This is a genomic window from Roseateles amylovorans (genome assembly GCF_025398155.2).
In the GTDB taxonomy this organism is placed as follows: domain Bacteria; phylum Pseudomonadota; class Gammaproteobacteria; order Burkholderiales; family Burkholderiaceae_C; genus Roseateles; species Roseateles amylovorans.
The window spans coordinates 169033-630405 of sequence record NZ_CP104562.2 but is presented as its reverse complement, the minus strand read 5'-3'; the positions used below and the strand labels follow the sequence as shown (position 1 = coordinate 630405).

General features: G+C 67.8%; 384 protein-coding genes, 1 tRNA gene, 3 pseudogenes and 2 riboswitches (2 of these 390 cut by a window edge). Of the genes and pseudogenes, 173 read left to right on the top strand and 215 right to left on the bottom strand.

The window, feature by feature from the left end:
• Both N4261_RS02670 and N4261_RS02665 read right to left on the bottom strand, forming a co-directional pair.
• On the bottom strand, positions 1-745 hold the 5' portion of the coding sequence (locus N4261_RS02670) for a hypothetical protein (protein ID WP_261758694.1). 269 nt of this gene lie to the left of the window's left edge; the window shows 745 of its 1014 coding nt (coding positions 1-745); the start codon lies at positions 743-745; its stop codon lies off the left edge, out of view.
• Positions 746-920: 175 nt separating this feature from the next.
• A complete protein-coding gene (locus tag N4261_RS02665) occupies positions 921-1505 on the bottom strand; it encodes an Lrp/AsnC family transcriptional regulator (protein WP_261758693.1) in 585 nt (194 codons plus the stop codon).
• Between the two features lie 213 nt (positions 1506-1718).
• On the opposite strand from N4261_RS02665, the gene N4261_RS02660 reads away from it, so the two are divergent.
• Entirely contained in the window at positions 1719-5276 is a 3558-nt protein-coding gene (locus N4261_RS02660) for an indolepyruvate ferredoxin oxidoreductase family protein (RefSeq protein ID WP_261758692.1), read from the top strand.
• Positions 5277-5363: 87 nt separating this feature from the next.
• Here N4261_RS02660 and N4261_RS02655 read toward each other — a convergent pair whose 3' ends face one another.
• The gene (locus tag N4261_RS02655; RefSeq protein ID WP_261758691.1) at positions 5364-8579 is read right to left on the bottom strand and encodes a hypothetical protein; all 3216 of its coding nucleotides are present in this window, start codon (positions 8577-8579) and stop codon (positions 5364-5366) included.
• 314 nt (positions 8580-8893) lie between these two features.
• Between N4261_RS02655 and N4261_RS02650 the strand changes: the two genes are divergently transcribed.
• Together N4261_RS02650 and N4261_RS02645 are read left to right on the top strand one after the other, a co-directional pair.
• Positions 8894-9784, top strand: coding sequence for a DUF2167 domain-containing protein (locus N4261_RS02650; protein ID WP_435532047.1), 891 nt, complete (start codon positions 8894-8896; stop codon positions 9782-9784).
• Positions 9785-9887: 103 nt separating this feature from the next.
• Positions 9888-10628, top strand: coding sequence for a site-2 protease family protein (locus N4261_RS02645; RefSeq protein WP_261758689.1), 741 nt, complete (start codon positions 9888-9890; stop codon positions 10626-10628).
• A 45-nt stretch (positions 10629-10673) separates the two neighbouring features.
• On the opposite strand, the gene N4261_RS02640 is transcribed toward N4261_RS02645, so the two are convergent.
• Positions 10674-12212 (bottom strand): CYTH domain-containing protein, encoded by a 1539-nt coding sequence (locus N4261_RS02640; RefSeq protein ID WP_261758688.1) that lies wholly within the window; start codon positions 12210-12212, stop codon positions 10674-10676.
• Between the two features lie 204 nt (positions 12213-12416).
• On the opposite strand from N4261_RS02640, the gene N4261_RS02635 reads away from it, so the two are divergent.
• Positions 12417-13055, top strand: coding sequence for a hypothetical protein (locus N4261_RS02635; protein ID WP_261758687.1), 639 nt, complete (start codon positions 12417-12419; stop codon positions 13053-13055).
• Between the two features lie 55 nt (positions 13056-13110).
• Here N4261_RS02635 and N4261_RS02630 read toward each other — a convergent pair whose 3' ends face one another.
• The 6 genes from N4261_RS02630 to N4261_RS02605 form a co-directional block, all read right to left on the bottom strand.
• On the bottom strand, positions 13111-15177 hold the full coding sequence (locus N4261_RS02630) for an alkaline phosphatase D family protein (protein ID WP_261758686.1): 2067 nt from the start codon (positions 15175-15177) through the stop codon (positions 13111-13113).
• Entirely contained in the window at positions 15174-19397 is a 4224-nt protein-coding gene (locus tag N4261_RS02625; RefSeq protein WP_261758685.1) for a GMC family oxidoreductase N-terminal domain-containing protein, read from the bottom strand. The genes N4261_RS02630 and N4261_RS02625 overlap by 4 nt, the downstream gene beginning before the upstream one ends.
• Positions 19357-21153 carry an ATP-binding response regulator gene (locus N4261_RS02620; protein ID WP_261758684.1) on the bottom strand — a complete coding sequence of 599 codons (1797 nt, stop codon included), beginning with the start codon at positions 21151-21153 and terminating at the stop codon, positions 19357-19359. The genes N4261_RS02625 and N4261_RS02620 overlap by 41 nt, the downstream gene beginning before the upstream one ends.
• Positions 21154-21341: 188 nt before the next feature.
• Positions 21342-23990: a two-component system response regulator gene (locus tag N4261_RS02615; RefSeq protein WP_261758683.1), complete on the bottom strand. Its 2649-nt coding sequence runs from the start codon at positions 23988-23990 to the stop codon at positions 21342-21344.
• Positions 23983-25869, bottom strand: a complete 1887-nt coding sequence (locus N4261_RS02610) for a PAS domain-containing protein (protein ID WP_261758682.1) — start codon at positions 25867-25869, stop codon at positions 23983-23985. The genes N4261_RS02615 and N4261_RS02610 overlap by 8 nt, the downstream gene beginning before the upstream one ends.
• A gap of 677 nt (positions 25870-26546) precedes the next feature.
• Positions 26547-27125, bottom strand: a complete 579-nt coding sequence (locus N4261_RS02605; RefSeq protein ID WP_261758681.1) for an HD domain-containing protein — start codon at positions 27123-27125, stop codon at positions 26547-26549.
• Positions 27126-27405: 280 nt separating this feature from the next.
• On the opposite strand from N4261_RS02605, the gene N4261_RS02600 reads away from it, so the two are divergent.
• The 6 genes from N4261_RS02600 (at position 27406) to N4261_RS02575 (ending at position 32563) form a co-directional block, all read left to right on the top strand.
• Entirely contained in the window at positions 27406-27972 is a 567-nt protein-coding gene (locus N4261_RS02600) for a cytochrome b (RefSeq protein ID WP_261758680.1), read from the top strand.
• 134 nt (positions 27973-28106) lie between these two features.
• Positions 28107-28697 (top strand): YceI family protein, encoded by a 591-nt coding sequence (locus N4261_RS02595; RefSeq protein ID WP_261760590.1) that lies wholly within the window; start codon positions 28107-28109, stop codon positions 28695-28697.
• 62 nt (positions 28698-28759) lie between these two features.
• Positions 28760-29329: a YceI family protein gene (locus N4261_RS02590; RefSeq protein ID WP_261758679.1), complete on the top strand. Its 570-nt coding sequence runs from the start codon at positions 28760-28762 to the stop codon at positions 29327-29329.
• Between the two features lie 335 nt (positions 29330-29664).
• Entirely contained in the window at positions 29665-31128 is a 1464-nt protein-coding gene (locus N4261_RS02585) for a sensor histidine kinase (RefSeq protein WP_261758678.1), read from the top strand.
• Positions 31125-31592 carry a hypothetical protein gene (locus N4261_RS02580; RefSeq protein WP_261758677.1) on the top strand — a complete coding sequence of 156 codons (468 nt, stop codon included), beginning with the start codon at positions 31125-31127 and terminating at the stop codon, positions 31590-31592. The genes N4261_RS02585 and N4261_RS02580 overlap by 4 nt, the downstream gene beginning before the upstream one ends.
• A 143-nt stretch (positions 31593-31735) precedes the next feature.
• A complete protein-coding gene (locus N4261_RS02575; RefSeq protein ID WP_261758676.1) occupies positions 31736-32563 on the top strand; it encodes a LytR/AlgR family response regulator transcription factor in 828 nt (275 codons plus the stop codon).
• Positions 32564-32683: 120 nt separating this feature from the next.
• Here the strand turns inward: N4261_RS02575 and N4261_RS02570 are convergent, their stop codons facing one another.
• From N4261_RS02570 to N4261_RS02560, 3 genes are all read right to left on the bottom strand, one after another.
• Complete coding sequence (locus tag N4261_RS02570; RefSeq protein ID WP_261758675.1) at positions 32684-35320, bottom strand: hypothetical protein; 2637 nt, start codon at positions 35318-35320, stop codon at positions 32684-32686.
• Positions 35317-36018 (bottom strand): lysoplasmalogenase, encoded by a 702-nt coding sequence (locus N4261_RS02565; RefSeq protein ID WP_261758674.1) that lies wholly within the window; start codon positions 36016-36018, stop codon positions 35317-35319. The genes N4261_RS02570 and N4261_RS02565 overlap by 4 nt, the downstream gene beginning before the upstream one ends.
• Positions 36019-36316: 298 nt before the next feature.
• Entirely contained in the window at positions 36317-38380 is a 2064-nt protein-coding gene (locus N4261_RS02560) for an ATP-dependent helicase (protein WP_261758673.1), read from the bottom strand.
• 77 nt (positions 38381-38457) lie between these two features.
• On the opposite strand from N4261_RS02560, the gene N4261_RS02555 reads away from it, so the two are divergent.
• Complete coding sequence (locus tag N4261_RS02555) at positions 38458-38817, top strand: DUF1304 domain-containing protein (protein ID WP_261758672.1); 360 nt, start codon at positions 38458-38460, stop codon at positions 38815-38817.
• A gap of 19 nt (positions 38818-38836) precedes the next feature.
• Here N4261_RS02555 and N4261_RS02550 read toward each other — a convergent pair whose 3' ends face one another.
• The 7 genes from N4261_RS02550 to N4261_RS02520 form a co-directional block, all read right to left on the bottom strand.
• Positions 38837-39646 (bottom strand): substrate-binding periplasmic protein, encoded by an 810-nt coding sequence (locus N4261_RS02550; RefSeq protein ID WP_261758671.1) that lies wholly within the window; start codon positions 39644-39646, stop codon positions 38837-38839.
• A 75-nt stretch (positions 39647-39721) separates the two neighbouring features.
• On the bottom strand, positions 39722-43930 hold the full coding sequence (locus N4261_RS02545; protein WP_261758670.1) for a calcium-binding protein: 4209 nt from the start codon (positions 43928-43930) through the stop codon (positions 39722-39724).
• A 479-nt stretch (positions 43931-44409) separates the two neighbouring features.
• On the bottom strand, positions 44410-44871 hold the full coding sequence (locus tag N4261_RS02540; protein WP_261758669.1) for a hypothetical protein: 462 nt from the start codon (positions 44869-44871) through the stop codon (positions 44410-44412).
• A 117-nt stretch (positions 44872-44988) separates the two neighbouring features.
• Positions 44989-45441, bottom strand: coding sequence for a hypothetical protein (locus N4261_RS02535; RefSeq protein WP_261758668.1), 453 nt, complete (start codon positions 45439-45441; stop codon positions 44989-44991).
• Between the two features lie 77 nt (positions 45442-45518).
• Entirely contained in the window at positions 45519-45896 is a 378-nt protein-coding gene (locus N4261_RS02530) for a hypothetical protein (protein ID WP_261758667.1), read from the bottom strand.
• Positions 45893-46420: a hypothetical protein gene (locus N4261_RS02525; protein ID WP_261758666.1), complete on the bottom strand. Its 528-nt coding sequence runs from the start codon at positions 46418-46420 to the stop codon at positions 45893-45895. The genes N4261_RS02530 and N4261_RS02525 overlap by 4 nt, the downstream gene beginning before the upstream one ends.
• 279 nt (positions 46421-46699) lie before the next feature.
• On the bottom strand, positions 46700-47695 hold the full coding sequence (locus N4261_RS02520; protein ID WP_261758665.1) for a hypothetical protein: 996 nt from the start codon (positions 47693-47695) through the stop codon (positions 46700-46702).
• 143 nt (positions 47696-47838) lie between these two features.
• Here N4261_RS02520 and N4261_RS02515 point away from each other — a divergent pair, with 143 nt between their 5' ends.
• Complete coding sequence (locus N4261_RS02515) at positions 47839-50277, top strand: alpha/beta hydrolase family protein (RefSeq protein ID WP_261758664.1); 2439 nt, start codon at positions 47839-47841, stop codon at positions 50275-50277.
• Positions 50278-50325: 48 nt separating this feature from the next.
• On the opposite strand, the gene ypfJ is transcribed toward N4261_RS02515, so the two are convergent.
• The 3 genes from ypfJ to N4261_RS02500 all read right to left on the bottom strand — a co-directional run bounded on the left by ypfJ (position 50326) and on the right by N4261_RS02500 (position 54625).
• The gene (gene ypfJ / locus N4261_RS02510; protein ID WP_261758663.1) at positions 50326-51219 is read right to left on the bottom strand and encodes a KPN_02809 family neutral zinc metallopeptidase; all 894 of its coding nucleotides are present in this window, start codon (positions 51217-51219) and stop codon (positions 50326-50328) included.
• A gap of 178 nt (positions 51220-51397) precedes the next feature.
• Entirely contained in the window at positions 51398-53587 is a 2190-nt protein-coding gene (locus N4261_RS02505; protein WP_261758662.1) for a sensor histidine kinase, read from the bottom strand.
• Positions 53588-53617: 30 nt separating this feature from the next.
• A complete protein-coding gene (locus tag N4261_RS02500) occupies positions 53618-54625 on the bottom strand; it encodes a substrate-binding periplasmic protein (RefSeq protein WP_354005396.1) in 1008 nt (335 codons plus the stop codon).
• A gap of 308 nt (positions 54626-54933) precedes the next feature.
• On the opposite strand from N4261_RS02500, the gene N4261_RS02495 reads away from it, so the two are divergent.
• Positions 54934-55578, top strand: a complete 645-nt coding sequence (locus N4261_RS02495) for a response regulator (protein ID WP_261758661.1) — start codon at positions 54934-54936, stop codon at positions 55576-55578.
• Position 55579: 1 nt separating this feature from the next.
• Positions 55580-56344 (top strand): hybrid sensor histidine kinase/response regulator, encoded by a 765-nt coding sequence (locus tag N4261_RS02490; RefSeq protein ID WP_261758660.1) that lies wholly within the window; start codon positions 55580-55582, stop codon positions 56342-56344.
• 76 nt (positions 56345-56420) lie between these two features.
• Here N4261_RS02490 and N4261_RS02485 read toward each other — a convergent pair whose 3' ends face one another.
• Together N4261_RS02485 and hemE are read right to left on the bottom strand one after the other, a co-directional pair.
• Positions 56421-58658 carry a primosomal protein N' gene (locus tag N4261_RS02485; RefSeq protein WP_261758659.1) on the bottom strand — a complete coding sequence of 746 codons (2238 nt, stop codon included), beginning with the start codon at positions 58656-58658 and terminating at the stop codon, positions 56421-56423.
• Positions 58659-59029: 371 nt separating this feature from the next.
• Complete coding sequence (hemE, locus tag N4261_RS02480; RefSeq protein WP_261758658.1) at positions 59030-60130, bottom strand: uroporphyrinogen decarboxylase; 1101 nt, start codon at positions 60128-60130, stop codon at positions 59030-59032.
• 289 nt (positions 60131-60419) lie between these two features.
• Between hemE and N4261_RS02475 the strand changes: the two genes are divergently transcribed.
• The 3 genes from N4261_RS02475 to N4261_RS02465 are packed head-to-tail and all read left to right on the top strand — an operon-like array spanning position 60420 to position 62668.
• Complete coding sequence (locus tag N4261_RS02475; RefSeq protein WP_261758657.1) at positions 60420-61130, top strand: LemA family protein; 711 nt, start codon at positions 60420-60422, stop codon at positions 61128-61130.
• A 15-nt stretch (positions 61131-61145) separates the two neighbouring features.
• Entirely contained in the window at positions 61146-62117 is a 972-nt protein-coding gene (locus N4261_RS02470; protein WP_261758656.1) for a TPM domain-containing protein, read from the top strand.
• A complete protein-coding gene (locus tag N4261_RS02465; RefSeq protein WP_261758655.1) occupies positions 62117-62668 on the top strand; it encodes a TPM domain-containing protein in 552 nt (183 codons plus the stop codon). The genes N4261_RS02470 and N4261_RS02465 overlap by 1 nt, the downstream gene beginning before the upstream one ends.
• A 24-nt stretch (positions 62669-62692) precedes the next feature.
• On the opposite strand, the gene ppk2 is transcribed toward N4261_RS02465, so the two are convergent.
• From ppk2 to N4261_RS02355, 22 genes are all read right to left on the bottom strand, one after another.
• A complete protein-coding gene (gene ppk2 / locus N4261_RS02460) occupies positions 62693-63673 on the bottom strand; it encodes a polyphosphate kinase 2 (protein WP_261758654.1) in 981 nt (326 codons plus the stop codon).
• A gap of 148 nt (positions 63674-63821) precedes the next feature.
• A complete protein-coding gene (locus tag N4261_RS02455; protein WP_261758653.1) occupies positions 63822-64667 on the bottom strand; it encodes a D-hexose-6-phosphate mutarotase in 846 nt (281 codons plus the stop codon).
• A 63-nt stretch (positions 64668-64730) separates the two neighbouring features.
• Entirely contained in the window at positions 64731-65393 is a 663-nt protein-coding gene (locus N4261_RS02450; RefSeq protein WP_261758652.1) for a DUF799 domain-containing protein, read from the bottom strand.
• A gap of 25 nt (positions 65394-65418) precedes the next feature.
• Positions 65419-65808: a DUF4810 domain-containing protein gene (locus tag N4261_RS02445; protein WP_261758651.1), complete on the bottom strand. Its 390-nt coding sequence runs from the start codon at positions 65806-65808 to the stop codon at positions 65419-65421.
• Between the two features lie 17 nt (positions 65809-65825).
• Positions 65826-66509, bottom strand: a complete 684-nt coding sequence (locus N4261_RS02440; RefSeq protein WP_261758650.1) for a CsgG/HfaB family protein — start codon at positions 66507-66509, stop codon at positions 65826-65828.
• 237 nt (positions 66510-66746) lie between these two features.
• Entirely contained in the window at positions 66747-67166 is a 420-nt protein-coding gene (locus tag N4261_RS02435) for a F0F1 ATP synthase subunit epsilon (protein WP_261758649.1), read from the bottom strand.
• A gap of 222 nt (positions 67167-67388) precedes the next feature.
• Positions 67389-68801: a F0F1 ATP synthase subunit beta gene (gene atpD, locus N4261_RS02430; RefSeq protein WP_261758648.1), complete on the bottom strand. Its 1413-nt coding sequence runs from the start codon at positions 68799-68801 to the stop codon at positions 67389-67391.
• A 41-nt stretch (positions 68802-68842) separates the two neighbouring features.
• Positions 68843-69718 (bottom strand): F0F1 ATP synthase subunit gamma, encoded by an 876-nt coding sequence (gene atpG / locus N4261_RS02425; protein WP_261758647.1) that lies wholly within the window; start codon positions 69716-69718, stop codon positions 68843-68845.
• 148 nt (positions 69719-69866) lie between these two features.
• Positions 69867-71420, bottom strand: coding sequence for a F0F1 ATP synthase subunit alpha (gene atpA, locus N4261_RS02420; protein WP_261758646.1), 1554 nt, complete (start codon positions 71418-71420; stop codon positions 69867-69869).
• Between the two features lie 91 nt (positions 71421-71511).
• Positions 71512-72045, bottom strand: a complete 534-nt coding sequence (locus N4261_RS02415; RefSeq protein WP_261758645.1) for a F0F1 ATP synthase subunit delta — start codon at positions 72043-72045, stop codon at positions 71512-71514.
• 2 nt (positions 72046-72047) lie between these two features.
• A complete protein-coding gene (locus tag N4261_RS02410; protein ID WP_261758644.1) occupies positions 72048-72518 on the bottom strand; it encodes a F0F1 ATP synthase subunit B in 471 nt (156 codons plus the stop codon).
• A gap of 37 nt (positions 72519-72555) precedes the next feature.
• On the bottom strand, positions 72556-72825 hold the full coding sequence (gene atpE, locus N4261_RS02405; RefSeq protein WP_261758643.1) for a F0F1 ATP synthase subunit C: 270 nt from the start codon (positions 72823-72825) through the stop codon (positions 72556-72558).
• A 79-nt stretch (positions 72826-72904) separates the two neighbouring features.
• Positions 72905-73774: a F0F1 ATP synthase subunit A gene (gene atpB, locus N4261_RS02400; RefSeq protein ID WP_261758642.1), complete on the bottom strand. Its 870-nt coding sequence runs from the start codon at positions 73772-73774 to the stop codon at positions 72905-72907.
• A 15-nt stretch (positions 73775-73789) separates the two neighbouring features.
• Complete coding sequence (locus N4261_RS02395) at positions 73790-74416, bottom strand: ATP synthase subunit I (protein ID WP_261758641.1); 627 nt, start codon at positions 74414-74416, stop codon at positions 73790-73792.
• 304 nt (positions 74417-74720) lie between these two features.
• Entirely contained in the window at positions 74721-75698 is a 978-nt protein-coding gene (locus tag N4261_RS02390) for an SMP-30/gluconolactonase/LRE family protein (protein ID WP_261758640.1), read from the bottom strand.
• A 78-nt stretch (positions 75699-75776) separates the two neighbouring features.
• A complete protein-coding gene (locus N4261_RS02385; protein ID WP_261758639.1) occupies positions 75777-76268 on the bottom strand; it encodes a GNAT family N-acetyltransferase in 492 nt (163 codons plus the stop codon).
• A gap of 176 nt (positions 76269-76444) precedes the next feature.
• Positions 76445-77143 carry a glutathione S-transferase C-terminal domain-containing protein gene (locus tag N4261_RS02380; RefSeq protein ID WP_261758638.1) on the bottom strand — a complete coding sequence of 233 codons (699 nt, stop codon included), beginning with the start codon at positions 77141-77143 and terminating at the stop codon, positions 76445-76447.
• Positions 77140-77940, bottom strand: a complete 801-nt coding sequence (locus N4261_RS02375; protein ID WP_261758637.1) for an alanyl-tRNA editing protein — start codon at positions 77938-77940, stop codon at positions 77140-77142. The genes N4261_RS02380 and N4261_RS02375 overlap by 4 nt, the downstream gene beginning before the upstream one ends.
• Positions 77941-77986: 46 nt before the next feature.
• Positions 77987-78586, bottom strand: coding sequence for a VOC family protein (locus N4261_RS02370; protein WP_261758636.1), 600 nt, complete (start codon positions 78584-78586; stop codon positions 77987-77989).
• A gap of 4 nt (positions 78587-78590) precedes the next feature.
• Positions 78591-79448, bottom strand: coding sequence for a PhzF family phenazine biosynthesis protein (locus N4261_RS02365; protein WP_261758635.1), 858 nt, complete (start codon positions 79446-79448; stop codon positions 78591-78593).
• Between the two features lie 9 nt (positions 79449-79457).
• Positions 79458-79970, bottom strand: a complete 513-nt coding sequence (locus tag N4261_RS02360) for a GNAT family N-acetyltransferase (RefSeq protein WP_261758634.1) — start codon at positions 79968-79970, stop codon at positions 79458-79460.
• On the bottom strand, positions 79967-81178 hold the full coding sequence (locus N4261_RS02355; RefSeq protein ID WP_261758633.1) for an aminotransferase-like domain-containing protein: 1212 nt from the start codon (positions 81176-81178) through the stop codon (positions 79967-79969). The genes N4261_RS02360 and N4261_RS02355 overlap by 4 nt, the downstream gene beginning before the upstream one ends.
• 214 nt (positions 81179-81392) lie before the next feature.
• Between N4261_RS02355 and N4261_RS02350 the strand changes: the two genes are divergently transcribed.
• Together N4261_RS02350 and N4261_RS02345 are read left to right on the top strand one after the other, a co-directional pair.
• A complete protein-coding gene (locus tag N4261_RS02350) occupies positions 81393-82841 on the top strand; it encodes an aminotransferase-like domain-containing protein (protein ID WP_261758632.1) in 1449 nt (482 codons plus the stop codon).
• 57 nt (positions 82842-82898) lie between these two features.
• Entirely contained in the window at positions 82899-83693 is a 795-nt protein-coding gene (locus tag N4261_RS02345; protein WP_261758631.1) for a fumarylacetoacetate hydrolase family protein, read from the top strand.
• 316 nt (positions 83694-84009) lie between these two features.
• On the opposite strand, the gene N4261_RS02340 is transcribed toward N4261_RS02345, so the two are convergent.
• Positions 84010-85887 (bottom strand): ATP-binding cassette domain-containing protein, encoded by a 1878-nt coding sequence (locus N4261_RS02340; RefSeq protein WP_261758630.1) that lies wholly within the window; start codon positions 85885-85887, stop codon positions 84010-84012.
• Between the two features lie 239 nt (positions 85888-86126).
• Here N4261_RS02340 and N4261_RS02335 point away from each other — a divergent pair, with 239 nt between their 5' ends.
• Positions 86127-86618: a hypothetical protein gene (locus tag N4261_RS02335; protein ID WP_261758629.1), complete on the top strand. Its 492-nt coding sequence runs from the start codon at positions 86127-86129 to the stop codon at positions 86616-86618.
• A gap of 176 nt (positions 86619-86794) precedes the next feature.
• On the opposite strand, the gene fghA is transcribed toward N4261_RS02335, so the two are convergent.
• The 7 genes from fghA to N4261_RS02300 form a co-directional block, all read right to left on the bottom strand.
• Positions 86795-87676, bottom strand: a complete 882-nt coding sequence (fghA, locus tag N4261_RS02330; protein WP_290428845.1) for an S-formylglutathione hydrolase — start codon at positions 87674-87676, stop codon at positions 86795-86797.
• A gap of 32 nt (positions 87677-87708) precedes the next feature.
• Positions 87709-88704, bottom strand: a complete 996-nt coding sequence (gene gshB, locus N4261_RS02325; RefSeq protein ID WP_261758628.1) for a glutathione synthase — start codon at positions 88702-88704, stop codon at positions 87709-87711.
• Between the two features lie 80 nt (positions 88705-88784).
• Entirely contained in the window at positions 88785-89957 is a 1173-nt protein-coding gene (locus N4261_RS02320) for a benzoate/H(+) symporter BenE family transporter (protein ID WP_261758627.1), read from the bottom strand.
• Between the two features lie 134 nt (positions 89958-90091).
• Positions 90092-91342: a type II toxin-antitoxin system HipA family toxin gene (locus tag N4261_RS02315; RefSeq protein ID WP_261758626.1), complete on the bottom strand. Its 1251-nt coding sequence runs from the start codon at positions 91340-91342 to the stop codon at positions 90092-90094.
• Positions 91339-91725 carry a helix-turn-helix domain-containing protein gene (locus N4261_RS02310; protein ID WP_261758625.1) on the bottom strand — a complete coding sequence of 129 codons (387 nt, stop codon included), beginning with the start codon at positions 91723-91725 and terminating at the stop codon, positions 91339-91341. Before N4261_RS02310 ends, N4261_RS02315 begins: the two co-directional genes overlap by 4 nt.
• Positions 91726-91871: 146 nt before the next feature.
• Positions 91872-93755, bottom strand: coding sequence for a potassium transporter Kup (locus N4261_RS02305; protein WP_261758624.1), 1884 nt, complete (start codon positions 93753-93755; stop codon positions 91872-91874).
• A gap of 249 nt (positions 93756-94004) precedes the next feature.
• A complete protein-coding gene (locus N4261_RS02300; RefSeq protein ID WP_261758623.1) occupies positions 94005-96983 on the bottom strand; it encodes a TonB-dependent receptor plug domain-containing protein in 2979 nt (992 codons plus the stop codon).
• A gap of 191 nt (positions 96984-97174) precedes the next feature.
• Between N4261_RS02300 and N4261_RS02295 the strand changes: the two genes are divergently transcribed.
• The gene (locus N4261_RS02295; RefSeq protein WP_261758622.1) at positions 97175-98110 is read left to right on the top strand and encodes a LysR family transcriptional regulator; all 936 of its coding nucleotides are present in this window, start codon (positions 97175-97177) and stop codon (positions 98108-98110) included.
• A gap of 829 nt (positions 98111-98939) precedes the next feature.
• Positions 98940-99557 (top strand): hypothetical protein, encoded by a 618-nt coding sequence (locus N4261_RS02290; protein WP_261758621.1) that lies wholly within the window; start codon positions 98940-98942, stop codon positions 99555-99557.
• Between the two features lie 116 nt (positions 99558-99673).
• Here N4261_RS02290 and gshA read toward each other — a convergent pair whose 3' ends face one another.
• Positions 99674-100969, bottom strand: coding sequence for a glutamate--cysteine ligase (gene gshA / locus N4261_RS02285; RefSeq protein WP_261758620.1), 1296 nt, complete (start codon positions 100967-100969; stop codon positions 99674-99676).
• A gap of 635 nt (positions 100970-101604) precedes the next feature.
• The gene (locus N4261_RS02280; protein WP_261758619.1) at positions 101605-105339 is read right to left on the bottom strand and encodes a hydantoinase B/oxoprolinase family protein; all 3735 of its coding nucleotides are present in this window, start codon (positions 105337-105339) and stop codon (positions 101605-101607) included.
• Between the two features lie 252 nt (positions 105340-105591).
• On the opposite strand from N4261_RS02280, the gene N4261_RS02275 reads away from it, so the two are divergent.
• Both N4261_RS02275 and N4261_RS02270 read left to right on the top strand, forming a co-directional pair.
• Positions 105592-105981 (top strand): hypothetical protein, encoded by a 390-nt coding sequence (locus tag N4261_RS02275; RefSeq protein ID WP_261758618.1) that lies wholly within the window; start codon positions 105592-105594, stop codon positions 105979-105981.
• Positions 105982-106049: 68 nt separating this feature from the next.
• Positions 106050-106907 (top strand): zinc metalloprotease, encoded by an 858-nt coding sequence (locus tag N4261_RS02270; RefSeq protein ID WP_261758617.1) that lies wholly within the window; start codon positions 106050-106052, stop codon positions 106905-106907.
• Between the two features lie 151 nt (positions 106908-107058).
• On the opposite strand, the gene N4261_RS02265 is transcribed toward N4261_RS02270, so the two are convergent.
• The 3 genes from N4261_RS02265 to N4261_RS02255 all read right to left on the bottom strand — a co-directional run bounded on the left by N4261_RS02265 (position 107059) and on the right by N4261_RS02255 (position 109769).
• Entirely contained in the window at positions 107059-108603 is a 1545-nt protein-coding gene (locus N4261_RS02265; RefSeq protein ID WP_261758616.1) for an ammonium transporter, read from the bottom strand.
• Positions 108604-108684: 81 nt separating this feature from the next.
• Entirely contained in the window at positions 108685-109023 is a 339-nt protein-coding gene (glnK, locus tag N4261_RS02260; protein ID WP_261758615.1) for a P-II family nitrogen regulator, read from the bottom strand.
• Positions 109024-109055: 32 nt separating this feature from the next.
• Positions 109056-109769 carry a TorF family putative porin gene (locus N4261_RS02255; RefSeq protein ID WP_261758614.1) on the bottom strand — a complete coding sequence of 238 codons (714 nt, stop codon included), beginning with the start codon at positions 109767-109769 and terminating at the stop codon, positions 109056-109058.
• Positions 109770-110090: 321 nt separating this feature from the next.
• On the opposite strand from N4261_RS02255, the gene N4261_RS02250 reads away from it, so the two are divergent.
• From N4261_RS02250 to N4261_RS26010, 3 genes are all read left to right on the top strand, one after another.
• On the top strand, positions 110091-110483 hold the full coding sequence (locus N4261_RS02250; protein ID WP_261758613.1) for a GFA family protein: 393 nt from the start codon (positions 110091-110093) through the stop codon (positions 110481-110483).
• A 236-nt stretch (positions 110484-110719) separates the two neighbouring features.
• Complete coding sequence (locus N4261_RS02245; RefSeq protein ID WP_261758612.1) at positions 110720-111616, top strand: transporter; 897 nt, start codon at positions 110720-110722, stop codon at positions 111614-111616.
• An 81-nt stretch (positions 111617-111697) separates the two neighbouring features.
• Complete coding sequence (locus N4261_RS26010; protein ID WP_290428844.1) at positions 111698-113227, top strand: methyl-accepting chemotaxis protein; 1530 nt, start codon at positions 111698-111700, stop codon at positions 113225-113227.
• Between the two features lie 35 nt (positions 113228-113262).
• Here N4261_RS26010 and N4261_RS02230 read toward each other — a convergent pair whose 3' ends face one another.
• The 7 genes from N4261_RS02230 to N4261_RS02200 form a co-directional block, all read right to left on the bottom strand.
• On the bottom strand, positions 113263-114516 hold the full coding sequence (locus N4261_RS02230; RefSeq protein ID WP_261758611.1) for a TIGR02270 family protein: 1254 nt from the start codon (positions 114514-114516) through the stop codon (positions 113263-113265).
• On the bottom strand, positions 114513-115499 hold the full coding sequence (locus N4261_RS02225; RefSeq protein ID WP_261758610.1) for a hypothetical protein: 987 nt from the start codon (positions 115497-115499) through the stop codon (positions 114513-114515). Before N4261_RS02225 ends, N4261_RS02230 begins: the two co-directional genes overlap by 4 nt.
• A 135-nt stretch (positions 115500-115634) precedes the next feature.
• A complete protein-coding gene (locus N4261_RS02220; protein ID WP_261758609.1) occupies positions 115635-116717 on the bottom strand; it encodes a DUF2169 family type VI secretion system accessory protein in 1083 nt (360 codons plus the stop codon).
• A gap of 13 nt (positions 116718-116730) precedes the next feature.
• Positions 116731-117234 carry a hypothetical protein gene (locus tag N4261_RS02215; protein WP_261758608.1) on the bottom strand — a complete coding sequence of 168 codons (504 nt, stop codon included), beginning with the start codon at positions 117232-117234 and terminating at the stop codon, positions 116731-116733.
• Entirely contained in the window at positions 117228-117665 is a 438-nt protein-coding gene (locus tag N4261_RS02210; protein WP_261758607.1) for a hypothetical protein, read from the bottom strand. The genes N4261_RS02215 and N4261_RS02210 overlap by 7 nt, the downstream gene beginning before the upstream one ends.
• Positions 117666-117677: 12 nt before the next feature.
• Complete coding sequence (locus tag N4261_RS02205; protein WP_261760587.1) at positions 117678-118544, bottom strand: DUF4150 domain-containing protein; 867 nt, start codon at positions 118542-118544, stop codon at positions 117678-117680.
• A 49-nt stretch (positions 118545-118593) separates the two neighbouring features.
• Entirely contained in the window at positions 118594-119172 is a 579-nt protein-coding gene (locus N4261_RS02200) for a DUF6484 domain-containing protein (RefSeq protein WP_261758606.1), read from the bottom strand.
• 322 nt (positions 119173-119494) lie between these two features.
• On the opposite strand from N4261_RS02200, the gene N4261_RS02195 reads away from it, so the two are divergent.
• The 3 genes from N4261_RS02195 (at position 119495) to N4261_RS02185 (ending at position 122575) form a co-directional block, all read left to right on the top strand.
• Entirely contained in the window at positions 119495-121009 is a 1515-nt protein-coding gene (locus N4261_RS02195; protein WP_261758605.1) for a YifB family Mg chelatase-like AAA ATPase, read from the top strand.
• Positions 121010-121341: 332 nt separating this feature from the next.
• Complete coding sequence (locus N4261_RS02190; RefSeq protein ID WP_261758604.1) at positions 121342-121899, top strand: hypothetical protein; 558 nt, start codon at positions 121342-121344, stop codon at positions 121897-121899.
• Positions 121886-122575: a hypothetical protein gene (locus N4261_RS02185; protein WP_261758603.1), complete on the top strand. Its 690-nt coding sequence runs from the start codon at positions 121886-121888 to the stop codon at positions 122573-122575. The genes N4261_RS02190 and N4261_RS02185 overlap by 14 nt, the downstream gene beginning before the upstream one ends.
• A 293-nt stretch (positions 122576-122868) precedes the next feature.
• Here the strand turns inward: N4261_RS02185 and N4261_RS02180 are convergent, their stop codons facing one another.
• Positions 122869-123531 carry a glycine zipper 2TM domain-containing protein gene (locus tag N4261_RS02180; RefSeq protein WP_261758602.1) on the bottom strand — a complete coding sequence of 221 codons (663 nt, stop codon included), beginning with the start codon at positions 123529-123531 and terminating at the stop codon, positions 122869-122871.
• Between the two features lie 386 nt (positions 123532-123917).
• Positions 123918-126728: a methionine synthase gene (metH, locus tag N4261_RS02175; protein ID WP_261758601.1), complete on the bottom strand. Its 2811-nt coding sequence runs from the start codon at positions 126726-126728 to the stop codon at positions 123918-123920.
• Between the two features lie 78 nt (positions 126729-126806).
• Positions 126807-126914: riboswitch (S-adenosyl-L-homocysteine riboswitch) on the bottom strand.
• 198 nt (positions 126915-127112) lie between these two features.
• Here metH and N4261_RS02170 point away from each other — a divergent pair.
• A complete protein-coding gene (locus N4261_RS02170) occupies positions 127113-128333 on the top strand; it encodes an HD-GYP domain-containing protein (protein ID WP_261758600.1) in 1221 nt (406 codons plus the stop codon).
• A gap of 94 nt (positions 128334-128427) precedes the next feature.
• Here N4261_RS02170 and N4261_RS02165 read toward each other — a convergent pair whose 3' ends face one another.
• The 3 genes from N4261_RS02165 to N4261_RS02155 all read right to left on the bottom strand — a co-directional run bounded on the left by N4261_RS02165 (position 128428) and on the right by N4261_RS02155 (position 131647).
• Positions 128428-129489, bottom strand: a complete 1062-nt coding sequence (locus N4261_RS02165) for a homocysteine S-methyltransferase family protein (RefSeq protein WP_261758599.1) — start codon at positions 129487-129489, stop codon at positions 128428-128430.
• A 303-nt stretch (positions 129490-129792) separates the two neighbouring features.
• Positions 129793-130476, bottom strand: coding sequence for a DUF4197 domain-containing protein (locus N4261_RS02160; protein WP_435531997.1), 684 nt, complete (start codon positions 130474-130476; stop codon positions 129793-129795).
• Positions 130463-131647 carry a fumarylacetoacetate hydrolase family protein gene (locus tag N4261_RS02155; protein ID WP_261758598.1) on the bottom strand — a complete coding sequence of 395 codons (1185 nt, stop codon included), beginning with the start codon at positions 131645-131647 and terminating at the stop codon, positions 130463-130465. The genes N4261_RS02160 and N4261_RS02155 overlap by 14 nt, the downstream gene beginning before the upstream one ends.
• Positions 131648-131820: 173 nt before the next feature.
• Between N4261_RS02155 and N4261_RS02150 the strand changes: the two genes are divergently transcribed.
• The 20 genes from N4261_RS02150 to N4261_RS02055 all read left to right on the top strand — a co-directional run bounded on the left by N4261_RS02150 (position 131821) and on the right by N4261_RS02055 (position 156878).
• Positions 131821-133062 carry a DUF3108 domain-containing protein gene (locus N4261_RS02150; RefSeq protein ID WP_261758597.1) on the top strand — a complete coding sequence of 414 codons (1242 nt, stop codon included), beginning with the start codon at positions 131821-131823 and terminating at the stop codon, positions 133060-133062.
• A gap of 241 nt (positions 133063-133303) precedes the next feature.
• Entirely contained in the window at positions 133304-133591 is a 288-nt protein-coding gene (locus N4261_RS02145; RefSeq protein ID WP_261758596.1) for a BTH_I0359 family protein, read from the top strand.
• 446 nt (positions 133592-134037) lie between these two features.
• The gene (locus N4261_RS02140; RefSeq protein WP_435531996.1) at positions 134038-136413 is read left to right on the top strand and encodes an ATP-binding protein; all 2376 of its coding nucleotides are present in this window, start codon (positions 134038-134040) and stop codon (positions 136411-136413) included.
• Between the two features lie 221 nt (positions 136414-136634).
• Entirely contained in the window at positions 136635-137687 is a 1053-nt protein-coding gene (locus N4261_RS02135; protein WP_261758595.1) for a TraB/GumN family protein, read from the top strand.
• Positions 137688-137777: 90 nt separating this feature from the next.
• Entirely contained in the window at positions 137778-138440 is a 663-nt protein-coding gene (locus tag N4261_RS02130; protein WP_261760584.1) for a MarC family protein, read from the top strand.
• Between the two features lie 320 nt (positions 138441-138760).
• Positions 138761-139909: a PhaM family polyhydroxyalkanoate granule multifunctional regulatory protein gene (locus N4261_RS02125; RefSeq protein ID WP_261758594.1), complete on the top strand. Its 1149-nt coding sequence runs from the start codon at positions 138761-138763 to the stop codon at positions 139907-139909.
• A gap of 63 nt (positions 139910-139972) precedes the next feature.
• On the top strand, positions 139973-141112 hold the full coding sequence (locus N4261_RS02120) for an FIST signal transduction protein (protein ID WP_261758593.1): 1140 nt from the start codon (positions 139973-139975) through the stop codon (positions 141110-141112).
• A gap of 272 nt (positions 141113-141384) precedes the next feature.
• On the top strand, positions 141385-142878 hold the full coding sequence (locus N4261_RS02115) for an FAD-linked oxidase C-terminal domain-containing protein (protein ID WP_261758592.1): 1494 nt from the start codon (positions 141385-141387) through the stop codon (positions 142876-142878).
• The gene (gene glcE, locus N4261_RS02110) at positions 142878-144032 is read left to right on the top strand and encodes a glycolate oxidase subunit GlcE (RefSeq protein ID WP_261758591.1); all 1155 of its coding nucleotides are present in this window, start codon (positions 142878-142880) and stop codon (positions 144030-144032) included. Before N4261_RS02115 ends, glcE begins: the two co-directional genes overlap by 1 nt.
• Positions 144033-144079: 47 nt before the next feature.
• Positions 144080-145381, top strand: coding sequence for an AAA family ATPase (locus tag N4261_RS02105; protein ID WP_261758590.1), 1302 nt, complete (start codon positions 144080-144082; stop codon positions 145379-145381).
• Positions 145382-145383: 2 nt separating this feature from the next.
• Positions 145384-146034, top strand: a complete 651-nt coding sequence (locus tag N4261_RS02100; RefSeq protein WP_261758589.1) for an HNH endonuclease — start codon at positions 145384-145386, stop codon at positions 146032-146034.
• Between the two features lie 2 nt (positions 146035-146036).
• Positions 146037-147281 carry a glycolate oxidase subunit GlcF gene (gene glcF, locus N4261_RS02095; RefSeq protein ID WP_261758588.1) on the top strand — a complete coding sequence of 415 codons (1245 nt, stop codon included), beginning with the start codon at positions 146037-146039 and terminating at the stop codon, positions 147279-147281.
• A gap of 713 nt (positions 147282-147994) precedes the next feature.
• Complete coding sequence (locus N4261_RS02090) at positions 147995-149716, top strand: alkaline phosphatase family protein (RefSeq protein ID WP_261758587.1); 1722 nt, start codon at positions 147995-147997, stop codon at positions 149714-149716.
• Positions 149717-150181: 465 nt separating this feature from the next.
• Entirely contained in the window at positions 150182-152161 is a 1980-nt protein-coding gene (locus tag N4261_RS02085) for an ABC transporter ATP-binding protein (RefSeq protein WP_261758586.1), read from the top strand.
• 87 nt (positions 152162-152248) lie between these two features.
• Entirely contained in the window at positions 152249-152710 is a 462-nt protein-coding gene (locus N4261_RS02080; RefSeq protein ID WP_261758585.1) for a hypothetical protein, read from the top strand.
• A gap of 175 nt (positions 152711-152885) precedes the next feature.
• The gene (locus tag N4261_RS02075; protein WP_261758584.1) at positions 152886-153551 is read left to right on the top strand and encodes a hypothetical protein; all 666 of its coding nucleotides are present in this window, start codon (positions 152886-152888) and stop codon (positions 153549-153551) included.
• Positions 153552-153564: 13 nt separating this feature from the next.
• Positions 153565-153858, top strand: coding sequence for an HPr-rel-A system PqqD family peptide chaperone (locus tag N4261_RS02070; RefSeq protein WP_261758583.1), 294 nt, complete (start codon positions 153565-153567; stop codon positions 153856-153858).
• Positions 153855-154769, top strand: a complete 915-nt coding sequence (locus N4261_RS02065; protein WP_261758582.1) for an HprK-related kinase A — start codon at positions 153855-153857, stop codon at positions 154767-154769. Before N4261_RS02070 ends, N4261_RS02065 begins: the two co-directional genes overlap by 4 nt.
• A complete protein-coding gene (locus N4261_RS02060) occupies positions 154766-155989 on the top strand; it encodes a nucleotidyltransferase domain-containing protein (protein ID WP_261758581.1) in 1224 nt (407 codons plus the stop codon). The genes N4261_RS02065 and N4261_RS02060 overlap by 4 nt, the downstream gene beginning before the upstream one ends.
• A 271-nt stretch (positions 155990-156260) precedes the next feature.
• Positions 156261-156878 (top strand): CDP-alcohol phosphatidyltransferase family protein, encoded by a 618-nt coding sequence (locus tag N4261_RS02055; protein ID WP_261758580.1) that lies wholly within the window; start codon positions 156261-156263, stop codon positions 156876-156878.
• Between the two features lie 127 nt (positions 156879-157005).
• Here the strand turns inward: N4261_RS02055 and N4261_RS02050 are convergent, their stop codons facing one another.
• From N4261_RS02050 to N4261_RS02040, 3 genes are all read right to left on the bottom strand, one after another.
• On the bottom strand, positions 157006-158547 hold the full coding sequence (locus N4261_RS02050; RefSeq protein ID WP_261758579.1) for a S41 family peptidase: 1542 nt from the start codon (positions 158545-158547) through the stop codon (positions 157006-157008).
• An 83-nt stretch (positions 158548-158630) separates the two neighbouring features.
• On the bottom strand, positions 158631-160280 hold the full coding sequence (locus N4261_RS02045) for a S41 family peptidase (protein WP_261758578.1): 1650 nt from the start codon (positions 160278-160280) through the stop codon (positions 158631-158633).
• Between the two features lie 112 nt (positions 160281-160392).
• A complete protein-coding gene (locus tag N4261_RS02040; protein ID WP_261758577.1) occupies positions 160393-160755 on the bottom strand; it encodes a DUF2917 domain-containing protein in 363 nt (120 codons plus the stop codon).
• 152 nt (positions 160756-160907) lie between these two features.
• On the opposite strand from N4261_RS02040, the gene N4261_RS02035 reads away from it, so the two are divergent.
• Positions 160908-162353, top strand: coding sequence for an aminotransferase-like domain-containing protein (locus N4261_RS02035; RefSeq protein WP_261758576.1), 1446 nt, complete (start codon positions 160908-160910; stop codon positions 162351-162353).
• A 201-nt stretch (positions 162354-162554) separates the two neighbouring features.
• On the opposite strand, the gene N4261_RS02030 is transcribed toward N4261_RS02035, so the two are convergent.
• From N4261_RS02030 to N4261_RS01995, 8 genes are all read right to left on the bottom strand, one after another.
• On the bottom strand, positions 162555-163610 hold the full coding sequence (locus N4261_RS02030; RefSeq protein ID WP_261758575.1) for an alpha/beta hydrolase family protein: 1056 nt from the start codon (positions 163608-163610) through the stop codon (positions 162555-162557).
• Between the two features lie 37 nt (positions 163611-163647).
• A complete protein-coding gene (locus N4261_RS02025; protein ID WP_261758574.1) occupies positions 163648-164634 on the bottom strand; it encodes a DMT family transporter in 987 nt (328 codons plus the stop codon).
• Between the two features lie 20 nt (positions 164635-164654).
• A complete protein-coding gene (locus tag N4261_RS02020) occupies positions 164655-165482 on the bottom strand; it encodes an AraC family transcriptional regulator (protein ID WP_261758573.1) in 828 nt (275 codons plus the stop codon).
• 52 nt (positions 165483-165534) lie between these two features.
• On the bottom strand, positions 165535-167190 hold the full coding sequence (locus N4261_RS02015) for an O-linked N-acetylglucosamine transferase, SPINDLY family protein (RefSeq protein ID WP_261758572.1): 1656 nt from the start codon (positions 167188-167190) through the stop codon (positions 165535-165537).
• A 164-nt stretch (positions 167191-167354) separates the two neighbouring features.
• Positions 167355-169250, bottom strand: coding sequence for an AAA family ATPase (locus N4261_RS02010; protein ID WP_261758571.1), 1896 nt, complete (start codon positions 169248-169250; stop codon positions 167355-167357).
• A complete protein-coding gene (locus N4261_RS02005; RefSeq protein WP_261758570.1) occupies positions 169243-169485 on the bottom strand; it encodes a hypothetical protein in 243 nt (80 codons plus the stop codon). The genes N4261_RS02010 and N4261_RS02005 overlap by 8 nt, the downstream gene beginning before the upstream one ends.
• 299 nt (positions 169486-169784) lie before the next feature.
• On the bottom strand, positions 169785-170822 hold the full coding sequence (locus N4261_RS02000) for an AraC family transcriptional regulator (protein ID WP_261758569.1): 1038 nt from the start codon (positions 170820-170822) through the stop codon (positions 169785-169787).
• Positions 170819-171724, bottom strand: coding sequence for a GGDEF domain-containing protein (locus tag N4261_RS01995; protein WP_261758568.1), 906 nt, complete (start codon positions 171722-171724; stop codon positions 170819-170821). The genes N4261_RS02000 and N4261_RS01995 overlap by 4 nt, the downstream gene beginning before the upstream one ends.
• A 191-nt stretch (positions 171725-171915) precedes the next feature.
• Between N4261_RS01995 and N4261_RS01990 the strand changes: the two genes are divergently transcribed.
• Positions 171916-174528, top strand: coding sequence for a TonB-dependent receptor (locus N4261_RS01990; RefSeq protein WP_261758567.1), 2613 nt, complete (start codon positions 171916-171918; stop codon positions 174526-174528).
• 121 nt (positions 174529-174649) lie between these two features.
• The gene (locus N4261_RS01985) at positions 174650-176302 is read left to right on the top strand and encodes a phytase (RefSeq protein WP_261758566.1); all 1653 of its coding nucleotides are present in this window, start codon (positions 174650-174652) and stop codon (positions 176300-176302) included.
• A gap of 61 nt (positions 176303-176363) precedes the next feature.
• On the opposite strand, the gene N4261_RS01980 is transcribed toward N4261_RS01985, so the two are convergent.
• A complete protein-coding gene (locus tag N4261_RS01980) occupies positions 176364-176909 on the bottom strand; it encodes a diguanylate cyclase domain-containing protein (protein ID WP_261758565.1) in 546 nt (181 codons plus the stop codon).
• Positions 176910-177300: 391 nt separating this feature from the next.
• On the opposite strand from N4261_RS01980, the gene N4261_RS01975 reads away from it, so the two are divergent.
• The 7 genes from N4261_RS01975 (at position 177301) to N4261_RS01945 (ending at position 185612) form a co-directional block, all read left to right on the top strand.
• Entirely contained in the window at positions 177301-177855 is a 555-nt protein-coding gene (locus tag N4261_RS01975) for an ECF-type sigma factor (RefSeq protein ID WP_261758564.1), read from the top strand.
• A gap of 60 nt (positions 177856-177915) precedes the next feature.
• Positions 177916-180636, top strand: a complete 2721-nt coding sequence (locus N4261_RS01970; RefSeq protein WP_261758563.1) for a serine/threonine protein kinase — start codon at positions 177916-177918, stop codon at positions 180634-180636.
• A gap of 39 nt (positions 180637-180675) precedes the next feature.
• Positions 180676-181056 carry a hypothetical protein gene (locus N4261_RS01965; protein ID WP_261758562.1) on the top strand — a complete coding sequence of 127 codons (381 nt, stop codon included), beginning with the start codon at positions 180676-180678 and terminating at the stop codon, positions 181054-181056.
• A 78-nt stretch (positions 181057-181134) separates the two neighbouring features.
• Entirely contained in the window at positions 181135-181275 is a 141-nt protein-coding gene (locus tag N4261_RS01960) for a hypothetical protein (RefSeq protein WP_261758561.1), read from the top strand.
• A gap of 117 nt (positions 181276-181392) precedes the next feature.
• Complete coding sequence (locus tag N4261_RS01955; RefSeq protein WP_261758560.1) at positions 181393-181530, top strand: hypothetical protein; 138 nt, start codon at positions 181393-181395, stop codon at positions 181528-181530.
• 445 nt (positions 181531-181975) lie between these two features.
• A complete protein-coding gene (locus N4261_RS01950; protein WP_261758559.1) occupies positions 181976-184363 on the top strand; it encodes a peptidase domain-containing ABC transporter in 2388 nt (795 codons plus the stop codon).
• 1 nt (position 184364) lies between these two features.
• The gene (locus N4261_RS01945; RefSeq protein WP_261758558.1) at positions 184365-185612 is read left to right on the top strand and encodes an HlyD family secretion protein; all 1248 of its coding nucleotides are present in this window, start codon (positions 184365-184367) and stop codon (positions 185610-185612) included.
• Here N4261_RS01945 and N4261_RS01940 read toward each other — a convergent pair.
• Positions 185609-186223: a hypothetical protein gene (locus N4261_RS01940; RefSeq protein WP_261758557.1), complete on the bottom strand. Its 615-nt coding sequence runs from the start codon at positions 186221-186223 to the stop codon at positions 185609-185611. The genes N4261_RS01945 and N4261_RS01940 overlap by 4 nt on opposite strands.
• Before the next feature lie 228 nt (positions 186224-186451).
• On the opposite strand from N4261_RS01940, the gene N4261_RS01935 reads away from it, so the two are divergent.
• Both N4261_RS01935 and N4261_RS01930 read left to right on the top strand, forming a co-directional pair.
• Positions 186452-186997 carry a hypothetical protein gene (locus N4261_RS01935; RefSeq protein ID WP_261758556.1) on the top strand — a complete coding sequence of 182 codons (546 nt, stop codon included), beginning with the start codon at positions 186452-186454 and terminating at the stop codon, positions 186995-186997.
• Positions 186998-187130: 133 nt separating this feature from the next.
• Positions 187131-189107 carry an RDD family protein gene (locus N4261_RS01930; protein WP_261758555.1) on the top strand — a complete coding sequence of 659 codons (1977 nt, stop codon included), beginning with the start codon at positions 187131-187133 and terminating at the stop codon, positions 189105-189107.
• 179 nt (positions 189108-189286) lie between these two features.
• Here the strand turns inward: N4261_RS01930 and N4261_RS01925 are convergent, their stop codons facing one another.
• From N4261_RS01925 to glpD, 8 genes are all read right to left on the bottom strand, one after another.
• Entirely contained in the window at positions 189287-189772 is a 486-nt protein-coding gene (locus N4261_RS01925; protein WP_261758554.1) for a tellurite resistance TerB family protein, read from the bottom strand.
• 164 nt (positions 189773-189936) lie between these two features.
• Positions 189937-191649 carry an ABC transporter substrate-binding protein gene (locus tag N4261_RS01920; protein WP_435532046.1) on the bottom strand — a complete coding sequence of 571 codons (1713 nt, stop codon included), beginning with the start codon at positions 191647-191649 and terminating at the stop codon, positions 189937-189939.
• 123 nt (positions 191650-191772) lie between these two features.
• Complete coding sequence (locus N4261_RS01915) at positions 191773-192081, bottom strand: DUF2160 domain-containing protein (protein WP_261758552.1); 309 nt, start codon at positions 192079-192081, stop codon at positions 191773-191775.
• A 301-nt stretch (positions 192082-192382) separates the two neighbouring features.
• Positions 192383-193195 carry a carbohydrate ABC transporter permease gene (locus N4261_RS01910; RefSeq protein WP_261758551.1) on the bottom strand — a complete coding sequence of 271 codons (813 nt, stop codon included), beginning with the start codon at positions 193193-193195 and terminating at the stop codon, positions 192383-192385.
• Positions 193188-194072 carry a carbohydrate ABC transporter permease gene (locus N4261_RS01905; RefSeq protein ID WP_261758550.1) on the bottom strand — a complete coding sequence of 295 codons (885 nt, stop codon included), beginning with the start codon at positions 194070-194072 and terminating at the stop codon, positions 193188-193190. The genes N4261_RS01910 and N4261_RS01905 overlap by 8 nt, the downstream gene beginning before the upstream one ends.
• A complete protein-coding gene (locus N4261_RS01900; protein WP_261758549.1) occupies positions 194069-195265 on the bottom strand; it encodes an ABC transporter ATP-binding protein in 1197 nt (398 codons plus the stop codon). Before N4261_RS01900 ends, N4261_RS01905 begins: the two co-directional genes overlap by 4 nt.
• Positions 195265-196335 carry an ABC transporter ATP-binding protein gene (locus N4261_RS01895; RefSeq protein ID WP_261758548.1) on the bottom strand — a complete coding sequence of 357 codons (1071 nt, stop codon included), beginning with the start codon at positions 196333-196335 and terminating at the stop codon, positions 195265-195267. Before N4261_RS01895 ends, N4261_RS01900 begins: the two co-directional genes overlap by 1 nt.
• The gene (gene glpD, locus N4261_RS01890) at positions 196326-198032 is read right to left on the bottom strand and encodes a glycerol-3-phosphate dehydrogenase (protein WP_261758547.1); all 1707 of its coding nucleotides are present in this window, start codon (positions 198030-198032) and stop codon (positions 196326-196328) included. Before glpD ends, N4261_RS01895 begins: the two co-directional genes overlap by 10 nt.
• Before the next feature lie 424 nt (positions 198033-198456).
• On the opposite strand from glpD, the gene N4261_RS01885 reads away from it, so the two are divergent.
• Both N4261_RS01885 and glpK read left to right on the top strand, forming a co-directional pair.
• Complete coding sequence (locus N4261_RS01885) at positions 198457-199221, top strand: DeoR/GlpR family DNA-binding transcription regulator (RefSeq protein WP_261758546.1); 765 nt, start codon at positions 198457-198459, stop codon at positions 199219-199221.
• 94 nt (positions 199222-199315) lie between these two features.
• Complete coding sequence (glpK, locus tag N4261_RS01880; protein ID WP_261758545.1) at positions 199316-200809, top strand: glycerol kinase GlpK; 1494 nt, start codon at positions 199316-199318, stop codon at positions 200807-200809.
• 75 nt (positions 200810-200884) lie between these two features.
• Here the strand turns inward: glpK and N4261_RS01875 are convergent, their stop codons facing one another.
• From N4261_RS01875 to N4261_RS01850, 6 genes are all read right to left on the bottom strand, one after another.
• Positions 200885-201742 (bottom strand): nucleotidyl transferase AbiEii/AbiGii toxin family protein, encoded by an 858-nt coding sequence (locus tag N4261_RS01875; protein ID WP_261758544.1) that lies wholly within the window; start codon positions 201740-201742, stop codon positions 200885-200887.
• On the bottom strand, positions 201739-202593 hold the full coding sequence (locus N4261_RS01870) for a type IV toxin-antitoxin system AbiEi family antitoxin domain-containing protein (RefSeq protein WP_261758543.1): 855 nt from the start codon (positions 202591-202593) through the stop codon (positions 201739-201741). Before N4261_RS01870 ends, N4261_RS01875 begins: the two co-directional genes overlap by 4 nt.
• 231 nt (positions 202594-202824) lie before the next feature.
• Positions 202825-203403 carry a TMEM165/GDT1 family protein gene (locus N4261_RS01865; RefSeq protein ID WP_261758542.1) on the bottom strand — a complete coding sequence of 193 codons (579 nt, stop codon included), beginning with the start codon at positions 203401-203403 and terminating at the stop codon, positions 202825-202827.
• Between the two features lie 2 nt (positions 203404-203405).
• Positions 203406-203655, bottom strand: a riboswitch (yybP-ykoY riboswitch).
• Positions 203635-205047 carry a M16 family metallopeptidase gene (locus N4261_RS01860; RefSeq protein ID WP_261758541.1) on the bottom strand — a complete coding sequence of 471 codons (1413 nt, stop codon included), beginning with the start codon at positions 205045-205047 and terminating at the stop codon, positions 203635-203637. (Overlaps the previous riboswitch by 21 nt.)
• Positions 205044-206576 carry a M16 family metallopeptidase gene (locus tag N4261_RS01855; protein ID WP_261758540.1) on the bottom strand — a complete coding sequence of 511 codons (1533 nt, stop codon included), beginning with the start codon at positions 206574-206576 and terminating at the stop codon, positions 205044-205046. The genes N4261_RS01860 and N4261_RS01855 overlap by 4 nt, the downstream gene beginning before the upstream one ends.
• A 227-nt stretch (positions 206577-206803) precedes the next feature.
• Positions 206804-208108, bottom strand: coding sequence for an NAD(P)/FAD-dependent oxidoreductase (locus N4261_RS01850; protein ID WP_261758539.1), 1305 nt, complete (start codon positions 208106-208108; stop codon positions 206804-206806).
• 62 nt (positions 208109-208170) lie between these two features.
• Between N4261_RS01850 and N4261_RS01845 the strand changes: the two genes are divergently transcribed.
• Positions 208171-208863, top strand: coding sequence for a helix-turn-helix transcriptional regulator (locus N4261_RS01845; RefSeq protein WP_261760872.1), 693 nt, complete (start codon positions 208171-208173; stop codon positions 208861-208863).
• Between the two features lie 165 nt (positions 208864-209028).
• Here the strand turns inward: N4261_RS01845 and N4261_RS01840 are convergent, their stop codons facing one another.
• The gene (locus N4261_RS01840; protein WP_261758538.1) at positions 209029-210114 is read right to left on the bottom strand and encodes an acyltransferase family protein; all 1086 of its coding nucleotides are present in this window, start codon (positions 210112-210114) and stop codon (positions 209029-209031) included.
• Positions 210115-210511: 397 nt separating this feature from the next.
• Complete coding sequence (locus N4261_RS01835) at positions 210512-211084, bottom strand: SRPBCC family protein (RefSeq protein ID WP_261758537.1); 573 nt, start codon at positions 211082-211084, stop codon at positions 210512-210514.
• A 62-nt stretch (positions 211085-211146) separates the two neighbouring features.
• Here N4261_RS01835 and N4261_RS01830 point away from each other — a divergent pair, with 62 nt between their 5' ends.
• Positions 211147-212151: an XdhC family protein gene (locus tag N4261_RS01830; RefSeq protein WP_261758536.1), complete on the top strand. Its 1005-nt coding sequence runs from the start codon at positions 211147-211149 to the stop codon at positions 212149-212151.
• Between the two features lie 12 nt (positions 212152-212163).
• Here the strand turns inward: N4261_RS01830 and N4261_RS01825 are convergent.
• Positions 212164-212658: pseudogene (locus N4261_RS01825) on the bottom strand (DUF6515 family protein); the annotation flags it as partial.
• A gap of 27 nt (positions 212659-212685) precedes the next feature.
• Positions 212686-212802: pseudogene (locus N4261_RS26200) on the bottom strand (RcnB family protein); the annotation flags it as partial.
• Between the two features lie 236 nt (positions 212803-213038).
• Here N4261_RS26200 and N4261_RS01820 point away from each other — a divergent pair.
• Entirely contained in the window at positions 213039-213686 is a 648-nt protein-coding gene (locus N4261_RS01820; RefSeq protein ID WP_261758534.1) for a glutathione S-transferase family protein, read from the top strand.
• Positions 213687-213737: 51 nt separating this feature from the next.
• Here N4261_RS01820 and N4261_RS01815 read toward each other — a convergent pair whose 3' ends face one another.
• The 8 genes from N4261_RS01815 to N4261_RS01780 form a co-directional block, all read right to left on the bottom strand.
• Positions 213738-216221 (bottom strand): penicillin acylase family protein, encoded by a 2484-nt coding sequence (locus N4261_RS01815; RefSeq protein WP_261758533.1) that lies wholly within the window; start codon positions 216219-216221, stop codon positions 213738-213740.
• The gene (locus N4261_RS01810; protein ID WP_261758532.1) at positions 216218-216829 is read right to left on the bottom strand and encodes a response regulator; all 612 of its coding nucleotides are present in this window, start codon (positions 216827-216829) and stop codon (positions 216218-216220) included. Before N4261_RS01810 ends, N4261_RS01815 begins: the two co-directional genes overlap by 4 nt.
• A gap of 194 nt (positions 216830-217023) precedes the next feature.
• Positions 217024-218529, bottom strand: coding sequence for an ABC transporter substrate-binding protein (locus tag N4261_RS01805; protein WP_261758531.1), 1506 nt, complete (start codon positions 218527-218529; stop codon positions 217024-217026).
• A gap of 8 nt (positions 218530-218537) precedes the next feature.
• Positions 218538-219413 (bottom strand): ABC transporter ATP-binding protein, encoded by an 876-nt coding sequence (locus N4261_RS01800; protein WP_435531995.1) that lies wholly within the window; start codon positions 219411-219413, stop codon positions 218538-218540.
• Positions 219410-220522, bottom strand: a complete 1113-nt coding sequence (locus N4261_RS01795) for an ABC transporter ATP-binding protein (RefSeq protein ID WP_261758530.1) — start codon at positions 220520-220522, stop codon at positions 219410-219412. Before N4261_RS01795 ends, N4261_RS01800 begins: the two co-directional genes overlap by 4 nt.
• Entirely contained in the window at positions 220519-221328 is an 810-nt protein-coding gene (locus N4261_RS01790) for an ABC transporter permease (RefSeq protein ID WP_261758529.1), read from the bottom strand. The genes N4261_RS01795 and N4261_RS01790 overlap by 4 nt, the downstream gene beginning before the upstream one ends.
• Before the next feature lie 82 nt (positions 221329-221410).
• On the bottom strand, positions 221411-222388 hold the full coding sequence (locus tag N4261_RS01785; RefSeq protein WP_261758528.1) for an ABC transporter permease: 978 nt from the start codon (positions 222386-222388) through the stop codon (positions 221411-221413).
• A gap of 191 nt (positions 222389-222579) precedes the next feature.
• The gene (locus N4261_RS01780) at positions 222580-223926 is read right to left on the bottom strand and encodes an MATE family efflux transporter (RefSeq protein WP_261758527.1); all 1347 of its coding nucleotides are present in this window, start codon (positions 223924-223926) and stop codon (positions 222580-222582) included.
• Between the two features lie 362 nt (positions 223927-224288).
• Between N4261_RS01780 and N4261_RS01775 the strand changes: the two genes are divergently transcribed.
• Entirely contained in the window at positions 224289-224675 is a 387-nt protein-coding gene (locus N4261_RS01775) for a VOC family protein (RefSeq protein WP_261758526.1), read from the top strand.
• Positions 224676-224735: 60 nt separating this feature from the next.
• Here N4261_RS01775 and N4261_RS01770 read toward each other — a convergent pair whose 3' ends face one another.
• Both N4261_RS01770 and N4261_RS01765 read right to left on the bottom strand, forming a co-directional pair.
• Entirely contained in the window at positions 224736-225014 is a 279-nt protein-coding gene (locus N4261_RS01770) for a hypothetical protein (RefSeq protein ID WP_261758525.1), read from the bottom strand.
• A gap of 163 nt (positions 225015-225177) precedes the next feature.
• A complete protein-coding gene (locus N4261_RS01765; protein WP_261758524.1) occupies positions 225178-226410 on the bottom strand; it encodes a phospholipase A in 1233 nt (410 codons plus the stop codon).
• A 376-nt stretch (positions 226411-226786) separates the two neighbouring features.
• Between N4261_RS01765 and N4261_RS01760 the strand changes: the two genes are divergently transcribed.
• The 13 genes from N4261_RS01760 to N4261_RS01700 all read left to right on the top strand — a co-directional run bounded on the left by N4261_RS01760 (position 226787) and on the right by N4261_RS01700 (position 243639).
• Positions 226787-227632 carry a phosphodiester glycosidase family protein gene (locus N4261_RS01760; protein ID WP_261758523.1) on the top strand — a complete coding sequence of 282 codons (846 nt, stop codon included), beginning with the start codon at positions 226787-226789 and terminating at the stop codon, positions 227630-227632.
• Complete coding sequence (locus tag N4261_RS01755; RefSeq protein ID WP_261758522.1) at positions 227629-229161, top strand: hypothetical protein; 1533 nt, start codon at positions 227629-227631, stop codon at positions 229159-229161. Before N4261_RS01760 ends, N4261_RS01755 begins: the two co-directional genes overlap by 4 nt.
• A gap of 134 nt (positions 229162-229295) precedes the next feature.
• Positions 229296-230189 (top strand): N-acetylmuramic acid 6-phosphate etherase, encoded by an 894-nt coding sequence (locus N4261_RS01750; protein WP_261758521.1) that lies wholly within the window; start codon positions 229296-229298, stop codon positions 230187-230189.
• Between the two features lie 77 nt (positions 230190-230266).
• Positions 230267-231646, top strand: coding sequence for an MFS transporter (locus N4261_RS01745; RefSeq protein ID WP_261758520.1), 1380 nt, complete (start codon positions 230267-230269; stop codon positions 231644-231646).
• Entirely contained in the window at positions 231643-232821 is a 1179-nt protein-coding gene (locus N4261_RS01740; RefSeq protein ID WP_261758519.1) for an acyltransferase family protein, read from the top strand. Before N4261_RS01745 ends, N4261_RS01740 begins: the two co-directional genes overlap by 4 nt.
• A gap of 97 nt (positions 232822-232918) precedes the next feature.
• Positions 232919-234460, top strand: coding sequence for a glycoside hydrolase family 10-like protein (locus tag N4261_RS01735; RefSeq protein ID WP_261758518.1), 1542 nt, complete (start codon positions 232919-232921; stop codon positions 234458-234460).
• 644 nt (positions 234461-235104) lie between these two features.
• Positions 235105-237549, top strand: a complete 2445-nt coding sequence (locus N4261_RS01730; RefSeq protein ID WP_261758517.1) for a TonB-dependent receptor — start codon at positions 235105-235107, stop codon at positions 237547-237549.
• A gap of 189 nt (positions 237550-237738) precedes the next feature.
• The gene (locus N4261_RS01725; protein WP_261758516.1) at positions 237739-238812 is read left to right on the top strand and encodes an N-acetylglucosamine kinase; all 1074 of its coding nucleotides are present in this window, start codon (positions 237739-237741) and stop codon (positions 238810-238812) included.
• On the top strand, positions 238809-239651 hold the full coding sequence (locus N4261_RS01720) for an N-acetylmuramoyl-L-alanine amidase (protein WP_261758515.1): 843 nt from the start codon (positions 238809-238811) through the stop codon (positions 239649-239651). The genes N4261_RS01725 and N4261_RS01720 overlap by 4 nt, the downstream gene beginning before the upstream one ends.
• A gap of 106 nt (positions 239652-239757) precedes the next feature.
• A complete protein-coding gene (locus N4261_RS01715) occupies positions 239758-240768 on the top strand; it encodes an ABC transporter permease subunit (protein ID WP_261758514.1) in 1011 nt (336 codons plus the stop codon).
• Between the two features lie 8 nt (positions 240769-240776).
• Complete coding sequence (locus tag N4261_RS01710; RefSeq protein WP_261758513.1) at positions 240777-241718, top strand: ABC transporter permease; 942 nt, start codon at positions 240777-240779, stop codon at positions 241716-241718.
• Complete coding sequence (locus tag N4261_RS01705) at positions 241718-242662, top strand: ABC transporter ATP-binding protein (RefSeq protein WP_261758512.1); 945 nt, start codon at positions 241718-241720, stop codon at positions 242660-242662. The genes N4261_RS01710 and N4261_RS01705 overlap by 1 nt, the downstream gene beginning before the upstream one ends.
• Complete coding sequence (locus tag N4261_RS01700; RefSeq protein WP_261758511.1) at positions 242659-243639, top strand: dipeptide ABC transporter ATP-binding protein; 981 nt, start codon at positions 242659-242661, stop codon at positions 243637-243639. The genes N4261_RS01705 and N4261_RS01700 overlap by 4 nt, the downstream gene beginning before the upstream one ends.
• An 11-nt stretch (positions 243640-243650) precedes the next feature.
• On the opposite strand, the gene N4261_RS01695 is transcribed toward N4261_RS01700, so the two are convergent.
• Both N4261_RS01695 and N4261_RS01690 read right to left on the bottom strand, forming a co-directional pair.
• A complete protein-coding gene (locus N4261_RS01695) occupies positions 243651-243974 on the bottom strand; it encodes a type II toxin-antitoxin system YafQ family toxin (protein WP_261758510.1) in 324 nt (107 codons plus the stop codon).
• Positions 243934-244218: a type II toxin-antitoxin system RelB/DinJ family antitoxin gene (locus tag N4261_RS01690; RefSeq protein WP_261758509.1), complete on the bottom strand. Its 285-nt coding sequence runs from the start codon at positions 244216-244218 to the stop codon at positions 243934-243936. The genes N4261_RS01695 and N4261_RS01690 overlap by 41 nt, the downstream gene beginning before the upstream one ends.
• Positions 244219-244597: 379 nt before the next feature.
• On the opposite strand from N4261_RS01690, the gene N4261_RS01685 reads away from it, so the two are divergent.
• From N4261_RS01685 to N4261_RS01660, 6 genes are all read left to right on the top strand, one after another.
• The gene (locus N4261_RS01685) at positions 244598-246199 is read left to right on the top strand and encodes an ABC transporter substrate-binding protein (RefSeq protein ID WP_261758508.1); all 1602 of its coding nucleotides are present in this window, start codon (positions 244598-244600) and stop codon (positions 246197-246199) included.
• A gap of 2 nt (positions 246200-246201) precedes the next feature.
• Positions 246202-247101, top strand: coding sequence for a LysR family transcriptional regulator (locus N4261_RS01680; protein ID WP_261758507.1), 900 nt, complete (start codon positions 246202-246204; stop codon positions 247099-247101).
• 127 nt (positions 247102-247228) lie between these two features.
• The gene (locus tag N4261_RS01675) at positions 247229-247849 is read left to right on the top strand and encodes a M15 family metallopeptidase (RefSeq protein WP_261758506.1); all 621 of its coding nucleotides are present in this window, start codon (positions 247229-247231) and stop codon (positions 247847-247849) included.
• 22 nt (positions 247850-247871) lie between these two features.
• Positions 247872-248945, top strand: a complete 1074-nt coding sequence (locus tag N4261_RS01670; RefSeq protein WP_261758505.1) for a S66 peptidase family protein — start codon at positions 247872-247874, stop codon at positions 248943-248945.
• A 109-nt stretch (positions 248946-249054) separates the two neighbouring features.
• Positions 249055-249648 carry a hypothetical protein gene (locus N4261_RS01665; RefSeq protein ID WP_261758504.1) on the top strand — a complete coding sequence of 198 codons (594 nt, stop codon included), beginning with the start codon at positions 249055-249057 and terminating at the stop codon, positions 249646-249648.
• A gap of 133 nt (positions 249649-249781) precedes the next feature.
• Complete coding sequence (locus N4261_RS01660) at positions 249782-250471, top strand: hypothetical protein (RefSeq protein WP_261758503.1); 690 nt, start codon at positions 249782-249784, stop codon at positions 250469-250471.
• A gap of 115 nt (positions 250472-250586) precedes the next feature.
• Here the strand turns inward: N4261_RS01660 and dacB are convergent, their stop codons facing one another.
• Complete coding sequence (gene dacB / locus N4261_RS01655) at positions 250587-252053, bottom strand: D-alanyl-D-alanine carboxypeptidase/D-alanyl-D-alanine endopeptidase (protein ID WP_261758502.1); 1467 nt, start codon at positions 252051-252053, stop codon at positions 250587-250589.
• Between the two features lie 282 nt (positions 252054-252335).
• On the opposite strand from dacB, the gene N4261_RS01650 reads away from it, so the two are divergent.
• Positions 252336-255149, top strand: coding sequence for a TonB-dependent receptor (locus tag N4261_RS01650; RefSeq protein ID WP_261758501.1), 2814 nt, complete (start codon positions 252336-252338; stop codon positions 255147-255149).
• Between the two features lie 136 nt (positions 255150-255285).
• On the opposite strand, the gene N4261_RS01645 is transcribed toward N4261_RS01650, so the two are convergent.
• Positions 255286-256200 carry a S66 peptidase family protein gene (locus N4261_RS01645; protein WP_261758500.1) on the bottom strand — a complete coding sequence of 305 codons (915 nt, stop codon included), beginning with the start codon at positions 256198-256200 and terminating at the stop codon, positions 255286-255288.
• 173 nt (positions 256201-256373) lie between these two features.
• A complete protein-coding gene (locus N4261_RS01640) occupies positions 256374-257630 on the bottom strand; it encodes a D-amino acid dehydrogenase (RefSeq protein ID WP_354005395.1) in 1257 nt (418 codons plus the stop codon).
• A 776-nt stretch (positions 257631-258406) separates the two neighbouring features.
• Between N4261_RS01640 and N4261_RS01635 the strand changes: the two genes are divergently transcribed.
• Complete coding sequence (locus N4261_RS01635; RefSeq protein WP_435531994.1) at positions 258407-259996, top strand: BaiN/RdsA family NAD(P)/FAD-dependent oxidoreductase; 1590 nt, start codon at positions 258407-258409, stop codon at positions 259994-259996.
• A gap of 132 nt (positions 259997-260128) precedes the next feature.
• Here the strand turns inward: N4261_RS01635 and N4261_RS01630 are convergent, their stop codons facing one another.
• Complete coding sequence (locus N4261_RS01630) at positions 260129-261322, bottom strand: amino acid aminotransferase (protein ID WP_261758499.1); 1194 nt, start codon at positions 261320-261322, stop codon at positions 260129-260131.
• Between the two features lie 258 nt (positions 261323-261580).
• On the opposite strand from N4261_RS01630, the gene N4261_RS01625 reads away from it, so the two are divergent.
• The gene (locus tag N4261_RS01625) at positions 261581-261991 is read left to right on the top strand and encodes a PaaI family thioesterase (protein WP_261758498.1); all 411 of its coding nucleotides are present in this window, start codon (positions 261581-261583) and stop codon (positions 261989-261991) included.
• Positions 261992-262134: 143 nt separating this feature from the next.
• On the opposite strand, the gene N4261_RS01620 is transcribed toward N4261_RS01625, so the two are convergent.
• On the bottom strand, positions 262135-263409 hold the full coding sequence (locus N4261_RS01620; protein ID WP_435532096.1) for a glutamate carboxypeptidase: 1275 nt from the start codon (positions 263407-263409) through the stop codon (positions 262135-262137).
• 382 nt (positions 263410-263791) lie between these two features.
• Here N4261_RS01620 and N4261_RS01615 point away from each other — a divergent pair, with 382 nt between their 5' ends.
• Complete coding sequence (locus tag N4261_RS01615; protein ID WP_261758496.1) at positions 263792-264115, top strand: putative quinol monooxygenase; 324 nt, start codon at positions 263792-263794, stop codon at positions 264113-264115.
• A 65-nt stretch (positions 264116-264180) separates the two neighbouring features.
• On the opposite strand, the gene N4261_RS01610 is transcribed toward N4261_RS01615, so the two are convergent.
• The 3 genes from N4261_RS01610 to N4261_RS01600 form a co-directional block, all read right to left on the bottom strand.
• Positions 264181-265329 (bottom strand): DUF2332 domain-containing protein, encoded by a 1149-nt coding sequence (locus N4261_RS01610; RefSeq protein ID WP_261758495.1) that lies wholly within the window; start codon positions 265327-265329, stop codon positions 264181-264183.
• Between the two features lie 117 nt (positions 265330-265446).
• Positions 265447-265935 carry a glutathione peroxidase gene (locus N4261_RS01605; protein WP_261758494.1) on the bottom strand — a complete coding sequence of 163 codons (489 nt, stop codon included), beginning with the start codon at positions 265933-265935 and terminating at the stop codon, positions 265447-265449.
• A gap of 142 nt (positions 265936-266077) precedes the next feature.
• Positions 266078-266938 (bottom strand): DMT family transporter, encoded by an 861-nt coding sequence (locus tag N4261_RS01600; protein ID WP_261758493.1) that lies wholly within the window; start codon positions 266936-266938, stop codon positions 266078-266080.
• A gap of 682 nt (positions 266939-267620) precedes the next feature.
• Here N4261_RS01600 and N4261_RS01595 point away from each other — a divergent pair.
• Positions 267621-268559, top strand: coding sequence for a hypothetical protein (locus tag N4261_RS01595; protein WP_261758492.1), 939 nt, complete (start codon positions 267621-267623; stop codon positions 268557-268559).
• Positions 268560-268701: 142 nt separating this feature from the next.
• Here N4261_RS01595 and lplT read toward each other — a convergent pair whose 3' ends face one another.
• Positions 268702-269979 carry a lysophospholipid transporter LplT gene (lplT, locus tag N4261_RS01590; protein WP_261758491.1) on the bottom strand — a complete coding sequence of 426 codons (1278 nt, stop codon included), beginning with the start codon at positions 269977-269979 and terminating at the stop codon, positions 268702-268704.
• Between the two features lie 249 nt (positions 269980-270228).
• Here lplT and alr point away from each other — a divergent pair, with 249 nt between their 5' ends.
• From alr to N4261_RS01575, 3 genes are all read left to right on the top strand, one after another.
• Positions 270229-271332 (top strand): alanine racemase, encoded by a 1104-nt coding sequence (gene alr, locus N4261_RS01585; protein ID WP_261758490.1) that lies wholly within the window; start codon positions 270229-270231, stop codon positions 271330-271332.
• A 68-nt stretch (positions 271333-271400) separates the two neighbouring features.
• Complete coding sequence (gene arfB, locus N4261_RS01580) at positions 271401-271808, top strand: alternative ribosome rescue aminoacyl-tRNA hydrolase ArfB (protein WP_261758489.1); 408 nt, start codon at positions 271401-271403, stop codon at positions 271806-271808.
• A 323-nt stretch (positions 271809-272131) separates the two neighbouring features.
• Positions 272132-272905: a hypothetical protein gene (locus N4261_RS01575; protein WP_261758488.1), complete on the top strand. Its 774-nt coding sequence runs from the start codon at positions 272132-272134 to the stop codon at positions 272903-272905.
• Positions 272906-273002: 97 nt separating this feature from the next.
• Here the strand turns inward: N4261_RS01575 and N4261_RS01570 are convergent, their stop codons facing one another.
• Together N4261_RS01570 and N4261_RS01565 are read right to left on the bottom strand one after the other, a co-directional pair.
• Positions 273003-273884 carry a DMT family transporter gene (locus tag N4261_RS01570; RefSeq protein WP_261758487.1) on the bottom strand — a complete coding sequence of 294 codons (882 nt, stop codon included), beginning with the start codon at positions 273882-273884 and terminating at the stop codon, positions 273003-273005.
• Between the two features lie 221 nt (positions 273885-274105).
• Complete coding sequence (locus N4261_RS01565) at positions 274106-274735, bottom strand: LysE family transporter (RefSeq protein WP_261758486.1); 630 nt, start codon at positions 274733-274735, stop codon at positions 274106-274108.
• A gap of 253 nt (positions 274736-274988) precedes the next feature.
• On the opposite strand from N4261_RS01565, the gene N4261_RS01560 reads away from it, so the two are divergent.
• The 8 genes from N4261_RS01560 (at position 274989) to N4261_RS01525 (ending at position 281496) form a co-directional block, all read left to right on the top strand.
• On the top strand, positions 274989-275873 hold the full coding sequence (locus tag N4261_RS01560) for a hypothetical protein (protein WP_261758485.1): 885 nt from the start codon (positions 274989-274991) through the stop codon (positions 275871-275873).
• A gap of 23 nt (positions 275874-275896) precedes the next feature.
• Positions 275897-277258, top strand: coding sequence for a DNA repair protein RadA (radA, locus tag N4261_RS01555; protein ID WP_261758484.1), 1362 nt, complete (start codon positions 275897-275899; stop codon positions 277256-277258).
• 274 nt (positions 277259-277532) lie between these two features.
• Positions 277533-278060, top strand: coding sequence for a hypothetical protein (locus N4261_RS01550; RefSeq protein WP_261758483.1), 528 nt, complete (start codon positions 277533-277535; stop codon positions 278058-278060).
• A 67-nt stretch (positions 278061-278127) separates the two neighbouring features.
• On the top strand, positions 278128-279051 hold the full coding sequence (locus tag N4261_RS01545) for a branched-chain amino acid transaminase (protein WP_261758482.1): 924 nt from the start codon (positions 278128-278130) through the stop codon (positions 279049-279051).
• A 97-nt stretch (positions 279052-279148) separates the two neighbouring features.
• Positions 279149-279358: a zinc-finger domain-containing protein gene (locus N4261_RS01540; protein ID WP_261758481.1), complete on the top strand. Its 210-nt coding sequence runs from the start codon at positions 279149-279151 to the stop codon at positions 279356-279358.
• Between the two features lie 81 nt (positions 279359-279439).
• A complete protein-coding gene (locus N4261_RS01535; protein WP_261758480.1) occupies positions 279440-279901 on the top strand; it encodes a YybH family protein in 462 nt (153 codons plus the stop codon).
• An 11-nt stretch (positions 279902-279912) separates the two neighbouring features.
• On the top strand, positions 279913-280926 hold the full coding sequence (locus tag N4261_RS01530) for a YheT family hydrolase (protein ID WP_261760868.1): 1014 nt from the start codon (positions 279913-279915) through the stop codon (positions 280924-280926).
• Positions 280927-280956: 30 nt separating this feature from the next.
• Positions 280957-281496, top strand: coding sequence for a DUF2946 family protein (locus tag N4261_RS01525; RefSeq protein ID WP_261758479.1), 540 nt, complete (start codon positions 280957-280959; stop codon positions 281494-281496).
• A gap of 45 nt (positions 281497-281541) precedes the next feature.
• Here the strand turns inward: N4261_RS01525 and N4261_RS01520 are convergent, their stop codons facing one another.
• The gene (locus N4261_RS01520; protein ID WP_261758478.1) at positions 281542-282180 is read right to left on the bottom strand and encodes a c-type cytochrome; all 639 of its coding nucleotides are present in this window, start codon (positions 282178-282180) and stop codon (positions 281542-281544) included.
• A gap of 273 nt (positions 282181-282453) precedes the next feature.
• Here N4261_RS01520 and N4261_RS01515 point away from each other — a divergent pair.
• The 3 genes from N4261_RS01515 (at position 282454) to N4261_RS01505 (ending at position 288196) form a co-directional block, all read left to right on the top strand.
• Positions 282454-282528, top strand: a tRNA-Arg gene (locus N4261_RS01515).
• A 482-nt stretch (positions 282529-283010) separates the two neighbouring features.
• A complete protein-coding gene (locus N4261_RS01510; RefSeq protein ID WP_261758477.1) occupies positions 283011-283907 on the top strand; it encodes a class II glutamine amidotransferase in 897 nt (298 codons plus the stop codon).
• A 122-nt stretch (positions 283908-284029) separates the two neighbouring features.
• Complete coding sequence (locus N4261_RS01505) at positions 284030-288196, top strand: hypothetical protein (RefSeq protein ID WP_261758476.1); 4167 nt, start codon at positions 284030-284032, stop codon at positions 288194-288196.
• Positions 288197-288226: 30 nt separating this feature from the next.
• Here the strand turns inward: N4261_RS01505 and N4261_RS01500 are convergent, their stop codons facing one another.
• From N4261_RS01500 to N4261_RS01485, 4 genes are all read right to left on the bottom strand, one after another.
• Positions 288227-288910, bottom strand: a complete 684-nt coding sequence (locus N4261_RS01500; RefSeq protein ID WP_261758475.1) for an ABC transporter ATP-binding protein — start codon at positions 288908-288910, stop codon at positions 288227-288229.
• Positions 288907-289575: a molybdate ABC transporter permease subunit gene (gene modB, locus N4261_RS01495; protein ID WP_261758474.1), complete on the bottom strand. Its 669-nt coding sequence runs from the start codon at positions 289573-289575 to the stop codon at positions 288907-288909. The genes N4261_RS01500 and modB overlap by 4 nt, the downstream gene beginning before the upstream one ends.
• Before the next feature lie 40 nt (positions 289576-289615).
• Positions 289616-290386, bottom strand: coding sequence for a molybdate ABC transporter substrate-binding protein (modA, locus tag N4261_RS01490; protein ID WP_261758473.1), 771 nt, complete (start codon positions 290384-290386; stop codon positions 289616-289618).
• A gap of 196 nt (positions 290387-290582) precedes the next feature.
• Complete coding sequence (locus N4261_RS01485) at positions 290583-291008, bottom strand: GNAT family N-acetyltransferase (RefSeq protein ID WP_261758472.1); 426 nt, start codon at positions 291006-291008, stop codon at positions 290583-290585.
• Between the two features lie 100 nt (positions 291009-291108).
• Here N4261_RS01485 and N4261_RS01480 point away from each other — a divergent pair, with 100 nt between their 5' ends.
• From N4261_RS01480 to N4261_RS01470, 3 genes are all read left to right on the top strand, one after another.
• Positions 291109-291474 carry a GFA family protein gene (locus tag N4261_RS01480; protein WP_261758471.1) on the top strand — a complete coding sequence of 122 codons (366 nt, stop codon included), beginning with the start codon at positions 291109-291111 and terminating at the stop codon, positions 291472-291474.
• Between the two features lie 180 nt (positions 291475-291654).
• On the top strand, positions 291655-293049 hold the full coding sequence (locus N4261_RS01475; RefSeq protein ID WP_261758470.1) for a TolB family protein: 1395 nt from the start codon (positions 291655-291657) through the stop codon (positions 293047-293049).
• 193 nt (positions 293050-293242) lie between these two features.
• On the top strand, positions 293243-293575 hold the full coding sequence (locus tag N4261_RS01470) for a tautomerase family protein (protein WP_261758469.1): 333 nt from the start codon (positions 293243-293245) through the stop codon (positions 293573-293575).
• Positions 293576-293727: 152 nt separating this feature from the next.
• Here the strand turns inward: N4261_RS01470 and N4261_RS01465 are convergent, their stop codons facing one another.
• The 3 genes from N4261_RS01465 to N4261_RS01455 form a co-directional block, all read right to left on the bottom strand.
• Positions 293728-294207 carry a DUF4275 family protein gene (locus N4261_RS01465; RefSeq protein ID WP_261758468.1) on the bottom strand — a complete coding sequence of 160 codons (480 nt, stop codon included), beginning with the start codon at positions 294205-294207 and terminating at the stop codon, positions 293728-293730.
• Between the two features lie 65 nt (positions 294208-294272).
• Positions 294273-294611: a winged helix-turn-helix domain-containing protein gene (locus N4261_RS01460; protein WP_261758467.1), complete on the bottom strand. Its 339-nt coding sequence runs from the start codon at positions 294609-294611 to the stop codon at positions 294273-294275.
• 143 nt (positions 294612-294754) lie between these two features.
• Positions 294755-296758: a diguanylate cyclase domain-containing protein gene (locus tag N4261_RS01455; protein WP_261758466.1), complete on the bottom strand. Its 2004-nt coding sequence runs from the start codon at positions 296756-296758 to the stop codon at positions 294755-294757.
• A 470-nt stretch (positions 296759-297228) separates the two neighbouring features.
• Here N4261_RS01455 and N4261_RS01450 point away from each other — a divergent pair, with 470 nt between their 5' ends.
• The 4 genes from N4261_RS01450 to N4261_RS01435 all read left to right on the top strand — a co-directional run bounded on the left by N4261_RS01450 (position 297229) and on the right by N4261_RS01435 (position 301455).
• Entirely contained in the window at positions 297229-298614 is a 1386-nt protein-coding gene (locus N4261_RS01450; RefSeq protein WP_261760867.1) for a circularly permuted type 2 ATP-grasp protein, read from the top strand.
• Between the two features lie 177 nt (positions 298615-298791).
• On the top strand, positions 298792-299760 hold the full coding sequence (locus N4261_RS01445; RefSeq protein WP_261758465.1) for an alpha-E domain-containing protein: 969 nt from the start codon (positions 298792-298794) through the stop codon (positions 299758-299760).
• Positions 299761-299814: 54 nt separating this feature from the next.
• Positions 299815-300651 carry a transglutaminase family protein gene (locus N4261_RS01440; RefSeq protein WP_261758464.1) on the top strand — a complete coding sequence of 279 codons (837 nt, stop codon included), beginning with the start codon at positions 299815-299817 and terminating at the stop codon, positions 300649-300651.
• Between the two features lie 69 nt (positions 300652-300720).
• Positions 300721-301455 (top strand): proteasome-type protease, encoded by a 735-nt coding sequence (locus N4261_RS01435; RefSeq protein WP_261758463.1) that lies wholly within the window; start codon positions 300721-300723, stop codon positions 301453-301455.
• Positions 301456-301503: 48 nt separating this feature from the next.
• Here the strand turns inward: N4261_RS01435 and N4261_RS01430 are convergent, their stop codons facing one another.
• The 7 genes from N4261_RS01430 to N4261_RS01400 form a co-directional block, all read right to left on the bottom strand.
• Positions 301504-302286, bottom strand: coding sequence for an amino acid ABC transporter ATP-binding protein (locus N4261_RS01430; RefSeq protein WP_261758462.1), 783 nt, complete (start codon positions 302284-302286; stop codon positions 301504-301506).
• On the bottom strand, positions 302270-302923 hold the full coding sequence (locus N4261_RS01425) for an amino acid ABC transporter permease (protein ID WP_261758461.1): 654 nt from the start codon (positions 302921-302923) through the stop codon (positions 302270-302272). Before N4261_RS01425 ends, N4261_RS01430 begins: the two co-directional genes overlap by 17 nt.
• Positions 302916-303635, bottom strand: a complete 720-nt coding sequence (locus tag N4261_RS01420; protein WP_261758460.1) for an amino acid ABC transporter permease — start codon at positions 303633-303635, stop codon at positions 302916-302918. The genes N4261_RS01425 and N4261_RS01420 overlap by 8 nt, the downstream gene beginning before the upstream one ends.
• Positions 303632-304435 (bottom strand): transporter substrate-binding domain-containing protein, encoded by an 804-nt coding sequence (locus N4261_RS01415; RefSeq protein ID WP_261758459.1) that lies wholly within the window; start codon positions 304433-304435, stop codon positions 303632-303634. The genes N4261_RS01420 and N4261_RS01415 overlap by 4 nt, the downstream gene beginning before the upstream one ends.
• On the bottom strand, positions 304432-305199 hold the full coding sequence (locus N4261_RS01410) for a GntR family transcriptional regulator (RefSeq protein WP_261758458.1): 768 nt from the start codon (positions 305197-305199) through the stop codon (positions 304432-304434). The genes N4261_RS01415 and N4261_RS01410 overlap by 4 nt, the downstream gene beginning before the upstream one ends.
• 261 nt (positions 305200-305460) lie before the next feature.
• Positions 305461-306321 (bottom strand): carboxylating nicotinate-nucleotide diphosphorylase, encoded by an 861-nt coding sequence (gene nadC, locus N4261_RS01405; protein WP_261758457.1) that lies wholly within the window; start codon positions 306319-306321, stop codon positions 305461-305463.
• Positions 306322-306392: 71 nt separating this feature from the next.
• On the bottom strand, positions 306393-307091 hold the full coding sequence (locus N4261_RS01400; RefSeq protein ID WP_261758456.1) for a fumarylacetoacetate hydrolase family protein: 699 nt from the start codon (positions 307089-307091) through the stop codon (positions 306393-306395).
• Positions 307092-307335: 244 nt separating this feature from the next.
• Here N4261_RS01400 and N4261_RS01395 point away from each other — a divergent pair, with 244 nt between their 5' ends.
• The 3 genes from N4261_RS01395 (at position 307336) to N4261_RS01385 (ending at position 311156) form a co-directional block, all read left to right on the top strand.
• The gene (locus tag N4261_RS01395; RefSeq protein WP_261758455.1) at positions 307336-308658 is read left to right on the top strand and encodes a septal ring lytic transglycosylase RlpA family protein; all 1323 of its coding nucleotides are present in this window, start codon (positions 307336-307338) and stop codon (positions 308656-308658) included.
• A 162-nt stretch (positions 308659-308820) separates the two neighbouring features.
• The gene (locus N4261_RS01390) at positions 308821-309969 is read left to right on the top strand and encodes a GGDEF domain-containing protein (protein WP_261758454.1); all 1149 of its coding nucleotides are present in this window, start codon (positions 308821-308823) and stop codon (positions 309967-309969) included.
• Positions 309966-311156: a GGDEF domain-containing protein gene (locus N4261_RS01385; RefSeq protein ID WP_261758453.1), complete on the top strand. Its 1191-nt coding sequence runs from the start codon at positions 309966-309968 to the stop codon at positions 311154-311156. The genes N4261_RS01390 and N4261_RS01385 overlap by 4 nt, the downstream gene beginning before the upstream one ends.
• A gap of 71 nt (positions 311157-311227) precedes the next feature.
• Here N4261_RS01385 and N4261_RS01380 read toward each other — a convergent pair whose 3' ends face one another.
• Together N4261_RS01380 and N4261_RS01375 are read right to left on the bottom strand one after the other, a co-directional pair.
• Entirely contained in the window at positions 311228-312922 is a 1695-nt protein-coding gene (locus N4261_RS01380) for a diguanylate cyclase (protein WP_261758452.1), read from the bottom strand.
• Positions 312923-313024: 102 nt separating this feature from the next.
• Complete coding sequence (locus N4261_RS01375; RefSeq protein ID WP_261758451.1) at positions 313025-314557, bottom strand: CoA-acylating methylmalonate-semialdehyde dehydrogenase; 1533 nt, start codon at positions 314555-314557, stop codon at positions 313025-313027.
• Between the two features lie 111 nt (positions 314558-314668).
• Here N4261_RS01375 and N4261_RS01370 point away from each other — a divergent pair, with 111 nt between their 5' ends.
• Positions 314669-315769: a LysR family transcriptional regulator gene (locus N4261_RS01370; RefSeq protein WP_261758450.1), complete on the top strand. Its 1101-nt coding sequence runs from the start codon at positions 314669-314671 to the stop codon at positions 315767-315769.
• A gap of 91 nt (positions 315770-315860) precedes the next feature.
• Here the strand turns inward: N4261_RS01370 and N4261_RS01365 are convergent, their stop codons facing one another.
• A complete protein-coding gene (locus tag N4261_RS01365; protein WP_261758449.1) occupies positions 315861-316373 on the bottom strand; it encodes a GNAT family N-acetyltransferase in 513 nt (170 codons plus the stop codon).
• A 416-nt stretch (positions 316374-316789) separates the two neighbouring features.
• Between N4261_RS01365 and N4261_RS01360 the strand changes: the two genes are divergently transcribed.
• From N4261_RS01360 to N4261_RS01350, 3 genes are all read left to right on the top strand, one after another.
• A complete protein-coding gene (locus tag N4261_RS01360) occupies positions 316790-317683 on the top strand; it encodes a YecA/YgfB family protein (protein WP_261758448.1) in 894 nt (297 codons plus the stop codon).
• Between the two features lie 127 nt (positions 317684-317810).
• On the top strand, positions 317811-318365 hold the full coding sequence (gene abiEi, locus N4261_RS01355) for a type IV toxin-antitoxin system AbiEi family antitoxin (protein WP_435531993.1): 555 nt from the start codon (positions 317811-317813) through the stop codon (positions 318363-318365).
• A complete protein-coding gene (locus N4261_RS01350) occupies positions 318362-319318 on the top strand; it encodes a nucleotidyl transferase AbiEii/AbiGii toxin family protein (RefSeq protein ID WP_261758446.1) in 957 nt (318 codons plus the stop codon). The genes abiEi and N4261_RS01350 overlap by 4 nt, the downstream gene beginning before the upstream one ends.
• Before the next feature lie 51 nt (positions 319319-319369).
• Here N4261_RS01350 and N4261_RS01345 read toward each other — a convergent pair whose 3' ends face one another.
• From N4261_RS01345 to N4261_RS01330, 4 genes are all read right to left on the bottom strand, one after another.
• Positions 319370-321901: a S9 family peptidase gene (locus N4261_RS01345; RefSeq protein WP_261758445.1), complete on the bottom strand. Its 2532-nt coding sequence runs from the start codon at positions 321899-321901 to the stop codon at positions 319370-319372.
• Positions 321902-321995: 94 nt separating this feature from the next.
• Positions 321996-323321 (bottom strand): Hsp70 family protein, encoded by a 1326-nt coding sequence (locus N4261_RS01340; RefSeq protein WP_261758444.1) that lies wholly within the window; start codon positions 323319-323321, stop codon positions 321996-321998.
• A gap of 260 nt (positions 323322-323581) precedes the next feature.
• On the bottom strand, positions 323582-324907 hold the full coding sequence (locus N4261_RS01335; protein WP_261758443.1) for a D-amino acid dehydrogenase: 1326 nt from the start codon (positions 324905-324907) through the stop codon (positions 323582-323584).
• Positions 324908-324917: 10 nt separating this feature from the next.
• Positions 324918-325538 (bottom strand): LysE/ArgO family amino acid transporter, encoded by a 621-nt coding sequence (locus N4261_RS01330; RefSeq protein ID WP_261758442.1) that lies wholly within the window; start codon positions 325536-325538, stop codon positions 324918-324920.
• A 298-nt stretch (positions 325539-325836) separates the two neighbouring features.
• Here N4261_RS01330 and N4261_RS01325 point away from each other — a divergent pair, with 298 nt between their 5' ends.
• The gene (locus N4261_RS01325) at positions 325837-326775 is read left to right on the top strand and encodes a LysR family transcriptional regulator ArgP (protein ID WP_261758441.1); all 939 of its coding nucleotides are present in this window, start codon (positions 325837-325839) and stop codon (positions 326773-326775) included.
• 84 nt (positions 326776-326859) lie between these two features.
• Here the strand turns inward: N4261_RS01325 and N4261_RS01320 are convergent, their stop codons facing one another.
• Complete coding sequence (locus N4261_RS01320; RefSeq protein WP_261758440.1) at positions 326860-327084, bottom strand: hypothetical protein; 225 nt, start codon at positions 327082-327084, stop codon at positions 326860-326862.
• Positions 327085-327360: 276 nt separating this feature from the next.
• On the opposite strand from N4261_RS01320, the gene N4261_RS01315 reads away from it, so the two are divergent.
• Positions 327361-327582 carry a hypothetical protein gene (locus tag N4261_RS01315; protein WP_261758439.1) on the top strand — a complete coding sequence of 74 codons (222 nt, stop codon included), beginning with the start codon at positions 327361-327363 and terminating at the stop codon, positions 327580-327582.
• Positions 327583-327793: 211 nt separating this feature from the next.
• Here the strand turns inward: N4261_RS01315 and N4261_RS01310 are convergent, their stop codons facing one another.
• The gene (locus tag N4261_RS01310) at positions 327794-328216 is read right to left on the bottom strand and encodes a universal stress protein (protein ID WP_261758438.1); all 423 of its coding nucleotides are present in this window, start codon (positions 328214-328216) and stop codon (positions 327794-327796) included.
• 385 nt (positions 328217-328601) lie between these two features.
• Here N4261_RS01310 and N4261_RS01305 point away from each other — a divergent pair, with 385 nt between their 5' ends.
• Positions 328602-329447, top strand: coding sequence for a metallophosphoesterase (locus tag N4261_RS01305; protein WP_261758437.1), 846 nt, complete (start codon positions 328602-328604; stop codon positions 329445-329447).
• Positions 329448-329589: 142 nt separating this feature from the next.
• Here the strand turns inward: N4261_RS01305 and N4261_RS01300 are convergent, their stop codons facing one another.
• Entirely contained in the window at positions 329590-330438 is an 849-nt protein-coding gene (locus N4261_RS01300) for a UPF0149 family protein (RefSeq protein ID WP_261758436.1), read from the bottom strand.
• Between the two features lie 117 nt (positions 330439-330555).
• Positions 330556-331557, bottom strand: coding sequence for a LysR family transcriptional regulator (locus N4261_RS01295; protein WP_261758435.1), 1002 nt, complete (start codon positions 331555-331557; stop codon positions 330556-330558).
• Positions 331558-331829: 272 nt separating this feature from the next.
• Here N4261_RS01295 and N4261_RS01290 point away from each other — a divergent pair, with 272 nt between their 5' ends.
• Entirely contained in the window at positions 331830-332072 is a 243-nt protein-coding gene (locus N4261_RS01290) for a hypothetical protein (protein ID WP_261758434.1), read from the top strand.
• Positions 332073-332337: 265 nt separating this feature from the next.
• Here N4261_RS01290 and N4261_RS01285 read toward each other — a convergent pair whose 3' ends face one another.
• Complete coding sequence (locus N4261_RS01285) at positions 332338-334209, bottom strand: phosphoenolpyruvate carboxykinase (GTP) (protein ID WP_261758433.1); 1872 nt, start codon at positions 334207-334209, stop codon at positions 332338-332340.
• Positions 334210-334773: 564 nt separating this feature from the next.
• Between N4261_RS01285 and N4261_RS01280 the strand changes: the two genes are divergently transcribed.
• From N4261_RS01280 to N4261_RS01270, 3 genes are all read left to right on the top strand, one after another.
• Entirely contained in the window at positions 334774-335238 is a 465-nt protein-coding gene (locus N4261_RS01280) for a hypothetical protein (protein ID WP_261758432.1), read from the top strand.
• Positions 335239-335255: 17 nt separating this feature from the next.
• Positions 335256-335948: a penicillin-insensitive murein endopeptidase gene (locus N4261_RS01275; RefSeq protein WP_261758431.1), complete on the top strand. Its 693-nt coding sequence runs from the start codon at positions 335256-335258 to the stop codon at positions 335946-335948.
• Positions 335949-336023: 75 nt separating this feature from the next.
• On the top strand, positions 336024-336281 hold the full coding sequence (locus tag N4261_RS01270) for a hypothetical protein (protein ID WP_261758430.1): 258 nt from the start codon (positions 336024-336026) through the stop codon (positions 336279-336281).
• Between the two features lie 217 nt (positions 336282-336498).
• Here the strand turns inward: N4261_RS01270 and N4261_RS01265 are convergent, their stop codons facing one another.
• The 16 genes from N4261_RS01265 to N4261_RS01190 all read right to left on the bottom strand — a co-directional run bounded on the left by N4261_RS01265 (position 336499) and on the right by N4261_RS01190 (position 350477).
• Positions 336499-337524 (bottom strand): leucine-rich repeat domain-containing protein, encoded by a 1026-nt coding sequence (locus tag N4261_RS01265; protein ID WP_261758429.1) that lies wholly within the window; start codon positions 337522-337524, stop codon positions 336499-336501.
• A gap of 238 nt (positions 337525-337762) precedes the next feature.
• A complete protein-coding gene (locus N4261_RS01260; protein WP_261758428.1) occupies positions 337763-338941 on the bottom strand; it encodes a PAS domain-containing protein in 1179 nt (392 codons plus the stop codon).
• A gap of 229 nt (positions 338942-339170) precedes the next feature.
• Entirely contained in the window at positions 339171-340304 is a 1134-nt protein-coding gene (gene pufC / locus N4261_RS01255; protein ID WP_261758427.1) for a photosynthetic reaction center cytochrome PufC, read from the bottom strand.
• A gap of 2 nt (positions 340305-340306) precedes the next feature.
• The gene (locus N4261_RS01250) at positions 340307-340465 is read right to left on the bottom strand and encodes a hypothetical protein (RefSeq protein ID WP_261758426.1); all 159 of its coding nucleotides are present in this window, start codon (positions 340463-340465) and stop codon (positions 340307-340309) included.
• Entirely contained in the window at positions 340462-341442 is a 981-nt protein-coding gene (gene pufM / locus N4261_RS01245; RefSeq protein WP_261758425.1) for a photosynthetic reaction center subunit M, read from the bottom strand. The genes N4261_RS01250 and pufM overlap by 4 nt, the downstream gene beginning before the upstream one ends.
• Positions 341443-341588: 146 nt before the next feature.
• Positions 341589-342413 (bottom strand): photosynthetic reaction center subunit L, encoded by an 825-nt coding sequence (gene pufL / locus N4261_RS01240; protein WP_261758424.1) that lies wholly within the window; start codon positions 342411-342413, stop codon positions 341589-341591.
• A 105-nt stretch (positions 342414-342518) separates the two neighbouring features.
• Positions 342519-342710, bottom strand: a complete 192-nt coding sequence (gene pufA, locus N4261_RS01235; RefSeq protein ID WP_261758423.1) for a light-harvesting antenna LH1, alpha subunit — start codon at positions 342708-342710, stop codon at positions 342519-342521.
• A gap of 11 nt (positions 342711-342721) precedes the next feature.
• Positions 342722-342946, bottom strand: a complete 225-nt coding sequence (locus tag N4261_RS01230; RefSeq protein WP_261758422.1) for a hypothetical protein — start codon at positions 342944-342946, stop codon at positions 342722-342724.
• A gap of 36 nt (positions 342947-342982) precedes the next feature.
• Complete coding sequence (gene pufB / locus N4261_RS01225; protein WP_354005418.1) at positions 342983-343132, bottom strand: light-harvesting antenna LH1, beta subunit; 150 nt, start codon at positions 343130-343132, stop codon at positions 342983-342985.
• Between the two features lie 5 nt (positions 343133-343137).
• Positions 343138-343281 (bottom strand): hypothetical protein, encoded by a 144-nt coding sequence (locus N4261_RS01220; protein WP_261758420.1) that lies wholly within the window; start codon positions 343279-343281, stop codon positions 343138-343140.
• Positions 343278-344762, bottom strand: coding sequence for a chlorophyllide a reductase subunit Z (gene bchZ, locus N4261_RS01215; protein ID WP_261758417.1), 1485 nt, complete (start codon positions 344760-344762; stop codon positions 343278-343280). The genes N4261_RS01220 and bchZ overlap by 4 nt, the downstream gene beginning before the upstream one ends.
• Positions 344759-346246, bottom strand: coding sequence for a chlorophyllide a reductase subunit Y (gene bchY, locus N4261_RS01210; RefSeq protein WP_261758416.1), 1488 nt, complete (start codon positions 346244-346246; stop codon positions 344759-344761). Before bchY ends, bchZ begins: the two co-directional genes overlap by 4 nt.
• Before the next feature lie 16 nt (positions 346247-346262).
• On the bottom strand, positions 346263-347282 hold the full coding sequence (locus N4261_RS01205) for a chlorophyllide a reductase iron protein subunit X (protein ID WP_261758415.1): 1020 nt from the start codon (positions 347280-347282) through the stop codon (positions 346263-346265).
• An 88-nt stretch (positions 347283-347370) separates the two neighbouring features.
• A complete protein-coding gene (bchC, locus tag N4261_RS01200; protein WP_261758413.1) occupies positions 347371-348324 on the bottom strand; it encodes a chlorophyll synthesis pathway protein BchC in 954 nt (317 codons plus the stop codon).
• 81 nt (positions 348325-348405) lie between these two features.
• The gene (locus N4261_RS01195; RefSeq protein ID WP_261758412.1) at positions 348406-349587 is read right to left on the bottom strand and encodes an acetylserotonin O-methyltransferase; all 1182 of its coding nucleotides are present in this window, start codon (positions 349585-349587) and stop codon (positions 348406-348408) included.
• Positions 349588-349598: 11 nt separating this feature from the next.
• Entirely contained in the window at positions 349599-350477 is an 879-nt protein-coding gene (locus N4261_RS01190) for a polyprenyl synthetase family protein (RefSeq protein WP_261758411.1), read from the bottom strand.
• A gap of 90 nt (positions 350478-350567) precedes the next feature.
• Between N4261_RS01190 and crtD the strand changes: the two genes are divergently transcribed.
• Genes crtD through N4261_RS01175 form a run of 3 tightly spaced genes read left to right on the top strand, consistent with a single transcriptional unit; the run spans position 350568 to position 354090 of the window.
• Entirely contained in the window at positions 350568-352163 is a 1596-nt protein-coding gene (gene crtD, locus N4261_RS01185; protein ID WP_261758410.1) for a 1-hydroxycarotenoid 3,4-desaturase CrtD, read from the top strand.
• Between the two features lie 23 nt (positions 352164-352186).
• Positions 352187-353101: a carotenoid 1,2-hydratase gene (locus tag N4261_RS01180; RefSeq protein ID WP_261758408.1), complete on the top strand. Its 915-nt coding sequence runs from the start codon at positions 352187-352189 to the stop codon at positions 353099-353101.
• Positions 353101-354090, top strand: coding sequence for an NAD(P)H-binding protein (locus tag N4261_RS01175; RefSeq protein ID WP_261758407.1), 990 nt, complete (start codon positions 353101-353103; stop codon positions 354088-354090). The genes N4261_RS01180 and N4261_RS01175 overlap by 1 nt, the downstream gene beginning before the upstream one ends.
• Before the next feature lie 108 nt (positions 354091-354198).
• Here the strand turns inward: N4261_RS01175 and hemA are convergent, their stop codons facing one another.
• The 3 genes from hemA to N4261_RS01160 are packed head-to-tail and all read right to left on the bottom strand — an operon-like array spanning position 354199 to position 358068.
• Positions 354199-355485 carry a glutamyl-tRNA reductase gene (gene hemA / locus N4261_RS01170; RefSeq protein ID WP_261758406.1) on the bottom strand — a complete coding sequence of 429 codons (1287 nt, stop codon included), beginning with the start codon at positions 355483-355485 and terminating at the stop codon, positions 354199-354201.
• Complete coding sequence (locus tag N4261_RS01165; RefSeq protein ID WP_261758405.1) at positions 355482-356510, bottom strand: phytoene/squalene synthase family protein; 1029 nt, start codon at positions 356508-356510, stop codon at positions 355482-355484. The genes hemA and N4261_RS01165 overlap by 4 nt, the downstream gene beginning before the upstream one ends.
• On the bottom strand, positions 356494-358068 hold the full coding sequence (locus N4261_RS01160; protein ID WP_261758404.1) for a phytoene desaturase: 1575 nt from the start codon (positions 358066-358068) through the stop codon (positions 356494-356496). The genes N4261_RS01165 and N4261_RS01160 overlap by 17 nt, the downstream gene beginning before the upstream one ends.
• 40 nt (positions 358069-358108) lie before the next feature.
• Between N4261_RS01160 and bchO the strand changes: the two genes are divergently transcribed.
• Complete coding sequence (gene bchO / locus N4261_RS01155; protein ID WP_261758403.1) at positions 358109-359005, top strand: alpha/beta fold hydrolase BchO; 897 nt, start codon at positions 358109-358111, stop codon at positions 359003-359005.
• Here bchO and N4261_RS01150 read toward each other — a convergent pair.
• The 10 genes from N4261_RS01150 to N4261_RS01105 form a co-directional block, all read right to left on the bottom strand.
• Positions 358963-360897: a VWA domain-containing protein gene (locus N4261_RS01150; protein ID WP_261758401.1), complete on the bottom strand. Its 1935-nt coding sequence runs from the start codon at positions 360895-360897 to the stop codon at positions 358963-358965. The two genes, bchO and N4261_RS01150, sit on opposite strands and share 43 nt — an antisense overlap.
• Complete coding sequence (bchI, locus tag N4261_RS01145; protein ID WP_261758400.1) at positions 360888-361916, bottom strand: magnesium chelatase ATPase subunit I; 1029 nt, start codon at positions 361914-361916, stop codon at positions 360888-360890. Before bchI ends, N4261_RS01150 begins: the two co-directional genes overlap by 10 nt.
• A 1-nt stretch (position 361917) precedes the next feature.
• A complete protein-coding gene (locus tag N4261_RS01140; protein WP_261758399.1) occupies positions 361918-363225 on the bottom strand; it encodes a DUF3422 family protein in 1308 nt (435 codons plus the stop codon).
• A 52-nt stretch (positions 363226-363277) separates the two neighbouring features.
• On the bottom strand, positions 363278-363580 hold the full coding sequence (locus tag N4261_RS01135) for a high-potential iron-sulfur protein (protein ID WP_261758398.1): 303 nt from the start codon (positions 363578-363580) through the stop codon (positions 363278-363280).
• A gap of 12 nt (positions 363581-363592) precedes the next feature.
• Positions 363593-363880, bottom strand: coding sequence for a hypothetical protein (locus tag N4261_RS01130; RefSeq protein ID WP_261758396.1), 288 nt, complete (start codon positions 363878-363880; stop codon positions 363593-363595).
• Positions 363877-365070 carry a geranylgeranyl diphosphate reductase gene (locus tag N4261_RS01125; RefSeq protein WP_261758394.1) on the bottom strand — a complete coding sequence of 398 codons (1194 nt, stop codon included), beginning with the start codon at positions 365068-365070 and terminating at the stop codon, positions 363877-363879. Before N4261_RS01125 ends, N4261_RS01130 begins: the two co-directional genes overlap by 4 nt.
• Positions 365067-366401 (bottom strand): BCD family MFS transporter, encoded by a 1335-nt coding sequence (locus N4261_RS01120; protein WP_261758393.1) that lies wholly within the window; start codon positions 366399-366401, stop codon positions 365067-365069. Before N4261_RS01120 ends, N4261_RS01125 begins: the two co-directional genes overlap by 4 nt.
• Complete coding sequence (gene chlG, locus N4261_RS01115) at positions 366398-367276, bottom strand: chlorophyll synthase ChlG (RefSeq protein ID WP_261758392.1); 879 nt, start codon at positions 367274-367276, stop codon at positions 366398-366400. The genes N4261_RS01120 and chlG overlap by 4 nt, the downstream gene beginning before the upstream one ends.
• A 57-nt stretch (positions 367277-367333) precedes the next feature.
• Entirely contained in the window at positions 367334-368848 is a 1515-nt protein-coding gene (gene ppsR, locus N4261_RS01110; RefSeq protein WP_261758390.1) for a transcriptional regulator PpsR, read from the bottom strand.
• 124 nt (positions 368849-368972) lie between these two features.
• A complete protein-coding gene (locus N4261_RS01105; protein ID WP_261758389.1) occupies positions 368973-369929 on the bottom strand; it encodes a cobalamin B12-binding domain-containing protein in 957 nt (318 codons plus the stop codon).
• A 309-nt stretch (positions 369930-370238) separates the two neighbouring features.
• Here N4261_RS01105 and bchF point away from each other — a divergent pair, with 309 nt between their 5' ends.
• From bchF to puhE, 12 genes are all read left to right on the top strand, one after another.
• Complete coding sequence (bchF, locus tag N4261_RS01100; protein WP_261758388.1) at positions 370239-370841, top strand: 2-vinyl bacteriochlorophyllide hydratase; 603 nt, start codon at positions 370239-370241, stop codon at positions 370839-370841.
• On the top strand, positions 370838-372130 hold the full coding sequence (locus tag N4261_RS01095) for a ferredoxin:protochlorophyllide reductase (ATP-dependent) subunit N (protein WP_261758387.1): 1293 nt from the start codon (positions 370838-370840) through the stop codon (positions 372128-372130). Before bchF ends, N4261_RS01095 begins: the two co-directional genes overlap by 4 nt.
• A gap of 12 nt (positions 372131-372142) precedes the next feature.
• The gene (gene bchB / locus N4261_RS01090) at positions 372143-373819 is read left to right on the top strand and encodes a ferredoxin:protochlorophyllide reductase (ATP-dependent) subunit B (RefSeq protein WP_261758386.1); all 1677 of its coding nucleotides are present in this window, start codon (positions 372143-372145) and stop codon (positions 373817-373819) included.
• A 16-nt stretch (positions 373820-373835) separates the two neighbouring features.
• Positions 373836-377594, top strand: coding sequence for a magnesium chelatase subunit H (locus N4261_RS01085; protein ID WP_261758385.1), 3759 nt, complete (start codon positions 373836-373838; stop codon positions 377592-377594).
• Positions 377591-378499, top strand: a complete 909-nt coding sequence (gene bchL, locus N4261_RS01080) for a ferredoxin:protochlorophyllide reductase (ATP-dependent) iron-sulfur ATP-binding protein (RefSeq protein ID WP_261758383.1) — start codon at positions 377591-377593, stop codon at positions 378497-378499. Before N4261_RS01085 ends, bchL begins: the two co-directional genes overlap by 4 nt.
• On the top strand, positions 378499-379200 hold the full coding sequence (bchM, locus tag N4261_RS01075; protein ID WP_261758382.1) for a magnesium protoporphyrin IX methyltransferase: 702 nt from the start codon (positions 378499-378501) through the stop codon (positions 379198-379200). Before bchL ends, bchM begins: the two co-directional genes overlap by 1 nt.
• Positions 379197-380663 carry a BCD family MFS transporter gene (locus N4261_RS01070; RefSeq protein WP_261758381.1) on the top strand — a complete coding sequence of 489 codons (1467 nt, stop codon included), beginning with the start codon at positions 379197-379199 and terminating at the stop codon, positions 380661-380663. The genes bchM and N4261_RS01070 overlap by 4 nt, the downstream gene beginning before the upstream one ends.
• A gap of 9 nt (positions 380664-380672) precedes the next feature.
• Complete coding sequence (gene puhA, locus N4261_RS01065) at positions 380673-381428, top strand: photosynthetic reaction center subunit H (protein WP_261758380.1); 756 nt, start codon at positions 380673-380675, stop codon at positions 381426-381428.
• Positions 381425-382120: a photosynthetic complex putative assembly protein PuhB gene (puhB, locus tag N4261_RS01060; protein ID WP_261758379.1), complete on the top strand. Its 696-nt coding sequence runs from the start codon at positions 381425-381427 to the stop codon at positions 382118-382120. Before puhA ends, puhB begins: the two co-directional genes overlap by 4 nt.
• Positions 382121-382123: 3 nt before the next feature.
• Complete coding sequence (gene puhC / locus N4261_RS01055) at positions 382124-382597, top strand: photosynthetic complex assembly protein PuhC (protein WP_261758378.1); 474 nt, start codon at positions 382124-382126, stop codon at positions 382595-382597.
• Entirely contained in the window at positions 382581-383657 is a 1077-nt protein-coding gene (gene acsF, locus N4261_RS01050; protein ID WP_261758377.1) for a magnesium-protoporphyrin IX monomethyl ester (oxidative) cyclase, read from the top strand. Before puhC ends, acsF begins: the two co-directional genes overlap by 17 nt.
• Positions 383658-383734: 77 nt before the next feature.
• Positions 383735-384511: a putative photosynthetic complex assembly protein PuhE gene (puhE, locus tag N4261_RS01045; protein ID WP_261758376.1), complete on the top strand. Its 777-nt coding sequence runs from the start codon at positions 383735-383737 to the stop codon at positions 384509-384511.
• 72 nt (positions 384512-384583) lie between these two features.
• On the opposite strand, the gene N4261_RS01040 is transcribed toward puhE, so the two are convergent.
• Positions 384584-385429 carry an AraC family transcriptional regulator gene (locus N4261_RS01040; RefSeq protein ID WP_261758375.1) on the bottom strand — a complete coding sequence of 282 codons (846 nt, stop codon included), beginning with the start codon at positions 385427-385429 and terminating at the stop codon, positions 384584-384586.
• A gap of 71 nt (positions 385430-385500) precedes the next feature.
• Here N4261_RS01040 and N4261_RS01035 point away from each other — a divergent pair, with 71 nt between their 5' ends.
• The 3 genes from N4261_RS01035 (at position 385501) to N4261_RS01025 (ending at position 387722) form a co-directional block, all read left to right on the top strand.
• Positions 385501-385863 (top strand): cupin domain-containing protein, encoded by a 363-nt coding sequence (locus N4261_RS01035; RefSeq protein WP_261758373.1) that lies wholly within the window; start codon positions 385501-385503, stop codon positions 385861-385863.
• A 229-nt stretch (positions 385864-386092) separates the two neighbouring features.
• The gene (locus N4261_RS01030; protein WP_261760866.1) at positions 386093-386362 is read left to right on the top strand and encodes a helix-turn-helix domain-containing protein; all 270 of its coding nucleotides are present in this window, start codon (positions 386093-386095) and stop codon (positions 386360-386362) included.
• Positions 386363-386366: 4 nt separating this feature from the next.
• Positions 386367-387722 carry a type II toxin-antitoxin system HipA family toxin gene (locus N4261_RS01025; protein WP_435531991.1) on the top strand — a complete coding sequence of 452 codons (1356 nt, stop codon included), beginning with the start codon at positions 386367-386369 and terminating at the stop codon, positions 387720-387722.
• A 137-nt stretch (positions 387723-387859) separates the two neighbouring features.
• On the opposite strand, the gene N4261_RS01020 is transcribed toward N4261_RS01025, so the two are convergent.
• On the bottom strand, positions 387860-389692 hold the full coding sequence (locus N4261_RS01020; protein WP_261758370.1) for an oleate hydratase: 1833 nt from the start codon (positions 389690-389692) through the stop codon (positions 387860-387862).
• A 302-nt stretch (positions 389693-389994) separates the two neighbouring features.
• Here N4261_RS01020 and N4261_RS01015 point away from each other — a divergent pair, with 302 nt between their 5' ends.
• From N4261_RS01015 to N4261_RS01000, 4 genes are all read left to right on the top strand, one after another.
• Entirely contained in the window at positions 389995-391326 is a 1332-nt protein-coding gene (locus tag N4261_RS01015; RefSeq protein ID WP_261758369.1) for a putative DNA modification/repair radical SAM protein, read from the top strand.
• A complete protein-coding gene (locus tag N4261_RS01010; protein WP_261758368.1) occupies positions 391326-392195 on the top strand; it encodes a TIGR03915 family putative DNA repair protein in 870 nt (289 codons plus the stop codon). The genes N4261_RS01015 and N4261_RS01010 overlap by 1 nt, the downstream gene beginning before the upstream one ends.
• A 132-nt stretch (positions 392196-392327) precedes the next feature.
• The gene (locus tag N4261_RS01005) at positions 392328-393797 is read left to right on the top strand and encodes a serine hydrolase (protein WP_261758366.1); all 1470 of its coding nucleotides are present in this window, start codon (positions 392328-392330) and stop codon (positions 393795-393797) included.
• An 87-nt stretch (positions 393798-393884) separates the two neighbouring features.
• Entirely contained in the window at positions 393885-394454 is a 570-nt protein-coding gene (locus tag N4261_RS01000) for an MOSC domain-containing protein (RefSeq protein WP_261758364.1), read from the top strand.
• Positions 394455-394504: 50 nt separating this feature from the next.
• Here N4261_RS01000 and N4261_RS00995 read toward each other — a convergent pair whose 3' ends face one another.
• Positions 394505-395581 (bottom strand): alkene reductase, encoded by a 1077-nt coding sequence (locus N4261_RS00995; protein ID WP_261758362.1) that lies wholly within the window; start codon positions 395579-395581, stop codon positions 394505-394507.
• Positions 395582-396007: 426 nt separating this feature from the next.
• Between N4261_RS00995 and N4261_RS00990 the strand changes: the two genes are divergently transcribed.
• Both N4261_RS00990 and N4261_RS00985 read left to right on the top strand, forming a co-directional pair.
• Complete coding sequence (locus N4261_RS00990; RefSeq protein WP_261758360.1) at positions 396008-397240, top strand: right-handed parallel beta-helix repeat-containing protein; 1233 nt, start codon at positions 396008-396010, stop codon at positions 397238-397240.
• A gap of 243 nt (positions 397241-397483) precedes the next feature.
• Entirely contained in the window at positions 397484-398338 is an 855-nt protein-coding gene (locus N4261_RS00985; protein ID WP_261758359.1) for a 23S rRNA (adenine(2030)-N(6))-methyltransferase RlmJ, read from the top strand.
• A gap of 108 nt (positions 398339-398446) precedes the next feature.
• On the opposite strand, the gene N4261_RS00980 is transcribed toward N4261_RS00985, so the two are convergent.
• A complete protein-coding gene (locus N4261_RS00980; protein WP_261758358.1) occupies positions 398447-399088 on the bottom strand; it encodes an NAD(P)-dependent oxidoreductase in 642 nt (213 codons plus the stop codon).
• 164 nt (positions 399089-399252) lie between these two features.
• Between N4261_RS00980 and N4261_RS00975 the strand changes: the two genes are divergently transcribed.
• Positions 399253-400164, top strand: coding sequence for a LysR family transcriptional regulator (locus tag N4261_RS00975; protein WP_354005393.1), 912 nt, complete (start codon positions 399253-399255; stop codon positions 400162-400164).
• Positions 400165-400230: 66 nt separating this feature from the next.
• Here the strand turns inward: N4261_RS00975 and N4261_RS00970 are convergent, their stop codons facing one another.
• Positions 400231-400842 carry a PH domain-containing protein gene (locus tag N4261_RS00970; protein ID WP_261758357.1) on the bottom strand — a complete coding sequence of 204 codons (612 nt, stop codon included), beginning with the start codon at positions 400840-400842 and terminating at the stop codon, positions 400231-400233.
• 352 nt (positions 400843-401194) lie between these two features.
• Between N4261_RS00970 and N4261_RS00965 the strand changes: the two genes are divergently transcribed.
• On the top strand, positions 401195-401869 hold the full coding sequence (locus tag N4261_RS00965) for a CAAX prenyl protease-related protein (protein WP_261758356.1): 675 nt from the start codon (positions 401195-401197) through the stop codon (positions 401867-401869).
• Positions 401870-401924: 55 nt separating this feature from the next.
• Here N4261_RS00965 and N4261_RS00960 read toward each other — a convergent pair whose 3' ends face one another.
• Entirely contained in the window at positions 401925-402710 is a 786-nt protein-coding gene (locus N4261_RS00960) for a helix-turn-helix domain-containing protein (protein ID WP_261758355.1), read from the bottom strand.
• Between the two features lie 137 nt (positions 402711-402847).
• On the opposite strand from N4261_RS00960, the gene N4261_RS00955 reads away from it, so the two are divergent.
• The 5 genes from N4261_RS00955 to N4261_RS00935 all read left to right on the top strand — a co-directional run bounded on the left by N4261_RS00955 (position 402848) and on the right by N4261_RS00935 (position 408325).
• The gene (locus tag N4261_RS00955; RefSeq protein WP_261758354.1) at positions 402848-404089 is read left to right on the top strand and encodes an amidohydrolase family protein; all 1242 of its coding nucleotides are present in this window, start codon (positions 402848-402850) and stop codon (positions 404087-404089) included.
• A gap of 173 nt (positions 404090-404262) precedes the next feature.
• Positions 404263-404715, top strand: coding sequence for a YiaA/YiaB family inner membrane protein (locus N4261_RS00950; RefSeq protein ID WP_261758353.1), 453 nt, complete (start codon positions 404263-404265; stop codon positions 404713-404715).
• A gap of 139 nt (positions 404716-404854) precedes the next feature.
• On the top strand, positions 404855-405379 hold the full coding sequence (locus tag N4261_RS00945) for a hypothetical protein (protein ID WP_261758351.1): 525 nt from the start codon (positions 404855-404857) through the stop codon (positions 405377-405379).
• Positions 405380-405468: 89 nt separating this feature from the next.
• On the top strand, positions 405469-406239 hold the full coding sequence (locus N4261_RS00940) for a DUF2145 domain-containing protein (RefSeq protein WP_261760864.1): 771 nt from the start codon (positions 405469-405471) through the stop codon (positions 406237-406239).
• 88 nt (positions 406240-406327) lie between these two features.
• Entirely contained in the window at positions 406328-408325 is a 1998-nt protein-coding gene (locus N4261_RS00935; protein ID WP_261758350.1) for an MFS transporter, read from the top strand.
• Between the two features lie 87 nt (positions 408326-408412).
• Here the strand turns inward: N4261_RS00935 and N4261_RS00930 are convergent, their stop codons facing one another.
• Both N4261_RS00930 and tgt read right to left on the bottom strand, forming a co-directional pair.
• Positions 408413-408919 carry a hypothetical protein gene (locus tag N4261_RS00930; RefSeq protein ID WP_261758349.1) on the bottom strand — a complete coding sequence of 169 codons (507 nt, stop codon included), beginning with the start codon at positions 408917-408919 and terminating at the stop codon, positions 408413-408415.
• Positions 408920-408971: 52 nt separating this feature from the next.
• Positions 408972-410099 carry a tRNA guanosine(34) transglycosylase Tgt gene (tgt, locus tag N4261_RS00925; protein ID WP_261758348.1) on the bottom strand — a complete coding sequence of 376 codons (1128 nt, stop codon included), beginning with the start codon at positions 410097-410099 and terminating at the stop codon, positions 408972-408974.
• Positions 410100-410350: 251 nt separating this feature from the next.
• Between tgt and N4261_RS00920 the strand changes: the two genes are divergently transcribed.
• Positions 410351-410947: an IMPACT family protein gene (locus N4261_RS00920; protein ID WP_261758347.1), complete on the top strand. Its 597-nt coding sequence runs from the start codon at positions 410351-410353 to the stop codon at positions 410945-410947.
• 189 nt (positions 410948-411136) lie between these two features.
• Positions 411137-412324: a phospholipase D-like domain-containing protein gene (locus N4261_RS00915; protein ID WP_261758346.1), complete on the top strand. Its 1188-nt coding sequence runs from the start codon at positions 411137-411139 to the stop codon at positions 412322-412324.
• A gap of 23 nt (positions 412325-412347) precedes the next feature.
• Here N4261_RS00915 and N4261_RS00910 read toward each other — a convergent pair whose 3' ends face one another.
• The 18 genes and pseudogenes from N4261_RS00910 to N4261_RS00825 all read right to left on the bottom strand — a co-directional run bounded on the left by N4261_RS00910 (position 412348) and on the right by N4261_RS00825 (position 437925).
• Complete coding sequence (locus N4261_RS00910) at positions 412348-413958, bottom strand: type VI secretion system contractile sheath domain-containing protein (protein WP_261758344.1); 1611 nt, start codon at positions 413956-413958, stop codon at positions 412348-412350.
• Between the two features lie 39 nt (positions 413959-413997).
• On the bottom strand, positions 413998-418005 hold the full coding sequence (locus tag N4261_RS00905; protein WP_261758343.1) for an ImcF-related family protein: 4008 nt from the start codon (positions 418003-418005) through the stop codon (positions 413998-414000).
• Complete coding sequence (tssL, locus tag N4261_RS00900; RefSeq protein ID WP_261758342.1) at positions 417989-419407, bottom strand: type VI secretion system protein TssL, long form; 1419 nt, start codon at positions 419405-419407, stop codon at positions 417989-417991. Before tssL ends, N4261_RS00905 begins: the two co-directional genes overlap by 17 nt.
• Positions 419408-419569: 162 nt before the next feature.
• Positions 419570-420907: a type VI secretion system baseplate subunit TssK gene (gene tssK / locus N4261_RS00895; RefSeq protein WP_261758341.1), complete on the bottom strand. Its 1338-nt coding sequence runs from the start codon at positions 420905-420907 to the stop codon at positions 419570-419572.
• Positions 420908-420920: 13 nt separating this feature from the next.
• On the bottom strand, positions 420921-421307 hold the full coding sequence (locus N4261_RS00890; protein WP_261758340.1) for a DUF4280 domain-containing protein: 387 nt from the start codon (positions 421305-421307) through the stop codon (positions 420921-420923).
• On the bottom strand, positions 421307-422557 hold the full coding sequence (locus tag N4261_RS00885) for a hypothetical protein (protein WP_261758339.1): 1251 nt from the start codon (positions 422555-422557) through the stop codon (positions 421307-421309). Before N4261_RS00885 ends, N4261_RS00890 begins: the two co-directional genes overlap by 1 nt.
• A complete protein-coding gene (locus N4261_RS00880; RefSeq protein ID WP_261758338.1) occupies positions 422554-425109 on the bottom strand; it encodes a DUF4123 domain-containing protein in 2556 nt (851 codons plus the stop codon). Before N4261_RS00880 ends, N4261_RS00885 begins: the two co-directional genes overlap by 4 nt.
• Entirely contained in the window at positions 425106-427322 is a 2217-nt protein-coding gene (locus N4261_RS00875) for a type VI secretion system Vgr family protein (RefSeq protein WP_261758337.1), read from the bottom strand. Before N4261_RS00875 ends, N4261_RS00880 begins: the two co-directional genes overlap by 4 nt.
• Entirely contained in the window at positions 427319-428887 is a 1569-nt protein-coding gene (gene tssG, locus N4261_RS00870; RefSeq protein WP_261758336.1) for a type VI secretion system baseplate subunit TssG, read from the bottom strand. The genes N4261_RS00875 and tssG overlap by 4 nt, the downstream gene beginning before the upstream one ends.
• Positions 428888-428898: 11 nt before the next feature.
• Positions 428899-431142 (bottom strand): type VI secretion system baseplate subunit TssF, encoded by a 2244-nt coding sequence (gene tssF, locus N4261_RS00865; protein ID WP_261758335.1) that lies wholly within the window; start codon positions 431140-431142, stop codon positions 428899-428901.
• Positions 431143-431153: 11 nt separating this feature from the next.
• Complete coding sequence (locus N4261_RS00860; protein WP_261758334.1) at positions 431154-431978, bottom strand: type VI secretion system baseplate subunit TssE; 825 nt, start codon at positions 431976-431978, stop codon at positions 431154-431156.
• Entirely contained in the window at positions 431975-432790 is an 816-nt protein-coding gene (locus N4261_RS00855; RefSeq protein WP_261758332.1) for a type VI secretion system tube protein Hcp, read from the bottom strand. The genes N4261_RS00860 and N4261_RS00855 overlap by 4 nt, the downstream gene beginning before the upstream one ends.
• Complete coding sequence (locus tag N4261_RS00850) at positions 432787-433359, bottom strand: type VI secretion system tube protein Hcp (protein WP_261758330.1); 573 nt, start codon at positions 433357-433359, stop codon at positions 432787-432789. Before N4261_RS00850 ends, N4261_RS00855 begins: the two co-directional genes overlap by 4 nt.
• Positions 433360-433364: 5 nt before the next feature.
• On the bottom strand, positions 433365-433895 hold the full coding sequence (locus N4261_RS00845) for an Hcp family type VI secretion system effector (protein ID WP_261758328.1): 531 nt from the start codon (positions 433893-433895) through the stop codon (positions 433365-433367).
• A gap of 30 nt (positions 433896-433925) precedes the next feature.
• On the bottom strand, positions 433926-434462 hold the full coding sequence (locus N4261_RS00840) for an Hcp family type VI secretion system effector (RefSeq protein ID WP_261758327.1): 537 nt from the start codon (positions 434460-434462) through the stop codon (positions 433926-433928).
• A gap of 203 nt (positions 434463-434665) precedes the next feature.
• The gene (gene tssC, locus N4261_RS00835; RefSeq protein ID WP_435532095.1) at positions 434666-436198 is read right to left on the bottom strand and encodes a type VI secretion system contractile sheath large subunit; all 1533 of its coding nucleotides are present in this window, start codon (positions 436196-436198) and stop codon (positions 434666-434668) included.
• A pseudogene (gene tssB, locus N4261_RS26195) lies at positions 436187-436651 on the bottom strand (type VI secretion system contractile sheath small subunit); the annotation flags it as partial. The gene tssC and the pseudogene tssB, both read right to left, overlap by 12 nt.
• Before the next feature lie 152 nt (positions 436652-436803).
• Entirely contained in the window at positions 436804-437925 is a 1122-nt protein-coding gene (locus tag N4261_RS00825) for a type VI secretion system protein TssA (RefSeq protein ID WP_261758326.1), read from the bottom strand.
• 507 nt (positions 437926-438432) lie between these two features.
• Here N4261_RS00825 and argG point away from each other — a divergent pair.
• A complete protein-coding gene (gene argG, locus N4261_RS00820) occupies positions 438433-439773 on the top strand; it encodes an argininosuccinate synthase (RefSeq protein WP_261758325.1) in 1341 nt (446 codons plus the stop codon).
• Between the two features lie 293 nt (positions 439774-440066).
• Here the strand turns inward: argG and N4261_RS00815 are convergent, their stop codons facing one another.
• The 3 genes from N4261_RS00815 to N4261_RS00805 all read right to left on the bottom strand — a co-directional run bounded on the left by N4261_RS00815 (position 440067) and on the right by N4261_RS00805 (position 443296).
• Positions 440067-440753 (bottom strand): PEP-CTERM sorting domain-containing protein, encoded by a 687-nt coding sequence (locus N4261_RS00815; protein ID WP_261758324.1) that lies wholly within the window; start codon positions 440751-440753, stop codon positions 440067-440069.
• A gap of 389 nt (positions 440754-441142) precedes the next feature.
• Positions 441143-442183 (bottom strand): tRNA preQ1(34) S-adenosylmethionine ribosyltransferase-isomerase QueA, encoded by a 1041-nt coding sequence (gene queA, locus N4261_RS00810; RefSeq protein ID WP_261758323.1) that lies wholly within the window; start codon positions 442181-442183, stop codon positions 441143-441145.
• 288 nt (positions 442184-442471) lie between these two features.
• Positions 442472-443296: a substrate-binding periplasmic protein gene (locus N4261_RS00805; protein ID WP_261758322.1), complete on the bottom strand. Its 825-nt coding sequence runs from the start codon at positions 443294-443296 to the stop codon at positions 442472-442474.
• 349 nt (positions 443297-443645) lie between these two features.
• On the opposite strand from N4261_RS00805, the gene recG reads away from it, so the two are divergent.
• Both recG and N4261_RS00795 read left to right on the top strand, forming a co-directional pair.
• Positions 443646-445772 (top strand): ATP-dependent DNA helicase RecG, encoded by a 2127-nt coding sequence (gene recG / locus N4261_RS00800; protein ID WP_435531989.1) that lies wholly within the window; start codon positions 443646-443648, stop codon positions 445770-445772.
• Positions 445773-446166: 394 nt separating this feature from the next.
• The gene (locus tag N4261_RS00795; RefSeq protein ID WP_261758321.1) at positions 446167-448041 is read left to right on the top strand and encodes a carbohydrate-binding module family 20 domain-containing protein; all 1875 of its coding nucleotides are present in this window, start codon (positions 446167-446169) and stop codon (positions 448039-448041) included.
• A 276-nt stretch (positions 448042-448317) separates the two neighbouring features.
• On the opposite strand, the gene N4261_RS00790 is transcribed toward N4261_RS00795, so the two are convergent.
• The 3 genes from N4261_RS00790 to panB all read right to left on the bottom strand — a co-directional run bounded on the left by N4261_RS00790 (position 448318) and on the right by panB (position 450911).
• Positions 448318-449025 (bottom strand): peptidylprolyl isomerase, encoded by a 708-nt coding sequence (locus N4261_RS00790; RefSeq protein ID WP_261758320.1) that lies wholly within the window; start codon positions 449023-449025, stop codon positions 448318-448320.
• Positions 449026-449214: 189 nt separating this feature from the next.
• Entirely contained in the window at positions 449215-450048 is an 834-nt protein-coding gene (gene panC, locus N4261_RS00785) for a pantoate--beta-alanine ligase (protein WP_261758318.1), read from the bottom strand.
• Between the two features lie 56 nt (positions 450049-450104).
• Positions 450105-450911, bottom strand: coding sequence for a 3-methyl-2-oxobutanoate hydroxymethyltransferase (gene panB, locus N4261_RS00780; protein WP_261758317.1), 807 nt, complete (start codon positions 450909-450911; stop codon positions 450105-450107).
• A gap of 90 nt (positions 450912-451001) precedes the next feature.
• Between panB and N4261_RS00775 the strand changes: the two genes are divergently transcribed.
• The 4 genes from N4261_RS00775 to N4261_RS00760 all read left to right on the top strand — a co-directional run bounded on the left by N4261_RS00775 (position 451002) and on the right by N4261_RS00760 (position 456133).
• Positions 451002-451922, top strand: coding sequence for a hydrogen peroxide-inducible genes activator (locus N4261_RS00775; protein ID WP_261758316.1), 921 nt, complete (start codon positions 451002-451004; stop codon positions 451920-451922).
• 216 nt (positions 451923-452138) lie between these two features.
• The gene (locus N4261_RS00770; protein ID WP_261758315.1) at positions 452139-453260 is read left to right on the top strand and encodes a trypsin-like serine protease; all 1122 of its coding nucleotides are present in this window, start codon (positions 452139-452141) and stop codon (positions 453258-453260) included.
• Between the two features lie 383 nt (positions 453261-453643).
• Positions 453644-455140: a catalase gene (locus N4261_RS00765; RefSeq protein ID WP_435531988.1), complete on the top strand. Its 1497-nt coding sequence runs from the start codon at positions 453644-453646 to the stop codon at positions 455138-455140.
• A 471-nt stretch (positions 455141-455611) separates the two neighbouring features.
• A complete protein-coding gene (locus tag N4261_RS00760) occupies positions 455612-456133 on the top strand; it encodes a Dps family protein (protein WP_261758314.1) in 522 nt (173 codons plus the stop codon).
• Between the two features lie 121 nt (positions 456134-456254).
• Here the strand turns inward: N4261_RS00760 and N4261_RS00755 are convergent, their stop codons facing one another.
• A complete protein-coding gene (locus N4261_RS00755) occupies positions 456255-457196 on the bottom strand; it encodes a phosphate acetyltransferase (protein WP_261758312.1) in 942 nt (313 codons plus the stop codon).
• A gap of 363 nt (positions 457197-457559) precedes the next feature.
• Between N4261_RS00755 and N4261_RS00750 the strand changes: the two genes are divergently transcribed.
• From N4261_RS00750 to N4261_RS00735, 4 genes are all read left to right on the top strand, one after another.
• Positions 457560-458816: an acetate/propionate family kinase gene (locus tag N4261_RS00750; protein WP_261758310.1), complete on the top strand. Its 1257-nt coding sequence runs from the start codon at positions 457560-457562 to the stop codon at positions 458814-458816.
• A gap of 72 nt (positions 458817-458888) precedes the next feature.
• Positions 458889-459494 (top strand): type 1 glutamine amidotransferase family protein, encoded by a 606-nt coding sequence (locus N4261_RS00745; protein WP_261758309.1) that lies wholly within the window; start codon positions 458889-458891, stop codon positions 459492-459494.
• Between the two features lie 175 nt (positions 459495-459669).
• A complete protein-coding gene (locus tag N4261_RS00740; RefSeq protein WP_261758308.1) occupies positions 459670-461313 on the top strand; it encodes a peptide chain release factor 3 in 1644 nt (547 codons plus the stop codon).
• Between the two features lie 52 nt (positions 461314-461365).
• Positions 461366-461373, top strand: partial view of a HipA domain-containing protein gene (locus N4261_RS00735; RefSeq protein ID WP_261758307.1) — the 5' portion only. It continues 883 nt past the right edge of the window; 8 of the gene's 891 nt are visible here — the first part of the coding sequence; it begins with the start codon at positions 461366-461368; the stop codon falls past the right edge of the window.

Sequence of the window (461373 nt, the reverse complement as noted above, 5' to 3'; positions counted from 1 at the left end):
TGCGTGCCTCGCCGGGCGTCGTCGTGTAGACCAGCGTCCGAAAGCGCTGCTCCGGCGTCGGAACCGGCAGGCAAGGCGAGAGGTGGGCCGGAAGGGCTTGCTGAGTCGGGGCAGACGCCACCACGGTCGTGCCTGCCGACTTCGCCACATTGCTGGCTGTCGCTCCAGCTGTCTCCAGTCGCTGGATGACGCCGGGCGCACCCGCCACTTGCGGACTGGCCAACGATCGGACCACCGCCGGACGTCCTGGCACCAACAGATCTTGGACTCGGGTCGGCGACCCGGGTCTCACGACGGCGGCGTTCTCCGCCGCGTCGCTCCCCTGCGGCGGCAAGAGGAGCGGCCATACACCCCGGGGGGCAGATGGGCCGGCTCGATCGTGTGTTCCCTCAGCCGGGAGACGGAGCGAAGGTGAACACAGCACGGCGTTCACCATCTGGTTCCCTGACAGGTCGACCTCCAGCAACTCGGGCCACCAGGTCAACGGCGGCGCCGTCTTGAGCCCTAACCCCGCCAACGAGAGACGAGGAGCCCGTTGGGCCAGCGCCTCATGAATCCGGGCATTGGCGAGCTCTCGCTGCTCGGTCGGTTCCGCGTCCACCATCCATCTCATCAAGGCCAGTTCCTCGTCCGACGTGAATGTCGCACTGGGGATGCCCTGTGCGTTCGCCGGCAAGGCGTCGCCGCACTCAGCCCAGTCAAACTCGGTCATGGCTCCAGGATGGATGGAAGAGAGGGTGAACATGGCGTCGGCCTTTCAGAGCGAGGGAGAGGCCATCAGTCCACCGCCCGCCACCTCACGGTTCCGGGCTTCTTGCCATGGACGGTGACACAGCGCCTGCGCGACGTCGCCCGGCATCAGGTCGGCGAGTCGCGAGGGGCAGGTCCGCACCGGCACGCGGCAGCCAGGCCGCGCTGCCTCAGCCTTTCGGCTTGAGGTGGCCCAGCGGCAACGCGCCGCCCGCCTTCACCTCACCCAGGGAGAAGCTGGTGTGGATGTCCTTCACATTCGGGAGATTGAGCAGCGTGTCGATCGAGAAACGGCTGAAGGCATCCAGGTCGGTCGCCATCACCTCCAGCTCGAAGGTGCCCGCACCGCTGATGTAGTGGCAGGCAATGACTTCCGGCAGCAGACGGATCGCCTCCTCCAGCTGCTTGGTGGCGGCGCCGTTGTTGCGGTCCGCATCCACCCGCACAAAGGCCAGTACGCCCAGACCGATGCGGCGACGGTCGATCTCCGCCCGGTAACCGGTGATGAAGCCCTGCTCCTCCAACCACCGGACCCGCCGCCAAGTGGGCGCTGCCGACAGGCCGATGCGCGCCGCCAGCTCCGCATTGGACAGCCGCGCCTCCCGCTGCAACTCGGCCAGGATCGCCACATGGAAGCGATCGAGTTCGCCGCTGGCGGGCGCGTCCACCGCTTCCACGACATCGGTCCGAGCCGTCGCGGCACCGGCGGCGGAAGCGCTCAGGGTTTTCCCTTGGCGCATGTTTTTGGAAGCCATATCCATCCCTTTTGCGATTCCGAGCAAGATTCTTGCTCAAACCTCCGCACTGCGGGCACAAAGAGCAAGCACTCGCCGAGTGAGTTTTCCTACACTGGCGGGCACGCTTGCTCATGCTCGACGCCATACTTGGCGCATCGGCAGCACACGGCAAACGGTCCCGGCCACAAGCGGGGATCGCAGGTCCGCCACCCATCAGGAGCCTCCCCCGTCATGAATGCCCCCTTGCCCGAACACATCCTGCGTGCGCTTGAGCGCGTCACCCTGGACGACAAATACGCACTGGACGAAGGTCGCGCCTTCATGAGCGGTGTCCAGGCGCTGGTGCGGCTGCCGATGCTGCAGCGCACCCGTGACGCCATCGCCGGGCTCAACACCGCCGGCTTCATCTCGGGTTATCGCGGCTCGCCACTGGGAGGCTATGACCAGACCCTGATGGCCGCCAAGAAGCACCTGGCCAAGCAGCACATCGTCTTCCAGCCGGGTGTGAACGAGGAACTCGGCGCCACCGCGGTCTGGGGCACCCAGCAGCTCGCGCTGTTCCCGGAAAAGGCGAAGTTCGACGGCGTCTTCGGCATGTGGTACGGGAAGGGTCCCGGCGTGGACCGCTGCATCGACGTCTTCAAGCACGCCAACATGGCCGGCACCTCGCGCCATGGCGGCGTGATTGCGATCGCGGGGGATGACCACATCGCCAAGAGCTCCACCGCGGCCCATCAGAGCGACCACGTGTTCAAGGCGGTCGGCTTCCCGGTGTTCTTCCCGTCCAGCGTGCAGGACATCCTGGACATGGGCCTGCATGCGTTCGCGATGAGCCGGTTCTCCGGCCTGTGGTCGGGCCTGAAGACGATCCAGGAGATCGTCGAATCGTCCAGCAGCGTCAGCGTGGATCCGGACCGGGTCGAGATCATCCTGCCGACCGACTTCGAGATGCCGCCCGGCGGCCTGCATATCCGCTGGCCCGATCCGCCGCTGGACCAGGAAGCGCGGATGATGGATTTCAAGTGGTATGCCGCGCTGGCCTATGTCCGGGCCAACAAGCTCAACCACAACGTCATCGCCACGCCGCATGACCGCATCGGCCTGATCGCCTCGGGCAAGGCCTGGAACGACACCCGGCAGGCGCTGCATGACCTGGGCCTGGATGACGACGCCTGCCGCCGGCTGGGCATCCGGTTGCACAAGGTCAATGTGGTCTGGCCGCTGGAGGCGACCATCACCCGCGACTTCGCGCAGGGCCTGCAGGAGATCCTCGTCATCGAGGAAAAGCGCCAGATGATCGAATACCAGCTCAAGGAGGAGCTGTACAACTGGCGTCCGGATGTGCGCCCGAATGTGCTGGGCAAGTTCGACGAATCCGAGGACGACCAGAGCGGCGGCGAATGGAGCCGTCCGAATCCGAGCACCAACTGGCTGCTGCGCCCGCAGGCCGACCTGACGCCGGCCATCATCGCCCGCGCCATCGCCAAGCGTCTGTTGAAGCTGGGCGTGGATGCCGACACCGCCGCACGCCTGCAGGCCCGGGTGGCGCTGATCGATGCCAAGGAACAGTCGCTCAAGAACGAAGAGAAGACCGCCGGCGGTGCCGACCGCACCCCGTGGTTCTGCTCCGGCTGCCCACACAACACCAGCACCCGCGTGCCGGAAGGCTCGCGCGCGGTCGGCGGCATCGGCTGCCACTACATGGTCACCTGGATGCCGGGCCGAAGCACCGCCACCTTCACCCAGATGGGCGGCGAAGGCGTGCCCTGGGTCGGCCAGGCGCCGTTCACCGATGAAAAGCACATCTTCAGCAACCTCGGCGACGGCACCTACTTCCACAGCGGCATCCTGGCCATCCGCCAGTCCATCGCCGCCGGCGTGAACATCACCTACAAGATCCTCTACAACGATGCGGTCGCCATGACCGGCGGCCAGCAGGTCGGCGAGCGGCCCGAGGGCCACAGCGTCACCCAGATCATGAACAGCGTGATCTCCGAGGGCGTGAGCAAGCTGGTGATCGTCACCGACGAGCCCGAGAAGTACGACGGCAAGCCGCTGGCCGCCGGCGTCACCGTGCACCATCGCGACGAGCTGGATGCGATCCAGCGCCAGTTCCGCGAGATCACCGGCACCTCGGTCATCATCTACGACCAGACCTGCGCCACCGAGAAGCGCCGCCGCCGCAAGCGCGGCAAGCTGGTCGACCCGGCCAAGCGCACCGTCATCAATGAACTGGTCTGCGAAGGCTGCGGCGATTGCTCGGTGCAATCGAACTGCCTGTCGGTCGAACCGCTGGAGACCGAATTCGGTCGCAAGCGCCAGATCAACCAGAACACCTGCAACAAGGACTTCTCCTGCGTGAAGGGCTTCTGCCCGAGCTTCGTCACCGTCGAGGGCGGCGAGCTGAAGAAGCCGAAGAAGGACAAGCGGCTCAGCCCGTTCGATGCGTCGCTGCCGCCCATTCCGCAACCCAGCGTGCCCAACCCGATCCAGGCCTGGGGCATCGTGGTGGCCGGCGTGGGCGGCACCGGCGTGATCACCATCGGTCAGTTGCTCGGCATGGCGGCCCATCTGGAGGGCAAGGGCGTGATCACGCAGGACGCCGCCGGCCTGGCCCAGAAGGGCGGCGCCACCTGGAGTCACATCCAGATCGCCAACACGGCTGACGCGATCTACTGCACCAAGGTCGGCACAGCCGAGGCGGACCTGGTCATTGCCTGCGACTCCATCGTCGCGGCCAACAAGACCACCCTGGCCGTCATGCGCGAAGGCCGCAGCTTTGTGGCGCTCAACACCCACGGCTCCCCGACCGCCACCCTGGTCAATGATGCCAACTGGTCCTTCCCCGGCGCCGCCTGCGAGGCGGCGGTGGCCAAGGCCGTGGGCACGGCGCACCTGGGCATGTTCGATGCGGAAGAGATCGCGGTGAAGCTGCTGGGCGACTCGCTCTACACCAATCCGCTGATGCTGGGCTTCGCCTGGCAGAAGGGCCGCGTGCCGCTGAGCCATGCTGCGCTGATGCGCGCCATCGAGCTCAACGGCGTGCAGATCGACAACAACAAGGCCGCTTTCGAATGGGGCCGTCGCTGCGCCCAGGATCTGGCCGCGGTGCGGGCCCTGTTCGCTGCCCAGCAGGTCATCAACATCGTCAAGCGCCAGGGCGTGGATGAACTGATCGCCAAGCGCATGGAGTTCCTGACCCAATACCAGAACGCGGCCTACGCCGACGACTACCGAGTCTTCGTCGAGAAGGTGCGCGCGGCGGAAGCGCCGATCGGCGGCACCCGGCTCACCGAGGCCGTGGCCCGCTATCTGTTCAAGCTGATGGCCTACAAGGACGAATACGAGGTCGCCCGCCTGCACACCGACACCGGCTTCCTGGACAAGATCAAGTCGCAGTTCGAAGGCGACTTCAAGGTGGTGCATCACCTCGCCCCGCCGATGCTGGCCAAGAAGAACGACCAGGGCGAGCTGCAAAAGCGGGCCTTCGGTGGCTGGGTACGGCCGGCGATGGGCCTGCTGGCCAAGATGAAGGGCCTGCGCGGCACCGCCTTCGATCCGTTCGGTCACACCGAGGAACGCAAGATGGAGCGCCAGCTGATCGCCGACTATCGCGCCACGGTGGACGCCCTCCTGGCCAAGGGCCTGACCACCGAGCGCCTGCCGCAAGCGGTGGCGCTGGCGCGCATTCCCGAAGACATCCGCGGCTACGGTCACGTCAAGGAGCGCCACGTCAAGGCCGCGCGTGCGAAGTGGGACGAGTTGCTGGCGGCGTGGAAGGCAGCCTGAGGCGATCGGCTCCAGGCGCTCGCGCGGCAAAACCCCGGGCCATGGTGCCCGGGGCGCGGTGACCTCAATCTGCCTTCGGGCCGATGTTCAGACCGGCATGACGGTTGCGCCAGCTGTGACGGTGGTGCCAGCTGTGCCAGTAGCCTCCGGTGCGCCTGATGCGCCTGATGTGCTCATCGAATCCATCAAGCCCGTCGAGTCGGAATTGCTCGAATCGACCCTCGCGGCTTTCGACGCCTGAGCCGTGGTCGGTCCTGCAGCGTCCAGGCCTGGCCGCAGGGGATTCGGCGGCCCGCGCAGGATCCCCGCGAGGGTGGGATGCAACGCCTGCACAACGCCCGGTTCCGCAACGGCCCGAACCTTGTGCCTGTTAGCCGGCCTGACGCGCGCCTTCGGGTCCGGGGGGGCGCCGAGAATGAAGCGATCCACCGCCTCGGCGCTCATGCCGCGCCGCTTCATTCGATTGCTGTAGTGCTTGTCGGTCTCGCGGTAGAACTGTGGCTCCTCCCCCATGAGGCCTGCCTCCAGGGGATGATCGGGCAGTGTGGCCAGCACCCTGGCGCGATCCTCCGGGATGTCGCAGACCTCCCTCAACATGTCGCCCGTCAGCCGTACCTGCGGCAAGTACAGGTTCCACGATGCGGCGATATTGCGCGCCAGTTGCAAAGGCGTCCGTCCCTTGGAGGGTGGTTCCATCCAGCCCTGTGGCATCCCGACCCGGCGAGCCATCCGCTGCCAGGAGTCCCCCTCCGTGCCGGCATCGTGCGGCGTCGCGTCCATCCGCGAGGCGTTCAGCGGAACCCTCCTCCGAAGCCAAAACAGACTCCGGAGCGCCTGTTGCAGCCCGGACGTCGCGGACGCGGCGTACGCCAGGCGCCAGCCGTAGTGGCTGGCCAACTCACCCTCGCGCGGGGGGTGCGCCTCCACAAAGTCGCAGACCCCGTCATGGACGTTCAGCATCAAGATCAGTCGCCGGGCCTGCGCAGGAGTCACCTGCGTCAGGCGTTCAAAATCGGCAACGCTCACCCTCCAGCCGTGCCTTCTGGCGTCCAGGAACAGCCTCACCCCGTGGCCGAGCCCGATCCGGGTGTCGGAGCGCCACCCGATCCCGGCGAGGTCCTGCTCCGTGGCAAGCGGCAGCCGCTCGATGGCCAACGTCGCCAGTTGGCGATTCGTTCGACGGATATTCATTCCAACACCCACATTGGAGAGCAGGCGATGCAAATGCTCAGGCAGGCTGGCGCAACGATTGAGCCGGAGCACATAGTCGGGTGTGGGCTCATTCATCTTCTGCGGCCGGTTGGCCATCAGATCCAGCAATTCAGGGAAATCGTAGATCGACAGCACGTCCTTCACCAGGTCGGGCGCCCGGGCGAGCCACCCGCCGCGAAGGACACGGTCGGTGTCCTCCGCAGTGAGACGCCAGCCTTTCGTCCAGGCCCGGGTCATCACCTGGAGCAGATGGCCGCGCAGGCTCTGACCTTCAAAGCGTGACGGGCTCACCACCAAGTTTCTGCGTTCCTCAACCGGCACCCGTTGCAACACGGGCCACGGGACGCCGCCGCCATCGTGGGGGCGGAGCGCGATCGGACCGTCATCGTCCAATCCCCCTTCAGCCACAGCCGGGTGCCGCGTTGGGAGGTTGGAGGAGGCCGTGGTCGATGCCGATGCGGGCGGTGATGCGAATGCCGTCGGTGATGGCGAGTTCGGTGGTGATGGGGACGTCCGTGGTGATGGGGACGTCGGTGGTGATGAGGACGTCCGCGGCAATGGGGACATCGGTGGCGAAGAGGACGTCCGTGGCGATGGGGACGTCGGCGGTGATGAGGACGTCCGTGGCAATGGGGACATCGGTGGCGAAGAGGACGTCCGTGGCGATGGGGACGTCGGCGGTGATGAGGACGTCCGTGGCGATGAGGACGTCGGCGGTGATGAGGACGTCGGCGGTGATGAGGACGTCGGTGGCGATGGCGATGGCGATGGCGATGGCGATGGCGATTTGAATGCCACTGTCGATGTCGATGGGAGGTCGGACGATCGCCGCGCCCGCTTGGCCATCCAGGTGGGCGCGATGATCGCCACATCGCCTTCGCTGTGGCGCCGAACACGGGCGGCTGCCGACAACGATGCTTCCGCGTCAGACCTTGTCTGGGTGAGAGGTCGCACCACCCGGACATCCCGACGGTCCAGGAAGGCGATGGGGGAGACCGCGGCCTCCGGCACCATGGGCTCTTCCTTGACCAGCGCCGGGAGCGGCACCTCGGCCATCTTGCTGTCGAACTCCCGCAGAAAATCCTCGCCGTAGTCCACCCGCACCTCGCGCGTCGGGTTGCCGGCGTCGTACAGGCGATCCAGCGCGACCAAGGCAATCACCGTTTCGTGACAAGGCCTGCCGCGGCCATCGAGCATCTGCAGATCGAAGGGGATGTACAGCGCATTGATGCGGTCGTTGTCGTAACGTGCCGGTGCGCCCGGCATCAATGCGGTGTTGGCAAACACCACGCCATTCGCCGCCCCCAGCCCGCACAAGCCCACCAACCGTCCGCCACGACGCGCGAAATCCAACAGGAACGAGCCGGCGTCCGGATAGGCCGTCATGTAGGCGGCTTCCTCTTCCTCCGTCTCGAGGTACGCGCCCAGGTAGAGCCCCAGGATGCGGCCGTTGCTCAGCGTATGGCGGCGTTCCGGAACATCCTCCGGCAATGCGAACAGGCCGTGCTGACCCACCAGTGCCTGTTCATGCGGCACCAGGTCGCAGGACCTCAGCTGTCGCACCTCATAACGCGGCGGCTCCAATCGGGCCACCACCAGCCGCTGCATCTCCTGCAGCACGTCGCGTTCGAGTGCCTTGCTCAGCCGAGCCATCGCCGCCCGCGGCACCCCGCCGGCGTTGGCCAGGAACTCCGCCGTGCGCGCCAGCAGCTTGGCGCTGTCAACGGTCACCCAGGACGACACCTCGCCCCGGGCGTCGGCAAAGCGCGGATGCACCCGGCGCGGGTCCGCGGGATCTCGAAATGGAAAGGCGCGCTCCATCGCCACCTCGGGCCGCATTGGATGGTGCAAGGTGAACACCGGGGCCACGGACAGGCCGAAGGCCCATCGTTCCCGCTCGCCGGTCAGGTCGCAGCGCTCCCACAGTTCCGCAAAGAAATCGGTTCTCGCCTGGTCGCGGGGCATTTCCACCAGGCGTGGATGGCTGAGCACCGGCAGGCGGCCGGACAGGTCGATCGGATCGGGCTTGCAATCATCGTCCGTGCCCATCGACCGATCGGCCACGCCAGCCCCGCCCATGTTCAACCACATACCGCTTCCCGTTCTTGCCTCAGTTGCCAACGCGCCATGGCGCCTTCCACCCGCTGCTTGCGAGGTCCGGCGTCAGTGCTGCAAGCGTTCGTCAGGTTTCAGTGGCGTTGGCTGATCCACCGCCTTCCGGTCCGCCATGGCGCCCCCACGACGCTCACCGCTTGTCAGCGGCATGCGTGACTTTTTTTGTGCGATTCGTCTCATCCAGCTCCCCTCTCATGGGGGAGTTCGGTTTTTCCTGATCTCGCCATCGATAGACTCGCGCGCTTCGACCCCGTTCCCCGGGTCGATTTCGGGAGGAACGAATGATCAAGATGACGACCCGCTGGACGCGGGCACTGGCCAGCGCCTTGGCGTTCGGCGCCCTGTTCATGGCCGCCGGTGCCGGCGCGCAGACCGAGGCGGCGGAGAAGCAGGCCTTCGCCGCCGCCAAGGCGGCCGCGAAGTCCGGTCCGCAGGATGTGAAGCTGGCCAACCAGGCGACGCTGCATCTGCCCGCCGGCAAGGTGTTCATTCCCCAACCCGAGGCCGGCCATCTGCTGCGCGCCATGGGCAATCCCGGCAAGCACGAGCAACTGCAGGGCCTGATCTTCCCGGAGGGCGACGGCAGTTGGTTCGCCACCGTCCGCTACGAGGCGTCCGGCTACATCAAGGACGACGACGCCAAGAACTGGGATGCCGCGGACATGCTCAAGAGCTACCGCGAAGGCACCGAGGCGGCCAACGAAGAACGCAAGAAGATGGGCGTGGCGCCGATGGAGATCGTCGGCTGGGCCGAACAGCCGCATTACGCCGCCGACAGCCATCGGCTGATCTGGGCCATGAGCTCGCGCGACAAGGGCGCCGCAGCCAATGAGCCGCAAGGCGTCAACTACAACACCTATGCACTGGGCCGCGAGGGCTACATGAGCCTGAACCTGGTGACCGGTTTGAATGAACTGCCCAAGTACAAAGGCGAAGCCCAGATGCTGCTGGGCGCGATGGAGTTCGACAACGGCAAGCGCTATGTGGACTTCAACCAGAGCACCGACAAGGTCGCGGAGTACGGCCTGGCGGCGCTGGTGCTGGGTGTGGGCGCGAAGAAGCTGGGCTTTTTCGCGGTGATCTTTGCCTTCCTCGCGAAGTTCGCGAAGGTCGGGATCCTGGCGGCGCTGGGCCTCGGCGGTGCGATGCTGAAGCTGTTCGGTCGCAAGAAGGACGCCTGACTCACCTGCTGCGCGGCCAGCGGCCGGCGGGGCACAGGCCGAGCGCCTGACTCCCGCCCGCGCTCGGCCAACGCGCTGGGCGCTTTCGCGCCACTGTCGCTCCATGATCAAACTTCTGCTTCTTCTGCTGTCCGGCGCCAAGTTCGGCAAGCTGCTGCTCAGCGGCGGCACGATGCTGCTGTCGGTGCTGGCCTATGCCTGGATCTACGGCTGGCGCTATGCGGTCGGCTTCGTCGGTCTGATCTTCGTGCATGAGATGGGCCACTTCATCGCCGCGCGCTACAAGGGCTTGCAGGTCGGGCTGCCGACCTTCATTCCGTTCGTCGGCGCCTGGGTCGAGCTCAAGGACATGCCGCATGACGCGCAGACGGAGGCCTTTGTCGGCCTGGCCGGTCCGCTGGTGGGCACCGTGGGCGCCACGCTGTGCTATTTCATGGCCCGCAGCTACGACGCCAACTGGCTGCTGGCGGTCTCCTATGCCGGCTTCTTCATCAACCTGTTCAATCTGATTCCGCTGTCGCCGTTCGACGGTGGACGGATCACCGCCGTGCTGTCCCCGCGGATCTGGCTGCTGGGCGTGCCGGTGCTGATCGCGCTGTTCCTCTACCGGCCCAGCCCGATGCTGCTGTTGATCGCGCTGCTGGCCTTTCCTCAGGTGGTGAAGGCCTGGCGCTATCGCAGCGACAGCGAGGAAGCGCTCAGCTACTACGCAGTGCCGACCGCGGTGAAATGGGAATACGCCAGTTACTACATCGCGCTGGCCGCCTTCCTGGCGGTGATGACGCACGACGTGCATGAGATGCTCGCCAGCAGCGCCCGCGTCACCGGAGCAGGAGCGGTCTGAACGTGCACGGCCAGGGGCGCACGGCGGGCCGGTCGCTGCGGCGGATCAGTCCAGGCGACGGATCTTGCGCAGCGCCTTTCTCGCGACGCTGAGCGCCTGGTCCTGACGCGGCCGCAGGAAACCCAGCGCGAAGCCGGCCTGCGCTGCCGCTGCGGCGTCGCCATGCGCCAGCGCCACGGCCAGGTCGTCACGCGTGGTGGCCAATCCGATTTCCAGGTCGTTGAGCGCGCCCAGCGCCTGCTGCGCCGCGTTCACCCGGGCCAGCCGCTGGTCTCGCTGTTCCTTCTCCTTCTTCGACAGCCTCGCGCCATCGCCCCCACCCGGCACGGCAAGCGCCAGTTCCAGGCCGAGCCGCAGGCGACGCAACCGGCGCCGCAGCTGGTGGCGGCCCGCCGCATCCAGACGCTCGAACCGCTTGATCTGCCGTGCCGCTGCGGCGGCCCACGCCGCCAGTGGCGGATGAACCCTCGAGGCCACGGGCGGCGACGCCTCCGACGCAGGCAGCGCCAACCATCCGATCAGCGCCAGCATCCAGTCCTGCACCTCGGGCCCGCGCAGCGCTGCGGCCACGTCCACACGGGCGGCCGGCAATGCCTCGACCGACGGCGCCGCCCGCTCCGCCAGCCAGGCCGCCGCGATCTCCGCGCGCCAGGGCGCCATGGCTTGCGCATCGGCATCGCGAGCGGCGGTCAACGCGCGCGACAGTGCCGCCGCGCCCGCCGCCAGCGCCTGCAGCGGGACCTCGTCCGCCGCCGCCAACAGCTGAGTGCCGACCCGCAGGCGTCGAAGGCCGACGCGCAGCTGATGCAGATGTTCCGGTCGATGCACGCCCGCCAGGATCTGCGAGGCATTGCCGATCACCGGCTCCAGGCAGGCGCGCAACAGGGTTTTCAACGCCTGGTCGCCTGTCTGATCCGCCGTCCAGCGGATGGCTTTCGATTCGGACACCGGGGCGCAGGTCTCACGTCGCGCCAGCAGGTCGCCGCGCAGGGCCTTGGTGCGCAATTCCAACGTCAGGCCGAAACGCCCGACCGCCCATTGGCGGGCCACCTCCAGCACCGCGCGCGGCTCGCCCTGCTTGAGCTCGATCTCCAGCTCCGCCACCGGTGTGCTGCGGGCGTCATCGCCCTCGCCCGCCAGCAGCGCGCCGCTGTCCAACGCCAGTTCCACCTCGCCATGCGGCGTGCGCATGGCGCGGCTGACGCGGGTGATGTCGGTGCGGAACAGGCAGGTCAACGCCTCCGCCGGCAGGTCGGCCAGCAGCCGCAACAGCGCTTGACCGGCGGGATGGTCCGCATGGCGGGCCACCAGCAGGGTCGGCTCGGCGGCGCCCAGCGGCACGTTGTGTTCCAGACGGGTCATGCCATCGGGCGCGGCGCCCTTCAGGGTCTGCACCCAGACCTCACCCTCCCGACGCAGGCGCAGCGCGAAACCGGCTCGCGCCAGGTCGCGCGCGGGCGTGTCGAAATACGCTGCCTGCAGACGTTCGGTGCGTGCCCGTTGACGCGCCTCCCCCTGAACCCATCGATGCAAAGCGGCCCATTGAGCGGCGGGAATCTGGAAGCGGAGTTCGATTTCATTCATGGCGCGGGCAGTGTCTCATGGTCACTGGATCCGAAGCCCACGCGACCGGCCCGGCAGTGCCCAACGGCCCAGCGGGGCCATTCGAGACATTTGTCACTCTGCGCTACCCCTCCTTGGGTGGAAGGGCTTTCCCCAGCAGGCGCGTGTGCGAGCCATTGGCGAGAATTCAAGCTGTTCACAAATTGATAAGAAACTGACATTCCCATGGGTGCGCGCTATTGGTTGCTGTTGTTGCTGGCCTCGCTGACGAGTTCGATCTGCCAGGCGCAGACCTATCGCTGCAATGTCAACGGCTCGACGTATTTCTCCGACCGGCCTTGCGGCTCGGCCGCACCGCAGCCGCCGCAGCCTGGAAAGCTGGGCACTTTCGGGCCGGCCGGCGGCGGCAACTCGAACAGCGGCGCGTCCAACTACGGCTCGTCGAGCTATGGCTCATCGAGCTATTCCGGCAGCGTGCGCAAGCCACCGGAATATGCGCAGTACCTGACATCGGCCTGTGCCCAGTTGGAGGAAGCGATTCGCACGGCGCCGGCCCGCGGTGTGCGTGGGGACACGCTTCAGGGGCTGAATGAAGAATTCCGCACCCGTTGCAACGAGGATGTGCAGGAGGCGCAGCGAAAGTTCTATCAGAAGCGCCGCGAACAGTCGCAGCAGCGCGATGACCAGCGCCAGCAACTGGCGGCCGCCCAGGCGGAACAGCGCCGACAAGACGAACACTGCGCCAACATGCGCGCCGTGATTGCCGACAAGCGCGCCGCCATGGCCTCGCTGGATGCACGGCAAAAGGAGCTTCTGCAGCAGATGCAGGAGAACTACAACCTGCGCTGCATGAATCGGCATTAAGCACTGTGCGCTGGCAGAGCGGCGAGTGGCGTCCGTCCCGCTGACGACGACAGGCTCACAACGGGCGGGCCGTCAACGGCAGCCGCGCATCCGGCGTGGGCGTTGAGCCCCCGGCATACAACGGCCGGTGGGCCCGGTCGAACCAGAGCAGCAGCTCGCCCCCGCTGACCTTGAGCACGGCGAAGCCGTCGCCCGGATGATCCTGCCAGCCGCTCACGCGGCAGCGCAGGCGCTGCCCCTGCGGTCCATCGAACTCGAACACCTCCGGCGCCGCCAGTTCCTCCGCCGCCGTCACCGCAAAGGGCCAGGGCGCATACAGCGCGGAACTGTGGACCGAATGGATCCGGACCGTTGCGTCAGCGTCAGCGTCAGCGTCAGCGTCAGCCTCAGCATCAGCGTCCGTATCCGTGGCCGTGTTCGATGGCTGAGCCTGCGGCTGCACCTCCTGCACCTCATGCACCTTCTGCACGTCCCGCACGTCCCGCACGATCAGCCGGTCCTGAACCTGCTGTGCGTGCTTCCCGCCCAGATGTGCCAACTGTCCAACCGAGGCTGGCGCCACCAAAGCCGCCGAAACCTCTGGCACTGACCGCCCTACGGGCGAGAGCTCGACGGTGACGCAACCGGACCGATGCTCGTCTCCAGACAGGAACACCAACCCCGACGCCCGCTGACGCCAGACTTCGCCCAGCAGTTCATGCAGGCTATGGGGATAACCGTCCCACGCATCCGACCGCAAGCAACTGGATGGATGCTCGGCCGTGGTGCGGCGACGCGGCAAAGGCAAGGAGCCGCACAACATGAAGCGCGGCCGCCCGGCGGTGCGGGTCAACCACGCCGCAAAGGCATCGCGCTGAGCGGTGGACCACAGCCGCGCCCGCGACCAGTTGGCCACGCGGCGCGGTTCGCGCTCGCAGCGCGCATCGGCCACGAAGAAGGCCGCGCCGCGCCAGTCGAACTCATGCCACAGGCAGTTCGGACCGCCAATCCGTGCTCCGGCCTCCCAGCGATAGTCCCACGCCGCCTGGCGAGCGACGTCAAACCAAGGCCCGACACCGCCAGGCGATGCGGGCTCCCAGTTGTCGACGATTTCATGGTCGTCGACGCTGTGAACGATGCGCGCCACCGAAGGCGGCAGATGCCGCACCGGCCCCCCCTTGAACTCGCGGTAGCCCCGGGCATAGCGCTCCACCCCACTGCGCGAGTCCGCCAGCCCGCCGCTGGCATCCGCATAGATCTGGTCCCCCGCCAACAGCAGCATCGACACCTCACCGCCTAGCGCCGTCGTGCGCGCGAAGTGGTGCAGCCGCGTGAGCGCGGCCATCGCCGGTCCCGCCTGCGCAGGGTCGGCCTCGCAGCCCGGACTGACATCGAGCAGTCCCGGCGGATATTGGCAGGCGGCCAGCGCAAAGCAGACCTCGTGCCACTCGGCCGCATCCTGGGCAGATGGCTCGTTGCCGTTGCCGTTGCCGTGGTCGTTGCCGTGGTCGTCGACGCTCGAGCCCATCGCATCGTGGCGCGCCCCGGCCCACCACGGCCCCCCCGGCGTCGGCACGAAGCCCTGCCACCACCGATGCGCCGGCAGCGCCAGCAACTCGTCGATGGCGGCATCGAACTGCCGCAGCAGTTCGTCCCCGATCAGCTCATGCAGGCTGCCGCCATGCTCGCCCTCCATCGCCAACGCGCGCGGCTCCAGATAGACCGCCAGCACGAGCAACCCGCAGGCAGATGGCATCCTGGCGCCCATCGACGCCAGCACCGCCTCGGTCCCCTCCTCGGAGGTGCGCGCGTTCTGCTGTCCTGGCCCTGAAGCCGGCAACGAAGCGGCCACAGCAGCCATCCCCCCGGCAACCAGCGGCGGGAACTGGTTGAGCGGCAGGGCAAAGCGCCAAGGCTCACCGGGCGCACCCAGCGTCGGCGGCACGAACGGCTCGAATCGCAGATCCCCAGGCAAGCGGTCATAGTGCCAGCCACCGCGCCAGGCCATCGGCACCTGCAGGATCCAGCGCGGCCAGCCACGTTCGGGCTTGAGCGCGCTGAGCAGAGGCAGTCGGTCCCCTTCCGGATCGCCGCGTTCAATGCGGTGCCAGGGGGCTTCGGCATTCAGCAACAGGGCGCTCATGTGAAGGCGCCTTCCGTTGTCGAGGCCCCGTGCGACGGCGCCCCACCCGCCGCCACAGACGCCCGATCCGCTGCGGGATCGGACGAGCCGCGCCCCTCCCCGCCCGGCGCCGACGGCCCGCCCTCGGCCAGGAAGGCCAGCACCGCAGGGAAGACACGCGTCTGGATGTCGCGCCCGATCAGGCAATCCTGATGACCGTGGCCGGCAATGACCCGGTAGTGATAGCGACCCGGTGCGGCCTGCTCGTAATAGTCCCGCAGCAGCTCGGCGCTTTCGGCGCTGCACAGGCCGTTGTCCTCGCCGTGCAGGGACAAGACCGGGAAGGCCCGCAGCATCGCCAGGCTCTTGGCCAGACTGTCCAGATAGACGCTCGCGCCCTGCCAGTCGGTGATCTCATGGCAGCGCGCGAAATGCACTGCCTGCGCCACGGTGTCCATGTTCAGCGGTCCGAAATGGTCGTCGATGAAATCCAGCACCGGCTGGCCCACGTTGGTGACGGCGAAATCGCGGCCGTAGAGCAAGTCCATGCGGTGGCGCGCCGCCGTCCAGGGCGTGCGGCGGATGCGGGGCGGCGGCGGATTCTCGACATCGAATTCCGCGTCCGGATAGGGCAGGCTGGAGAGCAGCCGGTCCATCACCTGATCCATCAAGGTGGGCGGCCCCTCCGGTCGGAAGGCAAAGTCGCTCAAGGGCAGATAGGGCCTCAGATACTGCATCAGCACGCCGCGCAGGCTGTTGGTGGGCGACATCACCATCAGCGGCGTGACCTGCGAGATCACCAGCTTGGACACCCGGGACATCAGGCGCTGACGCAGCGGGAAGAAGTGCTCCCAGGGCTGCTGGCGCGGTTCCAGCATCGCCATGTGCAACATCACCGAGCCCATGCAGTGGGCGAAGACATGCAACTGCTCGCGACCGGTCTCCCGCAGCACCCGGTCCACCGCCAGCGGAATGTCGTTGAAGGCGGATTCCTCGAAGGTCCAGGGCAGCTTCGCGGTGGGCAGGCCGGCGCTGGTGCGCATGTCCACGATCCAGACGTCGTAGCCGGCATCCCAGAGGATCTTGGCCGGTCCCGGGCGCACCGAGTGGTGGGCGAAGGTGGTGCCGCTGGCGCTGTAGCCGTGGATCATCAGCACCGGCTCGCCGCCGGGTCGTGCATACCGTGTCAGTCGCACCAGCACGGGACGGTCGTCGTCGTCGCGCGCGCGGCGCTCCAGGTCCTGGCGCTGCGCGCCGGCCTCGCCCCAACGGCCGGCGGCCATCTCGATGACGGTGGGCGTGGGCAGGTCCGGCACCGCTCCCGGCAGCCGGTCGATGCGCCGGGGGGGCGCCTCGTCCGGCTTGCGGAAGGTCCAGGCATGCAGGCCGATGGTCATGCGGGCGATGTAGGCCATGAGCGCCCCGATGTCGCGTACCGCCGTCGGACTGTCCTGCGCCTGGCGGATGCGCAGCAGCGGCATGCGCTCGCGGGCCAGATGGTGGAGGTCCAGCTCCAGCCGGATCTCGCGCTGGCCGGGCGGTGGTTGCAGGCCCGCCACCGGGTCCAGGATCAGGCGGCTGAGCTGCGTCCAGGGATTGCCGCGTCGGGTGTAGCTGATGCGCTTGCGGCCCTGGATGAGCACCTCGCGCAGGCCGTTGGCCCAGTCGGGCAAAGGCTCGCCGTTGGCGAGACCGGCGTCGGCATCGATACGCAGCCGGTACCGCATCAACCGCACTTCCCCGGCATGCCCGGACAGGTGCCAGGCGTTGACGATGCGGGCCCACACGCCGGAAGACGGCTCGTCCGGCGCCTTCGCCGCTGTGCGCTGCGAAAGCCAGTCCAGTGCACCCTGGACCGAATCCCGATAGCCCCGATTCATCACCCAGGCCGCCAGGCCGCGCGCATGTCGCCGCAGCGGACCGGAGGCCTCGCGCTGGAAGATCGCCAGCTCCGCGTCCTTCAACGGCACGGTGAACAAGGCGTTGCCATCTCCCCGCTCCTGATGCCACCACAGCCGGCCATCGCCCTGGCGCGGTCCCACGATCTCGAAACGGCCGCTGGGAGTCTCTCGCGCCTCGTAGACCCGAAGAAAGCTGCCCGGTGCCGCGACCAGCCGGCGCTCCGGCCCCGGCCGCAGCAGCTCGGTCAGCACCTTGGGCTGATAGACGAATCCGAGCTCGAGGTACTTCAGCGGCGAGCCCGGCGCCCCTGGCCATCGGACAAAGCCACCCAGCCGCTCGCGCACTTCAATGACGGTCGGCGTCTCCGCCTTCGGCGCCTCGATCCGTCGAAAGCGTGGGCGCACCCGTTCCTGCCGCACGGGTCCCGGGCCGTGGTTGAGGTCCCACTTCGCTGTCAGATGGGCGAGCGCACGCAGGGCCAGCGCGGTGATGGTGAGCGCGGGATTGATGGCCAGCGAGGTCGGCACGATCGCGCCGTCCAGCACCACCAGGTCCTCATGCACCCGATCGCCCGCGCCGACAAACACCTGACCGTCCGGATTGACCACGCCGTCGCAGCCGCGATCGGCCATGGCGCAGCCGCCCAGCGGATGCACGCTGATCATCGGACCGCGCGCCCCCGTCATCAGGAAGGCCATCTCGGGCGGCAGGAGCTGCCACATCGGATTGCGCAGCAGCCGGGCGCCGCGCTGCTGGAGCCGACGCTCGATCCAGGCATGGCGGCGGGCGATGTCGGGCTCGTGCCGCAGTCCGGGCCAGGCGACGCCCAGGCAGCCCGGCTCCTCGCTGTCGTCATTCAGCACCAGGGCGCCGGTGCCGCTGTCGCGACCGATGAGCGCCATCGGCAGATAGCGCTCGGTCTGGTGCGGACGGACGGCAAAGGGATCGTCGAACTCGGCGCGCTCCTCATGCCGGCCGGTATTGGGACGCCCCAGCGCATCCAGCGTGCCGGCCAGCGCAAAGCTCTCCTCGAACAGCGGTCGCAGCGCGCCGGGAACCGCCAGGTCCTCCACCACGAAGTCCGCACCACCGCGCATCACCGCGGTGATGGTCGGCCCGACCTGGCGCTCCGCGGCGGGCTGCTGCTCGTCGGCCACGGCATGCAGCGGCTCCGGCAGCGCTTGGCCCACCGCCAGCACGTCACCGTTGGCGGAAAACCGCTGGCCCAGCATGTGCGACACCGGCAGACCGGCCCGCTTGGACCGCAGGAGGATCTCCGTGGAGCCCAGACTGCCCGCAGCCAGGATCACTCGGCGCGCCTTCACGACGAAGGCCTTGCCCTGCCGCCGGCGCAGCAACTCATCGGTGTGCTGCACATGGACCGCCCAACCGCCGCCTGCTGCGCGCTCCAGGCGTTCGACGCTGGCACCGCAGATCAATTCCGCGCCGGCCCGCCAGGCCTGCAGCAGCAGGCCGGTGTCCAGCGATTGCTTGGCCTCGTGGTTGCAGCCGGTCGCGCAGTCGCCGCAAGCCAGACAGGCCTGATGGGACCACTGCGCCGCGCCACGCGGGCGCGTGTCCATCGCGACCTGGAGGCGCGCCGCGCGGGTCTCGCTGCCACCGAGCTCGCGCAGCAGCGCCAGGCGACGGGGTCGGTGGCCGCGCAGCCGCTCGATGGTGTTGTCGCCACTGTCATCGCGCACACCCAGCAGCCGCTCGGCGCGATCGAACCAAGGCGACAGGTCCTCGCTGAGAAAGGTCTCCGGCCAGCCGGGCTCGGTGAACACTGTGGGCGTCGGCCGCTCCATCACACCCGCGTTGATCAGCGACCCGCCGCCCAGCCCATTGGCCAGGGCGACGCACACGTCCGGCCCCAGCCGCAGATCAAACAGCCCTTCGCGACGACCCGTCGGCGACTCCGCATCGCGCGAAGCGAACCGGACATGGCCCGGCAGGTCGGCAAAGCGGCTGGGGAAGGCGCCGGGCAGGTACTCACGCCCGCGCTCCAGCACCACGACGCGCAGGGGACGGCCCTGCGCATCACAACGTCCCGCGAAGGCATGCGCCGCGGCGGCGCCGCCGTAGCCGCTCCCGACGATCAGCAGGTCGACCGGATCGGCGGAATCGACAGGATCGCCGGATGCCTCAGGCGCGGCCGACTCCGCGGATTCGCCGGTGGTTGCACGGCGGTCGCCCTGCAGCCGCTCGGCCATCCAGTCCTCCAACGGACGGGACAGCCAGCGCGTGCCGAACGGTCGCGCGTCCTCACGCGCGCCGGATGAGGACGACGACGGACGCTCAGGCGGGGCTGGCCGCGCCTCCTCGAACGGTGGTGCCATCGGAAACCTCCCTGCGTTGCTCGGCCAGGGCGGCTTGCATCGCGTTGATCAATTGTTCTTCGGTGACCGGTTTGTGCAGCAGGGTCAACCCGGCCTCATGGGCTTCGCGCAGGCGTTCGGGCGCGGTGTCGCCGCTCACCAGCAAGGCCGGCAGTCCGGGGAAGGCGCTGCGGATGGACCGGACGGCGGAGATCCCGTCCTCGCCGCTGCGCAGCCGGAAATCGGTCAGGAGCAGGTCCGGCTGCTGGCCCATGCTTTTGAGCAGGCCCTCGCGGGTGCTGCCGGCCAGCAGCACCTGGCAGCCGTGCGCGCTGAGCAGCGCCTGCATGGCCACCCGCACCGGCTCTTCGTCGTCGATCACCAGGACGCGGATCGGTGGCAGCGACGGGCCATGGCGGGGCGCCTGGTCCGGGCGGATCTCGCTGGGGTCGGCGGCGGTGACGTTCAGCATGAAGCTCGAGCCGTGGCCGGGCGCGGAACGCAGCGCCAGATGCAGGTCCAACAGGTCCACCAAGCGGTTCACGATCGACAGGCCCAGGCCGAGGCCCTTGGCCCGGTCACGTTCCGGATTGCCGACCTGGTAGAACTCATCGAACACCCGCGATTGCTCATGTTCGGGGATGCCCACGCCGGTGTCGCGCACCGACAGCCGCCAGATGCCGTCGTCCTGGCCGCGGCTGACCTCGATCGACACCTCGCCGCGCTGGGTGTATTTGATCGCGTTGTCGATCAGGTTGCGCACCACCCGCTCCAGCAGCACCGGATCGCTTTCGACGCACGCATCCGGTGGGCAGTCCAGCCGCAACAACAGCTGCTTGCGATGGGCGGCGGGCTGGAATTCACGCTGCAGTCGACCCAGCCAGGGCTGCAAGGCAAACACCTGGTTGTTGACCGGCACCACCTGGGCATCCAGCTTGGAGATGTCCAGCAGCGCATCCATCTGCGAGGACAGCGACTGCAGCGCCAGGTTCATCTGGGTGACGATCACACTGCCTTCGCCATCCAGCGGCCGCTTGGCCAGCGCCGCACCGAACAGCGAGAGCGTGTGCATCGGCTGACGCAGGTCATGGCTGGCGGAGGCCAGGAAGCGGGTCTTGGCCGCCATGGCGGATTCCGCCTGGGCCAAGGCCTGGCGCAACTGCTGGTTGTTCTTGACCTGCTGCTGACGGATGAGCACCGATTCGGCGAACACCCGGTAGGTGTCGCGCGCCAGGCTCATCAGGATCAGGCCGAAAAAGACGATCAGGCCGGACAGCACCCAGTCCAGCCAGCGGTAGTCCACCGCATCGTGGCCGAGGCCCCAGGCCAGGGCATTGGCGATCGTGACCGGCCAGAGGAAGGCCTGGAACACCACGCGGTGTCCGGCAGTGGTGGCCACCGCCCCGGCGCACAGTCCCAACAGCACGATGGTCTGCACCATGCGCTGGAAATCGCTGAGCCAGGGGGCCACGCCCAGGGAAGCGCTGAAGACCATTCCGTTGAGCAGGCTCAGGCCCACCGCCCAGTTCAGCCGTTGCTGCAGCGGACGCTCATGCATCTCCGGCAGTTGGCCCAGCAGCCACCAGCGCAGCGCCAGCACGCCGTACACCGCTGCCAGCCACCCCAGCGCAATCGCGCCATGGACGACGCTCATGCTCATCAACGCCAAGGCGAGCGCCGCCAGGCCCACCGGGTAGGGCACCCGTCGTCCCTGCTTGGCGATCAACCGCAGCAATTCAAGGTCGACGCTCGTTTGCTCCGCGAGTCGCTCAACCATGGCCGGGACGGGCAGCGCCTGGTCGCTGCCGCAACGGTGAGTTCATACTTTCGGTAAATCTCGTATTGGGCGGGCAATATAGCGCTTGGAGAGTGACGGCCCAAGCACAAACACGCCAACACCAGCACCATGGCGCGCCAACAACACGGCAGCCGCCCCGCCTGCGCACGCCATGCGCGACTGAGCGATCAGCGCACCAGCATGGACGCCAACGCCTCCGCCGCCACTGGCTTGTGAAACAACCAGCCTTGCGCATCCATGTCCCCCAGCGACAGCAGCCAGTCGCGCTGTTCGGCCGTCTCCACGCCTTCCGCGGTGATGCCCAGGTTCAGGCCCCCGGCCAAGGCGACGATGCTGCGCACCACCGCCTGGGCCGATCCGCCCTGCGACAGCGCTTGCATGAAGCTGCGATCGATCTTGAGCCGGTCCATGGGCAACGCTGTCAGTTGGGCCAGCGAAGAGAAGCCAGTGCCGAAGTCATCCAGGGCCAGACGCACCCCGAGCTCGCGCAGCCGCTGCAGCGCCGGGCCGGTGGACGCCGCCTGAGCGATCAGGGATTCGGTCAGTTCCAGCTCCAGCCATGGCGCGGGCAGGCCGTGCCGGCGCAGCGTGTCGGCGACCAGGGCCGGCACATCGTCCTGCTCGAACTGCCGCACCGACACATTGACCGCCACCCGCAAGTCCGGCAGGCCGGCACTGCGCCAGGCGGCCGCCTGCGCCACCGCCTGGTCCAGCACCCAGGCGCCGATCGGGGCGATCAGTCCCATGTCCTCGGCCACCGGGATGAAGCACGCCGGCGAGACATCCCCCAACGCCGGATGACGCCAGCGCAGCAGCACCTCGGCGCCGACGATGCGGCCGTCGCGCAGGTCCACCACCGGCTGCCAGACCAGCGACAGCTCGTGATGCGCCAAGGCGGTGCGCAAGCCCTGCTCCATCTGCAGCCGATGGCTGGCGACATCGGCCATCGACGATTCAAAGGCCACCGCCCGACAGCGACCGCGGGCCTTGGCCTGGTACATGGCGGCATCGGCCGCGCGCAGCAACATCTGCGGGCTGTCGACATGGCCCGGACACAAGGCCACGCCGATGCTGGCGGTCACCACCACGGTGCGTGCACTGTCGGGCAGCGCATGCAGTTCCAGCCGCACCGGATGCGCCACGGCGGCCAGCAGCTTGCGGGCGATGGCCAGCGCCATGTCCACCTGCACCACCTGCGGCAGCAGGATGACGAATTCATCGCCCCCCAGACGCACCGCCACATCGTCACGCCGCAGCTGACTGCCGAGCCGACTGGCAATCTGGCGCAGCAGATCGTCGCCGGCGTCATGCCCCAGGGTGTCGTTGATGGTCTTGAAGCCGTCCAGGTCCATGAACAGCAGGGCCAGGGGCCGGCCGGTCCAGCCTTGCAGCACCTGCTGCAACATCAGGCGGTTGCCCAGGCCGGTCAGCGCGTCATGAAGCGCCTGATGCCGCAGCTCATGCTGGGCCTGCCGGATCTCGCTGATGTCCGCAAAGCTCAGCACATGGTGGCTGGCCTGGCCCTCGTCATCCATCACCGCTGCAAAGTGCTGCAAGGCCGGGAAGCTGCTGCCGTCACGGCGGCGGCAGGTCACCTCGCCCTGCCACGGATGCTGCGCCGGATCGAGCGACGCATCGCCCTGGCGGCGACAGAACAGGAACTCTTCCGGTCGGTGACCCAGCACATCCGGCTCGGTCCAGCCGGTGAGGTGCGCAAAGGCGCTGTTGCAGCCCAGCACGCGCTGATCGGCGTCCAGGAACAGGATGGCCTCGTCGGTGGCGTTGAACGCCACGGCCGCCTGGCGCAGCCGGTTCTCGCGCTCCACCCGCTCGCTGACATCGCGCACCATGCCCATCACCACGCCTTCGCGTTCGAAGTGGCGGGCGTGGATTTCCAGACATCGGGTGACGGGCTCATCCAGCCCACGCCAGCCGCAGGTCAGGTCCATCGGCGTGCCGACCTGCAGCAGCGCATCCAGGGCGTCGCGACCGCGCGCATCCAGGCCCTCCCGCAGGTCCGCCAGCGCGTTGGACCGCGTCAGGGTGGACAGCTCCGGCACGGATTCATGTCCCGTCCAGCGCAGCGTCCGAGACCGGGGTGGTGTCGACCTGCCGGCACCGCCGCGAATCTTCAGGACGTCCAAACCCGCCGGTTGCGTCGGTGCCTCCGAGGGATCGGCGACTGACGCCAGCGTCTGAGGCAACGCCCGATCCTCTTGATCTGCTTGATCTGCTTGATCCGCTTGATCCGCTTGAGCCGCTCGATTCGAAGGCGTCGATTGCGCCATCGGATTCGATGGCTCTACCGGATCCGATGGATCCGACCATGCCGACTGCTCCGGCAGCTCCAGCACCGCCAACCGTGCCGACTCCAAGGCCAGACGCAGGCGGCGCTCGGCCGCCTCGGTCTTGCGCTCCTCCGCACGACGCACCATGGCCATGCGGACCGTCGCATTGAGTTCGCGCAGTTCGAACGGCTTGAGCAGGTAGCCGTACGGCGCCGCCTGGGCGGCCCGCTGCAGAGTTTCAGGCTCGCCATACGCACTCAGGAAGATGACCGGCACCGACAGCAGCTCGCGCAACTGCCGGGCGGCGCTGATGCCGTCGCTGCCGCGATCAAGGTGGATGTCCATCAGCACCAGGTCCGGCACGGTGCGGGTGGCCAGGCGCAACGCTTCCGGCTCGCTGGCGGCAATGCCGACCACCTCGTAGCCCAACTGCTCCAGCCCGGAGCGCAAGTCCAGCGCCACGATGCGTTCGTCCTCGACGATCTGGATGCGCACCGGGCGCGCCCGGTCGACCGCGGCATCAAGCATGAGCTTCTCCCACCGCGTCGCGGCACCAGGTCAGGCGCGCCCGAGTGCCCGCCTGCGATTCCATGCCCAACCGGGCGCCGCATTGGTCAGCCAGCAGCGGCAGCAGTTGCAGGCCCAGGCTGCGGCCTTGTCCCGGCGCCATGCCGGGCGGCAAGCCGACGCCGTCGTCGACCACTTCCAGCCAGGGCGGATCGGCCTCGGCGAGGCGATCGTGGTCGCCCACGCCGCCGGTCGCCGCGGGCGGACTGCCGACTTCGCCCAGCGCGGTGCCGCCCAGCCGCACCCGGATCTGGCCGGTGCGACCGTCGGGAAAGGCATGCTTGATGGCATTGGTGACCAGCTCGGTGACCACCAGCCCGCAGGGGATTGCCCGCTGCAGCTCCATCCGCCAGGGCAGGTCCTGCGGCGTTTCCACCAGCAGATCGATCTGCGGGCTCTGGCCCAGATAGGTGTCGCGCAACAGCTGGATCAGCCGCCGCAGGTAGGTGCCCATCTCCAGCGCGCTGAAATCGGACCGCTCATACAGCAGTTGATGCAGCAGGGACATCGAATGCACCCGGCTCTGGCTGTCCCGCAGCGCATCACGCACGCGGTCGTCGGCATGGCGGGCCTGCAGGCTGAGCAGGCTCGAGATGACCTGCAGGTTGTTCTTGACCCGATGATGGACTTCATTGAGCAGCGCCGTCTTCTCCTGCAACGCCCGTTCGATCTGGCTCTGGGCCGCGCGGCGCTCGGTCACGTCGTTGACAGTGGCCAGCACCTGCTGGCCGTCGGAGTCCGGCATCGGATTCAGCCCGATCTCCACTGCAATCTCGGTCCCGTCGCGCCGCAGCGCATACAGCTCCTGGCGCTTGGCCATGTAGCGCAGGGCCGGCTGGCGCATGAAGGATCCGACATGGCCGTGATGGGCCTCTCGCTGGCGCGTCGGCACCAGGTCATGCACCGCCTTGCCGGCCAGTTCATCGCGGGTGTAGCCGAACATGCGGGCCAGGCTTTCGTTGGCCAACTGGATGCGGCCGTCGGTGTCGATCAGGCCCATGCCGATGGTCGCGCCCTCAAAGGCGCGGCGGAAGCGGTCTTCGCTGCGCGCCAGGGCCCGCTCGCTTTCGCGGCGCGCGCTGATGTCGATGCCCGAGGGGATCAGGTGCGTCACCCGGCCCTGGTCGTCACGCAGCGGCGCCATCATGAAATCGATGTCCATGCGGGTGTCGCCGGCCATGCGCACCACCACGTCGCGCCGCACGGTTTCACCGCGGGCCACCCGGGCTGCGGCGTCTTTCAGCCAGTCCACCAGCAGGGGATCGTGGGTCCACCACGGCGTCAGCCAGAACTCGCGCCCGCGGATCTGTTCCAACGTGAAGCCGCCCGCGTCCAAGGGCGCGCGGTTGGCTTCCTGCACCCGACCGTCCGGCGACAGCACGCCGACGAAGACGAACAGGTTGTCGAGCACGCGGCGCAGGCGCTGGTCGCTTTCCTGTCGGGCGCGTCGGAGTCGCTCGTCGGCGCGCTCCTGCGATCGATTGGCGGCGCGCACCAGCACGCCGGCCACCTGGCCCTGGTCGTCCTTCACCGGCAGGTAGCTGGCGTCCCATTCAGAGGCGACACCCGGCAGGCTGGGGACCTCGGCATCGATCTGGAAATGATGCGGACGGCCGGTCTCCAGCACGCCGCGCAGCAGCGGAATCAGGTCGTGCGCCGCCTGCGGCAGGACGTCCACGACGGAGCGCCCGAGGTGGGCCGCCACCTCCAGCCCATTGGCCCGCGCCAAGGTCGCATTGATGGCGCAATAGCGCAGGTCACTGTCCAGCAGGGCCAAGCCGATCGGCAAGTCCTGGGCGAACAGCATGTCGAGTGCAGCCGATCGAAGATCGCCAGACATCGGGCCTCCCTTGGCCGCCATCCGTCGCGGCGCGGGCATCGGCCCGGCCTCAGGCCGTGCTGGCTTCGCGGGTCTTGGACGCGCGAGGTCGGCCGATCGGTGCCAGGCGGGGTCCGGATCGCCCCGCCAGCCCATCGGCCTGTCAGCCTGTCAGCCTGTCAGCCCGACGTGGCGCTCTGTCGGCGCGGGGTCGAGAGGCGCATCACTCGCGCGGATGGTTGTTGGACGTTATACAAGCCGGCCGGGCGGCTGTCATCCTCACCCCCCTGCGCAGGGGACGTGGCACGGCGGCACGCCGGGCGCAAAAAAAGCGCTGATCGCAGCGCTTGAGCCTGGGCGGATAAAACTATGCCGACCCCCTCGGCCCCAACGGGCTCCGGCAGGTCGGCATAGCACTCCTCCCCTCGATCACCACGCTGAGGTCCAGGCAGCGAGCGATCGGGATCCAGTATGCGTAACCGGATTTTTCGCAGCCATCCCCCTCAAGAGGGAGATGGGGTTGGCACGATCCGTGCCCTCTGCGGTCCCGGCCATCGCCACGGCCTGAGCCTGGCCACACCCTGTCATCCCACACGAGCGCCAGGCGGCTGCTTTCAGCATGCGACGCCCTGCCGCGCCGCGCTCAGGCGGCGATCAGGCGGCGCCCGAGCCGCACTCGGGCCGTGATCCATCCGTGCTCAGGCGATGCTCAGCCGCCGTGGCGCCTGCTGCTCCTTCAGCAACTCCTCCAGCAACACCAGGTAGTAGCCCAGCGGCGGCGTGCGCTTGCCGGGCCGTTTGGCCAGGTCGTCCCAGCGCCGCAGCTGCAAGGCGGCCGGCGCATGGCGCTGCGCCATGAACAGCAGCCGCTCTTCCGCATTCATCGGCCCGCCCTGCAAGGCCAGGCTGTGTCGCGAGGCGTCGGTCAGCGACGGCTCATAGGACGGGTCGGTGCTCACCAGGTAGCGCTTGGCGCCGACATGCAGCCGGATCGGCTCCAGCACATCGTCGCCGAAACCGCCCGCGCGCAGCATCGGCAGCGCCAGGAGCTCGTGCTGATCGTCCAGCAGCGGCTCGCCGGCGGCGCCGTCCATCAGTTGGCCGATGTCGTGCAGCAAGGCGGCGGCGACGAGGCTATGCTCCGCGTGGGCCCACTCGGCAAGTTGGGCGCATTGGAGGGCATGTTCCAGCGCCGTCACCGGCTCCCGGCATTCCGCGCTGTAATGCAGCTGGCCGCGACGGCTGAACAACGCCTCGATCTTGGCGATGAGATCCATGATGAACACTCCCTGTGACAACGGGATAGAACCGGAACGGCGGTCGGAGGGACCACGACAACGCCGACCTGTGAACGCCCCGAGGGGCGCTTCAGGGGTCGGGTCTTGCAGTCTCGTGGGGTGCCGTGACGAATCTGTGAAGCAAGCACCTGCGGGGCATTCAAAACCACTGAACAATGGCCTCAGTTCCGATGAACCGACAAGCGCGAATGGCCGTTGACACTCCCTCCCACACCAACGGCCCCGCGCCTTGGTTCCCGACAGAAGAAAGTTCACCGCCATGACCACCGTCGTCTCGCCGATCACCCGCCAGCCCGTCAAGCGGCGCTATGACACCTTCGCCATGCTGCTGCACTGGGTGCTGGCGGTGGGCATCATCGCCACCTTCGGCGTGGGTCTGTACATGTCGGACCTGCCCTTCTCGATGACCCGGCTCAAGCTCTACAACTGGCACAAGTGGGCCGGCGTGACCATCCTGGTGCTGTCGGCACTGCGGCTGCTGTGGCGCCTGGCGAGCAAGCCGCCGGCCGACCTGCCGATGCCGGCCTGGCAGGCCCGCGCCGCGCACCTGGTGCACGGCCTGCTTTATCTGACCTTCTTTGCGGTGCCGCTGAGCGGCTGGGCCTACAGCTCCGCCGCAGGCTTCCCGATCGTCTGGTTCGGCGTGCTGCCGTTGCCGGACCTGGTCTCGCCCGACAAGGCGCTGGCCCACACGCTCAAGGAAATCCACGAGCTGTTCGCCTACGGCCTGGCCGCCCTGGTCCTCGCCCATCTGGGCGCGGTGGTCAAGCATGTCGTCATCGACCGGGACGGCCTGCTGCAGCGGATGCTGCCCGGCCGCGGTTGAACCCATTCGTCCGAACCTCCCCCTCGGCAACGCCGTCCCCTTCACGACTCCAGAAGAAAAGAGGTCTTTTCATGACTGCACGCCTGGCCACGTCCCTGTCCGTCACTGCGCTGTCGGTGATCAGCGCCGCCCTGATGCTGGCGGCCACACCCAGCTTCGCCCAGACCAAGCCGGCCGCCAAGACGGCCGCCAGCGCCCCGGCCGCGGCCGCCGCCCCTGCGGCTGCTGCCAAGCTGGTGCCCGCCCAGAGCGACATCACCTTCACCTTCAAGCAGATGGGCGTGCCGGTGGACGGCCACTTCAAGCGCTTCGATGCCCAATTGGCGTTCGACCCGAAGAAGGCGGAAACCGGCAAGGTCGGCCTGAGCGTGGACCTGTCCAGCGCCACCCTGGGGGATGCCGCCACCGATGCCGAGCTGGTCAAGCCGGCCTGGTTCGACACCAAGAAGGCGCCGCAGGCGACCTTCCAGAGCGGCGCCATCAAGACGCTGGGCGGCGGCAAGTTCGAGATCGCCGGCAAGCTGACGATCAAGGGCCAGGTGCGCGATGTCGTCGTGCCGGTCACGCTGACCCAGGCCGGCGGCACCACCACCGCCGTCGGCAGCTTTGCCATCAAGCGTCTGGACTACAACATCGGCGAAGGCGAATGGAAGGATGTCAGCGTCGTCGCCAATGATGTGCAAGTGAAGTTCAAGCTGGCGTTCACCGGCGTCTCGCCGCTGTGACCGCTGTTGTGTTCCTCCCCACCCCCAACCACCCCATCCCCAACCGAAACGGATCCCACACCATGAAGAAAGCCCTGCTCCTGGCCTCCCTGCTCGCCGTCGCCGGCCTGGCCCAAGCCCAGAGCGCGACCTACGCGATCGACCCGACCCACACCTACGCGACCTTCGAGATCATGCATTTCGGCACCTCGACCAACCGCGCCCGCTTCGAGAAGAAGGAAGGCACGGTCCAGTTCGACCGCGCAGGCAAGTCCGGCAAGGTGGAGATCACCTTCGACATGAACGGCATCAGCAGCGGTTCCGCCGCCTTCGACAAGCACCTGCAAGGCAAGGACTTCTTCGACGTGGCGAGCTTCGGCACCGCCAAGTTCGTCGGCGACAAGTTCAGCTTCTCCGGCGACAAGGTCACCACCGTGGCCGGCGAACTGACGCTCAAGGGCAAGACCGCTCCGGTCACCCTGAAGGCCACCAACTTCAACTGCTATCAGAACCCGATGCTCAAGCGTGAAGTCTGCGGCGGCGACTTCGAGACCGTGATCGACCGCACCCAGTGGGGCGTGGACTACGGTCTGGCTTACGGTTTCTCGAAGGACGTGAAGATCGTCATCCAGGTCGAAGCCGTCAAGCAGTAAGACGAACCGGCGCCATCGGCGTCATTGGCGTCAGCGGCGCCCCTGACGTCCTCGTTGTCCCAGGCGTTTCCCACGCCTGCACAAGGCCTGCGCAAGCAGGCCTTTTTCGTTGGCGCCGGCACCGTGACATCGCTCACGAACCGAAGCCGCACCCGATCCAATCTGGTGCATCGGTGTCGTTTCTCCTCTGTCAAGCCCGGTCGCCGCCCGTCCGCGTGCGGCTCGGCCTGTCGCTGATCCTGGCAGTTCATGCCGCCGGGATGACGGCGCGTCGCCACCCCAAGGAGCCGCGCGAGCGACTTGCGTACAGTGCGAAGCAACAGACAGGTCCTCCCATGAACGCCCCGATGCCCGCTCAACCCACCCCCGCCCAACGCTGGCAGGCCTACGCCCGGTCCGCGGAGCACGGCTTCCACGTCTACGCGAGCTGGCTGGTCTCCATCACCTGGAAGCGGTTCGCCATTCTGTCGGTGCTGTTGGTGATCGGCGCCAACATCCTGCAGGAGCTGCCGCCGTTCTCGTTCACCTGGCGGGTGGCCGAGGAACGCGAGGTGTCGACCCCGCCCAAATCCCGCCCCGCCAAGTCGACCCGCAAGGAAAAGCCTGCGCCCGCAGAGAAGGCTGCCGAGCCGGCCGCACCGGCGACCGAAGCCTCCGGCGCCGGCCATGACGATGACGGCCTGCGTTACGAGATCCAGATCGACGGCCGGGGCGTGCGCATCGTGCCGCGGCATCCGCAGGCGGCGTCGGAGGCGGCCTCGGATGTGGACCCGAACCTGCCCTCGGTCGACATCCGCATTCCCAGCGAGCGGCAGCGCGAAGCGGTGCGCGAGGCGGTCGAGGACGCCAAACGCGCGCTGGAGGAAGCCGCCGAAGAGGCCCGCAATGCCCAGGCCGATGCGGAGGAAGCCCGTCGCGAGCTGGAACAGGCCAAGGCCGATGTGGAAGACGGCGTACGCAAGATCCGCTACCGCACGGTGCGCCTGGGCGAATTCCTGGACAAGCTGGCGCTGCTGGTGATCCTGGCGTCGGTGCTGATCAAGGCCACCTACAAAGGCCGCATCCAGGCCGAGGTGAAAGCCGCCAAGGCCACCGAAACCGCCGAAGCCGAATCCCTGCGCCGCCAGGTGGTGGAAGCCCGCATGGCCGCGATGCAGGCCCAGGTGGAGCCGCACTTCCTGTTCAATACCCTGGCGTCGATCGATCACCTGATCGAGACCGATCCGCCGCGCGCCTCCCAGATGCAGCGCAACCTGATCGCCCTGCTGCGGGCCTCGATGCCGACGATGCGCGAAGCCAATGCCAACGGCGGCGTGCGGGACCTGGGCCGCGAGATGGCGGTGATCCGCCCCTATCTGGACATCCTCCAGATGCGCATGGAAGAGCGGCTGCAAACCCAGATCGAGGTGCCGGACGGCCTGCTGTCGGCCGAGTTCCCGCCGATGATGATCCAGGGCCTGGTCGAGAACGCGATCAAGCACGGCCTGGAGCCCAAGGCCGAGGGCGGCAGCCTGCGCCTGAAGGCCGAGGTGGTGCACGGCAAGCTGACGGTGACCGTGGCCGACACCGGCCTGGGCTTCGGCCGTGCCGCCACCGCCGGCACCGGCGTCGGACTGGCCAACATCCGGGAGCGGCTGTCGCTGCTGTATGGCAAGACCGCCAGCGTCACCGTCTCGGAAAACCAACCCAGCGGCACGGTGGTCACCATCACCGTGCCTTACCGGACCGCGTCGTCCGCGACCGCGAATGCGGACACGACGTCCACCTCCTCCGCCCATGACCAAGGAGCCCACGCATGAAAACGCTGTTCAAGACCCTGTTGATCCTCGGCCTGGTGATGGTGCTGGCCTCGCTGGCCCTGGGCATCGCCGCGATCGGGCTGCTCGGCGACCTGCCGGGCGTGCACCTGAACATCAACGGCGAGGAGGTGCTCTGGCACAGCCTGGACCTGGGCGAAGCGCTCGGCGCCGGCCTGGGGCTGGTGATCGCCATCGGCGCGCTGTGCCTGGTGCTGCCGCTGGTGCTGCTGCTCGGCGTGGGCCTGCCGCTGCTGCTCATGCTGGCGGTCCTGGCGCTGGGCGCGGCGGCGGTGCTGGGCCTGGGAGCGGTGCTGGGATCGCCGTTGCTGGTCGTCGGCGTGATCATCTGGCTGCTGGTGCGGGACCGCCGTCCGCGTCGCGCGGCCATCCCGCCCCAGGCCGCACCGATGGCGCCCTCGGCGCCCTCGGCAAACGGCCCTGCCGAGCCGTCCATGTCCACCTGATCGACGTCATCGGGTCGACGACCACGCGGTCGACGCCCAGGTGAATGATGACCGCCGCAGGGCGGCGAGCCACGGCGCGCGGCCGCCCCACCCTCTCGACACTCCCGATTCGGGCCCGCTTCGGCTGACCTAACATCCGCGCCATGAACGACACCCACGCCCCTGCCCCCCGCGCCGTCCTGGCCGACGACGAACGGCTGATGCGCGAGCAACTGCGCAGCCGCATCTCCGAGGTCTGGCCCGAGCTGGAGATCGTCGGCGAGGCCAAGAACGGCCTCGAGGCGGTCGAAATGACCCGGGAACTCCGTCCCGACCTGGTGTTCCTGGACATCCGGATGCCGGGCCTGACCGGGGTCGAAGCCGCCAAGCAGATCGCGCAACTGCCCGACGACGAGGACTGGGCGCTACCGGAGATCGTCTTCATCACCGCCTACGACCAGTACGCGGTCGAGGCCTTCGAGCAAGGCGTCTGCGACTACGTGCTCAAGCCCGCCGAACGCGAGCGGCTGGCGGTGACGGTGCAGCGCATCAAGACGCGGCTGGCCCAGCGCAGCGGCGAGGCGGAGCCCGATGGTCCGAGCCAAGGCACCCTGCAGCAGTTGCTGCACAGCCTGTCGGCCAAGGTGAATCCGTCCTCGGCGCCGAAGTACCTGCAGTGGATCCAGGCCTCGGTGGGCCAGGCCATCCAGATGATCCCGGTCGAAGACGTGCTGTTCTTCATCAGCGATGAAAAATACACCCGGGTGCAGACGCCGCAGGTGGAAGCCCTGATCCGCAAGCCGATCAAGGAACTGGTGGATGAGCTGGATCCGGCGGTGTTCTGGCAGATCCATCGCTCCACGCTGGTCAATGTGAAGGCGATCAACGGCATCACCCGCGATTTCCGCGGCCGCCAGTTGGTCGGCGTGCGCGGGCTGGATGAGAAACTGGAAGTCAGCCGCAGCTACACCCATCTCTTCAAGGGGATGTGACGCTCGTCAGCCCGGTGCCGATCGGCACCGGTGCAGCCGCCCCGAAAGCAGAAACGCCCGCCTGGTGACCCCGGCGGGCGTTCTCGCATGTGGGATGGGCGATCGCCCTGACGCCCGTGGTCAGGCCTCGCCCGACCGTGATCGGCGGGCCGGCGCCAGCGGCATGCGTTCGCTCTCGCCATCGGCATCGGCGAACTGGGTTTCCAGCGGCGTGTCGTCCACCTCCTCGCCGCGCGGGACTCGCCGCGACGGTGTGCGCAGACCCAGCGCCAGCGCCAGCATCGCGTAGAACAGGAAGGCGATGCGAGGCGCATCGATCAGGCTGTCGAACAGGCCGACGATCAGGAAACCGATCAGCCCCCCGGCGGTGGCCGGCGCCAGCGGATGCCGCCGCGCCGCGCCCAGCGAGCAACGCCACAGGGCGCTGGCCAGCAAGCCCAGCCAGAGCGCGAGGCCCAGCACGCCCTGCTCGAACAGCACATGCAGCGGCAGGCTCTTCATGTGGAAGGGCATGTGGATCCGATCGCTGGAGGTGAACCAGCGCGCCATGCCACCCGCGAAATCGGGGTTGTAGAGCAGCGGCCCATGCAGGCTGTCCGCGATCTGCACGCCCCGCAACTCCACCAGCGATCCGCGCCAGTTCAGGGCGACGGCGGCGGTGAGCTGGCGCGGCATCCAGCGCGAGCCGCCGAAGTCCGCCGGCGCCGTGCCCATCGGCAGTTGCACCGTCTGCCAGGCTCCGCCCAGCGGCTGCACATCGGCTTCCCGATCGATGCAGCGCAACGGATAGAGCAGATGCTTCTCGCAGATCTCGACCCGGATGCGGGTGCGTTGCTGGGTGCGCAGCACCACGGTCGCACCGACCTGGCCGCTCACGGCCTGGAGGCGCTGGCTCAGCCGGAACATTTCGCCATGGCCCAACTGATGCAGACCGCTGCTCAGCGTCACCGTCGGCACCTCCGACATGCCCAGCATGCCGGGTGCGGCCGTCGCCTGCGACGGGTCATCGGTACCAGGATTCCAGCGGTAGTCGCCGACCCGGTCCTCGAACGGTCCGCCGGCTGCGAAGCTGGCCGGGAAGCGGCCGGTGCCCTTGCCGAGCAGCCATTCATCGGTCGATTTCAGCAGACCCAGGCCGATGCCCCAGTGGGTCATCCGGCCTTCAAAGTCCTGCTGACCGGTCGACATCCGTTGGCCGATGTAGCCCCCGCCGCCGAGCGAGGCCACCACGCCGCAAACCAGCAGACAGGCGGTCCACAGCAGGCCGCGGACCCGCCAGTCGGCCTGGCGCAGCGCCGCCGCCGGCCGCACCGACCATTGCGTGGCCAGCCAGCCGAGGGCGAGCGACGCCAGCACGGCCGCAATCAGCAGCGAATCCCGCCCTTCGCCCCAGTGGAACGCCACCAGCCAGATGGCGGCCAGCGAGGCGATCCAGGTCGACACCACCAGGAAGGCCTGCACCGGCTGGACCACGCCATGGCGCCAGCGCCAGCACAGCACCAATCCCAGCAGGATCAGAGCGCCATCCAGCGCATAGGCGATCTTGGGCACCAGATCGATCAGCGCCCAGCCCGCCAGCGCCAGCACCAGGGCCGGAAGCGGACTCAGCGCCAGCACGGTGCGCAGTTGGGATACCGGCCAGGTCGCGCGGCGCGCGGGCAGCGCCACCCAGAGGGCCGCACTGCCGGCCAGGGCCAGCAAGGCGCGGTAGCCGCCGGCCCCGAACAGCACCCAGGCCGCCACGGCCACGCTGCTCAGCAGGATGAGGGTCCAGCCCACCGGCAAGGCCGCATCGCCGGGCAAGTAGGCGGATGGCGCTGCGTCATGCTCCGGCGTGCCCTGACGCTGCTGCACGGCCCACAGGACCGCGCACACCGCCAGGCCGATCGGCACCGCCAGGTACACGCCGCGGGAGAAGGTGGTCAGGCAGGCGTAGAAAGCGACCAGCATCACCGCGATGGCCGCCACGAAGCGGGCCGGTTGGCGCTCCCTCAGCAGCCAGAGCAGGGCCATCGGCGCGCTGATGGCCAGGCAGCCATCGAGCGCCGCGCCGCCGATGTGCATCTCCCAGAAGCCGCCGGTGGTCCGGTAGTCGGTCGAGAAATCCAGCAGGCCGGTGTAGATCCAGCGTTCCCAGATGGCGCTCAGCGAAGCCGTCAGCAGCACCAGCACCCAGGCGCCGCGCGCCAGCCGCAGCACGGCGGAGGGTCGCAGGTTGGAGGCCTGCAGCCACAGCGGCAGCAACAGCAGCACCAGCAGCAGCGGCTTGCCCAGGCGCAGGCTGTTCATCGATTCCTGATAGCCCTGCCACCAGCCGGGATGCAGGCCGCCGGCCTGATCCACGCCGCGCATCACCGAGATCGCGGCGGACAGTGCAAACACCGACATCAGCACCAGCACCGCCGACCGCCAACGCAGCGCCCGGAACCGCCAGGCCACCGGCCGGGTGGTCGGCTCGGTGATGGCCAGCGCGGCGTAGCCGCCGGCAGCCACCGCCAGGACCAGCAGGTCCAGTTCCTCCACGGCGAACCAGCCGGTCCAGGGCGCGAGGCCGATCACCGGCACCAGCGCGGGCACCAGCATCGGCAGGCTCTGCCAGCCGAAGAACGAGGCGAAGGCCACGCCGGTCCACACCGCCAGCATCCAGGCGGGATGAATCGGGTAGTGCTGCGCCAGCATCACCCCGGCGGTGCCGCACAGCACCGAAGCCACCAGCGCCATCCAGGCCGCCGGACGAAGCGGAATCATGAAGTTCATGCCGCCATCCGCATCGACGCCGGGGCGCGCAAGCTGCTGGCGATGCACCACTGGGCCGGCCAGTAGCTGGCCAGCACCCAGAAGCTGGCCATCTCCATCGGACCGGCAAACTTGTGAATGGCCAGCATCGCATCCGACAACACGAACAAGGTGCCCCCCCAAGCGGCCCAACGGGCGCGGGGTTCATCAGCCTGCCCCACACGACGGCGCCACCAGGCCCAGGCCTGGGCGGCCATGCCGGACAGCGCCAGCACATACACCACCACCGGCGCGCGCAGCTCGGCGGGCACATGCGCCCACAGACTGCCCAGCACGGTGGCGGCGATCACGCCGAACATCAGGAAGGGCCAGCGCACCGCCCCCGCCCTGACCTGGGTGCAGAAGCCCACGACATAGCAGACATGCGCCACCAGGAAACTCACCAGCCCCGGCAGAAAGCCTTGCTCCGGCCACAACAGGGCGATGTCGCCCACCAGCGAGCACAGCAGACCGGCGCGCAGCCAGCGCGCCAGGCGCGGTTGATCACTGCCGCGTCTGAGCGCGTAGAACAGGATCAGCAGCGTGGTCAGCGGCTTGAAGACGAAGCCCAGCCCTTGCGGCAACTGCGGCGGCTGGGACAAGGCAAGGATGGCGACGGTGGCGCTGATCAGGGTCAGCAAAGGCAACGCGACCTGGGGCTTGGCGACGGAAGCGGTCATGCGGCGCATTCTGCCGTTTGCGGATGACACCGAACGGCCATCCCCCCGCGAATGTGGCAGACCTTACAGGGTGCGGGGACAAGCGGCACGGCTGCGTGCGGCAAACGCCCGCCACACGCCGGCTAGCGCCCAGCGCGTCAGGGTCCTCCCTGGGTGCCGCGTGGGATGCATCGGGGAATCAGGAAATCGTCGATGGCGTTGGTGATTCGAGCCGGCGGGCAGGCACTTCGTTGAAGCCAATGCCCCCGCACAAGCGATGGGTCATGGCGCAGCAGACCGGAGGCCCACCCTCGCCGCCTCAGCCCAGCTTCTTCGCCGCCGCCTGTGCGGCGGCGCTCGCCTCGGCCTTGGCGGCGAGCTGCTCGCGCATGCGCTTGAGCTTCTCCCGCGGGTCTTCCTTGATGCCGCTCTCATGCAGCTTCATCTCGGCGATGAAGCGGCTGGGAATGCCGACCACGGTTTCGCGGTTCTTCTTGCGACGCCGCAGCGTGGACACCGCCAGCGTGCGTCGCGCCCGGGTGATGCCCACATACATCAGCCGGCGCTCTTCCTCGACCCGGGCGGGCGTCATGTCCTCGTCCTCGGACTTGAAGGGCAGCAGCCCCTCGTTGACGCCGGCCAGCACCACATGCGGCCATTCCAGACCCTTGGACGCATGCAGCGTGGTGAGCACGACCTGGTCCTGCTCCTCCTTGCGCTCGGCCAGCGAGAGGATCACGCTGATGGTCTGCGCCACCTCGAGCAACGATTGCCGCGGGCTTTCGGTGGTGATGCCGCCTTCGGTGGAGATTTCGCCGCCGCAGCGCTTGGCGACCCAGTCGACGAAATCGAGCACATTGCCCCAGCGCGCGACCGCGACCTTCTCGTTCTCCTCGCTGTCCATGAGGTGCTGCTCATAGCCGATGTCCTTGAGCCACTCCATCATCAGCGCCTTGCCTTCCTCGGCGCCGACCGCATGACGCGCCCGGTATTCCAGATCGACGATGTAGCGCCCGAACTCATGCAGTCCGTGCAGCGCCTTGCTGGAGAGGGTCGCCTTCAGCGATTCAGCGAACAGCGACTCGAACATCGACAGCTTCCACTTGGTGGAGAAGTCGCTCAGATGGCCCAGCGTCTGGTGACCGATGCCGCGCTTGGGCGTGGTGACCGCGCGCAGGAACGCCGGATCGTCGTCCTGGTTGACCAGCAGGCGCAGCCAGGCGCAGAGGTCCTTGATCTCGGACTTGTCGAAGAAGCTCTGACCGCCGGACACCTTGTAGGGGATCTCGGCCCGTCGCAGGGCCTGCTCGAAGATCCGGGCCTGGTGATTGGCGCGGTACAGGATGGCGAAGTCGGAGAACTTGGTCGTCGGATGATTGGCCAGGATGGACTGGATCCGGGCTACGGCGCGCTCGGCCTCGTGCTCTTCGCCGTCGGCCTCGATCAGGGTGATGGGATCGCCCTCGCCGAATTCGCTCCACAGCGTCTTGGGAAACAGCTTCGGATTGGAGCCGATGACGTTGTTCGCCGCCCGCAGGATCGCGCTGGTGGAGCGGTAGTTCTGCTCCAGCGGAATGATCTTGAGCTGCGGGAAATCCACCGGCAGCTTCTTCAGGTTCTCGATGGTCGCGCCGCGCCAGCCGTAGATGGACTGGTCGTCATCGCCCACTGCGGTGAACATGGCGCGCTCGCCGACCAGGCACTTCAGCAGCTCATACTGGACCGCGTTCGTATCCTGGTATTCATCGACCAGCACATAGCGCAGGGTTTCCTGCCACTTGCCACGCGCTTCATCGAAGGTCTGCAGCAGCTTGAGCGGCATGCCGATCAGATCGTCGAAGTCCACCGCCTGGTAGGCGGTCAGCCGCTCCTGGTAGCGCTGCATGACCACGGCGGCAGCGCGCTCGTTGTCGTCCTTTGCATAGGCCAGGGCCTGCTGTGCGCTGAGGTTCTGGTTTTTCCACAGCGAGATGGTCCACTGCCAGGACTTGGCGGTGGCCGCGTCGGTGGTGCCGCCGGCATCCCGCAGGACCGACAGCACATCGTCGGAATCCAGGATGGAGAACTGTTCCTTGAGGCCCAGGTGCCGACCGTCCTCGCGCAGGATGCGCACCCCCAGCGAGTGGAAGGTCGAGATCACCAGTTCCTGCCCGGCCTTGTTGCCGACCAGATGCTTGGCCCGCTCCCGCATTTCCTGCGAGGCCTTGTTGGTGAAGGTGATGGCGGCAATGTTCTTCGGCCGATAGCCGACCGACAGCAGCTTGGCGATCTTCTGGGTGATCACCCGGGTCTTGCCCGAGCCGGCGCCCGCGATCACCAGGCAGGGTCCTTCCAGGTGGTGCACGGCCGCCAGTTGGGCGGGGTTGAGCATGGCTTCGGACATGGGCGAACCTGGTGGAACCTGCGGGACAGGGAACTTCGAATGGGCCGGGGATGATAGCGGGACGTACAGTCCGCGCCATGAACACAGCTGCCAACATCGTCATTGCCCTCGTGGCCCTCATCCATGTCTACATCCTGGTGCTGGAGATGTTTCTCTGGACCAAGCCGACCGGGCGCAAGGCCTTCGGACTGACGCCGGAGTTCGCGCAGGCGAGCAAGGTGCTGGCCGCCAACCAGGGCCTGTACAACGGTTTCCTGGCCGCTGGCCTGCTCTGGGGGCTGACGCTGGGCGCGGCGGGTGGGCCGGTGAAGCTGTTCTTCCTGGTCTGTGTGCTGGTGGCCGGCGTCTACGGCGCGGCGACTGCCAGCCGCAAGATTCTCTTCGTCCAGGCCCTGCCGGCGTTGGTCGGTGTGATCCTGCTGACGATGGCGGGCTGAGTCTGGCGTCGGTCCGTTCTCAGTCCGGCAGGGTGACGCCGCGTCGCCTGGCCAGTTGCTGCAGTTCGCCGCTGGCACGCAGGCGCTGCATGCCGGCGTCCACGAGGCGGTGCCAGGCGGCGCCCTGCGGCTCCAGGCTGAAGGCAAAGTGCCCTCGCAGTCGCGCAAAGGGCGGTGCACACAGTTGGACCTGATCGGTCAGGCCCAATTCCTGGATCACTGGTTCTGAATTGCGCTGATTGGCCGCCACCAGGTCCAGCCGGCCCCGCTGCAGCATCCGCAAGGCGGTGGACAGGTCGCGCACGGACGTCACGCTGAGCGCGCTGCGGGCCTGATCGAATCGCTCCCCATACACCCAGCCCTGCACCGCACCGACGCGCCAGCGCCGCAGGCTGGCGAATTCGTCGCGCCAGAGGTCCTGCTGGCCGCTGCGCACATAGAACACCAACGCATCCTCATAGAACGGCAGCTGAGAGAAGCGCATCCGCTTTTCCCGCTCCGGCGTTCGATAAGGACCGACGAGGATGTCCGCCGGACCGTGTTCGATCATGGACTGCGCACGCAACCAGGGCAGCAGCTCATACCGTGGCGCAAAGCCGGCGGGCAGGAGGATCGCGTCCAGCAGGTCGACCGCCAGTCCTTGCACGGGCGGGCCGCCTGGGCTGGCGGAGGCCGGCTCGAACAAGCGGGAGAAGGTGGTGCCGACCACCGACACCGGCCGCGCCGCCCCACCGGCAGCAACGCTGGCGGCTGCAGCGCGGGCCATGCCGCAGCCCGCCAGGGTGGCGGAGGCGGCGAGTTGAAGCAGTTGGCGGCGGCGATGCTCCATGACGCTGACGATGATAGGCGGATCGCCCGGGTCGGCAAGCGATCCATCCCCCATGGCCGGCCCTCAATCGGAGGGTCAAGCCATCAGCACGGGCGCCGCGGTGGCGGTGTTCATCCAGGCAGAAGGATCGAGGCCCTGCGATGACACACGCATCAGCAAGGCGGCGAGTGTCTCGTCCTCCGACTCCTCTGAAAGTGCAAGCGCCGCCGAACTCACCGTGCCCTCGACACCCGTCAATGCCTGCGACACCGCGGACTGAGACCACACCGCGCCATCGGCGAACACGATCCGATCCACCAAGGTCTCGCCCGCAGCGAAGAACCGGCGAACGGTGATGGCGTCGGCGCCGCCCCAGGACAACTGGAGGTCCAGGCCTTGGCGTGACAACATCGTGTCGGCAGCATTCAGGCCCCGGCCCAGCAGAAGCGTGTCGACGTCGTTTCCGCGCATTTCCAGCGAATCGCTGTAGGAGATGACATCCGCACCGTCCCCCGGGCGGAACAGGAAGAGGTCGTTGCCAACGCCGCCATAGAGTTGGTCATTGCCGGTACCGCCCATCAGGATGTCGTCGCCCGCCCCGCCGTCAAGCACGTCGTTGCCGTCATCGCCGCTGAGCACATCCGCCAACGCGCCGCCACGAAGGGTGTCGGCACCGCCGCGGCCGTGGATGCGGTTGGTGTAGCCGGTCACGCCCGTCATCGTCTCCGACGCGTCGTTGCCGATGTAGTTCAGCTGGGACGCGATGTCCTGCATGCGCCAGGTCACTCCCTCTGCGAACTGGATGGGCATGCGGTAGGTTGGGCTCGCGAAGTAGTACTGGATGGTGACCGAATCGCCGCTTGCCCAGGACAGGGTCAGATGCTCGCCCTGGCGGCTGGTCCGAGTCTCTGCTGCGGACAGCCCCTCGCCAAGGACCAATTGGTCGTAGTCCTCATCGAGCAAGGAGGCGGCGGTCCGGCCGCCGTCGTCGTTGTAGATGCGATCCTGTCCATCGCCCAAGTGGAAGCGATAGGTGTCGCGGCCGGTGCCGCCTTCGAGGTAATCGTTGCCAGTTCCACCGTGCAGCGTGTCGTCTCCGGCGCCGCCATAGAGCGAGTCGTTGCCATCGCCGCCCGACAGAACGTCTGCCAGATCGCCGCCCCTGATCGTGTCGTTGCCGCCGCGGCCATCGATGCGGTTGCTGTAGCCGGTCACGCCCGTCATCGTCTCCGACGCGTCGTTGCCGATGTAGTTCAGCTGGGACGCGATGTCCTGCATGCGCCAGGTCACTCCCTCTGCGAACTGGATGGGCATGCGGTAGGTTGGGCTCGCGAAGTAGTACTGGATGGTGACCGAATCGCCGCTTGCCCAGGACAGGGTCAGATGCTCGCCCTGGCGGCTGGTCCGAGTCTCTGCTGCGGACAGCCCTTCGCCGAGGACCAATTGGTCGTAGTCCTCATCGAGCAAGGAGGCAGCGGGCCGGCCGCCGTCGTAGTTGTAGATGCGATCCTGTCCATCGCCCAAGTGGAAGCGATAGATGTCGCGGCCGGTGCCGCCCTCGAGGTAATCGTTGCCAGTTCCACCGTGCAGCGTGTCGTCTCCGGCGCCGCCATAGAGCGAGTCGTTGCCATCGCCGCCCGACAGAACGTCTGCCAGATCGCCGCCCCTGATCGTGTCGTTGCCGCCGCGGCCATCGATGCGGTTGGTGTAGCCGGCCACGCCCGTCATCGTCTCCGACGCGTCGGTGCCGATGTAGTTCAGCTGGGACGCGATGTCCTGCATGCGCCAGGTCACTCCCTCTGCGAACTGGATGGGCATGCGGTAGGTTGGGCTCGCGAAGTAGTACTGGATGGTGACCGAATCGCCGCTTGCCCAAGACAGGGTCAGATGATCACCCTGGCGGCTGATCCGGGTGGTTGCCGCAGACAGCCCTTCGCCGAGCACCAATTGGTCGTAGTCCTCATCGAGCAAGGAGGCGGCGGTCCGTCCGCCGTCGTAGTTGTAGATGCGATCCTGTCCATCGCCCAAGTGGAAGCGATAGGTGTCGCGGCCGGTACCGCCCTCGAGGTAGTCGTTGCCAGTTCCACCGTGCAGCGTGTCGTCTCCGGCGCCGCCTTCGAGATGGTCGTCGCCTGAGCCGCCATGCAGGATGTCATCACCATGATTCCCGAATAGGCGATCGTTGCCTGCCCCGCCGTACAACTCATCGTTGCCCGCGCCTGCCGACAGCACCTCACTCTGCTCGCCACCCAAGATGGCGACGTGGGCGATGCCTTCCTCGAGATACGTCCAGCGGCTCGCGTCGCGCTGGACGTTGAGGATGGTTGCTTCGCTGGTGTTGAAGGTGCTGTTGAGCAGCTGTCCGAACCGGTCCCCGCGGGCGGTCGCCTCGGCTTGCAGGGCATCGACCAGGACCTTCCCACCGGCGCCGAGTTCACGCAGTGCCTGGCCCAGTTGCCAGAGATCCCGCATGGCGGCATAGGGCGAGTCGGCCCAGAGCGCGGCATGGCGATCGGCCAGGAGATCGAGCAAGGCTCGTTGGTCGACCGCGAAGGTCTGCTGGGTGGTGTCCCACAGAATGAGGTCGGGGCGATTGAGCAGCCGGGCATAGTCCGTCTGCAGCAGCAGCTCGCGCTCCAACGAGAACGCCAGCAACTCGAAGGCTTGCCGCAGAAAGCCAGAGGCATCCGGCCTTGGGTCCTGGCTATTGGACGACGCCTGCTTGAACGACTCACCCAGCCAGCGCTCCAACGCCAGCAGCCGACGTGAATCGCCCAGACCGTTGCTGGCGCTCCATCGAGAAGCGGGGTCGGCATCCTGGACGCCTGCCCAATGAAAGATCAGGTTTTCCATCAAGGATGGCCGCGCCGTCGCATCGGCGGCGACCCATTCCTCGACCAGTCGCTGCAACTGGCCGCTGTCATCGCGGGCCATGGCCTGCCGCAGGCTGGGCACGCCGCCCATGCCGGCGATTTCCGGCAGCGCGAGGATCGCTTCAGACAATTCAAGCGGCTGCTGGTTCACCGTCAGCGCCAGATCGGCCGCGAACCAGACATCGTTCATCGCGACCTTGGCCCCGTCGGCGGCGACGAAGAAGCCCAGCTGTCGGTGCGCATTGCCGCTGGCGTCGACGCGGTTGCTGTGGGTGTAGTTCACCAGCAGCGACGCTACGCCGGCCTCAGCGAGCGTCAGCAACTCGCCGTCGTCGGTGATGCCGTTGCTGTTGGCATCGCGCCAAAGCAGCAGCCGGGCGTGGGCGGCTTCTTCGAGATCGATCACGCCGTCGCGGTTCAGGTCGAGTTCGGCCAGGGCGATGAAGCCGTTGCCGGCGGTGGCGCCGTTGGACAGGCGGGTGTGATTGCCGAACAGCTCCCGGCCCGAGTCGATGCGGCCGTTGCCATCGAGGTCGCGCACCAGGAAGGCGTCGCTGCGCGAGATCCAACCGGTGCGCTCGGCAAAGCCGTTGGCGTCGTGGTCGAAGTGGATGCGTGCGGTGTCGCGGACGGACAGGGTGTCGATGCCATCGCGGTCCAGGTCCAGCACCAGGGGGGACACGGTCTTCTTCGCGGTGTCGAACATGCCACGGATGCGGTCGAGCAGGGACATGCCGGCCTCTGCGCCGGCGACGCCGCCGATCATTCCGCCAGCGAGCATCGCGGCGAGGGTCAGCGGTGCGCCGACAGTGACGCCTGCCGCGGCCAAGGCGCCGAGCGCCAAGCCCGCAAGCGCGCCGCCGATCATTGAGCCGACGCCGGAGGCGGCAGCGTCCATCGCCCAGTCTTCCATCGTACGGATGGCGGCTTTGCGATCGCCACGGGCGTCCTGAGCAGCGGCTTCGCCAGCGGCCAGCCCCAGTCCGATCAAGGTGCCGGCGACGCCGAGCCGCTTGAGCAGCGTGCTTCCTGCAGCCGAAATGGTGGTGGAGGTTATTGGGTCGTAAGCGGCTGCCGCGTCGTAGATCATCGACGTGGTGAGCGGCTTAAGTTCGCCACGCCAATTGCCGTCGACGGTTTGCAGACCTTTCGTCAATCGGTTCAGAGCGTGGGGCTCCTGCGCGAGATATTCGTCGAGGTGGTTGGCCCGGTGAAGATAGTCGTCAACATTGGTTACCGAGAGACCGCTGGCAGCCACTTGCGAGACCGCATTCACATTGATGCGGTCAATGACGACGTCCAAGCCTTTGGTTTTGGCCATCTCTACAAGTCCGGCGCGGGAGAGACCGTCAATGGTCGAAACTCCCTTGTTTGCAAGCAGCGGCTCGACTTCGGACTGGACAAATATGCTTAGCGGATCAAACTTCTCCATCGCCACAACTCTAAAAGAGCCTTCTGCATGCGACGCATAGTTCCCCGATGTAATGTCCCAAACTGAATCAGCACCCTTTATACGCGGCCCATGGAGGGCTGGACCCTCAGTTCCATAAACAACCCTATTATAATACGTTGCACGAAGGTCTTTTTCGGGCTGGGTTCTCAATGCCGGATATTCGTCGCCAAATAATTCTAAATTTATCGCCCTATCCAGAGCATTCTGAAACTTGCGACTTAGGACGAACTCCCCAACCTCGCTGTCGCTGATGTTTTTGACATTAGGCAATCGGTTAAGAGCTTCAACTATATCTCTTGTGCGCCCTCCATCAATCCCTCCCGAATAGAGCAAATTGATCGTCTCGCTATTTGCACCTTTCACTTTCCCGGAAACCTGAGTAACGAGATATTTAAGCTCGTCCACCGTGTATTTCTGCCCATCCAAAAGCTCTAGAGCCTCGTCGCAACTCAGAAACATCACAGACCTCCCATCTGGGAGTCCGAACTCGGACGAGGAATGAAGCTGTAATACTTATAATGCGGATTCTCGTCTTCAGGCCCGAGTCCGTACTGTCCGTGCACTTTGAGCGCAGCGATGATTAGCTGCTGAACACGCTCCTGCTCATTTTCGGGTGGAGGGTTTTCCTCCGAAAAATACACCTCGGACGTTTCATCAAATATCACTCTAATTCGATACACACGCGAATCAACAAATGCCGCAAATGCATCTCCAAGCGCATTCACGTACGGCAACGGCGTAAGAAATACGAGGTATGCATCAGACGCCTCATTTACAACCCAATTGTTCGGCACGGCTCCAGATGCTCGAACGTATTTCGAGATCGCGTTTCTCACTGCCTTGTGGCATTTTGAATCAGCAAGTACATCGGCTTCGACACGAGCAATGTCCGAGGCCGAAAATTTCTTTAGGATGAACATCTTATTCTCCATAAAATAATATGCTGCGTATTAATTTTCTTGCCTACACTTTACCGTGCAGAATTAAATATCAGATTCCCGCGAGCCTAGAAAAATCCAGCGGGAAAGCGATCATCTTTAAGGGCCCGCATTGATATCACCCGGGCGTTCAATAAACTTTAAGTCATGGTAATTGAGCGTTCCTTCAGGAACTTCGAAGCCGTAGCGGCCATGAACTTTTAGTGCTTTAAGGGCGAGGTCTTCTATTTCCGCGCGCTCCTCGACGGATGGCGCCTCCCCGCCCGCAAAGAACACCTCGTCCAATGGAAACAGCCTAACAACGAGCATGAATGAGCGCCCCTGAGTGAACAGCATGTACCAATAGTCGGAATGTGGCTCGCCAGGATAATGTCTCACCTCGACCAGATAATCACCAGTCGCGCCGTCGACGACCCAGCTATTAACACTCCTAATCCTTCTAGAAAATTTTAATAAACTCACAACGCGATCACTAAATCCGACGGCGACTTCTGCATCTCGAATGACGCGCTCAGCGTCATCATCACAGAAGCCATTCAATTGAAATGCCATGATGAAAATGAGTGAAGCGGGTTAGGAAAAGGCCGTTATCGTTCACCATGACAGCCTGAATATGAGCCGGCGCGCCGTCATTTCCCACTGCCGTGCAACCATTGATCACTGACCGCCACCAAGCCCTCCATCTGTTTGGCCGTCGGCTCTGCATGTCGATCACCCAATAATTCAAGCTTCAACGCTGCCTGAACCGCATAAAGAAACTCCGGACTGTTCAATAACCGCCCGACATGACTTTGACCAATCGTTGTCACCTTTCCGGATAACTGCAATGCCAACGCCATCTCTGCGGCAGAATCGTCGTACGCGCTGACGTCATAGACGATTTTGGGAAGACCTGGTTGGTCGGTCTCAACTGCCGGAGAAGTCATATCCACCAACTTCATTAACTGACCCAAGTCCCACTCATTCTCCAGAATGAGCTTTTTGGCAACGCCCAAGGAGATCTTCATCGGTTCACTCCAAATCTGCCGTCGCCCACAGGTCTTTTGATGAACTGGCAATCAAACCCGCGTTCGGCGGGCATTCCGAACTTGCCGTGCGCCATGAATGCCGTCCGTAGATGGCCCCTGACACGATTCAGCGCCGCGCTCGACATCGAAGACTCCGCCAGATAAACGTCGGGCCGATAGAGATCCAAAGTCCGAAATCGATACATGCGCCCTTCAAAATAAAAGGCGTACGTCAACGAAGACGACTTGGTTCGGAGTGGTGCCGGAAAAAATACCAGATACGATTTCTCCCCATCTCGAACGGCCCAACGCTTCGGCGTGGCGTGGTGGTTCTTGTAGAACTGCATCAGGTCAGTTTTCAAGTCCGCGATGCAAGAGCTGTCGGCCGCTGCATCTTTGAGCACACTCGCCAGAGCCTCATCCGAGAGTTCGTCCAGTCGAAACGGCGCACCTTGCGCGGGCGGCGATTTCCCGCCGGCATCGCTTCGCCATCGCTGGACCAGTCGCTTCCAAATTTCGATCAATCAAACCCCCTTTGCTGATTAGGAGATAAATCCTATCGAGCACAAAGTGGGTAAAGCAATTTGCCTAAATTGATTGAATATCCAAAAATAGACCTAGATACAAACTATCCATCCGGCAAGAATCTGCGATTCAGCATGCAAAAGCTGGCCACCCCTCGGGGGTGCCGATTGCAAACTGATGCGAAAGCGCCCCCGCGATTTCTGCGTTAGAGCGATCGTCGAATGCCCTTGCTTGGAGCTAGGCAAAAACAATCGGCCCCCATCCCAGGGGCCATCAATTCAGCGCCAGCGCATCAGCGCCCACACCACCAGGGCAATCACCGCCATCACGATGACGATGCCCAGCCGTTGAGCGATCGATGCTTCACCCGATGCGACCGGCTTTTCCTCGGCCACCAGCGGGGTGGACGTTTGTCCGGTGGACACGCTCGCGGAGTTCCGCGTCGCAGGTGCCGGCGCGATCGAGGCCGCCTCCAGCCACTGTTCCACTGCCGCGGCCAGAGGCGCGCGGTCGGTGAAGGTGCGGCCGTCCACCATCGCCCTGTCCAGCAGTTGGTCCAGGGTTTCACGTTGCGCCGCTGTGAGCGACATCCAGGATTGCAGCGACGCCACCGGCGTCGCGCTGCTGTCCGCCTCATCGGTGGTCAGCCCGTCCAGGCCCGCGTCGCTGCGCGGTAGTCGGCCGTTCACCAGCAGCCCCAACAGCCGTCCCAACGCATGCGCCTCGCTGGCCGCATCCGGTCGGGCACCGGCACGTTGACGGGCATCCGCGAGCGGCAACGCCGCCCGGACCTGCGCGGTCGGCGCCTCGCTGACACGCGGCGCCAGGCCCTGACCCAGCCAATGCAGCTGTTGCGTCGGACTTAGCCACAGCGTGCCGGGATCCAGCTCGTGCAGGATCAGCCCCTGCGACTGCGCCGCATCCAGCACCCCCACCAGATCCAGCAGCAATTGCATCCGTCGCCTCAGCGGCAAGGCCATCGCCACCCGCATCAGCGGCGCGCCCTCCATCGCCGGGACGATCAGATAGGGCAGGCCGGACGGCGTGAGCCCGCTGTCCAGCGGCGCGCCATAAGTCGGCTCATGGAAACGGGACAGCGCGTCGGAATCCTCGGCGAAGCGCATCAGCACCGCCTGGGCATCCGATTCGTGACGATAGACCAACGCCATCCCACGCTGCCCGGCAGCCAAGGCATGCTCAACACGGAACCACTGCCCGGACGCGCATTCGAACAGCGCCTCGGTGATGCGCCAGACCCCCAGCCGTTCGCCCACGGATGGCAGGGCGGCGGGCGCGGATCGGAATGCTGACTCCGCAGGCGTCGACGCCGCCCACCCGGTTGAGGGGGGCGAGGACGGAAGGGACGCGAGCGGTTCAGTCATGGGCGCCGATCCTAGCGCAGCGATACTTGGTGCCCATGCAACCGACCTTGGCCGTCCCGTCCCGACTCCGTCAGTCGCTCGCCTGGATGGCGATGCTCGCCGCGCTCGCCGCCGGCTTGAGCACCGCCCAGGCCCAATCACCGGCGCTCTACAAGCAGCCCTCGCCGCCCATTCGCGAGCTGCTGGATGCGCCGGCCCAGCCGAGGCTGCTGCCCTCGCCCGATCGCCAGACGCTGGCCCTGGTGGAACAGCGCCGCTACACCCCACTGGACGAGCTGGCTCGCCCGGTGATGCGCCTGGCCGGTGCCCGCTTCGATCCGCGCAGCGCGACGCCGCAGTCGATCGTGGGCATCCAGCATCTGCGGCTCCGGTCCCTGCTGGAACCCGACGCCACCGAGCGGAGCGTGGAGCTGCCCGCCGGCGGTCTCTGGCACAGCTTCTCCTGGGCGCCGGACGGCCAGCGCTTTCTGCTGGCCCGCCGCACCGACACCGCCGATGAGCTGTGGGTCGGCGCCACCAGCAACGGCCAGCTCTGGCGCATCTACAACCTGCGCCTGAACAACACCATCGATCCGGACGACATGGCCTGGCTGAGCCCTCGCGAGGTCGTGGTGCTGACCGTGCCCGATTCGCGCGGCCCGGTCCCCAACCGGCCTCACAGCGGACCGGCGATCCAGGAAACCCACGGTCGCGCCTCGCCCGAACGCACCTACGCCGACCTGCTGCGCACGCCCCGCGACGAAGACCTGTTCGAGTACTACGCCCGCTCGCAGATGACGCTGGTCGACATCGCGAGCGGCCAGAGCCGCGATCTGGGCACCCCGGGACTCTTCACCAGCATCTCCGCCGTGGGCAACGGCCAGGCGCTGCTGACCGAGCGGCTGATCCGGCCCTTCAGCTACAACCTGACCTTTGACGACTTCCCCACCGTGGTGGAGATCCGCCAGCGCGACGGCAAGGTGATCCGTGAGCTGGCGAAGATGCCGCTCAAGCAAGGCGTGGCGATCGATGGCGCCCTGCCCGGACCGCGCGTGTTCTATGCCTCGCCCACCAAGGACGCCGCGGTCTACTGGGTCGAGGCGCTGGACGGCGGCAATCCCAACAACCGCGCCGCATTTCGCGACCGGGTGATGCGGCTGGATCCGCCCTACACCGGCGATCCCTTCGAAGTGCAGCGCATGCCATACCGCTTCACCCGGCTGCGTTTCCTGGATGACGGCCTGCATGCGCTGCTGAGCGAGGAAGACCGCAGCCGAGGCTGGACCCGCACCTACCTGCTGCCGCTGCGCGGCACGCAGAGCCGGCCGCTGTTCGAGCACTCGGTGAGGGAACGCTACCGGCATCCCGGCGCCCCGCTGATGCGTCCCTTGCCCAACGGCCAGCAAGCCGTGCAGACACTGGGCGGCGATCTGCTGCTGGTCGGCCAGGGCGCCAGCCCCAAGGGCGATCGGCCCTTCCTGGACAAGATCTCGCTGCGCGACCTCAGCGTGCAGCGTGTGTTCCAGTCCTCGGACGGCGCCTATGAAGTGCCGCTGGCGGTGCTGGACGACAAGCGCCTGCTCACCCAGCGCGAAGCCGAACATGAGCCGCCCAACCTGATCCTGCGTGAAGGCGGCAAGGCGGTCGCATTGACCCGTCTGCGGGATCAGACGCCGCAACTGCGTGCGGTGCGGCGCGAACTGGTGACCTTCAAGCGCAGCGATGGCGTGGAACTCTCTTTCTGGATGTACCTGCCGCCGGATCTGCGCGAAGGCGAGCGACGGCCGGCCCTGGTCTGGGCCTATCCGCTGGAGTTCAATGATGCGTCCATCGCCAGCCAGCTCAGCGGGTCGCCCAACCGATTCATGAACTTCAGCGGCATCAGCCCGCTGAACCTCTTGATGGACGGCTACGTCGTGCTGATGGATGCGACCATGCCGGTGGTCGGCGACGCGCGGACGATGAACGACACCTTCATCGAGCAGATGACCATGAATGCGCGCGCCATCCTCGACAAGGCCGAGGAACTGGGCACCGTCGACAACCGCCGCGTGGCCATCGGCGGCCACAGCTACGGCGCCTTCATGGCGGCCAATCTGCTGGCGCACACCAAGCTGTTTCGCTGCGGCATTGCGCGCAGCGGCGCCTACAACCGCACGCTCACGCCGTTCGGCTTCCAGAGCGAGCGGCGCTCCCTGTGGGATGCGAAGGACGTCTACCTGAAGCTCTCGCCCCTGCTCTTCGCCCAGCAGATCAAGGAACCGCTGCTGCTGATTCACGGGGATGCGGACAACAACTCCGGCACCTTCCCCCTGCAAAGCGAACGCCTCTACCAGGCCCTGGCCGGACTGGGCGGCACCGCCCGCTATGTGCTGCTGCCCTTCGAGGCCCACGGCTATGCCGCCCGCGAATCGGCCGGTCAGGTGCAGTGGGAGATGAGCCAATGGCTCAAGGGCTGCGTCGGTGATCCGAAAGCGGAGGCCGCCAAGCCCTGAGCTCTGCGCCCCGAGCGCTTGGGCGGGCGCCCCAAGCCGCTGACGGCGTCAGAGCTGCCGCACCGAGAAGGTGTCGCAGTCCTTCACCGCGCCCTGACCAAAGCCACGCTTGAACCAGCGCTGGCGTTGCTCGCTGCTGCCATGGGTGAAGCTCTCCGGCACCACTTGCCCGCTGCCGCGGCGCTGCAGGGTGTCGTCCCCGATCTGCGCGGCGGCATTCAGCGCTTCATCGATGTCGCCCGCTTCGAGCCATCCCTTCGACTGTTGCGAGTGATGGGCCCACACACCGGCGAAACAGTCGGCCTGCAGCTCCAGCCGCACGCTCATCGCATTGGCCTCGCGCTCCGACTGGCGACGCCGCGCCGCATCCACTTTGTCGGTAATGCCCAGCAGGTGCTGGACGTGATGCCCCACCTCATGCGCAATCACATAGGCCTGCGCGAAGTCCCCCGGCGCGCCGAGCCGGTCACGCAAGGTCGCATAGAAGCTCAGGTCGATGTAGACATGCTGGTCGCCGGGGCAATAGAACGGTCCCATCGCCGCCTGACCGCGACCGCAGGCGGTCGGGTACTGGCCGCTGAACAGGGTCAGCGTCGGTGCGCGATAGGCCTTGCCGCCGGCCTGGAACACGCGGGTCCAGACGTCCTCGGTATCGGCCAGCACGACCGACACGAAGCGACCGCCCTCATCCTGCGGCTTGCGCGCCGGCTCGCCGGAGCGGGACGGCGCCGGACCCTGATGCGTCGGCGCAGCGCTCCCGCCCTGCAGCAGTCCAAGCACGGTGAGCGGATTGATGCCGAAGATCCAGCCCGCGATCAGGGCGATCACCACACCGCCAATGCCCAGCCCGCGACCGCCCAGCATCGGCAAGCCACCGCCGCCCCCGCTGCTGCCGCGCATGTCCTCGACGTTGTCGCTCTCGCGTTGACCTTCCCATTTCATGATTGGCTCCTGGACTCACCCTGCCTGCCCGGCGGCTGACCGCCGCGATCCGCCTTGCGTGGCCCGATCTCATCTGATCCGAACTGATCCGAACTGATCCGGCAAGCATCGCACAGCGACTCCGACGTTCGCGTGACCCGATGTCACCGGAATGCGAGGGCAAGGCACGGGCCTGCGCTCAATGCGCGGCCGTCGCGCCATCAGGATGTGCCGCCAATTCGGCGAGGACGGTGTCGGTCGCGCCGCGCTGCGGCAGGTGCAGATGGAACTCCGCCCCGCCGCCGATGCGGTTGCGCGCCTGCAATCGTCCGCCGTGGACCTCGATGATCTTGCGGCTGATCGGCAGGCCCAATCCGGTGCCGCCGGAGCCGTCCTTGGTGACACTGGACTGAACGAAGGGATCAAAGATGCGCTCGAGCTCTGCCTCCGGAATGCCCGGGCCCCGGTCCGCCACGCACAGGTGCAGTTCGCCGTCGGCGGTGATCTCGCCGTGCACGTCCAGGGCGCTTCCCGACGGCGCAAACCGGATCGCATTGGCCAGGATGTTGCGCACCGCCTGCTGGAAGCGCCCCGGGTCCACCCGCGCCGGCAGCGGCTGCGCCAGGTCCAACTGCAGCGCGAGGCTGCGCTTGGCCGTCAGCGGGGCCAGTTCATGGGCCACTTCGCGCACCAGGTCGCACAGGTCATGGCGCTCCAGTTCGAAGGCCCCGAGCGGGCTTTCGATCTTCGCCACATCCAGCAGGTCATTGACCATCGTCAGCATGCGCTGTCCGGAGCCATGGATGTCCTCGAACATTGCGCGCAGCTTGGCCTGATCACCGCTGCGCTGCATGCCCAGTTCGGAGAATCCAAGGATGGACTGCAGCGGCGTGCGCAGCTCATGGCTGATGTTGGCCAGGAACTCGGTCTTGACCTGCGAGGCGGCTTCGGCCGCATCACGCGCCTCCCGGGTCAGCCGTTCGGCCGCCACCCGCTCGGTCACGTCGACAGCGCTGCCGGCATAGCCCAGCAGTTGCGTCTCCCGCATGAGCGGCACCACGGCAATCACGTAGCGGCGCAACTCACCTTCCCCGTTGCGAATGGATGCCTCGACGCTGCGGGGGCCGGCCTCGTCGCAGAAAAGGGCCGTCAACCCTGCACGGTCGGCCGGTTCCGCCAGATCGGTCAGGCGCCGCCCCACGGCCTCGTCGGGACGGCCATGGTGCATGGTCGTCCAACGCGCGTTGACGAAGGTCAGCACGCCCAGCGGGTCGGTGCGGAAGATCAGTTCCTGCACGCTGCGCAGCAGCACCCGCATGTCGCGTTCGCGGTCGGCCAATTGCTCATGCGCCTGCTGCAGCGCCTGCATGGCGTCGGCGCGGGCCTGCAGGCTGCGCCGCACCACCACCGTCGCCAGCACGATGAGACTGAAGGCGAACAGGCCGATCAGCACCAGCCAGCCCAGGTCCGAGCGCCAGCCCGCCAGCACCTCCGCCTTCGGCTGCTCCACGCCCACCATCAGCGACCGACGCGGCGAAGCGCGCCAGGCGACGACCAGGTCACCCGGCAGCACGCCCGCCCCCAGATAGCTGCCGTGCTCCCGGCCCCGCTGCAGTTGCTCGAATGCCGGATGGCCGACCAGGCGTTCGCCAGGTTGTTGAGGCAGCGTCTCCATCGCCGCCAGCAGTTGCCCATCGGTCGACGCCAGCCAGACCGTGCTGCGCGTGGACGGCAGCGCCTGTTGCCGGACCTGCGCCAGCGCGTCGGGATGGATCAGCGCCAGCAACCAGCGCGCCTTGGCCAGCGTCGCGTCCGGACCCGCCTCGCCGGACGTGTCCGGGCTGGGAACTGGCAGTTGCAGCATCAGCGGCAGCATGCTGACCCCAGCCTTGAACGGAGGCGGATGGCCGGTCAGGTCGACCAGCGACCGGCCGGGGCGCAGCGGCAGCAGCGCGTCGCGGTCCGGTGCGGGCAGGCGGCCAAGTTGCGCCAGATCGATCTGCAGACCCAGGTCGTCGGGATTCGTGCTGGACAGGACCCGGCCGTCCGCATCCAGCAGCGAGACACTGCGCATGAACGGCAACCCCACCAGCACATGGGTCAGGTGCTCGCTGAGGTGATCGGCATCATGCGTCTCGCTGTCGGGCATGCGCAGGGTGTCACCCAACGCATGCAGGGCCAGCGCCGCAGTCTCGATGGTTCGATTGGCGTCAGCCTCCATCAACTGGGCGAGCAACTCGCCGCGGGCGCGGGCATCGGTCAGGGCCTCCTCCCGACCGACCCACGCCGGCCCGACCAGCGCAGCCAGCGTGGCCAGCGACAGCACGATGGCCCCCACCAGGGTGGCGGTGCGCAGGCGGTGCAGTGATCGGACGGCGGGTTCGAGCATGTCGGCGAGGGTTGGCGAAGGTTGGCGGCGTCAACGGACCACGATGCCGGCCAGCCCATGGCGCTGAGCGGCGGCGCGCAGGCGGCCATCGCGCTTGATGGCGGAGACGAAGGCGTCCATCCGCGCCTGCCAGGCGGGATCGCCTTGCTTCATCGCATAGGCATAAGGCATCACGTGAAAGGGCCGGGGCGGTGCCACGAGGCGGGCCCAGTCGGCGTTGTCGAGCAGCCGTCGGCTGTAGGCATAGTCGGTCATGAACACATCGGCGCGGCCGGACTCCAGCTCCCGTTCGCGGGTCGCGGGCGGATGCACCACCAGCAGCCGGGCGTGGGTCAGTGCCTGGCGCATCACCGGTTCCATGAAGGTGCCGGCCTGAACCGCCACCACCACACCGGTCTGATCGATGTCTTCCCATCGCTTGACGACGCGGTTGGCGCGGGTGGTCACGCCGTAGATGTCGCTTTGCAGATAGGGCTGGGTGAAAGCGAGCAGTGCCTGACGCTGCGGCAGCTGACCGATCGCGAACATCGCCACATCGCAGCGCTCGGCGTTGAGATCGTCCACCAGCCGCGGAAACGACGACTCCACATAGCTCAGGCGCACGCCGAGATCCTTGGCCAGGGCGGCGGACAGGTCGATGTCGATGCCGCTGAGGGTGTCATCCCGCGGATGACGATAGGTCACGCCGTAATAGTCCGGCCAGATGCACACCCTCAACTGCCCGCGGGCGGCGATGCGACGCAAGGTCGGGCTGGCCGTGTCAGCGCGGGCGGCGCCCGCCAGCGGGGCGGTGGTCTCGATCGACGACGCGCTGCGGGGCGCTGAGACGGCATCAGAGGGGCGCGCGCCCGGAAATCGAGCAGCAGCAGCAGCAGCCAACACGGCGGCAGACGCAGGCCCTGGCTCCGCCAGCAGGGTGACCAGGGCGGCCAGGGCGGCCACGCTCGCCATGGTCCTGGATGCGCCCAGGGCAGGCGGACGCGCCCGTGGGTAGGACGCGGTGGCGGGTGCGGGTGCGGTGGGGAATCCAAGCATCATCGGCATGTCCTCCTGGTCCATTGCACCAGAGTTCTGATGCCTCCGGCGAAGCGCGCACGGTGCGGGGTGGCGCGGCCATCCGCCCCCGTCGCTTCGGTCACCCATAGGGTCTTCCATACGGTCATCGGCAAAATCATCGACAAGGTCATGGGCACCTTCATCGGCACGGTGGTTGACCCAGGATCGACCCTTCAATCGACAAAACCTTATCGCCAGTTGGGCGACCCTCACATCACCTATCAGTTTTAGCGCTTATAAATGGGGGGACTCCCCATCGATACACATCAGAAATTCGGCAAAATCGCTGCATGACTGCTATTGCTCGCCCAACCGATGACATGCAAGAGGACTTCAGCACCCGCGAAGTCGCGCAGCGCCTGGGCATGGCGGTCCGGTCGGTGCAGCTGATGGTCGATCGTGGCGAATTGCAAGCCTGGCGCACACCCGGAGGCCACCGGCGCATCCTGCGGGCCTCGCTGGACCTCTGGCTGACCGGACGCGGCCTGGCGCCGACGAAGGCGTCGGAGCCGGTGCTGGCCGATGAAGGGCCGCGCAAGTTGAGGGTCCTGCTGATCGAGGACTCGGTGCACTACCAGAACCTGGTCTCGCTGCTGATCCAGCAACAGTTCCCGGAGCTGGAACTGCATACCGCCAACGACGGCATCGGCGGTTTGGTCATGTATGGCCAATTGCAGCCGGACGTGCTGCTGGTGGACATCCTGCTGCCCGGCATCGACGGTGCAGCACTGGTCACCAGCCTGCGCTCACAACCCCAGTTCGCTCACAGCGAGCTGATCTTCGTGACCGCGCTGGATGAAGACCAGCGGGCGCCCTATGCCTTCGCCCTGGCCGGTTTGCCGGTGGTGCACAAGCCGCGCCTGGTGGCCGATCTGCCGGGACTGCTGACGGCCGCAGCGCTCCGCCTGCGAGGCGCCGTTCCTGCCGGCGCCTGAGATGGTCGAGCGCCTTCGCGTGCTCCTGGTGGAGGACGATGCCTCCCTGCAGCGTTTCGTGGCGATGGCGCTGGAGGACGAGCCGGTTCAGTTGCAGGTCTGCCGGTCGGTGGACGAGGCGCTGCGCTCGCTGGCTGCGCAGCCGTACGACCTCATCGTCACCGACCTGATGTTGCCCGGTCGATCCGGGCTGGACCTGCTGCAGCTGCTGAAGGAGCGCCCGGAGCTGCGGGGCGACGCGTCGCTGGCGGCCTTCAGTGCGGGACTGACTGCGCCTGTGCGCCCGCAGCTGGAGGCGCTGGGTGTGACGCGTTTTCTGTCCAAGCCCTGCTCGCTGGCCGACCTGCACGCCTGCATCCGCGAGGTGCAGCAAGCGCTGGCGCCTCACGCGGCCCGGTCGGCGGACGACCGCGCAAGCACCGTCGAGTCACCGGCCAGGCACAGCACGTTGGATCCCTCGGCGATGGACCAGTATTTCGGTGGCAATGTGGCGCTGTATGAGGCGTTCCTGGCGCGCTGCCGGACGCAGTTTCGCGTCGACATCGACACCGGCCGCCGATCGGTTGCGGAAGATGCCCCGCAGGCAATGCGCCATCTGGCGCACAGTCTCAAGAGCGTGCTGCTGACCCTCGGCCATCCGGAAGCGGCCGACGTCGCACGCCAGCTGGAGCATGACGCTGCGATCGCGGTCGAGCAACGAGCCATCAGTGACGCGGTGCGGGACGGTTGGGCGCGGTTGGAAGTGGCCTTGGCGGGGTTGCTGTAGCCGCCCGTCTCCTGGACTGCTGCGCCGCCGTGCTTCTCTTCGTGCTCACAGGACACCGCCTCGACCCGACCCACCCCTAGATCACCAACGGATCGATGTCCACCGCCCAGCGGACCAATCCCTTGTGGCGCTTCTTGAGCCCGTGCAGATCGGGCAACCAGTCGCGCAGGAAGCGCTGCAGCTGCGCCCGGTTGCCAGCTTCGATCAGCATCTGGAAACGCTCCACGTCGGCGACCCGCGCCATCGACATCGGCACCGGCGGGTAGATCAGCAGTCCGAGCGACAGCGGCAACTGTTGCGCGGCCTCCTGCGCCGCGACCAGGAACTCCCGCGCCGCCTCCACCGTGCGGCCTTCGGCACGCACCAGGGCCAGATGCGCAAACGGCGGCAGCCCGGCGGACTGTCGCTCGGCCAGTTGGCTGCTCGCAAAAGCCTGGTAATCGTGCTTCTGAAGCGACTGGTAGAGCGCATGCTCGGGATACCAGGTCTGGATCCACATCTCGCTGCGGCCGGCCTGCGCTGCATCGCGTCCGGCGCGCCCGCCCGCCTGCATCAGGAGCGAGAACAGCCGTTCCGGTGCGCGGAAATCGCTGCTGAACAGGGCGCCATCTGGGTTCACCGCCGCCACCAGCGTGATGCGCCGGAAGTCATGCCCCTTGGCCACCATCTGCGTGCCGACCAGGACATCCACCTCCCCGTCATGCACCGCCGTCAGTTGCGCCTCCAGACTGCCCTTGAGCTTGGTGGTGTCGGCGTCGATGCGGGCGATGCGAGCGCCCGGCAAGGCCGCGGCCAGTTGCTCCTCCAGCCGTTCCGTGCCGCGACCCAATGGGGCGATGTCGGGATTGCCGCAGCTGGGACAGGCGCGAGGGACTCGCTGCGCAACGCCGCAATGGTGGCAGCGCAGGGTGCGGTCCTCCTTGTGGAAGACCTGATGGGCGCTGCAATGCGGGCAGTCGCTCTTCCAGTTGCACTGGTCACAGTGCAGCACTGGCGCATAACCTCGTCGGTTCAGGAACACCATGCTTTGCTCGCCTCGCGCGAGGCGTTGCCGCATCGCTTCCAGCAACGGCATGGACAGCGCGGTGGTCACGCCCTTCTTGCGCTCCAACCGGTTCATGTCGAACAGACGCACCCGCGGCAACGCACCACCGCCGATGCGCTCGGTCAGATCGATGCGGCGGTAGCGACCGCTCAGCGCATGCTGCCAACTTTCGAGCGACGGCGTGGCCGACCCCAGCAGCACCGGAATGCGCTCCAGATGGGCCCGATACACCGCAAGATCGCGCGCAGAGTAGCGCGCCCCGTCTTGTTGCTTGTAGGACGGATCGTGCTCTTCATCCACGACGATCAGGCCCAGGCGCGGCATCGAGGCGAACAGCGCGAGCCGCGTGCCCAGCACGAGTTGCGCCCGACCGAGGTGGGCGCTGAGCCAATGACGCAGCCGCTGGGCCGGGGTAAGCCGACTGTGCAGCGAGACGATCGAATGGCCGCTGAAGCGCGCCGCGAAGCGCGCTTCCAACTGCGGCGTCAGGTTGATCTCCGGCACCAGCACCAGCACCTGCTGACCCCGCAGCAGCGCATCTTCAGCCGCGCGGAGATAGATCTCGGTCTTGCCGCTGCCGGTCAGCCCCCAAAGAAGCGCGGGCGGCGGCGGATCCACCGCGTACAACGCGCGCACCGCGTCCAGTGCCGTTTGCTGCTGAGCCGTCAGCGGGGGCGGCGAGAGGGGGAGCGTGGCGTCGAGCTCGGCCTCACCGGAGGCTGTGGCGGCGGCTTCGCCATCATCCAGCGGCGGGTCTGGCATGGCCAGCGCGTCGTCTTCCGCTGAGGAAGCCGTCGCCGGCGGCGCCACGCCTGGATCGACCGAGCGCGATGGCAGCGCCTGCGCCGCTCGCGCCTCGGCCTTGTCCAGCTTCTTCAGCCGGCCGTGGAGCTGTTTGGCATCGAGGTCGCGCAATTGCGGCGGGAGCACGGAGACCGCCAATTCGCCGACGCTGCGCTGGTAGTAGCCCGCGGCGAACTCCAACAACCGGCGCCAGCGGTCCGACAGCGGCGGCAGCGACTCCAGGGCCTGGCCGATGGGGCGCAGCTCGCTTTCGGCCAGCGCGTCCTCGTCGACAGCCGCCGCGTCCCAAACGATGCCGATGGACTCACGCCGCCCCAGCCCGACCTTCACGATCGTGCCGGGTGCCAGGTCTTGAGGGCCGAGATAGTCCAGCGGACCGGTCAGTCCGCTGTGCTGCGGCGCATCGACCGCCACCCGCACGCGCTGCAGCGCTGTCGCCTCGCCGGTCAACGTCGCGTCAGCCACGGCGAACGCCTTCCGATGCCTCAGACCCCGTCTTAGAAGAACGCGCCAAGTCCATGATTTCCAAGCGTCTGCACAGCCTGCGTCGCCCTGTGGATAACTTTGTGGGAAAAAAGCGGGGAATCTCGAAGTCCTGGGGAGAACTGTCGCCAAGGCGGTCGGGCATCGGTGGCGACTTCAACCGGCAGGGGCCTTGCAAATCAACCACTTAGCCGCCCATCGGGGAAAGCCCTAGCTCTCGGGACTTCCCTGTGCTGCGTTTCAGTGACATGCACGTTTTTGGGGATAACTTGCCGCGGAACTTTTGCCAGACCCGGGATTGAACACCCGGAAAGCCCCCTGCGGGACCAACGCAGGCGATCCCCTTCCGCCGTTCACCTCGACGCGGATGCGCCACGCAGGATGCGCGAGTGGCGGTGGACTTCATCGACCAGTTCGGCCACGGTGTCGGGCGGCGTGAACTGACTGATGCCATGGCCGAGGTTGAAAATGTGGCCATCCCATCCGCCATCGGCCCGCTGAGGCGCGCCAAAGCTGTCCAGGACCGCGCGGGCCTGGGCTCGCACGGCGGCCGGCGGCGCGAACAAAACATTCGGATCCAGGTTGCCTTGCAGGGCCACCCGGCCGCCCACCTGGGCGCGGGCGCGGCCGAGGTTGGCGGTCCAGTCCAGGCCGACCACGTCGGCGCCGGCGTCGGCAATCTCATCCAGCCACAGGGCGCCGCCCTTGGTGAACAGCAGGCGCGGCACCTGGCGACCTTCATGCTCGGTCTTGAGCTGCGACAGCACGCGGCGGGAATAGGCCAGGCTGAATTCCTGGAAGGCGCCGTCGGCCAGCACGCCGCCCCAGGAGTCGAAGATCATCACGGCCTGCGCGCCGGCATCGATCTGTGCATTGAGATAGGCGGCGACCGCGTCCGCATTGATCGACAGGATGCGATGCATCAGATCAGGCCGCGCATACATCAGGCTCTTGACCTGGCGGTAGTCGTCGGAGCCGCCGCCTTCCACCATGTAGCAGGCCAGGGTCCAGGGGCTGCCGGAGAAGCCGATCAGCGGCACCCGTCCATTGAGCGCGCGGCGGATCGACGTGACGGCGTCAAACACATAGCGAAGGCGGTCCATGTCGGGCACCGCCAGGGCATTGACTGCGGCTTCGTCGCGCACCACCTTGGCGAACTTCGGCCCCTCGCCCTGCGCAAAGCTCAGGCCCAGGCCCATGGCATCGGGCACGGTGAGGATGTCGCTGAAAAGAATGGCAGCGTCCAGCGGATAGCGATCCAGCGGCTGCAAGGTGACTTCGGTGGCGTAGTCCGGATTCGTGGCCAGCCCCATGAAGCTGCCGGCCCGCTCGCGGGTGGCGCGGTACTCCGGCAGGTAGCGTCCTGCCTGGCGCATCAGCCAGACCGGCGTGTAGTCCGTGGGCTGGCGCAGACAGGCGCGCAGGAAGGTGTCGTTGTGCAGTGGAGCGCTCATGGAGCGGCATTATCTAGGGAAGCTCTGCCGAACTTCCTGCGCTGTCGACACGACGTTGTTGACGACGCGCATGTCGGCCGTCCCGGTCAGGCTTTTCCTGTCGATGCGCGTGGGATACTGCCCGCGCCCCGGCCGACCCTGCCGCTGGCCGCGGGGTATTCCAGCCACCGAGTCATGAGGCCATGCGGCCGATGAGCAAGTTGGAGGAAAGCAGCCTTGAAGCACGCTGCAGGCAGGCTTGAAATTCCCGGCCCGCGAACGATATGGGACCCCACAAGGAGGAACCTCGATGACCCCGTCGATGAACACAGCACGCCCGGCCCCGGCCGCCCGTTCCACGTCCGTCGCGCGTCGGCTGAGCGCCGCACTGGTGATCGCGGCGCCGCTGGTGCTCAGCGGCTGCGGCTACAACGAATTCCAAAGCCTGGATGAACAGGTCACGGCCAGTTGGTCCGAGGTGCTGAGCCAGTACCAGCGCCGCACCGACCTGATCCCCAACATCGTCAACACGGTGAAGGGCGAAGCCAACTTCGAGCAGGAGACCCTGACCAAGGTCGTTGAAGCCCGCGCCAAGGCCACCAGCATCCAGGTCACCCCGGAACTCGCCCGCGATCCCGAGGCGCTCAAGCGCTTCCAAGCGGCGCAGGGTGAGCTGTCCGGCGCGCTGAGCCGACTGCTGGCCGTGAGCGAGCGCTATCCCACCTTGCAGGCCAACCAGGGCTTCCGCGATCTGCGGGTCCAGTTGGAGGGCACGGAGAACCGCATCACGGTGGCGCGCAATCGCTACATCAAGTCAGTGCAGGACTACAACGTGCTGGCCCGTCGGTTCCCGACCAACCTCACCGCCAAGGTCTTCGGCTACGAGGTCAAGCCCAACTTCACCGTGCAGAACGAAGCGGCGATCTCGGCGCCGCCGTCGGTGAACTTCGACAAGCCTGCGGCCACGACGCCGGCCACCCCGCCCGCTCCGGCCCCTGCCGCATCGCCGGCCTCGAACTGAGGCGGCGGTCACACGATGCCGCGCTGGATCTGGCGCCTGTTGGCGATGTGGACCCTGCTGGCCGGCAGTGTCGGCCTGATGGGTGCGTCGGTGGCCCAGGCGCAAGACGTGCAGCCGGTGCCGCCGCTGTCCGGCCGGGTGATCGATCGCACGGCCACGCTCAGCCCTGAGCAGCGCCAGGCGCTGGAGCGCAAGCTGGCGGCCTTCGAACAGGAGGCCGGGCCGCAGATCGTGATCCTGCTGGTGCCGACCACCGCACCGGAGGACATCGCCGCCTTCGCGCAGCGCCTGGGCGACGCCTGGAAGATCGGACGCCGCGAGGTGGGCGATGGCCTGCTGATCGTCGTGGCCAAGCAGGACCGGCGCATCAATATCCAGACCTCCAAGGCGCTGGAGGGCGCGGTGCCGGATCTGGCCGCGCGACAGATCATTGAGCGCGACATCACGCCCGCCTTCAAGGCCGGCGACTACGCCGGCGGCCTGAACCGGGCGGTCGACTCGCTGCAGGCGCGCATCCGCGGCGAGCACCTGCCGGCGCCTACACCGCGGGCCAAGGGGTCCGCTTCGTCCAACTCATTGGACATCGGCGAACTCGCTGCCCTCTTCTTCATCGGCACCCCGTTGGTCGGCGCGCTGCTGACCGCGATGTTCGGCCGCAAGCTCGGCAGTATGTTCACCGGGGGGGCGGCGGGTGGACTGGGCTGGCTGTTCAGCGGCAGCCTGGGCCTGGGCCTGGCGGCGGGTCTCGGATCGGTGATGCTGGTCGGCCTGCTGGGCATTGGCGCCGCGCGACGGCGGACCGGCAGCGGCAACGCCTTCGGCAACTATCGACAAAGCAGCCACCGTGCCGGCGGCGTCATCGTCCCTCCGGTCATCTGGGGCGGCGGTGGCGGAAGCGGTTGGGGCGGGGGCGGCGGCGATGGGGGCGGCTTCTCCTCCGGCGGCGGCGGCGACTTCGGCGGCGGCGGTGCGTCAGGAGACTGGTGATGAGCCCTTCAACCCCCACGGGTACACCCTCCGCGCCACCCAAGGTCGGCAAGTGGCGCCGCTTCCTGCGTCATCGCCTCTGGGATGAAGCGGATGCGAAACGTGTGTTGCCGGCCGATGCGCTGGCCCGGCTGTCCGCTCGCGTCACCGAGAGCGAACGCAGCCACACCGGCGAGATCCGCATCTGCGTGGAGGCCAGCCTGCCGCTGAGCTACTTGTGGCGTCACGCCAGCGCGCGGGAGCGCGCCGTGGCGATGTTCGGCAAGCTGCGCGTGTGGGACACCGAACACAACAACGGCGTGCTGATCTATCTGCTGCTGGCCGAGCACGCCATTGAGATCGTGGTCGACCGCGGCTTGAATCGTCGCGTCAGCGCGGCGCAGTGGCGAGCCATCATCGACGGCCTGGGCGAGCCTCTGCGCCAGGGGCGTTTCGAGGACGGTTTGCAGGAGGCGATCCGCGCCGTGGAGGCCTTGCTGGCCTCGCACTTCCCGCCCACGCCCGACATGCCACCACGCAACGAGTTGCCGGACGCGGTCCTGGTCATCTGACGACGCCGGACCGCGTCGGGGACGCTACAGACTTCGGATCGGCTTGAGCTTGGTGCCGAACTGCTCTCGCAGCGGCTTTCGCTTGAGCGGTGGGAACTCGATCGGCGCGTCCGGTACCGTGACGTCAGGCAGGTGGTGCAGCAGGTGGCGGATCAGCGTCAGGCGACCGCGCCGCTGATCGTTGAAATCGACCAAGGTCCACGGCGCGTGCTTCGTGTGGGTGGCCTCGAGCATCCGATCGCGCGCCTGGCCATAGGCCTCGTAATGCGCGCGGGCATCGATGTCGATCGGCGACAGCTTCCAGCGCTTCAGGGGATCCTCGGCCCGCTCGGCGAAGCGTTCTTCCTGCTGCGCCTGATCGACGGTCAGCCAATACTTGAACAGCAGCAAGCCGTCCTCGACCAGCAGTCGCTCGAACACCGGTGTCTGCCGCAGGAAGTCCTGGGTCTGCTCGGGGGTGCAAAAGCCCATCACCGTTTCGACGCCGGCGCGGTTGTACCAACTGCGATCGAACAGCACCATCTCGCCGTTGGACGGCAGGTGCGGCACATAGCGTTGGAAGTACCACTCGCCCTGTTCACGGTCGCTGGGCTTGCCCAGCGCCACGGTGTGGCATTGGCGGGGATTGAGGGTTTCCGACAGCGCATTGATCACGCCGCCCTTGCCCGCCGTGTCACGTCCTTCGACGATCACCAGCAGACGCCGCTTGGCATGCTGCAACCAGCGCGCCATGGCATTGAGTTCGATCTGCAACGGCTGCAGCTGGTCCAGGTAGTCCGACTTGGAGAGCTTCTTGTCGGCAGGAGGCGCCGACGTCGATGACGTCGATGACGTCGACGCCTTCGAAGCCTTCAAGCTCTTGGAGGGCGTCTCTTGCGCCTTCCCGCTCTTCGGCTCGGTGGACCGGTCACTGGCCTTGGCCTTGGCCTTGGCCTTGCCCTTGTCCTGGTCACGTTGCTTGGCCGTCTTCTTGGCCTTGTCCGTCGAGTTGCCCTTGTCTCCCATGCGTCCTCCGTTCGATGACGTCGCGCCGAATCTGCGCAGCCGATGGCGGCCACGAAGCGTGGAAGGGACAGCTTAACCGCGCCGCGGCGTCGGGCCGCACCGCAGACGCCAGATCAGGCGCCGCCGGTGTCGCACCGGCGGCCGACGCTCAGATCAGTTCGAGGCTCTGCATGCCGGCCCAGCTCTCGCCGGGCGCCAGTTCGATCGGACGCAGCACCTGCGCCGCTTCGACGCACAGCATCTGCTTCCAGCCACCCGTCGGCATGTCGGCGAGCGCGTCGCCCTTCTCTTCGCCCGGATTCCAGACCACGGCGTCGGCAAAGCCCTGCTGGCGGATGCGGACCCGGCGGTCATCGTCGCGCAGGGTCAGGTCGTGCTTGAGGTCCTGGTAGATGCGGTCCATCTCGCCATCCAGGCGCAGCAAGTCTTCCTGCTGGGTGCCCGCACGCTCGCGCGCCGAGTCCCAGTAGGCCAGCCCCGACAGGCCTTGCAGCGAGGCGGACATGATGCGCGTCAACCGCAGATAGGTGTGCAGCGCTGCAGTGAAGGACAGCGGCGCCTCGCCACGGTTTTCGCAGGCGAGCTCGATCTCCAGCGCCCGACCGGCGATGCGCACGCTGATCTCGGCCTCGAAGGCATGAGGCCAGACCATGCGGGTGGCGCCGTCGTCGCTCAGGCGGAGCACCGCCAGAGCGTCGTCCTTGCCACTTTCTGCGGTGACCAACTGCCAGGGCTTGCCGCGGGCGAAGCCGTGGCGCTGCAAAGGCCCGCGCGTGGCGAATTGCGGAAAGATCACCGGCACGCCGCCGCGAATGGCTTGGCCAGTGGCGAAGGCGCTCTTGGGGGAGAGATAGAGCTGCTCGTCCGCGCCGGCCGGGATCCAGGAAACCAGATGGGCGCCATGCAGCAGCAAGGTGGCTCGGGCGCCGTCAGGGGCGACGAGTTCGAGGGCTTCGAGGCCCTGGTGACGGGTGATGGAGATCGGAGTGCTCATGCCTGAAAAAAAGAAAACCCACCGGCTTGGGGCCGGTGGGTGGGTGAGCCGGTGGCCAGGCCCTTAGTTTTTCACAGTCACGCGGGCACGGGGACCCGGCAGGAGACCATTGGGGGCGTTCACCAGACGGCTACCGGCAATGCCGGCCACCTGGTAGCTGCGATCCGACAGGTTGTTGGCAATCTGGTCGACCAGGGCCTTGACCAGCAGCCCGACCAGGCCGCCGCCGCTGTTGTTGTTCTGTTCGGCGGTCGAGGCCGTGGCCTTGCCGTCCCACAGCAGCGTGCCGGTGCGCAGGTCCACCAGACGGGCCTCCACCGCGACGACCGCTTCTGCGGAGATCACCTTGTAGACGGAGCCGTACTGCTTGACGGTCACGTACAGCACGGCGTCGGCACCGAAGATGTCGCGCAGCTTGGTCGGGTCGATGCCATGCGCGTCCACCGGCGAGGTCACGCCGTTGGTACGCAGCGACTCGTCGACCAGCGACACCGGCAGCACGTAGTAGCCGGCCTCGGCCAGCGGCATCGTCAGGTTGGACAGCACGCCGTAGGTCGCCGCGACGTCGGGCGTGTCGTTGACCGGCGGCAGCACCAGCAGCGAGGCGGGCTTGGCCGCCTTCAGCGCGGTGTAGTCGTAGGGCTTGGAGGTCGAGGCACAGGCGGTCAGCGCGACCAGCACGGCCACGGCGCCCAGGCGACGGATCAGGGTGAACAGTTGGGTCATGTGAATGGCTCCTGGATCACGCGGATCAAACGCCGGACGCCGCCACGGCGGCCGTCTTGGGGCTGGATTTCTTCAGCAGGAAGTCCACATAACCAGCGGACTCGGGGAACAAGGCGCGTTCGGCCTCCAGGTGCGCGCGGGCGGCGTCGTCGTTACCGACCTTCGCGTACAGCAGCGCCAGATGACCGTGCAGGCCGGGGGGCGTGGCTTCGTTGGCCGCCTTGTTCTTGATCAACTGCGATTCGAGCTGGGTGATCTGGTCACCAGCGTTCGTGCCGTTGGTCTTGAAGTAGTCGTACAGCCCGCTCTGATAGCCGCTCCATTGGTACAGGGGCTTCTGGGGGGTTCCGCAGGCGGCCAGCAATGCAGCGGCCGCCGCCAGCGCGATCACGCGCAGCGTCTTTTGAATCATCATGAAAAATCTCCTGCGGCTTAGCGGGCTTGCGGCTTCCAGGCACCGCTGTCGACGGCGCTGACCAGGCCGTTGACGGCTTCGCGGATGGCCAGGTCCAGCACCTTGCCGTTCAGGGTGGCGTCGTAGCCGGCGGTGCCGCCAAAGCCGACGACCTCGCGGGTGGAGAGTTCGAACTCACCGGCGCCTTGGGAGGAATACACGACCTCGGAGGTCTGGCTGTTCACCACGTTCAGGGTGACCTTCGCATAAGCGACTTGCTTCTTGCCGCGGCCCAGCACGCCAAAGAGTTGCTGATCGCCGACTTCCTTGCGGCCGAATTCGGTCACCGCGCCGGTCACCAGGAAATCCGCGCCCTTGATGTTCAGCGTACCCGCTTTGAACTTGGCTTCCTGCTGGGCTTCTTCGAGGTTGTCGCGGTCCAGCACGCTGAAGCGGTTGCTCTGCTGCAGGTGCGCAATCAGGATCGACTTGGACTGGCTGCCCAGGCGGTCCACCGCATCGGCGAACATGCCGCGCATGAAGCTCGAGCGGTTTTCGAATTTGCCGACGGCGATCGGTGCACGCGGGCCCTGGTTGGCGCTGGGCGCCGTCGGGACGGGGCGCGGAACCTCGATGGTGCGCGATTGCTCAGTGGCGCAGCCGAACAGGGCGGTCAGCGCGAGCGCGAGTGTGGCCTTGCGGGCCCAGGTGTGAACAGACATGGAGACTCCCTCGTAGATCAATGAAGCGGTCGTTCTAGGAATATGCGGCGGCGATGCCGCAGACCGCGTTCTCAGCGTCCGGTGTGGATCCGGATCGCCGCCCCGACTTTATTCAGTCGCCGTCCCTCGAATGGGGACTTCGGAAAAGAACAACGGCAGGAAGCGACAAATTCGCACTTCCTGCCGTTGGGGTGTCGCACAAATGCCGCGAGCGTCCTCGCGACGGTGCGGGGTGAATCAGCGCTTGGCGCGGAACTTCCGCAGGGCGGCGATCTGGGCGGCCATCGCGGCGAATTCGCTTTGCGCCTGGGCAAAGTCGATGTCGCTCTTGGCGTTCTTCATCGCTTCTTCGGCTTCCTTCTTGGCGGCCTCGGCGCGGGCTTCGTCCAGGTCCTTGCCGCGGATGGCGGTGTCGGCCAGCACGGTCACCAGACCGGGTTGCACTTCCAGAAGACCGCCGGCGACGAAGACGAATTCCTCTTCGCCGTTGTCGGCGCGCTGGATGCGCACCGCGCCCGCCTTGATGCGGGTGATCAGCGGCGTGTGCTTGGGCAGGATGCCCAGCTCACCGCCTTCGCCCGGCAGCGCCACGAACTTTGCCTCGCCCGAGAAGATCTGCTCTTCCGCGGAGACCACATTCACGTGAATCGTTGCCATCTTCGTTTCCTATTTCTGAGCTCAAAAGACCACCCCCCTCCACCGAGGCCCACCGCCACAGCGCCGTCCTGCCGCACCCGGCAGTACGGAACCCGAAGCGATCGCGGCCACGAGGGAAGAAGGTTCAGTAAGCAAGCAGACGGCGTGCTGGCAAGGCGCCGCGCACAGCCGGACTCGAGTCCGGCGAGCACGGCAACGCCGCCAGCGCGCCGTATGCGCCGCTTACTGGATCTTCTTCGCCTTTTCGAAGGCTTCGTCGATGGTCCCGACCATGTAGAACGCTTGTTCCGGCAGGTGGTCGCATTCGCCGTTGACGATCATCTTGAAACCGCGGATGGTTTCCTTCAGCGGCACGTACTTGCCGGGGGAGCCGGTGAAGACTTCCGCGACGTGGAACGGCTGCGACAGGAAACGCTGGATCTTGCGGGCACGGGCCACGGCCAGCTTGTCTTCCGGCGACAGTTCGTCCATGCCCAGGATCGCGATGATGTCGCGCAGTTCCTTGTAGCGCTGCAGCACGGTTTGCACCGCACGGGTGGTGCTGTAGTGCTCTTCGCCAACCACGTTCGGGTCCACCTGGCGCGAGGTCGAGTCCAGCGGATCGACGGCGGGGTAGATGCCCAGCGCGGCGATGTCACGCGACAGCACGACGGTGGCGTCCAAGTGGGCGAAGGTCGTGGCAGGCGACGGGTCGGTCAAGTCATCCGCAGGGACGTACACGGCCTGGATCGAGGTGATCGAACCGACCTTGGTCGACGTGATCCGCTCTTGCAGGCGGCCCATTTCCTCGGCCAGCGTCGGCTGGTAGCCCACGGCGGAAGGCATGCGGCCCAGCAGCGCGGACACTTCGGTACCGGCCAGGGTGTAGCGATAGATGTTGTCCACGAAGAACAGCACGTCACGGCCTTCGTCGCGGAACGACTCGGCAATGGTCAGGCCGGTCAGCGCCACGCGCAGACGGTTGCCCGGGGGCTCGTTCATCTGGCCGTAGACCATCGCGACCTTGGAGTCTTCGAGCTTCTCCAGGTTCACGACGCCGGAGTCGGCCATCTCGTGATAGAAGTCGTTGCCCTCGCGGGTCCGCTCGCCGACACCAGCAAACACCGACAGACCCGAGTGAGCCTTGGCGATGTTGTTGATCAGCTCCATCATGTTCACGGTCTTGCCGACGCCGGCGCCACCGAACAGACCCACCTTGCCGCCCTTGGCGAACGGGCAGATCAGGTCGATCACCTTGATGCCGGTTTCCAGCAGGTCCTGCGACGGGCTCAGCTCGTCATAGGCCGGTGCCTTGCGGTGGATGGAGGCGATCTGGTCCTTCGCGACGTCACCACGCTCGTCGATCGGGTTGCCCAGCACGTCCATGATGCGGCCGAGGGTGGCCTTGCCCACCGGCACCTGGATGGTGTCGCCGGTGTTGTAGACCTCGGTGCCGCGGCGCAGGCCGTCGGACGAACCCAGCGCAATGGTGCGCACCACGCCGTCGCCCAGCTGCTGCTGGACTTCCAGCGTCAGCGAGGTGCCTTCCATCTTCAGGGCGTCGAACACCTTGGGCATGTGGTCGCGGGGGAATTCCACGTCCACCACGGCGCCGATGCACTGAACGATCTTGCCCACCGATTGAGTGTTAGCCATTTTTTCGTTCCTTCAATTCAAATCTTTGCGTTGCCTGGCGATCAGCCGCTGATGGCGGCGGCGCCGCTGACGATCTCGCTCAGCTCCTTGGTGATCGCGGCCTGGCGGGTCTTGTTGTAGACCAGCTTCAGCTCACCGATCAGGGTGCCGGCGTTATCGGTTGCGGCCTTCATGGCCACCATGCGTGCCGATTGCTCGGACGCCATGTTCTCGGCGACTGCCTGGTAGACCAGGGCTTCGGTGTAGCGCACCAGCAGCTCATTGATCACGGTGGCGGCGTCGGGCTCGTAGAGATAGTCCCACGCATGTCCGGCGGCGTCCGTCTCCAGCGACTCGGCCGTCAGCGGCAGCAGTTGCTGCACCACCGGCTCCTGCCTCATCGTGTTGATGAAGCGGGTGTAGCAGAGATAGACCGCCGACAACCGGCCTTCCGCATAAGCGTCCAGCAGCGTCTTGACCGGGCCGACCAGCTTCTCGAGCTGGGGGGTGTCGCCGAGCTGCGTCGCATGCGCGACGACCTTGGCGCCGATCCGGTTCATGAAGCCCAGACCCTTGTTGCCGATCGCCACCACTTCCGACTTCTGGCCGGCAGCCTCAAGCTCCTTGAGCTTGTTGGTCGCAGCGCGAAGCAGGTTGGTGTTCAGACCGCCGCACAGGCCCTTGTCCGTCGTCACCACCACGAAGCCGGCCGTCTTGGCCTCGGAATTCGCCACCATGAACGGGTGGCGATATTCCGGATTGGCCTTGGACAGGTTGGCCGCGATGTTGCCGACCTTCTCGGCATACGGACGGGCCGCGCGCATCCGATCCTGCGCCTTGCGCATTTTCGAAGCGGCAACCATTTCCATGGCCTTGGTGATCTTCTTGGTGTTCTCGACCGACTTGATCTTGCCGCGAATTTCCTTGCCTGCTGCCATGAATGCTCCTTTTAATTCCCCGACCGGTCATCGCTGACCGCGCACCGCGCGAATGCCCCCGCACCGACCGCACCGACCCGGCTGAGCCGGATCCGCGCGGTCGCGGTGAGAGAGGGCACGCACACGGCGCGGCGGGGGTGGTTCATGATCAGGCGAAGGACTTCTTGAAGGAAGTGATCGCAGCGTTCAACTCGGCTTCGGCATCCTTGTCCATCGCCTTGTCGTTTTCCAGCTTGGTCAGCAGGGCGGCATGCGAGGTCTTCAGGAACTGATGCAGACCGTGTTCGAACGGCAGGACCTTCTTGACGTCGATGTCGTCCATGAAGCCCTTGTTCACCGCGTACAGCGTCGCGCCCATCAGGCTGATGGACAGCGGCGAGTACTGAGCCTGCTTGAGCAGTTCGGTCACGCGGGCACCGCGGTCGAGCTGCTTGCGGGTCGCGGCGTCCAGGTCGGAGGCGAACTGCGCGAAGGCAGCCAGCTCACGGTACTGGGCCAGGTCGGTACGGATACCGCCGGACAGCGACTTGATCAGCTTGGTCTGAGCCGCACCACCGACGCGCGACACCGAAATACCGGCGTTGATCGCGGGACGGATGCCGGCGTTGAACAGGTTGGTTTCCAGGAAGATCTGACCGTCGGTGATCGAGATCACGTTGGTCGGAACGAAGGCGGAAACGTCACCGGCTTGGGTCTCGATGATCGGCAGCGCGGTCAGCGAGCCGGTCTTGCCCTTGACTTCACCTTTGGTGAAGGCTTCCACATACTCGGCGTTCACGCGGGCGGCGCGCTCCAGCAGACGGCTGTGGAGATAGAACACGTCGCCGGGGAAGGCTTCGCGGCCCGGGGGACGACGCAGCAGCAGCGAGACCTGGCGATAAGCCACGGCTTGCTTGGACAGGTCGTCATAGACGATCAGCGCATCTTGACCGCGGTCGCGGAAGTATTCGCCCATCGTGCAGCCCGAGTAGGCCGACACATATTGCATCGCGGCCGATTCGGAGGCCGAGGCCGCCACGACGATGGTGTATTCCATCGCGCCGGCGGCTTCCAGAGCGCGCACCACGTTCTTGATCGACGACGCCTTCTGGCCGATCGCAACGTAGACGCAGGTCATGTTCTGACCCTTCTGGTTGATGATCGCGTCGATCGCCACGGCGGTCTTGCCGGTCTGGCGGTCGCCGATGATCAGCTCGCGCTGGCCACGGCCGACGGGCACCATCGAGTCGATCGACTTCAGACCGGTCTGCACCGGCTGGTCCACCGACTTGCGGGCGATCACGCCGGGAGCGACCTTTTCGATCACGTCCGTCATCTTGGCGTTGATCGGGCCCTTGCCGTCGATCGGCTGACCCAGGGCGTTCACCACGCGGCCGATCAGCTCGGGGCCGACCGGCACTTCCAGGATGCGGCCCGTGCACTTCACGGTGTCGCCTTCGGAAATGTGCTCGTAGGCACCCAGAATCACGGCGCCCACGGAGTCGCGTTCCAGGTTCAGCGCCAGGCCGAAGCTCTGGCTGCCGTCGGCGGCAGCCGGGAACTCCAGCATTTCGCCTTGCATCACGTCGGACAGGCCGTGCACGCGGACGATACCGTCCGACACGGACACCACGGTGCCCTGGTTACGGACGTCCGTCGAAGCGCCGAGGCCTTCGATGCGACTCTTGATCAGTTCGGAAATTTCAGCAGGATTCAGTTGCATTGCTTGCTCCCAACGGCATCCGACCGAAGCGGGACACCAGGGTGAATCGGGGGGATCTTGGCAGTCGGGACTGACACCTGAGGCCGAAGCCTCAGGTGGTCAGCGCCACTTTCATGCGTTCCAGGCGGGCCTTCACCGAGGTGTCCAGCACCTCGTCGCCGACCACCACACGGATACCGCCGATCAGGCCAGGCTCCAGCTCAACATTGGCTTGCAGCTTGCGACCGAAGCGCTTCTCCAGCGTTGCCACCACCTCGGCCAGCTGAGCCGGCTCGATGGGGAAGGCGCTGAAGATGTGCGCGTCGGCCACGCCGGAAGCCGCGTTGGCCAGGTCGTGGAACTGCTGGACCATCGCCGGCAGCGCGGCCAGACGGCCGTTGGTCACCACCTCGCGCAGGAAGTTCTGCACGCCGGGCAACAGCTGCAGCTTCGCAGCGGCAGCCATCACCTGGAACACCTGTTCGGTGTCGACCTTGGGGTCTTCGGCGAACTGGCGCAGCTGGCTGTCCTGGGCGACCAGGGCCAGCGCGGCGAGCTGCTCTGCCCAGGCCTTGACGTCCTGGGAGGACGCCACCTGGAACAGGGCTTCGGCGTAGGGACGGGCAATGGTTGCGAGTTCAGCCATGATTACAGCTCCGTCTTGAGACGGCCCAGCAATTCGGCATGCACGCTGGCATTGACCTCGCGCTGCAGGATCTGTTCGGCGCCCTTGACGGCCAGTGCGGCAACCTGCTCGCGCAGGACCTCACGGGCACGCACCGTCTGCTGCTCGGCATCGGCCTTGGCAGCAGCCACGATCTTGGCGGCTTCTTCTTCCGCGCGCTTCTTCGCTTCTTCCACGATGGCAGCGCCGCGCTTCTCAGCGTCGGACAGCAGCTTGGTCGTTTCGTTGCGGGTCTGCGCCAGTTGCTCGTCGACCTTCTTGTTGGCGGTGGCCAATTCGGCCTTCGCCTGGTCCGCGGCGGCCAGACCCGAGCGGATCTTGTCCGCGCGCTCGTCCAGCGCCTTCACGATCGGCGGCCAGATGAACCGCATGGTGACGAACACCAGAACGGCGAACGGGATCCACTGAATGAACAGGCTTGCGTTGATATTCACGGCACGATCCTTTCAGTCGTGAAAGGTTCGAGGGGAATCAGCGAGCAACGTTGGCCAGCAGAGTCGCAGCGAACGGGTTGGCGAAGGCGAACAGCAGGGCGATCGCAACGCCGATCAGGAAGGCGGCGTCGATCAGGCCGGCCAGAATGAACATCTTGGTTTGCAGTTCGTTCATCAGCTCGGGTTGACGAGCCGACGATTCCAGGAACTTGCCGCCCATCAGCGCGATGCCGATGGAAGCGCCGATCGCGCCCAGACCAACGATGATGCCGCAAGCCAGAGCGACCAGACCGAGGATGTTTTCCATGTTTTGCTCCTGAGAGAGTTAGATAAAAAGGAAGGGAAAAAAGGGAGATTCGAAAGAACTGTCGACGCCTGACGCCAGATCAGTGCGCGTCGTGCGCCTGACCCAGGTAGATCAGCGTCAGCATCATGAAGATGAAGGCCTGCAGCGTGATCACCAGGATGTGGAACAGCGTCCAGACCGTACCGGCGAGCACATGGCCGATGGCCAGGCCGATGCCGGTTCCAGTCAGGGCCCAACCGCCGCCCATCAGGGCGATCAGCATGAACACCAGTTCGCCGGCAAACATGTTGCCGAACAGCCGCATGCCGTGCGAGACCGTCTTGGCGACGAACTCGATGACCTGCATCGCGAAGTTGAACGGCCACAGCACCGGGTGAGCGCCGAACGGGGCCGAGATCAGCTCGTGACCCCAGCCGCCCAGACCCTTGATCTTGAGGCTGTAGAAGAACACCAGGCCCAGCACGAAGGTCGACAGGCTCAGCGTGGTCGACAGGTCGGCGGTCGGCACGACGCGCTGATACGCATGGGCCGGATCGTGAGCGACGTGATTGGCGAACAGGGACGGCAGCCAGTCAACCGGCAGCATGTCCATGAAGTTCATGAAGAAGATCCACACGAACACGGTCAGGGCGACCGGGCCGATGAGGCGGCGGCTCTTCTCGTTGTGGATCACGGCCTTGGCCTGGTTGTCGACCATCTCGACCAGGATTTCCACGGCAGCCTGGAAGCGGCCCGGCACGCCCGAATGGGCCTTGCGGGCGGCGCGCCACAACAGGAACACGGCCAGGAGGCCCAGAACCGTCGAGTAAATGAGCGAATCGAAGTTGAAGACACTGAAGTCGACGATGCTCGTCTGCTTCACGTCCTCGAAGGCGAAGTTCTTCTGCCAGTGCTGCAAGTGGTGGGTGATGTATTCACCCGAAGTCGGCGCGTGTCCTTCTGCTGCCATGGTTGCTTTCCGTCGCTATTTTCTGATTCGACCCTGCCGAAGCAGGACCAGCCAATTTGCTTTGAGACACACCACCAGGGCTGACAGCAGGGCTGGCCAGCTCAAGGCGGGGTACCGCAGGACGACCGCCACCAGGATGGCGACCGCCAGAATGATCTTGATCAGCTCCCAGACCATGAACGACAGCATCGAAGCGCTGCCAGCCATCGCTGATCGCCGGGTCATCCCCCACGCCATCAAGGCGTTGGGCACCACCACCGAGACGGCACCGAACAGCGCCGACCAGGTTTTGTCGCCTTGCAGGGTCCACAGACCCCATCCAGCAACCATCACGACACCCGCCATCGCCTGCCAGCCCACCAGGGACCAGGGAGACAACGCCGGTTGCCGGGCTCGCAAGTCCTGGGCTTGTTCTCGCGTCAGGGGCTTGAAAGCAGATTCACCGTCCGCAAGTCCTGCAGGCTGTTCTTCCCAGGGATCCGGGTCCGCCAACGAGTGGCGGCGCACATCAGCGTCAGGCGACAAGGCCTTCGGCACCGTCGTCGGTGTCGTCAGTGGCGCTTCTGGAACATCGCGAACGCTTGGCACATTCGACATGTTCGGCGCGCGCACAGGGTCGGCACCCACGGGATCGGGATTCACAGCAGCAAGGGGGCAGGCGGCAAAACCCCAAGAGTATATGTGGTTTGTGCTTACAGGCCCTTAACAGAGCCAGTCGTGCGTCATCCCGCGCGAACTTGACAGCGCGTGCGCAGAACGTCTAGGGCGCCAAAGCGTCCCGGTGCACCGTGCCGGTGGGCGACGCCCGCCCGTCGGCCTCGACATCGCCCAGACCGCGATGCGCCCGCCTCGGACGCATTCCTCACACTCGGTCGTCACCCGCTCGCATCGAGCTGCATGCGTCGCTCCTGCATCACGTCGCTGCGCTGGGTGCGGCAGGCACGAATCAGTCGAGCTTGGCGAACTGCACCGGCAAACCCGCCACCGGCACGCGCATGCGCAACACACAACCGGCCCAAGGTTGTGCGCCCAGCTCTTCCTCGCTGCGCTTTTCTCGTGCAGTGGTGACGAAAAGCGTGCGCAGATCTGCACCACCAAAGGTCGGCATCGTGGCGCAGCGCACCGGCAGTTCGATGCGCTGAAGCAGCAGGCCTTCTGGCGAGAAGCGCAACAGCTGCTGCCCCTCCATCATCGCGACCCAGTAGCAGCCCTCCACATCCATCGCTGCACCGTCCGGCCGCCCGCCATAGGTTAACAGCGGCTGGTCCGCCGCGCGCGGCTCGAAGCGCGCGAACAACTCACGATCACCCAAGGTGCCGGAGGACTCGTCGAACGCGAAACGGTAGACCTCATGCGCCTTGGTGTCGGACCAATACATCGTCTTGCCGTCCGGACTCCAGGCCAGTCCATTGGAGGTGGTGATGCCGGACTGCACCATCTCGAATTGCCCATGCCGAAAGACATAGAGCGCCGATTCCGGCTGGCGTGCATCGTCAATCGTGCCGACCCACAGACGACCTTGCGCATCCGCCTTGCCGTCATTGAATCGGCGCTTGCTGGCGTCATAGGGCGGCTCGGCCAGGCATTCGTAATCGCCGGCATCGGGATCGAAACGCCACAGCCCATTGCGCTGCGCAATCAGCAGGCCGCCCTGCGCCAGAGGCACCACGCAGCCGGGCTCGTCATTCAGGGCCCAGCGCTGCGGTTCGCTCGCGCCGTCATCGAGGCGAAACAGCGCATGACCCGGAATGTCGAGGTAGTACAGGCGCTGCTGGCGCGGATGCCAGAACGGCGACTCCCCCAGCAGGGCCGGGGTGAGCGAGGCCGGTTCGATCTGGAAGAAGGCGTCGGAGGTGGAGGCGGTGGCGGTGGCCGCAGTGGAAACATCCAGTGCGCCAGGGGTGTGAGGGTTCTGCGTCGACATGCGCTCGATGCTATGCCGGTAACTGCGAGAAACCCATAAGAATTCAATGCGCGGCGCGAATGGGCTGGCGACAGCCGCTCAGACCAAATCCACTTTCAGATAGTGCGCACCGGCGATCGGATTGAAGTAGTAGGGTGGAATCTCGACGAAGCCCAGACTGTCGTAGAGATCACGAGCCGCCTCCATGTCGTCCAGCGTATCCAGCAGCATGCTGGAATAGCCAGCGCCGGTGGCGCGATCGATCAATGCGTGCGCCATGGTGCGGCCCAATCCGAAACGTCGGAAGGCAGGCCGCACGAACAGCCGCTTCATTTCGCAGGCATTGGCGTAGTCCACATCCGCCAGCGGACGAAAGCCGCCGCATCCCGCCACCTGGCCGTCCACCGTAGCCAGCAGCAACGCGCCTTGCGGATCGGCGTATTCGCCGGGCAGGCTGGCGAGCTCCTGCTCGAAGTTCTGGAAGCAGAGGTCAACGTTCAGCGTTTGCGCATATTCACGCAAGATGACGCGGGCTTCTTCCCACAACGCCGGCGAATCGGGCGTGATCAGCGATATCTCAGGGGTATCCACAGCCCAAGTTTAGCGAGCGCATCGGCCGACTGGCAATGCACCGTATCCGAGACAGCGCACCAGCTTGACGGGACGCGCCCGCGTTTGCCAAAGCGCCGAATCATTGCGGCGCAGACCCACACGTCAGCCGCACGCCACGAACGCCCTCAAGCGCGACACGCGCCCGACGCGGTCGCTCAAGGCCCGGCATCCCGCCCGTAGACAAAGAACCCCGGCCGTTCGCACAGCCGCTGGTAATAGGCCTCCAGCGCCGGCAGCGCGGCATGCTCGATCGGCGCAGACCGCCAGCGGTGGGTGGACAGACCCAGCACGACATCGGCCAAGGTGAAACGTGCGCCCAGGACGAAGGGCCCACCGCTGCGCTGCAACTGCCCGGCCAGGATGCCCATGTGCCGATTCCAGTTGGCCACGCCGGCCGCCAGTTGCGCTGCGTCCTGATGCGCAGGGCTGCGACGCACCAGACCCATGAAGGCATAGCGCCAACTGTTGTTCAGTTCAGTGGCCTGCCAGTCCATCCACATCTCCACCAGCGCCCGCTCCCTGGCGGCGGTGGGGAGCAGGTCCACGCGCCCTTCCTGGTCGACCAGATAGCGGCAGATGCTGTTGCTTTCCCACATCGAGAAGACCGCGCCAGGCGCGCCGGACACACCGCCCTGCAGCACCGGCGCCTCACCGGCAACCGTGCTGGCGCGCGGTACGCGGGCATCGATCAGCACCGGCATCATCGCGTTCGGATTCAGTGCGCGAAAGTCGTCGCTGGTGACGTCGACGTCCTCTCGCTGTACATCCAGGCCCAGTTCCACGCCGGTCCACAACACCTTGCGGACATTGATCGAAGCGGCCCGGCCCAGCACACGCAAGGAAGCGGTCGTCATGCGCAAGCTCCTGTCGAAGGGGTGATCACCTCAGATGCGGCACAAGACGTGCCCACGCCCGCCACGGCCGGTACGACGGGAGACGCAAACCCCAGCACCACGCGCCGCGTCTTGGCGGATTTCTTTTCGATCTTGGTGACCACCACGTCGCCGATCTCCGCCGTGTTGGCCACATGCGTGCCGCCGCAGGGTTGAAGGTCGATGCCCTCGATCTCCAGCAGCCGAACCCGCCCGCTGCCGCGCGGCGGCTGCACGCTCATGCTGCGGACCAGCCCGGGGTTGGCATCCAGCTCCTCATCGGTGATCCACCGATGGCGGACCGGTTGGGCCTGCGCCACCAGGCGCGCGATCCCGGCGGTCAGCGTGTCCTTGTCCAGCGCATCGGTCATGTGGAAGTCCAGGCGCGCATAGCCCGCCGTGATCGAGCAGCCATCCACCGGGTGCGGCACCAGCGCGCACAGCAGATGCGTGGCGGTATGGAAGCGCATGTGGGCATGGCGACGGGCCCAGTCGATGCGGGCTGTCACCGGCAGGCCGGGCACCAGGCCCTCCAACGCCAAGGCCTGTTCCGGCGCCGGCAGATGGAGGATCTCGCCACCGTCGCCCTTGCGGGTGTCGACGATGCGGATCACCCGACCGTCGCCCAGCGTCAGTTCACCCGCATCTCCGGCCTGACCGCCACCCTGTGGATAGAAGACGGTGCGGTCCAGCAGCAGACCCCGCTCATCGGCGCGCAGCAGGGTCGCTGTGCACTCACGCCGTTGCGCATCATCGCGAAACAGATCCACCGTACTCATTCAACATCCTCGATGCGACGGCAACGGCCGGCCGCCAACGGCGCAGTCAGGCCAGGGTGGCCTCGATCGCCTGCAGCTCGACCTCGCCCTTGGGCGTGGACAAGGTGGCGCTCAGACCATCCCGAGCCTCGAACGTCAGCAGTTGCACGCCACTGTCGGGCAGCTTGTCGGTGGGATGGGCATCGCCTTGCCATTCGATCGGCGTCGGCAGGCCTTCCTTGCGAAGCCGACGGCCGTCCTCCCGCAGGGCCAGTCGCCAGCTCAGGTCACCGCGTGAGCCTTCGATCGGCTGGCCGGCATCCACGCCCTCGCCCAGCCAGTAGGCCAGCGCCGCGTCCAGGTTGGGCACGCGGGCGACCCAGTGCAACAGGGCCGGCCCCTCCTTGAGCCGCTCGCGCACGGCGGGCTGGTCCAGATCGAACCAGCGGGCCCGGCCCGGCGGCGGCGCCTCCGGATCAATGGCGATGATTTCCAGATAGCACCGCGGGTAGTTCGCCGCGCTGATGTTGAGCAGCACGTTGTGCGTGCCCATCAGCGCATGGCGCCCGCCGGGTTGCGGCGCGACGCCCAGGACCTGCTCGCACCAGGCGCGGCCCTCCTCCAGCGTGTTTGCGGCGACAACGAGATGATCGACTTCCATGCTCATGGCTTCACAACCTCACCTGACCGTGGATCAACGGTGTGACATCGCCGCCTATCCAGCAATGTCCCCCCTCGCGCACCACATGGATTCGTCCGGCGCGGCCCAAGGCAGCGCCCTGGGCGGCCACGTAGCGATCGGGCGCCAGACCGGCGCCCTGCAGCCATAGTGCCAGACCTGCGTTGAGGCTGCCGGTGACCGGGTCTTCCGGTATGCCCAGCCCCGGCACGAAGCCCCGGACCTCGAAATCCTGCGGCGAACCTGGAGGATAAGCGGCAACGACACCCACCTTGAGTCCCGCCATTGACACGAAATCAGGCTTCAACGCGAGCACCGCATCCGGCGAAGCCAGGCGCGCCACCATCCACTGCGGCCCGTTGTCGATCCACACCAGATCCAGCAGTTCCTCGTCCCCGATGCGCAACGCGCGCAAGACCTGGTGCCGCACCGAAGCCTCCACCGGCCCCTCGCGCAGCAGCGGCGGCGCGGCGAACGCCAACCGGGCGCCGTCGCGGCGGATGGGCACCAGGCCGATGCCGCATTCCTGCACCACCACGCCCGGCTTCTTGGCATCGCCCCCGGCCGCCAGCCAGGCATGCGCCGATCCCAAGGTCGGATGACCGGCAAATGGCAACTCGCCCACCGGCGTGAAGATGCGCACCCGATAGTCCGCCGCCGGATCGGTCGGGGGCAACAGGAACGTGGTCTCGGACAAATTGGTCCAACGGGCGAACGAGGCCATGGTGGCCTCGTCCAGGCCCGCACCGTCGACGACCACCGCCAGCGGATTGCCCTTCAAGGCCTCCTGGGTGAACACGTCGACCTGGACGAAGCGGCGCAGTTGCGGGACTTGAGAAGGGGTGGACATAGACGATCCTCAGTTCGGGCGGGGAGGCTGTGGCGGATGCGAGCGGTACAGACCCGGGCGCACGATCTCCATGCCACGGTCCGGGGTGGCCAGGGGGGTGAACCCATGGCGGGCGTAGAGGGCGTGGGCGTCGCGTGTGAACAACGAGAAGCGCCGCAGTCCCTGAAGCGCGGGATGAGCGACCACCTGTCCGATCATCCAATCGCCCAAGCCCTGACCGCGACGGCCTTCCAGCACGAACACGTCGCACAGATAGGCGAAGGTGGCCCGGTCGGTCACCACCCGGGCGTAGCCGATCAGGTCGCCCGAGTGGCTGCGCATCAGAAGATTGAGCGAGCCCGCCATGGCGCGTCGCATCACCTCCAGCGGGATGTCCTCGGCCCAGTAGGTCCGGCGGATGACGTCATGGACGACGGCCAGGTCGGCCTCGGTCCAGGCGTCATCCAACCGCGGCGACACATCCTCGGCGGGCGGCGGCGTCACTGGCGGAGCGTCGCCGGCGCCGGTCCCGACGGGGGTCACGGCGTGGGCGCTTCCGCCGCGGCCAGCGCTTCGTGCAGCACCCGGCCCAGCTTGTCCACGCCTTCGCGGATCAGGTCCGGGGTCAGAGTGACGAAGGACAGGCGCAGCGTGCGCGGATCCGGATGGTGCGCATAGAACGCGGCGCCCGGCACATAGGCGATGCCGGCCTCGACCGCATGCGGCAGCAGCGCCATCGCGTCCAGCCCCTCGGGCAGACGGATCCAGAAGAACATGCCGCCCTCCGGCGTGCGCCATTCGCAGCCGGGCGGCAGCGCCTCCCGCAGGGCCGCGGCCATCGCATCGCGATTGGCCTTGTAGCGGGCGCGGATCTTGGGCACATGCTGGTCCAGGAAGCCGTCCTTGATCACCTCGTACACCACCCGCTGGTTGAAGCCGGGCGTGTGCAGATCGGCGGCCTGCTTGGCCTGCAGCAGCTTGGGATAGAGCTCGGTCGGCGCCACGATGTAGCCGAGGCGGAAGCCCGGCGTCAGCACCTTGGAGAACGAGCCCAGGTAGATGCTGCCCTCGGGCCACAGCGCGCTCAGCGACTGCGGCGGGGCCTGATCGAACCAGAGGTCGCCGTAGGGGTTGTCCTCGACGATGGGCACGCCCGCCTTGCGCGCGGCCGCCACCACCGCTTCGCGGCGGGCCTGCCCCATCACCCGGCCGGTGGGGTTCTGGTAGTTGGGCAGCAGGTAGGCGAAGCGGGTGCCCGGCGCATCATGCGGCAGGGCCTCGATGGCCTGGGGCAACGGGCCTTCCTCATCGCTGGCCAGACTGGCGAAGATCGGCTCATACGGCGAAAAGGCCTGCAGCGCACCGAGGTAGGTGGGCGTCTCGACCGCGACCGGCGCACCGGCATCGCACAGCAGCTTGCCCACCAGGTCCAGACCCTGCTGGGACCCGCTGGTGATCAACACCTGGTCCGGACTGGCCTGGATGCCCAGCGCGGCCACCTTCTCGGCCACCCAGGCGCGCAGCGGTGCCAGCCCTTCGCTGGCGGCGTACTGCAGGGCTTCCTTGGACTGGGTGCTCAGCACCCGGTCGCAGGCGGCCCGGATCGCCTCGACCGGGAAGGTGTCCGCCGACGGCAGACCGCCGGCCATCGACAGCACGCCCGGCTTCTCGGTGACCTTCAGGATTTCTCGAATGATGGACGGGTTCATGCGCGCGGCGCGTCGAGCCTGGGTCCAGGGACTGCGATTCATGGTGTGTCTCCGACTGCGGGGGTCGCGGGTGGATCTTGATTGGTGATTCGTGATTCGTGACTCGTGATCCGTGATCCGGGATTCAACATTCCGGATTCAGGCAGCGAAGGTCTTCTGCGCTTGTGCCGCTCTGCATCACTGAGCCTCAGTCTAGTGGCGTCGACCAACACAGAACCAATACACTGGACCGCATCAGCGCTTCATCTGTATTGGCATGGATACCAGCACAGCCGCCGCGCGGACCGGTCCCTCGGTCCTGTCGCGCAATGCCAGCCAGCCGCTGGCGCAGCAACTCGCCCAACGCTTTGCGGCCCGCATCCAGCAGCGGCTGCTGCTGCCGGGCGCCCGACTGCCGTCGGTGCGGGATTGCGCCCGGCACCACGGGGTGAGTCCCTACACCGTGGTGGCGGCGTACGACCAGTTGCTGGCGCAGGGTCTGCTGGAAGCGCGCAAGAAGCGTGGGTTTTTCGTTCGCGAAACCCGACCGCAATCGATCCGCACGCCCACCGCCCACGACACGCCCGCGCAGGCACCCTTGCCGCCGCCGGTCGACGCGGGCGCGCTGATCCGCGGCATGTTCCAGGCCGATGCCCGCCGCTCGCCCGGGCTGGGCACCCTGCCGGCGGAGTGGCTGGACCTGGGGCTGCTGCAGTCGACGCTGCGGCGACTGGCCGCGCAGGCCGACGATGCCTTGCTCTCCGGCTACGGCGAGCCGCTGGGCGACGAGCGCCTGCGCCGTGCGCTGTCGCGCCGGCTGCTGGACATCGCCATCCATGCCGAGTCCGACCAGATCATGACCACCGTCGGCGCCACCCATGGGCTGGACCTGACCACCCGCGCCTTCCTCAAGCCTGGCGATGCGGTGCTGGTCGACGAACCCGGCTGGGCGATTGAATATGCGCGGCTGTCGCAGGCCGGCATGCGGCTGCTGCCGGTGCCTCGCGGCGCACAGGGCCCGGACCTGGCCGTCATGCGGCGCTTGATCGCGGAACACCAACCCCGGATGTATGTGACGGTCTCGGTGCTGCACAACCCCACCGGCGCCACGCTCAGCCTGGCCCATGCGCATCAGGTGCTGCAGATCGCGCACGAGGCCGATCTGCTGATCGTCGAGGATGACACCTACGCCCTGTTCGCGCCCAACCACGCACCGCGCCTGGCCGCGCTCGACCAGTTGCGGCGCACGCTCTACATCTCCGGTTTCTCGAAGATGCTGTCTCCGGCCTGGCGGGTGGGCTTCATCGCGGCCAGCCCGGAGCGCATTGCGCAGCTCACCGAGCTCAAGCTGCTGGCCTCGCTCACCACCAGCCCGCTGATGGATCGCGCGGTCGCGCTGTGTCTGGACCAGGGGCTGCTGAGGCGCCATGCCGAGCGGGTCGCCGCCAAGCTGGAAGCGGCCCGCCAGCGCTGTGTGCGGCTGGCTGAAGAGGCCGGCTGCCGATTCGCCGCCGCGCCTGCGGGCCTGTTCGGCTGGGTGGATGTGGGCGTCGACACCGAGCGGCTGGCCCAGCCGATGCTGGACCAGGGATGGCTGATCGCGCCGGGCATCCTGTTCAGCCCCACCCGCCAGCCGGGTACGCTGATGCGGATCAATTTCGCCACCTCGCAGGATGCGCGCTTCTGGCGAGCGCTGGAGAAGGCGCGGGACGCGTTGCGCCGCTGAAGCCCGCATCGTGGCGCCGCCCGGCGCCGGCACCTGACGCGTCTAAGATCGGCGCCCATGACGCTCCCACCCGACTCCGCCCCCACCCCCGCCCAGGCGCTCGGCGCCGCACTGGCTCAGGCCTGGACCTCTGGCACCTGCCTGGATCCGGCAGACTGGTCACTGCCCGATGAGGCGGCGGCCTATCAGGCGCAGGCCGAGTTGGCATCGGGGCTGCAGTGGCTGTCCCCGGGCCGCCCCCAGTTCTGGAAATGCGGCGGTGCCTCTCGGGACGCGGCGCTGGGCCAATCGCCGCTGGCGCCGTCCGGCGTGCGGGAAGTTCGCGGGCTGCGCAACGGGGGCGATTTCGGTGACCTGCGGCTGTTCGGTGCCGAAGCCGAAATCGCCCTGCGGCTCGGTCAGGATGTGACGCCGGAGATGGCCGCTGAACTTCGCCCGGGACAAGCCGAGCACCTCATCGATGCGATGTGCGTGAGCATCGAGTGGCTGTCCAGCCGCTGGCAGCCCGGGACGCAGCCCGACGCCCTGTTGCGTCTGGCCGATGCCCAGACGCATGGCGCGCTGGCCCTGGGTCCTTGGCAGGCCTGGACGCCCGGCCGGGACTGGTCGACGCAGGCGTGCGAGCTGCAAGCCGGTGAGGCGGCGGTGCTGGGCGGCGTGGGCGGCCATGGGCTCAATGACCCGGCGTGGGTGATGGCCGGCTGGCTGCAATTCGCCACGCGAAGGGGTCAGACCGTGCCCGCCGGCAGCGTGGTCACCACCGGGGCCTGGCGGGTCGCGAAAGACCTGGCCCCGGGCACGACGGTCACGGTGCGCTTCGCCGGTCTGGGTGAGCTCTCCGCCAGAAACTGACGGGGTCCACGCGAGGCGCGAGGCGGTGGTCTGACCGCCCGCGCCCGATCGAGCGGCAACGTCCCGCCGGTTCGCCACCGCCCTGCCGCCTCATCAGGCGTGCACCGGTCCGCATGCCCGATTCGTCTCGACTCGCCCCGGTGAGGAACGAAAACGGACGCCCCCGGTGCCTGCGTCCGCTTCACCAAAGAAAGCGAGGTCAGGCTCGAACAGATAAAACCGCGGCACTGGCCACATGGGCATCCCCCATCGATGAATGACCTCCTGGGTCACTCGCCGACAGAGAGAGTTCATGCGGGCCCGCGCCCCGCTGGGCCTACTTCGCCTCGAGCGCTTCCCAACGCTCCATCAGCGCCAGCAGCTCATCGTCGATTTCGCCAGCACGCTGGGTCACTTCAGCGATGCGGGCGGCGCCCTGCGTGTACAGCTCGCTGCCGTTGAGCAGCGCATTCAGGTGCTTCTGCTCGGTCTCCAGCGCAGCGATCTTCTTCGGCAGTTCATCGAGCTCGCGCTGTTCCTTGTAGCTGAGCTTGCGCTTGGTGGCCACCACCGGGGCCGGCGCTGGCGCCGGCGCGGCGGCGGGCGCCGGTGCGGCGGCCGGGGTCTGACGGGCTTTGATCTCCGCCGAGCGGCGGGACTGGATCAGCCAGTCCTCGATGCCGCCTTCGTACTCGCGCCAGCGGCCTTGGCCTTCGCTGACGATGGTCGAGGTGACGACGTTGTCCAGGAAACGCCGATCGTGGCTGACCAGGAACACGGTGCCTTCGTACTCGGCCAGCAGTTCCTCCAGCAGCTCCAGCGTCTCGATGTCGAGGTCGTTGGTCGGCTCATCCAGCACCAGCACATTGGCGGGACGGGCGAACAGCCGGGCCAGCAGCAGCCGGTTGCGCTCGCCACCGGAGAGGCTGGAGACCGGGGATTCCGCCCGCGCCGGTGAAAACAGGAAGTCGCTGAGGTAGCTCTTCACATGCTTGCGCTGGTTGCCGATCTCGATCCATTCGCTGCCCGGGCTGATGGTGTCGGCCAGCGTGGCATTGAGATTGAGCGCATCGCGCATCTGGTCGAAATAGGCGACCGACATCTTGGTGCCCAGCCGAACCTCGCCGCCATCGGGCGCCAGTTCGCCCAGGATCAGCTTCAGCAAGGTGGTCTTGCCCGCGCCGTTCGCGCCCACCAGGCCGACCTTGTCGCCGCGCAGCAGCGTGGCGCTGAAGTCGTCGACGATCAGGCGATCGCCGAAGCGCTTGCTGACGTTCTCCAGTTGCGCCACGATCTTGCCGCTGGATTCGCCGGTGGCCACATCCAGCCGCACCTTGCCTTGCACGTCGCGGCGCGCGGCATGCTCGGAGCGCATCTGCTGCAGCCGCTGCACACGGGCCACGCTGCGGGTCCGCCGCGCTTCCACGCCCTTGCGGATCCACACCTCTTCCTGCGCGAGCAGCTTGTCGAAGCGGGCATTCGCCAGCGCCTCGTTCTCCAGCTCATAGGCCTTGGCGGCCTGGAAGGCGGCGAAGTTGCCGGGGTAGCCGCGCAGCTGGCCGCGGTCGAGTTCGACGATGCGGTTGGCCACGTTGTCCAGGAAGGCGCGATCGTGGGTGATCAGCAGCAGCGAGCCCTTGAAGCCGTTGAGCAGCTCCTCCAGCCAACGGATGGCGTCCAGGTCCAGATGGTTGGTCGGCTCGTCCAGCAGCAGCACATCCGGCTGGGCCACCAGGGCCCGGGCCAGCGCCACCCGCTTCTTCAAGCCGCCAGAGAGCTCACCCACCAGGCGAGCGCCGTCCAGGTCCAGACGGTGCAGGGTCTCGTCGACCCGCTGCTCCCAGTTCCAGGCGCCGATCTGCTCGATGCGTTCCTGCACCCAGCCGAGGTCATCGTTCTCGTCGTGCGCCTCGTAGCGGGCGCGCAGGCTCTTGGCCTCGGCCACGCCCTCGCTGACCACGTCGAAGATGCTGGCCTCGGGCCGCAGTTCGGGCTCCTGCGGCACATAGACGCTGGTCAGGCCCTTTTCGAGTTGCAGCAGACCGTCATCGAGCTTCTCGATGCCGGCCAGGATCTTGAGCATCGACGACTTGCCGGTGCCGTTGCGGCCGATCAGACCGACCCGGTCGCCGGTCTCAAGGGAGAAATTGGCACCGTCGAGCAACGGCACGTGACCGAAGGCGAGATGGGCATTGGTGAGGGAGAGGACAGCCATCGGGCGATTGTCCCTGATGTCGGGGCCCGGGCCGCATCGGCCACGTCACAGCCGCCGTGCGTACGCCACGGGGCATCCCCGAAGCCTGCCGGGACGGCCGATCCGATAAGCTCTGCACAGACCCGTCCGCTGTCCGGACGCCAGATGAGTCGCGCCCCATGGCACCGATGACCATACCGATGACGATACCGATGACGACCCCGCCGCAATCGCCGCTGAAAGCCTCCTCGAACACCCCGATGAAACGCGTCGCCCTGGCCCTGCTGATGGCCGCCGGCGCCAGCGCGCACGCGCAAAGCGAGGCCGATCTGCTGCGCTGCCTCAACATCGCCGAGGACGGCCCTCGTCTGGCCTGCTTCGATCAGGCGGCCCGGGCGCTCAAGGACGCCCGTTCGGCCAGTCGCGCCACGGCGCCTGCCGCAGCGGCCGTCGGCACCGCGCCGACCGCTGCCGCTCCGGCCGCCCCGTCGGCAGACAACTTCGGCCAGCCCGCCCGCGCGGCCGCGGCGCCCACGGAACTCAAGAGCACGCTCACCCGCGATTTCAGCGGCTGGAACCGCAATGACCGAGTGACGCTGGCCAATGGCCAGATCTGGCAGTTGCTCGATGAGGGCACCGTCATTGCACCGCTGAAGCAACCGCAAGTCGTCATCAAACCGGGCTTCATGAGCGGCTTCTTCATGAGCATCGACGGTCTGAGCTTCCCGATCCGCGTCAAGCGCATTCAATGATCGCCCTGGGGGCCGGCGCCGTCGGGCAGCGGCGGCATATGCCCCCTGCGGCGTTCGCGGCCCGGCGCGGTGCGGCTCCACAAGGCGAAAGGCCCGCGACATGTGCGGGCCTTCTTCATCATGGACGGCGCGATCGTCGCGCCCCCGGCCCGACGGCCTGAGTACCGCGCCCGGGCTCAGAGACCCAATCGCTGGGCGTGATGCGTCAGATGGTCGTCCACCACGCTGGCAATGAAGTAGTAGCCGTGGTCGTAGCCCTCATGCCGGCGCAGTGTCAGCGGCTGTCCGATCAGCGCGCAGGCGGATTCCAGCGCCTCCGGATAAAGCTGCTCGGCCAGGAACTTGTCGCTCAGGCCCTGGTCGACCAGCACCCCCGCCGGACACGGCACCGACGTCTGCCGCTCCAGCAGCGCGCAGGCATCATGGGCCGGCCACGCCTCGCGGTCCGCCCCCAGATAGCCGGTGAACGCCTTCTCGCCCCATGGGCAGCGGCTGGGCGCGGCAATCGGTGCGATGGCCGACAGCGACGCGAACGCCCCCGGATGCCGCAAAGCCAGCGTCAACGCGCCGTGCCCGCCCATCGAATGGCCGAAGACGCCGGTGCGTGCGCGATCCAGGCCCAAGGCGCGTTGCACTTGCGGAATCAGCTCCTTCATCAGGTAGCTCTCCATGCGCCAGTGGCGAGCCCAGGGGGCCTGGGTCGCATCCAGGTAGAAACCGGCACCGAGGCCGAAGTCCCAGGCGTCGGACGCGCCTGGAATCGCCGTCACGGCCTCGCCGCGCGGGCTGGTGTCCGGCATCAGCAGGGCCAGCCCGAGTTCCGCCGCCCGGCGCTGGGCGCCCGCCTTCATCGTGAAAGTCTCTTCGGTGCAGGTCAGCCCCGCCAGAAACACCAGCAGGCCCTTTGCACCGCTCGGCGGCACGAACAGGGCGAACCGCATCGGCAATCCGATCTCGGTCGATTCGTGCCGATGGAAACGCTGCACGCCGCCGAACGAGCGGTGCTCGCTCAGCAGTTCCCAATCCCTCGTGGTGTCCATCGTCGTTGCGGTCATCATGTCAGTCGTCCTGGTCGTCCACTCCGCGCGTTTCAACGCGCCGCGCCACCAGCTGCGGCCACGCCGGCCTCCAGCGCGTCGATGAAGACGGCGGCCACATCGAAGCCGGTCTGCTGCATGATTTCCTGGAAGCAGGTGGGGCTGGTGACATTGATCTCGGTCATCTTGTCGCCGATCACATCCAGGCCCACCAGCAGCAGGCCGCGCTGCGCCAGCACGGGTGCCAGCGCCTCGGCGATGCGGCGGTCGTCGTCACTCAACGGTTGCGCCACGCCCTTGCCACCGGCGGCCAGGTTGCCGCGCACCTCGGTGCCCTGCGGAATGCGGGCCAGGCTGTAGGGCACCGGCTTGCCGCCGATCAACAGGATGCGCTTGTCGCCCTGGACGATCTCCGGCACGAAACGCTGCACCATGACCGACTGGGCACCGTTCTTGTTCAAGGTCTCGATGATGCTGCCCAGGTTCAGCGCGTCTGCCTTCACCCGGAAGATGCCCATGCCGCCCATGCCATCCAGCGGCTTGAGGATGATGTCCTGATGCTCGGCATGGAAGGCGCGGATGGCGGCCGCCGAACGCGTCACCAAGGTCGGCGAAATGAATTGGGGAAACTCGAGGATGGCCAGCTTCTCCGGATGATCGCGCAGCGCGGCCGGCTTGTTGAAGACCTTCGCGCCTTCCCGCTCGGCCTGCTCCAGCAGGTGGGTGGCATAGAAGAATTCGGAGTCGAAGGGCGGATCCTTGCGCATCAGCACCGCATCGGTGTCGGCCAGGATCAGATCCTGGGTGGCGGTCACCTCGTGCCAGACCGCCAGCTTGGTGCCGGCGGTGCTGGCCACCGCCTCGGGCGTCAGGGTGAGCTGTTTCGCGCCGTGCGCGGTGACCCGGCTGCCGCTGACCCACAGCAGGTCCGGCACCTCGCAGACCCAGAGCTCATGCCCGCGGCGTGCGGCCTCGCGCATCATCGCGAAGGTGGAGTCCTTGTAGGTGTTGAACGCGGACAGCGGATCGGCGACGAACAGGATCTTCATGGGTCAGGACTTTCTGCTTCGATGACAGGCAGCGCCGCAGGACTGGCGCCACGATCAGGAGCGCCGCGCTCAGGCGAGCCTCAGGCGGCGGAACGTCGGAAGTGTTGCACCAAAAGAGAAACCGCACCGGCGACCACGCCCCAGAATGCCGAGCCCACACCCAGCATCGTGAGGCCGGACAGCGTGACGAGGAAGGTCAGGATGGCCGCATCGCGGTGCTGCTCGTCCTTCAGTGCGGCAGACAGGCCGCCCGCGATCGTGCCTAGCAAGGCCAGGCCCGCGACTGCCGCGACCAGTTCGCGGGGGAAGGCTGTCAACAGGCCGACCACCGCGCCGCCGGCCAGGCCGATGGCGATGTAGAACACCCCCGCCATCGCGGAGGCGGTGTAGCGGCGCGTCGGATCCTCATGCGCCTCCCGGCCCATGCAGATGGCCGCGGTGATCGCCGCCAGGTTGAAGGCGTAGCCGCCGAACGGCGCGAAGACGATGGACGCCAGACCGGTGGTCGCGATGCTGGCCGACACCGGTGTCTGATAGCCCGAGGCCCGCTGAGCCGCCACGCCCGGCAGGTTCTGGGACGCCATGGTCACCAGGAACAAGGGCAGCGCCACGCCGATCAAGGCGGGCAGTGACAGACGGGGTGTGACCCACACCGGCACCGCCCATCCCCATTGGACCGCCTCCAGATGAAGCAGGCCCTGAGATGCCGCCACCACCACACCGGCCAGCAGCACCAGCGGTGTGGCATAGCGCGGCAGGAATCGGCGCGCCAGCACATAGGTCAGCGCCATGGTGAGCACCAGCGCCGGGGCGCTCTTCGTGGCCACCACCGCGTCCAGTCCGAATCGGGCCAGCACACCGGCCAGCAGCGCCGAGGCGATGGCAATGGGAATGCGGTCCATGACCCGTTCGAACCAGCGGGTGGCCCCGGCGATCAGGATCAACACGCCGCAGACGATGAAGGCCCCCACCGCCTCGGACATCGTCACCCCGGACACGCCGGCCAGGAGCGCGGCGCCGGGCGTGGACCAGGCGGTCAGCACCGGTTGCCGGGTCCACAGCGAGAGCCCGAGGCTGGTCAGGCCCATGCCCAGGCCCAGCGCCCAGATCCAGGAGCTGGTCTGGGCCGGCGTGGCGCCCAGCGCCTGCGCGGCCTGGAACACGATCGCCACCGAACTGGTGAAGCCCACCAGCACCGCGACGAAACCCGCCACCATGGCGGAGAGGGACAGGTCTTGCAGCCAGGTTTTCATGGGCGGGAGCATAAACAAGGGGCCGGGCCTTGCGGGTCGGGCCGCTTTGGGTGCAGGTGCAGGTGCAGGTGCAGGTGCGGGTGCGGGTGCGGGTGCGGGTGCAGGCTCGACTGCAAGATCGCGTGGGTGAGCGGTCAGCGTGTGTACGCCTGGCGCTGGTCGAGAAGGAAGGGACGGTCGATCTGCTGCGACAGGTGGGCGATGTCCTGGTCCGACACGCCGAGCGATCGGAAATGCGCCTGCCAGCCCGCCACGACCTGCGACACCTCGCGCACGAGGTCCTGCGCTTCGTCCGGAGTCAAACCGAATTGCCTCGATTCGGAGAGCGCGTTCGACAAGCTGGCGTCGTGCCCATCGCGGCCGACGCGCATCTGCTGATAGCCGAGCGCCTGCCCGGTGGGCAGCACGTCGAAGGCAGGCGAGAGACGCCAGGCGCCGGTGTCCTCGGCCAAAAGCACGTGGTTGCGTTCGTGATCGTCGGTGTTGTCGAGCAGGATGTTGGCCACCATTCGGCGGAAGAGTTCCTTCATGTCGGCACCGCGCGCGTGGGCATCGGTGGGCCCGATGCGCCGCAGCAGCTGGGCCAGTTCCGGATAGCCGAATTCCTGCCCCGCCGCCCGCAGCGCCACACCGGCGGACACGGCGTGGATGCGGCCCTGCGGCGAGCGGTCGAAGCGTTTGATCGCGACCGCGTGGCCGCGGCCGGCCAAAGCAATGGCAAAGGATTCCGCCACCTGGATACCGGCCTGGCGACACAGCGTCATGCTGGCATGCTCCACCAGCGGCGAGTCGAAGTCCTCACCGGGTTCTGAGAATTTCACCACCCACTGGCTGCCCTGCGCCTGCATCAAGCCCTTGGGACGCGCGCCGCCCATCGTCACGCCCGGGGCGATCAGACGCCGCTGTTGCTCCGCCACCGGCTCGCCGGAGAAGATCCGCTGCACCAGGAGTTCCATGTCGCCCACGTCGCGCAGCTGCGGCAGCGGCCCGAGCCGGCGCGGCAGATAGGTCTCGCGGGACACCGACACCCCGAGCGCACCGAAGCGCTCATCCCCGCAGTACCAGAGCAGGTCGAGCAAGGCGCGCCGCGGCGGCTTGTCCAGATAGGCGATCACGCGCTCGCCCCAACGGTCGGGACGGGCGTCGTCCACCGCGCCGGCGGCGGTCTCCTTGGCCCGAGGCAGGTGCTCTCCGGTCGTCAGCGGGAGGTCTTCGCTCAATGCGAAGCCGGAGCGGATCCATGAATCGTCATAGCGCAGCGACACGCCCTTGAGTGACCGGGCCATCATCAGCTCGCCGACATAGCGCGGGCGCTCGGGAACACCCAGCCACCAGAGGTAGAGCCGGTCGCCGGGTTGGTAGTCGGCCACGCTGAATCCGGTCATGGCTTGTCTCCCGCAGCGGGGGACGGCGACGCCAACCCCGCCAGGCGTTCCTCGATGGTCATCTTCTTGCGCACCGAACGCCGCAGTGCCGCGCGCACCGCCTCTTCCAGCGCGCCCAGGTCATGTTCAGGCGCGGCCAGCGTGGGCAGTTGGGCATCTCGGGCGATCAGCCACAGGGCCGTTGCATACACGCCCATCGCCACGCTGGGGTCGCCCCGCTCCATGCGTGCCAGCGTCGGTTCGGACACGCCGATCCGCTGCGCCCAGTCCTTCATCGATTCGCGGCGGCGCTTGCGCGCAATGGCCAGGTTCTCGCCCAGCTCACTCAGGTGAACCTGGACGACGGCGGGCAGCTGGTCGATGGCGGAGGAACGCTTCGGCATACATATATATTAGTACAAACGAAGATTCGACCCTTCATATGTGGTCTCGACATCCGGCGACGGCCGACGACACTTCGCTCGATCAGGGCACGGCGGCAACGCCGTACGCGGCGGGCCAAGCGGGCGCCACGGCCCGCGCCACCCGATCAGATCTCGACCTTTGACCCCAGCTCCACGATCCGGTTGGTCGGCAGGTGAAGGAAGTCCGCGGCAGCGGCGGCGTTGCGGTGCATGCTGGCGAACAGCTTCTCACGCCACAGGGCCATGCCGGAGCCGATCGTCGGGATGACGATGTCGCGCGACAGGAAATAGCTGGTCTCCATCTCGTCCAGATGCACACCGCGCTCTTCCAGCAGCTTCAGCGCGTCGGGCACGTCGGGTTCGTTCTTGAAGCCGAAATGCAGCACCACCTGCCAGCAGTCGTTCTCCAGGCTCTCCACCTCCACCCGCTGCTCGAAGCCGATCCAGGGCACCTCGTGATGCTTGACGCTGACGAACAGGTTTTGCTCATGCAGCACCTTGTTGTGCTTGAGGTTGTGCAGCAGCGCATTGGGCGTGACGCCCTCCTCGGCCGACAGGAACACCGCCGTGCCGCTCACCCGCGTGGGCGGATTGATGAAGACCGCGCCCAGGAAGCTCTTCAGGTCGATCGCATCCTCGCGCAGCTTGTTGGACAGCAGCCGCCGGCCCTGCTTCCAGGTCAGCATCAGGGTGAACATGCCCACGCCGATCAGCAGCGGGAACCAGCCGCCGTGCGCCACCTTCAGCAGGTTGGACGCGAGGAACGTGGCGTCAATGACGAAGAACACGCCGGTCGCCGCCAGGCACAGCGCCAGCGGATAGCGCCAGCCGAACCGGATGACGAAGAAGGTCATCACCGTGGTGATGGTCATGTCGATGGTCACCGCCACGCCGTAGGCGCCCGCCAGCTTGCTGGACGATCCGAAGAACGCCACCGCCACCACCACGAACGCGAACAGGCCCCAGTTCACGAACGGGACATAGATCTGACCGATGTCCCGCACCGAGGTGTGCACGATGCGCATGCGCGGCAGCAGGCCCAGTTGCACCGCCTGCTTGGTGACCGAGAACGCGGCCGTGATCAGCGCCTGCGACGCCACAACCGCCGCCAGCGTGGCCAGACCGAACAGCGGAATCTCCGCCCAGGACGGCGCAATCAGGAAGAACGGATTCTTGATCGCCTCCGGGCGATCCAGCAGCATCGCGCCCTGGCCGAAGTAATTGAGCGTCAGCGCCGGCATCACAAAGCCGTACCAGGCGATGCGGATCGGCTTCTTGCCGAAGTGCCCGAGGTCGGCATAGAGCGCCTCGCCGCCGGTCACCACCAGCACCACCGCACCCAGCGCCACGAACGCCACCCAGCCGTAATGCAGGCAGAACTGGATCGCATAGATCGGGTTGACCGCGGTGAGCACATGCGGGTTGTCGATGATCTTCGGAATGCCCAGCGCGGCGAGCGCGGCAAACCACACCAGCATCACCGGACCGAAGGCCTTGCCCACGCCGCTGGTGCCGAATCGCTGCACCGCGAACAGGCCGGCCAGCACCACCAGGGTCACCGGCACGATCGCATCGTGGTATTGCGGCGCATAGACATCGATGCCTTCGACCGCGCCCAGCACCGTCATCGCGGGCGTGATCACCGCATCACCGAAGAAGATGGCCGTGCCGAACAGCCCCAACAGCATCAGGCCACGCCGCAGCGCGGGCTTGTGGCTGACCGCCGTGGTCGCCAGGGCCAGCATCGCGATCAGGCCGCCTTCGCCGTTGTTGTCCGCCCGAAGGATCAACAGCACGTATTTGAAGGACACCACCACCGTCATCGTCCAGAACAGCAAGGACAGGACACCGAGGATGTTGTCGTGGGTCAGCGGCACATGGCCGCCGTGGAAAACCTCTTTCAGCGCATAGAGCGGGCTGGTGCCGATGTCGCCGTAGACGACGCCCAGAGCGCCAATGGTCAGGCCCGCCAAGGCCGAAGGGGAGCGGGCCGCTTGGTGTGAACTCACGAAAGTCACGCGCGACCTGTTGGAAGGTCGCGGGAAGTCGAAAGTGCGTATTGTGTGCCGCCTATTGTGCGGTGCGTCAATTTCGCCACGCCGACGTTGCGGGAGCGGCCTTGACTGGCACGCCGGACTGCGCTTGCGCCGCCCGCACACCGTCCGGCCGCCCTGCCGACGCCCTCCACCCGTCCGCCAGGCATCCGGCAGGCATCCGGCAGGGGCCCCCACGGCCAAGGCCGCGGGGGCGTAGGCGTCCTACTTGAACACGTAGTTCGCGTTGAGCGAGAAGCGACGGCCCAGCAGCCCCTGGGTGCCGCTGTCGTAGTAGGAGAACACTGTCGGGATGCCGCTGGCGCGGTTGTAGTCGTTGAACAGGTTCATCACGCTGGCCGACAGCGTCAGACCCTTGTAGCCGCTGTAGCCCAGACCGAAATCGATGGTCCGTTCACGACCGACCCGGCAGCGACCCAGGTTGGACAGGAAGGCCCGTTGCGCCGCGGTCAGCGAGGCGCAGGTGGTCGTCGACAGCGGATCGGCATGGTTGACCCGCAGCCAGGCGCGCCAGGCGTCGGTGTCCCACTTGAAGGTGGCGCTGGCGCGGGTCTTGGTGATGTCCGACGTGGTGGTTCCCACCTGATGCTGCACCGCCTGACCCTTGACGATCAGCTGGTCATAACGCGCGGTGTAGGTGCCCTGCACGTTCATGCTGAACTTGCCGTAGGCGGTGGGCGGCAGGCGCAGGTTCAGGTCGTAGTCCAGGCCGGAGGTCTTGGTCCACTCGTTGTTCCCGTATTGCCGGATCAGCATGATGATCGGCCCGCTGTTGGCCACACCGGGCAGCCAGGTTTCCGGATTGGGATCGCGCACCACCTGGCCCCCGGTCGAGGCCGGATCGGCGGTGTAGTCGTCCATGATGTCCACGCCGCGCTGGGAGCGGATCTCATTGCGGCGGTGGAAGTACCAGCCGTCGATGGCGAAGTCGGCCCACTGGCTGGGCGTCATGATGAAGCCCAGGGTGAACGACCGCGACTTCTCCGGCTGCAGGTTCGAATTGGCGCTGATGACGGTCGGAATGCTGCCGGGGCTGGTGGTGCCGCTGGGCACGGCCGTGAAGCCCAGCACATTGCAGTCGCGGTTGTTGGACACCGCCGCCCTGCTGACCGGCGAGCCGCTGCTCAGGTCGCAGCGCAGCGGATCGTAGACACGGCGTTCCTGGAAGCTGTGGAAGGACAGGGCGAAGGAATCGCCGATCTGCGAGATGGCCGGCGCGCGGAAGCCGGTGGCCGCCGTACCGCGGAAGGCCATGATCGAGGGCAGCGCCGACCACTTGAAGCCCAGCTTGCCGGTGGTGCTGTTGCCGAAGTCGCTGTAGCGCTCATAGCGGGTCGCGGCCTGCAGCTCGAGCTGCTTGACCACCGGCAGGCTCAGTTCAGCGAAGCCGGCATAGGAGGTGCGGCTGCCCGACGCGCCGTTGGCCACCAGGCCGATGTAGTCGCCGGTCTGGTAGATATCGTCCGGCGTGGCTGTCAGCTTCTCATGGCGCACTTCGGTGCCCAGCGCAATCGCCGCGCGACCGCCGGGCAGCGAGAACAGCTCGCGGCTGCCGCGCAGGTCCCACGAAGTGATGGTGGATTTGCCCTCGTTGTAGGCGGTGGACGAGACGCTGTTGATCGCCTCCTTGCTGTTCACGCCGCCGAAGCGGTAGCTGCCCGAGGCAATCGCCGCATTCAGCAGCGAGCTGCGCACCCGGCCTTCCTGATAGCGCTCGTTCTTCTGCTCGCTGTAGAGGACGGCGGTGTCGAAGTCCCAGCCGAAGGCGCTGCCCTCCACGCCGCCGGTGAAGCGGGTGGCGCGCAGGATGTTGATGTCGGCCAGCGGCAGGTCTTCGAAGCGATAGATCAGCTGGACCGGCTGCGCGTTGGCGGTGCCGTTGGTCGGATTGTCCGGATGCCCCACCGGCAGGATGATCGCGTTCTGACGCAGGAAGCTGCCATCGAGCTTGGGCCAGGTGGTGGCCACCGGATTGCCGCTGGTGACCAGCGAGGTGGTCATTGCATACGGGGCTCGGGTCTCGTTGGTCTTGGTCCGCGAAAGCATCAGGTCCGCATAGGCGGTGAGGCTGTCGTTGATCACATAGGTGCCGCGCACCATGCCGCTCTGGCGGTCCTGCGCGGCGATGGCCTCATCCGCGTTGTCCAGGTTGAACCGGCACAGGCCGGTGGGCAGCGAGGCGGTGGTGGCGGCGAAGCCCGCCGGCCGGTTCGGCACGCCCTGGCCCACGGTGCGATCGGCCGGGCAGCCCGACAGCGTGCCCAGGTAGTTGGTGCCGGACAGGCTGCTGTTGGCGGTCGAGATCCCATTGATGACGGTGCTGCCGCTCAGGCTGGTCGGCACCCGATAGTAGTTCCCGTAGAACGAGGCGCTGGAGTCGGGCGTGAAACGCGCCAGCGAGCCGTTGGAGGTCAGGTACTGGTTTTGCAGCGCGAGGTTGCCCCGGTCCTTGAGCTCGCTGGCCATCACGTTGTCACGCTTGGACACCTCGATGCCGCCAAACACGTTGAAGCGCTGCGTGTCCAGATTGCCGAAGCCGAACGTCAGCCCGCCGGTTCGAGTCGCCCCCACGCCGCGGTCGTTGGCGGTGTAGGAGGCACTGCCCTCCACGCCCTGATAGTCCTTGCGCAGCACGTAATTGATCACGCCCGCCATGGCGTCGGACCCGTACAGCGCCGACGCCCCATCCTTCAGAATGTCGATCCGTTCGATCGCCTCCTTCGGGATGGTGTTGACGTTGATCATGGTGCCGCGACCGAAGTTCACATCGACCGCCGCCAGCGGCGCCGTGCGGCGGCCGTTGATCAGGATCAGCGTGCCCTGGGAGCCGAAGCCGCGCAGCGAGATGGTCGACACCCCGCCGACGAAGCCCGAGGCTGCGCCGTCGCCGATGGAGCCCAGGTCGACCGCGGAATTGGCCCGCAGCAATTCTTCGACGTTGGCGTAACCGGAGGTGCGGATCTGCTCGCGGGTGATGGACTGGACGACGGACGGCGTCTCGCGATCGGTGCGCTTGATCAATGATCCGGTCACCTCCACGCGTTCGAGCTTCTTGGCGTCTTCCGCCTCGGCGGACGGGGGGGTGGACTGGGCATGAGCCTGGCTTGCCAGCATCAACGCCGCAAACGCGGTCCAATGCAGGCGAGACGGGCGCACGGGTGCTGGGACAAAACGACGAACCATTCGAGACACTCCTGTGGTTTCAATGTGGTGCAGGGAGGAGGCGCCCCAGCGCGGTGATGACAGGCTGGTGACAGTCAAGGTAAAGATCCATTGCCCAGCCGTTATGAAGCTTTATTGGTTCTCTTATTTTTTTGGTTATGACTGACGCAACACACTCACCGGAGAGCGCCGAGCAGTTCGTGATTCGTCGCATGAGTCTTCGTCATGCGCGGGTGCTGCTGGCGCTTCACGACACCGGCAATGCCAGTCTGGCGGCGGAACTGCTGCATGTGACGCAACCGGCGGTGAGCAAGACGCTGGCGGAACTGGAGCAGGGGCTGGGACAAACCCTCTTCCTGCGGCGCGGACGCAACATGCACATCACACCGATCGGTCGACGGCTGCTGTCGCTGGCCAGAAAGATCGAAGCAGACTTGCATCGCGCCGCCGGCGATGTCGCCACCATGGTGCGTGGCGCCTCCGGAGAGCTCCGCATTGGTGCCACCAATGCCGCGCTGGCGCGCCTGCTGCCGACGGCCATCACCTCGATGAAGGCGGAGTTCCCGCAGCTCACCCTCAGCGTGCGCACCCATGCGCTGCGCTCGCTGTTCGACGACCTGCTGGCCGGCCGGCTGGACATGGTCATCGCCCGCGTCATGCCGCAGGACGAGCCGCTGGGCCTGCAGCGCCATCCGCTGATCGACCAACCCGAACGGCTGACGATGAGCGCGCATCACCCGCTGGCCCGCACCCCCCACCTGAGCTGGGAGACCCTGAGCCGCCAGCGCTGGATCTGGCATCTGCCGGGCACCCGGACCCGCATGCTGATGGACCGGCTGTGGCAGCGCATGCAGCTGCCGCTGCCCACCGACCTGATCGAAAGCGGCGACCTGATGCTGGCGCTCAAACTGATGCGGCAGATCCCGCTGATCGCGGTCGTCCCGCACGATGTGGCGATGAATGCCGCACGCGACGGCACCGTGGTGATCCTGCCCCATGACGTCAACCTGGGCCTGGGACCGCTCTCGGCCTGGCACCTGCCCGACACGCCCAGTGAAGCCGTCGAGCGCTTTCAGCAGCTGCTGGAGGATGCGGCGAGACAGGCGCGCGGTGCGGACGTCGCCGCGCCCCCGAGCATCGAGGACTGACGGCCCCGCGCACGGCACCCGCGCTCGGCACCCAGACGAAGCGCGGCGGCTCCGTTGTCGGCTGAACTGAGGCCGGAGCCGGACGACTCAATGGGCTTGACCACCTCGTCGAGTCGCCATGTCCCTGTTCACTTCGATCGCTCGGCTCTTTGCCTGCCACAGCTCTCCGAAAGCCGGCACATCTGACCCGAGAGCGCCCGATTGGTACACCGATCACCATATTCAAGCGCAACGGCTGTTCTGGGAGCCATCGGTGTCGCCTTCATCGCCCCCATCGCCTTCATCGCCTTCATCGCCGAACGGCAGCCCGAGCCGGTGTCAACTGGTCAGCGTGTCTCCTCAGACCTTGTTGAGCCGGGCGCCGCAAACACCGAACGAGCAACTGCATTGGGCCAGGCAGCTGGCGCAGGAGAACGTAGGGCTGATCATCGACCTCACCGCCCTGTCGGCCTCCGGGAACCGCTCGGGCAGTGACTGGGATCTTTCCAATGCCACCTCCGGGCGCGGGCGCGTTCCCGGCTCACCAGCGATGGCGCCCGCGGTCCAATTCCGCAGTTCGGCCGGACATCCCGCCGGACCGGCGCTGCAGGGGGTGCAACACACGGAGCTGACAGTGACGATCCCCGCCGCGGCTCCCGCGCTCGCCATCGACCCACCCGGGCGGACGGATCCGCCGACTCAGACGCCTCCGCCGCTTCCCCCGCGTCACGCGCATCACACGCATCACGCCCATCACACCCATCACACCGAAGCGCCGCAGACATCGCGCACATCGACCGATCGCCTCACGGTCGATCGCCTTCAAGTCCCGCGACCGCGTGACCATGTGATGGATGTGATCTCACCCGACACCACCCTGGCACTGGCGGCCCACAGCCTGCAGTTCCAGGCCGATCATCCGGGCCGCAAGGTGCTCGTCATGTGCAGGGATGGGCGAGGCCCCAGCGCCCAACTCGTGGCGGCCATGGACCTGTATGCCCGGCACCGCGACGGCGAGCTCCGCCCAAGCAACATCAACGCACAGATCCAGGAGGTGGTCCGATCGCTGAGCCACAGCGCCCAGCAACAGTTGCCCAAGACCTTGCCGGGCATGGTGGGTCTGTGCGCGGTCGGCACTGCGCTGTTGCCACTGGCACCGCACGACCTGGTCGCCGGGCCGCCGCGACCACGGCAGACCTCACCGGCCAAGCCGCCACGGCGATTGCCGCTCGCGCCGCCTCCGCCGACACCTCAGCTGCGCGATCCGGCGGTCGCAGCCAAGCTCCGGGGTCGGGCGCGCCCGGTGGGAACGATCGATGCATCGCCCGATCCGCAGGCGGGTCCGGCCGCGCCACTGCCGGTCTCCCATGGCATGCCGCAGATGCCGCCAAAGACACGTCGCGCACCCGAACCACCGGGCACGCCCCCGGCTCCGCCCACGCCGGCGAGGCGCCGGAAAGCGCCCTGAGACGCAGAAGCCAGTCTCGGTCCCTCAGGCCGCGCGTATCACGCCGATCGCGCCGATCACGCCGACCACGCCGATGCCAGGAACCATCCCGGCGCCGGCATCGAACGCGCCGGGGATCAGGCGTAGTCCTCAGCGTCCGGATCGGTGGCCTCCAGCTCGTAGCTGGCGGCCAGCATGGCCAGACGACCGATCACGCCATACATGTAGAAGCGATTCGGCGCGCTCGCGCCGGGCTTCTCGCCGGGCGCCGGCAGATGGGAGGAATGCGCAAAGGCCAGCGGCACATAGCTGGAACCGGGCGCATTGAGGTTCTCGTCTTCGGCGCGCTCCGCATGGACGCGGTAGAAGCCGCCCACCACATAGCGGTCCATCATGTAGACGACCGGCTCGGCCACCGCCTCGTGAATGCGCTCGTGCGTGGCCACGCCTTCCTGCACCAGCACCTGCGAGACCGAACGGCCGTCCTGCAGCGCGCCCATCTTGTTGCGGGCGCGGCGGCCCAGGTCGTCCAGGTCCTTGGCATCGCGCACCGTCATGATGCCCATGCCGTAGCTGCCGCTGTCGGGCTTCACGACCACGAACGGCTTCTCCTGGATGCCGTATTCCTTGTACTTGCGGCGGGTCTTGGTGAGCACCGCGTCCACCTGGGCCTGCAGCGCATCCAGACCTTGGCCGGTGTCGAAGTCCAGCCCGTCCACCGCCACCGATTGCGGATAGATCAGCCACGGGTCCATGCCCAGCAGCTTGGCGAACTTCTTGGCCACTTCCTCATAGGCGCGGAAGTGCTGGCTCTTGCGGCGCACGCCCCAGCCGGCATGCAGCGGCGGCAGCAGGTACTGCTCGTGCAGGTGAGTGAGCACATCGGGCGTGCCGGCCGAGAGGTCATTGTTGAGCAGGATGGTGCAGGGATCGAAGTCCTTGAGCATCAGCCGCGAACGCTGGCGCACCAGCGGCTCCAGCGTCAGCGTGCTGGCGTCAGGCAGGGCGATCGTGGTGGGCTCCTTGATCGACTCGTCCAGCGTGCCCAGCCGCACATTCAGACCGGCCATGGTGAAGATGCGCACCAGCGTAGCCAGGTTCATCTGGTAGAAGCTGTTGCGGAAATGCTGCTCGGGAATCAGCAGCAGGTTCTTCGCCTCCGGGCAGATTTTCTCGATCGCGGCCATCGCCGCCTGGACCGCCAGCGGCAGCATCTCCGGTGTCAGGTTGTTGAACCCGCCGGGGAAGAGGTTGGTGTCCACCGGTGCCAGCTTGAAGCCGGCATTGCGCAGATCGACCGAGCTGTAGAACGGCGGGGTGTGCTCCATCCATTCCAGTCGGAACCAGCGTTCGATGGCCGGCATCGACTCGAGCACGCGCTGCTCCAGCTCGTTGATGGGACCGGTCAGGGCAGTGATGAGATGAGGGACCATGATGAGCTGGGCGCGGGTGGCGGCCTGGCGGCCGAGGGGTGTTCAGATTTTAGGGAAGCCTCGCAGGGCTCACCGCGTCGGGCGCGGCCTCGGATCGGGCGGCCTTGCCATGCGCAATCCCCGCCATCGTCGGCGCTACGGCGAGGATTTGCAACGGCGCGGCGCGCTTGACTCGAGTCAGCGTCCTGGGCGGGCAGTCACGCAGGGCTTCCCTCGGCACCGGAGGTGAGGGTAGAACCAAGAAAGGCAAGAGACACGCCCGCCGCTTCGCCCGACCTCGATGCTGCCCGCATCCGCCTCTCGCCCAGGATTGCCTGATCGTCCGACAGCGGCGAACCAGAAGCTGCCGAGCGTCGCCGGTCTGGCCCGTGCGTCGCCGCCGCTCGGCCCAGTCGTCGGGCCGCCCGCTGCGGTTCCCACCTGAGGGATGCCCACCTGATTCGAGCGCGGGGTTGAAGGGAAAGTCCGGAACCGGTCCCGACTCTGACGCCGAAGCCGACGCCCTCACCTTGGCCGCCCACCAGTGCGAACGTGCCGCCTCCGGGGGAGGCCAGCATATCGCCGTCCAGCGCCCTTCCCCCGAAGCCGGGGACTCCACCGCAAGGAAGGTCGATGAAAACCGGTTCAGATCCGGGTCAGTGGTCGCCGATCGGGCCGTAGCCCCCGCCGCCGGGCGTGCGGATGACGAAGACATCGCCCGGCGCCATCTCGACCTGCCCGATGTGCCCCAGCGTCTCGATGCGGCCATCGGCCCGCTCGACCCGGTTCTCCCCCACCGCGCCCGGACCGCCGCCCGCCAGGCCGAAGGCGCCGAGGGTGCGCCCGTTGCTCAGGATGGAGGCCGTCATCGGCACGAGGAACCGGACGCGCCGTTCGCCGCCCTCCCCGCCATGCCAGCGCCCAGCGCCCGCGGATCCGGTCCGGATCGCGTAGCTGTCCAGCCGCACCGGGAAGCGGAACTCCAGCACCTCCGGATCGGTCAGCCGGGAGTTGGTCATGTGGGTCTGGACCACCGAGGTGCCATCGAACCCCGGCCCGGCACCGGAGCCGCCCGAGAGGGTCTCGTAGTACTGATGCCGGGCATCGCCGAAGGTGAAGTTGTTCATCGTGCACGGCCCCGCGGCCATCACCCCCAGCGCACCGTAGATCGCGTTGGTCACGCACTGCGAGGTCTCGACATTGCCCGCCACCACCGCTGCGGGCGGACGCGGATTGAGCATGCTGCCCTCGGGCACGATCACCTCGATCGGCTTCAGACAACCGGCATTCAGCGGAATCGCGTCGTCCACCAGCGTGCGGAACACATAGAGCACCGCCGCCATCGTGATCGACTTCGGCGCATTGAAGTTGTTGGGCTGTTGTTCGCTGGTGCCGGTGAAGTCCACCGTCGCCCGACGCTCGGCCGCATTCACCCGCACCGCCACCTGGATCCGGGCGCCGTTGTCCAGCGGCAGAACGAACTCGCCGTCCTTGAGCACCGAGATCACGCGCCGCACCGAGGCCTCGGCGTTGTCCTGCACATGGCCCATGTAGGCATCGACCGTGGCGCGGCCGAACTGCGCCACCATCGCCTGCAGTTCCTGGACGCCCTTCTCGTTGGCCGCCACCTGGGCCCGCAGGTCGGCCAGGTTCTGCGCCGGATTGCGGCTCGGATGCGGACCGCCCTGCAGCAGCGCCAGCAGTTCCTGTTCGCGCAGATGGCCTTGTTCGACCAGCTTGAAGTTGTCGATCAGCACACCCTCCTCGCCGATCTCGCGCGAGAACGGCGGCATCGACCCCGGCGTGATGCCGCCGATGTCCGCATGATGACCGCGGCTGGCGACGAAGAAGCCCGGCACCTGCTCCTGATCGAGGAACACCGGCGTGACCACGGTGATGTCCGGCAGATGGGTGCCGCCGTGATACGGATCATTGAGCACGAACACATCGCCGGGCCGCATCACCGGATTGCGGTGGATGACCGACCGGATCGATTCGCTCATCGAGCCCAGATGCACCGGCATGTGCGGCGCATTGGCGATGAGCTGTCCGTCGCGATCGAAAAGCGCGCAGGAGAAGTCCAGCCGCTCCTTGATGTTGACCGAGTAAGCCGTGTTCTGCAGCCGCAGGCCCATCTGCTCCGCAATGTTCATGAACAGGTTGTTGAACACCTCCAGCACCACCGGGTCCGCCTCGGTGCCCAGGGCCCGGCCGCTGCTGCGGGCGCGGATGCGGGTCAGCAACAGCTCGCCGCCGGGCTGGACCTCGGCCTGCCAGCCGGCATCGACCACCGTGGTCGCATTGCGCTCGGCAATCACCGCGGGGCCTTCGATGCAGGCGCCGGGCTGGAGCGACTCGCGCTGATGCAGCTCAGCCTCCCGCCAGCCCGCCGGCTGGTCATCGGCCAGGCAGTACATGCGCACCCGGTCCAGCGGCTCCGGCCGATGCGGCGTTGACGGCGCGGCGCGCTCGCGCTCGACCAGCTCGGCACCGGCCGCGAGGCACTCCACCGACACCGCCTCGATGACCAGCGCCCGGCCCGGCATCAGGAAGGCGAAGCGTTGTCGGTAGGCCTGTTCGAAGTCGCCGCGGATGGCGGCGATCGCCGCCTGTGACGCGGGCGTCGAGCGGGCCAAGGCCTCATCCGGCTCATCCGGCTCATTCGGCGCAACAGGCTCATTCAGTGCTTCCGGCAGCAGACAGCTCAGCGCCGTGTCGGTGCCCTGGTAGCGCACCTGCACCCGTGCCACGGTGCGCAGCAGGTGAGCCGGCACGCCTTGGGCCGCCAGTTCCTCGGCGGCTTGTCGGGCCAGCACCGACGCGGCCTGGCGGGTGGCAGCGAGTCCCGCGTCGTCGAGCAAGCGCTCCACCGACGCCTCGCGCATCGCGATCTGGTCGGCCAGCCCCATGCCGTAGGCGCTCAGCACACCGGCCAGCGGATGGGCCAGGATGCGCGTCATGCCCAGCGCATCGGCCACCAGGCAGGCGGCCTGGCCGCCGGCACCGCCGAAGCACTGCAGGGTGTAGCCGGTGACGTCATAACCGCGCGCCACCGAGATCCGCTTGATGGCATTGGCCATGGCGCCGACGGCAATCTGGAGCGCGCCCGCGGCCGCCTCCTCCGGCGTGATCGGCTTGCCGGCGGCGGCCATGGCGGCGGCCAGCTCGCCGAACCGCTGCTGCACCACCTCGCGGTCCAGGGGCTGGTCCGCGCCGGGACCGAACACCTTGGGGAAGTGATCGGGTTGGATGCGACCCAGCATCACATTCGCATCGGTGGTGGCCAGCGGACCGCCGCGCCGGTAGCTGGCCGGTCCGGGATTGGCCCCGGCCGATGCCGGCCCCACGCGCAGCCGCGCCCCATCGAACGCAATCACCGAGCCGCCGCCCGCGGCCACCGTGTGGATGCTCATCATCGGCGCGCGCATGCGCACACCGGCCACCTCGGTGTCGAAGGCGCGCTCGAATTCGCCGGCAAAGTGGCTGACATCGGTGGAGGTGCCGCCCATGTCGAATCCGATCACCCGCTCATGCCCGGCCGACTGCGCAGTGCGCACCATGCCGACGATGCCACCCGCCGGGCCGGACAGGATCGCATCCTTGCCCTGGAAGCGGTGGGCCTCGGTGAGGCCGCCGGAGCTCTGCATGAAGAACAGCCGCACGCCCGGCATCTGGCTGGCGACCTGATCGACATAGCGCCGCAGGATCGGGCTGAGATAGGCGTCGACCACGGTGGTGTCGCCGCGCGGGATCAGCTTCATCAGCGGGCTGACCTCGTGCGAGACCGAGATCTGGCTGAAGCCGATCGCCGCCGCCAGCCGTTTGGCGGCCGCTTCATGGGCCGGCGCCCGCCAGCCGTGCAGGAAGACGATGGCGCAGGACCGCAGGCCGGCATCGAAGGCCGTCTGCAGGTCGGCGCGCAATGCGGCTTCGTCGAGCGCAACGATCACCTCGCCCTGCGCGTCCACGCGTTCGTCCGCTTCGATCACGCGCTCATAGAGCAACTCCGGCAGTTGGATGTGTCGTTCGAACAGGCGCGGTCGGGCCTGGGTCGCGATGCGCAGCGCATCGCGGAAGCCTCGGGTCGTGACCAGCAAGGTGCGGTCGCCACGGCGCTCCAGCAAGGCATTCGTGGCCACGGTGGTGCCCATCTTCACGCACTCGACCTGATCGGCGGTGATGAGCGCGCCGGCCGGCAGACCGAGCAGCCGACGGATGCCTTCCACCGCCGCATCGCGGTAGTGCTCCGGGTTCTCGGACAGCAGCTTGAGCGTGTGCAACTCGCCATCCGGCGCCCGGCCGACCAGGTCGGTGAAGGTGCCGCCGCGGTCGATCCAGAACTGCCAGCGGTCGGGCAGGCGGGCGGGGGAACTCGGGGCCGGGCGTTGCATGGCGGAGGGTTCGCAGTGGCGTTGCCGCCATTGTGGCCCCGTCGTCTGGCTTCGCCGCGGTCGTTGAGGGACGACCGTGGGGACTTGGGCCGGCGCGCCAACCGGTCTGACGTCCGCAGGGACCCGACCGTGCGCACGGGAGGACGGCCGCTGCCCGGGACCGAACCGACGCCCGAATAGGTCGCACTCGCTCCCGTCCCCACATTGCCCACACCGCCAATGACTCTGAACTTCATCCAAAGTTGTCCTCCCATGCGCCTGCTCGCAGGGGTCCTCATCGCCGTGCTGCTCGGCGGTTCCAACTCGGCGTGGGCCGGCTTCCGCTGTGGGGAAGGCCTCATCGACATGCTGTTGCTGCCCTCGACCGGCCAGAGCAACCTGCGCCTCCACCTCACCTCGGCAGTGAAGCCGATGGACTTGTGGCGATACCACATCGATCAGAGCCTGCCGCCGATGGTGTCGATCTGGGAATCCGACAGCCCCACACGCTGGAACAAGAAGGTCGACGCGCTTCAGTTGGCCTTCGCCATGCAATTGCCTGTGCGCGTGACCAGCAACGACTACAACTGCATGGGGCCACAGGACGAGTTTGAGATTCGAATCTGTTCCGCGGGGAAGGATTGCTCGCCGCCGGCACCATGAGAGCCAGCCAAACCGCTTCCCGCCCGTGCCTGTGCGGGCGGTCCTGGTCAGGTCATTGGCGCCGGGCCGTGGCCGTGACGATGCTGGTGCTGCTGTCCACCGCGTCCTTGGCCCAACCCATCCCGCCGACGCCGCGCCCCCTGCCGCCGCCGGCGGATCTCACCAGCGTGAAGGGCCTGGGCAACGCGGACGGCACACCCTTGCGGCTGCAGCAAAAGTGGGACGGCGAACTCACCTTCGAGATCGCGCCGATGGGTCAATATGTCGAAGGAATCGCCGGGCAAGACGGCCGTTCGGTGTCGGTCCAGATCAATGCCAGGCCGCTGATCCGGGACGCTCTGGCGGAGTGGACAGCCGCAGGCCTGCCGCTGCGCGCCGTCAGTCCCGGCGAGACGCCGAGCCTGCGCATCGGATACGGCACGCTGGCGTTGCCGTCAGCCCTGGGCTGGACGAATGTGCGGGGGCCGGTTCACGAGGTCACCCTGTCCCTGCGCAACATCGCACGGAAGGCCGTCCGTCTCTACGGCGACATGACTCGACAAGGCGTGATCGACAGTCGCCAGGTCTCGCTCAACGACTTCGCCGCGATGTTGACCAGCCTGACAGCCCTGCATGAGATCGGCCATGGGCTCGGACTGCTCCATCCGGATGCCCCGTCAGGGGACGAGTTGGGCGCGCGCATCGTGACCTTGCTGGGCGCGATCCAGCACCCGCTGCAGCCCTCCATCATGATTGGGGACAGCCAGGTCTTCTTCACGCTGGCGCATCAGGCCTTGGGACGGCCGGTCGGCCCTGGGGACATCCGTCTCAACCAACGGGACCGCATCGGCGCGCGAATCATGTGGAACCGCAACGCGGCCCACCTGTTGATCCTTCGGCAGATGCAATGTGCGCTGCCCAGCCCCAGTTGCATCGCGTCGCAATGACCGTGACGAAAAAAAGCCGCCCCGGGGGGCGGCTTGAAGTCGAGCACCGCAGCGTGCCGGTCTCAACCGTTCATTGCAGGAACCACTTCTTGTCTTGTCGAGAGGCCACGACGCCGGCGGTACGAGCACCGGCGACGGGCCCTTCTCACGATCACTTGTGATAGGCGGTCTCGCCGTGGGAGGCGATGTCCAGGCCTTCGCGCTCTTCCTCTTCGGTGACGCGCAGTCCGATCACCAGGTCGACGATCTTGAAGGCGACCACCGAAACCACGCCCGACCAGACGATGGTCAGCAGCACGGCCTTGAGCTGCGTCCACACCTGGCCGCCGATCGAATAGACATCCGCCGCGATGACCGAGGCCGTCACCCAATCGCCGACGGCGCTCGGGCCACCCAGGTTGGGCGAGTTGAAGACACCGGTCAGCAGGGCACCGACGATGCCGCCGACACCGTGCACGCCGAACACATCCAGCGAGTCATCCGCGCCCAGCAGCTTCTTCAGGCCGGAGACACCCCACAGGCAGGCGAAGCCAGCGATGAAGCCGATCACCAGACCACCGCCGATACCGACGTTGCCCGCCGCCGGCGTGATGGCCACCAGACCGGCCACCGCACCCGAGGCCGCACCCAGCATCGAGGCCTTGCCCTTGAGCAATGCCTCGCCGATGCACCAGGCCAGCACTGCGGCGGCCGTCGCAAACAGCGTGTTGATGAAGCCCAGGGCGGCGAAGCCGTTGGCTTCCAGCGCGGATCCGGCGTTGAAGCCGAACCAGCCCACCCACAGCATCGAGGCGCCGACCATGGTCAGGGTCAGGCTGTGCGGGGTGAAGGCTTCCTTACCGTAGCCGATGCGCTTGCCCACCATGTAGGCACCCACCAGGCCGGCGACCGCCGCATTGATGTGCACCACCGTGCCGCCGGCGAAGTCCAGCGCGCCCCATTGCCAGATCAGACCGGCCTTGCCGTTCATCTCGTCCACCACGGCGGCCGAGCTGTAGGCATCCGGGCCCATCCAGAACCAGACCATGTGGGCCATCGGCGCATAGCTGAAGGTGAACCAGATGACCATGAACAGCAGCACGGCGCTGAACTTGATGCGCTCGGCGAAGGCGCCGACGATCAGGCAGCAGGTGATGCCGGCGAAGGTCGCCTGGAAGGCCGCGAAGACGATCTCCGGGATGTAGACACCCTTGCTGAAGGTCGCGGCATTGGCGAAGGTGCCGGCCGCGTTGTCCCAGATGCCCTTCATGAACAGCCGGTCAAAGCCGCCGATGAACTGGTTGCCCTCGGTGAACGCCAGGCTGTAGCCGTAGACGGCCCACAGCACCACGATGAGCGAGAAGGTGACCATCACCTGCATCAGCACCGACAGCATGTTCTTGCTGCGGACCAGGCCGCCGTAGAACAAGGCCAGGCCGGGCACCGTCATCAGGATCACCAGCAGGGTGGAGACCATCATCCAGGCGGTGTCGCCCTTGTTGGGCACCGGTGCCGGCGCGGCGGCGGCCGAAGCGGCCTCGGCCGGCGCGGAAGCAGCCGGCGCGACAGCGGCAGGCGCGGTCGCGGCGGCGACCGGTGCGGCCTCGCTCGCGGCGACTGCCGCGGGCGCGGAGGCCGCGTCCTGCGCCCAGGCCGCCGGGGCCAGGCTGGTGAAGGCTGCCGCGGCCAAGGCCAGGCAGGCAAGGAGTTTCTTCATGATCGGGACTCTCTTCGTTTGATCTTGAGGATGGACGTCGTCAATGGGCGGAGGGCGTCGATGGGCGGGCGCGGCGCGCGATCAGAGCGCGTCCTGGCCGGTCTCGCCGGTGCGGATGCGGATGACCTGGTCCAGCGGGGAGACGAAGATCTTCCCGTCGCCGATCTTGCCGGTGCGGGCCGCGTTCTCGATGGCCTCGATCACCTGCTCGACGACGCCGTCCGACACGGCGGCCTCGATCTTCACCTTCGGCAGGAAATCGACAACGTACTCCGCACCGCGATACAGCTCGGTGTGGCCCTTCTGGCGGCCGAAGCCCTTGACCTCGGTGACGGTCAGCCCCTGCACGCCGATGGCGCTCAGGGCCTCGCGCACTTCATCGAGCTTGAATGGCTTGATGACGGCGGTAATCAGTTTCATGGCTCTCTCCTCGAATCGCTGACGGGTCGGTCTCAGAAGACCTTCTTCACGGACACGACCACGCCGTTCTTGCCCAGGTCCTTGCCCTTGCCGCCGATGTAGGCGTCGGTGTTGGTCGCCACGAAGGCGGCGCCCCAGGTCAGGCCGTACCAGTCCTTGTTCACCGTCAGCGAGTAATCGGTGTAGGAGGCGGAACCGACGTTCTTCACCTTCTGGTGACCCACGTGCGGGGTCAGGGTGAAGCCGTTGCCGACGTCGAAGGTCGCGCTCAGGTCCAGGTAGCCGCTCTGCTTGGAGTCGGCGAAGCCGAACAGGTTGGTGGTGCTGTGCGAATACTTCAGCGTGGCGGGGCCGTAGCTCAGCGCGCCGTAGATTTCGTTGGTGTTGGCGCTCGGGTTCAGGTCGTTGCCCGGATAGTTGTAGCGCAGGAAGCCGATGTCGCCGGTGAAGCCGCCGCCGAGTGCGGTCTTGTAGCCGAGGTAGGTGTCGATCTCGACATCCGCGTCGCCGCCGGCATCGGAGATCCACTTGATCGTCGACGCCCAGGCGCCGATGTAGAAGCCGCTGGAATGGGCGTAATCCACGCCGCCTTGCAGGGCCGGCTTGAGGCGGGATTGCGAAATGCCGCGATAGCGGTAGTCCGAGGTCACGCTCAGGTTGAAGGACAACGGGTCGGCGGCTTGGGCAAACGCCGGCAGCGCGGAGGCGGCAAGTGCGGCGGCCAGAACGGCGATCATGGGCTTCATGCGGAGGGGCTCCTGATGCTTGTTGAGTGGGTGGGCTCCAAATCCGTAGGAAGCTTTGCAGCTTTTATGCCAGGCCCCATTCCGGCTCATGAACGCAACGAGGGGTTGCAAAACACGCCCCGTCCTGCGCCCAATCGCACCACGCAGGTGCAACGCAGGGCTACGCATTAACCCTTGAACCGCCCCAAGCGGGTGCCTGGGCTGGCATCGCTGCGGTGAAATCTTGAGCGGAGGCCATGTATTCGGGGCCGAATGCGCCCCTGCGGCACTTCACGGGGGCGATGCCGCGCTTCCCTCGTGGGCGTTTGAAGGAGACGCAGGATGGATCGATTCACAGGAGGATGTCTGTGCGGCGAGGTCCGGTTGGAGGCGCGCGGGCGACCGCACCGGGTGGGCCTGTGCCATTGCCTGGACTGCCGCAAGCATCACGGCGCGCTGTTCTATGCCGCGGCGGTCTTTGCGCAGGACGCCGTTGCGATCACGGGGGAGACGCGGGACTACCGCGGTCGGCATTTCTGCCCACGGTGCGGCTCATCGGTGTTTGCCCGCAGCGGCGACGAGGTGGAGGTGCACCTGGGCGCGCTGGACGCGCCCGATCAGCTCATGCCGAGCTATGAAAGCTGGGTCGTGCGGCGCGAGGCTTGGCTGCCGCCGTTTCCGCTGGCCAGGCACTATGCGCAGGACCGGGAAGGGGCCGGTCGGGAAGAAGGATGACTCCCAGCCGGGCGCAGCGCGTCAACAGGCCCCGCCGCTGCGGCTGCGGCTGCGGCTGCGTGGCCCTCGTTGAGGACCCAGGACGGCCTATCGCATCAAGGTTCGCAACTTGAGGACGTATTTAACGGCTGGCGTCTTCCCGCCAGTGTGGCTGCCCCCTGTTTCTCTCGGGCAGCGCTGTTCGGCTATGGGGGCTACCCCTATAGTCGACCGATCGGAGCTGGAGGAGACCAACCATGTCATCGATCCACCGTGCCATCGCCACCCGGCTGAACCGCGCACCGAGCCAGCCCGCCAACCGATGTCGCAGCCATTGGCAGCGCCCCGCGTCCCCATGGCCTGTCGCGATGGCCGGAGGGATGGCGCTGGGCCTGATCCTCGGGTGTGCACAGCCCGCGATGGCCGCCGATGACGGCATCGCCACCGATCGTCCGGATTTCGTCGAGTCCAGTGACACCGTCGGCAAGGGCCGGTTCCAGATCGAGACCAGCGTCGCCTTCGAGCGCGACAAGCGTGGCGGCTCCAAGTCCCGTGTGCAGTCCACCCCCACCCTGCTTCGCTGGGGGTTCGCGGACGACCTTGAGCTCCGGCTCGAAACCGATGGCGCCTTGCGCGCCCGCAGCACAACCGACGGCACGACCATCCGAGACAACGGCTTTGCCGACAGCGCCCTGGGCATCAAATGGCATGTCGCGGATGGCGATGAAGCGCGCAACCTCCCGGGCATGGCCTGGTTGTTCCATGTCGACACGCCCAGCGGCTCGCGTGCATTCAAAGGCCATGGCCTGCGACCGTCGGTGCGACTGACCGCGGAATGGGATCTGCCGCACGACTACTCCGTCGGCGTCATGGGCGGGCTCTACCAGGAGCGCAATGAATCGGACAAGCGCTATGTCGGCGGCATTCTGGCCGCGACGGCGGGCATGCCGTTGGCCGAGCGATGGCGCGGCTTCGTCGAGGTGGCCGGGCAGCAATTGACCTCCGCGCGCAACGGCGGGAATGTGGTGACCTTCGATACCGGCCTGACTTGGCAGTTGGCCCCGTCGCTGCAGCTCGACACCGCCGTCTCGCGCGGCATCAGCAAAGCCGCGCCGGACTGGGCCTGGACCGTCGGCTTCTCGGTCAGGTTCTGAAGACGCGGATGCGGCGCCGCGCAATCGCCCGCTTTCCGGTTGATCGGTCTGTGTTTCCCGGAGGACTCGATGCTCCCAACGATGACCATTCGTCAGCGCATGCTGACCCTCAGCCTGATCGGCGTGTTCTTCATGCTGCTGGTCGGAGGGATCGGGTACGGCGCCATCGCCCGTCTGGATGCCGAAGGCCAGGCGCTCATCCGGACCGGTTCCGCGCTGCGTGAGCAGATGGAAGCGGACATGATGCATGACGCGCTGCGCGCCGACGTCTACCGCGCCCTGCTGGCCGCTTCTCAACAACGGGCCGGTGAGCAGGCGGCCATCAAGGCGGATACGGCGGACCATGTGAAGGCGTTCCGGTCGGCGATGGCCTCGCTGAAGTCGACCTCACTGAGCGCCGAGGTCGACGCCGCGATCGTGCGCACCCAGACCAGCCTGGAGGCCTACATCAACCAGGCCACCCAGATGGTGGACATCGCCTTCAGCGATGCGGCCGGTGCCGCCGCCCGCATGGACGCGTTCAGCGCCAGCTTCAAGGCCCTGGAAGGCGAGATGAGCACGCTGAGCGATCAGATCGAAGCCATCAGCACGGCCACACAGGCCGAGAGCGAAACTGCGGCAAGCACCGTGCGCATCATGCTGCTGGGCGCCGTCGTGGTTGCCGCCGCGGTGCTGCTGGGCATCAACCTGCAAGTGGCGCGCAGCATCACCGTGCCGCTGGCGCGGGCAGTGGAAGTGACCCGCTCGGTGGCGAGCGGGGATCTGGCCAGCCACATTGACCCCGGCAGCCGGGACGAGACCGGGCAGCTGATCAATGCGCTGCGGCAGATGAGCGGGGACCTGGCGGGCGTGGTCGGTCAGGTGCGGGACAGCGCGGGATCGATCGCTCTGGGTTCGGCGGAGATCGCCAATGGCAACGCCGACCTGAGCCACCGCACCGAAGAGCAGGCCGGCAACCTGCAGGAGACCGCCTCCGCCATGGAAGAGCTCACCGCCACGGTGCGCGCCAACGCAGAGACCGCTCGTCGAGCCACCGACCTGGCCATCAGCGCCTCGACCGTGGCCAGCGAGGGCGGCGACGCGGTGGGGGCGGTGGTGCAGACAATGTCGGCCATTTCGACCAGCTCGCGCCGGATTGCCGAGATCCTGGGCGTCATCGACAGCATCGCGTTCCAGACCAACATCCTGGCCTTGAATGCGGCGGTGGAGGCAGCCCGCGCAGGCGAGCACGGCCGCGGCTTTGCGGTGGTGGCGTCGGAAGTCCGCACCCTGGCCACGCGCAGCGCGGGCGCGGCCCGGGAGATCAAGACCTTGATCGGCGAGAGCGTGGTGAATGTCGAGAACGGGACGCGCCAGGTCGACGCCGCAGGAGAGACGATGCGCCGCATCGTGGACGAGGTGCGCAGCGTCAGCGCGCTGATCCGGCAGATCAGCGCCGCCAGCGATGAGCAAAGCCAGGGCCTGGGACAGGTCAACGAGGCGGTCACCCAACTCGACCGGATGACGCAGCAGAACGCGGCGTTGGTGGAGCAGTCCGCCGCCGCGGCTGAGAGCCTGAAGCAGCAGGCTGAGCGGCTGAATGCGGTGGTGGCGCAGTTCAGGCTGGGGTGACCGGGCGCGGCGGTGTGAGCGGCCGGTGTTGGGACTCAGCCGGCGCTCAGCGCCAACAGGGCACGTTGGCGTGGCGCCGGCGCACAGACGTCAAACAGCGGCCTTCCGGGTGTGCCGAGCGCCAGTGCGGTCGCAGCCACGGCGCGATGTCGCTGTGTGGCTTCGGTCAACATGGTGAGCAAGTGGGTACGGGTGGGCGCCTGGCCGAGCCATCGCCGTTGGCCAGAAGGCAGCCGATGGCGGGCCTCCGTCCACCATTTGGCGGCGGCTTGCGGGTCCGGCCAGGGCAGGTCCGCATCTGGATCGGATTCGACTTCAGGATCTTCTGGGTCGTCGTTGGGCCCGGCCTCGAAGCCCTCCGGTGTCCGGCCTCGCAGCCCTGGCTCGCGGAAATCGGCGCCGGTGATGAGGGCGAAGCTCTCACCCGCCAGCCGTGCCGTCGCTGGCTGCTGCATCTGACTGAGCAGCCACGGCACATACGCAGGATCGCCCACCCGACCGCTGGCGCGCAACAGCACGCGCAGGTCGGCGCCCCGGCCCGCCAGCCCTTTCAACCAGGCATGCGCCTCGTCGGGAGCCTGGATCTGAAGCAAAAGATCAAGACCTGCGCCAGCGGCGCCTTGCTCGGCCTGCGACTTCAACGCGTCGATCGCCCGACCACGGTCACCCAGCAGCGCACTGCTCCAGGCGGCCCAGTTCCGGCAGTTGGCGTCATCGTCGGTCAAGCCATCCAGACAGGCATCGCGCTGGTGCAGGGCCCCCACCTCGCCGGCCAGTCGCAACGCGCGCGCGCGGACCGTCGGGCTCGGGTCCGCCAAGAGCTGTGCCCAAGACGCCCGAGGGTCCACCCGGTGCAGCGCCAGCGCCCAGACTCCGATCAGTCGACGCACCTCGCAGGTGGATTGAATGAGGTCCAGGACGATGCCTCGCAACAGGGCGGGATCCACCCATCCAAACGCAGCCGCGATGCCGGGAATCACCATGGACTGTGTGGGTGCCAGGGCCAGCACACCGTCGAGCCCTGCCGCATCCCCCACCTGCAAGGCCAACGCCGCTGCGGTAAACGCTTCCCCGCCTTGCGGCCTCTCCTGAAGGGCCCGGTGGGCGTGCCGCCAGCCGGCCGCCGCCGCGACGTAAAGACCCTCCAGGTGCGCAGCCAATCGCTCATCGAGATCGGCCAGCGACGCCAGGTCGCGTCCGGCACTCTGGACGGCCCGCACCCGCTGGGTCCAGAGAAAGGCGGTCTGCTCGGCATATTGCGCCACCATGTCCTCGATCACTGCCGTCATGGAGAACGCTCCTTTCGGGGCACGACCACACAGGCAGATCGACCTCCGGCCTCGGACCCGAGTTCAACCACGGCGCTCTCAGCCTGCCCTGCGGCGTGGATGAAGCGATGCGCACAGGCGAGCAGCGCCAACAGCGCGCCGGCACTGCCGGTCTCACCCACCGACATGGCGGGAAGCACGGTGCACAAGCGCGCCCGCCGGGTCCGGAAAAAGCGGGCATGCGCCAAGGTCGCCTCCCAGGCGGCGTAGCGCTCGCCGTTGTCGTTGGACAGGATCCAGCCGAGGCTCGGCTCCAGCACGCCGGCATGTTGCGTGGCGCAACGAAGGGCCTCGACCCTGGCTTTGCCCTGCGAATAGCGATCGGAGGTGGCCGAATCCTGCTCGTGTGCGGCGGCCCAGCCCGTGAGCAGTGCGGTCGGCTCGGCCGTGGAGGCGCCGGGCGTGTGGGGGCCTTCCAGGGTGGGCAAGGTCAGCAGCACGCAGGCGGCACCCTCGCCGGGGGTCAGCCCCTGCGCCTGGCGCGATGTACCGAGGCGACCCGCACGCTCCAGGCGCTCATAGTCGGCCTCCAGCACATAAGTGTCGGTGGCGGCCACCAGCACGTAGGTCAGCGACGGTTCGCCGAGCAGTTGCCGGGCCAGATCCAGCGCCTCTGCCAGCGCAGCGGCTCCTCCGCCTTGGGTTTGAGTCACCCGCTGAAAGTCAGCCCCGACCCGTTCCGCCACCCGGCTTGCCAGCGACGCCATGGGATGCCCTGGATCCGACAGTGAGGGCACCCTGAAAGGTTCAGGCGGGATCAGGATGAGCGCGCCCGATGCCGGCACCAGCGCGTGGCGGGCGAGCACCTCGTCAACGACGCGCGCGCCCATGGCGATGAGCCATTGCATCGGCGTCCGACGCAAGGCCCAATGCGCCGGGATCCTCGCCACGATCTGCTCGGCGCCGAAGGGTTGGGTTCGCAACACGGTTTCAAAGCGACTCATGCGCGCCCGGATCCCTGCGCAAGTCTGGGGCCGGTCCAACCCCACTGCGGTCACAGCGCCCCCACCGCGCAACCAAAGTGATGGGCTCAACGGCGCGCTCCTTCGAATGACCGCCTCACCAGCGCGCCGGGGCGATCAAGGATGGAAACAGGGCGCATGCGCGGCATCAATGAAGCCCGGACGTGCCTGCCAGACCTTGAGCCGCTGGCGTGCCAGCAACCAGCCAGGCGTGGCGTGACCCAGCACCACCGCGAGCAATGGGGGGCGGTTGCGAATGCGCGGGATGGCCACACGCGCCTTCAGCGTGACCGTTCTCCGGTCGGTGTGAATGGCCACGGTATCGATGCGAGTGGGGACCCGCTCCACGTGATCGGCGTGAACAAGATGAATCGGGACGTCGAGCCTGGGCAATCGGAAGTGCCACCTTCCCGAGGGCGTCATGTGTTGAATCTCGACCGACTCCCCCCCCGTTACCCGATCGATTTGTTGGTCAAGCGGCGCCGACTGGTTGAACAAGGGATCGAAGTCCCCGGGCGGGAGCGGCCAGACCTCGTCAAGCCAATGGGCGTCGTAGGTGCCAGCCAGGGACAGGCGCGGGGCCCAATGCCGCGCCACGATGCCGAAACCGGCCGGCACCGGGCTGTCGAACCGGTGGGCGGCCTCGGCATGCTCGATGTTCGGCCATGCACTCCCGACCGTGGGATCGGCCGAGGCCGCTCCTCGGAAGCCGATGCCGACGGGGTTCTCCAGGCAGCATTCGCCTTTGGCCGTGGTACCGCCGAAGGCCCGCTCATAGACCAGCGGGAGCCGTTCGAAGGGCGCCGGTCTGCCGTTCTTCGACTGTCGGTCACCGGTCACTCTCAAGCGCTTGTGAATGCTCGACAGCCTGAGTGCCACCTCGATCTGACCGACCGCCCGGCCACTCGGGGCATGCGCGTGCCCGTGGACCAGCACGTCGACACGGGGTTTCAGCGGCGCAATGTCGGATTCGAAGGCCGTGCTGGAGAACGCCGGGTCTGCGCGGGGTTCGTCAACGAACCGGACCGGGTCTTGAATCGCCGCGAGCCCCAATCGGCCGTCGTCTTCATCCTCGTGCTGGTCGCCGGCCGCGAATGTGGCGCACAGCACGATGACGAGCACTTCCTGTCCCGCCCCGTCGATCTGAACATGGGAGAGCGCGGCAAACGGCGTCCGGTTGACCAACTCGACATCGAACACGGTGCCCCGCCTTTCAACACCACTGGTTTTGCTCGTCCAGCCCCAACGGCCAATAGGGCATGGCGGTGATCAACAAGACCTCACGGTCCTCGCCAGCCTCCACCAACCATTGGAGCAGCACGTCCTGTGGCGCCACGCGTTGGTCGAAAGGAAGTTCACGATTGACACGGTCCACGCGCAACCAGAAATGCCGTATCAGCCAGACAAACTCCGGCGCGGAAGCGGGCCCCGCCAGGCGCTGGGCGTAGGCCTCCTGCACCGCTTCTTCATGGCTCAAGCCCATCGACTCGGCCGCCGCGATACAGCCCGCCCACCACCGGAAGGAGTGGTCGACAAAGTACTGGAAGCCCTCGTGATAGGCATCGAACACCTGCTGCAACGCGGGGACCGCGGCCGCTCGCGACGGCGAGGTGGCAGGCACCGGCGTGCCGCCCTCGATGTCACGCGGTGCGTTCAGGAGCCGGTAGAGACCGCGCTCCACGTTGTGATGAAGGTCCGCGAGGTCCGGCGTCAGCATTCTTCGTTGTCCATCGGATTCTTGCCCACGGGAACGTAGTTCAGACCCTGCATCACGTCGAAGAGGTCGGGCGCCACCGAGGCCAGATCGTTGATGAGAAAGTCCATCGGGCGTCGGTAATCCACGTCGGGCGGCTGGACGTCCTGGCCCCAGGTCAACGCCTCGTCGTCGGGGGCGACGGCTCGGCGTTCCATGTCGACATTCAGGTCATGCGTCCGAAAGTAGTACTCGCGGAACACGGCCAGTACGCGCGGATGGCCGGCGGGTCCGGTGGTCCAGCGCCGGCGGAATCCATCCATGCGGTCATACGACGCGGGAAGGTCGAGGTGCGAGCTTGGGGTGTGGGCCGCCCACCACCGCTTGGCCTCGTCCACCACGGGACGAAGGGCGGCGAGGTAGTCGCCTTGAAGCTGGTCAAAGTCTTGGTCCATCGGTCTCATGCCTCACATCAGGCTGCTCACATTCACGCGCCGGGCGAACGCGCCAGCGGGGGAGCCTTGCATATTGGAGTGGTCTCGACAATGGGGTTTGACCATGTCCGGCTCGCGCATCTTTTTCTGGAATCCGGTGGGATCCCCGTCCGTCGGTTCAAGATGGCACCCGCCCATCTTCCATGCCAGGCACAAGGGCGGTTGATGGTCGGCCGTCATCTCCTGGCGATCGCGTGTTTTGTAGGCGCCGTTGCGCCGGGTCATGAATTCCTTTTCGTTGTCCAGGAACTTGCCGAACGACGCCGGATTCTGGGGATCCATGGTCTGAGGCGTCAGCCCCGCCGCCTGCTGGGCGGCGCATTCCCAACACGTCTTCCCCTTGACCGCGTCCTCTTGCGCCTTGGTCGTCCCGAATCGATGTTTGGGATTCTTGGAGTCGTACGCAGGGCAAGGTTTCCCGAACTTGTCGCCAAGAAAGACCTTGAAGGTCGTGATGGCGGCCGCGTCAATGCAGTTGGGCGGATCCGACGCGGTGTTCTGGGCCATCATGTGGCCGTGGCAAGCGACGCCCTTGCCTTCGACCTTGACCGTGTGGGACCAGTTCTTGAACGACCCTTTCCCCTTGGTCTTGTGGGTGACCACGCCGCCGCCCTGATTGCCCGCCTCGTCACCGGTGCTGGTGGAAACCTCCGATGCATCCTCCAGGGCCGTCGGTTCGCCGTCGACGGACACCGTGACGCTGCCCTTGACCAGGTCCGACGCCTGCAGCATGTTGACGTAGGGCACGGGGATCGGTCCGCCTGGCGGCGGTGGCGGCGTCAGACAGACGTCCCCGGGTGCCACGCCCTTGCCACCGCTGCCGCGATGGAAGAAGCCCATGTTGGTGGCAAAGACGGTGCAGGACATGAACGATCGCCCCGCGAGGTCTTCAGTTGATCTCGACGCTGGCGCCGTTGATCCGGTGGACCCCGCTGGACTGGCTGCAGACGTAGGTTCCGCGCAGCAGGATTTTTCCCTCGCGCGTCAACGTGATGCTGGCCTGACCACATCGAAGGACCAGTTGGCGCCCCGCGTTCAACACCACCCGCTCATCGTCGATCTCCAGCTCGAATGGCATCGCAGACGGCTCGGCGGCCAGCGGCTGCGGCTCGCGCAGGAGCCCCGTGATGATCGGACCGCCCGATGCCGAGGCGTCGTGAAACACCAAGGCCTGCTGGCCCGCAGCACGACGCGGCAGGGCGATGGTCGTGCGGGCAATCACCGGCGCCGTCGCGTTGGGCAGCCGGATGCGGGGATGTCCCTGTTCATCGATGCCGCAGAACTCGGCCACCACCACGCCAGGTCCGGGTGGCATTGGCACCGCACCCTGCGGCGCCGGGCCGGTCATGTCCGACATCAGGTCCAGCGTGAGCTCCCGGGCATGCGCCTCGCCATTCGGGGCGGACACCGGCGACAAGGAGCGATCGTCCTCGGACAACGAACTGGCGGGCAAGTGCAAGACTGACATCGCATGTTCTCCGGATCCTTCTTGCGCAACCGCTCGTTGCGATCCGCAGGGTCGATTCTCGACACCTGCGCATCGGCACACGATGACTTAAGTCACCGCTCCTGCCCCCAATCGGCGCGTCAAGCCGCGAACGAGGTCGCCCTGCCCCAGCCAAGCGCGTGTCGCCTCCCACCCGATCGTTCCCGATCCGTCCAGCTTCCCCCTTTAGGGCGCCGTCCAAAGAGCGCCGTCTTGCGAGCGATGGCCCTGAAACGCCCCACGTACGAGACTGACCGGCCCGCGCCCGGCGCGACCGAATGCGCCCTTGCGGGTGCCCTGCCCCATGTCTCTCGCCGTGATCCACAGCCGCGCCCTGGACGGCCTGTCCGCCGCCGCCGTCGATGTGGAGGTTCATCTGGCCAACGGCCTGCCGAGCTTCACGCTCGTCGGCCTGGCCGACCTGGAGGTGAAGGAGTCCCGCGAGCGGGTGCGCGCCGCGCTGCAGAGCAGCGGGCTGGACTTCCCCACGAACAAGCGCATCACCGTCAACCTGTCCCCGGCCGACCTGCCCAAGGAAGGCGCTCGTTTCGACCTGCCGATCGCCCTCGGCCTGCTGGCGGCCAGCGGGCAGGTGGATGCCGAGACGCTGGGATCGTTCGAATGCGCCGGCGAACTGGCGCTGTCCGGCGAGCTGCGTCCGGTTCGGGGTGCGCTGGCGATGGCGCTGGCGCTGCGTGCCAGCGGGCACCGCCGCGAGCTGGTGCTGCCGCGCGGCTGCGCGGATGAGGCCGCACTGGTGCAGGGCCTGGTCGTGCGGGAGGCACAGCACCTGCTGGACTTGGTGAATGCGCTGCAGCCCCGCAGCGATGCGCCGCTGGTGCGGGTGCAGGCCCGCCCGGTGCCGCCGCCCGAGGCGCCGCCGGATCTGCGGGACATCAAAGGCCAGTCCGCGCCCAAGCGCGCCCTCGAGGTCGCCGCCGCGGGCGGCCTGAGCGTGTTGTTTGTCGGGCCCCCCGGCACCGGCAAGTCGATGCTGGCGCAGCGGTTGCCCAGCCTGCTGCCGCCCTTGCCCGAGGCCGAGGCGCTGGAGTCGGCGGCGCTGCTCAGCGTCAATGGACAGTTCCATCCGTCTCGCTGGGCACAGCGGCCCTTTCGGGCGCCGCACCACAGCGCGTCCGCACCCGCGTTGATCGGGGGAGGATCGCCCCCGAGACCCGGCGAGATCACGCTGGCTCAGCACGGCATCCTGTTCCTCGATGAGCTGCCTGAATTTCATCGCGCCTCGCTGGAAGCCCTGCGCGAGCCGTTGGAGACCGGACGCGTGCACATCTCGCGCTCCGCCCACCAAGCGGAGTTCCCCGCGCGCTTCCAACTTGTGGCCGCGATGAATCCCTGCCCCTGCGGCCAACTGGGTAATCCGCTGCAGAGCTGTCGATGCTCGCCGGATCAGATCGCGCGCTACCAGGGTCGGCTCTCCGGCCCCTTGCTCGACCGGCTGGATCTGTTGGTCGAAGTGCCGGTGCTGCCGCCCGAAGTGCTCGCCGCCGCGCCCGACGGCGAAACCAGCGCCACGGTCAGCCAACGTGTGGCGGCAGCCCGCGACCGGGCCCTGTCGCGCCAGGGCTGCATCAATGCGCTGCTGCCCGCCGCCCAGTTGGATGAGCATCTGAAGCTCGAACCCGCCGCCGAGGCCATGCTGCATCGCGCCGCCGGCCGGCTGTCCTGGTCGGGCCGCAGCTATCACCGGGTGCTGCGGACGGCCCGCACCGTCGCGGATCTGGCAGGCAGCGAGGCCATCACCGCAGCCCACGTGGCCGAAGCAATCCAGTGGCGGCGCGCATTGCCGGGCCGAAGTTGAGTCGTCGGGAAGGTCATGCGGGTGGGCGATGCGCCCCCACTTCGCGGAGGAGCGAGCGGCATGTTGGGTGCCTGCCGCCCCGCTTGGAGGCTAGATGCGCTCGCAGCAGGGACGCCGCCGCGCCCCCAGCAGCGCAGATGAGGCTGGAGAGGTCTTCAGTGAGGTCGTATGCGAAGCAAAGGTGAATTTCAATGAACTGTTTTCTGCCCGAACTCACGCTGCCCCCAGGAGGGGGTCAGCCATGTGAGCGGGGGGCTTGCCCCTGCACGGCTTGCCAAAACTGCGCCCATCGGCGAAATTCGCAATTCGCGAATAGCGAATATCGCCAAGACATGGAACTGAAACCTCAAGATTTGCTGGTGCTGCTGAAGGTCGCAGCCCATCCACCGCAGCGTTGGACCTACGCTGCGCTGGGCGACGCACTGGCCATCAGCGCTTCGGAGGTCCATGCCAGCGTCAAGCGCGCCGTGGCATGCGGCCTGGCCGTGGCACCTGCGCGCGGCGAATGGTCGCCGGTGAGGCCGAGCCTGCTGGAATTTATCCTGCATGGCGCCCGCTATGTCTGGCCAGCCACGCCCGGAGCGGTCAAGCGTGGTGTGCCGACAGCCTTCGGTGCTGAGCCATTGGCCAGCCAACTGACTGCGGCCCCGGGAGAGGCTCCCGTATGGGCACACCCCACCGGCAGTGCCAAGGGGCCCACGCTCGCCCCGCTTTACCGCACCGTACCGCAGGCCGCATTGGCTGATCCGGCGCTGCATCGCCTGCTGGCCTTGCTGGATGCCTTGCGCATGGGGCGGGCGCGCGAAAGAAACTTGGCAGCCAAGCTGATGGAAGCCGAACTGATGCGATTCGATTCGGAAGGTGAGGCTGTTGGCCATGCAACCCGATGACCCGAATCTCCCCCATCTGCGCCACATTGCAGAGGCGCTGGGCGAGCTGAGAGAGCAAATCGTGTTCGTCGGCGGTGCCGTGGCCGGCCTGCTCGTGACCGACCCCCTGGCCGACCCGGTTCGAGCCACCCGCGACGTGGATGCGGTGGTGAATGCCAGCCGAGCCACGTTCCACCGCATGGAGGAGGCGGTGGCCGCGCGGGGGTTCATTCGCGATGTCAGCAGCGATGTGATATGCCGCTGGGTGCACAAATCGTCAGGTGTGCTCTTCGATCTGATGCCCGTCCAGCCTGAGGTGCTGGGCTTTTCCAACCGCTGGTATCCCTATGCGATAGAGACTGCCGTATCTGTGGACTTGGGCCAAGACGTGGCGATTCGGCTGGTGAGCGCGGTGGCATTTGTTGCCACCAAGCTGGAAGCCTTTGCCAGCCGAGGCGGCGGCGACTTCATGACCAGCCACGATCTTGAAGATGTGCTGAACATCGTCGACGGGCGCGAGGAACTCGTCGATGAAATGGCCGCCGCCCCAGCCGAGCTTCGCCGCGCTGTGGCCGGCGCACTTGACCAACTGCTGACGCACCGGGACTTTTCGAACGTGCTGCCCGGCCTGATCGCCGAGGAGGAGCGTGCTGACCTGGTCATGCAACGCCTGAAAGCGTTGAGCAGCCGACTTTGAACCAGAAACGCAAAGTCGGGTCCGGCATCAATGCCCACCTGATCGCACCGATCTGTCTCCGGTGCGCGTACCTGCCTAGACGGCGGCGTCTGTCTGCATCGTCGCAACGCAGTGGAATGACGCTGACGATCTGCTGAAAGGCGCTGCTGGGTTGTTCGTCGCGAGTTGGCAAAAAGCCGTCGGCGACCTGCTCGGCCACTCGACGGCTTGCTCACCAATCAGATTGGTGCGTGCCCTAGGCGCGGTCACTGCCGCGCCCTGCGATCACCCGGAGCGGGCGATCGCCTCCGTGCTTACTGGCGCTCCAGGCGGCCATCACGGGCGCGCACCACATCGCCGTTCTGCACCTGCGGGTCATGGCTGAATTCCATGTTGCGGGTGCTCTGGTCCGCGTTGCGCAGGCGAACCACCCACACGGTGGTGCTGCGCTGGCGCTTTTCGATCTCGTTGCCCGCGTAACCGCCGGCCACCGCACCACCCACGGTCGCGACCTTTTTGCCAGTGCCGCCGCCGATCTGGTTGCCCAGCAGGCCGCCGATCACCGCGCCGCCGACGACGCCGATGCCCGAGCCCTTGCCTTCACGCGTCTCCTGACGCACCGAGACCACCGTGGCGCACTCGGCGCACAGCCGTGGCACTGCCTGCTGCGTGGCGTTGTTGCCGTTGCTGTCGGCATAACCGCCGCTGTCGCCGTTGTTCGAACGGCCGTTGTTGGCCACGCGCTGGTTCGTATTCGAGTTGCCGTTGCCGTTGCCATTGTTGTTGCGCTGGGCCGGCACGGCGTCGTTGCCCGATTGCTTCGCTGCATTGGCCTCATCCACCGCGTTGGCGGTGTTGCCCGCCGTCATCGGGCCTTCCGGCGCCGACTGATGGCGACCGGCCATGAAGGCGGCCACGGCCACCACAGCGGCGCCCGCCACGCCCGCGATCATCTTCTGGTTGCTACTCATCGCCATGATTCACCTCTTATGGTTGTTGCCCCGGTGGGCTGTGATGGAGCGAAGAATGCCACGCTGTTACAAGTCCAGGCGCCTCGACCCTGTTCCGTTTGTAAACGCCTGAAACCAGCCCCGGGGTAGGACAACACCCCGTTCGCAGCCTCTTCACCGCTTTACAACGCCTGCGGCCCGCCTCGCGCCGACGGCGGACACGCAATGAAACAAAGAGGCGGGGGAACGACGCGCCACACGTCGGTCCGCACAACGACCCGACAGGGGCCGAATGGACCCTGTTGGTGCGGGCGATCGCGCAGCAGGGGGTAGCGCGAGAGGCGCAAAAAGCGAGGCGCGAGGCGCGAGGCGCGAGGCGAGAAGCGCCTGCCGGGGACAGCAGGCGCAGGGGTTCAACCGATCAGAGGCGCCAACGCCCGGCGAGCATCGACCTGATCCAGCGCCATCCGCGCGGCCCAGTCGGCCACCTGGTCATCGCCGATGCGGCCCACATTGAAGTAAGCCGACTCCGGATGCGCGAAATAGAAGCCGCTGACGCTCGCCGCCGGCGTCATCGCCATGCCCTCGGTGAGCGCCATGCCGACGTCTTCGCACTGCAGCACCCGGAACAGGTCGCGCTTGACCAGATGATCCGGGCAGGCCGGATAGCCGGGTGCGGGACGGATGCCGCGGTAGCGCTCCTGGATCAGTTGCTCGTTGCTGAGCGACTCTTCCGGTGCGTAGCCCCAGAATTCCTGCCGCACCCGCTGGTGCAGCCGCTCCGCGAAGGCCTCGGCCAGACGGTCGGCCAGGGCCTTCAGCATGATCGCGGAGTAGTCGTCATGGTCGGCCATGAACTGCGCTTCCTTGCGATCCACGCCGATGCCGGCGGTGACCGCGAACAGGCCGATGTAGTCGGGCACGCTGCCCTTGGCGGCGATGTAGTCAGCCAATGCGCGGTTAGGGCGACGCACCCCGTCCACCACCGGACGCTCCGACTGCATGCGCAGACCGCGCCAGGTCATCAACACCTCGCTGCGGGATTCATCGCTGTAGATCTCGATGTCGTCGTCATTGACCTGGGCCGCCGGATAGAGCCCGAGCACGCCGTTGGCCGTCAGCCACCGGCCTTCGATCAGACGCTGCAGCATCCGCTTGCCATCGCTGAAGACCCGCTGCGCCTCGGTGCCGACAATCTCATCCTTGAGGATCGCCGGGAACGGGCCGGCCAGGTCCCAGGTCTGGAAGAACGGCGCCCAATCGATGCACGGCGCCAGCTCGGCCAGGTCGTAGTTGCGGAACTGGCGCCGGCCGATGAACTTCGGCTGCGGCGGCTGATAGCTGGCGAAGTCGGCCTTCAGCTTGTTGGCGCGGGCCTCGGCCAGCGGCACCAGCGGGGTCTGCTTCTTGTTGGCATGCAGCACCCGGACCTTCTCATAATCCGACTTCAGTTCGTCGATGAAGCGGGTCGCACGCTCATCGGACAGCAGGTCCGAGCACACGCCCACCGAGCGCGACGCATCCGGCACATACACCACCGGGCCTTCGTAATGCGGCGAGATCTTCACCGCGGTGTGCACCCGGCTGGTGGTGGCGCCACCGATGAGCAGCGGGATCTTCTTCATGCGGAAGTAGTCGTCGCGCTGCATCTCGGCCGCGACATGCTGCATTTCCTCGAGGCTGGGCGTGATCAGGCCGGACAGGCCGATGATGTCCGCGCCTTCGACCTTGGCCTTGGCCAGGATGTCCTGACACGGGACCATCACGCCCATGTTCACCACCTCGAAGTTGTTGCACTGCAGGACCACGGTGACGATGTTCTTGCCGATGTCGTGCACATCGCCCTTCACCGTGGCGATAACGATCTTGCCCTTGGAGCGGACATCGTCACCGGCGGCCTCCATGCGGCGCTTTTCCTCTTCGATGTAGGGCACCAGGTGCGCCACGGCGGACTTCATCACCCGCGCACTCTTCACCACCTGGGGCAGGAACATCTTGCCGGCGCCGAACAGGTCGCCCACCACATTCATGCCGGCCATCAGCGGGCCTTCGATCACATGCAGCGGCCGACCGCCACGTGCCTGGATCGCCTGCCAGGCTTCCTCGGTGTCTTCCACGATGAAGTCGGTGATGCCGTGGATCAGCGCATGCGACAGCCGCGCGGCCACATCGCCGGCGCGCCAGGCGAGCTTGGCGGTGTCGTCCTTGGCCGCGCCCTTGACCGTCTCCGCCACCTCGAGCAGCCGCTCGGTGGCATCGTCACGGCGATTGAGCACCACGTCCTCGACCCGCTCACGCAGATCGACGGGGATCTCGTCATACACGCCGACCATGCCGGCGTTGACGATGCCCATGTCCATCCCCGCCTGGATGGCGTGATAGAGAAACACGGTGTGGATGGCCTCACGCACCGGCTCATTGCCGCGGAAGCTGAACGACACGTTGGACACGCCACCGCTGACCTTGGCGCCGGGCAGGTTCTGCTTGATCCAGCGGGTGGCGTTGATGAAGTCGACCGCGTAGTTGTTGTGCTCCTCGATGCCGGTGGCGATCGCGAAGATGTTGGGGTCGAAGATGATGTCTTCCGGCGGGAAACCGATCTCGTCGACCAGCAGCCGGTAGGCCCGCTCGCAGATCTCGACCTTGCGCTGGTAGGTGTCGGCCTGGCCGGTCTCGTCGAAGGCCATCACCACCGCGGCGGCGCCGTAGCGGCGGATCAGCTTGGCCTGGCGGCGGAACTCGGGCTCGCCCTCCTTGAGCGAGATCGAATTGACGATGCCCTTGCCCTGGATGCATTTCAGGCCGGCCTCGATCACCTCCCACTTGGAGGAGTCGATCATGATCGGCACCCGCGCGATCTCCGGCTCGGAGGCGATCAGGTTGAGGAAGCGCACCATCGCGGCCTTGCTGTCGAGCATGGCCTCGTCCATGTTGATGTCGATCACCTGGGCGCCGTTTTCCACCTGCTGGCGGGCGACGCCCAGCGCGGCTTCGAATTCGCCGTTCAGGATCAGCCGGGCAAAGGCCTTGGAGCCGGTGACGTTGGTGCGCTCGCCGATGTTGACGAACAGCGTGCCGGCGCCGATGGCCACCGGCTCCAGACCGGCCAGCTTCATCGGCGGGACGACCGACGCCGCGTGGGCGGCGCGCTGGACGGATTCAGCGGATTCTGCGGATCCAGCAGCTTGGGCGGCACCGGCGGAACGGGTGGAATTGGCGGACATGGCGGCCTCGGTGATCTCTTTCGACGCTTCGGACGATGGATGGGGGCCGCGCAACTCACCGCAACCCCGAGCCAGTCGGGACGGTGAGCGTCGTTGTCAGGCGGTGGCGGCTCCGCAGCAGCGGGCGACACCGTCGATCCGAGCCTGGCGGGCCGGCAACGGCCCATCGCAACGCTCCTCGGACACAGGAAACAGGGAAAACGCCACGCATTCTAACGATCGTCGCCCCCTTGGCGGGGGGTGGGACCCGGTAAAAACGCCGGCTCAAGCGTATGCTTTCACGGGCCGATAACCTGTGACGACAACCATAACGACAACTTCGGCACGAAGCGGCACCACCGGACGGAGGGAACCATCGGTGTGCCACCCGACGTGCCCCGCGCCATGGATCTGGTCCAACTCCCCCCCCACAGCCTGCGCACCGGACAGGTGCTGACGTTCTCACTGCGCGACAGTGCCGGGCATCTTCTGTTCGCGGCCGGCAATGCGCTGCCCGACACCCCTCAGGTGCGCGAGCTGATTGCGCGCGGCCCGTTCGTCCAGGCCCACGAGACTCGCGAATACCAGCGCGCGTTGAACTTCAAGCTGGACACGATGGTGCTGCAAGGTGCGTCGCTGTCGCAGATTGCCCGTGCGGAGGCGGATTACCAGCGCACCGACTTCCATGCGGAGCGCGGCGCCACCCGGCCCGCACCGTTGGAGGTCAGCGATGCGGCCGCCTGGTCCGACCTGCAATGGCATGCGCAGCAGGTGCTGCGATCGCCGGAGCGCCCCGACTTCCTGCCGCGCCTGACGCAATTGCTGGACAGCGTGCTGGCCCGGCTGACCCGTCAGCCCGACGCCTCGCTGGCGCTGCTGATCCACGACGCCGGCCAGGAGTCGCAGCAGTACAGCGCGCGGCATGCGCTGCTGTCGCTGGGCCTGTCGGAGCTCACCGCCCGGCAACTGGGCTGGGACGACGCCCGGCGGCGTTCGCTGGGTCTGGCGGCGCTGACGATGAACCTGAGCATCACGCAGCAGCAGGACCAGCACGCGCTCCGATCGGACGGCCTGAACGGCGCCCAGCGTGAGCAACTGGCCGGTCACGGCGACCGGGCCGCCGTGCTGCTGCGCGAGATGGGCGTGACCGACGACGCCTGGCTCGGCGCGGTGCGCCTGCACCATGACGCCGGCCCGGGTCCGCTGGCCCCGCGGGGCGACGGCGAGCTCATGGGGCGGCTGCTGCGGCGCATCGATGTCTACGGTGCGCGGCTGAGCCCGCGGCGCCACCGGCGGGCGCTGTCCGCCGCGCAGGCGGCCCGGGCCATCTATCTGGACGAACTCAAGCAGCCGGATGAAGCGGGCATTGCCCTGATCAAGTCCATCGGCCTGTATCCCCCCGGCTCGCTGGTGCGTCTGGCCAACGGCGAAGAGGGCATGGTCATCAAGCGCGGCCACAGCGCGAATGAGCCGACCGTGGCGGCGCTGGTGGGCAAAAGCGGCAGCCCGCTGACCACGCCGGTGTTGCGCGACACGCGCCTGCCGGCGCAGGCCATCAGTGTGAGTCTGGCGCCGCATGAGCTGCGCCTGCGCATTCACATGGAAACGATGCTGAAGCTGTACTGACGCCGCCGCGTCCATCGGCCGCGCACCGCGAGGTCAGGACTCGCCGCTCGGTTCGCCCGCCCAGGCCTGTGACGAAGGCCTCGCGGGCTCGCGCTCAGGCCTCCACCAAACCGCTGAAGAGCTTTTCCCCCACCGCTCGGGGCCGGTAGGCCGACACGCTCTTGGCAATCGCGCGAATGTGGTCGGGCGTGGTCCCGCAGCATCCTCCGGCGATATTGAGGAAGCCCGCTGCCGCGAACTCGCCGACGAGCCGTCCGGTCACATCGGGTGTTTCGTCGAAGCCGGTGTCGCTCATCGGATTGGGCAACCCCGCATTCGGATAGCAGGAGATCGGGGTATCACCGGCCGCTTTGGCCAGTTCCTCGATATAGGGCCGCATCAGGGCGGCGCCGAGCGCGCAGTTCAGGCCGACGGCCAGCGGCCGCGCATGGCGGACCGAGTGCCAGAAGGCGGTGACGGTCTGGCCGGACAGGATGCGCCCGGACGCGTCGGTGACGGTGCCGGAGATGATGACGGGCAGCCGCTCGCCGGTGTCGTCCATCAGCGCATCGAGGGCGAAGATGGCCGCCTTGGCATTGAGCGTGTCGAAGATGGTTTCGACGAGGAACAGGTCGACGCCGCCTTCGAGCAAGGCCTTGCCTTGCTCGTAGTACGCGAGGCGCAGGGTATCGAAGTCCACATTGCGGGCACCGGGGTCGTTGACATCCGGGCTGATGGACGCGGTGCGCGGCGTGGGGCCGAGGGCACCGGCGGCGAAGCGTGGTTTGTCGGGCGTGCTGAACGCGTCGCAGGCCTGGCGGGCCAGGCGGGCGGCGGCGACGTTCATTTCATAGGCGAAATGCCCGAGCCCATAGTCCTCCTGGGCCACCGTGGTGGTGCCGAAGGTGTTGGTCTCGATGATGTCGGAACCGGCCTCGAGGTACTGGCGGTGGATCTCGGAGATCACATCCGGGCGGGTGAGCACCAGCAGGTCGTTGTTGCCCTTGAGGTCCTTGGGATGATCCAGGAACCGATCGCCGCGAAAGTCTGTCTCGGTCAGCTTATAGCGCTGGATCATCGTGCCCATCGCGCCGTCAAGGACGGCAATGCGCGACTGGAGGATGGCGGGCAGGGCGGCGCCGCGGGTGTAGCGGACGGCGGAAGTCGAGGCGTTCATGCGCCCGATTGTAGGAAGACCGGCCCCGCCATGGGGCGGGCGTGGCCTTCGACCGGCGGCGAGGCGTGCATCGTGCCTCGCGCAGGCTCAACGGGATGGCGCGCAGGTTCGCGTTCCCTACCCCGGTCCGGAGCCGGCATCGGCATCGGCATCGGCATCGGCATCGGCATCGGCTGCTGCTGCTGCTGCGGCGGCGGATCCGTGTCCGCGCCGCGCCCTGCCGAGCCGAGCCCTGTCCGTATCAGTGCCGTGCCCTGTCCGTGTCCGTGTCCGTGTCCGTGTCTGACGCAGTCTCCGGGGCGATCAGCCGCCGAAGACCCGCTTGAGGATGGCGCTGCCGGTACCCACCGGATCCTGGCGGATCTTCTTTTCTTCCTGGCCGATCATGAAGTAGAGCCCGTCCAGGGCCTTGCCGGTGACATAGGACTGCAGATTGGCATCCTCCTTGCGCACGAGTCCGAAGCCGGCGGCCTTGCCGGCCACCGCGTTGTACTTCTCGCTCAGCGACTGGCGCTCGGTGGCCCGGGTCACCAGGGGCAGGAACTTGTCGGTCAGCGGGGAGCGGGTCTTGTCCTCGAAGAAGCGGGTGACGGCGTCATCACCGCCGCGCACGATGCGCACCGCATCCTCGACCGAAATGTTGCGCACCGTGTTGACCAGCAATTGCCGGGCCTCCGGCATGGCCTGCTCGGCGGCGCGGTTCATTGCTGTGATCAGCTCGTCCAGCCGACGGCCCTGCCCGGTGGTGCGCAGCAGCCGCGCGGCGTCGCGCAGCCCGCTGGGCAGCTCGATGCGCACCTGGGGATTGCCCAGGAAGCCATCGGTGCGTCCCAGGTTTTCCAGTGCGGCCTGGGCGCCGCGCTCCAAAGCGGCACGCACGCCAGTGGCGGCATCGCCTTCGCTGAGGCTGAAAGCGAAGGCCGAAGGGGCGGCCAGTCCGGTCGCCAGCGTGGCGCCCATCCAGGCGCACAGTTCACGTCGTTGCATCAGAGTCTCCTTGATCGGTGGCGGCGACCGTGTCGGCATCGGCCGTGTCGTCCTGAGGGGCGCGCGATGCGCTGGGGGTGTCGTCGAGATTGTCGGCACGGTGACGGGCGGCATCGGCATCGGCATCGGCATCGGCATCGGCATCGGCATCGGCAGCTGATTCGACGTCATCGCCGGCCGGCGTATCCGAATCGTCGGCAGGCTCGGCCGCACGCCGAGGGGCCCCCTTCGCATCAGCAGGAGCACCCAGCGCCGCAGCGGCAGCGGGTTCGAGTTCCGCGAGATCCATGTCGATCGCGCCGAACGGACTGGAGCCGTCCCCCAACTTGACGTCCAGGCGCAGGCTGTCGCCTGCGGCCAGGATGACCGGTGCGCCGCCGCCGGGGCGGCCTGCGCCGACCAGCGTTCCCGTGCGCAGTGCCCGGTTGCGGGCGGCCTCGGCCAGCAGGTCGCCGAAGCTCCAGCGCATCCCGTCCTTCAGATCGAGCGCCGGCTGCTTGCGCCCGTTGCGCTGACACTGCAGTTGGGCCGTGACCCGGCCGAGGTACCACGCGCCAGGCAGCTCGTCAGGCGTCACCGCCACTGGCGCGAACTGCAAGGCGGGGCGGCTGTGCAGGGCCGGCCAGCCCTGGCTCAATTCCTCTTGCTGGACGGGCCGCATCACCCAGTCATTGACCAGCAGCACCAGCCGCACCGCCTCCAGCGCCTGCGTCGGCACCGCGCCGGCGGCCAGATCGCCGATCAGCACCGCGACCTGCGGCTCGGTTTCCAGGCCGCGAGCGTCCGGCAGATCCGGCGTGTCCAACGGTCCCAGCAGGGTCTCGGCACCGCCCACACGCACCAGCGGCGCGCTCAGTCGCTCCGGCCAGGCCAGGCCACGCGCGCGCAGCTCGTCGCCATGCGCCGGATAGCCTTCGCCCGCCAACCACGCGGCGGGACGAGGCAACGGCGCCATGCATTGGGCGGGATCGAAGCTGAACGCGTGGCGCGCACGCCCCTGGTTCAGCGATTGCGACAAGGATTCAAGCTGTGGGGCGAGGAAATTCCAATCGTCCAGCACCTGCTGCAGCCGGGTCGCGATGCCGGTGGCATAGCATGCCTGGCTCAGGTCGCGGGAGACCACCACCAGTTGGCCGTCGCGCGAGCCGTCGCGGTATGTAGCGAGTTTCATCGTTGCGGTCGTGATCGTCGTGGCGCCTCACGGGCGCCGAGAAAAGCATCGTTGGGGAAATCGTCGTGCGGTTCGCTGCGGCATTGTCACCTGTGTCACCCGGGCGGCCATCCGGTCGGGCCCCACACCGACGCCGGTCGGCGCGGGGAGCCCCGTGGCTCGCCGTCCTGCTCGTGCTGGCGCTGCATGGCTGGCTGATCGACCGCCTGCGTCCCGCCGCACTGCGACCCATCACGGCCGTGACGGGCAGCTCGGTGGAGGTCCGCTGGACCGATGCCCGGGCGCTGTCGGTCTCACTGACGCGGCCCGACGCACCGCCGCAGCCCTCGCAGCGCTCGCAGCCCTTGCAGCCCTTGCCGCCCTTGCAGAAGGCCGAGGACGCGTTGAACGCCAAGGCCGAAGTGCCGAGATCGGCAGCGCCCGCGACGAGAACCGTGGCCGCCACTGATGCGCCTCTCGCGATCCACCCGCCTCCTCTGGCGACGGCGATCGAGCCGGATGTATCGCCTCGACGTCCAGGGTTCCCGTCAACAATTTCGTCCCGATCCGCGGCATCAGCGCCAGCGTCAGCATCGGAGGCAGAAGCTGGCGCCGAAGCGGCAAGCGGATCCACCACCACGTCGATCGCCGCATCGAATCTGCAGCCACCGTTGACGGGCAGCGGGACCTTGCACTTCCGCTTCGTCTACGACGGCGTCGATGGCCACGCCACCCTCCATTGGCAACTGGACGAGGACCGCTACCGCTTGACCCTCACTCGACGTGCCGGTTCGCGCGAACTGCCGCAATGGCACAGCGAAGGGCAACTCGGACCTCATGGCCTGATGCCGAGCACCCATCGGGTGACGCAGTCAGGCCGGAGCCGCGAATCGATGCAGTTCATGCGCGAACCTGATTCAGATCGCGCCATGCTGGTCATCGGCGCCCGTCGCCATGAGCTGCCACCCGGCACGCAGGACCGCCTCTCCTGGTGGCTTCAACTGTCGGCAATGGCCGCCGCGAACGCCGACCTGCGCACCGGGCAGGTGCTGCGCATCCCGGTCGCGGGCGCTCAGGGCGTGCATGACTGGGACTTCGTCGTCACCGAGCGCCAGGGCGACCATTGGCAGTTGGTGCGTGACCTGCCACGCCAGTCCGGGCGACCGGCCCTGCAATGGATCGTCGGATTGGATGGCGCACACAACTTCCTGCTGACCGACCTCGCCTTCCGCGTGGACGGCGATGGCCAGTGGACGCTTCACAGCGAGCCGACAGCGCCGCCACCGCCACGGCCACGGCCACGAAGCGCTACCGACGATGCCGAGGTCACCGGAGAACCCGATGACATCGATGCAGGCCATGCCGGGGACGCCAGCGATTCGATTGATGCGATCGATGCGACCGATGCCATCGGTCGGTCCGACGGTCTCCACTGAACCGGCCCGCCCTCCACGATCCGCACGCCAGGGGCGAGTGGGCCGTCCGATTGCCAAGAGAGACGCATCGCAATGTAAAAGCCGCCACGGCGGGCATCAGTCGTGAACTTTGTGCGGTTGGCACCACATATGCTTGCGGTGCCCTTCGCAAGTTCTGCCACCATGGGGTCGTGTTCTGGTTGAAAGCGACGGGCTTGAATCCGGCGCTTCAGACCATAACTCCTGATTCAAAGGAGTCCTTATGCACATGCTCTACGACTCACCCAGCTACATCGTGGTCCAGTTCGATGTGGAAGTCGCACCGACGCTGAGTGACACCCGGCATCCCGATCACCCGCCGCTGCAACGCGACGGCTTCGAGATCGTGGACAAGTTCAGCCGCAAGGAAATCTTCATCGAGGGCGCCCTGGCACAACAATTCCAGGAAGGCGTCGAGGCGCTGATCGAACAAGGGCCTGATGTCGATGACCTGGACGCCTTCATCTCGCGCTACGCCTGCCTCGGCCAACAGCCGGTGGTGATGCACTGAGCGCACGGCGCATGCATCGAGTGCCCCTCGGCATGAGGTGATGACCCCCTCGGTGCATCCCGCATCGGTGCAGGTCATCCGGCCAAGGCAGTCGTCGAACGCATCGGTGCCCGGCATCGGTGCAACGCATCGATTCAGACGAGCAACGCACTGAAGCACTTAAGCACCGAAGTACCTGAGCACCGACATCTGGTGCACCAAAGGGCCCGCCATCGCGGGCCTTTGCGCATCTCCAGCCTCGATGGGAAGCGCATCCCCGGCGCACTGTCGATGCCGCCAGACCGCCGAGCCATCCACTGATCCCAGGGACGCCCGCCACCCGTGCGGGACTTGTCTAGCGTCTTCGGCTGCGCCAAGATGGGGCGGCCACGCGGTCCGCCGTGGTGGGGCGCCCGGGTCCGGGGCCTCGGGTTCCGCCCACGTCGCCACCTGAAAGCCCGATCGCCATGCCCATGGCCAAGCGCTCGCCCCTGCCGCTGATGACCCCGGGCCTTCATGACAGCCCGGTGCTCGACCGCATGTGCTCGCACTTCGTGCTGACGCTCACGGTCCGCCACGCCAATCGCTTCAATGCGCGCCGCGACCTCAGCGGCCTCCTGGCGCTCACCGCCCGCCATCTGGTCTGGCCCCCCGATGTGCTGGCGCGACTGCGCACCTATCTGTCGCGCCGCTGCGCCGGCCACACGCAGTGGTCGGGTCACGAGGCGTTGAGCGACGTCGCCTTCCTCAACCGCCACGGCCTGTGGCGCGGACCGTTCGCCGAGACGACGCTGTTCTTCTACCTCGATGAATACGTCAAGGACGCGCCGAAAGACCTCCTCGCCCTGCTGGCCTGCAGCTGCGAGACCCTGGAACTGCAGCTGCAACGTGAATCCACGCTGGTGCAGCAGAACATCGCTGCCCTGGGTCGCCTGCTGCAGCTCAATGCTGCCGAACGCGCGCTGCTGTTGTATGGCACCCTGGCGCGTTATCAGCGCGACCTGCGCGGCGCGTTGGTCGAATTCAAGGTCAACACCGCGCAGGAAGCCTTCACCGCCATCGCCGATGTAGCCGGTGTCCAGGCGCATGAGGTGGCCGAAGCGCTGCGGGTGGGATCGCGCCTGGAGCGCGTCGGCATGGTCGAGAACCTGATTGCCGAGCACAACATCACCGATCTCTCCGATCTGATGAAGGTCAGCGAACAGCTTCCGCCGGTGCTGATGCGCGAGTACGGCGGTCCGCAGGAGCTGATGGCGGTCTTCACCCGGCCGGTCGCGCAGAGCGAGCTGCAAGGTGCCGACTTCGATTTCATCGCCGATGAGTTGCGGATCATCGGCACCTTGCTGCGCAATGCGGTCACGCAGCGACAAGCCGGTGTGAACATCCTGCTCTACGGGCCGCCCGGCACCGGCAAGACCGAACTGGCGAAGGTCGCCGCCAGCGAAGCGGGGCTGTCGCTCTATGAAGTGGAATCGTCCGATCGCGATGGCAATGCCCTCAGCGGTCGAGACCGCTACCGCTCGCTGCAGATCAGCCAGGTCTTCCTGAAAGCGAGCCCCGAGGTCGCCCTGCTGTTCGACGAGGTGGAAGACGTCTTCCCGCATCTCAGCGGCGATGCGGCCCAGCTGATGGCGCGGCTGGATGCCGCGCTGGAGGCACCGGTGCCGATGTCGGTCAACGGCAAGGCCTGGGTGAACCAGATCCTGGAGAGCAATCCGGTGCCGGTGGTGTGGATCACCAACCGCATCGAACACATCGATCCGGCCTTCCGTCGGCGCTTCCAATATCACCTCGAACTCAAGTCCCCGCCGCCCGGCGCGCGTCTGGGCCTGGTGCGCAAGGCCCTGGCCGGACTGCCGGTGCCGGACGGCCTGGCCGAACGCCTCTCCGAGCGTCGCGGACTGACGCCCGCGCAGATCCGCACCGCCGTGCGCTTTGCGCGGCTCGCCGGTGGGGCCGGCAACGCGGCGGGCCTTTCCAGTCCTGTGGGCGTGTCCAGTCCTGCGGGCGACGCCGCCCTCAACGAACAGCTGATCACCCGCCAGCTCGCCCATGCGGACAAGGCGCTGGGTCAAGGCGATGGCGGACAGGGTCGGCGCAGTCCGGCGCCGCGTTATGCGCTGGACCTCATTCACTGCGAATCCCGCTTCGAGTTGCCGCGCCTGGTGGAAGCGCTGCGCCGCCGCGGCATGGGCAACCTGTGCTTCTACGGCCCGCCGGGCAGCGGAAAGACGGCCCTGGCCGAGCACATCGCCGCCGAGCTTCAACGGCCGTTGATGGTGCGTCTGGCCAGTGACCTGATGAGCAAGTATGTCGGCGAGACCGAGCAGAACATGGCCCGGATGTTCGAAGCCGCCGCCCAGGAAAACGCCTTGCTGCTGCTGGACGAAGCCGACAGCTTCCTGCGCAGTCGCCGCATGGCCGAGCGCCATTACGAGGTCAGCGAGGTCAATCAGATGTTGGCCGGCATGGAGCGGTTTTCCGGGCTGTTCATATGCACCACCAATGCGTTCGACGACCTGGACGAGGCCGCCCTGCGGCGCTTCAGCTTCAAGATCCGATTCAAGCCGTTGCGGCCGGACCAGCGGGAGCGAATGTTCTCGTTGGAGACCGGGGTTGCCGCCACAGGGCCCTGGACCGACCGTCTGGCCCGGATGGACCAGCTGACACCCGGCGATTTTGCGGCGGTGAGGCAACAGGCGGAGGTCCTCGGCGAGCCCTTGTCGCCCGACGAGTTCCTGACCTTGCTGGAAGCCGAACATCGGGTCAAGCCGGAGGTCCGACAGCGACGCTCGATGGGTTTCCGGGCCGACCTTCCCCCGGACACTCCCCCAACGGGATGACAGGAGCGGCCACGGAACTGTGGCATCGTGGCGCCATGCATCGTTTCTCTGCCAAACGCGCCGTCGGCGGCGAAGTTGTCACACGTCCAACCGACGCCCGCCGGTCGGGCACCGGGCTCACCCACCTGGGTGCACTCGTCACGGATCATCTTCACGCCATCCTCACCGCATGCATCGCCGGTTTGGGCGCGATCTCCAGCAACACACGCGGCACCCGGTCCGTGACCCGACACGAAGACGCCGTCCTGGACCGGCCGCGCCACACGCCCGCCGCCCGAACCCGCTGGATCTCACCGAGATCGGTTGGGCGTGCCACGGTGGCGGCCCTCGGTCTGGCCGTGAGCGCCGGCGCCCTCTGGGCCGCGCCGCTCCGGCAACCCGTGCCACCCCCTGCACCGCAACCCGCGCTGCAATGCCCGCCCGAGCCTGAACCGCTGGCGCAAGAACAACTCCTGGCACAGGCCAAGGACCGCGGCCTGTTGTGGACGCTCCAACGCGATGGCCGCACCTCCTACCTCTATGCCAGCCTGCACCTGGGACGCCCCTCCTGGGCGGCTCCGGGCCCCAGGCTCAAGGCGGCGCTGGACCAGGTGGATGCGCTGGCGCTGGAACTGGACCCGCTGGATCCTGCGGCATGGCGGATGCCTCCGCTGCCCGAGCTGAGCCTGGACGCCGGCCTGCGTGACCGCATGGCCGCCCAGGCCCGCGCGGTGTGCGTGGCCCCGCAAGCGGTCGAGGCGTTGCATCCCTTGCTGCGGCTCAGCACCTTCACCTTGATGCGGGCCCGCACCCTGGGCATGGATGTGCGCTACGGCCAGGAGATGCTGCTCAGCCGTTGGGCGCGCGATCGCAGCCTGCCGGTGCTGGCGCTGGAAACGCTGCAAAGCCAGTTGGAGGTGCTGCTGCCGGAGGACCCGGACGAGGCGCGCCACGAACTGCACGCCGGCTTGCGTCAACTGGAGCGTCCCAAGCCGCTCATGCGCATGCTCAATGAACTGGTCACCGCCTGGGAGCGCGGCGACCTGCGCCGGTTGTCGCAATACGAGTCCTGGTGCGACTGTGTGGCCGACGCCCGGGACCGCGCCGCACTCACCCGGCTCAATGACGGCCGCAATCCGGCCCTGGCGGAACGCGTGTCGAACCTGCACCGCAAGGACCAGACCCTGCTGGTCGCCGTCGGCGCGCTGCACATGACCGGACCGCAGGCGCTGCCCGACCTGCTGCGTCAACGCGGCTTCGAGGTCACCCTGGTGCATCCACCGTCGGCACGCTGACGCAATTGCGGCACACTGACCGGTTGATGTCGGCATCGGCCGCGCATCGCCTTCTCATTTCTTTTGTATCCGGAGCCCCGCTTGGACGCGATGCCCACCTTCTTGCAGCTGCTGTTTCTGGTGCCTCTGACCCTGCTGCCGATCATCAACCCGGTCGGGGTCGCCCCGATCGTCATCAATGCCGCCGGTGGCAATGACCGTGTGCTGAAGCGGCTGTCGCGCCAGGTGGCGGTCAACGGCTGGGTGGTGATCATGGCGTCGATGCTGGTCGGCACTTATGTGCTGGACATGTTCGGCATCTCGCTGCCGGTGGTGCGGGTGGGCGGCGGCCTGCTGGTGGCCTACAGCGCCTGGGTGATGCTGACCCGCAACGAGACCGACGATGTGCAGACCGCCGTCGCCGAGAGCGCCAACACCGACCTGAGCGAAGCCGAGATCGTTCGCCGCAGCTTCTTCCCGATCACCTTTCCGCTGACCACCGGCCCCGGCTCCATTGCGGCGGCCATTGCCCTGGGCGCGCAGCTGCCGCGCTCGCCGCTGCCGTATCTGATGGGCGCCGGTGTGGCGGCCATCGGCGCGGCCATCACCGCCGCAGTGGTCTACCTGGTGTATCGCAACGGCGGTCGACTGCTGATGCGCATGGGCGAAGTGGGTACCTTGGTCATGATGCGGCTGATGGCCTTCGTGCTGCTGTGCATCGGCATCCAGATCTTGTGGACCGGCTGGGCCGACCTGAACCATCTGCCGCTCTGAGGCTGAGCCTTCGCGTGAGGCTGAATCATGGCGTCGGCCATCCGGCCGAGGTGCTGCACCGCAGCACGATGACGCCGGCAGCGAGGCGCCGCCATCGAGTTGACGGCAGCGAGATGGTGGAACCGACCTGGCGGCAGTCGGCGCGAGTGGCCCAGGCGGGCAGCGCCATGCGGATGCCGAGCTCCGGACATCGAGCGGCACCGGGTCAAGGTCGAACCGCCCGGTCTTGCACGTCACATTAGAAGGGTGACGTGTCGAAGCGACGCCAAGACGTACGATCCCAGCATCCGCCGCACACGGCGCGCTTTTGAGGAGACTCCATGACCGAAGCCAGCTTCAGCAAATTCGTGCCCGGGTTCGACTTTCTCCAAGGCCTGGTGAAAAACGCCGGTGCGGCGATTCCGGGCTTCAATCAATGGGTCGCGCCCACGCTCAATCCCCAGGAGCTGGACAAGCGCATCGAAGAACTTCGCACGGTCCAGTTCTGGCTTGAACAGAACGCCCGCATGCTGGCGGCCACCATCCAGGCGCTGGAAGTGCAGCGGATGACCTTGTCCACCTTGCAGGCGATGAACGTGCCGATGACCGACCTGAAGAGCGCCCTCAAGGCGGCGCCCTTCCCGGACCCCTGGACCAGCGCCACCCAGGCCGGGGCGGCGGCGGCCAAGGCGGCCGCGGCGGGCATGGCCGGTATGTCGGGCAGGGCCGCCGCCGCGGGCACAAGCGCCGCCGGTGCGACGGCGCCCGCCGCCAAGGCCACGCCGGAACCTGACACTCAGACGACCGGCGCGCCTGAAGCCAGCGAAGCGGGCCGCACCGACGATCCGGGCGAGGCCGGCCCCCGCGCCAGTACGGATGCCGGCAGCGACAGCCAGAAGGCGCCGCCGAAGCCCGCCGCCGCGGCGGTCGATCCGATGCAGTGGTGGAATGCGCTCACCCAGCAGTTCACCCAGCTCGCCACCCAGGCGATGAAGGACCCGGGCACCGAAGCCGCTCGCCACATGGCCAGCACCATGGTCAAGCAAGGCATCGATGCCGCAGGCGAAACCCTGCGCAAAGCGGCCGCCATGCCTGGCGAAATGATGAGCCAGGCCACCCAGGTGGCGGCGAAAGTTGCCCGGCAGGCGGCGAATGGCCCCCTGAACAGCACCCAGACCGCCCGCAGCACGTCTCGCGGTGCGGCGGGCGCGAGCGCGTCGTCGTCCCCGGCGGCGTCCCATGACTCAGACAGCGGCGCAGGCACGGCCACGCCGGCGCGCAAAGCCGCGCCGGCGGCTGGCAGGAAGGCCGCCGGCGCGCCACCCAAGGCTTCTTCCAAAGTTGGCAAGGCGGGCAGCGACAGCAAAACCGCCAAGACCGCCAGGACCGCCAAGACGCAGCCGGCCTCCGCCGCCAAGGCTCGGCCGGCGACACGCAAGGCTGGCGCCGCCAAGGGTAAGGGCGCATCGCCCACCCGTCGCACCTCCTGATCCCCTGGCCCCACCAGGCCGCCAGGCATTTCCACCTTTTCCGTTGTTCACCGAGGGCCGTTCATGCCTCGTTTCATCCAGGCCCACGCCACCCACCCCGATCCGCACATGGCCCTCGCATTGGCCGGCGCGCAGATCGACGGTCAGCGTGCGGGCATGGCGCCCACGCTGGGCTTCCTGTATCTGTCCGAAGACTATGTGCCGCATGCGCAGGCGTTGCTGGACGAAGTTCGCCTGCGCTGGCCCGGCTGCGGCTGGGTCGGCGCATCGGCCTTGGCGGTCTGTGCCTCCGGCGTCGAGTACTTCGCCGAGCCGGCCCTGGCGCTGATGGTCTGTGATCTGCCGCCGACGCAGTGGCGCATCTTTTCCGGTCGTCATCCCCTGGCGGCCGACTTCGGCGCCCGAAGCCTGCTGATGCATGCCGATGGCGGCACCCCGGATCTCCAGGAACTGATCACCGAACTCGCCCAGCGCTGCAGCAGTGGTTATGTGTTCGGCGGGCTGGTGAGCGGCCGTTCGTCTGCGGTGCAGATCGCCGACGACGTGGTCGAAGGCGGCCTGTCCGGCCTGGCCCTGGGGCCGGGGGTGAGCTGGATCTCACGCGTCAGCCAGGGTTGCCAGCCGCTGGGCCGGGAGCGACGGGTCACCGCCAGCGACGGTCCCCTGGTCACCGAACTGGACGGCCAGCCCGCGCTGGATGCCCTGCTGGAGGACCTGAAACTCCCCGCCTTCACCGGCGAAACCACCACCCTGCGGCAGGCGATGCCGCTGTTCCGCCGCACGCTGGTCGGCTTGAGCGACGCACCGGGTGCACGCCGGGAGTACGGTCCCGAGGTGCGGGTGCGGCATCTGGTCGGTCTGGATCCGGCACGACGCGGCGTCGCGGTCGCCGAGCAGCTGCGCCAGGGCGAGTTGCTGAGCTTTTGCGAACGCCATCCGGACGCCGCCCGTCGCGACCTGGTGCGCATCTGCACCGAAATTCGCGCCGAAGCCGAGGAGCGCGGCGCCCGCATGGCCGGCGCCATCTATGTGAGTTGCACGGGCCGCGGGGGGCCGCATTTCGGCACGCCGTCGGCGGAACTCCAATGGGTCCAACATGCGCTAGGCGAGGTGCCGCTGATCGGCTTCTTCGCCAATGGCGAGATTGCCCATGCAAGGTTGCACGGCTACACCGGCGTGCTCACGGTCTTTCTGGAGCCTTGAGCATCGCCGCCCTGGGCAAGATGTGACGAGCTGCAAGCGAATCAGTCTTGCTTCAGCGACGAGACACCGGCTCAAACCGACAGGCGCAAGGCAGGGCGTGGGGCACTCGGTGCTCGCTCCTGAACGCCATCGCCAGCGGGCGGCAGGATCGCCGTCGGCGTAGCGAATCCGCTCAGACCAGCGGGGCCGCATCACCCAAGCCGGGTTTTTACCCGTCGTCCATCGAGGGGCCCTGCGCACCGGCATGGTGAACGCGGGCTACAGTTCGGGCCATGAATGCCGCGCTCCCCTCCTCCGCCCTTGAGCGGGCCGAGCAGCAGGCTCGGCTGGTCCGGGCGCTGCGCGAGGTCCTGCCCGCGCATGCGCTGTTGTGGCAGGACGAGCAGACCCAGCCGTATGAATGCGACGGCCTGACCGCCTACCGGGAGCGTCCGCTCGCGGTGGCCCTGCCGGAGGATGAGGCGCAGGTCGCGTCGGTGCTCAAGTGCTGTCATGCGATGGGAGTGCCGGTGGTCGCGCGCGGCGCAGGCACTGGCCTGTCGGGCGGCGCCATGCCGCATGCCCGAGGTCTGACGCTGGCGCTGGCCAAGTTCAACCGCATCCTCGCCGTGGATCCGCTGGCCCGCCTCGCCCGGGTGCAATGCGGGGTCCGCAACCTCGCAATCTCCGAGGCGGCCGCGCCCTTCGGCCTTTATTACGCGCCGGATCCGAGCAGCCAGATCGCCTGCACCATCGGCGGCAATGTGGCCGAGAACTCCGGCGGCGTGCATTGCCTGAAATACGGGCTGACCTTGCACAACGTGCTGAAGGTCCGAGGCTTCACCGTCGAAGGCGAGCCAGTGGAATTCGGTGCCGAGGCGCTCGATGTGCCGGGCCTGGATCTGCTGAGCGTGGTGGTCGGTAGCGAAGGCATGCTGGCCATCATCACGGAAGTCGTGGTGCGGCTCACACCGAAGCCGCAACTGGCGCGCTGCATCATGGCCAGCTTCGACGACCTGCGGCGAGCCGGCGATGCGGTCGCCGCCATCATCGCGGCCGGCATCATCCCGGCGGGTCTGGAGATGATGGACAAGCCGATGACGGCCGCGGTGGAGGACTTCGTCCATGCCGGCTATGACCTGAACGCCGAGGCGATCCTGCTCTGCGAGAGCGACGGCACGCCGGAAGAGGTGGCCGAGGAGATCGACCGCATGATCGCGGTGTTGCGCGCCAGCGGCGCCACCGGCATCGAGGTCAGCGAGAACGAGGCGCAGCGGCTGCGGTTCTGGAGCGGCCGCAAGAACGCGTTCCCGGCCTCGGGCCGCATCAGCCCGGACTACATGTGCATGGACTCGACGATTCCGAGGAAGCGGCTGGCCGACATCCTGCTGGCCATCCAGGGGATGGAACAGAAGTACCAACTGCGCTGTGCGAATGTTTTTCATGCCGGCGACGGCAACCTGCATCCGCTCATCCTCTACGACGCCAACGATCCCGACCAACTGCATCGATGTGAGCAGTTCGGCGCGGACATCCTGGAGACCAGCGTGGCCATGGGCGGCACGGTCACCGGCGAGCACGGCGTGGGCGTCGAGAAGCTCAACAGCATGTGCGTCCAGTTCTCGCCCGAAGAGCGCGAACAGATGCTGGCCCTCAAGCGGGCCTTCGACCCGAACGGCTTGCTCAACCCTGGCAAGGTGATTCCCACCCTGCACCGCTGCGCCGAATACGGCCGCATGCACGTTCAGCGTGGCGTGCTGGCTTTCCCTGAACTGGAGCGTTTCTGATGACGTCATCCGAAGGTCTGGATGAACCTGTCGTGGCCGCGGCCACGCCCGCCAGCGTCGAGGGTCTGCCCCGGCAGGCCCTGGAGCGCTTGCGCGAACGCATCCGCAGCGGCGGACCGTTCTGCATCGAGGGCCACGGCAGCAAGGCGTTCTACGGCGGCGAGCCGCGCGGCGAGCCCTTGTCCACGCTCGATCTCAACGGCGTCTGCGCGTACGAGCCCAGCGAGCTCTATGTGACCGCGGCCGCCGGCACCCCGCTGGTCGAGCTGGAGGCGCTGCTCGCTCGCGAGGGTCAGCAACTGGCCTTCGAGCCGCCTCGCTTCTCCGGCAGCGAGCGGGGCCGCGGCACCGTGGGCGGCATGGTGGCGGCGGGGCTCTCCGGGCCGGCGCGTGCCACCTCCGGCGCGGTGCGGGACCATGTGCTGGGTTTGTCGATGCTCAACGGGCAGGGCGAACTCCTGCACTTCGGCGGCACGGTCATGAAGAACGTGGCGGGCTACGACGTGTCCCGGCTGATGGCGGGTGCGCTCGGCGTGCTGGGCCTGATCGTGCAGGTGTCGCTGAAGGTGTTGCCGCGCCCGGTCGCGACCTTGACCCTGCGTTTCGAGCTGCCTCAGGAACAGGCACTGCCGGAGCTCAACCGGTGGGGCGGCCAGCCGCTGCCGATCAGCGCCAGCGCATGGTGGGACGGCGCGCTGGTGCTGCGCTTGTCCGGTGCCGAGGCGGCGGTGCGCGCGGCGGCGCAGAAGCTGGGCGGAGATGTCATTCCCGAGGCGATGGCTGCGCCCTTCTGGGAGGGGCTGCGGGACCATGAGGACGAGTTCTTCACCGGCGCCCGCCGCGCGGTGCAGGGCGGCGCGTCGATGTGGCGCATCAGCGTTCCGGCGACGGCCCCACCGATGCCGCTGCACGGCGAGCAGTTGATCGAATGGGGCGGTGCCCAACGCTGGGTGGTCACGCCGATGGCGCCGGCGCAACTGCGCGAGATGGCGGCGGCCGTCGGCGGCCATGCGACCTTGTTCCGCGCCAATGACAAACAGGCGGGCGTCTTCGCGCCGCTACCGCCGACGCTGGCCCGCATCCACCGTGAATTGAAGACCCAGTTCGACCCCCGGGGCGTGTTCAATCCCGGCCGGCTCTGCGCCGAGTTCTGAGCGATTGCGCGACACCGACAACGCGCCTGCGTCCATTCCCGACCACCATGCACATCCAGTCCGTCCACATCGACAATTTCCGGCGATTCGAACGCTTCGACTGTGAGTTGGATCCTCGCCTCACCTTGCTGATGGGCGTGAATGGGGCCGGGAAGAGCTCGTTGCTCAAGGCGATCAGTCTGCCGATCGCTGGATTCATCGCTCGCGTGCTCGACACCCCCGCCCAACGGGCATCGCTTCACTTTGAGATGGATGATGTCCGGCAGATTCACCTTGCTGACCCTGCCGGTGAACTGTGGCGCACGCCTGTCCTGCCGTCTCTCGTGCGCATCGGTGTGGACGCGTTCGGAGCCAGCCATCAATTCACTCAAGAACATGACCCGCTCGGCGCCTTCTTTTCTGCCGAATTCGACCCTCACTATGCGCACGCGCTGGCGGGTAGTGCCGAGTTCAGTGGCGCTCGGTCCTGGTTCCAGCCAGGCAATGCGAGTGCCATCCCGTTATTCGCTCGCTTCGGCGCTCAGAACGTCCAAGGCAGTCCACGCGCCAACAGCCTGCAGAAACCCTTCGAGAACAAGCAGCAGATCTGGGAGCGGTTCTCGAATGACGAGGTGGACATCGGCGTCCTCGCCCAATGGTTCCAGTACAACGAGCTGCGCACCCTTCAGGAGGGAAAGCCGCCGCTGATCTACGCCGCAGTCAAGGGCAGCGTCCTCGCCTCGATGCATGCCAGCGACATCAAATACGTGGTGCGCGACAACCAGTTGATGGTGCTGCACGATGACCATGGCTGGCGCCCGTTCCATCAGCTCAGCGATGGTCAGAAGCGTCTTGCCGCCATCTACATGGAACTGGCGATCCGGGCGGCCACGCTGAACTCTCACCTGGGCGCGAACTGCGTGGCCGAGACGCCGGGGATTGTCCTGATCGATGAGCTGGACCTTCACCTGCACCCACAATGGCAGCGCTCCGTCATCGAGAACCTGCTCACCGTGTTCCCGAAGCTCCAGTTCATTGTGGCCTCGCATTCCCCCTTCCTCATCCAGGCGGCCTTGGAGCGGGGCGCGGTCATCGACATGGCCACCGGCCAACGGGCGACGACGGCCGACCACAGCATCGAAGACATTGCCGAGAACGTGATGGGCGTTGACCAGCCGCAACGCAGTCAGCGGTTCCTGGAAATGCGGCGGCTGGCGCAGGACTACCTGGAGCTCCTCGAGACGCCGGCCGCAACGCCCGAAGCAAAGGCCGCGCTGAAGGCGCGATTGGATCTGGCGCTGTCCGTGTTCGCCGACGATCCTGCGGCTGCGGCCTGGCTCAGCCAGCGTCGCGTGGTCAAAGGCCTGTGACCATGCGCGCCGTCGACAAGGGACCGCCACCCGTGCAAGCCGATGGCCAGCCTGTCGAGATGGCGTCCTACCAAGACGCCGCAGATCACCTGAAACGTCGCCTGGGCCGCTACTGCAGTTTCTGCGAGCGCCCCGTGCCGGTCGGCCTCGCTGTCGAGCATAAATGGCCGAGACTTCACTTTCCTGAGCTCGAGCGCGCCTGGGAGAACCTTCTGCTCGGCTGCATGAACTGCAACAGCCACAAGGGGACGCGCCATGTGGCGGTCGGCGGTGTCATGTTTCCGGACACGCACGACACATTCGCTGCCTTCGAATACATCGAGTCCGGACGTATCCGTCCCCGCCCCACCCTTGCGGACGCCGCGCCCGCCGCCGCCCTGCTGGATCTGGTCGGCCTGTCTCGTGAACCGCAACAGCTCTCGACGGCCGATCACCGCTGGGACGACCGGCTGGAGACCTGGGCACTCGCCTGCCAGAGCCGGGACGACCTGGCTGCAAACGACTCCCCCCTTGTGCGCGCGGCCATCCTCCGGACGGCCGTGGCTCGGGGCGGCTTTTCCATCTGGATGGCGGTCTTCGCGCATGACCCCGCCATGCGTCGTGCGCTTGCCCAGGCCTTCCCCGGCACCCGGCCGCTTCAATGCGCCGCCTGACCATGCAAACCCACCTCGCCCCCGAATTCCAAGGCACGCCCGAAGGCGAGACCGCCGAGGCCATCCTGCGCCGATGCGTGCATTGCGGCTTCTGCACCGCCACCTGTCCGACCTATCAATTGCTGGGCGATGAACTCGACGGTCCTCGCGGTCGCATCTATCTCATCAAGCAGGTGCTCGAAGGGGCCACGCCCACCCAGACCACCCAGCAACACCTGGACCGTTGCCTGACCTGTCGCAATTGCGAAAGCACCTGTCCGTCCGGCGTGCAGTACGGGCAACTGGTCGAGATCGGTCGGCGGGTGGTGGATGCCAAGGTGGGCCGCCCCCGCGGCGAGCGCCTGCAGCGCTGGCTGCTGAAGGAGGGCATGACCTCCGCGCTGTTTCAGCCCGCCCTGAGACTGGGCCAGGCCTTGCGCCCCTTCGTGCCGGCCGCGCTGAAGGACAAGGTCCCCGCCCGACCGCAGCCCCAGGCCTTCCAATGGCCGCAACGCCCCCATGCGCGCAAGGTGCTGATGCTGATGGGCTGCGTGCAGCCGGCCATGCTTCCCAACATCAACGCGGCCACCGCCCGCGTCCTGGACGCCGCAGGCATCCAGACCCTGGTGGCCGACGACGCCGGTTGCTGCGGCGCCATTCGCGCTCACCTGAACGATCACCACGGCGGCCTGGAGGACGCGCGTCGCAACATCGACGCCTGGTGGCCGATGGTGGAGGGACACAACCAGCCGGTCGAGGCGATCGTGATGAACGCCTCCGGCTGCGGCGTCCAGGTCAAGGACTACGGACGGCTGCTGGCCCACGACCCCGACTATGCGGAGAAGGCCGCACGCGTCTCCGCCATGACACGCGATCTGTGCGAATGGCTCCCGGCCCTGGTGCCGGCTTTGAAGCCGCAACTCCGGCCGAACCGGCCCACCCCTCGGTTGGCCTACCACCCGCCCTGCACGCTGCAGCACGGGCAGCAGATCCGGGGCGGCGTCGAATCCGTGATGCGGGAACTGGGATTCGAGATCGCCGTCTCGCCAGGCGAGAGCCACCTGTGCTGCGGATCGGCTGGCACCTATTCGGTCCTGCAGCCCTTGCTGTCCAAGCAGTTGCGCGAACGAAAGCTCGACGCACTCGCGCCGCTGCAGGCCGATGCCATCGTGTCGGGCAACATCGGCTGCATTCAACACCTGCAATCGGGCACCTCGACCCCGGTGCGGCATTGGATCGAAGTGTTGGACGACGCCCTCACGGCCTGACCCCTTGCTCAGCGCGGTGCGGGCAGCTCGCCCTCACATCGCCGCAGGACGCACCTCGGTGGGCGCCGCGCGCTGTCGGCAGCGCCAGACGGCGCACCTTACGGTGCCCATCACCCCGACGTTTCAGCGACGGTGTCGCTGGCCCTTCTGAACCGCAGCAAGCCGCAAGACCCGCCCCTCATTTCAGTCTGTGACCCCCTCGGCCAGCCAGTAATACCGCCTGATGACCGGGCCATGACGTGTCGACAACATCGCTTTGACGTCGCATCCACGCATCATTCAGCATCGAACCCCAGCGATCTTGCGCAAGAAGTCGCAGCTTTCAGACAGCTCTCCGGGCAAACCCGGGCATGAGCTTTGCCTGCGCGCCACACAATCGCGCTCAATAACAGGAGGGGAGCGCGCAAGCGATTCCAATCAGAAACGGAAGGGGCCGATTGCCGCGTGGTGATCGGCCCTTTTTCCATTGAGGCACCTGAATTGGCGGGCATCACCCAGCCCACGCCGCTGCCACGACCGGCCGAAAGTTGCCGCAGAAGATTCCCTTTCTTCGCGCCTGCGACACCTTGCGGCGTCCCGTTCACCTCACGTCGCACGACTGTGCGGCGCGCGAGCCGGGCGGCAAGGGAGGCGCGCCAGCCCGAGGACGGTGTCCGGACCGACAGGGAGATACTGCACCGTCACACGTTTTCGGCGCAACGCCCTCCCCGACCATGACCCTCACCCGCCGCACCTGGCTGCTGGTGCCCGTGCTCGCCGCGCTGGCCGCTTGCAGCCACACGCCGTCCGACGCCACCACGGACGCCGTCGCCGCCCCTCTGGCACCGACCACCGCCCCGGCGGCCAAACCACCCAAGCTGGTCGTCTTCATGGTGGTGGACGGCCTGCCGATCCGGCAGGTGCTGGGCTACCGGGACCAACTGCAGCCGGACGGTTTCCGTCGCTTCCTCGACCGCGGCACCTGGTTCGCCAACGCGTACTACGGCCACGGCTACACGGTGACGGCAGCGGGCCATTCCGTGATGCTCAGCGGCGCTTATCCGCAGCGCAGCAGCATCATCGGCAACGAGTGGCGCCATCCGGTCACCGGTGACGAGGTCTACAACACCGAGGACAGCCGCTACCAGTACATCGGCCACAAGACCGAGCCGCACGCCGGCACCAGCCCGGAAAACTACAAGGTCGAGACCGTCGGCGACGTGCTGCGCACGGTGCAGCCCGGCTCCAAGATGATCGGCATCTCCGGCAAGGATCGCGGCGCGATCCTTCCCTCCGGCCACAAGGGCACGGCCTACATGTACATGGGCTCGACCGGCCAGTTCGCGTCCACCACCTACTACATGCAAAAGCACCCGGCCTGGGTGGAGTCCTTCAACGCGGCCAAGCCCGCCGACCAATTCTTCGGCAAGGCCTGGACGCCGATGCTGCCCGAATCGGCCTACGCCCGCAGCGTCCCGGACGGCCAGCCCTGGCAGGCCAACAGCGGCAACGGCAACCGGCTGCCGGCAGTGCTGGGCGCCAACATGGACGGCCCGGGGCCGCGCTTCTACGGCAACATCCTGCCCTCGCCGTTCGGTGACGAACTGACCCTGGCCTTCGCCCGCGCCGCCGTCGAAGGCGAGCAACTGGGCGCCGACGACCAAACCGACATCCTTTCGGTCAGCCTGTCCAGCCATGACTATGTGAACCACGCGTTCGGGCCGGAATCGCGGCTCTCGCATGACCACTTCCTGCACCTGGACCGCCACCTGCAAAGCTGGTTCCAGTACCTGGACCAACGCATCGGCCGCGGCAACTACATCGCCGTGCTGACCGCCGACCATGGCTTCATGGACACCCCGGAATGGGCACGGGGCCAAGGCCGCGACGCCGGACGCATCAATCCCGCCCAGGTCGTTGGTTATGTGAACGCCGGACTCTCGAAACAATACGGCGAGGGCCGCTGGGTGCGCGGCTTCTCGGCCACCGGTCTGCAGTTCGACGAAGCGCTGATCCAGACCAAGGGCCTGCGCAACGACGATGTCTATGCCAAGGCGAAAGCCCTGGCCGAGGAGATCCCCGGCGTGCAGGTGGCTTTCACCCGCGCCCAACTGGCCGGCAACGACACCACCACCCCCTTCCTGGAACAGATGCGCAAGAGCTGGCACCCGGACGTGGCGGCACCGCTGCAACTGGTGCCCAAGCCCGGTTGGATGTTCGGCTCTCGCCTGATGGGGACCACCCACGGCTCGCCGCATGAATACGACACCCACGTTCCGCTGCTGACCTGGGGACCCGCCTGGGTCGGTCAAGGCGAAGTCGCCCAACGCGTGGAAGTGGCCGACCTGGCGCCGACACTCGCCCGGATTCTGGGAATCCCCGCACCCCGCCAGGCGCAGGGGAAACTGCTGCCGCTGCCAGCATCTGGGGTGGCTGCGGAGAAGAAGGCGCATTGATGCGGTGGTGCGGTGACGTTGTGATGCTGTGATGGTCTGATGCCGGGATGCACCGAGGCACTTAGGAACACTGCGCTCCCCCACCGCCCCCCACCTGCCCCCTCCGCGCTTGACCGCAGGAGCCGGTGCCACTCTCCGCTCAGACGCTCCGCATTCGCTCCAAGTGCCACCGGCTCCTACGGTCCCACACACCCAGCTCCTTCACGGACCCACGCACGCACACGGCAGCAGCACGATCGTCCTTAAGTGCGGTGCTACTGCTGCTGCGGTTGCTGTCGTTGCTGCTGCTATTGCTGCTGCTGTTGCTGTGCGGTGCGGTGCGGAGGCCGCGGGCATAACGCGCCATTGAGACGGCGGATTCGGCCATTCAACGCACTGGGCGACGGCTCGACACACTCGGGATCGACGATCGACATACGACTCCTGTAGGCTTTGCAGTTCTCATAAAAGATCAGGGAGACCGCCGTGTTTGGCTGGTTCGAAAAACTCGTCGATCCGTTTCCGACGACGCCCGCGCCGCAGCCACCGGCCGGTTTCTTCGCCTTCGTGTGGTCGTCCACCCGCGGCATGCGCCGGCTCATCCTGGTGCTGATCCTGCTCACCGCCGCCATCGGCGCCTTCGAGGCGCTGCTGTTCTCGATGCTGGGCTCAGTGGTGGACTGGCTCAGCGCCGTGCCCGCCGATCAGTGGTGGACCACGCAGAAGTCCAAGCTGCTGATGCTGGCCGGCATCCTGCTGGCCAGCCCGCTGCTGATCGCCCTGCAAGGCATGAGCAAGTACCAGGGCCTGTCCAGCAACTTCCCGATGCGGCTGCGCTGGAATTTCCATCGCCACCTGCTCGCCCAGAGCCTGAGCTTCTATCAGGACGAGTTCGCCGGCCGCGTCTCCGCCAAGCTGATGCAGACCGCCCTGGCAGTCCGCGACTGCGTGCTGATCGTCACCGACATCCTGGTCTTCATCACCATCTACTTCGTCACCATGCTGGGCGTGGTGGGCAGCTTCGACGCGACGCTGCTGCTGCCCTTCCTCGGATGGCTGGCCTGCTATGTGCTGGCGCTGACCTTCTTCGTGCCGCGCCTGGGCAAGGCCGCCGCCGCACAGGCCGATGCCCGCAGCCTGATGACCGGCCGGGTGACCGACGCCTACACCAACATCAGCACCGTCAAGCTGTTCTCCCACAGCCAGCGCGAGGCCGGCTTCGCCAGCAGTGCGATGAAGGACTTCCTGGCCACCGCCTACCGGCAGATGCGCCTGATCAGCGGCTTCGAGATCGTCAACCATGCCCTGTCGATGGGCCTGATCGCGGCCACCGCCGGCATGACGCTGTGGCTGTGGACCCAGGGCCAGGTCGGCATCGGCGCCGTCGCCGCGGCCACCGCGATGGCGCTGCGGCTCAACGGCATCTCGCACTGGATCATGTGGGAGATGGCCAGCCTGTTCGAGAACATCGGCACGGTGCAGGACGGCATCACGACACTGGCTCGCCCGATCGAGATCCGGGATGCGCCCGACGCGCAACCGCTCACCGTCTCCCGCGGTGAACTCCGCTTCGAGCAGGTCAACTTCAGCTACGGCGGCAAGAAACCGGTGCTGCACGACCTGACCCTGCAGATCCACCCCGGCGAGAAGATCGGCGTGGTCGGTCGCTCCGGCGCCGGCAAATCGACACTGCTCAACCTGCTGCTGCGCTTCTACGACATCGACAGCGGCCGGGTGCTGATCGACGGCCAAGACATCGCCCGCGTGACCCAGGACAGCCTGCGCGCCCAGGTCGGCATGGTCACCCAAGACACCAGCCTGCTGCACCGCTCGGTGCGCGACAACCTGATGTACGGTCGCCCGGACGCCACCGAAGCCGCCATGCGCGCCGCCGCCGAACGCGCCGAAGCCGTTGATTTCATCGATGGCTTGACCGACGCCAAGGGCCGCAAGGCCTATGACGCCCATGTCGGCGAGCGCGGTGTGAAGCTCTCCGGCGGCCAGCGTCAACGCATCGCCATCGCCCGGGTAATGCTCAAGGACGCCCCGATCCTGCTGCTGGACGAGGCCACCAGCGCGCTGGATTCGGAAGTCGAGTCCGCCATCCAGCGCAGCCTCTACCGGTTGATGGAGGGCAAGACGGTGGTGGCCATCGCCCACCGGCTGTCGACCATCGCCGCCATGGACCGGCTGATCGTGATGGACCAGGGCCGCATCGTCGAGCAAGGGGATCACGCGTCCCTGCTGGCCCAGGGTGGTCTGTACGCCAAGCTGTGGGCCCACCAGAGCGGCGGCTTCCTGGTCGAGGATGAACTGGACGCGGCGTCCCCGGGCAGCGACCTTGATCCCGATGCGGTCGACGCCGCGTCGCCGGCCACGCACCGCGCAGCCGCCGGCGACCGGCCCCCGCGATCAGGGGAACACCACGACACGGATCGCGACATCGTCCACGCCGACCGCGACTGAGTACCGCCACCACGCCCCGGCACCCTTGGCACCTCGGCGCCGGGGGCCGAAGATGCGCCCCAAATGATGTGGGGACCGGATTCCGTGGTGAAACGCGATATTCAAGCCTTTGTGGATGGGCCGTTCCGGCCGCACGGGCGAATCGAGGTGTGGCGCGAAGGCGCGATGGTGAGATCCCGGGCCGAGGGCCCGTTCAATCGGGAAGCCGTGCTTGGCCTGGGCCGCGCCATGGACGACCTGCTGACGGTGGATCCCCCACCGGCGCGCTTCATCGACCTGGCGGAACTGAGCGTCAGCATGATCGCCTCGCCCGACGCGATGCAGGAGCTCGATCGTTTCCTGGGCGAGATTGCCCAGCACCGGGCGCCGCCGGTCGCGGTGGCCTATGTGGTGGGGGCCGACGTGGAGGGGCGGGCGCTCATGCTGCCGCTCTACCACGCCCTGTACCGCAAACATGGACGCCGCTTCCAGGTCTTCCTCAACCTGGAGGACGCGCTGGGCTGGTTGAACGCGCAGCTGAATGACGTATCCATCGAAGACAAAGTGTGAGCAAGCGCAAACTTATCCTCTGATGAAAGGATGCCGTACGCCACCCGTTCAAGGGGGGCATGGCGCTGGTCGGCAACGGCCCGGTATGAAACACTCCCATCGCAGGTCGGATCTCATCCGATCGGCTTGAGCGTCCGCCCCTTTCTGGGGCCCGTGCATCACGAAAGCTGAGTTTATGGACCACCGCAGCGAAACCCAACAGCCGTCCGAGCCGACCCCGCAAGTCGGCGCCGTGGTATCGCAGCGACGTCGCCGGTTCATTCAGGCGGGGGTGGTGCCGGTGGGACTGACGCTGGCCAGCCGGCCGGTGATGGCCTGGCATTGCAACACCACCTCGGCCTGGGGCTCGGCCGTCCTGCGCAATGGCGGCGCCAGCGTGCAGGCCCGTGCGGAAGCCGCCGTGCTGAACAACACCGAATGCTGGACCATCAGCAACTGGGCCAGCAACAGCATCCGCTCGCAGGTCTCGAGTACCGCCCCGTGGGCCTATGTGGTCGCGCGCTGGTACTCCGGCAAGTCCGTCACCCATGCGCAGAACAAGCTGACGGTCGACAAGCTCTACCCCGGCACGCTCAAGAACGTGGCCTCCAACACCAACGTCTACCAACTGCTGAAGACCGATCCCGGCGGTTGGGGCTCGATGATGCTGGTGGCGCGGCTCAACACCCTGTTCGCCGGCCATCGCGTGGCGGAATGCGTGCTGTCCAACGGTCAGGACATGCTGTTGACGATGGCCTCCCAAGGCCCGAACGCCTTCCGGCCCAGCAATTCCACCGGCAGCCCCTGGACCGAAGCGGAAATCCGCCGCTATCTCTCAGAGAACTACCTCGTGCGGGCCTGACACGCCCCGCGACGTGTGGCGCTGCCGCCATCGACTCCATGACGTGCTGTTGGCCTGGGAGGGCGAACAGCACGCTGTCTTTTTCGACCCGGTCGGCGGCGACACCCACCTGATCGCTGCGCTCGGCGCCCAACTGGCCGAATGGCTGGCCGCCGAGCCGCTGGACCGCGATCAACTGCGGCATCGCCTGGCGCATGACATCGACTGGGACCAGCCGCCCACGCCCGACGCCCTGGACGATCTGCTGGACCTGCATCTGAACCGCCTCATCGACATCCGTCTGCTGGCGGAGGAGCCGCGGGCTTGAGAGTCGGTCAGGTCGAGCGCGGCGAGCTTCGTCAGCGCCTGCGCCGTGACGGCGTGGCGCTTCGCCTGTCGCCCTTCACCGTGCGGGTGCGGTCCGACCTGCCGCACCTGGCCGACGACATCGCCGCCATGTACCGCGACTTCGACCTGCTGGAGCCGGGTGAGTTCGTCGACTTCCATGTCGCCGTGCTGCGCAGCTCGCACTGGCTCAGCCGCTGGCAAGGCAAGGCCGAGTTCTGGTTCGATGGCCAGCGCTCCTTCACCCCGCTGCCGGCCGCCCAGGCGCTGGCGATGCTGGAGTGGGGCATCAACTGGTGCATCGCCGCGCATGCCCATCAGTTCCTGCTGATCCATGCCGCCGTGCTGGAACGCGACGGCCGCGCGCTGCTCATGCCCGCGCCGCCCGGCTCCGGCAAGAGCACCTTGTGTGCGGCCCTGGCGCACCGGGGCTGGCGGCTGCTCTCCGACGAACTGGGACTGCTGGACCTCGACACCGGCCGGGTCCACGGCATGGCCCGCCCGATCAACCTGAAGAACGCGTCCATCCCGCTGATGCGCGCCTTCGCGCCGCAGGCGCTGTTCAGTGCCTCGATGCCCAACACCAGCAAGGGCACCGTGGCCCTGGTGCGCGCGCCGGACGAGGCCATCGCCCGCCGGCACGAACCGGCCCAACCCGCCTGGGTGGTGCTGCCCGCGTGGCGCGCCGACGCCCCGACCCGGCTCACACCGATCGAACGCGCCCGCGCCTTCATGGACCTGGCCGAACAGTCCTTCAACTACGACCTGCACGGCCAGGCCGGCTTCCAGGCCCTGGGCCGCTTGGTCAACGACTGCCAGTGCTTCCAGTTCGAATACAGCCGGCTGGATGAAGCCGTGGCTCACTTCGAGTCGCTGACCGAGGCGCAGCCATGAGCGGCCCTTCCCGCACCCCGCCGGCGACGCCCCGCGACAGGGTCGACGACATGGCCCAGGACAGCGCCGAGCGGCCGCTGCTGGTGCGCGTGCTGTTGAACCCGGCGGCCGCGGTGGACCTCTCCCCGGCCGCCTGGGACCTGCTGCTGCGCCAGGCCCGGCGCGCCAATCTGGCGGGCCGCTTGGCGCGCCAGATGGCGGACGGCGGATGGCTGGACCAGTTGCCCGCGCCGGTACAGCCCCACCTGCGCGCCGCCTTGCTGCTGTCGAGGCGACAAGCCCAGATGCTGGGCCGGGAGGTGGACCTGCTGCGCGAGACACTGGCCGATCTGCCGGGGCCGCTGATCCTGCTCAAGGGCGCCGCCTACGCCCTGGGCGGCCATTCACCGGCGCCGGGCCGGATGTTCAGCGACATCGACCTCCTGCTGCCGCCCGACCAACTGGCCCGCGCCGAAACCACGCTGCTGGTGCAGGGCTGGGCCTTCGACGACCTGGACCGTTACGACCAGCGCTACTACCGCCAATGGATGCACGAGCTGCCACCGCTGCACCACAAGCGCCGCGGCACCTCGCTGGACCTGCATCACACCCTGCTGCCGCCGACCGCCCGCACCCCGCTCAACAGCCGCGCGCTGTTCGACGCGCCCCGCGAACTGCCCGGCCGGCCCGGCGTGTTCGTGCTGCCGCCGGAGGACATGCTGCTGCACAGCGCCGCCCATCTGTTCCACGAAGGCGAGCTGCCCAACGGCCTGCGCGACCTGTTCGACCTGGATGCGCTGCTGCGCGAGTTCGGCGCGATCGACGGTTTCTGGACCCGGCTGCTGGCGCGCTCCGCCCACATCGGCCTGAATCGGCCCCTCGCCCTGGCGCTGCGCTACACCCGTCGATGGCTGGACACGCCCTTCCCCGACGCGCTGCTCGAGCAGCTCCCGACACCTTCCACCTGGCGCCAAAGGGTGCTGGACGCCTGCTACCGCCGCGCCCTGCGACCGGCGCATGAGAGCTGCCGACTCCCCGGCCACGACCTCGCCGCGCTGGCGCTCTATGTGCGCTCGCACTGGCTGCGCATGCCGCTGCCGCTGCTGGCGCGCCATCTGGTGCGAAAAGGCTGGGCGCGGCTGACCGAGTCCCCGCAGACGCCGGACGCGCCGGCCGCCCCCACCGCGCCCCCCACGCAACCGCCCGTACTGACCGCGGATGCGGATCACCAGCCTCACTGACCGAGTGGATGGGGCCGGCCAGACGCGCCTTGTGCCGGGGTCATCGCGTGAAGACGCGTTGGGCTGAATCAGGCCGCGCCACGCCGCGCCGCATTACGCCGCGTCAGGTGCGTTAGGCGCGTTAGCGCGTTAGGCGCGCCAGGCCGATGGGAGCCGATGGGGGCAGATTGAGGCCGCGTCAGGCCGGTGCGAGCCAAGACGTCCTCAGCCGCCGCCACCCCAGGCGCGGCCTTTGCCGACACGGTCGAGACCATCGCTTATGCTCCCGGCCATGAACCGACCCAAGCCTTTTTCGATGATCCGCGAGTTCCACCTCGCCGATTGGTTCACCCTGGGCAACGCCTTCTGCGGGATTGGCGCGCTGTTCTCGGTGATGACCTATCTGCAGAACCGCGAGTTGCTGCATCTGTATTACGCCTGCGCGCTGATTCCCGCCGCGCTGGTCTTCGATGTGCTGGACGGCCGCATCGCCCGCTGGCGTCAGAAGAGCTCGGCCATGGGCCGCGAGCTGGATTCGCTGGCCGACATCATCTCCTTCGGCGTCGCCCCGGCGGTCATCGCCTACGGCTGCGGCATGCAGGGGCTGTGGGACCGGATCATCCTGGGCTTCTTCGTCGCCGCAGGCGTGTCGCGTCTGGCGCGCTACAACATCACCGCCGAGCAGTTGAGCTCCGGCGGCGACAAGGTGAAGTACTTCGAGGGCACACCGATCCCGACCTCGCTGCTGCTGGTCATCGTGCTGTGGGTCGCTGCTGTCCAAGGCGCCATCGGTGACGCGCTGTGGGGCGGCGCGCTGCGTTTCGGTGGCTTCACGTTGCACCCGCTGGTGCTGATGTTCGCCGTGTCCGGCTCGCTGATGATCAGCCGGATCCGCATTCCCAAGCTCTGAACCGGCACCACAAGGCTCGCCGGCCTGGACGGCCATGCGAGCCTCTCCGCACGCCTCCCCCGCCCGCGTTCTGGTGGCGCGGGTCGGGGAACGCGGATCGGGGAACGCGGGAAGACGGGACCGCCTCCTACCGCGAAGGCGACTTCAACAGCAGCGCCTGTGACGGCCGCAGCGGCTTGAGCAAGGGCCTGTCCGCGCCCTCCGGCTGCGCGGAGGCACTGCGCACCGAGAGCGCGGTGGCCGTCGCCGGACACTGGCCCTCGGCACGGAAATGCAAGGCGGCGGCCAGCAACCCCTCGGCCGGATCGCCCAGCGCATGGGTCAGGTCATCCGGCACCACGCAGCCGGGCAGCCCCGCAGGTCCCTGCGCCGCGGGAGCGAACCCATCGGCGTAATCCCCGAAACCCTTGGCATTCGACGTCTGTCGGTCGATGGCATGAGTGGTGTAGCCGCAATGAGGCACGGCTTCGAAGCCGTAGGGCTTGCCACACGTGGTCTGGCCCACCTGGATCACCTCCACATCGACACCGCGCAGCCCGTTGATCAGCAATTCGCTGGCGGAGCAGGTGCCCGGACCGGTGAGCACGAACACCCGCGACAGGGACAGACTGGGCAAGGGCCGCTGATCGGTGCAGCCGATCATGTCCGGCCCCGGATGGCAGGAGACCGGCAAGAACGGCAGCTCCGACGAGGTGCCGACGCGTCGTTCGTTCAACCGGTCCGCATTGAAGAGCTTGCCCTCGGTCGACGGCCCCGTGACCATGTAGGCCAGTTGGGCGGCGATGTAGCCCAAGCCGCCGCCGTTGTAGCGCAGGTCGATGACCAGGTCACGCACCTGGCTGGTCTGGAACTGCGTCATCGCCGCAGCCAGGGCATCCTCCGCCGGCAGGGTGAACTCGCTGAACAGCAGATAACCCACCGGACCCGAGCTGCCACCAGGCAGCACCCTGGCCAGCGGCACCGGCGGCGAATGCTGAACCTGGTTCGTCAGCCGGAGCTCGCGGGTGACCTCACCCCGGCGCAGCACCCAGGTGACGGTCTCGCCCACGGCGGCCGTCCGGGCCAGGCGGCCCAAGGTCTGCATCTCCGCCTCGGTGGCGGTGGCAAGGGTGATGCCGTTGACGCTGACCACCTCGTCGCCGCGCTGGACACCCGCCGCCGCCGCCGGGCTGCCCGCATCGACCGTCAGCACCCACATGCGCCGGGGTGATCCGGCCACCTGCGACGCCGCAATGCCGACACCCACGCGCTCGCCCTGGCTGGCTGCGGTGGCCTCGCGGGTGGTCTCGCGAAAGCTGTATTTGTCCTGGGAACCAGCGGGGTGCACCAGGTCCTCGAACCAGCGGTCCATCGCCGTTTCATAGTCCAGCCCGGTGTAGCGGGCGGCGGTAGCGTCCAGCACCGGCAACTCGCCGCGCCAGAGATAGCGCTCATTGAGCATCGCCCTCAGCCACATCCGCTCCTGCAAGGGCGAACCGGATCGGAGTGCCGCAGGCGCCTCCGGGTTGTCCGCGGCGCACGCGTCTGCGTAGATGTCGCTGGGAAGGATCACGGCTTCCGCCTGCGGACTGTTGCGGTGGTCGTCGGATTTGCCGCCACAAGCGCCAAGGGCGGCCATGAGCAAGGTCACGGCCGCCCTTGTCAGGACGGGGGGCACGGCGAAAGACATGAGGCCTCCTGGCAGTGAACGGGCACCCCGAAGGGGGCGCCATCACGCCATGAGTACGGTGTCGGCCGAAACGGTGCTGTCGATCAGTGGCGTCCGCCGTCGATCCGGTTGGTGCGGGCAGCCAGTTTCTGCAGCTTGAGTTCCACACTCGCACCGCTCAGCGAGGCGGCCTGAGCGCGGGCGTCGGGGCCGGCGTCGGCGGCCTGCGCCGGGCAGGTGCTGCTCGTGCGGTACTGCAGCGCGGCGGCCAGCATGCCCTCGCCCTGATCGCCGAGCTGACGCGTGAAGTCGTCACGCACCGCGCAACCCTTCACACCGGTCGTGCCGCTGCCGCCGGGCACGAAACCGTCGGCATACTCGCCGAAGCCCTTGTTGTTGGTGCCCACGAACTCGATCGGGAAGTAGCTGTAACCGCAGTTGTCCTTGGCGGTGAAGCCATAAGGCTTGCCGCAGGTCGTGCCGCCGATCAGCACCACCTCGACATCCACCCCGCGCAGCCCGTTGATCAGCGCCTCGCTGGCCGAGCAGGTGCCGCTTTGCGCCAGCACGAAGACACGGCGCAGGTTCAGCGTCGGCAGCGGCGCCTGCTGGGAACAGGTGCCGGACGAGGTGAGTCCGCAGGAGCTGGTGTAGAACGGGGTGCGGGCGTCGCTGCTGTTGGTGTCGGCCGAACGGCGGCTGTTGTAGCGCAGCTGCTCGAAGGTCTTGCCGCTGGTCGGGCCGGCGCCGGCAATCATGTAGGCCAGTTCGCTGGCGATGAACAGGTAGCCGCCACCGTTGTAGCGCATGTCCAGCACCAGGTCGGTCACATTGCGGTTCTTGAAGTCCTGGATCGCAGCAATGAGCTGGGCCTCGGCCGGCGCGATGTGGTCATTGAAGACCATGTAGCCCACCGACGCCCCGTCTGCGGCCGTCAGCACCTGGCGCTGCAGCACCGGGGTCTTGGTGACCGAGGCGGACACCATCGTCACATTGCGGGTGGTGCCGATGTTGCTCGTCAGCACGAAGCTGTGGCTGCTGCCGTTGACCGACGGGAACAGTGCCGCATTCAGCGTGTCCACGCCCGCGGAGGTCGCCACATCGGCGGTCGCGCCGTCGGCACTCACCAACACGTCACCGCGCTGCACCCCGGCGTTGGCGGCCGCGCTGCCCGGCTCCACATAGGCCACGCGGATGTTGCGCGGCGGCGTGGTGGACGCCAGCGACCATTCGATGCCGTAACCCACCGCCACACCGGAACCCGACAGGTCGTTCCACTCGCGGGTGCTCATGGTGAAGCTGAACTGGTCGCGGCGCTTGCCGCTGGCCGTGGTGGCCGGCGTGAGCAAGGCATCGAAATAGGCCGAGAGCGCCAGGCCCACATCGCTGCCGCTGTAGGCGGCCGCATCCGCGCTGACGGTGGGCACCTCGTCGCGCCAGAGATAGGCCTCGTCCATGTAGGAGCGGACCCAGTTCTTCTCGACCGACAGGCTGCCGGTGCGCAGATTGGAAGCGGCTTCGGTGTTGCCCGGTGCGCAACGTTGTGCATAGGTGCTGCTGGCGCCCAAGGCGCCCGGCGTGCCACCGGAGCCGCCACTGCCCGTGCCGCCACCGCCGCTGCCACTTCCACTGCCACTGCCCACCACCGGATCACCGGCCGGGCCACCGCCGCCACCGCAGGCTTGCAGCAACAGGACACTGATCGCGCCGACCACGGCCAGACGCGCGCTACGCAAGATTGCCGACTTCCTCATTGACGCTCACTCCCTCGTTGCGCCGCCATCTTGTCGTAGCGGACACATTTGATTACCAGTTGAAAACCGCATGAGCGCGATTTATAGCGGGAAACCGGCGCGCAGGTGTGGCTCAACGCAGCGCTTCCACCTTCAGGGTGATCGGGATTGATGCGTCCTCGCCACTGATCAGGAGGGTCAGGCCTCGCCAGCGCGGCAGGTCGCGAAATTCGAGCGTCTCGCCGGCGTTCAACCAGTGGTCCTGCGGCCAGCCGGGGCGAGTGATCCACACCCGGCCGCGCTCCACCTGAAGCCGGGTCGGCCGATGCAGGCGGAGCGACACCGTGCGCCCGTCCTCAGGCAGCTGCAGGCGACGCGCCCCATCGGCCGCCGCCACACCCTCTGTGCGCTGATCGCGCAGTTCCGGTGCCGTGGAGATCGGCGGACGCGCCGCAGCAGGGGCGGCGGGCGGAGACAGAGGCAGGGTCGTGTTCATGGCCTTGACGATAGGCAGCCGGCTGCCAGGCGGCCATCCACAGTGATCCACGGACACGCCAGGCACAGCCGCGCACCGGCGCCCTCTGTGCTGGCCGATTTGGCGGCCATCTGTACTGGTGGTCGTCGGTGGACAACACACAGAATCAAGCCATGGAAAAGCCGCAGTTGCCGCTGTACATGCAGCTCGCCGATCGAATGGCCCGTTCGGTGCGGGCCGGCACGCTCAAGCGCGGCGAGCGTTTGCCCTCGGTACGCGACCTGGCGGGGCAGCACGGCGTGTCGCTGTCCACCGCGGTGCAGGCCTACCGGTGGTTGGAGGACGCGCGGCTGATCGAGGCCCGACCCCGCTCCGGCTATTTCGTGGCGGCCCGTCCGCCGCGCCTGCCGGAACCGCAGGTCTCGCGTCCCGATCCCGCCTCCCGCATGGTGCAACTGGACCAACTGGGCACGCAGGTGATGACGCTGTCGCAAGACCCGTCCTTCGTGTCGTTCGGCGCGGCCTGCCCCGGTCCGGGCCTGTTCGATCAGGATCGCGTGCGCCGCGCCATGGCGCGGGCGGTGATGCGCCACCGCGATCTGCTGTGCACCTATCCACTGGGCCCGGGCATGGAGGAGGCACGTCGCGCGGTGGCGCGTCATGCGCTGGGTCTGGGCTGCGTGCTGCAGCCCGACGAGGTGGTGATGACCAACAGCTGCCTGGAGGCGATCAGCCTGTGCCTGCGCAGCGTCTGCAAGCCGGGCGATGTGGTGGCGCTGGAGTCGCCCACCTACTACGGCTTCCTGGAGATCCTGCAGAGCCTGCACCTGCGCGCCCTGGAGATCCCGACCCATCCGCGCCACGGCATGTCGCTGGAGGCCTTGCAACTCGCGCTCGAGACCCAGCCGGTGAAGGCGGTGCTGTCGGTGCCGACACTGTCCAATCCGCTCGGCGCCAGCATGCCGGTGGCCGACCGGCGCCGGCTGGCCGCGATGGTGGCGCACCATGACATCGCGCTGATCGAGGATGTGCTCTACAACGACCTCTGCGAGCAGGAGGACAAGCGCCGTGCAGTGAAGTCCTTCGACACCACCGGGCACGTGATGATCTGCGGCTCCTTCTCCAAGACCATCGCGCCGGGACTTCGGCTGGGCTGGGTAGAGGCCGGCCGTTGGGGACAGGCTTTGCGCCGGACCAAGGCGGCGCAGTCCGGCGGCCAGTCCGGCGTGATCGAGCTGGCGCTGGCCGACCTGCTCACCCAGGCGGGTGGCGGCGCGGCGCTGCGGCAACTGCGCGCCACCATCGCCACCCGGGTGGATGAGGCACGCCAGCTGATCTCGGAGAGCTTTCCGCGCGGCACCCGAGTGTCGGATCCCGCAGGCGGCTTCATCCTCTGGCTGGAACTGCCCGAACCGGTGGACTCCGCCCTGCTCTACGAAGCCTGCCTGGCCGAGCGGATCGTCATTGCGCCGGGACTGATGTTCTCGGCCAGCCCGCGCTTTCGCCATTGCATCCGGCTCGGCGTGGGCGGCCAGTGGCAGGAAGCGCAGCGCGAGGCATTGCGCCGCGTCGGTCGACTCGCCCAGCAGCTGTTGCGGCACGGCGAACGGGCGGCATGACCGTCCCCGCGATGGGCTCGGTCCATGCGTTCGCTGCGTTCGCTGCGTGCGCTGCGTGCGCTGCGTGCGCTGCGTGCGCTGCGTGCGCTCAGTTTGCTGCGGTCGGTGTGATCAGGTGGATCACTCGGATCAGTTCGGTCACTGCGAACACGGCGATCAAGGCGATCAAGGCGACCACGTCGATCACACCGATCACGTCGATCAGCCTTGCTCCCATTCATCGCCGGCGGCCAGGCCCTTGGGCGACTTCAAGCGCCGGGTGGCCTCCTCATCGTCCAGCAGCCGGGCGCGCCACCAATCGGTGGTGACCGCCTTGATGAGGTACGTATGGTGAGCGGCCAAGGTCTGCGGCGCCTGTTCCCGCTGACGTCCCAGCAACCGCTGGCCGAAGCCCGCGCCGCGTTCGCCGCCACCGCCGAACGTCATGTGATCGGCACCCTCCAGCCACAGCTGCGCTTTGGCCCCCGCGGGCAGCGCGGTATAGACCGCGCGCCGGTAGTCCCCCGTGCGCTCCTGGCCCAGCGGGTTGCCGTCCAGGCTGCCGGTCAGACACAGCATTGGACGGGTGATGCCCTTGAGGCCACCGCTGAAGAGGCCCGCTGCGGGGCTGAAGGCGGCAAAGGCCTTGAAATGGGATTCAGTCAGATCCGGCGCGCTGGCGACCTGGAAGTCCCGGCCGGCCACGGCCAGCGTGGTCTGGGCGCCGAAGGAGTGTCCGGACATGCCCAGCGCGTCCGGCCGCACGCGACGCCAAGGCCCCTCGCCCAGCTGCTGCAGCCGCAGCAGTTCCGACACCGCGAACTGCACATCCTGGCCGCGCGCCATCAGTTGCTCGGCGCTGGCCGCGGCCTTCACGCCTCGCGGGCCGCTGGCCCAGATCGCGCGGTCGCTGCCCGCATGCTGCAGATGCAGTGTCGCCATGCCGGCGTCTGCCCAGGCCTGCGCCCATTCGGTTCCACCGTCCAGGCTGCCGCCCAGGCCGTGCGAGAACACCACCAGCGCGACCGGCTGATCCCCGCCCGGCATGCGCAGTCGCCACGGGATCTCGCGCGAGCGCTGGGGATCACGCCAGCTGCCTTGTTGCACGGTGCTGCCCGACGCCGGGTCTGCGCCGGCAGCCGCGCGACCGTCGCGAGCGGCACCGCGTGGGCCGCGCGTGTCATTCGTCGCTGTGGCGGCGAAGGCGGGTGCGGTGGCCGCCGTGCTCAAGAAGGCGGCCGATCCAGCCATCAGGAGTTCGCGTCGTGTCTTGTCCATGCGGGGATTGTGCAAAGCCGGCGTGCGACCGACCGGCTCATTGACCTGCGTTTACCTGCACGGCGCCGACATTGGTCGGCGGCACCGGCTTGAGCCGCAGGGCCCAGCTCACACCCGCAATCAGCAGACCCGCCCCGATCACCGTCAGCGGCGCCGGCCAGCCGCCCCGATGCCACTGTCCGTAGACCAGCGCGGACAGCGTCTCGAAGACGATCAATTGACCGGCGAGGGTGGTGGGCAGCCGCTGACTGGCCTCGTTCCAGCACATCGTGCCCAACCAGGATGCAAACAGGCCGACGGCCAACATCAGCCCGACGAAGGCCCAGGGCCGGGAGCCCAGGGGGAAGTCGAACCCCGGCGGCAGCGCAGACAGGCCCAGGCCCTGCGCAGCGGCCATCAGCGCATAGGCCAGCACGGCCATCGGCAGGGTGACCAAGCCCTGGGCGGTGGCCCAGGCGCGCGGCGGTCGATCCGCATGGGCGCGGAGCCAATCGGCGTTGCGGATCGGATACCAAGTCCAGCAAGCGAGCGCAATCAAGGCCAGCCCAGCCCCCTGCAGATAGCGCCCGAGCTCGCCCTCCCCCAGCCCCGTCTGCTCGACACGGTTCACGCAGCCGATGCCCGCGGCGATCAGCAGCAGCGGCGGCGCCAGTTGCCGCCAGCGGAAATGGCCATCGCGGGCGGCATTGCGCTGATTGGCGCAGACCGCAATGACCACCGGCAGCGTGCCGATGATCATGGTGGGCAGGGGACCGCCGGCCCGCTGGATCGCGGCGGACAGGGTCAGGTAATAGAGGAAGTTGCCGATCGCGCTGAGCCGGCAGGCCGTCCACCAATCCTCGCGGGTCAGCCGCGCCAGTTCGCGGCGGTCGATCAGCGCCAGTGGCAGCGCAATCAGACCAAAGGCGAGGTAGCGCCCCGCCGTGAGCAGCACGGCGGGGTAATCGGGCAGCAACAGCGGCGCGACGAACACCAGCCCCCACATCAGGCCGGCGGCCAGCGCAAACATCAGTCCAGACAGCATGGGCGCAGTGTCGCCGCGTCTCAGCGTCGCGGTCTTGTACCCAGTTGCTGCTGGTAGCGGGACGGCGTCACCCCGTAGCGCCGCGCAAAGCTGCGGGTCAGATGCGCCTGATCGGCCAGGCCGACCGCGGCCGCGACCTCGGCAGGCGGCTCGCCGCTCGCCAGCAAACGCTTGGCTTCGAACAGCCGCAGCGCCATCAGCGCCTGCTGGGGCGTCGCGTGCTGATGGGCCTTGAAGCTGCGCAGGAAGTGGAAGGGGCTGAGGCCGGCGACGGCCGCCAGCTGCTCGGTGTCCAGGCGCCGGTCCAGATGGCTGCGCATGAAGTCGAGCACGGTGTCAAAACGAGGGGCCGCGCCGTCGGGCCGCTGCGGCGCCCGGTGGGCGTGGCGGCTCAGCCCCTGCACCAGCGCCAGCAAGGCGCTGTCGAAGGCCAGCGGTTCGCGGGCCTGCCAGAGTGCTGCAATCAAGGTCGCGGCGCGGGTGGCCGCCTCGGCGTCATGCGCCACGGCGGCATCGAATCGCCAGGTCGGTCCGCCATAGAGATCCGCCAGCAGCGCTTCATCCAGATAGACCATGCGATAGGCCCAGGCGTGGTCGGTGGCGGCTTCGCCGGTGTGGATGTCCTCGGGATTCATCAGCATCAGCGTGGCCCGAGGCGCCAGGTGCTCACCGCCACGCCACCGGAAGCGCCCCACACCGTCGGTGATCGCGCCCAAGCCATAGGCCTCATGGAGATGCGGCTCGAAGCTGTGCTTCAGGATCTGCGCGTGATAGAGCTCCACACCGTCGCGATGGGCGGGGCGTCGGTATTGCGCCTGATCCTCGGCATGAACGAAGGCCTTGAGCATGCCCCCAGTCTAGAGGAACGCGCCGCCGGGCCGGGCCGAGCGGCGAGACCGATCAGGCCGCGTCGGTCGACGGCTGAGCCGCCAAGGCCGCCGGCGGCAAGCCGGCGACGGCGCGGGCCCACATGCGCTCATAGAGCGCCTCGAGATCGCGAGCAAAGGTCGTCGAGTCGATCCAGGGCCGGATCGTCGGCCGAGGGCCGTTCGCCAACGCGCAGACGCGCGCCACGAACTCATCCGGCGTGCCGCAGACCAGTTCGGGCAGGCCGGCCGCCGTCAGCACGCTTTCCGCCACGCGGGAGCCGAAACCGTCCCCGCGCAGCGAGACCACGGGCACGCCGGAGGCGAGCGCATCGCTGGTCGTGGTGTGACCGTTGTAGGGCCAGGTGTCCAGCGCCAGGTCCGCTGCCGCCAGCCGATGGCCATGCTCGGCCATGCCGACGGGCGGCATGAACACGATCCGATCCGGCGCCACACCGCGCCGCTGCGCTTCGGCGCGCAACTGCGCATCGGCCTGTTCACCGCCGCTGAGCTGCCACAGCAGCGCCTGCGGCAAGCGATGCAGCACCGCCATCCAGACATCGAACACCCGAGGCGTCACCTTGTAGACCGCGTTGGCCGCCAGCAGCACCAGCGCGTCCTCGGGCAGCCCCAGGTCGGCGCGGTTCACCGGCTCGATGCGACGGCTCGCATCGCAGGGCTGATAGCAACCTGGCAACTGCGCGATCTTCTCGCTGTAGAACGGCGCGTCCGCCAGCGGGGTGACGATCTCGTCGCCCACGATGTAATCGATGAAGTCCGCGCCGCTGGTGCCTGGGAATCCCAGCCACGCGACCTGAACCGGCGCGGGGCGACAGGCCAGCGCGGTGAAGCGACTGCCTGCGGTGTGGCCCTTGAGATCGACGGCGATGTCCACCTGCTCGGCCCGCATGCGCGCGGCGATGCCGGCCAGGTCGAGTTCGGACACATCGATGAAGCGGTCGCAGGCGCTGCGAATGCGCTGCTGCAGCGTGGTGCCGTCGTCCGGCCCATGGGAGAACAGCAGCACCTCGAAGCGGTCGCGGTCCCGCGCCTCCAACACCTCGACCAGCAAGGCGGCGGTCGCATGCGCATGGAAGTCGCAGGACAGATAGCCGATGCGCAGCTTCGGCTTGGCCACCGCCGCGATCGGCGGCAACGGCTGCAGCCCGCGACTCAGAAAGCCGGTGCTCATCCGCGCCACCTTCAGGAGATCGGCGGGCTGATGCGGCAAGCCGCCCAGGGCGAAGGGCACGCCGAATTCATCGGTCGCCCCGTCCGGCTTGGCGCGAATGGCGGCGGTCAATGACTGCAGATTCGCCTCGAAGTCCTGCCAGCGCGCGCACTGCTGATCGCCATGGGCCTGATAGCACTGGGCCATGATGCTGAGCGGCTGCAGCGCCGCCACCGTGCGAAAACACTCGGCCGCCTCGGCCTTCATCTGCAGCGACTGCAAGGCGAAGGCCAGCTGCAGGTAGGCGTCCACATCGTCCATCTTCAACGCCAGCGCCTGCATCAGCGGACCCACGGCTTCCTGCGGCCGGCCACTGCGGCGCAGCGCCTCGCCGTAATAGCGCTGCAACTCATTGGAGGGCAAATGCGCATACGGCGCCAACAGCGCCGCCGCCTGGGCATGGCGTTGTTGGCCCATCTCGACCAGTGCGGCTTGCAGAAGAGACTGAAGAGAGCTCATGGAAAGACAGGAGGACGGGCGACGGAATGGAGGAGTGGACGGCCTGTATCGGCGCGCCGGCATCGATTGGACCGCATGTCGCGCCACGACGCAGTGGAACACCATTTTTCCGCGTCTGCGTGTGGAAGACGCAGACGCAAATGCCCTCGGTGGCACGCGCCGCGTCACGCGGGCTCGCGCACGCGCCGCATCTCCCGGAACTCCGCCAATCGCTCCGCATACGGGTCCAGCGCATCCTCCGCGCTGCCCAGCGGCAGTCCGACCACCACGCCGAACCGCGCCGGCGTGACCTGACCGTGAACCATCAGCTCATCCACCAGCGCGAGCAGCGCATCGCGGTGGGTGTCCAGCAGCTCGGTGGCTCGGGCGTGCGCCTCCTGCAGCAGGGCTTCGATCGGGGCATCGGTTGCCTGGACATCGGTACAGAGGTTGTCGTCGCTGCTGGTGCAGACGTCGGTGCGGCCCAGCCGCTCGCCGTGTCCGAGATGACGCAGCATGCGGGCCGCGGTTTCAGTGGCCTTGCGCAGATCATTCTCGGCGCCGCTGGAACTCAGTTCCGGGCCGAAGACCAGCCGCTCGGCGGCGCGGCCCGCCAGGCTGGTGCAGATGGAGTCCAGCATGTTGCGACGCGACCAGACCTTGCGCGCGCTGTAGGCGTTGTAGCCGCCCTCGAAGCTCGCGACATGGATCTTGATCTCCTGCGGCGCACGACCGAACAACAAGGCATGGACCAGCCCGTGGCCCGCTTCATGCACGGCCAGCAACGCTCGGAAGTCCGGGTTGTTGCGCTGGCGCAGCCGGTTGATCTCGAACGGCGCCGCAATGGCCTGCGACTGACCGCCCCAGTGCGCGATGAGGCTGCGGCCGTCGGCGGTCAGCGTCACGGTGTCGCCCAGGGCGGCACCGTGCTCGATCGCCCACAGGGCGGCCTTGGCCAGTCCGGCACCCAGGATCGCGTGCAGCGATGAAAAAAGCGGACGCGTGCCCTGCGCGGGGAACACGGCGTTGGCGTAGATCTGCTCGCGCACGCTGTCGGCCATCTCGAACCGCAGACCGCAGCGCGATTGGGCCTCGGCGCCATAGCGGGTGCAGCCCTGCTCGATCAGTTGCTCATACGCGCGGCGCGAGAGCGACGGATAGATCACATGCTCATTGCCCAGCCGGGCCACCTGCTCCGGCTTGAAGCGTCGGTTGAGCGCCTCCTTGACATCGATGACGCTGAGCTTGCCGGTGAGGGCATGGAAGATGTCGGCATCGCTGTCGCAATCACCCACGCTGGTGGCGAGGTCCTCGTAGGCCTCGTCGAGATTGCCGCAGACGAAGACGAGCAACCGGCTGTAGTCGGTCTCCCAGCGGTGCTGGCCGCTCTCGCGGAAGGCGCGCAGTTGTTCCTGCACCTGGTCGGGGGACCACGCCATGATCTCGGTCAGGGGCGCGTCGAGCTTGAGGTTGCGCTTGAGCTCCTGGGCCTCCCAGGCGCGCAGCTTGAACCGCATCGCGGCCTCGCTGTCATCCGCCCGTTCCGCATCGAAAGCGGCTTCGGCCATGGACGATTCAATGCTGCTGAGCAGCGACAGCGCCGGCGGCAGCCGGCCATCGGACAGCAGCGCCCAGACATCCTGGTAGCGCTCCACCCGCACATCGACCCGCTTGTTGTCGATGGTGCGAAAGCGCTGGAACTCGTCCAGCACCAGGATGCCGGGCTCGCCCTCGCGCACGCCCGACTGGGTCAGCATGCCGGAGATGCTCTGCGCGCCGCGCCAGCCCGCGCCGTTGGAGAAGCCATCCATCTGCACCTCCACGAAGCGGTCGTAGAAACCCAGCAACTGCGCCAGACGACGCACGAGCTGGGTCTTGCCGGTGCCGGTCAGGCCCCAGAGGCAGATGATGACCGGACGCGAGATCAGCTCCGGCATCAGGTACCAGGCGCGCACCGAATCGATGACACGGTCGATGATGGGATCGATGCCGAACAGTTCGGCCTTCAGCAGCCCGGCAATGGCTTGCAGCCGTTGGTTTCGTTGCGCGAGTTGATCGCGCAGGTGGTGGGGTTCATTCATCCCAATCCTCTCGTCGCAGCAGCGCCTGAAGCGCCACGCGGTCGGCACGGCGCTGGGCGCCGCGGCTTTGGATGTGTTGGCCTGCGCCGCGCAGGCCACGCTGGGCCAGCGCGCGGGCCACGGGGTCGCGCGCACCGGGGCTCGTCTCGAGCACCAGCGTCATCGCTTGTTTCATGCGGCGCAGGGCCTTGACCCGCCCCTCCTGGAGGGCGCGGGAACGGAGTTGTGCACTCATTCGGTTTCCGAAAAGCAAAAGCCCCGGCTCAATGGCGGCGGGGCTTTGCTTGCCACGCGGTCTGAGGCCGTATCTGGGAACAGACACGGTTCAGCCGGGGCTCGGGAACCGTGTTCAGTCGATCGTCGAAATGAACAGGGAGGACATAAGAGGGATCTCCGTTTTGCGGGCGCTGTCGTGGGCGCCTTCAGCAATGGGCGCGAATGATGCGGAGCTTGCGCCGAATGCGCAAGTGCGCGGGCCCGTCGGCGTTGCGGCGCGCCAACGTGCCCCGCGTGCCGACGGCCTGCGGCGCGCGGTCACAGCATGCCGGGCGTCATGCCGGTCCAGCGTCGGAATGACCGCCGGAAGTTGCTCTTGTCGTGAAAGCCCAGCGAGTGCGCCACCGCCTCGCCGCGCTGGCCCCGCAGGTTCATCAGATAGAGCGCCGCATGCGCACGCACCTGGTCCAGTTGCGCCTGATGATGGGTACCCAGTTGCGCCAACTGCCGCTTGAGCGTGGCCGGACTGACGCCAAAGCGCTGCGCACTGCGCTCCAGCGTGGGGGGCTCGTCCGGCGAGCCCAGGCTGCTGAGCAGATGGTCATAGAGCACCGCCAGTTGGCCGCGCTGCCAGGCCTGCGGATCGGCGCCCTGCGCCAGCGCGCTCCGGGCCATCGCCGGCTGGCGTCCGGCCGCCGACCACGGCAGACGGGCATGGGCGAGCGGCAGCCGCATCGCATCGATCTGGCAACCGAATTGCAGCTCGGTCCCCAGGTAGGTCGCATGCTGCGACAGCTCGCGCGGCGGCGTGCGGTTGAAGCTGAAGCGCCAGGGCAGCGCCGCACCACCCAGCCATTGCGCCATGGCCACCACCGCACTCATCTGCATGTCCACCAGCACGGGCTGCAGGCTCGGGGGCGCGCCGTTGGCCTCGGTCCAGATCAACAGCAGCTCGGTGTCGGTTTCCAGCAGGCGCGGCGTCAACAGCGGCGAAAGGCGCGCGGCGTACTCGCACAGCAGCCGCAGCGCGGTCAGCAGATCATCCGACTGCTGAAGCGCCTGACTGGCCAGACCATAGTGACCCGGCAGACTGAGCTGCCCCAGCACGAAGCCGACATCCCGCGCATGTCGGTGAAGGGACGCAAGCATCAGCAGCAGTTGCCGCGGCGTCAGCGTCTGACCCGGTACCACGCCGCAAGGGCTGAGCCATTCGTCGGCCGACAGACCGCGGCTGCGCGCGAACTCGGCGAGCAGCGCGCCTTGATAGGCCCACGGAATGAAGGCCGCATCCGGCCCGAAGTGCGGCACCGTGCGCGTGGGCAGCGCCTGCCGCAAGGCGTGAAGCGCCTCGCTCACCGGAGTTGCTCCAGCAGCTGCAGCAGTTGATCCTGGGCATCGCGAGCCGGGTCCAGCGCGGCGGTCGCCATCCGGGCCTGCAATCGCGCCCGGGTGCGGCCATCGGCGCACGGATGCACATGGGCGGACAGCCCGCCGAGCAGGTCCGCTGGCATGGCCGAGTCCGCCTGCGGCAGCAGCGCCATGAAACGATCGGCACCATAGCGGCACAGCAGATCGCCGGGCCGCAGTTGCAGCAGCAGCAACGGCCCGGTGGCTTGCAGCAGGCGCTCCGCCTCCGCCAGCCCATGCTGGCGCGCCAAGGAAGGAAGGTCCTGCCAGGCCAGCATTACCAGCGTCGCCTGGCCGCCCTCGCGGCGCAGCAGGGCCTGCTGGTCGCGCAGTTGGTCGAGCAGATAGGCGCCGTCGCCCAATTGGGTCAGGGCGTCGATCTGGGCATGTTCGCGGTAGCCGCGTTCGCGCCCGGCACGCAGGGCATTCAGCGCCAGTTGTTCCTGGCGCCACAGGTGCAAGCCGAAGGTCAGTCCCACCATGCCGATGACGTGAAAGCTGGACTCCATGCCCATCAGCAGGCTGTAGTCGCGCGGCAGCTTCCAGAACTCGTCCATCAGGTCGGCCCAGCCGCCCAGCAGCATGCCGGACAGCCCCAGGCACAGCCAGGTGGTGACGCGTCCGGCCGGACGACTGGTGCGCAGCTGCAGCAGCCACAGCGCGAGCATCGCGACAATCGCGCCTTCGCTGACGATGTCGATCCAGCGCCAGATGGCCGTCGGTTTGGCCACGGCCCAGTGGGCGAACAACCAGGTGATGCCGCACATCGCCAGCATCAGGGCATGGCCGAAATGGCGGGAGCCCGCCACCGGGGCGAGCGCCAGCGGCGGACGCGGCAACACGAGTTTCATGGCGCGCGATGCTAGGAAGGGTTTGTGACAGTTCAGCGCGGCCCCGGTCGCAGGGGGTTCAAACAGCTCACCGCAGCACTGCCGATGCGCCGCTCGCAGGCGGCCATGGCGTGGGCGCCGCAGTGTCACGCAAGCGCCATGCGGGCTCCCTAACGTCCGCCGCCATCGCTGACTCCCACCCCTCGCCCCTCATGCGCACTCCGCCCCGCCCCACCTTGCTCGCCCTGTGCCTGTCCAGCCTGTTCGCTTCGACGGCGCTGGCTCAGACATCGCCCACCGAAGCCCTGAAGCCGACTGCGCCCGAGACGAAGGCGACGTCCGAGTTGCCTCGTCGCGAGGCCAAGGCAGACGCCGCGACCGGCGCTGCGGCCGGCAAGGATCCGCAGAAGCTCGACACCGTGGTGACGGTGGGCCAGGCCGCTGCGCTGCGCTCCGCGCTGGACAAGCAGACGGCGGCCGCGGGCATCGTCAACGTGGTGCATGCCGACGGCATCGGCCAACTGCCCGACAACAACGCCGCCGAAGCGTTGGCCCGCATGCCGGGCGTGTCGGTGGAACGTGACCAGGGCGAAGGCCGCTTCATCCGGGTTCGCGGCCTGGGCCCGGACTACAACGCCGTCAACATCAACGGCGCGCTGACACCGGCGTCGCAATCGGACCGCCGCGCGCCCGGCCTGGATCTGGTGCCCGCCGGCCTGATCCGCTCACTGGAAGTGCAGAAGACGCTGACGCCCGATCAGGACGCCAATTCGCTGGGCGGCACGGTGACCGTTCGCACCCTGAGCGCCTTCGACCAGCCCGGTCGGCTGTTCACCCTGGAGCTGGGCGCCAACCACGACCAGAACGCCGGCCAGACCCGGCCGCGTGGGTCGATGGCCTTTGCGGACCGCTTCGTCGGCGGCCGGCTGGGCATCGCGGTGGCCGTGTCGGCCGATCAGCGCCGCTTCGCCAGCGACAACGTGGAGACCGGCGGCGACTGGGACGACGGCAAGCTCAACAGCGTCGAGCTGCGCCGCTACGAAATCACCCGTGAACGTCTGGGCGCTGCGCTCAACCTGGACTTCAAGCCAGACGACGCCAGCCTGATCTACCTGCGCAGCTTCAGCAGCCGCTTCACCGACGAGGAGAACCGCCAGTCGATGACGCTCGAGTTCGACGAGGCCCAGGCCCCGGGCGCCACTGGCGACGGCACGGTGAGCCGCGGTCTCAAGGCACGCCGCGAGATCAACAAGTCGAGCGCGGTGGTGCTCGGCACCGAACTGTCACGCGGCGACTGGAAGACCTGGGCCGAGGTCGGCGCCGGCCGCGCCAGCGAGGACAAGCCGGACACCCTCAGCTCCTCCGCCTTCACCGCCGATTTCGCCGATTTCGCCGGTCTGGGTTACACCGACACGGTGCGCCCCATGCCGACCGCGGTGGCGGGGTTGAACGATGCCGCCAATTACCGCTTCAGCAAGGCCAAGATCGAGCGCAGCCTGGCCACCGACAAGGTCCGCCATGCCAAGGTCGACCTGGAACGCGAGTTCGACCTCGGCGGCTGGGACCTGGCACTCAAGGGCGGCCTCAAGGCCACCCGGCGCGACAAGGACAGCGAGCAGGAAACCTTCGCGCCCAGTGCCAAGCTGCTGACCAAGGCGCCCTACAACGTCCCCACTGCGCAACTCGGTCTGTCGAATTTCCTGAGCGGCGGCACGGTCGACTATCCCTGGACGTCCTTCGGCCCCGGCATCGACACCGCCAAGCTGCGCAGCCTGTATGGCGCCTATCCGCTGAGCGCCTTCCGTGATGTGGTGGATTCCGAGGTCAACGACTTCGGCATGAAGGAGCGCACCGACGCCGGTTACCTGCAGGCCCGGATCGAGCAAGGCGGCATGCAGTGGATCGCGGGCATCCGCCACGAGCGCGTTCGGTTCGACGCGGACGGCATCACCTCCACCGACGGCGTGCTGAGCACCACCCACACGTCCACCAGCCGCAATCACTGGTTGCCGGCGCTGCTGCTGCGTCAACAGCTGGGCGCGGCCACGGTGTTGCGGGCGGCGTTGACCCATTCGGTGGTGCGACCGTCCTTCGGTCAACTGAGCCCGGGCCTGGCGGTGGACGGGGATGAAGCCACGGTCGGCAATCCCGCCCTCAAGCCGCTGCGTTCGCGCAACCTGGACCTGGGCGTGGAGCGGCGACTCGGTCGCGACGGCGCGGTGTCGGCCTATGTTTTCCACAAGAAGATCCGTGACTTCGCGTTCCAGACCGACCTCGGCGGCTCGCCGGGCTGGGAGGACTTCAGCCATGTCGAGACCTTCGCCAACGGCGGTGACGCCACGGTGCGCGGCCTGGAGCTGTCCTGGAGCCAGGCCTTGAGCACGCTGCCGGCGCCGTGGAATGGTCTGGTGGTCGGGGCCAATGGCAGCTTCGTGCGGTCGCGGGCGCAGATCGGCGCCTATGACAGTGGCCAGTGGGTCAGCCGCCGCATCGCCCTGCCCAGCCAGTCCGACCGCAGCCTCAACCTGAACCTGGGTTGGGAATCTCCGGCCTTCGGCGCTCGTGTGGCGCTGAATCACAAGTCCCCGTACCTGCTGGAGGTGGGTGACGTGCTGGATGCGGCCCAGGATCGCCGCGTCGACACCCAGAACCAGGTCGATGCCTCGATGCGCATCCGCCTGATGAAGGGCCTGGACCTGCATGTGGAAGCGCTGAACTTGACCAACGAGCGCTACTACGTCTACCAGGGCGACAAGGCGCACAACGTGCAGTACGAGCAGTACGGCCGCGCCTACAAGGTCAGCCTCAAGCTGGCGATGTTCTGAGCGGGAGGGCGAGATGATGACGACGTTGTCCACCTTTTGTCCGCCCGCGGGGGGCCGCCCGGCCCGTCGGCTTTGGAGCGCCCTGACGCTGGCCGTGGCCGCGCTGCTACCCGGTGTACCAATGACGGTGCAGGCTCAGCGCTCTGCCTCCGACTCGGTCCCGGCCTCCAGCTTGACGCTGACCAAGACCGGCTTGCGCCTGCTGGATGCCCAAGGTCAGTCGCTGGACGAGCTCAAGCTCCGCGCCAAGCGCTGGGACCAGCGCCGTTTCGCAGACGGCCGAACCGTCGCCCTGCTGCTCGACGCCGACAGCGGCGCGCTCCGGCTGATCGAAGGGCGGGACGGCCGTCTGCGGGAGCGCGCGCGGTGGCCCGGTCCGGCCATGAACGTGGAATCCCTGTGCCTGTTCCTGGAGCCGGACCAGCAGTTGCTCCAGGCCTTCGTCCTTGGGGATGACGGGATCGGTGAGCAATGGCTGCTGGCCGAAGCATCGGCATCGACATCGGCATCGACTACTGCGACCGGCCGTGCCGCCCAGTCGAAGGCCGCGCCCGCCAGCCCGGTGATGCGGCGTTTCGCCACGGCACCGGACGCCAAGGCCTGCCTCGTGCGGGACGACGAGGCGCGGCTGTATGTCGCCGAGGACGGCGTGGGACTGTGGTCCCAGGCCGCCGACGCGGAACGGCATGATCGGCGACTGGTCGCGCCCGGGCTGGCCCCGTCGGAGATGGGTCGCTGGTTGGAGGCCCATCCCGCCGCCACGCCGACACGGATCGCCGTGGCGGTGCCCACCGCGCAGACCGAGCCGGTGCGCGGCAGCGGCGATGCCGCGGACGATCCGGCCATCTGGGTGCATCCGACGCATCCGGCGCGCAGCCGCATCCTGGGCACTGACAAGAAGCTCGGCCTGGCGGTGTATGACCTTCAAGGCCGGGAAACGCAGTTCCTGCCGGTCGGGCGGGTCAACAACGTCGACTTGCGCCAGGGCTTGACCTATGGCGACCGCGCAAGCGCGGCTCGCGGCTCACGCGGCGCTTCCACCACCTGGGACTTGGCGGTGGCCACGCAGCGGGATCGGCGCAGTGTGCTGGTGTTTGCCATCGATCCGCAGGGACGTGCGGCCACCGTGGCGGAGCTGCCCACCGGGCTGGAAGAGGTGTACGGCATCTGCAGCGCGCGCAACCCGGCGGGCGGCCTGGACATCTTCGTCAACGACAAGGACGGGCGACTGCTTCAGATGCGGCTTCGTCGTGAAGGCAAGTCCTGGCACGCCGACACGGTGGCGCAGTTCAAGCTCGACTCGCAGCCCGAGGGCTGCGTGGCCGACGAGGCCGGCCATCAACTGTTCGTCGGCGAAGAAAAGCGCGGCATCTGGCGCCTGGCGCTGGCGGCGGACGGTTTGCTGGGGGAGGCTCGGATGATCCTGGCCGTCGGTGACACGCTGCATGCCGATGTGGAAGGCATGGCGGTGCATCGCAGTGCGCGGGGCGCGCGGCTGGTGGTGTCCTCCCAGGGCAGCGACAGCTATGTGGTGCTGGATGCCGAGTCGCCGTATGCGGTGAAGGGGAGTTTCCGCATCGGGATCAACGCCGCGGTGGGGATCGACGCTGCCTCGGAGACCGACGGCCTGGACGTGACTTCGGCCCCGCTGGGCGGCCCGTACGGCGAGGGCCTGCTGGTGGTGCAGGACGGCCACAAGCGATGGCCGCAGGGTCGGCAGAACTTCAAGCTGGTGCCGTGGTCGGCGGTCGTGCGGATCGAGTCCGCGCGCTGACGGGACGGTGATCGGCGAGCCGGGCCTTGCGCGTCGGGAGACGCGCAAGGCCGGCGGCGTCTCAAGTGTTGGCGGCAGCGCGCGACATGCGCTTGCGCAGGTCGCCGCGGGCGCTTTCGGCCAGATCGGCGCCGCGCACGCCGCCGTCCGGGAACACCGCGGTGCCCATCTGCAGACCGACATGCTGGACGCCGTCGCCCACGCCGTAAGGCCCGTTCAGCGCGTGCATGAGCCGTTGCTGCACCAGGCCGGCCTCGAAGCCGCCCGCGTCCAGCAGCAGCACCGCGAAGCTGTTCTCGCCGACCTGCAGGACCATGTCGGTCCCGCGCACACGGCCGCGCACCCGGCGGCCCACGGCGTTCATCAGCTCATTGGCATCCGGCGCGCGGGCCGTGCCTGCGGCGGCGGCTGCTGCGGCGGCGGCTTCCGGACAGCCTTGCTCACGCCGGCCGCCCTCATGTTCCAGCGGGCAGGCCTCCAGCCACAGCACCGCCAGATGGCCACCGTAGCGGCGGCATTGGGTCAGCTGGCGGGAGATCAGCAGCCCGAACTCGGTGAGCGAATCCACCCGCGGCACCCACAGCGACGACGGTTGACGTGACGACATCGGAACGACGCCTGCTTCGGTCGGCGCGTCGGCAACCGGCGCACCAGCGACGGCAGTCAGGGCGGATGGGCTCATGCGTTGCAACTCCAGACACTTCAGACGGGGGAAGTCCGCGCGAGATCGGCACCGCGCGACACACGCCAGCTTCCTTTGGAAACAAAGATGAGGACACAACCCGCTGAAGCGGCCCGATCAATGCCGGCCTCCCTGCCACATGACCAAGTCATGCCCTCTCTTTACAAAACGGACTGGCGCGGCCCAACCCGACATGTCCCCCTAACTTATTTGCTCAGTGAAAACCCTGATTCGCCAACATCGACAGGCGCCTTGGAATCAAAGGGCGCCCGAAGATGTGTAACAAGGTCATACAAGCCCGCTAGAGTTCGGCCCCATGACAGACATCACCCAACTGCTGCAAGCCGCCGGACAAGGCGACCGCACCGCTGCCGATGAGGTGGTGGCGCAGCTGTACGGGGAACTGCAGCGGCTGGCGAGGCAGCGGATGCGGCTGTCGGGCGAAATGACTTTGCTGGACACCACGGCGCTGGTGCATGAGGCCTGGCTGCGGCTGGCGGGCGGCCACGGGCAGAGCTTCCCGGACCGTCGGCACTTTCTGTCGTATGCGGCGCGGGTGATGCGCAACGTGGTGATCGACCTGGTCCGCGCCCGGCGCGCCGAGCGGCGGGGCGGGGATCAGCAAGAGCTGACCCTCAACACGGCGATCGTCGAGCTGGGGCCGCAATCGGACGAGAACATCCTGCGGGTGCATGAGGCGCTGGATGAGCTGGCCGACATGGAGCCGCGGCTGGCCCATGTGGTGGAGATGCGCTACTTCGGCGGACTGCTGGAGCACGAGATCGCGCAGGTGCTGGGCGTGACCGAGCGCACGGTGCAGCGCGACTGGCAGAAGGCGCGGCTCTTCCTTTCCATTAGCCTCAAGAACTGACCCTCGACCGGCCACCCACAGGCCGGACAGAAGAACAACCCGGACGCTGACCGCTGCCCCATGGACGCCCTCGACAAGCAACGCTGGATTGCGCTCAGCCCGCTGCTGGATGAATTGCTGGACCTGGATGAACCGGCCCGTCAGCGCCGGCTGGACGAAATCCGGGCCACGGATCCCTCATCGGCCGAGCACCTGGAGGCGCTGCTGGTCCGGGATGCGGCACTGAGTGCACAGGGCTTCCTGGAACAGCCGGCCGCCGAGCAGTTGCACGGTGCGCCGGACGCCCCGCCGCTGTCGGTCCAATCACCGGACCTCAGCGGCGAGACGCTGGGTCCTTATGTGCTGGAGCGCGAGCTCGGCCAGGGCGGCATGGGTGCGGTCTGGCTGGCACGCCGGGCCGACGGGCGCTTCGAAGGCGAGGTGGCGGTCAAGTTCCTGAAGTCCGGCTTGTTTGGCCGCGGCGATTCGGGCCGATTTGCCCGCGAGGGGCAGATTCTGGCGCGGCTGTCGCATCCGCACATTGCGCGGCTGCTGGATGCCGGCCTGCATCACGGGCATCAGCCTTATCTGGTGCTGGAGTATGTGGATGGCTTGCCGATCGACCGGTTCTGCCATGTGCACGGGCTGGACATCGAATCGCGGGTGCGGCTGTTCCTGGATGTGCTGTCGGCGGTGGCGCATGCCCACCAACGCCTGATCCTGCATCGGGACCTGAAGCCGAGCAACATTCTGGTGACCACGGCGGGCGAGGTGAAGTTGCTGGACTTCGGCATTGCCAAGCTGCTGGATGATTCCACGCAACCGGCCGCCGCCACCGAGCTCACCCAGCTTGCCGGCAGCGCCTTCACGCCGCAGTACGCCGCGCCCGAGCAGGTGCAGCAAGGCGACGTGACCACGGCGACGGATGTCTACGCCCTGGGGGTGCTGCTCTATCAATTACTGGGCGGCCGCCATCCCACCGCCGATGACACCCAGACCCACCTGGACCGTCTGAAGGCGGTGGTGGACCTGGTGCCCAAGCGGCTGTCGGAGGTGGCGAGCGGGCAACTGGATCCGGTGATTGCGCGCCAGTCGCGGCTGCTGCGCGGGGATCTGGACACCGTTCTGGCCAAGGCCCTGAAGAAGGCGCCGGCGGAGCGCTATGCCAATGCCGAGCAATTCGCGGCGGACCTGCGGCACTGGCTGGCGCATGAGCCCATCAGTGCGCGACCGGACAGCCGCCTGTATGTCTTGAGCCGATTCGTGCGCCGTCACCGCTGGAGTGTGGCGGCCGGCACGGCGGCGGTGCTGGCGCTGGTGGGACTGACGACGATCAGCGTGCTTCAGGCCCACCGGGCGGCAGAAGCGGAACACCAGGCGCAGCAACGTCGGCAGCAAGCGGACGACCTGCTGAGCTACATGCTGGGGGAGTTTGCCGACAAGCTGCGCCCGGTGGGGCGGCTGGAGTTGCTGGACAGCGTCGGGAGCAAAGCGCTGACCTACCTGGCGCAGGATGAGCAGGCGACGCCGCAGGAGCGGTTGCAGCGGGCGAAGGCGTTGACGGTGATTGGGGAGGTGCGGGTGTCGAAGGGCGATTTGGAGGGCGCGTTAGAACCGCTCGCCTCAGCCCAACGGCTGCTAGAGGGCTCGGCGCCATCCAATGGTTTACTGGCGGAATGGCGTAAATCGCAGGGCGCTGCGGCATTCTGGGTCGGACATGTGCATTACACCAAGCGTGATTTGGCGAAGGCGCGTCCGGCCATGGAGCTCTATCGATCGGCAAGCGAGTCTTGGTTGGCCGCCGATCCAGGCAATGTCGAGGCATTGACCGAGCTCTCCTATGCTGAGAACAGCCTGGGCACGGTGCTCCTGGACAGTTCGGACCTCATTAGCGCCACGCAGCGCTTTCGCGCCTCCATCGATCTCAAGAAGCAACTGCTGGCCCGCGCCCCCCAACAGGCGAATAGCGCACTGCGCGCGGAGTTGGCGGACAGCATGAGTTGGTTGGGCACTGCCTTGCTTTGGCAGGGCTACGCAGTTCCTGCCAGATCAATTTTCAGCGAGGGCGTGGAGCTCATTGCCCAGGTCAGGAAGACCGCTCCCAAAGATGGCGTTTGGGCATATCGAGAAGTTCTGCTTCGACGATGGATTGCGGAGGCAAATTTCCAAGCTGGCGACAAGGCTTCTGCACTCGACCAACTCGACCTTTCATTGGGAATGTTGAGGACCCTGCTCAGTCAAGACCCGGCGAATACTGCGTGGCGCTTCAATCTACTGACATTGGAGACCATGGACCTCAACGCCCGCAGGGATACCATGCCCACGCCTCTTCGAGAACAGAGGTTGCACGCACTCATCCTTCAACTTGATGAAATGGATCGTGTCGGCGGCGCATCAGGTCGGGACCGCCGTGTGGAATATCGTGCAAGATTGAATCAGTTGATCGCGCAGGACCTCATGAAGACGAGTTCGCCTGAGGCCCTGCAGCTCCTCTCGACTTCGGCAGAGACGGTATTGTCCGCGCTGAAAGGAAGAGAGACCGACCTTCGACTGCTCACGGCTCTCGCAGAGATTCAGTCGTTACGAATTCGCGCAATGCAAAACGCTGGCGAGTCGGCCTTACGCAGACAGAAGGTTTGTGCCGAAGTCGTGCAATTCTTCGGGAATTTGAACCCCTTGATCCGGGTTCATCAGCAGATCACTTCCACTTGGATTGATGCCCAATCCTGTATGGGTCAGGGAGAAGACAAAGAAGTGCAGCGCGCAGTCAAGTGGTTGGCTCGCAACCGCTCGTCTGTGTGATTTCCCAGATCCATCCATTCACCCTACAAGGAGAGCTCCATGACGACCCACTACTATGTTCGGGCGAAACCCAGCGCAGATGATCTGTTCGCAGACTGCGCCTACTATTACGACAAGGCAGGAACGGAACGTGTTGACGAGTCGGTGCTCCGCGTGCCCGCCAATGCGACCGATTGCGTCATTGAGCAAACCAGCAACACCACGCTGATTCTCATTGGAGCAACAGCCAAGACGCTGGGGCAGGTTCCAGCAATGAACCCGAGCAACTTCAGCGCTGCAGATGATCAGAATGCCGTCACGATTTCGATGCCGAACAATGCCATCGTGACTCGCGGCGTTGTTCTGCTCTTCTCAAATGACGGCAATGTGACGAATCTATACCCAAGTTCAGATCCACAGATCACCAATCAATCGCCTTAAGCTAGCGAAGGCTGCTTCGTTCTAAAGACAGCAGCGTTCATCCATCCTTTTGTCTTATTTCACATGAGAGAGTGCACCATGACGCCAAATAGCTCGATCCAACTTGAAGTCGCCACCCAAGAACAAGAGGCTCCACGCGATGAAATTCGCGAGCTGAGCCTGCAGGAGGTCCTTGCCGTTGCAGGTGGACCTCAAGTGACGAATGACGCAAACATCTAAAAATGTCAGGCGTGCAAGGCTCCCAGTTGAACTGAGCACCGCCGTCGCCAGGTTGCGCCGATTTCGACCGTCGAAAAGCGTTTCTTTTACTGATTTGCTCAGCCCCAGGTGAATGCCATGAACCTCGCCAACGAGTGCAGTAGGAAAGCCCAAAACGAAGACTGCGCTGCTGACGCATCGCAACTTCGAGAACTGACTTCGCAAGAGGTCGAACTGGTGGCAGGTGGCCCGCAGGTCACTAACGACACCATGTGAGATAGCGCCGTAACCTACGGCATAAGCGAAAGCAAATGGGGCCGCAGCGCGGCCCCAACTTTTTGTATGTAGCTTCCTGTCAACCCACGCTGTTTGTCACCTCAGGCCCTCCGGCAACCGCATGGATTTCTTCCGTGTTAAGTTCGACTGGCGCTGACACTCGTACGGCGTTTTTCTCCGGGAATAAGCCAAGCAGTTCGTTGTCATTGCAGGACTCCGTGCGAATTGCTGGTTGATTCAGATCGCTCAAGATTTCTCCCCTGTGCGTTTAGTTGCGAATGTCGAGATCTCCCCACTTGGAGGGCCCTTAGCAGACAACTAGATCAGCATTCCACCCAGCCGTCATGGGTGTTTTCCTCCGTAAAGCCCCACTCCCGCCCCCCCACCGCCGCCGGCCCGATCGCTGGCGCCACAATACCGCCGTTCCTCATACACGAGAAGTCTGTTGAATCCCTTCGATTGGCTGCGCGGTCGGCGTGAGTTACCGATGTTCCATCAGTCCGAGGTCGCCGAATGCGGCCTCGCGTCGTTCGCCATGATCGCCGCCTATCACGGCCATGACGTCGACCTGAATGGACTGCGACAGCGTTACGCCCTTTCCCTGAAAGGCGCAACGCTGGCTGACCTGATGCGCATCGCCGACAGCATGGACTTCGCCTGCCGCCCCCTGCGGCTGGAACCGGAACATCTGCCGCAACTGACGCTGCCCTGCATCCTGCACTGGGACATGAACCACTTCGTGGTGCTCAAGGCCCTGCGCGGCGAGACGGCCATCATTCACGACCCCGCCCTCGGCGTGCGCGAGATCTCGCCCCGCCAGATGTCCAAGAGCTTCAGCGGCGTGGCGCTGGAACTCACGCCCACCAGCCAGTTCAAGCCGCGCGAGATCCGCGTCCGCGCCCGCATGCGCGACCTCTGGACCCGCGTGCGCGGCTGGCAAGGCCCGCTGCTGCAGACGCTGGTGTTGTCGGTGATGCTGCAGCTCTTCGCCATGGCCGCCCCGGCCTTCCTGCAGTTGGCGATGGACGACGCTGTCTCCCGGCTCGATCAGAACTTCCTGATGGTCCTGGCCATCGCCTTCGGCGTGATGTATTTGCTGCAGTCGGTGACCGAAGCCCTGCGTGGTTGGACCGTGCTGCAACTCGGCCAGGCGATGAGCTTCCAGCTCAGCGGCAATGTGCTCCGCCATCTGTTGCGACTGCCAGCGGAGTTCTTCGAGAAACGCATCGTCGGCGACATCCTCTCGCGCATGGGCGCCGTCCGGCCCATTCAGGAAGCCCTCACCCAATCCGCCGTCACCGCGCTCATCGACGGCATCATGACCCTCGCCACCGCCGCCCTGCTGCTGACCTACAGCCCCACGCTGGGCTTGGTGGTGCTCGCCTCGATGCTGCTCTATGCAGTGGTGGTGCTGGGCGTCTATCCATTGCGACGGCAGCGTGAGGAAGAGCAATTGGTCGCCCAGGCCGAAGCGCAGACCTATCTGATCGAATCGATCCGCGCCTCGAAGACGGTCAAGCTCTATGGCCGTGAAGCGCAACGCGAAGTGGTCTGGCGCAACTACTTCGCCCAGGTGGTGAACGCCACGCTGGGAAGCGGCCAGCTCGATGTGAGCCTGCAGTTCGCGCGCAGCCTGCTGTTCAATCTGCAACTGGTGCTGGTGGTCTATCTGGGCGCGCAGATGGTGATGAGCAATGAGCTCAGCGCCGGCATGCTGTTCGCAGTGCTGCTCTACCGCACCCAATTCGGCGACCGCGCCGAAGCGCTGCTCAAGCATGCGGTGCAGTTCCGATTGCTGCGACTGCACATGGAACGATTGGCCGACATCGTGACCACGCCCCGCGAGGCCGGCCTGGAAGCCGCCGCCGCCCTGCCCGACCGCCCCCTGCGCGGCGGCCTGAGCCTGCGCGACGTCTGCTTCCGCTATGCCCAGAACGAGCCGATGCTGCTGCAGGGCATCACGCTGAACATCGAGCCCGGCGAATATGTGGCCATCGTCGGCAGCTCCGGCGGCGGCAAGACCACGCTGCTGAAGCTGATGCTCAGCCTGCTGCCGCCGACCTCCGGCGAGATCCTGGTCGACGGCATGCCGATGCAGTCCTTCGGCATCCAGACCTGGCGCCGCGCCATCGGCGTGGTGCAGCAGGACGACGGTTTGCTGATGGGCACCATCGCCGACAACATCGCCTTCTTCGATCCGCAGCTGGACATGGCCCGCGTCGTTGAAAGCGCCACCGCCGCCGCAGTGCATGACGAAATCCAGGCCATGCCCATGGGCTACCTCAGCATGGTCGGCGACATGGGCAGCACCCTGTCGGGCGGTCAGCGCCAGCGGGTGCTGCTGGCCCGCGCGCTCTATCGGCGCCCCGCCGTGCTGTTCCTGGACGAAGGCACCGCCAACCTGGATCCGAATGCCGAGCGTCGCATCGCCGACCTGGTGCAGGACATGCCCATCACCCGCATCGTTGTGGCCCACCGACCGGAGCTGGTGGATCGCGCCGATCGGGTGCTGGAACTCTCGCAGGGCCGTTTGATCGAGCGGCGCGGCCCGGCCAAGCGCAAGGTCGACCCGGCGTCCACGGCCGATCCGCTCCCGTCCGCCCAGCCACCCGCCACCGGCCCGTCGACCGCCGCCACGCCCGCGCCCGCGCCCGCGCCCCACACGGGCCCCGGCACCAGCGGCCGCGCCGGCGCCGGTGCGCCGCGCGAGCGCACGCCGGAATCGGCCAGCGGCGGCGCGATCGGTGGATCGGCCCGGTCCGCACGCGAAGCGTCATGCGCTGGGCACAACGGCGGTTCCCACGCGCAGCCGTCACCGCACGAGGCGTCATGACATGAGCATGCACAACCTCTTCCGCCGCGAGGCGATCGAACACCGCGGCCAGCGACTGCTGGGCGAGGTGCTGCTGCATGTCCCGGCCGGCGCCCGCTGGATCACGGTGATGGTGGTGCTGGTGTTCACGCTGGTCCTGGCCTTCCTGTTCTTCGGCAGCTATGCACGCAAGGAGACCGTGGGCGGCTGGCTGCGGCCCGAAGGCGGCGTGATCCGCGTCGAGGCGCAGACGGACGGCGTCGTGGAGTCGTTGCAGGCCGTCGAGGGCGACCTGGTCCGGGCCGGTTCCGAGATCGCCACGCTGCGGCTGGACGGGCAGATGGACAAGGGACAGAGCCTCTCCGGCCGGCTGCTGATCGAGCTGGAGCGCGAGCGCCAGCAACTGATCCAGCAGCAGGACGCCGTGCGGGCCCGCTATCAGCTGAGAGAAGCCCGGCTGCGGGACGAGGTGCAGAGCCTGGATGCCGAACTGACGCAGTACCGCCGGCAGTTGGCCACCTTGGACCGGCGCGCCGAATTGGCGCAACGCCAGGTGCAGGATCAGGCGGATCTGGCCAAGCAGGGCTACATCTCCCGCCGCGACGCGGACCGGCTGGAGGACGCGGTGCTGGCCGTCACCGAGACCCGCGAGTCGGTGCGCCAGGACATGCTCGCCCGCGACACGACGCTGCGCAACACCCGCCACGAGCTGAGTGGCGTCGGCCATGAGCGCGATGCGGCATTGGCCGAGCTGGGCGAAAAGCTCGCCGCGCTGGACCAACGCAGTGCCGAGGCATCGCGGCGGGGCAAGGTGCTGCTGGTGGCGCCGATCTCGGCGCGGATCGCGAATGTGCGGGTCGAGCCGGGCGCGGCGGTGAAGGCCGGCACGTTGGTGGCCGACCTGCTGCCGGCCGACGGCGCCTTGCGCGCGGAGCTGTTTGCGCCGAGTCGCGCCATCGGCTTCGTCAAGCCGGGCGATGAGGTGCGGCTGCGCTATGACGCCTTCCCCTATCAGAAGTTCGGCATCGGACGCGGGCGGGTGCTGAGCATCTCCCGGTCCGCCGTCGATGCCCGGGAGCTGCCGATGGGCCTGACCGCGCAGGGCCCGGTCTATCGGGTGCTGGTCTCCTTGGATGCGATGCCCGGTCTGGACGGGCAGCCCCAGTCGCTTCGCGCCGGCATGACCCTGCAGGCCGACCTGGTGCTGGAGCAGCGCCGGATCGTCGAATACCTGTTCTCCCCGGTGCTGGGACTGGCCAAGAACAATTAGGGCGCCACCGGCGCAAGTGGCGCGACTGCCGACGCGCCGGACCCAGGACTGGCCGGCACCACCAGCGCCGCCCGCACCGCGGCCTGGCCCATGAGACGTCCCAGCCGCCCGGGCTCGGCACGCTCCATCACCCGGGCCTCCAGTGCGAAGTCGCGCTGCTCGGTGTAGCTGACCGGACCGATTCGAGGCTGCGCACCCGCCACCTGAGGCCCCAGCAGGCCGATCACCGGATACAGCCGCAGCCGCGCGATCAACAGCCCAGCCACTGGATCCGCGAACATCGTCGTCTCCAGCACCCGGGTACAGCCGTGGCGCTGCACTGCCGCGACCAGACCGCGCAGGTTCGCCGGCACATCGGTCGCCTCCACCGGCAGCACCAGATTGACCACCGGCAGCCCGGCCTCCGTCAGCGGCTCCCGCACCGCCAGGTTGAAGCTGCGGTTGACCTCGTCCCAATGGCGATTGCGCTCCGCCCATTGCGGCTCGTAGTTGCGCCCCTGGCCGAAGACCAGCACGCAGGCCTGGGACGGCGTCGCCGATAGCAGCCCGATCGCGCCGGTCAGGACGAGGAGGCCGGTTCTGATGGCCGTTGCCATTGCGCGGGATGCCATGGCGCGCGTGGTTATTGCGCGCGTCGTTTTTGCGCGCGTCACGAGCACGCGCCGCGTCCGAAGCAGGGTCGGCCAGCGGCGCCGATACACGAACCTGATCGGGCCCATCGATGGGGCCGGACATGCCGCTCGGGGCACTGGGCGTGGCGTGAAGGCGGACATGGCTGCAGATTGTGCGCCGTCGTCCCCGCAGGCGGCTGAACGCTGGCGCGCCAATGGCGACGCACAATGGGCCCTTCTCTCGCCAAGGAGGACGCGATGCGTGAGCGGATGTCGGTGATGGGCGGCGCGGTGGCCGCCGTGGTGGTGACGATCGGGCTGGCCGGTTGCGCCACGCCGATCAAGGACGAACGACTGCGCCCCGGCCAGAGCAGCGGCGAGGAGGTGATGCGCTACTACGGCGCGCCCAGCCGCATCTGGCCCGAAGCCGACGGCGGGCGCACGTTGGAATACGCCACCCAGCCCTTCGGCCAGACCTGCTACATGGTTCGCCTGGACGCCCAAGACCGGTTGGTCAGTGCCATCGACGCCCTGGACGCGGCCCACCGCGAGCGGGTGCAGCCCGGCATGACGCCGGAGCAGGTCACCCACCTGCTCGGCCAGGAGCGCAGCCGGGTGTTCTTCCGCCTCAGCGGCGAGGACGTCTGGGACTGGAACATCCGCCCCGACATGACCGGCTACCTGCTGCGGTTCAACGTCCATTTCAAGGACGGCGTGGTGCTGCGCACCTCCCAGAGCGTGGTGTATCCGGACCGCCGATTCTTCTGGGATTGAGCCCCGTGAATCCCCGGCATCGGCGCCCGGCACCGTGACGGATTGACGACGGTTTCATGCACCCCACCCCGACGGGGGAACCGAAACCGCGACGCCGCTGCATACACTCCCCCCTATTCGAGGGAGAGAGGACATGCAGAACCATTCCGCCAGACCGGCGCCGCGTGCGCTGGCCATGGTGATCGACGGCGTGCTGTGGATGGCCGCCAGCGCCGTGCTGATGTGGGCGTTTTACGGGCAGGTGATCTCGCGCTGGGACGACCTGCGCCCCGGCACGCTGGCCATCAACTGGCTGCTGCCCCTGGCGGTCTGCGTGCTGTTCTGGACCTGGCAAGGCGCCACGCCGGGCAAGCTGGTCGCCGGCATCAAGGTGGTGGACAACCAGAGCGGGCGCCGCCCGAGCTGGAGCCAATCCGTGTTGCGCTGGTTCGGCTATCTGCTCTCGGCCCTGCCGCTGGGCGCGGGCTTCTGGTGGGCCAAGCTCGACCATGAGGGCCGCACCTGGCATGACCGCCTGTCCCGTACTTCGGTGGAATACAGCCGCCCCCGTCCGGTCAACGGCCAGGGCCTGCTGGCCGAATACATCGGCAATCACTGGCGCGGTGAGCAGAGCCTGGCGCAGAGCTTCTGGGTCAACAACGTCCTGCTGTCCTTCCCGCTGGCCGCCGGCCTGACCGGCCTGATGACCTGGATCAGCATGAAGGGAGAAGCCCTGCAGGCCGGCAGCATCGCGATGCTGCTGGGCTGGCCGCTGATGCTGTTGATCGACACCTGGTGCGTGGTCGGCGCCTGGCGATCGGTGCGCGGCTACATCGATGCCAATGGTTCGTTCCTGTGGGCCTTCCTGGCACGGCTGATCCTGTTCCTGGGCGCGTTGCAGATCCTGGCCTCGCTGGTGATCGGCTTCCTGCCCAACCTGGACGAGTACTGGAAGATGGCCCGCGGCATCGATCCGATCGGCCAGGCCGAGATGAAGCTCAGTGCCGACGGACGCACCCTGCAGCTGCAGGGCCCGATCGGCATGGGCGACGCCACGCGCATGGGCAAGCTGCTGGAGGGCGCACCGAACGCCAAACAATTCGAACTGGCATCGCCTGGCGGACGGGTGGCCGAGGCCGAGCGCATGGTCGAACTGGTGCGCAAGCGCAGCGGTGTTACCCGCGCCGTGGGCGACTGCGAAAGCGCCTGCACGCTGGTGTTCCTGGCGGGCAGCTCCCGTCAGTTGATGCCGGGCGCGCAGTTGGGCTTTCACCGCGCTTCCACCGGCACCTTCAACCGGGCCTTCGATGAGATCGCCAATCAGCACCTGGCCCGCACCTACCGGAAGATGGAGCTGCCGGAGGACTTCATCGATCGCACGCTGCGCACGCCGTCGCACCGCATGTGGTATCCGACCAGCGACGAGTTGGTGCGCCACCAACTGATCGCCGAGCCGCCCAAGACGCTGGACATCGCGCTGCCTGAGGGGCGCACCGCCGGCGAGCCGGCACCGGCGTCCGACTATGTAGACGCGCTGCGCGCCAATCCAATCTGGTTCCAGCTGAACCAGCGCTTCCCCGGCTTGCTGGAGGACGCGGGCGGTCGCATGCATGCGGCGCGTGCCGCGCTGGCGGGCTCGCCGCAAGAGGTGGATGGCGCACAGATGGCGGCCCAGCAGGCCCTGGCGCCGCGGGTGCGCGAACTGCTGCTCAACAGCTCGCCGGAGGTGCGTCGCAGCTATCTGCCGGTGGTCCGGGCACAGCTGCGCGCGGCCCAGGGGCTGGGCAAGGAGATCTGCCAGGCGTGGCTCTCCGGCTCACCCGCACCGCGGCGCATGCTGCCGGCGGAGGTGATGGCCTGGGAAACCCGCTGGCTGAGCGCGGCGCTCAACGCCGCCCCGCCGTCACGCAACCGCGCGGCCGAGCCGACGCGCATCGAACTGGAAGTCATCCGCCGCACGCTGGGCGCGCAAGCGCCGGGCCTGCTGGCCGGCCTGTGGTCGGACGACGGCGAAGCGAGCGGCGAACCGGTGGGTTGCGAGCGGGCGGCGCAGTTGCTGGATCAACTGCCGCGCATCAAGGTCGGTCCACGGGAGCTGGCCGAACGGGTGGTGTTTCAGACGGCCAGCTGAGTCTGGTCGGACGCAGGATCAGGGCGGGGACAGAGTGGACCACCGCCGGCCGTCGCCGCTTGGACCGCCTGCGCTGCGCGTTCAGTTAGCCTTCACTCCGGAGCCCCGCCGCCGCGCGATCGCCCCCACGGCGCCGTGCTGAAGGCTCGGCTGCGGGGGCCCCCGACCTTCCCGGACCTTCAGGGCGACTCATCGCCCAGACCGGCGGCCTGCTTGGCGCGGAGTCGGGCGTGGACATAGGCACCTTGCGGCACGTGGAGCAGATCGGCCAGCCGCCACATCACATGGCGCTCATGGTCGGTGAGGCGGCCGTCGGCATAGGCAACGCCCCACATCAGCTCGATCATGCGCAGCTTGGCGGGCATGTCCCAGCAGCTGTCGACGCGCGAGGTGAAGGCGAACAGGTCGGTCGCTTCGCGGGCGGCGGTTTCCGCCAGCTCGGTCAGGCGATCCGCTTCATCGCCGGAGAGGGCGAACTTCTCGCCCAGGGCGTGCCGCACCGCGGCGCGCTCATCGTCGGCAAACGTCGCATCGGCACGCATCACTTCCACCAGCAGTACGGCGGTGGCGAGCTGCAGGGCATGCTCGTCGTCGCAGCCTTGGGTCTGCGTGATGGCCAGGGGGGAGAGCAGACCGTCGAACAGGTCCTTGAGGGTCTTCAGCATGGGCGTGATGGTGGCACAGCTGCGCCGGTTGGCCGCCGTGACCCCCCCACGTCCCTTTGCAGGAAAAGGAAACGGCCACCCGAAGGTGGCCGCTGTCCGAGCCGCGGCTCACCGGCCCAAGGGCCGGCGAGCGGGGCGATGACGGTCGGTGACGAACGCTCAGCTCAGCGGACGCGACCTTCCTTCCAGGCGCCCAGCAGCTTGTCGTAGGCAATGGTCTCGCCCTTGGGCTTTTCGTTGGCCAGCTTGGCCCACGGTGCGCCCTTGTCCGACAGCCACTTCTTGGCGTCTTCCTTCTTGTTGAGCTTGGGCGCGCACTTGGCCATGCCGGCACGTTCCAGACGCGCCATCACCGCATCCATCTCGTCGGCCAAGTTGTCCATCGCGGCCTGCGGCGTCTTCTCGCCCGTCACCGCCTGGGCCACGTTCTTCCACCACAGCTGCGCCAGCTTCGGATAGTCGGGCACGTTGTTGCCGGTCGGCGTCCAGGCCACGCGGGCGGGCGAGCGATAGAACTCGATCAGGCCGCCGTATTTGTTGGCGTTCTTGGTGAAGTAGTCGCTGCGGATGTCGCTGTCGCGGATGAAGGTCAGACCCTGCACGCTCTTCTTCAGACTGACCGTCTTGGCGGTGACGAACTGCGCATACAGCCAGGCGGCCGCGGTGCGGTTGGCATCATGGCCGGAGAAGAAGGTCCAGCTGCCCACGTCCTGGTAGCCGTTCTGCATGCCGGCCTTCCAGTACGGGCCGTTCGGGCCGGGGGCCATGCGCCACTTGGGCGTGCCGTCCGCATTGACCACCGGCAGGCCGGGCTTGACCATGTCGGCGGTGAAGGCGGTGTACCAGAAGATCTGCTGCGCGATCTGGCCTTGGGCCGGGACCGGGCCGGACTCGCCGAAGGTCATGCCGGTGGCTTCCTTCGGTGCGTACTTCTTCATCCAGTCGACATACTTGGTCAGCGCATAGACCGCCGCCGGCGAATTGGTGGCGCCGCCGCGGGACACCGAGGCCCCCACCGGGGTGCACTTGTCGTCGGCCACGCGGATGCCCCACTCGTCCACCGGCATGCCGTTGGGAATGCCCTTGTCGGCGGCGCCGGCCATCGACAGCCAGGCGTCGGTGAAGCGCCAGCCCAGCGACGGATCCTTCTTGCCGTAATCCATGTGGCCGTAGATCGGCTTGCCGTCGATCGTCTTCACATCCACCGAGAAGAACTCGGCGATGTCCTCGTAGGCGCTCCAGTTGAGCGGCACGCCGAGCTCATAGCCGTACTTGGCCTTGAACTTGTCCTGCAGGTCCTTGCGGGCGAACAGATCGGCGCGGAACCAATAGAGGTTGGCGAACTGCTGGTCGGGCAGCTGATAGAGCTTGCCATCGGGTGCGGTGGTGAAGCTGGTACCGATGAAGTCCTTCAGGTCCAGATCGGGGTTGGTGAATTCCTTGCCTGCACCGGCCATGTAGTCGGTGAGGTTCATGATCTTGCCGTAGCGGTAGTGGGTACCGATCAGGTCGGAGTCGGAGATCCAGCCGTCGTAGATGCTCTTGCCGGACTGCATCGAGGTCTGCAGCTTCTCGACCACGTCGCCTTCCTGGATCAGGTCGTGCTTGACGGTGATGCCGGTGATCTCGGTGAAGGCCTTGGCCAGCACCTTGCTTTCGTACTCATGGGTGGTGAGGGTCTCGGACACCACCGAGATTTCCTTCACGCCCTTGGCCTGCAGCTTCTTGGCGGCCTCGATGAACCACTTCATCTCGGCGAGCTGCTTGTCCTTGGCCAGGGTGGACGGCTGGAACTCGGCATCGATCCACTTCTTGGCTTCGGGCTCTCCGGCCCAGGCGCTGGACGCGCCGATGGCCAACAGCGCGGCCACCGCCAGCGCGGAATACTTGGTCTTTTGCACGCTTGTCTCCTCAGTCTTTGCGCTCCCCCTGCATGAGGACGAATCGCGGCTCCGGGGGGGCGGGAAGCCGAATTCCTGAAACACGGTCGAGCGGCGCGATCAGCCTTTGCGCAGGATCAGCGCCAGCACCAGCATCGACGCCACGAAGCTGATCCACACGCTGGGTTCGGCCTCCAGCTGGAACCACGCCACCATCCGGCCACCGAGCCCGACAAAGGCGAGGTTCAGATAAGCGGCGGCCAGCAGCCCGATGAACAGCCGATCGCCGCGCGTCGTGCGCAGCGGCAGCCAACCCTTGCGCAACGTGGTCGGCGACTTGATTTCCCACACCGTCATGCCGATCAACATCAGCGCGACACAGGAAAAGAACACCGCCACGGGCGTCGTCCACACCATCCAATCAAACACGACCTTCTCCTTTGCTACCCGCATACCGGGCATTCACGCAATCAACTCGACGCCACACCCACTGTCGATGCCAAAACGGCCGGCGCAGCCCGGCCGCCTATCAAGCGGAGCACGGAGATCCGGCTTCGCCGGACTCCTGCTCGCCCCCTGGAGGGCCGGCGCAGCCGGTTGGGGGGATCCAAACCCCACCACCCCACCGGCCGGCGCAGCCCGGCCGCTATCAAGCGGAGCACGGAGATCCGGCTTTGCCGGGCTCCTGCTCGCCCCCCTGGGGGGGCCGGCGCAGCCGGTAGGGGGGGGGTCAAACTCTCCCCATTGCGAAGCCTTTGGCGATGTAGTGGCGCACGAACCAGATCACGATGGCGCCGGGCACGATGGTCAGCGTACCGGCCGCCGCCAGCGTCGACCAATCCATGCCGGATGCGCTCACCGTGCGCGTCATCGTCGCCACGATGGGCTTCGCATTCACACTGGTCAGCGTGCGCGCCAGCAGCAGCTCCACCCACGAGAACATGAAGCAGAAGAAGGCCGCCACGCCCACGCCCGCCTTGATCAGCGGCAGGAACACCGTCAGGAAGAAGCGCGGGAAGCTGTAGCCGTCGATGTAGGCGGTTTCGTCGATCTCCCGCGGGATGCCGCTCATGAAGCCTTCCAGAATCCACACCGCCAACGGCACGTTGAACAGCAGATGCGCCAGCGCCACCGCCAGGTGCGTGTCCATCAGCTCCAGCGTCGAATACAGCTGGAAGAAGGGCAACAGGAACACCGCCGGAGGCGTCATGCGGTTGGTCAGCAGCCAGAAGAAGACATGCTTGTCGCCCAGGAAGGAATAGCGGCTGAAGGCATAGGCCGCCGGCAGGGCCACGGAGATCGAGATCACCGTGTTGATCGCCACATAGATCAGGCTGTTGATGTAGCCGCTGTACCAGGACGGGTCGGTGAAGATCGTGTGGTAGCTGGCCAGCGAGAAATGCTGCGGCCAAAGGCTGAAGCTCGACAGGATCTCCTCGTTGGTCTTGAAGCTCATGTTGACCATCCAGTAGATGGGCAACAGCGCGAAGACCAGATACAGGATCAGGAAGATCGTGCGCTTGCGAAAACGGCGCTCATCCATGGGCGACCTCCGACTTGTCGTTCTGTCCCAGCGACTGCATCCAGTTGTAGAGGATGAAGCACAGCAGCAGGATGATGAGGAAGTAGATCAGCGAGAACGCTGCCGCCGGGCCCAGGTCGAACTGGCCGACCGCCTTCTGAGTCAGGTACTGGCTGAGGAAGGTGGTGGCATTGCCCGGCCCGCCGCCGGTGAGCACGAAGGGCTCGGTGTAGATCATGAAGCTGTCCATGAACCGCAGCAGCACCGCGATCATGAGCACGCCCCGCATCTTGGGCAGCTGGATGTAGCGGAACACGGCGAACTTGCTGGCCCCGTCGATCCGCGCCGCCTGATAGTAGGCATCCGGAATCGACCGCAAGCCGGCAAAGCACAGCAGCGCCACCAGCGGCGTCCAGTGCCAGACATCCATCACCAGCACGGTGAACCAGGCATCGGTCGCATTGCCGGTGTAGTTGTAGTCCACGCCAAGCGCCTGCAACGTGGCGCCCAGCAGGCCGATGTCCGCCCGGCCGTAGATCTGCCAGATGGTGCCGACCACGTTCCATGGAATCAGCAGCGACAGCGCCACGATCACCAGCACCGCCGAGGACTTCCATCCCTGCGCCGGCATCGACAAGGCCAAGGCAATGCCCAGCGGAATCTCCACCAGCAGCACCGCCAGCGAGAAACCGAGCTGTCGCAGCAGCGCACCGTGCAGCTCCTCGTCACGCATCACCGCGGCGAACCATTCGGTGCCGACAAAGACGCGCCGTTCCGGCGAAATGATGTCCTGCACCGAGTAGTTCACCACCGTCATCAACGGCAGGATGGCCGAGAAGGCCACGCAGATGAACACCGGGAGCACCAGGAACCAGGCTTTCTGATTGACCGGCTTCATGCGACGGCCTCCTTGCGAATCACAGGCGTCTGGTTGAGCAATTGATCGTCGCGGCCGTAGAAGCAGGTGTGTCCACTCATCACCTGCAGGCCGACGGTATTCCCAAGGGTCGGCGGCGTGGCCTGGGACGGCAGCCGCACCTTGACCGCCGTGCCGCTCGCACTGCCGCTCACCGCGCTGCCGCCCTCGGGGGGCGGCGCGCCGTCGGCCGCGTGCGGCACTTGCGCCGTGACCAGCCAGTAGGTGCCAACATCCTGCACCTGTGTCACCGTGGCGCGCAGCGCCCCAACCGCGCCGGGCTCGACCAGATCCACATACTCCGGCCGCACGCCGAGCGAGAACTCGCCGGCCTGTTCGAGCTGCTGGGCCAGCGCGCCCTCGGGCGGCGTCAGGTCTTGCCCGGCCACCTGCAGCAGGCCGCCCTTGGGCAGTTGCAGGAAGCGCCCCGGCAGGAAGTTCATGCCCGGCGAGCCGATGAAATGCCCGACAAAACGATGCTGCGGACGCTCGAACAGCGCCGCCGCCGAGCCGACCTGCACCGCACGGCCGCGCGTCATGACGACGATCTGGTCGGCGAAGGTCAGCGCCTCCACCTGGTCATGGGTCACATAGATCAGCGTCAGCTTCAGCTCATGGTGAATCTGCTTGAGCTTGCGGCGCAGTTGCCACTTCAAGTGAGGATCGATGACGGTGAGCGGCTCGTCGAACAGCACGGCCGAGACGTCCTCCCGCACCAGCCCGCGACCGAGCGAGATCTTCTGCTTGGCATCCGCCGTCAGGCCCGCAGCCCGCTGGTTCAGCTGTCCGCTGAGCTCCAGCATTTCCGCAATGCGGCCCACACGCGCCTTGATGCGGTCCGGCGCCACGCCCCGATTGCGCAGCGGAAAGGCCAGGTTCTCCGCCACCGTCATCGTGTCGTAGATGACGGGGAACTGAAACACCTGCGCGATGTTGCGCGCCTGCGGCGTGAGCGCGGTGACGTCCTTGCCGTCGAAGCTCACCTTGCCCTGCGAGGGCTGCAGCAGGCCGGAGACGATGTTGAGCATCGTCGTCTTGCCGCAGCCGGACGGGCCGAGCAGCGCATACGCGCCACCGTCCTCGAAGCTCATCTTCAGCGGCAGCAGCGCGTAATCGCTGTCCTCGCGGGGGTCGGCGCGATAGGCATGCGCCAGGTCCAGGTCGATGCGGGCCATCAGCGGCCTCCCCGGCGCTCGGGGGCGCGTGTCAGCAGCCCGGCCGCGTCGAAGACGTGGACCTGGGCGGCGTTGAGATAAAGCGTCAAGGGCGCCCCCAGTTCGAAGTCGTGCACTCCGGTGAGCTGTGCGACCAGGTCGCCCACCTCGCTGTGCACATGGACAAAAGTGTCGGAGCCGGAGATCTCCGCCAGTTCGACCTGACCGCGGATCGCGAGGTCGCCGGGCTGCTGCGACACCCGCAGCGCGCCGGCCCGCACACCGACGGTCACCCCGCCCTGCCCGGGCAGCATCAGGTCCAGGCCCGGCTTGAGTTGCAGCCGGTCACCCAGGCCCTGGGCCAGGATCAGGTTCATCGGCGGATCACTGAAGGCCCGCGCCACCCGCAGGGAGGCGGGTCGATGGAAGACCTCCGCCGTCGGCCCGTATTGCAGCAGCTCGCCGGCATCCATCACCGCGGTGTAGCCGCCCAGCAGCAAGGCCTCGGCCGGCTCGGTGGTGGCGTAGACGACGGTCGAATCACCAGCGGCGAACAGCTGGCTGAGCTCCTCGCGCAGTTCTTCGCGCAGCTTGTAATCGAGGTTGACCAGCGGCTCGTCGAGCAGCATCAGCGGCGCCTGCTTGGCCAAGGCCCGAGCCAGCGCCACCCGCTGCTGCTGGCCACCGGACAGCTGCGCGGGCAGCTTGTCCAGGTGCATGTCGATGTGGAGCTTCTCGGCCAGTTGCTGCACCCGGGCACGAATCGCATCGCGGTCCAGCTTGGCGCGGATCTTCAGCGGCGAGGCAATGTTGTCGCGCACCGTCATCGACGGATAGTTGATGAACTGCTGGTAGACCATCGCCACGTCCCGCCGCCGCACCGGCCAGCCGGTCACATCGGTGCCGTCCACCGTGACCCGGCCCTCGCTGGGTCGGTCCAGGCCCGCCATCAGCCGCATCAGCGTGGTCTTGCCGGCCTGGGTCGCCCCCAGCAGCACGGTGACCGCGCCGGGCGCCAACCGCAGGTCCAGCGGATAGAGGTGGGGCTCGGCCCCCACCCGATGGCTGACGCCCTGCAGTGTCAGCTCCATGGCGTCTCTCGCTTGTCTCTTGGCATGTTGTGCTGGCCGTCGTCCCTGGCAGGCGACGTGCCGTTGTTGTGGGGAAGAAGATCGGGGGAGTCGGGCAACGCCAGCCCGTCCAGTGGCCGAGCGGCGACGCCGTGGCGTCCGGGTCCGTCGAACCAGGCCGCCACGGCGGCGCGTTGCGCATCGTCGTAATGCAGGCCCAGCTTGGACCGGCGCCACAGCACATCGTCCGCGGTGGTGGCCCATTCCTCCCGGACCAGGTAGCGCAGTTCCGCCTCGTGCAGGCCCGGGGCAATCTCCGGGCCCAGGTCGGCCAGCCGCTCCGCGCCCGCCAGCACCCGCGAGACCCGCGCGCCATAGGCGCGGGCCAGGCGCCGCGCCAGCACGGGTGGCAGCCAGGCGTGGCGCTGGCCGATGGCGGTGAGCAGGCGTTGGAAATCGGTGTCGGGCCGCTGCGGCGCGCCGATCCATTCGCTCAGGTCGCCACCGGGCAGGTAGGCCTTTTCGGTCCAGGGGGTGCGCCGGTCGCCCAGCATGTCACCCACCAGATCGGCCGCATCCTCCGCCAGCTTGCGGAAGGTGGTGATCTTGCCGCCCCACACGCTCAGCAGCGGGGCGCCGCCGTCGTGTTGCGTCTCCAGCAGATAGTCTCGTGTGACCGCCGACGGGTCGCCCGAAGCGTCGTCCAGCAGCGGACGCACGCCGGCGTAGGTCCAGACCACGTCGTCGGTGGTGATGGGCTTCTCGAAGTAGCGGCTGGCCTGCTCGCAGAGGTAGGCGATCTCCTGCGCCTCGATCCGGGCCTTGCCGAAGCCGGCCAGCGCATCCGGCGCCAGCTCGACATCGGTGGTGCCGATCAGGGTGTAGTCGTCCTCATACGGGATGGCGAAGATGATGCGCTTGTCCGGGTTCTGGAAGATGTAGGCATGGTCGTGCTCGTAGGCACGCTTGACCACGATGTGGCTGCCCTTGACCAGACGCAGGCTCTTGGTGGCGAGCGTCTCGTCGCGGGCGGGACGCGCGGTCTCGCGCAGGAAGCTCTCGGCCCAGGGGCCGGCGGCATTCACCAGGGCGCGGGCACGCACCGTCCATTCGCCCCGGGGTCCGCGCAGGGTGGCGATCCACTGGTCCGCCTCGCGGCGCGCGGCGACCACGGTGGTGCGGGTGTGCAGGGCGGCGCCCTTCTCGCGCGCATCGAGCGCATTGAGCAGCACCAGCCGGGCGTCGTCGACCCAACCGTCCGAATAGACGAAGCCACGGGTGTAGGCGGTCTTGAGCGGACGGCCCAGCGGCGAGCGGCGAAGGTCCACGCCGGTCGAGCCCGGCAGCACCTCGCGGCGGGCCAGGTGGTCGTAAAGGAACAGGCCGATGCGGATCATCCAGCCCGGTCGCATGGCCGCGTCATGCGGCATCACGAAGCGCAGCGGCCACATGATGTGCGGCGCGCTGCGCAGCAGCACCTCGCGCTCCTGCAGCGCCTTGCGCACCAGCGAGAACTCGTAGTACTCGAGATAACGCAGACCGCCGTGAATCAGCTTGGTGGACGACGACGAGGTGTGCGCCGCGAAATCCGAGGCCTCGGCCAGCACCACCCGCCAGCCGCGGCCCGCCAAGTCGCGGGCAATGCCGGCGCCGTTGATGCCGCCGCCGACGACCAGCACATCGCAGGACTCACTCGGCAGGTCGACCGGGGACGCCATCGTGGCGGCGGCGGACGGCGAAGCCGCACCGGCCTGCGAAGCGTGGGAAGCAGGGAAAGCGGGAGCCGCCGGCGCAACCGTCGAAGCGATCGGGGGGGAAGCGGTCTGCGCCAAAGGAGCGGCGCCCGACGATGCGTCGGGACGGCCGGCGACGGGCGCGTCGGCGCCCAGGGGCGCAACGCGATCAGCCGGGTCTACGGACGTGACTGCTTTCAAAGGTGTCTCCTGTGCGAATCGATCGGCTCGCCGCCCGGCGCCCTCGGCACCGATGCGCAACGCGCTTCAAGCTGCCCGATGACGACTGCGACGACCCGGAAAGGTTCGCAATTCTGTTCTTCTTTTTTCTTTTTAGCTCGCTTTGGCGCGTTTCGGTTGAGGGTTAACCCGATCAATGTTCGTTTTCGTTCGCTTTAGTCTGCCGGCCATGAATCCCAATCCCCGTCAGAACGACCTGCTGAAGGAAGTTCGCGCGCAGGGCTCCGTCAGCGTGGAGGCCCTGGCCGAGAAATTCGGCGTCACCCTGCAGACCGTCCGACGCGATGTGCAGCGCCTGGCCGAGGCTGGCCTGGTGGCGCGCTTTCACGGCGGCGTGCGCATCCCCTCCTCCACCACCGAGAACATCGCCTACCGGCAGCGCCAGGCGATGCAGGCCGACGGCAAGGCCCGCATCGCCCGCGCGATTGCGGCCCGCATCCCGGCGGGCTGCTCGCTGATCCTGAACCTGGGCACGACCACCGAGGCGGTGGCCCGTGCGTTGTTGCATCACCAGGGATTGCGGGTGATCACCAACAACCTGAATGTGGCGACCATCCTGAGCGACAACCCCGATTGCGAACTGGTCATGGTGGGTGGCTCGGTGCGACACCGCGATCGCGGCGTGGTCGGCGAAGCGGCGGTGGATTTCATTCGGCAGTTCAAGGTGGACATCGGCCTGATCGGCATTTCCGGCATCGAGTCCGACGGCAGCCTGCGCGATTTCGACTACCGCGAGGTGATGGTGGCGCGGACCATCGTCGAGCATTCACGCGAGGTGTGGGTGGCCGCCGACGCCACGAAATTCAACCGGCCGGCGATGGCGGAGGTCGCCCGCTTGCCCCAGATCGACACCCTGTTCACCGACGCCCCGCCGCCCGAGCCCTATGCCGCGCTGATGGCGGATGCCGGGGTGGAGCTGGTGGTGGCCGACTGAGGCGGCGGCGAGCGGGAACGGGCAGCGCGAGGACATCTGCCGCCCCACCCACGCGCCGACCAGCCCCCTTTCAACAGAACAAACGAGACAAGCCATGACCTATCTGCTGGCCCTGGACCAGGGCACCTCCAGCTCCCGTTCCATCGTGTTCGATGCGCAAGGCCGCATCGTGGCGATGGCGCAGCGCGAGTTCCGCCAGATCTATCCCCAGCCGGGCTGGGTGGAGCATGACGCGCAGGAGATCTGGACCTCCCAACTGGCCACCGCGCGCGAGGTGCTGGCCAAGGCCAAGCTGAAGGCATCGGACCTGCGCGCGCTGGGCATCACCAACCAGCGCGAGACCACCTTGGTCTGGAACCGACGGACCGGTCAGCCGATCTACCACGCCATCGTCTGGCAGGACCGCCGCGCCGAGCCGCAATGTGCGGCGCTGCGGGAGCAGGGCCATGCGGGGACCATCCAGTCCAAGACCGGGCTGGTGGTCGATGCGTATTTCTCGGGCACCAAGCTGCAGTGGATCCTGGACCACGTCGCCGGTGCGCGTGAGCAGGCGGACCGCGGCGAGCTCGCCTTCGGCACCATCGACAGCTGGCTGATCTGGCAGCTGACCAATGGCCAGGTGCATGTGACCGATGTGAGCAATGCGTCGCGCACCATGCTCTTCAATGTGCATGAGAACCGTTGGGACGAGGACCTGCTGAAGCTGTTGAACATCCCGGCCTCGGTGCTGCCGAGCGTGCATCCGTCGGCGCACGAGTTCGGCACCGTAGCGCCCGAGCACCTGGGCGGCGCCATCCTGATCGGCGGCATTGCCGGCGACCAGCAGAGCGCCCTCTTCGGCCAGGCCTGCTTCGAGGCGGGCATGGCCAAGAACACCTACGGGACCGGCTGCTTCATGCTGATGCACACCGGCACCCGCTTCCAGACCAGCGGCAACGGCCTGATCACGACGAGCGCGGCGCAGCCCGATGCGACGCCGCGCTTCGCGCTGGAGGGCAGCGTCTTCATCGGCGGGGCGGTGGTGCAGTGGCTGCGGGACGGGCTGAATGCGATCAAGGCCAGCGGCGAGGTACAGGGCCTGGCCGAAAGCGTGCCGGATGCCGGTGGCGTGATGTTCGTGCCGGCCTTCACCGGCCTGGGCGCGCCCTACTGGGACGCCGAAGCGCGGGGGGCGATCGTCGGTCTGACGCGCGGCTCTACCGTGGCGCACATTGCGCGTGCCGCGCTGGAGAGCATTGCCTTCCAGAGCGCGGCGCTGCTGCAGTCGATGAGCCGGGACGCCGTGGCGGCGGGTGGCGCACCGGTGAGTGAGCTGCGGGTGGATGGCGGGGCGTGTGTCAACAATCTGCTGATGCAGTTCCAGGCTGACCTGCTGGGCATCCCAGTGGTGCGGCCCAAGGTGATCGAGACCACCGCGCTGGGCGCGTCCTACCTGGCGGGCCTCACGGCCGGCGTCTACGGCAGTTTGGACGACATCGGCAAGAACTGGCAGACCGAGCGCGTGTTCCTGCCCACGATGTCCCGTGACCGCGCGGAAGTGCTGATGTCGCAGTGGGAGCGCGCGGTGCGGCAGGCATCGACGCGGTAGGGGTTTCAAGCGAGGCGACACCCGGGGTGCAACACCCTCTGACGTCGACAGTCGGCGCAGACGCCGCGCGATCAGCTAGGCGTCGAGGTGTGGCAGGAAGACATCGAAGAATGTGGCGCAGGCTTGTCGAGGATCGTAGGTTCGTCCGAACGGCAGGAAGCCATCCATATCGGACAGGAACTTTCGAGACGACATGCGGCGGTTCATTTCGGACTGCACGTCCGCCGCGCTGAAGTCGCTGCCCTCCTGTGCCATGTAGAACCGGAATGCGGCGCCGACGCGAGCCGGGTCGACCCCGTACTTGGACGCCCCCGAGGCTGACTGCTCCCAGGCCCACCAGAGGTCGTAGAGATCTCGCCCCTGTTCGCGTTGAAGCAAGGCACGCAGTTTGGTGCCCAACATTTCGTCCAGCGCATACGACACGACTTGCATGGGCCTTGCGCCATCAGCGCCGTCCGGAACCTCAATCTCCACCGGCACCAACGCGTAAAGCGGGCGCTGCTCATTGGTGTTGACCTCGATCTTGAGATGGGCGTGAGCTGCGTCATTGCTCGAGGGGTCGTAGGTGAACTCGGTCCGGATGATCGTGGACTTCGCCACCAGGTTACGGACCGCGAGTTGAATGGTGGTGAGCACGGATTCGCGGGGCTGGCCCAGCAAGGGGAGAAGGACGCGATGCAGCGCCTTCTCGATGTGTTTGGGCGGGCGATCGCCCACCTTCACCAGATCGATGTCTTCGGAGTAGCGGCTCGCCGGGGACAGGTGCCCCTTGTGCAGCACGGTTCCTCCACGCATCGCCACTTGGGTCCTCAAAAACGGGTCTTCGAAAATGGCGGCAACGGCTCGGCTCAGCAGGTAATCCTGCTCCACCATCAGATCATTGCTCCAAGGCGCGTGCTTGCGCCAGGCGGCCAATTCACGGGCAGCGATCACATCAGCTCCCTCAGCATGTCGAGATGCTGAGGGTTGTACCGAATGCGCCAACGCGGATCGACCTGCGCGGACTCGTCACCGTTCTCGGATGTGCCAAGTGTCAAAGTTTGAACCGGTACCCGTCGACCGGAGAGCCAGTCTTCCATCCGATTCGCCGCTTGCCTCATCTGAAGACGGTCAAGCAGGAAGCCCAGTCGCTGAACCACCGGCACCTGCCCGGTGGCATGGGCCGCGCGGGTGAGTTCATCTCCCGATAGCTCGGGGCCCAGATCGCGTGCAATGCGCGCGATGCTTTCCATGCCACCGACCGAGGACTGATGGCGGACAAGGTCGAAGAGCGTCGCCTCACGGGTGCTGACGCGCCACGGTGCAACGCCGTTGGACACCACGACCGTTGGCGTATCGTCCACGGCACGCTTGGCGATGAACTCGACCGTCAACTTGCCGGCAGTGATCGCCCCACGGGACCGTTCCAGCATGACTTGGGTCGTCTGCACGGCGTAGTGGGCTGATCCCCAGTGCCTGGCAGCAGACAGCAGGGCCACGTAGTAGCCGCCCCCCAGGGCTCGCATGCAGTCATCGAGCCACCATGTGACGGGCGGGGCCCCGTAATGGGCATGCTCCGGCGGAACGATGAGGCAGGTGCTGGGCCGGCGGCTCAGCCGCACGATAAGGCCGGCCGCCTCAAGACGACGAAGCGTCCGGTCCACAGAGCTGCTCGATGCTCTACCGGTCAACTGAGCGAACTCAGCCGCATCGAAGAAGTAGCGCGACTGTTGCTGAATCGCGCGCAGCGCCGCTTCAGAAGTCAACCGGCCGCCGGAAGTCGCAGGCAGGGGAAGGGAGGCCAAGATGGAGGACATAAACGTTCGTCAATCCTACGCTGAAACGTACTTTTAGACGAACGTTTATGCAGACAGCCCTCATGAGCGAATGACTCTCTAAGTCATTGTTTCAAAAGAAGATATTCCTCCGGCCTGCCGACCGACGTGAATTAATCAGCACTATAAAGAACAGCTGATGTACTTTTAGCCAAACATTTATGTCGCCGCCCAAACGTCGCATAGGCTTCCGACAAGCCGTCAGAACCCGAGCGACTCCCCCGCGCCCAGCAGCGTCGCCGCACCCAGCACGGCGAAGATGGCGGCCGCGATGCCATGGACCAGTCGCACCGGCATCTTGTGGGCGAGCTTGTCGCCGATCAGCACCGCAGGCACGTTGGCGACCATCATGCCGAGCGTCGTGCCCGCCACCACCGGCCAGAGGTCGGCGAAGCGCGCGGCCAGGGCCACGGTGGCGATCTGGGTCTTGTCACCCATCTCCGCCAGGAAGAAGGCCACGATGGTGGTGCCCAGCACGCCGAAGCGATAACGCTTGCCGGTCTCTTCCTCGTCGATCTTGTCGGGAATCAGCGTCCAGATGGCCATGGCGATGAAGCCCACCCCCAGCACCCAGCGCATGGTCTGGGGCGAGACCTGGGTGGTGATCCAGCTGCCCAGCGCGCCGGCGCAGGCATGGTTGACCAGGGTCGCAATGAGGATGCCCAGGCAGATGGCGCCGGGCCGGCGGAACCGCGCGGCCAGGATGAAGGCCAGGAGCTGGGTCTTGTCGCCGATTTCGGCCAGGGCCACCAGGCCAGTGGAGATGAGGAAGGCTTCCATGAGAACGCTCAGCGGCCGAGACACACCAATGACCATGCCCGCGCCGGCCGCAACCCGGGAGCATGGTCAAAGGTCTCGCCAGGCTGGGAACACAAGGTTCCTGGCTACCGCACGCCATGAGCCGATCCAGGATCGGCTCAAGTCTGTTGACGCGGGTCTGCTGAGGTGCCGTCCATGAACCAAGTGTTCGGCCGATCGGAGCGATCGATGGACGGCGGAGTGGTGCAGCGGCTACTCCCCAATGACAGCGCGCATTGTAGTCTCGGCCACACCGGGCCAGGCCCGTTGCAAGCCGTCGAGCTTGCCGGGGTCGCCCAGCAGCAGCAGTTGCGTGCGGTTCTCACGCCAGCTGGCGCTCATCAACAGCTGCAGCACCGGCGCGCTGACGGCGCGCAGCCGCTGCGGCCATTGCAGCAGGTCCTCCAGCTCGCCCGCAGTCACCGCCTGGGACAGCAGCTCGTCGGGTCCACGCTGCAAGTTCATCTGCCAGTCCCCCAAGGCCAGCGCCTGAGCCATGGCCAAGTCCTCCGGACTGACAGCCTCCGCCGACAGCTTCGGCAGTTGCTCCCGCAACAGCGGCAGCAGCTCGGGCAGCGTGGCCGAGGGCACGGTCACGCTCAGCCGCCAGCAGGTGGCCCCGCCCAAGGGTTCGATCTCGCTGGTCCAGGCCCCGGGCAGTTGGGCCGCCAGCCGCTGCTCCAGCAGCAGACGCGCTAAGGTCCGCAGCACCCGCGGCGTTCCGCGCGGGATGGCCGTCTGCACCACCAGGCGACAGCCCAGCGCGCGAGGCAAGGTCAAGGCATAGGCCAGCGGCGCGGCCGGTGCTGCGGCACTCGCCATCGCCGCTGCGGCGGTGGTGGGCGGATTGGGCGATGACTTGGGCGCCTTCCAATCGTCCAGGAAATCGGCCGCCAAGCCCCGGGCAGCCTCCAGGGTGAGGTCACCGCAGAACAGCAGCTGGCTGCGGTCCGGCCGCCAGTATTGGCGGTGGAAAGCCAGCACGTCGTCGCGCTTGAGCCGCTTGAGGCTGCCGGAAATCTGCACCGGTTGCGCCCGTCCCCAGAACATGCGCCGGGCCACCCAGGGCGCCAGCATCAGCGCGTCCGCACGCCGAAGCGCGAGCGCGTCCTGGGCGCGGCTGCGCATGTGTTCGAGCGACTCGAATTCCAAGGTCGGCGCGCCCACCAGATCGGCCAGCAGGTTGACCGCGTCGTCACACTGGTCCGGCACCGCTTCCAGGGCAAGCTCAGCCGATCCCGGCGACAGATCCAGCTGCAGCGGACGCCCGAGCAGGTCGCTGGCGTAGGCAATGTCGGCAGACTCCATGGTCTCGCCACCACGCCGCGCGCCCTGGGCCAGCATCGACAGCGCCACTTCCGCCAGGCCCTCCTTGCCGAACGGATCCCGCAGCCAGCCGGCGTCGGTGATCAGCCGGATCGAGGTGCGCGGCGCGCCCGGACGCGGCAGCACCAGAATGTGCACCCCGTTGGGCAGGCGCGCCTGATGCAGGGTCAGCGGCGGCAACTGAGGCAGCGGCGGCAGCTCCGGCGGCTGCTCGAAACCCGGCTGCGCCTGCGCCAGCAACGGCAGCGAGGACGCCAGCGTGGCGCCCAGCATCCAATCTCGGCGGCGCAGTCTCGTCATGCCCAGGCTCCCGGCACGGTGCGCACGATGGCGGCGCCCGCGCCAGCGGCGGCCGCCGCACCTACATCGGCCAGCAGCGTCAGCACCGGCGCCTGCACCACCTGGCGGCGCCAGAGCTGCTGCACGTCATCCGCGGTCAGGCGTGCCCACAGGGCGGCGTCCTTGGCCGGGGCCGACACATCGCCGCGCAACACCCAGGCATCGGCCAGTGTCTTGGCCAGCGTCGATGCGCCCCACTCGCCAGCCTGCCATTCCCGCTTGAGCAGCGCCTTGGCCTTGTCGAGCTCCTCGTCGCTCACTGGCTCATCGGCAAGCCGCAACACTTCCTTCAACAGCGCGGCGGCCAGCGGCGCAGCGGTCTGTCCGTGGGCTGCGAGCGCCTGCGCGACCAGCAATCCGGCCTGCTGATGCTGAACCAGCCGCAGGTTGAGATGGTGCGCAACGGCCAGTTCGTCGACCAGGGTGTCGGTCAGACGACCCGATCGCCCCCGGCCCAACAAGGCATGCGCCAGTCGCCAGGCGGGCGAGGACGCATCGTCGAGTCGAGGCACCTGCCACACCAGCGCGGCAGCAGGCAGCGGCGCCTGGGGCAAGGACAGCTTCAGCGTCTGGCTCTGGGGACGGCGCGCATCACGCGCCTCGCGGGGCTCACGGGGCTCTCGGCCCTCGCCCGACGCATTGCTCGACGCCGCCGAGCCCGCCGAGCCCGAAGGGGTCGAGGAAGCGGCAGCACTCGCGGCACTGGACGACATCCCCGGCGATGCCGCGCTGCCTGCCAGCTCAGCCTTCGGGCTGGGTGCCGGCACGGCGGAGGCATTGCCCGATGACGATGACGACGCCATGGCTGACGACCCGACGGCCGCGCTGGCCGATCCTGCCGCGCCCATCGGCGATCGGATGGAGCCGAAGTAGTGCATCACCCAGCGCGCCAACGCGCCTTCGTCGAAGGCGCCGGTGATGACCAGCAACGCCCGATCGGTGCGGAAGTTCGCGGCATGGAAGGCGCGGAGTTCCTCGACATCGAGATCGCGGAGTTGATCCGGATCGCCGAGCGTGCCGCGCTGGTAGGGATGCGTGAGATAGCCGTGGCGCTGCACCGCCAGATCGAGCCGACCATAGGGCTGCAGCAGCGGCTGCTGCGCGGCCTGCCGCAGTTGCGCACGACCGCGAACCAGCGTGTCGGGATCCAGACGCGGATTGCTCATGCGCTCGGCCTCGGCCCAGAGCAGGCGCTCCAGATGCGGGGCCAGCACCGTGCTCTGCAGCGCGGCGAAATCGTCGTCGATCTCCAGCGTCGTGGTGCCGCCGGCTTGCGCGATCAGACGATGGAACTGTCCGGGTTCGAGATAGCGACTCGCGCCCGCGGTCAGCCGCAGGGCGAGATGGGTCATCCCCGACCGGCCCGTAGGATCATCGCGGGCGCCGACGCGGTAGACCACGCGCACCGACGCCAACGCGCCCGGCACGGGCCGCGCCAGCCAGTGCAGGCCATTGGGCAGGCGCTGCGGTTCGACGCTGTAGCTCGACATGGCAGCAGCATAGCCGCCAATCTGCGGTCGACCGCCGACCTGCAACATCGACGCGACACCGCAGCGCCCCCCGCGACGGGGACAACACCGGCGCAGGCCGCACAGATGCGGGCCGGCATCCGAGTGCTAGACCGCACCTCGGCACATCGCTAGGTGCGGTCGATCCGCGTGCGTCAAACAGAGGGTCAGGAGGCGTCGATCAGGAGGCGCCGTTCAGGATACGTCGCTCAAAAGACATCCGGCGGATCGTGCGGCGTCTGCGGTTCGACCACGATCCGCGCGTGGCGCTGGAAGGTGAAGTACGCCCAGGCCCAGTCGGCAAACACCCGCACCCGATTGCGAAATCCGATCAGAAAATAGACGTGCACGAACAGCCAGAACAGCCAGGCCGAGAGGCCGCTGAACTGGACCGTCCCGAGGTCCGCCACCGCCGCCTTCCGACCGATGGTGGCCAGCGAGCCGTAATCCATGTAGCGGAACGGCCGTTCCGATCGGCCGTTCATCCGGGCCAGGATCTGCTTGGCGGCATGGCGCCCCGCCTGCTTGGCGCCGGGGCTGACCCCGGGCACCGGCTTGCGGCTGCCGTCCTTTTCGAGGCTCTGCGCTGCAGCCATGTCGCCCACCACGAACACCTCGGGATGCCCCGGAATGTTCATGTGCTCATCCACCACCACCCGGCCGGCGCGGTCCAGCGGCACGTCCAGTGTGCGCGCCAGCGGCGACGCGGCCACCCCTGCGGCCCAGACCTTGGTACGGGAGGCAATGCGTTCGCGCCCGCCGTCCGCGGTCTGCAGGTCCACACCGTGCTCGTCGATGCCGACCACCCGGCAATTCACCCGCACCTGCACCCCGAGCCGCTCCAGTTGCGCCCGCGCCTGGGCCGACTGCGCCGGCTTGAAGGCCGCCAGCACCCGGTCCGAGCCCTCGATCAGCAGCACCTGCGCACGGCTGGGATCGATGCGTCGGAACTCGTCGCGCAGGGTGTGGCGCGCGATCTCGGCCAGCGTGCCGGCCATCTCGACACCGGTCGGTCCGCCGCCGATCACGATGAAGTTCAGCCACGGTGCGCGGCTGGCCTCGTCGGGCAGCGTCTCGGCGCGCTCGAAGGCGCTCAACAGCCGCGCCCGCAGCTTGAAGGCATCCGCCAGGGTCTTCAGTCCCGGCGCGTGGTCCTGCCACTGGTCGTTGCCGAAGTAGCTGTGGGTCGCGCCCGCGGCCACGATCAGATGGTCATAGCCGAGTTCCTGGCCATCGGACAGACGCACCCGCCGCTGGGCCTTGTCGATGTGCTCGACCTCCGCCATCAGCACCGTGAGATTGCGCTGGTGGCGCCGCATGTGCCGGATCGGCGCGGCGATGGCGGGCGCCGACAGGCCGGCGGTGGCCACCTGGTAGAGCAGCGGCTGGAACAGGTGGTGGTTGCTGCGGTCGATCAGCGTCACGCGCACCGGCGCGCCGTCCAGCACTTTGGTGGCCTCCAGGCCACCGAAGCCGCAACCCACGATCAGGACATGAGGCAATTCGGCATTCATGCGGCACATCCTAGCTTCGATGACTACCGGGACAGGTCATGTCCTTCGTCGACAATGCCGCTATGCGCCGCGCCGACCGTTTGTTCCAGATCGTCCAGTTGATTCGTGGACGCCGCCTGACCACCGCCGACTTCCTGTCCCAGCGGCTGGAAGTCTCCATCCGCACCGTGTATCGCGATGTGGCCGCGCTGCAGCAACAGGGCGTGCCGATCGACGGCGAAGCGGGCGTCGGCTACCGCATGCGGGTTGGCTTTGAACTGCCGCCGCTGATGTTCAGTTCGGAAGAGGCGCAGTCGCTGGTCGCCGCCGTGCGACTGGCGCAATCGCAGTTGGACGCGGTGCTGGGCCAGCGGGCGGAGGAAGCGCTGAGCAAGATCCTGGCGGTGCTGCCGGGCACGGCGCGCGCCGCGGCGGAGAGCCTGACGGTCTATGCCCCGCAGCGCGGCCTGGACGACGCCACCCGCACCCGGCTGACCGAGCTGCGCCAGGCCACCGAGTCCCGCAACAAGCTGCGCCTGCACTACCTCGATCTGAACGATCAGACCACCACCCGCATCGTGCGTCCGCTGGCCTGCTTCTTCTGGGGGCCGGTCTGGACTTTCTCCGCCTGGTGCGAGCTGCGCGAGGACTTCCGCAGCTTCCGGGTCGACCGGGTGCAGCAGTTGGACATGCTGGAAGAGCGCTTCCGCGATGAACCGGGCAAGACCCTGGCCGACCTGCAGCGGCTCGACAACGCGCGCGAGAACCTGGCCTGAGTCGATTCGAGGCGGGGCGACGCCACACGGTCGGGGCGCTCTGTCCGCCACAAGTCGTGAGGGCAGTACCGTCGTCCAGAGCGGCGGCCGTTGGCCACACCCGCGGCCGGAGCGCCACTTACCGCACCGGCAGCGGGTCGGCCCATCGGCGCGTCCAAGGCGTGATCAGCGAATCGCTGCGCCGCGCGGAAGCACCGCCGCCGCCGGGCGCCAGCGCATCAGCGGCGCCTCGATCCAGCGGTAGAAGGGCACGGCGGCCACATTGCTCAGCCCCCAGGCCGCAATCAAGGCCAGCGGAGCCAGCACATCCAGCATCGGGGCCGGACTTTCGGCCCGGTGCTCGTACAGGGCGTTGACCAGCAGGCAGACCGGGAAATGCACCAGGAACAGCGCATAGGCATGGCGCGCCAGACCTTGCAGTCGCGCCTGGAACCAGGCCGGGCCGCCGCCGTGTCGCCAGGCCGCGACCACGATGACCGTCATCGCGGCCACCACCAGCCGCTCACGGAACTGGATCGCCAGTGCGGCCGCCAGCATGCTGCCCAGCAACGACCAGGTCAGCCACCGACGGCGTGCGGACCACGACTGGCTCCAGAACAGCAGCGCGCCCAGCCCATAGGCGCCGAAGAAATAGATGCCGTAGGCGTCCAGCTCGCCCATGCGATTGAACATCAGCAGCGACGCGGCACACAGCAGGCCGACCAGCGCCGGCGCCAGCCGCTGCCGCATGCCCAGGCTCAGCGGCAGCCGACGCAGGCCCCACATCACCAGCAGCAGCAGGGCAAAGAGCTGGAAGTCGATCGCCACATACCAGGCGCCCACGGTGAGCGCCTCCACTTGCAGCAGGTCATGCAGCAGCAGCGCATGCGCGATCAGCTGAAGCAGGTTCACCTGCTCGGGCACCAGCTCAGGCAGCAGCGGCTTGACCAACCAGGAGGCGGCCAAGGTGAGCATCACGGCGGCCATGAATGGCGGCACCAGCCGCCAGTAGCGCTGAGCCAGCAAGGCCGGCGCCGAACGGTGGAGCTGCGATTCCTGGGCCGACAGGGCACGCGCGCTCAGGTAGCCGCCCAGCACCAGGAAGATCTGCACCGCCATGCGGCCGTAGTCGTAGAACCAGCCCGTCAGCAGCGGAAACAGCGCATGCATCGCTTCGGCGATCGGACCGTAGACGGACAGATGGTGAAGGACGATCAGTTGAGCGGCGAGTGCACGCAGGGCATCAAGCGGGAACAGACGGACGGCGGCCATGGGCAAAGAACAACGCTGCGCGAGCAGCGACAGACTGAAAGACTTCTTCGGGTTCTCGAACGCATCGAGGCGTTCGGGTGCTCGGGCGCACGTTCCGGGGCTTCCGGCGCGAGATCCCGCACGGTCGGCGCTACCAGCGCAGCGGCTCCGACGGCTGCAGCCCGGCAAGGCGATGGCAGCCATCAAAAGCAGCGGCCACCCGCAGGTGGCCGTCAGACAGGCGCGATTCTAGTCGGCAGGGCCTCGAAACTGCCGTCCACAGGCCGCTGTGCGCCCGTTTGCGGGGGGTCGGCAGGTAAAGCCCGTAAGCGCGTGTGAGCCGAGCCACCAGTCCGGCCGTCGGAACCTTCGCCCCGGCGCGGCAGCGGGTGCGTCAGCGGGCCTGCCAACGGGCGCGTCAGCGAGGCGGCTTCTGCGAACGCGTGCGCGGCTTGGGGGGCGGATAGAGGGTGCCGTTGAAGATCGCGGCGAACCAGCTCAGATACCAATCCACCAGCCGCTGCGGCCAGGGTTTGGGCGCGGCCTTCACCGGGGGCGGCCGGTCGGAGGGATGACGCCGCATGACCGCCTCCGCCAGGCGTTTCAGATGGCCATCCAGCGCCTGGATGGTCTTCAGACGGAAGGACGAGGGCTCGCGCTGGGTCTGCAACACCAGGGCGACATGCAGCAAGGTGCGATGCTCGCCCAGCAATTCGAGCCGCAGCTGCACCTGGCCTTCGGTGGATCCGAGCGCGTCGCCATGGCCGTCGAAGCGCAGCCGCACCTGGCGCGGGGCGGCGGTGTCGAGCACCGTCAGCTGTCCCTGGAAGGCCGGCATCGAGAGCGCATAGCTGCGGGGCGAGGCGCCGGGGTCCAGGGTGATGCCGTGCGGCAGGCTGTCCCGGAGCAGCGTCAGATCCTGCAGCGCTGCCCAGGCGCGGGCTTGGGAGACCGGCAGGATGAGGTCGTCGTTCAGGGTCAGCGTGGTCATGGGCTGGATTGTGATCCCTGACGCCGTGCAGACCGATCCGGATTTCGATATGGTCCGCTCCCATGGACAACATGGATCTGCAAGTGCTGCGTCAGGTGCAGCAATGGCTGGACGCTGACCAGCGCGTGGTGCTGGGCACCATCACCCGCACCTGGGGCTCGGCGCCTCGGCCGGTGGGATCGGTGGTCGCGGTCCGGGGCGACGGCACGATCACCGGCTCGGTCTCGGGCGGCTGCATCGAGGACGACCTGATCGCGAAAATTCGCGAAGGCGCGCTCACCCTGCAACGGCCCGAGCTGATCCGCTACGGTGTCGGCGCGGAAGCCGCGCAGCGCTTCGGACTGCCCTGCGGCGGGACGCTGGAGCTGATGCTGGAGCCGATCGGCCCGCAGTCGGCCATCGCCGCGCTGCTGGAACGCCTGACGCGGGGCGAACGCGTGCTGCGCACGCTGGACCTGGCCACCAGCGTGGTGACGCTGGCCGAGCCGCCCGCTCATTCGCGCGATGGTGCCGACCGGCTGGTGCTGGACGCGCACCGGCTCATCACCCACCACGGCCCGCAATGGCGGCTGCTGATCATCGGTGCGGGCCAGCTCAGCCAGTACTTGGCGCAGATGGCCTTGGCGCTGGACTACCAGGTTGAGGTCTGCGACCCGCGGGACGACTACCCGTGGACGCTGATCGCCGCCCCGCTGACCCGCGACATGCCCGATGACGTGGTGCAGCGGCTGCAGCCCGACGGCCACACCGCTGTCGTGGCACTCACCCATGATCCCAAGCTCGACGACCTGGCCCTGATGGAGGCGCTGCGCAGTCCGGCCTTCTATGTCGGCGCGATTGGCTCGCGGGTCAATCAGGCCAAGCGGCGCGCCCGGTTGCAGGAACACTTCGACCTCACCGAGGCCCAGCTCGCACGGCTGCATGGTCCGGTCGGCCTGCACATCGGCGCCCGGACGCCGCCCGAGATCGCGCTGTCCATCCTGGCGCACATGACGGCCGAGCGCTATGGCGTGCAGATCAGCAGCGCCGCGCCGAGCAGCGGTGCGGAGGTGGGCTGCGTCCTGTAACGACCGAGTGGCTCAGCGCATGATGTAGCCGCGGCCGTCCATGCAGGCCTCGACCGCGCGGTTGAAGACGCTCGCGTCGTTCATCGCGCTGGGCTGGGTGGTGGCCCAGCGGTTGCATTCCTGGCGATCGGCCTCGGTCTGGGTCGTGCTCTGCCCGTTCCGCGGATAGATGATCGGATCAGGCCGTGGCGGCGTGGCACTGACCACCGCCGGTTGCACCGTCTGCGCATTCGGCGGCGGCGCCACCACGACATAACCGGGTTCGCTGACCGCGGTCGTGTAGTACACGCCATTCGCGTAGTAGTAGGGCAGCCCGCCGATGCGCAGCGTCACATAGGCCGACGGCAGTACCGGAATGACCACGCCCACCGGCGGCACGATGACCCGGTAGCTCGGTCCATACGGCCGATACCAGACGCCGCCGTGGTACCAGTACCGCCCGCTGACGAAGACCGCCCCGCTGGGCAGGCCGCGCGAGACGTAGCCCGGTGCCGGGTAGTAATGGTCATGGTGATAACGCGCATCGAACGCGAACCCCGGCCCCGGCCCGTGCCGGGGACCACCGTGACCTCCGGGGCCATGGCCCTGGGCCGCGGCCAGCGCCGAGCCCAAGGCCAGCGCGACGGGAATCAGCCAACGTAACGTGTTCATGATCGGATCGCCTGATGGCGGACGTGCTGTCCAGGTGCCCATTCAACGCCCTCGATGCCGACCCCGTCTACGGAGGGCGGTTTCGGCCGGGTAAAGAACCATTGCGCGGCGAAGCGCACACCCGCCGCGCGTCGCCAATCCGTCCGAGGCGCGCCGGTGCGATGATCCGCCCGCGCTGCCGCCTTTGGTCGCAACGCCCTGTTGAATCCCGTGTCGGTCCTGCCTCCGCCCCGCCCATGATCCAGCTCTACTACTACCCCAGCAACGCCAGCATGGCGCCCCACATCGTCCTGCAGGAGTTGGGCGTGCCCTTCCAGCTCCAGTTGGTCGACCGCAACCGCGACGAGCACAAGTCGCCCGCCTTCCTGGCGATCAATCCCAATGGCCTGCTGCCCGCCCTGCGGGACGGTGACCTGGTGCTGTTCGAATGCGCCGCCATCCTGCTGCATCTGGCGGACCGCCACGCCGACGCCGGCCTCATGCCGCCGCTGGGCACGCCGGAACGCGCCCAGGCCTACAAATGGTTGATGTGGCTGACCAACACCCTGCAGCCGACGGTGATCGCCTACTACTACCCGGACCGCTGGGTCGCGCCCGGCAATACCAGCGGCGCGGCTGAAGTGAAGCAACAGGCCGAACTGCGTGCCAGCGCGCAATTGGACCTGCTGGCCGCCGAGTTCGAGCGCCATGGCGGCCCGTGGGTGCTGGGCGAGCGCTACAGCGTGCTGGACGCTTTCGCCTTCATGCTGTGCCGCTGGACCCGCAACTTCGCGCAGCCGGCGCGGCAGCGCCCGGCTTTGGGCGCCTTCCTCGATCGCATGGCCGAGCGCCCCGCCCTGCGCCGGGCCATCGAGACCGAAGCCCTGCCGACACCCTGGTATTGAGCCCGACCGGCGGCGCCCGAGCACCCGCCCGCCGATCCATCGCCTGTCCGCTCAGGGTTTCAGGACCAGCCGCCCCTGGCTGTGGGTCTGGATGTCGCCGTCGCTCAGCCACGCCCGTCGATACCGGCCCTGCGCCAGCATCTCCGCCTGGTCGCTGTAATGGCGATCCGGCCAGACGCCGCTCTGGCCGACCGGATTGATGCCCAGCGCCTCCTGCGGCAGGGCAAAGTCGATCAGGCGCCGGGTCGACGGACCGTAGGCCACCGTCCAGGGCGCATCGCCGCCACGCTGGGCGAAATTGTTCGGCACTTCATGGCCGCCCGGCACCGGGAACGGGCCGACGTTGAACAGCCGATCCAGCGGGGCCTGCTTGCCCAGCGGGTGCTCATGGGTGAGCGTGTGCACACCCGCCCAGCGCCATTGGTTGCTGTCCGGATCCACCGATCGCTGCAGGTGGGCCACCGCCGCCTTCCAGGCCTGACGGACGATTTCCGCCTGCGTCTCGCGCTGCGGCGTGGCACGGTTGTCCCACCAGGGCGCCTCCGAATCGGCCACCAGTCGCGGGAGCGCATGGTCCAGCGCCCGGGTGCGCCGCAGGTTGTCGAACTGCAGATCGCCGAGTTCGTCCTTCATCGTCGCCCGCAGCAACTCGGTGAGGAACTGCTGGAACAGCACCGGCGCCAGGCCGTCGCTGCGGTACGCGCCATTCCAGCGCGCCAGGGCCTCGACCAGCGATTGCTCCTCGCCGGAGGCCGCCAGCCGCAGCAGCGGGATCAGCGGCCGTAGCACCCGCGGACCGTAGTCGGTCTGCACATCCAGCTGCAGCGCCTGGCTGTTGGTCAGGTCCCAGCGCCGACCCTGGTTCAACAGCCCGTCGAGTCGACGGCCCCGCTCGCCCAGGTTGTAGTAGCCCGGCACGGGTACCCGCGACTCGGGCTGGAAGTTGGCCGACACGATGTAGCCGCGCGCCGGGTTCTCCTCCTGCGGGTTGTCGCTGAAGGGCCGGAAGCCGAGCTTGTCCGCCTCGTGGGTGCTGCCGTCGAGCAGGAAGCTGGGGTTCACGCCGTCCGGCCGGATCGGCAGCCGGGCCGCCGCCCACCAGGCGATGTCGCCGCCGGCATTGGCCCAGACGATGTTCAGGCCGGGCGCGTGGATCAGGCTGGCGGCTTCGCGGGCCTTGGGCAGCGTGTCGGCGCGGCCCAGTTGGTAGAAGGCCTGCAGCACCGGGTTGTCGGTCTCCAGGAAGGCCCACCACATGGCGATCGGACGCTCACCCCGATCGCCGGGGACGGCATCGTTGATGATCGGACCGTGCGGCGAGCGGCGCAGTGTCAGCACTTGGTCCGGCTGGCCCTTGACCTTGATGATCTCCTGGCGCGAGGTCAGGGCCACCCAGCGGCCGCCGGCCGGATCGGCAGCGTCAGCCGGATTGGCCAGCCACACTTCATTCGGATTGGCCGGGTTCAGTTTCTCGGCGATCAGGTCGATGTCGTCGTTCTGGAACATCGTGAGGCTCCAGCCGAAGCGCTCGTTGTGGCCCAGCAGCGCCATCGGATTGAGCGCCAGATGGTGTCCATAGAGCTCGAACGACGGCGTCTTCAGATGCGCCTCCCACCACACGGCCGGGGCCGAATAGGCGATGTGCGGATCGCCGGCCAGCAGCGGCTTGCCGCTGGCGGTGCGGCTGCCGGCCACCACCCAGGCATTGCTGCCTTCGAACTGCGGCAGGCCCGCCAGGGCGGACGCCCGCTCGCTGGCCGCGGCCAGGCGGGCCAGGGTCGGCAGGGTGGACATCGCCAAACCGCGCGGCGCGGACAGCGAGGAAGGCGAGGACGGCAGCCCCGCCTGCAGTTCGCCGCCGGGCTTCCAGTCGAGTTCGAAGATGCGCAGGTAATCCGGGCCGAGCTGGTCCCGGATCGCCGTCAAGGCCGGCTCGGTGCGGAAGGCGGCGGCAAAGCTGTAGGCCAGGTAGCCGGCGATGCTGAGGGTGTCGGCGGCGCTGAAGGGGCGCTTCGGAATGCCGAGGATCTCGAACTCCAGCGGCGCCGGCCGGGTCGCCTGGTACTGGTTCACGCCCTCCAGATACGCCCGCAAGGCCTGCGCCGCGGCGGGCTGCGCATTCAGCGCGCCACCGGCGGCCGCCAGTTGATCGGCACGCTCCCGAATGCCCAGGGTGCGGAACAGCCGGTCGGTCTCCAGCAAACGGGGGCCGAGGATCTCGGCCAGCTCGCCGCGCGCCAGGCGACGCAGCATCTCCATCTGGAACAACCGGTCCTGCGCATGCAGATAGCCGAGCGCGCGGTAGAGATCGTCCTCGTTGCGGGCCTCGATGTGGGGCACGCCCCACTCGTCGTAACGGACCTGAACTGGTGCGTTCAAGCCGGCCAGCGTCAGCTCACCGGTGCGCTGGGGCAGCTTGGCGCGCACATGCCAGGTGATCGCGCCGGCCGCCACGGCCAGCAGGACCACCAGGCCGACTGCACCGCGTCGCAGCCACCGCCGCACGACACCGCGCGGCCGGCCCGCTGCGGTCATGGGTGGATCCGGCGCAACTGGGCCAGCGCTTCCACCCGCCTGAGCATTTCGCGGTCATTCCAGGGCTTCTGGAACATGCCGTAGAGGCCCTGGATCTGATGGAGCCGCGCATGCAGCTCCTCATGGCCGGTGATGGCGATGATGGGGAGGTCTTCCGTCTCCATCGCGCCCTGCACCGCCTGGATCAGCTGGAAGCCGTCCATGTTGGGCATTTCCAGGTCGGTGACCAGGACACCGAAGCGGCGATGGGCCATCATCTCCAGCGCCTCGACACCGTCGCGCGCAGCGATGACCTCGTAGCCCACGTCATTGAAGAGCTTCAGCAGCTTGGCGCGCACCACGGCGGAGTCGTCCACCACCAGCACCGGCAGCCGCTCGTCGACACCGGCCGCGAAGGCCGCGGCGCGCGGGGGCGCGGCAGGACGCGGGCCTCCCACCGGGGCGCCGCCGGGCGGCGTGGCCGAGGGCGTGCGCGGTGGCACGCCGACATCATGGGCATCGCCACGACGGCCAATGATGATCCAGACCAGCAGCGCCAGCGGAACAGCGAAGAGCAGCGGAATCAGGAACGGCTGCAAGGTATCGGGAAAGTGCAAATCAAACGGCATGCGGGTCTCCGGCTCCTCCGAACCGAGCACGCTAGCACCGCCCGGAAGCCTCACTGTAGAGGATATGCCCGCGAAGGGGATGACCGGCATCACCGGCCCGACAAGCCGTCATCCAGCCCCCGGAACGAGGGGGCCGCCGCTGATGTGACGGCGCCACAGCCGAACGCAGATCGAACCGCGGACCGCCCGCCGGCTCAGGCCCAGCTCAGGGCCGACAAGTCGTTCGCAAACAGCGGGGTGCGGGTCCACAGCCCGCGCAGGTTGGCGCGCGCCACCGTGATCCATTGCGGCTGGTAGAGGAAGCCGGCCACCGCGTCCTGGGCCACCAGACGCTGCGCCTCGGCGAACAGCGCCAGCCGGGTCGCCGGATCCGCGCTGGCCTGCATCCGTTCATAAAGTGCATTGAACTCGGGGTTCTGATAGCCCCAGTAATAACCGGCGCGGGCGAAATTGCCGAAGTCGTGCGGCTCCACATGCGCAATCAGCGTCAGGTCATAGGCCTTGTTGCCATAGACGCTCGACAGCCATTGCGCCCATTCGATGTGCTCGATCCGGATCGTCAGGCCGATGGCGCCGAGCTGTGCGGCGATCAGTTCACCGCCCTGACGCGCATACGGCACCGGGGGCAGCTTCAAGGTCAGGCTCTGTCCGACCGCCTTGGCCTCCTGCAGCAGCGCACGGGCGGCAGCGGGGTGGTAGGCGTTGATCGACGTGCAGTCCACATAGCCAGGTGCATCCGGCGTCACATAGCTGCCGATCGGCACGCCATAGCCGTCCGCACTGGCCTGGATGATGGCCTTGCGGTCCAGCGCCATCGCGATGGCGCGCCGCACCCGGACATCCCCCAGCGGCGCCCGCTGGTGGTTGATCGCCAGGATGGTTTTGGCGCGCGACGACGCCGTGATCACCTGAAACCGCTGCGGCTGGGCCTTGAACTGGGCCATGGCCCGGGCGGCGGCCACCCGCGGGAAAGCATCCACATCGCCGGCCAGCAGCGCCGCCACCTGGGCGGACGGCTCCCCGATGAAACGGAACTGCACCCGCGGCAGCCGGATCGAGGCCGGCTCGCGGAAGCCGGGCCAGGCCACCAGCGTCAGGCTCGCCCCGCGCTGCCATTGGGCCACCCGATACGGCCCGGTGCCGACCGGCGTCTGGGCATTGCCTGCGGCGCTCTTGGGCTCGACGATCACCGCAGGCGCCTGCGCCAGCAGCGCGGGGAGCTCGGGTTCGGGCAGACGCAGGGTGAGCACCACGGTGAGCGGATCCGGCGCGCTGATGGCCGTGATGTTGCTGAAGACCCGACGGTCCTTGTTGAGGCTGCCTTCGGCTCCGGCACGCTCGAAACTGAACTTCACCGCCGCAGCGTCAAACGCCTCGCCGTTGTGGAAACGAACGCCGCGGCGCAGCGAGAAGGTCCAGGTGCGCTGGTCAGCGGACACCTGCCAGCGGGTGGCCAGCAAGGGCAAGGCGCTGCCGTCCTGGGCCACCTTGGTCAGCGGCTCCAGCACGTTGTAGAGCACCACCTCCGCGATGGCCGAGGCGGCACCGGTGGTCGGGTCCAGGCCCGGCGGTTCCAGGGTCATGCCCAGCACCAGCGGCCGCTGCGACGCGGGTTGGGCGTCAACGGGAAGGGTCAGGGAAGTGAGGGTGGCGCCGACGGCCGCACCCGCGGCCCCCAACGCAAAGCGGCGTCTGTCCATGGGGCGGATCATGCCAAAGCCGCCAGCAGCGAACGGGTGTAGGGATGCTGCGGTTCGCCCAGCACCTGCGCGGTGGCGCCCTGCTCCAGCACCGCACCGTCGCGCAGCACCAGCGCTTGATCGCAGAGCACCTCCACCGCCGCCAGGTCATGACTCACCAGCACCAGGCTGATGCCCTCGCGTTGTTGCAGGTCGCGCAGCAGCGACAGAATCTGCGCCTGCACCGACACATCGAGGGCCGACAGCGGCTCGTCCGCCACGATCAGGCGCGGCTTCGTGGTCAGCGCCCGGGCAATGGCCAGTCGCTGCCGCTGCCCGCCGGAGAACTGGTGCGGGAAACGCATCGCCGCATCGATCTCCATCCCGACCGCCGCCAGCACCTCCGCCAGCCGCTGCTGGCGTTGGGCCTCGCCCATCGACAAGGCGTCCAGCGGCTCCATCACACTGCGCCCCACGCGCCAGCGCGGGTCGAGCGAGCCGTAGGGATCCTGGAACACCATCTGCACCTGCGCCCGCAGCGCACGCCGTTCCTTCGCGGACAGTGCCTGCACCGCCAGGCCCGACCAGCGCACCTCGCCGGCCGACGGTCGCTCCAGGCCCATCACCAGCCGGGCCAGCGTGCTCTTGCCGGCGCCGGATTCACCGATCACCCCGAGGGACTCGCCCGGCTGCAGCCGGAAGCTGACGTCGCGCAGCACCGAGCGCCCGGCATAGCGCTGGCCCAACCCCTGCACCTCGATCAACGCCGGGGTCGACATGACGGGCGGATGCGGCCGCTCCGGCGAGCCCGCAGGGCTGGTGGCGGACTGCGCAGCCGGGTCGTGGTCGTGGTCGTGGCTCGCGGCATCGGGGGATGTCGTCGATGGCGTCATCGGTCCCGTCATCCCGCCACCTCCCAGCAGGCGAGCTGACCGTTCCAGACCGGCGCTTGCGCCACGCAGCGCGGCTGCACCAGGGGACAACGGGGGGCGAACGGACAGCCCGGGCCGAGCTGATCGAGCGCCGGCACGTTGCCGGGCAAGGGATGCAGTGGCTGGTCCCGACCGGCCCCCAGCCGCGGGCGGGCGGCCCAGAGTGCCTGGGTGTAGGGATGGCGAGGCTGCGCAAGCAGCGCGGCCGCCGGGCCTTGCTCCATCAGCCGACCGCCGTAGAGGATGCCCAGGCGGCGCACCCGGCGCGCGGTGAGTGCCAAGTCATGCGAGATCAGCAACAGCCCCATGCCACGCTCGGCCACCAGTGCTTGAAGCAGGTCCAGCACCTGCAGACGCAGGCGCGCATCGAGCGCGGTGGTGGGTTCGTCGGCGATCAGCAGCGCGGGCTCGGCGGCCAATGCCATCGCGATCAAGGCGCGCTGACGTTGCCCGCCGGACAGCTCATGCGGATAGGCGCGCGCCTGGCGTTCGTCCAGGCCCACCCGGTCCAGCAGCGACAGCGCACGCTGGCGCGCGGTGTCGCGATCGGGCGCCAGGCCATGCAGCCGGATCGGCTCCATCACCTGCGCCAGCACCCGCTGCAGCGGATTAAGCGCCGTCAGCGGTTCCTGGAACACCATGGCCAGACGACGACCGCGGACCGCGCACCAGCCCGCCTCATCCAACGACCGCAGCGACTGCCCCTGCAGGTCGATCTCGCCGCTCACCGCCGCGCCATCGGGCAGCAGGCCCATCAGGGCGAGCGCGGTCAGCGTCTTGCCGCTGCCGGATTCGCCGATCAGCGCCAGGCTGTCGCCGGCCTCCAGGTCCAGATCCACGCCGCGCAAGGCATGCAGCCGGGTGCCGCCGCGGCCCGGCAGCCAGACCTGCAGATCGCGCACCCGCAACAGCGGCGCTGCCGCCGTCATCGTCGGTGGTGTCGGCGGGAGGCCCGCACGGGCGACGGCAGGTGCGGACGCACCGGCGGGCGTCGCAGCGGCGGGCGGACGGGCGAACGGATGGGCGGTCGTATTGGCGGTCAGATTCGCGGGCTGATCGGCCCTGTCACGGGCATCGGTCATCGCGGCTGCTCCTTGGGATCGAGTCGATCGCGCAGGCCATCCCCGAGCAGGTTAAGGCCCAGCACCGCGAGGGTGATGGCCACACCGGGCGCGATGGCCAGCTGCGGCGCCTCGAACATCAGGGTTTGGGCCTCGGCCAGCAAGCGGCCCCAACTCGCCTGCGGCGGTTGCGTCCCCAGCCCGAGGTAGGAGAGTCCCGCCTCCGCCAGGATCGCCAGCGCGAAATGGGTGGTGCCCTGCACGATCAGCAGCGGCATCAGTTGCGGCAGCACATGGCGCACCGTGATCGACAGCGGTCCCTGCCCCGCCACCCGGGCTGCCAGCACGAAGTCGCGCGCCCACCAGCTCTTGGCGCTGCCATTGACCAGCCGCGCGAAGGACGGCACTGCATGCAGCCCGATCGCGACCATCGCGATCGTCATGCCCGGCCCGAGCGCCGCCGCCAGCAAGATGGCCAGCAGCAATGCCGGGAAGGCATAACCCAGGTCCGCCGCGCGCAGGATCACGGCCTCGGTCCAGCCCCGACGGGCGGCGGCCAAAAGGCCCAGCATCGTTCCGCCGACCAGGCCCAGTCCGACCGCCACCAGGCCGACCAGCCAGGCGCTGCGGGCGCCGGCCATCAGGCGGCTCAGCACATCCCGTCCCAACTGGTCGCAACCGAGCCAGTGTGCGGCGCTGGCGGGCGCGAGGCGGCGGGACATGTCGATCGCTTCGGGCGGCCACGGCGTCCAGGCCAGTGACAGCAGTGCCACCGCCAACAGCGCACCGGTGAGCACCGCGCCGATCCAGAATCCGGTGCGTTTCATGCGGACAGCCTCCTGCGCCACGGACGAAGACAGGGCATCGGAACGCGGGGAGGCGCCCACCGGCGGCGGGCTTTCGGGCCGCTCATTCGCGGGTCCGCGTGCGCAGCCGCGGGTCGATCCAGCCGTGCAACAGGTCCACGACGACGTTGATGATCAGCACCAGCGCGGCCAGCAGCATCACCCCGTTGCGCACCACGATCAGGTCGCGGTTGGCAATCGCCTGGGCCATCAGGCGCCCCAGGCCCGGCAGGGTGAAGACGTTCTCGATCACGATGGTGCCCGCCAGCAGGTTGGCGAATTGAAGACCGCCCAGCGTGAGCAGCGGCAGCGCCGCATGACGCAGCCCGTGGCGCCACAGCGCGCCTCGACGCGTCAGCCCCTTGGCGCGGGCGCTGCGCATGAAGTCCTCGCGGGAGATGTCCAGCAATGCCGACCGCGCGACCCGCGCCAGGATGGCCGCCTGCACCAGGGCCAGCGACACCGCCGGGAGCAGCAAGGCCCGCAGCCCCGGCCACAGGCCGCCGCCCAGGTCCTCGCGCCAGCCGGGAAAGCCACCGGCATCCACCCATTGCAGCTTCACCGCAAACAGCATCACCAGCAGCATGCCGAACCAGAAGCTCGGCAGCGCCAGGCCGAGCTGCGTCAGTCCCATCACCAGGTGGTCGCCCGCGCGGCCCTGCTGGCTGGCGGCCCACCAGCCGGCCGCCAGCGCCACCAGCACCGCCATGCCCATGGCCAGCAGCGCCAGCGGCAGCGTCACCGCCAGACGTTCGGCGATCAGATCGCTCACCGGGGCACCGTAGGCATACGACAGCCCCAGGTCCCCGCGCGCCAAGCCGGCCAGCCAGGCGCCATAGCGCTGCCAGGCCGGTTGGTCCAGGCCCAATTGACGCGCCAGGGCCGCCACCGCCTCGGGCGGCGCCTCCGGACCCATGATGAGCTGGGCGGCATTGCCGGGCAGCCAGTCCAGCGCCGCAAAGATCAGCGCGGAAGCGGCCAGCAGGGTCAGCAGCAGCAAGCCCAGGCGCTTGAAGAGATAGGCCATAGCGGGCGCGATCATAGAGGGCGGACCGGCCGGGCGCGGCGGAGCGACGCCGGGCGGTTCCGTCGCGATCAGGCCGCAGCCAGGCAGCCATCAGGCCAGCGTCAAGTCACCATCGAATCGCCATCGGGTCGACAGCCAGTCGACATCCAGAAGCAGGGACGCCGCCGTCGCGTCGCCCCCAGGCCGACCTTGTCCGGCGTCGAGACTCAGGCCGCGTGGGCGGCGCGACGCAGCCGACGGTGCACCGCGCGGGCTTGCGGCACCCAGCCCAGGCGCGCCCAACGGCGCCACATGAGCAGGCCGCGGATCCATTCATCCGCCGCGTAGGCGATCCAGACGCCGACCAGGCCCAGGCCCAATACCTCGCCCAGCAGCCAACTGCCGCCGGCCAGCACCACCAGCATCGAGCCCGCCCCCACCATCACCGGATAGCGCGCATCGCCGGCCGCACGCAGCGCGTTGATCACCACCAGGTTGAAGGTGCGGCCCGGCTCCAGGATGACGGTCAGGCCCATCAGCACGACGGCGGTGCTGATGATGGTCGGATCCTGGGTGAACATCCGCAGCAACCAGGGCGAGGCCAGCGCGGCCAGACCGGCCACGACGACGCTGATGGCCAGGCCGCGTCCGAGCGCCTTGCGCACCAGCCGATGCGCCTCATGCAATTGCCCGGCGCCGATCAGATGGCCCACCACGATCTCCGCCGCGAAACCGGTGGCCAGGCCGGGCAGCAGCACGAAATACATCAGCTGCGAGGTGTAGCTGTGGGCCGCCAGTGCGGAGGCGCCCAGATGACCGGCCACGGCAATGCTCACCATGTAGGCGAGTCGGTAGGCAATGTTCTCCGCCGCACCGGGCAGACCGATGTGCAGCACGCCGGCCAGTTCCGCCTTCGGCAGTCGCCACCAGTCGCTGCGGTGCGGGCGCAGGCCGAGGCGCTCCTTCCACAGCCACAGGTGCAGGCCCAGACCCAGGCTGCGGCTGAGCGCCAACGCCACCGCAAAGCCGGGCAGGCCCAGGTGCGGCATCAGCAGCAGGGACAGCGTCAGCTGGGCGATCTGCATCACCACCAGCACCATCAAGGTGTCGCGGCTGCGCAGATGAGCGCGCATCACGCTGGCCATCGACGCATTCCAGGCATCCAGCATCAAGGCCGGCGCCAGGGCCATCAGGAACGGCTGGGACAGCGGCAGCACGCTGTCCGGTGCATTCATCAAACGCAGCAACGGCCCGGCGAACACCACCGCCATCACCGCCGTGATGCCGCCCAGCCAGCTGCTGGCGCCGAGCGCCGCCCGGGCGGTCGCATCGGCCACCGCACGCCGCCCGCTGCCCAGCGCCTGGGTGATCACCACGCTGATGCCCGCCCCGATGATCCGGAACAGGATGAACAGCGTGGCGGCCAGTTGGTTGGCCAGGGCGAAGGCGGCGCCGGCCGGATCGGAGATCCGGGCCGCCAGCATGGTGCCGATCACCCCGACGGCAATGCCCAGGCACAGCTCCAGGAACAGCGGCCAGGCCAGGGCGAAGAGGCGGGGGGTCGGGGAGGACATGAAGGCGGGGGCAGTGGCGGGAGGGGCGCGTTCAGGCGAAAACGCGGGGCGTCGCGGCGGGCGGCCGCAGGGCAGTGGGTGGAAGGCAGTCAGTGGCTCGGCGCGCGCATGCAGACCCAGAAGGGCTCGGTTCCCGGCCCGGCCCAGCGGATCCGCGATGGAAGGCGGCGCGATTGTCGCGTCGCCCGTCATCCTGATCGGTAACCGGACGGAACTCTTTCCACTCGGGGCGACGCTTGTGACGGAATGCGCGCGGCCTGCGGTTCACTACACTGCCCCGGCACACGTTCCCGACCCCGACCGGCTCACGGCAACGGGCGCTTGGCGGACGACCGTCTCCAGCCTGTCACAGGACACCGACCATGGCTTTCGAGGTTGAACAAACCATCCCGATCCTGCGCATCTTCGACGTGGCCAAGGCCCGCGAGTTCTATCTGGACTACCTGGGCTGCACCGTGGATTGGGAGCATCGTTTTGATGACGGCATGCCGCTGTACCTGCAGGTCTCACGCGGCACGATGTGCCTGCATCTGACCGAGCACCACGGCGATGCCACCCCGGGCTCCGCCGTGCTGCTGCAGGTGCGCGATGTCGACGCGCTGCATGCGGAACTCCAGGCCAAGAACTACCGGTTTCTCAACCCTTCGGTGGAGATCGCGCCCTGGAATGCCAAGCTGCTGACCCTGCTCGATCCCTTCGGCAACCGCCTGAGGTTCAACGAATCGCTGGACGATCCGGACGAGGATTGAGCCGCTCAGCACCCGGGCGCGCGATGGGATGAGGCTTCAGGCGTCAGGCTGCCAGGGCGGTCAGGCATCAGGACGATCGGTGCCGGACGTCGGACGCGACAGCTCCCCGCGCAGGAAGGCGCGGCGCTCCTCCAGGCTGGCGGGGCGCAGGTCCAGCAGTTCGGCGCGGGGGCCGTAGAGCTCCTCCAGCTCTTCCAGCATCAACGCCCGCATCGCCTCCGCCCCGAGCACGGGGGGAAGCGCGCGGAACCATTGACGGGCGCGACCGTCCAGGCGGTAATCCACCACCCAGAGCACGCAGCCGTCCGGCCCGACGTTGCTTTTGGAAACATCCGACATCCGCCCAGCCTAGTGCGGCTGTCGCCGGAGCGCCATCCGGCGGCGCCCGATGGATGCGCCATATTCATCGAAAGGCGTTGAAACCGCTGTCAGGCCGCCACGGCGCATTCCCCCGAGTCGCGGGGGAAACCTTGACCGGCCGTGACATTGGCCACAGCACGGCTCAACGCCATTCGATGACCGACACGCCCAGCCCGATCCGGGTTTCGCGGAAGTTGTAGTCGATCAGGCTTTCGCCATAACCATGGAACAGCTGCGCATAGCCGTGCAGACCGGCGCCGATCGGGAAGGCCCATTCCAGTTGCGCCGATCCGCGGGATCGGTCGCCCGAGCGCAGGCTGTGCCGGCCCTGCAGGGTCACGACATGCTGGCCCCATTTCTGGGTGACCAGCAGTTCGCCCCGACCCATGTAGTCCTTGATGCCGGGGTTGTCGTCGGTCCCATCTTCGATGCGCCACCAGGGCCGCAGGCTGACGGTGGTTTCGCCCCGTTCCAGGTTGAGTTCGCCAATCACCCGGTTCCAGCTGCGCGACAGCGGCTGGGCCCGTCCGTTGGACTGGTGGTTGAAGCTCACGCTGGCCATGCGGGCCTTCCATCCGAACGGCAGGCCCACATCCATGCCGTGGGTCAGGATCACCTCCGGCTCATAGTTGGTCTCGCGGAAGGGGCGCGAGCTGCGGCCGTTGTAGACCTGCCAGCGCGAGCTCTGGGTGTAGGCGCCCCAGACGGCGAAGGTGCCGAAGTCATCCATCGACCAGATCTTGGACTTGAGGCTGACCTGGAACTTGGCTTCGTTCTTGTCCAGGTCCAGCGCATTCACCACGCCGTTGTCCGGCGACTCGGAGCCCCGCGGATCGCGATTGGCCCGGGAGGTCCACGAGACCGGCAACAGGTACACCGGCTTGTAGGGACGTGGCAGGAACGCGGGGAGTTGGTCGCGACAGGTCAGTTCCCAGCGCTCGGAAAGGGTCGAGCCCAGATAGCTGCGAGCGCTGCCGGCGGCCTCGGGCAGTCGGCTGCACGGATCCTCCGGCGCGCTGGCCGCCGCTGCGGGCACTGGCGCGGCGGTCAGGCGACGGGCGGTGCCGTCCGTCGGGACGGCGGGGCGGGCCGCGGAGGTACTGGCCGGGGGCGCCGGATCGGCCGGGCGGCTGTGCATGCGGTCATAGCAGCTCAGGCGCGCGGCGGGATCGTCGATGCGGGTGCAGTCCCCCGGCCCACCGGGCGGGAGGATGCTGGACTGCGCACGGGCGGCCGAGGGCAGTCCCAGCACCGAGACCAGCGCCAGCGCAGCGCCGCACAGCGGCAGGGTCGGCAGGGTCGGCAAGAAGAGGCTCGACAGGAGAGGTCGCGCGCCGACGGCTGCAGCGGGCGAATGGCGGGTCAACAACGTCACGGAATCTCCTGAAAGGCCGAGGCCGGTTCAAAGGGCTCGACCGGTGCACTCAGCGGCGCAACGCGGTCGGCATGATCGGCGCCCTCCGGCGGTGACGGTCCGTTCCGTCACACCGGGGTGCAGGCCTTGCAACAACGACATCGCCGTCGCACAGCCAACCAATCGACGCGCTTCGACGGCAATCGACGTGCCAGGGATGGCCCGTGAACGGTCACCGAGACACGGACAACGAGCGACGAGCGACGAGAAGCGAACGGCGATGAGCGCGCCCGTCCCTAGAATGAAACGGATGCAGAGGAACGGGCTTTTCACAGGGCGCTGGCACGGCGGCAGGGTCTCCCGAGCCGGCGAGACGCTCAGGCGCGGCGCAGCCGCGTTGCTGGCGACGCTGCTGTTGGCCGGCTGCGCGCATCGCCTGGCCGAGCGGGCGCCGGATCGCCCCATCTCCTCGCCCGACGGCCTGTCCGCCATCGCCGCGGGCGACGACACGCCGCACTGGCGCCGCGTTGCCGATGAGCCGGGTCTGCTGTATGAGCGCGATGACCGACGTGCGGGTCAGGTCTTGCATTGGCTGCGGCTGGATCTGCACGATTCCCGATTGACCCTGAGCCTCACCGCGCCGGATGAACGCGGTCGACCGCTGGATGGCTTCGACGGCGCAACCGAGGCCTTGGCGGTGGTCAACGCTTCCTTCTTCGACCGGTCGTTCACGCCGCGCGGCTGGACGGTGTCGGCCGGTCAAGCCTGGGCGCCGGTGCTGTCGGCTGCCACCAGTCCGATGATGGCGTGCGACCCGCAACCCCGCTGCGTCATCGCCCTACAGGCCCGGGACGCGCCGCCCGCAGGGACCTGGACGGCGGTGGCCGGTACACCCTGGCTGATCCGCGACGGACAGCCCCGGCGGGCCGAGGACGACCTCGGTTGCTCGTTCTGCGCCGCCACCCATCCGCGCACCGCGCTCGGGCTGGATGCCGACGGACGCTATCTGACGCTGGTGCTGGCCGAGGGCCGCCGCGGCGAGGTGGCCGGGCTGCGCCTGGCCGAACTCGCGGCCTTGATGGCCGCCCGCGGCGTGCATCAGGCCTTCAACCTGGACGGCGGCGGCAGCAGCAGCCTGTTGATCGAAGGCCATGCGACGATGGGCCGCCCCTTCAACGAACCCGCGCTGCGCCGGCTGGCCAATGCGCTGATCATCCGACGGTTGAAAGACATCGCGCCATGACCCCTGCCTCGACCGCCGCCTCGTCGGCCCTGCTCTGCACCGGCGGCATCTCGCTGCGGCACACGACCCTGGGCACGCCCTGCTCCGGGTCGTTCTCCGGGTCGTTCTCCGGGACCTTCGCCGGGTCCGTCGCCGGGTCCGTCGCCCAATCGCCTGCCGGCCTAGCTCGACGGCCTCACCCCGCGCGATGGGCGACCTGGCTGGTGCCCGTGCTGCTGGCCGCCTGCGCGCAAGTCCCGACCCCACGCCCGAGCACGCCGCCGCCGGCGGCGGCGGGCGAGTTCAGTCCTGCGGCGCTGCAGGCGTTGCGCCCCGCGCAGTTCCGATCGACGGTGGGCAGCGCTGCCCAGGCCCAGGAACGGCTGGAGAGCGAGCGCTTGCGCCTGCGCGGCGCGGTGGCCGCGGCGCTGGTCTCGCCGCGCGACAGCGCAGTGCTGCGCGAGTTGGCGCAAGGCCTGACGATTGCCGCGCACTACAACATCGAAATCGATGTTGCCCGCCCGGCCTTGCTGGCGGCCTTGCCCACGCTGGACAGCCAGCCGGCGGACGTTCAGCGTCCGCTGTTGAGCGCCGCTTACACCCTCTATCCCCAGGACGCCGCGCCGCTGCTGCGGCCGTTGCTGCCGCGTTTGTCGACACCGCGTGAGTTCGCCATCGCCGCCTACACGCTGATGCAGACCCGCCAGCCCGCCGACCTGGCGCTGATCCAATCCCAGTTGAGCGCGCGCGATCCGGCCGAGCCGCGGTTGCGTGCGCTGTCCCAGGCCTTGGCCACGGCGCAGGGCGTGCCGATGGCGCAGCGACCGCCGCTGGCCGACCTGCTGGCGGTGCGCCCGGGCTATCCGGTGGTGTTCAGCTTCCAGCGCCCCGGTCGTCAGCAGATGGGCCTGGCCCTGGTGCGTCAGGCGGATGGCCGTTTCGTGCGGCGGGCCGATGGCGGGCTGTTCAACATCCCTCAGTTGGCGCTCTCGCGCAGCGGACTGCCGGGCACGATCACCCTGGGCAACACGCCGCAGGGCCTGTTCACCGTGCAGGGCGCCGGGCGCGCGGCCAGCAACATCTGGATCGGACCGACGCCCTATCTGCACACCAAGGTGCCGGTGGAAGCGACCGTGGCGGAATTCGAGCAACGCGCCCCCGGTGCCAACGAACCCGCCTGGACGCCGGACCGCTACCGCGCCCTGCTGCCGGCGTCATGGCGCAGCTATGCGCCGATGCAGGAGGCCTGGCTGGCCGGCCAGGCGGGACGCGACGAGATGCTGCTGCACGGCAGCACCATCGATCCTCGCTACTACCTGGGCAGCGCCTATTTCCCGGGCACCCCGTCCGCCGGCTGCGTGGTGGCGATGGAGTACTGGGACCGCGATGGCACGATGGTCCACAGCGACCAGCTCGCGCTGCTGCGGGCCTTCACCGCGCAGGGCCAGGACCGCGGCTACTTCGTGCTGCTGGAACTGGATCCGGCCACGGCGCCGGTCAGTCTGGCCGAAGTGATCCACGCCGTGCTGGACGCCGAAGCCCGCCTGTAGGGTGCCGATGATTGCGACGGCATCACCCGCGGTTATGGCGACGGCGCGGGCATTCATTGGCAAGCCCCACCCCCTGCCACTAGAGTAGGCCGCACACCGATGGTCGGCGCGCGGGCGCCGCATCGCGGCGCGCCATGCTCAACATCCTCAACACCGAAACCCCCAGCCTGCAGCATCCGGACCTGGACCTGTACGACAGTGCGCGGCTGATGCAGGCGCTGGTGGAGGACCAGTTGGCGGCAATCGACGCGGTCCGCGCGGCCGCGCCGGCGCTGGCGGCCGCAGTGGATGCGGCATTGCCGCGGATCGCTGCCGGCGGGCGGCTGCTGTATGCCGGTGCGGGCACCTCGGGCCGGCTCGGTGTGCTGGACAGCGTGGAGCTGGGACCGACCTTCTCCTGGCCCCGCGAACGCGCGGTGGCGGTGATGGCCGGTGGCGACGGCGCGATGTTCGTGGCCGTGGAAGGCGCGGAAGATGACGAGACCCAGGGCGGCCTCGACCTCACGGCGCAGCACCCGGGACCGAACGATGTGCTGCTCGCGCTCGCGGCCTCGGGCCACACGCCCTATGTCCTCGGTGCCTTGGCGGCGGCGCATGCGGCGGGCAGTCTCACACTCGGACTGGCCAACAATCCGGGCGCTGCCGTCCTGACCGCCTGCGACCATCCCATCCTGCTCGACACCGGCGCCGAGATCATCTCCGGCAGCACCCGGCTGAAGGCCGGCACCGCCCAGAAGATCGCGCTGAACAGCTTCTCCAGCGCGCTGATGGTGCGGCTGAACAAGGTCTACGGCAACCTGATGGTGGACATGAAGGCCACCAATGCCAAGCTGGTTCGGCGCGCCGTGGCGCTGACCCGTCGCGCCGCAGGTGTGGATGAGGCGCGCGCCGTGGCGGCCTTGTCGCAATGCGATTTCAGTGTGAAGACGGCCATCGTGATGCTGCTCAAGCAACTTCCGGCGGCCGACGCCACGCAGTTGCTTACCCAACACCAGGGCAGCGTGCGACGCGCGCTGGCGGCTCACTGACGGCCGGCAGGTCCAGTCCGTTTCCCGTTGCCGGTGACCTGTTTCCAGTGCCCCGTTTCCAACGACACTTGGGGCCCATGCAAGCCGCGCCTTCGCCCTCCTCGTCGTCCAAGTCCCCGCCCTCGCCTCACCCGGCGTCCGCCAGCCAGGACGCCGGCTCCGCCGCAGCAACGCGCGACAGGGCCGAGGCCGGGTCCCGCAGTGCCTGGGGCTGGGTGCCGCCGCTGTACTTCGCCCAGGGCCTGCCCTATGTGGTGGTGATGACGCTCTCGGTCATCCTGTACAAGAACCTCGAGGTCTCCAACACCGACATCGCGCTCTACACCAGTTGGCTGTATCTGCCCTGGGTCATCAAGCCGCTGTGGTCGCCGCTGGTGGAGTTGATGGGCACCAAGCGGCTGTGGATCGTGGTGCTGCAGTTCGTGGTGGGGGCGTCGCTGGCGATGGTGGCCCTGACGTTGCCAATGGACCGCTTCTTCCAGCTCTCGCTGGCGGTGTTCTGGCTGATGGCCTTCGCCTCCGCCTCGCACGACATCGCCGCGGACGGCTTCTATCTGCTGGCCCTGGAGCAGCATCAGCAGGCCGCGTTCGTGGGCGTGCGCTCGACCTTCTACCGACTGGCCAACATCGGCGGCCAGGGCGGCCTGGTGTGGCTGGCCGGCGAGCTGCGCGAGCGCGGGGACAGCTGGGTCACCGCCTGGCAAGGGGTGATGGCGGTGCTGGCGGGGATCTTTCTGCTGCTGGCGGCCTACCACGCGTGGCGACTGCCCACGCCCGCCATCGACCGACCGGCGGCGCCCGGTGAGCGCCACTGGAAGACCTTCTTCACCATCTTTGCGGACTTCTTCCGCAAGCCCGAGATCGCCGTGATCATCGGCTTCCTGCTGCTGTACCGCTTCCCCGAAGCGCAACTGCTCAAGCTGGCCACGCCGTTCCTGCTCGACCCGGTGAGCGCCGGCGGCCTGGGATTGACCAACAAGGAGGTCGGGCTGGCCTACGGCACCGTGGGCCTGACCGCGCTGACCTTGGGCGGTCTGCTGGGCGGCTGGATCATTTCCCGCGTCGGCTTGAAGCAGGCGCTGTGGCCGCTGGTGCTGGCCATGCACCTGCCCAATGTGGTGTTCCTGGCCATGGCCTGGGCCCATCCGGGAAGCCTGGCGGTGATCTGCGGCGCGCTGGCGATCGAGCAGTTCGGCTACGGCCTGGGCTTCACCGCCTATCTGATGGTGATGATCCTGGTCGCCGACGGTCCCCACAAGACCGCCCATTACGCCCTGTGCACCGGTTTCATGGCGCTGGGCATGATGCTGCCGGGCATGTGGAGCGGCTGGCTCCAGGATCAGCTGGGCTATCTGCACTTCTTCGGCTGGGTGCTGATCGCCACGGTGCCGTCGCTGGTCATGACCGCGCTGATCCGGGTGCCGGAGGGCTTTGGTCGCAAGGCGCCGGCGGCATGACGACGCGGGTGCCGCCTTCCGGACGTGACGCAGGCGCGGCGGCCGCCGGGCGGCTGGTGTCGCTGGATGCATTCCGGGGCTTCACCATCGCGGCGATGCTGCTGGTCAACAACCCGGGCGACTGGTCGGCACTCTTCGCGCCCCTGGCCCATGCCGCCTGGCATGGCTGGACCTTCACCGACTGGATCTTTCCGTTCTTCGTCTTCAGCAGCGGCATCTCGATGAGCTTCAGCCTGGCGCGACGCGCGCAGGCGGCCGATCGGCCCGCCATGCTGCGGCATCTGTGGCGCCGCGGGGTGCTGATCATCGGCGTCGGCCTGCTGCTGAATCTTTTCCCCTTCTTCCAGTTCGAGACCGTCCGCATCCCCGGGGTGCTGCAGCGTCTGGGCTTGCTCACCGTCCTGGCGGCGCCGATCGCGTTGTGGTGTGGATGGCGGGCCCAACTGGTCTGGGCGGTGGCGCTGATGGGGCTCTACACCGCGCTGCAGACGCTCGTGCCGGTGCCCGATGCGGCGGGAGTGTGGCATCGCGGGTCGCTGGCGCCGGGTGAGGATGTGGGCGCCTGGCTGGACCGGCAACTGCTCGGCGGCCATCTGTGGGCCCACAGCAAGACCTGGGATCCCGAAGGCCTGCTGGGGACCCTGCCCGCGCTGGCCGGGCAGATCGCCGGTCTGCTGGCGGGGCGATGGCTGGCGCTGCGGGGGCGCGATCCGGCGGAAAAGGCGATGGGCTTCATGGTCGTCGGACTGGCCTGCCTGTGGGCGGCGCAGGTGCTGGACGCCTGGTCCCTGCCGATCAACAAGAGCCTGTGGACACCGGCCTTCGTGCTGATGAGCACCGGCTGGGGCAGCCTGGTGTTTGGCGTCTTCTACTGGCTGCTGGATGCCTCGCCGCTGCCGCGCCTGCGGGCGGCGATGGCGCGTCGGGCGCAGCCGTTGGTGGTCTTCGGCATGAATGCGCTGTTCCTGTTCACGCTGTCCGGCGTGCTGGCGCGGCTGCTGGGTCTGGTGAAGATGGCCGACGGCCGCACGCTCAAGGCCTGGCTGTTTGCGCCGCTGGCCGCGCTGCCGGTCGATCCGCGGTTGGCCTCGCTGCTGTTTGCGGTCGGCTTTGTGGCGGTGATGTACCTGATCGCCTGGCTGATGTTTCGGCGAGGCTGGTTCGTCAAATTGTGAGGTGAGATCTGTCAGACTCGGCGTGCCTTGAGCGGCTTGGCCAGGCATTGAGACCCACCCCCTGCGCCCACAGCGGCGCGCGAGAACCCTCCGTTCGATGCAACGACGACTGCTGATGACCGCGGCACTGGCCGCACCGCTGGGCCTGGGTCTGCCGGGCTGTTCCTCCTGGCGCGAGGTGGCCCCGTCGCCTGCGGTCTTGGTGCCGGGAAGCAACGGCGCGCTGGACCTTCCGCCGCCCCCGCCGCGCGAGTTCCGCGCGGCCTGGGTGGCCACCGTCGCCAACATCGACTGGCCCAGCCGCAAGGGCTTGAGCGATGCGCAGCAGATCGCCGAGATCCGTGCCTTGCTGGACAGCGCCCAGGCGCTGCGACTCAATGCGATCGTTCTGCAGGTGCGCACCAGTGCGGATGCGCTGTACCGGTCCACGCTGGAACCCTGGAGCGAATACCTCACCGGGGTACAGGGCCAGGCGCCCGGCTACGACCCGCTGGCGGTCTGGCTGACGGAAGCGCACGCGCGCGGACTGGAGCTGCATGCCTGGATCAATCCGTACCGGGCGCGACAGAGCGGCGCCAAGTCGGCCGCTGCGGCCAACCACCTCAGCCGCACCCGCCCGGACTGGGTCAAGCGCTATGGCGACCAGCTCTGGATCGATCCTGGCGAGCCGGAGGCGGCGCAGCACACCCTGGCGATCTGCCGCGACCTGCTGAGCCGGTATGCGATCGACGGGCTGCACATCGACGATTACTTCTATCCCTATCCGGTGCCGGATCCGGCGCTTCGCTCGCAGGAGCTGGACTTCCCCGACGATCCCAGCTGGCAGCGTTACCTGGCGCAGGGCGGCACGCTGGATCGCGCCAACTGGCGGCGGGACAACGTCGATCGGCTGGTCGAGCGGCTGTATGCGCTGGTGCGGGAGGTCCGACCGACGGCTCGACTGGGCATCAGTCCCTTCGGCCTGCCGCGGCCGGACCTGCGCCCGGCGGGCATCGCCGGCTTCTCGCAGTTCGACAAGCTGTATGCGAACGTCGAGCGCTGGATGGCCATGGGCTGGCTGGACTACCTGGCGCCGCAGCTGTACTGGCCGCGCGCCCAGGCGCCGCAGGCGTTCGAGCCGCTGATGCGGGCGTGGCAGGGGCTCAATCCGCAGCAGCGCCACCTCTGGCCCGGGTTGTTCACCAGCAAGGCGGGCAATGAGTCCGATGGCTGGCCCGCGGACGAGATCCCGGCGCAGATCGAGCTGACCCGGGTGGCCCCGGGGACCGGCGGCCATCTGCACTTCAGCATGGTGGCGCTGCAGCAGAACCGTCGCGGACTGGCCGACCGCTTGCGTGAAGGCGTCTATGCGCAGCCTGCGCTGCCGCCGGAGACGCCCTGGCTGAGCGCGCCGTCCTGCGGTGCGGTGCATCTGCTGCGGGCGACGGATGGCAGCATCAAGCTCACGACCCAGGATGGCGCAGCGCCGCGCGGCTATGCCCTGTGGCAGCGCACCGTGCACCGCGGCGAGGCGGCCTGGCGATTTGAGGCGGTGCCGCCCCACGGCCTGTGGACCCCGGTTCAGCCCGGCGACCGGCTGGTGGTGTCCGCCCTCAACACGCTGCAGCAGGAAGGGCCGCGCGCGGTGTTTGTGATGTGATGCAGCCGCGCTGAAAGATGAATGAAATCTGAATGCGCGAGCGGCACGAAGCCGTCACAAACTGTCGATTCCGCGCAACGTCCCCCTTTATCTAGGGGCGGTTCTCAACCTCCGTGGAAACCCGAACCGAGGGCTGTGAGCACGGCCATTCGTGCCCTCTGGCGTGCCCTCTGAAAAGCCGGCCAGCGCGCAGCCTTCGACCCACTCGAATGCAGGCTTCGCCCCTGTCATTCCTTGTCACAAACCTACAACATCCCGCATTGAGACTCCGGCACGTGACTGACCCGGCGACTCGCGGACGACCGTGAAGCTGGGTGATCACGGGTCGATCTGGACGGACACATGTCCCGGCGCGGCGGTTCTGCCCGCATTGCTGGTGTTTGTGCTGACTGGTAGGCTTTTTGCTTGAGATCAGAAAAGAGGCCGCACAGACGGCCTCTTCGTCGGTAAGAGGTGGCTGATTCGATAAGGCCGGCGGTCCGTGTTCGCGGGCCGCAAAAGGCGGCGCAAAACGTTTGCGGGGTGGGAAAACCCGGAGCGTGGCGACCGTCTCGTGCCAGCGGAGGGGTGGGATGCCTTCCATTGCAGCCGCGGATTCGGTGGGTTTCTTTTCAATTCGGTTCGTCGCACAGGAGCGCAAGAAAATGAGTCAGAAGAAGAGTTGGTCGGGATTCGGCAAAACGGCGTTGGCAGCCGCTGCCGCCATGGTCGTGGCCATGCCTGCGATGGCGCAGGAAGCCAAGAAGGCGGACACGTCGGCCGACGAGGGCGCGCCCCGTGCGAAGGAAGATGCGGTTCGTCTGGGCACGATCACCATCGTGGGCAGCGGCGCCAAGCTGGGCGTGGGCCAGATGCTGAACGAAGATGCGGCCAAGGCGCGCAGCACGGTCACCCGTGAAGCCACCGAGAAGGATCGATCCACCGGCAACCCGTTCCAGGCCATCGCACTCCTGCCAGGTGTGAACACCTTCAACTACGACGGCACCGGCTTGTTCGGCGGCGGTTTGACGGTGCGCGGCTTCGGTGCCGACCAGATGGGCTTCACCGTCAACGGCGTGCCGGTCAACGACTCTGGCAACTTCGCTGTGTACCCGCAGGAATATGCGGACCAGGAAAACCTCTGCACCCAGTCGCTGACCCAGGGCAGCCCGGATTCGGAGTCGCCCCATGCCGGCGCCACCGGCGGCAACATCACCGTCAACTCCTGCGACCCCGAAGACAAGCGCCGCGTCCGCGTCAGTCAGACGCTGGGCGAATTGAGCCTCACACGCAGCTTCATCCGCTACGACACCGGCCGCTTCTTCGACAACAAGGCCAAGGTGTTCCTGAGCTATTCGCACAGCCAGGCCGACAAGTGGAAGGGCAAAGGCGAGGCCAAGAAGGACCACGTGGACGCCGCCTTCCGCCTGGACCTCGATCAGGACAACGTGATCCTGGGCTCCGTGCTCTACAACCGCGCCATCAACAACAACATCAACAGCCTGAGCGTCGCGCAGCTCAACCAGTTCGGCTACAACTACGACTACTCGACCACCTTCCCTGGCCACCGTCCCGGCGTGAACGGCACGGCCCAGAACGAAGGCACTGGCTGGGCCCCCTCGCCGGCCTACTACAAGCTGGCCAACAACCCCTTCGAGAACGCGATCGTCTCGGTCTCGGGTTCCTTCAAGCTGGCCGACAAGGTCCAGCTGAAGATCCAGCCCTACCTCTGGTACGGCTTCGGCAATGGTGGTGTGCAGCAGACCACGCTGTCCGAATCGGCCTTCATGAACAAGGCCGCACACACCAACAACCTCAGGGTGGACCTGAACGGTGACGGAGACACGCTCGACACCATCATCGTTGGACGCGCCAGCGTCACCAAGACCTACCGCCCGGGCATCACCACTGAAATCACCGCCCAGTTCGGCGACCACAGCGTGCGCGCTGGCGTCTGGTACGAGCGCGCTCGTCACCGTCAGACCCAACCCGCAGTGACCGTCGACAACGCGGGCAACCTGGCATCGGTCTGGCTGGACAGCGGCAACATCACCCGCCCGGATGGCACGTTGTATCAAGGCCGTGACTGGTACTCGGTAAGCACCGCCTATCAGGCGTATATCACTGACAACTGGACCTTCGCCGATGACCGCGGCCTGCTGACTGTCGGCCTGCGTACGCCGCATGTCACCCGCGACGTCACGAACTTCGCGAACGAGTCCTTCTCCTACGATTACCGCATCAAGAAGGACTACAACGAACTGCTGCCGCAACTCGGCCTGCGCTTCATGCTGGACGCCTCGCAGCAGGTCTTCCTGAATGTGGCTAAGAACTTCCGCGCGCCGCCCAACTACGCTTACGCGAACTCGACCAGCACCACGAACGTCGGTCTCGATGCCAATGGCCAGGTCAAGCTGCTCAACGAGCTCACGCCCGAAACCGCCATCATGACGGACCTCGGCTACCGCTATCAGTCTCGAGCCATCTCGTTGTCGGCCACGCTGTTCAACTCGGACTACAAGAATCGTCAAGCGACGGCCTTTGATCCCGTTAACAACGTGTCGTCCAACATCAACGCCGGCCGGGTGAACAACCGCGGCCTGGAGCTGGAACTGGGCACCGGTGTGTTCAAGGGCTTCTCGGCCTACGGCTCGTTCACCGCCCAGAAGAGCAAATCCAAGGACGACCTGACCGTGGGCAGGGCCGCGACCGGCACCACCACCGGCGTCACGCTGCCGACGTCGGGCAAGGACTATGTGCTGACCCCGAAGACGATGATCGGCATGTCGGTTCAGTATGAGTACGGCACCTTCTACGGCCGCCTGAAAGTCAAGCGCACCGGCACCCAGTACGCCACGCTGATCAATGACGAACAAGTGCCGGCCTACTGGGTCGCAGACTTCGACGCAGGCTACAACTTCGGCAAGGTGAGCTACGCAGACAACGTGGTGCTGCGCTTCAACGTCAGCAACATCGGCAACGCCCGCTACCGTAACCCGACGGGTTCCAACACCAATGCGGCTGCGTTCAACGGTTCGCGTTCCAACACGATCTTCTACTACCTCGGCGCCCCGCGTTTCGCCTCGGTCAGCCTGAGCGCCGACTTCTAAAACGACAGCGTCCATGGGTGACCTCGGTCGCCCTGGCAGCCACGAACCGCGCCGGTCTCCGGCGCGGTTTTTTTTCGTCGGTCGACGGCGCCATCCATGAGCCCGGCTCATACCCTGCCCGCGCATTGACAATGGCAGGCCGGCCAGACGCCCCGTAAGCTGGCGCGCGCCCACCGTCCCTCGACCGCCATGCGCCCGACGACCCACGCCGATTCCCCGCCGCCCGACGCTGCCGCCGCCCGCGCCTCAGGCACCGGCGCGCCTGCCGCATTCGGCAGCAGCGGCGCGGCCACGCTCGGGTTGGGCCTGGATGCCGGCGGCACCCAGACCCGCTGGGTGCTGGCGGATGTGCAGGGACAGCCCCTGGCGCGCGGCCACGTGCCCGGCTTCAGCGCCCTGCTGCTGGACACCAGCGCCGGCCGGGTCGCGCTGGCCCAGACGCTGCAGTCGCTCGCCACTGCGGTGGTCGACGCCGCAGGGCCCGGGCGGCTTCGGGCTCTGCACGCCGGCATCACCGGCCTGGGTGAACCGGATGGCCCCGCCGGTCGGCAATTGCGTGCCCTGCTGGCGCAGCATCTGGGACTCGCCCCCACACAGATCCGCTGCGACAGCGACATCGCTGCCGCCTGGCACGCGCTGTTCAAGCCCGGCGAAGGCTATCTGGTCTATGCCGGCACCGGTGCCATCGCCGCATTCATCGACGCGGACGGCACCCTGCACCGCGCCGGCGGCCGCGGCCCCATGATCGGCGACGAAGGCGGTGGCCAATGGATCGCCCGCGAGGCGCTGGCGCTGATCTGGCGGCGAGAGGACGAGGCCCCCGGCGCTTGGTCCCACTCCCGGCTCGCCCGCCATCTCTTTCACGAACTGGGCGGATCGGACTGGGCCATCAGCCGCGCTTTTCTGTATGGCGGTGATGCGGCGGCGCGACGCGGCAGCATCGGCCAACTGGCCCTGGCCGTGGCCCGCGCAGCGCATGAACACGATGCCGACGCGCTGGCGCTGCTCCACCGCGCCGGCCGAGAACTCGCCCGATTGCCACTGGCACTGGTGGCCCGGCTGGGCATGAAACCCGTCATCGCCGCCGGACGTGTGCTGCAATTGCATCCGGCCATCGAATCCGGACTCCGCGCCGCCCTGCCGCAAGACCTGCCCCTCACCGTCCAGCAACCCGACACCGCCTGGGCCGCCGCCATCCGGGCGGCCGGTTCGGCCGGTGTGGACAGCCCCTCGACCGACGCCCCGTCAGACGCCCGCCCATGAAGACCCCCCTGCTCGCCCTCGCCTCCGCCCTGCTGCTGGCCGCCTGCGGCACCCCGCTGCGACAGATCGACCGCACCCATGTCTCGGAGAACCAGGACAGTCGCGTGCAGTACCTGATCCTCCACTACACCGTGATCGACTTCGACCGATCGCTCAAGGTGCTGACCACCGGCGGCAAGGTCTCGGCCCACTACCTGGTGCGCGACAACCCGCCGCAGACCTACCAGTTGGTGGATGAGAACCGCCGCTCCTGGCATGCCGGCGTCAGCTACTGGGCGGGCGCGACGAATCTGAACGCCGCCTCCATCGGCATCGAGATCGTCAACGCCGGCTTCACCGACACCCCGGCCGGCCGCGTCTATGCGCCCTTCCCGCAGAAGCAGATCGACGAGGTCATCGCCCTGACCAAGGAGATCGTCGCCCGGCACAACATCCGCCCCGACCGCATCCTCGGCCACAACGACATCGCCCCGGGCCGCAAGCAGGATCCGGGTCCGGCCTTCCCCTGGAAGCAACTGGCCGACGCCGGCCTGATCCCCTGGCCCGATCCCGCCCAGGTCGAGATCAAGCAGGCGATCTACCAGATCGCTCCGCCGCCGGACCTGCTCTGGTTCCAGGAACGGCTCGCCCGGATCGGCTACCAGACCCCGCAGACCGGGCTGCTGGATGTGGCCACCCGCGAGGTGCTCAGCACCTTCCAGATGAAGTACCGGCCGTCGGACATCCTCGGCGAACCGGATGCGCAGACCGCCGCCTTGCTGGACGTGATCACCACGCCCGGCGGCATGATCACCGCCACGCCGGCACCCGCCGCGTCGGCCCAGCGCTCGCCGTACTGATGCGGCCCACCCATCCGCCGATCACACGTCGCGTTCCGCGCCGACGGGCGTCGCCCCGCGCTGGCGCGATCGATCGGCGTGGGTCTTCGTTCCCGGGCTGTCTGCCTTGCTGAACTTCCTGCTTCGACGACTCGCGACCCTGCTGCCCACGCTGCTGGGCGTGACGCTGGTCGCCTTCGGTCTGATCCGGCTGGTGCCGGGCGATCCGATCGCCATCATGATGGGCGAGCGCGCGCTGGACGACGCCACCCATGCCCGGCTGATGCATGAGCTGGGCCTGGATCAGCCACTGTGGCGGCAATACCTGGACTATGTCGGTGGCCTGCTGCACGGCGATCTGGGCCAATCGCTGGTCTCGCATGAGCCAGTGGCGCATGAGTTCGCCGCGCTGTTCCCGGCCACCGCAGAGCTGGCGCTGGCCGCATTGCTCATGGCCACCGTCATCGGCCTGGCGCTGGGGACCGGCGCGGCACTGCGTCGCGGCTCGCTGCTGGACCAGGGGGTGATGGGGGTGGCCACCGTCGGCTATTCGATGCCGGTGTTCTGGTGGGGGTTGATCCTGATCATGACCTTCTCGGTGGGACTGGGCTGGACGCCGGTGTCCGGCCGGGTCGCGGTGGAATACGACATCCAGCGGGTCACCGGCTTCATGCTGATCGACGCCGCCCTGCATGACGAGCCCGGCGCGTGGGTGTCCGCCCTGCGCCATCTGCTGCTGCCCGCGCTGGTGCTGGGCACCAGCACCAGCGCGGTGATTGCGCGCATGACCCGCTCCAGCCTGCTCGAAGTGCTGCGCGAGGACTACATGCGCAGCGCCCGCGCGCGCGGACTGTCGCCAGCGCGGGTGGTCGTGGTGCACGGCCTGCGCAATGCGCTGATTCCGGTCATCACCGTGATCGGGCTGAAGGTCGGCAGCCTGCTGGCTGGCGCGGTGCTGACCGAGACCATCTTCTCCTGGCCCGGCATCGGCAAATGGCTGATCGATGCGATCGCGCGGCGCGACTATCCGGTGGTGCAGGCCGGCATCCTGATCTCGGCCTGCACCTTCATTGCGGTCAACCTGGTGGTGGACCTGCTCTACGGCGTGGTCAACCCGCGCATCCGCCGACACGCCTGAGCATGACCATGAGCGCGCTGCCCGATCCCACCGATCCCGCCGATCCCATCCATCCGCCGGTCGATCACCCGGCCCTGCCGCCCGCAGCCGGCCCCTGGCGCGCGTTCTGGCAAGCCTATGCCGCCAACCGCGGGGCGTTGGTGGCCCTGGGCGTCTTCGGCTTGCTGGCGCTGGCCGCCGTGCTGGCGCCCTGGATCGCGCCGCATGACCCGATCCATCAATACCGGATGAACATGTTGATGCCGCCGATCTGGATGGCCGGCGGCGAGGCGCGCTTCCTGCTCGGCACCGACGAGCTGGGCCGAGACCTGCTGTCGCGACTGCTGCATGGCGCGCGGGTGTCGCTGGGCATCGGCCTGGCGTCGGTGCTGCTGTCGCTGATCCCGGGCGTGTTGCTGGGCCTGCTGGCGGCGTTCCATCAGCGCTGGCTGTCGCCGGTGGTGATGCGGGTGATGGATGTGATGTTGGCGCTGCCCGGCCTGCTGCTGGCCATCTGCGTGATCACCGTGCTGGGGCCGGGTCTGCTCAACACGGTGGTGGCGATCGCCATCGGCAGCCTGCCGGAATATGTGCGGCTGACCCGTGCCGCCGCCTTGGCGGAACTGGGCAAGGATTACGTCACCGCCAGCCGGGTGGCGGGGGCGTCGACCTGGCGCCTGATGTTCTCGGCCGTGCTGCCGAACTGCATGGCGCCACTGATCGTCAATGCGTCGCTGAGCTTCTCGGCCGCCATCCTGGAAGCCGCCGGCCTGGGCTTCCTGGGGCTGGGCGTGCAGGCGCCGACGCCCGAGTGGGGCGCGATGCTGTCGTCGGCGCGGGACTACATCGTCCGCGCGCCGTGGGTGGTGACGCTGCCGGGCCTGGCCATCCTGCTGTCGGTGCTGAGCGTCAATCTGGTGGGCGACGGGCTGCGGGACGCGCTCGACCCGCGTCTGAAGCGAGCGTCGTGATGCTGGACATTCAAGATCTGCGGGTGCGCTTCGGCACCTTTGCGGCGGTGGACGGCGTGGACCTGCAGGTCGCGCCCGGCGGGGTGCTGGGCATCGTCGGCGAATCGGGCTCCGGCAAGTCGGTCAGCATGATGGCGCTGATGGGGCTGATCGACGCGCCGGGCCGCGTCACCGCCCAGGCCCTGCGCTTCGACGGCCACGATCTGCTGACCGTCTCCGCCCGGGAGCGTCGGCGGCTGATCGGCCGCGAGGTGGCGATGGTGTTCCAGGATGCGCTGGCCAGTCTCAATCCGAGCTACACCGTCGGCCATCAGCTGGGCGAGGTGCTGCGCGCGCACCTCGGCCTGCGCGGCGATGCCGCCCATCAACGCGCCCTGGAACTGCTGGAACAGGTGGAGATCCCGGACGCGCCGAACCGGTTGAAGGCCTATCCGCATGAGCTCTCCGGCGGCATGAACCAGCGGGTGATGATTGCGCTGGCCATCGCCTGTTCGCCCAAGCTGCTGATCGCCGACGAACCCACCACGGCATTGGATGTGACCATCCAGGCCCAGATCATGGACCTGCTGCTGCGGCTGCAACGGGAGCGCGGCATGGCGCTGGTGATGATCACCCACGACCTGGCGGTGGTGTCCGAGATGGCCCAGCGCGTGGCGGTGATGTATGCGGGCCAGGTGGTCGAGACCGGCCCGCTGCCGGGCGTCTTCGAATCGCCGCAGCATCCCTACACCGCCGCCTTGCTGGCCGCGATCCCGGAGCACAACCGAGGCGCCCGCCGACTGCAGGCGCTGCCCGGCATCGTGCCGGGGGCGCTGGACCGTCCCGCCGGCTGCCTCTTCGCGCCCCGATGCGCTCGGGTACAGCCGCGCTGCCGCACCGAGCGACCCGCGGTGGCTCACGGCGTGCGCTGCTTCTATCCGCTGCATGAGGAGACGCCCGCATGAGCGCCGGCGAGCTGACGCCGTCCCCCGACGTGCCGCTGCTGCAGGCCCGTGAGCTGGCGCGGCACTACAGCGTCCGGCGCGGCTGGTTCTCGCCGCCGGCCACGGTCCGCGCGCTGGATGGGGTCAGCTTCGAGTTGCGGGCCGGCCGCACGCTGGCGGTGGTGGGCGAATCCGGCTGCGGCAAATCGACCTTGGCGCGCGCGCTGACCTTGATCGAGACGCCGACCTCCGGCGAGTTGCGGATCCAGGGCCAGGACGCGGCCGATGTGCGGACCCATCCGGCCTTGCGTCGCCAGGTGCAGATGGTGTTCCAGAACCCGTATGCGTCGCTCAATCCGCGCAAGACGATCGCCTCGACGCTGGCCGAACCGCTGGTCATCAACACCCGGCTGACCCGTGCCGAGCGCCAGGAGCGCATCGAAGCCCTGGCCGCGAAGGTGGGCCTGCGACACGAGCATCTGGCGCGTTACCCGCACATGTTCTCGGGCGGACAGCGCCAGCGCATTGCGATCGCCCGGGCGATGGTGCTGCAGCCGGGCATCGTGGTCGCCGATGAGCCAACCTCGGCGCTGGACCTGTCGATCCAGGCGCAGATCCTCAACCTGTTCATGGACCTGCAGGATGAATTCGGCACCGGCTACGTGTTCATCTCTCACAACCTGGCGGTGGTGGAGCATGTGGCCGACGAGGTGATGGTGATGTACCTGGGCCGGGTGGTCGAGCAGGGCGACAAGCGCCGCCTGTTTGCGCAGCCGCTGCATCCCTACACCCAGGCGCTGATCAGTGCCACGCCTGCGCTGCGCGCGGCGGATCGTCGCGAGCGCATCCGCATTCATGGCGAGCTGCCCAGCCCCCTGAAGCCGCCCAGCGGCTGCGCTTTCCACCAGCGCTGCCCGCTGGCGGTGCCGCGCTGTGCCGAGGTGCGGCCTGCGCTCAGGGAGGTGGCCGGGAGGTGGGTGGCGTGTGATGTGATCTGACTGGCGCTGCCTCAACAGCCAAACAAGTCGGCATGCGTGCCGGCGCGCACGAAGACGATGGCGTCCCCCCTGAGGTGGTAGACCAGCAGGAAATCACCTCCGATGTGGCATTCCCGGTGATCCTTCATCTCGCCGAGGAGCGCGTGATCCCGGTACTCGGCAGGCAGAGAACCCTCATTGGCAATCAACAGCAGCATCGCCGTTTTCAACCGGCGCATGTCGAAGCGGCCGGAGTGCGACAGGCGTTCCCAGTCCTTTAGAAATTTGGCGGCGTAGTCCGACGCACGAGGTGGCTTAGCGCGCTTTTCTCGAGCGGGTGTTTTTCTCAAGATCATCGATCAGTTCCTGCCCGGAGCCGAATCGCGCTCGTGTGATCGAACGGGCCTCTTCCATGGCTGCCCGAGTTTCCGCTGTCGGTACCTTGACCTCGAAGGGCAGCCCGTTGTGCAGCACCACCTGCCTCAGGAAGAGACGGATGGCATCGCTCAAGGTCAAGCCACACTGGGCCAGCACCTCTGCGGCGGATTCCTTCAGATCAGGTTCGACACGAGATCGCAATTCGGTGGACTTGATGGTCATAGTCATGGGGCTTCTCCCGCGTCAGCGTAGCGACAATGTAGCGTCGTCTGCGTCACTATACGGCTTCATGAGCGCGGAAAAAGAGCAGGCTTGAATCATCTCGGCGCTCCGATGCAAACCCGGTGCACTTCGACCGGAGAAAACTGACCAAAGCCAAATCAGCGCAGTGCTGTGGCTGCAGGTGGGCAGCCACCCGCTTCGGCAAAGAAATGACGACTGACCCCTTGGCGAAGACCACACGATGGCCGGACCGGGCGATCCGACGGTCTTCCCTGCTCCGCCGCCACCCACATAACCCGGTGTTATGGTCTGAACCGCCCATTTCAGTTGTGACCCTCGCGCCCCCGTTTCGACAATGCGTCGGTCCTTGCCCATTCCGATGCGCCCTCCCCTGATCGCCCTGTTGGTCGCCGCGCTCGTCGCCTCGGGCGCCAGCGTGCCTGCGGCCGCCGCCCCGGCTGCGCCGAAACCGTTGATCTATTGCACCGATGCCAGCCCGGAAGGGTTCGATCCGGGGCTCTGGGATTCGGCCAGCACCAACAACGTCAACAACCAGATGTTCCAGGGCCTGGTGCGCTTCGAGCGGGGCGGCACCGCGCTGCAACCCGGCTTGGCGACCCGCTGGACCATCAGCCCGGACGCCCGCAGCTTCGTCTTCGAGCTGCGCCCCGGCGTGAAGTTCCACACCCGCCCCTGGTTCACGCCCACCCGCCACTTCAATGCGGACGACGTGCTGTTCACCTTCGGTCGCTTCCTCGATCGCGATCACCCCTTCAACAAAGCCTTTCCCGCCAACTTCATCTATCCGCAGAACCTCGGCCTGGCCAAGGCGATCGCGCGCATGGAGAAGGTCGACGACATGACGGTGCGCTTCACGCTGCACCAAGCCAATGTCACCTTCGTCAGCTGGTTTGCGATGGCCTTCGCCGGCATCCAGTCGGCCGAATACGGTGCGCAACTGCTTCGCGAGGGCAAGGCCAGCCAGATCAACCGGCTGCCGATCGGTACCGGCCCGTTCGCCTTTCGCAGCTATGCCAAGGACGATGTGGTGCGGATGGAGGCCAACCCCGATTACTGGGGCAGCCCCCAGCGCACCCGCAAGCTGATCTTCAGCATCAGCCGAGAGGCCCCGGTGCGGGTGCAGAAACTGCTGGCAGGCGAGTGCCAGATCACCTCCCCGCTGCGAGACATCGATGTCGCCGCCCTGGACCGCCATCCGGACCGCCTGAAGCTGGAGAAGATCCAGGCGCTCAACATCTCCTATCTCTCGTTCAACCTGCGCAAACCGCCCACCGACAACCGCCTGGTGCGCGAAGCGCTGGACATCGCCATCGACCGCGACGCCATCTTCCGCGCCCTGTTCCCGCGCGGCGACGCGATGCAGGCGGTCAATCCCTTCCCGCCGGCCATTCCCGGCTACCACCGGCACCTGCGCAACGAATACAACCCCGACCGCGCCAAGGCCCTGCTGCTGCAGGCGGGCTTCCCCAACGGGCTGGACATCGACCTGTGGGCGCTGCCGGTCACCCGGCCCACCAATCCCAACGGCCAACTCATGGCGCAGCTGATCCAGCAGGACTGGGCCCGCATCGGCGTGCGGGCGCAGATCCGCACCTACGAATGGGGCGAATACCTGAAGCGCGCCAACGCCGGTGAGCATTCGGTCTACATGAGCGGCTGGTCGGGCGAGAACGGCGACGCCGATGATTTCCTCACCCCCAACCTCAGCTGCGCGACCAACACCACCGGCGTGAAGTTCTGCCACCGCGACTTCGAGCGCCTGATCGACGCCGCCCGTGCGAACCCCGACCCGGCTGCGCGTCAGGCGCTCTATGAGCAGGCCCAGGAGATCTTCAAGCGCGAGCGGCCCTGGATCACGATGGCACACTCGACGGTCTACATCCCCACCAGCCGGGACCTGCGCGGATTCCGGATGCAGCCCAACGGCGGGGTGATCTTTGAGAACGTCTACCGCGAGTGACCATGCGCCTACGGCACATCGAAGTCTTCCACGCCGTGATGCAGGCCGGCACCATCAGCGGCGCTGCTGTGCTGTTGCACATCTCCCAGCCGGCGGTGACCAAGGTGCTGCAGCACTGCGAACTGCAGCTCGGCATGCCGCTGTTCGATCGGGTGCGAGGCAAGCTCTACCCGACGCCCGAGGCCCAGCGGCTGTTCGTGGAGATCGACAAGCTCAACCGGGACCTGGTCTCAATCCGGCGGCTGGCCGCCAACCTGCGCACCGGGGAATCCGAGCTGCTGCGCCTGATGGCCACGCCCACGCTCGGCGCATCGGTCATCCCGGCGGCGATGACCCACTGGACCCAGGCCTTCCCGCGCAGCCGCATCCAGCTCAGCACCCATCACACCCGCGAGATCGTCTCGGCGCTGCTGCTGGGCGAGGCCGACCTGGCGCTGAGCCTGCATGACCCGCGTCATCCCGGCATCAAGACCGAGGTGTTGGCCGCCGGCACGATGATGGCCCTGTGCCCGCTGCACAGCCCGGAGGCCCAGGGCCAGGGTCCGTTGCCGCTGGAAGAGATCGAATCCGAGCTGATCGCGATGGTCGAGGACGACCCGCTGGGCCAGATGCTGCACAACGCCGGCGAAGCCCAGGGCCGCCATCTCGACAGCCGCATCACCGTGCAGACCTACCAGCTCGCCCGGGCGCTGGTGGAGGCCGGCGTCGGCATGACGGTGGTGGATCCGTTCACCGCGGCCTCGGCCGACCGGGCGCGGGTGCGGGTGCGCCCGTTGCAACCGGCGATGAGCGTCCAGCTCTACCTGCTCACCTCCGCCAGTGCGCCGCTGGCGCAGGCCGCCCGCCGCCTCGTCACCTACCTGCGCGACGCTGCCCGCAGCAACCTCGACAGCCTGGGCTGAGGCACGGAGCACCCGATCGGCGCTCACACCACGCACGATGCACCACGCACGACGCATCAAGCAGCACGCCCAGCCCGAGCCCCACGCCACGCCCGTACACCCCCTTCTCCAGGATGCCCGCCCCGCCATGAGCCGACCCGAGCCCGCCATCCCCTGCGAAGAGATCGCCGCGCATCCGGAGTTCCGCGCGCTGCTCACCCTGCCCGGCATCGCGATCGATCTGCGCTATGCCACGCCGGACAACTTCGTCGGCCGCAATGTCTATGGCGGGCTGGACTGCGCCTACCTGCGCCAGGAAGCGGCCGCCGCACTGGTGGAGGCCGCCGGCTGGCTGTCGCGACACCAGCCGGACCTGACCCTGGTGGTGCTCGATGCGCTGCGACCGCAACGGGTGCAGGAAGCGCTGTGGGCGGAACTCGAAGGCACGCCACTGACGAAGTACCTCGCTCATCCGGCGCGGCGCTCCATCCATTCCTTCGGCATGGCGGTCGATGTCACGCTGCTCGATGCGCACGGCCGCGAACTGGACATGGGCACCGCGTTCGACGAGATGACTCCCGCCTCCCATCCCGAGTTCGAAGCCGAGCAGCTCGCCCAGGGCGGCCTCACCGCGTCGCAGCTCCAGCACCGGGGCTGGCTGCGCGCCGCGATGCGCCATGCCGGCTTCCAGACCATCAGCACCGAGTGGTGGCATTTCGACTTCGGCGATCGCGAGCAGGTGCGACGCACCCTGCCGCTGGTGCTCTGAATCCTTTTGAGCAGGAGATGCCATGACCGCAACCCGCCGTCAGATCCTGGGTGCCGGCGCGCTGACCGCCGGCGCCGCACTGGCCTGGCCCGCCCAAGCGGCCGCGCCCGAACGGCCGGCCGCCAGCCCCGCGGCGGGCGGCACCGACCTGCTGCGCGCCCGGCGACTCCGCCCCGGCGACACCCTGGCCCTGGTCAGCCCGGCCAACGCCACCTATGAGCGCGAGCCGCTGGACATCGCCGTCGACGCCGTTCAGGCGCTCGGCTTCAAGGTCAAGCTGGGCGCGCATGTGCGAGGGCGCTATGGCCAGTTCGGAGGCACCGATGCGCAGCGTGCGGCCGACATCAACGACGCCTTCGCCGACGACGAGGTCGCCGGCATCCTCGCCCTGGCCGGCGGTTCGGGCTGCAACCGCATCGTCGACAAGCTCAACTACGCGCTGATCCGACGCAAGCCCAAGTTCTTCGGCGGGTTCTCCGACCTGACCAGCCTGGTGAACGCCATCCACCGGCAGACCGGGCTGATCACCTTCCACTGCCCGGTGGCGGGCTCGGAATGGAACGAGTTCTCGGTGCAGCACTTCAAGGCGGTGGTGATGGACGCCGAACCGGACCTGCTGAGCAATCCGCAGGAGCGCAGCGGCAACATCGTGCCGACGCAGGACCGCATCAGCACGCTGCGCGCCGGTGTTGCCCGCGGTCCGCTGGTGGGCGGCAACCTGGCGGTGCTGAGCTCGCTGGCGGGCACACCGTACTTCCCGGACTGCCAGGGCGCGATCCTGTTCCTGGAAGAGGTCAACGAATACATCTACCGGGTCGACCGCATGCTGTCGACGCTGCGCCTGTCCGGTGCGCTGGACCGGCTGGCCGGCGTGGTGCTGGGCAAGTTCACCAACTGCGGGCCGGGGGACGGCCACTTCGGCACGCTGACCCTGGATGAAGTCTTCGACGACTACTTCCTGCCGCTCAACGTGCCGGTCTACCGCGGCGCTTTGATCGGCCACATCCGGCGCAAGTTCACCGTGCCGGTTGGTCAGCCGGCGGAGATGGACGCCTTAGCGGGGACGGTGCGACTTCTGAGCGCCGCAGTGACCTGACCCTCGCCCCAGCGGGGGCTGGGCAGAGCCGCTTCGCGCGTGTCAGGTTGTCGAATGAGCTGGGCGACATGGCTCACACAGCAGGCTCTGTTCACGTCAAGGATATTCCATGCTGACTCGCCTGCCTCTCCGTCCCCACCTTCCACCTGAGACGGTGCCTGCCGACTCCACCCTGCCCCGGATCCCACTCACCGGCAATCAGCGGGTCGATGCGCAACAGCGCGCCGTAGGTTGGCAACAGGTCTGGAGCAGCGGCAAGGCCGTCGCAGCAACCGTCTTCCCACAAACCCACAGTCCGGCGTTCTCCGTCGCGCTGGAGCGTTGGTACGAGCGACTGCATCAGCGCGCCGAGATGCTTGCCCAAGAGGCCTTCCACGGCGCCCTCTCCCCACTGGAGGCCGAGCTCGAAAGCATGGGCCGGATCAAATCCGCCAACGAGGCCATCATTCAACAAGGGTATGGTCACATTGCGCCGGCCACGCAGTTCCTAGCGCAAAGGAATGCTTTCTACGAGCGCTATGACCGCGGCGCTTATGACGCGATCGGCATCCAGCCATTCGCCCCCCGTTTCAACGCGCTGCTGGAACAGGTGGACCAGTGCCAGGACAGCCGCCGGGGATTGCAGCTGATCGGCGAACTGGAGTCCCTGGGCCGCAATGCCGCCCCGGCCGGCGCCTCTCATGCCTCTCATCGGCGGTTCTGAGCACCGCGTCGCCGCACTGGGACCAGGCGATCCGCCGCCTGCACCAAGGGGCCTGTCGGGCAGTGCAGTCGGTTGTCGGACGTTTCGAACCGCATGAGCCACAGATCAGGCTCTGCGTATCTTGTGCCCTGCCATGTTTTTCACCGATGCCCTGACGATGTCCCGCCGGCTGTCCAGCTGCGACCAGCCGGAGGACCTGCCCCCAGCCCATGGGGCCTCACCCAAAGCCAACCAGATGTCGGTGGACGAGGCCAAGCATCGGATCTCCGAGTTCGTCCGCACATGGACCCATGACGCCAACCTGGCGCGATCGGTGTTCACGAGGACGCACGGCAAGGACTTCGCATCAGCCCTCGTCGCCTGGTATTCGCGATTGATTCAAGCGACCACGCTCATGGAACGCCGCACGCAGGACGGTCTCGCCACGCGACCGGAATTGTTCGTTTCACGTCTGGAGCTGCTCCGCGAAGGGAACCGGCAGATCCTGTCGCAGGGCCATGTCAATCCTGAAAAGGCGGGGAAGTTTCTGAGCGCTCGAAATGCCTTCTTCGACCAAGAGGATCAACAGCGCCATGAGTGCGTTTACCACCAGCCGTTCTGGAGTTACTTTCGCTCCCTGCGGCTGATGCTGGAAACCTGCACCGACATCGACAGGGGCTACCAACTGCTCGACCAGTTGCAGACCTTGAGTCGGAATGCGGGCCACGGCCTTCATGAAGCATGCGCCCGCGGCATCAAAGAGGCAGCCGCCGCGAGAGCCGCCGCTGGCGATGCGCTGCTGGCAGACTTGCTGGCGACCTTGCACTCGATCCAGCTGGAATGAGCCAGGCATGCACGGCGTGTCGCGGCATCGGTTCCGGGCGTCGCACCGGTCGCGTCTCGCAGACCATGCACGCCGCGAGGTACCTTGCTCGCCCGGCCGCCGCCGTGTCAGCGCCTCACTGCCCCGCCACCCAGGCCACCAGCGCATCGATCGCCGGACGGGCACGGGCTGCCTGATCGTCGTTGATCATGGCCACGACCACCCACAGCCGCCCGGAGGCGTCCGGCACATAGCCCGCCAGAGCCACCACATTGCGCAGGGTGCCGGTTTTCATTCGCGCGCGGCCCTCTGCCGGTGTGCCCTTCAAGCGTCGGGACAAGGTGCCATCGACACCGGCCACCGGCAAGGTCGACAGCAGCTCCGGGCCGTGCGCACCGCGCTGCGAGGCCAGCAACAGGCCGGCCATCTGGGCGGCGGTCATCCGCTCGATGCGCGACAGGCCGGAGCCGTTCTCCAGCACCAGTCCCTCGCTGGACAGCCCCTGCGCCGCGAACCAGTCGCGCATCTGACGCTCGGCCGCCGCGCGCGTCGACTCACCCGCCCCTGCGACCGCAGCGCCCAGCCGGTTGAAAATCAGCCGCGCGGACGGGTTGTCCGACCGCTTCAGCACCTGGCGCAGCGCCTCGGCCAGCGGTCGATCCTGGTGCCGCACGACCGGTTGCGCCGACACCGGCGTCAGCCCCTCCCGGATCTCGCCGGACACGGTCCCTCCCAGCGACCCCCACAGTTGCCGCAGCGCCTGGGCCGTCAACCCTTGCCGGTCCATCAGATTGAGCGACTGCCGCACCTGGCAGCCCTTCGGAAACGCGCCCTGCAGCACCACGCGGGTGCCGCCGTCCGGGCGGGGCGTCTGCCGCGGCGTGAGCCAGTCGCGCTCCCAATCCCGGCAGGCCGCGTCGTTCAGGCGCAGTTCGCGGGTGTCGATGTCCACCTCGCCAAAGCCGGGGAACGGACGAACCTGCACCGACCGATCGTCCGACCACAAGTCCAGATCCAGCAGACTGCCGTTGAGATTCAGCGCATCCGGAATCACGTTGTAGGGAAACTCGGGCTGCTCGTCGAACGGCGCCACCCCCAGGTCGGGCCGGGCGGGCTGGAACAGGGAACGGTCGACCACGATGCCGCCGTTCAGTTCCCGAAGGCCGTGGCGCTCCCGGAGCTCGCGCAGCATCAGCCCCAGCTCGGACCAGTCCAGGTCCAGATCGGCGCCGCCCTTGAGATAGAGCGGGCCGGTCAGCCGACCGTCGACCACGCCGAGGCCGCCGTCCGGCACCGCATCCACCAGCAGCTCGGTCTTGCCCCGGCTGTTCGGACCGAGCCGATCCAAGGCCACCACGGCGGTGACCAGCTTCATCGTCGACGCCGGCTGCATCGACTGGTCCGGGTTCACGCGCAGACCGCGCTGCGGGGCGTCGATCGGAAAGGCCACAGCCGCCAGGGCGCGGGTCGACACACCGGCAGTGCGCAGGGCCTCCTCCACCGGCGCAGGCAGGTCCGAGCGCAGCGTGGCGCAGCCGCTCAACAGGACCGCCGCCGCCAGCATCCCCACCCTCGCGCTCAGCCGATCGATCCACTGGGTCATCGGTGGGGTCCAGGCCCTGTGGCGAAGGGACGGAAGGGTCGGCAGGAGCGGTCGCATAACCGGCGACTGTATCGGCCAGGCGCCTTCACATTCCGTCCGGTTATACGCAGGCGACAAGCATTCATCGGGACCGGCGCAACAAACTCGTGACGGTCCTATGACAACTCGGTCGCCCCGTGCTTGATCATGAACCCCGCTTGCATCAGGGTGGCCACGTCGGGCCGCTCCATCCCGTCGTTGGCGGCGCGTCCAGGGCGCCGGTCTGTTCTAAAGGAGAAGGTCGTGAAACTCAATCAACTCGCCCGCAGTCTGGTCGTCGTCGGCCTGGGCGCGCATGCCGCGGTCTGGGCACAGGAAGAAGTCCAGAAGATGGAGCGGGTGGAGATCACCGGCTCCAGCATCAAACGCCTGAAGGATGAAGGCGCCTTGCCGGTGCAGGTCATCACCGCCAGCGAACTCAGCCGCAAGGGCATCACCAGCGCGGAACAGATGCTGCGCCAGCTGGGCATCAATGGCACCGGAGCGGACAACGCCATCTCCAACAACAACGTTTTCGGTGCCGACACCGACCGCCTGACCGGCGGCACCGCCAATGCCAACCTGCGCGGCCTGGGCCCGGGCAGCACCCTGGTGCTGCTCAACGGTCGACGGGTGTCGACCTCCGGCATGAGCGGCGGCGCCGTCGACCTCAACAGCATCCCGATGGCGGCCATCCAGCGGGTGGAAATCCTCAAGGATGGCGCCTCGGCCATCTACGGCACCGATGCGATCGGCGGCGTCATCAACTTCATTCTGAAGAAGGACTACCAGGGCGCCGCGCTGAGCATGGACTATTCGACGCCGTTCGAATCCGGCGGCGGCACCCAGCGCAAGGCCTCGATCACCGGCGGATGGGGCTCCCTGGACCGCGACGGCTACAACATGATGGTCAGCCTGAGCCTGACCGACAACGACATCCTGCGCGGCAGCGACCGCGACTGGGCCAAGGGCTTCCAGCCGGCCCGGGGCCTGTCGCCGAACTCGTCGAGCAGCCCGTTCGCCAACATCATCTCCGGTACCGGCACCGCGCTGGGCGCGGGCTCGGCCGTCGCCGGCAGCGGCGATGCGGTGAAGTACACCCGCATCAACCTGCTGAGCCTGCAGGGCGCCTGCGATGCGGCGCCCTACGGCGTGCAATTCCAGCCCGGCCTGTGGACCCCGGCCAACGCGTCGGCCGCCACCAAGGCCGCCAACAACGCCAGCGGTCGCTACCTGTGCAATACCGACTACGGCAGCCAGTTCATGCTCGCCGCGCCGAAGAAGGCCGAGAACCTGGTCACCCGGGGCACCTTCCGCATCAATGCGCAGAACGAGGCTTTTGTCGAACTCACTGCCTCCCGCAACCGCGTCAAATCCGAGCTGACGCCCGGTCAGTTCAGCACCACCGCCGCCTCCGGCACGCTCTATCCGGTCAGCGGTCCGTACTACCTCAACCTGAAGAACTTCGGGGTCACCGATTTCGATCCGACCAAGCCGATCGCCTACCGCTGGCGCATGCAGGATTTCGGCAACCGGGTGATCGAGAACGTCGACGAAAACTCCCGCCTGCTGGTCGGGCTGGAAGGTGACATCGGGGCCTACAGCTACAAGCTGGGCGCCTCGATCGCCGGAGCCAAGGGCTACTCCAACCTCATCGACGGCTATGCCTACACCAAGCCGCTGGTCGATGCCCTGAGCAAGGGCCTGATCAACCCCTGGGTGCCGCCCGGCCAGACCCAGACGCCCGAAGCCCAGGCGCTGATCGAATCCATGAAGGCCCGCGGCCGGCTGCAAGGGGGCGAGACCACCCTGCAGCAGTTCGACGGCTCCATCAGCGGCGACCTCTTCAAGCTGCCGGCCGGCACCCTGCAGTTTGCGGCGGGCTTCGACGTGCGCCGCGAAACCTATGAATTCGCGCCCAGCGCCGACGGCTTCAACTGCGTCTCCGGCCTGTCCACCGGCGCCACCGACGTGCTGCTGTGCCCCGGCAACACCGCCGTGCCGAAGGAATCGCGCAACATCGGCGCGGTCTACGGCGAGCTGGCGGTGCCGGTGTTCCAGGGCTTCGACCTGCAGCTGGCGGTGCGCCATGACCAGTACAGCAAGATCGGCGGCACCACCAATCCGAAGATCGGCTTCCGCTGGCAACCGGCGCAGATGGTGCTGTTCCGCGGCTCCTACAACACCGGCTTCAAGGCGCCGAGCTTCCAGCAGCTCAGCCCCAACACCGCACCGCGCGATTACACCGCCACCTGGAGCGATCCAATCCGCTGCCCGACCGATCCCACCCAATGCTCGATCGTCGGCCTGGACTACACCGACAGCGGCAATCCCAACCTGAAGCCGGAGAAGTCCAAGCAGGGCACGCTGGGCGTGGTGGTGTCGCCCACCGCCAACATGAACCTGTATGCCGACTACTGGCGCGTGGACCTGGACCAGCGCATCCGCAAGCTGACGGTCGGTGATGTGCTCAACAACTACGCGCTGTTCTCCGACCGCATCGTGCGCGACGCCAACGGCAATGCCACGCTGGTGCAAGCCGGCTGGATCAATGCCGCCGACAGCAGCACCAGCGGCATCGACTGGGGCGCCAGCTACCAGTTCAAGCACAGCACCGGCACCTGGCTGGCGACGATCAACGGCACCCACATGCTCAATGCCAAGGAGCGCACCTTCTATGGCCAGCGGCAGGTGGACCAGGTCGGCAAGTTCAACACCCGCACCCTGTACCTGCGCGACAAGTTCAATGCCGACCTGACCTGGTCGCGGGACAACTGGAGCGCCACCTTCAGCACCATCTACAAGGCGGGTTATGACGACCAGGACATGAGCGCCAAGGGCGTGCTGCCGGCCACCGCCAACACCAAGGTGGCCAGCTACACCACCTTTGACCTGTTCGGCAGCTACATCGGCTTCAAGAACACCACCGTCACCGTCGGGATCCGCAACCTGTTCGACCGCGATCCGTCCTTCACCCACCATGATGTGGACGACGTGGCCGGCGCCGGCTGGGATCCGCGTGTGGCCGACCCGTTCGGCCGCACGCTGGCGGTCTCGGTGAGGTACGAGTTCAAGTAAGTCCGGTCGCCACCGGGTGGGCCGCCACGATGGCTCACCCAGTCGGGTGGAGCGGCCAGACGCCCGTCGGGAATTCCGACGGGCGTTGTTCTTTGCGGCGATCGGCGTGCGGCAAGGCCGCCGCACCGTGGCGCGCTCAGCCTACGGCGGTCACGCAGCGCGCCACCGGATCCAGCCGCACCCGAATGCCCAGCGGCAGCGGCAGGTTCGGCGTGGCGTGTCCGCTGGGCCAGCCGGCCAGCACCGGCACACCCAAAGCCCCCAGGTAATCGGCCAGCACCTCATCGGGCGAATCCGCCTCGCTGAAACTGCCCAGCAGCACGCCGGCCAGCCCGTTGAGATGTCCCCCCAGGCGAAGCTGGCACAGCAGGCGATCGATCCGGTAGGGATCCTCGGCGACGTCCTCGAGGAAGAGCACGGTGCCCCGGAGGTCCGGCATGAACGGCGTCCCCATCAAGGCCACCAGCACCGCCAGGTTGCCACCGGTCAGGCGCGCCTCCACCGGGGCCACGCCGCGGTTCAGCGCATGCGCCGGCAAGGACGGCCCGAGCGCGTCGCCGATGCGCAGCCCGGCGCGCAGCCGCTGCGCCAGGGCCATCGCATCCGACCAGCCCGCGTCGCCCCGGTGCCAATCGGAGGCCGGCATCGGCGCATGCCAGCCGGGTCGTCCGCAGGCATCGCGCAGGAGGTGAAGCGCGGTGAGATCGCTATAGCCGATCAGCGGCTTGATGGCTTCGCGCCACAACGTCGGGTCCACACGATCCAGCAGACGCATGCAGCCATACCCGCCCCGCAGGGCGATGACGGCATCGATCGAGGGATCCGCAAAGGCCGCCTGCAGATCGGCCAGACGCTGGTCGTCGTCCGCAGCCAGATGGCCGAGTGCGGTCGGCCCGTCGCAGCTCGGGTAGAGCCGGGTCCGGAAACCCAGACGCGCCATCATCGGGACCACCTGCGCCAAGGTGCCGTCACGCGGCGGGCCCGCAGGCGCGATCACCCCCAGGCAGGCATCGGCGGGCAACGGCGGCATCAGAAAGGGAGCGTCGGTCATGGGGCGGACGTCGGTAGGCGATGGGTGGGGATCGGCAGCGTGCGGAATCGACGAGGGCATGCGGCGCACCGTGGGTCGGCGTCGGCGGGCACACCAGATCCTTTGGCCTCATCCGACGCATGTGATCCATGCGGCTCATGCGGCGCAAGGTCCCGCATCATCGCCGGTGGGGCTCAGGCCGCGCGCAGTTCCAGGCCGGTCAGGTCGATCGGGCTGGCGCGATCGGACATCAGCTCCGCGAGGATCCTCGCCGAACCGAAGGAGAAGGTAAAACCCAAAGCGCCATGGCCGACGTTCAGCCACAGCCCGCGCAACGGCGTTGCACCCAGCATCGGGGCACCGCTGGGCGTGGCCGGACGCAGACCCGCCCAGGGAATGGCGCGGTCATAGTCCGCCGCCTGCGGGAAAGTGGCGCGCACATTGCGGTGCAGCGCGGCCAACCGGCGTGGATCGATGGCGGTGTTCTCACCCACCAGATCCACCATCGCCGCCACCCGGAGTTGCTCGCCGATGCGGGCATAAAGCGTCTTGCGCTCGAAGTCGGTCACGCTGACAGTGGGGGGTCGATGACGGGCCTCGATCGGCGCCGACAGGCTGTAACCCTTGAGCGGATACAGCGGCAACCGGATGCCCAACGGCGCAGCCAGCGCCTTACTCTGCAGGCCCGCCGCCAGCACGAAGCCGGCGGCGCCGAGTTCCCCGCGCGAGGTCCGCAGGGCGACGACGCGATCGCCCTCCTGCACGAAGTCCTGGGCCTGGGCATGGACCCAGCCCTGGAAGTTCGGATGCTCCCGCAGCCGCTCGCCCAACTGCAGGCACAGCGCATGGCAATCCGCCACCGCCTCTCCGGCGGTGAAGATGCCGCCGGCCAGCCAGTCCTTGCCGCCATCGGCCAGCGCGGGCTCCAAGGCCAGGCACTCCTCGCGGGTCAAAGCGCGTTCCGGCCCGCCCGCCAGAGTACGCCGCGCGACCTGCTCGAACTCGGCGGCGCGGCGATACACCACCAGCTTGCCCGGCGAGCGCAGTGCGATGGCATCCAACTCGGCACGCTGCTGGAATTCGCCAAAGCAATGCTGGCTGTAGGCGCCCAGCGCGAGCAGTTGATCGGTGGTGCGGCGATTCACCGCTCCGCGACAGCGCGCCAGGAAGGCGCCCAGCCAGCGCCATTGCGCCAGGGTGCCGTCCAGCTTGAAGCGCAGCGGGCCTTCCGGATCCAGCAACCAACCCAAGGCCTTCAACGGCACGCCCGCATCAGCCAGCGGCGACACATACCGATAGCTGAGCTGCCCCCCATTGGCACGGCTGGCGCCCTCGGCCAGCGCAGGCTCACGCTCCACCAAGGTCACCCGGTGACCGGCCTCCGCCAAGGCCCACGCCGTGGTGACGCCAATCACGCCACCACCGATCACGACAAGCTGTTTCATCCCCACGGCACTGTTTCTGGACTGCCCCGCAGCGTAAGGATTCAGGTCAGCACGAGCCAATGAAACGGCGGGCGCTTCCCATAACTCAAGCGAATCGGTTCGTGGGCGTTCTGGGATTCCGGCGTCGGCGTGGCGCGTCAATGCCGCTTCGCTTTCGGCGGATCGGTTGAGCGGAACGGGCGGAGGATGGAGCCCCGTTGCCCGTTGCCTGTTGGTTGTTGCCTGTTGCCTGTTGGTTGTTGCTCCGTTGCCCCGCTGCAAGACAACCGACGACCGAGTGCGGTCCACCGAGCACAGACAGGCAAGCGGGCAGCGCCCTCCGCTCGGACGCTCCGCACTCGCTCCAGGCGCCGCCCGCTTGCCCGTCCCGACACACCGTGCCCCCACCACCAACCCACCCTCACACAGCCCAGCACCACCGCACGCCGCCTGTCATCCCCCCGCCTGCCCGCCTGCCTGCCGCTGTCGGCTGTCGGCTGTCGGCTGTCGGCTATCGGCTATCGGTCGTTGGTCGTCGGTCGTCGGATGCGGGATGCGGGATGTGGGTGTTGACGTTGACGTTGACGTTGACGTTGACGTTGACGTTGAAGGGTGGGGGTGGAGGTGGGGGTGGAGGTGGAGGTGGAGGTGGAGGTGGAGGTGGAGGTGAGCGTGAGCGTGGGTCACAGGGCCGCCGACCCATTCACCCGCGCAAGCGGCGTTTCCCGGACATTTGCACAGGGTCTGCACGGCCCGTGCGTTAAGCTGCCGCGCCCGCAAGGCAAGCTCCGGATGACTGGAGCGTGGAGAAGAAGGTGGATGAGGTGGATGGAACGATGGATCAGTCGGTGACGCCGCAGGCGTGGGATGTGGTGGTGCTGGGCGCTGGCGCCGCAGGGCTGATGTGTGCGCTGCAGGCCGCAGGTCGCGGACGCCGGGTGTTGATCCTCGACCATGCCAACAAGGCCGGCAAGAAGATCCTGATGTCCGGGGGCGGCAACTGCAATTTCACCAATCTCTATACCGAGCCCGCGAATTTCCTCTCGCAGAACCCGCATTTCTGCAAGTCGGCCCTGGCCCGCTACACCCAGTGGGACTTCATCGCGCTGGTGAACAAGCATGGCGTGAAGTACCACGAGAAGAAGCTGGGGCAGCTGTTCTGCGACAACAAGTCGGTCGACATTCTCAACATGCTGCTCAAGGAGTGCGAGGCCGCCGGCGCACGCCTGATGCTGAACACCTCGATCGAACAGCTCGAGCGGATCGACCTCCCGCCAGCCGGCATCGACCTGACCGAACCCGCCTCTGTCACCGCGACAGGCACCGCGTCAGCCTCAGGCGCTGAGGGTCTGGCGGCACAGGTCGCCAGCGCGTCGACGGCTCGGGTCGCCGCCGCTGGTGACACCGGGGCTGCCATCGCTGATCGGAATGGCGCTGTCGAACAGCACCTCCGCAACAGCGGCGACGCGCAGGTGCAGGCCACCGCAGGGTCGCAGGCCGAAGGCGGCGGCGAAGGGGAAGGGGAAGGCGAAGGGGGCCAGGGCAGCCAAGGCCATCCAGGAAGCAAGAAGAAGGGCTCGAAGAAGAGCCGGCGCAAGGACGAGTCGATGGCTCCGGCCAAAGCCGCCCACGCCTATCTGCTTCAGACCAGCGCCGGCCCCGTCCGTGCGGAGTCGCTGGTCATCGCCACCGGCGGCCTGTCGATTCCGACCATGGGCGCGACCGGTTTCGGCTACCAGGTGGCCCGCCAGTTCGGCCACCAGGTGCTGGCCACCCGGGCGGGTCTGGTGCCCTTCACCATCACCGACCAGCTCAAGGCGCTGTGCACCGAGCTGTCCGGCACCTCGGTGGATTGCCTGGTGAGCTGCAACGGCAAGCATTTCCGAGAGAACATCCTGTTCACCCACCGCGGCCTGAGCGGTCCGGCGATCCTGCAGATTTCGTCCTACTGGCTGCCCGGCGAGACGGTGCACATCAACCTGCTGCCCGACCTGGACGTGCCGCAATGGCTGGCCCAGCAACGCAATGACCGGCCGAATGCGGAACTCAAGACGCTGCTCGGTGAGCTGTTCACCAAGAAGATGGCCACGCTGCTGTCCGAGCAATGGTTCGTCTCCAAGCCGATCAAGCAGCTGACGCACGCCGAGATGGAAGACATCGCCACCCGGCTGACCGACTGGCAGGTCGTGCCCGCCGGCACCGAGGGCTACCGCACCGCCGAGGTGACGTTGGGCGGCGTCGACACCAAGGAGGTGTCGTCCAAGACGATGGAGTCGTTGAAGTCCCCGGGCCTGTACTTCATCGGCGAGGTGCTCGATGTCAGCGGGCACCTGGGCGGCTTCAACTTCCAGTGGGCCTGGGCCTCGGCCTATGCGGCCGCGCAATACGTCTGACCGGGATCACGCCTGCCGACGCGGGACGCCCGCGATTCGCCGGTAGGCGCCGATCTGCCCGCTGAGCCGGATTGGCCCGCTGAGCCCAACGGCCGGATTGGCCCGATCAGCGCAATAGGCGGATCGGCCCGATCAGCCCAGGACGGCCGCCATCGCGTTCGCGGTGGCTTCCACATTGCGGGTGTTCAGGCCCGCCACGCACATCCGGCCGCTGCGCAGCACATAGACTCCGAACTCCTCGCGCAGGCGGTCGACCTGCGCCGGCGTCAGGCCGGTGTAGCTGAACATGCCGCGCTGGGTCAGGAAGTAGTCGAAGTTGCGGCCGGGCAGCTTGGCGCTCAGCACCTCGAACAGCGAATTGCGCATCGCCAGGATGCGCTCGCGCATTTCCTCGACCTCGCCCTCCCACAGCGTGCGCAATGCCGGGTCGCTCAGCACCCGGGCCACGACCTGGCCGCCATGCATCGGCGGATTGGAATAGTTGCGGCGGATGGTGAACTTCAGCTGGCCCAGCACATTCGCTGCCTGCGCCGCATCCGGACACACCACCGACAGCGCGCCGCAACGCTCGCCGTACAGGCTCATGTTCTTGGAGAAGCTGTTGGCGACGAAGAAGCTCAGCCCCGCCTGCGTCAGCGCCCGAATGGCGAAGGTGTCGGTCTCCAGGCCGTCGCCATAGCCCTGGTAGGCCAGGTCGAGGAAGGCGATCAGTTCGCGCTCGCGCAGCACCGGAATCAGTGCATCCCATTGCAGCTGCGTCAGGTCCACACCGGTCGGGTTGTGGCAGCACGCATGCAGCAGCACCACGCTGCGCGCCGGCGCCTCGCGCAGGGCCTGCAGCATGTCGTCAAAGCGCAGGCCGCCGGTGGCGGCGTCGTAATAGGGATAGGTGCGGCATTCCAGACCGGAGCCTTCGAACACCGCGCGATGGTTGTCCCAGGTGGGGTCGGAGAGATAGAGCGCGCTGTCGGGGAAATAGCGCTTGATGAAGTCCGCGCCGACCTTCAGCCCGCCCGATGAGCCCACGCCCTGGATGGTGGCGATGCGGTTGGCGCGCAGCGCCTCGCTGTCGGCACCGAAGAGCAGTTTCTGCACCTCGGTGCGGAAGTTCGCGGCGCCTTCCATCGGCAGATAGGGCCGCGCACCGGCTTGTTCCACCACCGCCAGCTCGGCCCGGCGGACCGAGTCCAGCATCGGGATCCGCCCCTCGTCATCGAAGTAGATGCCGATCGACAGATTGATCTTGCCGGTCCGCGGATCCTTCTGGAAGGCTTCGTTCAGGCTGAGGATGGGATCGCCCGGGTAGGCATCGACGTGTTGGAACATGGGGGAACTCCAGGACTCACAAAAGGCCGCGTCCATTATCCCCACCTCGACGGGCCGGTGGTGCAGCATCGAGAATGCCGCCTCGGCCGAGGTCCATGCCTTCACGGCATCGGGCTCGCAGGGCACGGTCGCTCCACCAGATCGACCGCCGCTGCGCCATCGGCCGTCTTTCCCTGCACGTCCACGAGACATCCACAAGAGGTCCACCGGACGTCCACGAGACACATCGCCTCATCGAGAGAGGATCCAGAGGATTTCATGCTGAGCAACGACGAATTCAACGCACGCGGCGCCGCCTGCCTGCCCGGCCACATGGGCATCGAGATCGTGGAGGTGACCAAGGGCCAGGTCTTCGCACGGCTGCCGGTGCGCCAGGCCGTGATGGCACCCAACGGCTTCCTGCATGCCGGCAGCGTGGTCACCTTGGCCGATACCTGCTGCGGCTACGGCTGCATCGCCAGCCTGCCCGACGGCGCGCAGAACTTCACCACCGTCGAGCTGAAATCCAACCACCTGGGCACCGCCCGCGACGGCGTCATCGAATGCCGCGCCACCGCCGTCCATCTGGGTCGCACCACCCAGGTCTGGGACGCGGTGGTGACCCACAACGGCAAGACGATCGCGCTGTTCCGCTGCACCCAGATGGTCCTGTACCCGAAAGCGGCCTGAGCGGGGCGCAAGCCCTGTGGCGGTCCGCCCTCCCGGTGCGACCGGATGCCGATGCGGGCATCGGCACTGGGGTAGGTCTTGGCACCGGTCCGGGGTAGGTCTTGGCGCAGGCCTGGGGTCAGGTCCTGCCGCGGTCCTTGCCGTCAGGGCTTCGCGGCCGCCGGCAAGGCCTGCCCACTGCCGATCGCCATGACCAGCCGGGTGGCCAGCACCAGCTTGGGCGCGATCGCGTCCACCTGAACGTATTCCGCGTTGTTGCTGTGCGCGCCGTAGCCGCGCACGCCCAGCCCCTCGATCACCGGGGCCTGGGTGGCCAAGGCGGCAAAGGCCGCATCGGTGCCGCCGCCGGTGGGCACATCCCGGACCTGCAGGTCCAGCTTCTGCTGGGCCGCCAGCGCCTGGGCCTGGGTGGCCAGCGCCCGAGCGGCGTCGCTCGCCTGCAGCGGCGGACGCCGACGCTCGAAGTTCAAGGACACCTCGGACTCGGGCAGCAGCTTGTTCTGGATGCGCTTGCGCAGCTCGGCCTCGATGCCCTCAAAGTCCGACACCCGGTCTACCCGCACATCGGCCGAGGCCTCGGCCAGCGCCGGAATCACATTGCGCACCGTGCCGGATTTCGACACCGTCCAATGCAGCTGTTTGCCGACCTTGGGATCGGACAGATCTCGCGCCTGCAGCACCTGGTGCGACAGCTCGTACAGCGCGTTGACGCCCTTCTCCGGCGCAGCGCCCGCATGAGAGGCTCGGCCCTTGACCGTGAGATTCGCGGCGGCAATGCCGCTGGTGGCCAGGCGCAGGGTGTCGGGACCGGCCGGACCGCCGCCGCCCTCGAAGGACAGCACCGCATCGTGCTCGGCGCCCAGCGCGGTGATCGTGTGGCGCGAGGCGGGTGAGCTGATCTCCTCGTCGCCGTTGATCAGCACGGTGATTTCGCCGTAGTCGCGGAAATCGACCGCCTTCAGCAGCGCCAGCAGATGCAGGATCATCGCCACACCCTGCTTGTCGTCGGCGATGCCCAGGCCGTAGGCCCGTGTGCCTTCGATGCGGAAGGGTTGCTGCGCCAGCATGCCGCGGGGATAGACGGTGTCCATGTGCGCAATCAGCATCACCCGGCGACCGCCGCGGCCCTGGAAGCGCGCCTTGACCATCGGACCGATCTTCTCCGGCGTGTCGAACATCCGGTACACCTCGGCGCCGGGTTCAAGCAGCTCGACCTGACCGCCAAGCTCGCGCAGCCGCTGCGCCACCACCGCCGCGATGCGGTCCAGGCCCTCCCGGTCGGCACTGCCGGATTCGATCTCCACCAGCTGCTGCAAGGTCTTGAGCAGCGCCGGCTGCTCGCGGGCGGCCAGCGCCTGCCATTCCGGCAGGGTCTGTGCACCTACTGGCGCCAGGCTGGTCGCCGCCGCCATCGCCATGACCAGGCCGACTGGGCGCAATGCCTGGCGTGCAATCAACGGCTTCAGCACATGGAACGCACGGATCGCGTGGATCGGGTGCCACGGTTTCGGCGCTGCGCTCCGACGTCGTTTGGGCAGCAGCATCGTCGGACGGTTCATGGTCTTCAGGGCGCGCCGCAGGGCGCTCAAGCAAAGGAGGGGATGATCCTATCGACGAACCCGCTCATCGTCTGCGCTTGAAAGAGTTTCCGGCGTGCCGGGGTGTTTCGGACCGTCCGATCTGCCTAGCATCGGCGGCTCGATGTCGCTGCCGCCCGGGAGCACGTCGACGGTTCACCGCCGTCCGCGACCTTCCCGATCCTCCGGACGGCCCCTTTTGCCCTGCTTGAAAGCCACGGATATGAACACCCGGATCCCCGCCGCACCGCCTGCCACCGCCCTCACCATGATCGCCGTCCTGATCGCCCGCCCCGGCCAGCGCGACGCGCTGCGCCAAGCCCTGACCGCGCTGATCGAACCCACCCACGCCGAGCCCGGCTGCCTGGACTACCGCCTGTTCGAACTCGCGGACGAACCCGGCACCTTCTACATGCGCGAGTCGTTCGCGGACCAGGCGGCCCTCGATACGCACTTCGCCACGCCGCATTTCCAGAGCTTCGCGGCCCGGATCGACACCCTGATGGTCGAGCCGCCCCGGCTGGTGAAGTTGACGCCCGTCGGCTGACGGCCGGTTCACACGGCGGACGGCCGCGCGGTCCGATCAAGCCCGCGTCGCCCAGCCCGCTGATGTCAGGCCGCGGGACGGTCCAGCCACTCGATCCACCGCCCATGCGGATGCGACCAGGCCAACGCCTCGGTGCGCAGCCCGGCCGGAGATCGCCATTGCAGGGTCCACAAGGTCGCGCTGTGGGGCGATTCGCCCGGCGGGCTGGCCGGCACGTCGGACAGGGGCGCGAGCTTGCCCATCTCCCCACTGATCCAGGCCAGGCCGCGCGCGCGGACCAGCCGTTCGATGCGATCCAGGTGGCGGCGCCAGCCCTCCGGATCGAAATAGGCCAGCACCCAGACATTGAAGAGCACGGGTTGCACGCCCGACGGCAAGGTATCGAGCCAGCGCTCCAGCACCGTCAAGCCGTCGTCGCTGCGCACCAGCGGCGCCGGATAGCGCCGTGCCAGTGCCAGCGCCCCGTCCAGCCGGGCGCGGCGGGCCGCGTCCCCGGGCCAGAGGCAAGCACGCAGCCACCGGGTGGCCGCCTCGTCCGCGGGATCGATCGGAAACAGATCGACGCCATGGCGATGCGAGACCGTCCACGCCCGCGGTCCCGGTAGAGACTGCGGCGGCGCACCGCGCCATTCGCTGCGAATCACCGGTGGCGCCACGTCGCCGCTGGCATCGCCCTCCACCGGCGCGATCCCGTCGTCATAGGCGTAGCGGTCCACCCCCAGGTTCAGGCCGGCGCTGCAGCCGAAGTCGAACAAGGCCAGCGCACTCGGCGCCTCCGGGCGGCCACCCAGCCGAACGGCCAGAGCCTGCAGCGCCGGTCGCAGGACCGCGCAGCGCCCGATCTCATTGGTTTGCGTGGTGCGGGTGCGCAGCAGCGTGAGCAGCGCGCTCGATTCGCGACCGACGAAATCCTTCAACAGCGCCGGCAACTCGGCATCCGGCGCACGGGTGCCGCCGACACTGGCGTAATACGCCGCCAGCGGATGGGCCGTGCCCGCCAGCACCCGGTCATGCAAGGCAGCCAGCAGCAGCACCGGCAGGTGCTGAGTTGCCGGTGCCTCGGCCAGCAAAGCGGTCAGCGCGACGTCGGACGCAATGGCTGTGGCCAGCGCCACGTAGAGCGGATCGTCCCGGCCGTCAATCTCGGCAAAACGGGTGAATCGGTGGGCGAGCGCCTTCAGCAGCGTCTCGCGATCGACAGCGTCAACGGCCATGGGGAGATCCAGGTCTGCAACCGAGGATGCAGTCGTCCGGCAGACCGACGGAACGACCTGCGAGCCCATGGCACGCCGCAGCGGCGCTCCACCGGCTTGATCACGCCCGGCGGTGGCTCAGGCGGCCAGTGCGGCTTCGATGTCGGACCGGATGGAGGCCGGCGAGTCGTTGGGGGCGTAACGGCGGATCACCTGACCATCCCGGCCCACCAGGAATTTGGTGAAGTTCCATTTGATCGCCTGGGTGCCGAGGATGCCGGGCTTCTCGCCCTTGAGCCACTTCCACAGCGGATGGGCCTCGGCGCCGTTGACCTTGGTCTTGCCCATCATCGGGAAGCTGACGCCGTAATTCAGTTGGCAAAAGGACGCGATCTCTTCATTCGAGCCCGGATCCTGGCCGCCGAATTCATTGCTGGGAAAGCCGACGATCATCAGCCCGCGGGCCTGGAAATCACGCCAAAGCTCTTCCAGCCCCTTGAACTGCGGGGTGAATCCACATTCGCTGGCCGTGTTCACCACCAGCAGCACACGCCCCCGGTACTGCGACAGCGAGACCGGCTCGCCACTGATGCTCACTGCATCGAAGTCGAAAGCTGTCTGGCTCATGAGGCTCCTCCATTGAGATGTCGGCGCATCCTAGCGCGACGGCAGGTTCCGCCGTGGGAACCCATCGCGTCAATGTGTCACAACGCACGACCCGGCACCGGGCCGCCGGCGCCCGCCCGGCGGGTCGCGGAGGCCATGGGGCTCAACCGCGCCGCCGCTCCATGGCCGCCAGCATGGCCGCGGCCACGATCGCCAGACCGCCGATGGCGGTCTTCAGGTCCAGCGAACCGCCGCCCAGCCAAAGCGCCGAGAGCGCCGCAACCGGCACTTCGGTCAGCATCACCACCGCCGTGACATTGGCCGGCAGGCGGGCGGCACCGTATTGCAGGGACAGATTGGAGGCGAAGAACAGCAACGCCATCCCCACCAGCGGGATCAACCAGATCGGCGCCGGCAGCGACGGCCAGGCCACCAGCCCACGCCCGACCATGACCAGGGCCGAGGCGCCCGCCACCAGGACGCCGCCGGTGAACATCGCCAGGGCCCGCGCGCCGGGGCTGCGGGCCGCCTCCCGGCGCAGCATGACGTTGTTGAAAGCAAAGGTCAGCCCGCCCAACAGTCCCAGACCGTCCGCCAGGGAGGACGGCAGCGGCCAACCGCCGTCGGCGGGCGCCAGCACCGCCAGCGCCCCGCCCAGCGCCAGCAGGATGCGCAGGCCGGCCAGGGCCGTCAGCGGCTCGCCCAGGATCAGCCGCGCCAGCAGCACCGCCCAAAGGGGCATGAGATAGAACAGCAGCACCACCCGGACGACATCCCCGGTGGCCACGCCCCAATTGAAGGCGGTATTGGTGGTCCCGGCCGCGAGCAGCACCAGCCACAGACCGGGCGATCGCAGCATTTCCCTGGCCGCGCCCCGCTGACTGGCAAGCACAACCACCCAAGAGAGCGTATACAGGATGACCGTGGTCCACAGCGGATGCAGACCGGCCGCCTCGAACTGACGGAACGGCCACCAGGAAAGCCCCCACACCAGGGCATTGAACATCAGACAGACAACGGGCATGGGCAGGCAGGGCGAGGGACGAGGGACAGCGGACGACGAAAAACGAACAAGCCCTCCCGGCAGACAACCGCCGCGAGGGCGTCGACAGGCCGGGTCTGGCCAGGCGATCACCGACAACTGATCACAACAGGCGGCAGCGCGCGCCGGTGGCGAACGGAAAGCCCACGGCGCCCCGACGTCTTGGCCACTCGATGCGGATGGCAACGCGAACCGATGTCAGGCGGAGGGCGCACGGACGGCAGAGCGCAGAAAACAAGGCGCAGCGCACAGACGGCCGACGACCATCGGCAGACGGCTTCGGCCCATGCGTCATGCCACTTCAAGCGGCGACACGACGACCGGGCAGAACCGTTCGTGCGCGGTGGGCTCCGCGCAACAATCCGATCGCAGGGCGGACGCTTGATTTAGTGAGGCATTCGGGTGTCAAAGGCTTGGAAGTCTCTTGAAACCCGCTCAACAATGGCGGGGGTTTATAGCATGGCGCAAGGCCTGACCCTGCCCTTCAATCAGGGCGCCGGGGGGGAGCGCGGCATCACGCCCAACGGCCGTTGCGGTGTGATGCAGAGATTCCCTGGCCTGCCCGCTGATCGTCGGATATCGTTGCCGTACATCGACATCGCACATCGCCTGACCTCGGTCAGGCCGGCCGGACCTCCGTCCGTCCGTAACTAGGGAGCATCTCTTGGATCACCTGGCCTGTTTCGCCCCGGAAGATTTGCGGTCCGCCCAGGCGCCCGACCTGCAGGCCTATCACTGGCGCCTGCTGGCCCAAGGCGACTCCTGGTTCTCCACCGCCCAGGCCAAGCTCAGCGCGCATGCCAACCTGCTTCAGGAACTGGTGCTGTCCAAGCCCGCCGCAGCGGTCAACTGCGCCGGCCAGAGCGAAAGCCTGGCCCGGCTGGTGGAACTGGAATCCGCGCCCGACTTCGTCGAGCTGCTCACCGGCCCGAACGCCCCGGTCTGGGACGGCGTGCTGCTGTCCGTGGGCGGCAATGACCTGATCAAGGCCGCCCAGACCCCCGGTCAGATCGACGGCGAGGACGTCCCGCTGCACCTGCGCCTGCTGCGCCGGCAGACCGAATGGGGTCCGCCCTCCGCCGGCGTCGGCCGTTACTTCTCCGAACCCGGCTGGGCCACCTACGCCGAATACCTGAAGGCCAACCTGCGGCATCTGCTCACCTTGCGTGACCAGGGTCCGTCGGCACGCAAGCCGGTCTTCATGCACTGCTATGCCGTGCCGGTGCCCCGTCCGGCCGGCGCCGAGGATGCAGGCCATGGCCCGTGGCTCTACCCGGCCTTGAAGGCCTATGCGATTCCGGCCGCCGACTGGGCCGCCGTCAGCCGGCTGATGGTGATGCATCTGGCCCAGTTCCTGAAGTCGCTGATGGCCGACAAGGAACAGTTCCCCGGCCTGTTCGTGTTCGATTCCACCGCCGTCCCGCTCGCACCGGCGGCCGCCGGCGCCAGCGGCATCAGCGGCGACTGGCACAACGAAATCCATCTCAACCACAGCGGCTGCTTCAAGATCGGTCGGGCCTGGTCCGAGCACATCGAACGGGTGCTGACCACCGGCGGGTTGTTCGTGGACTCCCCGACCAAAGGCCGCGAGCGCCGTCGCTGAAACACACCGGCGCGAAGGCGCGCCAGACCGGGTGAGTCCTCGCCCGCGCCCTCGCCCACACCACAACGCACAACGGCCCCCTCGGGGGCCGTTGTTTCATTCCGGCGGGATGTCTCGCCGAGGCGCCGGGGCGCCGGATCGGTCAGTGCTTGTCGCTGCGCGCGATCGACAGCAACCGATCCAGCTCCTCGCGATGGTCCCGCAGGTTGTGCTTGTGCCAGCGTCCGATCACCCACATGGTCGCGGCGATCAGCAGGCCGAAGATGGTGATCGAGCCGAAGGCGGAGGTGCCGAAGCGGGTCAGCATCGTGTACAGCGCGCCCAGGCCCAGGATGCAGGCCTGTTCGTTGAAGTTCTGCACGGCGATCGACCGGCCGGCCCCCATCAGGTTGTGCCCGCGATGCTGCAGCAGCGCATTCATCGGCACCACCAGGTAACCGCCGACACCGCCCAGCAGGATCAGGAACGGCACCGCCAGCCACAGCTCGTGGATGAAGTTCAGCACCAGCATCAGCAGGCCCATCGCAATGCCCAGCGGGATGACATCGGTGGCGCGATCCAGTCGCACCGTCATCGAGGCCACCACCGCGCCGACGGCGGTCCCGATCGCCACCACGCCGGCCAGCGCCGATGCCTGGGTCGTGCCGTAGCCCAGCGCCGCAGCGGCCCAGGCGAACACGATGTAGCGCATGTTGCCGGAGACCCCCCAGAACAGCGTGGTCATGCCCAGCGAGATCTGGCCCAGCTTGTCGTTCCACAGCCGGGAATTGCAGGAAGCAAACTCACGCACCAGGTCCACCGCGTTGTGGGCGATCGGCTGCAGCGGCGAATCAGTACGGGGAATGCGCAGATTGAACAGCGCGGCAATGAAATAGAGCACCACCATGAAGGCGATGGCGGCCTCCGGCGCGGTGTCGATGCCGGTGTCGATGAACGGCATGTCGACGCTCAGCAGCACCGCCGAGGCCCGATCGCCCAGCAGTTGCCCGCCGAACACCGCGCCCAGGATGATGGAGGCGATGGTCAGGCCCTCGATCCAGCCATTGGCCTTCACCAGTTGAGACGGCGGCAGCAGCTCGGTCAGGATGCCGTACTTGGCCGGTGAATAGGCGGCTGCACCCAGCCCGACAATGGCATAGGCGATCAAGGGATGCACCCCCAGCAACATGCTCAGACATCCCACCACCTTGATGGTGTTGGAGATGAACATGACTTTGCCTTTGGGCACCGCATCGGCAAAGGCGCCGACAAACGGCGCCAGCACCACGTAAAACAACGCGAACATGGGCACCAACGCCGCTCGCTGCCATTCGGCAGAGCCGTTGGTGCGCAGCATTTCCACGGCGGCCACGAACAACGCGTTATCAGCCAGCGAGCTGAAGAACTGCGCTGACATGATGGTGTAGAAGCCTTTTTTCATGGACCCAACAAACCTGGAACTGCGATGAATGCGCTGCGGGGTCCACTCGGGTCGGCAGCGCTGCGGCGGGTTTATAGCACGCGCATGTTTTCGTAACAGACCTTCTCGGGACAGTACGGCTGTGCTAGTTGATCCCACATTCTCGGGTGGAATCACCCGCCGACACCCCGCGTCGGACCCGGAAGATTACGCCGACCTCGGAATTCCTGTGTGGTCTTGCGCAAAACGCTGAAGGCACAATATCGGCCCATGCCCCGACCGATCGAAGCGCTCATCCACCAGCCCGCGCTGGCTCACAACATTCGCCGCGCACGCGCCTGCGCCCCCGACGCGCAGGTGTTCGCCATCGTCAAGGCCAATGCCTACGGCCATGGCATCGAAAACAGCTTCGAGGCCCTGCGCAGCGCCGACGGCTTCGCCCTGCTCGATCTGGACGAGGCCCAGCGCCTGCGCAACCTGGGCTGGCGCGGCCCGATCCTGCTGCTGGAAGGCTGCTTCGAAACCCGCGATCTGGAGCTGTGCTCCCGCCTGAAGCTCTGGCATGCGGTGCATCACGAACAGCAGATCGACTGGCTGGCGATGCACAAGACCCATGAGCCGCACCGCGTCTTTCTCAAGCTCAACAGCGGCATGAACCGCCTGGGCTTCACGCCCAGCGCCTTCCGCGCCGCCTGGACCCGGCTGAACGCCTTGCCGCAGGTCGACGAGATCTCGCTGATGACGCACTTCTCCGATGCCGACGGCCCGCGCGGCATCGCCCGCCAACTGGCCGTGTTCCAGGAAGCCACCGCCGACCTGCCGGGCGAGCGCTCGCTGAGCAACAGCGCCGCGGTGCTGCGGCATGCGGCGGACGCGTCGGTGCGGGCGGACTGGGTGCGCGCCGGCATCATGAGCTACGGCGGGGCGCCGGACTACCCCGAGCACGACATCGCCCACTGGGACCTGAAACCCACGATGACGCTGCGCTCCAAGGTGCTGGCGGTGCAGCATCTGCATGCCGGCGACAGCGTGGGCTATGGCAGCACCTTCATCGCCGACCGAGACATGCGCATCGGCACCGTCGCCTGCGGTTATGCGGACGGCTATCCCCGCCACGCCGGCCACGGCACCCCCGCACTGGTGGGCGGCCAGCGGACCACCACCGTCGGCCGGGTGTCGATGGACATGCTCGCCGTCGACCTGACCGGCCTGCCGCAGGAAGGTGTCGGCAGCGAAGTCACGCTCTGGGGCCAGGGCCCGCACGGCGGCGTGCTGCCGATCGACGAGGTCGCCCGCGCGGCCGGCACCATCGGCTATGAACTGATGTGCGCCGTCACCCGACGGGTGCCGGTGCATGTCGAGACGCTGGGCTGAGCGCTCGCGTCCGCCTCCTGCCCGGTTGCCCTCGCCCCCCGCTCGCCCACCCCACCGGACATCGCCCCATGCAACTGCACTGGTCGCCCGCGGACTGGGAAGTGGAGATCAGCGCGATCCGCGCCAGCGGCCCCGGGGGACAGAACGTCAACAAGGTCAGCAGCGCGGTGCATCTGCGCTTTGACATCCGGCGCTCGACCCTGCCCACGGTGATCAAGGAGCGCCTGCTGGCGCTCTCCGACCAGCGCATCACCGCCGAAGGCGTGATCGTCATCAAGGCCCAGGAGTCGCGCAGCCAGGAGCAGAACCGGGCCGACGCGATCGAGCGGCTGATCGCCCTGGCGCAGAGCGTGGCCCACACGCCCAAGGTCCGGCGCCCCACCCAGCCGACGCGCGGCTCCCAGCAACGCCGCCTCGCCGGCAAGAGCCTGCGGGGCGACATCAAGGCCGGCCGCGGCAAAGTGCGGGACGTGTAGCCGGCGGCTGGCCGTCCGCTCGCCCTCCCGCCCACGCGCCTGCGCAACCACGCACCGCCCCTCGACGGCGCTCGCCAACCGCCCTTGCGCACGGCCCCTGCCGGCGGCCAATGTGGCGTGAACACCGAATTCGCGCCCCCCTCGCTTGAAGGGTGACGGGGCCATCCAAGCGCCCGTTCGGTGTCGTCATTCGTGAGAAGTTTCACGCCGCGCGGGGACTGCCGGCGAGGGTGCAAGGTCTGGACACAAGACTGACAACCGGTGAACGCGTCCTGCGCGACCCGTTGCGCTACTGTGCGGCGGCAATCGAGGAAGAAGTAACGATGTTCAAGGCGATCCGCATCCTGATCCTGCTCGTGATTCTCGCGACCGTCGCGGGCACGGCGCTGTACAACCGTTGGCAATCGCAGTCCTGGCACCGGACGCAGGTGGTGATGCTCTATCCGATCAATGCGGCCGGCGACGGCGCGACCGAGGACTATCTCCAGCGCCTGGATGCGAAGGCCTTCGCCGATCTGGAGCCCTACTTCCGCCAGCAGGCGGCGCGCTATCACCTCGGCTTGGATCAACCGATCCGCGTCGTGCTGGGCGGTCGGGTGCAGGCGACGCCGCCGGCGGTGCCGCGCGACCGGGGCGTGGCGAGCGCCATCTTCTGGAGCCTGCGGATGCGCTGGTGGGCCTGGCGCCAGACGCCGCCCAGTTCACCGATCCCGGATGTGAAGCTCTTCCTGATGTATCACCCGCCGAACTACAGCGGCCCGCTGCCGCATTCCATCGGATTGGAGAAGGGCCGGCTGGGCCTGGTGCATCTCTTCGCCAGCAAGGCGCAGCAAGGGCCCAACCAGGTCGTCATCGCCCATGAGACGCTGCACACCTTCGGCGCCAGCGACAAGTACGACCCGTACACCCTGCAGCCGATCGCACCGGACGGCTATGCCGATCCCTATCAATCGCCGCTGTTGCCGCAGGACCGGGCGGAACTGATGGCCGGTCGGGTGCCGACCAAGCCTGCAGCTTCGCGCATCCCGAACGGGATGAAGGAGACGGTCATCGGCTCGATGACGGCGAGCGAGATCGGCTGGTCGAAGAGCCGCTAGACCGTCCCGGGCCGAGCGGACCGCGATCCCGCGCCGAGACGGGGAATGACGCCGCGGCGTTCAGCGGGTGCGGCTGCGGTCATCCGGTCGGCGGCGCTCAGCGCTGGCGCGTCGCCGTGTAGATGCTGCCCAGACAAAGCGCCATGCCGGCGAGCGACAGCGCGGTGGGCCGCCACCCTTCCAGCAGGGCCGAAATGCCCAGCGCGATGACCGGAATCACCACGCCGGTCAGCGCCGCGCGCGCGGTGCCCTGGCGTTGCGCCAGCTTGAAGTACAGGACAAACGCCACGACCGAGCCGAACACCGACAGGTAGAGCAGGCTGGCGATGTAGCTGGGTTGCCAGGCGAAATGCAGCCCCTGGCCGGTGACCACCGACATGAGCAGCAGGAAAACGGCGCCATAGCCCATGCTCCACGCCAGCACCGGCACCAGCGCCAGGCCGCGACGGGTCAGGGTGAGCGTCAGCACATTGCCGATGCAGGCGGCCAGCACCGCAGCCAGGCCCAGCAGCAGGCCGTAGGCCGCCGTCGGGCGGGCGCCGGTGGCGGCGATCTCCGGCCAGAAGATCATCACCACGCCGACCACCCCGCCGGCGGACGCGCCCAGGAAGCGCGCCGAGACCCGCTGTCCGAAGAACACCCGACCCGACAACGCATTGCCGAACACCATCAGGCAGAACAGCACCGCCACCAGCCCGGTCGGGATGTGGCGCTCCGCCTCATAGACCGAGAAATAGTTGCCGCTGTACTGGACGATGCCGGTGGCCAGCATCAGTCCGTGGGCAGACCCGGGCAGCTTCAGCGACGCCCCCTGCCACCGCGCCAGCCCCGCCAACATCAGCGCGGCCAGGGCGAAGCGCCAGCCGACCGAGTTCAACACCGGCACACCGGACGCGAGCTGGTACAGGATCACATGCCAGGTGCTGGCCCAGATCAGCGTCGGGCCCCAGAACAACCAGCGGTCGGAAACGTTGGACATCATCAGGACGTGAGTCCCATCCGGGCTCACGAGAAAGAGGTGAAGGAACACGAAGGCCGCCCTGAGGCGGCCTCATCGGCAATCGGTTCGAGGCGGGTGGGGGCGACCGACTGTGTTGACCATCGCCCCGCGGTCATCACGCGGCAGTCATGTCTCGACGGTCGTCACCCGGCTGCCCCGACCCGGCCGCCATTCCCGGCAACCCTGTTCGACGGGGGGCGTCAGACGCTGCGCTTGAAGGTCGCGAGCAAGGCGCCGGCCGCCACGAACAGCGAACCGAACACCCGGTTGAGCGCCTTGAGATGGGCCTCCGACCGCAGCGCCGACAGCACCCGTGCCGCCAGGGCGGTGTAACCCGCCATGACCACCGCGTCGGTGAACGCCAGCGTGGCGGCGATCACGCCGTACTGCGGTGCCAGGCCGTGATGCAGGTCCAGGAACTGCGGCACCACCGCCAGCAGGAACACCGTGCCCTTGGGATTGACGGCGTTGATGCCCCAGCCGCGCAGCACCAGTTGCCACCGGGTCACCTGCACGCCGTCGGCCTGCTGGGCCACCAGCGGCTTGCCGGGCGCCCGCCATTGCTGGATGCCCAGATAGACCAGGTAGGCCACGCCGGCCCACTTGACCACCAGATAGGCCTGTTCGGAGGCGGCGATCACCGCGCCCAGACCGGCACCCACCAGCACGATCTGGGTCAGGATGCCCAGGATCAGGCCGAAGGTCGTGAAGTAGCCGCGCTTGAAGCCGTGATTCAGTCCGGCGCTCATGGCCGCAATGGCGCCCGCGCCCGGGGACAGGCTGATGGCCCAGGAGGCCGCGAAAAACCCCAGCCAGACTGAAAACTCCATGATTCGACTCCTTCAGGACTCGGCGTTGTAGCACGCAGCCCCCCGCCCAACGAAGGTCAGGGTTGGCGCTCGGGACGATTCGTTGCAATCGGATGCGGCGACACCACAGACGGGCGATCCGTGAACGATGTCACGCGGCCGACATCGAGCCGACCGCATCGCCCGCCCGACGAGAACGAATCGATCCTTCCGATGGGGGAAGTGGGGGGAAAGGGCCGCCGTGACGGGCGCCGGTCCTCTATGCTGCGGCCCCATGAATCGCCCGCATGCCGCCTCTGCCAGCTCGAAATCCTCCCGACCGATGTCGCGGCTGATGCGCGAGCGCTGGCGGCGCGAGTCGATCGACGGGGTCCGCCAGCGGCTGCGCAAGATGCATTGGCTGCGGCTGCATGTCTTCCTGATCGGCTTGATTTGGCTCGCCGCGTTGATGGTGGGCGGCGCCTGCCTGCGCGCGATCGGCATCGAGTCCCTCGCCTGGCGATATGCGGTGCTGCTGCCGGCCGGCTACCTGGTCTATCTGGCGGTGCTGCGCCTGTGGGCCGGCACGCTGCTGCGTCGGGATGCCGATCCGTCCGGGGATGCGCTGGACGCCGTGGATGTGGCGGACTTCATGGCCAGCAGCGCCTCGCACGCCGGTCGCCCGGGCCGCGCCGTGCCGTTCCAGTCGGGCGGCGGGGGCGACTTCGGCGGCGGGGGCGCCAGCGGTGACTTCTCGGGTGGGCCGGCACTGGCCGATGGGGTGAGTCTTTCGGACGTCGCGGAAACCGCCGAGGTCACCGGCAAAACCCTCGGCGCGGCCGGCGATGCGCTGGGCTCGATGGACGAAGGCGCCGTCGTGGCGGTGCCGTTGCTGGTGATCGTCGGCATCGCCATGGCCTTGAGTGCGGGCGTGTTCGCGCTGTTCGGGGTCGAAGTGTTGCTGGCGGTGGCGGTAGAAGTCGCACTGGCCGGCGTGGCGGGTGGCATGGCCTGGCGGCGCCTGAGCGAAGAAGGCTGGTGGCGCTGCGCGATCCGTCACACCTGGGCCGGTGCGCTCGGGCTGTTCGTGGTCGGTGTGCTGTTGGGCGCGGCCATTGACCACTGGATTCCGGCGGCCGACTCCCTGCCCCACGCCTGGCATCTGATCCGGATCAAGTAGCCTGGCGGCGACAATCGCGCCCCATGGCCTCCCCGAAAACCCATTACGTCTGTTCCGAATGCGGCGCCACCAGCGCCAAGTGGCTGGGGCGCTGCCCGTCCTGCAGCGCCTGGAACACGCTCAGCGAGACCGTGGCCGAGACCGCGTCCGCCGGCAAGAACCGCTATCAGGCGCTGGCGAAAAGCCAGCCGGTGGCCACGCTGTCCGAGATCGAGGCCCGGGACGTGGACCGCACACCGACCTCGCTGGAAGAGCTGGACCGGGTGCTGGGCGGCGGCATCGTCAACGGCGGCGTGGTGCTGATTGGCGGCGATCCGGGCATCGGCAAGTCCACGCTGCTGCTGCAGGCGGTGGACGCGCTCTCCCGCCAGATGAAGGTGCTGTATGTCACCGGCGAGGAATCCGGCGCCCAGGTCGCGATGCGCGCGCGCCGGCTGAGCCTGGACGGCAGCCAGGTGCGGGTGCTGGCCGAGATCGGTCTGGAAAAGATCCTGGCCACCATCGAGGTCGAGCAACCCCGCTTCTGCGTCATCGACTCGATCCAGACCCTCTACTCCGAGCAGCTCAGCTCCGCGCCGGGCTCGGTGGCCCAGGTGCGCGAATGCGCGGCGCAACTGACCCGCACCGCCAAGGCCACCGGTTGCGCCATCGTGCTGGTGGGCCATGTGACCAAGGAAGGCACCTTGGCCGGGCCGCGGGTGCTGGAGCACATCGTCGACACGGTGCTGTATTTCGAGGGGGACACCCACAGCAGCTACCGGCTGGTTCGCGCGATCAAGAACCGCTTCGGTGCGGTCAACGAAATCGGCGTCTTCGCCATGACCGAGAAGGGGCTCAAGGGCGTCACCAACCCCAGCGCGATCTTCCTCTCGACCCACAGCGAACCAGTGCCCGGCTCCTGTGTGCTGGTGACATTGGAAGGCACGCGACCGCTGTTGGTGGAGTTGCAGGCCCTGGTGGACAGCGGCGGTCCCAGTCCGCGCCGGCTGTCGGTGGGCCTGGACCGCGACCGGCTGGCGATGCTGCTCGCGGTGCTGCACCGCCATGCGGGGGTGGCGACGATGGATCAGGATGTCTTCGTCAACGCCGTCGGGGGTGTTCGCATCAGCGAACCGGCCGCCGACCTGGCGGTGCTGTTGGCCATCCAGAGTTCGCTGCGTGGCAAGCCGCTGCCCAAGGGCTTCATCGCCTTTGGCGAAGTCGGCCTGGCGGGCGAGGTGCGGCCCGCACCGCGCGGCCAGGAGCGGCTGAAAGAAGCCGCCAAGCTCGGCTTCTCGGTGGCGGTGGTGCCCCAGGCCAATGCACCCAAGAAGCCGATTCCGGGACTGACGGTGCATGCGGTGGCGCGGATCGAGGATGCGATCGAGGTCCTCCGCGGTCTGTGAGGGTGCTGGGCTTGGACGGCCTGTCGGGGATGGCGGGCTCGCGGCGGCGCTCACTGACAGCGGCGTGCTGGCCGTCCGTCGATCCCATCGATCCCGTCAATCGGTGGCGCCTCCGCAATCCCCACATTTGTCGGGGCCTGCGCTGCGTCGACAATGTCCGGCGCTGCAGCTCGTGCCCGCCACAGATCTTCCCCCTGCGCCCACCCATGATGTCCGACCACGATTTTCCGGCTGCGCCCAACGTTCCCATGCCCGCCGCGCCGGAGCCCCACGCATGAACAAATATTTCGGAATCGCCTTGACCGTGGCCGCCTTCGTGGCCGGGACGGTGTTCTTCGGCTGGAAGGGCGCGATCGTCGCCCTGTCGGGCGTCGTGTTCTATCTGCTGCTGCAGTTCAGCCAGCTGATGAAGGTGATGCGCACCGCCAACGCGTCGCCGCTGGGTCATGTGTCCAGCGCCATCATGCTGCAGTCACGCCTGCATGTCGGGATGAAGCTGGTGGACCTGATCAAGCTGACACGCTCGCTGGGCGAGAAGGTCGGGCCGGAGACCTACCGCTGGACCGACGCCGGCGCGGACGCGGTCGACGTGGTGATGGCGCGCAGCCTGGTGGTGAGCTGGACGCTGGTGCGGGCGGCGGATGTCGCCAGTGCCGCACCGGGATCGGCGTTGGGGTCGGCGTCGGCGTTGGACGATCGGGCCGAACCGGCGGACGAGGTCGAACCGGCCGCGACGCTGTCGCCGTTGGCGCCCGCCCCCACCCCCGACACGGCGTCGGATCGCGCCCCGTCCGCGCGTTAGCCGCCTGCGGACGCGGCGGCGCCGCATAAAATCGCCGCTTTTGCAGCACAAGGCAGAAGGAAATCCCATGTCACTGGACGACCGCGACGGCAAGATCTGGATGGACGGCGAGCTGGTGGACTGGCGCGACGCCAAGATCCATGTGCTGACCCACACCCTGCATTACGGCTGCGGCGCCTTTGAAGGCGTGCGGGCCTACCAGACCGACAAGGGCACCGCGATCTTCCGCCTGCGGGAGCACACCGAGCGGCTGTTCAACAGCGCCAAGATCCTGCGCATGAAGCTGCCCTTCACCGTTGAACAGGTGGAAGAGGCGCAGAAGACGGTGGTGCGTGAAAACCAGTTGGCGAGCTGCTACCTGCGTCCGCTGACCTGGATCGGCTCGGAAAAGCTGGGCGTGAGCCCCAAGGGCAACAAGGTCCATCTGATGGTCGCGGCCTGGGCCTGGGGCGCCTACCTGGGCGAGGAAGGTCTCAAGCGCGGCATCCGCGTGAAGACCAGCAGCTACACCCGCCACCATGTCAACATCACGATGACCCAGGCCAAGGCGGTGTCCAACTACACCAACTCGATCCTGGCCAACATGGAAGCGACCGAGGACGGCTATGACGAGGCCCTGCTGCTGGACGCCTCCGGTTTCGTCTCCGAAGGCGCGGGCGAGAACCTGTTCATCATCAAGAACGGCGTGGTCTACACGCCCGACCTGTCGGCCGGCGCGCTCAACGGCATCACCCGCAACACCATCTTCGCGATCTGCCAGGACCTGGGCCTGAAGCTGGTCGAGAAGCGCATCACCCGCGACGAGGTCTACATCTCGGACGAGGCCTTCTTCACCGGCACCGCCGCCGAAGTCACCCCGATCCGCGAGCTCGACCGCATCGAGATCGGCATCGGCAGCCGCGGACCGATCACCGAGAAGATCCAGACCGCCTTCTTCGACATCGTGCACGGACGCAATCCGGCCTATGCCCACTGGCTGACGCCGGTCTGAGCCTCACCCCATCGCCCGTCGCGCCCGTCACGTCCGTCACCTCTCCCCGCCTCCCAGCCCCGCTTCCCTGCGCGCTGCCAGCCAAGAGCCACACATCATGAGCACCTCTCCCAAATCCGTCGTCGAAGTCACCGCCAAGGAACTGCAAGGCCCTGGCGTGGTGTTCTGCCCCAATCCGAAGATGCCGCTGTGGAGCAACCATCCGCGCGTCTTCATCGACCTGAGCCACGGCGGCCAGGGCCAGTGCGCCTACTGCGGCACCGTCTACCAGCTCAAGGCCGGCGAAGTGCTGCCCGCCGGGCACTGAGCGTCCGCAGGCTGTCCAACCGCTGACGTTCCGTCATCGACCACCGACCACCGAACGCTGATCACTCCCCAGGGGACCACCATGGTGCGCAAGGCTCAGTCCGCTCTGTTGCTGGCCTCTCCGGAGGACACCGAGGCGCAGTTCTACGATGCCCTGCAATCCGGCGACCTGGAACGGCTGATGGCCGTCTGGGGCGATGAGGACGAGGTCTGCTGCGTCCATCCCGGCGGACCGCGGGTGGTGGGCCAGGCTGCGATCCGGGCCAGCTTCGAGAGCATCTTCACCCGCGGTGCGGTGCCGGTGCATCCGGAATGCCAGCGACGCCTGGTGGTCGGCGACACCGCGATCCACCATGTGCTGGAGCGGGTGGAGATCGCGACCGAGGCCGGCATCCAGAGCGCCTGGGTGGTGGCAACCAATGTGTTCGTGAAGACCGCGCTGGGCTGGCGCATGGTGGCCCACCATGCCAGCCCGGGCACGTCGCAGGACGTGAAGCAGGAGGCCTCGGTGATCTCGTCCGGCACGCCGACGACCTTGCATTGACCGCGCGATCGATGCAGTACCAGGCCCCTTCCTGGCTCCCCGGCGGCCATGCACAGACCATCTGGCCGGTGTTGTTTGCCAAGCGCTACACGGGGGCGCCGCCCCAGTTCCGCCGCGTTCGCTGGGACACGCCCGACGGTGACTTCGTCGACGTTGAATTCCTGATCGAGCCGACCGGCACCGCGCCGGCATCGGCATCGGCATCGGCATCCACCTCGGCGGCCTCGGACCGACCGATGCTGGTGCTCTTCCATGGCCTGGAAGGTGGCTTGGACAGCCAGTATGTGCAGGCCTTCGCCGCCGTCGCCGCCGAGCGTGGCTGGGCGTTCGCGATGCCCTACTTCCGTGGCTGCTCGGGCGAACTCAATCTGGCGCCGCGGGCCTACCACTCCGGGGATTACGAAGAAATCGGCTGGATGCTCAGCCAACTGCGCGCGCATCACCGCGGGCCGATCATGGCCGCAGGCGTGTCGCTGGGCGGCAATGCCCTGCTGCGATGGGCGCAGGAAGCGGGTGAGGCGGCGAGCGAGACCGTGCGGTCCATCTGCTCCATCTGCTCGCCGCTGGATCTCACTGCGGCGGGCCATGCCATCGGCAAGGGCTTCAACCGGCTGGTCTACACCCGGATGTTCCTGCGCACGATGATGCCGAAGGCGCTGCGCAAGCTGCAGCAGCATCCGGGACTGTTCGACGGCGAACGCCTGCGGCGTGTGCGCAACCTCTATGAGTTCGACAACCTGTTCACCGCGCCGCTGCACGGTTTCCGGGATGTCGACGACTACTGGCTGCGTGCCTCCGCCAAGCCGCATCTGGCGCGGATCCGCGTGCCGGCGCTGGTGCTCAATGCCCGCAACGATCCGTTCGTCCCGGCACACAGCTTGCCGACACAGAGCCATGTGGGCGCCTACGTCACGCTATGGCAACCGCATGAGGGCGGCCATGTCGGCTTCCCTTCGGGGCGCCCGCCCGGTCATGTGCGGACGATGCCGGACCGGGTGAGTGACTGGCTCTCGCTGGCACGCTGACCGGGCGCCCCTTCACAGGAAAGCCGGACCATGGATCCCATCGTTGAAGCCGCACTGAAGAAATGGCCCAACGTGCCGCATTGCTACGGCTGGCTGGCGCTGGATGCGCGCGGCGACTGGTACATGCGGGATGAACGCATCCAGCACGCGGGCCCCTTCCCCCAGGTCAAGGGCAGCCGCATCACCCACGACAAGCTGCTCAGCTTCATCCAGCGCAATTACGCGGCGGATCCGCAGGGCGCCTGGTTCTTCCAGAACGGTCCGCAGCGCGTGTACGTGCAGTTGGAAGCGGCGCCCTGGATCTGGCGCCTGCAGCCCGACGATCGGGTGCTGAGCCACACCGGTCTCGAAGCCCAGGTGCAAGAGGCCTGGCTGGACGAAGCCGATCGGCTGTTCCTGGTAACTGATCTTGGACTGGGGCTGGTCCACAGCCAGGACATGGGGCAGGCGGCGGATGCGATCGAGGCGGGGCGGTGGGCGGTCCAGCCCACGACCCACGCCGCGCTACTGGCCACCCATCATGTCCAGTTGACGCCGCGCGCACCGGCGGAGGTGCCGAGCGCGCACTGACTGGTCGCGGGCACCTCGAAAGGCGCCCCCACGGGTCGACTGGGCTTACTGCGAAGCGGCAGCGTCCGGCGCCGAGGCCGCAGAAGCGGGCGGCTTGGGCTCATCGAACTTGGCGCCACCTTGGTTGGCCATGTAGACGACCGCGCGCGCGATCTCGTAATCGGAGAACTCGCCCCCGCCTTGCGGCGGCATGGCGTTCTTGCCGGCGAGCGCGGCGTGCAGCAGCGCGTCGACGCCGGTCTTGATGCGCGGGCCCCAGGCTTCGGCATCACCGAACTTGGGGGCGCCGGCGGCGCCGGCGGCATGGCAGGCGGCGCATTGGCCTTGATAGACCTGTTCGCCGGTACGCAGGGCGACGGGCGCGGACGCATCCTTCAGGTCGATGACGCCGACGGGCTGGATGCGCGCGGCCACGGCCTGCTCGTCCAGGCCGGTGCTGCCGGCGGCGGGTTTGACGTCGCTGGAGACGAAGTTGGCTGCGAGCACCAGCACCGCGATCGGGATGATGAAGGCGAAGAACACGGCGACGGCCAATTGCTTGGGCGTCTTGATCGGGCCCTCATGCGCATCGTGCGTCTGGGCTGCGGCATGCGTGTCGTGGCCCTGGGGCGCTGCATGCGTCCCGTGGCTCGGGGCGGTGGCATGCGTGCCCTGGGCTTGATCGTGATCCTGGGTTCCGCTCATGAAGTCCTCGTTGAAATCTGCAGGGAGATCGAAGGAGACAGCGCGACAGTCTGCGTGGTGGGGTGGGGAATCCCTTGCGTGAGCCGCCCCCACCGCAAAACCGGCAAAGTATAGCCAGCGGTCCTGCGCCCCACCCTGGGGCTTTCGTCAAGAAGCGACCCTCTTGACCCCGAGCCGCGCCCTGCGGCGACGTGTTTTACGGACACCCGTGGCGGTGCATTCGCCAAGGCTTTCTCGGAGGGACCTCAGAACAACGTTAGAATGCGGGCCGCGGCGACCGTGGTGAAGTGGATATCATTGGGCCCTCCGAAGGCTTAGTCGCAAGTTCGATTCTTGCCGGTCGCACCAGAATCTTTGAAGGCGTTGAGGTGACGTTGAAAGTGTCTCAACTGGACCAGAGTCCATCCTGACCTGCTTGACCCATCAGCAGGAGAGCCGGAACAGCCCGCCCTTGCAGCGGGCTTTTTTGCGTCCGGACGCGGTGGCGCGCTCACTGCGCCGATCACCTCCGCCATGAAGCGGGCGCCGGTGGCGGACAGAGAAAGTTTGTTCGTTGTTCGGCGCAACTCGGAGCTTCTCGGTCTGCTTCGCCATGTTCCGCCGATCGAGCCGGACACGGTGACCACCGAATGCATTGGCCGGAATGAATGGAGGGGCCCCACCAAGGCCCTCGCCGCCTCGGACGACGCGGCGGCGCCCCTCACCGGTGTTGCTGCGTCCGCGCGGGACGCAACGGCTCCCGCTTCGCGCAGGAGACACCCCGCCGCCGCATGAGCACATGCTGCTTCCGCATTTGGCGCATCCCCTCGCACACGCGATAGTCGGCCCCCATGTGCCAACTGCTGGGAATGAACTGCAACAGCGATGCAGCGATCACCTTCTCCTTCACCGGGTTCGCTGCCCGCGGCGGTCGCACCGCAGCGCATGTCGACGGCTGGGGCATGGCGTTCTATGAGCGCTCCGGATGCCGCGTCTTCCATGACGACCAGCCCGCCAGCGAGTCCCCGCTGGCCGAATTCCTGAGCCGCTATCCGATCAAGTCCCGCATCGTGATCGCCCACCTGCGGCGCGCGACGCAGGGGGATGTGACGATCGCCAACTGCCATCCGTTCCAACGGGAATGGCTGGGCCAGACCTGGCTGTTCGCCAACAACGGCGACCTCACCAGCTTCCATCCGACGCTGAACGGCCCCTATCGACCCGTGGGCAGCACCGACAGCGAACGCGCCTTCTGCTGGCTGCTCCAGGAGCTGCGCCATCGCTTTGCAGACCGGCAGCAGCCGCCCGCCTGGCACGAGCTGGCACCGCATGTGGCGCAGCTCAGCGAGGTCATCGCCCGCCACGGCAACTTCAATTTCCTGCTGACCAACGGCGAAGCGCTCTACACCCACTGCTCCAGCCGGCTGCAGGTGCTGCAACGTCGCCATCCCTTTCCGATGGCGCGATTGGTCGACTGCGACATGTCGCTCGACCTCAGCGCGATGAACGGCCAGAACGATCGGCTCGTGATCGTCGCCACCGATCCGTTGACCACCGACGAAGCCTGGCAACCGCTGGCCACCGGCGAATGCCGGGTGTTTGTCGATGGCGAGGAAGTCTGGCGCCAGGTGAACCCCGCCACCCGCGCCTTCCCGATCGTCGACGCCACCATCGGCCGGCCCTGGTCCGGGCTGCGGCAGCGGGCGAGCACCGCCTGGCCACTGCTGCTGCGCGACATCGCCAGATGAGCCGCATGTCTTAGCGCGTTTTGCTTCGTTGGGCGCCGGCGGGCGCGCTTCTAGAGTGACTCGGCCTGGCGGCAAAACTCCGCCAGGGACCGCTCGATCGCACTCAGGAGATGGCGCTGCCCATGGACGCTTCCAAGCTCACGACCGGACGACCGACCCCGTCGTCAGACCTCGCCCATACCGGAGCGGCCACAGACGCCCTCCCACGCGGCGACGCGCCCCCGGGCAGCCCGGGCGGCACGCCTGCCACGCCATCGGCATCCACGACCCCGGCCACCGTCCCCTCCGGCCCGCTTCAGGGGCTGGCGCCCCGCGCGAAGCGCGCGCTGTTCGGCCGTGAAGTGGCATTCAACGCCCTCGTGCCGGGCGTGGGCGGAACGGTGGAACGTCCGGTGCGGGCGTCCTTGCCGCCGCCCCACACTGCGGCGCCGCAGGACGAGGCGAGTCGCCTGGACGGTCTGACCGCACAGGCTCAAGGCCTGCGTGACCGCCTGCCGGTACGCACGCCGGTCCCCTGGGACCGCGGCGCGCGCACGACCGGGAACCAAGTCGCGACCACCCTGGTGCCGTGGATGAAGCCCCGCCCGCTCACCGAAAAGGCCACCACCCACGACGGGCCGGCTCGACCTCAGGACGCCACGCCCGTCCCCGCCACCGACAGCGCGCTGGCCCAGGCCCTGCAGCACCGCCTGAGTGCGGAGATCGTGGTGGACATGGCCCACCAGCAACTGGCCGCCGCCCAAGCCGCCACCGCCTCCGCTACGGCTGCGGCATCGGCCAGCAGCGATCCGGCAAACGGCTCAACCACAAGACCGAACGCGCCGACCGCAGCGGCAACGCCACCGACTCGACAGGCCTTGGCCGCTGCCAGGGCATCCGCGGCCAAGGCGGTGTCGGACGCCGTCGCCCAGGAAGGCGGCGCGCAGCACGCGGTCCAGGCGGCACAGCAGCGGCTGGCGGAGGCCACTCGGGTGCAGCAAGCGCAGGCGGGCTCCGGCGGGCTCCAGCCCCTGGCGGCAGAAGTGCAGGCACACCAGCAACTGGCCGACAAGGACCGCTTCGTACGGCAACGACTGGCCGACACAAAAGAGGCGCTGTACGGCGCGAGGTCCGCCGCCGTCGATCAGGTGCGCCAGCTGGCCGATGCGGAGCGACAGCTGGCGGCCGCCACCCAGCACGCCCAAACGACCGAGATCGCGCAGCAAGCGGCTCTCGAGCATCACGAGACATTGCAGACCGCCGTCGATCGCGCGCAAGCGCAACTCCGAGCGGCCCAGGCGGGCACGGAGACGGTGACGCCGGACGCCCTTCCGCGCCTCCTGCGCTTGAAGTCCCAACTGCAGGAATCGAACGCGCAGTTGCAATCGGCGACGCGCTCACACGATGCAGCACGGCTGAATGCCGCGTCCGCCGCCGAACAGGTGGCCGCATTGAGGCCGGAGGCCGCCACGGCGCGACAGCAACTCGAGACCACCGGACCCGGCGTCTCGGCCGTGCTGCAGGCCTCGCTCGCGCTGGCCGCCAGCGCAGACCAGGTGCCGGATCCAGCGATCGCCAAGGCCGCGTTCGATGCACGAGAAGCACAGGCGCTGCAGATCCAGGCGAAGCGTCCCCGCGGGTTCGCCGGCGGTATCGACAGCGAACGCTTCGGCGCGCGCCTGCTGGACGCCGTGCAGCGACGCCCCGCCAATCCGTCCGCCGATGCCCTGCCCTCGATCGGCGTGATGGAGATCGCCTCGGATCTGATGTCGGTGGTGAGCCAGGGGGACCCGGCCCGCGCACACCGGCTGCTCGAAGCGCTGCAATCGCGTCCGGCACGGGACTGGATGCAGGACGTGGCCGACCTGCCGGCTCACGGCGCAGGCGCCGAATCGGCCGATGCCGCCGATGCCGACGCCGATGTGCACAACCTGCTTCGTCAGGCCAGCGTGCTGCCGCGCGGCGCGGAGGTGGTTCACCTGCTCGGCCACCCGTCGGGCAGCATGCCGGACAGCGAGACCTTGCAGGCGATGCGGGCCTTCTGGTCGGCCGATGCCGCGCAGCGGGCGGAGCCGGATGCCGCCGTGCGTCATTGGCTGGCCGGCGCCAAGCGTGTGGCGCGGCAACTGCCTGCGGACGCGGTGGACGCCTCCTCGGTGGCCACTGTCTCCAGCGTGGATCGGGCGGCCTATCACGCGGTTCGAAACGGTTGCGTCTCGAATGCCGAGGGCTCCCCCTTTGCCCGCCACGACGACCGGATGAAGAAAGCGATTACCGAATGGGTGGTGCGTGAACAGCCGTCGGCGTCCTGGCTGAAGCGCGCCATGACGCCGCATCGGCACAAGACGCCTTTCACCTCGGGCGGACTCCAGCGCGCCACTGCCATCGCCGAGAGCTTCGGCATGACGACGCATCGCAGTCAGGCCGACAGCGGCGTGCGCAAGACGGCGGGTGCGCTGGCCGATTGGGCCCGTTCCGGCCTGGCGCAGGACCTGACCGCTGCCGGCGTGGCCGCGCCCGACGCTCGTGCCTTCGCGGCGGCCACCCAGGCCCTGGCAGAGCGGGCCGCGCAGCAGGGACATCCGTCTCAATGGACGCTCAAGGGCAGCGAGGGTTCGGCGCTGCGTGCGGCGACGCATGCGCTGGAGCATCCCCCGTCGACCGAGGGCCGACGTCGGCTGCACAAGCCCGACCGTCATCACACGCTCCCGCCGCTGTTCGAGGAGCTGGCTGCCGACGGCGCGGACGCGACGCAGGCACTGCGCGCGGTGATCGACCATCTCAAGCTGACCTTGGCGGATGCCGCACCAGCCGAGCGACACGAGGTCCTGACCCACGACGTGGCCACCCACGCCGCCGCCGACATGGCGCGTCAGCAGCGGTTTCGCAGCAAGGAGGATGTGGTGCGCTACTTCGAGCCCATCCTGCTGTCGATGCAGTTACGGGACAAGGTCAAGCTCTCCGGGGGCGGCATCGTCGGCGGCGGTCTGCCCTCGCTGCCCTACAGCGTGCCTTCCCCGGTCGTCTCGCCGGTGCTGTCTGCCGGCTGGTCGCGCAAGGAGGAGGCCTTCTTCCAGGCCTTCATGCCGATCCTGGGCATGGAGATCTCGCTGGGCAGTGCACGCACCAGCGGACCGGAAGCCACCGTGGGCGTGGCCGCCGGGCCGGATCTGCCCGGCGTGGTGAAGGCACAGGTCAGCGCGACCGAGAAGATGAGTCGCCAGCACCAACAGACCGAAGGCACCATCCTGCGGTTGTTCCGTCAGCGCGGCAAGGATGACGAGCTGCGCCAGGAGATGCTCGGCGTGCTGGACAGCTGGGTCCGCTGGGACCAGGTGCATCCCGCCGGCGGCACGCCCTACGCCGGGCCGCTGGAGGCGGTGCTGGACCGTCATCCGAAGGTCAGCCTGGGCGAGATCCAGGGCGACAGCCTCACCCGCAGCTTCGTCTCACGGGTCAGTGCCGGCGCCAATCTGAAGCTGTCCGGCGGCGACGGGAGCACCTACCGCGTCGGCGTCAGCGCGGGCGCGGCGCTCAAAGCGGAGCGCATCGCCGAGTCGCGCACCGAGCACGGCGGCCATATCCGCGTGACGGCGGACAAGGGCGACACCGCGCAGCAGAAGGTTTCCGTCGGCGTTCAGATCAACACCCTCACGCCGGCGAATCCGTCGGAAGTGAAACTCGGACCTGAGGGCCGACACGGCGCCATCGCCGGCGGCGGCATGCCGGGCTTGATCGACGCCAACCGGGATGTGTTCTGGAACCTGGAGAAACATGCGGTGTCGCCGTTCACCATCGGCGGCAAGCAGGACGCCGACCTGGATCGTCACTACAGCACACCGGCCGAGATGCTGACCAGCATCGAGCGCCACCGGGACGACTGGATCGCCCGCGGCGTCGAGACCCTGGCCCCGGATGCAACCGGCGAAAAGAACACACCGGAAAACCGCGAAAAGGCGGCCGCCCTGCTGCACGATTTCGAGGCCCAGGTGCGCCAGCTCGGACAGGACAGCCGGCTGTGCCAGTACAACGTCAACTTCTCGATGCGCCCGCAAGCCGCCGCCTGGATCGACACCTTCCGGGCGCTGGAGGGCTTGGCCACGCTGCGCGACGACGCCCAAGGCGCGGCCGAAGCACGCGCCAATGCGGACCGCACGATGCAGCAGGATTCGACCTGGCGACCGCTGATGCTGATCGTGCGGGAGAAGGGTCGTGAGCAGCGCACCCTGGGATGGAACTTCGGCGTGAGGCTGCAGCGCAGCATCGGCGTGGAAGGGCAACGCACCGCGGCGCAATATCCACCGCCTTGAGCAGGCGTCGGAGCGTCCCCGGTCTGCGGGCTAACGATCGGAGGGTGCGGGGGCTCGCACCACGCCGTCCCGCAGCATGATGCGGTGGTCACCGAATCGCGCGAGGTCCTCGGGGTCGTGGGTGATCATCAGCATGGGGATGCCGATGCGGTCCAGCAAGGCGTCGAGCTCGCCGCGCATCCGATCCCGCAGCTCCGGATCGAGCGCCGAGAACGGCTCGTCCAGCAGCAGCGCCCGAGGCTGATTGACCAGCGCGCGGGCCAGCGCGGTGCGCTGGCGTTGACCGCCGGACAACTGATGCGGCCGCTGCTGCGCCACGTGTTCCAGCTCGAAAGCCTGCAACCAACGATCGACCGCCTCGCCGCCGCCGTGGCGGCCCGGATTCAGCCAGCCGCGCTGAAGGCCGAAGGCGATGTTCTGCCGAACGGTGAGCCTGGGGAACAGGGCGTAATCCTGGAACAGATAGCCCAGGCGTCGCGCTCGCGCCGGCACGTCCACCTGTGTCGCGCTGTCGAAGACCGGTTGGCCATCGACCGCGATCGTGCCCTCATCGGGCTTGAGCAGTCCGGCGATGGCCTGCAGCGTCAGGCTCTTGCCGGCACCGGACGGCCCGTAGATCACGGTGCGGCGCGCATCGGTCCGGAACGCGACCGCCAGCTCGAAGCTGCGATCGCCGCCGACGACGCGCTTGCGGATGCTGACGTCGAAGCTCATGGATGCACCCTCGCCCCGCCCAGGCGTCCGGCGATCAGCAGCACCGCCACGCAGGTGAGCGACGTGATCAGCACCAGCAGATTGGCGGTGTCGTCCTGCCCGGCCTGCACCGCCTCATACACGGCGACCGACAGCGTCTGTGTCTTGCCCGGAATGCTGCCGGCGACCATCAAGGTCGCGCCGAACTCGCCCAGCGCGCGGGCAAAGGCCAGCAGCACACCGGCCATGACGCCGCGCCAGGCCATCGGCAAGGTGATGCGGAAGAACAGCGCCCATTCGCCCAGGCCCAGCACCCGTGCGGCTCGTTCCAATTGCGGATCGACGCCTTCGAAAGCGGCGCGTGCGGACTTCATCACCAGCGGGAAGGCCACGATGGTGGCGGCGATCACCGCGCCCTGCCAGGTGAAGATCAGGTTGATGCCCAAATGCTCCCACAGCCAGGCGCCCAGCCAGCCCCGCTTGCCGATCACCACCAGCAGGTAGTAGCCCAGCACCGTCGGCGGCAGCACCATGGGCAGGGTCAGGAGGGCGTCCAGCAGCTCACGCCCTGGAAAGCGCCATCGGGCCAATGCGTAGCCCGCGCCCACGCCCAGCACCAGGTTGAGCGCCGTCGCCCAACCAGCCACCTTCAGCGACAGCGCCAGCGCGATCCAGGCAGGTTCCACGAGGGGTCAATGCTCCGTCAGTGTGGGCGACGAGGGCGGTTCAGGGCTTGCCGAAGCCGTACTTGGCCAGCACCGCCTGACCGGCGGGAGAACGGACGAAGTCGATGAACTGCTTCGCCCCGGCCGCATTGGGGCCGCCCGCCACGGCGGCGATCGGATAGGAGATGGGGGTCTCGGTCGGCACCTGGAACAGGATGCGGGCCTTGTCCTTGAACACCAGCGCATCGGTGGCGTAGACGAAGCCGGCCTCCACTTCGCCGCGGGAAACGTAATCCAGCGCCTGCCGCACGTTCTGCGCATAGACGGCCTTGGGTTCGATCGCGGTCCACAGCCGGGCGGCCTCGAGCGCGCCCTTGGCATAACGCCCGGCGGGCACCCCGTCCGGCTTGCCGATGGCCACGCGCTTGACGGCCGCTTGCTGCAGCTCAGTCAGAGACTTGAGTGACAGCCCGCCCTCGGCCGGCGTGATCACCACCAGCGCATTGCTGACGAAGTTCAGGCGGGTCCCGTCGACCAGCAGCTTTTGCTGTCGTGCACGATCCATCGTCTCCTGGTCGGCGGACGCGAACACGTCCACCGGCGCGCCTTTGGCGATTTGCGCCAGCAACGCGTCGGAGGCGGCGAAGTTGAACTGCACCCGGGTGCCGGGATGGGCGGCCTCGAACGCCGGGGCCAGGTCGCGGAAGGCGTTGGTCAGGCTGGCTGCGGCGGAGACCGTCAGGTCGGCGGCCTGCGCTGCGCCGAACGACAGCGCAGCGACGGCCAGCACACAGGCGCGACGCGCCAAGGACAGCGAACGATTGAGCGACATGAAAGCCCCGGCGACAGCAGGTGGGTCGGATGGTGGCGCAATATATCGCAGGATATGACGGTAGGTGGGCGACGGGGTGAAGCGGAGGCAGGACCGCTGGGCGAGCCGCGCGCAGTGGGGGACTCAGCAGTCATTCAGATCGACCGACGCGGGACGTCACGGCCGCAGTCGACGGCGTGCTGAGCCTCCAGCAGCACTAGACAGACCTGGGCTGCCGGCGCCAGGCCATCCCCACCGAGCGCGGTGCAGTGAGCACAAAGCCGAACTGCGCATAGAGGTTCTGCGCCTCACCGTCGGCGATCAGGCTGACATAGCCGGTGGCGGGCACGTCGCTGTCGAGGAACTTCATGATCTCGGCCATGATGACCTTGCCCAGTCCTTTGCCCTGGTGAGACGGCAGCACGCAGATGTCGACCACTTGGTAGAAGCATCCCCCGTCTCCGATGACCCGCCCCATGCCGACGGGCTCGCCGTCGAGAAGGATCTGCACGGCGAAGAGGGACCGAGGCAGGCCGCGCGCGGCGGCCTCGGCGGACTTGCCGCTCAGTCCGGATTCAGTCCGCAATCGGGCATAGGTGGCAGCGGAGGGAATTTGCAGGGAAACGGTATACGCGGAATTCATGGATGCAGAGGCAGCGTTTGACATCAGGTACAGGAAGGCTTGCGATACGGCCTGTGGCGATAGTAGGCTACCGACACTGTCCTTCCTCGGGGAGTTCCTCATGACGCATCAAGGCGCGTGCCACTGCGGCGCGGTCCGACTCACGCTCCCGTCGACGCCCGAGGTCGCCACCGACTGCAACTGCTCCCTCTGCCGCCGGATCGGGGGACCGTGGGTGTACTTCGAGTTCGGAACGGTGACGATCGAAGGCCATCCCGAATCGACGGAGTCCTATGTCCAGGGCGACAAGACTCTTCGCACGATCCGTTGCAAGCATTGCGGCTGCGTGACGCACTGGGAGCCGACGTCGCTGGAGCCCGGGGCACGGCACGGTGTGCATCTGGCCAATTTCGATCGGGCACTGATGGCGTCGGTACGGGTCCGCCGGTTCGATGGGGCGGACACGTGGAAGTTTCTTGACGAGTGACGCGGCCTCGTTGACCACCCGGCGACATCGCCCACGCGCTGGCGTTCCATCGTGAGCGCGCCGCATCTCATCCGCGACAGGCCGTCTTGACGTCCTGTTTCGCCGGCTTCATCGCATGACGGGGTCAGGTCTTGGCTGCGCTTCTAGCATCCATGCACCCTGACTGCAGCCCCGAATGCCATGCTTGCACGCGCACCGAGTCCATCGATTCTGATCCTCCTGGCGGCGATGCAGAGCCTGCCCACAGAGGTCGCCGCGGCGCCAGCAGCGACCGCCGCCACACTGGTCATCGAACGGGTCGAGCTGCCCGGGGCAGACCCGCAACTGCAGACCTACAACCTGCAGGAAACGACGACCCTGCGCGTCTTCGCGCGTTCGGCGGCCGGATTCAAGTCCTCTCAACTCCTGTGGCAGCGACGGGATTCCGCTGGAGGCTGGCGCGCACCGGAACCCCTGCCGTTCTCCGATGCCCGATGGCGCGATTCGGACCCGCATCTGTCCGGGGACGGCAAGACATTGACCTTCGTCTCCAATCGGCTCAGCGCGGAAGGCGCGGTCCGCGGCGATGATCTTGATCTGTTTGAAGCCACGCTGACGAATGCAGACACGGGCCGATGGACGTCGCCGCGTCGACTGGCCGAGGCGCTGCAAAGCCCGCGACAGGAACTCGGTCCGGAGCGTTACGGCAAGCGCTTGTACTTCGCCTCGTCGCGCGCGGGCGGTCCAGGCAAGCTGTCCATCTACCGTGTGGACGACGATGAGACCGCCCCGCCGCGCGCCCTTCCCTCACCCATCAATGACGGCGTGGCCAACAGCGATTTCACGCTCAGTCCGGATGGTCGCCATGCGGTCTGGTGGAGCAACCGCGACGGGAGCGAAGGCGGGGGTGACCTCTATATGACCGAGCGCATCGGCGAGCGGTTCGGCCCCGCATTGCGTTTGCCGGCGCCGATCAACGGCGCCGGTTTCGAGTTCACGCCGTCGATCACTTCCGACGGACGCTGGCTGCTCTTCGCCTCCACGCGACCCGTCCCGGGTGTGGTGGCCGGGCTGGCGCAGGTCTATCGTGTGAGCTGGCCGGCACTGCTGGAGGCGCTCGGGCCAGAGGCGCAGGCATTCAGCCGCGCCGCCTTGGAGGCGCAAGTCTCCGCGCTGTGGCAATCGTTCGGTCATGCGGCGGGTGAACCTGCAGACATCCAACGGCTGAGCACGCTGATGCATCCGGAGGCGCGGGTGTGGAGTCAGCAATGGAATGCGCGGGTCAGCGAGTTGCAGGCCCGCAGTTGGACGGCAGAGGCATTCGTCGCCGCAGTGGGCAAGCCGTCTCCGCGAGCCCTGCATGAATGCGAGATTCACAGGGAACTGCGCCGTTATGCAGGGCACGCCGAGGTCTACAGCGTGGTGGAATCACGCCGTGATTCCGCACAGGCGGTGCCGGACGTCGTGGGGGTGAACAGCACGCAGTGGCAGCTGGGTCCGCAGGGGTGGCAGTTGGTGTCGCTGCACTATGCCTTGGAGGTGCCTGGGGCGCCGTTGTCTGGACATGGCGGACAGAGTGGGAAGTGCGTGGGATAGCGACGTCGGGATTCATCGACCTCACTGACCAACTGGGGGTGTTCCCGGCCTTCGGTGGATCAGCGCACCGCGATCGGCGATCGGCGATCGACTGGGCTAGAGTCGCCGAATCACGTCAAGACTGCGCAGGTTCGACATGCCCATCTGCTTCATTCACGGACATCGACCCCGATCCGACGCGGAGGTGTCCGCGTTGATCGACGCGCTGCATGAAGCCATGAAGGAAGCGCTGGGCGTGCCTGATGATGATCACGACATCCGATATCAGGAGCACCGCGCCGCGCATTGCCGCGTGCCGGGCGGCAAGACCGCCGAGTACCTGCTGGTCATGGTGCACATGTTCCCGGGCCGATCGTTGCAAGCGAAGCGCGCCTTGTACCGAGCGATCGTCAGGCGCTTCTCCGAGGTCGGTTTGCCGGCGGCGGAGATCAACATCCTGCTGAATGCGCCGCCGCTCGAAGACTTCGGATTGCGCGGCGGTCAGGCGGCTTGCGATTTGGATCTGGGATTCAAAGTCGACCTGTAGCGGCCTCACGGGTCGGGGGACGATCAAACGGCACACGTCATCAGCCACCGACTTCACTTCGCGGCGCCCCGCTGCGTCGGGGGCCTCTGCCTCAAAGTGAAGCGACTCCAAGCTGAGGAACTGTGAACAGATTCACTCGCAGCCCCGGCCTCTCAACGCCACCCCTTCGCCTTGGCCATCGCCACCTCTCGCCGCTTGCGGATCTGCGCCAGATTGGCCGCATCCAATCGAGCCCCATCGGGATGGGTAGCGAAGAACGGCCCCAGCCAGCCGTCCTCGTGGGTGAAGGCCATCGTCCACGCGAAATTCGGCGGAAAGACCAGGCAGTCCGACAGGGCGATCCGTTCCGGACGCCGGTCGGTCGCAAAGGCCAACCTGCGGTCATTCGACAGCACCAAATACTCGGGCGCCTCTCGTTGGGCGTAGGCCGCCAGCGCGGCGTCACCGGAACAACTGGCGTAGTTGTCCCCCAGACCGCCGAAGACATGCCACAGGTAGCGGCGCACATTGCTGCCTTCGCGATTGGGACGGAACACGCCCAGCCAGTCCTCCGTCAACGCGGCAGCTTCTGCCTCGGTGAAGGTGCGCAGCACACTGCCGGGTTCAACCAGGGGACGTTCGACTTGGGCCATGCACACCAGTATGCACAGAGAGTCGGTCTCCATCGAGCCGCGTGGCAGTCCGACGTGAGCGCCCCTCAGGGCGCCAGCATCTGCTTCAGCGCCTGGATATCCGCCGCCGCCGCTTGCAACGCCGTCGCTTCGATCTGCCGATAGAGCCGGACCAGCGTGCGGCCGTCTTCGGTCAGCACACTGCCGCCGCCCTGCGCGCCGCCGGCCGCGGTGGCCACGGCGGGCGCGCGCAGCGATCGGTTGAGTTCGTCGATCAGCAGCCAGGCCCGACGGTACGACATGCCCAGGGACTTGGCCGCAGCGGTGATGGAGCCGGTCGCGTCCAGCGCCTCCAGCAGGTCGATCTTGCCGGGCCCGACCGCGATCAGCTCGCCCACGGTCAGCCGAACACGCAGCTTCAACACGGGTTCGGACGGAGCAACTTCAGGGGCAGACGAGCGGGCCATGTCCAGCATTACACCCGAGGTGGCGCCGCTGTTTCACCCGGTGCTGTACCGCCGCCGTCCAGCAGCCCCGCTGACACGACGTCCGAGCGCTGCCGCAGCCCTCACTCCGCCATGCGCCAGCCGCCGCGACCGGCGGCCTTGGCCGCATACAGCGCATCGTCCGCCCGGTCCAGCAGGGCGGCATCACTGTCGCCATCCCCACGGGCGCAGGCCACGCCGATGCTGGTGGACAACGCCACATCCGTGCCCGCCAGCGACAGCGGCGCACTCACCGCATCCAGCACCTTCTGAGCGACCACCGTGGCCTCCTCGGTCTGATTCAGGCCCTCCAGGATCAGCACGAACTCGTCTCCGGCCAGGCGGCAGACGAGGTCGGTCTCTCGCACACAGCTGCAGACGCGCTCGGCGAAGACCTTGAGCACCATGTCGCCAGCCGCATGGCCCAGGTTGTCGTTGATCTGTTTGAAATGGTCGATGTCCAGGAACATCAGCGCCATCTGCAGCCCACTGCGCCGTGAACGGGCCAAGGCCTCGGCCAGGCGCTGGTCAAACTGGCGGCGGTTGGGCAGGCCGGTCAGCGCATCAATGCGGCTGAGCTGGTCCAGCTCGCGCTCCACCTGCTTGAAGGCGGTGATGTCGGTGGCCAGGGTGTAGAAACCCGCCACCGTGCCGTCGGCCTGCACATCGGGGATGTATTCGGTCAGCAGATCGCGTTGCACGCCGTTGGCCTCGGAACGCGTCTCGAAGCGTTGCCGCACCCCCGCCAGCGCGCCCTTGACGGCCGGCAGGCGCTGCTCATAGATCACCACGCCGAAGATGTCCTTCATCGTCCGCCCCAGCGCCGCCTCGGGCTCGGTGCCCATCCAGGTGCGGAAGGTGGCGTTCAGGAAGCGCAGGCGCTGCTCCGCATCGATGTAGGAGATCAGCACCGGCAGGTTGTCCGCAATGGTGCGAAGCCGCCGTTCGCTGGCTTCTTGCTTGATCATCGCCGCCTGAAGTTCGACCGTGCGGTCCTCGACCCGCAGTTCCAGCGACGCATTCAACTGCGCCAACCATTGGTCCTGTTCGGCCTGCCGACGCGTCAGCTCCGACAACGCATGCGACAGCACCGCCGCTTCGCGGTAGCCGCCCACCTGCGGCAATTGCTCCCCCGAGCCCAGGTGGTGTCGGCGCGCAAGCGCCTCGGTCAGCTGATTCAGTGGACGGGACATCCGGCGGGCCAGCCACCAGCACATCGGCACGGCCAGTGCGAGCAGCAGCGCCGCGCTGAGAACGATCTGATGGCGAAGCAGGTAGTAATCCGCCAACGCCACGCTCACCGGCTGCCGCACCAGCACCGTCCAGCCCAGGCCGGGATAGGCGCCGTAACCGGTGCTCTGCACGCTGACACCGAAATAGTCCTCGCCATCGACCGCATGCTGCCGCAAGGCCATGCCGGGCTCGCCCATGCCCTCGGCCAGCTTGCGGCCCTCCAGCGCGGAGGGCCCGAGGATCACCGTGCCGTCCTGGCCCAGCACCAGCGCATCCGCCTGATGCGCCGCCATGGTGGCGTCGATCAGCTCGCTTTTGATCTGGCGGGCCCAGCTCCAGCTGAGATGGGCGCCGAACACGCCGCGACGCTGTCCACTGCTGTCCAGCAGCGGCACCGCAAAATCCACAAAACGCCAGGGATCACTTTGGCGCGGCAGCAATTTCTCCAGCATCACGGCGGCATGGACATCGCCCACGAACGGCCCTTTCTGGGCGCCCTGCCACCACGGCCGCTTCGAGACGTTGACCCCATCCAGCAGCCCGCCGGCCGCGGCCAGCACCCGGCCGTCGGCGTCGGTCACGCCCATCCAGGCGAAATGGTCGAAGCCGATCTGCACCTGGTCCAGCGCCCGGCGCATGGCCGCCGGATCATCGAATCGCCGAAACGGCTCCAGCTGCGACAGCACCCGGATTTCCTTGAATTGCTGAGCCATGCCCCGGTCCAGCGCATCCCGGAAGTCCACCGCGACCTGGCGCAGGCCCTCCACCGCACGGCGCTCGGCATGGGCACGGGCGAAGTTCTCGATCAGCAGCGCCGAGCTCAACAGGGCCACGGCCACTGCGGCCAGCACCATCACGGTCAGCCAGCGGCCGAGTGAGGCCCTGGAACCACGGGCGGGGAGGAAGGTGGGTGATACGGCGGCTGGCGGAGCGGCTGGCGCGACGGAGACCGAAACTTGGGCATCGTTAGGCATTGCGACATTTGTAGCCGCAGCACGCCGGGGGCGCAACGCGGAAAAGCGACCGAAAGTCCACCTAAAGCGCCGCGTTGGTGCCGGATTTGGCGTCCGACCGCGCCCCACCCGGCGCCGGATTCAGCGCTTTCGCCCCGAAGTCAGGCGTGGGCGCACCTCGGGCGGGCCTGGGTGACGCCCCGGTTTTCCAGAATCGCCAATCGCACCAAAAGCGGTCATGCTGACGCCAACTGGCGACCGTGCCCTGGGCACGCGGCTTGCAACCCTGGGGGCGGGCCGCCGAGTCGCGGTCCCTTGTTGGAGCCCCCATGCATGCCCTGACCCTTCCGGCCTCCGGCCATTACGACGAAATGCTGCTGTCCAGCGGCGCGATCCGGAACAGCTACCAGGCGTTTGCCGAATGGCTGCACGCCCAGACGCCCGATGCGCTGGCCAAGAAGCGGGCCGAAGCCAGCCTGCTGTTTCACAAGGTCGGCATCACCTTCGCTGTCTACGGCGACGAAGCCGGCGCCGAGCGGCTGATTCCCTTCGACACCGTGCCCCGCATCGTGCCCGCCGAAGAATGGCAGATGCTCGAACGCGGCCTGCGACAGCGGGTCACCGCGCTCAACCGCTTCCTCTGGGACATCTACCACGACCATGAGATCGTCAAGGCGGGGCTGATCCCGGCCGAACAGGTCTTCGCCAACGCCCAGTACCAGCCGGCGATGCAGGGGCTGGACCTGCCGCTGGGCATTTACGCCCACATCACCGGGGTCGACCTGATCCGGCATTCCGACGGCGGTTATTACGTCCTGGAGGACAACCTGCGGGTGCCCTCGGGCGTGAGCTACATGCTGGAGAACCGCAAGATGATGATGCGGCTCTTCCCGGAGCTGTTCGCCAAATACGCGATCGCCCCGGTGGCCCATTACCCGGCGTTGCTGCTCAACACCCTGCGCCAGGCCAGTCCGGCAGAGAACCCGACCGTGGTGGTGCTGACCCCCGGCCCCTTCAATTCCGCCTATTTCGAGCATGCCTTCCTGGCCCAGCAGATGGGCGTGGAGCTGGTCGAGGGCCAGGACCTGTTCGTCAAGGACGGCTTCGTCTTCATGCGCACCACCGTCGGCCCGAAGCGGGTGGATGTGATCTACCGCCGCATCGACGATGCCTTCCTGGACCCGCTGGCCTTCCGCGCCGACTCGATGCTGGGCGTGCCGGGCCTGCTGTCGGTCTACAAGCAGGGCCATGTGGTGCTGGCCAATGCGGTGGGCACCGGCGTGGCGGACGACAAGTCCATCTACCCCTATGTGCCGGACATGATCCGGTTCTATCTGGGCGAGGAGCCGATCCTGCACAACGTGCCGACCTGGCAATGCCGCAAGCCCCAGGACCTGGACCATGTGCTCAACCACATGGCCGACCTGGTGGTGAAGGAAGTGCACGGCGCCGGCGGCTACGGCATGTTGGTCGGCCCGGCCGCCACCACGGCCGAAATCGCCGAGTTCAAGGAACGGGTCAAGGCCGATCCGTCCAACTACATCGCCCAGCCCACGCTGTGCCTGTCCAGCTGCCCGACCTTCGTGGAGCGCGGCATCGCGCCGCGCCACATCGATCTGCGTCCCTTCGTGCTGTCCGGGCGGGAGGTCAACATGGTGGCCGGCGGCCTGACGCGGGTGGCACTGAAGGCGGGCTCGCTGGTGGTGAATTCCTCCCAGGGCGGCGGGACCAAGGACACCTGGATCCTCGAGGCATGAGCACCGCCCCGCGACGCCGGGCACTATGGGTTCGGCTCAGCGGGGTGCGGGCCGCCGGCCGTCCCCCTGCGGACGACCGCACAGAAGAATGCGCTGAATACGCTCAATACGCTGGATATGTTGAACGCGCTGAACAGAACAAGGCCGCCACGGGCGGCCGAGAACACGGAGTGATGCATGCTGTCGAGAACCGCTTCCCAGCTCTACTGGATGAGCCGTTACCTGGAACGCGCCGAGAACCTGGTCCGCATGCTGGACGTGACCCACTCGCTGTCGCTGCTGCCGCAGTCGCGCGGCGCGGCGACCGAACTGGCGGCGCCGCTGGCGGTCACCGGCACGCTGGAGGCCTATCAGGCCCGCCACGCCCGGCTGAGCGCCGAGCAGTTGTTCCGCTTCATGGGACTGGAACTGGACAACCCGGCCTCGGTCGTGTCGTGCATCCGGCAGGCGCGTGAGAACGCCCATGCGGTGCGCGGCCAGATCACCGCCGAGATGTGGGAGGCCATCAACACCAGTTGGCTGGAGGCGCGCGAACTGGCGCGCCACGGGGTGACCGATCCGTCCTCCTTCTTCGACTGGGTGAAGGAACGGTCGCACCTGTTCCGCGGCGCCACCTACGGCACGCTGCAGCGCAACGACGCCTATTGCTTCATCCGCCTGGGTACCTTCGTCGAGCGGGCTGACAACACCGCGCGGCTGCTGGATGTGAAATCCCAGTTGATCGCCCCCGCGGTCGACACCCTGGCGCCGGTTGACGTGCCGAGCGAAAGCGCCCCGGACTTCTATGCCTGGAACGCGCTGCTGCGCTCGCTGTCGGCCTTCGAGGCCTATCACGCGGCCTACCGCGACAGCCTGAACGGCCGCCGCGTCACCGAGCTGCTGATCCTGCGGCCGGATGTGCCGCGCTCATTGCGCGCGTGCTGCGATGAAATCCGTGCGATCCTGCCGCAGATCGAGGCCCGCGTCGGTGCGGAGGATGCCGGACGCGGCGCCAAGCAACGCGCCGGCGAACTGGCCCTGCGGCTGGAATACGGCGTGGTCGACGAAATCCTGGACACCGGCCTGCACGCCTGGCTCACCGCCTTCCTGGAGGATTCCGCCTTGCTCAGCCTGTCCATCCAGCGCGCCTATTTCGAGGCGCAATGAGGCGCGGGCCGGGCCCGTGCCCGCCCGGCCCCTGCCCCCACGCCAAGGTTTCCCATGCATCTGCACATCTCCCACGAAACCGTCTACACCTACGACGCCCCGCTGAATCGCAGCACCCAGTACCTGCGGCTCACGCCCCGTCCCGCCCCCGGCGTGCGGGTGCTGAGCTGGCACCTGCAGCTGCCCGCCTCCGCCAGCATCTGCAAGGACGCCTTCGGCAACACGATGCATGTGCTGAGCCTGGACGGCCCCCGCGGCGAGATCCATCTGCGTGCCATCGGCGAGGTCATCACCGACGACGCGCCACCCCATCCGGACCCGACCGACGAACTGCCCGCCCCGCTGTTCCTGCGCGACAGCCCGCTGACCCGCGCCGACGCGTCGCTGCGCAGCTTCGCTGCCGGCTTTGCCGAAGCCGCCGCGCAGGACGCCCATGCGGCGTTGATGGCCCTGATGCAGGCGGTGGGCGATCGCATGCCGTATGTGCAGGGCTTCACCGATGCCGCAACCCCGGCGGCCCAGGCCTTCTCCAGCGGCTACGGCGTCTGCCAGGACCATGCCCAGGTCTTCGCCTGCTGCGCCCGCCTGCTGGGCCTGCCGGCCCGTTATGTGTCCGGCTATCTGGCCACCGATGCGGCCCATGTGGCCAGCCATGCCTGGGCCGAAGTGCGGCTGCCGGCCGGTGGGGCCTCCTTCCCGGACGCGCCGGCGGGCGGCTGGCTGGGTTATGACGTCAGCAACCAGTGCCTGGCCGATGCCCGTCATGTGAAGTTGGCCATTGGCGCCGACTATCTGGACGCCTGCCCGGTGCGCGGCGTGCGGACCGGCGGCGGCATGGAGACCATGCGGGCCGAGGTGCTCGTGAAACCCGGCACGGGACTGCAGCAATGAGCGCCGGCACTCGCCCCACGACCCCGGTGTGATGCGCTAACCTTCCGCCCCATGACGTACTGTGTTGCCATGAGGTTGCGCGCCGGCCTCCTGTTTGCCTCGGATTCCCGCACCAATGCCGGGGTGGACCATATCGCCACGTTCCGCAAGATGAACCTGTTCGAGGCACCGGGCGAACGGCTGGTGACCTTGCTCACCGCCGGTAACCTGGCCACCACCCAGAGCGTGGTGAGCCTGCTGCGCCAGCGTGCGGCGGGCAATGAGCCGCATCTGATGAACCTGTCGTCGATGTACGACGTGGCCGAGTTGGTGGGCCGCACGCTCCGGGAAGTCGTCTCGCGCGACAGCGAAGGCAACGGCCAGTTGAACCAGGGCGTGGACTTCGGCGCCAACTTCATCGTCGGCGGCCAGATCCGGGGCGAAGAGCCGCGGATCTTTCACGTCTATCCACAGGGCAACTTCATCGAGGCCACCGAGGACACGCCGTATCTGCAGATCGGCGAATCCAAATACGGCAAGCCGATCATCGACCGCGTGATCGACTACGACAGCTCGCTGGCCGAGGCCACCAAGTGCGCGCTGATCTCGTTCGATTCGACGATCCGCAGCAATCTGTCGGTCGGCCTGCCGATCGACATGCTGCTCTATAAGTCCGACAGCTTCGCGCCCGCCGTGCCGCACCGGATCACCCGGGACGATCCGTACTTCAAGACCGTCAGCCAGGGCTGGGGCGGCGGCTTGAAGCGGGTGTTCGAGCAACTGCCGGACGACGACTGGTTTGCTGCGGAGCGGACGGGGCAGTAAGGCTTTACGCCCAAGCCCCTCCCCTCGCCCTCGCCCTTGGAGGGGCCGTCACTCCTGCAGCGACGACAGGAACTGCCTGAGCTCCGGCGTCTTCGGCGCGCCGAAGATCTCCTGCGGCGGGCCGATCTCGTGGACCCGGCCCTGGTGCATGAAGATCACCCGGTCGGCCACCTTGCGAGCAAAGCTCATCTCGTGGGTGACCATCAGCAGCGTCATGCCCTCCTCGGCCAGGGACTCCACCACCCGCAGCACCTCGCCCACGAGTTCCGGATCCAGCGCCGAGGTGATCTCATCGCACAGCAGCACCTGCGGCGACATCGCCAGCGCTCGCGCAATGGCCACCCGCTGCTGCTGGCCACCGGAGAGCTGCTCCGGCATGGCGTCGAACTTCTCCGCCAGGCCAACCCGCGCCAACAGCGCGCGCGCCTGATCCGCGGCCTCCGCGGTGGCGGTCTTCTTCACCAGCGTCGGCGCCAGCATCACATTGCGGCCCACGCTGAGGTGGGGAAAGAGATTGAAGCTCTGGAAGATCATGCCCACCTGCTGGCGCAGGTTGCGCATGGCCATCGCGCTTTCATACAGCAGCGGCTTGCCGGCGACGGTCAACGACCCGTCCTGGAACGGTTCGAGCCCGTTGATGCAGCGCAGCAGCGTGCTCTTGCCCGAGCCGCTCTTGCCGATGAGCGCGATCACCTCGCCGCGCAGCACATCCAGGTCGATGCCCTTGAGCACCTCGTTGCTGCCGTACGACTTGCGCAGGGCGGTGATGCGCACGATGGGCACCTTGGGCGCCACTTTCGGCGCGGCCAGGTCTTCAGGCTGTGCGGCCATGCTGCTTCCTTTCCAGATGTTGGGCGACCAGGCTCACGGGGAAGCACAGGACGAAATAGAACAGCGCCACGCAGCCGAACACCAGGAAGGGCTTGAAGCTCGCATTGGCGATCATGCTGCCGGCCTTGGTCAGCTCGACAAAGCCGATCACCGAGGCCAGGGCCGTGCCCTTGATGACCTGCACCAGGAAGCCGACCGTCGGCGCAATCGCCATCTTCAGCGCCTGCGGCAGGATGACGTGGCGCAGTTGTTCACCGAAGCTCATCGCCAGGCTGCGCGCCGCTTCCCACTGGCCACGCGGCACGGCCTCGACGCAACCGCGCCAGATCTCGACCAGATAGGCACTGGTGTAGGCGGTCAGTGCCAGCGCAGCGGCGGTCCAGGCGGACACCTCCACGCCCAGCAGCGCCAGCCCGAAGTAAGCCAGGAACAGCTGCATCAGCAGCGGCGTGCCCTGGAACAGCTGCACATACAGACCGATGGCCCACTGGGTGCGACGTCCCATGCCCAATCGCAGCCACAGCAGCAGCGCGCCGACCAGCCCGCCGCCGATGAAGGCGATCAGCGACAGCGCGACCGTCCATCGCAGCGCCAGCATCAGGTTTCGGACGATGTCCCACAGGGTGAACTCAACCATGCGACCTCCCGGTCAACGGTTCCGGCACCGTGGGCCGACGCGGCGCCACGGGCGCACTGCCGAACAGGAAACGCGCCCCCACCCAGCGCAGCAGCCGACGCGTCAGCATCGACAGCGCCAGATAGATCGCGGTGGCCATGATGAAGGCCTCGAATGCGCGGAAGTTGCGGCTCTGGATCAGGTTGGCCGCATAGCTCAGCTCTTCAGTGGAGATCTGTCCGCACACCGCCGACCCCAGCATCACGATGATGATCTGACCGGTCATCGCCGGCCACACCCGCTGGAACGCCGGCGGCAGCACCACCCGGGTGAAGGTCTGGACCGGGCCGAGCGCCAGGCTCTGCGCCGCTTCCCATTGGCCGCGCGGCGTGGCCTGAATGCCGGCCCGCAGGATCTCGGTGCCGTAGGCGCCGAGGTTCAGGGTCATGGCGATCAAGGACGCCAGCTCGGGCGACAGCTTCACCCCCATCGACGGCAGGCCGAAGAAGATGAAGAAGAGCTGCACGATGAACGGCGTGTTGCGCAGCAGCTCGACATACACCCCCACCAGCCGCCGCAGCGCGGTGGAACCGCAGGCGCGAGCCCAGGCGCCCAGCGTGGCGATCAGCAGCCCCAGCGGCACGGCCACCGCCGTCAGCCCGACCGTCCAGGCCAGGCCGCGCAACAGCAGCGGCCATTCGGCGAGGACGGCGCCGAAGTCGAACTCGATCACAGCGGCAGTTCGCCGGTGCTCCGGCCCAGCCACTTCTTGGACAGCGCCTCCAGCTCACCCGCCTGCTTGGCCGCGGCGATGATGCTGTTGACCTTGGCGAGCAAGGCGTCCTCGCCCTTGGCCACGCCCACATAGCAGGGGCTGTCCTTGAGCAGCAGCTTGTATTCGATGTTCAGCCCGGGATTGCGCTGCATCAGGTTGCCCGCCACGGCGGCGCTGGTGGCCAGCACCTGGGTCTGACCGGCGGAGAAGGCCGCGATGGTGGCGTTGTTGTCTTCGAAGCGCTTGTAGTCGAGCGAGGCGGGCGCGACCTTGGCCAGCTCCTGGTCCTCCATCGCGCCACGCGTCACCGCCACCGACTTGCCGGCGAGATCGGCAAAGCTCTTGATCGGCAGGCTCTTCGCGGCGAACACCGCCTGGAAGAACGGCGCATAGGCGGCACTGAAGCTGATGACCTTCTCGCGCTCCGGGTTCTTGCCGAGGGTAGAGATCACCAGATCCGCCTTCTTGGTCTGCAGATAGGGAATGCGATTGGCGCTGGTCACCGGTACCAGCTCCACCTTCACACCGAGCTTGGCGGCGATCAGCTCGGCCACCGCCACGTCCAGGCCCTGCGGCTTCATGTCGGGTCCGACGAAGCCGTACGGCGGGTAGTCGGTCGGGATCGCGATCTTGATGGTCTTGGACTTGGTGATCGTCTCCAGGGCGGTCTGGGCCTGGACGCCGAGGGCGGCGAGGCTGAGGCCTGCAGCCAACAACAGGCGGCGCGACAGGCGGGAAGAGACGGCGGCGTGACTCATAGCAAGGCTCCTAGATAGGCGGCGGGGGGAGGATCGGTGACCTCGGCGTCGGTCGGGCGCGAGTCCCGCACCGCACGCCGGGCATGCGCCTGCGGCATCGGCGTGAGCGCCTGCCGCAGTTGTTGAAGGGGGTCGTCGGCCGGCGTCTCCATCTGCAGGCCGGCCTGCACGCTGGCCAGATGGGCGGCCATCAGCGACTCGGCTGCCGTCGCATCGCCGCGCTCCAGCGCCGCCACGATGGCGACATGCTCCTCGCAGGATTGCGCTGCGTCGTGCGAGGACTGGTAGAGCATCGCGATCAGCGTGGTGCGCGCGGTGTAGTCGCGCAGGGTGTCGGCCAGCAGGCTGTTGCCCAGGCATTCCGCCAGGCAGACATGGAAGTCCCCCAGCAGAAAGCTGCGGGCGCCGACATCGTCGCCCCGCAGCGCCGCCCGCTCCTGTTGCAGATGCTTCTTCAGTCGGGCCAGGGCGGGTTTCTCCAGCGCACGCTGCCCGCGGATCAGGCCCAGCTCGATCACCCGACGCGCCTCGAAGGCTTCACGCGCCTCGTCCTGCGACGGCGCGATCAGGTACCAGCCCCGCCGCGCGCTGACGGTCACGATGCCGCGCGCCGCCAGCCCGGTCAGCGCCTCGCGGACGATGGTGCGGCTGCAGTCGAACAACAACGCCAGTTGCTGCTCCCCCAGCCGTGTGCCGGGGGCCAGCTTCTGCGCCAGCACCGCTTCGATGATGCGCTGGCTGATGTCGGTGGCGGTGGAACCCATGGCCTGGGCTTTGCAGCTTCCGTGCCAGCGCGCATCTGTCTTGTATGCAAGCCGTGCGCACAGTTTCCACCCCTTCTTGCGCACAGGCTTGGGGAGACCCGTGCCGCCGGCAGGCCGCTGCTGGGGCGCCGCACGCACTATCCCAGTGCTTGCCGCGCCCATCGCGGCGCCATGAAGAAAGGCCCCTCACGGGGCCTTTCAGGGAGATCTCGCCGAGACGCGCCGGAGACGCGCGCCGCCGGACGTCACCGGGCATGGCGCTCAGCCGTCCACCCGCATCGAATAATCGACCGCCTTGACGTCCTTGGTCAGTCGACCGATCGAGATCCGGTCCACCCCGGTCGCGGCGATCCATCGCAGCTGATCCAACGCCACGCCGCCGGACACCTCCAGCAGCGCGCGGCCGGCCGTGATCGACACCGCCTCCCGCATCCTGGGCTCGGTGAAGTTGTCCAGCAGCACACTGACCGCGCCAGCCGCCAGGGCCTCGCGCAGTTGATCCAGCGTTTCCACCTCGACCTGGATGGTCACGCCGGCGTTCAATGCCTGCGCCTGGGCCAGCGCCTGGGTGACGCCACCGGCAGCGGCGATGTGGTTTTCCTTGATCAGGATGCCGTCATACAGGGCCAGGCGCTGATTGGCGCCCCCGCCCACGCGCACCGCGTACTTCTGCGCCAGTCGCAGGCCGGGCAGCGTCTTGCGGGTGTCCAGCACCACACAGCCGCGCGGATTGGGGCTCGCACCCTCGATGGCCCGCGCATGGGTGCGGGTGATGGTGGCGGTGCCGGACAGCAACTGCAGGAAGTTCAGTGCCGGGCGCTCGGCCGAGAGCAGCGAGCGGCCGTCGGCCTCGATCTGGCAGACCACGGTGTCGGGGGCCATGTCGGCGCCCTCGTCGTACTGCCAGTCGATGCGGGCGGTCGCATCCAGGGCGGCGAAGACGCCGTTGAACCAGTCGCGACCACACAGCACGGCGGCCTCGCGCACGCGCACATGGGCCCGCACGCGACGGCCGGCGGGCACCAGCTGGGCGGTCCAGTCGCAGCGGCCGATGTCCTCGAACAGGGCCTCGCGGATGTTGCGGGCGCGGGCCTCGTCCAGGGTTTCGTTGTGGTCGAACATCACAGGGCTCTCTACAGCTCGGGGACAAGAAGGCCGCGGGCGCGACGTCTGCGCCACGCCCGCCGGCGGACTCACTCGGCAGCGCCGATGGTGAGGTGCAGCTCGCCGAAGCCCTCGATCACGCCGACGATCTGGTCGCCCGGTTGCACCGGGCCCACGCCTTCGGGCGTGCCGGTGTAGATCAGGTCGCCCGGTTGCAGGTGATAGAACTGCGACAGGTTGGCCACCAGTTCAGGCACGCTCCAGATCATGTCGGACAGGTCACCGCGTTGCTTCTCGGTGCCGTTGACCGACAGCGTGATCGCGCCCCGGCTGAGTTCGCCGATCTGATCACGGGGGACGAGCTCGGTGATGACCGCCGAATGCTCGAAGCCCTTGCCCAGGTCCCAGGGCCGGCCGATGGCCTTGGCCTCGTTCTGCAGGTCGCGGCGGGTCATGTCCAGCCCGGCGGCATAGCCCCAGACGGCGTCGCCGGCCTGCTCGGGCGTGGCCTTGAACACCGGCTTGCCGATGGCAATGACCAGCTCCATCTCGTAATGCAGGTTCTTCGTGCCGGGGGCGTACGGAATGGTGCCGCCCGACGGCGCCAGCGCGCTGGCCGGCTTGGTGAAGTAGAACGGCGGTTCACGGGTCGGATCGCTGCCCATCTCGCGGGCATGGGCCGCGTAGTTGCGGCCGACGCAGAAGATGCGGCTGACGGCGTAACGGGCGTCGGTGCCGCGCACGGCCACGGCAGCCTGGGGCGCGGGGGGGAAGATGTAGGTGCTCATGGCGGGTCTCGAGGCGCTGGGCGTTGCGTTGCAGGTGCGTGGCGGGCGCGCGGCAGATGCGGTGTCCCGCAAGTGGCCGGTCGAGCGGAGGCGACCTCTGGCGAACCGGGAACAGCCGGGCCCGCCGACGGGGTCGACCGCCGGGTCGACGCGACGGTCAAGCCATTGAAACAACACGTTCGACCGTCCGCAGGCGTGCAGCATAACCTTGGCAAAAGCGGCTGGGGTTGCTAGGGTTGCGCCCATGTTTGAAGCCCGCCCCGCCGGCCAGCGTCTGGCCGTCCTGACGTGTGCACTGTTCCTGGCCGCCTGCGCCAGCCGCGGTCCCGCCCCCAAAAGTCCCTCACCCAGCCCCTCCGGCGGCCCCAAGGTCACCCAGTGGCCCGACAAGGACGGCCCCGAAGCCCAAGCGCCCGCCGACCTGGACAAGATCCCCGACGCCCTGCCGCGCCTGGAAAGCATCCGCAAGGGGGGGCCGAACAAGCCCTATGCCGTCGCCGGCCGGAGCTACCAGCCGATCGTGGACGACCAGCCGCTGGTCGAACGGGGCCTGGCGTCCTGGTACGGCCGCAAGTTTCACGGCAGACAGACCGCCAGCGGCGAGGTCTACAACATGTATGCCATGACCGCGGCCCACGCGACCATGCCCATCCCGAGCTATGCCCGGGTGCGCAATCCGAAGAACGGGCGGGAGGTGATCGTCCGGATCAATGACCGCGGGCCCTTCCACCCCGGCCGGATCGTGGACCTGAGCTACACCGCCGCGCTGAAACTGGACCTCCTGCGCGGCGTCGGCCAGGTGGAGGTCGAGCGCATCACCTACGAGGACATCCGCACCGGCGCCTGGACCCGGGGTCGGGAGTTGCCCGCCAGCCCGCCCGCCCAGGACACACCGGTCTATGCCGCCGCCTCACCCAGCGGGGCGCCCAGCTTGCCGACCACGGCCGACGCCCGGCCGCCTGCGCGCGAGCTGCAAGACCTGTCCCCCGCCGCCGCCAGCGCCACGCCGTCCCCGCGCGGCAGCTCGGTGGCCGCCGCCAAGCCGGGCACCGCAGCGCCCACGCGGACGGTGCCGGCCGCTGGTCCGGTCACGTCTGTGACCGCCGGCGGCACCTCCGTCGCCACGGCCGCCGCCTCGACGGCAGGCGCAGGCGCTGGCATGGTGCCCCTGCCAGTGACCGCGCTGCCGGCCGGAACCGATCTCGACACCCCCGCCTCCGAACTGCCTGGCGCCTTGGCCACAGCCCCCACCTCGGGCACGCCGACCGCCAGCCAGGCGCGTTCCCCAGCCGCCGACAGCGCCCAGGTCCCGCGCCTGCAACTGGCGGCTGCGCCCGGCTTCTGGCTGCAGTTGGGCGCGTTCTCGCGACTGGAAGGCGCCGAGACGCTGCGCGAGCAGTTCAACCGAGAGCTGGACTGGATGGCGCCGATGCTGGCCATCTTCAAGGACAAGAGCCTGCATCGACTGCAGGCCGGACCGTTCATCAGCCGGGAAGACGCCCGAGCCGCGGCCGAGCGGGTGCGCACCGCCATGGCACTGACGCCAGTGCTGGTCGAGCGGCGTTGAGCGCAGCGATCACAGCAGCAATCACAACAGCAATCACAACAGCACTCAGCTCCGCCTCGGCCCGCCGCGCCGCCGATCTGCGGGACACGCCAGAGCTTGCCGGCCCCCCCGCCCTGAATCGGCGGATTGTGTGAGCCCGGGGCCCCTGCGATGATCCTGCGCATGCCGCTTCTCGACGCCGCCACCTTGCTCATGGTGATTGCCGTCGTGGATGCCTTCGCCTGCGTGGTCTGGTTGCTGATGGGCCATGTGTTGCGCATCGCGCCGCGGGCGGCTCGGCGCATCGCGGGCTACCACGGTCTGCTCGCGTTGGCCTGGTGGCCGATGCTGCCGCCCGCGCTGGAGGCCGCACTCGTGCTGCCCCTCACCCTGGTCGCCGCCGGCCTGCTCACCGCCGGCGTGCGCGGCCTGATGCGCTTGCGCTACGGCGCGCCGGACGTGGTGGCCGTGGTCGTCATCGGTCTGCTGGCGCATGCGGCGGTCTATCCGGACCTGAACCACGGCCGCCTCGTCTCCAACCTCTTCGGCGCGCTGCTGGCCCTGATGGCGGCCCGCGACATCCTCATCGGCGCGGGCTTTCGCCGGATCATGACGCTGCTGTTGGTGCTGCCGTATGGCGTGCTGGCGGCCGGTGCGCTGTGGCGTTCCTTCGATCTGCTGGGATGGACGCCGGTCGGTTTCGGCCTGGAAAGCCTCACCCGGAATGCGCCGCTGGCCTTGGTGCGCCTGTTCATCAACCTGCTGATCGCGACCGGCCTGATCGCCCTGGTGCTGCAGCGCATGATTGCGCGGGTGCGGCACCTGACGCGTCGCGATAGCCTGACCGGACTGCTCAACCGACGCGCGGTGGAAGAGGGCCTGCTGCGGCTGCAGGCGCAAGTCGAACGAGGCCGCGACCATGCGGTGCTGGTGATGGACATCGACCACTTCAAGCGCATCAACGACGAACTCGGCCATGCGGGCGGCGATGCGGCGCTGCAGCATCTTTCACGCGAGCTCGCCACCGGGCTGCGCGACACCGATGCCTTCGGGCGGCTCGGGGGCGAGGAATTCGCGGTGCTGATGCCCGACACCGACCTGGACAGTGCGGTGATGGTGGCCGAGCGGCTGCGCCGGCTGCTGCAGGAACGGCCCCTGACCTGGGGCGACAAGATCTGGCCGATCAGCGCCAGCTTCGGCGTGGCCGCGATGGAGCCGGCCGACCCTCATGGCCAGCAGGCCCTGGCCCGGGCGGATGCCGCGATGTATGCGGCCAAGGCCCGCGGGCGCAACCGGGTGCTGCGCAGCACCGGCGAGGTGAGTTCCGCATGATCCCGAACACCGATCCGATCACGATGATCGCCGCGCTGGTGACGGTGTTCGGCGTCGCGGCGGTGGTCTGGCTGCTGGTGGCCGGCGGCCTGCGCGAATCGCCCTGGGCCTGCCTGTGTCTGGCGGCCGCGAATGCGTTGCTGGGCGGCTCGTTCGTGCTGCATGACCTGCCGTCCCTGGGCGGCGGCGCGCTGCAGGCCTGGTGGTCCGACGCTCTGGGACTGGCGGCCTTCGCCCTGGTGCGCATCGCGGTGCCGCTGGTGGCGGAGCGCCGACCCCCGTGGCGGCTGAGCGCCCTCGCGGTGGTGGTGGTGAGCACGCTGGCCACCCAGTGGGCCGAAGGCGGTATCTCGATCGGTCAGAAGGCGCTGCTGTACGGCACCATGGGGGTGATGAGCCTGCTGGCCGGGCGCGATGCCTTCCTGCTGCTGCGGGCGCGCGGCCTGCGGGCGCGGCTGTCGGTGCTGCTGGTCACGCCCTTGCTGGTGCTGGGCCTGCTGCTGCTGGCCCGGCCGCTGGAAGCCTTCCTCGCGCCCGGGCAGACCGGCGACCTGAACGGCGGCAGCGGCTTCAACATCGTCTGGCTCTGGTCGGCGCTGGTGATCGCCCTGGCCTTGAACGGCACCCTTGCCTTCTTGCTGCTGCTCAAGCTGATGCTGGAGATCCAGCGGCTGACCCAGCGCGATCCGCTCACCGATGCGATGAATCGCCGCGCGTTGTCCGAGGCCATGGACGCGGAACACGAGCGCCAACGCCGCGGGCATCGCTACGGTCTGGTGTTGTTGGACATGGATCGCTTCAAGCAGCTCAACGACACCCTGGGCCATGCCGCAGGCGATGCCGCGCTGCAGACCCTGGTCAGCGTGGTGCAGCCTTGCCTGCGGGAGGTCGACCTGCTCGGCCGGCTCGGCGGCGAGGAGTTCTGCGCGCTGCTGCCCGACACCGACATCGCCGGCGCCGCGCTGGTGGCCGAGCGCATGCGGGTGCTGCTGGCGGCCCAGTCTTTCGCCTGGAACGGGCAGTCCTGGGCCCTGACCGCCAGCTTCGGGATTGCCGAGTCCTCCCCGGACGATCCCAGTGCCGCCGAGGTGCTGCGCCGTGCCGACCAGGCGCTCTACCGCGCCAAGGGCCAGGGGCGCAACGTGGTGCAGGCGGTGGAGCTGGAATCGCCGGCCCCGTCGACCTGAGATCCGACGCCACCCCGACGTGCCCGCCAACCTCGCGGCCCGGCGTTGCAGACGGGCAAGCGCCAGACGCCTCAGGCCAACGCCACGCGATTGCGCCCCAGGTGCTTGGCGCGGGCCACCGCGGCAGTGGCGCGGGCGATCAATTGATCGGTCGCATACGGGGGTGCGCTGGCCAGACCCATGCTGAGCGTCACGTCCAGGCCCTCGGCAAGGCGGTGCCAGGGATGGAAGGACACGCTGGCGCGGATGCGTTCGCAGACCTCGAAGCCGCGATCGGCCACGGTGTCGGGAAAGACCACCAGGAATTCCTCGCCGCTCCAGCGCAGCGCCAGATCGCTGGCGCGGGTGTTCTCGCGCAGCAGTTGGGCCAGCTCCTGCAGAACGCGGTCGCCGATGTCGTGACCATGGCGCTCATTGATGTTGCGCAGCCCATCCGCATCGATCAGCGCGACCGTCAGCGGACGGCCATCCTGCTCGGCCGCGCGCAGCATCGGCGGCAGCCGGGCTTCCAGGCAGCGGCGGTTGCCGAGTCCGGTCAGGGGATCGCGATGGGTGGCCGGATCGCGGTCGGCGCAGGCGCCGCCCTCGCCGCCGAATTCCGCTTCCAGCCGGGAGACGAAATACTGGGACTGCGCCATCAGCTGCATCACACCGCGGCGGCGCTCCACCGCGCGGGCCTGCTCCAGATGCACCAGCGCCGGGCCCAGCAAGGCCAAAGCCTTGGCGGACCGATAGGCCGCCTGATGCAGCCGCAGCCGAATGAAGGGGGGCACCGGATCCTCTGCCTCGCCCGGTTCGGCCGGTGGGACCAGACCGGCCGACGGCGGCGTCTCGCTGCGCGTGGCAGGCGCCCGACCGGCAGCCTGATCGATCTCCACCTCCAGGGCCTGCAGATGCTGCCAGGCCCCCCGTGCATCGCCGCGGGCGAGCATCAGCTCGGCCAGCGTGCCGCGCAACCGCCAGTCCAGCAGACGGAAGCCGACGCGGGCGCACTCGTCCTGGGCTTCGCGCAGCAGCGGCTCGGCCTCGTCGAGGCGGTCCATCAAGAGCAGCACCTCGCCAAAATTGCTGGCGGTCAGCGCGATCGCATAGCGATCACCCAACTGCTGCGAAAACGGACGCGCCTCCCGCGCCAGCTCCAGCGCGCGCTCCAGGGTGCGCTCGGCCTGTTCGGGCGCGGCGCCGTCGCGCTGCAGGTGATAGGCCCCGAGGGCCACGGTGCAGAGGTTGGTGAGCGTGACCACGCGCTCATACGGCGTGGCCTCGCTGCGGATCATGCCGGCGGCCTCACCCATCAGCCGCTCGGCCTGCCAGGGATCGCCCATGCGCTCGAAGCAGGCGCCCATGCCGTTCAGGGCCACCGCGCGCATGCGTACATCACCCAGTTCACCGGCCTGCTGCACCGCTTCATGGGCACAGGCCAAGCCGAGTTCGTAGTCGCCCAGCTCGCAGGCGGACAGGCTCATCCAGCGCAGCAGCTCGCAGATCGAGCGGCTGGGCCCCAGCGGCCGGAGCAAGGCCAGGGCCTGCTGACCCGCGTCCAGCATGCCCCGCAGGTCCCCCTGACGCAGCAGGAAGAAGCTGCGGAGCTTGCCCGCCTCGGCCTGCTCGTTGACAAACCCGTCGGCGCCGGCGCGGCGCCAGATCGCCTCGGCCAGGGTCAGGCCCTCGGCCAACCGATGCTGCTGCTGCGCCTCACGCGCGCGCTCGAGCAGCTCGGCCAACGGCAGATCATCCGGAGATTCGTCGCGCGGGTGTTCAGACATCCAGACAGGTTAGCCGATGTAACGCGGCTTCTCGCGCCCGTGTCGCATGCAGGCCGCATGCGGGCTGCATGCGGCCTGCAAGGGCCTTGACCGTTGGCCAGCTCAGGCGCTGGTCGGCATCGTGAATTCCGCGCCCTTGCCGATGCTGGCGGGCCAGCGCTGCATGACGCTCTTTTGCTTGGTGTAGAAGCGCACCCCTTCCTCGCCATAGGCATGCATGTCGCCGAACAGGCTCTTCTTCCAGCCGCCGAATCCCTGCCAGGCCATCGGCACCGGAATCGGCACATTGATGCCGACCATGCCCACCTGCACCCGGCGCGAAAATTCGCGGGCCACATTGCCATCGCTGGTGAAGCAGGCCACGCCGTTGCCGAACTCATGCGCATTGACCAGCGCCAGCGCTTCGGCAAAGTCCCGGACCCGCACGCAAACCAGCACCGGTCCGAAAATCTCTTCCTTGTAGATGCGCATGTGCGGCTGGACATGGTCGAACAGCGAGCCGCCGGTGAAGAACCCGTCGGGATGGCCGGGCACCTGATGACCGCGCCCATCCACCACCAGCGTGGCGCCCTCCTCCACGCCGAGGGCGATGTAGCCTTCGATGCGGTCGCGCGCCTCGCGGGTGACGATCGGGCCCATCTCGGCCTCGAGGTCCATGCCGTTGCGGATCTTCAGGCTGCGGGCGCGCTCGGCCAGGCGCGGCACGATGCGATCCGCCACCTCGCCCACCAGTACCGCCACCGAGATCGCCATGCAGCGCTCCCCCGCCGACCCGTAGGCGGCGCCGATCAGCGCATCCACCGACTGGTCGAGGTCGGCATCCGGCATCACCACCATGTGGTTCTTGGCGCCACCGAGGGCCTGGACCCGCTTGCCCTGGCGGGCACCGGTCTCATAGAGGCTCTGGGCGATCGGCGTGGAACCGACGAAGCTCAGCGCCTTGACATCCGGATGGTGCACCAGCGCCTCCACCACCTGCTTGTCGCCCTGGATGACGTTGAAGATGCCGTCCGGCAGCCCGGCCTGGCGCCACAGCTCGGCCATCAGCAGGCTGGGCGACGGATCGCGCTCGCTGGGCTTGAGGATGAAGGCATTGCCGGTGGCGATGGCCAACGGCGCCATCCACATCGGGACCATGAAGGGGAAGTTGAACGGGGTGATGCCGGCGACCACGCCGAGGGGCTGGCGCAGGGTCCAGTTGTCGATGCCGGTAGAGACCTGTTCGGTGTAATCGCCCTTGAGCAGTTGCGGCACGCCGCAGGCGAACTCCACGACGTCGATGCCGCGGCTGACTTCGCCCTGAGCGTCGGTGAACACCTTGCCGTGCTCGGCGGTGATCATCGCGGCCAGACGGTCCCGGTTCTGGTTCAGCAGTTCCAGGAACTTGAACATCACCCGGGCCCGGCGCAGCGGCGGCGCATCCGCCCAGGCGGGGAACGCGGCCTGCGCCGCGGCCACGGCGGTGTCCACATCCGCCGCGCTGCCCAGTTGCAACTGGCGCGCCACCGCCCCGGTGGCCGGGTTGTAGACCGCCTGGCTGCGGCCGGAGGTGGCCGCCACGCGCTGGCCGGCGATGAAGTGCGTCAGGTCGGCGCTGTCACTGTAGGCGATGGGGGCGGGGGAAGCAGTGCTCACGGCGGTCTCCGAATGAAAGGCCTCGGAAGAGGCATGGGCTCAGTCTAGGCAGCAGGCCCCTCGCTGCCTAGGGCCTGCTGCCGGCCAGACTGTTCGATAAACTGAACAATCATGACCAAGTCTTCCGCCCGGCGTCCCACGGTCGCCATCGCTGCCGATCCCTTTGAACTTCCGTCGTCGACGGGCGCCGGCACTGGCCGGCCGTCCGCGTCGGAGGCCGGTTCGGGACCGGTCATTCCCACGGCACCGCCGAGATCCACGCCGCAGGCGACATGGCCCGACCTGCGTCCGGAGATCCGTGACGAACAACTGTGGTCGCAGTTGCAGGCCTTGATTGCAGTCGCGCGGTTGAGCAGCTTCACCCGGGCGGCGCAGCGACTGTCGCTGTCCAAGGCGGCGGTGAGCCAGCGCATCTCCGACCTGGAGCGCCATCTGGGCCAGCAACTGGTGCAGCGCACCACCCGCTCGGTGCGACTGAGCGAGGCGGGACAGCGGCTGGTCGAACAGGCCGAACCGGGTCTGGTCCTGCTCAGTCGCAGCCTCACCGAAGCCCGCGACGCCGCCGGGGCGCCGCGCGGCCTGCTGCGAGTGACGGCGCCGGTCGCGCTGGGCCGGCAGCATGTGGCGCCGATGCTGGTGCCGTTCTTCGAGCGGTATCCGGATTTGCGCATCGAGCTGGATCTGTCCGATCGGTTGGTGCCCCTGACGCAGGAAGGTTTCGACCTCGCGATCCGGCACACCAGCCAGCCGCCGGACACCCACGTCGCCTTCAAACTCTGTGAGTCGCGGGCGCTGCTGCTGGCCAGTCCGTCCTACCTGGCGCGGGCGGGCCGGCCGCAGCATCCCGCCGAACTCGCGCAGCACCGCTGCCTGCCGTATCTGCGGCCCGGGCCGGCTCATTGGTTCTTCGAACGCCGTGCGGGTGTCCCGGCCGAGCGCTTGCGGGTGCCGGTGCAGGGGCTCTTGCGCGCCGGCAACAGCGAGGTGCTGCGCGATGCCGCACTCGCGGGCCTGGGTCTGGCCCTGCTGCCCGACTTCAGCGCCAGAGACGCGGTGCGCGACGGCCAACTGATCGAGGTCCTGCCGGACTGGCGGGTGGTGGGCTTCTTCGGCGAGGCGATCTATGCGGTGCATCCGTGGAGCAGCCACACGCCGCAGGGGGTGCGGTTGCTCATCGAGCATCTGAAGGCGGCGATGAACGGCGGCTTCTGACGGCTGGCGGACTGGCCTTGCGACCGGGCGGGTGGTCAGGACGCTGCGTTCAGCCGTCGCGGCAGACCCCAGGAGATCGACCGACGACCGATCACGCCTCCGCTGGCGGATTGGCGAGCACCGTCGAACGCGGCCGCAGGTAGTAGAGATCGAACTCCGACTCCTCCACCCACAGGAAGCCATGGCGCTGATAGAAGCGGTTGGCATCGCTGCCACGCAGCGCGCCGACTCGCACTGGCAACCCGAGGGCCTCCGCTTGTGCGAACACCCGCTGCAGCACGGCCGCCCCGAGACCGCGGCCCTGCGCATCGGGATGCAGATAGAGGTGGTCCAGCAACAGCCAGTCCGGCTGGGGGCGGATGACGACGAAACCCAACCGCTGGCGATCGACCTCGATGTGCCGGGTCAGCGCTGGATCGAAGCTGGCGAGAAAACGTTCCCGCGCCCGCTGGGGATCAAAGCGTCCGAGCCGCTCGAGACTCGGCTTCATGGCCGCAATCCGCAGCACGATGAGCGCCTCCGCATCGTCGGGGCTGACCGGCGTCAGGCGCAGGGTCGCCGACAGCGCCCCAGTCGGGCGATCTGGTGTCTTTCCGGATGTCATCTGACCATCGTAGGGCGGCATGGTCGGCACACCGGCTGCTCATCGCCGCGCGATCCACAAAAAAGGACGCCCGACCAGCGAGCTGATCGGGCGTTGCAAGTCCTAGAAAGGACGTCGTTGGGATCGGTGCGAGGCGGTGGCGTCGCTTGAGACCAACTCTAGGGCGAACCCTGGGTCAATCACATCCCCAGTAGGTGGGATGCTTGCGAAAAATCGTCAGTTTCTGTAAGCGGCACTTCGTCATACGGAATTCCCATCGACGGTACCGATTCCAGCGGGTTGCATGCGGGGCGGGAGGTCGGATTCCGGTCCGGTGCGGGTTCGATGCGGTTCGGTTCTGGGTCGGGTCCGGCGCCGTTGCGGCCTGATGCTGCAGACCGATCTTCCCGATTTCGGCCCTCTCCGATAATGCGGTGATGAGCGCGCCCAAGCCCCCTTCGAAATCTTCCCGCCCGGCCTCCCCGTCCGGCGGCAGCCGATCCACGCGGACCTCTGCGCCCAGCGGGTCGCGTCCCGCCGGGGCACGGGCCGGCACACGGCCCACGACGGCCGCGCCATCCGCGCGCGCCTCACGCGACGTCGATCCGCGCGAGGCATCGGCCCGCGGCGCCGATCGGTCGCCGGCGCCAGCGGTTCGCCACGCCCCAACGCCCCACAGCGCGCCGCCAACCCAGCCCGCACCGCCGGCGGAATGGAGCGACCAGGACCTGGAGCGCCTGCAAGCCTTGCTGGACGCGGTGCCTGCGCCGCTGGAGCCGCTGGATGTGTCGATGCTGGACGGCTTCCTGGTTGCCGTGGTGTTGCAGCCGCGCCCGGCAGCGTTGTCGGCGTGGTGGCCCTGGGTGCTGGACAGCGAAGGCCGCGATGCCCCGGCCCGTTACGACGGACAGCCGCTGCTGGCGCTGGTGCAGCGACGCCACCGCGAACTGGCGCGGGCCATCGCCGACCGCCAATGGTTTGATCCGTGGGTCTTCGAGCTGGATGAGGAGGCCTCACCATCCGACACCGTGCTGCCCTGGGTGGCCGGTTTCGCTCTCGCGGCCGATGTGCTGCCGGGGCTGATGGCGCTCGATGAGCAGCAGCTCACCGAACCGCTGGCCCAGCTTTACATGCATCTGGATCCGGAGGATCTGGAAGACGCGGAGGCGCTGCTCGAGGAAATCGAGAGCCTGGAGCCGCCCGAGACCTTGGATGAAGCGGTGGAGTCCCTGGTGCGCGCCAGCCTGCTGCTCGCCGATGTGTCCCAGCCGCGCAGTGAGCCGCGGCCCAACCGGGGGCCGCGACGCGGCGCGCCGGGCGGTCGTCGGTGACCGTGCCAAGGCGTTCCGACCGTGTGCCGCGCGCCTAGGGCTTGACCGGGCAGGCATTGACGAACACGGCTTTCTCGTTGATTATGTGGACGCGAACCCTACTTTTTATTAGGGTTCGCGTCGACATATGTTGAGAACCGAGCTGAATCGCCGATTGGCCGAACTCGACCGGATGGGCATTCACGTCCTGGCCCACAGAGACATCGAGAAGCTCTTTCCGGACGAAGGCGAGAAGGCGATGGAGAAATCCCTGCAGCGGATGGTGATCGACGGCGTGCTGGTGCGGGCGGCGAGAGGCCTTTTTGTGAACCCTGCGGCGAAGAGCAAGAACCGCTGGATTGCCGAAGAGGTCGCCAAGGCGTTACGACCGGGCTGTCTCTCCTATGTCAGCTTGGAATCCATCTTGTCCGAATATGGCGCGATCTCGCAGATTCCGGTCGACCGTCTCACGGTGATGACCACCGGACGGCGCGGCGTCCACAACACGCCCTTTGGCACCATTGAGTTCACCCACACGCAACGCGCTCGCTCGGACATCCTCGAACACACGCTGGCGCCGCCCGGGCGACCGCTTCGCATCGCCACGCGAAACACGGCGATTCGAGACCTGCGGCGGGTTGGGCGCAACACCAACCTGGTCCTGGCCGATGGGGACGATGCGTCCGAGGAGGACTTCAAGTGAGCGAAAAAGAGGACTTCGACAGGCTGGTGGACCTGGCCATGTCCAACCCCGCCTTGTCCACGATGCGCCAGGTGGTGGAGAAGGAGTTGCTGCACTACGAGATCTTCCAGGCGTTGGACGGCGAGGGATTGCTCAAGGATCTGGTGTTCCAGGGTGGCACCGCGCTGCGCTTGTGCCGGGGCTCCGATCGGTACAGCGAGGATCTCGACTTCGCAGGCGGGGTGGACTTCTCCCACCCTCAGATGGCCAGGATCCAGGCCTGCGTCGAGCGGCGAATTGGTGACCGCTTCGGCTTGAATGTCTCGGTGAAGAACAAGCCCGCCAAGACAGCCGATGATCGGCTGCACCATGTGAAAGTGGACAAGTGGTGGATCTCTATCGAGACCGCGCCGGAAAATCCGGCGATGCCGCGTCAGAAGATCAAACTCGAGATCGCCAACGTGCCGGCACACACGCGCGAGTTGAGGCCTTTGCTGGCCAACTACGATTCAGTGAGAGCCATGCCGACGGTGTTCGTGAACACCGAATCGCTCGCCGAAATCATGGCCGACAAGATCCTTGCCTTCCCGACCTCGCTGACGGACAACAAGGGCCAGCCTGTCGAATCTGACGCGATCAAGATTCGACACCGGGACATCTGGGATCTGGCCTGGCTATCCCAGCAGGGCGCCAAACTGGATCCGACGCTGGTTGCTGCCAAGATCAACGACTACGGCGTGACAGGCTACGACGCCATGCTCGATCAGACGATTGCCCGCCTCCCTGTCGTGATCCACGACAAAGCCTTCAAAGCGCAGATGAGCCGATTCATCGACTCGGCCACGCGTGCAAGAACGTTGGATCAGCCGGGATACCTGGACTATTTGTCGACGTCCATCGGCGCGCTCTTCACCAGCATGCGTGAACAGCTGGCGTGGGCACTGAGCACGGCTCGGGATCGGTCCAACGCGTAAGCGTTGACCGTGTCCCGAGTACACGCTCAATTCCGTCCACCGCGCCGCGCTTTACTTCCCCGCCCCATTGTTCCCAGCCGTCGCCGCGAAGGCGGTGGACGGCACGCCGGGGCCGACCTGGCGCTTCATCCAGTCGCTCATCTCCCAGAGCGTGTGCCCCAGCGATTCACGTGCGGTGTAGCCGTGCGACTCGAAGGGCAGCGAGACATAGCGCACCGTGCCGCCGGTGCCCGCCAGCGCCTGGTACAGGCGCGCGCTCTGGATCGGGAAGGTGCCGGAGTTGTTGTCCGCCTCGCCATGGATGAGCAGCAGCGGCTCCTTGAGCTTGTCGGCAAAGTTGAACGGGGAGAGTTTCTGGTAGACGTCCTGCGCCTCCCAGTAGGTGCGGCGTTCGCTCTGGAAGCCGAATGGCGTGAGGCTGCGGTTGTAGGCGCCGCTGCGGGCAATGCCGGCCTTGAAGAGGTCGGTATGGGCCAGCAGGTTGGCCGTCATGAAGGCACCGTAGCTGTGGCCGCCGACGACCATCTTCTCGCGGTCGCTCACCCCCAGGTCCACCGCCTTGTCGATGATGGCCTGTGCATTGGCGGTGATCTGCGCGATGAAGCTGTCGTTGACCGTCTTGGGATCGCCGACCACCGGCATCGTCGCCTCCATCAGCACCACATAGCCGTCCAGCAGCAGCATCAGCGGGCTCATGCCGGCGAAGGTGTTGAATCGGTTGCTGGAACCGCTGACCTGGCCCGCCGTGGACGCGTCGGTGTACTCCAGCGGATAGGCCCAGACGAAGGTCGGACGGCGCTCGCCGGTCTGGTAGCCAGGCGGCAGGTACAGCCAGAACGACAGCTCCACGCCGTCGGCCCGCTTGAAGCGGACGAACTCGCGCTGGATGCCGCGCAGCTGCGGCGTGGGATCCTTCACCTCGGTGATCGGCTTCAGGCTGGCCAGCGAGGGCCCGCTGCGCAGCATCACATTGCCGGGTTCATTCACGCTCTCCCGCACCGTCAGCACCTGGGCGCCGGCCGCATCCAGCACCGCCAGCGGCCGCTCGAAGTGGGCCGTATCGCCGTTGCGGCCGGACTGGAACAGCCGTGAGGTCTTGGCGTCGGCCAGACTCAGGCGGTCGATGAAGGGCTTGTCGCCTTCAGGGCTGGCACCCGCACCGAGGAACCAGAGTGCGCCATCGTCCACACGCACCACACGACGGCCGCTGGCCTGCATGCGGGTGACCGGGGTGCCGGGATCGCGATAGCGGTCGCGCACCGAGCGCTCGATCAGCCGCTGGGCCGGCGCGCTGCCATCCAGCGTGACCAGGTCGGTGGCGGTGCGCATCTTCGACAGATCGAAGTCGCTCACCAGGGCCTGCCGGCCCCCTTCGAGGAAGTCGAGGCGCGACAGGCGCTGCGCCACGCGGGCGACTTCGCGGGCCGCGCCGGTGTAGGGCGCGTCCAGCCGCATCAGTCGGTCCCGATGCGGGACTTGGTTGCGGTTGTCACCGCCGTCGAGGGCTTCCACCCAGTAGACCGCGGCGTCCGCCCCCGGCGACGCGAAGAAGCGGCGCGGGCCGGTGATCACGCCTTCGACCGGCACGCCTTCGCGCAACTTCACCTGGCCCACCGGGATGACCTTGCCTGCCGCATCCCGCACCTCGGCCACCGAGGCGAAATCATCCCAGCCGACCTGGTAGCTGAACGGCTGCGCCAGCCGCATGCTCAACCAATGGCCGCCGGTGCCGAGTGCTTCGATGTGGCTGAACAGCCCCGGCTCACCGACGGTGCGCAGCGCGCCGCTCCGGAGATCGACACGCACCAGCTGCGAGGTGGCGTGATGAGCAAACACCGCCGCTTCCTGCGGATTCGTCAGCATGTCCTGCTGGGTCCGCTCCGGCGAGTTACGACCCAGCGATTCCTGAATCGTCGGCCCGGTCGGCGCCGAGAACACCGGTGCGGCGCCGCGCTTGGCCGGCACGGACAGTGCGATCAGTTCATGGTCATTCAGCCAGACGACATCGTCTTCCAGCAAGGTGTGCAGCTTGAGCTTGGGCACGGCCTTGATCCGGCCGGAGGCCACGTCGCCGACCCACAGCTCGACGGCGTTGTCGGTGCGGCGGTTCAGCAGGAAACGTTGGCCGTCCGGCGAAAAGCGCAGCTGGTGGAAGGCGCCGCCCGCGGGCAGCGCGACGATGCGGTCGCGCCCGTCGACCAGGCTGCGCAGCGTCAGCGCGTCGATGACGGTGAGCAGCTGCGGGCTGTCGGTGGCCGGGTCGTAGCGCAGGCCCGCCTGGCGCAGCACCGGACGCGCCAGCTCGGCGATGCTGCGGTACTTGCGATGCTCGACGATGGCCAGCGTGCGCTGGTCCGGCGACACCTGGAAGACCGGCAGGCCCTTGGCATCCAGCACCGCGCGCATCGCCTCGGATGGCTGGCGATAAAGCGGCGTGGTGTCGCCGCCGGCGGTGCGGGATGCCGAAGAGGCTGCAGGCGACTCGCCGGCCGCATTCGCGAGGGTGGGCGCGGCCAGCGCGCCGACAGTGCCGAGGGCGGCGGACAACGCGAGGCTCAAGGCCAGGGGGCGAGGCGTCTGCATGATGGCGGGGTCTCCCGAGCAAGGAAACCGCGCAATCTAGCAGCGCCGGTCGCCCGAGCCGCTGGTCAGGCCTCGGGATGTACCCGAGTTTGTGTCACTGCGCGAACACGCGTGCCGCATGCAGGCCCAGCCCGGTGGCCACCGAGGCGAACCGGTCGCCCCGCACCTGGGTGGCCGACGGATAGTCCGCCGCGATGCGCTCGGCCAGCAGGCGCAGGCCGGTGGAGCCGCCGGTGAGGTAGAGCGCATCCACATCGCTCGGCGTCAGGCCGGCACGGGCGACCGTCTCGCGGCCGGCGGCCGCAATGCGTTCGATGTCCGCCTGCAGCGCATCCACCGCGGCGCGTTCGCTCAGGGCCACTTCCAGGCCGGATTCGATCAGGCCCAGGTCGATCTGGCAGTCGCCGCCGCCGGACACCGCGATCTTGGCGTCCTCCGCCCGGTGGGCGAGTTCATGGCCCAGGCGCTCCTCCAGCACCGTCATCAGGCGCTGGTGATGGCGGGGGTCGCCATAGAAGTGCTTCATGTTGCGCAGCTCGAGCACCCGCTGCGGGCTGTAGCAGGTGTTGATCAGGTGCCAGGTGGCCAGGTCGAAATAGATGCCGCTGGGCACTTCGCGGGGCGTCTGGCCCGCACGGGTGGGACCCATGGCGCGGTAGCCGAATTCCCGAAGGATGCCGGTGAGCTCGATGTGGCGGTCGAAGTCGGTGCCGGCGATGTGCACGCCGTGGTTGGAGAGGATGTCCTCGCGGCGGTCGATCCGCGACACCCGGTCCGGGCCCACCCGGACCAGCGAAAAGTCCGAGGTACCGCCGCCGATGTCGGCGACCAGCACCAGTTGCTCGCGCTGGGCCTGCTGTTCGTAGTCGAACGCCGCAGCGATCGGCTCGAACTGGAACTGGACCTCCTCGAAGCCGACCGCGCGGGCGGCCGTCATCAAGGAGTGTTGGGCGGCAGCGTCGCGGGTGGGGTCCTCGTCGACGAAATAGACCGGCCGACCCAGCACCACCCGGCGCGGCTCGACGCCGTCCACCGCCGCCTGGCGGCGCAGGCGCTTCAGGTAGCCGGACAGCATGTCGATGTATTTCACGCCGCGGCCGCCGCCGGCATCGGTGACCTGATCGATCAGGCTGGAGCCGAGGATGCTCTTCATCGACCGCATCAGGCGGCCGTCGGTGCCCTCTTCATAGGCGGCGACGGCGGCGCGGCCGAAGGCGCGGGGCGGGCCGTCGGCGTCATGGCGGCCCTCGGCGAAATAGAACACCGCGGTGGGCATCGTGGTGTGGGCGCCTTCCAGCGCCACCAGCCGCATCGCGCCGGGGCGCTGCGGGTCCGGCACGGCCACGGCGGAATTGGACGTGCCGAAGTCGATCGCGCAGAAGTCGCGCGGCAGGTCGGAGGAGGAGGAAACCGATGCCATGGTGCGTACGGGACCGGTGCGCGAACGCCGATCCAGGAAATGGAAAAAGGGCGCGGATTCTAGCCGTGCCCCTTTTTTCGTGCCTTCGTCAGGCGGTGACGATGCCGTGACGAAATGCCTGGCGTGCAGGCAGATCGCCGTCGAAACCGGCGCTCATCGCCTGCGTTGGCGCCGGCGTTGGTGTCGATGAATGCGTCGGACAGCGTCGTTCCGCGCGGCCTGGGTGCCCGTCAAAAGACCGTTCAGGCCGTTCAGACCATTCAGGCCGTCTGCAACCGACGCACGGACCTGGCCGGCAACGCAGGACCGTAGAACGCAAAGTCCAGCTCGGGCCGCTGGCCGTTGATGAGTTCCGCCAGCGCCCGGCCGGAGCCCGCCCCGTGGGTCCAGCCCAAAGTACCGTGACCGGCATTGAGCCACAGATTGGACGCCTTTTCGCTGCGGCCGATGTAGGGCACGTTGGTCGGCGTGCTGGGGCGAAGACCGGTCCAGTAGTTGGGTTCGGAGAGATCGGCCACGCCGGGGAACAGTTCCTCATAGCGCCGCACCAGGGACTCGCAGCGCACCTTGGAGGTGGGGCTGTCCAGGCTGGTATCCAGGCCCACCAGCTCCGCGGTGCCGGCGATCCGGACATGGTCGCCCAGGCGCGAGATCGCGATCTTGCGGGCATCGTCCAGCAGGCTGACCATGCTGGCGGCTTCCGGCTTCTTGAGCCGCAAGGTGGCCGAGTAGCCCTTGGCCGGATAGATGTTGAGGTGCTCGCCCAGCGGCTTCATCAGGCCGGGGGCGTAAGAGGCCAGCGCGACCACATACGCATCGCCCTTGAGCCATTGGGTCTGACCGGTCTCGCGGGACCGGATCTGCACGCCGGCGATCTCGGTGCCGTGGGCGCCGCCTTGCGGTTGCAGGGCGTCGATGTCGTGATTCCACAGGAACTGCGCCCCGCGTGCGGCGGCCAGTCGCGCCAGCGCCTGGGTGAAGACACGCGCATCGCCGGACTCATCGCTGGGCGTGTAGGTGCCGCCATGCACATAGCGTTCGCCGGAGCGCAGCGCCGGCTCGATCGCCAGGACTTCCTCGCGCGACAGCACACGGCGGTCCACGCCGTGGCGGCGCATGATCTCCGCGCCCTCCGCGCCCGCCTGGAAATCGGCCTCGCTGCCGAAGAAGTGCAGGATGCCGCGTTCGACGCGGTTGTATTCAATGCCGGTCTGATCCACCAGCGCGCGCATCGACTCATGGCTGTAGCGACCGAGTCGCACCAGTTGGCCGACATTGCGCTCGAAGGCGGCAGTGGTGCACTGTCCAAGGAAGGACAGGCCCCAGCGCCACTGCGCCGGGTCCATGCGGGGACGGAACAGCAGCGGTGCGTCATCGCGCAGCAGCCACTTGGCCACCTTCAGCGGGGCTCCGGCATTGGCCCACGGCTCACAGAAGCAGACCGAGATCTGCGCACCGTTGGCGAAGCTGGTTTCCAGCGCGGCATCGGGCTGACGGTCGACCACGACCACGTCATGGCCCTGCTCCAGCAAATACCACGCGGTGTGGATGCCGATGATGCCGGCGCCCAGGACGATCACTTTCATACGGAACTCCTCAGCCCAAGGGGCGCAACAGCAACTGCAGGCCCAGCCAGGCCATCACCAGGGCGATCACGGCGTCGATGCTGCGCCAGACCGCCGGACGGCGCAACGGCACCGCCACCGCCGCCGCGCCGAAGCCCAGCAGCGAAAACCACATCCAGGACGCCACCGAGGCGCCGACGGCGAACGCCGTCTGCCCGGCGGCCGGCTGCTGGGCGCCGAGGGTGCCCAGCAACACCACCGTGTCCAGGTAGACATGGGGATTCAGATAAGTCATGGCCAGCGTGCTGCTCAGCACCGCCGTCAGCGAGGCACTGCCCGCCTGCGCCTGCAGGCCGGCCTTGGGCCACAGCGCCCGGCGGGCCGCCGTCAGCGAATACGCCAGCAGGAACAGCGCGCCGCCCCAGCGGAACACCTCCATCAGCAACGGACTGGCGGCAATCAGCCGGCCCAGGCCGAACACGCCCAGCCAGATCAGCAACATGTCCGAGAGGGCACACACCATCACCACCGGCGCCACATGCTGGCGCATCAGCCCCTGCCGCAGCACCAGCGCGTTCTGGGCGCCGATAGCGACGATCAGGCCGGCTCCGGTGAGCCAGCCTTGCATCAATGCGGCGCTGGGGAGGGACATGGCGGCAATGCCTTGGAAGAAGGGAAGGAAGCGAGCGGGCTGCGAAATCTTGGGGGCGAGACCCTTCACGCCGAAAAATTCGGCGGATGCGCGACGGGCGGATTGTCACGAGAGCGGTCGCGCCGATGAAGCGAGATTAATATCTCAGCGAGTACATAAGTGGCGCTTATGGAGATCGGTTGCTCTCGCTTGCGCCTTTTGCATCTTTTCGGCGCTCATTCGCAAGGCGCCCGTCATCAGCCATCAGCCATCAGCCATCAGCCATGACACATGACTTGTTCGAGCCTGGGGTCCGCTCATGAAGGATCTCGACGCCGCGGGCCTGGACTGCCTGGCCGCGCTGGCAGATGAGCGCAGCTTCGAGCGTGCGGCCGAGACCCTGGCGATCACCCAGAGCGCTGTCTCCCAGCGGCTGCGCAGCCTGGAAGCGCAGGTGGGGCAACTCCTGGTGGTCCGGTCCCGCCCGCTGAGGCTGACCGAGCCCGGCAAGCGGCTGCTGCGCTTCGCCCGTCAGTTGCATGCGCTGAGGGCGGAGGTGGTGCGGGAGTTGGGCGTGCGCGGCACCAGTGCCGAGCGGCTGCCGATTGCGGTGAATGCCGACAGCCTGGCCACCTGGGTGCTGCCGGCCCTGGATCCGCTGGTGCAGCGCGGCTTGCGCGAGGGGTTTGGTCTGGAGCTGGTGGTGGACGACCAGGACTTCACCCATGACTGGCTGCGTCAAGGCGAGGTGCTGGGCTGCGTGACCACGGTCAAACAGGCCCTGCGTGGCTGCGTGGCTCAGCCGCTGGGCGTGATGCGCTATCTGGCGGTCGCGAGCCCGGCCTTCATCGCGCAGGCGCTGCCCCACGGGCTGCGGGCCACCGAGGTCTCACAACTGCCGTTCGTGGTCTTCAATCGCAAGGACGATACCCAGCAGCAGTGGGTGCGTCAGGCGCTCGGCCTGCGGGCGGCGCGGCTGAACGCGCGCTATGTCCCCTCCAGCGAAGCCTATGTGCATGCGGTGCGGAGGGGTTGGGGCATCGGCGTGGCGCCGGAGCTGCAGGTGCGCGCCCAACTGGCCAGCGGCGAGCTGGTGGCCCTGCGACCGGAGGTTCAGGTGGAGGTGGCGCTGTATTGGCACCAATGGAAGCTGGGGGCGGAATCCGAGCAGGTCGAACTCGGCGCTGGACCGCCCGCGTTGCTGGACCAGATCGGTCAGGCGCTGGCCGAGGGCGCGCGCACGGCGCTGCAGCCCTGAACCCTTGCCACGCCAAAGCCCGCGCACCTGGGCGCATCCTTCATGGCGGCGATCAGCGGGGCGTGATTCGGTCGAGCCGGGGGATCAACGCTTGACAGCGACCTGGACGCGGTCTTCGCGAGCCTGCGGCAGGGCGGCGGCCAGAGTCGACGCCGTGGGCGCCGGACGGGCGCTGTCCTTCAAGGCGAAGCCAGGACGAAACCGGCTGCGGTCATGGGCATCCTGAACATTGTCGGCCAACCAGGCGGACATCAGCACCACGGTGCCGACGATGCTCCAGGTCAGCGATTTATGAATCAGCGGGGACATGGGCGGTTACGTCTTCTCACGAGATCAGAAGGGCGAGAGCATAGTCACCCTCAAATGCGGGGGGCACCCTCCCGAAGTGGGAGAAGTGGTTATTTCGCCGCACCCGTTGTGGCCCTGCACCAATCTGTGTGTATTTGTGAACGTCTTTTTCCGTCCCACCCAATTTGGGGATTTGCCTGAAGACAAGATGGCTCACACTGTGGCATAGCACGTTTCGCATCACTTGCACTGCGGATCGTCCTTCACAAACCCCGTGCTTTCCCGACGAGGTCCACCATGCGATTCGCTTCCGCCCTGCGCCTTTTCCGCCGCACCAGCTCCGAGGTCCATGAACCGGAGCCTGCCGACATGGGCACCGCCTTCGGCATGGAAGCGAGTTTTGGCGATGCGAACGAGTACGAGGACTTCCGACGCAGCGACTACGGGCTGGAATCACAGTCCGGCTCGCGCACGGCGACCGACTCTCCGCTGTCGTGGATGGCGGCGCGACGCAGCTGACAGCGGACGCCGCGACTGCCGCGCCTTCACCGTCGCACGGTCACCGCAGCGCCGTCACCGCCGCGCTGAGATCCACCCGACACACGGTCGCGGGAGCGCGTGTCTTCATCGTTCCCACGTGATGTCCATCCCCTGACACGGCTGGGATGGAGGGTCGATCCATTGCGCTGGACGTCTGAGACACGCGCATCGTCAACGCCTCGGAACGCGGTCAGCGAATCAGCAGCACCGGCACATCGCAATTCGCCATCACCTTGGTGGCCACCGACCCGAGCACGAGCTTGCCCAAGGCGGTGTGGCCGTGGGAGCCCATCATCAGCAGGTCGTACTTTCCCTTCTGGGCCACCGCGCTCAGGGCCTCGGACGCATGGCCCGTCTTGACGACGTACTTCGCCACGATGCCGTGCTTTTCCATGAAGCTGCGGATCGGCTTGAGCACCTTCTCGGCCTCGTCGGTGTAGTAGCCGGCGACGACGGACTTGTCGAGCACAGCGGCCGCCCGCGGCGGGATGGCCGCGACGACGTGGGCGATGGTGTATTCATGGGCGCCGCCCAGCCACTCGTCGTGCGCGGCCAGATAGGCCAGCATGCGCTTGCTGTAGACGCTGCCATCGACTGCAACCAGGATCTTCATGGGGACTCCTCCAGTGACATGAGCTTGTGCCGACATTGGCTTGAGCCAGTGTGGCACAGCGATCCTGCGCAAAACCGAGTCAGCGCCACCGGATCAGCGGCGCTTGACGAAAGCGCAGTGAGCGCAAGCCCTGGCCCCCGGCCAGTCCGGGCGACCACCCATTCCTGCGAGCCAAGGGTGATGACGCTCGATGCAACGGCCGCCGCCGGTGTTCGCGCCCTCATGCCCCGGTTCGCGCCGACAGGCGACTGGCGAGTCCAACTCGCTGCAAGGCGTCGGCCCGCCGGTGACAATCGACACTGAATTCGCCACCACGGCAGGGCCGCCCCCCTTCCAGCGACAGGCCGTGGTTTGTTCCCTACCGTTCTTCCGCCCTACTGCCACCGTGCGCCTGCAGCTGATTTCCGATCTCCACCTGGAGCGCCAGACCGATTTCACCAGCACCGCCGTTCCGGGCGTGGACCTGCTGGTGCTGGCCGGCGATGTCGGCTCCTACCAAGCCGGTTCGCGGCTGGTGACCGACGATTTTGGGTTGGGCCGTTTCTCGCCGTTGCGGCCAGACGCCGCCTGGTCGCGGGTCTTGTACGTGCCGGGCAACCATGAGTTCGACGGCCTGGAGTACACGCCCACCTATGACCGCCTGCGTCGGACCTGCGAGGAACTGGGCATCGAGTGGCTGGACCGAGAGGTCATCGTCATTGACGGGGTTCGCTTTGTCGGCACCACGCTGTGGAGCGACTTCGATGCGCTGGCGGTCGGCCTGCCGACGCTCACCCAGCAGCTCGCGGCCCGCGACAAGGCCTTCCGCGCGGCCAACTACTACCTGCGCAAATACTCGACCTTGCGCAACGGCCAACCGATGCTGGCGGAGGACCTGCGCGCGTTGGCGCTGGACTGCCAGGACTGGCTGCGACGCACGCTGGAAACGCCCTTCGACGGCAAGACGGCGGTGGTCAGCCATTTCGCGCCCAGCCTGCGCAGCGCCGACCCGCGCTACGGCCTGACACCCGGCACCGCCGGCTTCTGCAATGCGCTGGACGCGATGTTCCCGCTGGCCGACGTGTGGATGCACGGCCATCTGCATTGCCTGAATGATTACGTGGTCGAAACGCCGCAACCCGAGCGCGGCGAAGGCGCCGTCCACCGCTGCCGGGTGGTGGCCAATCCGCTGGGCTACGAAAAGAAGGGCGAGCAGGAAGACTTCCGGCCCGAACTCGTGATCGAGATCTGAGCGCTGCGGAGCATCGGCTCCGCGCCGGGAGGGCCGATACGCGGCGGTACGCGGCGGTACGCGCCGCAGTGTGGCGACGTGATGCGCATTCGGGGACGCCCGGCCTCCCGGCCCGGCCTGGCGCGCGCCCCGCCTCAGACGATCAGGTCGCCCCGTGGCACTGCTTGTACTTCTTGCCGGAGCCGCAGTGGCACGGATCGTTGCGTCCGAGCTTGGGCACGTCCCGGCGCACCTGCTCCACATGGAAACGCTGCGACTCCGTGGCGGCTTGCAGGTCGACGACCGTCAGCACCAGGTCCTCGATGGCGTCGTCGATGTCCTTGAGCGGGTGCTCGCGGTTCATCAGGTCGACGATTTCCTGCTCCTCCGGCGTCTCCACCGGCAGGTGGCGATACAGCCGCGCCAGCAGGGTGTTGACGTTATCGTCGGCCTGCTCGTGCAGGTCGGGGAAGGTCACCGCCGCATATTCGAATCCGCCCACCCACGGCAGCAGCGCCCGGGTGATGGGATCGGTGGGAACGTCCAAGTCGGCCTCGGGCTCTGTCTCCGCTTCTGTCGACACGTCAGCGGCAGGCGCGGTCGCGGAGGCGCTGGCATCCTGCGGGGTTGCCTCGCCAGCGGCGTCCTGGCCCTCATTGGCCGGGTCGCCCTCGCCCTCGCCTTCGGCCTCTGCGTCCAGGTCCAGCACCAGCGGATAGAACCAGCCCTGCTCCAGCATGCTCTGGTTCAGGGACGCATACCGACGCTCCACCAGACCGCGAACCCGGGCTAGCCAGGCGGGATCCACGTCGTCCGGCAGCGGGCGGCCTTCGAAGTCGAAGACCGGCGGCAGCCAATCCTCGATCGGGATCAGGCGGGGCTGGACCAGCACGCCGCAGAGATAGCCGTCCAGCATGGATGCATCCAGGGCCTGGAGCGGTTCGGGCGTGGCGGCGAGAAGGTCGTCGAGTTCGTCGAACTCGGCGTCGGAAAGGTCGTGGGCAATGCTCATGGGGCGCGATTGTCGCCGTTTGGCTCGGCGTTGGGGCTTGGCTTTGAGCGTGGCGCTTGACGTCGGCCCATCAGCAGCCGGCGCGGCGGCACCGACGTTCTGCCCGGACGTGCGCGCTCAGTCGGCGCGCCGGAGCATCGACAGGGCGGCGTCCTCAACGCCATCGGCCGTCGTCGGCGCGACCGCCGCCGCGGGGTTGGCGACCGACGCGATCAATCGCTCCCGCATCCATCGCTGGGCACTGCGATCCTCGTTGCGCAAATGCCAGAGCAGATCCACATGCACCGGCGCCAGGGTCAGCGGCAACGGGCGGTAGATCAGCGATTCCTGATAGCCGGTGGCAGTGATGAAGGATTGCGGCAGGACCGTCAACAGATCCGAATGGGCCACCACCCGGCCGGCGGTGAAGAACTGGTTGACGGTCAGCACGATGCGGCGGCTGCGCTTGAGGGCGGCCAGCGCTTCGTCCACGAACCCATGCGGTCGCCCCGAAAAGCTGACCAGCAAGTGATGGGCTTGGCAGAAGGCGTCCAGCGTCAGTTCCCGGTCTGCCAGCGGATGCCCGCGCCGCATCACGCAGACGTAATAGGAGTCGTACAAGCGCTGCTGTCGGATGGCGGCCATCTGGCCTTGGCCCTTCAGTGCGGCCACCGCCATGGGGAAGTAGCCCAGGGCGAAGTCGGCCTCCCCTTGCTCCAACAGCGCGCGGGGATCCCGCGTGGTCAGTGGCAACACATGGATGTTGGCCAGCGCTCGCATCTGCTCCAGGCCTTGCATCAGCGGCGGGAGGATCAACGCGGCGGTGGCGTCGGCCATCGCGAGGCGGAAGGTGAACTCCTCGGCTTCCGGTTGGTAGTCGCCGGGATCCAGCGCGACCCGCAGCCGGGTGAGTGCGGCGCGAACCTCCGGCCAGAGCCCTTCGGCCCGCGAAGTGGGCTTCATGCCGAAGGCCTGGCGCACGAACAGGTCCTCACCCAGCGCTTCGCGCAGCCGCTTCAGCGCATGGCTGACCGCCGGTTGCGTCATCGCCAGGCGTTCGGCGGCGCGGGTCAGGCTGCGCTCGGCCATCACCGCATCGAACACCTTCAGCAGGTTGAGATCGAGATTCCGAAAGCTCATGGCCGTGTCAGAACGAGCAGTTGTTCACACCAATGGCGCTGATCTCAGCCGGCCTTCCCGGCCAACACGCGCCGCATTCCGTGCGGTAAGTCGCTTCACCGGGCTCAGTGTGTGATGCGGTTCACGGCGGCGGCGCACATCGCGCAACGATATTCACGCCGCTTATACATCTGATTCCGGCTTTTCATTAGCGTCATGTCTAGGGTTAACCCTAGACTTCGTTCCGTCGGTTCTACAAGAGCCACACCACAGTCAAAACAAAGGAAATCGCCATGAGCGTCGCTACTCAAACCTTCGGTCTTCCGCTGAGCCGCACGGTGCGTCGCGGCGGCACGTTTGCCACCATCGGTGCCCGCGTGTGGGCCCGTACCATCAGCAACGTCAAGGCACACCTGGAGGCCTCCCGCATGGCTCGCGCCGAGCGCGAACTGCTGGCCCTGGCCGCTCAGTACGAAGAGAGCATGCCCTCCTTCGCCGCTGAACTGCGTGCTGCCAACGCCCGTCGCAACGGCTGAGAACAGCCGATCGCCGGCTGGTGTCAGCCGGTACCGAGCGCCGTCCAGGCTCGGTGATGTGAGTGCAGGCTCTCAACGCCCGCCCCACGCAACAACAGCCCGCCTTTGGTGGGCTTTGTCTTTTCTGGAACGTCGATGGGGTGGCGGTCGATCGCCATCTCTCGCGTTCCGACAAAAAAAGCCCGGCACATGGCCGGGCTTTTTGCCGTCTGCGGGCCCTGACGTGGACGTCGGGCCCGGTCCGTCAGAGTCCGTCGGACACCCCTCAGCGGGCGCCGGCCAGACGGGCTTCGATCTTCGCCTTGGTGGCGGGCAGCTCGGCGGGCAGCTTGTGGGCGAGTTGGGTGAACAGCTCGTCATGCAGTTTCAGTTCGGCGGCCCAATCGTCATTCGAGATGTGGGTGACCGTGTGGAACTGCTCCGGCGTGAACGCCAGGCCTTGCCAGTTCAGGTCCTCATAGCGCGGGCTGGTGCCGAAGGCGTGTTCGACACCGCTTCCCTGCCCTTCCACCCGCTCCAGCATCCACTTCAGCACGCGCATGTTCTCGCCGTAGCCCGGCCAGACGAACTTGCCATCCGCACCCTTGCGGAACCAGTTGACGCAGAAGATCTTGGGCAGCGTCGCGCCGCTCTGCGCCAGCTTGGCGCCCAGCGCCAGCCAGTGCTGGAAGTAGTCGCTCATGTTGTAGCCCATGAACGGCAGCATCGCGAACGGGTCGCGGCGCACCACGCCCTGTTGGCCGGCTGCGGCGGCGGTGGTCTCGGAGCCCATGGTCGCGGCCATGTAGACGCCTTCGACCCAGTCGCGGGCTTCGGTCACCAGCGGCACTGTCGTGGAGCGACGGCCGCCGAAGATGAAGGCATCGATCGCCACGCCGGCGGGGTTGTCCCACTCGGCATCCAGCGCCGGGTTGTTGGTGGCGGCCACGGTGAAGCGCGCGTTCGGATGCGCGGCCTTCGCGCCAGTCTCCTTGGCGATCGCCGGGGTCCAGTCCTTGCCTTGCCAGTCGATCAGATGGCTGGGGGCGGTGTCGGTCATGCCTTCCCACCAGACATCGCCGTCGTCGGTCAGCGCGACGTTGGTGAAGATGACGTCCCGGTTCAGGCTGGCCATGCAGTTCGGATTGGTCTGGGCGTTGGTGCCCGGCGCCACGCCGAAGTAGCCGGCTTCCGGATTGATCGCATAGAGGCGACCGTCCTTGGCGGGCTTGATCCAGGCGATGTCGTCGCCGATGGTGGTGACCTTCCAGCCGTCGAAGCCCTGGGGCGGGATCAGCATGGCGAAGTTGGTCTTGCCGCAGGCGCTGGGGAAGGCGGCGGCGATGTGGTGCTTCTTACCTTCGGGCGAGGTCACACCCAGGATCAGCATGTGCTCGGCCAGCCAGCCCTGATCGCGACCCATGGTGGACGCGATGCGCAGGGCGAAGCACTTCTTGCCCAGCAGCGCATTGCCGCCGTAGCCGGAGCCGTAGGACCAGATCTCGCGGGTTTGCGGGAAATGGACGATGTACTTGGTCTTGTTGCAAGGCCACTTCACGTCAGCCTGACCAGCCTCCAGCGGCGCACCCACGGTGTGCACGCAGGGCACGAACTCGCCGTCGTCACCCAGCACGTCCAGCACGGCACGGCCCATGCGGGTCATGATGCGCATGTTCACCGCGACATAGGGGCTGTCCGACAACTCCACCCCGATGTGCGCAATCGGCGAGCCGATCGGTCCCATCGAGAACGGCACCACATACAGCGTGCGGCCGCGCATGCTGCCCTTGAAGAGGGCCTTCTCGCCGGTCTGGAGCAGCTCACGCATCTCTGCGGGGTCCATCCAGTTGTTGGTCGGACCGGCGTCGGCCTTGTCGGGCGAGCAGATGAAGGTGCGGTCTTCCACGCGGGCCACGTCGCTCGGATCGCTCCAGGCGAGGTAGCTGTTGGGGCGCTTGGCGGGGTTGAGCTTCTGGAAGGTGCCGGCGTCGACCAGTTGCTGGCAGAGCCGGTCGTATTCGTCCTGGCTGCCGTCGCACCAATAGACATCGCGCGCTTCGGTCAGGGCGGCGATCTCGGCCACCCAGGCCACCAGGCGCTGGTGTTTCACATAAGCGGGCACGTTCAGACGCAGCCCCTCCATCACGGGTCGGTTCATGGTGGTTTCCAATCTAAGGATATGAAAGCGGAATTGGGTCAGCGCCGCTGCGGCACCCCTGAACGTCGGCAACTGCCTGTTTTCAGAGGGGAATCCGCGAAGCTGACCCAATGCCGCACACCAAAGTGAACGTGCCGGAACGTGGGGGTCCGATGTAATCATGCCGTAACTCGGCACGATGTTGGGGGGTTATGCGTTTGAGGAATAACCTGATGCGTGGGGCGGTGGTGATGGATGGGGCTGCTGAATTCGGTGGCGGCTTGGGGGTCGACAGCGTCAACTTGGCTCTCAAGCAACCACGCTTGCCTGCGCCTTGGCGGAGCTAGCTCCGCCTTGCCAGGGCTACGTGGCTGCTTCGCCCTTCTTTTTCTTCATGGACGCCGGCGCATTCATCGACCTGTCAGCCGCACCGACCGAAGCGATGCAAGAGCTGCTATTTACTGTGGATGTAGAGTTCCTCCGCAGTCGCAACGACCCGGCTATGCCCGCGGGGCTCCAACACCGGTTTCACCCTTTTCTGCAGCGGACGGCGTCGGTGCCCGCTGAGGACACACATGAGGCCATATGGACAGCGATATCGACCGCCTTACGCAGTGGATGTTGCACAGTGCGAAAGAGATCAATCGCCTGCATGCTCGCCTTCACGAGACCTTTGTTCGCCGAGATACAGACGAAAGGTTTCGCGAGGAATGGAAGGCTGCGTGCGCCGAATTTCATGCGCGTTACAACGACCTGGCCTTCCCGGGCGGCTACGAAGTCGCATTTCAGCGGATAGTCGCGGGAGACAGCGATGCAATTGAGGCCGCTTTATGCTTTCTTGAATGTCGCCCGTACTTTGTCCGCTCGGGCTACATGTTCAAGAAGCTTCTTCGGAAGGCAAGACAAGCGCCTCTCACCACTGACCAAGCCCTGCGCTTGGCGGTGGTTCAATATCGGCAAGATGAATGGCGGGTACTTCGTCGCGCCAGGAATTCAGCGCAGACCTTTTCTGCAGCGGACGGCTCCCCTGCCGCTGCGTTTGCACATTAGCCGGCACATGGAGCCGTATGCAACGTTTCAATTGGCTTCTATTCGGGTTCCTTTCACTTCAGCCGCTTGCGCTTGCCGCCGCGGAAAGTCAGTGCTACGGAACAGTCAGCAAGGGTCGATTGGACGGTGGGGTCAAGCTTCCCGTTCAAGGCCCCAATTTCACGGCCTACAGCACATTGAGCGCAACGGCAGGCCGAACACACGTCCACTCGAAAGTGGCGGAGATCATCGTCTCAGCGTATGCCGCGCTGGCTAAAGACAAGCCCGCCAACACCTATGTCTACGGAGAAACTGGCTGGTCATCGGGCGGTCGCATTCGGCCGCATCGAACCCATCAGAACGGTCTCTCCGTCGATTTCTTCGTGCCAGTTCGAAACGCAGCAGGAAAGCCAGTGCCGCTACCGACCAGCGTCACCAACAAGCTTGGCTATGACATTGAATTCAACGCCACCGCAAGGTATGGGGAATACACCATCGACTTCGAGGCTCTGGCGGAGCATCTCTATCAGCTGCAGGTTGCGGCAAAGGCCCATGGCGCGGGCATCGCGCTGGTCATCTTCGATACGGCGTTCTTACCAAAGCTGTTTGCAACGGCGCGAGGCCCGAGCCTTCAAAGTGATTTGCCGTTCATGAAAGGCAAGCCGTGGGTTCGCCACGACGAGCATTACCACGTCGATTTCCGCGTCCCGTGCAAGAGGGATGCCGGGTAATCCGTCCAGCGAGCGCACTCGCCCCGGCAAGCTCGCCAGATCCTTCCATTTCAAACGTCAAGCCGAAGAGCATAAATGGACGAAGTACCGATGAATCCAAAAGTTCGACTGAAATCATTCAATGGCACGCTCACGATGCCAAACGGCTGTAAGCCGACCGAAAACTACTGGATGCTCATCGGCCAAGTCGGGGCGGTGATGTCGTCGGCGAATTTGCAGCGACGAGTGCTAGTTCAATTTGACAACCCGGCTGCATTGCTGGGTTTGCATTGCCACAACGAAATACCCAATAGTCTCCTCATTCGTGAATCCGACCTGGAACCGGTGAATTGACGACGAGCAAGAGGAGCACCGTTTAGCAATTCGTTCCAAGGTTCGACGCAACGCGAATTGGACTCAGCGTTGAATGTCGAGCGACTCGGAGCTTGTCAGCTCCCGCTGGAACGCGGGACCCGTCACAACGGCCATTGCCGGTCGGCGCTTCGTCCATTCGCCAAAGATACGCCCGCGGCGCCGATGTAAAGCCTTGACGCCCGCGTCGCGACAGCCCTCACGCACCCGGACGCCACTCCCAATTCACATCCAGCACCGCCTTGGTTTTCTGATGCCTGGGCACGTCCTTTGGCTGGAGACGAGTCCCCCCAAGGAAGAGCGTGCCGCCCACGGACATCTTCCTAGGCAGCGACTGGATGGGCGTGTCGGCCAGCACAAGGCTGCCATTCACCGCCAAGCCTTCTGGCAAACGCGCCATCGCGCTGCCGGTCAGCACCAGATCCTGAAGCTCGGTCATCGACGCGGGCAGTTCCCGCACCGGCGCGTTGAGGGCGAACAGGCTGCCGGACAGCGTGGTGCCTGGCGGGATCTCGCGAATGGCGGTGTCGCTGATGTTCAGCGAGCCCAGGCGCAGGTTGTCCGGCAGCGTCTCCACCTTGGATCCATCGACATAGAGGTCGCCAAACATCGGCAGCGACTTGGGCAAGTGGCGGATCGGCGTACCCCCCACGTCCAGGCTTTCGCCGACCGAGAGCGTTCGGGGCAATTCGTCGATGGCGCAATTCCGGATGACCAGGGCGCTGCCGACCGACAGCGGGTCCGGCAGCCGCGTGACGGCCGTGTCGCGGATATCCAGGGATCCGGACAGACTCAGCGCGGCGGGCAGGCGCTCCAGCTTGCTCCCGCCGGCGACGATGCTGCGCGCCACGCGCAGATCCGCCGGCAGCTCACGGAACGCGCAGTCCCCGATGGACAGCGCGCCGCCCACCACCAATCCCCGGGGCAGCTCGGCGCTGGTCATTCCACTGTTGGTGAGGATCAGGTCGCCGCTCACCTCCAAGTGGTCCGGCAGCACCAAGTCCGGGCAACTCTCGACCAACAGGTCTCCCATCACCATCAGTGGAGAAGGCAGTTCGCGCAGGGTGCTGCTGTGCAGATGAAGCGAGGCCTCGATGCGCCGAACCGTCATCGGAAAGGCGTCAATCCCAACGAGAGAGATGGAGTCCTGCGAATGAAGCACCACGCCCTCGGGAGAGTCGCTGGCGCGAAGCTCAAGGTCCCCGATCTGAATCGTTCGTTGCATAGTCGACTGATGTCTCGACGGAAGCGAGCGTGGCGCCGAAATGGCGCCACTTGATCGTTCCACCCGCGCATTTTGCAAGCTTCCGCGTGACTCACACTGGCTGAATCGGTCTGCGACGGCTATCGGTGCAGCAAGCCGACCGCCCGCTCCCGACGCAAGACAGCCATTGCGTCAGCCGGCTGCCCCACGCGCATCTCCGGCGGGCCCGGGTCAGGGGTCAGGGGTCAGGGGTCAGGGGTCAGGGGTCAGGGAGAGGTTCCACCCCCCCCGCGAACCCAATGCAAGCCGGCTCCCCTTCCGCCAGCAGCGCCGCCGCAACCCGCACCCGCCTCGGCGGCCCGTCCGGCGTCCCAACCTCCAGCACCACCCCGGTCACCATCCCCACCCGTCTCACCTCATCCACCATCGCCGCCCACGCGCCCTGCGTGTCGACCATCAGCTCCGGCAGCAAGCGCCGCCGCAGCAGCGACTCGTCCGCCACACCGGTCAGCCGCAGAAACGCGGGATTGGCCATCAGCACGCCGCCGTCCGCATCGGTAATCACCAGCGCGTCTGCCGTCGTCTCCACCACCTCCGCCATGCGCGACAGCGCCAGCACCTCATCCACGCCTCCATCTCCGGGCGCGCCGCCCAGCTCCTTGCGCAGGCGCAGCATCAGCTGCCGTCGGCCATCGACCGTCAGCGGCGCCGCCGCCATGTCCAGCCGTCCTGAAGGTCCCGTTCCACATCCCCGCCGATTCACGGCGCGGCCGCTGCTGCGCGTGGCCACCAACAGCTCCAGCACCGACCCCAGCAGGCTGACCGGCAGGCTGTCGGTCAACGGCTGATGCAGCAGATCCTCCAGCCGACGCCCCAGCAGCTCGGCACTCGCGGCATTCGCCTGCAGCACCACCAGACTGCCGGCATCCAGCACCAGTACCGCATCATGCGCAACTTGATAAAGACGCTGGGATCGGCTCTGCACCAGGCGGTAGCGCCAGTAGTGGCGCTCCATCTCCTGCTGCACCTCGACGAATCGCTGCTGCAACGCCGCCACCGCGCGCAGGTCCCGGCCCACGGCCAGCACCGGACCATGCGATCCCAGGCGAATGGCCGACCAGGCCAGCGGCAGATCGGCCTGACCCGGCACCGGATGCATCAGCTCCCGCCCGAGCGTCGTCGCGCCGCACAGCGTCACCTCCTGCAGCAGCGATAGCACCTTGACCTGACTGCCCGGACTCACCGTGTCGATCCATCGGCGACCCACCCATTGATCGCATCCCGCGATCGGGCCCAGCGCGCCTTCGGCCACCTCGGCAATGACGCCGTGGCCGTCCACCACCAAGGCCATGTCGCCAACCACACGCGCCATGGTGATCGCCAGCTCGTGCGCCAACGACGCGAGTGCGCTGAGGTCGGGTTCGGGGGGCGTGGGCACCGTCGGGGCTCCCGATCGATGGGGTGACAGGCCGGTGCGGCGCAGGGCCGCATCGGAGCCCGTTGCGATCAAGGATGCGCAACGCTCTGGGGTCGTCGCTGCCCCGACGGGCACCGCGCGATCAACCTCTCCTCACGGACCTCGCTTCACGCCAGCCGACGTCCACCGCGCCTGTGCCGTGCCCTTTTTTCTCTCCGGCCCGCTGTGGGCCTGGTCGGATCTCACCCGATCAACCGGGCGCTCCTGGCTTGGCAGCACCCTCGGGCGTCAACGCGCGCAGCATGTTCAGCTCCTCGCTCGACACCACCGCCGCGCCGGACGCCGCAGCAGGTGGCGCCGCGGGCAAGGGTGACTTCATCTGCAGCTCGGGATGGAACTTCGCCATCTCCGCGCCATACAGCGGCTTGTGTGCGCCCTGGTGGCAGGTGGCGCAGTTGACCTTGGCCACATCCCCCATCGGCCCCAGTCGATTCGACGGGAAGGTATGGGTCAGCGGCACCAGGAACTCCAGGTTCAGCGCCCGTGTCATGCGGATGCCGTGCCAGGCCGTCACCCGCGGCGGCGAGCTGTTCTCCCACGATCCCAGCGACCGGGTGTTGTGGCACTGCGTGCAGTTGACCCCCAGCGACTTGGACATGTGCATCATCAGCCCGTAGGTCCATTCCGTCTGCTTGATCGACTGCCGATTGCCCGATGGCAGCGCGTCGGTGCCCGCCACCCGGATGTTCTCGCTGCCCAGCAGGAAGGGCGTGAACGGATCGTTGGGCAGCGACGCCAGTCCGACGCTGACCGCCGGCGCATTCTGGTCCGCCCGCTCGCCCGCCAGGCCATGAGCGCTCTTGGGCATCAGCGGCTGGAACCACACTTCCTTGGGCACCGGCTCGCCGCGATGGCAGGTGTAGCAGGTGACGCCGGTCTTGCCGACGTGACGCTGCCAGTCGGTGTTGATGGTCTGGGTCATCGTCAGCATGCGGCGCGCCACCAGCTTCGGATAGAGCGAGTCGTCCGCAAAGTTCTGCACGTTGTGGCAGTGCACACAGCCCTGCTTGGGTGAAACCCAGGCCGTCATGGCCACCATCGTGCGGTTGAACTCGCCCACGCTCAAGTGCCCCAGCACCTTGACGTTCTGATAGACCTGGCCGGCCTTGGGACCATCCGGTGAGGCCGCTTCCAGCGGCGCCGGCGCCTCATTGGCAGGCGCCTGCTCGGCCAGGGTGCGCGGGTTGTAGACCTGCTCCATGCCGGTGCCGCGATAGCCGCGCTGAACGGTCTCGATCGGAGGCCGTTCGCAGCCCGCGAGCAGACCAAGAAGAAGGACCAGGGCCAGCGTGCTGGCCTGCTGAAAGGCTTGGATCTGCTTCATGGTCATTCCCCCGGTCGGGTTGGCGCGCTCATCACCGCCATCTGCGGCATCGAGGCGGCCATGCCGTACTGCATGGCGATGTAGGCGCCGCTCTCACACAGGCCCGTCCACAGGCCTGACCACAACTGACGTGTCCAGCCGGACCGCCGCCCGCGGCTCATGGCTGGCTCCCGGGAACAAGCAGCGACGGATCCGCCACCGGCGGGAACATCGCCGGATACAGCGGCGCGATGCCGTGCTTGACGCCCCACAGGTACCAGTTGTCCACCACGGTGCCGGTCAGCAGGATGCCGATACCCCCGGTCAGCGGGCACAGCACCGCGAACCACCAGGCCCAGCGGTGGATGGATTCCATCGTGGCATTGAAGCCCATGGTCCAGCGCCAGAAGAGCGCCGCCCGCTCGCTGGCGGTGCCGCGGTCGGTGATCTGCTCGATCTCCCGCTCGCCGCCGAACCGGCTCACCGCGAGGATCGTGGCGCCGTGCATCGCAAACAGCAAGGTGCTGCCGTAGAGGAAGGCAATGCTCAGCATGTGGAACGGGTTGTAGAACAGGTTCCCATACCGCAGCGAGAAGGCCGCCGTCCAATCCAGATGGGGAAAGATGCCGAACGGCACCGCCTCCCCCCAGCTGCCCATCAGCACCGGCCGGATGAAGCCCAGCACCAGGTACAGCCAGATGGCTGCCGCAAACGCCCAGGCCACATGGGTGCCCATGCCCAGCTTGCGGGCCCGGCGATACATGCGCACCCACCACAGCAGGATGGAGGCGGTCAGGAAGAAGCCGGCCATCAACCACCAGCCGCCCTGCTTGAGTGGCGGCAGGTGCAGGCCATAGCCCGGCGGCGGCGGCTCCAGCGCCAGCCAGGGCAGTTGCCGCACGAACTGCACCGGATCCCAGCCCACCGAGGCCCACATGTTGAGCCCGATGATCTCGATCGCAATGAAGCCGCAGAACAGCGACAACACGCCCAGCCAGCCGAGATAGATCGGCCCCAGTTGCGCATCGCCGAGGCGGCCCAGCAGATGCACATGGGCGCCGCTTCCGCTGCGCTGGTACTCGTCGCGTCCGAGCGGAATGCCGGGATAGGACGGCGCCGTCACCTGCACGCTGGTGAAGAGGTTCTGATACTCAGCCATGACAGGGCTCCTCTGACGCTCGCACAGCCGGCGAGGCTTGACGACATGGATCCAGCGGCCGACGTGGCGCCGGCCGGGCCGGTTCACGGGCGGTGCCACCTGGTGGGAGCCGGCGACGCCGGCAGGGGGTGGACATGCGCATGTCTTTACTTCCAGACCGGCAGGTTGAGCCACCAGCTCCACCATTCCGGCCAGCCACGTGTCCAGAACGGCCCGCTGATGACGATGCACACCGCGCTCCAGAAACCGGCCGACAGCGCCAGGAACAGGCCCAGGCGATGGATACCCAGCGTGCCGATCGAATACCCGATGGCATCGCGGAAGAAGGTGTTCTCATGCTCGGCGGTCTTGACCACCTCGCCGGGCGCGGGATTGGTGGCCGACAGGATCAGCGCCCCGTGCAGACTCAGCGCGAAGGTGGTGGCAAAGAAGAAGCTCACCGCCAGCATGTGCGCCGGGTTGTAGTGGAAGTGCAGGTACTGATAGCCGGTGTTGGACACCCAGTCCAGGTGGCTGATGATCCCGTAGGGAAAGCCGTGCCCCCAGGCACCCATCAGCAACGGCCGGATCACCACCAGCGTCACATACGCCAGGATGGCGACCGCAAAGGCAAAGGGCACGTGATAGCCCATGCCCAGCTTGCGGCAGATCTCCACCTCCCGCAGCGCCCACGAGACAAACGACCCGGTGGCACAGACCGTGATGAGCTGCCACAGGCCGCCTTCCATCAACGGGGCCATGCCCAGACCATATTTGAGGTCCGGGGGCGCGATGTTGATCTGCCAGAGGTTCCAGGTCCCTCCCTGGGACGCGCCCCAGACGATCAACAAGATGCCGACCAGCGAGAAGAACGCGGTCGTCACTCCAAAGAATCCGACATAGAAGGGACCGACCCAGAAGTCGAACAGGTCGCCTCCCAGCAGGGTTCCGCCGCGTACGCGGTACTTCCGTTCGAAGTTCAGCATGGCCATGATTGCCACCTCTGGTAGAGGGTGTCCCGCGGTATGCAGGGCCCTGGGCAGTCCCGGTACGGTGCGGGGTTGGGCCCCGCACCGTGTCTTGCGCGAACGCGAGAACTACTTCGGCGCCGGCACCGGTGCCGGCATGGCCGAGTTCTGAACCACCGGTCGGGTGTTCGGACCATCGAGCCAGTTGTACTTGTTGGTACTGAGCAGCACGAAGTGAATCACCAGTGCCAATACGAACAAGAAGGCGAACAACGCGACCAGCGCTCGGCGCGGGTCGAATAACAACCAGATCTTCCACATGCTTGAATCTCCTAGTTGAGGTGCGACATGAAGGTGTAGACCCCCGAACGCACACCCTTGATCAGTGATTTCTCACCCTCCGCCCCTGGCAACCACGCGCGCCACTCAAGGAACAGCATTTGCGCAGCGAGCGCAATCAAGAGCACGAAGATGAAACTCACGAGGAACACGGCCTCGTCAGTCCGGGTGTCCTGCGCGGCATGACTGCTGGCAGGAACGGTCGTGATCTGCGCCATGGCGGACCTCTCTTTCAATGCAAAGTCACAAGGGGCTCAAAGCCAGGGACGCCACATCCACACCAGCACATGGGCCACGATGGCAACCGCCGTGTAGCCAATGAAGCTGGTCATGAAGATGCCGTGGAACTCCCGGGCCTCACCTTCAGTCAGCCCGGACAATGAGCCTGATCTGTTATCAGCCATATCCATCACTCCTCAATTCGGCCTTGGGGACCCCGTGCACCACTGGCTTGCGGCGCAGTGACGAAGGTTCCTTGCGGCCCCAGCACCGCGCAGCTCCCGCGCGGCAGGGACTTCCAGGGCAGCAGGCCCTCGGCAAGGCTTGTGTTCATGCGACCGCTCCGATCGCGGCGGCCGCCAGCTGGCGGGCCTGCCGCTCCAGGTCGTCCACCGTCACCTCGGCCGCCTGGCGGGCGCGGGCTGCGGCCTCCGCCTGATCGCGCAGCCGCTTGGCCGCGGAGATGCGCACCAGCAGCGGCTGGGCCTCCAGCAGTTCGTCCAGCGCAGCGCGGGCGGCGTCGTTCCAGGGCAGCTCGGCCAGGGCGCGGGCGGGGGTGGGGTCGACGCGGTCCAGCTCCGTGCCCAGGGGCAGGATGTGGAAGAGCGCATCAAACAGCGCGTTGCAGAATTCCTGCACCAGATAGGTCGCGCCGGCATAGCCCATGAACGGCGTGCCGGTGGCTCGGCGCACGATCGCTCCGGGGAAGGACGCCGCAATGAAGACCGGCTTCATCGGCCCGGCCGTGGCGGCCTCGGCCAGATACATCCGCTCATTGAAGCTGCCATACAGCACCAGCGGCGGCTTCTCATGGATCAGCGTACGGATGGCGGCGTTGTCGGTCTTCTCTCCGGGCTTGCGAGCCACGGCAAAGTGACAGGGCAGACCCAGTTCGTCTTCCAGGAAATGCCGCACGCCGCGCGCATAGGTTTCGCTGGCGACGATGCCGAAGCTGGCCGTGGCGAAGAAGTCCTGGGTGACGGACCGCCAGAGGTCCCACAGCGGCTTGATGGTGGTGTGCTTCTCGCGGTCGATGAAGGGCTCGGGATCCAGATGCAGCAACCGACCGAGTTCCCGCAGGAAGGCGGTGGTGCTGTGCAGGCCGATCGGCGCCTGCAGCCAGGGACGGTCCAGCGTCTCGCACAACAGTTGGCCGAACTCGCGGTAGAGGCAGATGTTGACGTCGGCGTCGGCCAGCCGGGGCACGTCGACCAGATGGCTGCCCAGCGGAAAGGTCAGGTTGACCTCGGCACCGAGGCCCTCCACCAGGCGGCGGATCTCATGCAGGTCGCTGGCGCTGTTGAACTGGCCGTAGCACGGGCCGATCAGGTTCACCCGCGGCTTCTCGCCGGCCGGGCGTTGCTCGAAGGGCGTGCGCGCGGGCACCTTTCTCGGGCCGTGTTCGGCCCAGAGCCAGAACATGGCGCGATTGGCACATTGCCATTGGTCCTCGTCGATGGTGCGCGGCAGGAACCGCGCAATCGTTGTGCCCTCGGGCGTGACGCCGCCGCCGATCATCTCCGCGATCGAGCCGGTGACGACCACGCTGGGCAGATCCGGGTCCAACGCGGCATGGGCGCGTCGCATGTTGCCCTCGGTGCCTTCGCGGCCCAGCTGTTCCTCGGCCAGGCCCGTCACGACGATGGGCAGCTCATGCGGCGGCAACGCATCGGTGTAGTGCAGCACCGAGGTCACCGGCAGGTTCTCGCAACCCACCGGTCCGTCGATGATGACCTGCAGTCCCTTGATGGCGGTGAACACATACACGGCGCCCCAATAGCCGCCGGCCCGATCGTGGTCGATGACGAAGTTCACAGCATCTGCTCCGACTGCCGACGCTTCATCAGCTTGATGACCTGCCGCCGGGTTTCCTGGCGGAACTCCGGATGCAGCGTCGGGGTGTCGCTCCAGACGCCGGCCTTGTCGCCCGCGCCGGCATCACCGAAGAAGTCCCGCATCGCGTCGAAACGGGCCTGGTTGGCAATGGCGCCGTTGATGACCTGGGCCAGCGAACCGGCACCGGCCGGTCCCATCAACGGACGGGCAGAAATCAGGTTGGTGAAATAAAGCGACGGCAGGCCACGCTGCTTGCAGGCCTGCACCAGCGGCGTGGTGCCGATGGCCAGCTGCGGGCGATGGCGTTGCACCGCGGCCAGGTCCTGTTCCAGCGAGGCCCGGTACTGCACCTCGCAACCGCGCGCCTCCAGCCACACCCGATCCGGTTCGGACCACGGCGTGCGCGGGCAGGCCGTGCCGACATACGGCACGGTGGCACCGCTTTCGATCAACAGCCGGGCCACCAGCAGTTCAGAGCCCTCATAACCGCTGACCGTGACCTTGGCCGTGGTGGATGAGCGCGCCAGCGCGCCGCGGATGGCCGGCAGCACCGCCGCAATCGCGGCCTCGATCTGGGCGCTGGGCACTTCGGCCGCTTCGCCCACGGCGCGCAACCAGGCCTCGGTGCCCTCGGCTCCGACGGGCGCCGAGGCCACCACCGGCCGACCGGCCGCCTGCAGCTCCCTCACGCAAGCGGTATAGAACGGATGGGTGGCGGCCACCACCGAGCAGTCCAACGCGGCATACAGCTCGCGCCATTCGCGGGTGGGCACGGTCGGTCCGACCTTGAGGCCCATCGGCGCCAGCATGGCCCCGATGACCATCGGGTCGGCCGGGAACAGTTCACCCAGCAGGCTCACCGTCCGGGCCGCATCCAGGCCCTGCTCGCGCCAGCCCTTGGGCGCGGCCACCGGGCCGGCCTCGGCTTCGCTGCGCGCGCGCTGCAGCATGGCGCCGGCGAGCACGTCCTTGGCCTCCGCATGGGTGGGCACGCCGAAGCCCGGCACATCGACACCGATGATCCGCACGCCGTTGATCACCTTCGGCAGCAGTTGCAAGGGCACGCCGCTGGCGGTCGGTACGCACAGGTTGATGACGACCAACGCGTCCAGATGGGTCGGATCCGCCTGCGCATGCACCGCCTCGCGGATGTCTTCGAACAGCTTGCCGGTCACCAGGCTTTCGCTGTTGAACGGCACATAACCGACGCTGCGCTTAGCGCCGTAGAAGTGGGAGGTGAAGGTCAGGCCGTACACGCAGCAGGCCGAGCCGCTCAGGATGGTGGCGGTACGGCGCATCCGCAGGCCCACACGCAGCGCGCCGAAGGCCGGGCACATGCTCTGCGGCTGGTCATGCGGGCCGGTGTGGTCGGTGGGATAGTCGGCCGCATAGCGCGCCAGCGTCTCCCGCGTGGCGGCGCTCTCGGCCTGGGCGCGTTCGACAGTGGCGTGGCATGAGCTCATGGGGTTCTTTCAGGCGTCAGGCGGCGTCGTAGACGACTTCGAGCGTGGGCTTGTGGATCTCGGTGCGGCCCACCATGTCGAACAGCGTGGCCGGCTCCATCTGGAAGTCACGTCCCGTGACTTCGGCCGAGAACAGCCCCAGCAGTTCGTCCTGCGTCTGCGGCTTGGGCCGCACCGGCGGCGCCTGCGCCACATTGGCGGCCAGTTCCGCAAACAGCGGCCCCCACTCGCCCTCGGGCTTGCCGATGATTTCGTAGCTGGCGCTCTTGCGGCGGATGTCGTCATGCGCCGGAATCGCCGCCAGCACCGGGATGCCGGCATGCCGGGCGAAGGCAGCGGCCTCGCCGGTGCCATCGTCCTTGTTGATCACCATGCCGGCCACGCCCACATTGCCGCCCAGCTTGCGGAAGTACTCCACCGCGCTGCAGACGTTGTTGGCCACGTACAGGCTCTGCAGGTCGTTGCTGCCGACGACGATCACCTTCTGGCACATGTCGCGTGCAATCGGCAGGCCGAAGCCACCGCACACCACATCGCCCAGGAAGTCCAGCAGCACATAGTCGAAGCCCCAGTCGTGGAAGCCGAGCTTCTCCAGGGTCTCGAAGCCGTGGATGATGCCGCGCCCGCCGCAGCCGCGGCCGACCTCCGGCCCGCCCAGCTCCATCGCATAGACACCGTCGCGCTTGAAGCAGACATCGCCGATGGCAACCGCCTCACCCGCGAGCTTCTTGCGGCTGCTGGTCTCGATGATGGTGGGACAGGCCTTGCCGCCGAACAGCAGGCTGGTGGTGTCGCTCTTGGGATCGCAGCCGATCAGCAGCACCTTCTTGCCCTGCTGGGCCATCATGTAGCTGAGGTTGGCCAGGGTGAAGCTCTTGCCGATGCCGCCCTTGCCGTAGATCGCGATGATCTGCGTGGTCTTGGTGACCGGTCCGGTGGCGGGCGCATCGGGTTCGATGGCCGCCTCCTCACGCAGGGTCTGGGTGCGGGGCTGGAAATGCACCGGCGCTTCCGCCGGAATCGTCGAGGTGCTCATGGCGCCCTCCGGTTGAGGGCAGAGATCGACCGATTCCCTGCCATTCGCGCAGGGAGGCGGACCGGTTGGCGGACCGACACAGGGTGTCTCATGCGTGGTGTCTCCAGTCCAGGACCATCTTCAGGCAGCCGGCATCACCGAAGGCCTGCGCATAGGCGGCCCCCGCCTGTTCGGCCGGTTCGGTGTGGGTCAGCAGCCCGTCCAGCGACAGACGTCCGGCATGCAGCAGCGCATTCACGGCCAGCATGTCGGGGCGCTTCCATTCGGCGGCCACCCGGATGCGGGCTTCACGCATGAAGGCCGGCGCAAAGTTCAGCGACAGCGGCTTGGCATAGAAACCGGCCAGCACAACCTCGCCACCGAAGGCCAGGCGTCCGATCAGGCTGTCCAGCAGGCTGGCATCGCCGCTGACGTCGTAGATGGCGCGGTAGTCGCGGCGCGGATCGTCCTGCGGATGCATCACGCGGTAGCCCACCGCGCCGTCCTGCCGCAGCGGGTTGGTCTCCCAGACGGTGAAGTCCGTCAGACCGGCCGCGACATTCATGCGCGCCAGCAGACGGCCCAGCACGCCGTGGCCCACGATCAGGTCCGGCGGGGTGTGGGGCTGGCCCTGACCACCGCCGGCCACGCTGTGATAGGCCGTCGCCGCGAGGGCCAGCAGCACCGCTTGTTCGCCCAGCTTGTCATCCACCGGCACCGCCTTGGCGCCCGGCACCACCAACCGCGAGGCGGAAGCCCCGAACAGGCCGCGCACCTCGCCGAAGCAGCGGGCGCCCGGCACGAACACGCGCTGACCCACCCAGTTGTTGCTGCCGGCGCCCACCGCCATCACACGGCCGACCGCCTCATAGCCCGGGACCAGCGGATAACCCATGCCCGGGAACATCGGCATGGTGCCGTCCCAGATCAGGCGCTCGGTGCCGGTGCTGATGCCGCTGAACTCGACCTCGACCACCACATCCCCATCCTGCAGCGCCGGCAGCCGCAGCGGCGCCAGGCTCAGACGCTGCGGCTGTTCGATGACGACGGCGAGCGTGTTCATGAGCGGCCCTTGGATGGGGTGAAACCGACCGGTGAGGTGGGGGTGTCCATGTGAGTCATCCTACGCTTACACCAACAAACGTCAACCTACATTTACATTCGACGTGTCAGGCGTTTTTGCCAGGAGCGCACTGGCCTGCAGCGGCAAGGCGGTGGGCAGGCGCCGCACGCGCGCGAATCCCGCCTCGGCCAGCAGCTCGCGCAGCCGTTGCTCGCTGCGTGGCTCACCGCGACCCATGGCCAACAGGTAGACCCCGAAATAGGTGTCACCCATGCGCTCCGCGCCGGGTGTTCCGGCCAACGGCTCGGCCAGCAACAGGCTGCCGCCCGGCACCAGCGCCTGGCGGACGGCTCTGAGCAGGCGCAGCACGCGGGCGTCATCGTGGTCGTGCACCACGCGCAGCAGGGTCACCAGGTCGGCGCCGACCGGCAACGGGTCATGCAGAAAATCGCCCCCCACGGCGGTGCAGCGGTCGGACAGTCCCGCCTGCTCGAAGCGCTGGTGAGCCGCGGCCGCGACGCCGGGGAGATCGAACACCTGCACCTGCAGACCGGGCGCCGATTGCGCCGCGCGGCAGGCGAACGCCCCGTTGCCGCCGCCCACATCGAGCAGCCGGCGATGTCGCCTCAGGGGATAGGCGCCGAGCACCTGATCGGCCACCAGCGGCTGAGACGCGGCCATCAGATCGGAATAGGCCTTCAATCGCTCGGCGGGCAGCGTCTGCGGCGCATCGGTCCCGGCGTAGGGCCAGTACGCGGCCAGGCCGGCGTCCCGCGTCGTGCCACGCAACAGCGCCAGCGGCTCGGCGAGGTCACGGTAGAGGGCCGCGTGATGCTCGATCATCGCGGCCAGTCCGGCATCCCCGGCCAGCGGCGCGCCCAGTGGGCCCAGGCCATAGCGGTCGTGCGGTCGGTGCTCCAGCAGCTTCAGGGCGACGGCGGCGCGCAGCAGCCGCTCGGTCGACATCAGCGGCAGTTGCCAGCGCCCGGCCAACGCCGACGCGCTCTGCGGCCCTTCGTCCAGCAGGAGTTCGAACAGCCGCAATTGCACGCAGGCCAGCAGCACCTGCGAATAGACAAACCCGGCCACCAGGTCGAAGACGCCGGCCGCGCGGCGGCGCGCCAGCCAGCGGGTCAGCGGAAAGGCCTGGGCCCAACGCCTGAAGGCAGCGCTGGCCAGCAGGCGGTCGCGCCAGGCCAGCGGGCCGTCCAGCCAGTGGGTGACGGGCGCCGCGGAACCCGGTGGGGCGTCGACGCGCGCCATGCGGGGCTCGCTCAGGCCGCCGCCGCGACCTGGGCGCACAGGTGCTGCGGCACCAGGCGGTCGGCTTCACGGCGGATCAGTTGGCGGAACTGCGCCGCACCCGGACAGGCCGGTACCGTCAGCAGCGTGGCCTGAACCAGACGCTGGAATTCCGCCATCGCGCCGTCCAGGCCCAGGGCGCGGGCATAGCTGGGGCGGTCCCGCGCCACATCCTGCCCACCCGGTTTGCCCAGGGCCTGAGCATCCAGCATCACGTCGCGAATGTCGTCCGCCACCTGATAGGTCTGACCGAGTCGCTCGCCCAAGGCGCGCCACGGCTCGCCATCGGCACCAGCCGCCTGCGCACCGGCCATGGTGGCCGCTGCAAACAACGCGCCGGTCTTGGCCTGCTGGTACTCCGCCAGCGACAGCTGCGGCTCGCACTCCCAGGCCTGGCCGGCGACGATGCCCATCGGCATGCCCACGCCCTGGGTGATGGCGCGCAGCAGCACCGGCAGCCGTGAGAGATGTCGCCGGGCGGCCGGCCCCAGCACGTCGAAGGCCGCCACGATGAGGGCATCGCCCGCCAGCACCGCTAGCCGCTCCCCGAAGGCCCGATGCACCGAAGGCCGTCCGCGACGGGTCTCCGCATCGTCGAAACAAGGCAGGTCGTCATGCACCAGCGAGGCGCAATGCAGCAGCTCGATGGCGGCGGCGGCGGCATCGGTCAGCGCGGGGTCATCCTCGCCGCAGGCCTGGGCCACGGCCAGGGTCAGCTTGGGACGGATGCGCGCGCCCCCCGGGAAGACGGCATGCAGCAGAGCAGCGGCCAGTTGCGGTGGGTGACCAGGCGCCAGGGCTGGGGTGAGGCTGGCCCGCAGGGCGCGTTCGATCCGTGGGTCTGAGGACATAGCGGCCTTTGCTGAAAGATCCCCCGCATGTCAATGCGGAAGTACATTACAGTTCGTCAATCAGAATAGACACATCCTCAGGTGGCGTCAATGAACCGTGTCCGACCGCTGTCCTCGCTGACCCCGCCCCGGGTGGTGGTCATTGGTGCGGGCATGGGCGGACTGGCCGCGGCGGCGCTGCTGGCCCGCCAGGGTGTGGAGGTGCAGCTGCTGGAACGGGCGGACGCACCCGGCGGCAAGATGCGGCCGGTGGAGCTGGGCGCGCTGCGCCTGGACGGCGGGCCCACGGTGCTGACCATGCGCTGGGTGTTCGAGGCCCTGTTCGACCGCCTGGGCACCTCGCTGGATCAGCATGTGCATCTGCACCGCAGCGAAGTGCTGGCCCGACATGCCTGGAGCGCCGACGAGCGGCTGGACCTGCATGCCGATCTCGACCAGAGCATCGAGGCCATTGCCGCGTTCAGCAGCAGGGCCGAGGCCACGCGCTACCGGGCCTTCTGCCAACGCGCCGCCCAGGTCTTTGCCACGCTGGACCCGGCCTTCATCCGCGCCAGCCGGCCGTCGCCGGTGTCGCTCACCTGGCGGGTGCTGCGTCAGCAGGGACTGGCCGGGCTACATCAGCTGATGCGCATCGCGCCCTTCACCTCGCTGTGGCGGGAACTCGGCCGCTTCTTCCGGGATCCGCGGCTGCATCAGCTCTTCGGCCGCTATGCCACCTACTGCGGCACCTCGCCCTTCGAGGCGCCAGCCACGCTGATGCTGGTGGCCCATGTCGAGCGCGAGGCCGTCTGGCAGGTGGAGGGCGGCATGGCGCGTCTGGCGCAGGCCCTGGCCCACTGCGGGCAGCAGCACGGCGTGCGCCTGCGTTGCCGCGCGGAGGTGCAGCGGCTGCTGGTCAGCGATGGCCGGATCAGCGGCGTTCAACTGGCCGATGGCGAGAGGCTGGCGGCCGACGCGGTGATCTTCAACGGCGATGCCCGGGCCCTCACCGAGGGGCTGATGGGCCCGGATGCTCCGCAGGGGCTGGCTCATGGCAGTCCGTCGTTGTCGGCCCTGACCTGGCATGCCGAAGCCACCACCAGCGGCTTCGACCTGTCCCATCACAACGTGTTCTTTGGTCCTGCCACCGGTTACCGCGCCGAGTTCGACGCCATTGCCGCAGGGCGACTGCCCGAATCGCCCACCGTCTATGTCTGTGCCCAGGACCGCAGCGGGCAGGCCCACCGGCTGCGGCCGGGTCTGCCCGCCGGCCAGCGCCGGCCGGAGCGCCTGATGTGCCTGGTCAATGCCCCGGCCGATGCCTCTGGGCGCGGCCTTACCGCCGAGGAGATCGCGCGATGCGAGCAACAGATGTGGGGGCGGCTGCGCGAGGCGGGGCTGCAGGTGAGTGTGTCCAGTCCGGCCTTGGTGACCCGGCCGCAGGACTTCGCCCAGCGGTTTCCGGCCAGCCAGGGCGCGCTCTATGGCCCGGCCAGCCGGGGCTGGCGAGCGAGCTTCCAGGCCCGCCCGGACGGACGGACGACGCTGCCGGGCCTGTTCCTCGCGGGAGGCTCGGTGCATCCGGGCCCGGGCGTGCCGATGGCGGCCCTGTCGGGCCAACTGGCAGCCGATCAGCTGCTCGAGGACCTGGCTTCGACCAGGTCGTTCCACCCGGCGGTTATGCCTGGTGGTATGTCGATGCGCTGAGCGAGCCCCTGCCCGATGGCAGCGTGCAGGCGCTGACCCTGATCGCCTTCATCGGCAGCGTGTTCTCGCCCTATTACGCCTGGGCGCGTCGGCGCCAGGGAGAGGGTCAAGCCGCGGCACAGGCCCATTGCGCCCTCAACGTGTCGCTGTATCGCCGCGCCCCCGGCGCGCGTCGCTTCGCTCGGCTGTGGGCCATGACCGAACGCGGCACCGAGGCCTTGCAGCAGGACGCGACGCGCCTGCAGATCGGCCCCAGCCAACTGACTTGGCAGTCCGATGGCCGCCTGCAGATCGACATCGATGAATGCACCGTGCCCTGGCCCCGACGGCTGCGTGGCCGGGTGCTGCTGCAGCCCGGGGCGCTGCCCGGACGGGCTTTTGCGCTGGATGCGCAGGCGCACCATCACTGGCAGCCGATCAGCCCCGGCGCGCAGGTGACGGTGGACTTCAGCGCGCCGGACTGCCACTGGACCGGGCACGCCTATCTCGATGCCAACCACGGCAGCCGGCCGTTGGCGCGCGACTTTCACAGCTGGCAGTGGCAGCGCAGCAGCCAGCCGGATGGACGGACCCTGGTGCTGTACGACGTGCAGCCGCTGGCGGGACCGCGCCACACGCTGTCACTGGCCATCGATGCGGACGGCCGTGTCAGCCCCCAGCCGCTGCAGCCGCCGCAGGGCCTGCCCGACACGGCCTGGCAAATGCGTCGGCACACCCGGGGTCATCGCCCCCCGGAATTGCTGGCCACGCTGGAGAGCGGCCCCTTCTACTGCCGCTCACTGCTGCTGGACAGGGACAGTGGCGACCACCGCGGCATCGACGGTGGCACGGTGGCGGTGCATGAGAGCCTGTCACTGCAGCGATTCGAGCAGCCCTGGGTGCAGGCCCTGCTCCCGTTTCGCATGCCCCGCCGTGCGGCGTGGCCAGGAGCGCGGTGATGGCCCGCGTCTTCATGCTGGGCGCCAGCGGCACCATCGGCCAGGCCACCGTGCGGGCGCTGCTTCGCCGCGGGCATGAGGTGGTGTGCCTGGTGCGTCCGCGCGCGGGGGTCGGCGGGCGTCTGGATCTGACCGACCTCAGCCGGCTGCTGCCGGGCGCGGAACTCCGGGTGGGCCAGGCCGGCGACCTGGCGTCTCAGGCGCAGGCGGGCTGGCGGGGCGAGCGCTTCGATGCGCTGGTGTCCTGCCTCGCCTCACGCACCGGCATGCCCCGGGACGCCTGGGCGGTGGACCACGATGCCCATCTCCACGCGCTGACCTGCGCCCGACAGGCCGGTGTGCAGCAGGTGGTCCAGCTGTCGGCCCTGTGCCTGCAGAAGCCGCTGCTGCCGTTCCAGCAGGCCAAGCTGGCCTTTGAACGGGCGCTGATGGCCTCCGGCCTGCGCTGGTCCATCGTGCGGCCCACCTCGTTTTTCAAGTCGCTGTGCGGCCAGGTGGAGCGGGTGCGCCGGGGGCAGCCCTTCCTGCTGTTTGGCGACGGCCGGCTCACCGCCTGCAAGCCGATCAGCGACGACGATCTGGCCGACTACCTCGCCGATTGCCTGCACGACCCCGACCGCGCCGATCGCATCCTGCCCATCGGTGGACCCGGTCCCGCATTGACCCTGCGCGATCAAGGTGAGCTGCTGTTCCGGGCCCTCGGGCGCGCGCCGCGTTTCCGCGAAGTGCCGGTGGGGCTGATGAGTGCCATCGTCGGCACGCTGGGGGTGCTGGGAAAGGTCTGGCCGGCAGCCGCCGACAAGGCCGAGCTGGCACGCATCGGCCGCTACTACGCCACGGAGTCGATGCTGGTCCTGGACCCGCTGACCCGTCGACCGAACGAACGCCTCACCCCGTCGGCGGGTCGTCAGACCCTGGGGGATTTTTATGCGGCGCTGGCGCGTGGGGAGGCGGCGCTGCCGGATCGAGGGGATCACGCCGTGTTCTGAGCTGCTCGCGCCGCCAGCGCCACCAACCCCACCACTGCCAACCGGCCCAGCCCATCACGAGCCCGAACACCAGCAGCAGTTCGATCAAGCCGTAATGGGCATCCTGGATCATGAACCGGTGCGCAGGAACAACCGCTGCACCGAGTTCACCGACGCCCGATGGGCCTCTCCGGCGCTCGCATGCAATTCACTGAGCGGGCCGTGCAGCATCTTGCGGGTCAGCGCGGCGGAGAGCGATTCCATCACCGTGTCCACATCCTGACCACGCGCCAGCGAGCGCCGGGCCTTGAGCAGCTCCGCCTGCCGCCAGTCCTCGATCTGCCGCTGCAGGGCCTGGATCACCGGCACGGCGGCGCGCTGCTCCAGCCACTGCGAAAAGCTGTCCACGCCGGCACTGACGATGGCTTCGGCCTGCGCCACCGCCGCCTGACGACGCTCGCCATTGACCTGCACCTGACGCGCCAGATCGTCCACCGTGTAGAGATAGACGTCATCCAGCCGCGCCACTTCCGGTTCGATGTCGCGCGGCACAGCCAGGTCCAGCATCAGCATCGGGCGACGCTTGCGCTGCTTGATCGCCCGCTCCACCGCGCCCAGGCCGATCAAGGGAAGACTGCTGGCGGTGCAGCTGATGACGATGTCGAAGCTCCCCAGCGCGTCGCCCAGCGCGGCCAGCGGAAGCTGATCCGCCCCCAGCCGGTGCGCCAGCGCCTGGCCGCGTTCGGCGCTGCGATTGGCCACCGTCATCTGCAGCGGCTTCTGCGCGGCAAAGTGAGTCGCCACCAGCTCGATCATTTCGCCAGCGCCGATGAACAGCACCCGGCGCTGCGGCAGGTCGTCGAACAGCTGCTGCGCCAGACGCACGGCCGAGGCCGCCAGGCTGACCGCATGGCTGCCGATCTCGGTCCGGCTGCGCACTTCCTTGGCCACCGAAAAGCTGCGCTGGAACATCTGGTGCAGCGTCGTGCCCAAAGTGCCGGCCGTCCCTGCCTCTCGCACCGCCACCTTCATCTGACCGAGGATCTGCGGCTCGCCCAGCACCATCGAGTCCAGGCCCGCGGCCACGCGGAACGCATGCCGGGCGGCTTCCACGCCCTCGCGAAAGTAGCTGTGCTGACGCAGTTCCCCTGGCGGCGTGTCGCCCCGCTGGGCCAGCCAGTCCATGGCCGGCTCCAGCAGCGCCAGGGCATGCCGCGGACAGCCGCTGGCGGGCAGACCGACATAGACCTCGGTGCGGTTGCAGGTCGACAGGATCGCCACCTCTGCACGCGCCTGCGACAGGTGATCCCGCAGGCCCTGGATGCTGCGGCCCAGCGCCTCGGTCGGAATCGCGAAGCGGCCCCGCAGGTCCAGCGGCGCACTGCCATGGTTCAAGCCCAATGCCAGCACGGTCATGCTGCACTCCGCTGCCAGGCGGCATCGCGATCTTCGCGTTCCAGCCGGCTGAAAAGGTCGATCAACGCCTCCGCACGCGGCACACGTTCCGGCACCGGCACACTGGCCACCGCCGCCAGCAGCGGCTCACAGGCCGGCAGCGTCGGCGCGCTCAATAGTCGTTGGGAGGGCCAGAGGTCCAGGCCCGCCAGGGCCAGCCACTTCAGCTTGCGGGCACCCGGCACCACGGCGCGGCGCTGCACAGCATCGAACCCCGCACGGGCCACTTCCTGCCCCACCGCCGCATAAAGAAAACGCGCCGCGTTGATGCCGGGGCGGCAGGCCAGCGGCAGACGGGTGATGCCGGCGGCGGCCCGCGTATACAGCGGCTCGGCCGCCTGCAGCAGACGCTGCACCACGCTCGCCAGGGCCGGGCTGTGGCGCGGATCGGCCAACCAGGTCTCGGGGTCCAGGCCCGCGTCGCGCAACCACTGCTGGGGCAGGTAGAGGCGCCCCATGCGGGCATCCTCGCCCACATCCCGGGCAATGTTGGACAGTTGCATCGCCACCCCCAGGTCACAGGCACGGGCCAGTGCAGCGGGATCGCGCGTGCCCATCAACAGGCTCATCATCGCGCCCACACTGCCGGCCACGCGGGCGGCGTAATCCTGCAGGTCCTCCAGCGACTCGTAGCGGCGGCCCTCCACATCCCAGGCCAGGCCCTCCAGCAGCAGGTCCAGCAGCGCACGCGGAATGCCGTAGCGCGCCACCACCGCCGCCAACGCCCGATCCGCCGCCACCGGTTGGGGGCGACCGTCAAACACGCCGTCCAGCCGGCGGCGCAGTTGCGTCAGGGCCAGGCGTCGGCCGCCCTCCACATCCACCGTGTCATCGGCCAGACGGCAGAAGCCGTAAAGCACCGTGGCCGGCGCCCGCACGTCCGGCGGCAGCAGCAGCGAGGCGGCATGGAAGGTCTTGGAGTGATAGGCCAGGCTGGCGCGGCAGACCGCGAGGTCGGCCTCCAGCAGTTCACGCGGGTCGTGCATGGACAAGTCCTTCCTGGACCAAAGGGGTGACCGGCCGGCTCAGGTCGCGGCCGTGAGGCACCACCGCGTCCAGCACCCGTGCCGACGACAACACGCCCGGAAGCCCCGCCCCCGGATGGGTGCCGGCCCCGACGAGGTAGAGGCGCTCCACCTCCTCGCTGCGGTTGTGCGGACGGAACCAGGCGCTCTGCGTGAGCACCGGTTCCAGCGAAAAGGCAGCGCCCTTGTAGGCGCTCAGCCGATCCTCGAATCCCTGCGGCGTCAGCATCAGCGAGCTGATCACCTCCTGCTCCAACCCCGGCAGCAGCGTCTCCGACAGGCGCTGGGCAATGGCCGCGCGGTAGGGCTCGGCACGCTCGCGCCAATCCACTCCGGCTTCCAGATGAGGCACCGGCGACAGCACATAGAAGGTGTCGCATCCGGGCGGTGCCAAGCTGGGATCGGTCGCGGTGGGGCGATGCAAATAGAGGCTGAAATCATCGGCCAGATGCTTGCGGCGGAAGATGTCATCCAGCAGCCCCCGGTAGCGCGGGCCCAGCGAGATGGTGTGATGGGCGACGTCGGGATACTGGCGGCGGGTCCCGAAGTACCAGACGAACAGGCTCATCGAATACCGCGCCCGGTCGATGCGGCGGTCGGTCCAGCGATGGCGGTAGCGCGCGGGCAACAGGTGGCGGTAGGTCCAGGCCGAGTCCGCATTGGAGACCACCACATCGGCCATTACTCGCTCGCCGGAGGTCAACTGCACGCCGCAGGCTGCCCCCTCGTCGACCAGGATCTCCTGCACCGACGCGCCGCAGCGCACCCGGCCGCCCTGCCCTTCGATCAGGCCCACCAGGCCGCGCACCAGCGCGCCGGTGCCGCCCATGGCGAAGTGCACCCCGAAGCGGCGCTCCAGAAAGGCGATCAGGCAGTAGACCGAGGTGGTCGAAAACGGATTGCCGCCCACCAGCAGGGACTGGAAGGTCAGGACTACCCGCAGCTTCTCGTCCTTCACATGCTTGCAGGCCAGGCCCCAGACGGTGCGAAAGCCCTCCAGCTTGAGCAGGTCGGGCAGCACGCGGGCCATGTCGGTCCAACGCTCGAAGGACACATGGCCCAATTGCTCGAAGCCGACCCGGTAGATGGCCTCGCTGGCCTGCAGAAACCGCTCATATCCCGCCACATCACCCGGCGCGAGCCGGGCCACCTCGGCCCGCATGGCCTGGGCGTCGCCGGTGTAGTCGAAGGTGGTGCCGTCGTGGAATCGCACCCGGTAGAACGGAGCGACGGGACGGAGCTCGACATCGTCGGCGAGCCGCTTGCCGCACAGGGTCCACAGCTCCTCAAACAGGAACGGCGCGGTGATGACCGTGGGACCCGCATCAAAGGTGAAGCCATCCTGCCGATGCACATACCCGCGGCCTCCAGGCGCATCGAGCTGTTCCAGCACCGTCACTCGGTAACCTCGTGCGCCCAACCGCACCGCTGCGGCCAGACCACCGAATCCACTGCCGATGATCACGGCATGTGGCGAGGAGGCGGCAGCGGCAGACGCGCCTGGGCTTTCTGTCAACATGCATTTATCTTATTCTTGTCCACTTTAGTTTACAACCCGCATGCCACCTGATCTGTCCCCCCCGGAGACCGTCCTGGCCGCAGGCCTGCGCTGGCGGGTGCAATGCGTCGGCCCCAAGGCCTCGACGGCCACCGGGCCGGCGCCGGGCCTGCTGCTGCTGCACGGCACCGGCTCCTCGCTGCAGTCGTGGCGACGGTGCCTGCCGGGGCTGGCGACCCATTTCCGGGTGATCGTGCCGGACCTTCCCGGGCACGGGGGCAGCGCGCCTTTTGCGGACCGGCAGGCCAGCCTGCCGCGCATGGCCGAGGCGGTGGCGGAGCTGCTGCGGGTCCTGGACTGTGCGCCGGTGCTGGCGGCCGGGCATTCCGCCGGGGCGGCGGTGATGGCGCAACTGGCCTTGGACCGGGGGACGCCGTCGCTGCGAGGCCTGCTGGCGGTGAATGGCGCCCTCGAGCCCCTGCCCGGTCTGATGGGCCTGGTGGCGCCCACCGTGGCCCGCTGGGCGTCCCGCAGCGACCTGCTGCCGTCCTGGGTCACCCGTCATGCGGCCCAGCCGCGCGCGCTCGGCCACTTGATTGCGTCCACCGGATCGCAACTGGATGAGGACGGCGTGGCCCATTACCGCGCGCTGCTGAGCCAACCGGCGCACGTGCGGGGCGTGCTGGACATGCTGGCCCATTGGCGGCTGGAGACGCTGAGGGCGCGGCTGCCGGCGCTGGGCATGCCGCTCTGGCTGGTGGCTGGATTGGCGGACCGCACCACGGCGCCGGTGCGCTCGCTGGAATTGGCGCGTCAGCTCAAGCAGGGACGCTTTATCCCCTTGAGGGGATTGGGCCATCTGGCCCATGAGGAAGCACCCGCGTCGATCAATGCGCTGCTGATGGAACTGCGGGATCAGACCGCCGGGGCCGACACGGCCGCTGACACCGCCGCATAGACCTGCGCCGCCTGGCCATGCGGCAAGGGCACATAACGCGCGCCCATGGCCTGCGCCAGCACCAGGGCGGCGGGTTCGGGGCGGGACGAGGTGTCGATGAGCAGGCTCCGCAGGCCGTCGGTGCGCAGCCGTCTGGCCGCAGACAGCGCATCCTGGGCCGCCTGGAGGCGGCCGCCGCTGCCATCGCGGGCGATGTTGGCCCGGGCATCGGTGAGGAAGACCAGCACCACCCGGCCGCCTTCCCGGGCCTGCACACGGCAGCCCAGCAGCCAGGCGGCCTCGATGCCGGCCGCCAGGGGCGTCCCGCCGCCACCGGGCAGGCTGCTGAGGGCGCGCCGCGCCCGTGCCAGCGAGCGGGTGGGTGACAGCAGCAACTCGGCACCCGCACCCCGGAACGCCAGCAAGGCGACACGGTCGCGGCGCACATAGCAGTCCGCCAGCAGCAGCTCCACCGCCCCCTTGGCCTCGGCCAGGCGGCTCATCGCCTGGGAGCCGGAGGCATCGACCACAAAGACGGTGGTCGTTTCCTGCGGCCGGCGGAAGCGTTTGAGATGGAGGTCGTCGCGGCGCAGCAGCAACGCGGTGGTGGCGGGCGGCAGCCCTTGTTGCGCCCGCTCGGCCTCCCGCAGCCGCTGCCACGGCACCGCCGCACGCAACGTGGCCAGCAGGTCGATGCGGCTGCCACGACGCATCGGGCCCCGGCGCGGTGTCAACGGGCGACCGCTCTGGGCCGGGCGAGCCGGCGCGCCCTTGCGGCCGCTGCCGCCGCCGGTGCGCGGCACACCACCGGCCAGACTTTCGAGCAGGCCCGGTGGGATGGCGGCGCGGGCCGCCGCCAGGGTCTGGTCCTGCAGGGCTTGGACGGAGGTCTCGGCGTGACGGCTGGCGTCGGAGGGCTCGTTGCGGGGATCGTTGCGGGGATCGTTTCGCGGATCGGCATCAGGAGCGCCCTCCGCCTTCGCATCGGCATCGGCATCCGCATCCGCCTCCCTGCGGCGCTCGCTGTCCTGTTCCTTCTCCGGGGACTCGTTTGCATCGCTCGCGGCGGACGACGCGTCCGGAGGTGTCTGTTGAGCGTCGCCATCGGCGGCCTGCGGCAACGCGCGGGCACGCGGTGCGAGCACCAGGCGAGCGGCCAATTCGGCATCGGCCTGATGGACGGCCTCGCGCCCGGCCAGCGCCGCCGCGGCGCGCGCGGCACACCAGGCCTGCCAGACGGTGCGCATCGAATTCAATCCCAGCGCGGCCGCCGTGGCGCACAGGGCCTGCACCACCTCCGCATCACACGGCACGGCGGCCAAGCGGGCGCGTGCGGCGAGCACTTCGGCCACGGTCATGGGCGGCGCGGGCGGCGCGGTCGAATCGGCAGGTGCGGTCAGCGCGCTTGCCGATGTCGACCCGGAGGCTGCGGCCCGTTCCTGAGGGACCATCGCCGTCGCCGTCAATGTCGCCATCAACCCCAGCCGCTCGGTCAGGGCCGCCGGCAGTGTTTCATCCTCGGCAAGGCCTTCATCCAGCGCCACGACGCACATCCCGGCGCCCGCCTCCAGCTGCGCGGCCAAGCGTCCTGCCAGCCCCGCATCGGCCCGCTCGGCCATGGGCAGCACCACCACGCCACCGGCCGCCTCGGCCAACAGTCCCGCCTGATGGACCGGGCGTCCGGCCGCCAGGCTCAGGCCGAGGTCCAGTCCGCCGAGCAGCCGCTCATCATCCACATTCAGCGGCAAGCGTCGCCATGGCGTAGCAGGCGGCAAGGCCTGGCGCAGATCGGCCAGCAAGGCGTCTCGAAACGGGCTGGCCCCTCCGCGCAGGACGAGCCCCCCCAGGCCCACCGGGTCGACCGCCAGCAGCCATGCGGCCTGCCAGGCCGGCGGCCAGGCGCTCAGCACCATAGCTCGGTGACCGCACGTTCGATGCGCTCGCCCGACGCCGTGTCGTCCAGCGGATTGCGGCGCAGTCGATGGCGCAGGGCGGGCACCGCGACTTCGCGCAGGTGATCCAGCGTCACCGCCGCATCCCCCTCCAAGGCCGCTAGCGCCCGTGCGGCCCGCATCAGGGTGAGCTCGCCGCGCAGGCCGTCGCTCTGCACCGCCACACACAACTCGGCCGCGCGGTGCAGGACATCGTCCCCCACGGTGAGCCCGGTCAGACGCTCCCGCGCCTGCAGGATCTGGCGACGCACCCGGGCATCGGCTTTGGCCCATTGCGCATGGAAGGCGGCCGGATCGCGCTCATAGGCATCGCGCCGACGCACCACCTCCACCCGCTGTCCGATGTCCGACGGGGTGCGCACCTCCACCGACAGGCCGAAGCGGTCCTGCAACTGCGGACGCAGTTCCCCTTCCTCCGGATTCCCGCTGCCGATCAGCACAAAGCGCGCCGGGTGGCGCAGGCTCAGGCCTTCGCGCTCGATCAGGTTCTCGCCGGAGGCAGCCACATCGATCAGCAGGTCCACCAGGTGGTCCTCCAGCAGGTTCACTTCGTCGATGTAGAGAAAGCCACGATGGGCCTTGGCCAGCAGACCGGGTTCGAAGACCTTCACCCCCTGCGACAGCGCACGCTCCAGGTCGAGCGCGCCCAGCACCCGGTCTTCGCTGGCGCCCAGGGGCAGGTCCACCACCGGCACCGGCAGCAGATCGGTCTTGATGCGGGTGCCGGACTTGAGCCGTGCGCAGTCCTCGCACGCCGCAGCGGCGGTGGAGGCGTCCGGATCACAGTGGTAGCGACAGCCCTGCACCGCCCGCATCTTGGGCAGCAGGGCCGCGAGTGCGCGCACCGCGGTCGACTTGCCGGTGCCTCGATCCCCCAGCACCAGCAGGCCGCCAATGGCAGGTTCCACCGCAGCGATGAGGATGGCGCGTTTCATCTCGTCCTGGCCGACGAGGGCGGAGAAAGGATAGGGGGTGCTCATCTCAATGCCCGTTCTTCGTGTCCGGATCGCTGGCGCGACGCCGTGCCCGCCGCACGGTCTGAAAGGTCAGCAGGGCCAGCACTGGAACGCTGAGACCGACAAACAGATCCACGTCCAGATTCAGCCCCAGCGATCGACTGCCCTTGGCCAGGTAACCGATCACACCGGCCAGGTAGTAGACGATGGCGGCGATCGACAGCCCTTCCACCGTTTGCTGAAGCCGCAGCTGCAGCTTGGCGCGGCGATCCATCGAGGCCAGCAGCGCCAGGTTTTGCTGCTCCCGCACGATGTCCACCCGGGTCGACAGCAGATGGCTGGCCTGGGCCACCCGTTCGGACAGGTCGTGCATGCGCCGCGACACCGTCGCGCAGGTGGCCACCGCCGGTGTGAAGCGACGCGACATGAATTCATCCAGCGTCTGCAGTCCGGAGAGCCGCCGCTCCCTCAATTCGTCGATGCGGGTGCGCACCAGATCGGCATAGGCGCGGCAGGCGGCGAAGCGATATTGGCTGGCCGCCAGGCCGCTCTCGATCTCGGCCGCCAGCCGGGTCAGTTCCTGCAGCAGGTTTTCATCGCGGCCGGTTTCTCGGGCATTGCCGGCGGCGATGCTGTCGGCCAGCGCTGCCAGTGAGCGCTCGATCGCCATCAGGCGCGGCGAGAGGCGACGCGCCACCGGAAAGGCCAGCAGCGCCATCATCCGGTAGGCCTCGATCTCGAACAGCCGTTGCAGCATGCGGCCGGCGACCAGTGGCGTGAACCCCTGGTCGATCAGCAGGATGCGGCCGAAGCCGTCGCCATGGGTGAGGAAATCGGAATAGGCCAGGCCGGCGCCGTCGCCCAGGGCACTGCCCACGACGGTGCGGCCGCCGAAGCACTGCTGCAGCAGATCGCCCAGAGCGCCTCCTTCGGTCGGAGACAGCAGCTCGGCATGGCCGGCATAGACCGTCAGCCCGGGGACGCCGGCCAGCCAGCCTGCGGGCAGCAGGTTCGCTGCGGAGTCCGCAAAGGGCTCGCCGCCGGCAGATGCCGTCAGCAGGGTGTAGCTGGAGAACTCGCCATGACGTTCCCACTTCAGGCGCAGCGGGCCGACGCTGCCACTCCAATGCACCGCATCGGCCGCCGGCGTCAGTTGCCCGTGCTGTCGGCACAGGCGCGCCAGATGAGCGAGCTCGCGCTCGCGTTCATCGGCATCCACCAGCACCGCCACGTAGCTGGCGCGCCCAGGGGCGGCCAACGGCTCGGACGGACGGGCATGCACCTCCAGGGCGAGCGCCGCGCGTTCGGGAAGGTCGGCCGGCAGCAGCCTCATGAGGTGATGCCGGCGGCGCGGTGCGGGCGACGGGGGACCCTGAGCGTGACGCTCAGGCCTTCTTCACATAGGCGGAGCACCAGCCCTTGGCCGCGACCTGCTTGCCCGCAAAGATCGGGCAGGGCCCGGCTGCTGCGCCCGCCTTGCCCTGGTAGAGCGCGCAGTTGGCGCAAGCCGCGCCGGCGACATATTTCGGCTGCTTGGCCTTGTCTACCTTGCTGGCATCGGCGTGATAGGCCAGCGAGGTGGCGGTGGGATCCTTCTCGTCGACCATCGCCTGCGACCAGGCGGGGCCAATCAGAAGGCCGGCACCGGCCAGGGGAACGAGGCGGATGAACTGGCGACGGCTGTTCATGGGGGAAGCCTTTCATGTCTGCTGGCGTCGAGGGGGGAGAACCACGACCGGTCGGTGCCAGCGGGCCCGAAGGTCGAGAAGATGACTGATGCCGGCCGACGCCAGGCAGGCGCCGATCCAGAGCACACCCGCACCGCCCAGGCCCAGTCGCAAGGCCAGGGCCAGGCTGATGCCGGCCAGCAGATTGGGCACCAGGCCGGATGGCCTTGCAAGGCGGCGGGTCAGCAGCCAGAGCAATTCGATCACGCTCGCGACCAGCACCAGCTCGCTCATGCGCAGCAGCAGCTCATGCTCGGTCATGACACCCTCGCCAAGCCCAGCAGATGGGCCATGTCCTTGAGGAAGATGCGCAGATGCGTCAGCGGGCGGGCCCGCACCAGGCGCTTGTGCATATAGGCATCGAAGGTCAGTTGCTGCACATCCCGGTCGCGGCAGATGCTCACGAAGCGCTCGCGGCGCTTGTCGCTGCGGTACCAGAAGTGCTGCATCATCCCCAGCACCCAGAACACCCGGCCATGCTCGCGCATGAAGCGGCGACGGGCGCCGGCCAGCGCGCGGACATTGCCCGTCTGAAGCAGTTGCACCACCGCATCGGCCGCCAGCCGGCCGCCCAGCATCGCGTAGTAGATGCCCTCGCCGGAGGCCGGTGCCACCACGCCGGCCGCATCGCCGGCCAGGACGACATCTCGGCCGTTGTCCCAACGCGGCAGCGGCTTCATCGGGATGGGCGCCCCCTCGCGCCGCAACGTGCGGGCATGGGTCAGCCCGGCGATCTCACGCAGTTGCAGGACGCCGCGCCGCAGCGAGAAGCCTTTGTCGGCGCTGCCGGTGCCCACGCTGACGCTGTCGCCATGCGGGAACACCCAGCCGTAGAAATCGGGCGACAGGCTGCCGCGGTAGTGCACCTCGCAGCGGCTCGGGGCATAACCGACGGGCGGCACCTCGGGGACGGCCAGGATCTCGTGATACGCGAACACAAAGCGGCCCTGGTCTGCGCCCGGCACTTCCTGCTGCGCCACCTTGGAGCGGGCACCATCGGCACCGATGACGGCACGGGTACGCACCTGTTCAGGCCCGGTGTCGGTCTGAAAATGCACCACGCGCACACCGTCCTCATCCAGCCTCAATCGCTCGAACTGGCCGACCCGACGCAGCGCGCCATGGGTGGCGGCCCGTGCCCGCAGCCATTCGTCGAATTGCTCGCGATCCACCATCCCGACAAAGCCGCCCTCGATCGGGATGTCCACTTCGATGGCCTTGGGCGAGACCATGCGGGCTGCTGTCGCCCGGGCCACCAGCAGCTCGTTCGGGATCGCGAAATCGGCGATGAGCCGTGGCGGAATGGCGCCGCCGCAGGGTTTGATGCGACCAGCACGGTCGAGCAGCAACACCCGGTAGCCCTGACGGGCGAGATCATCCGCTGCCGTGGCACCGGCCGGGCCGCCGCCAATGACGACGGCATCCATCTCCATCGTCACTGAGGTGGTCATGGTGCCCTCTTGAGTTGGCCGAACAGGATCGGGGCCGATGCTGCCGGACGGGGATCGACCCGAGCCGCCAGCCGTGCGGCCACCAGGAACAAGGCGGCGTTGGCCAGAAACACCAGCGCATAAGCCGGGCCTGCGGCCTGAATCAGCCAGCGGGCGAGATCACTGGCCGCGGTGCCCACCAGGCCGCCCAAGGCGAACGCCTGAGCCTGCGCCGCGCCCCACAGGCCCATGCGCACGCCTTCCCTGCCGGGGCCATCGGCACCCGCCAGACCCATCATGGCGCCGATCGCTGCAATCGAGAACGCACCAGTGCACACGCCCAGCAGGAACACATTGGCCGCCAGCGGCCAACCCGGCCCCATCAAACCGGCCAGCACCAGGCCGGCGAGCGACAGGCCGGCGGCCACACAGCCCCAGATGGTCCAGTCCCGCAGACTGCCCCAACGACCGCCCGCCCAGCGACTGCCGGCGCCGGCCGCCAGCAGCATGCCCAGCAAGGCACCGCCGTGCTGCGTGCCGGACAGGCGCGTCGTGGCGCCCGGCGTCAGCCCGAAGACCAGGCCGGCAAACGGCTCCAGGATCAGGTCCTGCATGCTGTAGGCCAGCATGGAGATGAAGACAAACACGGTGAAGCGGCGCGCACGCGGCTCGGCCCAGGCATCCCGCAGGGCTTGGGTGAAGGTCACCGGCGGGCGCTGAGCCGCAGGCATCGGGTGTGGCTCCGGTTCGGCCCGGCCCTCCAGCCGGAAGAGCGCCATCGCCGCGACCAGCACGGCGGACACCGCCACGCCACCGGCCACCATCAGCAGCCGCTGCGGCGTGAAGGGATCGAGCAATCGGCCGGAGACCCCGGCCGTCACCACGAAGCCGGCGATCATCAGCATCCACACGGTCGTGGCCGCCGCCGCGCGACGCTCCGGCGCCACCCGCTTGGCCAGCAGCGTCAGCAGCGAGGTGCCACTGGCCGCCACACCCAGGCCGATGAGGGCATAGGCCACCAGCGCCAGCGCCACGCCGGCTGCCAGGTGATGGGCCATCAGCACCGTCGCCCAGGCCGCCAGCCAGCCGCCGCCGGCCAGCGTCACCATGCCACCCAGGATCCAGGGCGTGCAGCGACGTCCCTGGTCCGCGCCATGGCCCATGCGGGGCCGCGCCGCCTGCACCAGGTAATGCCAGCCGAGCAGAAGACCGGGCAGCAGGGCCGGCAGCGCCATTTCCACCACCATCACCCGGTTGAGGGTGGAGGTGGTCAGCACCACGATCGCGCCCAGCGCCGACTGCACCAGCCCCAGGCGCACCACGCCCAGCCATCCCATGAACGGCGTCGTCATGTCACCACCCCCCGCAACGCAAAGGCACTGATCAGCATGCCGGAGACATACAAGGGCACGCCCACGCCGCTGTACCAGCGTGCACGCAGCAGGGGTTCGGCCATGAAGCGGCGCATCAGGATCCCCTGCGCGACCAGCAGCAGCGCCACGGCCGTCGCATGGCCGCCCTGCCCCCACTGCATCAGCAGGCCGATGACGATCAGCTGCGGCACCGCCATCACCGCGCAGGCCACCTGCGCGGCGCCAGGGGCACCCAGCATCACCGGCAAGGAGCGGATGCCCATCTGCCGGTCTCCGGGAATGGACTTGAAGTCGTTCAGCGTCATGATGCCGTGGGCGCCCAGGCTGTAGAGCAGCGCCAGCCCGAGGGAGCGGCCATCGGGCCACTGGCCCATGGCCATCACGGCGGCCCCGGTGATCCAGGCGAGCCCTTCATAACAAAGGCCGCAGGCGGCATTGCCCCACCAGCCATTGCGCTTGAGCCGCAGCGGCGGCGCGCTGTAGGCCCAGGCCAGCACCAGACCCAGCACCGCGGCGAGGAACCCCACCACGCCGATCTGCCACGCCAGCAGCAGCGACAGCAAGGTCCAGATCAAAGCGATGTACAGGCCCCAATGCCCCGGCATGCGGCCGGACGGGATGGGACGTTGGGGCTCGTTGATGGCATCGACCTCACGGTCGAACCAGTCATTCACCGCCTGGCTGGTGGCGCAGACGAAGGGACCGGCCAACAGCACACCGGCCACGATGACCGGCCAGCGGCCCTCGGGATGCATCCCCGAAGCCACCACCCCGCAGCCAAAGGCCCACATGGGCGGGAACCAGGTGATGGGCTTGAGCAGTTCGGCGATGGCCGACAGGGCGGGGCGCTGCATGCGGCCTATTCTGTGCCGATGCCGCCCATTGTCAAGCTACGTTTACATCTAACGATGTCAATGCGGCGATGCGGACTCATCAGCGCCGCCATCCCCGAGGATGCCGTAGCGGCGCAGCTTCACATAAAGGCTCTGGCGGGACAGGCCCAGCATCTCGGCGGCCGAGGCGCGGTGGTCGCGGGTGAGCTCGAGCGCGGCTTCAATGCACAGGCGCTCGATGAGATCGGTGGTTTCGCCGACGATGTCCTTGAGCGGAATCCGGCCCACCAGCCCGGTGAGCTGGTCCACCGAACGCGGCAACTGTCGCGCAGGGCGGGTCTCGGCGGGCAGCCGGCGCGCCACATCGCGAATCGCAAAACCTAGGCAGGCCTGGCTGCCGTCGGGCACCGCCACGGCCGAAATCTCCACCGGGCTGAGTTCGCCCAGACCGCTGCGCATGGTGGTCGGGAACAGTCGCAGCACACCGTGCTGGCGAAGGTTGCCGATCAGCACATTCATATCGACCGAGGTGCGGCCCAGCCAGCGATCCAGCGGCTGGCCCTGGACCAGTTCACCGGGCGGCAGCTGCAGCATGTCGCTGAACGCCTGGTTGGCCGCCAGGATGCGGCCCTGCATGTCGGTCAGCACGAAGGCGTCGGGCAGGGTGTTGACCACATCCAGCAGCGACGGCGTGGCCACGCCGTGGGCGCCATTGGGACCGGACAGGGACAGGCTGGACGATGAGCCGGACGTCGCGCCCTGGGACACGCCTGCCAGCGGCGCGAGCCGCACCAGCAACAAGGTGGTGCTGTCCTGCCGGAAGGCGGAGGCCGACAGCAGCAGTTCCGTGGCGCTGCTGGCCAGACGGATCGACAGCTCGTCGCACCGACCGCCGGCGCGGGCCTGGGCCAGGCCGGCTTGCACTTCGGCATGGCTGGCCACGGCCAGCACATCCAGCAGGCTGCGGCCCACCACCCGTTTGCCGGCATCGCCCAGGAGGCGGCTGGCGGCGGCATTCTGTTCAAACACCACCAGGGAGCTGGCGTCCAGCACCAGCACCGCCTCATCCACCGCCTCGAACAGCAGCCGGTAGCGGGCCTCGGTGTGGCGCAGGCGGAGATAGTCCCGCTCCATCGATTGCTGCGCATCCACCAGTCGCTGCTGGACGGTGGCGACCTCGCGCAGATCGCGTCCCAACGCCAGGACGGCGCCCTGGCCGTCCAGCGGGACGATGCTGTAGCTGATGGGCAGGTCCACGCCGCCCGACAGCGCATGGGTGACCTGGCGCTCCGGCGGCACGGCATGGCCGGCCGAGGGGGCACCGGCAGACAGCATGGACTGCACCTTGGCCCGGTTCTCGATGGTGACGGTTTCCGCCCAGCGCCGGCCGATCCATTGGCGCAGCTCGGCCAGCTCGGCAGCGGCCGACGCGCCCAGCGACACATCGCGGATGACGCCCTGGCCGTCGACGACCAGCGCCACGTCGGACGCAGCGGCGACGATCCGGGCCAGGAGGTCGGCGTTCAGCCCGGCGAAGTGGCGCTCCGGCGCCTCGAATCGCTGTGGGTGGGCCGCGTTACCGTGGGTCTGCATCAAGTTCCCTGCTGTGATCAAGCAGCGGTACGGCAAGACCGCACCGCCAGGTCATCAAAGAACGGTCGGGGACACCCACCCGCAGACCGGCACCGGACCCGAACTCGGGCCCCGGTGACAGCCGTCAGACACCCCGAACCCGGCTGGGGAGGCTGGCGTTGGCCAAGGCCACGGCCGTGCTCGCATCGCTGGCCATGGCATCGGCCCCGCAGCGTTGTGCCAAGTCCGGCATCAAGGCGGCCATGGGGCCTCCGACCATCACAAATAGGCGGGGATTGGCCGCCGTTCTGCGCGTGTCAAGAATACCAGACACGATCTCTGCAATGCATTCACCCGAGGAGATTGACAGCCCGAACACATCAAAGTGCTCACGCGCCACCTGCGCACGGAGGGCCTCCCAACTGGCTTGGGGGTGGCTGTCCACCTCCCATCCGCCCCGCATGAAAAATTCGGTGACGATTGCCAGGCCGAAGGTGTGCTGGGTGCCCGGCACAGCGGCCAGCAGGCAGCGACGGCCGGCGGCGACGCCCGTCAGGGGCGGCGGTTCCAGATGGGCAAAGTCATGCAGCACCCGCTGCAAACGCCACAGGCCGATGGTGACCTCGGAGAAACTGTAGAAGTCTTCCTCCCACATCACGCCGAGGTGACGGGCGCTGGCGGCCAGCAGGTCCAGCAGCACCTGCTCATGGGTCGCCCCCAGCTCCACCAGGCTGTGCACATACAGCACCGCCGCCTGTGCATCGTCATGGACCGCGAGCGTGCTGAGCGTGGTCACATGCGCCTGGGTCGGCGCGAACACTGGCGCCGCCGGGCAGGCCGCCAGCGGCGGCGGGCGATGCAGCAGCATCAGGCGCGGAATGATCTCCGCCTCCACCAGCCGCGTCAGTTGCTCCTGCGGCCCCGCGCGCGGCCGCGACAACGGCTGCGGTTCATCGTTCAATTCGCGCCGGGCCGCCAGCAAGGCGTCCAGCGTCAGCGACTCGTCAGCGCTGCGTTCGGAACCGGTGAGCGTCGCATCAAGCTCCGCACGCCGGCGTTGCGGCGGCCTTTTGGCCTGCCGATTGGTCGTCCATCCAGCCACCACGCGTCTCCTCAGGGTGGATCGGCAGCTTGGGTTCCCTGTGAGGGGCCGGAGAACATCGGCTCCGCCCTCGGCGCTAGGCAGCGTCAGAAATCGCCACTGCAAACAGTTTGGGTAGGTCTGATCCGAAATTTTTTATAGGTGTCTTCGACTTGTTCAGTTCACTTGCGTCAACGAACAACCCGCACGCAATGTCCCCCTCACGCCACCTGACGTCAAGCTGAATTTCCCGACAGCGCCCCATCTGTCCATTTTTTATTACGTCAATCTTGATTGACATCACCGATGGGCAGGCCTAGATTCGGCCCCATGCGTCAACCACTCGCCTCGCCCGCTTCGCTGAGGTCCCGACCCGCCGTCGAGGCGCCTGCCGCGTCCGTCACCGCACCGGGCAGTGCGCCAGTCCACCCGCTCTACACCCCGCAGGAGCGCGCACGCCGCGACGCCACGCGCTGGACCTTGGTGCAGGGCGTGTTGGCTCCGTTGCAGTTCCTGGTTTTCCTGGTCAGCGTCGCGCTGGTGCTGCGTTTTCTGCTGACCGGCGCGGGCGAGCAACCGGCGGCGATCTCGGTGCTGGTCAAGACCTTGGTGCTCTACACCATCATGGTGACCGGCTGCATCTGGGAGAAGGTGGTGTTCGACCGCTGGCTGTTTGCGCCGGCCTTCTTCTGGGAGGACGTGTTCAGCATGGCCGTGCTGGCCCTGCACACCGCCTACCTGATGGCCTGGTTCAGCGGCTGGCTCGACAGCCGCAGCCAGATGCTGCTGGCCCTGGCCGCGTATGCGGCCTATGCGATCAACGCCACCCAGTTCCTGTTGAAGCTGCGGGCGGCGCGATTGCAAGGGACACCCGGTCAGCCAGGCCCTGCCGCTCAGCCCGCCACTCGACGCACGCAAGGGGCGGCGTCATGAGCCCGGTCATCCCCATCCAGGCGGACGTCGGCTGCCAGGACGCCCCGGTGCTGCGCGAGCGCGGCCAGCGGGAAGTGTTCTGCGGGCTGACCGGCATCATCTGGCTGCACCGCAAGATGCAGGACGCGTTCTTCCTGGTGGTGGGATCGCGCACCTGTGCCCACCTGATCCAGTCGGCGGCCGGCGTGATGATCTTTGCCGAGCCCCGCTTCGCGACCGCCATCCTCGACGAACGCGACCTGGCCGGCCTGGCCGATGCCCAGGACGAGCTGGACCGGGTGGTGCAGCGGCTGCTGTCGCGTCGCCCGGACATCCGCCTGCTGTTCCTGGTGGGCTCCTGCCCCTCGGAAGTGATCAAGCTGGACCTGTCGCGCGCCGCGAGCCGGCTGAACCAGCGCTTCAGCCCGCAGGTCCGGGTGCTCAACTATTCCGGCAGCGGCATCGAGACCACCTTCACCCAGGGTGAAGACGCCTGCCTGGCCGCGCTGGCGCCCACCTTGCCGTCGTTGCCGACCGTGTCCGTCAGCAGCCAGCCCGAGCTGATGGTGGTCGGTGCGCTGGCCGATGTCGTGGAAGACCAGTTCCAGCGGCTGTTCCAGGCCATGGGACTGTCGCGGGTGTCGTTCTTTCCCTCTCGCAGCGCCACCAACCTGCCTGCGGTCGGTCCGCAGACCCGCTTCCTGCTGGCCCAGCCCTTCCTGGGGGACACGGCACGCGCGCTGGAAGCGCGAGGCGCGCAGCGCATTGCCGCGCCCTTCCCGCTGGGCGCCGAGGGCAGTGCCGCCTGGATGATGGCCGCCGCTGCGGCCATGGGCATCGATCCCGACAAGGCCGCGCAGGCCATCGCACCGGCCCGGGAGCGAGCCGAGCAGGCGCTGTCGGTCCACCGTGCCCGGCTGAGCGGCCGGCGCGTGTTCTTCTTCCCGGACTCTCAGTTGGAGATCCCGTTGGCCCGCTTCCTGTCGCGCGAGCTGGGCATGCAGCTGGTGGAGGTCGGCAGTCCGTATCTGCATCGCACGCATCTGGCTGAAGAGTTGGCCCTGCTGCCCAGCGGCACCTTCTTGTCGGAGGGCCAGGATGTGGAGCGGCAACTCGACCGCTGCCGGGCGGCGCGGCCGGACCTGGTCGTCTGCGGCCTGGGCCTGGCCAATCCGCTGGAGGCTGAAGGCATGACCACCAAATGGTCGATCGAGTTGGTCTTCACCCCCATCCAGGGCTTCGAGCAGGCCGGCGACCTGGCCGCGCTGTTCACCCGTCCCCTGCATCGTCGGCAATTGCTGGCGGCTTGAAGCGAGACCGCCATGCAGCTCACCCTCTGGACGTACGAAGGCCCGCCGCACGTCGGCGCGATGCGGGTGGCCACGGCCATGCGCGGGGTGCACTATGTGCTGCATGCGCCGCAGGGAGACACCTATGCCGACCTGCTGTTCACCATGATCGAGCGGCGCGGCGAACGCCCGCCGGTCACCTACACCACCTTCCAGGCGCGCGACCTCGGCGGCGACACCGCCCAGCTGTTCAAGGATGCCGCGCGCGAAGCCTATGCCCGCTTTCAGCCGCAGGCCCTGTTGGTGGGCGCGTCCTGCACCGCCGAGCTGATCCAGGATGATCCCGGCGGACTGGCTGCCGCCCTGAACCTGCCGGTGCCGGTGATCCCGCTGGAGCTGCCGGCCTACCAGCGCAAGGAAAACTGGGGCGCTGCCGAGACCTTCTACCAACTGGTGCGCACCCTGGCCGTCAAGCCGGCACAGCCCCGCCTGCGTGGCACGGTGCCGCGCTGCAACCTGCTGGGCCCGACCGCCCTGGGCTTTCGCCACCGCGACGACCTGCGCGAGATCTCTCAGCTGATCACCCAGCTGGGCATCGAGATCAACGTGATCGCGCCCTGGCATGCCACGCCGGCGGATCTGGCCCGACTGGCAGACGCCGACTTCAACGTCGTGCTCTATCCGGAAGTCGCGCAGACGGCCGCCGCCTGGCTCAGCCGCAGTTTCAGCCAGCCGGCGACCCGCACCGTGCCGATCGGCGTTCGCGCCACCCGCGAGTTCATCGCGGAAGTGGCGACCCTGGCGGGCATCGATCCCGACCTGGCCTCCGCGCAGGCGCATTCCCGGTCCACCTGGTATGCCGAATCGGTGGATGCCAACTACCTGACCGGCAAGCGCGTGTTCGTCTTTGGCGACGCCACTCATGCCATCGCTGCCGCGCGCGTCGCGGCACAGGAGTTCGGCTTCGAGGTCGTCGGGCTGGGCAGTTACAGCCGCGAATTCGGCCGCGAGTTGCGGGCGGCGGCCCAGGACTACGGCCTGGAAGCGCTGATCACCGACGACTATCTGGAGGTCGAAGCCGCCATGGCGGCCGCGCTGCCGGACCTGGTGCTGGGCACGCAGATGGAACGCCACATGGCCAAGCGCCTGGGCCTGCCCTGCGCGGTCGTGTCCGCACCGGTGCATGTGCAGGACTTCCCGGCCCGTCATGCGCCGCAGATGGGCTTTGAAGGCGCCAACGTGCTGTTCGACACCTGGGTCCATCCGCTGATGATGGGCCTGGAGCAACACCTGCTGGGGATGTTCCGCGGCGACTTCGAATTCCATGAGGATGCGGCGCCGTCCCATCTCGGGCATGCCACCCCCGCAGCGACTTCATCGGTCGCCGCAGTGGCACCGAACGCCGTCGCTGCAGCTGCAGCCGCCGTCACCGCAGTCACGACCGCACCGGCTGATGCAGCCGCTGCCACCCACAGCGCCCACGCTGCCGATGCAGCGGTCGGCGGCGACGCCGCGCCCATCGCCGTCCCGATCGAGCCCGTGACGTCGACCGCCCCCTGGTCCGCCGACGCCGAACAGGAGCTGCGCAAGATTCCCTTCTTTGTCCGCGCCAAGGCCCGCCGCAATACCGAAGCGTATGCGCGGATCCGAAGCCTGCCCCTCATCACGCTGGAGACGCTCTATGACGCCAAGGCGCACTTCAGCCGGTAACCCGCCTGCACCGGCGATGAACGTGGTCATCGTGACCATGGATTCCCATCTGGCGAGTGCCGCCGAGCGGGCCAATGTGGCCCTGGCCCGGCACCTGCCCGGCCTGCGGCTGACGGTGCATGCCGCCGCCGAATGGGGCGACCAACCCGACGCGCTGGCCCGCTGCCGCGCCGACATCGCCTCGGCCCACATCGTCATTGCGTCGATGCTCTTCCTGGAAGACCACTTCCTGCCGGTGCTGGCCGATCTGCAGGCCCGGCGCCTGACCTGCGATGCCATGGTGTGCGCCATGTCGGCCGCGGAGGTCACCCGGCTCACCCGCATGGGCGGCTTCGACATGAGTGCGCCCGCCAACGGCGCGATGGCCTTGCTCAAGCGGCTGCGCGGCAAGCCCGCCGGCAAGGAAGGCCGCCCGGCCAGCGCCGGTGCGCAGCAGATGAAGGTGCTGCGGATGCTGCCCAAGATCCTGCGCTTCATCCCCGGCACCGCGCAGGATGTGCGGGCCTATTTCCTGACGCTGCAATATTGGCTGGCCGGCTCGCAGGACAACATTGCCAACATGGTGAAGCTGCTGGTGGAGCGGTATGCGCAGGGCCCGCGCCAGGCGCTGCGGGCCAGTGCCCGGCCGGATCAGCCGATCGCCTATCCCGAGGTGGGCCTGTATCACCCGCAGATGGCCCATCCCGGCGCCGTCGGCCAGATGGCCACCACGCTGGACGCCCTGCCCCGGATGGCCACCACCGGCCCGCGCGGCACGGTCGGCCTGCTGCTGATGCGTTCCTACCTGCTGGCCGGCAATGCCGACCACTACAACGGCGTCATCACCGCCATGGAAGCCCGCGGGCTGCGGGTGATTCCCGCGTTTGCCACCGGGCTGGACCAGCGTCCCGCCATCAGCGCCTACTTCCAGGACAGCGCCGGCCGCCCCCGCATCGACGCCCTGGTGTCGCTGACCGGCTTCTCGCTGGTGGGCGGCCCGGCCTACAACGATGCCAAGGCCGCCGAGGATGTGCTCGCGACGCTGGACGTGCCGTACCTGGCGGTGCATCCGGTCGAGTTCCAGACGCTGGACCAATGGGGTGGCTCCTCCCGCGGCCTGCTCCCGGTGGAATCGACCATCATGGTGGCGATCCCCGAGCTCGATGGGGCCACCGGCGCGATGGTCTTCGGCGGTCGGGCCAACGGCACCCACATCGCCTGCACCGGCTGCAGCCATGCCTGCCGCTTCGAAAACACGGTCGACGCGCACGACATGCACAGCTGCATCGAACGCGCCGATGCCCTCGCCGCCCGCGTCGGCAAGCTGGTGGACCTGCGCCGCAGCGAGCGCGCCGAGCGCCGCGTGGCCGCAGTGATCTTCAACTTCCCGCCCAATGCCGGCGCCACCGGCACGGCGGCCTTCCTGTCGGTCTTCGAATCGCTCTACAACACGCTGGTGTCGATGGCGCGCGCGGGCTACACGGTCGAGCTGCCGGCCAGCGTGGACGACCTGCGCGAACGGCTCATCCACGGCAATGCGAGCCGCTACGGCGCGCTGGCCAATGTGCATCACCGCATTCCGGCCAACGAGCATCTGCGCCGCGAGAAGCACCTCAAGGACATCGAGGCCCAATGGGGCCCCTGCCCCGGCAAGCAGCAGACCGACGGCAGCCACATCCAGATCCTGGGCGAGCGCTTCGGCAATGTGTTTGTCGGCATCCAGCCCGCCTTCGGCTATGAGGGTGACCCGATGCGGCTGCTGTTCGAGCACGGCTTTGCGCCCACCCATGCCTTCTCCGCGTTCTATCGCTGGCTGCGCGAGGACTTTGCGGCCCATGCGGTGCTGCACTTCGGCACCCATGGCGCGCTCGAGTTCATGCCGGGCAAGCAGGCAGGCATGTCCGCCCGCTGCTGGCCGGACCGGCTCATCGGCGACCTGCCCAACCTCTATCTCTATGCGGCGAACAATCCGTCGGAGGGCAGCATCGCGAAGCGCCGCGCGGCAGCCACGCTGATCAGCTACATGACGCCGCCGGTGGCGGAGGCCGGGCTCTACAAGGGGCTGGTGGAACTGAAGGAACTGCTGGAGCGTTACCGCGGCCTGGAGCCGGAGGCCAGCGCCGAGCGTGACGAGCTAGCGACGATGGTCCAGGCCCAGGCGGCCACGCTGGATCTGGCGCCTGTCGAACCCGCCTGGGGCGACGGCGCGGAAGCGGCGATCGCCCGGCTCAACGACGCCGTGCTGGAGCTGGAATACACCCTGATCCCGCACGGGCTGCATGTGGTGGGCCAGGCCCCCACCGCAGCGGAGCGGGTGGACCTGCTGATGTCGTTTGCCGACGCGTCCGAAGGCATCAAGCCGGACCGGGCCGTCATCGAAGCGCTGGTGGCCCATGGCATGCCGACCGACGACGATCTCGAAGACCTGGCCCTGCTGCAACGGCTCGCCGACATGGACCGGCTGATGGCCGAAGACCGCGAGATCGACGGCATCCTGCATGCGCTGGACGGTCGCTTCCTGCGGCCCGCGCCGGGTGGCGATCTGCTGCGCACGCCCGCCATCCTGCCCACCGGCCGCAACCTGCATGGCTTCGACCCGTTCCGGCTGCCCAGCGCTTATGCGGTGAAGGACGGCGCCCGCCAGGCGCAGCGGCTGCTGGACCGCCATCTGGACGGTGGCCATTCCCTGCCCGAGTCGATTGCGATGGTGCTGTGGGGCACCGACAACCTCAAGAGCGAGGGCGGCCCGATTGCGCAGGCCCTGGCGCTGATGGGCGCTCGCCCTCGTCAGGACAGCTATGGCCGACTGGCCGGTGCCGAGCTGATTCCGCTGGCGGAACTGGGGCGCCCCCGCATCGATGTGGTAATCACGCTGTCGGGCATCTTCCGCGACCTGCTGCCGCTGCAGATCCGGCTGCTCGCCGAAGCCGCCTTCCTGGCAGCCAGCGCCGACGAGCCGGCCGATCTCAACTTCATCCGCAAGCATGCGCTGGCCTACCAGGCCGCGCACGGCGGCGATCTGGAAGCCGCCTCGTTGCGGGTGTTCGGCAATGCCGAAGGCGCGTACGGCGCCAACATCAACAGCCTGATCGACAACAGCCGCTGGGAGGACGGGGATGAACTCGCCGAAACCTACAGCCGGCGCAAGGGCTTCGCCTACGGCCGTGCGGGTCGCCCGATGCAGCAGGCCGCGCTGCTGCAAAGCGTGCTGGCCGATGTGCAGCTGGCCTATCAGAACCTGGATTCGGTCGAACTGGGCGTCACCACGGTCGACACCTATTTCGACACGCTGGGGGGGGTGAGCCGCGCCATCCGCCGTGCCAAGGTCACCCGCGACGGCGCGACCGCCGCGATGGCGCCGGTCTACATCGGCGACCAGACCCGCGACGGGCTGGGAGGCGGCACAGTGCGCACGCTCAGCGAGCAGGTGGCGCTGGAAACCCGCACCCGCATGCTCAATCCGAAATGGTTCGAAGCCATGCTCAAGCACGGCTATGAAGGCGTTCGGCAGATCGAGGTCCATGTGACCAACACGCTGGGCTGGTCGGCCACGACCGGCCAGGTGGCCCCCTGGGTGTATGAGCAGCTCAGCGCCACCTTCATCCTCGACCCGGCCATGCGCGAACGCCTGGCCCAACTCAATCCGACGGCCTCCACGCGCGTCGCCCATCGCCTGCTGGAAGCCGTGGACCGCGACTACTGGCAACCCGACGCCGCCACCCTGCAGGCCCTGCGCCAGGCCGGCGACGAGTTGGAAGACCGCCTTGAAGGCGTCATTGAAAAGGCCGCTGCATGAGCACCATCACCGCCGTCCCCCTCCACGAGATCGGCAACCGGCGACCGGACGGCGCCGGCAGCGTGCAGGTCCAGATGGACCCCACGGTTCAGATCGGGACCGCCAAGTGCTTTGCCATCTACGGCAAGGGCGGCATCGGCAAGAGCACCACCTCCAGCAACCTCTCGGCCGCCTTCTCCAAGTTGGGCAAGCGGGTGCTGCAGATCGGCTGCGACCCCAAGCATGACTCCACCTTCACCCTGACCAAGCGCATGCTGCCCACCGTCATCGACGTGCTGGAGACGGTGAACTTCCACGCCGAGGAACTGCGGGTGGAAGACTTCGTCTACGAGGGCTACAACGGCGTGATGTGCGTGGAAGCCGGCGGACCGCCGGCCGGCACCGGCTGCGGCGGTTATGTGGTGGGGCAGACGGTGAAGCTGCTCAAGGAGCATCACCTGCTGGAGGACACCGATGTGGTGATCTTCGACGTGCTCGGCGATGTGGTGTGCGGCGGCTTCGCCGCACCGCTGCAGCATGCGGACCGCGCCATGATCGTCACCGCCAACGACTTCGATTCCATCTTCGCGATGAACCGGATCGTGCAGGCCATCGGCGCCAAGGCCAAGAACTACAAGGTGCGACTGGGCGGCGTCATCGCCAACCGCAGCGCCGCCACCGACCAGATCGACCGCTACACCGACCGCATCGGCTTGAAGCTGGCGGCGCATTTCCCCGACCTCGACGTCATCCGCCGCAGCCGCCTGAAGAAATCGACGCTGTTCGAGATGGAAGCCTCGCCGGAGCTGGAGAAGGTGCAGCAGGAATACCTGCGGCTGGCCGCATCGATGTGGCTGGGCGGGGAGCCGTATGAGGCCGTGCCGATGAAGGACCGGGATCTCTTTGACCTGCTGGGGTTTGACTGATGCGCCACGCCGACTATCTCCAACGCCGCGGCCAGATCGAGGCCTATTTCGACCGCACCGCCGTCGACGCCTGGGCGCGGCTGACGTCGGATGCGCCGGTGGGCCGGGTGCGGGCCAGCGTCCGGGCCGGGCGGGACCGCATGCGCGGCACGCTGCTGTCCTGGCTGCCGACCGACCTGCGCGGGCGGCGTGTGCTGGATGCGGGCTGCGGCACCGGCGCACTCGCGGTGGAGGCGGCCCGGCGTGGTGCCGAGGTGGTGGCCATCGACCTGTCGCCCACGCTGGTGGACCTGGCCCGTCAGCGGCAGCCGAGCTTCGACAGCGGCGGTCGCATCGACTTCCGCGCCGGCGACATGCTGGATCCGGCCCTGGGCCATTTCGACCATGTGGTGGGCATGGACTCGCTCATCCACTACGAACCTGCCGATGCGGTGGCGGTGCTGGCGGACCTGGCCGAGCGCACCCGCCATTCGGTGCTGTTCACCTTCGCGCCGAGCAACCCCGCCCTGCAGATCATGAAGGCGCTGGGCAAGCTCTTCCCGCGCGGCAACCGGTCCCCGTCCATCGTGCCGGTGGCGGAGCAGCGTCTGCAGCAACTCATCGGCACCCATCCCCGGCTGCTGGCCTGGGACCTGCAGCGCAGCGAGCGGGTCTACAGCGGCTTCTACACCTCGCAGGCGCTGGAGCTGGTGCGGCCATGAAGGCCTCTTCTCTGCCCCGCCAACTCAATCAGCGCCTGGCGCTGAAGTGGTCGCGGCTGAGCCTGAAGTTTCTGCCCTTCGCCGATGTCGCGACCACCGAGCTGCCCTTGCACCGCCTGATGCGCCTGGCGCTGTTCCAGGTGTCGGTGGGCATGGCCTATGCGTTGCTGGTGGGCACCCTGAACCGGGTGATGATCGTGGAGCTGGGTGTGTCGGCCTGGGCGGTGTCGCTGATGGTGGCGCTGCCGCTGCTGGCCGCACCGTTCCGCGCCCTGGTGGGCCACCGTTCCGACACCCATCTCTCCGCGCTGGGCTGGCGGCGTGTGCCTTACCTGTGGTTTGGGTCGCTGCTGCAGTTTGGCGGGCTGTCGATCATGCCGTTTGCGCTGGTCCTGCTGCAGCCGGGCGCCGAAGCCAGCGCTCAGCCGGGCGGCGTGATGGTCGGCCGACTGGCAGCGGCGCTGGCCTTCATCATGGTGGGGGCCGGCATGCAGACGACGCAGACCGCCGGCCTGGCCCTGGCCACCGATCAGGCCCGGCCGGACACCCGCCCCCGCGTGGTGGCACTGATGTATGTGATGTTGCTGCTGGGCATGGTGCTGGCCAGCACCTGCTTCAGCCTGCTGCTGCAGAACTTCTCGCCCACCCGGCTGGTGGGCGTGGTGCAGGGCGCCGCACTGGCGACGATGGTGCTGAACACCGTCGCATTGTGGAAGCAGGAGGCCCGTGGCACGGTCAAGCGTCCGGCGCCGGGCGAGCGCGTGCCGCCGTTTCGCGAGGTCTGGCGGCAATTTGCCGCCCAGCCGCAGACGCGCCGCTTCCTGGTGGCGGTGGCACTGGGCACGGCGGCCTTCAACATGCAGGACATCGTGCTGGAGCCTTATGGCGGCGCCATCCTGAAGCTGCCAGTGGCCGCGACCAGCCTGCTGACCGCCGGCATGGCCCTGGGATCGGTGATGGCATTCGCCATGGCCGCCCGGCTGCTCGCACGGGGGTTCGATGCGCATCGATTGGCCGCGCTCGGCCTGCTCATCGGCATCGTCGCGTTCTCGGCGGTCATCTTCGCCGCACCGTTGGATTCGAGCTGGCTGTTCCGCATCGGCAATGTGCTGATCGGTCTGGGCGGCGGCCTGTTTGCAGTCAGCACGCTGGTCGTGGCCATGGGACTGGAAAGCACCAGCGGTGCGGGCCTGGCCCTGGGCGCCTGGGGCGCGATGCAGGCCACGGCCGGCGGCCTGGCCGTCGCGCTGGGCGGCACGCTGCGGGATGGATTCGAAGCGCTGGCGGCCCACGGCTGGCTGGGTGCGGCCATGTCCGAACCGCAGGTGGCCTACAGCGTTGTGTATCACCTGGAGATCGCCTTGCTGTTCGGCACGTTGATCGCCATCGGTCCGCTGGTGCGCCGTCGCCGCGCATCTCCCTCATCGCGTCAGCCCATGGGGTTGGCGGAGTTTCCAGGCTAGGAGGCCTCCATGCAAACCGGTGCCATCACGGGCTACATCGATGTGGCTCAGCTCGTGCTCTACGCGTTCTGGATCTTCTTCGCGGGCCTCATCTACTACCTGCACCGCGAGAACAAGCGGGAGGGCTATCCGCTGGAATCCGATCGATCCCATGCGATCAAGGTCCAGGGCTGGCCCGCGGTTCCGTCGCCCAAGACCTACAAGCTGGCCAATGGGGAGACGGTGCAGGCTCCCAATGCCCGCCGCGATTCGCAGCCGCCGGTCCATGAGGGCGCCTATCGCGGCTCTCCGTTCCAGCCGGAAGGCGATCCGCTGCTGGCTGGCGTGGGCCCCGGCAGTTGGGCCAATCGGGCCGATGTGCCCGACATGACCTATGAAGGCCTGCCCCGCATCGTGCCGCTGCGCACCGCCTCGGGCTTTGGCGTGGCGCCGCAGGATGTGGACCCGCGCGGCCTGCCGGTGCAGGGCGATGACGGGGTCGAGGGTGGCCGGGTGGTGGACCTGTGGGTGGACCGCTCGGAGATGCTGTTCCGCTATCTGGAACTGAAGGTGGCCGATGGACGGCATGTCTTGCTGCCGATGAACTTCGCCCGGGTGCTGCATCACCGCATCGTGGTGAAGTCCATCCTCGGCGAACAGTTCATCCGGGTGCCCGGCACCCGGCACGCGGAACAGGTGACGCTGCTGGAGGAGGAAAAGATCATGGCCTATTACGGTGCCGGCACGCTCTACGCCACACCGCAGCGCCAGGAGCCGCTGCTGTGAGGGCCGTCACCAACCTCGTGAACGTGCTGGCCCCCGCGCACGAGCATGAGTTCGAAGCCGCGCGGGGCCTGCCGGAGGCGCTTCCTGAAGGGGAACGGCAGCTGTGGCAGGGCAGCCCCGATGTGCGGCTGCTGGCCCGTCAGGCGCTGCATCTGGACCTGGTGATCGGCTACTTCGTCCTGTTGCTGGGATGGCGTGCCGTCACCGGCTGGGCCGATGGCCAATCGGCCGGCCAGATCCTGATGGGGTTGGGCGGCATGTTGCCGCTGATCCTGCTGGCGACCGGGCTGCTGGGCAGCATCGCCTGGCTGATGGCCCGCACCACGGTGTACACCGTCACCAACCGGCGGGTGGTCATGCGCGTGGGCATCGTGCTGAGCATCAGCTTCAACCTGCCCTTCTCGCAGATCCTGTCGGCCGGATGGCGCCCCCGCGGGCGCGGCGGCGACATCGTGCTGAGCCTGGGCGGCTCCGACCGGATCGCCTACCTGCACCTGTGGCCCCATGCGCGCCCCTGGCATCTGCGCCGGACTCAGCCCATGCTGCGCGCGCTGGCCGACGCCCCGGCCATCGCTGCGCTGCTGGCGCAGGCGCTGAGTGAGGCGCAAGCCGATCGCCAGACCTTGCCGCAACGGGCGGTGCCGATGGATGCCGGCAGGCCGGCGGCCCGTCCTCTGCCTCAGGCGGCCTGAATCATGAGCACCGCATTGACCAGCAAGTTGCCTGCCCTGCCCCTGGCCGCCCTGGGCGCGCTGGTGCTGGTCAGCGTCCTGGGCGTGGGGGCCGTGCGCATCGCCGGGCTGAGTGCCCAGCAGCAACCGGATGCCTCCACCCTCGCCACCCGCCAATTGCGCTTCGAGGATGGGGCCGACGGCAGCATCGCCGTGCGCGACGCCGGCAACGGCGCGCTGCTGACCACCATCGCGCCCGGGACCAACGGCTTTCTGCGCAGTGCGATGCGCGGCCTGGTCCGAGAGCGCAAGCGCCAGGGCCTGGGGCCGGAGCGCCCCTTCGAATTGCTCGGCCGTGCCGACGGCCGCCTGACCCTGGTCGATCCGGGCACCGGCCGGCGCATCGACCTCGAAGCCTTCGGCCCCAGCAATGCGGTCGTGTTCGCCCGCCTGCTGCCCGCCACCTCACCAGGAGCCGATCATGTCGCTCAGCGCTGAACTGCAGACCCCCGAGGACGCCGCCCGGCTGGCCAAGGCCGAAACCATGCTCACGCCGCGTTTCTACAAGACCGACTATGCGGCGATGGACCGGCTGGACATGGACCCCATCCGCGCCGAATGGGACGCGATGATGACGGAGTACCAAGGCGACAACAACCATGACCACTTCACCCGCACGCCGGAATTCAGCGCGGAGGCGGCGGCCTTGTCGGCCAGTTGGTCGCCCAAGCTGCGGCGCGACTTCCAGGACTTCCTGGTCAGCTCGCTGACCAGCGAATACTCCGGCTGCGTGCTCTACAACGAGATCGCCAAGAACGTCAGCAATCCGGACATCAAGCAGCTGATGCGGTATCTGACGCGCGATGAGTCGCGCCATGCCAATTTCATCAACCAGTCGCTCAAGGACTTCGGTCTGCAGGTGGACCTGGTGAATCTCAAGCGCACCAAGGCCTACACCTACTTCAAGCCCAAGTACATCTTCTATGCCACCTACCTGTCGGAGAAGATCGGCTATGCGCGCTACATCAGCATCTACCGGCAGCTGGAGCGGCATCCGGAGCGGCGCTTCCATCCGATCTTCCGGTGGTTCGAACGCTGGTGCAATGACGAGTTCCGCCACGGCGAATCATTCGCGCTGATGATGCGGGCCCAGCCGCATCTGCTGCGCGGCGGGAACAAGCTCTGGATCCGCTTCTTCCTGCTGGCCGTCTACGCCACGATGTATGTGCGGGACCATACCCGCCCCTGGCTCAGCGAAGCGCTGGGCATGGACCCGACCGACTACGACTACCAGGTGTTCGACATCACCACCGAGATCGCCCGCCAGGTCTTCCCGCTGAGCCTGGACACCGACCGTCCCGCCTTCCGCGCGGGCATGACCCGGCTGTGCACCATCGCCGCCGCCAACGACCGCGCCAAGGCGCGCGGCGGGCTGCTTGGCAAGCTGCAGCAGGGCTGGTGCGCGGTGCAGGCCACCTGCTGCTTCGCCCGGTTGTACCTGCTGCCGGTCAAGACCCATGAGCTGCCGCGCGAGATGCGCGTGGCCCCGAGCTGGTAGGCCGGCACCTGCCGCACCGCCAGACCGCCGTACCGCCGTACCGCCTCTCAACGATCGTCCATTCACGGAACTGCGCCATGCAACACGGCTGGCCTGCCCTCTACACGCTGGTGCTGTGGTGGTTCAGCACGGGGGTCATCCTTTATCTGAACGGCCTGCCCCGGTCCACCCATCCGTGGACGATGGCGGCCGCCACGGTGCTGCTGGGCATTGCGCTGATCGGGGTGTCGGTGACCGCGGCGGACACGCGGGTCACCGGCGCCTACCTGGCCTTCACCGCCGCGCTGACCGTCTGGGCCTGGCAGGAGATCGGTTTCCTGCTGGGCTATGTGACCGGCCCCCGCCGCCATGCCTGCCCGCCGGGTGCCACCGGCTGGCGCCGGGTGGGACATGCGGTGATGGCGATCCTCTATCACGAGCTGGCCTTGGTCGTGCTCGGCCTGGCGGTGCTGGCGCTGACCTGGGGCCAGCCCAACCAAGTGGCGACTTGGACCTTCGGCGTGCTGTGGCTGATGCGGCTGTCGGCCAAGCTCAATGTCTTCCTGGGGGTGCGCAATCTCAATGAGCAGTTCCTGCCCGAGCATCTGCGCTACATGCACAGCTACTTCCGCCAGCGCTCCGGCAACCGGCTGTTCCCGATCAGCGTGATTGCGGTGACCGGGCTGACCGCCGCGGCCTGGCATGGCGCGGTGGCCGTGCGCGTGGACGCCTTCGATGTGACCGCCTGCAGCTTCGTGGCCATGCTGCTGAGCCTGGCCCTGCTGGAGCATGGGTTCATGATGCTGCCGCTGCCCAGCGAGCGCCTGTGGGATTGGGGCATGCGATCACGTGCGAGGCCACGACCGTCCGAATGAGGACGCCCATCGCTGCGAGCCTCGGCGGCCGATGGGGCGCTTGCGGCGATCGGAGGCAGGAAGGCTGCGGGCTCAGTCCCGCCGCATCTGCTGGAGCCACCGCGCCGGAGACACGCCCATCGCGCCCTTGAAGCGCCGGCTGAAGTGGCTCTGATCGGCAAAGCCACAGGCGACCGCCACCTCGGCAGCAGGTTCTCCGTGGAGCAACATCCGTCGTGCCTGAGACAGCCGCACCGCGTTCAGCCAGACATGGGGCGGCACGCCGTAGTGCCTGGTGAAGGCGCGGCTGAAATGCGCGCGGGAGAGCTGGGTCATTGCCGCCAGCTCTGCGATCGCCACATCGCGATGGAAATTGGCGGCCAGGTAGTCCCGCGCCAGGCTCATGCGCCGAGCGCCCGTGGACGCCACTGCGAGGTCGCTGCGGGCCCGTTCGCCGTGCCGGCGCATCAGCGCCGAGAAGAACGCTGTCACCAGCTCCTGACCGCGCAGCGTCTCGCCCGGCTGTTCAATCGCCGCGACCGCCGCCACGAACTGCCGCGCCAGATCCGGATCTCGCGCCACGGGCGTGCTGAAGTGGCGCCCCAGCAGGAGGTGGGCGTCCGGGTCGCTGTTGCCGGTCATCGTCTCGATGGGCACGTACAGCATCGTGTAGCCGAATCCCTCTGGGGCACCCTGGTGGCCATCGTGTGCCTGATCGGGATTGAACAGGATCAGGTCCCCCGGCAGACTGACGCGGAGCGCGCCGCCGCAGTGAAACGACTGGACGCCCGAGGTGGTCAGCGCAATCGAAAAGCGCTCGTGGCTGTGCCGCTCGAACCGATGCGTCTTGAAATGGGCCCGCATGAGGGTGATGTCCAGCACCTCACGTGCGGCGTAATCGACCCAATCCGAGGCTGTTGAGCGGGAGCGACCGGCCATGCAACAAGTGTACAAGCCGGCCCTCGCGGCGTTGGGCACAGTGGCGGGCTGCATTCACTCCAGGAGATTCCATGACGCTGCCGCAAGCGATTGATCTGCAAGCCAAGTTGGCGACTTTCGAAGGCCACTGGCAACCCAGTACCGTCAGCGTGTTCAACGGGCACGATGTGATGGTCGCCAAGGTCGGGGGTGAGTACCAGTGGCATGTCCATCCGGACAGCGACGACTTCTTCCTGGTGCTCACCGGCACGCTGTGGATCGACCTGCCGGAAGACCAGACGGTCGAGCTCCGGCCCGGGCAGCTCTATGTCGTTCCGAAGGGCGTGCCGCACCGTCCGCGCGCCGATGCGGAAGCGACGATCCTGCTCATCGAGCCGACCGGTGCGCCGAACAGCGGGGATGTGGCGACGGCCACGCCGCGCAGGGTGATCTGAACCGGACCGCGCGGTTTGAGGGGCAACGCCGGACGGGCCATCTGCTCGATGGTGCTGAGCGACGGGAGCGAAGGTGGCGACGGCTCGGCTCGATGCCCGATGCCCGATGCCCGATGCCCGATGCCCACTGCCCGATGAAACAGCCTATAAGCTGTTTATTGCTTTTACAGGTTTTGAGCTGTATTCTCGGTATACAAATCAAATGCTGTATCTAGACAGCTGCAGCGCTATGCCCCAATTCATCGTCCGCACCTCTGAACAACTGGCCCCGCTTTTACAGGCGTTTCGCAAGCAAGCCGGGCTTACTCAGCGCGAGGTCGCTCTTCGGTTGGGTGTCACTCAGCAAACCTACTCCGCGCTTGAGCGCAACGCGGATACGGTCGGCGCGGGGAGGCTGCTGAAGCTGTTGCACATTCTGGGCGTGGATTTCGTGCTGGGCGATCGAACGCCCGCATCCCTCCAAGAGACTCCGCCAGATTCCGATACGCCCCGTTGGTGACCACATGGGACGCCTCTCGCAGACACGGTCACTCGAGCTCTGGATGAATGCCGTTCATGTCGGCACGTGGCGTCTTGCGCCGCACGCGCCGGATACCCTCCAATACGACCCGGCATGGGTCGCGTCAGCGCAAGGGCGCCCCCTGTCTCTGTCCTTGCCATTCACGCCAGGCAATGTCCCGCATCGCGGCGCACAGGTCCATGCGTACTTCGACAACCTGCTCCCGGACAGCAAGGAAATCCGCGATCGCCTGGCCCGACGTTTTCAGACAGGTTCGACCAATGCCTTTGAATTGTTGAGCGAGATTGGTCGCGACTGTGTGGGTGCACTCGAAATTCTTCCAGAGGGAGAGGTTTCCGCTGGAGCCTCGGCCGTGCTGGCCGACCCATTGACGGATGCCCAGGTCGCCCAGGTGCTGCGCGATGCGACCACCCCGCCCACTGCGCAGCAGGGCGACGAGGACGACCACTTCCGCATTTCCATCGCTGGCGCACAGGAGAAGACGGCGTTGCTCTGGCACGAGGGACGGTGGTGTCTGCCACGAGGCCACACCCCCTCCACACATATCTTCAAGCTGCCGCTGGGACTGATTGGCGGCATGAAACTGGACATGAGCCGGTCTGTCGAAAACGAATGGCTGTGCGCATTGATCCTGAGGGAATTCGGCCTTCCCGTCGCCAATTGCCGGCCCATGGTGTTCGAAGACGTCCATGCCCTGGTGGTGGAACGATTCGACCGCGTCAGGTGGCCGTCCAAAGCCGGCGGCCACCGCCTGATTCGGTTGCCGCAGGAGGACATGTGCCAAGCCATGGGTGTCCCACCGGACGCCAAGTACGAAGCGGACGGCGGTCCAGGGATGGATCGCATCCTTGATGTGCTCGCGGGTTCCATCCATCGTGAGCAGGACCAACGCAATTTCTTCAAGGCGCAGTTGCTCTTCTGGATGCTCTGCGCCACCGACGGCCATGCCAAGAACTTCAGCTTGTTCCTGAACCCTGCCGGCACCTACCAATTGACGCCGTTGTATGACGTGCTTTCCGCCTACCCGCTGCTTGGAGAAGGCCCCTCAAAGATCTCACCCCACAAAGCCAAGATGGCGATGGCGGTCAGATCCAAGAATGCGCACTGGAAGATGCGAGACATCTTGCGCCGTCACTGGGTGGCCCTGGGGTCCAGACATGGGGTGATCAACGACGATGGGCAGCAAGTCCAGTCCTTGATCGATGAAGTGGTCGCGCGCACGCCCAGTGTGATCAGCGCCGTGCGCGCCGCCCTGCCCAACGACTTTCCGGAAGCCGTGGCCGGCGCGATCCTGGACGGTGTGCAAGGCGCTGCACATCGTCTGGCGAGCCAGCGCTGAGGTTCACGCCGGCGTGCCTCCATCGACGCCGCCTCGCCAGTTCAACGACCCCGTACGCCGGATCCCCGCGACGCAGCGCCTGATCCCAGCGCCCTTCCATCGCCGGGTGACCCGACAGTCCAGGCCCATCGACGCCTTCAGGAAGATCGGTCCTCGTCCACCAGTTGGTACGCCCGCAGCAAGGCGCCGATCTCGGTGCCCTCGAGCTTCTTCATCAGCAGGTTCTGGATGAACGACGGCCCGGGCAGCGAGAGGCCCTTGCCGTCGCGCAGCGGCTTGACCGCCGCGAGCAGCGTGCGGATGTCATAGGTGGAGTTGAAGACCTCGGGCACCCCACGCTCCACGTCGAGCAGCGTGTAGACGGCCTCCATCGCGGTCCGCACCGAATATTCGGTGGTGAAGATGCAGTCGCGCTCACGGGTCTCGGCGAACTGGCCGATGAATGCGAAGTTCGCGGCCCCATGGGGCACGACATCCGGCCGGTCGCCCGCCTGGCGCGGCATGAAGAAGGCGGTGATGTAGGGCATCATCACCGGCACCGTCTTCGCGCCGGTCGCGGCCAGCTCCGGGATGTCCGCCTCCGGCACACCCAGGTGGTAGAGCCATTCCTGGGTGATCTCCTCGCCGGTGCAGTCCTGCATCGGCTTCTTGACATAGTCGCCGGGCTTCTCGACAAACAGCGAATAGAACCAGACCACGATCTGGTCCTTCGGCTGCTGCTTGAAATGCGGCTGGCGATTGACCGTCCAGCTGCACAGCCAGGACGAATCCTTGACCGTCACAATACCGCCGCTCACCACCTTGCCGCTGAAGGGATCGCGCCGGGTGATGCGCCGGATGTACTCGGGGATGCGCGCGTCCAGCGTGGTGATGGTGGCGGACTGCCACTTGGTCTGCGGAATGTGCGCGCCGAACACGTCCGGACGGCCGAAGGCGGGATCCTTGGCCGCGATCCGGCGCCAGAGATCCCACGCAGGCGCGGGGCCGGTCTTCAGCACGGCCGGCGTCTGGTGGTCGCCGTTGTCGGAGTTCTCGGTCAGTGAGCCGATCGTCATGAAGACCAGATCATCCGGTCCCAGGTCCACACCGCCGGCCTGGCCTTGCTCGATCCAGTGCAGCCGGGTGGCCCGCTTGCGAGCCGGGGCACGAACGTCGTCCGCGACCAGGTCTGCAGCGACGTCGTCAGCGCTGGCGACATCGACATCAAAATCGACATCGGTGACCTCCACGCCGTAGCGGAAGTTCACCCCGCGCGCCTTCAGCCAGGTGACCAGCGGGAGCACCAGCGACTCATACTGGTTGTAGCGGGTGAACTTCAGGGTCGAGAAGTCCGCCAGGCCGTGCAGGTGATGGATGAAGCGATGCAGGTACAGCTTCATCTCCAGCGCCGAGTGCCATTCCTCGAAGGCGAACATGGTGCGCCAGTACAGCCAGAAGTGGCTGTCCAGGAAGCTGCGGCCCAGCACCTCGTCGATGCGCTTGTTCTCCATCTCCTCGCGGGTGGCGAAGAACAGCCGCAGCAGGTCCTTCTGGGCGGCATCGTCCAGCGTGAGCAGCGCCTTGTCAGGCACATCCTGACCCTGGTTCTGCGTCGCCCGCTGCAGCGAGACGTTGGGGTCGCTCTTGTTGAGCCAGTAGAACTCGTCGAGCACGCTGGCGTCTTCGATCTCCAGCGACGGGATGGAACGGAACAGGTCCCAGAGGCACTCGAAATGCGACTCCATTTCGCGACCGCCACGGATCACGAAACCCCGCTCGGGCTCCTTGAGGCCATCGAGCGCGCCCCCCGGCAAGGACAGCTCTTCGAGGATGGTGATGCGGTCGCCGGCCATGTGGCCGTCCCGGATGAGAAAGGCGGCTCCGGCCAGCGACGCCAGCCCGGAGCCGACAAACCAGGCCGTCTTGCGCTCGACGCCGGCAGGCTTGCGTGGACGAACGAACGCTTCGTAATTGCCGCTGCTGTAATGCATGCTTCTTGATCCCCTGATGGATGACCCGCCCCCGCCTTGGCGGCCATGAGGCCCGCGCGGCTGCGCAGGCATCGATGCCTCAAGACCCAGCGCTTGTTGTGCTTGATCGGCCGCTCGTTCGGCTGCCGTGCTGGGTGATCCCACTGTAGGCGGATCGAGGTGAAGCGGGATTGACGCGCGTGTCCCCACACCCCGTGCGATTGACCCGACGCAAAGACCGCATCGACGTGCAGTCTGCTGACATCAATCCAGGAGTCCGGCTGTATATTCATACAGTCTTCAGCAGTTCCCCACGCAGCCTCATGGACCTCCAACGCAAGCTCGCCATCCTGGCCGATGCGGCCAAGTACGACGCCTCGTGCGCGTCAAGCGGCACCGACAAGCGGGACTCACGCGGCGGCAGCGGCATGGGATCTTCGGGCGGGATGGGCATCTGCCACAGCTATACGCCGGACGGCCGGTGCATCTCGCTGCTGAAGATCCTGCTCACCAATCACTGCCAGTACGACTGCCTCTACTGCGTGAACCGATCGTCCAGCAACGTGCCCCGGGCCAAGTTCAGCGTGGAGGAAGTGGTGACGCTCACCCTGGACTTCTACCGCCGCAACTGCATCGAAGGCCTGTTCCTCAGCAGCGGGATCGTGAAGAGCCCCGACTTCACGATGGAGCTGCTGGTGGAGGTGGCACGGGTGCTGCGCGAGACCCACGACTTCCGCGGCTACATCCATCTCAAGACCATTCCCGATGCCAGCGAGGACCTGCTGCGGCGTGCCGGCCTCTATGCGGACCGACTCAGCATCAATGTCGAGCTGCCGACGGACACTGGCCTGAAACAGCTGGCGCCGGAAAAGGACACCGCCGCGATTCACCGTTCGATGGGCCGGCTGCGGCTGCACATCGACGACGCCAAGGCGCAGCGCAAGGCCGCAGCCGCCGTGCCGATCCGCGTGCTGCCCGGTGCATCCACCCGTCCGGCGCGCCCACCTCGGTTCGCACCCGCCGGACAAAGCACCCAGATGATCGTCGGCGCCGATGGCAGCGACGACCGCAGCATCCTGCAAAGCAGCGCCACGCTCTACCAGCGCTTCCGCATGCGCCGTGTCTACTACTCGGCCTTCAGTCCGATCCCAGACGCCTCCCGCGCACTGCCGCTGCAAGCACCACCGCTGGTGCGCGAGCATCGGCTCTATCAAGCGGACTGGCTGATGCGCTTCTATGGCTTCGACCATCAGGAGATCGTCGACGACGGCACCGGCTTGCTGCGCCTGGACGTGGATCCCAAGCTGGCCTGGGCGCTGGCGCATCCGGAGCGCTTTCCGGTGGACCTCAACCACGCGCCGCGTGAGCTGCTGCTGCGGGTTCCCGGGCTGGGCGTGGGCTCGGTCGACAAGCTGGTGGCGGCTCGGCGCGCGCGTCGGCTTCGTGCGGAGGACCTCTCGCAGCTGAAGGTGCCCACACGCAAGGTGCTGCCGTTCGTGGTGGTGGACGGTCATCGGCCGAGCGGTGCAATGCCGAATGGCGCAGCCATCGCCACCTCGCCGTCTCACCCTGCGCTGGCACAGGCCACCGCCGCAGGCGCACCGCTCCGGACGGTGGCGTCCGCACCGGTTCCGATGCAGATGGGGTTGTTCTGATGATCCGCGTGCAACTGAACGGTCCCATCGATCTGGACGGCTTCCGGCAAGCGGCGAGGCGCCTGGTGGCGGCGGGCGCGACACCGGACGAAGTCAGTTGGCGCACCGACGAGGAGGCCCCCACGCTGTGGGACGCGGCCGACGACGGACTCGACGCCCCGGGTGATGCAGACGCGCTGACCGCTTGCGCCGATGACGCGGTGAAGCGCTCGACGATCCGGGTGCCGGCCGACTTCCTTCGGCTCTGCCAGGCCACGCTGCTGAACCGGGATCCGCAGCGGTTCGACCTGCTGTATCGGCTGCTGTTCAGACTTCAGCAAGACGGCGGCCGATGGGACCCGCTGGATCCGGAACGCCGCCGCGCCGAGCAGTTGGCGCGGGAGGTCCGTCACGAGATCCACAAGATGCATGCCTTCGTCCGATTTGTGCCGGTGCAGGACGACGACGGCGAACGCCACGTCGCCTGGTTCGAACCCGAACATCACATCGTGGAGGCCGCGTCGCCCTTCTTTGCGCGGCGTTTCGCGAACATGCGCTGGGCGATCCTGTCGCCGCGGTGCTCGGTGTCCTGGGACGGCCGTCAGCTGATGACCGGACCGGGGGCCCGCCGCGAGCAGGCGCCCACGCCGGACGCGGGCGCGGCGCTGTGGCTCACCTACTACCGAAGCATCTTCAATCCGGCGCGCCTCAAGATCGCGATGATGGAAAAGGAGATGCCGCGCCGCTATTGGCCCAACCTGCCCGAAGCCGCGCTGATCGAGCCCCTGATCGCCGAAGCCGCCCAGCGGACCCAGACCATGATCACCGCCGATCCATCCGAGCCGAGGCGGATTCGGGCGATTCCGGCGGCCAGGCGCGGGGCGAGGTGAGTGCCGTGGTGATCCTGGGCTGACCGCGATGTCAGCGCCAAGCCGCCATCGCCATCGCCCTACACTGCCTTCCCGACACGCCACCACGTCGCCGATACCCGGCGAGCGGCTCAGCGTGAGGGAGCCTTCGTCATGACAGACATCAGCCGGCGCACGGGTCTGCGCGCCACTGCGGCACTCACCGCCGCCACCCTGTGCGGACCGATGCGCGCCTGGGCGCAATCTGCCTCATCCGCCTCGCCTGCCCCTGCGGACAAGGCCAGCGCGGCAGACCCTGCGGCCTCCTCCGCCAAACCCGAGCCCCAGCGCAGCGGTCCCGACGGCGCATTGCTCGCCACACGTCTTCAATACCAAGGCGTCGCCCTGGCCTCGATGCGCATCCGCGACGGCGCCACCACCTTCAGCGCCGCGACGGTGCAGGGCACCCTCCCCGATGACCAGACCTTGTTCGAGCTGGGCTCCATCACCAAGACCTTCACCGCGCTGCTGCTGGCCGATGCGGTCACCCGCGGTCTGATCAAGCTGGACGACCCGGTCGAAACGGTCCTGCCGGATCGCCTCCAGCTCCGCGACAGCCTCGATCAGCCGATCCGGTGGGTCGACCTCGCCACCCAGCGCTCCGGGCTGCCTCGGTTGCCGAGCAATCTGGATGTGCAGGCCAACACGAAGGATCCGTATGCCACCTACGACTGGACGCAGATGGCGACGTTCCTGTCTGGCTGGAAGTCCGCCAAGCCCCGGGACACGGCCTACGAATACTCCAACCTCGGCTTTGGATTGCTGGGCCAGGCGCTGGGTTTCCTGCAAAAGCGCGACTACGCCAGCCTCCTGCGCGAACGCGTGCTGGCGCCGCTCGGCCTGACGAACGACCTCTTTCTCTCGCCGCCGACCGGCCGACGCTTCCTGGACGGCCACGATCGCACCGGTCGCCCGGTAGACCACTGGACCTTCCGCCCGGCCATGGCGCCGGCCGGCGCGCTGCTGGGCACCACCCGCGGCCTGGCGCGCTACGCCCAGGCGGCGATGGGCCAATTCGAGCATCCGTTGAAAGAGGCCTTCAAGCTCTGCCTGCGCAAGCACGGCGCGCGTGACCTCCCGGGCTCCGGCATCGGACTGGCCTGGCAGGGCGCGCTGTTGCCCGGTCGCGTGGCCTTCAACCACGACGGCGCCACCTTCGGCTTCAGCACCACCCTGTGGCTCGATCCGACCAAGGGCAACGCCTCCGCGGTGCTGTCCAATGCCGCCATCGGCGTCGTGGACCTGGGACTGCATCTGATGGAGCCGCAGATTCCGCCGTCCGACCTGTCGCTGACCATGCAGACGGCGATCACCCTGCCGGCTGAAGCGCTGAAGCCGCTCGCCGGCGTCTATGCGCTGTCGCCATCGATGAAGCTGACGGTGCAGGTGGACGGCGGACGGCTGTTCGCCCGCGCCACCGGACAGCAGGCATTCGAACTCTTCGCCAAATCACCGCTGACCTTCTTCGCCAAGGTCACCCCGTTGGAGATCGTGTTCGAGCCCGGCGACACCGCCGATGCCGCTTCGCCCGCGCTGACCATCAAGCAGGCCGGGCGGAACACCCGAGGAGTGCGCGAACCCTGATCGGCAAGGCACCGCTTCGGGAGGGGCACCCGGTTGGGGCAAAGCCCCCTGCCGGTGTCCGCTTCCGACATCCCGGAGAATCGCCGCATGCAAGTGATCAGCCTCAACATCGCGCCCACCGAAACCCTGACGGTGGGCGGCAAGAAAATGCGCAGCGCGATTCGCAAGCGTCCAGTCACCCAGGCGCTGCCCGTGCACCCGCTCGGCCTGGAGGGCGACGAACAGGCGGATCCGCGCTATCACGGCGGTCAGGCCAAGGCGGTTTACGCCTACCCGTCGGAGCACTACCCGTTCTGGCAGACCGTGCGCGCCCAGGCGCAGATGGCCGACTGGGGCGGTCCGCTGCCGTGGGGGGCGATGGGTGAGAACCTCAGCCTGCAGGGCTTGCTGGAAGGCAATGCCTGGATCGGCGATGTGCTGGTGTTTCCCGACTGCGAGCTCGCCGTCAGCGAACCGCGCTATCCCTGCAGCAAGTTCAATGCGGTGATGGGCTTCAGCAAGGCCTCGAAGATGATGGTGGAGAGCGGCTGGTGCGGCTTCTATCTCGCGGTGCGTCGTCCCGGGACGATCGCCGCCGGGCAGACCTTCGAGATCCGCCCCGGCCCCCGGGACATCACCATCGCCGAAGTGTTCCGCGCCAAGGCGAAGAAGACGTAGGGCGGCCGGCACATTGGGGACCGATCTCGGCGATCGATCCCCGTGAGCGATCAATCCGCCAGGGTCGGATAGTCGGTGTAGCCCTCGGCGCCGCCGCCGTAGAACGTGGCGGAGTTGGCTTTCTCCAGCGGCGCATTCAGCCTGAGGCGACGCACCAGGTCCGGGTTGGAGATGAAGCTGCGACCGAAGGCCACCGCATCGGCACGGCCCTCGGCGACCGCCGCCAGCGCCATCTCACGGGTGTAGCCGTTGTTGGCGATGTAAGGGCCCTTGAAGCGCTCGCGCAGCGCGGCGTAGTCGAACGGCGCGACATCGCGCGGACCGCCGGTCTGCCCTTCGATCACATGCAGGAAGGCCAGCTTCATCGGCGCCAGTTGCTCCGCCACATGGTTGAAGAGCGCCTGGGCATCGCTGTCCTGACCGGCGTCATTGACCGGCGTGACCGGCGACAGCCGCAAGCCAGTGCGATCGGCGCCGATGGCGTCCACGATCGCCCGCATCACCTCCAGCAGCAACCGGGCCCGGTTCTCGATCGAACCGCCATAGGCATCGGTGCGGTCATTGACGCTGTCACGCAGGAACTGGTCCAGCAGATAGCCGTTGGCGCCGTGCACCTCCACCGCATCGAAGCCGGCGGCCATGGCGGCCTTGGCCGCATGGGCATAGGTCTGCACGATGCCGGGCAACTCCTCCAGCGCGAGCGCGCGCGGCGCGGTCACATCGACAAAGCCGTCCTTGGTGAAGGTCTTGCCTTTCGCCGGCCGGTCGGTGGACGACAGCGGCTGGGCGCCACCGGGCTGGAAGTCCGTGTGGGAGATGCGGCCCACGTGCCACAGCTGCACCGCGATCTTGCCGCCGGCCTCGTGCACCGCATCGGTCACCGGCTTCCAGGCGGCAATCTGCTCGTTCGAATAGATCCCGGGCGTGTCCAGGTAGCCCTGGCCCTCGGGCGAGATCTGGGCGCCTTCGCTGATGATCAGTCCGGCGCTGGCGCGCTGGCGGTAGTACTCGATCGCCAGCGGGCCCGGCAGCAGGCCGCGAGAGCGATTGCGGGTCAGCGGCGCCATCACGATGCGATTGGCCAGGGACACGGCGCCGAATTGGACGGGATCGAACAAGTTGGGCATGACGTTGGATCGAAAACGATCGGTTGAAAAAGAGAAGGGACAAGCCCGTCGACGCGGTCGAGTGGCCTGGCAGCGGCCGCCTCGTCCGGTCCGACGGATGGATTGGCTTGCAGCTTAACCATACCGCCGACTCGGTGTTGAACCTGCGCGACAGCCCGGAATCGGGCTGTGGGCTTGTCTCAGGCGCCGTGACAGCTGGGTCCGCTTGGCTACACTCGCCGCGTCCGCGCCCGGTGCCGCGCAGGCTTTGCGCCTGCCTGCGGCCACGCCGCGCGCCCGCTGCGCCCCTGGGCCCGGCGCCGCTTGTCGCCCTCCATCGCCATGTCCGGTCGCTCCCCGCCTGCTTTCCCGCCAGACGCTGACCTTGCCGATCGACTCGCTGGCCGAGTTGCGGGGCAGCTTGGCAACCGACTGGCCGACGGACGCTTGGCCCCGGGCGCCCAGGTGCCGGGTGACGCAGACGCCCTCACCACCCGCCGAGGGCTGTGCAAGGGCCTGGGCGTGCTGGTGCCGCTGTCGCTGTTGAAGCTGACGTCCGTCCAGGCCCTGCCGACACGGCCCGAAGCCACCGCAGCGCCGAAGGTGTTGAAGGTGCTGAAGGTCGGCCCCCAGGAAGCCATCCGCACGCTGGCCGCGGCCGCCGCACAGGCCGAGGCTGGCACCGTCATCGAGGTGCGCGCGGGCGACTACCCGGGCGACGTGGCCGTCTGGCCGCAACATGACCTGACCCTGCGCGCGGTCGGCGGTCGGGTTCGGGTGATCGCCAACGGCGCACACGCGCAAGGCAAGGGGCTGTTCGTCTGCACCGGCGACCGTCAACGGATCGAAGGCTTCGACTTCATCGGCGCCCGGGTACCGGACCGCAACGGCGCGGGCATCCGGCTGGAGCGCGGTTCGCTGAGTTTGCGGGACTGCCGGTTCACCGACAACGAGAATGGCCTGCTCAGCGCCAATGATCCGTCGATCACGCTGGACATCGAACGCTGCGAATTCGGCCCCATCGCCCCCGGTGAAGGCCGCACCCACAACTGCTATGTGGGCGCCATCGGGCGGCTGAGCGTCACCGGCAGCTACTTCCACCACGGTCAGTCCGGTCACCTGCTGAAAACACGGGCCGCCGTGAACCACATCTTCTACAACCGGCTCAGCGACGAGACCGGCCGCGCCAGCTTCGAACTGGAGTTCCCGAACGGCGGCCTGGCGCTGGTGGTGGGCAACCTGATCCAGCAGAGTCCCTCCACCGACAACTTCCATCTGATCGCCTACGGCAACGAGGGCCTGGCCGGCCCGCGCCATGAGCTGCACCTGATCAACAACACGCTGATCGATCGGCGAAAGGCCGGCGGTGTCTATCTGCGCGCCGCGGCCGGCATCCAGAAGGTGCGGCTGATCAACAACCTGCTGGCCGGCAAGCAGGAACTGAAGCCGGGCGCCGGGTGGGAGCAGCACCACAACTACTTTGTGAACCTGGACAGCTTCATCCACGCCGATCAGCTCGACGCCCGCCTGCGCCTGGACTCGCCACTGTTCGGGCGGGCGGTCGATCCGAGCTCGGTCGACGGCATCTCCCTGCGGCCGACCCGGCAGTACCAACACCCCTGCGCACTGGCCGACGTGCCGCCCGGGACGCCCTACAGCCCCGGCGCGTTTCAGGTCTGAGCTCGCCCGGGACAGCGGAACAGCGGGGAACACGGGACGCCCGTGATACCCGCGTGACCGGGGTGACGCGGGTGACCCGGAACATGGGCCCGAGCGCTGGCACGCCCCGCCGCCACGCCAAGGGCCGCCTCGCTGCACCGCGAGGCGCCGGGCGGAGAAATGTCGCGGAAGCGGGCAGCGGGCCTGGGCGCGGGTCGCGCCCGCGCTGGTGGCGCCGAACCGATCGCAGGTACAGTGCCGACCATGCTCGCTTATCGACACGCTTTCCACGCCGGCAACCATGCCGACGTGCTCAAACACCTGGTGCTGGCCGAGGTGCTCCGCTACATGGCGGAAAAGGACAAGGCCTACACCCTGGTGGACACCCATGCCGGCGCCGGCGGCTACGCCCTGGATGGCCGCTATGCCCAGAAGAATGCCGAGCATCTGGGCGGCATCGCCGCGCTCTACAGCCGCAAGGACCTGCCCAAGCCGCTGCACGACTACGTCGAGCTGGTGCGTGAGTTCAACCAGAACGGCCCGCTGAAGCAATACCCCGGTTCTCCGGCCATTGCCTACATGCTGATGCGCGAGCAGGACCGGCTGCGCTGCTATGAGCTGCATCCGACCGACCAGCGCATCCTGGCCAGCTACCTCGACGAGCGCCCGAACACCCAGGTCCAGCAGCAGGACGGTTTCGCCGCGCTCAAGGGCGAACTGCCGCCGCCCTCGCGCCGGGGCGTGGTGCTGATCGATCCGCCCTACGAGATCAAGGCCGACTACGGCAAGGTCATCGCCACCCTGCGCGAATCGCTGCAGCGCTTTGCCGACGGCACCTTCCTGATCTGGTATCCGCAGCTGCAGATCCTGGAATCGGCCCAGTTGGTGCAGCGGCTCAAATCCGCCACCGAGCCCATCGCCAAGAAGGGCTGGCTGCATGTCCGCCTGAGCGTGGCCCAGGCCGACGAACGCGGCTTCGGCATGATGGGCAGCGGCATGTTCGTGGTGAACCCGCCCTTCGTGCTGCACGACAAGCTCGCCGAATGCCTGCCCACCCTGGTGGACACCCTGGGCCAGTACGACGACGCCAACTACCTGCTGGAACAGCAGACCGCCTGAACCCGGCGCCCTTTCGGGCCTGGCCGATCCAGGCCCCAGCCTGCCGACGGCCTCAATGACACGCGCGCCCCGAGAGGCGCGCGTTTTTCATGAGCCCGAGGCTTTGGATCAATAGCCGACGGTGAACCGACGACGGATGTGCTGCGGGCGCTCCAGCTCGTCGACGATCGCCACCGCCAGATCAGCGGTGGAAACATGCGCCGGGCCGTTGGCGTCCATCACCGGCGTATCCAGGCTCACCCGGTAGCTGCCGCGGCGCTCGCCCGGCTCCAGATGCACGGCCGGGGAGAGGAAGGTCCAGTCCAGCGAGGTTTCCAGCCGGATCAGGTTCAGCGCTTCGCGCGCGGCCAGGGCGCCGGCCTTCCACTGCTCGGGAAACTCGGGCGTGTCCACCAGTTGCACCCCCGGTGCCGCATAGAGGCTGCCGGCACCGCCGACCACCAGAAAGCGCTTCACACCGGCGCGCTTGACGCCGTCGAAGGTGGCGCGGGTGCCGGCCAGGAATTCGTCATGGAGGTTCGGCACGCTCCAGCCCGGGTTGTAGGCGCTGACCACCGCATCGGCGCCCTCCACCGCTGCGGCCACCTGCTCGGCATGGCGGACGTCAGTCTGGCGCACCGTCACACCCTGTTGGGCGGTCAGCTTGGCCGGATCCCGGGCCAGGGCGATCACCTCGTGACCGCGGGAGCGCAATTCCTTGAGTACTTCGGTGCCGACAAAGCCAGTGGGTCCGATCAGGGCGACTTTCATGAGGATCCTTTCTTGACTCGCTGGCCTCCATGAACGGCAGGACCGGTGGCGGGTCGTTGGGTGAATGACGAGGTAAATCGATGGCGGGACTTTAAGAACTTCACAATCGCCGCAGAAGTCCTCAAAATCGACCTCCATTCTTTAGCTCATCTACACAATCCTCGATGCTGGATCAATTGCGGCGCATGGCGGTGCTGGCCACGGTGGTCGAACAGGGCAGCCTGGTCGCGGCGGCACGGCAGCTGCAGACCACCACTTCGGCCGTGAGCCAGCAACTGCGGGCCCTGGAGCGCGACATGGGCGTGACGTTGCTGCATCGCTCCACCCGGCGCATCGGTCTCACGCCGGCGGGCGAACGTTTCGTGCAGGGGTGCCAGGCCATGCTGGCCGCCGCGCGCGAGGCGCAGTCGCAGCTCCACCATCTGCGCGACGCACCGGAAGGCGAGCTGCGGATCAGCGCGCCGGTCGGGTCGGCGCGGCAGATCGGTCCCGCATTGGCGCCCTTGCTGACCGCGCATCCGGGCTTGAGCCTGTACCTGGAGGTCGACGATCGATTCACTGATCTGGTGGCCCAGCGCATCGATCTGGCCGTGCGCTTCGGCCGCTTGCCGGACAGCCACTGGGTGGCTCAGCGCATCGGCCAGAAGACGATCGGCCTGTATGCCGCGCCGTCCTATCTGGCGCGGCGCGGCGTGCCCACGTCCATGTCCGACCTGACCCAGCACGACTGGGTGGCCCTTCGCTCCGACACCGGCGCGGTGCGCGGCCTGGTGCTGCGCGGACCGGACGGCCAGGAGGACCTGCTGCGAGTGGAGCCACGCGCGAGCAGCAACAATCAGCTGAGCTTGCAGCAGATGTGCGAAGCCGGCCTGGGTCTGGCGATGCTCAGCCCGGACGATGTCGATGAATCACAGGCCCAGGGCCGGCTGCTGCCATTGCTGCAGGGCTGGTCGCTGCCGACGCTGCCGGTGCATGTGATGACGCCGCAACGGGATGCGCAACCGGCCAAGGTGAGGTATGCAATCGAGGCGCTGAGGATGGCGTTCTCCGGGGTGGCCGGCACGGCCGCGCGATAGCCTGTCCATCTCGGGAGCCAAGCGCGCCCACGGGGCCGTTGCCAACCGGCCCCCAGGACGCAGGTTTCAGCTGCGCAGGTACTTCTCGAACACGTCGCCGAAGTCGCGCTTGTGATAGCGGTCCAACGCCATGGTGTTCACCGCGTGCAGCAGCGCCTGGTAGTGCTTGACCAATGTGGCTTCGCTCTCCACCTCGGTGATCTTGTGCATCGCCCCCAGCGCCTGCAGGCACGGCAGCACATTCTCGCGGGCCTGCGCATTGCGATGCTGGATGCGCCCGATGGTGTGCAGCGCCTTGTAGATGTCCTTCAGCTGTTCCAGCTGGTTCTTGCGAACGTCGATGCTGAAGGCAGGGACATCCAGCAGCGTGAACTTCAGCTCGACGTCGCGATCGATCGTGCCCGCAGTCTCGATGGAGACGTTGTCAATGAAGTGGTGGCTGTAGTCATAGCGACGGATCGCCCGCTTGGACGACACGGCCGAATCCCCATCGACATGAATCAACGCCAGGTTGGTGAAGCAGTATTCATCCTTCTTGGACTTGATCAGGAAGTAGATCTTCTCGTTGTCTTCATGGAAGAGGTAGTCGTCGGCATCGACCTTGTCGTAGTCCTGAGGGGAAACAATGATGCCGAGATCGCTCAGACCGAGGGCCTCGGAGGCGAGACGCTTGAACATGGACACTCCAAACCGTTGAGTCGCGATGCGACGGACCGCTCATCAGCCCGCCGATCGGCGGCGCTGGAGCTCGCTGCATGTTGTCCATGTCGTCATTCGGACGCCACCCCCCCTCGGTGGGCTGGACATCAGGCGACCGTGCTGCGTAAGCGGCCAGGCATCGAGATGACCGGTGGCGCCTGCCCCGGCGGTGCCATCCTTCGAAGAATCCTGCGCCCGTTTCAGGCTGAACCATCGCCGTCGCCTGCACTTCCGTGGACAGCGGGCGACAGCCGGCATCGCCTGCGTGTCACCCCCTCATCCGGGGCGGCCGGTTCGATCAGCAGGGCGACCGCCCGGCCACAATCGCCCCATGCCACTGAACCAAGCCGCCTGGGCCCGCATCGTCCCATTCGCTCTCTTCATGCTGTTGCTGGCGCTGCGGGGCGCCGTTGCTCCCGACAACGCCTGGGGCGTCGACGCCCGCTGGCTGTATGGGCTGAACCTGGTCGTGGTCGGTGCCGCCCTGGCTTGGTATTGGCGAAGCTACGGCGAATTCGCCCGGCAGAACCGCCCCAGTGCGGCCGAGGCCGGGCTGAGCGTCCTCGTCGGCCTGGCCGTGTTCGGACTCTGGATCACGCTGGATGCGCCCTGGATGCAACTCGGCGAGCCCACCGCTGCCTTCATCCCGAAGACCGTCGCGGGCGGATTGGACTGGCCGTTGATCGTGGTGCGCTGGATGGGTGCGGCCTTGCTGGTGCCGGTGATGGAGGAGCTGTTCTGGCGCAGTTTCCTGATGCGCTGGATCGCCAGCCCGCAGTTCGAGGGTGTCGACCCGCGGCGGGCCGGCCTGCGGGCCGTGGTGATCTCCACCTTCATCTTCATGCTGGCCCACACCCTCTGGCTGGCCGCCATCGTCGCCGGGCTGGCCTATGCGCTGCTGTATCTGCGCACCGGCAAACTCTGGTGCGCCGTGATCGCCCATGCGGTGACCAACGGGGTGCTCGGCATCTGGGTGGTCATGTCCGGTCGATGGGAATTCTGGTGAAGCGTCCGGTCGCAGCCGCCGTGCGCCGGGCCGGATCTGGAATCGGCGGCTGAGATCAGCCCGTCGCTCGACCCGCCGCACTGCCCTTGAGCGCCTTGATCACGCCTGCGGGCCGCTGCAGGTGGCGGAAGCGCTCGAACAGCCAACCGCGCATGCCCATCACCAGCGTGAACTGACGCCGCTCGGCGTCGGGCAGCTTCTGATCCAGCAGGTGCTGGCGGGCGAAGTCCTCGGCCACCCGCTGCAGGCGGTCCCGCAGCTCGCGGGCCATGCCGGGACTGAGCTGGCCATGGACCAGCATCAACAGTTCGCCGTCGCCGTCGAAACCGCCATCGAAGAAGTCCTGCATGACGTTCTCGCGGAAGAACTGCATCACCGGGCCCTGCGGCCGCCAGCGGAAGGTCTTGGCCACCTGCAAGCGGTAGCGGTTGAGCGGCCGCAGCTCGATGATGCCCAGGCGATCGAGCTGGGCCAGCGCCCGGGTCACCTCGGCTTCGGTGAGGCGATAGGTCGCCACCACCTGCTCGAAACTCCACTGGCTCAGGCAACAGATGGCCATGAGCAACAGCTTCTCGTCCGCGACCACCTCGCGCTCTTGCTGCAGCGTCAGCTCGCGCCGCAGGGATTGATGCTGCGCCAGGCGCTGCGACAGCTCGGCGAAGTCGGTCTTCAGCACCCGGCAGATCTCGTCGATGCGTGACAGTGGCATCTCGCCGCCGGTGAACATGCGCTTCACACTGGATTCGGACAAGTCCAATTCACGCGCCAGTTGCGCATAGCTGAGGCCGGCGGACTTGAGTTCCGCCTTGATCAGATCGATCAGGGTCTGTGTGCTTGCCATGGCGCGCAACGGTAGCGCAGATTGCGCCCGCCGGGATCGTCTGGCGCGCCTGCGCCACGCAGATCGAGTCCCCTCCCGCCCGCGTGGCGAGCATCGCGACCGCCTCCACCACGTCGGTCTCATGACCGCCCTTCCCGATGCTCCGTCGACGTCATCTCCTGTGCTGCGCCGCGCTCGCCGGCACCGGCCTGTTCAGCGCCCTGGCCCATGAGGCCGGTCCGCTGGTGAACCCCTGCGACGATCCCTCGCCGCCGCGATTCAACGAGGTGCCCGCCGCCTGGCTGGACGAGGTCTGGGAGGGCCTGGCGCCCGACCAGCTCTGGGATGTGCACACCCACCTGCTGGGCACCGGCGATTCGGGCTCGGGCTGCTGGGTGGATCCGAGGCTGTCGCAGTGGTGGCATCCGATCGAACATGTGCGACAACGGGCGATCCTCAATGGCGCTTGCGTGCCACCTGATTCGGCGGAGGTCGATCGGGCCTATGTGCGACGCCTCACGCAGCTCGCGGATGCGTTTCCTACCGGCGCGCGCTGGCTGCTGTTCGCCTTCGATGAAGCCCTCGATGCGCAGGGGCAGCGTCGGCCGGACTGGACCACCTTCCATGTGCCCGACGCCTACGCCCGCCAGGTGGCGGCGGCGCGGCCTGATCGCTTCGGCTGGGTAGCTTCCATCCATCCGTATCGGGAGGATGCGCTGGAGCGGCTGGACCGCGCACTCGCCGACGGCGCGCTGGCGATGAAGTGGCTGCCCAGCAGCATGGGCATCGACCTGCGGGACGCCCGATTGCGCCCCTTCTACGACCGGCTGGCCGCCACGCGCCTGCCGCTGATCGTCCATGTGGGCGAGGAACACGCGGTCCCCGGCGCCGGCCAGCAGGCGCTGGGCAATCCGCTGCTGCTGCGGGAGCCGTTGCGCCATGGCGTCCGGGTGATCGCGGCGCATTGCGCGTCGCTGGGTCAGGCGATGGACCTGGATCTGCCGCGGGCCCGACCGGTGCCGGCCTTCGACCTGTTTGCCCGCCTGATGGACGAGGCCGAGGGCGGCGAGCGGCTGCTGGGGGATGTGTCGGCGCTGTTCCAGTTCAACCGGCGCGCGGAGGTCTGGCGCCAGGTGCTGTCCCGCCAGGACTGGCACGACCGTCTGCTGCACGGCTCCGACTATCCGCTTCCCGGCGTGATGCCGCTGGTCCGGCTGGACGGCCTGGTGCGCGCCGGCGTGCTGGACGCTGCGGACGTGGCCCCGCTGGCGGCGCTGCGGCGGCACCATCCGTTGCTGTTCGATCTGGCGCTGAAGCGCCGGGTGCAATGGCGGGGCCGGCGGCTCGGCCCGTCGATCTTTGCCACTGCCAGGCATTTCTCCACGGTGAACCGGGGGTAGCACCGGTCGCTACCGGGCCGGGCGCCGGGTGATACTGAGCGCCATTCCTGAGGCGGGAGGGCCGGTCGGCCACGAAGATCACACCCATCGATCCCCACGACGTTCCAGGCGCCCCACGGCGACCGGCGATCCGGACGGGACGACTTCACACCGCTCTCAGGAGGACCTTCACCATGAACCGCAACACTCGCGACACCTCAGCCTGGCGCTACCAGGTCTGGATTTCCTTCGGCATCAGCGTCACGCTGTGCGCCGTCGGCCTGGCTTGGCTGCCGGGCGCGGACCTGGATCGGGCCTTCATGGTGATGGGCTATGTGTTCTGCCTGTCCACCGCCTTTGCGCTGTCCAAGTTCATCCGGGACAACCAGAACGCCAAGGTCGACACCCCGATGTGGGGCCTGGTGGTCTGGAGCGGCTTCGCGCTGGCGATGTCGCTGACCGCCTGGGGTCTGTGGCGCATGGAGATCCAGCCGGTCTGGAAGGCCTACTTGCTGGTGAGCTGGTTCTACCTGATCTCCAACGTCTTCACCTTGGCCAAAATGCTGCGCGATGCCCACGACGCCGATCTGATGGACGCCCGTCTGCAGGGTCGCCGCGAAGCCGCCACCCACGGTCACACCGCCTGAGAGACAGGCCATGAGAACCACCCGCTCCGCCCACCCGACAGACCGCACACGGCCCACTGCCCTGCCAAGCCCGACGATCCCCCCCACCCCGACGCTCCCAGGAGCGGATCGTGGTCCCGATTCACTGCAAGGAAGCCTCATGTCTTCGCTCCGTTCGTCCACGCCGGTCCCGATGTCTGAGGCCCTGGCAACCGACCGGTTGCCGCGGTCGGCCATGGAGGCCATGGCTTCGCTGCGCGCCACCGCCGGGCTGCTGACCGTCGCGCTCGGCTTGGCCTTCAGCCAGCCGGCCGCCGCCCATGGCAACCCCAGCGAGGCCAGTGCCACGCTGTCGATGCTGCCGGTGGCGATCTCGGTGATGGCGCCGGTGGCGGTGCTGTCGGCCGGTGCGGCCTTTGTGGTGGTCGCGGTGGAATCGACCGCCAAGGGCACCGTCTGGGTGCTGCAGCGGGCCTCGGACGGCGTGAAGGTGAGCGTCGAGTTCGCCGCCAGTGCGGTCTCGGGCGTGGCGGTGTCGGTCGGGACGGCGATCACGGTGTCGGTGATCGGCACCGGGGTGGTGCTGTCCGCGCTGGGCAACGCGATCGCGTTCATCCCCAACGAGATCGGCGCCTCGCTGCTGCACAACGAGCGCGTCACCGGCACGCAGCGCGTCACGCGATGAGCCGCTGGATGCCGGTCCTTGCCACGGGTGGCGCGCACGTCGGGTGGTCGGGCCGGCCGGTCGCCCTGACTGCAGCCTTGGCATTGGCCATGGCCCTGGCCGCGGGATCGGCCCAGGCCGGGCGGCCCTGCGACGACAAGCCCCTGACCACCCAGCAGATGCGCCGCGGCATGAACCTGGCGCAGGCGACCGCGCAGGCGCTGGACGGCAGCGGGGCGAGCGTCGTGCTGCTGGCCCGCGCCGGGCAGGATCTGAGCGAATACGGCCTGCGCTGGTCGCATGTGGGCTTCGCCTATCGCGACACGAGCGCCGAGGACCGTCCGGTCTGGCGCGTCATGCACAAGCTCAATCAGTGCGGCACGGCCACCTCCGACCTCTACCGCCAGGGGCTGGGCGAGTTCTTCATGGACCGTCCGCATCGCTACGAGGCCGCCTACGTCGTGCTCCAGCCGGAGCTGCAACAGGCCCTTCTGCCGGTGCTGAAGGACAACGCCCGTGTGGCCTCGATGTATGCCGGTCCCTACAGCATGGTGGCGTATCCGTGGTCGCAGCAATACCAACAGAGCAACCAGTGGGCGACGGAAACCCTGGCCGCCGCCGCCGCGCCGCGGGAGGTCTTCAATCGCGGCCAGGCGCAGGACTGGCTGCGCCGACAGGGCTATCAGCCCAGCGACCTGCGGCTGTCCACCGCCAAGCGACTGGGCGCTCGCATCGGGATGGCCAATGTCGCCTTCGACGACCATCCCAGCGCCCGACGCTTTGCCGGTCACATCGAGACCACGACCGCAGACACCGTGTTCAGCTGGCTGAAACGCGCGCAGCTGGGCGGCTCGCCCCAGTTCATCAGTGAGCCGCCATGACACCGAAGCACACCGCGTTGAACCCCGTCGGGCCGTGCGGCGAGCGCTGCGATGGCCCACGTCGCCCCACCTCTCCCCTTCCCCAGCCATGAGCAACCCCACCGTGACTCATTCCACCGACGCCGCGCCGGCCGCCCACGGGCCCGCGCCCGCGCACTCCCAATTCCGACTGCTGGTGCAGCGCCGGTTCGGACCGTTCTTCGCCACGCAACTGGCGGGCGCATTCAACGATTCATTCCTCAAGCAACTGGTGATCCTGTTGGTCACCTTCCATGCGACCGACTACACCACCTTGTCGGCGGGATTGGTGGCGAACATGGCGGCGGGTCTGTTCATCCTGCCCTTCGTGCTGTTCTCCGCCTACGCTGGCCAACTGGCCGATCGTTTCGACAAGGCCAAGGTCATCCGGGCGGTGAAGATGGCCGAGGTCGCCATCATGGTGGTCGCCAGCGCGGGCTTCTTCATGAAGAGCCTGCCGGTGCTGCTGGCCTCGATCTTCGCCATGGGCTGCCATTCGGCCTTCTTCGGGCCGGTCAAGTATTCGCTGCTGCCCCGGGTGCTGGCCAAAGAAGAGCTCACCGGCGGCAACGGGCTGCTGGAGATGGGCACCTTCCTCAGCATCCTGTTGGGGACGCTGGTCGCGGGCGTGCTGGCGGCGATGACCACCAATCCGCTCTGGCTCTCGCTGGCCCTGCTGGGCTTTGCGGTGCTGGGACTGGCCTCCAGCCTGTTCATTCCGGCGACCGGCGAAGCCGCGCCCGACCTGAAGCTGCACTTCAGCGTGGTCAGCGAAACCATCGCGACGGTGAAGATGGGCCAGCGCGAAGGCGAAGGCGTGTGGAACAGCCTGCTGGCGATCTCCTGGTTCTGGTTCATCGGTGCGGTGGTGCTGTCCCAGATCCCCGCGCTCGGCAAGGACCTGCTGCAGGGCGACACGACGGTGGTGACGGTGCTGCTGGCGACGTTCTCGGTGGGCATTGCCGTCGGCTCGCTGCTGTGCGAGCGCCTGTCCGGTCACAAGGTGGAAATCGGGCTGGTGCCGATCGGCTCCATCGGCTTGTCGGTGTTCACCGCGGACCTCGCCCTGTCGGCGGATCGGTTTGCCGTCCTGCTGGCGTCATCCGCCACCGCAGCGCCGCTGGACTGGACCCACTTCCTGGCGATGAGCGGCAGCCTGCGGGTGCTGGGCGACATCGCCTTGCTGGGCGTGTTCGGCGGGCTGTTCATCGTGCCGCTGTATGCCTTCGTGCAACTGCGGACCGCGCCGCAGCGCCAGTCCCGCATCATCAGCGCCAACAACATCCTGAATGCGCTGTTCATGGTGGTGGCGGCCGGCATGTCAGCCGGTCTGCTGGCGGCGGGCCTGTCGGTCACTGGACTGATCCTCGTCTGCGCGGCCCTGAACGCGGTTGTGGCGCTCTACATCTACAAGACGGTGCCGGAGTTCCTGTGGCGCTTCCTGAGCTGGTTTGTGGTCCATGCGATCTACCGCCTGCGCTCGACCGGCACGGCGCACATTCCGGAGGACGGGCCGGCGATCCTGGCACCGAACCATGTGTCGTATGTCGATGCCCTGGTCCTGAGCGCGCTGTGCCCGCGACCGATCCGCTTCGTGATGGATGCGAGCATCTTCCGAGTGCCGGTGCTGTCCTGGCTGTTCCGGCAGGTCAACGCCATTCCCATCGCCTCGGCCAAGCGGGAACCCGAGACGCTGGAGAAAGCCATGGCCGCGGTGGATGCGGCCCTGCGCAATGGGGAGCTGGTGTGCGTGTTCCCTGAGGGCGCGCTCACACGGGATGGGCAGGTGGCGGAGTTCAAGCCGGGCATTCGGCGGATGCTGGATGCCACACCGGTGCCCGTGATCCCGATTGGATTGAGCGGGCTCTGGGAAACGGCTTTCGCCCGTAATGGCAAGTCGCTCGGCGCCCGACTGACCAGCCTGCGCCCGGGTCGACGGCTTGAAGTGAACGTCGGCGCACCGCAGTCCGCAGAGGTCGATATCGAGGTGCTGCGGTCGAAGGTGCTGGATCTGGTCCAGCCTCGCGGGCCTCAGCCAGCGAGCCGTCCCACTCAAGCCCGCAGTTGAGGTCTGGCGCAGTCCGTTGGCGGTGCGGTTCTGGTGAACGGCTGTGGTCTGAAGAACTGACCTTCCGAAGCGCTGCGAGCCCGACCGCTAATCGGAACGCGGCGCCGTGCTGCGGCGGAACAGCCGCCTCAGGCGCAGCTTCAAGGCGCGCGCCGAGCGCCAGACGGCGCTGGTGCGCACCCAGTGCAGCAGCGCCTGCTTCCAGACGATCCATCGCCCGTACCAGCGTGCAAACCACGCCAGCCGCATCAACGCGGGCTGGGTGAGCGCGAACAGCCGGGCCAGGATCGCCGTGCCGAGCACCTTCGCCAGCACGATGACGGCCACGCCCAGGCCGGTGTGCCCCATGCCGATCAGCCACAGCGCCAGCAGCTTCACTGGCAGCAGCGTGAGATAGGGCAGACAGAACACCACCAGCGCCACATAAGGCGGCAGCCGGCGCAGGGCCGCTTCCAGATGCCGGAACACCGGCAGCCGTCCCAAGGCGGCCATGGCGCGCTGCAGCGGCTCCCAACCCCATTCCTCGAAGAGGATGATCAGGGCCAGAACCACCCGGAGCAGCCCGCGCAGCGACGCGAACATCAGCTTCAGCATGGCGCGATCATGGCACTGCGCCGGTCCGGCAACAGGAAGTGGCCGCGCGTGCCTACACCCCTCGCGCCCGATCCGCCGCAAACCGCTGGCGGAAGCCTTCGAAGTCGCCCGCATCCAGGGACTCCCGCACTTCCTTCATCAGGTTGAGGTAGTAGTGCAGGTTGTGGACGCTGGTCAGCATCGGCCCGAGCATTTCGCCGCAACGGTCCAGATGATGCAGATAGGCCCGGCTGAAGTTCTGGCAGCAGTAGCAGCTGCAGGTCTCGTCGACCGGGCGCTCATCGGCCTTGTAGCGCGCGTTGCGCAGGCGCAGGTCGCCGAAGCGGGTGAACAGATGGCCGTTGCGGGCGTTGCGGGTCGGCATGACGCAATCGAACATGTCCACGCCCTGGCGCACGCCTTCCACCAGGTCTTCCGGCGTGCCCACACCCATCAGGTAGCGCGGCTTGTGCTCGGGCAGTTGGTGGGCGATGTGGTCCAGCACCCGCAGCATGTCCGCCTTCGGCTCGCCCACCGACAAACCGCCGATGGCATAGCCGGGCAGATCCAGCGCCTTCAGTCCCGCCAGGGACTCATCGCGCAGGTGCTCGAACATGCCACCCTGCACGATGCCGAACAGCGCATTGGGGTTCTCCAGCCGAGCGAATTCATCCTGGCACCGCTTGGCCCAGCGCAGGCTCATCTCCATCGACAGCCGCGCTTCCCGCTCGGTGGTGAGCTGGCCCTTGGACTCGTACGGCGTGCATTCGTCGAACTGCATGACGATGTCGCTGTTGAGGATGGTCTGGATCTGCATCGAGATCTCAGGCGTGAGGAAGAGCTTGTCGCCATTGACGGGGGAGGCGAATTTCACGCCTTCCTCGGTGATCTTGCGCATCTCGCCCAGCGACCAGACCTGGAAGCCGCCGGAGTCGGTCAGGATGGGCTTGTTCCAGCTCTCGAAGCGGTGCAGGCCGCCGAACTGCTTCATGATGTCCAGGCCCGGACGCATCCAGAGGTGGAAGGTGTTGCCCAGGATGATCTGGGCGCCCATCTCCTCGAGCGAGCGGGGCATCACGCCCTTCACCGTGCCGTAGGTGCCTACCGGCATGAAGATGGGGGTCTGCACGACGCCGTGATTGAGCGTCATGACACCGCGACGCGCGCGGCCCTCGGTCTTGAGCAGTTCGAACTTCAGCATTCCTGGATTATCGGGCCCCCCAGTCGCTTTCGCTCCTGCCCCCAAGGGGCGCTCCCCAGCGGACCGGCAGAGCCGGATCCGCGGGGGGGGCTTGTTGGCCCCCCAGTCGCTTTCGCTCCTGCCCCCAGGGGCGCTCCGGGTTCGAGCCACGGCGTCGCATCCGCTCCTCTCTCCAAAGGGCCCTCCCCAGCGGACCGGTTGGGGCTTGAAGGGGCCGGCGAGGGAAAGGCCGGGTGTCGGGATAATCGGGGATGCCTTCAAGTCTCGCTGCGCCGGTCCATGCCGAGCTGATCATCAAGAAGAGCCGGTTCATCGGCTGCGTGGAGAACGTGCCCGATCGGGCGGCAGCACTCGCCCGCGTGGAACAGCTGAGGGCCGACCATCCCGGCGCAGCCCACGTCTGCTGGGCCCTAATGGCCGGCGGACAGTCCGCCGCCAATGACGACGGGGAACCCGGTGGCACCGCCGGACGCCCGATGCTGGAAGTGCTCCGCCACCAGGACCTCGACGGCGTGCTCGCCACCGTCGTGCGCTATTTCGGCGGCGTGAAACTGGGCGCCGGCGGCCTGGTGCGCGCCTACACCGACGCCATTGCACAAGCCCTGCTCAAGGCCGACAAGATCCCCCTGGTCCGCATGCGCACCCTGCGATGCACCCTCCCCTATGCCCAGGAAGGCCTCCTGCGCCGCGAAGCCGCTGCCGTCGGCGCCGAACTGCTCGACACCACCCACGGCGCCCTGGTCGACATCACCCTCCAATTGCCCGCCTCCGCCGCCGACGACTTCATCGCCCGCCTCAACGAGTCCGGACAAGGCCGCATCGGCTGGCTCTCCACCGTCGACACCTGACCCCACGCCAACCGCCCCACTCGAGCGCCTGGAGGCGTCTCCGTTCGGCTCCGGCCTGCTCCACTCGTCTCCCTCGCCTCTGATTGCCTCGCCGTGAAGCGATGTTGTCAACTGCTCGTGACATGGCGCAAATCGCCTCCTGGGTGCCTCCGATAGCCTTGGCCGCTTCTTGTTCAAAGGAGTCTCGCGATGGCCAAGGTCAATGGCAAATTCCACATCGACATCCCCGCCACCTCCGACCTGCATCCCCCCGCGCTGGAGCTTGCGTGGGAGGCCACATTCGACGGCGATTCGGCCCTCGAAAAAATGGTGCGCAGCTACTTCGAAGACAACTACGAGAAAAGCCTGCGGGCGGTGATGCAGCGGCAGGTGGAAGAACTGGCCACCCCCTTGAAGTCGATGCAGGTCGACATCGATCGCGCCCGCGACTTGATCGCCGCCCTGGCCAAGCAAACCGATCCGGACGCCTCGCGGGCCTTGCTGCTCAAGCTCAAGGAACGCTTTCCCGAAGGGCTCGATCCCAAGATCAAGGCCTACAACGACTACCTGTCCAAGGCCGTCGAGAACATCCGCAAGCAGCAGGTGCTGGTGCATGCGGAGCGATTCGAGGCGCTGGCCCTGGAAGAAGCCCGCAAGAAGACCAAGCAGACGCTGGCTGACAAGAAGTTCCGGATCGTCGCGGGCATCGCGCTCAAGGGCGGCCTGAGCGTGGCCACCGCCGGCGCCGGCGTGGCCGCGGCGGTCCTGAGCTTCGGCACGGCCATCCCGGCGATGGCGGCCGTGGGCGCCGCAGCAGCCGGCCTGGGCGGCATCGCCAGCATCGTCAAGCTGGTGAAGAGCATCGCCGATGTGCGGGATCTGGAAGCCCGCGCGATGAACAACCTGCTCAAGGACGTGGCCGCCATCACCGGCAAGCTCGACGGGCTGGACGCCGAGGTCAAGGGCCTTGGCCAGCACTTCGACGCACTCACCGGCCACTACAGCGAGCGCAAGCGCAAGACCGCCGAGCTCGCCAAAGCGATGTCGCAGGCGAAGTCCGCGCTCGACGAACTCCAGTCCGCCGTCGGTCCGCTGCAGAAGACCCTGCCCACGCTCTACCAGTCCCAGGCCAGCCTGGTGAAAGCCGCCCAGGCCCGCTTCGACAAGGCAGAGCAAGCCTGGGGGGCGTCCAGCAAGCGCGATGAGTTGCTCAAGCGTGCGCTGGAAGAAGCAGCCAAGGTCGTCAGCGACCTGGGCAATCTGCCGATCAAAGGCCAGAAGGGCAAGCTCGACGCGCTCAAGCAAGTCGACTGGGCCGACGTCAGCACCTACGCCACCATGGCCGAGCAGTTGGCCGGCGTGGCCGGCAGCGTGAATGGCGTGGGCACCGCGGTCTGAGCCTGGCTCGGCGCAGCCCCTCCCTAAGTGTCTTGACGCTTGAAGGACGCCAGCAGCGCCGCCAGGTCGTCATCCTGGCCCGCATCGGCCTCTGGCACGGTCGTCGGAGGGGTGGATGAGGTCGATGAAGTCAGCGCTGCGCTGTCATCGACGGACGTGGTGGCGTCGCCCAGCGACGACGCGAAGGCATCCGCCTCCCAGGCCGAGGGCAAGGACGATGCGGACGATGCGGACGCCGATGTCGTCGACGTCGAGGACAAAGACGATGCCCATGTCGATGCGGATGCCGATGCCGATGCCGGCGTCTCGTTCTCCTCGTCCTTGGCGGATGCGTCGCTCGCGGGCGCCATGTGGCGCGCATTCAGCGACACCTGGACCGTAGACTGGATGTCGGTGAAGAGCGGGCGTCGGCCATGTCCGCACCGAGGCAAGGGCTGACCGTTCAGCGTCGCCAGCCCGCACCAGCGGGCGGCCGGCGCTCCTCGGTGCGCCATCAGCGCATGGATGCCCAGCGCCAGCCACTGCGCGGCCGTCTGGCTGCTGATGAGCCGCTCGGTGCACGGCACCGCCACGACATCGCCTGAGGCATCCCGGAACCAGGCCTGGGGCAGACCGTCGACGGTGAGTGCCCCAACCGCCGTGTCCTGTGCCCCCTCAGGGGGGTCTGCGCCCAGTACACACAACGCCGGCCAAACCGGCGAGCCCCAGAGCAGTGAGGGCACGTCCGCTGCCGACCGCAGTTCCTCGAACGACGCCGCTTGCACCGGTTCTCCGCGCCGGCCGTAGGCATGCCGCAAGAGCCATCGGGGGCTGAGCAACGCCAGATGGGACGCCTGCTCGCTGGACCGCAATGCGTCCAAGGCGGCCATCAGGCTGGTGTCCGGCGGGTCGCTGGGCGTCTCCAGCGGTCCGGTTTGCAGCTCGGCCAGCAGGCAGGCGCCGGCGTGTCGAGCGATCAACGCCGCCCGTCCCGCCACGGCGAGATCCTGCCGATTGAAGGCCAGGGGCATGCACAGTGCGACATGGGTGTAGCCACCCCGATGGTCCTGCGCCGGGGTCGCCACCAGCGTCTGATACAGGGAAGACTCGGTCAGTCGCTCCGCCGCCAGTGATTCGGTCAGGGCCGCCCTGTCCATATCGATCAGGTGAAGCTCCAGGTCCGCGCCGGTCGACAGACGCTGGATCAGCCAGTCCACCCCGCGCCACAGCGACTCCAGCGCCTGCAGCGCCGGGTCGTGCAGCAGCCGACGCAGCGCCTCGCCGTCGGCTGAGCCGACGGCTGGGTTGACAAGCCGCTGGAGCGAGTCCGGATGGAAACCGTCCAAGTCTGAAAACACGAGGGCCGGCTGACTGGGCGACGCCATGGCGCCCTCGTCCCATGACATCTGCGGCGCGATGGCCGCCATCACCGTGTCGAATCGGTCGCGGTCCACACGCCAGGCGCGGAGCGGCAGGCCGTTCGCTTTCGCGGCGGTCGGCTGGCCGGAGAAGTGGCCGATCAAGGCAATGCGCGTCGGACGGTCATCCGCCCATGCCGGAAGATCCTGGTCGATGCGCCCGTAGGGTTCCAGGTCATGGTCATGGTCCGGGCCCCTGTCGGGGTCGCGGGCGGTTTCGGGATGGGCCTCGGCCATGGGGCGGTCTCCTGGATGGGGAATGCCGCCGATGTCGGCTTACAGCCGCACCGGACAACGGAACTGCTGAAAGTCTTTCGACCGCAGGGGATTAAGCATTCGGTTGGCGGTGAGTTGCAGCCGAACCGGGCGCCCTTGCAGGCGCAATTGCAGGTTCACCCGCTCGGGTCGGGCGTCCTCCTGGAGTTCTGCGGCCTGCACCAGCCGCAACAGCGCCCAAGGCCCGTCGAAACTGAGCGGCGCCTGGCCGGGCAGCCCCACACGGATCTGCGCGCCAATGCGCTCGCTGGGCCAGGTGAGGACCACCGGCGAGGCGTCGCCCGCCGTCAGCTTCAGCGGCACCCCATCCACCTGCAGGGAGAGCTCGGTGGGCCCGTCGCGTTCGGGGATCAGCCGCACCTCCACCCGGGCACCCGGCTTGGGCTGGCGGCTGGCAAAGAAGGCCTCTCGAATGCGGGCTGCCCGTTGGAATTCCAGCAAGGTGGCCACGCCTTCGGACGAGACCGCGGCGGTGCGCGGCTGGAAGCGCCATCGCGCGGCTCGGGTGTCGACCACCGGCGCGAGCTGCTCATGGAAAAAGCGGTCGAGCAGGCCGTCGCTGCCGAAGAGATCGACAAAGTCGTCGGGCAGCAGGTCTGCGGCGGACTTGGGGTCGAAGGGATAGCGGCCCGCCAGCAGGCGCCGACACGCCGCCGTCACCGGCCTCAGCTCGTCATTCAGCGTGCGGTGCAGCCCCGCGCTCGATTGACGCGAGGTGGCCTCGGCAACGGTCGTCAACAGCTCACGCAATGGCATCGGTTGATTGCTCGCCAGGTTGCGCAAGGCGGCCGAGTGCCGGTCGGCCGGCGCCGACGCGCCATTTCGCTGCGCCTCCGCAGACGCCTGCAATTGCACCAGCACTTCGCCGAACAGACCGGTGACCGCATCCAGCGCGGGCGGCTCGCCCGACAGCAGGCGATGCAAGGCCTGGAAGTGGGCGTCGACCACCTCGGCGGCCGCCTGCGCCCAGTCGCCACTCGTCAGACTGAGCGGGGTGTCGGTGACCGACGCCGCCGACCCCTCGGCGCCCATCGGCCCCATCAACCCCACCGGCCCCTTGCCGGCCATGGCGGTCGGCAGCGGCGCACTCCCGGCCCGTCGAGCGCCGGGAGTCATCGAGTCCGCAGTGCTCGCCGCGCTGGCGGTCGTCGTGCCGACGAAACGGTCGGCGGCGGCCATCGCCGCCTCGACCGAGGCGGCCCCCCCGCCCAGGGTGGTCTCATGCGCCGCCGCCGCAAGATACCGCTGCAGCGGCGAGTCGGGTGCCGAGAGCAATCGCACCGTGTTCAAGGTCTGCTCAGCGGAATCCAGCGGCAGCAGGGCGACTACCGACAGGTACTCGTCCCAGCGTCGGACATAGGACTGGAAGTAGCGGTCCCGGGTAGCACGAAGCGCCTGCGCCAGCGTGGGCACACCCTCCGGCGGCGTGCCCAGGACCCAGTGCGCCTCGTTGATGAGTTGACGCACCACCGGCTCGACCCGCGCCATGAAGCCCTGCTCAAAACCCTTTCGGGTGAACAACGCGGGGATGCCTTCGGTCAGCGGCCGGCCATCCGTGCGAGCGAACAACAAGGCGGCGTCGCTGCCGGCAGCCGTGACCACCGAAAAACCGGGCACCTCCGGCTCCAGGCGCCAAAGATCCAGGCGATGCATGGCGCGGCCTTCCAAAGGATGGCGGTTCAACAGCGCTCGCGCCTGAGCCACCAGGCTGCGATCGACCGAGGTCGTCATGGTCAACAAGGCGCCCTTGATGAAGGCCTGATTCACATGCCGCATCAGCGCCGCCAGCTCCTCGCTGCTCAAGGGCAAGGCGGAGAGATCGTTGCTGCGCCGGAGCCATTCCTCGAAGGCCTTGGGTTCGAAATTCTGCGGCGAATGCAGCATCAGGTAGCCCTTCAGCGCGTCATAGACCAGGCCGGGGCGATCACGGTCAATCAACCTGAGCTGCTGCTCGAGATGGCGATGCAGTCGCGGCAGCAGCACATGCCTGAGCACATGGGCATAGCCGATCTGCAGGCCGGCGTCGAGATGGCCCTGTTGCGAGAGTCCCAGATCGAACAGCGGCAGCGGCGTCGCAGTTGCCGGCTCGTCACGGCGGGTCGACTGCGAGAGCCGCTCCAGCAAGGGGAGAAGGTCTTTCAGGGAGGCCAGCGTGGCCTCGCCCAGCGCAGCCCCGTCTTCTACGCTGTCCGGACTCCTGGTCCGGGCACCGGCCGAATCGGATGCGGATGCGGACTCGGGGGCCATGGGCCCTGTGGCCGTTGTTGACGTTGTGGCCGTTGTGGCCGGCTCCACCGACTGACTCAACGCCGCTTCCAGATCGGCCGCGAGCGCCGGCAACCTGGCCTGGACCGCTGCGACATAGGCCACATTGCGTTGATAGGCCCGTCCCCACCCGACCGCCACCCCGATCGACAGCAACGCCATGGCCCCCAGAATCCACCGCCGGCATCGCTGGCGACGTGCTTCGGCCACCCGGTTGACGCCCGCCAGACCGCGCTCCGCCAGCACCACCTCGCGCCACCAGCGGCTCAGGAAGTAGCGCGTCGGCGAGTGGAGCGGCACGGCGGTGCCGTTTGAAATGCCGATCACCTCGTCTGCCGTGCGACCCGGCGTCGCCGCAGTCGTCGAGTCGGACGGCTGGCGCGCGACCATCGAGACCGACGTCCCCCCGGGGAGGTTCGGCGGCTGTGCCGCTGGCTCGGCCACGGACACCGTCACGATCTCGCCAGCGGCTGCCTCCGGCCATCCATCGGTCGCTCGACGGGACGACCGCCAGAGCACTTCGTCATCCGGCACGGGTGCAGTCGGCCCCAACGCCTTCGCCAGGACTGCGCCGATCGGATCCAGCGTGGCACCGTCGCCTCGGGGGGCTTGCGTCGCGCTGCAGAAGTAGATGCCACGCAGCAACGGGAGTTCGACCTCGCCGGATCCCAGCCCCTGCACAAAGCCCCGAAGCGGTGCCTGCAGCCGACCGAACTGCTCGGGGAAGGCGAAGATGCGGGTCCGCCGCTGCGGGTCGTCCTCGGACATCAGGCGGTCCGGCACCGCCTCTCGCAGGCGGTTGGTGAGCCGGGTCAGCTCAACCTCAATGCGTTCGCCCAGGCGCTGTCGTTCGATGGGGCTGGCGATCACCTCCCGGTCCGAGGCGGGGGCGATCCATGGCAGCGTGAAGCCCCACACCTGCTCACGGGCCTGCGCATCCAGGGTGCGGAAGCTGTCCTCGAATCCTTGCAGCCGATCGCACTGGGTCACCACGAGGTAGAGCGGAAACGCCATGCCCAGATGCCGCCGCAGGCCCTGCAGCCTCTGGGCCACGCGGCCCGAATGAGTCTGAAAGTCACCCTCAGATCCGAGCAGCTCGCTCACCGACACCGCCACCACCACGCCGTTGAGCGGCCGCCGCGGCCGCGCCGCACGCAGCTGTCGCAGGAAGGCCAGCCAGGCTTCTTCGTCGCGGGTGACATCACTCTCGCTGAGCAGGCGACGACGGGAGTTCTCGATCACCACCGCGTGGGGACTGAACCACCATCGGCATTGACGCAGCCCGCCGAGCCATTGGGACACCGCCTCGCCGATGTCCCGCGCCTGGGGGAACCCCAGCCCTGGATCCTGCACGAGGGCGCTTTTGCCCACGCCCGGAGCGCCTAGCAGCAGATACCACGGGACGCTGTAGACATCGGCAATGTCGTGGTCCCGGCGCCATCGGGTCACCGACCGCATCAGCCCCGCCAAAGCGCCCGACGCGTCCTGGTGGCCCTTCGGTTCAAAGGCCCGCGACATCTGCTCGCGCGCCCGGGAGGCCTTGCGGCCCGACCACCATCCTGCGACGAGGGTCAGGAGGATCAGCGCCGCGATCCACACCACCCGTTCGGCCAGGCTGTCCCAGGGCCGCCGGTTGGCCACCACCACTTCCGGGCCGATCCACCACACCAGCAGCGAGACGGCTGTCAGTCCGACCGCGACCCAGAACAGCGGTTGGCGCAGGACACTACGGATGGTCATCATGAATCGATTCATTGAGGTGGCGCAGCGCATCGGGCGACGGGAACCAGGTGATCTCCACGCGTCGGTTTCGGGCGCGTCCTTCCGCGCTGTCGTCGCTGGCGAGCGGCTCCATGCCGGCGCGTCCTTCCGAATGCAGACGGTCGGCGGCCATCACACTGGCTAGCGCCGCTTTCACCACCTCCGCCCGCGCCTGAGACAGCGCCCAGTTGCTCGGAAAGCGGGCATTGCTGATCGGTTGCGCGTCGGTGTGCCCGGTGATCAGCACGCTGCCGGGACGCTCGTTCAGGACCTTGGCAATCCGAAGCAGCAGCGGCTCATCCGCGGCCGATACGACGGCGCTGCCGGTCTCGAAGAGACCATCGCCGGCGATGCGGATGACTGAGCGATCCGCCAGGTCCATCACTTGCAGCACATTGGCGGCGATGTCCGCCGCGAAGGCCGGCACCAGTCGGGGGGAGGCCGACGGCGTCATGGTCCGCTCAAGCGCCAACCGCGGCGGATGACCGCCCAGACCCACCATCGCCAGTGCGTCGAACGCGGGGGCCGAGGTGCGCCCGAGGGAAAGCCGAAGCCCCAGAAACAAGGCGGTCATGAGCACCGCCAGGAGCGCGCCGACCACCCACAACGGCACACCGTCGCTCAAGCGCACCGGCACCGCCGGGCTGCCCTGCCATTGCAGCGACAGGTCCTGCACGCCAGCCGGGCTGTCCTGCCGAAGCAAGGCCTGCAGTCGCTGCCGCAGGTGGCGCAGTTGCCAGGTGCCGCCGTCCAGCAGCTGGTAGCGACCACGCAGGCCCAGCGCCAGCACCAGGGCCATCAGTTCCAGCAGGCGTCGGTGCTGATCGACCTCTCGCGCCAGCCGGTCCAACAGGATGAACACGCGCTCCCCACCGGCGGTCTCGTGGTGGAAGTGGACCAGCAGGCTGCGTGAAGGCCATTCCGACGCCTGGCCCCAGGGCGTGCCGGCGACGCATTCATCGACGAAGGTGCACAGCACATAACGGGCGGCGGCCGTCTCCTCCGCGCCGGCGCCGCCGGCCCGGGCCAAGGGCTCGAAGCGCGCGATCGCGTCGATGAGCGCCTGCCGCAGCGCGGTGGCCTCGGGCGGTGCCGGCAACTCGCCGTCGCGCAGCGCGACGGCGGCGGCCAGCAAAGGCCGCGCAGCGGCGATCAGCGGATTGCCCTCCGCTCCTGCCGCCACTTCCAGCCCAAGCAGCCGATGCGCGTCCCGAGCCGGCCACGCACCTGACAGCGCGTTGCGCTCGAAGGATGGCGCAGCGCGGTCAGGGTCCGGGCCGAGGCCCGCCAGCAGGCTGGGCGGATCCGCGGCGGACGCCGCCTCGGATGCCAACAGATCCAGCGACGCAAAGGGGTCTCGGCGCTCACCCATGATTGCGCTCATCGAATGGATGTGGGAGCCGCCACGCGCATGCGCTCCACCAGGCCGTGGTCATTGCCAACGCCTTCGCAAAGGCCAAGGATGCAGAGACCGCCCACCTGCGTGCGGGCATGCTGCTGCTGCTGCTGCTGCTGCTGCTGCTGCTGCTGCTGCTGAAAGATTCGCTCACGGTTTCAGAACCCACAAGGTCAGGTCGAGTGCGGGGAAGGACCCCGCCACGTGAATGGCCAGTTGCGCGGCCTCATCCCATCGCGCGGAAAGCGGCTGATCGCGGACGCTGATCTCGAAGTAGTCGGCGCCTTCGCGGTAGGGGATCTGACGCGGCACCACCGGCACCGGGGTCAGCGGCAGGCCGGGCAGCTGCAGCCGCATGAGATCCGGGAGCGCCACCCGTGGCGCCACCTTGACCTGATCGGGAAACCAGCGCCGCAGCCGCTCCGGCGGCAATTCGGACCAGGCGGCGAGCACAAAGCGCGCCTGCGTCAGCAGGGACGGATCGTCCAGCGCGGCCACCAGGATGCCGTGCGACTGCGCCACCAGCGGAATCGAGAAGGCCGTCTGCTCCAGGGCGATGGACAGCGAGGTCCTCAACTCGTCCATCAGCGGATCGAAACTGCGGCGAGGATCGTCGTGATGGTAGGCAGGCAGCGGCAGCGGCCGGCGCGTTTCACGAAAGGTCGCCAGGTCGCCGGCGAGCCGCAACGCATCGAGATAGAACTCCCGGGGATGCAAGGTCGGCGCCTCGCTCCATTGCGCCGCCAGGGGCTCGGCCCGATTGATGGCGGCCAGCAGCAGCAGATCGACGATCTCGTCCACACCGCCGCGGCCGAGCCGGGTGAGTCGCTGGGCCAGCACCTCACCGCGCTGGCGCAGCAGTCCCTGCAGTTCGCGCAGGTGGGCACTCAACGGGCCGTCGGTGAGCACATCGAGGGTGGGCGCGATGAAATCGTCGTCCAGGACCAGTCGCCGGTCGCCGCGTCGCTCCCGGATCCGGCACACCGGCAAGCCCAGCTCGCCGTTCACCACATCACGGGCCAGCTGCAGTCGCAGATGCGGTCGCTTGAGCTGGACCGTGGCGCGGCGCGGCGGGCTGGCGTTGGCGTCATGGAGCTCGGCCTCCCAGGCCAGAAAGCGGGGCTGCGATCCGCGGGGCTGGGTTTCGAGGTCAGTCTCCGGCACACCGGCCTGACACGGGGACAGCACCATCCACACCGTCTCGTCCCGGGTATCAGGCGGCACCTCCAACGGCGCGGGCACAGGGTCCTCACCGGGAACATCCACCCACAAGCCGTCGGGCATCACCGCCTGGGCAATGCGCACGGCGATCTGGCCATTCAACAGCGCCGCAGGATCCAACGCGCGCCGGCGCCAACCCCAGGTGGGCAAGGCCAGTCCGTCCAGCCGCATCCGCCACTGGTGGGCCTGATGACGGGCCTCCTGCTGGAAATGTTGGGGCTGCAACAACTGCCCCTCCGACCAAAGCACGCTGTGAAATGACGTCATGGGATGCGGCCTCTCAAGGAATCTGGTGAGTGAACTGACCGGCCTGAAGCACACGGATCTCGCCGCCCCAGACGCAGGCCAGGGTGCAGACGTCGTCCAGCGCCGGCTGGCCCTCCAGCAGCACCGTCACCGCGCCCGGCAGCCAGGGCAACGGGGTGGCGGGCAGGCAGGGCATCGGCGTGAGCACCCCCAGCGCCGCGGCCGTGGCGGCGGCCACCGAGGGATTGCCAGCACAACGGCACAGGCCGAACGACGGGATGTGAACCAGCGGCAGATGGTCGAGCACGGTGCCGGCAGGCCGCGCGGCGGTCAGCACCGGGCGCGGCGTGGCGGTGAACACGGCCGGCAGCAGGCCGAAGCTGCACTGCAGCAGCGCACCGGTGCAGACGTGCAGGGCCATCAGCGCAACACCTGCAGTTCGCCCGACCACCAACCGAGCCTCAACGGCAGTTGGCGGGGTCGTCCATGCGCATCCCTGCCGACCAGCGCGCAACGCCCCGCCGCATCGACACATTCCAGCAGCCGCCCGCCGGCCCATGGCAACAACCGCAGATCCGCCTCGGCAGGCACCCGCCAGGCGTTGGTGCCCGCCATGGCGCGCGCCCACTGCGCAGGATCCGAAGCCGGCGGGCCGGGATAAGCCCAGGCCAGTTCTTCATCGCGCGCTTGAAGGGCTCGGTGCAGGCCATCGAGCTGACCGCGTTGAAGTTCGTCCGCCAGTGTGGCCAGCAGCCGGTGCGCCAATGTCACCGTCGACACACCGGTCGACCGCGCCGCTCGGAGGCCGCCGGCGCGGGTCCCTGGGCTGTCGCGCTGAGGTCCTCGTCTCTGGTCATCGGTCGGGCGGGGGCCAGGGGGCAGCGTGGGCGTGGGCGTGGGCGTGGGCGTGGGCGTGGCCCCGGAGCTTTGATCCTCGCCGGCTGGGGCCAGAGCGGCTGAGGCGGCAGCGTCACCGGTCGCACCGGCGCCGGGATGCTTGCGCCAGGGCCACAGGGCCCTGAATCGCGACCAGGCCGCGCCGGCACCGATCTCGTCGGCGGCCCCACCGCCGGGGACTGCGTCGATCCAGCGCCAGCGCGGAAAGTCCAGATGCAGCGGGATGTCCGTGACCACCGTGGACGACCGGAAACGGGCCAGGATCGCCTCCTGAAGCAACGCCGGAGACGAGGCCTTGGACGACGAGGCGAAGGACGCCAAGTTGGACGCCTGAAGTGCCGGGTGGAGGCCCGCGGCCAGTCGTGCAATGGCGTCGATCCATCCACCAGAGCCGGTGCCATCGGTGCCATCAGAGCCCGCGTGGGCGTTCGTCGTGGCGGCGGCGGACGCGGTGTCATCGGCCGGCCAGTCACAGCGCGCGATCAACTGCGAGCGTTGGGGATCGACCGGGTGGCCGACTTCCGTCAGCAGCAACCAGGCGACGGCGCGGGCACCGGCCGGCCAGCCGGTTGCGTGGCCGCCTGGCCCCCACGACACCACCGTCAAGGCCAATTGGTTGGCTCCCGCACGCACGTACTCGTGAATGGCGGCCGGTGCACCGAACCCCTCACCGGCCTGCCACGGCAATGCCCGCGTCACCGCCACCCCGTTGAAGGTGGCATAGGCCTGGCAGGCGCGCGCCCACACCAGCACACTCAAGATTCGCGCGGTCATGACCAGGTCCAGTCCACCAGCACGGCCTCGGGCAGGGTGAGTCGATGCGCGGCCACGCCGGTCCAACGACTGCCGACCTGCACGCGCAGTTGCAGCGGATCGACCCGTGCCTGCACGCGAAGCCCCAGCCCCCCGGCCACACGCACGAGTCCGAGGTCCACCGTGAGGCAGGGTCGCGCGGCAGGCGCCTCAGGTGCCTCAGGTGCCTCAGCCTGCGCGATGGCTTCATCCCCATCGGATGGATGACCTGGGCCGAATGCGCCCGATGCTTCGGATGCATGGGGCGCATGGGGCGCGGCGCTCGCCGGCGAGCTGGCGTCGACCGCGTGGGTGCCCCAGTCATCCGATTCCGGCCGCGGCGCACGGCGCAGCGCCTGGACATCGTTGCCGCCGTCCAGCGCCACCCAATCGCCTTGCGGATGAGCGTCACAGCGAATCGACAGGCGCCAAGGTGCCTGCCAGCGCCGCTGCGGCAGCAGCGTGGTGGGGGTCAGATCGTCGACCTCCCAGCTCATGCAGCCGTCGTCCGGTGCCATCTCGCAGCAGAGGGTCAACCACGCAGACGGCCCACCAGGATCCGGCCGCCAACGTCCGCTGAAGCGCAACGCCAGCGGCCCCGGGGACAGCTGCCACGCCGCCGCGACCCGCCAGCGAGGCGGCTGGGTGGCCCCCTGCGACGCCGACGTGGGGTCGAGGCCGGCCGCTGGATCTCGTGGCGCGTGGCCCCAGGCCATGCCGCCGTGGCCGACGATCAGTTCGCTGGGCCCCTCCAGGGTGACCGCGACAAGACCCAGCGCCCGCGCCCACCGATCCGTCAGTTGGTCGAGCGCCCGGCTCCATTGGCGATCCAGCGCCGCCCAGGCGCCTTCATGGTCCTGGGCAGGCGCCGGCTGACCATCGCACTCCTGCCAGATGCGAGTGGCCGTGGGCCTGAGAGTGGGTGCTGGCCATTTGCCACGTGGACCTGGGGACCGCGCCCACGTCAACAGGCATTGGTTGGCGGCATGGGCGGCGATCCGTATCGGTGCCGCCTGTGCCTCGGAACGAGATGTCGCGGGAACGGCGCCGGCGGGCTTGCGGCCGGCGCAGCTCGTCCAGCTGAGCAGGCTCCACGCGGGCATGGGCCGCGCGGCCATGCGACGTCGGTCCGGGGCGGCGGGAGGCGACAGACGCGCTACCCAGGTCAAGCCGCCAAGCTGGGGCAGGTGCCAGGCGCCGTGACTCGTGCGCAGGCGCAGCGCCGGGTGACCATGGCGGCAACGTCCATGGAGGGTCGCTTGCCACTCCAGCGTGGCAGGAGAACCGGCATCAAGATCGGGCCGCGTACCAGCATTAGCATCAGCGCCAGTGTTAGTGCCAGCGCCAACGCCAGTGCCAGTGCCAGTGCCGGAGCTGGGACCAGCATCCAGGCCCACTGTGAGGACATGCAGTTGCTGCAGTCGCGACGCCTCGTCGAGGTCCAGCACCAGGTGATCGACAGCGCCAACCTTCAGCGCCTGACGTTGCCATTGCCCATCGCGATGGACATACAGCAAAAGAGGTGCTGAGCGCTCCGGCGTCGGGGGCCTCTGCGCTTCGACCGAAGATCCGACCGGAAACGCCGCCAGGGACGGCCGCCAGGTGAGCGTCAAGGCGCTCATGCGGCACGGCTCAGCGTCAGCCGACGAAGCGATCCTTGACTCGGCACCCATCGCCGCGCCGCCATCGGCGTCGAACCCGCGAGCGCCTTCCTGGGCGCGGCCTCCGTTCGGCGGGCTGAACGCCAGCGCTTGCTGCTGGGCCACCGAGAGACGAGGTATCGAACGCGCGGTCCGCGACGTCTCCCTGGAAGCCGGATGGACCGCGCCACGATCGCCCCCCCTCTCGTCGCCCTTCCAGTCCACGTCCACGTCCAAGGCCTCCGCCTCAGCCTCAGCCATGTCCATGTCCATGTCCATGTCTTCCGCCGCAGGGTACGAGCCGGTCGGTTCGCGCGGCGCCTGGACCCGTTGCCAGATCCACTCGCGGCCTTGACGCATGGGCCATTCCACGGCGATGACACCGGTCCACCAACTGCCCCACCAGCCCAGCGAACGCTCGCGGTCCGGGGCCGCCATCAGCCGGCGGAACACCACGGGGTCCATCCAGGGAAGTTCGGTGCGCCGGCCGTCCGGGCCGTCCGGCTGGGCGTGACGGCGTGCATGTCGACGCAAGGCCATGAGGTCCAACGTCGCATGGATCCGGACGCCCCAGTCGGGCACCTCACGGCCGGCCACCTCGTCAAGGGCAAGGGTCCACGCGTGGCCGACCGGCAGGTGGGTCAGGCGGGGCACCCCTGCCACCGAATCGGTGGGCCACAGCGCGGCGCTCAGGGGACGCGCCCGGCGCCCGAGCGCTTGCCAGTCGGCCAGGAGCGCGGGCGACCGATGCGCGGCCTCCGTCAGGCAGGCATAGACCGTGACCGAGGCCGAGACAGAGGCCGAGACAGAGGCCGACCCGTCGTCGCTCGTCGGGATCGACAGGCGCGCGACCTCCGTCTTTGCGAAGGCCTGAGGATCGACGTGGCGGGTCACGGGGCCTCCTGCGGATGCAGCGGATCCGCATCCGGATCCAACGGCTGCGGCGGCTCCGGCGCGGCCGGGTGAGCCACTGCGGCCTCGCCGGCAGTCGATGCCGAGCCACCGGAATTGATGTTCACCAGCGGGCCGCTCAGGGACACGCCTTCCGGCCCGATCGTCAGAAAACTGGCACCCACCTTCAGGCTGATGCAGACCTCCGACTCCAACACCAGGGACAACGGCGCCTTCATTTCAATGGACAGGTCCGCGCCCACGCGCACCGTGCCTCCGCTTGAGACATCGAGACCCTCGGCCAGCCGGAGTCGGCCGGGACCGTCGATGAGGCACTGCAGCTGCTCCCCCACCAACAGGCCCGCCCCGCCCGCCACCGACAGCCTCAGGTCACCGCCCAGGCTGGCGTGGGTGTCGTGACCCACGCGCACATGGGCCGCCTGGGCGATGTCCACCTGCGCGCTGCCGCCGATGCGGTGTCGATCATCCCCCTCGACCCGCCGCACGGATGCCCCGGACACGCTGGCCTGCTGGTCGCCGCCCACCTTCAGATGCAGGTCGCGCTGGGCTTGCAGCCAGACGTACTCCTGCCCGAGGCGGTCGTCGAAGCGCAGTTCGTTGAACTCGGACGGACTGCCGCCAAGGCTGCGGCTGCGCCAGCCGCTGACCGCGCTGTGTGCCGGCAATGGATACGGTGAACGACGCGCACCATTGAACAAGCGGCCGGTCACGAGGGGTCGGTCGGGCTGACCGTCCAGGAAGTCGATGACGACCTCGTCACCGACCCGCGGCAGCAGCACCATCCCAAGCTGGTCACCTGCCCCGGGTTGCGCGACCCGCACCCAGGCCGTCTGCGCCGACTCGCCCGCCCCGCCCTCGCCGATCGTGTCGCCGGCCCGGTCGGACGCGCCGCCGCCGCGCTGCCAGTGAAAGCGCACGCGAACGCGGCCGAATTCATCGGTGTGCACCGCATCGGGGGTCGGACCGACGACGGTGGCCGTCTGAGGTCCGGCGGCCCTGGGCGCGGACCGCCGGTACGTCGGCTGAAAGGCGATTCGGGCAGGGATGGCATTGAAGCGGCAGCGAAAGCGGGTGCCGACCTCCGCGTGTGCCGCGCTGCCGCCGAAGACCAGCGAGCCCTCACCCTCCCCGGCCGCCCGCAGCCATTCGAGGACGGTGGCGGTGATGCGATAGCGCTGGGCATCGCTGCGATGGCCCTGCAGGTCGAAGGTTCGCCCGATGCTGAGGCTGCGGCAGGGAGACAGTCCGGTCGCGAGATCCCGTTCCGCCTGGTGGCGCGCCAACGCCAGGTGGGCGAGGCGGTCGCCCTCGGCTTGTCGCGCCTGCCAGGCGGTATCCATCGACAGATCATCCTGGCCACCCGGGAAGAGGTGCCAGTTCGAGGTCGACCCGGTGGTGCTGTCCCTGGCGGTGGCCGACGACTCGAGCAACCGAGCCGGTTGCTCTGCGGCAAAGTCCTGCACCCTGACCTCGCTGGGCTGCCAGGCATACGCCCGTGACCATTGCGTGAGGAGTCGATCGTCGACCGCCGCCGCCTCGTCGGGGTCGGTCGCAGCGGCCCAGCGGAGCGCCCCCCCGGGGATGGCTTGCGCCGGCTCGGTGCCATCACAAAGCACCAGCGTGTGCGACTCCGGCCCGTGATCGAACCAGTAGTACAGCCCGTCCTGCGTCATCAGCCGGTGGACGAAGTCGAGGTCGGACTCGCCATACTGAACCGTCATCGGCCGGGTCACCGGGAGGCGGGCACCTCGCCACTCCCAGCGCGGCAGGCCGCCATAGCGCGAGAAGATCCGTTCGAGGATGTCTCGGACCGAGCAGTCCTGGAAGACGCGAAAGCAGGCGCCCAGACCCAGTTGCCAGAGCCAGGGTCGCAAAGTGACCCGGTAGCGCGCTGCGGGCAAGGCGCCTTTCCGGGTCGCGTCCTCGGCGGAGGTCCAACCGGCGGGGGGCGAACCCAACTCGGCATGGGTGACCAGCCCATGCAGATGGCGCCTGGCGCCATCCCGGCCGGGCACCGGAAAGGACACGCCCGCCGGACGACCGATCCACTCCGCAATCGCCAGGGGCGGCAGGGCGGCCGGATGCGCCAGCGTCAACTGATACTCCGGCAACTGGCCCAGCGCCTCGAAGGCAAGGAGCCGATCCACGAACAGCTGCGACACGGCATCGGGCGAGCGGAACACGGCGTCGCTCATGGAGGCGTCTCCGACAAGCCATGCGATGCCCGAGCGGGATGGCCACCGGGGCGGGGATCCGCCGGCAGGGCCACACCCCGCTCGCCGGCGCGGCCTTCTGCTTGGGGCGGTTGGCCGGGACGGGTCCACTCGGAGGGGTCCGTGGGTGGCCCAGCGCGGGTGGGATGTCCCGCACACGAAGGATCGAGCCGCACGCCCACCCGGACGGGCGACTGGGCAGGCCGGCTGTGTCGCAGCCAGGCGGTCCGCCCCATCCGGGCCTCTCCTCCGAGCCTCAGTGGCGGAACGTCCGCGTGCCGGAGCAGCAACACCAGATCCGCGTCGAAGGTCAGGCCGGCCCAGTGCCGCACCAAGGCCTGAAGTCGCGCATGGCCTGTCGCGCCGGGAAGCAGCGCGCCATAGACCGACAGCGGCACCGGGCCGATGTGCAGTCGCACCCCATGCTGAACATCCCACACGGATCGGCCCAGCACGGCCCCCCGCCCCAGCCGCTGGCCTCCGTTCAGACGTGTGAGCGACGACGCCTCCAGCGGCATCCACCAGCCTCGCCATTGCTGAACCGACACCGGACCGTTGACCACCTGTGCACACCAGCGCGCGAGCCCGTCGGCATCGCGCACCGGTCGCGCCAATCGCCCCAACCAACGACGACGATGGTCGTCCTCCAAGGCATCGCGCTGGCCCAGCCCGTCCAAGCCCAGGCCGATCAGTGCATCCCACTCGCCCAAGGCGGCGCGTCCGTTCGGCTGCGCCCAGGCACGGTAGAACAGCAAGGCGAAGCGATGGGTCCACAGGTCCATGAAGCGCCGCGGGGCAGGCTCGCCGTGGCGCTCTCGGTCGCGCACCCACTCGGTCCAATGCAACGGCAAGGGCCCACCCGGCCCCAGCAGACCGAAAACCCGTTGGTCGATGCGCGGCACGGTCGGCGCGACCGAAGTGTCGGGATCGCCCTCTGCACGGCCCTGGATCGGGGCCATGGGCGCGCCGGATGCGGGGACGTCAGCGGCGGCTTCGGGGGGGTCAGTGGGTTCAGTGGGGTCAGTGGCACCGGGTGAATCCGTGGCATCGATCGAAGCACCCGCCTGGAGCCCATCATCGACGGCACTGACCGATGTAGCTGCAAAGGTCAGGTCCGGCACCTGGCCGATCCGCAGGGGCTCAAGGCCCGGCGTCAGCGCCGCACCCAATCGGGGCAGGTGCGGATGCGTGGCCTCGATCCGGCGCAACAAAGGAAAAAGTCCAAATGAGGACGGCGAGCGACGGGCCACCGCCCACAGACGCCGTGCCTCGCTCGCGCAGGCGCCGGAGGTCACCGCGGGGCCGGCAATGTCGGTCTGCGGCGCGCCCTGCCAAACGCGTGGCGCGTGCAGCGCATCCGGCGTGTCTTGCGCCCTCGGCCGCTGCAGAGGGTTCGGGTTCGGATTCAGGTCCGACTGCGGCTGCGGCTGCGGCTGCGGCTTTTGCAGACGCGGTGGATTCACCCGTTCCGCCGCACCCTGCTGCATCTGCTGCAGGGGCGCGGAGGTCTCACCGGTCGGGGCAGGGCCGGTGGCGGATCTGTCCATGGCGTGGGGGCTCATAGCGAGGGCTGCTCTCCCAGGCGCGGCGCCCAGCGAGCGACTTCCCCCCGAGACAGGGACTGCAAGACCGTCTCGACAAAACTGTTCATCGTGACGTGCCGCGAGAGCCACTGATGCATCACCAGCCCGAACTGGAAGGCATTGCCACCCGGGTGGGCAAGTTCATCCACGACCAGGGTCACCACCAGGCCGCGGGCAAAGGCCATCGGGCCAGGGGCGGGATGTCGCCGGACGGCGGGGCGCACCGTCACCTGTTGCAGGGCATCGATCTGTCGACGCACCGCCGGATCCGCCGCCTGCGGCAGGCATCCCAACATCTGACGCAAGGCCGAGGCCGCCTCACCGCCGTCGGTATCGAGCAGCGACAGGTAGTTCAGCGGCAGGAGCTGAAGCAAGCGCCAGGTGGCATCGCCCGCCAAAGTGGCAGGCAGGGGGCGGGACGGCCCCGCCACCACCGAGGCGCCCAGCAGCGGCGCGTCGCTGTCTACGGTGAAGCCCGTCGACAGGGGCTCACGGCCCTCCTGCAAGGGCGCCGGCGCCGACGCCGCCCCTGGAGCGAACGCAGTCACCGGCGCGTGCAACGGGATGAACAACGGGAGATCACGGTTGGTGCAGCGCAGCCGCAGCGCCAAGGCGCTGGGACGCCATGCCGGCGATGGCCGCCCGAGCCCATCGCGCGGCTGGACCTCGTTCGCCGCTGCGGCGTCTCCGTGGCGCCAGTTGCGCTCAGAAGATCCCGGCGACGGCGACGGGGGGACGGCATCGGCCACCACTGCGCGACGATCCGCCGCACGCGGCGACGCCACGGTGTCGCCCGGCCAGGGACCGGAGGTCGACGCCGCGTCCGCAGGCCCGGGATGGGCGCTGCCCTCGCCCTCCACCACCGCCAGGAAGACTTCGGTTCCCGCATAGCTGGAACGAGCGGCCAACGCCCCCGGGCCGGTGCCAGGCAGCCTCGGTTCGCGCCGGAGCGAGTAAGCCGGCTCGCCGGCCGCCGCGCCGGCGCTGCCGTAGAGCGGCTGCAAGGGTCCTTCCTTCCCCGAGGCATCGATGCCGACGACCGACTGCACACCATGAACCTCGAAATCCAGCGGCGCGGTGCGATCGGGCACCACATGGTGCTCATGGTCTCGGTCATGGAGATCCAACCGGTCGGCGCGATGGGGAAACAGATTGATGGCCGTCACACAGTTGGTGAGCAGGTGATGGGCCCCGACAATCCCTTCAAGCTGCGGCGCCGGGTCGGAGAGCAGCAGCACCAGCGCCAGGCGGCTGGAACGACCGGTGGCTGGCCGCCGGAATGCCGGAGCCAGACCGACGAGGTCCACAAACAGCAGTCGCTCCGGGAAGGTCAAACTTTCCTGCAACAGTCGCAGTCCGGAGAATCCGGCGGGCGTGTCCGGCAGCAGGGCTTCGTCGTCCGCCAGGCCGACCGCGCGCACCGCGGCCCCCGGCAACGGCCGCTGCCAAGCGCCATCGCCGACAGCCCCCTCCCCCAGACCCGAACGGCGGTCGCGCAGCGCCTGCAGCGAGAAGACATCCGGCTCCGCCGACGCCTCGGCGGCCACGCCTGCGCCGACCTCGGCCACCACGCCCACATAGTGGGTCAGCAACAACTCATGCAATCGGGCGCTGATGTCGCGGGGGCCGCTGAGGTAGAGCCGAAGCCGGTCCTGCGCCAATTGATCAAACCGCTGCCCGGCCGGCAGGCTCAGTTGCAGGCGCAGAGCGCTCAACGGCGGAGCGGCCAGGGCGGACAGCGCATGCGGATCGAGCCGAACATCGGCCAGATGCCGCGTCAGGCTGGCCCGCTCGACCTGGATCGGGGTCAACCGCGTGTCCTGTGCGGTCCGGAACTCGCAGCGCCTGGCTGCGGCACCCACCGGCGGACTGAACAGCCGGGTGTCGCGGGGCAGCGTCAGCCCCTTGAGCAAGTCCGCAGAGGGTCGGGTGGCCAATTGAAGGACGACCATCGCCGGCGTCGGCGCGGTGAAATGCGGATAGACCTGCTCGAGCAGGCGGTGCGACAGCCGGGGTGCCTCGGTCGCCATCTTGAGATGGATGCGTGCAGAGAGGAAGGCACAGCCTTCCAGCAGCCGTTCGATGTAGGGATCGGCCACGTCCAGCGAGCCCATGTCGAGCCGCCCCGCCAGCTGCGGGAAGGCCTGAGCAAACTCGGCGCCCAACTCGCGCAGGTAGCCCAGTTCCTGGTTGTAGTGATTCAGCAGACGAGCATCCATGGCGACTGGCCTCAGCCTCCCAGGTCCAGCACGCGGGTGCGGCCGGTGTCGACATCCATGTCCGCCGCCAGGGTCAGCATCTGGGGCCGGGATCGGTCCCACAGCTCGGCACGAATGAACACCCGCACCTGGGGAGCGGCACGGTCGGCCGCAGGCATCGCGCCCGGCACGCCCGTTGTGGCCTCGGCACCGGATGCCACGGTGATGCGGATCGACTCGGGCCGCAGACGCGGTTCGAATCGTCGCAAGGCCTCTTCGAGCGACCGTTCGAGCTCGCGCGAGTCCAGCGCGGTCAGCAGGCGCCCGGTGAAGGCCGGAATGCCGTAGTTCAGGACCGAACGCTGGACATGCGGCAGGTCGCGCCATGGCAGGGCGACGCGATCCGGCGCGTGCCCGACGGGCTCGCTCGCGGCCAAGCTGCCCGGCTCCGGTCGGATCGTGTTGAAGAGCCAATCGACATGGCGCAGGACGGCACGCCGAAGCGCCTGGCGAGGGTCGTCGTGATCCGGAAGCGGGCTTCGTGCCACAGGGCTGAGAAAGGAATCGAAGGGTCGGCCGGCTTCGCCTTCGGCCCAAGCCAAGGCCCCGGCCCCGACGACGGCCTCGATGTGGACATGGCCATGGACCTCGCCCTGGGTCGCGCCCCGGGCTGTGGTCCGAGCGCCGGCCTGGGCACCGCGGTCGCCCATGCCTTGGTGCAGCGGCCCGTGCCGACTCCCATGCGCAGGATCTGCAGCGGCGCCCTCCAGGTCGGGGAACAGGCGGTCCAGCAGTGACGGGGCTCGCCAGTCCCGGGGAAGATCGCCCGTCATCACGGAGGCGGCAGTCTGGGTCATTCGGCCGACCTCCGCCAGGATGCCCAGAGCTGCTCGAGCGGCTGCACCGTGACCGGCCCGTCGGTCAGCCGCCAAGCGGCGCGGTCAGCGCTGGCTGCCGCGCGGTCACCCACCTGGCTGGTCGCCAGGTGGGCCATCACATCGGAGAGCAACTCGGCCGTGAGCGCCTGTGGTGACGCGGCTCCGGACAGTGACGATGGCGATGACGATCGCGCCGATGGAAATGAAAGGCCGACCGCCATGGCGGTGGCCGCCTGCACGCCGGCAGCCCGCCGACCGTCGGCCGCCCGCAGCGACGCGCCCGGCGGCCTCTGAAGCTGCACCGAGGTCGTTTTGCCGTCTTCCCAGCGATAGTCCATCTCCAGCCGGGAGAAGTCGAGCGACAGCAGCTCCTGGATGGCTGCGGACGAGCCGTCCTGGCTGATCGTCACCTGGTAGTCGATCAGTCGCGCGTCATGCAGCCGCAACGTGAGCGGGTAATGCGCAGCCGCAGCACCTTCCACCCGGATCACCGCCTTCAACCGCAGCTGACGCGTCAGCGCACCGAGCAAGGCGGTGCTGGCGCGATCCATGCGCTTGAAAAGGCGAAACGCGGAGGGCAGCGCCGCCGCTTCCGGCAGGGCGGGCTCGACCTGCTGCGACCACTCGCAGGCCTGCAGCTCAATCCAGTCGCGCAGACCCGCCACCACGGAGTCCCCCGCCAGCAGGCGGCCATCGGGCGCGGTCAGGGACAGATAGTGGCGCACCAGTGCCGGAGCCGGGCCTGCCGCAGGACTGCTCGCCGGCCTGCTCGCCGGTTGGACGCTCATCATGACCCGGTCCTCGCATGCAGCGTCACCGACGTGGCAGGCAGGGGCTGGCCGCTTTCCGACAGCGGGAAATACTGCAGTTCGACCCGCGCGAATCCGGACAGCTCCCAGTGCTCGGACAGATGCACCCATCCCTGGTTGCCATCGGTGTCGGTGCTGAGTCGAGTCAGCCGTGCCCCGCTCATGTCGATGAGCAACACGGCGCGCCAGAAGTCGTCATCGCCGGACCCACCGGCGGCGCTTCGGTCCTGCGGCGACGCCCCAGCGGCGAAGGCACCGGGTCCGGCACCGGAATGGCCGTCCAGCACCCACAGCCGTGCGCGATCCACGCGCGCGCCGCGGGCCAGCGCCGCCGACAACGGCAGGCTGCTGCGGTCAAACGACTTGCGCAGGCGCAGCGCGCCGAAGTTGGCCGAGCCGGTGGGCGCATCGGCCTGATCCAGGGAGGCCGTGGCGACCGACCACTCCACCGCGCGGATCTCGATGTGCCCCTCATGGCCCGCGAGCTGGCTCTCGCCGACCACCGGGCGGCCATCGATCGACAGCTGCAGTTGCACCAGTGAGGACGCCATGACGGTCAGCGGAGCTTGTCGGAGATCGACGACCCGATGCGGTTCTCACGCACGCTCCATTCGAAGCCCAGCGCAGCGTCCAGCTTGCCCGCGTCGTTCTGCGGCTTGTAGCCGACGAACACCTCCTTGAAGACGAACTCGACGTCCTGCGACATCGTCCCGTCCTCGCCACCCTTGGTGGCCACCTTGGTGACGAATGCCTCGGCCACCTTGACCTGGAAGAAGGTCTGCGGGCCGGCATCCGCACCGGTGGCCTTGAGCATCTCGATGGTGATCAGTGGAAAGTGCCGACCCGCCACCATCTTCGACAGCAAGGCCGCCGAGGACGAGTCGACATAGTGGGAGATCGACAACGAGCCCGGCAAGGCCTTGCCGACCGCCGCACCGCCGCCACGGGTTTCGCTGTGATCGGCTTCGATGTCGAAGCTCCAGTCACTGATCTCGATCCAGCCGTCCTGACCGTGGTGGCCCTTCTGCATCGACTCGCCGATGGGCACGTCGTTCTTGCCGAAATTGATGAAGCTATTGCCGGGCATGGAAACTCCTTCGTTGGCGCAAGGCCCGAATCATTGAATCGACAGTCGCAGCTCCGGCGTGTCCTGGGTCATCTCGGCAATGTTCCAGCGGAAGAACTGCGCCGCCGCCAGCGAGCCATCGTTGTTCTGCCGCTTGTAGCCCAGCGCCATCTGCTTGAAGACGAACTCCACATCCTGCGAGACGCTGCCGTCCTCGCCGCCCTTGTTCGACACCTTGGTGATGAACACGTCCTTGAAACTGATCTGGAAGAACAGGGTGGGTTGGTCTGCCCCGGTCTGCTTGAGCATGTCGATGGTGGCGGTCTTGAAATGCGTGCCCCGGACGATGAACTGCATCAGCAGCGGTGAGGATTTGTCGTAGTAGTGGGAGAAGCTGAGCGCACCCGCGGAGGGCTTGCCCACGGCCGAGCCGGTGCCCTTCAGATGGCTCGCATCGGCGCTGGCCTCCCAGCTCCAGTCCGCGATCTCGATCCAACCGGCGGAGCCCAGGTGCCCGGGCTGCTGGGACTCGCCCGCGGCTGTGCCGCCATCGGTCTTCTCGAACTTGATGAATGCGTTGCCTGGCATGGGCCGGTCTCCTCAGCGGATCAATCGTGGAATGCGTGCGCCGGCGCGGTCACTGCGTCCTGCCGGCGGCTCTCGTCAACATGTCGGTCAGTGCCTGGGTCAGTGCTGGTCATCACTGCAAGCCACCACCGCTTGGCGTTACTGCGTGTCGTTACTGCGTGTGGTCGCCGCCGGTCGTCACTGCGGGCCGTCATCGCGGGTGCTCACTGCTTCTCGGACGGCAGCCGCGACACCAGCCGCAGCGAGACCGTCAGCCCCTCCAACTGGTAGTGCGGTTTCAGATGGAATTTCGAGCTGTAGTAACCGGGCGCCCCTTCGACCTCCTCGATCGTGATCTCGGCGGCGGCCAACGGTCGCTCGGCCTTGGTCTGCTCGGTGCTGTTGGCCGGATCGCCGTCGACATAGGCCAGGATCCAGTCGTTCAGCCAGCGCTGCATCGCCTCGCGGGACTTGAATGACCCGACCTTGTCGCGCACCATGCATTTCAGGTAATGGGCAAAGCGGCAGCAGGCGAAGAGGTAGGGCAGCCGTGCGGCCAAGGCCGCATTGGCGGTGGCATCGGGATCGTCATAGGCCAGCGGTTGCTGCAGCGACTGTGCGCCGATGAACGCGGCGAAGTCCGAGTTCTTTCGGTGGATCAGCGCCATGAAGCCGTTCTGCGACAGCTCGGCCTCCCGACGGTCGGAGATGGCGATCTCGGTCGGACATTTCAGGTCCACACCGCCATCGTCAGTCGGGAAGGCGTGATGGGGCAGGTCGTCCATCGCGCCGCCGGATTCGACGCCCCGGATCCGCGAACACCAGCCGTACCGCTTGAAGGACCGCGCAATGTTCGTACCCATCGCATAGGCGGCGTTGCACCAGGTGTAGCGGTCGGGGTCGGGGGCACCCAGGTCCTCCTCGAAATCGAAGGCCTCCACCGGCAGCGTCTTGGCACCGTAGGGCGGCCTCGCCAGGAACCGGGGCATGGCCAGCGCCAGGTAGCGCGCATCCTCGCTCGCGCGCAGCGCCCGCCAGCTGGCGTATTCCGGCGTGGTGAAGATCTTGGTGAGATTGCGCGGATTGGCAAGTTCGCGCCAGGACTCCATCTGCATCACCGTGGGCGACGCGCCGGCGATGAAGGGCACATGCGCCGCGGCGGCGATCCGGCTCATCTCGGTGAGGATTTCCACATGCGGGGGTGAATGATCGAAGTGGTAGTCCCCCACCAGAAGGCCGTAGGGTTCCCCGCCGAACTGGCCGTATTCCTCTTCATAGATCTTCTTGAAGAGGGGCGACTGGTCCCAGCTGACCCCCTTGTACCGACGCAAGGTGCGGCCCAGCTCCTGCTGCGACAGCGGCAGCACACGGATCTTGAGTTGCTCGTCGGTCTCGGTATGGAAGACCAGGTAGTGCAGGCCGCGCCAGGAGGCCTCCAGGCGCTGATAGTCCGGGTGGTGCAGGATGCCGTTGATCTGCCGCGACAGCTGGGCGTCGATCGAGGCAATCAGCGCCTCCAGCGTGGCCATGCAGTCGGGCCGGATCCGGGCAGGGTCGCCGAGGGCCGCCCGGGCCATCGCCTGCACGGCACGCGTCATCTGATCAAACGCCTCTTCGGAGGTGGGCTTGAAGGATTGACGCAACAGGGTGGTGAAGTTGTCGGCGGCCGGCGGAGGGTCCGCGGGCGGCGGTGCACTGGCGCTTGGGGCGTCGACGCTGGGTGCGCCGTCGGGGGCGTCGGCGGCGAGTTGGCGCAGTGAGGACGGATCGGCCAACAGGCGGCTCAGCAGCTGTTCAGCCTCATGCTTACCGTCGATGTAGGTGGACAGGTTGGCCAGTTGCTGTCGGGCATCCAGCCGTTGTCCCAGCGCGGGCACCTGAGTGGCAATGGCGGCCGGTGAGAAATCGCTCATGGCCTCAAAGGTCAGCGCGACGGCCAGTTCACCCTCACCGCTGAGCGTGTTGGGCACCCGCAGCGTCACCTGCGGCTGCAGCGCTTTCATGCGGGCATCGAAGTTGTCGATGTCGATGTCCAGGAACCGGCGGTTTTCCAGTGGCGGCGGTGAGGCCGATGGCCCGGCCAGATCCGCCAGCACGCCGATCACGAAGGGCAGTTGCACCTTCCGTTGGGCGCCATAGAGTTCGACGTCGTACTCGATCTGCACCCGAGGGGTGCGATTGCGGGCGATGAATTTTTGACTGCTGTCCACGAGAACTCCAGGAATTGAACGAGTGACAAGTCAGGCGACCGCACCAAGCACTTGTGGCCGGGCGGGTGTGGCCGGTGGCCGATGCCCGCAGCGGTAGCGAGGACTGGTTCGGGTCGACGCGAGCGGGCCTGCGGGATCAGGGATCAGGGTGCTCATCCGGATGCCTCACCCTGCGTGTCGGACGTCGGCACGGCGCCGAGGACCCGGGTCACGGCGTGCAGCGAATCGGGCGCCAGCTCCTCGATCAGTTGCACGAAGGTCTTGTCCATGAGGTCCTCCGCACGACGCAACAGCCACTGCGCCGGGTTGCCCGGTTCGGCCTCCTCCAGGTAGGCCCGCAGCAGGCGCAGGGTCTGAAGCACGTCCTGGCGGCTTCGGGGCGGGAGCTGAGGCAGGTTCGTCGTGCCCATGCGCGGCATTGCGCGATCTCCATTCCAACCGCCCGTATGGCCAGACATCAGGGAATCCGATGCGACGCTCGTGGCGCCGTCCATCGGCATGCGCTGCGCTGACGCATCTCCGTCGCTGTCGGGTTGGGGGGGTCGGCCGTCAACTGGGGCCTCCGACAGAACGCCCAGCAGATCGCTCAGCAACGCCTCCAGCGCCCCGTCGTCAGGTCGGTCGCTCAGCAGCGCAGGCGGGACCTTTGACGACACGGTCTGAGTCAGTTGCCGCAGCGCGACGCGCGCATCCGCCGCAGCGCTGGCCAATGAGCGCCGGAGCTCGGGCACGCCAGACAGAAGGCCGCGCACCTGGGACAGGGGGCTCGCGGGCTCGCCGGGGAGGGCCTCGGCATGCCCCAGCGCCACCTCGACATCCCGTGCACGCAGGCCGCCCAGTCGCTTGTCGGTGGACAACGGGGCGGCGCGGAGCTCGCCGCGCAGGCCCTGCAGGCTGTTGAGCTCGGACAGCACGCTCAGCCGTCTCAACGGATCGCCCTCATCCAGACGCGGGTGCACCGTCTCCCATTCGTGGGAGAGCCAGTGCGACATCAGCCCCAGCGCAGGCGCCAAGGCCGGCAGGCCGCTCAACGCGGTGCCGCTGCGTGCCCAGAGCAGCGCCAGACGCAAGTCATGGCTACGCGTCATCAGCGACGTCACCAACGGCTGGACCTGCGCCCAGCGCGGCGGCTCGGCCGCGGCGAACTGCGACTCCGGACGACCTTGCGCCAGTTGCATCAGCGCCAGGAAGTCGGTGTCGTAATCCAGCTCTTCGCCACTGGGCGAGGTGGCGGAGATGGGCTGCATCCACGGCGTTGAAGGGGAGGATTCCATGCGGTCCGGTCAGCGGGGTGGCAAGGACTGACCCCGATGTGAATCAATATAGGACGCATGGCGGGAAGGCCGATGGCATCTGGCTCGGAGGCGATTTCACCTGTCATCCCGAATAAATTACGCCGGCGGTGGCAGGCGAACATGCGCGCAGCCCGATGCACGGCATCCAGCCGCCTTGGAGTTGCAGGTTCGACCCGGCCTCGCAGTCGGAGACAAGTCAGCAGATGGCCTGAACGTGCTGACGAAAACAGACTGCCGGTGAGTCGTCAGTCTTCCTGCGGATTTTTGATGCACGTCAACGGAAGGCCCTCCCGCGTCGCGCCGCCACGCCGGGAATGGAGGGGCGCAAGTGCCCTGGTGGGGGGGCGATGCCAGGGGCCGCGGTCGGGGCGAACCAAGGCCGGGCGGCGGGAGGGCGGACCCGGGCTCGCCCATCCGCGAAGCCTCCCCGGCCTGCGCACCCTAGAATCGCGGGCAATTTCCCCCACTACCGCGCGAGACCTGCCCGTGGCCGCAACCATCCTCCAAAAGATTCCCGCCGGCGAGCGCGTCGGCATCGCCTTCTCCGGCGGCCTGGACACCAGCGCCGCGGTGCACTGGATGCGCGCCAAAGGCGCCATTCCCTGCGCCTACACCGCCAACCTCGGCCAGCCCGATGAAAGCGATTACGAAGAGATCCCCCGCAAAGCCAAGGCCTACGGCGCCGAGATCGCTCGGCTGATCGATTGCCGCGCCCAACTGGTGGCCGAAGGCATTGCCGCCATCCAGTGCGGTGCCTTCCACATCAAGAGCGGCGGCGCCACCTACTTCAACACCACCCCGCTGGGTCGCGCCGTGACCGGCACCGCGCTGGTGGTGGCGATGCGCGACGACGGCGTCAACATCTGGGGCGATGGCTCGACCTACAAGGGCAACGACATCGAGCGCTTCTACCGCTACGGCCTGCTGGCCAACCCGGCGCTGAAGATCTACAAGCCCTGGCTGGACCAGACCTTCATCGACGAGCTCGGCGGCCGCAAGGAGATGAGCGAATATCTCATCGCCAACGGCTTCGACTACAAGATGAGCGTGGAGAAGGCGTATTCGACCGACTCCAACATGCTGGGCGCCACCCACGAGGCCAAGGATCTGGAGTTCCTCAACCACGGCATGAACATCGTCAACCCGATCATGGGCGTGGCCTTCTGGAAGGAAGACGTCGCGATCAAGGCGGAGACGGTGTCGGTGCGGTTCGAGGACGGCGTGCCGGTGGCGCTGAACGGCCAGGCGTTCGCCAATTCGGTCGAGCTGTTCATGGAAGCCAACCGCATCGGCGGACGCCACGGCCTGGGCATGTGCGACCAGATCGAGAACCGCATCATCGAAGCCAAGAGCCGCGGCATCTATGAAGCGCCCGGCATGGCGCTGCTGCACATCGCCTATGAGCGCCTGGTGACCGGCATCCACAACGAGGACACGATCGAGCAGTACCGGATGAACGGCATGAAGCTCGGCCGCCTGCTCTATCAGGGTCGCTGGTTCGATCCGCAGTGCCTGATGCTGCGCGAGACCGCGCAACGCTGGGTCGCGCGCGCCATCACCGGCGAGGTGACCCTGGAGCTGCGCCGCGGCAACGACTACACGCTGCTGGACACGGTCAGCCCGAATCTGACCTATGCGCCGGAGCGCCTGTCGATGGAGAAGGTGGAGGACGCCGCCTTCACGCCGGCAGACCGCATCGGTCAGCTGACCATGCGCAACCTGGACATCGCCGACACCCGCGAGAAGCTGGGCGTCTACACCCGCACCGGTCTGCTGGGCGCGAATTCGGCCGGCTCGATCCCGCTGCTGACCGCCGGCGAGGAGTAAGCCGCTCGAGGTTCCGAGGCTGGGCGCAACTTGGGCCGACTCGGGTTCATTCGGGTCAAGTTGGGTCAGGTCGGGTCGACCTCCCCCCGGTGCCTGGACCTGACGATCGCTGGCCGACACCGGGGTGAGTCCGGCAAGCCGGCGGCAGTCCATGTGCGGTCCCCCTGCCGCTCAGCGGTCGCTCAGCGGCCATTCACCTCGCATCCAGACGAAAAAAAGCCGCTGAGACCCAGCGGCTTTTTTCATGCGGCCTGACCGGGACGGCTGACCGTCCGGGTCCGGAGAGTGGCCTCTCAGTCGCGGCGACGACGGGCCAGGAAGCCCAGCGCGGCCAGACCCGCCAGCATCATCGCGTAGCTTTCCGGCTCGGGAACGGCCGGGGTGACCAGCGGCGTGCCGAGGTTGGCGGTGGCGCTGGCGAACTCCACCCGCAGACCGGTGTAGTTGTAGGTGGCGCTGGCGTCGTCGGTCACGACAAAGCTCAGGGTGTTCTTGCCGGTGGTCAGCGCGCTGTTGATCCCGCTGAAGTTGGTCCAGGTGTTGTAGCCGTTGCCCAGGATCGTCGAGATGACGGTGCCGTTGAGCAGCAGCACACCGCTGTTGTCCGACGCCCAGCGGCCGGTGATGGACGCGGAGCTCAGGTCATAGCCGGTCAGGTCGAAATTCAGCGACCAGGTGAAGGTGCTGCTTTCGCTGCTGCTGTAGTTGATCGACTGGTCAGCCGTGGGGATCAGCCAGGACGACGACGCGGTGTTGGCAAGCCAGCTCGGGAACGGATCCACATTGCTGTTGCTGACCACGCCCGAGCCGCTCAGGCCGGTGTAGTCGCCGCCCGACACCGAGTAGGTGTAGTGGGTGTCGGTGCTACCCGCCGCCAGACCGGCGCCAGTGTTCACCAGGCCGGCGATGGTGCCGGCGGCGGCGACGCCGCTGATCAGCAGTGCCGCAGCGGCAATCGAGGTACGAGCAAGCAGCTTCATGAAACTCCCGAGGGGTTCTTGGAATTGATTTCTGGCCTGGGCCGCCTCGCCCGGACTGGGCGCTGCGTGCGTGACCGCTTGAAAGCAAGAGACACGCCGGCTGATGCGTGAATTGTCCCCAATGCGTGCGACTTTTTCGCCCCCGTGTGCACGGGGGTCGGCTTGAAATCTGCGCGAACATCGCCCCGAATCGGTCTCGACCGACCGTTTGAGGGGCACGAACGCAGTGCGCCGCCCCAGGATTGGGCAACCTGTGACCGGCTGTCACAGCGGCACTTCGAGCGACGGACTGCCTTGCGCCGGCCTCCCGGCCTGTTGCCTGTTGTCAGTTCCCTTCCGTCCGCAGCGCGCCGATTCGCTCATCGGCGCGCGGGGGCCGCCTCGGCCTGTCAGGTCCGGCGATCCAGCAACATCGCGTCGCCGTAGCTGAAGAAGCGATAGCGCTGTTCGATCGCATGCCGGTAGAGCGCCATGATCGGCTCATAACCGGCGAAGGCCGAGACCAGCATCATCAGCGTGCTCTTGGGCAGGTGGAAGTTGGTGACCAAGCGATCGACGACGCGGAAGTCGAAGCCCGGCGTGATGAAGATGTCGGTCTCCCGCTCACCCGCCGCCAGTGTCCCGCCCAGGGCGGCGGACTCCAGGGCCCGCAGCGTGGTGGTGCCGACCGCGGTGATGCGCCCGCCCCCCGCACGGCAGCGGGCAATGGCGTCAACCGTCTCCGGGGTCACCTGGAACCACTCGCTGTGCATCTTGTGGTCGGCCAGCGCGTCCACCCGTACTGGCTGGAAGGTGCCGGCGCCCACATGCAAGGTGACATGCGCCGTGCCAATGCCGCGCTCGGCCAGGCGGGCCAGCAGCGCTTCGTCGAAGTGAAGCGCGGCCGTCGGGGCGGCGACCGCGCCGGGTTCCCGGGCAAAAACCGTCTGGTAGCGACGCACGTCATCCGCAGAGTCGCCATGGTCGATGTAGGGCGGCAGCGGCACATGGCCGTGGCGCTCCAGCAGCTCGAACGGGTCGCCGGACAGGCGCAGATGGAACAGCCCGTTGTCCGGGCCGCAGCGGCCCAGCACCTCGGCATCGAAGGCCTCGGCGAAGCGCACCACGGCGCCTGGCTTGGGGCTTTTGCTGGCGCGCATGTGAGCCCAGACTTCGCGGGTACCCGGCAGCACCCGTTCCACCAGCGCTTCCACCGCGCCGCCGCTGGCCTTGGCGCCATACAGGCGGGCCTTGATGACCTTGGTGTTGTTGAACACCAGCAGGTCTCCGGGATTCAGCAGATCGGGCAGCTCCCGGAACACACGGTCCACCGGCGGATGCTGGCGTCCATCCAGCAATCGCGAGGCGCTGCGCTCGGCGGCGGGATGCTGGGCAATCAGCTCGGGAGGGAGAGCGAAATCGAAATCGCTCACGGTGAAGGATCGGGACATGCGCAAGACCAGGGCCGCGCGGCGGACCCTGCCAGTTGAGGGCCTGACGAGGCCCGTGCCAATAGGAAGACGGAGATCGACGACGCAAAGAGAAGCGCGACCGACGCGACAGGACCGCGTCGGCGCGAATTCTCCCATGCGATCCCAGGCGCTCCCGGGCGGGCACCGGCGCTCGCAACGGTCCAGGGACATCGCCCTCAGAGGTTCAGGGCATGCCGTGTGAACCCTCCGACGCGACGACGGCAACGGGCGGGCGAGCGACCGCCCAGCGGAACGATCGGCGAGTCCTTACTGCCAGCGCGCCCCGCGGCGGACCAGTTCGGCGAGCCGGCCGCTGCCCTGCATCTCGCCGATGCCGCGGGTCAGCGCGGCGGCGAAGCGGTCCCCTTCGGCACGCCCGCGCGAGAAGACGGTGTAGAGCGGAAACTCGGTGATCACCGGGTCCAGCCAGACCAGCCGTCCGGCGGCCTCGCGCAATTGGGTGTCGATCAGGTGGGCGGCCACGCCTTTGTCGATCAGGGCCAGATCGATGCGTCGGGCCAGCAGCTTGCGCAGATTGGCCAGATCGTCGACCGCCGGCTCCACCCGCAGCCGCGCCCGATCGAAGCGCTCCGGGTTGGCATAGCCATTGACGGTGCCGATGCGCAGGCCGCCGAGCCGGTCGAGGTCATCCACCCGATGGCGGGCCTCCGCCCGGGCCATGAAGCCGATCTGGTTCACGATGCCCAGCGGCGCCGGGAACCACATGGTGCGCTCGCGCTCCGGCGACCGCCAGGCGCCGATCACGCCGTCATGCTCGCCCCGTTGGAACTCCAGCAGCGCCCGGGCCCAGGGTCGGAACTGCAAGGTCATCGACAGCCCGGCCTGACGCAGCGCCGCGCGGGTGATCTCGCAGGCGATGCCGCCGCCCGGCAAGGCCGTGCCGGTGTAGGGCGGGAATTCGGTGGCGACCAGACGAACCGGCGCGCCGTCCGGGACGGCCACGGTGGACCTCGACGGCGTGGGTGCAGGCGTGGGCGCCGGCGTGGTCACGGCGGCGCCGGTGACGGGCAATGCCCTTGCGGGCCATGCCGCAGCGGCCAAGCTCATCAGACAGGCCCTTCGGCTGGTCATGGGGGCAACGGCGTGGCGCCGGGGAAGTGGCAGTGGATCCAGCGTAGCGCGGCCTTCGGGCCTGCGCCGCCCGAATTCGGGGACGCGGCCGCCTGCACACAGCGAATTGCGGCAATCGGTCACAAGCGATGTGCCGTCGCGGGAACCGGCTCCACCACGCTGCCGGCGCGGCCGCCATAACCACGCCGTCCACGCATGCCGTCAACACACGCAGTTCAACGATCGCTTGGTCGAGGTGCAGCCGGATGGAGCGAAATGCGGGAGGCCGAGACTGCGAATGGGCCGACAGCCCGCCGCCTCTCGAGAGCGCGCCGTGGGATCCCAGGCAAAATCCGCCTCCTGTTCCCAGATGCCGCAGATGCCCGAGGCCAGTACCCTTCCGCCGCCACCGCCCTCGCCGCCGGCGCCGCCGCCCAAGGCGGTCGCGCCGGCCAAGTCCGCGCCTCAAAAGGCGATGGAGAAGCTGGGTCTGGTCCGCGACATCGACCTGGCCTTGCATCTGCCGCTGCGCTATGAGGACGAGACCCGCCTGACGCCGCTGGACCAGGCCCGCGATGGCGACACGCTGCAGTGCGAAGGCGAGGTCATCGAGAGCCGCATCGAGGTGCGCGGTCGGCGACAGTTGCTGGTCAAGCTGCGCGACGATCACGGCGCTCAGCTGCTGCTGCGCTTCCTTCACTTCTATCCGTCGCATCAGAAGACCTTGGCGGTCGGGGCCCGGGCGCGGGTGCGCGGCGAGATCCGCGTCGGTTTCTTCGGGCGGGAGATGGTGCATCCCAGCTTCCGCCAGGTCGGTGAGGACACCCCGCTGGCCACCTCGCTGACGCCGGTCTATCCCACCAGCGCCCAGTTGCCGCAGGCTTACCTGCGCAAGGCGATCGCCTCCGCGCTCAAGCGTGCGCCGCTGGAGGAGGTGTTGCCGGCCGGGCTGGTCCCCAAGGGTCTGCCGTCGCTGCGGGAGACACTGAACTTCCTGCACCACCCGCCGCCCTCGGCCGGGCTGTCAACGCTGGAGGACCACACCCATCCCGCGTGGCAGCGGCTGAAGTTCGAGGAGCTGCTGGCCCAGCAGCTCAGCCAGCAGCGCGCCCAGCGCGAGCGGGCCGAACTGCGGGCGCCGGTGATGCGGGGACGTCCCGGCGGCCTGCATGAGCAGTTGCTGGCTGCCCTGCCCTTCGCGCTTACCGGCGCGCAGCAGCGGGTGGCCGAAGAGATCGCCGGCAATTTGGCGCGGCCGCAACCGATGCACCGTCTGCTGCAAGGCGATGTGGGCTCCGGCAAGACGGTGGTGGCCGCGCTGGCAGCGGCGGTGGCGATGGACGCCGGCTGGCAATGCGCGCTGATGGCGCCCACCGAGATCCTGGCCGAGCAGCACTTTCGCAAGCTGATCGGCTGGCTGGAGCCGCTGGGCGTGCAGGTGGCCTGGATCACCGGCAGCGTGAAGGGCAAGGCCCGTCAGAAGATGCTGGACGCCGCCGCCTCGGGCGAGGCGAAGCTGATCGTCGGCACCCATGCGGTGATCGAGGACAAGGTCCGGTTTGCCCGGCTGGGACTGGCCATCATCGATGAGCAGCATCGCTTCGGCGTGGCCCAGCGCCTGGCGCTGCGCCGCAAGCTGGCCGACGGCGTGCCGGACGACGACGGCCGCCCGATGGAGCCCCATCTGCTGATGATGAGCGCCACACCGATTCCGCGAACGCTGGCGATGACCTACTTCGCCGACCTGGATGTTTCCACCATCGACGAACTGCCGCCGGGCCGCAGCCCCATCGTCACCCGCGTCTTTGCCGACAGCCGCCGCGACGAGGTGATCGAGAAGATTGCCGCCGCCGTGGCCGACGGCCGTCAGGTGTACTGGGTCTGTCCGCTCATCGAGGAGTCGGAGGCGCTGGACCTGAAGAACGCCACCGAGACCCATGCCGAGCTGGGCGCCGCACTGCCCGGCCAGAGCGTGGGCCTGCTGCATGGCCGCATGCCGACGGCGGAAAAGGCGGCGGTGATGTCGCTGTTCAGCGGCGGTCAGATGAGCGTGCTGGTCGCCACCACGGTGATCGAAGTGGGCGTGGACGTGCCCAATGCCAGCCTGATGGTGATCGAGCATGCGGAGCGTTTCGGCCTGTCGCAGCTGCATCAGCTGCGGGGGCGGGTCGGGCGCGGATCGGTGGCCAGCGTGTGCGTGCTGATCTACACGGGACCGCTGTCCGACACCGGCAAGTCGCGGCTGCGGGCGATGGCGGAAACCACCGACGGCTTCGAGATCGCCCGGCGCGACCTCGACATCCGCGGTCCCGGCGAATTCATGGGCGCCCGGCAGAGCGGCGCACAACTGCTTCGTTTCGCCGACCTGCAAGAAGACGCGCCGCTGCTCAGCGCCGCCCGGGCCCTCGCGCCCCGACTGCTGGATCAGCACCCGCGCGCGGCGCAGTTGCAGGTGGAGCGCTGGCTCGGTCACAAGACCGAGTACCTCAAGGCTTGATGGCCTGAGACCGCGCCTGCGCCGCCCCCTCACCCGTTCGGCCGCTCGGGCGCGGGCGAGCCGGCCCAGCGATCGTTCGAGTGAAGGCGGCGGTCAGCGCTCCGCGCGCCGGCACGGGCGGGTGCACCACGCCGGCGCCCCCTTCCGCCAGTCGCACGCGGGCACCATCCGCTCACATCGGTGCGGATGGCAACGCGTAGGGACGCGATCGGCGCAGATACCGACCTGAGCGCTTGATAACAGCTCATTACGCCGGGTCCTCGTAAGGTGGTGCCTTTCATGCGGCGGGCGCCGCGCTGGCATTCGGTCAGCGCCGGTGTCACCGCGTCAGCCACGACCCACAATGACATTCCCGCAGCGCCAGCGATCCCAGTCTCCCGCCCCACAGGGCCTCGTGCGACCGGGCCACACCCCGCGCCGGCGCCTGCAGGCCGCGTCCTGGCTGCTGGGGCTCGGGCTTGGACTGGGCCTGGGTGGCTCCGCCTGGGCACTGAATCCGAACGACACCTCGGTCCAGATGTTCCAGTGGAAATGGAATGACCTGGCCTATGAGTGCACCCAGTCGCTGGGCCCCAATGGCTACGGCGCCATTCAAATTTCGCCGCCGAGCGCCTCCAAGGTCACCAATGCCTGGTGGGGTGTGTATCAGCCGGTGAACTATGTGAGCTTCAAGAGCACCTTCGGCACCGAGGCCGAACTGCGCAACATGATCTCCACCTGCCACGCCGCCGGCGTGCGCGTGTATGCCGATGTCGTGGTCAACCAGTTGGCCGGCGATTCCAGCGCCACAGCGGGGTTGGCCTCGGACGGCTCGTCCTGGAGCGCCGCCAACCTGAGCTATCCCTACTTCAGCGCCAACGACTTCCACAGCAACTGCACCATCCAGCCGGCGGACTACGAGACCGCCTCCGGCCGCGCCAACGTCCAGAACTGCCGACTCAGCGGCATGCCCGACCTGCGCACCGAGAGCAGCTATGTGCAGGGCCAGATCGTGAATTACCTGCGCACGCTGGTGGACATGGGCATCGACGGCTTCCGCATCGATGCGGCCAAGCACCAGCCCGCGTCCGCGCTCAACGCGATCCTCTCCACGTTGAAGGCCTCCCGGCCGACGACGCAGATGGGCGAGCCGATCTGGGTGACCCAGGAGATCATTCCGGACGCCGAAGTCGCGCGCAACGACTACCTGGTCAACGGCACGCTCAATGAGTACCGCTACGTCTACCTGATGAAGGAAGCGTTCCGCAACCTCAACGGCGCGACACCGGCCTCGATCCCGACCGCCATGGGCACCTGGAACAACTGGGGCGGCACCTGGGGCTTCCTGCAGCCCTCGCAGGCCACGGTGTTCGTCAACAACTGGGACAGCGAGCGCGAAGGCACCTCGCTGAACGCCAGCAACTTCACCGGCACGACCAACGACACCCAGGGCTCGCACCGCTACGACCTGGCCAACCTGTTCATGCTGGCGCAAGGCTACGGCGAGGCCCAACTGCACTCGGGCTACCGCTTCACCAACAAGGACCAGGGCAAGCCGAGCGCGAGCCCCTATGTGAACGGCGTGGCCCAGGTGAATGTGAACTGGGACTTCATCCACCGCTGGCCGCATCTGGCGGCGATGGTGAAGTTCCGCTCCGCCGCACGCGGTCAGGCCCTGCAGAACTGGGTCACCGGCACCGCCAACCAGATTGCCTTCAGCCGCGGCAAGGTGGGCTTCGTCGCGCTGAACAACACGACCAAAGCCTGGACCCGCAGCTTCGCCACCGGCCTGCCGGCCGGCACCTACTGCAACGTGGTGCACGGCGTGGCGAATGCGGCAGGCACGGCCTGCGCAGCGGACACCGTGACAGTGGACGCCGCCGGCAACGCCACGATCACCATCCCCGCAGACGGCGGCAGCACCGTGCCGGCCGTGGCCATCTACACCGGTCAGCGTGTCGCCAGCACCTGCGCGCTGACCTTCAGCGTGGCCAATGCTGGCACCACCATGGGCCAGGGCGTCTATGTGGTGGGCAACCAGACCGCCTTGGGCAGCTGGACGCCCAGCCGCGGCTTCCCGCTGACCATCCAGGGCTCGGGCGCGTCGGCCACCTGGTCCGGCACGGTGGTCCTGCCGGCCAACACCGCCACGCAGTACAAGTACGTGAAGTGGAACGGCAGCTCGGCGGTGTGGGAAGCCAATCAGTCCACCGGCAGCGGCAACCGGGAGATCACTTCCTGCGCTGCGGGCGGCTCGGCCTCCCGCAACGACGGCAGCTTCGCGAAGTAAGGCATCGCGGTCCGCCACGCCTGACGCGCCGGCGGACCGCGGCAGGCGGCAGGCGGCAGGCGGCAGGCGGCAGGCGGCAAGGACCAGGTTCGCTGCCGCTGGCGCTTCAATCCACTCGGCGGGGCGTCTGTCCTCGCACCCCGCAACACCGTCAGCGGGCAGCACGCCAGAACGACCAAAGGGCCCGAGGGCCCTTTGTTTTTTCGTTCGATGCGAAGCTCAGTGGCGCGGCGCCGGCCGCACGAGGCGGCGGGCCGACCATGGCGCAGGCCGCGCCTACTTCAGCTGGATGGCCCAGTACAGCACCACCTCGGTGGCGGGCCGGTCAAGGCCCCCCGTGCCGAGCTGCTTCTCGGCATTGATCGCATCCAGCGTGCCCAGTCCCGAGATGATGCGGCCGAACACCGCATAGCCGGGCTGGTTGGCACTGACATAGTCCAGGTTGGTCGAGCTGCCCGGCACGTTGTTGTCCACCGAGTTGAAATAGAACTCGGTGACCGCCGAATCGGCCACAGGGGTGCGCGCCATGGCGATCGTGCCGCGCGCATTGGTCAGACCGACGTTGGTCTCCAGCTTGATCGGCGAACCGCCGCCGGTCTTGGGCACTTCACCGCTGGTGTAGCCGCCGCCCTGCGCCACGAAGCCGGGCACCACGCGGTGGAAGATGGTGTTGTCGTAGTACTTGGCGTTGACGTACTTCAGGAAATTGGCGACGGTGATCGGCGCCTTGGCGGGATCGAGCTCGATCACGATCTCGCCGTTGCTGGTCAGCATGCACACCGTGCGCGGCAGGGCGCTGTTGGTGGACGCGGCGATGCCGGCGGCGCTGCAGGTGGTCGTCGGCGCGGTGGGCTTGGGGTTGGGCACCGGGGTGGGCGCGCCGGGGGTGTCACCACCGCCACCGCAGGCGGTCATCAACAAGGCGCCGCCGACGGCAGCGGCCAGCGCCAGGACACGGCGCTTCAGGATCATCGAAGAAGACATGGCAGACAGGGCGGGTATCGCTGTTGGCGAAGAAGCCCGCAGTATCGTGTCCGCATTGACACATGCGAACCCTTTCGTGCGTCGCCCGCACCGGTGATCGAGGGTTTTCCCAGGCACCGGCCGCCGCCTCACCCTGTGGCAGGGCATCCACCTCGCCATCCGGGGGATGCGTCGCGAAGGCGTGCGTGGTTAGGCCTCGATGTTGTCGATCAGCCGGGTCGCGCCCAACTTCGCAGCCGCCAAGGCCACCAGTGGCTCGCCGTCCCGCGCCGGACCGAGGTCATGCTGGCGCCGCAGTGTCAGATAGTCGGGCTCCCAGCCGGCCAGGCGCAGCGTCTGCATGGCCTCGGCTTCCAGACGGTCGGTGTCCCGCTCGCCCGCCTGCCAACGCGCGATGAGCGTCTTCAGCGTGCGCGACAGCAACAGCGCCTGTTCCTTCTGCTCAGCGCTGAGGTAGCCGTTGCGCGACGACAGCGCCAGGCCGGCGTCGCTGCGGGCGGTCTCACCGGCCAGGATGCGGATCGGCAGCGCCATCTGGGCCACCATCCGGCGGATCACCATCAGCTGCTGGTAGTCCTTCTTCCCGAACACCGCCACGTCCGGCTGGACGATGTTGAACAGCTTGGCCACCACGGTGCACACGCCGATGAAGAAGCCGGGGCGGAAATGTCCTTCCAGGATGTCCGCCAGCTCGGCGGGCGGATGCACCTTGTAGCCTTGCGGCTCCGGGTACATCTCCGCCTCGTCCGGGGCGAAGACGAGGTCGCAACCGGCGCCGGCCAACAGTTCGGCGTCGCGCGCCAGGGTGCGGGGATAGCGATCGAAGTCCTCGTGCGGCGCGAACTGCAGGCGGTTCACGAAGATGGAGGCGACCACCAGGCCGTCCGGCCCCACCGCCTCGCGGGCCTGGCGCACCAGCGCCAGATGCCCGTCATGGAGGTTGCCCATGGTGGGCACCAGGGCGACGGTGCGGCCGCCTGCCAGGGCGGCCCGCAGGCCGGCGATGTCGTGATGGATCTGCATGCTCGCTTCGCCAGGAAATTCAGTCGTTCAACAAATCAAGTCGCGATCGCCAGGGATCAGTAGCTGTGGGCGGCTTCGGGGAAGGCGCCGGACTTCACATCGGCCACATAGCGACGCACCGCGTCCTGGATGGACGACGCGCCCAGCATGAAGTTGCGCACGAAGCGCGGCCGGCGGCCCGGCGTCACATCCAGCATGTCATGCAGCACCAGCACCTGGCCAGAGCAGGCCGCCCCCGCGCCGATGCCGATCACCGGAATGCCGAGCGATGCGGTCAGCTCCCCGGCCAAGGCGGCGGGCACCATCTCCAGCACCAGCATCTGCGCACCAGCCTCCACCAGCTCGCGGGCATGGGCCTTGAGCTGGGCGGCGCCCTGCTCGTCACGGCCCTGGACCTTGAAGCCGCTCAGCGCGGTCACCGTCTGCGGCGTCAGGCCCAGGTGGGCACAGACGGGGATGCCGCGCTCGGTCAGGAAGCGCACCGCGTCGGCCGTCCAGCCGCCGCCTTCAAGCTTCACCATGTGGGCACCGGCCTGCACCAGTTGCATCGCCGAATGCCAGGCTTCCTGCACCGACGCGTGGTAGGTGCCAAAGGGCAGGTCGGCCACGATCCAGGCATGCCGACGCGCCCGGGCGACGCAGCGCGTGTGATAGACCATCTCGTCCAGGCGCACCGGCACCGTGGTGTCCTGGCCCTGCAGCACATTGCCCAGCGAATCACCGATGAGCAGCGCGTCCACGCCGGCCTCATCCAGCAGATGCGCGAAGGCCGCGTCATAGCAGGTCAGCATGGCGATCTTGTCGCCGGCGGCATGCATGTCGAGCAGCCGCTGCAAGGTGATGGGTTTTCTGTCAGTGGTCATGCGTCTCCCCCGGGTAGGTGGGTCGCTTGGGTGGGCCGGCAGTGTACCGGGCCGTGTCAGGGAGACCCATTCTGAGGACAATGCCCCCCCATGACCCTGACCGAACTGCGCTATATCGTCGCCGTTGCCCGCGAGCGCCACTTCGGCCGCGCCGCCGAGGCCTGCTTCGTTTCCCAGCCCACGCTATCCGTGGCCATCAAGAAACTGGAAGAGGAGCTGGATGTCAAGATCTTCGAACGCGGCGCCAACGAAGTGAGCATGACGCCGCTGGGCGAGGACATCGTGCGCCAGGCGCAATCGGTGATCGAACAGGCCAGCGCCATCAAGGACATCGCCAAGCGCGGCAAGGACCCGCTGGACGGCGCGCTGCGGCTGGGCATCATCTACACCATCGGCCCGTATCTGCTGCCGGAGCTGGTGAAGCATTGCATCGAGCACTATCCGCGCATGCCGCTGATGCTGCAGGAGAACTTCACCCAGAAGCTGCTGGACATGCTGCGCACTGGCGAGCTGGACTGCGCCATCATGGCCGAGCCCTTCCCCGACGCCGGCCTGGCGGTCGCCCCGCTGTATGACGAACCCTTCGTGGTGGCCGTCCCGGCCGTCCATCCGCTGGCCAAGCGCAGCAGCATCTCCGCCGAGGAACTCAAGGCCGAGACCATGCTGCTGCTGGGCAACGGCCACTGCTTCCGGGACCATGTGCTGGAGGTCTGCCCGGAATTCGCCCGCTTCTCGACCGACGCGGAAGGCATCCGCAAAAGCTTCGAGGGCAGTTCGCTGGAAACCATCAAGCACATGGTGGCGTCCGGCATGGGCGTGACCGTGGTGCCGGCGCTGAGCGTGCCGGCGCAGGTCCAGGATCACCTGCGCTACATCCCGTTCGAGGCCCCAGCCCCCACCCGACGGGTGGTGCTGGCCTGGCGCCGCACCTTCACCCGCTATGAAGCCGTGGCGGCGCTGCGCAATGCGGTCTACGCCTGCAAGCTGGATCGCGTGACCTTGCTGTCCTGATCCTTGATCTGCGCCCCTCGGCGCACGCCGGGGCACCCGGTTTCAGGTCGCTTCACATGGCTTCACCCCCCTGAAACAAGGGGATGCTCAGGGATTGCGTGAATATTGCTCGCAATCCGCACGGATAGCCTGATCCCCTTTGCCACGGTGGCTCGTCTGCCGCTGGCAGCCCGATTCCGGCCGATTGGCCTGTGTCTCGCAGCAAAAGGAGCATCCGTGAAGCTGACTCTTTCCGCCTTGACCGCGGCCGCCCTGCTGGCCGCCACCGGCGTGCAGGCCGCGCCGTCCACCGTCTCCGGCTCGTACGCGGGTCTGGACTGGACCGCCTCCAGCACCATCGTGGGGGTCAACTCGACCGCCACCGGCGTGGCCGGCGGGGATCCCCGCTACCTGGCCCCGCGCTCGCAATACAGCGGCGTGGCCACGCTGATCATGGACTACGGCGCGGGCAACCAGTTCATCTGCTCCGGCACACTGCTGGGCAACCAGAAGTCGATCGTGACCGCCGGCCATTGCGTCAGTGACGGCACGTCCGCGCGGCCACTGAGCACCACGGTGTATTTCTATACCGGCACCGATCCGGAGAACATCACCTACAACCAGCCCAGCTTCGCCTACCAGGTCACCAACTATGCGGTGAACTCGGCCTACACCGGCCAGGTGATCGATCAGAACGACATCGCGGTGCTGACGCTGGATCGCCTGGTGGACTGGTCGGTGAAGTCCTACGACCTGTACGGCGGCGATGACCTGACCGGCGTCGACTTCAACGTCGCCGGCTACGGCGCCCGTTCGGACGCCGGTGGCAATGTCGGTGACAACCTGGGCACCGGCCGCCTGCGCCAAGGCGACAACCGCTACGACTTCCGGCTCGGCGACGAAGACTTCGGCGGCCTGTGGGATGACGTGCTCGGCGAGCCCGCCGCGCAGATCGAATACACCTACCTGTCCGACTTCGACAACGGTTTGGCCGCCAACGACGCCAGCTGCCGGGTTGCGGTGGAAGGCTTCGGCCTGGCCGGCACCAGCAAGTACTGCAACACCGGACTGGGTCTGGACGAGGTGTCGATTGCCGGCGGCGATTCGGGCGGTCCGGGCTTCGTCGGCGGCAAGCTGGCCAGCGTCAACTCGTTCGGCCTGACCTTCGGCTCTGGCTTCGGCGACCTCGACGACGACCTGAACGTCACCTTCGGCGAATTCAACGGCTTCGTGCCGATCAGCATTCATCGCGACTTCATCCAGGCCAATGCGGTGCCGGAACCCGGCACCTATGCGCTCGCCGGCCTGGGTCTGCTGGCGGTGGGCTGGAGCCGCCGCCGCCAACGCCGCAACGCCTGAGCGGTCGACGCAGGCGCCCGAGCGCGCCGCCCTTCCCCGGGGCCTCGACGAGTTCACCGACTCACACCCCGAACAGCCGCCCTCGAGGCGGCTTTTTCACGTCTGGCGGGTCGCGGGCAAGTGGCTTGTTGCCAGCCCGAGGGGGGCGGGACCGAGTCCCGGGTCGCCGACAAGGCCTGACCCCCCCACTCCACAGACGGGTACGTTTCTACGTCTTTTGGGGAGTAGTTTTTCGCTATCACGGAACTTAAGCTATTCGAATTGCCCTATTTGGCGGCGATTTTTAAAGTTCACCCACGCCGTCAATGACGCCACCGAGACCACTGAGGTCCCGGTCACGGGGCCCGGTCCGGGGTCTCGTCCATCCGCATCGAGGAGTTCCCATGAGCGACAAGCCCCAACACCCCACCGCCCATCCCGCCCAGTGCCCGGTCATGACGACCACTGCGGGCGCGCCGATCGCCGACAACCAGAATTCACTGACCGCCGGGCCGCGCGGGCCGGTGCTGATGCAGGATTACCAGCTGCTCGAAAAGCTGGCACACCAGAACCGCGAGCGCATTCCCGAGCGGGTGGTGCATGCCAAGGGCTGGGGCGCTTTCGGCACCCTGACCGTCACCCACGACATCAGCCGCTTCACCCGCGCCAAGCTGTTCGGTGCGGTCGGCAAGAGCACGCCGATGCTGGCCCGCTTCTCCACCGTGGCCGGCGAACTCGGCGCGGCGGACGCCGAGCGCGATGTGCGCGGTTTCGCGCTGAAGTTCTATACCGAAGAAGGCAACTGGGACCTGGTGGGCAACAACACGCCGGTGTTCTTCATTCGCGACCCGCTGAAGTTTCCCGACTTCATCCGCACGCAAAAGCGTCATCCGGTCAGCCACCTGCGCTCGGCCACCGCGGCCTGGGATTTCTGGAGCCTCTCGCCCGAAAGCCTGCATCAGGTCACCATCCTGATGAGCGACCGCGGCATTCCGGTCAGCCCCCGTTTCATGAACGGCTACGGCTCCCACACCTACAGCTTCTGGAATGACAACGGCGAGCGCTTCTGGGTGAAGTTCCACTTCAAGACCCGCCAGGGCCATCGCACGATGAGCAATGCCGATGCGGCCACCGTCATCGGCCAGTCGCGCGAAAGCTATCAGGAAGACCTGTTCGGCTCGATCGAGCAGGGCGACTATCCGCGCTGGACGGTGTTCGTGCAGGTGATGCCCGAGCTGGACGCCGACAAGACCGCCTACAACCCCTTCGATCTGACCAAGGTCTGGCCGCATGCGGACTATCCGCTGATCGAGGTCGGCGTGATCGAGCTGAACCGCAATGCGGACAACTATTTCGAAGAGATCGAGCAGGCCGCGTTCTCGCCGAGCAACATCGTGCCCGGCATCGGTTTCAGCCCGGACAAGGTGCTGCAGGCCCGCATCTTTGCCTATGCGGACGCCCATCGCTATCGCCTGGGCACCCACTATGAAGCGCTGCCGGTGAATGCGCCGAAGTGCCCGGTGCATCACTATCACAAGGACGGCTCGATGAAGTTCTTCCGCACGCCCACCGGCGCTGCGGACGCCTACTACGAACCCAACAGCTTCGGCGGTGCGACCCAGGATCCGTCGGTGGCCGAACCCCCGCTGCGCCTGAGCGGCGATGCCGACCGATTCAACCATCGGGACGGCAACGACGACTACAGCCAGCCCGGCGCGCTGTTCCGCATCCTCGGCGCCGAGCAGCAACGCCGCCTGGGCCAGAACATCGCCGCGTCGATGAAGGGCGTGCCGGCCTTCATCATCGATCGCCAGCTGGGTCATTTCGACAAGGCCGATCCGGCCTACGGACAGTCGGTGCGGCAGGCACTGCTCGAGCTCGATATCGAGTTCACCGCCTGACCGACCCGATCTCACACACGAAAGGACATCGCCATGAGCGCCAGACACGGTCGTCGCCTGCTGGGCCTGGCCCTCGCACTCGCGGGGGCCGCGCTGAACGCGCAGGCCTTGGTGGACTGGATGCGCCACAGCAGCAGCTGAGGTCATCCGTCCCGCAGCGATTCATCAACCCCCTCTTGGGCCAGGCAACACCTGGCCCTTTTTTGCCTTTCAGACGGATCGCCCGGATGGCGCCCCGAGGACCGCAACGGTCGGTGCGAGGGTCGGATCCACGCTCGGCGGCTGAACTTCTGATCCTCTCAAACCCACTTGAATCGGTTAGGCTGCACCCTCACCCTGAATGCATCGGCAGTCCGATGCGCCCGGGGTCCGAATCGAATCCGGCGTTCTGCGCGTTCAGCGCGTTCAGCGTTCAGCACTCAGTTTTTCGCACGCTTCCTCATCGTCATCCATCCAGACAGGAGTTCACAGATGGCCAAGAAATCCGCCACCGCCCCCGCTTCGGCCAAGGGCGTTCCGTCCATCAACATCGGCATCAGCGACAAGGACCGGGCCGCCATTGCGCAGGGTCTGTCCAAGCTGCTGGCCGACACCTACACGCTGTACCTGACCACCCACAACTTCCATTGGAACGTGACGGGTCCGATGTTCAACTCGCTGCATGCGATGTTCATGGGCCAGTACACCGAGCTGTGGAATGCGGTCGACCCGATCGCGGAACGCATCCGTTCGCTGGGGCATGCGGCGCCGGGGTCCTACGGCCAGTTCGCCGCGCTGAGCTCCCTCAAGGACGCGCCCGCCACGCCGCCCAAGGCGCTGGAGATGGTGCGCATCCTGGTCGAGGGCCATGAAGGCGTGGCCCGCACCGCGCGCGCGCTGTTCCCGATCGTGGACAAGGCCGGCGACGAGCCCAGCGCCGATCTGCTGACCCAGCGTCTGACCGTGCATGAGCAGACCGCCTGGATGCTGCGCAGCCTGCTCGAAGACCGTTGAGGCTACGGTCGCGGCCTTCGCCCTCCGGCGAACCGCGATCCTTCGACACGGGACCCTCAGAGGTCCCGTTTTTCATTGGCCGATGCGGCGGCCGGTCCAATCCGGCGAGGCGCCCCGGCGCTCAGCCCACTGCCTTGATGCGGCCGGCGCGTCGGGCCTCCGCCAGCAGGGCCGCCACCGCACAGGACGCCAACCGGGCCGGGCGGGAGTCCGCCCGGCTGGTGAGCACGATCGGGACCTTGGCGCCCAGCACCACGCCCGCCGCATAGGCGTGCGCCAGGAAGCTCAGGCTCTTGGCCAGCATGTTGCCGGCGTCCAGGTCCGGCACGATCAGCACATTGGCCCGCCCCGCCACCGGCGAGACGATGCCCTTGATGCGGGCCGCGTCGACATCGATCGCGTTGTCCATCGCCAGCGGCCCATCCAGCTGGGCGCCAGTGATCTGCCCGCGGTCGGCCATCTTGCACAGGGCGGCCGCGTCCATCGTCGAGGGCACCTTCGGATTGACGGTTTCCATCGACGACAGCAGCGCCACCCGCACCTCGGGCAGCCGCAGCGCATGGGCCAGGTCGATGGCGTTCTGCACGATGTCGACCTTCTCCTCCAATGTGGGGGCGATGTTGATCGCGGCGTCCGAGATGATCAGCGGTTGCGCATGGCCCGGCACATCCATCACGAAGCAGTGGCTGATCCGGCGCGCGGTCCGCAGGCCGCCTTCCCGGCGCACCACCGCCGCCATCAGCTCATCGGTGTGCAGGCTGCCTTTCATCATCGCGTCGATCTCGCCCCGCAGCGCCAGGGCCACCGCAGCCTCCGCCGCCGCATGGCTGTGCGGCGCATCGTGCAGGGTGAAACGCGACAGGTCCACATCGCCCGCCGTCGCCGCCGCCTTGATCTTCGCTGCCGGGCCGATCAGCACCGGCTCGATGAGGCCCAGGTCCGCCGCCTCCAGCGCCGCTTGCAGGGCCACCTCGGTGCAGGGGTGAACCACGGCCACCCGCAGGGGCGGGAGCGGGTGCACCGCTTCGAGGAGCCGGTCGTAATGGGGATGGGCTGAGGTCATTCACACACTCCAGCGCGGCGCCTGCGAGGCCCTGCGCACGGGATTCAGAAGGAGAGCGGCCGGCGGCGCTCCACGGGCCTCGCCCCTTGCCGGGGAGCGAGCGTAAATCATGCATGGGGCGCTTCAGACCGGCAAGCCGGTCGCCCCGTCCGGGCGCTCCGACCACCCGAAAAGCGCAAGGCAATCGCCGGCGTTGATCGCCCGTCGCCCGGCACCGTCGACGGTGACAGGGGACGTCGCTTGTGCCGAACGGCGGCGCATCACATGATGGTCCCTGTGCGGCCGGCATCGGCATCGGCGGACAGCCGATCCAACATGGCGCGCCGCCGCACTCAGCGCAACCGACGTCTCGGAGGGTATGGAATGAAGCCTGGACTGGAAGGCGACTTCATCGCCGTCGTGAATGCGGGATCGTCGAGCATCAAGCTCTCGATGTACTCGCTGCATGCGGACAACGGCTCCGCCACCGGCGGCCCCGCCGGCGTCGACCGGAAGGATGCATCGCCGCTGCGCCTCGAACTGCAGGCCCAGGTCGAGGGACTGGGCACTTCGCCTCACTTCGACGCACGCCATGCCGACGGTTCACCCGCGGTCACCCGGGACTGGCCGGTCAGCACGCTGACCCATGACCGGGCGCTCGACCATCTGGTGGAGTTTGTCCAGCACGAATTTCCGAAGATCGAGTTGCTGGGCATCGGCCATCGGGTGGTGCACGGCGGCGCGCAGCTGGACCGTCCGGTGCGGGTGGACGATGAAGTGATGGCCCAGCTCGAAGCGCTGGTGCCGCTGGCGCCGCTGCATCAACCGCACAACCTGACCCCGATCCGGCGCGCTTTCGAGGCCCTGCCCGGCCTGCCGCAGGTCGCCTGCTTCGACACCGCCTTCCACCGCACCCAGTCCATCGAAAGCGAGATCTTCGCCCTGCCCTATGCGATGTACCAGCAGGGCATCCGTCGTTACGGCTTTCATGGATTGAGCTACGAATACATTGCCTCGCGGCTGCCGGCGCTGTCGCCGTCGATGGCGGACGGGCGTGTCGTCGTGCTGCATCTGGGCAACGGCGCCAGTGCCTGCGCCCTGCGGCATGGTCACAGCCTGGGCAGCAGCATGGGATTCACCGCCCTGGACGGCCTGCCCATGGGCACCCGCAGCGGTGCGCTCGATCCCGGCGTGCTGCTGTATCTGATGGATCGGGACGGCCTGGACGCCCGCGCACTGGAGCGCCTGCTCTACAAGGAATCCGGCCTGCTCGGGCTCTCGGGCGTGTCCAGCGACATGCGTGCCCTGCTGACCAGCGAGGCGCCGCGCGCCCGGCTGGCCATCGAGGTCTTCGTCCACCGCATCAGCCATGAGATCGGTGCGCTGGCGGCCGATCTGGGCGGCCTGGACGGCCTGGTATTCACCGCCGGCATCGGCGAGCATGCGGAGCCCATCCGCCGCAAGGTGCTGGAGCGCTGTGCCTGGCTGGGCCTGGCGCCGGACGACAGCGGCGACCGACCAGAGCACGGGGAGCGCCGCATCAGCGCCCCATGGAGCCGCTGCGAGGCCTGGGTCATCCCGACCGACGAGGCCCTCATGGTGGCCCGCCACACCTACGCCCTGCTGGCCGGACACGGCTGACAGGGCCGAATGGGATAAAAAACCGTCCTGCTTGGGCGCTGCCGCGGTCGGCGCTACAGTCGGGCCCACGTCATGCACATCGCCATTCTTTCCTTCGACGGCTTCAATGAGCTGGACAGCTTCATCCCGCTGGGACTGCTGAACCGGCTCAAGCCGCTGGGCTGGTCCGCCGAGCTGTGCGGTCCGGGCAGCATCGTGACGTCGATGAACGGCGTGAGCGTGCAGCTGCAGCGCCCCCTGGAATGGGCCAACGAGGCCGATGCGGTCTGGTTCGGCTCGGGCCTGTACACCCGCGCCATCGCCGAGAACTCCGCGCTGCTGGATCGGCTGCAGCTCGATCCCACTCGGCAGTTGATCGCCTCGCAATGCTCCGGCGCGCTGTTGGTGGCGCGCCTGGGCTTGCTGGGTGACGCGCCCGCCTGCACCGACAGCGTGACCCGTCCCTGGCTGGTCGAGGCCGGCGTCCGGGTGCTCGACGAACCCTTCCACGCCCGCGGCCCGGTGGCCACCTCGGGCGGCTGCCTGGCCTCGCAATACCTGTCGACCTGGCTGATGTGGTCCAAGGCCGGCGAAGACGCCACGCGGGACGCATTGACCTATGCCGCGCCGGTCGGCGAGAAAACCACCTACGTGGACCAGTTGCTGGCGCGGGTGCGGCCGTTCATGGCGCCGCCATAGGCCGATGCCCCTGCCCCGGCCGATCCGCGCCGCGGGCCTTCGCCGATAATCGCCGGTTTGCCGCCGGCATCACCCCATCTGTGCGCCATCGCTTGACCGATCGCTGAGGACCTCGCGTCCCTCGGCCCGGCGGTGGTGCGATTTCAGCGCTACCCAGCGCCAAAGGCGCCCCGCCATGTCTACCGACCAGCAGCCCAGCCGCATCCAGTCCGAAGTGCGCCGTCGCCGCACCTTCGCCATCATTTCCCACCCTGACGCCGGCAAGACCACGCTGACCGAGAAACTGCTGCTGTTCTCCGGCGCGATCCAGATCGCGGGCTCGGTGAAGGCGCGCAAGGCCTCTCGCCATGCGACCTCCGACTGGATGGAGATCGAAAAGCAGCGGGGCATTTCGGTGGCCTCCTCGGTGATGCAGATGGAGTACCGCGACTGCGTCATCAACCTGCTGGACACCCCGGGCCACCAGGACTTCTCCGAAGACACCTACCGGGTGCTCACCGCCGTGGATGCGGCGCTGATGGTCATCGACGCGGCCAACGGCGTGGAGCCGCAGACCCGTCGCCTGCTGCAGGTCTGCCGCGCACGCAACACCCCCATCCTCACCTTCGTCAACAAGATGGACCGTGAGGTCCAGGAGCCGTTGGCGCTGATGGACGAGATCGAGCGCGAGCTGGGGATGACGGTGGTGCCGTTCACCTGGCCGGTGGGCATGGGCAAGCATTTCCACGGCGTGATGGACCTGCGCCAGGAGCGCATGCGGGTGTTCTCGCCCGGTGAGGACCGGGTCGCCGGCACCGAGGAGGTGCTGGAGGGTCTGAACAATCCGGCCTATGCCGAGCGTTTCGGCATGGAATATGGCAATGCCCAGGGCGAGATCGAACTGGTCAACGAAGCCGCGCCGCCGTTCGACCTGGAGGCCTTCCTGTCGGGCAGCCAGACGCCGATGTTCTTCGGCTCCGCGGTGAACAACTTCGGTGTCCAGGAAGTGCTGGACGCGCTGGTGGAGCTGGCGCCGCCGCCGGCCGAGCGCGCGGCCATGCAGCGTGTGGTGCAACCGGAAGAGCCCAAGTTCACCGGCGTGGTCTTCAAGATCCAGGCCAACATGGACCCGGCGCACCGGGACCGGATCGCCTTCCTGCGGGTGGCTTCGGGCCACTTCTCACGGGGCATGCGGCTGAAGGTGGTGCGCTCGGGCAAGGAGCTGCGGCCCAACACGGTGGTGAGCTTCCTCAGCCAGCGCCGCGAGCTGCTGGACGAGGCCTTTGCCGGCGACATCATCGGCATTCCCAACCACGGCGTGCTGCAGTTGGGCGACACCATCACCGAGGGCGAGGCGCTGCAATACACCGGGCTGCCGTTCTTCGCGCCGGAAATGTTCCGGTCGGTTGAAGTGGCGGATCCGCTGAAGACCAAGCAATTGCGCGAAGGCCTTCGCCAGCTCGGCGAGGAAGGCGCGATCCAGGTCTTCCGGCCCGAGGCGGGCAGCGTGCTGCTGCTGGGGGCGGTCGGCCAGTTGCAGTTCGAAGTGGTGGCCCATCGCCTGGAGCACGAATACGGCGTCAAGGCCCGCGTCACTTCGGCCCGCTACAACGTGGCCCGCTGGGTGACCTGCGACGAGGCGGACGGTGGCGAGAAGGAGCTGCGGCGCTTCATCGACCACAACGCCCACCGGGTGGCCTGGGACGCGGTCAATGCGCCGACCGTGCTGCTGGAATACGCCGGCGAACTGCGCGCCATGCAGGAGAACTGGCCCAAGATCAAATTCCACGCACTGCGGGAGCATGCGGGTCTGGTGTTCCAGAAGCAGATGGATGCGTGACCTTTGACGCAGGGTGTCCCGCCTCCCACAGGCGAGGACTAAGCTCTGCGCCATGGCTTA

Excerpts from the sequence above, each read along its gene's own strand:
- N4261_RS02665 (WP_261758693.1), bottom strand. The coding sequence starts at position 1,505 with ATGGCTTCCAAAAACATGCGCCAAGGGAAAACCCTGAGCGCTTCCGCC.
- N4261_RS02660 (WP_261758692.1), top strand. The coding sequence starts at position 1,719 with ATGAATGCCCCCTTGCCCGAACACATCCTGCGTGCGCTTGAGCGCGTC.
- N4261_RS02655 (WP_261758691.1), bottom strand. The coding sequence starts at position 8,579 with ATGTGGTTGAACATGGGCGGGGCTGGCGTGGCCGATCGGTCGATGGGC.
- N4261_RS02650 (WP_435532047.1), top strand. The coding sequence starts at position 8,894 with ATGACGACCCGCTGGACGCGGGCACTGGCCAGCGCCTTGGCGTTCGGC.
- N4261_RS02645 (WP_261758689.1), top strand. The coding sequence starts at position 9,888 with ATGATCAAACTTCTGCTTCTTCTGCTGTCCGGCGCCAAGTTCGGCAAG.
- N4261_RS02640 (WP_261758688.1), bottom strand. The coding sequence starts at position 12,212 with ATGAATGAAATCGAACTCCGCTTCCAGATTCCCGCCGCTCAATGGGCC.
- N4261_RS02635 (WP_261758687.1), top strand. The coding sequence starts at position 12,417 with ATGGGTGCGCGCTATTGGTTGCTGTTGTTGCTGGCCTCGCTGACGAGT.
- N4261_RS02630 (WP_261758686.1), bottom strand. The coding sequence starts at position 15,177 with ATGAGCGCCCTGTTGCTGAATGCCGAAGCCCCCTGGCACCGCATTGAA.
- N4261_RS02625 (WP_261758685.1), bottom strand. The coding sequence starts at position 19,397 with ATGGCACCACCGTTCGAGGAGGCGCGGCCAGCCCCGCCTGAGCGTCCG.
- N4261_RS02620 (WP_261758684.1), bottom strand. The coding sequence starts at position 21,153 with ATGGTTGAGCGACTCGCGGAGCAAACGAGCGTCGACCTTGAATTGCTG.
- N4261_RS02615 (WP_261758683.1), bottom strand. The coding sequence starts at position 23,990 with ATGCTTGATGCCGCGGTCGACCGGGCGCGCCCGGTGCGCATCCAGATC.
- N4261_RS02610 (WP_261758682.1), bottom strand. The coding sequence starts at position 25,869 with ATGTCTGGCGATCTTCGATCGGCTGCACTCGACATGCTGTTCGCCCAG.
- N4261_RS02605 (WP_261758681.1), bottom strand. The coding sequence starts at position 27,125 with ATGGATCTCATCGCCAAGATCGAGGCGTTGTTCAGCCGTCGCGGCCAG.
- N4261_RS02600 (WP_261758680.1), top strand. The coding sequence starts at position 27,406 with ATGACCACCGTCGTCTCGCCGATCACCCGCCAGCCCGTCAAGCGGCGC.
- N4261_RS02595 (WP_261760590.1), top strand. The coding sequence starts at position 28,107 with ATGCTGGCGGCCACACCCAGCTTCGCCCAGACCAAGCCGGCCGCCAAG.
- N4261_RS02590 (WP_261758679.1), top strand. The coding sequence starts at position 28,760 with ATGAAGAAAGCCCTGCTCCTGGCCTCCCTGCTCGCCGTCGCCGGCCTG.
- N4261_RS02585 (WP_261758678.1), top strand. The coding sequence starts at position 29,665 with ATGAACGCCCCGATGCCCGCTCAACCCACCCCCGCCCAACGCTGGCAG.
- N4261_RS02580 (WP_261758677.1), top strand. The coding sequence starts at position 31,125 with ATGAAAACGCTGTTCAAGACCCTGTTGATCCTCGGCCTGGTGATGGTG.
- N4261_RS02575 (WP_261758676.1), top strand. The coding sequence starts at position 31,736 with ATGAACGACACCCACGCCCCTGCCCCCCGCGCCGTCCTGGCCGACGAC.
- N4261_RS02570 (WP_261758675.1), bottom strand. The coding sequence starts at position 35,320 with ATGAACTTCATGATTCCGCTTCGTCCGGCGGCCTGGATGGCGCTGGTG.
- N4261_RS02565 (WP_261758674.1), bottom strand. The coding sequence starts at position 36,018 with ATGACCGCTTCCGTCGCCAAGCCCCAGGTCGCGTTGCCTTTGCTGACC.
- N4261_RS02560 (WP_261758673.1), bottom strand. The coding sequence starts at position 38,380 with ATGTCCGAAGCCATGCTCAACCCCGCCCAACTGGCGGCCGTGCACCAC.
- N4261_RS02555 (WP_261758672.1), top strand. The coding sequence starts at position 38,458 with ATGAACACAGCTGCCAACATCGTCATTGCCCTCGTGGCCCTCATCCAT.
- N4261_RS02550 (WP_261758671.1), bottom strand. The coding sequence starts at position 39,646 with ATGGAGCATCGCCGCCGCCAACTGCTTCAACTCGCCGCCTCCGCCACC.
- N4261_RS02545 (WP_261758670.1), bottom strand. The coding sequence starts at position 43,930 with ATGGAGAAGTTTGATCCGCTAAGCATATTTGTCCAGTCCGAAGTCGAG.
- N4261_RS02540 (WP_261758669.1), bottom strand. The coding sequence starts at position 44,871 with ATGTTCATCCTAAAGAAATTTTCGGCCTCGGACATTGCTCGTGTCGAA.
- N4261_RS02535 (WP_261758668.1), bottom strand. The coding sequence starts at position 45,441 with ATGGCATTTCAATTGAATGGCTTCTGTGATGATGACGCTGAGCGCGTC.
- N4261_RS02530 (WP_261758667.1), bottom strand. The coding sequence starts at position 45,896 with ATGAAGATCTCCTTGGGCGTTGCCAAAAAGCTCATTCTGGAGAATGAG.
- N4261_RS02515 (WP_261758664.1), top strand. The coding sequence starts at position 47,839 with ATGCAACCGACCTTGGCCGTCCCGTCCCGACTCCGTCAGTCGCTCGCC.
- ypfJ (WP_261758663.1), bottom strand. The coding sequence starts at position 51,219 with ATGAAATGGGAAGGTCAACGCGAGAGCGACAACGTCGAGGACATGCGC.
- N4261_RS02505 (WP_261758662.1), bottom strand. The coding sequence starts at position 53,587 with ATGCTCGAACCCGCCGTCCGATCACTGCACCGCCTGCGCACCGCCACC.
- N4261_RS02500 (WP_354005396.1), bottom strand. The coding sequence starts at position 54,625 with ATGATGCTTGGATTCCCCACCGCACCCGCACCCGCCACCGCGTCCTAC.
- N4261_RS02495 (WP_261758661.1), top strand. The coding sequence starts at position 54,934 with ATGACTGCTATTGCTCGCCCAACCGATGACATGCAAGAGGACTTCAGC.
- N4261_RS02490 (WP_261758660.1), top strand. The coding sequence starts at position 55,580 with ATGGTCGAGCGCCTTCGCGTGCTCCTGGTGGAGGACGATGCCTCCCTG.
- hemE (WP_261758658.1), bottom strand. The coding sequence starts at position 60,130 with ATGAGCGCTCCACTGCACAACGACACCTTCCTGCGCGCCTGTCTGCGC.
- N4261_RS02475 (WP_261758657.1), top strand. The coding sequence starts at position 60,420 with ATGACCCCGTCGATGAACACAGCACGCCCGGCCCCGGCCGCCCGTTCC.
- N4261_RS02470 (WP_261758656.1), top strand. The coding sequence starts at position 61,146 with ATGCCGCGCTGGATCTGGCGCCTGTTGGCGATGTGGACCCTGCTGGCC.
- N4261_RS02465 (WP_261758655.1), top strand. The coding sequence starts at position 62,117 with ATGAGCCCTTCAACCCCCACGGGTACACCCTCCGCGCCACCCAAGGTC.
- ppk2 (WP_261758654.1), bottom strand. The coding sequence starts at position 63,673 with ATGGGAGACAAGGGCAACTCGACGGACAAGGCCAAGAAGACGGCCAAG.
- N4261_RS02455 (WP_261758653.1), bottom strand. The coding sequence starts at position 64,667 with ATGAGCACTCCGATCTCCATCACCCGTCACCAGGGCCTCGAAGCCCTC.
- N4261_RS02450 (WP_261758652.1), bottom strand. The coding sequence starts at position 65,393 with ATGACCCAACTGTTCACCCTGATCCGTCGCCTGGGCGCCGTGGCCGTG.
- N4261_RS02445 (WP_261758651.1), bottom strand. The coding sequence starts at position 65,808 with ATGATGATTCAAAAGACGCTGCGCGTGATCGCGCTGGCGGCGGCCGCT.
- N4261_RS02440 (WP_261758650.1), bottom strand. The coding sequence starts at position 66,509 with ATGTCTGTTCACACCTGGGCCCGCAAGGCCACACTCGCGCTCGCGCTG.
- N4261_RS02435 (WP_261758649.1), bottom strand. The coding sequence starts at position 67,166 with ATGGCAACGATTCACGTGAATGTGGTCTCCGCGGAAGAGCAGATCTTC.
- atpD (WP_261758648.1), bottom strand. The coding sequence starts at position 68,801 with ATGGCTAACACTCAATCGGTGGGCAAGATCGTTCAGTGCATCGGCGCC.
- atpG (WP_261758647.1), bottom strand. The coding sequence starts at position 69,718 with ATGGCAGCAGGCAAGGAAATTCGCGGCAAGATCAAGTCGGTCGAGAAC.
- atpA (WP_261758646.1), bottom strand. The coding sequence starts at position 71,420 with ATGCAACTGAATCCTGCTGAAATTTCCGAACTGATCAAGAGTCGCATC.
- N4261_RS02415 (WP_261758645.1), bottom strand. The coding sequence starts at position 72,045 with ATGGCTGAACTCGCAACCATTGCCCGTCCCTACGCCGAAGCCCTGTTC.
- atpE (WP_261758643.1), bottom strand. The coding sequence starts at position 72,825 with ATGGAAAACATCCTCGGTCTGGTCGCTCTGGCTTGCGGCATCATCGTT.
- atpB (WP_261758642.1), bottom strand. The coding sequence starts at position 73,774 with ATGGCAGCAGAAGGACACGCGCCGACTTCGGGTGAATACATCACCCAC.
- N4261_RS02390 (WP_261758640.1), bottom strand. The coding sequence starts at position 75,698 with ATGTCGACGCAGAACCCTCACACCCCTGGCGCACTGGATGTTTCCACT.
- N4261_RS02380 (WP_261758638.1), bottom strand. The coding sequence starts at position 77,143 with ATGACGACCGCTTCCTTGCGTGTGCTGGGCCGGGCCGCTTCGATCAAT.
- N4261_RS02375 (WP_261758637.1), bottom strand. The coding sequence starts at position 77,940 with ATGAGTACGGTGGATCTGTTTCGCGATGATGCGCAACGGCGTGAGTGC.
- N4261_RS02370 (WP_261758636.1), bottom strand. The coding sequence starts at position 78,586 with ATGAGCATGGAAGTCGATCATCTCGTTGTCGCCGCAAACACGCTGGAG.
- N4261_RS02365 (WP_261758635.1), bottom strand. The coding sequence starts at position 79,448 with ATGTCCACCCCTTCTCAAGTCCCGCAACTGCGCCGCTTCGTCCAGGTC.
- N4261_RS02355 (WP_261758633.1), bottom strand. The coding sequence starts at position 81,178 with ATGAATCGCAGTCCCTGGACCCAGGCTCGACGCGCCGCGCGCATGAAC.
- N4261_RS02350 (WP_261758632.1), top strand. The coding sequence starts at position 81,393 with ATGGATACCAGCACAGCCGCCGCGCGGACCGGTCCCTCGGTCCTGTCG.
- N4261_RS02345 (WP_261758631.1), top strand. The coding sequence starts at position 82,899 with ATGACGCTCCCACCCGACTCCGCCCCCACCCCCGCCCAGGCGCTCGGC.
- N4261_RS02340 (WP_261758630.1), bottom strand. The coding sequence starts at position 85,887 with ATGGCTGTCCTCTCCCTCACCAATGCCCATCTCGCCTTCGGTCACGTG.
- N4261_RS02335 (WP_261758629.1), top strand. The coding sequence starts at position 86,127 with ATGAAACGCGTCGCCCTGGCCCTGCTGATGGCCGCCGGCGCCAGCGCG.
- fghA (WP_290428845.1), bottom strand. The coding sequence starts at position 87,676 with ATGATGACCGCAACGACGATGGACACCACGAGGGATTGGGAACTGCTG.
- gshB (WP_261758628.1), bottom strand. The coding sequence starts at position 88,704 with ATGAAGATCCTGTTCGTCGCCGATCCGCTGTCCGCGTTCAACACCTAC.
- N4261_RS02320 (WP_261758627.1), bottom strand. The coding sequence starts at position 89,957 with ATGAAAACCTGGCTGCAAGACCTGTCCCTCTCCGCCATGGTGGCGGGT.
- N4261_RS02315 (WP_261758626.1), bottom strand. The coding sequence starts at position 91,342 with ATGACCGGATTCAGCGTGGCCGACTACCAACCCGGCGACCGGCTCTAC.
- N4261_RS02310 (WP_261758625.1), bottom strand. The coding sequence starts at position 91,725 with ATGCCGAAGCGTTCCTCCGCCATCGACCAGCTGCCCGCCGTCGTCCAG.
- N4261_RS02300 (WP_261758623.1), bottom strand. The coding sequence starts at position 96,983 with ATGGTTCGTCGTTTTGTCCCAGCACCCGTGCGCCCGTCTCGCCTGCAT.
- N4261_RS02295 (WP_261758622.1), top strand. The coding sequence starts at position 97,175 with ATGAGTCTTCGTCATGCGCGGGTGCTGCTGGCGCTTCACGACACCGGC.
- N4261_RS02290 (WP_261758621.1), top strand. The coding sequence starts at position 98,940 with ATGGATGTGATCTCACCCGACACCACCCTGGCACTGGCGGCCCACAGC.
- gshA (WP_261758620.1), bottom strand. The coding sequence starts at position 100,969 with ATGGTCCCTCATCTCATCACTGCCCTGACCGGTCCCATCAACGAGCTG.
- N4261_RS02280 (WP_261758619.1), bottom strand. The coding sequence starts at position 105,339 with ATGCAACGCCCGGCCCCGAGTTCCCCCGCCCGCCTGCCCGACCGCTGG.
- N4261_RS02275 (WP_261758618.1), top strand. The coding sequence starts at position 105,592 with ATGCGCCTGCTCGCAGGGGTCCTCATCGCCGTGCTGCTCGGCGGTTCC.
- N4261_RS02265 (WP_261758616.1), bottom strand. The coding sequence starts at position 108,603 with ATGAAGAAACTCCTTGCCTGCCTGGCCTTGGCCGCGGCAGCCTTCACC.
- glnK (WP_261758615.1), bottom strand. The coding sequence starts at position 109,023 with ATGAAACTGATTACCGCCGTCATCAAGCCATTCAAGCTCGATGAAGTG.
- N4261_RS02255 (WP_261758614.1), bottom strand. The coding sequence starts at position 109,769 with ATGAAGCCCATGATCGCCGTTCTGGCCGCCGCACTTGCCGCCTCCGCG.
- N4261_RS02250 (WP_261758613.1), top strand. The coding sequence starts at position 110,091 with ATGGATCGATTCACAGGAGGATGTCTGTGCGGCGAGGTCCGGTTGGAG.
- N4261_RS02245 (WP_261758612.1), top strand. The coding sequence starts at position 110,720 with ATGTCATCGATCCACCGTGCCATCGCCACCCGGCTGAACCGCGCACCG.
- N4261_RS26010 (WP_290428844.1), top strand. The coding sequence starts at position 111,698 with ATGACCATTCGTCAGCGCATGCTGACCCTCAGCCTGATCGGCGTGTTC.
- N4261_RS02230 (WP_261758611.1), bottom strand. The coding sequence starts at position 114,516 with ATGACGGCAGTGATCGAGGACATGGTGGCGCAATATGCCGAGCAGACC.
- N4261_RS02225 (WP_261758610.1), bottom strand. The coding sequence starts at position 115,499 with ATGAGTCGCTTTGAAACCGTGTTGCGAACCCAACCCTTCGGCGCCGAG.
- N4261_RS02215 (WP_261758608.1), bottom strand. The coding sequence starts at position 117,234 with ATGCTGACGCCGGACCTCGCGGACCTTCATCACAACGTGGAGCGCGGT.
- N4261_RS02210 (WP_261758607.1), bottom strand. The coding sequence starts at position 117,665 with ATGGACCAAGACTTTGACCAGCTTCAAGGCGACTACCTCGCCGCCCTT.
- N4261_RS02205 (WP_261760587.1), bottom strand. The coding sequence starts at position 118,544 with ATGGGCTTCTTCCATCGCGGCAGCGGTGGCAAGGGCGTGGCACCCGGG.
- N4261_RS02200 (WP_261758606.1), bottom strand. The coding sequence starts at position 119,172 with ATGTCAGTCTTGCACTTGCCCGCCAGTTCGTTGTCCGAGGACGATCGC.
- N4261_RS02195 (WP_261758605.1), top strand. The coding sequence starts at position 119,495 with ATGTCTCTCGCCGTGATCCACAGCCGCGCCCTGGACGGCCTGTCCGCC.
- N4261_RS02190 (WP_261758604.1), top strand. The coding sequence starts at position 121,342 with ATGGAACTGAAACCTCAAGATTTGCTGGTGCTGCTGAAGGTCGCAGCC.
- N4261_RS02185 (WP_261758603.1), top strand. The coding sequence starts at position 121,886 with ATGCAACCCGATGACCCGAATCTCCCCCATCTGCGCCACATTGCAGAG.
- N4261_RS02180 (WP_261758602.1), bottom strand. The coding sequence starts at position 123,531 with ATGGCGATGAGTAGCAACCAGAAGATGATCGCGGGCGTGGCGGGCGCC.
- metH (WP_261758601.1), bottom strand. The coding sequence starts at position 126,728 with ATGTCCGCCAATTCCACCCGTTCCGCCGGTGCCGCCCAAGCTGCTGGA.
- N4261_RS02170 (WP_261758600.1), top strand. The coding sequence starts at position 127,113 with ATGGATCTGGTCCAACTCCCCCCCCACAGCCTGCGCACCGGACAGGTG.
- N4261_RS02165 (WP_261758599.1), bottom strand. The coding sequence starts at position 129,489 with ATGAACGCCTCGACTTCCGCCGTCCGCTACACCCGCGGCGCCGCCCTG.
- N4261_RS02160 (WP_435531997.1), bottom strand. The coding sequence starts at position 130,476 with ATGCAACGACGTGAACTGTGCGCCTGGATGGGCGCCACGCTGGCGACC.
- N4261_RS02155 (WP_261758598.1), bottom strand. The coding sequence starts at position 131,647 with ATGAAACTCGCTACATACCGCGACGGCTCGCGCGACGGCCAACTGGTG.
- N4261_RS02145 (WP_261758596.1), top strand. The coding sequence starts at position 133,304 with ATGCACATGCTCTACGACTCACCCAGCTACATCGTGGTCCAGTTCGAT.
- N4261_RS02140 (WP_435531996.1), top strand. The coding sequence starts at position 134,038 with ATGCCCATGGCCAAGCGCTCGCCCCTGCCGCTGATGACCCCGGGCCTT.
- N4261_RS02130 (WP_261760584.1), top strand. The coding sequence starts at position 137,778 with ATGCCCACCTTCTTGCAGCTGCTGTTTCTGGTGCCTCTGACCCTGCTG.
- N4261_RS02125 (WP_261758594.1), top strand. The coding sequence starts at position 138,761 with ATGACCGAAGCCAGCTTCAGCAAATTCGTGCCCGGGTTCGACTTTCTC.
- N4261_RS02120 (WP_261758593.1), top strand. The coding sequence starts at position 139,973 with ATGCCTCGTTTCATCCAGGCCCACGCCACCCACCCCGATCCGCACATG.
- N4261_RS02115 (WP_261758592.1), top strand. The coding sequence starts at position 141,385 with ATGAATGCCGCGCTCCCCTCCTCCGCCCTTGAGCGGGCCGAGCAGCAG.
- glcE (WP_261758591.1), top strand. The coding sequence starts at position 142,878 with ATGACGTCATCCGAAGGTCTGGATGAACCTGTCGTGGCCGCGGCCACG.
- N4261_RS02105 (WP_261758590.1), top strand. The coding sequence starts at position 144,080 with ATGCACATCCAGTCCGTCCACATCGACAATTTCCGGCGATTCGAACGC.
- N4261_RS02100 (WP_261758589.1), top strand. The coding sequence starts at position 145,384 with ATGCGCGCCGTCGACAAGGGACCGCCACCCGTGCAAGCCGATGGCCAG.
- glcF (WP_261758588.1), top strand. The coding sequence starts at position 146,037 with ATGCAAACCCACCTCGCCCCCGAATTCCAAGGCACGCCCGAAGGCGAG.
- N4261_RS02090 (WP_261758587.1), top strand. The coding sequence starts at position 147,995 with ATGACCCTCACCCGCCGCACCTGGCTGCTGGTGCCCGTGCTCGCCGCG.
- N4261_RS02075 (WP_261758584.1), top strand. The coding sequence starts at position 152,886 with ATGGACCACCGCAGCGAAACCCAACAGCCGTCCGAGCCGACCCCGCAA.
- N4261_RS02060 (WP_261758581.1), top strand. The coding sequence starts at position 154,766 with ATGAGCGGCCCTTCCCGCACCCCGCCGGCGACGCCCCGCGACAGGGTC.
- N4261_RS02055 (WP_261758580.1), top strand. The coding sequence starts at position 156,261 with ATGAACCGACCCAAGCCTTTTTCGATGATCCGCGAGTTCCACCTCGCC.
- N4261_RS02050 (WP_261758579.1), bottom strand. The coding sequence starts at position 158,547 with ATGTCTTTCGCCGTGCCCCCCGTCCTGACAAGGGCGGCCGTGACCTTG.
- N4261_RS02045 (WP_261758578.1), bottom strand. The coding sequence starts at position 160,280 with ATGAGGAAGTCGGCAATCTTGCGTAGCGCGCGTCTGGCCGTGGTCGGC.
- N4261_RS02040 (WP_261758577.1), bottom strand. The coding sequence starts at position 160,755 with ATGAACACGACCCTGCCTCTGTCTCCGCCCGCCGCCCCTGCTGCGGCG.
- N4261_RS02035 (WP_261758576.1), top strand. The coding sequence starts at position 160,908 with ATGGAAAAGCCGCAGTTGCCGCTGTACATGCAGCTCGCCGATCGAATG.
- N4261_RS02030 (WP_261758575.1), bottom strand. The coding sequence starts at position 163,610 with ATGGACAAGACACGACGCGAACTCCTGATGGCTGGATCGGCCGCCTTC.
- N4261_RS02025 (WP_261758574.1), bottom strand. The coding sequence starts at position 164,634 with ATGCTGTCTGGACTGATGTTTGCGCTGGCCGCCGGCCTGATGTGGGGG.
- N4261_RS02020 (WP_261758573.1), bottom strand. The coding sequence starts at position 165,482 with ATGCTCAAGGCCTTCGTTCATGCCGAGGATCAGGCGCAATACCGACGC.
- N4261_RS02015 (WP_261758572.1), bottom strand. The coding sequence starts at position 167,190 with ATGAGCTCTCTTCAGTCTCTTCTGCAAGCCGCACTGGTCGAGATGGGC.
- N4261_RS02010 (WP_261758571.1), bottom strand. The coding sequence starts at position 169,250 with ATGAATGAACCCCACCACCTGCGCGATCAACTCGCGCAACGAAACCAA.
- N4261_RS02005 (WP_261758570.1), bottom strand. The coding sequence starts at position 169,485 with ATGAGTGCACAACTCCGTTCCCGCGCCCTCCAGGAGGGGCGGGTCAAG.
- N4261_RS01995 (WP_261758568.1), bottom strand. The coding sequence starts at position 171,724 with ATGAAACTCGTGTTGCCGCGTCCGCCGCTGGCGCTCGCCCCGGTGGCG.
- N4261_RS01990 (WP_261758567.1), top strand. The coding sequence starts at position 171,916 with ATGCGCACTCCGCCCCGCCCCACCTTGCTCGCCCTGTGCCTGTCCAGC.
- N4261_RS01985 (WP_261758566.1), top strand. The coding sequence starts at position 174,650 with ATGACGGTGCAGGCTCAGCGCTCTGCCTCCGACTCGGTCCCGGCCTCC.
- N4261_RS01980 (WP_261758565.1), bottom strand. The coding sequence starts at position 176,909 with ATGTCGTCACGTCAACCGTCGTCGCTGTGGGTGCCGCGGGTGGATTCG.
- N4261_RS01975 (WP_261758564.1), top strand. The coding sequence starts at position 177,301 with ATGACAGACATCACCCAACTGCTGCAAGCCGCCGGACAAGGCGACCGC.
- N4261_RS01970 (WP_261758563.1), top strand. The coding sequence starts at position 177,916 with ATGGACGCCCTCGACAAGCAACGCTGGATTGCGCTCAGCCCGCTGCTG.
- N4261_RS01965 (WP_261758562.1), top strand. The coding sequence starts at position 180,676 with ATGACGACCCACTACTATGTTCGGGCGAAACCCAGCGCAGATGATCTG.
- N4261_RS01960 (WP_261758561.1), top strand. The coding sequence starts at position 181,135 with ATGACGCCAAATAGCTCGATCCAACTTGAAGTCGCCACCCAAGAACAA.
- N4261_RS01955 (WP_261758560.1), top strand. The coding sequence starts at position 181,393 with ATGAACCTCGCCAACGAGTGCAGTAGGAAAGCCCAAAACGAAGACTGC.
- N4261_RS01945 (WP_261758558.1), top strand. The coding sequence starts at position 184,365 with ATGAGCATGCACAACCTCTTCCGCCGCGAGGCGATCGAACACCGCGGC.
- N4261_RS01940 (WP_261758557.1), bottom strand. The coding sequence starts at position 186,223 with ATGGCATCCCGCGCAATGGCAACGGCCATCAGAACCGGCCTCCTCGTC.
- N4261_RS01935 (WP_261758556.1), top strand. The coding sequence starts at position 186,452 with ATGGGCCCTTCTCTCGCCAAGGAGGACGCGATGCGTGAGCGGATGTCG.
- N4261_RS01930 (WP_261758555.1), top strand. The coding sequence starts at position 187,131 with ATGCAGAACCATTCCGCCAGACCGGCGCCGCGTGCGCTGGCCATGGTG.
- N4261_RS01925 (WP_261758554.1), bottom strand. The coding sequence starts at position 189,772 with ATGCTGAAGACCCTCAAGGACCTGTTCGACGGTCTGCTCTCCCCCCTG.
- N4261_RS01910 (WP_261758551.1), bottom strand. The coding sequence starts at position 193,195 with ATGGATGAGCGCCGTTTTCGCAAGCGCACGATCTTCCTGATCCTGTAT.
- N4261_RS01905 (WP_261758550.1), bottom strand. The coding sequence starts at position 194,072 with ATGAAGCCGGTCAATCAGAAAGCCTGGTTCCTGGTGCTCCCGGTGTTC.
- N4261_RS01900 (WP_261758549.1), bottom strand. The coding sequence starts at position 195,265 with ATGGCCCGCATCGACCTGGACCTGGCGCATGCCTATCGCGCCGACCCC.
- N4261_RS01895 (WP_261758548.1), bottom strand. The coding sequence starts at position 196,335 with ATGGAGCTGACACTGCAGGGCGTCAGCCATCGGGTGGGGGCCGAGCCC.
- glpD (WP_261758547.1), bottom strand. The coding sequence starts at position 198,032 with ATGGCGTCCCCGGTCGACCTGCCGAGTGAGTCCTGCGATGTGCTGGTC.
- N4261_RS01885 (WP_261758546.1), top strand. The coding sequence starts at position 198,457 with ATGAATCCCAATCCCCGTCAGAACGACCTGCTGAAGGAAGTTCGCGCG.
- glpK (WP_261758545.1), top strand. The coding sequence starts at position 199,316 with ATGACCTATCTGCTGGCCCTGGACCAGGGCACCTCCAGCTCCCGTTCC.
- N4261_RS01865 (WP_261758542.1), bottom strand. The coding sequence starts at position 203,403 with ATGGAAGCCTTCCTCATCTCCACTGGCCTGGTGGCCCTGGCCGAAATC.
- N4261_RS01860 (WP_261758541.1), bottom strand. The coding sequence starts at position 205,047 with ATGACGAGACTGCGCCGCCGAGATTGGATGCTGGGCGCCACGCTGGCG.
- N4261_RS01855 (WP_261758540.1), bottom strand. The coding sequence starts at position 206,576 with ATGTCGAGCTACAGCGTCGAACCGCAGCGCCTGCCCAATGGCCTGCAC.
- N4261_RS01850 (WP_261758539.1), bottom strand. The coding sequence starts at position 208,108 with ATGAATGCCGAATTGCCTCATGTCCTGATCGTGGGTTGCGGCTTCGGT.
- N4261_RS01845 (WP_261760872.1), top strand. The coding sequence starts at position 208,171 with ATGCGCCGCGCCGACCGTTTGTTCCAGATCGTCCAGTTGATTCGTGGA.
- N4261_RS01840 (WP_261758538.1), bottom strand. The coding sequence starts at position 210,114 with ATGGCCGCCGTCCGTCTGTTCCCGCTTGATGCCCTGCGTGCACTCGCC.
- N4261_RS01835 (WP_261758537.1), bottom strand. The coding sequence starts at position 211,084 with ATGACCACGCTGACCCTGAACGACGACCTCATCCTGCCGGTCTCCCAA.
- N4261_RS01830 (WP_261758536.1), top strand. The coding sequence starts at position 211,147 with ATGGACAACATGGATCTGCAAGTGCTGCGTCAGGTGCAGCAATGGCTG.
- N4261_RS01820 (WP_261758534.1), top strand. The coding sequence starts at position 213,039 with ATGATCCAGCTCTACTACTACCCCAGCAACGCCAGCATGGCGCCCCAC.
- N4261_RS01815 (WP_261758533.1), bottom strand. The coding sequence starts at position 216,221 with ATGACCGCAGCGGGCCGGCCGCGCGGTGTCGTGCGGCGGTGGCTGCGA.
- N4261_RS01810 (WP_261758532.1), bottom strand. The coding sequence starts at position 216,829 with ATGCCGTTTGATTTGCACTTTCCCGATACCTTGCAGCCGTTCCTGATT.
- N4261_RS01805 (WP_261758531.1), bottom strand. The coding sequence starts at position 218,529 with ATGGACAGACGCCGCTTTGCGTTGGGGGCCGCGGGTGCGGCCGTCGGC.
- N4261_RS01800 (WP_435531995.1), bottom strand. The coding sequence starts at position 219,413 with ATGACGGGACCGATGACGCCATCGACGACATCCCCCGATGCCGCGAGC.
- N4261_RS01795 (WP_261758530.1), bottom strand. The coding sequence starts at position 220,522 with ATGACCGATGCCCGTGACAGGGCCGATCAGCCCGCGAATCTGACCGCC.
- N4261_RS01790 (WP_261758529.1), bottom strand. The coding sequence starts at position 221,328 with ATGAAACGCACCGGATTCTGGATCGGCGCGGTGCTCACCGGTGCGCTG.
- N4261_RS01785 (WP_261758528.1), bottom strand. The coding sequence starts at position 222,388 with ATGATCGCGCCCGCTATGGCCTATCTCTTCAAGCGCCTGGGCTTGCTG.
- N4261_RS01780 (WP_261758527.1), bottom strand. The coding sequence starts at position 223,926 with ATGTCCTCCCCGACCCCCCGCCTCTTCGCCCTGGCCTGGCCGCTGTTC.
- N4261_RS01775 (WP_261758526.1), top strand. The coding sequence starts at position 224,289 with ATGGCTTTCGAGGTTGAACAAACCATCCCGATCCTGCGCATCTTCGAC.
- N4261_RS01770 (WP_261758525.1), bottom strand. The coding sequence starts at position 225,014 with ATGTCGGATGTTTCCAAAAGCAACGTCGGGCCGGACGGCTGCGTGCTC.
- N4261_RS01755 (WP_261758522.1), top strand. The coding sequence starts at position 227,629 with ATGACCCCTGCCTCGACCGCCGCCTCGTCGGCCCTGCTCTGCACCGGC.
- N4261_RS01750 (WP_261758521.1), top strand. The coding sequence starts at position 229,296 with ATGCTCAACATCCTCAACACCGAAACCCCCAGCCTGCAGCATCCGGAC.
- N4261_RS01745 (WP_261758520.1), top strand. The coding sequence starts at position 230,267 with ATGCAAGCCGCGCCTTCGCCCTCCTCGTCGTCCAAGTCCCCGCCCTCG.
- N4261_RS01740 (WP_261758519.1), top strand. The coding sequence starts at position 231,643 with ATGACGACGCGGGTGCCGCCTTCCGGACGTGACGCAGGCGCGGCGGCC.
- N4261_RS01735 (WP_261758518.1), top strand. The coding sequence starts at position 232,919 with ATGCAACGACGACTGCTGATGACCGCGGCACTGGCCGCACCGCTGGGC.
- N4261_RS01730 (WP_261758517.1), top strand. The coding sequence starts at position 235,105 with ATGAGTCAGAAGAAGAGTTGGTCGGGATTCGGCAAAACGGCGTTGGCA.
- N4261_RS01725 (WP_261758516.1), top strand. The coding sequence starts at position 237,739 with ATGCGCCCGACGACCCACGCCGATTCCCCGCCGCCCGACGCTGCCGCC.
- N4261_RS01720 (WP_261758515.1), top strand. The coding sequence starts at position 238,809 with ATGAAGACCCCCCTGCTCGCCCTCGCCTCCGCCCTGCTGCTGGCCGCC.
- N4261_RS01710 (WP_261758513.1), top strand. The coding sequence starts at position 240,777 with ATGAGCGCGCTGCCCGATCCCACCGATCCCGCCGATCCCATCCATCCG.
- N4261_RS01705 (WP_261758512.1), top strand. The coding sequence starts at position 241,718 with ATGCTGGACATTCAAGATCTGCGGGTGCGCTTCGGCACCTTTGCGGCG.
- N4261_RS01700 (WP_261758511.1), top strand. The coding sequence starts at position 242,659 with ATGAGCGCCGGCGAGCTGACGCCGTCCCCCGACGTGCCGCTGCTGCAG.
- N4261_RS01695 (WP_261758510.1), bottom strand. The coding sequence starts at position 243,974 with ATGATCTTGAGAAAAACACCCGCTCGAGAAAAGCGCGCTAAGCCACCT.
- N4261_RS01690 (WP_261758509.1), bottom strand. The coding sequence starts at position 244,218 with ATGACCATCAAGTCCACCGAATTGCGATCTCGTGTCGAACCTGATCTG.
- N4261_RS01685 (WP_261758508.1), top strand. The coding sequence starts at position 244,598 with ATGCGCCCTCCCCTGATCGCCCTGTTGGTCGCCGCGCTCGTCGCCTCG.
- N4261_RS01680 (WP_261758507.1), top strand. The coding sequence starts at position 246,202 with ATGCGCCTACGGCACATCGAAGTCTTCCACGCCGTGATGCAGGCCGGC.
- N4261_RS01675 (WP_261758506.1), top strand. The coding sequence starts at position 247,229 with ATGAGCCGACCCGAGCCCGCCATCCCCTGCGAAGAGATCGCCGCGCAT.
- N4261_RS01670 (WP_261758505.1), top strand. The coding sequence starts at position 247,872 with ATGACCGCAACCCGCCGTCAGATCCTGGGTGCCGGCGCGCTGACCGCC.
- N4261_RS01665 (WP_261758504.1), top strand. The coding sequence starts at position 249,055 with ATGCTGACTCGCCTGCCTCTCCGTCCCCACCTTCCACCTGAGACGGTG.
- N4261_RS01660 (WP_261758503.1), top strand. The coding sequence starts at position 249,782 with ATGTTTTTCACCGATGCCCTGACGATGTCCCGCCGGCTGTCCAGCTGC.
- dacB (WP_261758502.1), bottom strand. The coding sequence starts at position 252,053 with ATGACCCAGTGGATCGATCGGCTGAGCGCGAGGGTGGGGATGCTGGCG.
- N4261_RS01645 (WP_261758500.1), bottom strand. The coding sequence starts at position 256,200 with ATGACCGACGCTCCCTTTCTGATGCCGCCGTTGCCCGCCGATGCCTGC.
- N4261_RS01630 (WP_261758499.1), bottom strand. The coding sequence starts at position 261,322 with ATGTTCCAACACGTCGATGCCTACCCGGGCGATCCCATCCTCAGCCTG.
- N4261_RS01625 (WP_261758498.1), top strand. The coding sequence starts at position 261,581 with ATGCTGAGCAACGACGAATTCAACGCACGCGGCGCCGCCTGCCTGCCC.
- N4261_RS01620 (WP_435532096.1), bottom strand. The coding sequence starts at position 263,409 with ATGGCGATGGCGGCGGCGACCAGCCTGGCGCCAGTAGGTGCACAGACC.
- N4261_RS01615 (WP_261758496.1), top strand. The coding sequence starts at position 263,792 with ATGAACACCCGGATCCCCGCCGCACCGCCTGCCACCGCCCTCACCATG.
- N4261_RS01610 (WP_261758495.1), bottom strand. The coding sequence starts at position 265,329 with ATGGCCGTTGACGCTGTCGATCGCGAGACGCTGCTGAAGGCGCTCGCC.
- N4261_RS01605 (WP_261758494.1), bottom strand. The coding sequence starts at position 265,935 with ATGAGCCAGACAGCTTTCGACTTCGATGCAGTGAGCATCAGTGGCGAG.
- N4261_RS01600 (WP_261758493.1), bottom strand. The coding sequence starts at position 266,938 with ATGCCCGTTGTCTGTCTGATGTTCAATGCCCTGGTGTGGGGGCTTTCC.
- lplT (WP_261758491.1), bottom strand. The coding sequence starts at position 269,979 with ATGAAAAAAGGCTTCTACACCATCATGTCAGCGCAGTTCTTCAGCTCG.
- alr (WP_261758490.1), top strand. The coding sequence starts at position 270,229 with ATGCCCCGACCGATCGAAGCGCTCATCCACCAGCCCGCGCTGGCTCAC.
- arfB (WP_261758489.1), top strand. The coding sequence starts at position 271,401 with ATGCAACTGCACTGGTCGCCCGCGGACTGGGAAGTGGAGATCAGCGCG.
- N4261_RS01575 (WP_261758488.1), top strand. The coding sequence starts at position 272,132 with ATGTTCAAGGCGATCCGCATCCTGATCCTGCTCGTGATTCTCGCGACC.
- N4261_RS01570 (WP_261758487.1), bottom strand. The coding sequence starts at position 273,884 with ATGTCCAACGTTTCCGACCGCTGGTTGTTCTGGGGCCCGACGCTGATC.
- N4261_RS01565 (WP_261758486.1), bottom strand. The coding sequence starts at position 274,735 with ATGGAGTTTTCAGTCTGGCTGGGGTTTTTCGCGGCCTCCTGGGCCATC.
- N4261_RS01560 (WP_261758485.1), top strand. The coding sequence starts at position 274,989 with ATGAATCGCCCGCATGCCGCCTCTGCCAGCTCGAAATCCTCCCGACCG.
- radA (WP_261758484.1), top strand. The coding sequence starts at position 275,897 with ATGGCCTCCCCGAAAACCCATTACGTCTGTTCCGAATGCGGCGCCACC.
- N4261_RS01550 (WP_261758483.1), top strand. The coding sequence starts at position 277,533 with ATGAACAAATATTTCGGAATCGCCTTGACCGTGGCCGCCTTCGTGGCC.
- N4261_RS01545 (WP_261758482.1), top strand. The coding sequence starts at position 278,128 with ATGTCACTGGACGACCGCGACGGCAAGATCTGGATGGACGGCGAGCTG.
- N4261_RS01540 (WP_261758481.1), top strand. The coding sequence starts at position 279,149 with ATGAGCACCTCTCCCAAATCCGTCGTCGAAGTCACCGCCAAGGAACTG.
- N4261_RS01535 (WP_261758480.1), top strand. The coding sequence starts at position 279,440 with ATGGTGCGCAAGGCTCAGTCCGCTCTGTTGCTGGCCTCTCCGGAGGAC.
- N4261_RS01530 (WP_261760868.1), top strand. The coding sequence starts at position 279,913 with ATGCAGTACCAGGCCCCTTCCTGGCTCCCCGGCGGCCATGCACAGACC.
- N4261_RS01525 (WP_261758479.1), top strand. The coding sequence starts at position 280,957 with ATGGATCCCATCGTTGAAGCCGCACTGAAGAAATGGCCCAACGTGCCG.
- N4261_RS01520 (WP_261758478.1), bottom strand. The coding sequence starts at position 282,180 with ATGAGCGGAACCCAGGATCACGATCAAGCCCAGGGCACGCATGCCACC.
- N4261_RS01510 (WP_261758477.1), top strand. The coding sequence starts at position 283,011 with ATGTGCCAACTGCTGGGAATGAACTGCAACAGCGATGCAGCGATCACC.
- N4261_RS01505 (WP_261758476.1), top strand. The coding sequence starts at position 284,030 with ATGGACGCTTCCAAGCTCACGACCGGACGACCGACCCCGTCGTCAGAC.
- N4261_RS01500 (WP_261758475.1), bottom strand. The coding sequence starts at position 288,910 with ATGAGCTTCGACGTCAGCATCCGCAAGCGCGTCGTCGGCGGCGATCGC.
- modA (WP_261758473.1), bottom strand. The coding sequence starts at position 290,386 with ATGTCGCTCAATCGTTCGCTGTCCTTGGCGCGTCGCGCCTGTGTGCTG.
- N4261_RS01485 (WP_261758472.1), bottom strand. The coding sequence starts at position 291,008 with ATGAATTCCGCGTATACCGTTTCCCTGCAAATTCCCTCCGCTGCCACC.
- N4261_RS01480 (WP_261758471.1), top strand. The coding sequence starts at position 291,109 with ATGACGCATCAAGGCGCGTGCCACTGCGGCGCGGTCCGACTCACGCTC.
- N4261_RS01475 (WP_261758470.1), top strand. The coding sequence starts at position 291,655 with ATGCTTGCACGCGCACCGAGTCCATCGATTCTGATCCTCCTGGCGGCG.
- N4261_RS01465 (WP_261758468.1), bottom strand. The coding sequence starts at position 294,207 with ATGGCCCAAGTCGAACGTCCCCTGGTTGAACCCGGCAGTGTGCTGCGC.
- N4261_RS01455 (WP_261758466.1), bottom strand. The coding sequence starts at position 296,758 with ATGGTGCTGGCCGCAGTGGCCGTGGCCCTGTTGAGCTCGGCGCTGCTG.
- N4261_RS01450 (WP_261760867.1), top strand. The coding sequence starts at position 297,229 with ATGCTGCTGTCCAGCGGCGCGATCCGGAACAGCTACCAGGCGTTTGCC.
- N4261_RS01445 (WP_261758465.1), top strand. The coding sequence starts at position 298,792 with ATGCTGTCGAGAACCGCTTCCCAGCTCTACTGGATGAGCCGTTACCTG.
- N4261_RS01440 (WP_261758464.1), top strand. The coding sequence starts at position 299,815 with ATGCATCTGCACATCTCCCACGAAACCGTCTACACCTACGACGCCCCG.
- N4261_RS01435 (WP_261758463.1), top strand. The coding sequence starts at position 300,721 with ATGAGGTTGCGCGCCGGCCTCCTGTTTGCCTCGGATTCCCGCACCAAT.
- N4261_RS01430 (WP_261758462.1), bottom strand. The coding sequence starts at position 302,286 with ATGGCCGCACAGCCTGAAGACCTGGCCGCGCCGAAAGTGGCGCCCAAG.
- N4261_RS01425 (WP_261758461.1), bottom strand. The coding sequence starts at position 302,923 with ATGGTTGAGTTCACCCTGTGGGACATCGTCCGAAACCTGATGCTGGCG.
- N4261_RS01415 (WP_261758459.1), bottom strand. The coding sequence starts at position 304,435 with ATGAGTCACGCCGCCGTCTCTTCCCGCCTGTCGCGCCGCCTGTTGTTG.
- N4261_RS01410 (WP_261758458.1), bottom strand. The coding sequence starts at position 305,199 with ATGGGTTCCACCGCCACCGACATCAGCCAGCGCATCATCGAAGCGGTG.
- nadC (WP_261758457.1), bottom strand. The coding sequence starts at position 306,321 with ATGTTCGACCACAACGAAACCCTGGACGAGGCCCGCGCCCGCAACATC.
- N4261_RS01400 (WP_261758456.1), bottom strand. The coding sequence starts at position 307,091 with ATGAGCACCTACATCTTCCCCCCCGCGCCCCAGGCTGCCGTGGCCGTG.
- N4261_RS01395 (WP_261758455.1), top strand. The coding sequence starts at position 307,336 with ATGTTTGAAGCCCGCCCCGCCGGCCAGCGTCTGGCCGTCCTGACGTGT.
- N4261_RS01390 (WP_261758454.1), top strand. The coding sequence starts at position 308,821 with ATGCCGCTTCTCGACGCCGCCACCTTGCTCATGGTGATTGCCGTCGTG.
- N4261_RS01385 (WP_261758453.1), top strand. The coding sequence starts at position 309,966 with ATGATCCCGAACACCGATCCGATCACGATGATCGCCGCGCTGGTGACG.
- N4261_RS01380 (WP_261758452.1), bottom strand. The coding sequence starts at position 312,922 with ATGTCTGAACACCCGCGCGACGAATCTCCGGATGATCTGCCGTTGGCC.
- N4261_RS01370 (WP_261758450.1), top strand. The coding sequence starts at position 314,669 with ATGACCAAGTCTTCCGCCCGGCGTCCCACGGTCGCCATCGCTGCCGAT.
- N4261_RS01365 (WP_261758449.1), bottom strand. The coding sequence starts at position 316,373 with ATGACATCCGGAAAGACACCAGATCGCCCGACTGGGGCGCTGTCGGCG.
- N4261_RS01360 (WP_261758448.1), top strand. The coding sequence starts at position 316,790 with ATGAGCGCGCCCAAGCCCCCTTCGAAATCTTCCCGCCCGGCCTCCCCG.
- abiEi (WP_435531993.1), top strand. The coding sequence starts at position 317,811 with ATGTTGAGAACCGAGCTGAATCGCCGATTGGCCGAACTCGACCGGATG.
- N4261_RS01345 (WP_261758445.1), bottom strand. The coding sequence starts at position 321,901 with ATGCAGACGCCTCGCCCCCTGGCCTTGAGCCTCGCGTTGTCCGCCGCC.
- N4261_RS01340 (WP_261758444.1), bottom strand. The coding sequence starts at position 323,321 with ATGGCATCGGTTTCCTCCTCCTCCGACCTGCCGCGCGACTTCTGCGCG.
- N4261_RS01335 (WP_261758443.1), bottom strand. The coding sequence starts at position 324,907 with ATGAAAGTGATCGTCCTGGGCGCCGGCATCATCGGCATCCACACCGCG.
- N4261_RS01330 (WP_261758442.1), bottom strand. The coding sequence starts at position 325,538 with ATGTCCCTCCCCAGCGCCGCATTGATGCAAGGCTGGCTCACCGGAGCC.
- N4261_RS01325 (WP_261758441.1), top strand. The coding sequence starts at position 325,837 with ATGAAGGATCTCGACGCCGCGGGCCTGGACTGCCTGGCCGCGCTGGCA.
- N4261_RS01320 (WP_261758440.1), bottom strand. The coding sequence starts at position 327,084 with ATGTCCCCGCTGATTCATAAATCGCTGACCTGGAGCATCGTCGGCACC.
- N4261_RS01315 (WP_261758439.1), top strand. The coding sequence starts at position 327,361 with ATGCGATTCGCTTCCGCCCTGCGCCTTTTCCGCCGCACCAGCTCCGAG.
- N4261_RS01310 (WP_261758438.1), bottom strand. The coding sequence starts at position 328,216 with ATGAAGATCCTGGTTGCAGTCGATGGCAGCGTCTACAGCAAGCGCATG.
- N4261_RS01300 (WP_261758436.1), bottom strand. The coding sequence starts at position 330,438 with ATGAGCATTGCCCACGACCTTTCCGACGCCGAGTTCGACGAACTCGAC.
- N4261_RS01295 (WP_261758435.1), bottom strand. The coding sequence starts at position 331,557 with ATGAGCTTTCGGAATCTCGATCTCAACCTGCTGAAGGTGTTCGATGCG.
- N4261_RS01290 (WP_261758434.1), top strand. The coding sequence starts at position 331,830 with ATGAGCGTCGCTACTCAAACCTTCGGTCTTCCGCTGAGCCGCACGGTG.
- N4261_RS01285 (WP_261758433.1), bottom strand. The coding sequence starts at position 334,209 with ATGAACCGACCCGTGATGGAGGGGCTGCGTCTGAACGTGCCCGCTTAT.
- N4261_RS01280 (WP_261758432.1), top strand. The coding sequence starts at position 334,774 with ATGGACAGCGATATCGACCGCCTTACGCAGTGGATGTTGCACAGTGCG.
- N4261_RS01275 (WP_261758431.1), top strand. The coding sequence starts at position 335,256 with ATGCAACGTTTCAATTGGCTTCTATTCGGGTTCCTTTCACTTCAGCCG.
- N4261_RS01270 (WP_261758430.1), top strand. The coding sequence starts at position 336,024 with ATGGACGAAGTACCGATGAATCCAAAAGTTCGACTGAAATCATTCAAT.
- N4261_RS01265 (WP_261758429.1), bottom strand. The coding sequence starts at position 337,524 with ATGCAACGAACGATTCAGATCGGGGACCTTGAGCTTCGCGCCAGCGAC.
- pufC (WP_261758427.1), bottom strand. The coding sequence starts at position 340,304 with ATGAAGCAGATCCAAGCCTTTCAGCAGGCCAGCACGCTGGCCCTGGTC.
- N4261_RS01250 (WP_261758426.1), bottom strand. The coding sequence starts at position 340,465 with ATGAGCCGCGGGCGGCGGTCCGGCTGGACACGTCAGTTGTGGTCAGGC.
- pufM (WP_261758425.1), bottom strand. The coding sequence starts at position 341,442 with ATGGCTGAGTATCAGAACCTCTTCACCAGCGTGCAGGTGACGGCGCCG.
- pufL (WP_261758424.1), bottom strand. The coding sequence starts at position 342,413 with ATGGCCATGCTGAACTTCGAACGGAAGTACCGCGTACGCGGCGGAACC.
- pufA (WP_261758423.1), bottom strand. The coding sequence starts at position 342,710 with ATGTGGAAGATCTGGTTGTTATTCGACCCGCGCCGAGCGCTGGTCGCG.
- N4261_RS01230 (WP_261758422.1), bottom strand. The coding sequence starts at position 342,946 with ATGGCGCAGATCACGACCGTTCCTGCCAGCAGTCATGCCGCGCAGGAC.
- pufB (WP_354005418.1), bottom strand. The coding sequence starts at position 343,132 with ATGGCTGATAACAGATCAGGCTCATTGTCCGGGCTGACTGAAGGTGAG.
- N4261_RS01220 (WP_261758420.1), bottom strand. The coding sequence starts at position 343,281 with ATGAACACAAGCCTTGCCGAGGGCCTGCTGCCCTGGAAGTCCCTGCCG.
- bchY (WP_261758416.1), bottom strand. The coding sequence starts at position 346,246 with ATGAGCTCATGCCACGCCACTGTCGAACGCGCCCAGGCCGAGAGCGCC.
- N4261_RS01205 (WP_261758415.1), bottom strand. The coding sequence starts at position 347,282 with ATGAGCACCTCGACGATTCCGGCGGAAGCGCCGGTGCATTTCCAGCCC.
- bchC (WP_261758413.1), bottom strand. The coding sequence starts at position 348,324 with ATGAACACGCTCGCCGTCGTCATCGAACAGCCGCAGCGTCTGAGCCTG.
- N4261_RS01195 (WP_261758412.1), bottom strand. The coding sequence starts at position 349,587 with ATGGCGCGCGTCGACGCCCCACCGGGTTCCGCGGCGCCCGTCACCCAC.
- N4261_RS01190 (WP_261758411.1), bottom strand. The coding sequence starts at position 350,477 with ATGTCCTCAGACCCACGGATCGAACGCGCCCTGCGGGCCAGCCTCACC.
- crtD (WP_261758410.1), top strand. The coding sequence starts at position 350,568 with ATGAACCGTGTCCGACCGCTGTCCTCGCTGACCCCGCCCCGGGTGGTG.
- N4261_RS01175 (WP_261758407.1), top strand. The coding sequence starts at position 353,101 with ATGGCCCGCGTCTTCATGCTGGGCGCCAGCGGCACCATCGGCCAGGCC.
- hemA (WP_261758406.1), bottom strand. The coding sequence starts at position 355,485 with ATGACCGTGCTGGCATTGGGCTTGAACCATGGCAGTGCGCCGCTGGAC.
- N4261_RS01165 (WP_261758405.1), bottom strand. The coding sequence starts at position 356,510 with ATGCACGACCCGCGTGAACTGCTGGAGGCCGACCTCGCGGTCTGCCGC.
- N4261_RS01160 (WP_261758404.1), bottom strand. The coding sequence starts at position 358,068 with ATGTTGACAGAAAGCCCAGGCGCGTCTGCCGCTGCCGCCTCCTCGCCA.
- bchO (WP_261758403.1), top strand. The coding sequence starts at position 358,109 with ATGCCACCTGATCTGTCCCCCCCGGAGACCGTCCTGGCCGCAGGCCTG.
- N4261_RS01150 (WP_261758401.1), bottom strand. The coding sequence starts at position 360,897 with ATGGTGCTGAGCGCCTGGCCGCCGGCCTGGCAGGCCGCATGGCTGCTG.
- bchI (WP_261758400.1), bottom strand. The coding sequence starts at position 361,916 with ATGAGCACCCCCTATCCTTTCTCCGCCCTCGTCGGCCAGGACGAGATG.
- N4261_RS01140 (WP_261758399.1), bottom strand. The coding sequence starts at position 363,225 with ATGAGGCTGCTGCCGGCCGACCTTCCCGAACGCGCGGCGCTCGCCCTG.
- N4261_RS01135 (WP_261758398.1), bottom strand. The coding sequence starts at position 363,580 with ATGAACAGCCGTCGCCAGTTCATCCGCCTCGTTCCCCTGGCCGGTGCC.
- N4261_RS01130 (WP_261758396.1), bottom strand. The coding sequence starts at position 363,880 with ATGACCGAGCATGAGCTGCTGCTGCGCATGAGCGAGCTGGTGCTGGTC.
- N4261_RS01125 (WP_261758394.1), bottom strand. The coding sequence starts at position 365,070 with ATGACCACCTCAGTGACGATGGAGATGGATGCCGTCGTCATTGGCGGC.
- N4261_RS01120 (WP_261758393.1), bottom strand. The coding sequence starts at position 366,401 with ATGACGACGCCGTTCATGGGATGGCTGGGCGTGGTGCGCCTGGGGCTG.
- chlG (WP_261758392.1), bottom strand. The coding sequence starts at position 367,276 with ATGCAGCGCCCCGCCCTGTCGGCCATCGCCGAACTGCTCAAGCCCATC.
- ppsR (WP_261758390.1), bottom strand. The coding sequence starts at position 368,848 with ATGCAGACCCACGGTAACGCGGCCCACCCACAGCGATTCGAGGCGCCG.
- bchF (WP_261758388.1), top strand. The coding sequence starts at position 370,239 with ATGCGTCAACCACTCGCCTCGCCCGCTTCGCTGAGGTCCCGACCCGCC.
- N4261_RS01095 (WP_261758387.1), top strand. The coding sequence starts at position 370,838 with ATGAGCCCGGTCATCCCCATCCAGGCGGACGTCGGCTGCCAGGACGCC.
- bchB (WP_261758386.1), top strand. The coding sequence starts at position 372,143 with ATGCAGCTCACCCTCTGGACGTACGAAGGCCCGCCGCACGTCGGCGCG.
- N4261_RS01085 (WP_261758385.1), top strand. The coding sequence starts at position 373,836 with ATGAACGTGGTCATCGTGACCATGGATTCCCATCTGGCGAGTGCCGCC.
- bchL (WP_261758383.1), top strand. The coding sequence starts at position 377,591 with ATGAGCACCATCACCGCCGTCCCCCTCCACGAGATCGGCAACCGGCGA.
- bchM (WP_261758382.1), top strand. The coding sequence starts at position 378,499 with ATGCGCCACGCCGACTATCTCCAACGCCGCGGCCAGATCGAGGCCTAT.
- N4261_RS01070 (WP_261758381.1), top strand. The coding sequence starts at position 379,197 with ATGAAGGCCTCTTCTCTGCCCCGCCAACTCAATCAGCGCCTGGCGCTG.
- puhA (WP_261758380.1), top strand. The coding sequence starts at position 380,673 with ATGCAAACCGGTGCCATCACGGGCTACATCGATGTGGCTCAGCTCGTG.
- puhC (WP_261758378.1), top strand. The coding sequence starts at position 382,124 with ATGAGCACCGCATTGACCAGCAAGTTGCCTGCCCTGCCCCTGGCCGCC.
- acsF (WP_261758377.1), top strand. The coding sequence starts at position 382,581 with ATGTCGCTCAGCGCTGAACTGCAGACCCCCGAGGACGCCGCCCGGCTG.
- puhE (WP_261758376.1), top strand. The coding sequence starts at position 383,735 with ATGCAACACGGCTGGCCTGCCCTCTACACGCTGGTGCTGTGGTGGTTC.
- N4261_RS01040 (WP_261758375.1), bottom strand. The coding sequence starts at position 385,429 with ATGGCCGGTCGCTCCCGCTCAACAGCCTCGGATTGGGTCGATTACGCC.
- N4261_RS01035 (WP_261758373.1), top strand. The coding sequence starts at position 385,501 with ATGACGCTGCCGCAAGCGATTGATCTGCAAGCCAAGTTGGCGACTTTC.
- N4261_RS01030 (WP_261760866.1), top strand. The coding sequence starts at position 386,093 with ATGCCCCAATTCATCGTCCGCACCTCTGAACAACTGGCCCCGCTTTTA.
- N4261_RS01025 (WP_435531991.1), top strand. The coding sequence starts at position 386,367 with ATGGGACGCCTCTCGCAGACACGGTCACTCGAGCTCTGGATGAATGCC.
- N4261_RS01020 (WP_261758370.1), bottom strand. The coding sequence starts at position 389,692 with ATGCATTACAGCAGCGGCAATTACGAAGCGTTCGTTCGTCCACGCAAG.
- N4261_RS01015 (WP_261758369.1), top strand. The coding sequence starts at position 389,995 with ATGGACCTCCAACGCAAGCTCGCCATCCTGGCCGATGCGGCCAAGTAC.
- N4261_RS01010 (WP_261758368.1), top strand. The coding sequence starts at position 391,326 with ATGATCCGCGTGCAACTGAACGGTCCCATCGATCTGGACGGCTTCCGG.
- N4261_RS01005 (WP_261758366.1), top strand. The coding sequence starts at position 392,328 with ATGACAGACATCAGCCGGCGCACGGGTCTGCGCGCCACTGCGGCACTC.
- N4261_RS01000 (WP_261758364.1), top strand. The coding sequence starts at position 393,885 with ATGCAAGTGATCAGCCTCAACATCGCGCCCACCGAAACCCTGACGGTG.
- N4261_RS00995 (WP_261758362.1), bottom strand. The coding sequence starts at position 395,581 with ATGCCCAACTTGTTCGATCCCGTCCAATTCGGCGCCGTGTCCCTGGCC.
- N4261_RS00985 (WP_261758359.1), top strand. The coding sequence starts at position 397,484 with ATGCTCGCTTATCGACACGCTTTCCACGCCGGCAACCATGCCGACGTG.
- N4261_RS00980 (WP_261758358.1), bottom strand. The coding sequence starts at position 399,088 with ATGAAAGTCGCCCTGATCGGACCCACTGGCTTTGTCGGCACCGAAGTA.
- N4261_RS00975 (WP_354005393.1), top strand. The coding sequence starts at position 399,253 with ATGCTGGATCAATTGCGGCGCATGGCGGTGCTGGCCACGGTGGTCGAA.
- N4261_RS00970 (WP_261758357.1), bottom strand. The coding sequence starts at position 400,842 with ATGTTCAAGCGTCTCGCCTCCGAGGCCCTCGGTCTGAGCGATCTCGGC.
- N4261_RS00965 (WP_261758356.1), top strand. The coding sequence starts at position 401,195 with ATGCCACTGAACCAAGCCGCCTGGGCCCGCATCGTCCCATTCGCTCTC.
- N4261_RS00960 (WP_261758355.1), bottom strand. The coding sequence starts at position 402,710 with ATGGCAAGCACACAGACCCTGATCGATCTGATCAAGGCGGAACTCAAG.
- N4261_RS00955 (WP_261758354.1), top strand. The coding sequence starts at position 402,848 with ATGCTCCGTCGACGTCATCTCCTGTGCTGCGCCGCGCTCGCCGGCACC.
- N4261_RS00950 (WP_261758353.1), top strand. The coding sequence starts at position 404,263 with ATGAACCGCAACACTCGCGACACCTCAGCCTGGCGCTACCAGGTCTGG.
- N4261_RS00945 (WP_261758351.1), top strand. The coding sequence starts at position 404,855 with ATGTCTTCGCTCCGTTCGTCCACGCCGGTCCCGATGTCTGAGGCCCTG.
- N4261_RS00940 (WP_261760864.1), top strand. The coding sequence starts at position 405,469 with ATGGCCCTGGCCGCGGGATCGGCCCAGGCCGGGCGGCCCTGCGACGAC.
- N4261_RS00935 (WP_261758350.1), top strand. The coding sequence starts at position 406,328 with ATGAGCAACCCCACCGTGACTCATTCCACCGACGCCGCGCCGGCCGCC.
- N4261_RS00930 (WP_261758349.1), bottom strand. The coding sequence starts at position 408,919 with ATGCTGAAGCTGATGTTCGCGTCGCTGCGCGGGCTGCTCCGGGTGGTT.
- tgt (WP_261758348.1), bottom strand. The coding sequence starts at position 410,099 with ATGCTGAAGTTCGAACTGCTCAAGACCGAGGGCCGCGCGCGTCGCGGT.
- N4261_RS00920 (WP_261758347.1), top strand. The coding sequence starts at position 410,351 with ATGCCTTCAAGTCTCGCTGCGCCGGTCCATGCCGAGCTGATCATCAAG.
- N4261_RS00915 (WP_261758346.1), top strand. The coding sequence starts at position 411,137 with ATGGCCAAGGTCAATGGCAAATTCCACATCGACATCCCCGCCACCTCC.
- N4261_RS00910 (WP_261758344.1), bottom strand. The coding sequence starts at position 413,958 with ATGGCCGAGGCCCATCCCGAAACCGCCCGCGACCCCGACAGGGGCCCG.
- N4261_RS00905 (WP_261758343.1), bottom strand. The coding sequence starts at position 418,005 with ATGATGACCATCCGTAGTGTCCTGCGCCAACCGCTGTTCTGGGTCGCG.
- tssL (WP_261758342.1), bottom strand. The coding sequence starts at position 419,407 with ATGAGCGCAATCATGGGTGAGCGCCGAGACCCCTTTGCGTCGCTGGAT.
- tssK (WP_261758341.1), bottom strand. The coding sequence starts at position 420,907 with ATGACGTCATTTCACAGCGTGCTTTGGTCGGAGGGGCAGTTGTTGCAG.
- N4261_RS00890 (WP_261758340.1), bottom strand. The coding sequence starts at position 421,307 with ATGGCCCTGCACGTCTGCACCGGTGCGCTGCTGCAGTGCAGCTTCGGC.
- N4261_RS00885 (WP_261758339.1), bottom strand. The coding sequence starts at position 422,557 with ATGACCGCGCGAATCTTGAGTGTGCTGGTGTGGGCGCGCGCCTGCCAG.
- N4261_RS00875 (WP_261758337.1), bottom strand. The coding sequence starts at position 427,322 with ATGAGCGACGCCGTGTTCCGCTCGCCCGATGCCGTGTCGCAGCTGTTC.
- tssG (WP_261758336.1), bottom strand. The coding sequence starts at position 428,887 with ATGGACAGATCCGCCACCGGCCCTGCCCCGACCGGTGAGACCTCCGCG.
- tssF (WP_261758335.1), bottom strand. The coding sequence starts at position 431,142 with ATGGATGCTCGTCTGCTGAATCACTACAACCAGGAACTGGGCTACCTG.
- N4261_RS00860 (WP_261758334.1), bottom strand. The coding sequence starts at position 431,978 with ATGACCCAGACTGCCGCCTCCGTGATGACGGGCGATCTTCCCCGGGAC.
- N4261_RS00855 (WP_261758332.1), bottom strand. The coding sequence starts at position 432,790 with ATGATGAGCGTCCAACCGGCGAGCAGGCCGGCGAGCAGTCCTGCGGCA.
- N4261_RS00850 (WP_261758330.1), bottom strand. The coding sequence starts at position 433,359 with ATGGCGTCCTCACTGGTGCAACTGCAGCTGTCGATCGATGGCCGCCCG.
- N4261_RS00845 (WP_261758328.1), bottom strand. The coding sequence starts at position 433,895 with ATGCCCGGCAATAGCTTCATCAATTTCGGCAAGAACGACGTGCCCATC.
- N4261_RS00840 (WP_261758327.1), bottom strand. The coding sequence starts at position 434,462 with ATGCCAGGCAACGCATTCATCAAGTTCGAGAAGACCGATGGCGGCACA.
- N4261_RS00825 (WP_261758326.1), bottom strand. The coding sequence starts at position 437,925 with ATGGAATCCTCCCCTTCAACGCCGTGGATGCAGCCCATCTCCGCCACC.
- N4261_RS00815 (WP_261758324.1), bottom strand. The coding sequence starts at position 440,753 with ATGAAGCTGCTTGCTCGTACCTCGATTGCCGCTGCGGCACTGCTGATC.
- queA (WP_261758323.1), bottom strand. The coding sequence starts at position 442,183 with ATGTCCCGATCCTTCACCGTGAGCGATTTCGATTTCGCTCTCCCTCCC.
- N4261_RS00805 (WP_261758322.1), bottom strand. The coding sequence starts at position 443,296 with ATGACCAGCCGAAGGGCCTGTCTGATGAGCTTGGCCGCTGCGGCATGG.
- recG (WP_435531989.1), top strand. The coding sequence starts at position 443,646 with ATGCCGCAGATGCCCGAGGCCAGTACCCTTCCGCCGCCACCGCCCTCG.
- N4261_RS00790 (WP_261758320.1), bottom strand. The coding sequence starts at position 449,025 with ATGTCTTCTTCGATGATCCTGAAGCGCCGTGTCCTGGCGCTGGCCGCT.
- panC (WP_261758318.1), bottom strand. The coding sequence starts at position 450,048 with ATGCAGATCCATCACGACATCGCCGGCCTGCGGGCCGCCCTGGCAGGC.
- panB (WP_261758317.1), bottom strand. The coding sequence starts at position 450,911 with ATGACCACTGACAGAAAACCCATCACCTTGCAGCGGCTGCTCGACATG.
- N4261_RS00775 (WP_261758316.1), top strand. The coding sequence starts at position 451,002 with ATGACCCTGACCGAACTGCGCTATATCGTCGCCGTTGCCCGCGAGCGC.
- N4261_RS00765 (WP_435531988.1), top strand. The coding sequence starts at position 453,644 with ATGAGCGACAAGCCCCAACACCCCACCGCCCATCCCGCCCAGTGCCCG.
- N4261_RS00760 (WP_261758314.1), top strand. The coding sequence starts at position 455,612 with ATGGCCAAGAAATCCGCCACCGCCCCCGCTTCGGCCAAGGGCGTTCCG.
- N4261_RS00755 (WP_261758312.1), bottom strand. The coding sequence starts at position 457,196 with ATGACCTCAGCCCATCCCCATTACGACCGGCTCCTCGAAGCGGTGCAC.
- N4261_RS00750 (WP_261758310.1), top strand. The coding sequence starts at position 457,560 with ATGAAGCCTGGACTGGAAGGCGACTTCATCGCCGTCGTGAATGCGGGA.
- N4261_RS00745 (WP_261758309.1), top strand. The coding sequence starts at position 458,889 with ATGCACATCGCCATTCTTTCCTTCGACGGCTTCAATGAGCTGGACAGC.
- N4261_RS00740 (WP_261758308.1), top strand. The coding sequence starts at position 459,670 with ATGTCTACCGACCAGCAGCCCAGCCGCATCCAGTCCGAAGTGCGCCGT.